General features: G+C 64.1%; 447 protein-coding genes and 3 pseudogenes (2 of these 450 only partly in view). 200 read left to right on the forward strand and 250 right to left on the reverse strand.

Going from position 1 to position 449996, the window contains the following annotated elements:
* From IVA75_RS21595 to IVA75_RS21620, 6 genes are all read left to right on the forward strand, one after another.
* Positions 1-243, forward strand: the 3' end of a protein-coding gene (locus IVA75_RS21595) for a hypothetical protein (protein ID WP_247286154.1). It extends 405 nt beyond the left edge of the window; 243 of the gene's 648 nt are visible here — the last part of the coding sequence; its start codon lies off the left edge, out of view; the stop codon is at positions 241-243.
* 165 nt (positions 244-408) lie between these two features.
* A complete protein-coding gene (locus tag IVA75_RS21600; RefSeq protein WP_027569917.1) occupies positions 409-1035 on the forward strand; it encodes a pilus assembly protein PilZ in 627 nt (208 codons plus the stop codon).
* Between the two features lie 104 nt (positions 1036-1139).
* A complete protein-coding gene (locus IVA75_RS21605; RefSeq protein ID WP_027569916.1) occupies positions 1140-1397 on the forward strand; it encodes a hypothetical protein in 258 nt (85 codons plus the stop codon).
* Positions 1398-1973: 576 nt separating this feature from the next.
* The gene (locus IVA75_RS21610) at positions 1974-3014 is read left to right on the forward strand and encodes a PrsW family glutamic-type intramembrane protease (protein ID WP_027569915.1); all 1041 of its coding nucleotides are present in this window, start codon (positions 1974-1976) and stop codon (positions 3012-3014) included.
* Positions 3015-3089: 75 nt separating this feature from the next.
* The gene (locus tag IVA75_RS21615) at positions 3090-3668 is read left to right on the forward strand and encodes an HdeD family acid-resistance protein (protein ID WP_247286155.1); all 579 of its coding nucleotides are present in this window, start codon (positions 3090-3092) and stop codon (positions 3666-3668) included.
* Between the two features lie 236 nt (positions 3669-3904).
* Positions 3905-4990, forward strand: a complete 1086-nt coding sequence (locus IVA75_RS21620) for a 3-deoxy-7-phosphoheptulonate synthase (RefSeq protein ID WP_346658434.1) — start codon at positions 3905-3907, stop codon at positions 4988-4990.
* 55 nt (positions 4991-5045) lie between these two features.
* Here IVA75_RS21620 and IVA75_RS21625 read toward each other — a convergent pair whose 3' ends face one another.
* From IVA75_RS21625 to epmA, 3 genes are read right to left on the reverse strand one after another with little or no spacing between them, the layout of a single operon-like run.
* Positions 5046-5297: a hypothetical protein gene (locus IVA75_RS21625; protein ID WP_027569912.1), complete on the reverse strand. Its 252-nt coding sequence runs from the start codon at positions 5295-5297 to the stop codon at positions 5046-5048.
* Between the two features lie 30 nt (positions 5298-5327).
* Complete coding sequence (locus tag IVA75_RS21630; protein WP_247286156.1) at positions 5328-6422, reverse strand: lysine-2,3-aminomutase-like protein; 1095 nt, start codon at positions 6420-6422, stop codon at positions 5328-5330.
* Entirely contained in the window at positions 6419-7483 is a 1065-nt protein-coding gene (epmA, locus tag IVA75_RS21635) for an EF-P lysine aminoacylase EpmA (protein WP_247286157.1), read from the reverse strand. The genes IVA75_RS21630 and epmA overlap by 4 nt, the downstream gene beginning before the upstream one ends.
* 162 nt (positions 7484-7645) lie before the next feature.
* Between epmA and efp the strand changes: the two genes are divergently transcribed.
* The 3 genes from efp to IVA75_RS21650 all read left to right on the forward strand — a co-directional run bounded on the left by efp (position 7646) and on the right by IVA75_RS21650 (position 10929).
* A complete protein-coding gene (efp, locus tag IVA75_RS21640; protein ID WP_027569909.1) occupies positions 7646-8212 on the forward strand; it encodes an elongation factor P in 567 nt (188 codons plus the stop codon).
* 23 nt (positions 8213-8235) lie between these two features.
* Positions 8236-9858 carry a M23 family peptidase gene (locus IVA75_RS21645; protein ID WP_247286158.1) on the forward strand — a complete coding sequence of 541 codons (1623 nt, stop codon included), beginning with the start codon at positions 8236-8238 and terminating at the stop codon, positions 9856-9858.
* An 84-nt stretch (positions 9859-9942) separates the two neighbouring features.
* Positions 9943-10929 (forward strand): DUF808 domain-containing protein, encoded by a 987-nt coding sequence (locus IVA75_RS21650; RefSeq protein WP_247286159.1) that lies wholly within the window; start codon positions 9943-9945, stop codon positions 10927-10929.
* A gap of 30 nt (positions 10930-10959) precedes the next feature.
* Here IVA75_RS21650 and IVA75_RS21655 read toward each other — a convergent pair whose 3' ends face one another.
* Both IVA75_RS21655 and IVA75_RS21660 read right to left on the reverse strand, forming a co-directional pair.
* Positions 10960-11463, reverse strand: coding sequence for a cupin domain-containing protein (locus IVA75_RS21655; protein WP_027569906.1), 504 nt, complete (start codon positions 11461-11463; stop codon positions 10960-10962).
* A 21-nt stretch (positions 11464-11484) separates the two neighbouring features.
* Entirely contained in the window at positions 11485-11964 is a 480-nt protein-coding gene (locus IVA75_RS21660) for a carboxymuconolactone decarboxylase family protein (protein WP_027569905.1), read from the reverse strand.
* Between the two features lie 54 nt (positions 11965-12018).
* On the opposite strand from IVA75_RS21660, the gene IVA75_RS21665 reads away from it, so the two are divergent.
* Positions 12019-12534, forward strand: a complete 516-nt coding sequence (locus tag IVA75_RS21665; RefSeq protein ID WP_247286160.1) for a MarR family transcriptional regulator — start codon at positions 12019-12021, stop codon at positions 12532-12534.
* A gap of 28 nt (positions 12535-12562) precedes the next feature.
* On the opposite strand, the gene IVA75_RS21670 is transcribed toward IVA75_RS21665, so the two are convergent.
* From IVA75_RS21670 to IVA75_RS21680, 3 genes are all read right to left on the reverse strand, one after another.
* Complete coding sequence (locus tag IVA75_RS21670; RefSeq protein WP_247286161.1) at positions 12563-12739, reverse strand: hypothetical protein; 177 nt, start codon at positions 12737-12739, stop codon at positions 12563-12565.
* A gap of 85 nt (positions 12740-12824) precedes the next feature.
* The gene (locus IVA75_RS21675) at positions 12825-13076 is read right to left on the reverse strand and encodes a hypothetical protein (protein WP_247286162.1); all 252 of its coding nucleotides are present in this window, start codon (positions 13074-13076) and stop codon (positions 12825-12827) included.
* A gap of 72 nt (positions 13077-13148) precedes the next feature.
* A complete protein-coding gene (locus tag IVA75_RS21680; protein ID WP_027517762.1) occupies positions 13149-13409 on the reverse strand; it encodes a hypothetical protein in 261 nt (86 codons plus the stop codon).
* 133 nt (positions 13410-13542) lie between these two features.
* Here IVA75_RS21680 and IVA75_RS21685 point away from each other — a divergent pair, with 133 nt between their 5' ends.
* Entirely contained in the window at positions 13543-14772 is a 1230-nt protein-coding gene (locus tag IVA75_RS21685) for a lytic murein transglycosylase (protein ID WP_247286164.1), read from the forward strand.
* A gap of 6 nt (positions 14773-14778) precedes the next feature.
* On the opposite strand, the gene IVA75_RS21690 is transcribed toward IVA75_RS21685, so the two are convergent.
* From IVA75_RS21690 to recJ, 3 genes are all read right to left on the reverse strand, one after another.
* Positions 14779-15576 (reverse strand): aldolase, encoded by a 798-nt coding sequence (locus IVA75_RS21690; protein ID WP_247286165.1) that lies wholly within the window; start codon positions 15574-15576, stop codon positions 14779-14781.
* 109 nt (positions 15577-15685) lie between these two features.
* Positions 15686-16495 carry a glucose 1-dehydrogenase gene (locus tag IVA75_RS21695; protein ID WP_247286166.1) on the reverse strand — a complete coding sequence of 270 codons (810 nt, stop codon included), beginning with the start codon at positions 16493-16495 and terminating at the stop codon, positions 15686-15688.
* 44 nt (positions 16496-16539) lie between these two features.
* Positions 16540-18381, reverse strand: coding sequence for a single-stranded-DNA-specific exonuclease RecJ (gene recJ / locus IVA75_RS21700; RefSeq protein ID WP_247286167.1), 1842 nt, complete (start codon positions 18379-18381; stop codon positions 16540-16542).
* A gap of 277 nt (positions 18382-18658) precedes the next feature.
* Here recJ and IVA75_RS21705 point away from each other — a divergent pair, with 277 nt between their 5' ends.
* A complete protein-coding gene (locus tag IVA75_RS21705) occupies positions 18659-19735 on the forward strand; it encodes a methyl-accepting chemotaxis protein (RefSeq protein ID WP_247286168.1) in 1077 nt (358 codons plus the stop codon).
* Between the two features lie 160 nt (positions 19736-19895).
* On the opposite strand, the gene IVA75_RS21710 is transcribed toward IVA75_RS21705, so the two are convergent.
* The gene (locus IVA75_RS21710; protein ID WP_247286169.1) at positions 19896-20882 is read right to left on the reverse strand and encodes a helix-turn-helix domain-containing protein; all 987 of its coding nucleotides are present in this window, start codon (positions 20880-20882) and stop codon (positions 19896-19898) included.
* A 500-nt stretch (positions 20883-21382) separates the two neighbouring features.
* On the opposite strand from IVA75_RS21710, the gene IVA75_RS21715 reads away from it, so the two are divergent.
* The 3 genes from IVA75_RS21715 (at position 21383) to IVA75_RS21725 (ending at position 23801) form a co-directional block, all read left to right on the forward strand.
* Positions 21383-22393: a formylglycine-generating enzyme family protein gene (locus tag IVA75_RS21715; RefSeq protein WP_247286170.1), complete on the forward strand. Its 1011-nt coding sequence runs from the start codon at positions 21383-21385 to the stop codon at positions 22391-22393.
* Positions 22394-22630: 237 nt separating this feature from the next.
* Entirely contained in the window at positions 22631-23374 is a 744-nt protein-coding gene (locus IVA75_RS21720) for an SDR family oxidoreductase (protein ID WP_247286172.1), read from the forward strand.
* A gap of 10 nt (positions 23375-23384) precedes the next feature.
* Positions 23385-23801 (forward strand): cupin domain-containing protein, encoded by a 417-nt coding sequence (locus IVA75_RS21725; protein ID WP_027569894.1) that lies wholly within the window; start codon positions 23385-23387, stop codon positions 23799-23801.
* 20 nt (positions 23802-23821) lie between these two features.
* Here the strand turns inward: IVA75_RS21725 and IVA75_RS21730 are convergent, their stop codons facing one another.
* From IVA75_RS21730 to IVA75_RS21755, 6 genes are all read right to left on the reverse strand, one after another.
* Entirely contained in the window at positions 23822-24826 is a 1005-nt protein-coding gene (locus IVA75_RS21730; protein ID WP_247286174.1) for a 4-hydroxythreonine-4-phosphate dehydrogenase PdxA, read from the reverse strand.
* Positions 24823-26385, reverse strand: a complete 1563-nt coding sequence (locus tag IVA75_RS21735) for a tripartite tricarboxylate transporter permease (RefSeq protein ID WP_247286175.1) — start codon at positions 26383-26385, stop codon at positions 24823-24825. The genes IVA75_RS21730 and IVA75_RS21735 overlap by 4 nt, the downstream gene beginning before the upstream one ends.
* A gap of 11 nt (positions 26386-26396) precedes the next feature.
* The gene (locus IVA75_RS21740) at positions 26397-26879 is read right to left on the reverse strand and encodes a tripartite tricarboxylate transporter TctB family protein (RefSeq protein ID WP_247286176.1); all 483 of its coding nucleotides are present in this window, start codon (positions 26877-26879) and stop codon (positions 26397-26399) included.
* A gap of 133 nt (positions 26880-27012) precedes the next feature.
* A complete protein-coding gene (locus IVA75_RS21745) occupies positions 27013-28005 on the reverse strand; it encodes a tripartite tricarboxylate transporter substrate-binding protein (RefSeq protein ID WP_247286177.1) in 993 nt (330 codons plus the stop codon).
* Between the two features lie 46 nt (positions 28006-28051).
* On the reverse strand, positions 28052-29311 hold the full coding sequence (locus tag IVA75_RS21750) for a CoA transferase (RefSeq protein ID WP_247286178.1): 1260 nt from the start codon (positions 29309-29311) through the stop codon (positions 28052-28054).
* A 9-nt stretch (positions 29312-29320) separates the two neighbouring features.
* Positions 29321-30115 (reverse strand): enoyl-CoA hydratase/isomerase family protein, encoded by a 795-nt coding sequence (locus IVA75_RS21755; protein ID WP_027569888.1) that lies wholly within the window; start codon positions 30113-30115, stop codon positions 29321-29323.
* Between the two features lie 116 nt (positions 30116-30231).
* On the opposite strand from IVA75_RS21755, the gene IVA75_RS21760 reads away from it, so the two are divergent.
* The 3 genes from IVA75_RS21760 to IVA75_RS21770 all read left to right on the forward strand — a co-directional run bounded on the left by IVA75_RS21760 (position 30232) and on the right by IVA75_RS21770 (position 34074).
* The gene (locus IVA75_RS21760; protein ID WP_247286179.1) at positions 30232-30897 is read left to right on the forward strand and encodes a GntR family transcriptional regulator; all 666 of its coding nucleotides are present in this window, start codon (positions 30232-30234) and stop codon (positions 30895-30897) included.
* A gap of 191 nt (positions 30898-31088) precedes the next feature.
* Positions 31089-32060 (forward strand): MBL fold metallo-hydrolase, encoded by a 972-nt coding sequence (locus tag IVA75_RS21765; protein ID WP_027569886.1) that lies wholly within the window; start codon positions 31089-31091, stop codon positions 32058-32060.
* Positions 32061-32364: 304 nt separating this feature from the next.
* A complete protein-coding gene (locus tag IVA75_RS21770; protein ID WP_247286753.1) occupies positions 32365-34074 on the forward strand; it encodes a peroxidase family protein in 1710 nt (569 codons plus the stop codon).
* 30 nt (positions 34075-34104) lie between these two features.
* On the opposite strand, the gene IVA75_RS21775 is transcribed toward IVA75_RS21770, so the two are convergent.
* The 5 genes from IVA75_RS21775 to IVA75_RS21795 all read right to left on the reverse strand — a co-directional run bounded on the left by IVA75_RS21775 (position 34105) and on the right by IVA75_RS21795 (position 39106).
* A complete protein-coding gene (locus tag IVA75_RS21775) occupies positions 34105-34824 on the reverse strand; it encodes a haloacid dehalogenase type II (protein WP_247286180.1) in 720 nt (239 codons plus the stop codon).
* A gap of 124 nt (positions 34825-34948) precedes the next feature.
* On the reverse strand, positions 34949-35950 hold the full coding sequence (glpX, locus tag IVA75_RS21780) for a class II fructose-bisphosphatase (protein WP_007609885.1): 1002 nt from the start codon (positions 35948-35950) through the stop codon (positions 34949-34951).
* Between the two features lie 98 nt (positions 35951-36048).
* Complete coding sequence (locus IVA75_RS21785) at positions 36049-37365, reverse strand: homoserine dehydrogenase (protein ID WP_247286182.1); 1317 nt, start codon at positions 37363-37365, stop codon at positions 36049-36051.
* A gap of 29 nt (positions 37366-37394) precedes the next feature.
* Positions 37395-38615, reverse strand: coding sequence for an LL-diaminopimelate aminotransferase (locus IVA75_RS21790; RefSeq protein ID WP_027569882.1), 1221 nt, complete (start codon positions 38613-38615; stop codon positions 37395-37397).
* Between the two features lie 215 nt (positions 38616-38830).
* Positions 38831-39106, reverse strand: coding sequence for a hypothetical protein (locus IVA75_RS21795; protein ID WP_027517741.1), 276 nt, complete (start codon positions 39104-39106; stop codon positions 38831-38833).
* 253 nt (positions 39107-39359) lie between these two features.
* On the opposite strand from IVA75_RS21795, the gene phaC reads away from it, so the two are divergent.
* The 4 genes and pseudogenes from phaC to IVA75_RS21815 all read left to right on the forward strand — a co-directional run.
* Positions 39360-41168 (forward strand): class I poly(R)-hydroxyalkanoic acid synthase, encoded by a 1809-nt coding sequence (gene phaC / locus IVA75_RS21800; protein WP_247286183.1) that lies wholly within the window; start codon positions 39360-39362, stop codon positions 41166-41168.
* Positions 41169-41233: 65 nt separating this feature from the next.
* Complete coding sequence (locus IVA75_RS21805; protein WP_027569880.1) at positions 41234-41632, forward strand: MAPEG family protein; 399 nt, start codon at positions 41234-41236, stop codon at positions 41630-41632.
* Positions 41633-41814: 182 nt separating this feature from the next.
* Positions 41815-42582 (forward strand): outer membrane beta-barrel protein, encoded by a 768-nt coding sequence (locus IVA75_RS21810; protein WP_247286184.1) that lies wholly within the window; start codon positions 41815-41817, stop codon positions 42580-42582.
* A gap of 74 nt (positions 42583-42656) precedes the next feature.
* Positions 42657-42767, forward strand: a pseudogene (locus IVA75_RS21815) (MAPEG family protein); the annotation flags it as partial.
* 22 nt (positions 42768-42789) lie between these two features.
* On the opposite strand, the gene IVA75_RS21820 reads toward IVA75_RS21815, so the two are convergent.
* From IVA75_RS21820 to IVA75_RS21840, 5 genes are all read right to left on the reverse strand, one after another.
* Positions 42790-43377: a class I SAM-dependent methyltransferase gene (locus tag IVA75_RS21820; RefSeq protein WP_247286185.1), complete on the reverse strand. Its 588-nt coding sequence runs from the start codon at positions 43375-43377 to the stop codon at positions 42790-42792.
* Positions 43378-43391: 14 nt separating this feature from the next.
* Complete coding sequence (argC, locus tag IVA75_RS21825; protein WP_247286186.1) at positions 43392-44438, reverse strand: N-acetyl-gamma-glutamyl-phosphate reductase; 1047 nt, start codon at positions 44436-44438, stop codon at positions 43392-43394.
* Positions 44439-44537: 99 nt separating this feature from the next.
* Complete coding sequence (gene argC, locus IVA75_RS21830) at positions 44538-45536, reverse strand: N-acetyl-gamma-glutamyl-phosphate reductase (protein WP_247286187.1); 999 nt, start codon at positions 45534-45536, stop codon at positions 44538-44540.
* Positions 45533-46201 carry an FMN-binding negative transcriptional regulator gene (locus tag IVA75_RS21835; RefSeq protein WP_247286188.1) on the reverse strand — a complete coding sequence of 223 codons (669 nt, stop codon included), beginning with the start codon at positions 46199-46201 and terminating at the stop codon, positions 45533-45535. The genes argC (IVA75_RS21830) and IVA75_RS21835 overlap by 4 nt, the downstream gene beginning before the upstream one ends.
* A gap of 224 nt (positions 46202-46425) precedes the next feature.
* Positions 46426-46956 carry a DedA family protein gene (locus IVA75_RS21840; protein ID WP_027569874.1) on the reverse strand — a complete coding sequence of 177 codons (531 nt, stop codon included), beginning with the start codon at positions 46954-46956 and terminating at the stop codon, positions 46426-46428.
* 273 nt (positions 46957-47229) lie between these two features.
* Here IVA75_RS21840 and parE point away from each other — a divergent pair, with 273 nt between their 5' ends.
* The 4 genes from parE to IVA75_RS21860 all read left to right on the forward strand — a co-directional run bounded on the left by parE (position 47230) and on the right by IVA75_RS21860 (position 51775).
* A complete protein-coding gene (gene parE / locus IVA75_RS21845; protein WP_247286189.1) occupies positions 47230-49272 on the forward strand; it encodes a DNA topoisomerase IV subunit B in 2043 nt (680 codons plus the stop codon).
* A gap of 466 nt (positions 49273-49738) precedes the next feature.
* Positions 49739-50524: a porin family protein gene (locus IVA75_RS21850; protein WP_247286190.1), complete on the forward strand. Its 786-nt coding sequence runs from the start codon at positions 49739-49741 to the stop codon at positions 50522-50524.
* A gap of 273 nt (positions 50525-50797) precedes the next feature.
* Positions 50798-50983: a hypothetical protein gene (locus IVA75_RS21855; RefSeq protein ID WP_007591540.1), complete on the forward strand. Its 186-nt coding sequence runs from the start codon at positions 50798-50800 to the stop codon at positions 50981-50983.
* Positions 50984-51004: 21 nt separating this feature from the next.
* Entirely contained in the window at positions 51005-51775 is a 771-nt protein-coding gene (locus IVA75_RS21860; RefSeq protein WP_027569871.1) for a glucose 1-dehydrogenase, read from the forward strand.
* A gap of 109 nt (positions 51776-51884) precedes the next feature.
* On the opposite strand, the gene IVA75_RS21865 is transcribed toward IVA75_RS21860, so the two are convergent.
* Both IVA75_RS21865 and IVA75_RS21870 read right to left on the reverse strand, forming a co-directional pair.
* Positions 51885-52652, reverse strand: coding sequence for an outer membrane beta-barrel protein (locus tag IVA75_RS21865; RefSeq protein ID WP_027569870.1), 768 nt, complete (start codon positions 52650-52652; stop codon positions 51885-51887).
* 179 nt (positions 52653-52831) lie between these two features.
* Positions 52832-54088 (reverse strand): FAD-dependent oxidoreductase, encoded by a 1257-nt coding sequence (locus IVA75_RS21870; RefSeq protein ID WP_247286192.1) that lies wholly within the window; start codon positions 54086-54088, stop codon positions 52832-52834.
* A gap of 118 nt (positions 54089-54206) precedes the next feature.
* Here IVA75_RS21870 and IVA75_RS40195 point away from each other — a divergent pair, with 118 nt between their 5' ends.
* Complete coding sequence (locus IVA75_RS40195) at positions 54207-54341, forward strand: hypothetical protein (RefSeq protein ID WP_256379190.1); 135 nt, start codon at positions 54207-54209, stop codon at positions 54339-54341.
* 72 nt (positions 54342-54413) lie between these two features.
* Here IVA75_RS40195 and IVA75_RS21875 read toward each other — a convergent pair whose 3' ends face one another.
* Positions 54414-55928: a caspase family protein gene (locus IVA75_RS21875; protein WP_247286194.1), complete on the reverse strand. Its 1515-nt coding sequence runs from the start codon at positions 55926-55928 to the stop codon at positions 54414-54416.
* A gap of 210 nt (positions 55929-56138) precedes the next feature.
* On the opposite strand from IVA75_RS21875, the gene IVA75_RS21880 reads away from it, so the two are divergent.
* The 4 genes from IVA75_RS21880 to fabA all read left to right on the forward strand — a co-directional run bounded on the left by IVA75_RS21880 (position 56139) and on the right by fabA (position 60886).
* The gene (locus tag IVA75_RS21880; RefSeq protein ID WP_247286196.1) at positions 56139-57104 is read left to right on the forward strand and encodes an AraC family transcriptional regulator; all 966 of its coding nucleotides are present in this window, start codon (positions 56139-56141) and stop codon (positions 57102-57104) included.
* A gap of 299 nt (positions 57105-57403) precedes the next feature.
* Positions 57404-59002 carry a DEAD/DEAH box helicase gene (locus IVA75_RS21885; RefSeq protein ID WP_247286198.1) on the forward strand — a complete coding sequence of 533 codons (1599 nt, stop codon included), beginning with the start codon at positions 57404-57406 and terminating at the stop codon, positions 59000-59002.
* A 177-nt stretch (positions 59003-59179) separates the two neighbouring features.
* On the forward strand, positions 59180-60247 hold the full coding sequence (locus tag IVA75_RS21890; RefSeq protein WP_247286200.1) for a GGDEF domain-containing protein: 1068 nt from the start codon (positions 59180-59182) through the stop codon (positions 60245-60247).
* 108 nt (positions 60248-60355) lie between these two features.
* Positions 60356-60886 (forward strand): bifunctional 3-hydroxydecanoyl-ACP dehydratase/trans-2-decenoyl-ACP isomerase, encoded by a 531-nt coding sequence (gene fabA / locus IVA75_RS21895; protein ID WP_247286202.1) that lies wholly within the window; start codon positions 60356-60358, stop codon positions 60884-60886.
* Positions 60887-60888: 2 nt separating this feature from the next.
* Here the strand turns inward: fabA and IVA75_RS21900 are convergent, their stop codons facing one another.
* The 9 genes from IVA75_RS21900 to IVA75_RS21940 form a co-directional block, all read right to left on the reverse strand.
* Complete coding sequence (locus IVA75_RS21900) at positions 60889-61320, reverse strand: TfoX/Sxy family protein (protein WP_247286203.1); 432 nt, start codon at positions 61318-61320, stop codon at positions 60889-60891.
* Between the two features lie 136 nt (positions 61321-61456).
* Complete coding sequence (locus IVA75_RS21905; protein WP_081747958.1) at positions 61457-61867, reverse strand: iron-sulfur cluster assembly accessory protein; 411 nt, start codon at positions 61865-61867, stop codon at positions 61457-61459.
* Between the two features lie 74 nt (positions 61868-61941).
* Positions 61942-62313, reverse strand: a complete 372-nt coding sequence (locus IVA75_RS21910; protein ID WP_027569862.1) for an SUF system Fe-S cluster assembly protein — start codon at positions 62311-62313, stop codon at positions 61942-61944.
* Positions 62310-63557 carry a cysteine desulfurase gene (locus IVA75_RS21915; protein ID WP_247286205.1) on the reverse strand — a complete coding sequence of 416 codons (1248 nt, stop codon included), beginning with the start codon at positions 63555-63557 and terminating at the stop codon, positions 62310-62312. The genes IVA75_RS21910 and IVA75_RS21915 overlap by 4 nt, the downstream gene beginning before the upstream one ends.
* Positions 63554-64858, reverse strand: coding sequence for a Fe-S cluster assembly protein SufD (sufD, locus tag IVA75_RS21920; RefSeq protein WP_247286207.1), 1305 nt, complete (start codon positions 64856-64858; stop codon positions 63554-63556). The genes IVA75_RS21915 and sufD overlap by 4 nt, the downstream gene beginning before the upstream one ends.
* A gap of 11 nt (positions 64859-64869) precedes the next feature.
* Positions 64870-65619 carry a Fe-S cluster assembly ATPase SufC gene (gene sufC / locus IVA75_RS21925; protein WP_247286209.1) on the reverse strand — a complete coding sequence of 250 codons (750 nt, stop codon included), beginning with the start codon at positions 65617-65619 and terminating at the stop codon, positions 64870-64872.
* Positions 65620-65750: 131 nt separating this feature from the next.
* Entirely contained in the window at positions 65751-67247 is a 1497-nt protein-coding gene (gene sufB, locus IVA75_RS21930) for a Fe-S cluster assembly protein SufB (protein ID WP_027569858.1), read from the reverse strand.
* Between the two features lie 116 nt (positions 67248-67363).
* Positions 67364-68503 carry a cysteine desulfurase family protein gene (locus tag IVA75_RS21935; RefSeq protein WP_247286210.1) on the reverse strand — a complete coding sequence of 380 codons (1140 nt, stop codon included), beginning with the start codon at positions 68501-68503 and terminating at the stop codon, positions 67364-67366.
* Positions 68504-68554: 51 nt separating this feature from the next.
* Positions 68555-69748 carry an acyltransferase family protein gene (locus IVA75_RS21940; RefSeq protein ID WP_247286211.1) on the reverse strand — a complete coding sequence of 398 codons (1194 nt, stop codon included), beginning with the start codon at positions 69746-69748 and terminating at the stop codon, positions 68555-68557.
* A 44-nt stretch (positions 69749-69792) separates the two neighbouring features.
* Between IVA75_RS21940 and IVA75_RS21945 the strand changes: the two genes are divergently transcribed.
* Together IVA75_RS21945 and IVA75_RS21950 are read left to right on the forward strand one after the other, a co-directional pair.
* Positions 69793-70743 carry a LytTR family DNA-binding domain-containing protein gene (locus tag IVA75_RS21945; RefSeq protein WP_247286212.1) on the forward strand — a complete coding sequence of 317 codons (951 nt, stop codon included), beginning with the start codon at positions 69793-69795 and terminating at the stop codon, positions 70741-70743.
* A gap of 349 nt (positions 70744-71092) precedes the next feature.
* Positions 71093-71740: an alpha/beta hydrolase gene (locus tag IVA75_RS21950; protein WP_007591562.1), complete on the forward strand. Its 648-nt coding sequence runs from the start codon at positions 71093-71095 to the stop codon at positions 71738-71740.
* A 115-nt stretch (positions 71741-71855) separates the two neighbouring features.
* On the opposite strand, the gene IVA75_RS21955 is transcribed toward IVA75_RS21950, so the two are convergent.
* The 3 genes from IVA75_RS21955 to IVA75_RS21965 form a co-directional block, all read right to left on the reverse strand.
* On the reverse strand, positions 71856-72179 hold the full coding sequence (locus IVA75_RS21955) for a multidrug efflux SMR transporter (RefSeq protein ID WP_247286213.1): 324 nt from the start codon (positions 72177-72179) through the stop codon (positions 71856-71858).
* Between the two features lie 10 nt (positions 72180-72189).
* On the reverse strand, positions 72190-72867 hold the full coding sequence (locus tag IVA75_RS21960; protein ID WP_247286214.1) for a glutathione S-transferase family protein: 678 nt from the start codon (positions 72865-72867) through the stop codon (positions 72190-72192).
* 108 nt (positions 72868-72975) lie between these two features.
* Positions 72976-74079 carry an anhydro-N-acetylmuramic acid kinase gene (locus IVA75_RS21965; RefSeq protein WP_247286215.1) on the reverse strand — a complete coding sequence of 368 codons (1104 nt, stop codon included), beginning with the start codon at positions 74077-74079 and terminating at the stop codon, positions 72976-72978.
* A 164-nt stretch (positions 74080-74243) separates the two neighbouring features.
* Between IVA75_RS21965 and tyrS the strand changes: the two genes are divergently transcribed.
* From tyrS to IVA75_RS21985, 4 genes are all read left to right on the forward strand, one after another.
* Positions 74244-75497, forward strand: coding sequence for a tyrosine--tRNA ligase (tyrS, locus tag IVA75_RS21970; protein ID WP_247286216.1), 1254 nt, complete (start codon positions 74244-74246; stop codon positions 75495-75497).
* Between the two features lie 57 nt (positions 75498-75554).
* On the forward strand, positions 75555-76826 hold the full coding sequence (locus IVA75_RS21975) for an MFS transporter (protein WP_247286217.1): 1272 nt from the start codon (positions 75555-75557) through the stop codon (positions 76824-76826).
* A 221-nt stretch (positions 76827-77047) separates the two neighbouring features.
* Positions 77048-77452 (forward strand): DoxX family protein, encoded by a 405-nt coding sequence (locus IVA75_RS21980; RefSeq protein ID WP_247286218.1) that lies wholly within the window; start codon positions 77048-77050, stop codon positions 77450-77452.
* A 396-nt stretch (positions 77453-77848) separates the two neighbouring features.
* The gene (locus IVA75_RS21985) at positions 77849-79543 is read left to right on the forward strand and encodes a methyl-accepting chemotaxis protein (RefSeq protein ID WP_247286219.1); all 1695 of its coding nucleotides are present in this window, start codon (positions 77849-77851) and stop codon (positions 79541-79543) included.
* Between the two features lie 96 nt (positions 79544-79639).
* On the opposite strand, the gene IVA75_RS21990 is transcribed toward IVA75_RS21985, so the two are convergent.
* Positions 79640-83437, reverse strand: coding sequence for a DUF3971 domain-containing protein (locus IVA75_RS21990; protein ID WP_247286220.1), 3798 nt, complete (start codon positions 83435-83437; stop codon positions 79640-79642).
* Positions 83438-83641: 204 nt separating this feature from the next.
* Between IVA75_RS21990 and IVA75_RS21995 the strand changes: the two genes are divergently transcribed.
* The 3 genes from IVA75_RS21995 (at position 83642) to IVA75_RS22005 (ending at position 86388) form a co-directional block, all read left to right on the forward strand.
* Positions 83642-84334, forward strand: a complete 693-nt coding sequence (locus IVA75_RS21995) for a peroxiredoxin (protein WP_247286754.1) — start codon at positions 83642-83644, stop codon at positions 84332-84334.
* A gap of 110 nt (positions 84335-84444) precedes the next feature.
* Positions 84445-85803 (forward strand): M23 family metallopeptidase, encoded by a 1359-nt coding sequence (locus IVA75_RS22000; RefSeq protein WP_247286221.1) that lies wholly within the window; start codon positions 84445-84447, stop codon positions 85801-85803.
* A gap of 99 nt (positions 85804-85902) precedes the next feature.
* Entirely contained in the window at positions 85903-86388 is a 486-nt protein-coding gene (locus IVA75_RS22005; protein ID WP_247286222.1) for a low affinity iron permease family protein, read from the forward strand.
* 27 nt (positions 86389-86415) lie between these two features.
* Here the strand turns inward: IVA75_RS22005 and IVA75_RS22010 are convergent, their stop codons facing one another.
* The 6 genes from IVA75_RS22010 to IVA75_RS22035 all read right to left on the reverse strand — a co-directional run bounded on the left by IVA75_RS22010 (position 86416) and on the right by IVA75_RS22035 (position 95113).
* A complete protein-coding gene (locus IVA75_RS22010) occupies positions 86416-87651 on the reverse strand; it encodes an ABC transporter substrate-binding protein (protein WP_247286223.1) in 1236 nt (411 codons plus the stop codon).
* A gap of 108 nt (positions 87652-87759) precedes the next feature.
* On the reverse strand, positions 87760-88671 hold the full coding sequence (locus IVA75_RS22015) for a DMT family transporter (protein ID WP_247286224.1): 912 nt from the start codon (positions 88669-88671) through the stop codon (positions 87760-87762).
* A gap of 137 nt (positions 88672-88808) precedes the next feature.
* On the reverse strand, positions 88809-89690 hold the full coding sequence (locus tag IVA75_RS22020; RefSeq protein ID WP_247286225.1) for an NAD(P)-dependent oxidoreductase: 882 nt from the start codon (positions 89688-89690) through the stop codon (positions 88809-88811).
* Positions 89690-90821, reverse strand: a protein-coding gene (gene prfB, locus IVA75_RS22025; protein WP_155809971.1) for a peptide chain release factor 2 whose coding sequence is annotated in 2 segments (ribosomal slippage) — positions 89690-90751 and positions 90753-90821 — 1131 coding nt in all. Because the reading frame shifts where the segments join, the coding sequence is not laid out codon by codon here. The genes IVA75_RS22020 and prfB overlap by 1 nt, the downstream gene beginning before the upstream one ends.
* 111 nt (positions 90822-90932) lie before the next feature.
* The gene (locus IVA75_RS22030; RefSeq protein WP_247286227.1) at positions 90933-93434 is read right to left on the reverse strand and encodes a penicillin-binding protein 1A; all 2502 of its coding nucleotides are present in this window, start codon (positions 93432-93434) and stop codon (positions 90933-90935) included.
* 386 nt (positions 93435-93820) lie between these two features.
* Positions 93821-95113: an N-acetylmuramoyl-L-alanine amidase gene (locus tag IVA75_RS22035; protein WP_027569837.1), complete on the reverse strand. Its 1293-nt coding sequence runs from the start codon at positions 95111-95113 to the stop codon at positions 93821-93823.
* A gap of 702 nt (positions 95114-95815) precedes the next feature.
* On the opposite strand from IVA75_RS22035, the gene IVA75_RS22040 reads away from it, so the two are divergent.
* Both IVA75_RS22040 and IVA75_RS22045 read left to right on the forward strand, forming a co-directional pair.
* Positions 95816-98917: a ribonuclease E/G gene (locus IVA75_RS22040; protein ID WP_247286229.1), complete on the forward strand. Its 3102-nt coding sequence runs from the start codon at positions 95816-95818 to the stop codon at positions 98915-98917.
* Between the two features lie 65 nt (positions 98918-98982).
* The gene (locus IVA75_RS22045) at positions 98983-100215 is read left to right on the forward strand and encodes an FAD-dependent oxidoreductase (RefSeq protein ID WP_247286231.1); all 1233 of its coding nucleotides are present in this window, start codon (positions 98983-98985) and stop codon (positions 100213-100215) included.
* Positions 100216-100286: 71 nt separating this feature from the next.
* Here IVA75_RS22045 and IVA75_RS22050 read toward each other — a convergent pair whose 3' ends face one another.
* Positions 100287-101123: a helix-turn-helix transcriptional regulator gene (locus IVA75_RS22050; protein ID WP_247286233.1), complete on the reverse strand. Its 837-nt coding sequence runs from the start codon at positions 101121-101123 to the stop codon at positions 100287-100289.
* A 102-nt stretch (positions 101124-101225) separates the two neighbouring features.
* On the opposite strand from IVA75_RS22050, the gene IVA75_RS22055 reads away from it, so the two are divergent.
* Entirely contained in the window at positions 101226-102104 is an 879-nt protein-coding gene (locus IVA75_RS22055; RefSeq protein ID WP_247286234.1) for an SDR family oxidoreductase, read from the forward strand.
* 26 nt (positions 102105-102130) lie between these two features.
* Here the strand turns inward: IVA75_RS22055 and IVA75_RS22060 are convergent, their stop codons facing one another.
* The 3 genes from IVA75_RS22060 to IVA75_RS22070 form a co-directional block, all read right to left on the reverse strand.
* Complete coding sequence (locus IVA75_RS22060; RefSeq protein ID WP_027569833.1) at positions 102131-103465, reverse strand: dicarboxylate/amino acid:cation symporter; 1335 nt, start codon at positions 103463-103465, stop codon at positions 102131-102133.
* Between the two features lie 84 nt (positions 103466-103549).
* Positions 103550-104158 carry a biotin transporter BioY gene (locus IVA75_RS22065; RefSeq protein WP_247286236.1) on the reverse strand — a complete coding sequence of 203 codons (609 nt, stop codon included), beginning with the start codon at positions 104156-104158 and terminating at the stop codon, positions 103550-103552.
* A 33-nt stretch (positions 104159-104191) separates the two neighbouring features.
* The gene (locus tag IVA75_RS22070) at positions 104192-105379 is read right to left on the reverse strand and encodes an aminotransferase class I/II-fold pyridoxal phosphate-dependent enzyme (protein ID WP_247286238.1); all 1188 of its coding nucleotides are present in this window, start codon (positions 105377-105379) and stop codon (positions 104192-104194) included.
* A 220-nt stretch (positions 105380-105599) separates the two neighbouring features.
* Here IVA75_RS22070 and IVA75_RS22075 point away from each other — a divergent pair, with 220 nt between their 5' ends.
* From IVA75_RS22075 to aat, 10 genes are all read left to right on the forward strand, one after another.
* Complete coding sequence (locus IVA75_RS22075; RefSeq protein WP_027569830.1) at positions 105600-107003, forward strand: M48 family metalloprotease; 1404 nt, start codon at positions 105600-105602, stop codon at positions 107001-107003.
* 141 nt (positions 107004-107144) lie between these two features.
* Positions 107145-107912 carry a DsbA family protein gene (locus IVA75_RS22080; RefSeq protein ID WP_247286239.1) on the forward strand — a complete coding sequence of 256 codons (768 nt, stop codon included), beginning with the start codon at positions 107145-107147 and terminating at the stop codon, positions 107910-107912.
* Between the two features lie 216 nt (positions 107913-108128).
* Positions 108129-108968: a DUF1236 domain-containing protein gene (locus IVA75_RS22085; protein ID WP_027569829.1), complete on the forward strand. Its 840-nt coding sequence runs from the start codon at positions 108129-108131 to the stop codon at positions 108966-108968.
* 263 nt (positions 108969-109231) lie between these two features.
* Entirely contained in the window at positions 109232-109699 is a 468-nt protein-coding gene (aroQ, locus tag IVA75_RS22090) for a type II 3-dehydroquinate dehydratase (protein ID WP_027569828.1), read from the forward strand.
* A 37-nt stretch (positions 109700-109736) separates the two neighbouring features.
* Complete coding sequence (gene accB / locus IVA75_RS22095) at positions 109737-110225, forward strand: acetyl-CoA carboxylase biotin carboxyl carrier protein (RefSeq protein ID WP_247286241.1); 489 nt, start codon at positions 109737-109739, stop codon at positions 110223-110225.
* Between the two features lie 60 nt (positions 110226-110285).
* Positions 110286-111644, forward strand: a complete 1359-nt coding sequence (gene accC, locus IVA75_RS22100) for an acetyl-CoA carboxylase biotin carboxylase subunit (protein WP_007609734.1) — start codon at positions 110286-110288, stop codon at positions 111642-111644.
* 106 nt (positions 111645-111750) lie between these two features.
* The gene (locus IVA75_RS22105) at positions 111751-113268 is read left to right on the forward strand and encodes an ATP-binding protein (protein ID WP_247286242.1); all 1518 of its coding nucleotides are present in this window, start codon (positions 111751-111753) and stop codon (positions 113266-113268) included.
* Positions 113265-113705 carry a response regulator gene (locus IVA75_RS22110; protein ID WP_027569825.1) on the forward strand — a complete coding sequence of 147 codons (441 nt, stop codon included), beginning with the start codon at positions 113265-113267 and terminating at the stop codon, positions 113703-113705. The genes IVA75_RS22105 and IVA75_RS22110 overlap by 4 nt, the downstream gene beginning before the upstream one ends.
* The gene (locus IVA75_RS22115; protein WP_027569824.1) at positions 113702-114817 is read left to right on the forward strand and encodes a histidine kinase dimerization/phosphoacceptor domain -containing protein; all 1116 of its coding nucleotides are present in this window, start codon (positions 113702-113704) and stop codon (positions 114815-114817) included. Before IVA75_RS22110 ends, IVA75_RS22115 begins: the two co-directional genes overlap by 4 nt.
* 50 nt (positions 114818-114867) lie before the next feature.
* Entirely contained in the window at positions 114868-115548 is a 681-nt protein-coding gene (aat, locus tag IVA75_RS22120) for a leucyl/phenylalanyl-tRNA--protein transferase (RefSeq protein WP_026232743.1), read from the forward strand.
* 36 nt (positions 115549-115584) lie between these two features.
* Here the strand turns inward: aat and IVA75_RS22125 are convergent, their stop codons facing one another.
* The gene (locus IVA75_RS22125) at positions 115585-116619 is read right to left on the reverse strand and encodes a DUF2155 domain-containing protein (RefSeq protein WP_247286243.1); all 1035 of its coding nucleotides are present in this window, start codon (positions 116617-116619) and stop codon (positions 115585-115587) included.
* 207 nt (positions 116620-116826) lie between these two features.
* Here IVA75_RS22125 and IVA75_RS22130 point away from each other — a divergent pair, with 207 nt between their 5' ends.
* Positions 116827-117774, forward strand: coding sequence for an alpha/beta hydrolase (locus tag IVA75_RS22130; RefSeq protein WP_247286244.1), 948 nt, complete (start codon positions 116827-116829; stop codon positions 117772-117774).
* Between the two features lie 13 nt (positions 117775-117787).
* The gene (locus tag IVA75_RS22135; RefSeq protein ID WP_247286245.1) at positions 117788-118804 is read left to right on the forward strand and encodes a Na+-dependent transporter; all 1017 of its coding nucleotides are present in this window, start codon (positions 117788-117790) and stop codon (positions 118802-118804) included.
* 59 nt (positions 118805-118863) lie between these two features.
* Here IVA75_RS22135 and IVA75_RS22140 read toward each other — a convergent pair whose 3' ends face one another.
* On the reverse strand, positions 118864-119040 hold the full coding sequence (locus tag IVA75_RS22140) for a hypothetical protein (protein ID WP_008137831.1): 177 nt from the start codon (positions 119038-119040) through the stop codon (positions 118864-118866).
* A gap of 183 nt (positions 119041-119223) precedes the next feature.
* Complete coding sequence (locus tag IVA75_RS22145; protein WP_027569819.1) at positions 119224-120165, reverse strand: GlxA family transcriptional regulator; 942 nt, start codon at positions 120163-120165, stop codon at positions 119224-119226.
* A 91-nt stretch (positions 120166-120256) separates the two neighbouring features.
* On the opposite strand from IVA75_RS22145, the gene IVA75_RS22150 reads away from it, so the two are divergent.
* Positions 120257-120943, forward strand: a complete 687-nt coding sequence (locus tag IVA75_RS22150; RefSeq protein ID WP_027569818.1) for a DJ-1/PfpI family protein — start codon at positions 120257-120259, stop codon at positions 120941-120943.
* 413 nt (positions 120944-121356) lie between these two features.
* Here the strand turns inward: IVA75_RS22150 and IVA75_RS22155 are convergent, their stop codons facing one another.
* Entirely contained in the window at positions 121357-121764 is a 408-nt protein-coding gene (locus IVA75_RS22155) for an NADH:ubiquinone oxidoreductase subunit NDUFA12 (RefSeq protein ID WP_027569817.1), read from the reverse strand.
* A gap of 248 nt (positions 121765-122012) precedes the next feature.
* On the opposite strand from IVA75_RS22155, the gene IVA75_RS22160 reads away from it, so the two are divergent.
* The 3 genes from IVA75_RS22160 (at position 122013) to IVA75_RS22170 (ending at position 125554) form a co-directional block, all read left to right on the forward strand.
* Positions 122013-122642 carry a BA14K family protein gene (locus IVA75_RS22160; RefSeq protein ID WP_247286246.1) on the forward strand — a complete coding sequence of 210 codons (630 nt, stop codon included), beginning with the start codon at positions 122013-122015 and terminating at the stop codon, positions 122640-122642.
* A 240-nt stretch (positions 122643-122882) separates the two neighbouring features.
* Positions 122883-123305, forward strand: coding sequence for a response regulator (locus tag IVA75_RS22165; RefSeq protein WP_027569815.1), 423 nt, complete (start codon positions 122883-122885; stop codon positions 123303-123305).
* Complete coding sequence (locus IVA75_RS22170; protein WP_247286248.1) at positions 123302-125554, forward strand: CHASE3 domain-containing protein; 2253 nt, start codon at positions 123302-123304, stop codon at positions 125552-125554. The genes IVA75_RS22165 and IVA75_RS22170 overlap by 4 nt, the downstream gene beginning before the upstream one ends.
* On the opposite strand, the gene IVA75_RS22175 is transcribed toward IVA75_RS22170, so the two are convergent.
* Positions 125551-125748, reverse strand: a complete 198-nt coding sequence (locus IVA75_RS22175; protein ID WP_247286249.1) for an arginase family protein — start codon at positions 125746-125748, stop codon at positions 125551-125553. The genes IVA75_RS22170 and IVA75_RS22175 overlap by 4 nt on opposite strands.
* 452 nt (positions 125749-126200) lie before the next feature.
* Here IVA75_RS22175 and IVA75_RS22180 point away from each other — a divergent pair, with 452 nt between their 5' ends.
* Entirely contained in the window at positions 126201-126980 is a 780-nt protein-coding gene (locus IVA75_RS22180; protein ID WP_247286250.1) for an outer membrane beta-barrel protein, read from the forward strand.
* Positions 126981-127142: 162 nt separating this feature from the next.
* Here the strand turns inward: IVA75_RS22180 and IVA75_RS22185 are convergent, their stop codons facing one another.
* Entirely contained in the window at positions 127143-128039 is an 897-nt protein-coding gene (locus IVA75_RS22185) for a DMT family transporter (protein ID WP_247286251.1), read from the reverse strand.
* A 778-nt stretch (positions 128040-128817) separates the two neighbouring features.
* Here IVA75_RS22185 and IVA75_RS22190 point away from each other — a divergent pair.
* The 3 genes from IVA75_RS22190 to IVA75_RS22200 all read left to right on the forward strand — a co-directional run bounded on the left by IVA75_RS22190 (position 128818) and on the right by IVA75_RS22200 (position 134151).
* A complete protein-coding gene (locus IVA75_RS22190) occupies positions 128818-132582 on the forward strand; it encodes a vitamin B12-dependent ribonucleotide reductase (protein ID WP_247286252.1) in 3765 nt (1254 codons plus the stop codon).
* An 83-nt stretch (positions 132583-132665) separates the two neighbouring features.
* Positions 132666-133391 carry a hypothetical protein gene (locus tag IVA75_RS22195; protein ID WP_247286253.1) on the forward strand — a complete coding sequence of 242 codons (726 nt, stop codon included), beginning with the start codon at positions 132666-132668 and terminating at the stop codon, positions 133389-133391.
* A 244-nt stretch (positions 133392-133635) separates the two neighbouring features.
* Complete coding sequence (locus IVA75_RS22200) at positions 133636-134151, forward strand: ParB N-terminal domain-containing protein (RefSeq protein WP_247286254.1); 516 nt, start codon at positions 133636-133638, stop codon at positions 134149-134151.
* Positions 134152-134338: 187 nt separating this feature from the next.
* Here IVA75_RS22200 and IVA75_RS22205 read toward each other — a convergent pair whose 3' ends face one another.
* Both IVA75_RS22205 and IVA75_RS22210 read right to left on the reverse strand, forming a co-directional pair.
* Positions 134339-134902: a type 1 glutamine amidotransferase domain-containing protein gene (locus IVA75_RS22205; RefSeq protein WP_247286255.1), complete on the reverse strand. Its 564-nt coding sequence runs from the start codon at positions 134900-134902 to the stop codon at positions 134339-134341.
* A 107-nt stretch (positions 134903-135009) separates the two neighbouring features.
* Positions 135010-135306 carry an HdeA/HdeB family chaperone gene (locus tag IVA75_RS22210; protein WP_245287862.1) on the reverse strand — a complete coding sequence of 99 codons (297 nt, stop codon included), beginning with the start codon at positions 135304-135306 and terminating at the stop codon, positions 135010-135012.
* 220 nt (positions 135307-135526) lie between these two features.
* Between IVA75_RS22210 and IVA75_RS22215 the strand changes: the two genes are divergently transcribed.
* A complete protein-coding gene (locus IVA75_RS22215; RefSeq protein WP_247286256.1) occupies positions 135527-136606 on the forward strand; it encodes a hypothetical protein in 1080 nt (359 codons plus the stop codon).
* Positions 136607-136680: 74 nt separating this feature from the next.
* Here the strand turns inward: IVA75_RS22215 and IVA75_RS22220 are convergent, their stop codons facing one another.
* The 4 genes from IVA75_RS22220 to IVA75_RS22235 all read right to left on the reverse strand — a co-directional run bounded on the left by IVA75_RS22220 (position 136681) and on the right by IVA75_RS22235 (position 138804).
* Positions 136681-136908 carry a hypothetical protein gene (locus IVA75_RS22220; protein ID WP_247286257.1) on the reverse strand — a complete coding sequence of 76 codons (228 nt, stop codon included), beginning with the start codon at positions 136906-136908 and terminating at the stop codon, positions 136681-136683.
* 138 nt (positions 136909-137046) lie between these two features.
* Complete coding sequence (locus IVA75_RS22225) at positions 137047-137265, reverse strand: hypothetical protein (RefSeq protein WP_247286259.1); 219 nt, start codon at positions 137263-137265, stop codon at positions 137047-137049.
* Complete coding sequence (locus tag IVA75_RS22230; RefSeq protein WP_247286260.1) at positions 137259-137477, reverse strand: hypothetical protein; 219 nt, start codon at positions 137475-137477, stop codon at positions 137259-137261. The genes IVA75_RS22225 and IVA75_RS22230 overlap by 7 nt, the downstream gene beginning before the upstream one ends.
* Before the next feature lie 319 nt (positions 137478-137796).
* Positions 137797-138804, reverse strand: coding sequence for an acyl-CoA desaturase (locus IVA75_RS22235; protein ID WP_247286262.1), 1008 nt, complete (start codon positions 138802-138804; stop codon positions 137797-137799).
* A gap of 204 nt (positions 138805-139008) precedes the next feature.
* Here IVA75_RS22235 and IVA75_RS22240 point away from each other — a divergent pair, with 204 nt between their 5' ends.
* Positions 139009-139806 (forward strand): hypothetical protein, encoded by a 798-nt coding sequence (locus tag IVA75_RS22240; RefSeq protein ID WP_027569798.1) that lies wholly within the window; start codon positions 139009-139011, stop codon positions 139804-139806.
* 12 nt (positions 139807-139818) lie between these two features.
* Here the strand turns inward: IVA75_RS22240 and IVA75_RS22245 are convergent, their stop codons facing one another.
* The 4 genes from IVA75_RS22245 to IVA75_RS22260 form a co-directional block, all read right to left on the reverse strand.
* Positions 139819-140223, reverse strand: a complete 405-nt coding sequence (locus IVA75_RS22245; protein ID WP_245287861.1) for a hypothetical protein — start codon at positions 140221-140223, stop codon at positions 139819-139821.
* Entirely contained in the window at positions 140220-140513 is a 294-nt protein-coding gene (locus IVA75_RS22250; protein WP_035962697.1) for a (2Fe-2S) ferredoxin domain-containing protein, read from the reverse strand. Before IVA75_RS22250 ends, IVA75_RS22245 begins: the two co-directional genes overlap by 4 nt.
* Positions 140514-140649: 136 nt before the next feature.
* Positions 140650-141303, reverse strand: coding sequence for a cell envelope biogenesis protein TolA (locus tag IVA75_RS22255; RefSeq protein ID WP_247286265.1), 654 nt, complete (start codon positions 141301-141303; stop codon positions 140650-140652).
* A gap of 248 nt (positions 141304-141551) precedes the next feature.
* Entirely contained in the window at positions 141552-142088 is a 537-nt protein-coding gene (locus IVA75_RS22260) for a helix-turn-helix domain-containing protein (RefSeq protein WP_247286267.1), read from the reverse strand.
* Between the two features lie 200 nt (positions 142089-142288).
* Here IVA75_RS22260 and IVA75_RS22265 point away from each other — a divergent pair, with 200 nt between their 5' ends.
* Both IVA75_RS22265 and IVA75_RS22270 read left to right on the forward strand, forming a co-directional pair.
* Positions 142289-142639: a zinc ribbon domain-containing protein YjdM gene (locus tag IVA75_RS22265; protein ID WP_027569793.1), complete on the forward strand. Its 351-nt coding sequence runs from the start codon at positions 142289-142291 to the stop codon at positions 142637-142639.
* Positions 142640-142795: 156 nt separating this feature from the next.
* Positions 142796-142981 carry a hypothetical protein gene (locus tag IVA75_RS22270; RefSeq protein WP_247286269.1) on the forward strand — a complete coding sequence of 62 codons (186 nt, stop codon included), beginning with the start codon at positions 142796-142798 and terminating at the stop codon, positions 142979-142981.
* Positions 142982-143003: 22 nt separating this feature from the next.
* Here IVA75_RS22270 and IVA75_RS22275 read toward each other — a convergent pair whose 3' ends face one another.
* The 5 genes from IVA75_RS22275 to IVA75_RS22295 form a co-directional block, all read right to left on the reverse strand.
* A complete protein-coding gene (locus IVA75_RS22275; protein ID WP_247286271.1) occupies positions 143004-143924 on the reverse strand; it encodes a DMT family transporter in 921 nt (306 codons plus the stop codon).
* A gap of 90 nt (positions 143925-144014) precedes the next feature.
* Positions 144015-144161, reverse strand: coding sequence for a hypothetical protein (locus IVA75_RS22280; RefSeq protein WP_198034846.1), 147 nt, complete (start codon positions 144159-144161; stop codon positions 144015-144017).
* A gap of 247 nt (positions 144162-144408) precedes the next feature.
* Positions 144409-144663, reverse strand: a complete 255-nt coding sequence (locus IVA75_RS22285) for a hypothetical protein (protein WP_247286272.1) — start codon at positions 144661-144663, stop codon at positions 144409-144411.
* A 171-nt stretch (positions 144664-144834) separates the two neighbouring features.
* A complete protein-coding gene (locus IVA75_RS22290) occupies positions 144835-145038 on the reverse strand; it encodes a hypothetical protein (RefSeq protein ID WP_247286273.1) in 204 nt (67 codons plus the stop codon).
* A gap of 63 nt (positions 145039-145101) precedes the next feature.
* Positions 145102-145272, reverse strand: a complete 171-nt coding sequence (locus IVA75_RS22295; protein WP_007609602.1) for a Flp family type IVb pilin — start codon at positions 145270-145272, stop codon at positions 145102-145104.
* A 345-nt stretch (positions 145273-145617) separates the two neighbouring features.
* On the opposite strand from IVA75_RS22295, the gene IVA75_RS22300 reads away from it, so the two are divergent.
* The gene (locus IVA75_RS22300) at positions 145618-146928 is read left to right on the forward strand and encodes a hypothetical protein (protein WP_247286274.1); all 1311 of its coding nucleotides are present in this window, start codon (positions 145618-145620) and stop codon (positions 146926-146928) included.
* Between the two features lie 10 nt (positions 146929-146938).
* On the opposite strand, the gene pdxY is transcribed toward IVA75_RS22300, so the two are convergent.
* The 3 genes from pdxY to IVA75_RS22315 form a co-directional block, all read right to left on the reverse strand.
* Entirely contained in the window at positions 146939-147751 is an 813-nt protein-coding gene (gene pdxY, locus IVA75_RS22305; RefSeq protein WP_247286275.1) for a pyridoxal kinase, read from the reverse strand.
* 47 nt (positions 147752-147798) lie between these two features.
* On the reverse strand, positions 147799-148440 hold the full coding sequence (locus tag IVA75_RS22310; protein WP_247286276.1) for an FMN-binding negative transcriptional regulator: 642 nt from the start codon (positions 148438-148440) through the stop codon (positions 147799-147801).
* Positions 148441-148531: 91 nt separating this feature from the next.
* Positions 148532-149176, reverse strand: a complete 645-nt coding sequence (locus IVA75_RS22315; RefSeq protein ID WP_247286277.1) for a TetR family transcriptional regulator — start codon at positions 149174-149176, stop codon at positions 148532-148534.
* A 97-nt stretch (positions 149177-149273) separates the two neighbouring features.
* Here IVA75_RS22315 and IVA75_RS22320 point away from each other — a divergent pair, with 97 nt between their 5' ends.
* Both IVA75_RS22320 and IVA75_RS22325 read left to right on the forward strand, forming a co-directional pair.
* Positions 149274-149939, forward strand: coding sequence for a class I SAM-dependent methyltransferase (locus tag IVA75_RS22320; RefSeq protein ID WP_247286278.1), 666 nt, complete (start codon positions 149274-149276; stop codon positions 149937-149939).
* Positions 149940-150103: 164 nt separating this feature from the next.
* On the forward strand, positions 150104-150448 hold the full coding sequence (locus IVA75_RS22325; RefSeq protein ID WP_247286279.1) for a multidrug efflux SMR transporter: 345 nt from the start codon (positions 150104-150106) through the stop codon (positions 150446-150448).
* A gap of 70 nt (positions 150449-150518) precedes the next feature.
* Here IVA75_RS22325 and IVA75_RS22330 read toward each other — a convergent pair whose 3' ends face one another.
* Entirely contained in the window at positions 150519-150833 is a 315-nt protein-coding gene (locus tag IVA75_RS22330) for a hypothetical protein (protein WP_027569782.1), read from the reverse strand.
* 85 nt (positions 150834-150918) lie between these two features.
* Positions 150919-151125, reverse strand: coding sequence for a hypothetical protein (locus tag IVA75_RS22335; protein WP_027569781.1), 207 nt, complete (start codon positions 151123-151125; stop codon positions 150919-150921).
* A gap of 109 nt (positions 151126-151234) precedes the next feature.
* On the opposite strand from IVA75_RS22335, the gene IVA75_RS22340 reads away from it, so the two are divergent.
* On the forward strand, positions 151235-151513 hold the full coding sequence (locus tag IVA75_RS22340; RefSeq protein ID WP_027569780.1) for a DUF3551 domain-containing protein: 279 nt from the start codon (positions 151235-151237) through the stop codon (positions 151511-151513).
* A 19-nt stretch (positions 151514-151532) separates the two neighbouring features.
* On the opposite strand, the gene IVA75_RS22345 is transcribed toward IVA75_RS22340, so the two are convergent.
* From IVA75_RS22345 to IVA75_RS22355, 3 genes are all read right to left on the reverse strand, one after another.
* Positions 151533-151811, reverse strand: a complete 279-nt coding sequence (locus IVA75_RS22345; RefSeq protein ID WP_027517641.1) for a hypothetical protein — start codon at positions 151809-151811, stop codon at positions 151533-151535.
* A gap of 174 nt (positions 151812-151985) precedes the next feature.
* Positions 151986-152981, reverse strand: coding sequence for an SH3 domain-containing protein (locus tag IVA75_RS22350; protein WP_247286280.1), 996 nt, complete (start codon positions 152979-152981; stop codon positions 151986-151988).
* A gap of 165 nt (positions 152982-153146) precedes the next feature.
* On the reverse strand, positions 153147-155069 hold the full coding sequence (locus IVA75_RS22355) for an FAD-binding monooxygenase (protein WP_247286282.1): 1923 nt from the start codon (positions 155067-155069) through the stop codon (positions 153147-153149).
* Between the two features lie 103 nt (positions 155070-155172).
* Between IVA75_RS22355 and IVA75_RS22360 the strand changes: the two genes are divergently transcribed.
* Positions 155173-155637, forward strand: a complete 465-nt coding sequence (locus IVA75_RS22360) for a MarR family winged helix-turn-helix transcriptional regulator (protein ID WP_027569777.1) — start codon at positions 155173-155175, stop codon at positions 155635-155637.
* A gap of 178 nt (positions 155638-155815) precedes the next feature.
* Entirely contained in the window at positions 155816-156244 is a 429-nt protein-coding gene (locus tag IVA75_RS22365; protein ID WP_247286284.1) for a hypothetical protein, read from the forward strand.
* 7 nt (positions 156245-156251) lie between these two features.
* Here IVA75_RS22365 and IVA75_RS22370 read toward each other — a convergent pair whose 3' ends face one another.
* Positions 156252-156869 carry a L,D-transpeptidase gene (locus IVA75_RS22370; protein WP_247286286.1) on the reverse strand — a complete coding sequence of 206 codons (618 nt, stop codon included), beginning with the start codon at positions 156867-156869 and terminating at the stop codon, positions 156252-156254.
* Positions 156870-157224: 355 nt separating this feature from the next.
* Here IVA75_RS22370 and IVA75_RS22375 point away from each other — a divergent pair, with 355 nt between their 5' ends.
* From IVA75_RS22375 to IVA75_RS22390, 4 genes are all read left to right on the forward strand, one after another.
* A complete protein-coding gene (locus tag IVA75_RS22375) occupies positions 157225-158244 on the forward strand; it encodes a hypothetical protein (protein ID WP_247286287.1) in 1020 nt (339 codons plus the stop codon).
* A gap of 379 nt (positions 158245-158623) precedes the next feature.
* Positions 158624-158854, forward strand: coding sequence for a hypothetical protein (locus IVA75_RS22380; protein ID WP_007591727.1), 231 nt, complete (start codon positions 158624-158626; stop codon positions 158852-158854).
* A 92-nt stretch (positions 158855-158946) separates the two neighbouring features.
* Entirely contained in the window at positions 158947-159336 is a 390-nt protein-coding gene (locus IVA75_RS22385) for a hypothetical protein (protein ID WP_027517634.1), read from the forward strand.
* A 110-nt stretch (positions 159337-159446) separates the two neighbouring features.
* Positions 159447-159698 carry a hypothetical protein gene (locus IVA75_RS22390; protein WP_247286288.1) on the forward strand — a complete coding sequence of 84 codons (252 nt, stop codon included), beginning with the start codon at positions 159447-159449 and terminating at the stop codon, positions 159696-159698.
* 13 nt (positions 159699-159711) lie between these two features.
* Here the strand turns inward: IVA75_RS22390 and IVA75_RS22395 are convergent, their stop codons facing one another.
* The 5 genes from IVA75_RS22395 to IVA75_RS22415 all read right to left on the reverse strand — a co-directional run bounded on the left by IVA75_RS22395 (position 159712) and on the right by IVA75_RS22415 (position 163178).
* A complete protein-coding gene (locus tag IVA75_RS22395) occupies positions 159712-159897 on the reverse strand; it encodes a hypothetical protein (RefSeq protein ID WP_247286289.1) in 186 nt (61 codons plus the stop codon).
* A 174-nt stretch (positions 159898-160071) separates the two neighbouring features.
* A complete protein-coding gene (gene minE, locus IVA75_RS22400) occupies positions 160072-160353 on the reverse strand; it encodes a cell division topological specificity factor MinE (protein WP_007591739.1) in 282 nt (93 codons plus the stop codon).
* Complete coding sequence (minD, locus tag IVA75_RS22405) at positions 160350-161165, reverse strand: septum site-determining protein MinD (RefSeq protein WP_007591740.1); 816 nt, start codon at positions 161163-161165, stop codon at positions 160350-160352. The genes minE and minD overlap by 4 nt, the downstream gene beginning before the upstream one ends.
* A 19-nt stretch (positions 161166-161184) precedes the next feature.
* Complete coding sequence (minC, locus tag IVA75_RS22410; RefSeq protein ID WP_027569772.1) at positions 161185-161883, reverse strand: septum site-determining protein MinC; 699 nt, start codon at positions 161881-161883, stop codon at positions 161185-161187.
* Positions 161884-162161: 278 nt separating this feature from the next.
* On the reverse strand, positions 162162-163178 hold the full coding sequence (locus IVA75_RS22415; RefSeq protein WP_027569771.1) for an ABC transporter substrate-binding protein: 1017 nt from the start codon (positions 163176-163178) through the stop codon (positions 162162-162164).
* Between the two features lie 100 nt (positions 163179-163278).
* Here IVA75_RS22415 and IVA75_RS22420 point away from each other — a divergent pair, with 100 nt between their 5' ends.
* The 6 genes from IVA75_RS22420 (at position 163279) to IVA75_RS22445 (ending at position 168490) form a co-directional block, all read left to right on the forward strand.
* On the forward strand, positions 163279-163926 hold the full coding sequence (locus IVA75_RS22420) for a TetR/AcrR family transcriptional regulator (protein ID WP_027569770.1): 648 nt from the start codon (positions 163279-163281) through the stop codon (positions 163924-163926).
* A gap of 85 nt (positions 163927-164011) precedes the next feature.
* Positions 164012-164782 carry an ABC transporter permease gene (locus tag IVA75_RS22425; protein ID WP_247286290.1) on the forward strand — a complete coding sequence of 257 codons (771 nt, stop codon included), beginning with the start codon at positions 164012-164014 and terminating at the stop codon, positions 164780-164782.
* A 30-nt stretch (positions 164783-164812) separates the two neighbouring features.
* Positions 164813-165850 carry an NAD(P)-dependent oxidoreductase gene (locus IVA75_RS22430; RefSeq protein ID WP_247286291.1) on the forward strand — a complete coding sequence of 346 codons (1038 nt, stop codon included), beginning with the start codon at positions 164813-164815 and terminating at the stop codon, positions 165848-165850.
* Positions 165837-166658 (forward strand): GNAT family N-acetyltransferase, encoded by an 822-nt coding sequence (locus IVA75_RS22435; protein ID WP_247286292.1) that lies wholly within the window; start codon positions 165837-165839, stop codon positions 166656-166658. Before IVA75_RS22430 ends, IVA75_RS22435 begins: the two co-directional genes overlap by 14 nt.
* Before the next feature lie 6 nt (positions 166659-166664).
* Positions 166665-167720: a dihydrodipicolinate synthase family protein gene (locus IVA75_RS22440; RefSeq protein WP_247286293.1), complete on the forward strand. Its 1056-nt coding sequence runs from the start codon at positions 166665-166667 to the stop codon at positions 167718-167720.
* A complete protein-coding gene (locus IVA75_RS22445) occupies positions 167708-168490 on the forward strand; it encodes an ABC transporter ATP-binding protein (RefSeq protein WP_247286294.1) in 783 nt (260 codons plus the stop codon). Before IVA75_RS22440 ends, IVA75_RS22445 begins: the two co-directional genes overlap by 13 nt.
* Positions 168491-168612: 122 nt before the next feature.
* On the opposite strand, the gene IVA75_RS22450 is transcribed toward IVA75_RS22445, so the two are convergent.
* From IVA75_RS22450 to IVA75_RS22460, 3 genes are all read right to left on the reverse strand, one after another.
* Positions 168613-169704, reverse strand: coding sequence for a substrate-binding domain-containing protein (locus tag IVA75_RS22450; protein WP_247286295.1), 1092 nt, complete (start codon positions 169702-169704; stop codon positions 168613-168615).
* Positions 169705-169859: 155 nt separating this feature from the next.
* Positions 169860-170117, reverse strand: coding sequence for a hypothetical protein (locus tag IVA75_RS22455; protein ID WP_007609546.1), 258 nt, complete (start codon positions 170115-170117; stop codon positions 169860-169862).
* A 79-nt stretch (positions 170118-170196) separates the two neighbouring features.
* The gene (locus IVA75_RS22460; protein WP_247286297.1) at positions 170197-171147 is read right to left on the reverse strand and encodes a DUF2778 domain-containing protein; all 951 of its coding nucleotides are present in this window, start codon (positions 171145-171147) and stop codon (positions 170197-170199) included.
* A 210-nt stretch (positions 171148-171357) separates the two neighbouring features.
* On the opposite strand from IVA75_RS22460, the gene IVA75_RS22465 reads away from it, so the two are divergent.
* Positions 171358-171795 carry a DUF1810 domain-containing protein gene (locus tag IVA75_RS22465; protein WP_247286298.1) on the forward strand — a complete coding sequence of 146 codons (438 nt, stop codon included), beginning with the start codon at positions 171358-171360 and terminating at the stop codon, positions 171793-171795.
* A 9-nt stretch (positions 171796-171804) separates the two neighbouring features.
* Here IVA75_RS22465 and IVA75_RS22470 read toward each other — a convergent pair whose 3' ends face one another.
* Entirely contained in the window at positions 171805-172581 is a 777-nt protein-coding gene (locus tag IVA75_RS22470; RefSeq protein ID WP_247286300.1) for a crotonase/enoyl-CoA hydratase family protein, read from the reverse strand.
* Positions 172582-172613: 32 nt separating this feature from the next.
* Positions 172614-173096: a tautomerase enzyme gene (locus IVA75_RS22475; protein WP_247286302.1), complete on the reverse strand. Its 483-nt coding sequence runs from the start codon at positions 173094-173096 to the stop codon at positions 172614-172616.
* A 102-nt stretch (positions 173097-173198) separates the two neighbouring features.
* On the opposite strand from IVA75_RS22475, the gene IVA75_RS22480 reads away from it, so the two are divergent.
* The 3 genes from IVA75_RS22480 to IVA75_RS22490 all read left to right on the forward strand — a co-directional run bounded on the left by IVA75_RS22480 (position 173199) and on the right by IVA75_RS22490 (position 176801).
* A complete protein-coding gene (locus tag IVA75_RS22480) occupies positions 173199-173807 on the forward strand; it encodes a helix-turn-helix domain-containing protein (protein WP_247286304.1) in 609 nt (202 codons plus the stop codon).
* Positions 173808-173822: 15 nt separating this feature from the next.
* Positions 173823-174608 (forward strand): fumarylacetoacetate hydrolase family protein, encoded by a 786-nt coding sequence (locus IVA75_RS22485; protein WP_247286306.1) that lies wholly within the window; start codon positions 173823-173825, stop codon positions 174606-174608.
* Positions 174609-174719: 111 nt separating this feature from the next.
* Entirely contained in the window at positions 174720-176801 is a 2082-nt protein-coding gene (locus IVA75_RS22490) for a methyl-accepting chemotaxis protein (RefSeq protein ID WP_247286308.1), read from the forward strand.
* A 35-nt stretch (positions 176802-176836) separates the two neighbouring features.
* Here IVA75_RS22490 and IVA75_RS22495 read toward each other — a convergent pair whose 3' ends face one another.
* Both IVA75_RS22495 and IVA75_RS22500 read right to left on the reverse strand, forming a co-directional pair.
* Positions 176837-177427 (reverse strand): NAD(P)H-dependent oxidoreductase, encoded by a 591-nt coding sequence (locus IVA75_RS22495; RefSeq protein WP_247286310.1) that lies wholly within the window; start codon positions 177425-177427, stop codon positions 176837-176839.
* 50 nt (positions 177428-177477) lie between these two features.
* Positions 177478-178425: an AraC family transcriptional regulator gene (locus IVA75_RS22500; RefSeq protein ID WP_247286311.1), complete on the reverse strand. Its 948-nt coding sequence runs from the start codon at positions 178423-178425 to the stop codon at positions 177478-177480.
* A gap of 301 nt (positions 178426-178726) precedes the next feature.
* Here IVA75_RS22500 and IVA75_RS22505 point away from each other — a divergent pair, with 301 nt between their 5' ends.
* From IVA75_RS22505 to IVA75_RS22515, 3 genes are read left to right on the forward strand one after another with little or no spacing between them, the layout of a single operon-like run.
* The gene (locus IVA75_RS22505) at positions 178727-179833 is read left to right on the forward strand and encodes a DUF2336 domain-containing protein (RefSeq protein WP_247286312.1); all 1107 of its coding nucleotides are present in this window, start codon (positions 178727-178729) and stop codon (positions 179831-179833) included.
* Entirely contained in the window at positions 179830-180150 is a 321-nt protein-coding gene (locus IVA75_RS22510; RefSeq protein WP_247286313.1) for a PilZ domain-containing protein, read from the forward strand. Before IVA75_RS22505 ends, IVA75_RS22510 begins: the two co-directional genes overlap by 4 nt.
* A gap of 50 nt (positions 180151-180200) precedes the next feature.
* Positions 180201-181322 carry an HD domain-containing phosphohydrolase gene (locus IVA75_RS22515; protein ID WP_247286314.1) on the forward strand — a complete coding sequence of 374 codons (1122 nt, stop codon included), beginning with the start codon at positions 180201-180203 and terminating at the stop codon, positions 181320-181322.
* A gap of 363 nt (positions 181323-181685) precedes the next feature.
* Here IVA75_RS22515 and IVA75_RS22520 read toward each other — a convergent pair whose 3' ends face one another.
* Positions 181686-182363: a nitroreductase gene (locus IVA75_RS22520; RefSeq protein ID WP_247286315.1), complete on the reverse strand. Its 678-nt coding sequence runs from the start codon at positions 182361-182363 to the stop codon at positions 181686-181688.
* Positions 182364-182479: 116 nt separating this feature from the next.
* On the opposite strand from IVA75_RS22520, the gene IVA75_RS22525 reads away from it, so the two are divergent.
* On the forward strand, positions 182480-183454 hold the full coding sequence (locus IVA75_RS22525; protein WP_247286316.1) for an alpha/beta hydrolase: 975 nt from the start codon (positions 182480-182482) through the stop codon (positions 183452-183454).
* A 46-nt stretch (positions 183455-183500) separates the two neighbouring features.
* On the opposite strand, the gene IVA75_RS22530 is transcribed toward IVA75_RS22525, so the two are convergent.
* The gene (locus IVA75_RS22530) at positions 183501-183872 is read right to left on the reverse strand and encodes a nuclear transport factor 2 family protein (RefSeq protein WP_247286317.1); all 372 of its coding nucleotides are present in this window, start codon (positions 183870-183872) and stop codon (positions 183501-183503) included.
* A gap of 101 nt (positions 183873-183973) precedes the next feature.
* Here IVA75_RS22530 and IVA75_RS22535 point away from each other — a divergent pair, with 101 nt between their 5' ends.
* Positions 183974-184537, forward strand: a complete 564-nt coding sequence (locus IVA75_RS22535; RefSeq protein ID WP_247286319.1) for a TetR/AcrR family transcriptional regulator — start codon at positions 183974-183976, stop codon at positions 184535-184537.
* 15 nt (positions 184538-184552) lie between these two features.
* Here the strand turns inward: IVA75_RS22535 and IVA75_RS22540 are convergent, their stop codons facing one another.
* Positions 184553-185017, reverse strand: a complete 465-nt coding sequence (locus IVA75_RS22540; protein WP_247286322.1) for a cupin domain-containing protein — start codon at positions 185015-185017, stop codon at positions 184553-184555.
* Between the two features lie 204 nt (positions 185018-185221).
* Here IVA75_RS22540 and IVA75_RS22545 point away from each other — a divergent pair, with 204 nt between their 5' ends.
* Positions 185222-185470, forward strand: a complete 249-nt coding sequence (locus IVA75_RS22545; protein ID WP_035962662.1) for a hypothetical protein — start codon at positions 185222-185224, stop codon at positions 185468-185470.
* Between the two features lie 287 nt (positions 185471-185757).
* On the forward strand, positions 185758-186810 hold the full coding sequence (locus IVA75_RS22550) for a type II asparaginase (RefSeq protein ID WP_247286324.1): 1053 nt from the start codon (positions 185758-185760) through the stop codon (positions 186808-186810).
* 14 nt (positions 186811-186824) lie between these two features.
* Here the strand turns inward: IVA75_RS22550 and IVA75_RS22555 are convergent, their stop codons facing one another.
* Complete coding sequence (locus IVA75_RS22555; RefSeq protein WP_247286325.1) at positions 186825-187700, reverse strand: MBL fold metallo-hydrolase; 876 nt, start codon at positions 187698-187700, stop codon at positions 186825-186827.
* 182 nt (positions 187701-187882) lie between these two features.
* On the opposite strand from IVA75_RS22555, the gene IVA75_RS22560 reads away from it, so the two are divergent.
* Entirely contained in the window at positions 187883-188839 is a 957-nt protein-coding gene (locus IVA75_RS22560) for a glycerophosphodiester phosphodiesterase family protein (RefSeq protein ID WP_247286756.1), read from the forward strand.
* Here the strand turns inward: IVA75_RS22560 and IVA75_RS22565 are convergent.
* Together IVA75_RS22565 and IVA75_RS22570 are read right to left on the reverse strand one after the other, a co-directional pair.
* A complete protein-coding gene (locus tag IVA75_RS22565; RefSeq protein ID WP_247286326.1) occupies positions 188836-190458 on the reverse strand; it encodes an ABC-F family ATP-binding cassette domain-containing protein in 1623 nt (540 codons plus the stop codon). The two genes, IVA75_RS22560 and IVA75_RS22565, sit on opposite strands and share 4 nt — an antisense overlap.
* Positions 190459-190579: 121 nt before the next feature.
* Positions 190580-192187: a multicopper oxidase family protein gene (locus IVA75_RS22570; protein ID WP_247286327.1), complete on the reverse strand. Its 1608-nt coding sequence runs from the start codon at positions 192185-192187 to the stop codon at positions 190580-190582.
* A gap of 235 nt (positions 192188-192422) precedes the next feature.
* Between IVA75_RS22570 and IVA75_RS22575 the strand changes: the two genes are divergently transcribed.
* From IVA75_RS22575 to IVA75_RS22585, 3 genes are read left to right on the forward strand one after another with little or no spacing between them, the layout of a single operon-like run.
* Positions 192423-195194 (forward strand): molybdopterin cofactor-binding domain-containing protein, encoded by a 2772-nt coding sequence (locus IVA75_RS22575; RefSeq protein WP_247286328.1) that lies wholly within the window; start codon positions 192423-192425, stop codon positions 195192-195194.
* Positions 195191-195715, forward strand: a complete 525-nt coding sequence (locus IVA75_RS22580) for a (2Fe-2S)-binding protein (protein WP_027569742.1) — start codon at positions 195191-195193, stop codon at positions 195713-195715. Before IVA75_RS22575 ends, IVA75_RS22580 begins: the two co-directional genes overlap by 4 nt.
* A gap of 8 nt (positions 195716-195723) precedes the next feature.
* Positions 195724-196341 carry an Isoquinoline 1-oxidoreductase subunit gene (locus IVA75_RS22585; RefSeq protein ID WP_247286329.1) on the forward strand — a complete coding sequence of 206 codons (618 nt, stop codon included), beginning with the start codon at positions 195724-195726 and terminating at the stop codon, positions 196339-196341.
* 198 nt (positions 196342-196539) lie between these two features.
* Here IVA75_RS22585 and IVA75_RS22590 read toward each other — a convergent pair whose 3' ends face one another.
* Positions 196540-197226 (reverse strand): outer membrane protein, encoded by a 687-nt coding sequence (locus IVA75_RS22590; RefSeq protein WP_247286330.1) that lies wholly within the window; start codon positions 197224-197226, stop codon positions 196540-196542.
* Between the two features lie 319 nt (positions 197227-197545).
* The gene (locus IVA75_RS22595) at positions 197546-200641 is read right to left on the reverse strand and encodes an autotransporter domain-containing protein (RefSeq protein WP_247359469.1); all 3096 of its coding nucleotides are present in this window, start codon (positions 200639-200641) and stop codon (positions 197546-197548) included.
* A gap of 306 nt (positions 200642-200947) precedes the next feature.
* On the opposite strand from IVA75_RS22595, the gene IVA75_RS22600 reads away from it, so the two are divergent.
* Complete coding sequence (locus tag IVA75_RS22600; protein WP_245287859.1) at positions 200948-201811, forward strand: helix-turn-helix transcriptional regulator; 864 nt, start codon at positions 200948-200950, stop codon at positions 201809-201811.
* A 1134-nt stretch (positions 201812-202945) separates the two neighbouring features.
* On the opposite strand, the gene IVA75_RS22605 is transcribed toward IVA75_RS22600, so the two are convergent.
* The gene (locus IVA75_RS22605; protein WP_027569737.1) at positions 202946-204709 is read right to left on the reverse strand and encodes a HAMP domain-containing methyl-accepting chemotaxis protein; all 1764 of its coding nucleotides are present in this window, start codon (positions 204707-204709) and stop codon (positions 202946-202948) included.
* A gap of 380 nt (positions 204710-205089) precedes the next feature.
* Positions 205090-205794, reverse strand: coding sequence for a GrlR family regulatory protein (locus IVA75_RS22610; RefSeq protein ID WP_247286332.1), 705 nt, complete (start codon positions 205792-205794; stop codon positions 205090-205092).
* Between the two features lie 329 nt (positions 205795-206123).
* On the opposite strand from IVA75_RS22610, the gene IVA75_RS22615 reads away from it, so the two are divergent.
* The gene (locus IVA75_RS22615) at positions 206124-206582 is read left to right on the forward strand and encodes a hypothetical protein (RefSeq protein WP_247286334.1); all 459 of its coding nucleotides are present in this window, start codon (positions 206124-206126) and stop codon (positions 206580-206582) included.
* 105 nt (positions 206583-206687) lie between these two features.
* Here IVA75_RS22615 and IVA75_RS22620 read toward each other — a convergent pair whose 3' ends face one another.
* The 4 genes from IVA75_RS22620 to IVA75_RS22635 all read right to left on the reverse strand — a co-directional run bounded on the left by IVA75_RS22620 (position 206688) and on the right by IVA75_RS22635 (position 210174).
* Positions 206688-207509, reverse strand: a complete 822-nt coding sequence (locus tag IVA75_RS22620; protein WP_247286335.1) for a tetratricopeptide repeat protein — start codon at positions 207507-207509, stop codon at positions 206688-206690.
* Between the two features lie 32 nt (positions 207510-207541).
* On the reverse strand, positions 207542-208225 hold the full coding sequence (locus IVA75_RS22625; RefSeq protein WP_247286337.1) for a substrate-binding domain-containing protein: 684 nt from the start codon (positions 208223-208225) through the stop codon (positions 207542-207544).
* 18 nt (positions 208226-208243) lie between these two features.
* Entirely contained in the window at positions 208244-208945 is a 702-nt protein-coding gene (locus tag IVA75_RS22630) for a GrlR family regulatory protein (protein ID WP_027569732.1), read from the reverse strand.
* 194 nt (positions 208946-209139) lie between these two features.
* A complete protein-coding gene (locus IVA75_RS22635) occupies positions 209140-210174 on the reverse strand; it encodes a glutamine synthetase beta-grasp domain-containing protein (protein WP_007591833.1) in 1035 nt (344 codons plus the stop codon).
* Positions 210175-210712: 538 nt separating this feature from the next.
* Between IVA75_RS22635 and IVA75_RS22640 the strand changes: the two genes are divergently transcribed.
* The 6 genes from IVA75_RS22640 (at position 210713) to IVA75_RS22670 (ending at position 214324) form a co-directional block, all read left to right on the forward strand.
* Positions 210713-210916 (forward strand): DUF2735 domain-containing protein, encoded by a 204-nt coding sequence (locus IVA75_RS22640; protein ID WP_247286339.1) that lies wholly within the window; start codon positions 210713-210715, stop codon positions 210914-210916.
* Positions 210917-211082: 166 nt separating this feature from the next.
* Entirely contained in the window at positions 211083-211826 is a 744-nt protein-coding gene (locus tag IVA75_RS22645; RefSeq protein WP_247286341.1) for a tyrosine-protein phosphatase, read from the forward strand.
* A 40-nt stretch (positions 211827-211866) separates the two neighbouring features.
* On the forward strand, positions 211867-212547 hold the full coding sequence (locus IVA75_RS22650; protein ID WP_247286342.1) for an SDR family oxidoreductase: 681 nt from the start codon (positions 211867-211869) through the stop codon (positions 212545-212547).
* 53 nt (positions 212548-212600) lie between these two features.
* Entirely contained in the window at positions 212601-212798 is a 198-nt protein-coding gene (locus IVA75_RS22655; protein ID WP_027569729.1) for a hypothetical protein, read from the forward strand.
* Between the two features lie 440 nt (positions 212799-213238).
* A complete protein-coding gene (locus IVA75_RS22665; RefSeq protein WP_247286343.1) occupies positions 213239-213991 on the forward strand; it encodes a DUF2161 family putative PD-(D/E)XK-type phosphodiesterase in 753 nt (250 codons plus the stop codon).
* A 27-nt stretch (positions 213992-214018) separates the two neighbouring features.
* The gene (locus IVA75_RS22670; protein WP_007591844.1) at positions 214019-214324 is read left to right on the forward strand and encodes a hypothetical protein; all 306 of its coding nucleotides are present in this window, start codon (positions 214019-214021) and stop codon (positions 214322-214324) included.
* Positions 214325-214397: 73 nt separating this feature from the next.
* On the opposite strand, the gene IVA75_RS22675 is transcribed toward IVA75_RS22670, so the two are convergent.
* The 7 genes from IVA75_RS22675 to IVA75_RS22705 form a co-directional block, all read right to left on the reverse strand.
* On the reverse strand, positions 214398-215027 hold the full coding sequence (locus IVA75_RS22675) for a GNAT family N-acetyltransferase (protein WP_007609461.1): 630 nt from the start codon (positions 215025-215027) through the stop codon (positions 214398-214400).
* Positions 215028-215177: 150 nt separating this feature from the next.
* Positions 215178-215579 carry a PaaI family thioesterase gene (locus tag IVA75_RS22680; RefSeq protein WP_027569725.1) on the reverse strand — a complete coding sequence of 134 codons (402 nt, stop codon included), beginning with the start codon at positions 215577-215579 and terminating at the stop codon, positions 215178-215180.
* Positions 215580-215746: 167 nt separating this feature from the next.
* The gene (gene kynU / locus IVA75_RS22685; protein WP_247286344.1) at positions 215747-216949 is read right to left on the reverse strand and encodes a kynureninase; all 1203 of its coding nucleotides are present in this window, start codon (positions 216947-216949) and stop codon (positions 215747-215749) included.
* A gap of 8 nt (positions 216950-216957) precedes the next feature.
* Positions 216958-217797, reverse strand: a complete 840-nt coding sequence (gene kynA, locus IVA75_RS22690) for a tryptophan 2,3-dioxygenase (RefSeq protein WP_027569723.1) — start codon at positions 217795-217797, stop codon at positions 216958-216960.
* A gap of 33 nt (positions 217798-217830) precedes the next feature.
* The gene (locus IVA75_RS22695) at positions 217831-218640 is read right to left on the reverse strand and encodes an alpha/beta fold hydrolase (RefSeq protein WP_247286345.1); all 810 of its coding nucleotides are present in this window, start codon (positions 218638-218640) and stop codon (positions 217831-217833) included.
* A 253-nt stretch (positions 218641-218893) separates the two neighbouring features.
* Positions 218894-220171, reverse strand: coding sequence for an ArgE/DapE family deacylase (locus IVA75_RS22700; protein WP_247286346.1), 1278 nt, complete (start codon positions 220169-220171; stop codon positions 218894-218896).
* Positions 220172-220225: 54 nt separating this feature from the next.
* A complete protein-coding gene (locus IVA75_RS22705) occupies positions 220226-220951 on the reverse strand; it encodes a pyridoxamine 5'-phosphate oxidase family protein (RefSeq protein WP_247286347.1) in 726 nt (241 codons plus the stop codon).
* A gap of 74 nt (positions 220952-221025) precedes the next feature.
* Between IVA75_RS22705 and IVA75_RS22710 the strand changes: the two genes are divergently transcribed.
* Together IVA75_RS22710 and IVA75_RS22715 are read left to right on the forward strand one after the other, a co-directional pair.
* Complete coding sequence (locus IVA75_RS22710) at positions 221026-222498, forward strand: PLP-dependent aminotransferase family protein (protein ID WP_247286348.1); 1473 nt, start codon at positions 221026-221028, stop codon at positions 222496-222498.
* A gap of 67 nt (positions 222499-222565) precedes the next feature.
* A complete protein-coding gene (locus tag IVA75_RS22715) occupies positions 222566-222814 on the forward strand; it encodes a DUF6719 family protein (protein ID WP_027517580.1) in 249 nt (82 codons plus the stop codon).
* A 3-nt stretch (positions 222815-222817) separates the two neighbouring features.
* On the opposite strand, the gene IVA75_RS22720 is transcribed toward IVA75_RS22715, so the two are convergent.
* The 3 genes from IVA75_RS22720 to IVA75_RS22730 all read right to left on the reverse strand — a co-directional run bounded on the left by IVA75_RS22720 (position 222818) and on the right by IVA75_RS22730 (position 224609).
* Positions 222818-223180: a hypothetical protein gene (locus IVA75_RS22720; RefSeq protein WP_027569717.1), complete on the reverse strand. Its 363-nt coding sequence runs from the start codon at positions 223178-223180 to the stop codon at positions 222818-222820.
* Between the two features lie 34 nt (positions 223181-223214).
* On the reverse strand, positions 223215-223379 hold the full coding sequence (locus tag IVA75_RS22725) for a hypothetical protein (protein WP_247286350.1): 165 nt from the start codon (positions 223377-223379) through the stop codon (positions 223215-223217).
* 681 nt (positions 223380-224060) lie between these two features.
* Complete coding sequence (locus IVA75_RS22730; RefSeq protein WP_027569715.1) at positions 224061-224609, reverse strand: CreA family protein; 549 nt, start codon at positions 224607-224609, stop codon at positions 224061-224063.
* A gap of 208 nt (positions 224610-224817) precedes the next feature.
* On the opposite strand from IVA75_RS22730, the gene IVA75_RS22735 reads away from it, so the two are divergent.
* From IVA75_RS22735 to IVA75_RS22750, 4 genes are all read left to right on the forward strand, one after another.
* Entirely contained in the window at positions 224818-226404 is a 1587-nt protein-coding gene (locus tag IVA75_RS22735) for a L,D-transpeptidase family protein (RefSeq protein ID WP_247286352.1), read from the forward strand.
* 92 nt (positions 226405-226496) lie between these two features.
* Positions 226497-227066, forward strand: a complete 570-nt coding sequence (locus IVA75_RS22740; protein WP_247286354.1) for a glutathione peroxidase — start codon at positions 226497-226499, stop codon at positions 227064-227066.
* 168 nt (positions 227067-227234) lie between these two features.
* A complete protein-coding gene (locus IVA75_RS22745) occupies positions 227235-228260 on the forward strand; it encodes a polysaccharide deacetylase family protein (protein ID WP_027569712.1) in 1026 nt (341 codons plus the stop codon).
* Positions 228261-228267: 7 nt separating this feature from the next.
* Positions 228268-228819 carry a dihydrofolate reductase gene (locus tag IVA75_RS22750; protein WP_247286356.1) on the forward strand — a complete coding sequence of 184 codons (552 nt, stop codon included), beginning with the start codon at positions 228268-228270 and terminating at the stop codon, positions 228817-228819.
* Positions 228820-228830: 11 nt separating this feature from the next.
* Here IVA75_RS22750 and IVA75_RS22755 read toward each other — a convergent pair whose 3' ends face one another.
* Positions 228831-229283: a DoxX family membrane protein gene (locus IVA75_RS22755; RefSeq protein WP_247286358.1), complete on the reverse strand. Its 453-nt coding sequence runs from the start codon at positions 229281-229283 to the stop codon at positions 228831-228833.
* 301 nt (positions 229284-229584) lie between these two features.
* Entirely contained in the window at positions 229585-231894 is a 2310-nt protein-coding gene (locus IVA75_RS22760; protein WP_027569709.1) for an NADP-dependent malic enzyme, read from the reverse strand.
* 245 nt (positions 231895-232139) lie between these two features.
* Between IVA75_RS22760 and IVA75_RS22765 the strand changes: the two genes are divergently transcribed.
* Complete coding sequence (locus tag IVA75_RS22765; RefSeq protein ID WP_247286360.1) at positions 232140-234104, forward strand: hypothetical protein; 1965 nt, start codon at positions 232140-232142, stop codon at positions 234102-234104.
* Positions 234105-234247: 143 nt separating this feature from the next.
* Here IVA75_RS22765 and aspS read toward each other — a convergent pair whose 3' ends face one another.
* Entirely contained in the window at positions 234248-236020 is a 1773-nt protein-coding gene (gene aspS, locus IVA75_RS22770; protein WP_247286363.1) for an aspartate--tRNA ligase, read from the reverse strand.
* A 194-nt stretch (positions 236021-236214) separates the two neighbouring features.
* Between aspS and IVA75_RS22775 the strand changes: the two genes are divergently transcribed.
* Positions 236215-237690 (forward strand): protein adenylyltransferase SelO, encoded by a 1476-nt coding sequence (locus IVA75_RS22775; protein WP_247286365.1) that lies wholly within the window; start codon positions 236215-236217, stop codon positions 237688-237690.
* Positions 237691-237776: 86 nt separating this feature from the next.
* Here IVA75_RS22775 and IVA75_RS22780 read toward each other — a convergent pair whose 3' ends face one another.
* The gene (locus IVA75_RS22780) at positions 237777-238766 is read right to left on the reverse strand and encodes a zinc-dependent alcohol dehydrogenase family protein (RefSeq protein ID WP_247286367.1); all 990 of its coding nucleotides are present in this window, start codon (positions 238764-238766) and stop codon (positions 237777-237779) included.
* 104 nt (positions 238767-238870) lie between these two features.
* Here IVA75_RS22780 and IVA75_RS22785 point away from each other — a divergent pair, with 104 nt between their 5' ends.
* Together IVA75_RS22785 and rnd are read left to right on the forward strand one after the other, a co-directional pair.
* The gene (locus tag IVA75_RS22785) at positions 238871-239770 is read left to right on the forward strand and encodes a LysR family transcriptional regulator (protein ID WP_247286368.1); all 900 of its coding nucleotides are present in this window, start codon (positions 238871-238873) and stop codon (positions 239768-239770) included.
* 373 nt (positions 239771-240143) lie between these two features.
* The gene (gene rnd / locus IVA75_RS22790; RefSeq protein WP_007591909.1) at positions 240144-241295 is read left to right on the forward strand and encodes a ribonuclease D; all 1152 of its coding nucleotides are present in this window, start codon (positions 240144-240146) and stop codon (positions 241293-241295) included.
* Positions 241296-241469: 174 nt separating this feature from the next.
* Here rnd and IVA75_RS22795 read toward each other — a convergent pair whose 3' ends face one another.
* From IVA75_RS22795 to IVA75_RS22815, 5 genes are all read right to left on the reverse strand, one after another.
* Complete coding sequence (locus tag IVA75_RS22795; RefSeq protein ID WP_027569703.1) at positions 241470-242852, reverse strand: aspartate aminotransferase family protein; 1383 nt, start codon at positions 242850-242852, stop codon at positions 241470-241472.
* Positions 242853-243010: 158 nt separating this feature from the next.
* Positions 243011-243181, reverse strand: a complete 171-nt coding sequence (locus IVA75_RS22800; RefSeq protein ID WP_197031195.1) for a hypothetical protein — start codon at positions 243179-243181, stop codon at positions 243011-243013.
* Between the two features lie 30 nt (positions 243182-243211).
* Entirely contained in the window at positions 243212-243775 is a 564-nt protein-coding gene (locus IVA75_RS22805; protein WP_027569702.1) for an isochorismatase family protein, read from the reverse strand.
* Between the two features lie 25 nt (positions 243776-243800).
* Entirely contained in the window at positions 243801-244421 is a 621-nt protein-coding gene (locus tag IVA75_RS22810; RefSeq protein ID WP_027569701.1) for a GNAT family N-acetyltransferase, read from the reverse strand.
* Positions 244408-245025, reverse strand: coding sequence for a hypothetical protein (locus IVA75_RS22815; RefSeq protein WP_247286369.1), 618 nt, complete (start codon positions 245023-245025; stop codon positions 244408-244410). The genes IVA75_RS22810 and IVA75_RS22815 overlap by 14 nt, the downstream gene beginning before the upstream one ends.
* 71 nt (positions 245026-245096) lie before the next feature.
* Here IVA75_RS22815 and IVA75_RS22820 point away from each other — a divergent pair, with 71 nt between their 5' ends.
* Complete coding sequence (locus IVA75_RS22820; protein ID WP_247286370.1) at positions 245097-246137, forward strand: LysR family transcriptional regulator; 1041 nt, start codon at positions 245097-245099, stop codon at positions 246135-246137.
* A gap of 79 nt (positions 246138-246216) precedes the next feature.
* On the opposite strand, the gene IVA75_RS22825 is transcribed toward IVA75_RS22820, so the two are convergent.
* Complete coding sequence (locus IVA75_RS22825; RefSeq protein ID WP_247286371.1) at positions 246217-247356, reverse strand: autotransporter outer membrane beta-barrel domain-containing protein; 1140 nt, start codon at positions 247354-247356, stop codon at positions 246217-246219.
* Positions 247357-247735: 379 nt separating this feature from the next.
* Between IVA75_RS22825 and IVA75_RS22830 the strand changes: the two genes are divergently transcribed.
* The gene (locus tag IVA75_RS22830; RefSeq protein WP_007591938.1) at positions 247736-247942 is read left to right on the forward strand and encodes a cold-shock protein; all 207 of its coding nucleotides are present in this window, start codon (positions 247736-247738) and stop codon (positions 247940-247942) included.
* 96 nt (positions 247943-248038) lie between these two features.
* On the opposite strand, the gene purN is transcribed toward IVA75_RS22830, so the two are convergent.
* Both purN and purM read right to left on the reverse strand, forming a co-directional pair.
* A complete protein-coding gene (gene purN, locus IVA75_RS22835) occupies positions 248039-248692 on the reverse strand; it encodes a phosphoribosylglycinamide formyltransferase (protein ID WP_247286372.1) in 654 nt (217 codons plus the stop codon).
* A complete protein-coding gene (gene purM, locus IVA75_RS22840) occupies positions 248692-249765 on the reverse strand; it encodes a phosphoribosylformylglycinamidine cyclo-ligase (protein ID WP_247286373.1) in 1074 nt (357 codons plus the stop codon). Before purM ends, purN begins: the two co-directional genes overlap by 1 nt.
* 155 nt (positions 249766-249920) lie before the next feature.
* Here purM and IVA75_RS22845 point away from each other — a divergent pair, with 155 nt between their 5' ends.
* The 4 genes from IVA75_RS22845 to ppx all read left to right on the forward strand — a co-directional run bounded on the left by IVA75_RS22845 (position 249921) and on the right by ppx (position 255073).
* Positions 249921-250463 (forward strand): CDP-alcohol phosphatidyltransferase family protein, encoded by a 543-nt coding sequence (locus IVA75_RS22845; protein ID WP_027569696.1) that lies wholly within the window; start codon positions 249921-249923, stop codon positions 250461-250463.
* Positions 250464-250556: 93 nt separating this feature from the next.
* A complete protein-coding gene (locus tag IVA75_RS22850) occupies positions 250557-251234 on the forward strand; it encodes a DnaA/Hda family protein (protein WP_247286374.1) in 678 nt (225 codons plus the stop codon).
* A gap of 128 nt (positions 251235-251362) precedes the next feature.
* Entirely contained in the window at positions 251363-253555 is a 2193-nt protein-coding gene (locus tag IVA75_RS22855) for an RNA degradosome polyphosphate kinase (RefSeq protein ID WP_027569694.1), read from the forward strand.
* A 15-nt stretch (positions 253556-253570) separates the two neighbouring features.
* Positions 253571-255073: an exopolyphosphatase gene (gene ppx, locus IVA75_RS22860; RefSeq protein ID WP_247286375.1), complete on the forward strand. Its 1503-nt coding sequence runs from the start codon at positions 253571-253573 to the stop codon at positions 255071-255073.
* Positions 255074-255132: 59 nt separating this feature from the next.
* Here ppx and IVA75_RS22865 read toward each other — a convergent pair whose 3' ends face one another.
* On the reverse strand, positions 255133-255993 hold the full coding sequence (locus IVA75_RS22865) for a TerC family protein (RefSeq protein ID WP_247286376.1): 861 nt from the start codon (positions 255991-255993) through the stop codon (positions 255133-255135).
* Between the two features lie 44 nt (positions 255994-256037).
* On the reverse strand, positions 256038-256460 hold the full coding sequence (ndk, locus tag IVA75_RS22870; protein ID WP_247286378.1) for a nucleoside-diphosphate kinase: 423 nt from the start codon (positions 256458-256460) through the stop codon (positions 256038-256040).
* Positions 256461-256770: 310 nt separating this feature from the next.
* Between ndk and IVA75_RS22875 the strand changes: the two genes are divergently transcribed.
* From IVA75_RS22875 to IVA75_RS22885, 3 genes are all read left to right on the forward strand, one after another.
* Entirely contained in the window at positions 256771-257022 is a 252-nt protein-coding gene (locus IVA75_RS22875) for a sulfur globule protein precursor (RefSeq protein WP_247286380.1), read from the forward strand.
* Between the two features lie 218 nt (positions 257023-257240).
* Entirely contained in the window at positions 257241-257414 is a 174-nt protein-coding gene (locus tag IVA75_RS22880; protein ID WP_247286382.1) for a hypothetical protein, read from the forward strand.
* 71 nt (positions 257415-257485) lie between these two features.
* Complete coding sequence (locus IVA75_RS22885) at positions 257486-259348, forward strand: ABC-F family ATP-binding cassette domain-containing protein (protein WP_247286384.1); 1863 nt, start codon at positions 257486-257488, stop codon at positions 259346-259348.
* Between the two features lie 159 nt (positions 259349-259507).
* Here the strand turns inward: IVA75_RS22885 and IVA75_RS22890 are convergent, their stop codons facing one another.
* From IVA75_RS22890 to IVA75_RS22920, 7 genes are all read right to left on the reverse strand, one after another.
* Positions 259508-260473, reverse strand: a complete 966-nt coding sequence (locus IVA75_RS22890) for a tripartite tricarboxylate transporter substrate-binding protein (protein WP_247286385.1) — start codon at positions 260471-260473, stop codon at positions 259508-259510.
* Positions 260474-260638: 165 nt separating this feature from the next.
* The gene (locus IVA75_RS22895) at positions 260639-262093 is read right to left on the reverse strand and encodes an HlyD family type I secretion periplasmic adaptor subunit (RefSeq protein WP_247286386.1); all 1455 of its coding nucleotides are present in this window, start codon (positions 262091-262093) and stop codon (positions 260639-260641) included.
* Positions 262080-264212 (reverse strand): type I secretion system permease/ATPase, encoded by a 2133-nt coding sequence (locus IVA75_RS22900; protein WP_247286387.1) that lies wholly within the window; start codon positions 264210-264212, stop codon positions 262080-262082. The genes IVA75_RS22895 and IVA75_RS22900 overlap by 14 nt, the downstream gene beginning before the upstream one ends.
* Before the next feature lie 29 nt (positions 264213-264241).
* Positions 264242-267088, reverse strand: coding sequence for a calcium-binding protein (locus tag IVA75_RS22905; RefSeq protein WP_247286388.1), 2847 nt, complete (start codon positions 267086-267088; stop codon positions 264242-264244).
* Between the two features lie 438 nt (positions 267089-267526).
* The gene (locus IVA75_RS22910; RefSeq protein ID WP_247286389.1) at positions 267527-268018 is read right to left on the reverse strand and encodes a hypothetical protein; all 492 of its coding nucleotides are present in this window, start codon (positions 268016-268018) and stop codon (positions 267527-267529) included.
* A gap of 166 nt (positions 268019-268184) precedes the next feature.
* Positions 268185-268637 (reverse strand): DNA polymerase III subunit chi, encoded by a 453-nt coding sequence (locus IVA75_RS22915; protein ID WP_247286390.1) that lies wholly within the window; start codon positions 268635-268637, stop codon positions 268185-268187.
* A gap of 6 nt (positions 268638-268643) precedes the next feature.
* Positions 268644-270143 (reverse strand): leucyl aminopeptidase, encoded by a 1500-nt coding sequence (locus IVA75_RS22920; protein WP_247286391.1) that lies wholly within the window; start codon positions 270141-270143, stop codon positions 268644-268646.
* 340 nt (positions 270144-270483) lie between these two features.
* Here IVA75_RS22920 and lptF point away from each other — a divergent pair, with 340 nt between their 5' ends.
* The 10 genes from lptF to IVA75_RS22970 all read left to right on the forward strand — a co-directional run bounded on the left by lptF (position 270484) and on the right by IVA75_RS22970 (position 280928).
* On the forward strand, positions 270484-271653 hold the full coding sequence (gene lptF / locus IVA75_RS22925; RefSeq protein ID WP_247286392.1) for an LPS export ABC transporter permease LptF: 1170 nt from the start codon (positions 270484-270486) through the stop codon (positions 271651-271653).
* Positions 271650-272747, forward strand: a complete 1098-nt coding sequence (gene lptG, locus IVA75_RS22930; RefSeq protein WP_247286394.1) for an LPS export ABC transporter permease LptG — start codon at positions 271650-271652, stop codon at positions 272745-272747. Before lptF ends, lptG begins: the two co-directional genes overlap by 4 nt.
* Positions 272747-275236 carry an LPS-assembly protein LptD gene (locus IVA75_RS22935; RefSeq protein WP_247286396.1) on the forward strand — a complete coding sequence of 830 codons (2490 nt, stop codon included), beginning with the start codon at positions 272747-272749 and terminating at the stop codon, positions 275234-275236. The genes lptG and IVA75_RS22935 overlap by 1 nt, the downstream gene beginning before the upstream one ends.
* A gap of 69 nt (positions 275237-275305) precedes the next feature.
* Positions 275306-276232: a SurA N-terminal domain-containing protein gene (locus IVA75_RS22940; protein WP_247286398.1), complete on the forward strand. Its 927-nt coding sequence runs from the start codon at positions 275306-275308 to the stop codon at positions 276230-276232.
* A complete protein-coding gene (gene pdxA, locus IVA75_RS22945) occupies positions 276232-277251 on the forward strand; it encodes a 4-hydroxythreonine-4-phosphate dehydrogenase PdxA (RefSeq protein WP_247286399.1) in 1020 nt (339 codons plus the stop codon). The genes IVA75_RS22940 and pdxA overlap by 1 nt, the downstream gene beginning before the upstream one ends.
* Positions 277248-278108 (forward strand): 16S rRNA (adenine(1518)-N(6)/adenine(1519)-N(6))-dimethyltransferase RsmA, encoded by an 861-nt coding sequence (gene rsmA / locus IVA75_RS22950; protein WP_247286400.1) that lies wholly within the window; start codon positions 277248-277250, stop codon positions 278106-278108. Before pdxA ends, rsmA begins: the two co-directional genes overlap by 4 nt.
* Before the next feature lie 16 nt (positions 278109-278124).
* Positions 278125-279183, forward strand: coding sequence for an alcohol dehydrogenase (locus tag IVA75_RS22955; protein WP_247286401.1), 1059 nt, complete (start codon positions 278125-278127; stop codon positions 279181-279183).
* 167 nt (positions 279184-279350) lie between these two features.
* A complete protein-coding gene (locus IVA75_RS22960; RefSeq protein ID WP_007609340.1) occupies positions 279351-279512 on the forward strand; it encodes a Flp family type IVb pilin in 162 nt (53 codons plus the stop codon).
* Between the two features lie 73 nt (positions 279513-279585).
* Positions 279586-279822 carry a hypothetical protein gene (locus tag IVA75_RS22965; protein WP_007609339.1) on the forward strand — a complete coding sequence of 79 codons (237 nt, stop codon included), beginning with the start codon at positions 279586-279588 and terminating at the stop codon, positions 279820-279822.
* Positions 279823-280175: 353 nt separating this feature from the next.
* Positions 280176-280928, forward strand: coding sequence for a Crp/Fnr family transcriptional regulator (locus IVA75_RS22970; protein WP_247286402.1), 753 nt, complete (start codon positions 280176-280178; stop codon positions 280926-280928).
* Here IVA75_RS22970 and IVA75_RS22975 read toward each other — a convergent pair.
* Complete coding sequence (locus tag IVA75_RS22975) at positions 280907-281644, reverse strand: Crp/Fnr family transcriptional regulator (protein WP_247286403.1); 738 nt, start codon at positions 281642-281644, stop codon at positions 280907-280909. The genes IVA75_RS22970 and IVA75_RS22975 overlap by 22 nt on opposite strands.
* 172 nt (positions 281645-281816) lie before the next feature.
* On the opposite strand from IVA75_RS22975, the gene IVA75_RS22980 reads away from it, so the two are divergent.
* The 5 genes from IVA75_RS22980 to IVA75_RS23000 all read left to right on the forward strand — a co-directional run bounded on the left by IVA75_RS22980 (position 281817) and on the right by IVA75_RS23000 (position 286627).
* Entirely contained in the window at positions 281817-282056 is a 240-nt protein-coding gene (locus IVA75_RS22980; protein WP_247286404.1) for a hypothetical protein, read from the forward strand.
* A gap of 17 nt (positions 282057-282073) precedes the next feature.
* Positions 282074-282775 carry a Crp/Fnr family transcriptional regulator gene (locus IVA75_RS22985; protein ID WP_027569673.1) on the forward strand — a complete coding sequence of 234 codons (702 nt, stop codon included), beginning with the start codon at positions 282074-282076 and terminating at the stop codon, positions 282773-282775.
* A 615-nt stretch (positions 282776-283390) separates the two neighbouring features.
* Complete coding sequence (locus IVA75_RS22990) at positions 283391-284737, forward strand: caspase family protein (protein WP_247286405.1); 1347 nt, start codon at positions 283391-283393, stop codon at positions 284735-284737.
* A 27-nt stretch (positions 284738-284764) separates the two neighbouring features.
* Positions 284765-285259 carry a hypothetical protein gene (locus tag IVA75_RS22995; RefSeq protein ID WP_247286407.1) on the forward strand — a complete coding sequence of 165 codons (495 nt, stop codon included), beginning with the start codon at positions 284765-284767 and terminating at the stop codon, positions 285257-285259.
* A 150-nt stretch (positions 285260-285409) separates the two neighbouring features.
* A complete protein-coding gene (locus tag IVA75_RS23000; protein WP_247286409.1) occupies positions 285410-286627 on the forward strand; it encodes a hypothetical protein in 1218 nt (405 codons plus the stop codon).
* Here IVA75_RS23000 and gmk read toward each other — a convergent pair.
* The 9 genes from gmk to IVA75_RS23045 form a co-directional block, all read right to left on the reverse strand.
* Positions 286560-287219 (reverse strand): guanylate kinase, encoded by a 660-nt coding sequence (gene gmk / locus IVA75_RS23005; RefSeq protein ID WP_027569669.1) that lies wholly within the window; start codon positions 287217-287219, stop codon positions 286560-286562. The two genes, IVA75_RS23000 and gmk, sit on opposite strands and share 68 nt — an antisense overlap.
* 3 nt (positions 287220-287222) lie before the next feature.
* Positions 287223-288110 (reverse strand): YicC/YloC family endoribonuclease, encoded by an 888-nt coding sequence (locus IVA75_RS23010; RefSeq protein ID WP_247286411.1) that lies wholly within the window; start codon positions 288108-288110, stop codon positions 287223-287225.
* Positions 288111-288228: 118 nt separating this feature from the next.
* Positions 288229-289503, reverse strand: coding sequence for an endolytic transglycosylase MltG (gene mltG / locus IVA75_RS23015; RefSeq protein ID WP_247286413.1), 1275 nt, complete (start codon positions 289501-289503; stop codon positions 288229-288231).
* Between the two features lie 125 nt (positions 289504-289628).
* Entirely contained in the window at positions 289629-290894 is a 1266-nt protein-coding gene (gene fabF, locus IVA75_RS23020; RefSeq protein ID WP_007592004.1) for a beta-ketoacyl-ACP synthase II, read from the reverse strand.
* Positions 290895-291002: 108 nt separating this feature from the next.
* On the reverse strand, positions 291003-291242 hold the full coding sequence (locus tag IVA75_RS23025) for an acyl carrier protein (RefSeq protein WP_006020277.1): 240 nt from the start codon (positions 291240-291242) through the stop codon (positions 291003-291005).
* Between the two features lie 308 nt (positions 291243-291550).
* On the reverse strand, positions 291551-292288 hold the full coding sequence (fabG, locus tag IVA75_RS23030; RefSeq protein ID WP_007592006.1) for a 3-oxoacyl-[acyl-carrier-protein] reductase: 738 nt from the start codon (positions 292286-292288) through the stop codon (positions 291551-291553).
* 102 nt (positions 292289-292390) lie between these two features.
* Positions 292391-293350, reverse strand: coding sequence for an ACP S-malonyltransferase (fabD, locus tag IVA75_RS23035; protein ID WP_247286415.1), 960 nt, complete (start codon positions 293348-293350; stop codon positions 292391-292393).
* 173 nt (positions 293351-293523) lie between these two features.
* Positions 293524-294549 (reverse strand): fatty acid desaturase family protein, encoded by a 1026-nt coding sequence (locus IVA75_RS23040; RefSeq protein WP_247286416.1) that lies wholly within the window; start codon positions 294547-294549, stop codon positions 293524-293526.
* A 3-nt stretch (positions 294550-294552) separates the two neighbouring features.
* Complete coding sequence (locus IVA75_RS23045) at positions 294553-295257, reverse strand: TetR/AcrR family transcriptional regulator C-terminal domain-containing protein (protein ID WP_247286417.1); 705 nt, start codon at positions 295255-295257, stop codon at positions 294553-294555.
* Between the two features lie 357 nt (positions 295258-295614).
* On the opposite strand from IVA75_RS23045, the gene rpsF reads away from it, so the two are divergent.
* From rpsF to rplI, 4 genes are all read left to right on the forward strand, one after another.
* Positions 295615-296130 carry a 30S ribosomal protein S6 gene (gene rpsF, locus IVA75_RS23050; protein WP_085352909.1) on the forward strand — a complete coding sequence of 172 codons (516 nt, stop codon included), beginning with the start codon at positions 295615-295617 and terminating at the stop codon, positions 296128-296130.
* Positions 296131-296135: 5 nt separating this feature from the next.
* Positions 296136-296375 (forward strand): 30S ribosomal protein S18, encoded by a 240-nt coding sequence (gene rpsR / locus IVA75_RS23055; RefSeq protein WP_007592020.1) that lies wholly within the window; start codon positions 296136-296138, stop codon positions 296373-296375.
* A gap of 129 nt (positions 296376-296504) precedes the next feature.
* Entirely contained in the window at positions 296505-297482 is a 978-nt protein-coding gene (locus IVA75_RS23060) for a DUF2232 domain-containing protein (protein ID WP_247286418.1), read from the forward strand.
* Between the two features lie 63 nt (positions 297483-297545).
* On the forward strand, positions 297546-298151 hold the full coding sequence (gene rplI / locus IVA75_RS23065; protein WP_247286419.1) for a 50S ribosomal protein L9: 606 nt from the start codon (positions 297546-297548) through the stop codon (positions 298149-298151).
* Positions 298152-298189: 38 nt separating this feature from the next.
* Here rplI and IVA75_RS23070 read toward each other — a convergent pair.
* Positions 298190-298471 (reverse strand): annotated as a pseudogene (locus IVA75_RS23070) (PaaI family thioesterase); the annotation flags it as partial.
* Between the two features lie 42 nt (positions 298472-298513).
* A complete protein-coding gene (locus IVA75_RS23075; RefSeq protein WP_247286420.1) occupies positions 298514-299536 on the reverse strand; it encodes a hypothetical protein in 1023 nt (340 codons plus the stop codon).
* Between the two features lie 280 nt (positions 299537-299816).
* Between IVA75_RS23075 and IVA75_RS23080 the strand changes: the two genes are divergently transcribed.
* The 3 genes from IVA75_RS23080 (at position 299817) to alr (ending at position 304665) form a co-directional block, all read left to right on the forward strand.
* Complete coding sequence (locus tag IVA75_RS23080) at positions 299817-301067, forward strand: cyclopropane-fatty-acyl-phospholipid synthase family protein (protein WP_247286421.1); 1251 nt, start codon at positions 299817-299819, stop codon at positions 301065-301067.
* A 757-nt stretch (positions 301068-301824) separates the two neighbouring features.
* On the forward strand, positions 301825-303333 hold the full coding sequence (locus tag IVA75_RS23085) for a replicative DNA helicase (protein WP_247286422.1): 1509 nt from the start codon (positions 301825-301827) through the stop codon (positions 303331-303333).
* 51 nt (positions 303334-303384) lie between these two features.
* Positions 303385-304665: an alanine racemase gene (alr, locus tag IVA75_RS23090; protein ID WP_247286757.1), complete on the forward strand. Its 1281-nt coding sequence runs from the start codon at positions 303385-303387 to the stop codon at positions 304663-304665.
* A 12-nt stretch (positions 304666-304677) separates the two neighbouring features.
* On the opposite strand, the gene IVA75_RS23095 is transcribed toward alr, so the two are convergent.
* The gene (locus IVA75_RS23095; RefSeq protein WP_247286423.1) at positions 304678-304896 is read right to left on the reverse strand and encodes a cysteine rich repeat-containing protein; all 219 of its coding nucleotides are present in this window, start codon (positions 304894-304896) and stop codon (positions 304678-304680) included.
* Between the two features lie 40 nt (positions 304897-304936).
* Between IVA75_RS23095 and IVA75_RS23100 the strand changes: the two genes are divergently transcribed.
* Positions 304937-305707, forward strand: a complete 771-nt coding sequence (locus IVA75_RS23100) for an exodeoxyribonuclease III (RefSeq protein ID WP_247286425.1) — start codon at positions 304937-304939, stop codon at positions 305705-305707.
* 1 nt (position 305708) lies between these two features.
* Here IVA75_RS23100 and IVA75_RS23105 read toward each other — a convergent pair whose 3' ends face one another.
* From IVA75_RS23105 to IVA75_RS23120, 4 genes are all read right to left on the reverse strand, one after another.
* Complete coding sequence (locus IVA75_RS23105; protein WP_247286427.1) at positions 305709-306524, reverse strand: hypothetical protein; 816 nt, start codon at positions 306522-306524, stop codon at positions 305709-305711.
* Between the two features lie 97 nt (positions 306525-306621).
* A complete protein-coding gene (locus IVA75_RS23110; protein ID WP_247286429.1) occupies positions 306622-306990 on the reverse strand; it encodes a GFA family protein in 369 nt (122 codons plus the stop codon).
* A gap of 270 nt (positions 306991-307260) precedes the next feature.
* Positions 307261-307956 (reverse strand): alpha/beta hydrolase, encoded by a 696-nt coding sequence (locus IVA75_RS23115; protein ID WP_247286432.1) that lies wholly within the window; start codon positions 307954-307956, stop codon positions 307261-307263.
* 434 nt (positions 307957-308390) lie between these two features.
* A complete protein-coding gene (locus IVA75_RS23120) occupies positions 308391-309257 on the reverse strand; it encodes a L,D-transpeptidase (protein WP_247286434.1) in 867 nt (288 codons plus the stop codon).
* A 189-nt stretch (positions 309258-309446) separates the two neighbouring features.
* Between IVA75_RS23120 and IVA75_RS23125 the strand changes: the two genes are divergently transcribed.
* Positions 309447-310172: a sulfite exporter TauE/SafE family protein gene (locus tag IVA75_RS23125; protein ID WP_247286436.1), complete on the forward strand. Its 726-nt coding sequence runs from the start codon at positions 309447-309449 to the stop codon at positions 310170-310172.
* A gap of 11 nt (positions 310173-310183) precedes the next feature.
* Here IVA75_RS23125 and IVA75_RS23130 read toward each other — a convergent pair whose 3' ends face one another.
* Positions 310184-312253, reverse strand: a complete 2070-nt coding sequence (locus tag IVA75_RS23130) for an EAL domain-containing protein (protein WP_247286439.1) — start codon at positions 312251-312253, stop codon at positions 310184-310186.
* On the reverse strand, positions 312253-313410 hold the full coding sequence (locus tag IVA75_RS23135; protein ID WP_247286440.1) for an ABC transporter substrate-binding protein: 1158 nt from the start codon (positions 313408-313410) through the stop codon (positions 312253-312255). The genes IVA75_RS23130 and IVA75_RS23135 overlap by 1 nt, the downstream gene beginning before the upstream one ends.
* 216 nt (positions 313411-313626) lie before the next feature.
* On the opposite strand from IVA75_RS23135, the gene radA reads away from it, so the two are divergent.
* From radA to IVA75_RS23170, 7 genes are all read left to right on the forward strand, one after another.
* Entirely contained in the window at positions 313627-315072 is a 1446-nt protein-coding gene (radA, locus tag IVA75_RS23140) for a DNA repair protein RadA (RefSeq protein WP_247286441.1), read from the forward strand.
* 166 nt (positions 315073-315238) lie between these two features.
* A complete protein-coding gene (locus IVA75_RS23145; protein WP_007592055.1) occupies positions 315239-315868 on the forward strand; it encodes a CvpA family protein in 630 nt (209 codons plus the stop codon).
* A gap of 27 nt (positions 315869-315895) precedes the next feature.
* Positions 315896-317401 (forward strand): amidophosphoribosyltransferase, encoded by a 1506-nt coding sequence (gene purF / locus IVA75_RS23150; RefSeq protein WP_007609288.1) that lies wholly within the window; start codon positions 315896-315898, stop codon positions 317399-317401.
* 12 nt (positions 317402-317413) lie between these two features.
* The gene (locus IVA75_RS23155; protein ID WP_247359473.1) at positions 317414-317554 is read left to right on the forward strand and encodes a hypothetical protein; all 141 of its coding nucleotides are present in this window, start codon (positions 317414-317416) and stop codon (positions 317552-317554) included.
* Between the two features lie 61 nt (positions 317555-317615).
* Positions 317616-318356 carry an SDR family NAD(P)-dependent oxidoreductase gene (locus IVA75_RS23160; RefSeq protein ID WP_247286442.1) on the forward strand — a complete coding sequence of 247 codons (741 nt, stop codon included), beginning with the start codon at positions 317616-317618 and terminating at the stop codon, positions 318354-318356.
* A 78-nt stretch (positions 318357-318434) separates the two neighbouring features.
* Positions 318435-319583 carry a hypothetical protein gene (locus IVA75_RS23165; RefSeq protein ID WP_247286443.1) on the forward strand — a complete coding sequence of 383 codons (1149 nt, stop codon included), beginning with the start codon at positions 318435-318437 and terminating at the stop codon, positions 319581-319583.
* A 169-nt stretch (positions 319584-319752) separates the two neighbouring features.
* A complete protein-coding gene (locus tag IVA75_RS23170) occupies positions 319753-320979 on the forward strand; it encodes an ABC transporter substrate-binding protein (protein WP_027569643.1) in 1227 nt (408 codons plus the stop codon).
* Between the two features lie 42 nt (positions 320980-321021).
* Here the strand turns inward: IVA75_RS23170 and IVA75_RS23175 are convergent, their stop codons facing one another.
* From IVA75_RS23175 to IVA75_RS23210, 8 genes are all read right to left on the reverse strand, one after another.
* Entirely contained in the window at positions 321022-322278 is a 1257-nt protein-coding gene (locus IVA75_RS23175; RefSeq protein ID WP_247286444.1) for a TCR/Tet family MFS transporter, read from the reverse strand.
* On the reverse strand, positions 322275-323657 hold the full coding sequence (der, locus tag IVA75_RS23180) for a ribosome biogenesis GTPase Der (protein ID WP_027569641.1): 1383 nt from the start codon (positions 323655-323657) through the stop codon (positions 322275-322277). Before der ends, IVA75_RS23175 begins: the two co-directional genes overlap by 4 nt.
* A gap of 48 nt (positions 323658-323705) precedes the next feature.
* On the reverse strand, positions 323706-324257 hold the full coding sequence (locus IVA75_RS23185) for a hypothetical protein (RefSeq protein ID WP_247286445.1): 552 nt from the start codon (positions 324255-324257) through the stop codon (positions 323706-323708).
* A 26-nt stretch (positions 324258-324283) separates the two neighbouring features.
* A complete protein-coding gene (locus tag IVA75_RS23190) occupies positions 324284-324937 on the reverse strand; it encodes a tetratricopeptide repeat protein (RefSeq protein ID WP_247286446.1) in 654 nt (217 codons plus the stop codon).
* A 169-nt stretch (positions 324938-325106) separates the two neighbouring features.
* Entirely contained in the window at positions 325107-326699 is a 1593-nt protein-coding gene (locus IVA75_RS23195) for a class I adenylate-forming enzyme family protein (protein WP_247286448.1), read from the reverse strand.
* 70 nt (positions 326700-326769) lie between these two features.
* A complete protein-coding gene (locus IVA75_RS23200) occupies positions 326770-327354 on the reverse strand; it encodes an NnrU family protein (protein ID WP_247286449.1) in 585 nt (194 codons plus the stop codon).
* A gap of 71 nt (positions 327355-327425) precedes the next feature.
* Positions 327426-328004 (reverse strand): hypothetical protein, encoded by a 579-nt coding sequence (locus IVA75_RS23205; protein ID WP_247286758.1) that lies wholly within the window; start codon positions 328002-328004, stop codon positions 327426-327428.
* A 226-nt stretch (positions 328005-328230) separates the two neighbouring features.
* Positions 328231-329850: a peptide chain release factor 3 gene (locus IVA75_RS23210; protein ID WP_085352891.1), complete on the reverse strand. Its 1620-nt coding sequence runs from the start codon at positions 329848-329850 to the stop codon at positions 328231-328233.
* Positions 329851-330013: 163 nt separating this feature from the next.
* Between IVA75_RS23210 and sugE the strand changes: the two genes are divergently transcribed.
* Positions 330014-330328 (forward strand): quaternary ammonium compound efflux SMR transporter SugE, encoded by a 315-nt coding sequence (gene sugE, locus IVA75_RS23215; protein WP_027569634.1) that lies wholly within the window; start codon positions 330014-330016, stop codon positions 330326-330328.
* Here sugE and IVA75_RS23220 read toward each other — a convergent pair.
* The 7 genes from IVA75_RS23220 to IVA75_RS23250 form a co-directional block, all read right to left on the reverse strand.
* On the reverse strand, positions 330321-331328 hold the full coding sequence (locus tag IVA75_RS23220) for an inorganic phosphate transporter (protein ID WP_027569633.1): 1008 nt from the start codon (positions 331326-331328) through the stop codon (positions 330321-330323). The genes sugE and IVA75_RS23220 overlap by 8 nt on opposite strands.
* A gap of 16 nt (positions 331329-331344) precedes the next feature.
* Positions 331345-331989: a DUF47 domain-containing protein gene (locus tag IVA75_RS23225; protein ID WP_027517485.1), complete on the reverse strand. Its 645-nt coding sequence runs from the start codon at positions 331987-331989 to the stop codon at positions 331345-331347.
* 158 nt (positions 331990-332147) lie between these two features.
* The gene (locus IVA75_RS23230; RefSeq protein WP_007592084.1) at positions 332148-333116 is read right to left on the reverse strand and encodes a branched-chain amino acid ABC transporter permease; all 969 of its coding nucleotides are present in this window, start codon (positions 333114-333116) and stop codon (positions 332148-332150) included.
* A gap of 1 nt (position 333117) precedes the next feature.
* A complete protein-coding gene (locus IVA75_RS23235) occupies positions 333118-333981 on the reverse strand; it encodes a branched-chain amino acid ABC transporter permease (RefSeq protein WP_027569632.1) in 864 nt (287 codons plus the stop codon).
* A gap of 72 nt (positions 333982-334053) precedes the next feature.
* Positions 334054-335277 (reverse strand): ABC transporter substrate-binding protein, encoded by a 1224-nt coding sequence (locus IVA75_RS23240; RefSeq protein WP_027569631.1) that lies wholly within the window; start codon positions 335275-335277, stop codon positions 334054-334056.
* Positions 335278-335310: 33 nt separating this feature from the next.
* A complete protein-coding gene (locus tag IVA75_RS23245) occupies positions 335311-336057 on the reverse strand; it encodes an ABC transporter ATP-binding protein (RefSeq protein ID WP_027569630.1) in 747 nt (248 codons plus the stop codon).
* Positions 336050-336805, reverse strand: coding sequence for an ABC transporter ATP-binding protein (locus tag IVA75_RS23250; protein ID WP_018459153.1), 756 nt, complete (start codon positions 336803-336805; stop codon positions 336050-336052). Before IVA75_RS23250 ends, IVA75_RS23245 begins: the two co-directional genes overlap by 8 nt.
* Before the next feature lie 371 nt (positions 336806-337176).
* Between IVA75_RS23250 and IVA75_RS23255 the strand changes: the two genes are divergently transcribed.
* Positions 337177-337824, forward strand: a complete 648-nt coding sequence (locus IVA75_RS23255) for a hypothetical protein (RefSeq protein WP_247286451.1) — start codon at positions 337177-337179, stop codon at positions 337822-337824.
* 3 nt (positions 337825-337827) lie between these two features.
* Here IVA75_RS23255 and IVA75_RS23260 read toward each other — a convergent pair whose 3' ends face one another.
* Positions 337828-338202, reverse strand: coding sequence for an ArsC family reductase (locus IVA75_RS23260; RefSeq protein WP_247286454.1), 375 nt, complete (start codon positions 338200-338202; stop codon positions 337828-337830).
* A gap of 105 nt (positions 338203-338307) precedes the next feature.
* Here IVA75_RS23260 and IVA75_RS23265 point away from each other — a divergent pair, with 105 nt between their 5' ends.
* Positions 338308-338679 carry a tRNA-binding protein gene (locus tag IVA75_RS23265; RefSeq protein WP_247286456.1) on the forward strand — a complete coding sequence of 124 codons (372 nt, stop codon included), beginning with the start codon at positions 338308-338310 and terminating at the stop codon, positions 338677-338679.
* On the opposite strand, the gene IVA75_RS23270 is transcribed toward IVA75_RS23265, so the two are convergent.
* The 9 genes from IVA75_RS23270 to IVA75_RS23310 all read right to left on the reverse strand — a co-directional run bounded on the left by IVA75_RS23270 (position 338676) and on the right by IVA75_RS23310 (position 343917).
* Positions 338676-339386, reverse strand: coding sequence for a glutathione S-transferase N-terminal domain-containing protein (locus tag IVA75_RS23270; protein ID WP_247286759.1), 711 nt, complete (start codon positions 339384-339386; stop codon positions 338676-338678). The two genes, IVA75_RS23265 and IVA75_RS23270, sit on opposite strands and share 4 nt — an antisense overlap.
* Before the next feature lie 93 nt (positions 339387-339479).
* Positions 339480-339623, reverse strand: coding sequence for a hypothetical protein (locus IVA75_RS23275; protein ID WP_007609210.1), 144 nt, complete (start codon positions 339621-339623; stop codon positions 339480-339482).
* A gap of 113 nt (positions 339624-339736) precedes the next feature.
* Positions 339737-340402, reverse strand: coding sequence for a DUF429 domain-containing protein (locus IVA75_RS23280; RefSeq protein ID WP_247286459.1), 666 nt, complete (start codon positions 340400-340402; stop codon positions 339737-339739).
* 34 nt (positions 340403-340436) lie between these two features.
* Positions 340437-340784, reverse strand: a complete 348-nt coding sequence (locus tag IVA75_RS23285) for a carboxymuconolactone decarboxylase family protein (RefSeq protein ID WP_247286461.1) — start codon at positions 340782-340784, stop codon at positions 340437-340439.
* A gap of 3 nt (positions 340785-340787) precedes the next feature.
* Entirely contained in the window at positions 340788-341309 is a 522-nt protein-coding gene (locus tag IVA75_RS23290) for a sigma-70 family RNA polymerase sigma factor (protein WP_247286464.1), read from the reverse strand.
* Positions 341306-341515 (reverse strand): DUF2892 domain-containing protein, encoded by a 210-nt coding sequence (locus IVA75_RS23295; RefSeq protein ID WP_027569619.1) that lies wholly within the window; start codon positions 341513-341515, stop codon positions 341306-341308. The genes IVA75_RS23290 and IVA75_RS23295 overlap by 4 nt, the downstream gene beginning before the upstream one ends.
* Before the next feature lie 98 nt (positions 341516-341613).
* The gene (locus IVA75_RS23300) at positions 341614-342798 is read right to left on the reverse strand and encodes a serine hydrolase domain-containing protein (protein ID WP_247286466.1); all 1185 of its coding nucleotides are present in this window, start codon (positions 342796-342798) and stop codon (positions 341614-341616) included.
* A gap of 74 nt (positions 342799-342872) precedes the next feature.
* Positions 342873-343565, reverse strand: coding sequence for a GNAT family N-acetyltransferase (locus tag IVA75_RS23305; RefSeq protein ID WP_247286469.1), 693 nt, complete (start codon positions 343563-343565; stop codon positions 342873-342875).
* 4 nt (positions 343566-343569) lie between these two features.
* Positions 343570-343917: a Lin0512 family protein gene (locus IVA75_RS23310; RefSeq protein ID WP_247286470.1), complete on the reverse strand. Its 348-nt coding sequence runs from the start codon at positions 343915-343917 to the stop codon at positions 343570-343572.
* A gap of 161 nt (positions 343918-344078) precedes the next feature.
* On the opposite strand from IVA75_RS23310, the gene IVA75_RS23315 reads away from it, so the two are divergent.
* The 3 genes from IVA75_RS23315 (at position 344079) to IVA75_RS23325 (ending at position 345821) form a co-directional block, all read left to right on the forward strand.
* Positions 344079-344432 carry an MmcQ/YjbR family DNA-binding protein gene (locus IVA75_RS23315; RefSeq protein ID WP_247286471.1) on the forward strand — a complete coding sequence of 118 codons (354 nt, stop codon included), beginning with the start codon at positions 344079-344081 and terminating at the stop codon, positions 344430-344432.
* 73 nt (positions 344433-344505) lie between these two features.
* Complete coding sequence (locus tag IVA75_RS23320) at positions 344506-345378, forward strand: bifunctional helix-turn-helix transcriptional regulator/GNAT family N-acetyltransferase (protein ID WP_247286472.1); 873 nt, start codon at positions 344506-344508, stop codon at positions 345376-345378.
* A gap of 56 nt (positions 345379-345434) precedes the next feature.
* On the forward strand, positions 345435-345821 hold the full coding sequence (locus IVA75_RS23325) for an ester cyclase (protein WP_247286473.1): 387 nt from the start codon (positions 345435-345437) through the stop codon (positions 345819-345821).
* 22 nt (positions 345822-345843) lie between these two features.
* Here the strand turns inward: IVA75_RS23325 and IVA75_RS23330 are convergent, their stop codons facing one another.
* The 3 genes from IVA75_RS23330 to IVA75_RS23340 all read right to left on the reverse strand — a co-directional run bounded on the left by IVA75_RS23330 (position 345844) and on the right by IVA75_RS23340 (position 348605).
* Positions 345844-347064 (reverse strand): MFS transporter, encoded by a 1221-nt coding sequence (locus IVA75_RS23330; RefSeq protein WP_247286474.1) that lies wholly within the window; start codon positions 347062-347064, stop codon positions 345844-345846.
* Between the two features lie 274 nt (positions 347065-347338).
* Positions 347339-347917, reverse strand: a complete 579-nt coding sequence (locus IVA75_RS23335) for a DUF308 domain-containing protein (RefSeq protein ID WP_247286475.1) — start codon at positions 347915-347917, stop codon at positions 347339-347341.
* A gap of 103 nt (positions 347918-348020) precedes the next feature.
* Positions 348021-348605: a TetR/AcrR family transcriptional regulator gene (locus IVA75_RS23340; protein ID WP_247286477.1), complete on the reverse strand. Its 585-nt coding sequence runs from the start codon at positions 348603-348605 to the stop codon at positions 348021-348023.
* Between the two features lie 76 nt (positions 348606-348681).
* Between IVA75_RS23340 and IVA75_RS23345 the strand changes: the two genes are divergently transcribed.
* The 3 genes from IVA75_RS23345 (at position 348682) to IVA75_RS23355 (ending at position 350133) form a co-directional block, all read left to right on the forward strand.
* Complete coding sequence (locus tag IVA75_RS23345; protein WP_247286479.1) at positions 348682-349179, forward strand: peptide deformylase; 498 nt, start codon at positions 348682-348684, stop codon at positions 349177-349179.
* Between the two features lie 110 nt (positions 349180-349289).
* Positions 349290-349703, forward strand: a complete 414-nt coding sequence (locus tag IVA75_RS23350) for a GFA family protein (protein WP_247286481.1) — start codon at positions 349290-349292, stop codon at positions 349701-349703.
* 25 nt (positions 349704-349728) lie between these two features.
* Entirely contained in the window at positions 349729-350133 is a 405-nt protein-coding gene (locus tag IVA75_RS23355) for an MAPEG family protein (protein ID WP_247286483.1), read from the forward strand.
* 38 nt (positions 350134-350171) lie between these two features.
* On the opposite strand, the gene IVA75_RS23360 is transcribed toward IVA75_RS23355, so the two are convergent.
* From IVA75_RS23360 to IVA75_RS23370, 3 genes are read right to left on the reverse strand one after another with little or no spacing between them, the layout of a single operon-like run.
* Positions 350172-350534 carry a metalloregulator ArsR/SmtB family transcription factor gene (locus IVA75_RS23360; RefSeq protein WP_027569605.1) on the reverse strand — a complete coding sequence of 121 codons (363 nt, stop codon included), beginning with the start codon at positions 350532-350534 and terminating at the stop codon, positions 350172-350174.
* Entirely contained in the window at positions 350534-351196 is a 663-nt protein-coding gene (locus IVA75_RS23365) for an SRPBCC family protein (protein WP_247286485.1), read from the reverse strand. The genes IVA75_RS23360 and IVA75_RS23365 overlap by 1 nt, the downstream gene beginning before the upstream one ends.
* Positions 351197-351252: 56 nt before the next feature.
* Entirely contained in the window at positions 351253-352050 is a 798-nt protein-coding gene (locus IVA75_RS23370; protein WP_247286487.1) for a helix-turn-helix transcriptional regulator, read from the reverse strand.
* 125 nt (positions 352051-352175) lie between these two features.
* On the opposite strand from IVA75_RS23370, the gene IVA75_RS23375 reads away from it, so the two are divergent.
* Positions 352176-353726 (forward strand): carboxylesterase family protein, encoded by a 1551-nt coding sequence (locus tag IVA75_RS23375; protein WP_247286489.1) that lies wholly within the window; start codon positions 352176-352178, stop codon positions 353724-353726.
* 6 nt (positions 353727-353732) lie between these two features.
* Here the strand turns inward: IVA75_RS23375 and IVA75_RS23380 are convergent, their stop codons facing one another.
* On the reverse strand, positions 353733-354992 hold the full coding sequence (locus IVA75_RS23380; protein WP_247286490.1) for a serine hydrolase: 1260 nt from the start codon (positions 354990-354992) through the stop codon (positions 353733-353735).
* 241 nt (positions 354993-355233) lie between these two features.
* Between IVA75_RS23380 and IVA75_RS23385 the strand changes: the two genes are divergently transcribed.
* Positions 355234-355584 carry an AraC family ligand binding domain-containing protein gene (locus tag IVA75_RS23385; RefSeq protein WP_247286491.1) on the forward strand — a complete coding sequence of 117 codons (351 nt, stop codon included), beginning with the start codon at positions 355234-355236 and terminating at the stop codon, positions 355582-355584.
* Between the two features lie 88 nt (positions 355585-355672).
* Here IVA75_RS23385 and IVA75_RS23390 read toward each other — a convergent pair whose 3' ends face one another.
* From IVA75_RS23390 to IVA75_RS23410, 5 genes are all read right to left on the reverse strand, one after another.
* Positions 355673-356431 carry an SDR family oxidoreductase gene (locus IVA75_RS23390; RefSeq protein ID WP_247286492.1) on the reverse strand — a complete coding sequence of 253 codons (759 nt, stop codon included), beginning with the start codon at positions 356429-356431 and terminating at the stop codon, positions 355673-355675.
* A 165-nt stretch (positions 356432-356596) separates the two neighbouring features.
* Entirely contained in the window at positions 356597-357478 is an 882-nt protein-coding gene (locus tag IVA75_RS23395) for an AraC family transcriptional regulator (protein WP_247286493.1), read from the reverse strand.
* Between the two features lie 238 nt (positions 357479-357716).
* Complete coding sequence (locus tag IVA75_RS23400; protein ID WP_247286494.1) at positions 357717-358121, reverse strand: nuclear transport factor 2 family protein; 405 nt, start codon at positions 358119-358121, stop codon at positions 357717-357719.
* A 1-nt stretch (position 358122) separates the two neighbouring features.
* Positions 358123-359019 carry an MBL fold metallo-hydrolase gene (locus IVA75_RS23405; protein WP_247286496.1) on the reverse strand — a complete coding sequence of 299 codons (897 nt, stop codon included), beginning with the start codon at positions 359017-359019 and terminating at the stop codon, positions 358123-358125.
* A gap of 72 nt (positions 359020-359091) precedes the next feature.
* Complete coding sequence (locus tag IVA75_RS23410) at positions 359092-359736, reverse strand: DsbA family protein (RefSeq protein WP_247286497.1); 645 nt, start codon at positions 359734-359736, stop codon at positions 359092-359094.
* A 109-nt stretch (positions 359737-359845) separates the two neighbouring features.
* Here IVA75_RS23410 and IVA75_RS23415 point away from each other — a divergent pair, with 109 nt between their 5' ends.
* Entirely contained in the window at positions 359846-360751 is a 906-nt protein-coding gene (locus IVA75_RS23415) for a LysR family transcriptional regulator (RefSeq protein WP_247286498.1), read from the forward strand.
* Between the two features lie 107 nt (positions 360752-360858).
* Here the strand turns inward: IVA75_RS23415 and IVA75_RS23420 are convergent, their stop codons facing one another.
* Both IVA75_RS23420 and IVA75_RS23425 read right to left on the reverse strand, forming a co-directional pair.
* A complete protein-coding gene (locus IVA75_RS23420) occupies positions 360859-361866 on the reverse strand; it encodes an acetylserotonin O-methyltransferase (RefSeq protein WP_247286499.1) in 1008 nt (335 codons plus the stop codon).
* Positions 361867-362088: 222 nt separating this feature from the next.
* On the reverse strand, positions 362089-362985 hold the full coding sequence (locus IVA75_RS23425; protein ID WP_247286500.1) for a LysR family transcriptional regulator: 897 nt from the start codon (positions 362983-362985) through the stop codon (positions 362089-362091).
* Positions 362986-363252: 267 nt separating this feature from the next.
* Here IVA75_RS23425 and IVA75_RS23430 point away from each other — a divergent pair, with 267 nt between their 5' ends.
* Both IVA75_RS23430 and IVA75_RS23435 read left to right on the forward strand, forming a co-directional pair.
* On the forward strand, positions 363253-363987 hold the full coding sequence (locus tag IVA75_RS23430; RefSeq protein WP_247286501.1) for an SDR family oxidoreductase: 735 nt from the start codon (positions 363253-363255) through the stop codon (positions 363985-363987).
* A 41-nt stretch (positions 363988-364028) separates the two neighbouring features.
* Positions 364029-364622, forward strand: a complete 594-nt coding sequence (locus IVA75_RS23435) for an NAD(P)-binding domain-containing protein (RefSeq protein WP_247286502.1) — start codon at positions 364029-364031, stop codon at positions 364620-364622.
* Positions 364623-364813: 191 nt separating this feature from the next.
* On the opposite strand, the gene IVA75_RS23440 is transcribed toward IVA75_RS23435, so the two are convergent.
* Positions 364814-365485, reverse strand: a complete 672-nt coding sequence (locus IVA75_RS23440) for a glutathione S-transferase family protein (RefSeq protein WP_247286503.1) — start codon at positions 365483-365485, stop codon at positions 364814-364816.
* A 153-nt stretch (positions 365486-365638) separates the two neighbouring features.
* Between IVA75_RS23440 and IVA75_RS23445 the strand changes: the two genes are divergently transcribed.
* The gene (locus IVA75_RS23445) at positions 365639-366553 is read left to right on the forward strand and encodes a LysR family transcriptional regulator (protein WP_247286504.1); all 915 of its coding nucleotides are present in this window, start codon (positions 365639-365641) and stop codon (positions 366551-366553) included.
* Positions 366554-366636: 83 nt separating this feature from the next.
* Here the strand turns inward: IVA75_RS23445 and IVA75_RS23450 are convergent, their stop codons facing one another.
* Both IVA75_RS23450 and IVA75_RS23455 read right to left on the reverse strand, forming a co-directional pair.
* The gene (locus IVA75_RS23450) at positions 366637-366996 is read right to left on the reverse strand and encodes a hypothetical protein (protein WP_247286506.1); all 360 of its coding nucleotides are present in this window, start codon (positions 366994-366996) and stop codon (positions 366637-366639) included.
* Positions 366997-367019: 23 nt separating this feature from the next.
* On the reverse strand, positions 367020-367172 hold the full coding sequence (locus tag IVA75_RS23455) for an integrase (protein WP_247286508.1): 153 nt from the start codon (positions 367170-367172) through the stop codon (positions 367020-367022).
* A gap of 569 nt (positions 367173-367741) precedes the next feature.
* On the opposite strand from IVA75_RS23455, the gene IVA75_RS23460 reads away from it, so the two are divergent.
* Together IVA75_RS23460 and IVA75_RS23465 are read left to right on the forward strand one after the other, a co-directional pair.
* Positions 367742-368389 carry a DUF4433 domain-containing protein gene (locus IVA75_RS23460; protein ID WP_247286510.1) on the forward strand — a complete coding sequence of 216 codons (648 nt, stop codon included), beginning with the start codon at positions 367742-367744 and terminating at the stop codon, positions 368387-368389.
* A gap of 10 nt (positions 368390-368399) precedes the next feature.
* Positions 368400-369497: a macro domain-containing protein gene (locus IVA75_RS23465; RefSeq protein ID WP_247286513.1), complete on the forward strand. Its 1098-nt coding sequence runs from the start codon at positions 368400-368402 to the stop codon at positions 369495-369497.
* A 73-nt stretch (positions 369498-369570) separates the two neighbouring features.
* On the opposite strand, the gene IVA75_RS23470 is transcribed toward IVA75_RS23465, so the two are convergent.
* The 3 genes from IVA75_RS23470 to guaA form a co-directional block, all read right to left on the reverse strand.
* Positions 369571-370008 carry a hypothetical protein gene (locus IVA75_RS23470; protein WP_247286515.1) on the reverse strand — a complete coding sequence of 146 codons (438 nt, stop codon included), beginning with the start codon at positions 370006-370008 and terminating at the stop codon, positions 369571-369573.
* A complete protein-coding gene (locus IVA75_RS23475; protein ID WP_247286516.1) occupies positions 370005-370913 on the reverse strand; it encodes a hypothetical protein in 909 nt (302 codons plus the stop codon). The genes IVA75_RS23470 and IVA75_RS23475 overlap by 4 nt, the downstream gene beginning before the upstream one ends.
* A 115-nt stretch (positions 370914-371028) precedes the next feature.
* The gene (gene guaA / locus IVA75_RS23480; RefSeq protein ID WP_247286517.1) at positions 371029-372627 is read right to left on the reverse strand and encodes a glutamine-hydrolyzing GMP synthase; all 1599 of its coding nucleotides are present in this window, start codon (positions 372625-372627) and stop codon (positions 371029-371031) included.
* A 148-nt stretch (positions 372628-372775) separates the two neighbouring features.
* Here guaA and IVA75_RS23485 point away from each other — a divergent pair, with 148 nt between their 5' ends.
* The 3 genes from IVA75_RS23485 to IVA75_RS23495 all read left to right on the forward strand — a co-directional run bounded on the left by IVA75_RS23485 (position 372776) and on the right by IVA75_RS23495 (position 374105).
* Positions 372776-373147 (forward strand): nuclear transport factor 2 family protein, encoded by a 372-nt coding sequence (locus tag IVA75_RS23485; protein ID WP_247286518.1) that lies wholly within the window; start codon positions 372776-372778, stop codon positions 373145-373147.
* Positions 373148-373304: 157 nt separating this feature from the next.
* On the forward strand, positions 373305-373637 hold the full coding sequence (locus IVA75_RS23490; protein WP_027569587.1) for a DHCW motif cupin fold protein: 333 nt from the start codon (positions 373305-373307) through the stop codon (positions 373635-373637).
* 258 nt (positions 373638-373895) lie between these two features.
* On the forward strand, positions 373896-374105 hold the full coding sequence (locus IVA75_RS23495; protein ID WP_007592195.1) for a cold-shock protein: 210 nt from the start codon (positions 373896-373898) through the stop codon (positions 374103-374105).
* Between the two features lie 125 nt (positions 374106-374230).
* Here the strand turns inward: IVA75_RS23495 and IVA75_RS23500 are convergent, their stop codons facing one another.
* Complete coding sequence (locus IVA75_RS23500; protein ID WP_247286519.1) at positions 374231-375529, reverse strand: RsmB/NOP family class I SAM-dependent RNA methyltransferase; 1299 nt, start codon at positions 375527-375529, stop codon at positions 374231-374233.
* A 34-nt stretch (positions 375530-375563) separates the two neighbouring features.
* On the reverse strand, positions 375564-375986 hold the full coding sequence (locus tag IVA75_RS23505; protein WP_027569585.1) for an MAPEG family protein: 423 nt from the start codon (positions 375984-375986) through the stop codon (positions 375564-375566).
* Positions 375987-376154: 168 nt separating this feature from the next.
* Here IVA75_RS23505 and IVA75_RS23510 point away from each other — a divergent pair, with 168 nt between their 5' ends.
* Entirely contained in the window at positions 376155-376814 is a 660-nt protein-coding gene (locus IVA75_RS23510; RefSeq protein ID WP_027569584.1) for a hypothetical protein, read from the forward strand.
* A gap of 54 nt (positions 376815-376868) precedes the next feature.
* Here IVA75_RS23510 and IVA75_RS23515 read toward each other — a convergent pair whose 3' ends face one another.
* From IVA75_RS23515 to guaB, 3 genes are all read right to left on the reverse strand, one after another.
* Positions 376869-377165, reverse strand: a complete 297-nt coding sequence (locus tag IVA75_RS23515; RefSeq protein ID WP_081747964.1) for a hypothetical protein — start codon at positions 377163-377165, stop codon at positions 376869-376871.
* Between the two features lie 151 nt (positions 377166-377316).
* Positions 377317-378339: an NADP-dependent oxidoreductase gene (locus tag IVA75_RS23520; protein WP_247286520.1), complete on the reverse strand. Its 1023-nt coding sequence runs from the start codon at positions 378337-378339 to the stop codon at positions 377317-377319.
* A 313-nt stretch (positions 378340-378652) separates the two neighbouring features.
* Positions 378653-380143 carry an IMP dehydrogenase gene (gene guaB, locus IVA75_RS23525; protein ID WP_007609139.1) on the reverse strand — a complete coding sequence of 497 codons (1491 nt, stop codon included), beginning with the start codon at positions 380141-380143 and terminating at the stop codon, positions 378653-378655.
* A 402-nt stretch (positions 380144-380545) separates the two neighbouring features.
* Here guaB and IVA75_RS23530 point away from each other — a divergent pair, with 402 nt between their 5' ends.
* The gene (locus IVA75_RS23530; protein ID WP_247286521.1) at positions 380546-382036 is read left to right on the forward strand and encodes an MFS transporter; all 1491 of its coding nucleotides are present in this window, start codon (positions 380546-380548) and stop codon (positions 382034-382036) included.
* 106 nt (positions 382037-382142) lie between these two features.
* Here IVA75_RS23530 and IVA75_RS23535 read toward each other — a convergent pair whose 3' ends face one another.
* Together IVA75_RS23535 and IVA75_RS23540 are read right to left on the reverse strand one after the other, a co-directional pair.
* Entirely contained in the window at positions 382143-382829 is a 687-nt protein-coding gene (locus IVA75_RS23535) for an RlmE family RNA methyltransferase (protein WP_247286522.1), read from the reverse strand.
* 1 nt (position 382830) lies between these two features.
* On the reverse strand, positions 382831-383898 hold the full coding sequence (locus IVA75_RS23540) for a Ppx/GppA phosphatase family protein (protein ID WP_247286523.1): 1068 nt from the start codon (positions 383896-383898) through the stop codon (positions 382831-382833).
* Between the two features lie 211 nt (positions 383899-384109).
* Between IVA75_RS23540 and IVA75_RS23545 the strand changes: the two genes are divergently transcribed.
* Positions 384110-386482 carry a xanthine dehydrogenase family protein molybdopterin-binding subunit gene (locus tag IVA75_RS23545; protein WP_247286524.1) on the forward strand — a complete coding sequence of 791 codons (2373 nt, stop codon included), beginning with the start codon at positions 384110-384112 and terminating at the stop codon, positions 386480-386482.
* A 166-nt stretch (positions 386483-386648) separates the two neighbouring features.
* On the opposite strand, the gene IVA75_RS23550 is transcribed toward IVA75_RS23545, so the two are convergent.
* On the reverse strand, positions 386649-387449 hold the full coding sequence (locus IVA75_RS23550; RefSeq protein WP_247286526.1) for a hypothetical protein: 801 nt from the start codon (positions 387447-387449) through the stop codon (positions 386649-386651).
* 141 nt (positions 387450-387590) lie between these two features.
* On the opposite strand from IVA75_RS23550, the gene IVA75_RS23555 reads away from it, so the two are divergent.
* The 3 genes from IVA75_RS23555 to IVA75_RS23565 all read left to right on the forward strand — a co-directional run bounded on the left by IVA75_RS23555 (position 387591) and on the right by IVA75_RS23565 (position 391046).
* The gene (locus IVA75_RS23555) at positions 387591-388088 is read left to right on the forward strand and encodes a YaiI/YqxD family protein (protein ID WP_007609125.1); all 498 of its coding nucleotides are present in this window, start codon (positions 387591-387593) and stop codon (positions 388086-388088) included.
* An 8-nt stretch (positions 388089-388096) separates the two neighbouring features.
* Entirely contained in the window at positions 388097-389902 is a 1806-nt protein-coding gene (locus tag IVA75_RS23560) for an ATP-binding cassette domain-containing protein (RefSeq protein ID WP_247286528.1), read from the forward strand.
* A 64-nt stretch (positions 389903-389966) separates the two neighbouring features.
* On the forward strand, positions 389967-391046 hold the full coding sequence (locus IVA75_RS23565) for an alanine racemase (protein ID WP_247286530.1): 1080 nt from the start codon (positions 389967-389969) through the stop codon (positions 391044-391046).
* On the opposite strand, the gene IVA75_RS23570 is transcribed toward IVA75_RS23565, so the two are convergent.
* Positions 391047-391949 carry a LysR family transcriptional regulator gene (locus IVA75_RS23570; protein WP_247286531.1) on the reverse strand — a complete coding sequence of 301 codons (903 nt, stop codon included), beginning with the start codon at positions 391947-391949 and terminating at the stop codon, positions 391047-391049.
* A 91-nt stretch (positions 391950-392040) separates the two neighbouring features.
* Between IVA75_RS23570 and IVA75_RS23575 the strand changes: the two genes are divergently transcribed.
* Positions 392041-393258, forward strand: a complete 1218-nt coding sequence (locus IVA75_RS23575; protein WP_247286532.1) for an MFS transporter — start codon at positions 392041-392043, stop codon at positions 393256-393258.
* 8 nt (positions 393259-393266) lie between these two features.
* Here the strand turns inward: IVA75_RS23575 and IVA75_RS23580 are convergent, their stop codons facing one another.
* The 8 genes and pseudogenes from IVA75_RS23580 to IVA75_RS23615 form a co-directional block, all read right to left on the reverse strand.
* Complete coding sequence (locus IVA75_RS23580; RefSeq protein WP_256464245.1) at positions 393267-394493, reverse strand: TIGR03862 family flavoprotein; 1227 nt, start codon at positions 394491-394493, stop codon at positions 393267-393269.
* Positions 394490-395407, reverse strand: a complete 918-nt coding sequence (locus IVA75_RS23585) for an SDR family NAD(P)-dependent oxidoreductase (RefSeq protein WP_247286534.1) — start codon at positions 395405-395407, stop codon at positions 394490-394492. The genes IVA75_RS23580 and IVA75_RS23585 overlap by 4 nt, the downstream gene beginning before the upstream one ends.
* Before the next feature lie 282 nt (positions 395408-395689).
* Positions 395690-396169, reverse strand: coding sequence for a MaoC family dehydratase (locus IVA75_RS23590; RefSeq protein WP_247286535.1), 480 nt, complete (start codon positions 396167-396169; stop codon positions 395690-395692).
* Positions 396170-397888: an AMP-binding protein gene (locus IVA75_RS23595; RefSeq protein WP_247286536.1), complete on the reverse strand. Its 1719-nt coding sequence runs from the start codon at positions 397886-397888 to the stop codon at positions 396170-396172.
* Positions 397888-398787, reverse strand: a pseudogene (gene mmsB / locus IVA75_RS23600) (3-hydroxyisobutyrate dehydrogenase); the annotation flags it as partial. The gene IVA75_RS23595 and the pseudogene mmsB, both read right to left, overlap by 1 nt.
* 21 nt (positions 398788-398808) lie before the next feature.
* Complete coding sequence (locus IVA75_RS23605; protein WP_247286538.1) at positions 398809-399876, reverse strand: enoyl-CoA hydratase/isomerase family protein; 1068 nt, start codon at positions 399874-399876, stop codon at positions 398809-398811.
* Positions 399873-401018, reverse strand: a complete 1146-nt coding sequence (locus IVA75_RS23610; RefSeq protein ID WP_247286539.1) for an isobutyryl-CoA dehydrogenase — start codon at positions 401016-401018, stop codon at positions 399873-399875. The genes IVA75_RS23605 and IVA75_RS23610 overlap by 4 nt, the downstream gene beginning before the upstream one ends.
* A 119-nt stretch (positions 401019-401137) precedes the next feature.
* Positions 401138-402634 carry a CoA-acylating methylmalonate-semialdehyde dehydrogenase gene (locus IVA75_RS23615; RefSeq protein WP_094896561.1) on the reverse strand — a complete coding sequence of 499 codons (1497 nt, stop codon included), beginning with the start codon at positions 402632-402634 and terminating at the stop codon, positions 401138-401140.
* A gap of 101 nt (positions 402635-402735) precedes the next feature.
* On the opposite strand from IVA75_RS23615, the gene IVA75_RS23620 reads away from it, so the two are divergent.
* Positions 402736-403644, forward strand: a complete 909-nt coding sequence (locus IVA75_RS23620) for a LysR family transcriptional regulator (RefSeq protein WP_027569564.1) — start codon at positions 402736-402738, stop codon at positions 403642-403644.
* 112 nt (positions 403645-403756) lie between these two features.
* On the opposite strand, the gene IVA75_RS23625 is transcribed toward IVA75_RS23620, so the two are convergent.
* The gene (locus IVA75_RS23625) at positions 403757-404377 is read right to left on the reverse strand and encodes a TetR/AcrR family transcriptional regulator (RefSeq protein ID WP_247286541.1); all 621 of its coding nucleotides are present in this window, start codon (positions 404375-404377) and stop codon (positions 403757-403759) included.
* Between the two features lie 59 nt (positions 404378-404436).
* Positions 404437-404976 carry a PaaI family thioesterase gene (locus IVA75_RS23630; RefSeq protein WP_247286542.1) on the reverse strand — a complete coding sequence of 180 codons (540 nt, stop codon included), beginning with the start codon at positions 404974-404976 and terminating at the stop codon, positions 404437-404439.
* 147 nt (positions 404977-405123) lie between these two features.
* Between IVA75_RS23630 and IVA75_RS23635 the strand changes: the two genes are divergently transcribed.
* From IVA75_RS23635 to IVA75_RS23645, 3 genes are all read left to right on the forward strand, one after another.
* Entirely contained in the window at positions 405124-405894 is a 771-nt protein-coding gene (locus IVA75_RS23635; protein ID WP_247286544.1) for an enoyl-CoA hydratase, read from the forward strand.
* 142 nt (positions 405895-406036) lie between these two features.
* Positions 406037-407233 carry an acetyl-CoA C-acyltransferase gene (locus IVA75_RS23640; protein ID WP_247286546.1) on the forward strand — a complete coding sequence of 399 codons (1197 nt, stop codon included), beginning with the start codon at positions 406037-406039 and terminating at the stop codon, positions 407231-407233.
* Positions 407234-407343: 110 nt separating this feature from the next.
* Positions 407344-408639: an MFS transporter gene (locus IVA75_RS23645; RefSeq protein ID WP_247286548.1), complete on the forward strand. Its 1296-nt coding sequence runs from the start codon at positions 407344-407346 to the stop codon at positions 408637-408639.
* Between the two features lie 221 nt (positions 408640-408860).
* Here the strand turns inward: IVA75_RS23645 and IVA75_RS23650 are convergent, their stop codons facing one another.
* The 6 genes from IVA75_RS23650 to IVA75_RS23675 all read right to left on the reverse strand — a co-directional run bounded on the left by IVA75_RS23650 (position 408861) and on the right by IVA75_RS23675 (position 417781).
* Complete coding sequence (locus tag IVA75_RS23650; protein WP_247286551.1) at positions 408861-409424, reverse strand: hypothetical protein; 564 nt, start codon at positions 409422-409424, stop codon at positions 408861-408863.
* Between the two features lie 297 nt (positions 409425-409721).
* The gene (locus tag IVA75_RS23655; RefSeq protein ID WP_247286552.1) at positions 409722-411431 is read right to left on the reverse strand and encodes a response regulator; all 1710 of its coding nucleotides are present in this window, start codon (positions 411429-411431) and stop codon (positions 409722-409724) included.
* The gene (locus IVA75_RS23660; RefSeq protein WP_247286553.1) at positions 411428-412942 is read right to left on the reverse strand and encodes an ATPase domain-containing protein; all 1515 of its coding nucleotides are present in this window, start codon (positions 412940-412942) and stop codon (positions 411428-411430) included. Before IVA75_RS23660 ends, IVA75_RS23655 begins: the two co-directional genes overlap by 4 nt.
* Before the next feature lie 257 nt (positions 412943-413199).
* Entirely contained in the window at positions 413200-414897 is a 1698-nt protein-coding gene (locus tag IVA75_RS23665; RefSeq protein ID WP_247286554.1) for a GMC oxidoreductase, read from the reverse strand.
* Positions 414898-415317: 420 nt separating this feature from the next.
* Entirely contained in the window at positions 415318-416877 is a 1560-nt protein-coding gene (locus IVA75_RS23670; RefSeq protein ID WP_247286555.1) for a carboxyl transferase domain-containing protein, read from the reverse strand.
* On the reverse strand, positions 416807-417781 hold the full coding sequence (locus IVA75_RS23675; protein WP_247286556.1) for a helix-turn-helix domain-containing protein: 975 nt from the start codon (positions 417779-417781) through the stop codon (positions 416807-416809). Before IVA75_RS23675 ends, IVA75_RS23670 begins: the two co-directional genes overlap by 71 nt.
* A 94-nt stretch (positions 417782-417875) precedes the next feature.
* Here IVA75_RS23675 and IVA75_RS23680 point away from each other — a divergent pair, with 94 nt between their 5' ends.
* The 4 genes from IVA75_RS23680 (at position 417876) to glsA (ending at position 423411) form a co-directional block, all read left to right on the forward strand.
* On the forward strand, positions 417876-418097 hold the full coding sequence (locus IVA75_RS23680) for an acetyl-CoA carboxylase biotin carboxyl carrier protein subunit (protein WP_247286557.1): 222 nt from the start codon (positions 417876-417878) through the stop codon (positions 418095-418097).
* 166 nt (positions 418098-418263) lie between these two features.
* On the forward strand, positions 418264-419430 hold the full coding sequence (locus IVA75_RS23685) for a TAXI family TRAP transporter solute-binding subunit (protein ID WP_247286558.1): 1167 nt from the start codon (positions 418264-418266) through the stop codon (positions 419428-419430).
* Positions 419431-419465: 35 nt separating this feature from the next.
* A complete protein-coding gene (locus tag IVA75_RS23690; protein ID WP_247286559.1) occupies positions 419466-421541 on the forward strand; it encodes a TRAP transporter permease in 2076 nt (691 codons plus the stop codon).
* 22 nt (positions 421542-421563) lie between these two features.
* Entirely contained in the window at positions 421564-423411 is a 1848-nt protein-coding gene (gene glsA / locus IVA75_RS23695) for a glutaminase A (RefSeq protein WP_247286560.1), read from the forward strand.
* A 5-nt stretch (positions 423412-423416) separates the two neighbouring features.
* Here the strand turns inward: glsA and IVA75_RS23700 are convergent, their stop codons facing one another.
* A complete protein-coding gene (locus IVA75_RS23700; RefSeq protein ID WP_247286562.1) occupies positions 423417-423719 on the reverse strand; it encodes a nucleoside triphosphate pyrophosphohydrolase family protein in 303 nt (100 codons plus the stop codon).
* A gap of 26 nt (positions 423720-423745) precedes the next feature.
* Positions 423746-424273, reverse strand: a complete 528-nt coding sequence (locus IVA75_RS23705) for a carboxymuconolactone decarboxylase family protein (protein WP_247286564.1) — start codon at positions 424271-424273, stop codon at positions 423746-423748.
* Here IVA75_RS23705 and IVA75_RS23710 point away from each other — a divergent pair.
* Positions 424272-424442, forward strand: coding sequence for a hypothetical protein (locus IVA75_RS23710; protein WP_247286566.1), 171 nt, complete (start codon positions 424272-424274; stop codon positions 424440-424442). The two genes, IVA75_RS23705 and IVA75_RS23710, sit on opposite strands and share 2 nt — an antisense overlap.
* A 380-nt stretch (positions 424443-424822) precedes the next feature.
* Here the strand turns inward: IVA75_RS23710 and IVA75_RS23715 are convergent, their stop codons facing one another.
* The 12 genes from IVA75_RS23715 to ugpC all read right to left on the reverse strand — a co-directional run bounded on the left by IVA75_RS23715 (position 424823) and on the right by ugpC (position 436289).
* Positions 424823-425182, reverse strand: a complete 360-nt coding sequence (locus tag IVA75_RS23715) for an OB-fold domain-containing protein (protein ID WP_247286567.1) — start codon at positions 425180-425182, stop codon at positions 424823-424825.
* Complete coding sequence (locus IVA75_RS23720; RefSeq protein WP_247286568.1) at positions 425179-426315, reverse strand: thiolase family protein; 1137 nt, start codon at positions 426313-426315, stop codon at positions 425179-425181. Before IVA75_RS23720 ends, IVA75_RS23715 begins: the two co-directional genes overlap by 4 nt.
* Positions 426312-427535: a CoA transferase gene (locus tag IVA75_RS23725; RefSeq protein ID WP_247286569.1), complete on the reverse strand. Its 1224-nt coding sequence runs from the start codon at positions 427533-427535 to the stop codon at positions 426312-426314. The genes IVA75_RS23720 and IVA75_RS23725 overlap by 4 nt, the downstream gene beginning before the upstream one ends.
* 121 nt (positions 427536-427656) lie before the next feature.
* Positions 427657-427863, reverse strand: coding sequence for a hypothetical protein (locus IVA75_RS23730; RefSeq protein WP_027517389.1), 207 nt, complete (start codon positions 427861-427863; stop codon positions 427657-427659).
* Between the two features lie 118 nt (positions 427864-427981).
* Positions 427982-429151, reverse strand: coding sequence for an acetyl-CoA acetyltransferase (locus IVA75_RS23735; protein ID WP_247286570.1), 1170 nt, complete (start codon positions 429149-429151; stop codon positions 427982-427984).
* 59 nt (positions 429152-429210) lie between these two features.
* Entirely contained in the window at positions 429211-429861 is a 651-nt protein-coding gene (eda, locus tag IVA75_RS23740; protein ID WP_204510940.1) for a bifunctional 4-hydroxy-2-oxoglutarate aldolase/2-dehydro-3-deoxy-phosphogluconate aldolase, read from the reverse strand.
* A gap of 13 nt (positions 429862-429874) precedes the next feature.
* Positions 429875-430855, reverse strand: coding sequence for a sugar kinase (locus tag IVA75_RS23745; protein WP_247286571.1), 981 nt, complete (start codon positions 430853-430855; stop codon positions 429875-429877).
* Positions 430856-430878: 23 nt separating this feature from the next.
* The gene (denD, locus tag IVA75_RS23750; protein ID WP_247286572.1) at positions 430879-431865 is read right to left on the reverse strand and encodes a D-erythronate dehydrogenase; all 987 of its coding nucleotides are present in this window, start codon (positions 431863-431865) and stop codon (positions 430879-430881) included.
* Between the two features lie 79 nt (positions 431866-431944).
* Positions 431945-432820 carry a carbohydrate ABC transporter permease gene (locus IVA75_RS23755; protein ID WP_007592322.1) on the reverse strand — a complete coding sequence of 292 codons (876 nt, stop codon included), beginning with the start codon at positions 432818-432820 and terminating at the stop codon, positions 431945-431947.
* A 2-nt stretch (positions 432821-432822) separates the two neighbouring features.
* Positions 432823-433770, reverse strand: coding sequence for a sugar ABC transporter permease (locus tag IVA75_RS23760; RefSeq protein WP_247286573.1), 948 nt, complete (start codon positions 433768-433770; stop codon positions 432823-432825).
* Positions 433771-433836: 66 nt separating this feature from the next.
* The gene (locus IVA75_RS23765) at positions 433837-435150 is read right to left on the reverse strand and encodes an ABC transporter substrate-binding protein (protein ID WP_027517383.1); all 1314 of its coding nucleotides are present in this window, start codon (positions 435148-435150) and stop codon (positions 433837-433839) included.
* Positions 435151-435227: 77 nt separating this feature from the next.
* Complete coding sequence (gene ugpC, locus IVA75_RS23770) at positions 435228-436289, reverse strand: sn-glycerol-3-phosphate ABC transporter ATP-binding protein UgpC (protein ID WP_007592328.1); 1062 nt, start codon at positions 436287-436289, stop codon at positions 435228-435230.
* A gap of 202 nt (positions 436290-436491) precedes the next feature.
* On the opposite strand from ugpC, the gene IVA75_RS23775 reads away from it, so the two are divergent.
* From IVA75_RS23775 to IVA75_RS23805, 7 genes are all read left to right on the forward strand, one after another.
* Positions 436492-437592 carry a LacI family DNA-binding transcriptional regulator gene (locus IVA75_RS23775; protein WP_247286574.1) on the forward strand — a complete coding sequence of 367 codons (1101 nt, stop codon included), beginning with the start codon at positions 436492-436494 and terminating at the stop codon, positions 437590-437592.
* Between the two features lie 122 nt (positions 437593-437714).
* On the forward strand, positions 437715-439544 hold the full coding sequence (locus IVA75_RS23780; RefSeq protein WP_247286575.1) for an IlvD/Edd family dehydratase: 1830 nt from the start codon (positions 437715-437717) through the stop codon (positions 439542-439544).
* A gap of 132 nt (positions 439545-439676) precedes the next feature.
* A complete protein-coding gene (locus IVA75_RS23785) occupies positions 439677-440408 on the forward strand; it encodes an SDR family oxidoreductase (RefSeq protein WP_027569534.1) in 732 nt (243 codons plus the stop codon).
* Positions 440409-440435: 27 nt separating this feature from the next.
* A complete protein-coding gene (locus IVA75_RS23790) occupies positions 440436-441182 on the forward strand; it encodes an SDR family NAD(P)-dependent oxidoreductase (RefSeq protein WP_247286576.1) in 747 nt (248 codons plus the stop codon).
* 7 nt (positions 441183-441189) lie between these two features.
* Positions 441190-441582 carry a GFA family protein gene (locus IVA75_RS23795; protein WP_247286577.1) on the forward strand — a complete coding sequence of 131 codons (393 nt, stop codon included), beginning with the start codon at positions 441190-441192 and terminating at the stop codon, positions 441580-441582.
* A 148-nt stretch (positions 441583-441730) separates the two neighbouring features.
* Complete coding sequence (locus IVA75_RS23800; RefSeq protein ID WP_247286760.1) at positions 441731-442411, forward strand: site-2 protease family protein; 681 nt, start codon at positions 441731-441733, stop codon at positions 442409-442411.
* A 65-nt stretch (positions 442412-442476) separates the two neighbouring features.
* Positions 442477-442899 (forward strand): hypothetical protein, encoded by a 423-nt coding sequence (locus tag IVA75_RS23805; RefSeq protein WP_247286761.1) that lies wholly within the window; start codon positions 442477-442479, stop codon positions 442897-442899.
* Here the strand turns inward: IVA75_RS23805 and IVA75_RS23810 are convergent.
* The 6 genes from IVA75_RS23810 to IVA75_RS23835 all read right to left on the reverse strand — a co-directional run bounded on the left by IVA75_RS23810 (position 442887) and on the right by IVA75_RS23835 (position 448632).
* Positions 442887-443702 (reverse strand): TonB family protein, encoded by an 816-nt coding sequence (locus IVA75_RS23810; protein ID WP_247286578.1) that lies wholly within the window; start codon positions 443700-443702, stop codon positions 442887-442889. The genes IVA75_RS23805 and IVA75_RS23810 overlap by 13 nt on opposite strands.
* A 9-nt stretch (positions 443703-443711) precedes the next feature.
* Positions 443712-444167: a TonB system transport protein ExbD gene (gene exbD, locus IVA75_RS23815; RefSeq protein WP_018459254.1), complete on the reverse strand. Its 456-nt coding sequence runs from the start codon at positions 444165-444167 to the stop codon at positions 443712-443714.
* Positions 444168-444170: 3 nt separating this feature from the next.
* Positions 444171-445091, reverse strand: coding sequence for a tonB-system energizer ExbB (gene exbB, locus IVA75_RS23820; protein WP_027569528.1), 921 nt, complete (start codon positions 445089-445091; stop codon positions 444171-444173).
* Positions 445088-445777, reverse strand: coding sequence for a Fe2+-dependent dioxygenase (locus IVA75_RS23825; RefSeq protein ID WP_247286579.1), 690 nt, complete (start codon positions 445775-445777; stop codon positions 445088-445090). Before IVA75_RS23825 ends, exbB begins: the two co-directional genes overlap by 4 nt.
* Before the next feature lie 2 nt (positions 445778-445779).
* Entirely contained in the window at positions 445780-448176 is a 2397-nt protein-coding gene (locus IVA75_RS23830) for a TonB-dependent receptor (protein ID WP_247286762.1), read from the reverse strand.
* Positions 448177-448392: 216 nt separating this feature from the next.
* Entirely contained in the window at positions 448393-448632 is a 240-nt protein-coding gene (locus IVA75_RS23835) for a hypothetical protein (protein ID WP_247286580.1), read from the reverse strand.
* A gap of 364 nt (positions 448633-448996) precedes the next feature.
* Between IVA75_RS23835 and IVA75_RS23840 the strand changes: the two genes are divergently transcribed.
* On the forward strand, positions 448997-449996 hold the 5' portion of the coding sequence (locus tag IVA75_RS23840; protein WP_027569524.1) for an efflux RND transporter periplasmic adaptor subunit. Its footprint extends 173 nt past the window's final position; only the first 1000 of its 1173 coding nucleotides appear in the window; the start codon lies at positions 448997-448999; the stop codon falls past the right edge of the window.

The following is a 449996-nucleotide window of genomic DNA, read 5'->3' on the forward strand; positions in this document are numbered from 1 at the left end:
CTGGCATCGCTCAAGGCGTCCGTTCCCGCGTGGCTCGCGGCATGGATGCTGCCGGATGCATCATGGTCCTTCCTCGCCGGCATCGCTCTCTTGTTCGTCATCGTCGAAGCATTCGCAACGCGCGCGATGCGGCATGCATTGCCGTGGTTCGGATTTGAGCGCGGACCCGGCAGCCAGACCTGCGCGACGATCAAGCTCGTCATGGCCATTGGCGTGCTGGCTCTGCTGGTGCTGCTCGGATGACGCAATCGTGAGATCGCGGGCCTGCTAATCGCGGCGCTATGCCGCCCATCCCGATCCGCGCGTTTACCAAAAATTTACCCCTGCTCGTGAGCGCCGGTATCATTTGCTTAGAATTTGATTGCTACCGTGGAATTACGGAAAACCTCCGCAACACGATTGGCGCCCATGTCCGTCGCAGAGTTCCTCAGACAGCGTGCCGTGCAAGTCACCGTGAGCGGCAGCTACTCTCTGCCGCGCTGGTACGATTGCGAGGGCAAGCTGCGCACCTTCGCGTGCCGCACCAGCCGCGTCTCACCGTTCCGCATGATGGTCGACGTTCCCGTGGTCGGAAAGGTCGGCGAGCGCGTGACCTCATACTTCCAAGATTTTGGCGAATTCCAGTGCACCATCAGCGCGACGCTGAAATCGGGCTTCCTGATGGAGCTCGACATGACGCGGGCCCGGCGCGCCTGGATGTCGGAAAAGCTGACCTGGCTCGAGAAGAAGCAGAAGGACGCCAGCGTCCAGGAGCTGCGGAATGACGCGCGCTTCGTTCCGCAGGTCGCGCACACCTTCCTGACGCTCGCCGACGGCAGCACCCATGCCTGCTTCATCATCGACGTCTCCACGGCCGGTGTCGCGATATCCTGCGAGTACGATCCGCCAGTGGGAACTCCGCTTGCGGTCGGCGCTTGCGTCGGGCGCGTGATCCGCAAATTCGAAAACGGGTTCGCGGTCAAATTCGCGGAAAAGCAGTCGCGGGATGACGTCGTCCGGCTGATCGTCCGCACGCCCATGCTGCAATCGGCCTGATCCTCGCGCCGCGCCGCCCTATCGCAGCCCCATTCCGGGGTCAGCTTTTGAAGGTCCGCGGCTCTTGCCGGGCATCATCTGCAGACTTGCGATCGGGGGACCGAATGGCAGTCGAAAAGATCACGGTCGAAAAGATCACCTGGGACAGGGTCGGCCGGGTCACCGAGCCCGGACGCTACATGTACACCTTCGGCTGGCTCACCATCACCGCCGGCGATCTCGACATCTGGAAGCAATACCCGCAGGCCGCGTTCACGCTGATGGCGCAGCATTCCGAGCCGGACGCGTCCATCGGCGAGGAATTCCATCTCGGCGCCTTCGACGTCGCGCCCGACGCACCGCCGCCGTTCACCACGCATTGAGTCAAAGCGGCTTGGGAGCGGCGGCCCTTGCAGATAGCACAGGCCGCGGCGGGAACGCGTGGCACGGGCGTTGCTTTATCATTGCCATGACTCCCATTCCCACTCACATCCCTGCCGTCGACCAGGCCTTTCTGCTGTTGCTCATCGTGCTCTGTCTCGGCACGTGCCTCATACGCGCCTTTTGGGAACTGGAGCAGATCCGGACACACCGGATCTCGTCACCGTCTCGTGCGACGAAGCGTGACTAGGCCGGCTTGCCAAGCCATGCCTCGCCCGGAGGGGCTATCCCGGCTCTGGACTTGCCGCGGCGACACGTTCATCGTGAATCGAAGAAACCTGCACATTGCCTTGATCTAACTTACCAATCGCGATCCGACGACAGGCGCGCGACCGTTGTCGGGGATGACGAGGTGGTTCTGTCATGCGATTGATTGCACTCCATATTCTACACCTCGGCGACCGTCTTGATGAACGCAGGCTGTCGCGCTTGTTAAGAGACGCGACAGCAAGCGCATGACACAAGGTCGCATCGGACGATGTGGATAAGCGGATCAAGGGAACCTATTTTCGGCGCCGATGTACCTGATTGAAGCGTTACCCACCGTCATCGGAACGGCCGCCATTGCCCCGGCGCTGCTGATGCTGTGGCTTGTCATCGCCGCCGAGGAACGCCCGGGACCGCCGGCCCAGGTCTGGACCGCGTTCCTGCTCGGCGCGGCCAGCATTTCGCTGCTGGGCCTGGCCCGAGCCCCTTTCGCCAAGATGGTCGCGGCCCCGGACAACCCGTGGGCGGCGCTGGCCATGCATTCGATCTTCGGCGTCGCGCTGCCGGAGGAAGCGGTCAAGGTGATCGCCATCGTGCTGGTCGCCTCGACCAAGCGGCGGACCTTCGCCAATCCGATGGACACCGTGGTCTATGGCGCCGCGGTCGGCCTGGGCTTCGCCGCCTACGAGAACCTCGCCTATCTCGTCCAGCACGCCGAAATGTGGCGCTCGCTGGCCGCCTTGCGCAGCGTGCTGACGGTGCCGTTCCACGGCGCGCTTGGCATCATCGCCGGCGCCTATCTGACCATCGCGCGCGCCGGCACGGCGCTTGGTGCGAACCGCCATCATCGCGACTGGGCTCGTCTCTCCAGCCGCCTGCTGATCTTCGCAGGCCCGCTCGCCCTGCATTCGGCCTTCGACTTCCCGCTGCTCACACTCCAGCGCATGCCGGATCTGGATCCGACGCTGCGGATGTGGTTGGGCGGCGCGAGCCTGCTGATCGGCTTCAGCTCGATCGCCTTCGCCATCCGACTGGTACGGCGCGTCGCGCGCCATCACGCACCCCGGACCGACGTCGCGCGGGAGCGCCTCAGCCAGCTCCGCCGGATGTGGGCGCTGCTGCTTGCCGGTGGCGGCGTCGGCTTTCTCGGGCTCGCCTTCGTGCTGACCTCGATCCATCACTGGCTCATCAACCCCGAGCGCAATCTGACGCTGGCCCTGATCCCGATCGGCCTGGTCTCGATCCTGCTCGGCCTCGCACTTCTGATCGTCACGACCGCGATCTATGTTCTCGGCCGCAACCGCATCCGCACCAGCGGCGAAGGTTTTTCGTCGGCGCACGGCGGCGGCTGAGCCGCGGGGTGGCGAGCGCGGTGCGCGCGTACTAGACTAGATCGAGCACACACGTCTCGATCCGGAGCCTGCCCCATGACATCGCCTGAGGATCTTTCCCGGCTGCAATCCGCCGTGAGCCGGACGGTCAAGGCACATTGGAAGGCCTTCCTGTTCGAAGGGATCCTGCTTTCCGTGCTCGGCGTTGCCGCGCTGATCCTGCCGCCGCTCGCAAGCCTTGCGATTGCGATCTTCCTCGGCTGGATGTTCCTGATCAGCGGCATCGGCGGATTGATCGCCACCTATTGGGCGCGCAGCACGCCGGGCTTCTGGTGGTCGCTGATCTCAGCCGCGCTCGCCGTGCTCGCAGGCATGCTGCTGCTGGCGCGGCCGATGCAGGCCGTGCTGACGCTGACCATCGTGCTCGGCGCCTATTTCCTCGCCGAGGGCGTCGCCACCATCATGTACGCGCTGGAGCATCGTCGCGAGCCGGGCGGCCGCTGGTCGTGGCTCCTGATCTCGGGCCTCGTCGACATCGCGATCTCGTTCATGGTGATCACGGGATTGCCGAGCTCGGCGGAATGGGCGATCGGCATCCTCGTCGGGATCAACCTGCTGTTCGGCGGCGCCACGCTGATCGGCATGGCGCTGGCGGCACGCAAAAGCAACAGTTGAGGCGCCCCATGACCGTCACGTCCATTCGGGGGGGTGACAAGCCGCCGACCGCGCGCTATATGACCGGCCATGATCACCGCCACCACCAGCTTTTATTGGTATTTTAGCTACGACAGCTCGCTGGCGGTGGGAGGATCACGCTCAATCTGACAAATTGCAGCATCTAGTCCGAACAGCCGCCAGACCTGGCGGCTTTTTTATTGGCCGGCAGGGTCTCAAAATGACAGGAGCCCGCCGTGCTGAGCACGACCGACGATCTTCGTATTCGCGAACTGAAAGAGCTGAGCACGCCCGAAGAGGTGATGCGGGAAGTCCCGCGCACGCTCACGGCGACGCGCGTGGTGATGGCGGCACGCAACGCCATCCATGCGATCCTCAATGGCCAGGACGACCGACTTCTGGTCGTGGTCGGCCCCTGCTCGGTGCATGATCCCAGGGCCGCGCTCGACTACGCCGAGCACCTCGCGAGCCTGCGCGAAGAGCTTGCCGACCAGCTCGAAATCGTGATGCGGGTCTATTTCGAGAAGCCGCGCACCACGGTCGGCTGGAAGGGCCTGATCAACGATCCTGATCTGGACGGCAGCTTCGACATCAACAAGGGCCTGCGGCTGGCGCGCAACGTGCTCTCGGCGGTGAATAATCTCGGCCTGCCCGCAGGCACCGAATTCCTCGACATGACCACGCCGCAATACATTGCGGACCTCGTGTCCTGGGCCGCGATCGGCGCGCGCACGACCGAAAGCCAGATCCATCGCGAGCTGGCCTCGGGGCTGTCCTGCCCGGTCGGGTTCAAGAACGGCACCGACGGCAATGTGCGCATCGCGGCGGACGCGGTGAAGTCGGCCTCGAATCCGCATCATTTCATGGCGGTGACCAAGCTCGGCCGCTCGGCGATCGCCTCAACCGCGGGCAACGAGGATTGTCACATCATCCTGCGCGGCGGCAGCACGCCGAATTACGATGCGGCGAGCGTCGCAGCGGCCTGCAACGATCTGGCGAAAGCGAGCGTCGCACCGCTCGTGATGGTCGATGCGAGCCACGCCAATTCGAGCAAGAAGCCGGAAAACCAGCCGCTCGTGACGGCCGACATCGCCCGGCAGATTTCCGGCGGCGAGAACCGCATCATGGGGGTGATGGTCGAAAGCAATCTCGTCGCCGGGCGCCAGGACGTGGTGCCGGGCAAGCCGCTCACCTATGGCCAGAGCATCACGGACGGATGCATCGACTGGGCGACCACAGCAACCGTGCTCAAGCAGCTCGCTGACGCGGTCGAGATCCGGCGCAACACCAAGCGCGCAGGGCTGCACGAGCGCTCCGCCTGACCGAACGATCGCGGGCGGGGTGAGGCTGTCGCACCCTGCCCGCTTTCCAGGGCGCCTAGCAGCCGCGGCAGATGCTCTTGATCTTCTTGTCGAGCGCCTGATTTTCCTTGCTGAGGGGATCGTTCGGGTCGCTCAGGTTTTTCTCGTTTGGCACGTCGCCGACGCGCGGCTGCCGATGGCCCACGGGCGCAGGCGGCAAAGAACCCGCCGATTGTCCCGAGGTCGTCGATCCCTTGCTTCCCGTCTGCGCGAAGCCGGCGCTGCCGAACACCGTCAGAAGCGACAGTGCCAAAATGATGCTTCTCATTTTACCTCTCCATTTCTCAAGCCGGCATCTTCAGGTCTCGGGCGGATAGACATGAATGTCGCCGCAATAATCCACGATACGATAGCGCGTTTCCGATGCCGCATCACCCGCATCAGGTGCGGTATTTTGCATCGGCACCAAGTAATTCGGCCCCACCGGCGACTTGCCGGCGCCGCCGGGAATGTCGATGACATAGTCGGGCTGACACAGTCCGGACACCCGTCCGCGCAGCTGCCGCATCAAATCCTGCCCCTCGGCGAGCGTCGTTCGCAGATGCGCCGTGCCGGGCGCGAGATCGCCGTGATGCAGATAATAGGGCTTGATCCGGCATTCGACGAAAGCTCGCATCAAATCCGACAGAGCGGTCAAATTGTCATTGACGCCGCGCAAAAGCACGGACTGGCTTACCATGGGGATTCCGGCATCGACCAGCCGCGCGCAGGCGGCACGCGCCGGCCCTGTCAGTTCGCGCGCATGGTTGGCATGCAGCGCTACCCAGGTGGTGGCGCCTTCGGCCTTGAGCGCCGCGACCATCTCGTCACTGATGCGCGCGGGATCGGCCACCGGCACGCGGGTATGAAGGCGGATGATCTTAACGTGATCGATGTTGGCAAGATCCGCCATGATCTCGCTCATCCGCCGCGACGACAACATCAGGGGATCGCCCCCGGTCAGGATCACCTCCCAGATCTCGCCGTGCGAGCGGATGTAGTCGATCGCCGCGCGATAGGCGGCGTCCGAGAGCGCGTTCTCCTTGCCGGGTCCGACCATCTCGCGGCGGAAGCAGAAGCGGCAGTAGACCGCACAGACGTGAACGAGCTTGAACAGCACGCGGTCGGGATAGCGATGCACGATCCCGGGAACCGGCGAGTGCGGATGATCGCCGATTGGATCTGCGTTCTCGCCCGGTTGCATCTCCAGCTCCGCGGCCGTCGGAACGAATTGCCGCGCGATGGGATCGTCGGGATCGGACCTGTCGATCAGATCGACCAGCGCGGGGGTGATCGCAACTGCGTAGCGCGCGGCAACACGTTCGAGCGCCGGCAGCGCTTCGGCTGATACCAGCTGCTCGGCCACAAGTTCGGCCGGCTCGCGCAATGTGCGCGCAAGATTGCTCTTCATCATGTCTCGCTTAACGTTTCATTTGCAGGCGGCGTCCAGACCACCTGATCAATTCGCGATGCGCCGCTCGCCAGCATCACCAGCCGGTCGAAGCCGAGCGCGACGCCGCTTGCCTCCGGCATGGCCGCGACCGCGTCCAGAAAGTCCTCGTCCAGCGGATAGGCTTCGCCGTAGCGGCGTTGCTTCTCCGCCATGGATTGCGTGAAGCGCTTGCGCTGCTCCTCGGCGTCCGTCAGTTCGCCAAAGCCGTTGGCGAGCTCGACACCGCAGGCATAGACCTCGAACCGTTCGGCAACGCGAGGATCGCCCGCCTTCAAGCGCGCCAGTGCCGCCTCTGGAGATGGGTATTCGAACAGAATGGTCAAACGCCCATGCCCCAGATGCGGCTCGACATGCTCCACCAGGACCTTGCTGAAGATGTCGGACCAGGTGTCATCCTCGGCGACGCGGACCTTGCCGGCAGCGGCCCGGGCGAGCGAGGCGCGGTCGCCCTCGCCGCCGGAAATGGTCGCAAGCAGGTCGATTCTCGCAAGCTGCTCGAAGGCGCCGGCCACCGTTACGAGCTCCGGCTCGGCGAAGGGATCGGCGGTCCGGCCGCGGAAGGCGAACGTGCCGATACCGGTCGCCTGGGCCGCGCGGGCGATGAGGACGACGCAATCGGCCATGATGGCGTCATAGGGGGCGTCTGCCCGGTACCATTCGAGCATGGTGAATTCGGGCAAATGCAGGTCGCCGCGCTCGCGGTCCCGGAACACCCGGGCGAACTCGAAAAGCCGGGTCTCTCCGGCCGCCAGCAGCTTCTTGCAGGCGAATTCCGGCGAAGTCCGCAAATATCGGCTCACACGGCTGCCGTCGGGTCGCATGATCTCGGTCCGGGGGGCATGCAGATGGGTTTCGTTGCCCGGAGAGATCTGGAGAACGGAGGTTTCGACCTCGATGAAGCCCTGCTCGGCGAAAAATCCCCGTAGAGCCCCTGTGATGGCCCCCCTGGCCTGAAGGAACGGCCGGCGGTCGAGATGCCGCGAGGGGGACCAGAACGGCGACATCGGCTTGTCCCCAGCCATTAGCCGACTGCTCCGTTGGCCAGCAAAACGCTGGCATCCAACGGCAAAACCAGTATGTTGCGGCCCGAAACGGGTGCCGCGGTCTGATTTGGGGCCCCAGGTCCCCCATCAATTTGACCACCTCCTGGCCCGAGCCGGGCCAAGCAAGCAGGAAATACAGCTTTGAGAGTCATCGCCAGTTCTATTCGCAAGGGCAACGTGATCGAGCAAGACGGCAAGCTATATGTCGTCGTGACCGCCGAGAACATCCATCCCGGCAAGGGCACCCCGGTCAGTCAGATCGAGATGCGCCGAATCTCGGACGGGGTAAAGATCTCCGAGCGCTACAAGACCACCGACCAGGTCGAGAAGGCCACGATCGAAGAACGCAACTTCACCTATCTTTATGAAGACGGTGACGGTTTCCACTTCATGAACCCTGAAACCTATGACCAGGTCCAGGTGTCCAAAGACGTCATCGGCGACGCCGCGGCCTATCTTCAGGAGAGCATGACGGTCAAATTGTCGACGCACGACGTCAATGTGGTGTCGATCGCGTTGCCGCAGCGCGTAACGCTCGAAGTGGTCGAGACCGAGCCCGTGACCAAGGGCCAGACCGCCTCCTCGTCCTACAAGCCCGCGATTTTGTCCAACGGCGTGCGCACCACCGTGCCGCCGCACATCGCCGTCGGCACCCGAATCGTCGTGATGACCGAAGACGGCTCCTACTCCGAGCGCGCCAAGGACTGACGGGGCCAAAGCGAGCGCAACAGGTGCCGCCGGGGGGCGAGACAGTGGTTGGGAAAAGTTTCCGCTTCGTCTCGCAACTTCTGGCGTCGCTTTCGCTCTTCATTGCCTCTCCGCTAGCCGCGGATGAGTTCCGCAGCCCCTCGCTCACGGCGCTGCGCGTCGATTGGCGCGCGGCGCTCGACCAGCTCCGCACCGAAATCAACGCCCATCCCCGGGCGGCGGACGATTTCATCTTCGCCCCCCGTCGTTCGGTGCCGCGCTATGATTCCCGCGCAATGCCGGCGCTGGTGCAGCTCAATGCGATCTCCTCGCAATTCTTCACCGGCATCGCCCGGAGCTCCGTGCCCGTGCTGCTGCCGTTCGACGCTGCCGCGTATTTCGAAGCACGGCGCAATGGCGCGCCGGCGACCCTCGCGCTGTCGCGCTACCAGGCCGACTTCAATTCCGTCGACATGTTCGATGCCGGGCCCGCCGGCTACAGCGCGACCTTTTCGTTCGAGCCTGGTACCGGAGACGGCATGCCGAGCCGAGTCTTCGCAAGGCCGGTCGAGGTGCAGATTACGGGTTCGGCGCTCGTCTATGACATTGCCGATCCCTCGGGCGGCAAGGGCGAGCCGGTCAAACCGCTCGCGGCGCTCTACCCGGACCTGCGCAAGTTCATCCGGGAAGGCTATGTACGCTACGCTTTCACCCGTTTCGGCGTCACCTATGTGGTGTCGATACAATGCCTCGACAGCGTCGCAAAGCCGCGGCGGCTTGCCTGCAAGGAGGCCTATCCGGTCGCCGAACGCTTCCTGAAGGCGCTGCGCGTGGCCGGCGGCCAGCGCATGCGGCCGCTGACGGACATCGCTTCCAACATTCTCGATCGTCCTGCGGTACGTTCCCCTGATTTCACCTACCGGCCGAGCGGCGACATCATCCCGAACACCGGTTATCGCAAGCAGGGCGGCCATCCCGACGTAATGGCCTACGCACAGATCCGCTTTCCTCTCGAGAAGGCGCCCGCCTTCGTACACTCGCAATCCTATGCCAAGCGCGACAAGATGGAGAGCACGACCGCCTATCCCTGGCGGGACAATTTCTGCGAGTCCCGCAGTTTCGAGGTCTGGCAATGCGGCGGCGGTTATGGCCATCAAGGCGAGGACATCCGCGCGGCTGAGTGCCCACCGCCCGGTGAAGGCCGCCAAGCCTGTGATCCCAAGCAGCGCGCCGTCGTCGCCGTGCGCGATGCGAGGGTCATACGCGCTTCCAAGGACCAGGCAGTGACGCTGCAAATCAACAGCCGGAGCGAGCACATCCGTTTCCGCTACATGCATATGAACCCGCAGGCACTGAACGCCGATGGCCTGCTCAATGGCCGCATCGTATCGGAGGGCGAGAAGATCGGCGTGGTCTCGAATTATCTCGATCATCCCGCCGGCACCTCGATGCACCTGCATTTCGACGTGCAGGTGTTCACTCGGGACGGCTGGATCTGGGTCAGTCCCTACGTCACGCTGGTCTCCGCCTATGAGCGCCTGATCCGCGCCCGCGGCCGCGAGGTCGGCCCGGAGATCGCCGGCACGCCGCAGCCCGTGGCGCATGCGCTGCCGGAGGACGTGCTCAAGCCGGACCTGCGCGAGGGATCGGGCGGCGACGAGAACTGACGGCTTGCTCCTTCCATTGCCAGGCAGTGCAACAGCGTGTTTGTCGCACACACCGCCCGCTGGAAGGCCGAAGGAACTGGGTTGATGAGTGTCGGACTGATTGGTCTTCTCGACGATATCGCAGCGATCGCAAAGGTGGCGGCAGCCTCGCTCGACGATGTCGCGGGCCAAACGGCCAAGGCGGGAGCAAAGGCGGCTGGCGTGGTCATCGATGACGCAGCCGTCACGCCCAACTACGTGATCGGCTTTGCCTCGAAACGCGAACTGCCGATCGTAGGCAAGATTGCGGTTGGGTCGCTCCGCAACAAATTGCTGATCCTGCTGCCCATCGCTTTGTTGCTTGGTTATTTCCTTCCCGCCGCAGTCACGCCGCTGCTCATGCTGGGCGGCGCCTTTCTCTGCTACGAGGGTGCCGAGAAGGTGCTCGAGGCCGTGATGCCGCATCATGCGCACGACCACGAAGCTCAGCCCCAGCCGATTGCGTTGAATGCCAGGTCGGTCGAGGACGAGAAGGTCGCGAGCGCCATCAAGACGGATTTCATCCTGTCAGCGGAGATCATGGCAATCACGTTGGCAGCCGTCCCGGCGGGCAGCATCTGGACGCAGGCGCTCGTGCTGGCCCTCGTCGCCATTTTCATCACAGTTGGTGTCTACGGCGTGGTCGCCCTGATCGTGAAGGCGGACGATGTCGGCCTGGCCCTTGCGCGGTATAGCGGCGCCTCAGTCATTGGCAGCGCAATCCGCTTGCTTGGACGTGCGCTCGTCCGCGGCATGCCGGCCTTCCTTGCGGTGCTGAGCACCATCGGCACCGCCGCCATGATCTGGGTTGGCGGCGGCATCATCCTGCACGGCATCGAACAATACGGCCCACCAGTGATCGGTCATACGGTCCATGCCGCCGCCGAGGCCGCCGCGCATTTCCTTCCCTCCATTGCCGGCATCGTCGAATGGTCGGTCGAGGCAGCCATCTCGGGCGTCGTTGGCCTCCTCGTCGGCGCGGTTGCGATACCGGCCGTCACATACGGTCTTTCACCACTATGGAAGCGTCTTAAGCGATCGCAGCCGACCTGAACAAAAGCGGCTTCGGATTGTGAGTTCCAGCTACTCCAACAGCGTCGTGAGTTGCGCGCCCTCGTCCGCCACGAACACCGCGATCAATTCCGCCGGCTCCGTGGTGCTCGCATTGGCCGAGACCAGATGGGTCGAGCCGGGCGGCTCGAAGAAGGACTGGCCGACGCCGAACGTTTCGACCGGGCCGCCGCCGAGCTGGGAGCGGATCTCGCCCTTGGTGATGTAGGCGGTGACGGATCCCGCGTGACGATGCGGCCGCGAGAACCCGCCGGGACCGTAGAACACGCGCACGATGGTGACGCGTTTGCCCGGTACGTTCGGCAGCGCGTAGGAGCCAATCGGTTCGACCTTGTCGAGCGGCGAGCTTTCGGCAGCTGTGGCGCAGAGCGGCGAGAGTGCGCCGGATATGGTGTCCATCGTTACCGGCAGCGCCTTGCCAATCCCAAGCGCGCAGGCGAGCCCGCCGATAACGGCGATCGCCATCGAGCGCGATGGCAACGGGCGCGGTGTGGTGGGCAGACTCATCGTTGTCATCATGATCTCCCTTCGTTGCAATCAGGATGCCGCCGCATTCGCTGCGACCGGCCGCTTCGCCGGCGTCCAGCGAAACGCCGCACCAAAACGGTTCCAGACGTTGATCGAGGCGACCGCCGAGGTCAGGTATGTCAGCTCGGTCTCCGAGAATTCACGGCTCGCCTCGGCGTACACGTCTTCGCCGACTCCGTCGGGCAGGCAGGTCAGCGCCTCGGTCCACGCCAGCGCGGCACGTTCCCGCGCGGAAAAGATCGGCGCCTCGCGCCAGACCACGACCAAATTGAGCTTGTCCACTGGGACGCCGATCCGCTCCGAAAGCAGAATGTGATGCTGCAGGCAGAAGGCGCAGCCGTTGATCTGCGATGCGCGCAGCTTGACCAGTTCGAGAAGCTGCTTGTCGAGGCCGGCCTTGGCCGCGACCTGGCCGAGCGCCAGCACCAGCTCATACGCGTCGGGCGCGATCCTCTTGAAATCCTCGTATTCGCTGCGGGCGTGTGACATTGCCGTTCACCTCGTGGTATTGTAAGAGTGCTGACACATTATAAGAGCACTTACATGACGCGCAAGCCGCCTGATATCACGAGATCGCAACCGCGGCGGCAGGCAGCCACGGCGGTGCGCGTCCCAGCCCCAGGGGAAGGCAAGCGCGGCGAGCAAGGCTATCTCGGCTATCTGCTGCGCCAGGCCCACGCCGCAGTCCGTCTGACGATGGAGCGGTCGCTGGCCGATCTCGGTGTCACCTCTCCGCAATTCGCGGTGCTGACCATGCTCAATGCTTATCCGGGACTGTCAGGGGCCGACGTTGCCCGCCTCACCTTTCTGACGCCCCAGACCGTCGGCGTCATCATCCGCAATCTTGAACGTGACGGTGCGATTGTGATGACGCCCCATCCCGTCCACGGCCGCATCCAGCAATGGACGCTGACGCCGCGCGGCACGACGCTTTTGAAGGCGTGCCGGGAACGGGTGATTGCGTTGGAGAAGCGCCTGGCCGCCGGGCTCGACGCCAAGGCCGAAGCAAGCATTCGCCGCTGGCTCGCAGGCATCGCAGCCGATTTGCAGGAGGACTAGGCGAAGCGCGTTCGGCCGCTGACCAGCCCTAGTCGCCTCCTCCGTCGCCGCAGCCGCCACCGTCCGAATCCGAAAAGTCACTGACTGCGCCGTCGCCTTGAATACCGCGCCCAAAGTTCTCCGCGAGGATCATCAGGATGACGACGAACAACCCGGCCCCGAACGGCCAGGGATTGGCGCGGATAATGTCGAACAGCTCCTGCATTCACGCATTGTGCGCAGACGGAGGCAAACCGACCGTAAAGTGACAGGCTCAAAATTGGGGATATCCGACCTGTTGCAGGCGCGCCCTACCCGCCCTTCAATACTTTCTTAACCTCGCCATCGGGCCAGGTCTCGCCCGCTGCGATCACCCGGACGCGGCTTTGATCGGCGTCATTCACCAGCTCATGCGAACTCACCCGCTCGCCGCTTCGCTCCAGGTGCAGATCGGTTTCGGGCTCCCAGCTCAGCGTGGTGGCGAGATCGCCGGGAAAGATCTGCCATTGCGATCCGTCGTCCAGTTCGACGACATGGCTCTCCGCGTGCGCGCGTATCTTCATTCCACCCCGAATTCTCGATGAACGGACCGCGAGCGACGGAGGGCCCCGGCGATCGGCCGGGGCCCCACTCCATCAGTCGTTGTCGTGATGAATCACGGTCTTGCTGCGATTGCCGAATTCATCTTCCTTCTTGATCACCGTGGTGCGGTCGGCGGGCTCGCGCTCCCTGATGACGGTGGTGCGGTCGCGATCGCGGTCCCGCTCACGATATTCGTGAGACTGTCCGACGGTCACACCGGCACCGACCGGACCGACGTGAACGCCGACTTCGTCGGCCAACGCAGGCGCGGCGATGGCGGTGACCATGGCGGCGGCAAACAGATATTTCCTCATCTTCTCCTCCTCAAACGTGATGCTGGGGGAATGCGGGAGTGCGACAGTTTGTTCCGGGGAACGCGGGCCCGCGTCTGTTCCTGCAGTTCCAGGAACTGGTCACAGCCACCATGTTTCCCGCTAGAATGGGTCCATGAAACACGCTGATTCCATAGCCTCTCGTAGCCGCCGCGCTCTGCTTCGATCCACGCTCGGCGCAGCCGCACTCGTCGCAGTCCCAACGCGCATCCTGGCCGCGCCTCCAGGCTTCGAGGAATGGCGTGAGGGTTTTCGCGCCCGTGCCATGGCGAAAGGCATTTCGGCCGCGACTTGGCAGCGCGCGATGGCGCGGGTCGAGCCCGACATGAGCGTGTTCAAGCAGATGCGCAACCAGCCCGAATTCCATGAGCAGGTCTGGCAATACATCAACCGTCGCGTCTCCGACTGGCGTATCATCAACGGCAAGATCGCCCTGAAGAACAACGAGGCGCTGCTCGCACGCATCGAGCGCGATTTCGGCGTCGAGCGCGGCACGCTGCTGGCGCTGTGGGGCGTCGAGTCCGCCTACGGCGATCCGCTGGTGCAGCTGAACCACATGACGCCGGTGTTTCCCTCGCTCGCCGCCCTCGCCTGGAACGAGCCGCGGCGCAAAGCCTATTGGGAGACCGAGCTGATCAACGCGCTACGCATCGTCGACAAGGGCTGGAGCACGCCGGAGCAGATGCAGGGATCCTGGGCCGGCGCGATGGGGCATTCGCAATGGATGCCGGAGGTCTGGCTCAATGTCGGCATCGACTACGATGGCGACGGCAAGGTGTCGCCGTTCGGCAAGCCCGACGACGCGCTGGGCTCGACCGCAAAATATCTCGTCAATCGCGGCAAATGGCACCGCGGCGAGCATTGGGGCTACGAGGTGCGCACGCCCGGTGAGATGAGCGGCAGCCGGACCTATGCGGCTTGGCAGGCAGCCGGCGTCACCCGTGCCGACGGCCAGCCGTTCCCGCAACCCTCCGCATCCGCGCAAATGTGGACCCCGGTTGCGGGCGGGCCGACGTTTCTGCTGGGGCCGAATTTCAACGCGGTGAAGAGCTACAATCCCTCGATGAACTATGCGCTGGCGATCTGTCATCTCGGCGACCGCTGCCTCGGGGCCCCGCCTTTTATCCAGCCATTCCCCGGCTCCGAGCGCGCGCTGACCCTCGCAGAAGTGCAGGAGATGCAAACGCGGTTGACGAAGGCCGGTTTCGACACCGGCGGCACCGACGGCCGCGTCGGGAACGACACCATGAAGGCAATCAAGGATTTTCAGCAGCGCGCGGGGATCACACCTGCCGATGGCTATGGCGGGCTGAAGGTGCTGGCGAAGCTGCGCCAGGGGTCGTAACGCGCCTCAATGTCGGTACTGCGGCTCTTCCGCATCGAGCTGGCGACGGATCGCCGCAAGATGCAGCCGGGCGGATTCGGAATCGCCCTCGCGCATCTGCTTGTAGGTCTCGGCCGCAATCGCGGGATCGACCGGCAGCACTTTCCGGCCCGTCGACATCGCCAGCACCTGCACCTCGGCGGCGCGTTCGAGATAGTAGAGATCGTCCCAGGCGTCCGCGATGGTCGGTGCCAGCACCATCACGCCGTGATGCTTCATGAAGATGATATCGGCATTCCCAGCGCTGGACGCGATGCGCGCGCCTTCGCGGTTGTCGAGCGCGAGGCCGTTGTAGTCGCGGTCCACGGCCGTGCGACCGTAGAATTTCAGCGCGGTCTGGCCAGCCCAGATCAGCGGATCACCCTCGGTCATCGACAGCGCCGTGGCGTAGGGCATGTGGGTGTGGAAGGCGACCTTGGCGCGCGGCAGGCGCTTGTGCATCTCGGCATGGATGTAGAACGCGGTCGCCTCGGGCACGCCCTCGCCGTCGAGCACGTTGCCGTGGAAATCGCAGATCAGCAGTTTTGACGCGGTCAGCTCGCGGAAGGCGTAGCCGTAAGGGTTGACCAGGAAGAGATCGTCATGGCCCGGCACCACGGCCGAGAAGTGGTTGCAGATGCCCTCCTCAAAGCCGTTGCGCGCAGCCATCCGAAAGCAGGCGGCAAGATCCTCGCGCGCGCTGCGGATCGCGTCGGTGACGAGGTCCGGACGGTTCGAGCGGAACGTTGCTGGCGTGGATGACGAAGAGTGAAGGCTGTGCGCCATGGCGGAAGGACACCTCTGTCGGCCGGAAGACGCCCGCGTTGTACAGGTCCGACGCCTGCGCGTCAGCCCCCGCGGGCGCCACCCTGCCCTTCGCAGCCCGCACGGCGGCCTACTGCCGCCGCGGCACGCCGCCGGCGTTCATGCCGCCGTCGACGACGAGCTCGCTGCCGGTGACGTAGCGCGAGGCATCGGAGGCCAGATACAGCACGCCGGAAGCGATCTCACCAGCCTGGCCGGCGCGGCCGAGCGGCGTGACGACGCGCGCACGCTCGTCTGGGTCGATCGGCGCGTTGCCCTGGTTGCCGGTCGCGCCGGTCGGGATCTTGCCCCAGATCGGCGTGTCGATGATGCCGGGATGGACGGAGTTGACGCGGATGCCGTCACAGGCGGCCGCGCACTCCATCGCGATGGACTTTGCGAACAGCCGCACGCCGCCCTTGGTCGCCGAATAGGCCGACAGCCCGGGCGCGCCGCGCAGGCCCGCGAGCGAGGACATCATGACGATCGAGCCGCCGCCGGTCTTGCGCATCAACGGTAGGCAATGCTTGACCGAGAGAAAGACGCCGTCGAGGTTGATCGCGTTCTGCTTGCGCCAGTCGCTGAGCGTCATGTCGACGATCGAGGGCACGGCAATGCCGATGCCGGCGTTGGAGACGAGAATATCGAGCCGGCCAAAGCGCTTCGCGATCTCGGCTGCGATCTCGATCCATCGCTCTTCGCTGGTGACGTCCTGCTCCAGGAAAATCGCCTTGCCGCCAGCCTTGGTGATGCGATCGGCGAGTTCTGGACCTCGCAGCTCGTCGATGTCAGTGGCGATGACGGTGGCGCCCTCGCGCGCGAACAGCTCGACGACGGCCTCGCCGATGCCGGAGGCGCCGCCCGTCACCAGCGCCACTTTACCCTCAACCTGCCCTGCCATGCTCACTCCCTTTTTTCTATTCGTTTTTTTGTTGTTTGCCGGGCCTATCTAATCATGGATGGTCCCTGGTCGGGTAGCGCGACATCCATGACCCGGAATTGCACACGCTCGGCGCCCTGGTAGCGATCGACCGACAATGATCCCGCGACATGCAGTTGCTGGCCGCGATTGGCAACGAGCGCGTTGCCAAGCTTCTGTCCGATCGAACGAAACGCGATGCCGTTGACGATGGCGCCGTCGCCCGACTTGAAGCGTAGCCTCAAATGCGCCTGTCCCACCTCGTCGGCATAGACGAGCTGGTGCGCCGGCAGCGCCAACACGACTTCCGGATTGCCGCTGCCGAAGGGACCGGCGCGGTTGAGCGTCGTTGCAAGCTCGGTCGTCACCGCGCGCGCGGAAACCGCGCCGTCGATGTAGAGCTCGTTGACGTGGCGCGCCTCGGCAACGTCGCGCGCCAGCGCATGCTCGAGATAGGCACGAAATTCGGCGAGCTTTTCCTTCCGCAGCGTGACGCCCGCAGCCATCGCGTGGCCGCCGCCCTTGAGCAGAATGCCGTCGGCGACCGCCTGCCGCACGGCCTTGCCGAGATCGACGCCGGCAATCGAGCGGCCGGAACCGGTGCCGATGCCGCCAGGCTCCAGCGCGATCGCGAAGGCGGGCCGCGAGAACTTCTCCTTCAGCCGGGACGCAACGAGACCAACGACGCCGGGATGCCAGCCTTCGGAGGCCGTCACAATCACGCCGATCTTGTCCTCGAACCCGATCGAGGCGAGCGCCTCGGCTTCGGCCTGCGCTTCGGCGGCCTGCTCGATAATACGGCGCTCGCTGTTGAGGCGGTCGAGTTCGGCGGCGATCCGCGCGGCCTCGACGCTGTCGCCCTCCAAAAGCAGCCGCACGCCGAGATCGGCGCGGCCGATGCGGCCGCCGGCATTGATGCGCGGCCCGAGCATGAAGCCGAGATGCCAGGCCTCCGGCGGGCCGTTGAGCCGCGCCACGTCCATCAGCGCGGTGTGGCCGACATGGTCGCGCCGCCGCATCGCGATCAGGCCCTTGGCGACGAACGCGCGGTTGAGACCGATCAGCGGCGCGACATCGGCAACCGTGCCGAGCGCAACGTGATGCAGCATGCCGAGCAGGTCAGGCTCGGGCATCTCCGCGTTCCAGAAGCCGCGCTGGCGTAATTCACGATTGACCGCGACCAGCGTCACCAGCACCAGGCCGACGGCGGCGAGATGGCCGAGGCCGGAGAGATCGTCGAGCCGGTTCGGATTAACCAGCGCGTCGACCTCCGGCAACTCCGTGCCGGCCTGATGATGATCGATCACGACGACGGACATGCCGAGACGTTTTGCTTCGGCGAGCGGCTCGATGCTGGTGGTGCCGCAATCGACCGTGACGAGCAGCGTGGCGCCCTTTGCGGCCAGCGCACGCACGGCTTCGGTGTTGGGCCCGTAGCCCTCGAAGATGCGGTCGGGAATGTGGATCAGCGGGTCAAGCCCGCAATGGCGCAGATGCCAGGTCAGCAGCGCCGCCGAGGTCGCGCCGTCGACATCGTAGTCGCCGAAGATCGCGACCTTCTCACCGTTCGCCGCGGCATCCGCGATCCGCTTCGCGGCGGCTTCCATCTCCGTCACCGTGAACGGGTCCGGCAGAAGCTTGCGGATGGTGGGATCGAGGAAATCTGCGACGGCGTCGCTGTCGACACCGCGGCCTGCCAGCACCCGCGCCAGCAGCTCGGGCAGTTGGTGGCGCTGCACGATGGCAAGCGCCTTCGCCGCCCCGCGCGCATCCAGTCGGTCGCGCCAGAGCTTGTCGGTAAGCGAGCGCGCTACCCCCAGGAATGCCTGGGGCGCTTCGACGGGCAAGGCGGTGGCGGGCGGCGTCATGAACAGCGGTCGGTTTGAGGAACCTTGGGAGCCGGAGGTATGGCATCGCCCGGCCGACGGAACGATTGGCCCGCAATCCCCCGGGATTTGCAATGTCTGCGCCGCACAAAGCGGTGGATTGCCGCTTTGCTACGCGGACTGACTATCATTTGAGCATTCCGCAAAACAGCAAATTAAGCAGGCGTTAGGCGGAATCTCCGAAAAAGAATCGTATTCGATCTGTCAGTGATTGTTCCGGGTTTGTTGCAGATCAGCTCATTGCCAAGGGAAGCTCCCGATGTCTGCTGCGCTGGGTCTCAAAGCCAAGCCGATCGCAAATGAACCCGCTGATGATGATTCCGACATCTCCGCGCTGATCAACCGGCTCACGGCGGAGGTCAACCAGATCGCGGTCGACAAGACCAAGGCGATCCAGCAGATCACCAACCAGATGAAGATGCTGGCGCTGAATGCGCTGATCGAAAGCTCGCGCGCCGGCGCGCAGGGCGCGGGCTTCGCCGTGGTGGCGCAGGAGGTCCGCGGCGTCGGCCAGCAGGTCGAGACCATCGCCCGCGAGCTCGAAAGCCAACTGACGAAACGGACCGGCGATCTCGTCTCCTCGATTGACCGGATGAGCCAGCGCTCGCGCGGCGAGCGCATGGTCGATTTGTCGCTCAATGCCATCGAGCTGATCGACCGCAACCTCTATGAACGGACCTGCGACGTGCGCTGGTGGGCGACCGATTCAGCGTTGGTCGATTGCGCGGCCTCGCCCGACGCCGCGGCCGTGTCCCATGCCTCGCAGCGTCTCGGCGTGATCTTGGGCGCCTACACCGTCTATCTCGACCTCTGGCTCTGCGATCTCGAGGGCAACGTCATCGCCAACGGCCGCGCCGACCGCTTTCGCGTCGTGGGCCAGAACGTCGCCCACACCAAATGGTTTCGCGAGGCCAAGACCCTGCGCTCCGGCGACGACTATGTCGCGGGCGACGTCGAGAACCAGCCGCTGCTCGGCAATGCCCAGGTCGCGACCTATTGCGCCAGCGTCCGCGCCGGCGGCCAGGCCAACGGCGCGCCGATCGGCGTGCTCGCCATCCATTTCGACTGGGAGGCACAGGCCCGCGCCATCGTGCAAGGCGTGCGTGTCGGCGACAGCGACAAGGCGCGCGTGCTGCTGGTCGACTCCAATCTTCGCGTGATCGCCGCTTCCGACGGACAAGGCATTCTCAGCGAACGCATCTCGCTGTCGCTCAATGGCCAGCGTTCCGGCTTCTATCAGGACCGCTCCGGCACGCTGGTCGCGTTCCATGCGACGCCCGGCTATGAGACCTATCGCGGGCTGGGCTGGTACGGCGTGATCGTCTGCGGGGCGTGAAGCGGGAGGCGGCCTGCCTGTCCAACTCAAAACCGTGAAAACAACCCCATGCACAGTAGCCATCTGGTTGTTTTCATGACGGTTTTTTTCGCCGTTTGACGCGGGCAAAACGCCGGCATGCATGCGATCATGGCACCGTTCGCGGTCCGGACCCAGAGCGCTAGGCTCTGGCGATGTCGTCTTCGACTGCGTGCGGCGTCGCAATTCCAAGCGTTTGCGACGGACGCTCCCCGAACATTGCAAAGTAATACTGAGAAAACCGGCCGAGTTCGTAAAAGCCCTGTTGCATGGCGACGGCTGTCACGGTGGTCGAACCGGGTGCGCTCTGGTGCAGGATGGAATGAACAGCGCATAGACGCTTGTGCCTGAGGAAGCTGACCGGGCCGAGGCCGAATACCTCCTGAAAGGCGCGGTGGAGGGTGCGCCGCGATACGCCCAGCGCCGCGCAAATTTCCGACACGTGCACCGGACGCGTGCCGGCGTCGTCGAGATACTCCTCGACCTTGCGGATCAGCCGTCGGGCGGAAGGGAGCCAGCCGTTGCCGTCAGGTGGCAGCGACGACGCGACGTTGGCAACCATGCATTCGGCGATCGATCGTTTCCAGAAATCGGCAGTTGACGGCGTCAGCCCATATTTGTTGTCGCGCAGGTGCGACATGACCCGGACCAGGCAGCGCGAGGCGACCGCACCGGTCGCGAGGTCCGCGCGGAAATGCCCGCGACTTCGCCATGTGTCGGGATCGCTCAACCGTAGTTCTCCGCCGAACAGCGTCGCGACCTCGTTGAGGTCGAACCGCATGGCGGCGTAAGCGGAGCCGCCGTGAAAAACACCGTCATGTTCGAGCTGCGGCGGAATGACGAGCACATCGTTGAGCTGCATGTCGAACGACCAGTGGGCGACGCGCTCTTCAGCCACGAGCAGCATCCCGATGATCAGTCTGTCGTCGCTGGAAACTCGCTGCGTGCGTATGCCGACGTTGAAAGCACCAATGCTGAGCGAGAAGTCGCCGATGCCGACATGGGACAACGTTCCGCGCAACCGACCGCGGCCGAGTTGCATCACGTCGACATGCGAGCCGTGGACGGCCTGTTGAAGTCCTTCGAAACCGTCCAGCTTGCGCGAATCAACCAGAAGGAATTGCCCCATGGCTGTACCCTGTTACTGAAGCGCGACAATTCTGCGGCAGGCAGCGGCGAAATACCACCACAACGCGAGGTGGGTGCGACATGCTGACTTCCCGTTTTGAGGTAAATCATCGCCGAATTTGTCGCTCGACATGCCACTGAATTGCCTCTGCACTGAGGCTTTGCGGCATGGGGCGTTGGGTCTCACCAACTGGCCACGCAGACTGGCACAAACTGCACATCACAGCCGTCCAATCTTCGGGTACCGTTTGCAACCTTAGTGATATTGAGCGGACGGGCTCTGCGGATGGCAGAGCGGACGCGGCATGGATTTGCCGCGTGCTCGCAAACGTGCGTGCAAAGGAAGAGATGTGGACGCAATGCAGTGTCCTCCTCTCCCCGAGGGCCAAAAAAGTAGGGATCAGACAATGCGTCTAATGAGCAGGGCAAAGAGCTATCGTCGAAGTCTCCCAGAGTTGGCGCAGTAGCATCGGGTGGAATGCGCGTATCGGAGCTTCCACCATGTTGCGAGCGGATCTGGATCACTGCGAGTGGTTGCCGGATGATTTGAAGAGCGGCGAGATGGTCTTCATTCCCGGCGGAACCTTTCGCATGGGTTCGGACCATCATTATCCCGAGGAGGCGCCGAGCCATCGCGTCGCTGTCGACGGCTTCTGGATTGACCGCACGCCCGTGACCAACCGGCAGTTCAAGCAGTTCGTCAACGCAACCGGCCATGTCACCGAGGCGCAGGTCGTTCCCGATCCGAAGGACTATCCAGGCGCGCTGGCGGAGATGCTCTACGCGGGATCGCTGGTGTTCTCCCCGCTGCCGCGCATCACCGATCTCACCGACTGGAGCCAGTGGTGGACTTTCCTGCGCGGCGCCAGCTGGCGCCATCCCTATGGTCCCGGCAGCAACATCAAGGACCTCGACGACCATCCCGTCGTCCACGTCTCCTTCAGCGATGCGGCAGCGTATGCCCGCTGGGCCGGCAAGGACTTGCCGACGGAGGCGGAGTGGGAGTTCGCGGCGCGTGGCGGCCTCGAGGCGGAGGAATACGCCTGGGGCGACGCGCTGATGCCGGGCGGCAAGCACATGGCCAATATCTGGCAGGGCAACTTCCCCGTCCAGAATCTCGGCGAGGATGGGTACGAGCGTACCTCGCCGGTCATGGCCTTCCCGCCGAACGGCTACGGCCTCTACGACATGATCGGCAATGTCTGGGAGTGGACCTCCGACTGGTGGTCGTCAAAGCACGCCGCCGACGCCGCAAAACCCTGCTGCATCCCCAAGAATCCTCGCGGCGGCGGTGAGCACACAAGTTACGACCCGCGCCTCCCCGACATTCAGATTCCGCGCAAGGTCCTCAAGGGCGGCTCGCACCTCTGCGCGCCGAATTATTGCCGCCGATATCGCCCGGCCGCGCGGCACGCCGAACCGGTCGACACCTCGACCAGCCATGTCGGGTTCCGCTGCGTGGTGCGAATGCCGTCTGTGACCGAACACCAACAAGGACGCGCTGCAATCTAGCGAGCGCCGCTGGCGGATGTCGGCGTCAGCGGTGCGCTCCGCGCGTCGGATGATTTCGATATGCAACTTTATCTATCGGCGATCCGACAGACGTCTTCAGCATTTTTGGACAAGGCGGGCCGGTTACAGGCAAGAGCCTGCCCCATTTCCCCGGTAAGAGTCGCCTCATCGCTTTCGCGACGCGCGCGCCGTCGACCCTGAAACGCTCGCGCCCGCAACGCCCCGAGGAGATATGCCATGAAGATCGTCGTGATCGGCGGGACCGGGTTGATCGGATCCAAGCTCGTAGCGAAGCTCAAGCAACAAGGCCACGACGCCGTCGCGGCTTCGCCGAAATCGGGCGTGAACGCCGTCACCGGAGAAGGCCTCGCAGCAGTGCTGGCGGGCGCGGATGTCGTGGTCGACGTTGCCAACGCGCCGTCGTGGGAGCCCGCCGCCGTGCTCGAATTCTTCGAGCGTTCGAGCAAGAACCTCGCCGCGACCGAGGCGGCTGCGGCCGTGAAGCATCATGTGGCGCTCTCGATCGTCGGGACCGAGCGTTCGCCCGACATCGCGTATTTTCGGGCCAAGCTGGCGCAAGAGACCATCGTCAAGGCATCTCCGGTCCCCTACTCGATCGTCCGCGCCACCCAGTTCTTCGAATTCCTCGGCGCCATCGGCGATATGGGTGCGGCCGATGGCCGGATCGTCGTTCCCTCGGCATTGTTTCAGCCGATCGCCGCCGAGGACGTGGCCGATCACCTCGCGGAGGTCGCAATGGGCCAGCCGCTCAACGGCACCATCGATATCGCAGGACCTGAGAAGGCGCCCTTCAATGACTTCATCGCACGGCGCCTGAAGGCGTCCGGCGACGCTCGACCGGTGGTGGGAGACCCAAGGGCGCCGTACTACGGCGCTCCCATCGACGACACGTCGCTGAACCCTCTCGGCGAGGCGCGGCTCGGGAAAACGTCGCTCGCAACCTGGCTCGCGAAACTTTGAGGAGACTCCCATGCGCAGATTGCTGATCGCAACCGCTGTTTATGCCGCATCATTCCTGACGGCCCATGCCGCCGAGACGGCGACACCCACGGCCAAGGTGACCGTCGTGTTCGACCAGGCGCTGCCCAATGTCCCCGGCAAGAGCATGAAGGGCGTGCTGGTCGAGTACGGCCCAGGAGGCTCCTCGCCCGCCCACATGCACCCGCGCTCCGCATTCATCTATGCCACAATCCTGGAAGGAGCGATCCGCAGCCAGGTCAATGACGAGCCTGCCAAGGTTTATCACAAGGGAGAGAACTTCTCTGAAAAGCCCGGCGACCGCCACGCCGTCAGCGCCAATGCCAGCGACACCGAGCCCGCGAAGCTGTTGGCGGTCTTTGTCGTGGATACTGCTGACAAGGAGCTCGTGACGCCTGTCGCGAAGTAACGCCAGGTCATCGCGTGTAATCAGGTGGCGCGCGGAGCGGCCATCTCCGCGGCGAGCAACACCGCGGCGCGGCTGGCACCGATTGATGCAATGCCCTGGCCCGCGATGTCGTAGGCGGTGCCGTGGGCGGGTGTGCAGATCGGGAACGGAAAGCCGCCGAGCAACGTCACGCCGCGATCAAAACCCATCAGCTTCATCGCGATCTGGCCCTGGTCGTGATACATCGTCAGCACCGCATCGAAGGCGCCGCCCTTGGCGCGCAGGAACACCGTGTCGGCAGGGAACGGCCCCTCGGCGGCAATGCCCTCCCGCTGGCCGGCCGCGACCACGGGCGCGATGACATCGATCTCCTCACGGCCGAAATTGCCGCCGTCGCCGGCATGCGGATTGAGACCGGCGACCGCGATGCGCGGCCGGGCGAAGCCGGCATTGCGCATGCACACATCGGTCAGCTTGAGCGCGCGATGGATGCGTTCGCCGGACAGTCGCGCGGCGACGTCCTTGAGCGGGATATGGGACGTCACGCGGGCGTTCCAGAGCCGGTCCAGCACGTTGAACTCGCTTGCGGGGGTTTTGAGCCCGACCACTTCCGCGGAGAACGCGATCTCGTCGTCATACTCGGCGCGGGCCAGCCGCATCGCCTGCTTGTTGAACGGCGTGAAGCAGACGGCATCGACCCGGCCGTCGCGGCCGAACTCGAGCGCCTGCTTGTAGTTGGCAAGCGCGAACCTGCCGCCGGCGAGGCTCGCGACCCCCTGTTGGACGTCGCTGGGATCAAGGTGCCCGAGATCGACGAACAGCGTTTCGCCCTCCGCCAGGCGCAGATCGGCCCCCTGCTCCACTGTTGTCAGCTCCGGCTTGACGCCGGCAATGCGCGCGCCCGCGTCGAAGATGCGGCGGTCGCCGATCACGACGATCCGGCTGCGGGCGCGGATGTCGTCCTGCACCACGAGCTTGGCGGTCAATTCCGGGCTGATGCCGGCGGGATCTCCCATTGCCAATGCAATGAGCGGCTGTGCGGTCATATGATCACTTTCTCCCGAGCGGTCTGTTGAGCTCTCTCTTGGGCTGAAATCTCGTCAGCGGGCGGCGCAGGCTTGCGCAGCACGCGCGCAAGCTGCAGCACGAGCGGAAGCAGCAACAGGGCGATGCCGGCCACGATCAGGCACGTCACGAGCTTGTTGGCGAAGAAGATCCCGAGCGATCCCTTGGACATCAGCATCGACTGCCGAAACGCATCCTCGGCCTTGTCGCCGATGACGATCGCGAGCACGAGCGGCGCCAGCGGATAGAACAGCTTCTTGAAGAGGTAGCCGACGATGCCGAAGCCGAGCATCATGACGACATCGAGATAGGAGTTCGACACCGAATAGGCGCCGACGACGCAGATGATCACGATCAGCGGCGCGATGATCACGAAGGGAATCCGCATCAGGGCGGCGAAGACCGGCACGGTCAGCAGCACCAGCACGACGGCGACGATGTTGCCGACGTACATCGAGGCAATCAGGCCCCAGACGAAGTCCTTCTGGTCGACGAACAGCATCGGCCCGGGATTGAGGCCCCAGATCATCAGCCCGCCCATCATGACGGCCGCAGTGGCCGAGCCGGGAATGCCGAGCGAGAGCATGGGCAGAAGCGCGCTGGTGCCGGCGGCATGATCGGCCGTCTCCGGCGAGATGATGCCCTCGACTTCTCCGGTGCCGAAGTATCGGCCGCGGCGCGAGAAGCGGCGGGCGATGCCGTAGCTCATGAAGGATGCCGCGGTCGGGCCGCCTGGCGTGATCCCCATCCAGCATCCGATGGCCGCGCTGCGCAGCAGTGCCACACTATGCCGCGGCAGGCGGCCGATCGCGCGAAATACCTCGCGCCACTCTATCTTCGACGAGACCGCGCGGGCATGAAACTCCTCTTCGACGGCGACGAGCAGCTCGCCAATGCCGAACAGCCCCATCACCGCGACAACGAAGTTCACGCCCTTGACCAGTTCGTCGACGCCCATGGTGAGACGCACGCTGCCGGAAACGGTGTCGATGCCGATGGCGGCAATGGCGAAGCCGATCGCCAGCGCGACGACGGTCTTGATCGGCGCCGCCCCGCCCATGCCGACGAAGCTGGCGAAGGCCAGGAAATAGACCGCGAAATATTCCGCCGGCCCGAAGGCGAGTGCGACCTGCGCCACCCATGATGCGAGGAAGGTGATGAGGATGACGCCGATCAGCGCGCCGAACGCCGCCGAGCCGAAGGCGGTGGCGAGGGCCGTGGTCGGACGGCCGTCGCGCGCCATCGGGTAGCCGTCGAAGGTGGTGGCGACAGACGACGGCTCGCCCGGGATGTTGAACAGGATCGAGGTCACGGATCCGCCGAACAACGCGCCCCAATACATGCTGGAGAGCAGGATGATGGCGGAGACCGGCTGCATGCCGAAGGTCAGCGGCAGCAGCAGCGATACCCCGTTCGGAGCACCCAGCCCGGGTAGCACGCCGACGAGAATGCCGAGCAGCACGCCGATCACCATCAGCGCCAGATGCGGCAGCGTGATCGCGATGCTAAAGCCGTGAAGGAGTTCCTGGAGATTGTCCATCGGCCTCTCCGTCAGAAGCCGAAGGCCGCGGCGAGCGCGCCGTGCGGCAAGCTCACCTGGAACATGCGCTCGAACACGATGTAGAGCGCGAGCGCCGTCGCCGCCGCCATGCCAAGCGCGCGCGGCACGGATTGTTGTCGGGGGATCGCCAGCACCGCGAAGATGTACAGGGCTGAGGCGACGTACATCCCGACCAACGGGATCGCAGCCACAAAAATTGCCGCCGGCACGAACAGGCCGGCAAGACGGCGCAACTCAATCGACGTGATCGCGATGGGGACGTTCGCCAGTGACGTAACCGGCATCAAACCGCGCACCAGATTGTAGAGACTTCCAAGCATGATGATGATGCCGGTCAGGAACGGGAACGTGCCGGCGTCCACGCCCGCGCTCGACCAGCCGATACCGTTATCGAGGCTGGAGACAACGACGGCCACACCAAAGCTGCCGGTGAGGATTGCGGTCGCAAGTTCGAGGGCGCGGCGCGATATCATGGGAGGCTCCGGTCAGGCTAAGTACAATGGCCGGCTATGGCGCACATGTTCCCCAACGCTCGGTGTCGTCCCGGCCTAGTGCGCAATTGCGCACTAGGCCGGGACGACGGAGGGGTTGGAGGCTTGCGCCGCCTCACTTGACCAACCAGCCCTGCTCGCCCGCGACCTGCTTGACGTGCTCGAGGTCCTCCTTGATGAACTTGTCGAAATCGGCGCCGGTCAGGAACGTGTCGACCTGGGAGGTTTTCTCGATGTAATCCTTCCAGTCCGGTGTCGCCTGCACCTTCTTCATCAGGTCGACATAGAACGCGGCCTGGTCCGGGGTGACCTTGCCGGGGAGCCACACCGTCCGCGGCTGCTCATATTGCTTGATGTCGAGACCCTGCTCGACGCACGTCGGAACGTCGCCCCAGCCTTCGGTCGCGGTGACCTTGGCGCCCTGCGGCAGCCTCTTCGGGCTGAAAACGCAAAGCGGCCGTTGCGTCCCACCGCGCCATTGCCCGATGCTTTCGCTGGGATTGTTGACGTGGGAGTCGAGGTGTCCGCCGGCGAGCTGCACGGCAGTCTCGGCCCCGCTTTTGAAGGGGATGTAGGTCAGCTTGATGTGGCCGGCCTTCTCGATCATGCGGGTCAGCACCTCGTCGGTATCCTTCGACTGCGCGCCGCCCATCTTGAATTCGCCCGATGCGGCCGCCTTCAGATAGTCGCCCGCCGTCTTGTAGGGCGCGTCCTGCTTGACCCAGAGCAGGAACTCGTCCTGCGCCATTGCCGCGATGGCAGTGAGATCGGTGTAGTTGAAGGCGACCTTGGAGACGAGCGGCTGCTGCCAGGCATTCGACGTGCCGAAGATCACCTTGTAGGGATCGCCGGCGGATGCCTTGCCGTAGACATAGCCTTCCGCTCCGCTGCCGCCGCCCTTGTTGACGACGACGATCGGTTGCTCCACCAGCTTGTGCTTGGTGATGATGTTCTGCACGGCGCGCGCGAGATTGTCGGTGCCGCCGCCGGGCCCGGCGGTCGCCACGAACTCGATCGGCTTTTGCGGCTGCCAGGCGCTGAGCGCCGGCACCGTGCCGGCGAGCACGGTTGCGGCGGCGGAGAGCAGAAGTTTTGACGTCCGACCCATGATGTCCTCCAGCTGATTTTTGTCTCTTGTTCTTTTCGACGTCCGGTCAGGCGACGCGTTCCTCGCGTCTTCCCGATGCCAGCACGATTGCGCCTTCTTTTTCGAGCGCTTCGATCTGCTTCTGGTCGAACCCGTGCTCGACCAGCACCTCGCTTGTATGCTCACCGTAGACCGGCGCGCCCGTACGCACTTTGCCTGGGGTCTCCGAAAACTTGACCGGCAAGCCGATCGTCTTCACCGGACCGAGCGTGGAATGCTCGACCTCGACGACCATCTCGCGCGCCAGCGTCTGCGGATCGCTGAGCGCCTCCAGCATGTCGTGCACGGGTCCGCACGGCACGCCCTTCTCGTCCAGTGCCGCCAGCCAGTGCGCCCGCGTCCGGGTGCGGAAGCGCTCGCTCAGGACGGCTTCGAGCTCCTTCAGATTGGCCATGCGGTCGGCGCCGTTGATGAAACGCGGATCTGATGCAAGCTCGCTTGCACCGAGCGCCTCCAGCATCAACAGCCAGTGCTTCTTGTTGGCGCCGCCGACCACCAGCCAGCCGTCCGAGGCCTCGAAGGCCTGATACGGCGCGTTGAGCGGATGGGCCGAGCCCATCGCGCGCGGCGCGGTGCCCGCGGCGAGCGCGATGGTCGACTGCCAGTAGGTCTGCACCAGCGCGGCCTCATAGAGCGAGGTCTCCACCCACTGCCCTTCGCCGGTCTTGAGACGGTGCGTGTAGGCCGCGAGGATGCCCATGCTCGCCAGCAGGCCGGCGGTGATGTCGGACAGCGGCGGGCCGCATTTCACGGGCGGACCATCGGGACGTTCGCCGGTAAAGCTCATGATGCCGCTCATGGCCTGGGCGACCAGATCGAAGCCGCGGCGATGCTTGTAGGGTCCGGTGCGGCCGAAGCCCGACAGCGAGCAATAGATCAGCGTCGGATGCTGCTTGTGCAGGTCTTCATAGCCGAAGCCGAGGCGCTCCATGGCGCCCGGCGCAAAGTTCTCGACCAGCACGTCGGCGCCCGCGATCAGCCGCCGCAACACCTGCTTGCCGCCATCGGTCTTCAGATCCAGCACGATGCCGCGCTTGTTGCGGTTCATCATCAGGAACGAGGCCGCCTCGTCGCCAATCTTCGGCGGCACCGAATGGCGGGTGTCGTCACCGTTCGGCGATTTCTCGATCTTGATCACGTCGGCGCCCATATCGGCCAGCATCAAGGTGCAGGTCGGCCCTGCCATGACATGGGTGAGGTCGATGACCTTGAGGCCGGCAAGCGGCCCCGAACGGGCGGAGGTTGATTGCGAGCGATCGCTTTGCATCGGGGCGTCCTATTGGCCGCGCCATTGCGGCGCGCGCTTGGTGAGGAAAGCATCGAGCCCTTCGCGAAAATCCTGGCTCGTGTAGCACATCAGGATGAGGTCTTCGCCCTCGTCCGGCGTCAGCCGCCTTTGCAGGCGCGCCACGGCCTGCTTGGTCGCATTCAGCGTCAGCGGCGCGTGGCTGGCGAGCAGCCGGGCAACCTCATCGGCGCGCCGGTCGAGCGCGGCGAGATCCTCGACGATCTCGCCGAGCAGCCCGACGCTGGCGGCCTCCGTCGCGTCGACCAGGCGCGCGGTGAAGATCAGATCCTTGACACGGGCAGCGCCGATCAGCGCGGTGAGACGACTGACATTGGACATCGACAGGCAATTGCCGAGCGTGCGGGCAATGGGAAAGCCGATTTTCGCGCTTTGGGTGCCGATGCGGAGGTCGCAGGCCGCGGCAATGCCGGCGCCGCCGCCGGTGCAGAACCCATTGATCGCGGCGATCGTCGGCACGCGGCACTGTTCGAGTGTGGTCAGCACCCGATCGATGCGGTTCTCGTAGTCGACCGCGTCCTGCGGCGACTTGAAATCGCGGAACTGATTGATGTCGGTGCCCGCGGCAAACGCCTTGTCGCCGGCCCCGCGCAGCACCAGCACCTTGATCGCCTGATCGTCGTTGATCTCCTCGCAGATCGCGGCAAGCCGCTCGTACATCGCGAAGGTGAAGGCGTTGCGGGCCTGCGGACGATTGAAGGTGATCCGCCCGATACCGTCCTGGCGCTCGAAAACGAGGTCTTCCGCCACCACCTGCTGGTCCATTTCCCATGTCCTTCTGCTTTTCTACATTTTTGAATGCAAAATTGTCGATTTACAAGCTGGAACTTGCCTTAATCCGCATATATCTTCATTTTTGCATTCAAATGGACTCCAGACCCATGCTTCATGAGGAAGTCGTCGGCCGCATCCGGGCCATCCTGCTCGACGGCGAAATCCCGCCGGGCGCTCGGATTCCCGAGCGTGAGCTGTGCGAGCGGCTCCAGATATCGCGCACGCCGCTACGCGAGGCGCTCAAGGTGCTCGCCGCCGAAGGGCTCGTGCAGCTCCTGCCCCACCGTGGCTCGCGTGCGGCAAAACTGACCGACAAGGACATGCGCGACCTGTTCGAGGTCTGCCAGGGTCTCGAGGCGCTCGCCGGCGAACTCGCCTGCGAACGCATCACCGATGCCGAGATCGCTGCGATCGCCGCCGCGCACGCGGACATGGTGCGGCATTATCGTGATGGCGACCTCATCCAGTACTATCGCGGCAACCGCGCCATTCACGAAGGCATCGTCGCTGCGGCCGGCAACCCGGTGCTCGCGGGGTTGTATGCGTCCGTGACCGCGCGCATCCGGCGCGCGCGTTATGTCACGCCGATGACGCCCGAGCGCTGGGCGGTCGCAGTGCAAGAGCATGACGCCATCCTGAATGCACTGCAGAGGCGCGACGGCGTCGGCCTCGCCCATATCCTGCGCGCGCATCTGCGTCACAAACGCGAAGAGGTTTTGCAGGCGGGCTTTGCCGAAACGGAAGGAAGCGAGCTGGTGCCGCGAATTGCGTGAGACGGCGTTCGCGACGTAGAAAGAAACCTGCAGTCCCGCCACAACGCGCGGTCAAGAGACACAATCGCGACACAATCATTGATTGCATTTGACCGCGTCGGTCGGATCGTGCTGATGCGAGGCGATCGGCGCAGGCCGAAGGTAACGCGCGAACAATTGCGCAAAACAAAACACAAAAGCGGAGGAAACGCATGACAATCGATGTCTCACGTCGGTCCTTGTTTGCCCTCGGGGCTGGCCTTGGTGCCAGCGCAATGCTCGGCAGCAGCGCGATGGCGCGCGCTCCCAAGCTCGGCACCCAGACGCCTTACTGGCACCGCTTCGTTCTCGGCGATGCCGAAGTCACGATCGTCTCCGACGGACCGCTTCCGCTCGGCGACCCCTCCGGGACCTTCACCGGCGTTCCCAAGGAAGAGGTGAAGAAGATGCTCGCCGACAATTTCCTGTCGCCGGACAATGTCGTGCTCGAACAGAACTCGCCGATCGTCAACACCGGCGACAAGCTCATCCTGTTCGATACCGGCATGGGCAGCTCCAAGCTGTTCGGCGCCACCACCGGCCGGCAGCAGAAGAGCATGACCGAGGCCGGCATCAAGCCCGGGGACATCGATGCGGTGGTCTGCTCACATGCCCATATCGACCACATCGGCGGCATCGTGGACGACGGCGGCAAGCCGCTGTTTCCGAACGCGCAGATCTACATCTCGCAGACCGATTTCGACTTCTGGACCGACGAAGGCAAGCTCGGCAGCGACGCCAAGGATTTCGTCGTTCACGCCCGCAAGAACCTGCTGCCGGTGCGCGACCGCATCGTGTTCTTCAAGGACGGCCAGGAATTCCTGCCGGGCGTGCAGGCGATCTCGGCCCCCGGTCACACCGTCGGCCATACCATCTTCATGGTCTCGTCGGCTGGCAAGTCCTTCGCCTTCATGGGCGACCTCTCGCATCATTCGGTGCTGCTGCTGGAGCGGCCGCGGATGGAATTCTCCTACGACACCGATCCGAAGCAGGCGGCCGAGTCGCGGGTCAAGCTGCTGACCATGCTTGCGGCTAACAAGGTGCCCGTGATGTCCTATCACTTCGCCTGGCCGGGCTATGGCCATGTCGCCAAGGCCGGCGAAGGATTCCATTATTATCCCGAACCGATGCAGATGACGTTGTAATCGCCGGATCAGGTCCGGGTGGCGCAAGCGCCGCCCGGACCATCCGAACGATCGCCGCCGTCCGGCTGACCGGCAAGCAACTGCAATCAGCAATGTCTCCGGCGGCGTTGGCAAGCGGACATTTTGGTGTTATTGAACTACATCTACTAATTGCAAATCGAGTTTATTGACGTGAATTTGTTTGGGAGCGTCAATGTCCCGCGAGAACGATGGTTTTGTCTTCCATCGTGGCCTGCTCCAATGGGTCCCGGATGTTGTTTATCGGGCCATCAACTTCTTTGTCAGATGGGACAAACTGCCGAGGCTGCTCGGAGCTGCCAATCTCTCGGCGTTCCGCGATCGGCTGCGGGAGCACAATCTGCACCATACCGGCTACGGCACGACATCGCCTCGCTGGAGCACGGGCAATGACCGCTGGCGTTCCGCCGACGGCTCGTTCAACAGCCTCGACCATCCGCGCATGGGGATGGCTGGCGCCCGGTTCGGACGCAATTTCGCGCTGCCTGAATGCGTGCCGGACCGCCTGGACGACCTGCTCGAACCCAGTCCGCGCGTGATCTCGGAGGAGTTGCTGGCGCGCCGCGAATTCATTCCCGCGACCAGCCTCAATCTGCTGGCCGCCGCCTGGATCCAGTTCGAAACCCATAACTGGTTCAGCCATGGGGCCCCCAAGTCGGGAAACGAGTTCAAAATTCCGCTGAAGCCAAACGACGAATGGCCTGCGGATGAGCGGATCGACGGCTGCATGAAGATCCGTCGGACCGTTTGCGACGAGACGCCACGTGAACGATGGCTCGGCGCGACCCCCACGTTCCGCAACCTCAACTCGCACTGGTGGGATGCCGGACAGATCTACGGCAGCGACCGCGCGAGGCAGATGCAGATCCGTTCGCGGGCAGATGGGAAGATCGCGGTCGGCAATGATGGGATGCTTCCAGCCGATCCGGTGCATCCGGGCGCCGATCTCACCGGCTTCAACGACAATTGGTGGGTGGGGCTCAGCCTGCTGCACAACCTCTTCGCACGCGAGCACAATGTCATCTGCGACGGCTTGAAGGCGCGGTATCCGACCTGGAAGGACCAGGAGCTATTCCAGCGCGCTCGCCTGATCAACGCGGCCCTGATCGCCAAGATCCACACCCTCGAATGGACGCCAGGCATCCTCGGCCATCCCGCACTGGACTTCGGCATGCACGCCAACTGGTCGGGGATCCCGTGCCGGGTGCTGCGCGCCGTGCTCGGCAAGAACAGCGAAGCCGCCTTTGGCATCATCGGCTCTCCGACGGATCAGCACAGCGCGCCCTATGCGATGACCGAGGAATTCACCGCCGTGTACCGCCTGCACCCGCTGATCCCCGAAACGATGGATGTACGGCGGCTCGATAGCACAGAGATTACCCCTAGCGACTTGGTCAATATGCAGGGGCGCGCCTCCCGGGAGTTCATGCAGACTCACGGCTTCGTCGACCTGCTGTACTCGTTCGGCACCGCTCATCCCGGCGCCATTCGCCTCCACAATTATCCCAACTTTCTGCGCCGGTTCACGAAAGACGACCAGCCGCTGCTCGACGTGGCGGCGATCGACATTATGCGTGATCGCGAGCGCGGCGTGCCGCGCTACAATCGGTTCCGCGAACTGGTCGGCAAAAAGCGGGTCAAGACGTTCGAGGAAATCACCAGCATCCCCGGCGCGGCCGGGAAGATGCGCGCGATCTACAAGGGCGACGTCGATCGCGTTGATCTGATGGTCGGACTATTGGCCGAGGACCTGCCGGATGGTTTTGGCTTCAGCGATACCGCCTTCCGCATTTTCATCCTGATGGCATCGCGGCGTTTGAAGAGCGACCGGTTCTTCACCGATGACTACCGGGCGGAAGTCTACACCAATTTCGGTTTGGACTGGATCCACAACAACGGAATGAAATCGGTGCTGCTGCGGCATGTGCCGCAACTCGGACCGGCGCTCGAGGGTGTCAACAACGCCTTCGCGCCGTGGAACGTGTTGCGACGCTGAGCCTTGGCCCTCTGCAAAGTCGCAGCCGCCCTAGCACCCGAGCTTGTCGGCGATTCCGACAAAATCCCTGGCGACGATGTCCCAATTGCCGGTGGCCTCGAAATCGACTTTCTGGAGCGGACCGTATTCGGTCGGCCGCGCCACGAAGGCCGTCTTCAGCCCGTTCTTCTGCGCGGCGGCGAGATCGCCGTTGTGGGCGGCGACCATCATCACCTCTTCCGGCTTGAGGCACAGCAGGCGCGCGGCGCCAAGATAGGTTTCGGGATCGGGCTTGTAGTGCTCGAACAGCTCGGCCGACATGATGAGGTCCCAGGGAAGCCCTGCGAACTTCGCCATGTTGGTCAGCAGCGCGACATTGCCGTTCGACAGCGGCGAGATCACGAATTTCGTCTTCAACCGCGTCAGGCCCGCGACGCTGTCGGGCCACGGGTGCAGCCGGTGCCACCCCTTGGTGAGGTGATCGAGATCGGCTTCGGTCAGGCCTCGAATCGAAAATTGCGCGACCAGCTTTTCCAGCGAGCGGCGATGCAGATCATCGAGCATGACATAGCCGCGCTCGGGATGTTTGCGCACGTCATCCATCGAAGCCATGTACATGCCGCGCCAGCCGTCGACCAGTGCGGTCCAGTCGGCGGAGATGCCGCGGCCCTTCGCCCACCACATGAAGTCCGTGATCAGGCTGGTGCGCCAGTCGACGACGGTGCCGAACACGTCAAAGACGAGCGCTTTGACGACGGACAGATCAGACATGGGCGCTCCCCTGATTTTTTTTGTTGTCATTCCGGGACGCAACGAAGTCGCGAACCTGGAATCCAAAAGTTGTGGCGCGAGATTCCGGCTTCTCGCTTTGCGAGCCCCGGAATGACGGAGAAAATCAGTCCAAATGGAACTTCGCCAGTTCGCGGTGCTCGGCCTTGATGTAGCGCACGGTGCCGGTGACGGAGCGCATCACCACCGTCTCGGTCTCGATCACGCCGTCCTTGCGGAATTTGACGCCTGACAGCAGCGAGCCCGTGGTGACGCCGGTGGCGGCGAACAGGCAGTCGCCGCGCGCCATGTCCTCGATGCCGTAGATCATCTTGGGATCGTTGACGCCCATCTTGGCGGCGCGCTCCCGCTTCTCGTCGGAGTCGAGGATGAGACGGCACTGCATCTGGCCGCCGATGCAGCGCAACGCCACGGCCGCGAGCACGCCTTCCGGCGCGCCGCCGGTGCCGAGATACATGTCGACGCCGGTATTATCAGGGTCGGCGCAGTGGATCACGCCGGCGACGTCGCCGTCGGTGATCAGGCGCACGGCGGCGCCGGTCGAGCGCACGCTCTCGATGATGCTGGCATGGCGCGGCCGGTCGAGCACGAGAACGGTGATGCCGTCCGGCTTGACGCCCTTGGCCTTGGCGAGGCGGCGGACGTTTTCGGCCGGCGTCGCATCGAGCTCGACGACGCCCTTGTCATAGCCGGGACCGATCGCGAGCTTCTGCATGTAGACGTCGGGGGCGTGCAGCAGCGTGCCGCCGTCGGCCATCGCCATCGTGGCGATCGAGCCTGGCATGTTCTTGGCGCACAGCGTGGTGCCTTCGAGCGGATCGACGGCGATGTCGACCTGAGGGCCGGCGTTCATGCCGACCTTTTCGCCGATGAAGAGCATCGGCGCCTCGTCGCGCTCGCCCTCGCCGATGACGATGGTTCCCTCGATCGGCAGCTTGTTGAGCTCGCGCCGCATCGCATCCACTGCGGCCTGATCGGCCGCCTTCTCGTTGCCGTGCCCGCGCAGACGCGCCGAAGACACCGCCGCCCGCTCCGTCACCCGCACGATCTCCAGCGTGAGAATGCGCTCGAGCAATGCTTGCGGCGGGACTGAAATATGGGTCGACATCGGCTCACTCCTTCGAAACAGTTTTGGACGGACATCTCCGCCGCATCAACTCGTAACACCCACAGTTCGTTCGAACCGTGTCATTTGCTTAAGCATGCTCAGTTCTTCTCGATCCGTATCACCTGCGGCCGTCCGCTGATCACCTTGTCCTTCTGCACGGCCGCGAGCGCGCGGCGCACGGCGTCCTCGTGCGTGGCATAGGTGATGAGGATGACGGGCACCGGGACCGCCTTCCCGTCTGCCGGCGCAGCGCCGCCATTGGGATGGCGCTGCACGATCGACTCGATCGAAATCTTCTGCTCCGCGAGCCGCGTCGCGATCGCAGCCGCGGTGCCCGGGAAATCGCGGGCCAGAAGGCGGATATAGTAGCCGCCCTCGTGGCGCTCCATCGGCGCCTTCTTGGTATCGCGCAGCTGCGAAATCGGCCGGCCGAACGGATTGGCGCGGATGCCACGCGCGACGTCGGCAATGTCGGCCACGACGGCGGATGCGGTCGCCGCGCCGCCCGCACCGGGGCCGACCAGCGTGATCGGCGGGATGCCTTCGCCATCGATCGTGACCGCATTGGTGACACCCATCACCTGCGCGATCGACGAGGATTTCGGAACCATGGTCGGATGGACGCGCTGCTCGATGCCCTTGGCGGTGCGAACGGCGACGCCGAGCAGCTTGAGCCGGTAACCAAGATCGTCGGCGGCACGGAGATCTTCCGGCGCGATGGAGGAGATACCTTCGACATACACCGCGCTTTGAGCAACTTTCGTGCCGAAAGCGAGGCTGGCGAGAATGGCGAGCTTTTGCGCGGTATCGTGTCCGTCGACATCGAAGGACGGATTGGCCTCGGCATAGCCGAGCCGTTGCGCGTCCTTCAGGCATTCGGCGAAGGACAGGCCCTCCTGCTCCATCCGGGTCAGGATGTAATTGCAGGTGCCGTTGAGGATGCCGTAGACCCGGTTGATGCCGGTTCCGGCAAGACCTTCGCGTAACGTCTTGATGACAGGGATCGCAGCGCCGACAGCTGCCTCGAAATTCAGCGCGCCGCCGTGCTTTTCGGCGGCCTTTGCCAGCTTGAGGCCGTGCTTTGCCAGCAACGCCTTGTTGGCGGTGACCACGGATTTGCCGGCGTTCAGCGCGGCTTCCACCGCCGCCAGCGCGGGATCGCCGGAGCCACCCATCAGCTCGACGAAGCAGTCGATGCCGGGATGCGTGGCGAGGGCAAGCGGATCCTTGACCCATTCGATGCCGCGCAGATCGACGCCGCGCTTCTTCGCCTTCGAGCGCGCGGTGACGGCGACCACCCGGATGCCGCGGCCGCTGCGGCCGGCAAGCACGCGCGCCTGCGTTTCAATCAGACGGACAACTTCGGCGCCCACGGTGCCGAGCCCCGCTATGCCCACTTTCAGGGGTGCAACCATGATGCCTTGGAAAACCTGCGGAAGAGAACTTAACGCCGAGTGGCGAGCGGAACGACGTTGTGCAACGTTTCGATGCCGCTTTCAAGGAAGCGGCGCACGCCGCGCGCGGCCTGCCTGATCCGTTGCTCGTTTTCCACCATGGCGATGCGGACATATCCTTCACCATGCTCGCCAAAGCCGACGCCGGGCGAGACCGCGACACCGGATTTCTCAACCATCAGGGTCGCGAACTGCATGCTGCCGACGCTGCGAAAGGCTTCCGGCAGCGGCACCCAGGCAAACATCGACGCTTCCGGCGGCGGGATCTCCCAGCCGGCACGGCCGAACGATTCCACCAGCGCGTCGCGCCGCTTGCGGTAGGTGTCGCGCATCTCCTTGATGCAATCGTCCGGTCCGTTCAGCGCGGCGGTCGCTGCGACCTGGATCGGCGTGAACGCACCGTAGTCGAGATAGGATTTGACGCGGCCGAGTGCCGCAATCACGCGCTCGTTGCCGACCGCGAAGCCCATGCGCCAGCCAGCCATCGAATAGGTCTTCGACATCGAGGTGAACTCGACGGCGACGTCCATCGCACCCGGCACCTGGAGCACCGAGGGCGGCGGGTTGTTCTCGTCGAAATAGACCTCGGCATAAGCGAGATCGGACAGGATCAGGATCTCGTGCTTCTTCGCGAACGCGACCAGGTCCTTGTAGAAATCGAGGCTCGCGACATAGGCGGTCGGGTTCGAAGGATAGCAGACGACGAGCGCCAGCGGCTTCGGGATCGAATGCACGATCGCCCGCTCGACCGCCTCGAAGAATTGCGGCGTCGGCTCCGAGGGCACCGAGCGGATCACGCCGCCCGCCATCAAGAAGCCGAAGGCGTGAATCGGGTAGCTCGGATTCGGACAAAGGATGACGTCGCCGGGCGCGGTGATCGCCTGCGCCACGTTGGCAAACCCCTCCTTGGAGCCGAGCGTCGCCACCACCTGGGTGTCGGGATTGAGCTTCACGCCGAAGCGGCGGGCGTAGTAGCCGGCCTGGGCCCGGCGCAGCCCGGGAATGCCGCGGGAGGCCGAGTAGCGGTCGGTGCGCGGCTTGCCCAGCGTCTCCTTCAGCTTCTCCAGCACGTGCGCCGGCGCCGGCAGGTCGGGATTGCCCATGCCGAGGTCGATGATGTCGGCGCCGGCATTCCGCGCGGCTGCCTTGGCCCGGTTGACCTGTTCGAACACATAAGGCGGAAGGCGGCGGATGCGGTAAAACTCTTCCATGGCTCTCTCGGCTCCGGGCAACCGGTCAGGACAGAATCGACAGGCCATAAAGACCAGGCGGAAAGGCGCCCGCATCCCTCGCGAAAATTACTCAAGATCAAATACTTAGAGCAATTATCGACGACGTTGACTGAAGTCGTTCGCCCTGACTCTCGGCTGAACTAAGGTCTTTTAGCACGGCGAGGCGGAGGCGCCAGCGATTACCTTGCAGCGCCCTATTTCGCGTCCTTGGTGGCAACCGCCTGACGGTCGCGCGCGGCAGCAAGTTCGGCCTCGATCTTGGCGCGTTGGTCCGGCGGCATCACCGCCTGATCGCGATCCGGCGGCAGATCGTGCACCGGCAGATAGCTGCCGGCCTCCCTGGGATGCGCTTGCGCATCCGAAGGCGTCATATCCGCGAGCTGGCTCGAGCAGCCGCCCAGGGCGAGCGTCGCCATCAGCAGCGCACCACAGATCCGTCGCGACTTTTGCAGGTCCCTCAACGCCAACACCAGGGAAATCCCCACTTCGTCCCAAAGCACGGCCCCGGGCAACCTTACCCAAGTCCGCGCCCAAGCTCAAACCATTGCTGCCCAAATGGTCCGAGCAAGAAAATAGCCCCAGTCCACCAAGCCGAGCGGTGCGGCTCGATTGTGACGGAACCAAGAAAATTTATCGCACTGCAGCACATCTTCGAGAGTGTTTAACGCCAAACATGCGAGCTTCGCGGTGACGAATACGGAATGAATCGTTACTGTTCTGCTCATGAGTATGGCCACGACCGATACGCCCAAACCCGAGACGAAGTTCGATGCGGAAGCCTTCGCGATGAATGTCGCGCGGGCGATGGAAAGCGGCGGCAAGGCGCTCGCCGCGTACCTGAGGCCGCGCGAGAGCGGCGAGGTGCAGGATCGTCCGCCGGCGGAGCTTACCGAGGTCGTCAAGACCTTCACTGCCGTCGCCGAATACTGGCTGTCGGATACGTCGCGGTCCTCCGTACTCCAGACCAAGCTCGCCAAGGACTATCTCGATCTCTGGGGCTCGGCGGCGCGCCGCATGGCCGGTCAGGACGCCCCGCCCGCGATCGCGCCGTCGCCGCGCGACAAGCGCTTTGCCGATCCGGAATGGAAGTCGAACCAGTTCTTCGATTTCCTGATGCAGCTCTATCTGCTCACGACCAAATTTGCGCAGGAGCTTGTGCGCGACGCCGAAGGGCTCGATCCGCTGACCCGCCGCAAGGCCGAGTTCTACGTCCAGCAGCTCACCAACGCGATGTCGCCCTCCAATTTCGTGCTGACCAATCCGGAAGTGCTGCGCGCGACGGTGGCCAGCAGCGGCGAAAATCTCGCGCGCGGGCTGAAGATGCTGGCCGAGGACATCGCCGCCGGCAAGGGCACGCTGAAGATCCGTCAGTCCAATCCGGACAATCTCGTCGTCGGCGTGAACATGGCGACGACGCCCGGCAAGGTGATCTACCAGAACGAGATGATGCAGCTGATCCAGTATGCGCCGGCGACGGAGAACGTGCTGCGCACGCCGCTCCTGATCATCCCGCCCTGGATCAACAAGTTCTACATCCTCGATCTCAAGCCGGAGAAATCCTACATCAAGTGGTGCGTCGATCAGGGCATCACCGTGTTCGTGATCTCATGGGTCAATCCCGACAAGCGGCTCGGTGCCAAGAGCTGGGAAGACTACATGAAGGAAGGCCCGCTCACGGCGATGGACGTGATCGAGAAGGTCACCGGCGAGATGAAGGTGCACACCGCCGGCTATTGCGTCGGCGGCACCATGCTCGCGACCACGCTGGCCTGGCTCGCCGAGAAGCGCCGCCAGCGCGTGGCCTCCGCGACGTTCTTCGCGGCACAGGTCGACTTCACCCATGCCGGTGATTTGCTCGTGTTCGTCGACGAGGAGCAGATCGCATCCCTCGAACAGGACATGAAGGCGGCGGGCGTGCTCGAAGGCTCGAAGATGGCGATGGCCTTCAACATGCTGCGCTCCAACGATTTGATCTGGTCCTATGTCGTCAGCAATTACCTCAAGGGCCAGCAGCCGAGCGCGTTCGACCTGCTGCACTGGAATTCAGACGCGACGCGCATGACGGCGTCGAACCATTCGTACTACCTGCGCAATTGCTATCTCGAGAACCGGCTCTCGACCGGCACGTTGGTGCTGGACAACACCCTGCTCGATCTCTCCAAGGTCATGGTGCCGATCTACAATCTCGCAACCCGCGAGGACCATATCGCGCCGGCGGAATCGGTGCTGTACGGCTCCCAGTTCTTCGGCGGCCCGGTGAAATACGTGCTGTCCGGCTCGGGCCATATCGCCGGCGTAGTCAATCCGCCCGCCTCGAACAAATACCAGTACTGGACCAACGACAACGCGAAGTCCGCCAACGTCGCCGAGTGGATGAAGGGCGCGGTCGAGCACAAGGGCTCGTGGTGGCCGGACTGGCGGCAATGGCTGGGCGCACTCGATCCCGAGGAAGTCCCGGCCCGCACGGTCGGCAGCGAGGCGTTTCCGCCGATCGAGGACGCGCCCGGCAGCTATGTCAGGGTTCGCGCATAGCAGAATCTTCCGCGCTTTCGTATAAGCTCCACGCCTGCAGCAGAAATTGATGAGGGGACCGGGTTATGACGCGTGAATTGTTCTGGCTGACACTGACGGTGGTCCTGACCGGAATCCTCTGGATTCCCTACACCATCAACCGCTGCCAGATTCGCGGTCTCGGTGGCGCGATGGCCAATCCCTCGCGCACCGACAAGCCGCAATCGGAATGGGCGAACCGCCTGATGTTCGCGCATGACAACGCCGTCGAGAACCTCGTGCTGTTCGCGCCGCTGGTGCTGATCCTGAACGCGATCGACTACTCGTCGCAATGGACGGTGCTTGCTTGCGCCGTCTATTTCTGGTCGCGCGTCGCGCATCTGATCGTCTATGCGCTCGGGATCCCGGTGTTCCGCACGGTGGCCTTCACCGTCGGCTTCATCGCGCAGGCCGTGCTGGCCGTCGCGATTTTCAAGGTGGTTTGATCGGATCTCCGATGGCTTAGCGCCTGCAACAAAGGGGTGAAATGCTCGAAGGCCTGCCGCGGCCGACGGTGTTGCCAAAGGATGACAGTGCGACAAAAACAGGGATGCGATCCCTAGGCTGACACGAAGGATCACCCATCCACAGGTATATTTGCCCATCGCATTGATGATTCGGGGCAAACATGAATTGGAAGATTGCATCCGCGCTCGCCGGCCTCTCGCTCGCGGCCGTCGCGACCCAGGCCAGTGCCGCAGATCTCGCCGCCCGTCCCTACACCAAGGCGCCGCCGATGATCGCGGCGATCTATGATTGGAGCGGCTTCTACATTGGCGCCAACGGCGGCTATGGCTCGTCGCGCAATTGCTGGGACCAGACTGTTGGTTTCGCGCCCGGCGTTGCGGAAGGCTGCCATGACGCGACGGGCGCCGTCGCCGGCGGCCAGATCGGGTATCGCTGGCAGAGCAGCGCCTTCGTGTTCGGCCTCGAAGCACAGGGCGACTGGGCCGATCTCTCGGGCCGGAACACCAGCACCGTAGCCGGCGTCGCGAACCGCACCCGCGTCGATGCTTTCGGCCTGTTCACCGGCCAGGTCGGCTACGCCTGGAATAACGCACTGCTTTACGTGAAGGGCGGCGCGGCCGTCACCCGCGATCGCTACCGCGGTATCGGAACGGGTGGTCTGGCCGGAGCCGAGTTCGATCGTGCCGACGACACCCGCTGGGGCGGCACGGTCGGCATCGGCATCGAATACGGCTTCGCCCCGAACTGGTCGGTCGGCCTCGAATACGACCATCTGTTCATGGGCCGTCACGACGTCACGCTCACCTCCAACGGCGCGCTGACGCCGGTCGGCACGTTCTCACGCACCGACCGCATCGGCCAGGACGTCGATTTGATCACCGCCCGCATCAACTACAAATTCGGCGGCCCGATCATCGCGAAGTACTGAGGAAGCATCTCGCAACCGTCGTGCCCGGGACAAGCCCGGCCATGACGAGCAGCGAATGTTGCTGCTACTCGTCAGCGCATCCGATCGTCTATGCGCTCGGGATCCCGGTGTTCCGCACGGTGGCCTTCACCGTCGGCCTCATCGCGCAGGCTGTGCTGACCGTCGCGATCTTCAAGGTGGTTTGAGATCAGGCCTTGTTGTCTTAGATCAGGCCTTGCGAACGACAAGATGCAGCATGTTCGCCGGCGTCTCGTCAAAGCTGTGGATGACGTTCCTGTCCGACGCCAGCGCGATCCATGGGCCCGCGCTGGCGTAAGTCGCCTCCAGCCATTCTGGCGACGCATAATTGTAATAGCGCCCGAGACTGTCTCGGCCGTCGCCCTCGCCCATCTTGTAGCTGGCATAGAATACTGCTGACGGCCTGAGTCCGCGATGAATCCGCGCCAGGATGCCGGCGAGTTCGTCGCGCGGCACGTGCAGGAGACAGGCGCTGGCCCAGACGCCGTCATAGGCCTCGTGCGCGTCAAGCTGGTCGAACCGCATCGCCTCGACGGCATGACCGAGCCGCTGCGACGCGATCTCGGCCATTTCAGGCGAGCCGTCGGTGGCGCGCACCGAAAAACCTTCGGCCAGCATCACCGCCGAATGATTGCCGGCGCCACAGCCGAGCTCGAGGATCGAGCCGCCGGACGGCAGCAGAGCAAGAAAGCCTCGCAGCCGCGTCGAGGGCGCCTTCGCCCAGTCCGCATAGGACCGGGCGTTGCTGCGATAGAATTGCAGAGTCCCTTCGTCCACGGCGACCACTCCGATCAGGGAAACAGCGCGATCTGCTCCAGTCCAGCGGTCTCGGGGAATCCGAACATCAGGTTCATGTTCTGGATCGCCTGACCGGCCGAGCCCTTCACCAGATTATCGAGCACCGAAATCACGATGGCGCGGTTCTTGATCCGGTCGGCGATGACACCGATCTGGACATAGTTCGAGCCGCGTACGTTCTGGGTCTGCGGCAGCACGCCCTTCTTGACGACATGCACGAACGGCTCTTTGGCGTAGGCTTTCTCGAGGACGGCCCGCAAATCGTCCGGCGTCGCGCCGTTGAGCTTGACGTAGGACGTGCAGAGTTCGCCCCGCGACATCGGTATGAGATGCGGCGTGAAATTGACGGTCACGCTCGCGCCCGCCGCAACGCCGATCTCTTGTTCGATCTCCGGCGCATGCCGGTGCGTGCCGACCGAATACGGCGAAATCCCCTCGCCCGCCTCGCTGAACAGCGTGTTCTGTTTCAGGCCGCGTCCGGCGCCGGTGACGCCTGACTTGGCGTCGATCAGGATGTCATCGACGTCGATCAGTTTTGCTTTCGCCAGCGGCACCAGCGCCAACAACGCTGCCGTCGGATAGCAGCCGGGACAGGCGACCAGCCGCGCCGCGGTAATCTTCTCCCGATAGAATTCGGTCAGGCCGTAGACGGCTTCGCCCTGCAACTCGAGCGCCTGATGTTCGTGGCCGTACCACTGCGCGTAGGTTTCCTTGTCGCGCAGCCGGAAATCGGCGGACATGTCGAGGACCTTGATCTTCGGGTTGGCCTTCAGCACGGCCGCGATGATCTGCTGCGTGGTGCCGTGCGGCAGTCCGCAGAACACCGCGTCGAGCTTGGTCCAGTCGACCTTTTCCCATTCCACGAGTTGGGGCAAATCCAGCATGAAGAAATGCGGAAACACCTCGCTCATGGCCTTGCCGGCATGGGTATTGGCGGTGAGTGCTGTGATTTCCGCATTCGGATGCCGCGCCAGCAGGCGCACCGCATCGGCGCCGGTGTAGCCGGACGCGCCGAGAATGCCGATTTTCTTCAAACTCATCACACGTTCCTTTCAGGCGTCGCTGGATCGTCTTGCCGGAGTAGAAAGTTGCAGCGTCGCTTCGTCCACCGGACCGGTCTGGCAGGCAACGCTCATCGGCTACTCCTCGGCAAGGCCCAGCATCAGCCGCATGTTCTGCACGGCCGCGCCGGACGCGCCCTTGCCGAGATTGTCGAGCCGGGCGACCAGCACCGCCTGGTGGTACCTGTCGCTGGCGAAGACGTAGAGCTCGAGCGTGTTGGTCTCGTTGAGCGCTTCCGGCTCGATTCGGCCGCCCCTGGTCGCCTCGTTTTGCAGCGGCATCGCCGAGACGTATTTTGAGCCGGCGTAACGCTTTGCCAACGCGGCCTGGAGATCGGCACTGCTGGGCTTGCCGGGCAGCGTGTCGAGCTGGAGCGGCACCGACACCAGCATGCCCTGCCGGTAGTTGCCGACCGACGGGATGAAGATCGGTCGCCGCGTCAGGTTCGAATAGAGCTGCATCTCCGGCAGGTGCTTGTGCTCGAAGCCGAGGCCGTAGAGCTCGAACGACGGCGCACTGCCGTCCTCGAAACTCGCGATCATCGACTTGCCGCCGCCGGAATAGCCGCTCACCGCATTGACGGTGACGGGATAGTCCGCAGGCAGCAGGCCGGCATCGACGATCGGTCGCAGCAGCGCGATCGCGCCGGTCGGATAGCAGCCGGGATTGGAGACCTTCTTCGCAGCCTTGATCTTGCCAGCCTGATCCGGCGTCAGTTCCGGAAAGCCATAGGCCCAATCGGGCGCGACCCGGTACGCGGTCGATGCATCCAGCACCTTCGGGCCTGACGGCCCCATGCTGTCGATGAGCGCAACCGTTTCCCTGGCAGCGTCGTCCGGCAGGCAGAGGATGACGAGGTCAACCTCCTCCATCAGCGCCTTCTTGGCCGCGGGATCCTTGCGCTTGGCGTCGGCGATCGTCTTCACGACCACGTCGTTCTGCAGCTTCAGCCGCTCGTTGATGCCGAGCCCGGTGGTGCCGGAGCCACCGTCGACAAAGACGGTGGCGGGCTTTGTCGCAGCGCCGGTCTTCGGGGCATTTTTGGTGTCGACGAGGCTGGCTTCAGAAAAGGTCATGGCGCGCTCCTTTCGAGCATGTTGGTTTCGGGTGCGAAGGCTTCCGGCCTGACGTCCTGCATCAGTTGCGCGATCGCCCTGGCGTCGGCATGGGCCTGCGCGCCAAGTGCATTGCCGATCGCCGTATAATCGGCGTCGGACTTGTGCTGGTTGAGCTTGAAGCTGCCTTCGACCTCTTCAACCGTCATGACCAGACCCACGATTCCCTTCTTCAGCGCCTCGAGCCGCCCCGCCGTCATTTTGGCTGAGGTCCACGGCTTCTTCGGCAACAGCCAGCTCTCGAACTTGTCGCTGAGCGTGTCGATCTGCACGGCCAGTTCACCATCCGACAACAACCGCACCGGCCCGGTCAGATGGACCGACTGGTAGAGCCAGGTCGGCACCTGATCCGGCGAGACGTACCAGTCCGGCGACACGTAGGCATCGGGGCCGTTGACCGCGAGCAGCCAGGAGGCCGTCCCGTCCGCAAGCTTTAGCAGCGGATTGTGACGGGCGACGTGAAAGGCGGCCTGCGGCGTGCCGTCGGCGGCATAGGTCAAATAGAACGGAATTGGCGAGGCGATCGGCTTGTGGCCGTCGAACGCGCACATGGTGCCGAAGCCGCGCGTGTCGGCGAATTTCAGGCTCGCGGCGCGGTCCTGCTTGAAAAAGGGTGGCGTGTACATCGTTGTCTCCTGCTGGGCCTCCTTGGGGGCCGCCGGATCAGATCGCGCTGACAGGAGAGAGAATGCCGCGGATCGGATCCAGCGGCAAAGACGATGATCTCAAACGCGATCGACCGCCCAAACCGCGAAGCTGCGGCGGCGGCGACGGGCGAACAAAATGGTCGCGGCGTTGATCATGGCGCGGGGCTATAGGGCCAGTTGCGGTTCGCGTCAAGGTTCGGACGTCACACCACGCGCCAGATCCATTCCATGATCTTCGCGATCACGTCCCCGAACAGCAGGAGCGCCGCCGACCAGATCAGCGCCGAGACGAAATTGGCGGCCTGGAAGCTCCAATAGGGCATCTCGAAAATGCCGGCTGCAAGCGGCACGGAGGCACGCAAGGGACCGAAGAAGCGGCCGATGAAGATGCTCGGCACGCCCCAGCTGCGAACGAAGGCCTCGCCCCGGGGCAGGAGTTCCGGATAGCGCGAGAGCGGCCACATCTGCGCGACTTTCTCCTTGTAACGATAGCCGAACCAGTAGGAGACCCAGTCGCCCAGCGCCGCGCCGATGCCGCCGGCGATCCAGACCGGATAGAAGCTGATGCCGCTCGCGCCGATCAGCGCGCCGATCGCGACCAACGCGCCCCAGGCCGGGATCAGCAGCGAGATGAAGGCGAGCGACTCCCCGAAGGCGAGCACGAACACGATGGGAGCTGCCCATGTCTGGTGAGCGCGCACGAAATCCGCCAGCGCGTGCGCAAACTGCTCCATTCTAAATAGCCTTTCCGCCCTGCCCGAAGGTGCTGCTCGATGAAAAGGACTGGTAAGCCAAGGACTTGTGTGACATCAAGTCACAAAGTCCGGTCCAGACCGGACCGGACCGTCACATTGCCGGGAATTCGTTGGGGCTGCGGCGTAAAATCGCCGGGATTGGCTCCCAACCACACCGACCGGCCCGCCCTGCGATAACCTTTCCAGGTCAGAAGTGGCATAGTCGGCCCAACCGATTCGCGCTCATGCGGCCCTCAAAACGCATAAAGATATATGTCCAAGCAGTTGAAGCCCAAAGCAAAAGACGATTTTTTCGGCGGCGATGAGCCGAAGCCCCGCGCCGCCAAGGCCGCCCCGCGCGCAGGCGGTGCCGAGGCTGACTACACCGCAGCCGACATCGAGGTGCTCGAAGGCCTGGAACCGGTGCGCCGCCGGCCCGGCATGTATATCGGCGGGACCGACGAGAAGGCACTGCATCACCTCTTCGCGGAAGTCATCGACAACTCAATGGACGAGGCGCTCGCGGGGCATGCGACCTTCATCGGAGTCGAGTTGAGCGCGGACGGCTTTTTGACCGTCACGGACAACGGCCGCGGCATCCCGATCGATCCGCATCCAAAATTTCCGAAGAAGTCGGCGCTCGAAGTCATCATGTGCACGCTGCACTCGGGCGGCAAGTTCGACTCCAAGGTCTACGAGACCTCGGGCGGCCTGCACGGCGTCGGCATCTCCGTGGTGAACGCCCTCTCCTCGCTGCTCGAGGTCGAGGTCGCGCGCAGCCAGAAACTCTACCGCATGACGTTCGAGCGCGGGCACCCGAAGGGCAAGCTCGAGGATCTCGGCAAGATCAACAACCGCCGCGGAACCCGCGTGCGCTTCAAGCCGGACACCGACATCTTCGGTGCGAAGGCAGCGTTCAAGCCTCAGCGCCTGTTCAAGATGACACGTTCGAAGGCGTATCTGTTCGGCGGCGTCGAGATCCGCTGGAATTGCGCGCCCGAACTGCTCAAGGGCGTCGACGACGTGCCGGCCGAAGCGACGTTCCACTTCCCCGGTGGCCTCAAGGATTATCTGGCGGCGGCGATCCACGCCGACACGCTGGTGCATCCCGACATCTTCTCCGGCAAGTCGGGCCGCAACGGCGCGCATGGCGCCTGCGAATGGGCGGTGGCTTGGACTGCGGATGCCGACGGCTTCCTGTCGTCCTACACCAACACCGTGCCGACGCCCGATGGCGGTACGCATGAATCCGGCCTGCGCAGCGCGCTGCTGCGAGGTCTCAAGGATCACGCCGAGCGCGTCGGCCAAGGCAAGCGCGCGTCGTCCATTACGTCTGAAGACGTGATGGTCGGTGCAGCCGTGATGCTCTCGGTATTCGTGCGCGAGCCCGAATTCCAGGGCCAGACCAAGGATCGCCTTGCCACCGCCGAAGCGCAGCGCATCGTCGAACAGGCGATGAAGGATCCGTTCGACCATTGGCTGTCGGGCAATCCGAACCAGGCCAACAGGCTGCTCGACTTCGTGGTCGACCGCGCCGAGGAGCGGTTGCGCCGCCGGCAAGAGAAGGAGACCGCGCGCAAGACCGCCGGCAAAAAGCTGCGCCTGCCGGGGAAGCTCGCCGATTGCAGCGATGCCGGTTTGGACGGCTCAGAACTCTTCATAGTCGAGGGAGACTCGGCCGGCGGCAGCGCCAAGCAGGCGCGCGACCGCAAGACCCAGGCCGTGCTGCCGCTGCGCGGAAAGATCCTCAACGTCGCCTCCGCCGGCAAGGACAAGCTGACGGCGAACACGCAGCTCGCCGACCTCGTGCAGGCGATCGGCTGCGGGATGCTCGCGCAGTATCGCGAGGAGGATCTGCGCTATCAGCGCATCATCATCATGACCGACGCCGATGTCGACGGTGCCCATATCGCTTCGCTGCTGATCACCTTCTTCTACCGGCAGATGCCGCGGCTGATCGACGAAGGCCATCTCTTCTTAGCCGTGCCGCCGCTCTACAAGCTGACCAACGGCACCAAGTCGGTCTACGCCCGCGATGACGCGCACAAGGCAGCGTTGATCAAGAGCGAGTTCAACGCCAACGCCAAGGTCGAGGTCAATCGCTTCAAAGGCCTCGGCGAAATGATGCCGGCGCAGCTCAAGGAAACCACCATGGATCCGGCCAAGCGGACCATGCTGAAAGTGGTTCTGCTCGCCGACGACCGCGACACGACGGCGGATTCGGTGGAGCGGCTGATGGGCACCAAGGCCGAAGCGCGCTTCGCGTTCATCTCGGACAAGGCCGAATTCGCCAATGACGATTTGCTGGACGTCTGATCCGCAGGCGCTGCCCGGTCGCATCCCATCAAGAGCCCCGCATGAAGCCCGGGGCTCTTTTGTTTTTGGGGACGACAACCGCCATTTCCCGACGATCCTGCCCGCCGATCCTGCCAACGGTCCGCCACGGCTTCGGTGATTCCCTGCCTCGTCGCATCGCGACTCGGCCAACGACTCACCCAGCCGGGCTGATGCAGGATTGCCTCCATTTCGGACAAAGCCGGATTTACTAACGAGAAGTTACCAAAATACAAATCGCAAAATTCGACCTACTGAATTGATAATACAAGACTATTTCGAATTTACACGATGGTGCTCAGAATCCCTGCCGTGCGGCGTTTCCCGGCGACTGTGCCTGCTCTGCAACAGCATTTCGGAGAGAAGCAGGTATAGTCCGGGACATCAGATCACACGGACTTCAGTGCGCTCGCGCCTTCCAAACAGACCAAAGCTTGGGGATTTTAAGATGAAGAAGATTTTGCTCGCACTGACCGCTGTTGCCGCGATGACCGGTTCGGCCTCGGCCGCTGACCTTGGCGCCCGTCCCTACGTGAAGGCGCCGATGGCGGCTCCCGTCGCCAACTGGACCGGCTTCTACATCTTCGGCGGCGCCGGCGGCGGCCTCTGGGCAGCTGACAGCAATGTTCAGACTTCCGTGGGCGCAGTTGCCCTTACTCGCGATCAGCGGCTCGGCGGCAGTGGCTGGTTCGGCACCGTGGGCCTTGGTTACGACTGGCAGTTCAACAGCCGCTGGGTGGCTGGCGTGTTCGCCGACGGTCAATTCGGCGACATCCGCGGTTCACTGTCCGACCCATTCAACGCAGTTGAAGGCCGCGAAAAGCTTCGCACCAGCTATGCGGCGGGTGTTCGCGTCGGCTACCTGGTCGCACCGAACGTCCTCTCCTACGTCAACGGTGGTTACTCCGGTTCAGAATGGTCGGGTACCAACCTTTCGACCCTGGCGGCCGGTGGCGGCCCCACCCTTGCAACCACTCCATCCTTCCATCGCAACGGCTGGTTCTTCGGTGGTGGCGTTGAGAATAACCTCGATATCTTCGGCGTCAGCGCTCCCGGCTGGTTCATGAAGACCGAGTATCGTGGCGCTTACTATGATCGCGTCACTCTTGCCGAGACCTTCCCCGGCGGGGCGGCGACGGGATTTTCGACGACATTCAAGCCCTGGGTCCAGACCGTCAGCACCTCGCTGGTGTACCGCTTCAACTGGAGCGGCCCGGTCGTCGCGAAGTACTGATCCGAACGCAAGTTCAGACGTCAAAGCCCCGGCATCGTCCGGGGCTTTTTCGTTGTGCGGTGCTTCAGCGGCTGATTCCCACCTTCAGCTTTGGGTAGGCGTCTCCAAAGCTGGCTTTCTGGCAACTTGCGTATGGACATGCATCCGCCCTGCGGCCTGCATCAGCGGCCATTGTATCCGAACCACGGCTACGGCTAGTCTCCCGCCAAGTTTTCGGGCCGCGGCAGTGGTCATGCCGCGTCACGACAGAAGCGGACCTATGGGGAGGAATGCATGCGCAGATTTCTGCTTGTAGCAGGCCTGTTTGCCCTTGCCGTCGGGCTGCTCTGGATCGGACAGGGCACGGGCACCGTCGCGTGGCCGCGATCGAGCTTCATGGTCAACCAGTTGCAATGGGCCGGCTATGGCGCAGCCATGGCAGGCTTTGGGCTGGTGCTGATCTGGCAGAGTAACCAATAGAAGAAACCAGGGAATAGCAGCATGACATCCAGTCGGTTCGATCTCCGCGGCAAGGTCGCGATCGTCACGGGAGGCAATGGCGGCATCGGGCTCGGCATGGCCCGCGGCCTCGCCGATGCCGGCGCCAACATCGCCGTGGTCGGACGCAACGAAACCAAATCGGCCGCCGCCGTGGCCGATCTCAGTCAACGCGGTGTGAAGGCGATCAGCGTTGCCACCGACGTCACCGACAAGGCGGCCATCGCCGCGATGGTCGAGCGTGTCGTCGGGGATCTCGGCCGCATCGACATCCTCATCAACAATGCCGGCATGAGCATCCGCAAGCCGCCGCACGAGCTCGAGCTCGACGAATGGAATACGGTGATCAACACCAACCTCACCAGCGCCTTCCTGTGCTCGAAGCTGGCCTATCCGGCGCTGAAGGCGTCCGGCAACGGCAAGGTGATCAACATCGGCTCGATGATGTCGATCTTCGGCGCGAGCTTCGCAACGGCCTATGCGGCGAGCAAGGGCGGTATCGTTCAGTACACGCGCGCCTGCGCCAATGCGTGGGCGCCCGACAACATCCAGGTCAATGCCATCCTTCCCGGCTGGATCGACACCGACCTGACCCGCGGTGCGCGGCAGCAGGTATCGGGATTGCACGAGCGGGTGCTGGCACGCACGCCGGCGGGGCGGTGGGGCGACATCGACGACTTCGCCGGCATCACGGTGTTCCTTGCCTCGTCCGCGTCAAACTTCGTCACCGGCACCGCGATCCCCGTCGATGGCGGGTTCTCGGTGATGGCGTAGGCCGTACGCCAGAAACCTGCACACAAAAAAGAAGCCCCGGACAATGCCGGGGCTTTTGAATTTGGGCAGTGATCGTCTTTTATGGTTGCTTGGTCGTTCGTTGACCCACTCAGTAGCGGGCGATCACAGGCGCGTCGAACTTGTAGCTGGCGCGCACGACGGCCCACTGGAGGTCGCGCGGCTTGGCATCGAAGCTGTAATTGCCCGAGGTGCCGCCGAGCTGATAGGTCTGGCTACCGAAAGCTGCGTAATTGTATTCGAGGCCGACGATCCAGTTGCGGGTGATGCCGTATTCCCAGCCGGCACCGACGGTCCAGCCGTTGGCCCAATGGGTCTGACCGCCAGAACCGGTGGCCGGACCGACCGTATCGGTGACCGACAGACGGTTGTTCACGCCGGCATAGCCGCCCTTGATGTAGAACAGGTTGTTCTGCACGGCGAAGCCCGCGCGACCGACGACGGTGGCAAGCACATTGGCGCGCCAGGAGAACACGTCGTCACCCGCGCCGAACGCGGTGTTCAAGAACGAGCCCTTGTTGTCGAGGCCCGAGATCGTGCCTTCCATACCGAACACGTAGTTGTTGGCCTGCCAATTGTAGCCGATCTGGGCGCCGCCCAGGATGCCGGAGTTGCGCTGACGGTAGCCCTGCCCCGGGGTCAGATCGCCGAACGGCGCGCCGGTCCCGTTGTTGATGAACTGCTCGTTGGTCCATGCTCCGCCGATGTGACCGCCGACATAAAAGCCGGTCCAGTTGAACAGCGGCTCCGCATAGGCGGGCGCCTTCGTGTAGCGCGCACCGAGATCGGCGGCGGAAGCGGCGCCGGTCGAAACCAGAGCGGTCGTGCAGGCGAAGGCGGCAATCAACTTGTTACGCATGGTACACCCCGTGTCCTTTGATGGGTGCACGCTCACACGCAGTTCTTACTCAAATTTGAATCAAGACAGTTAAGACGCCGGATTGGCAAGCAGCGCGCCTTCAATCCATCTGAACTGTTGTACGCAGGCAACGCGCTGAGCGCGATTTAACGCCGCGTTATCCCTACCGAGTCCTTGCGCTACCGTGCCGGCGCAGCCTTCGACTGCACGTGCTCGGGCCGGACGCCGAGCGCGAGCAGACGCGCCGGAATGCCCTGGAGCCACGGCAGCGCGGTGATGAGGCGCACGATCAGCGGCACTTTCAGCGGCCGGTCGCCGCCCTGCAAGGCGCCGCTGATGATGTTGTTCTGCACGATCATCTGCATTCGCTGCGTCATCTTCACCGGGAATTCGCGGCGACGGCGCACGGCATCGAGTTCGTTCTCCGACGGGCAGCCGTTTTGCAGCTTGTCCGCCAGCAAATTTGCGGTCGCGACCGCATCCTGCACGGCGAGATTGACGCCGACGCCGCCGACCGGCGACATCGCATGTGCGGCGTCGCCGATGAGAAGCAAGCCGGGCCGCGTCCAGCGCGGCAGGCGGTTGATCGCGACGGTGAGCAGCTTGAAATCGTCGAACCTCTTCACATCGGCAATGCCGCTCTTCAGGATCGGCGCCATGCGAACGACGTCGTCGAGCAGCGCCTGCAATCCCCTCGCCTTCACCGCGTCGTATTGCCCCTTGGCGATGACATAGGCGCATTGCCAGTAGTCGCCGCGGTCGAAGGTGATCATCATCTTGCCGGGCTCGACGCGCGCGAACACGTTCTCGGTCTCGTTCGCCTTGCGGCCGACGCGGAACCACAGCACGTCCATTGGCGCGCCGATCTCCTCGACCTCGAGGCCGGAACGCTGGCGCACGGTCGAATGCCGGCCGTCACAGGCGATGGTGAGATCGGCTTCGATGTCCACGATGCCGTCCGGCGTATTCGCCCGCACGCCGGCGATGGTCTCGCCGCGGCGGATCAGATCGACCGCTTCCGTGTTCATCATCACCTTCAGCGAGGCGAAGCGCTGGCCGGCCTCGCGCAGGAAGTTCAGGAAATCCCATTGAGGCATGAAGGCGATGAAGGGGTACTTGGTGCGGAGGCGGCTGAGATCGGCGATGCGAACGGGGGTACCGCCGAACAGGCCGTCCATCTTTTGCAAGCGCTGATGCGGCAACTTCAGGAATCCGTCGATCAGGCCGAGCTCGTCCATCACCTGGAGCGTCGAGGGATGCACGGTGTCGCCGCGGAAGTCGCGGAAGAAATCCGCATGCTTCTCCAGCACCACGACATCGATGCCGGCGCGCCCCAGAAGATAGCCGAGCATCATGCCCGCCGGTCCGCCGCCGACGATGCAACACCGCACTTTCAGCGAGGCGCCTTGGAGATTCTGCGACGTATCGGGTTTCACGGCCGGGTTCTCATTTAGGGTCAAGGTTTCTGTGCAGTGCAGCAAGCAAGATTCATTTGCCGCGATTGTGAATGGCCGTTAGCCTTTACGCCAATTCCGACTCATTCAGGAAATTGCAGTGCAGACAATCCTCATACTGCTCGGCGTCTGGATCCTGATCAACGTGCTTTTCGTCTTGATCATGATCGCACCGCGCAGGCCGCCGCTTGCGCCGGTGCGCATCGAACGGAACGGCTATCCGTACGAGGAGTAGGAGAAGCTCAAGAGCTTCATCAGGAAGCGCCGCGGGTAACAAGAAGCGCGCGCGACGCCTTCGGCCGCCTCATCAATTATTGCTGCGGTTCGCGCTGCGGAAGCTTTTGATCTCCGACACGCTGCCGTCGCGATAGGTCAGCTCCACCGAGATGAACTGCGTTGCCGGCGCGAGCTTCATGTAGAGCGGCATGCCGGCGCTGATCGCACTGGGATCGCGCATGTCGCAGCCCGGCATCTTCAACACCTGGTTCGGAACGGCGGTGTCGATGCCGATGCGCACCTCGCGGATGGCGCAGCGGTAAGACACGAGGTGCGTGTAGTAGACCAGCAGCCCGTTGAACTCGCGGAATGACAGCCAGCTCGTCGCGGTGATGTCGAGGATCTTGCGCTGGTCGCGGATCAGCGCGGCTTCGGGATCGAACCTGATCGGGAACGGCCCCTGCATGTCACCGGACTGGTCGACATAGCGGACCTCAATGGTGCCGGCCTGCGCGTCCGGCGGCAATTCGATCGACGGGTTCGGCATTCTCTTGCGCGTGCGCGGGTCGAGCGTATCGATGAAGCCGGTTTCGCGGAAATCGCCATTGCCGGCCATGCGCCAGGAAACGCCAAGCGTCGGATCGGCAAAGGAGAACACCACGCTCCAGCCGCCATTGTGGCGCGAGAAGCTCGCGATCGGCGCGTTGGTGGTCTCCTCCTTCGGCACGCGCGGCACCGACACTGGCGGCAGCGCCGCGAGCTTCTGCGCCGGCGGATCGGCCGGGCGCGCGGCGACATCCTTGGCGATGCCGCTGAGGAAGACGTCGTCGACCATCTGATCAAAATAGACCGGCACCTGCCTGTGCTTGACGGTGTCGGCCATCTCGCTGACGAGACGGCGCGTACGTTGCGCCACCTGCACCAGGTTCTCGCCGGGCTGGAGCAGCTCTTTGGCGAAGGTGCGCGTGAACACCGAATTGGGATTGGCGTCGTCGTTGGAGAGGCGGTCGAGCGCGGTCTGGCGCGGGCCCGCGGAGAAGACCGAGAACACGCCTTCGGGCAGCTGCACCATCGGGGCAAGCCCGCCACCGCCGGAGACGGCGCGGGTACCCTTGCGCTCGAACGGGTTGTTGCGGCAGGCGTCGAACACCAGGATCGAGGTTCGCGCCTTCTTGTTCTGGAGGCGCTCGACGATGCGATCGGCCAGGATGGAGGCGTCACGCACCAGCTCTTCCTGCCCTTCCGTCGCTGCCGGCACGTCCGTCGGCAGCAGGTAATTCTGGCCTGCGATCTCGAAGCCGTGGCCGGCATAGAAGAAGAACGCGGTGTCGCCGGGCTCGATCGTCCGATCGAACGCAAGCAGCGTCTCCGAAAATTGCTGCCGGCTCTGGTTTTCGGCGAGCATCACCGAGAATCCGAGCTGCTTCAGCGTATCGCCCATGGTGCGGGCGTCGTTGACCGCCTTGAGCAGCTTCGGAACGTTCCTATAGTCGTTGTTGCCGACGACGAGCGCGACGCGCTTCTCGGCACAGGCGGGAAGCGCGAAACCGCTGAGGCCGGCCGCGAGGCCAAGCGCTGCCAGTACTCTGAAAAGCCGACGTGTCATCGAAAATCCCTCAAGAACGGCCCACGCCGGTTCCTTCGAACAGCGGTTCATGGGAACCGCATCGTTGATGTGATAGTCGGCCCAGCCATAGCGCTGGTTCAACAGCCCTGAGGACTCAGGTCTGTCGTCTAGCCTATGGTAGATGCCACCGGAATTTGCTTTTTCTCGGTCAATTCTTGTGGGCAATTCCGCTGGAAGCGAGGGGACGCCGTGTATCGCTGGTGCACCGACGAGGTCGAGCCGCACGACCGCTTCGACTTTTGGCGCGAGGTGCGCGCCAAGGGCCTGTTCGGCGTCACCGTCGAACTCGAGCGCGAACGCCGCGCGGACTTCTTCGGCGAATTCTCGCTGTGTCAGCTTGGCGGAGCCGGCCTCGTCGAGCTGAAGGCTTCGCATTACACGGTCGAGCGCAGCATGACCGACATCGCTGACGCGCCGGGCGACAGCCTCTGTGTCTATCAGCAGCTCGGCAGCGGAGCCTGGTTCGGCGGCATGCGCGGCAGCGACTTCACAATCGCCAACGGCAGCTTCGCCACCAGCCATACCGACCAGCCTTACCGCGCCGCGCCGCTGGGCGCGGGAGGCTTCCACCTGCGGATCCTGAAGATTCCCGTGAGCGGTCTCTCCACGCAGGACAAGCGCATGCGCGAGCTTGCGCCCCGGACGTCCGTCGATCCCAGCCTCGCGCCCCTGCTCGACGCCTGCTTTGCCGATCTCGGTACGGTTGCCGCGGGTGATGACGGCGCCGCCGATGCCGCCCCCCTCGTCCAGGCTTTAGCCCATCTGGCACTGATCGAGCGCGGCGTCCTGCGGCCCGGCAGCCGCCTCGGGCAGGCCGCGCTGCGGATCGCCCGGCTCTCGCTGGCACGACGCCTGATCGCGCGTCACCTGCAAAACCCGGATATGGCGCCGGCGATGGTGGCCGACCTTCTCGGCGTGTCGGTCCGTCACCTGCACATGCTGTTCGAAAGCGCGGCCAAGAGTTTTTCGCAAACCGTGACGGACGAACGCCTGAACCAGAGCCGCCGCCTGATGCGCGAAGCCCCGGACCGGCTGATCGCCGACATCGCGACCGCCTGCGGCTTCGACAGCCTCGCGACCTATTACAGGGTCTTCAACGCCGCCTATGGGATGGCCCCCGGCGACTTCCGCGCCCAGGGTCCGGAAGGGCGTTAGCCGACGTTTGGACAGCTCCGGCCGACCGCTGGGTTGGGCGGAAAACCGCAGCCTCGCCCGCTATTTGAGCGAAAACCTCAGGTTTTTTAGGGCCTTCCCGCGGCTGCTCCATTGACTTTGGCCGATTCCCCCCTATGTTCCGGGTCGACGCGGCTCGGTATCGAAGAGCGATTCCTGAGCTTGGCGCTTTGTTCGCGTGAGTCAGCACCCCCAGCTTCTTTGAGAGCGCGCCGTTTTGGGGTGGAACGCGACAGCCTTATTACCCTCGAATCCGAACGGCGGTTTCGACCAGAGGCTCAATGTCTTTTACCCATCTCGGACTATCCGAAAAGGTCCTCGCCGCAGTGGCGGCCACCGGTTACACCACCCCCACCCCCATTCAGGAACAGGCGATCCCTCACGTCCTTGCTCGCAAGGACGTTCTCGGCATCGCCCAGACCGGCACCGGCAAGACCGCCGCCTTCGTGCTGCCGATGCTCACCATTCTCGAAAAGGGCCGCGCCCGGGCGCGCATGCCGCGCACGCTGATCCTTGAGCCGACCCGCGAACTCGCGGCGCAGGTGAAGGAAAACTTCGACCGCTACGGCGTGGGCCAGAAACTCAACGTCGCCCTCCTGATCGGCGGCGTTTCCTTCGGCGACCAGGATGCCAAGCTGACGCGCGGTGTCGATGTGCTGATCGCCACTCCCGGCCGCCTGCTCGACCACACGGAGCGCGGCGGCCTGCTGCTCACCGGCGTCGAGCTGCTCGTCATCGACGAAGCCGACCGCATGCTGGACATGGGCTTCATTCCCGACATCGAGCGCGTCTGCAAGCTCGTCCCGTTCACGCGGCAGACCCTGTTCTTCACCGCGACCATGCCGCCGGAGATCCGGCGCATCACCGAAACCTTCCTGCACAATCCGCAGAAGATCGAGGTATCGAAGCCCGCCACCACCGCTGTCACGGTTACGCAGTGTCAGGTCCCGGCCGGGCGCGAGGCGCACGAGAAGCGCGAGCTGCTTCGCCGACTGCTCCGCGAGGCCAAGGATCTCCAGAACGCGATCATCTTCTGCAATCGCAAGCGCGATGTCGCCGTCGTTCATAAATCGCTGCAAAAGCACGGCTTCAGCGTCGGCGCGCTGCACGGCGACATGGATCAGTCGGCCCGCACGGCGGCGCTCGAACAGTTCCGCAAGGGCGAGCTGCCGCTGCTGGTCGCATCCGACGTCGCCGCCCGCGGCCTCGACATCCCCGAGGTCAGCCACGTCTTCAATTTCGACGTTCCCCACCATCCCGACGACTATGTCCACCGCGTCGGCCGCACCGGTCGCGCAGGCCGGTCCGGCATGGCGATCTCGCTCGTCACGCCGCCCGACCAGAAGTCGATGGTGGCGATCGAGAAGCTGATCGGACAGAGCATTCCGCGCGCCGAAGGCGATTTCGAAGTCCGCACCGATGCTTCCGATGCGAGCGAGCGTCCGCGCGAGCAGCGCGGCCGTGAACGTTCACGCGGCGGACGCGGCAAGCCGCAACGCGGTCGCGAGCGCAGCCAGGAGCCGCGCGAAGCGCGTGGCGAGGCACAGCCTTCAGCCGAAGCACGGTCCGCTCCCGAAGCAAGGCCCGCTTCCGAAGCAAGGCCCGCGCGCGAGGCAAGGCCTCCGCGTGAAGCCAGATCTTCGCGTGAAGGCAGACCTTCGCGTGAAGCCAGACCTTCGCGTGAAGCCAGGCCTCCGCGCGAAGCCAAGCCATCATCAGAGCCGCGTGACGGTGCGCGCGAGCAGGCCAATCCGTCGCATGTGCCGTCGATCGGCCGTCCCGAGCCGCGCCGCCAACGCGAGGCCGACAGCGAGCCGGGCGACCACTCGCATCTGCCGGCCTTTCTGCTGCGTCCGGTTCGCTCCCCAGCCGGCGCCTGAAGCCCGATGCGCGCCCGGCTTTGGTTGAAATAAGCTTGCGCGCACTTTTCTGGACGTATTCGTGGACGTATTCGTGGACGTATATTTACGGGGCGTTCACGATCGTCCGTTAGCCTACGAACATAATTTAAGTATTGCTGCGGTCGACGGCACGCCGATCGCTGTGGGGTATGTTCCGTGGTCAAGGTGCTCGACGAACACGAACGCACGATGGCGTTCGCCGAGGTGGCGCTCGGTCAGATCCGATCGCTACGACAGACCGCAATTCCCCGCAATTACGAGATCTGGTTCGTCTACGCCACCGGCTACAATGCCCCGCTCAACAAGATCATCAACGAGACACTGGCGCGGAGCGGCACGCTGACCGAAGCCGATCTCGATCAGATCTACGAGACCTACCTCTCCCACATCAAGACCACCGACCGCATCGACAAGGTCGGCGCGCGCGTCATCGGCGAGATCGACGACGTGATGAAGGTACTCGGTGACGCGCTCGGGATGACCGGCTCCTACGATGCCAGCCTGTCGGGCGCGACCGAAAAGCTATCATCGGCCAAGAGCCGCGAGCAGATCAAGTCGATCGTCGAGACGCTGCTGCATTCGACCAGCGAGATGCGCGAGACCAACAAGGCGCTGGAAGACCGGCTGACGCTGTCGAAGAGCGAAATCAGCAACCTCCAGCAGAGCCTGGAGGCGATCCGCGCCGAGAGCCTGACCGATCCGCTGACGGGGCTCGGCAACCGCAAATATTTCGATCGCATGATCGACATGGCCGTGCAAGGCGCGCTCGCCTCCGGCGATCCGCTGTCGCTGCTGCTGGTCGACATCGATCATTTCAAGTCGTTCAACGATTCCTACGGCCATCTCACCGGCGACCAGGTGCTGCGGCTGGTCGGCCTGTCGCTGAAGCAGACCATCAAGGGCCAGGACATCACCGCGCGCTATGGCGGCGAGGAATTCGCGGTCGTGCTGCCCAACACCGCGCTGCGCCAGGCCCTCACGGTGGCCGATCACATCCGCCGCGCCGTGATGGCCAAGGAATTGAAAAAGAAGTCCACCGGCGAAATCCTAGGCCGCGTCACCATCTCCATCGGCGTCTCCATGCTGAAGCAGGGCGACGACACCGATGCGCTGATCGAACGCGCGGATGCCTGCCTGTACGCCGCCAAACGCAACGGCCGCAACCGCGTGATCTGCGAGGCCGATCCGGAATTCGCGGTCGAGACGCACAACCGGGTGGCGTGACGCCGAAGCCGCGCACCGCCACCTGCGCTTGACATTCTGGCCTGACGAACGACATCTCCCTCGCCGTCTCGAGGCGTCCGACTGCGAGCATCCGGAGGACTTGTCGTCTTGCCCAACCCGCATGATTTTCACACGCCGCAACCGTCCTACACCAGAGACGACCTGCTGAGATCGAGCGAGGGCAGCTATTTCGGTCCCGGCAACGCGCAATTGCCGGCGCCGCCAATGCTGATGATGGACCGCATCACGGAGATCAGCCTGGACGGCGGCAAGTTCGGCAAGGGCCATATCGTCGGCGAGTTCGACATCGCGCCAGGCCATTGGTTCTTCGATTGCCACTTTCGCGGCGATGCCATGATGCCGGCGTCTCTGGGACTGGATGCCATGTGGCAGATGATCGGCTATTGGCTCGGTTGGTCGGGCTCAGCGGGCAAGGGCCGCGCGATCGGCGTCGGCGAGGTGGAGTTCACGGGCTCCATCACACCGGACACACGATGCGTGCGCTACGAGGTCGTCATGCGCCAGGTGAGGCGCGGCAGGCTGGTCCTGGGATTTGCCGACGGCCGCGTGCTGGCTGACGGTGTCTGCGTTTACATCGCCAAAGACATGAGGGTTGGCCTGACAAAGGCCGTGGACTGAGCCTAACCCAGTCGCCTGGCGCGCTTCCCAACCGCTTTCTTTTTGCTCGCCTTCTTCCGCGCTTTCGCAGGCTTGGCGGCCTTCTTCGCCGCCTTCTTGACCTTGGGCCGCTTCTTCACCTTGGCGCGCTGGGCGGCGGCGAGAGCCGCCTTCGCCCACTGCGCAAGCTCCTCGGAATCGTCGAACAGGCGGGCCGGCAGCTCCCAGTAGGAGTTCACCAGCACCGTCTTGGCGCGGGTCGCGTATTGGAATGGCTTCGAGCCTTCCGCTTCAAAGTCCGGGATGGTCATCTCGTCGGCGCGAAAGAACAAGCCGGCACGCAGAGACAGGGCGAAATTGATGCCGTCGGCGGAGATGCCGTAGCCGGAAAACATTTTTCGGATGGCGACGGGGCCGAAATCGGCGAACAGGTCGATCAGGAATTCGCGGTCCATGGCAGGCTTCCCGGGGCGAGCAGCCCAGCCTTCATACCACCGCCGTCATTGCGATCGAAGCGAAGCAATCCAGATTGTCGCCGCAGAGACAGTCTGGATTGCTTCGTCGCAAGTGCTCCTCGCAAGGACGGAAAAACTACCCGTCGATCTGTGCCGGGCGCAGCTCGACCGACTCGCCGCAGCCGCAGGCCGAGATCTGGTTGGGATTGTTGAAGACGAACTGGGCCTGCATCTTGTCGGCCTTGTAGTCCATCTCGGTGCCGAGCAGGAACAGCACAGCCTTGGGATCGACCAGGATCTTGACGCCCTTGTCCTCAACGACCTCGTCGGTCGGGCGGACATCGTGGGCGTATTCGACGGTGTAGGACTGGCCGGCACAGCCGCCGTTCTTGACGCCGACGCGCAGGCCCACGATCTCGGAATCGGCCCGCTGGGTCAGCTCGTTGATGCGCTGGGCAGCAGCGTCCGTCAGCCGCATCACCTGCGGGCGCGGCCGCCGCGGCTTCGGAGTGGATGCTGGTGTTGAACCCGACGATATCTGTGTCATGTCAGTGATGTGGTCCGTTGCCGAGCGAATTCAATGCCAAGGATCTAACGAGAATCTAAAGCCAGGGTTACGCGTCACCACATGTTGAGCACGAGGCGGGCCTCGTCGCTCATGCGTTCCGGCGTCCAGGCCGGTTCCCAGACCACCTTGACGTCGACCACGCCGACGCCGGGGACACTGGCGACCGCGTTCTCGACCATCGTCGGCAACTCGCCGGCGGCCGGACAATTCGGCGTCGTCAGGGTCATTTTCACGTCGACGGAACGATCGTCCTTGATCTCGACCTTGTAGATCAGGCCGAGCTCGTAGATATCGGCCGGGATTTCCGGGTCGAACACGGTCTTGAGCCCGGCGATGATCTCGGTGGTCAAACGCTCGGTCTCCTCAGGCGGCAGTGCCGACTGGGTTTCCATCGGATTGGCTTTGATTTCGGCCGTGTCACTCATGCGAACAAATCCCGCGCCTTCAACAGCGCCTGTGCCAGATGATCGACTTCTTCCCGCGTATTATACATGCCGAACGACGCTCGGCATGTGGCTGTGACGTTGAACCGCTCTAAAAGCGGCATCACGCAATGGGTGCCGGCGCGCACCGCGATGCCCTGGCGGTCGATCACGGTGGCGACGTCATGGGCGTGGGCGCCTTTGAGCTCAAAAGAGATCACCGGGCCCTTGCCCCGTGCCGTGCCGATCAGCCGCAGCGAATTGATCTCGCGCAGCTTGTCCTGGGCGTAGGTGACGAGATCGTGCTCGTGCGCGGCGATACGCTCCTTGCCGATCGAATTGACGTAGTCGATGGCGGCGCCAAGCCCGACGGCCTCGACGATCGCCGGCGTGCCGGCCTCGAATTTGTGCGGGGGATCGCCATAGGTGACGATGTCGCGCGAGACTTCGCGAATCATCTCGCCGCCGCCGTTAAACGGACGCATCGCGACGAGGTGGTCGTACTTGGCCCAGAGCACGCCGATGCCGGTCGGACCGTAAACCTTGTGGCCGGTGAAGACGTAGAAGTCGCAGCCGAGGTCCTGGACATCGACGGGCAGATGCACGGCGCCCTGGCTGCCGTCGACCAGCACGGGGATGCCGCGGGCGTGAGCGATCTTCACGATGTCCTTGACCGGAACGATGGTGCCGAGCGCATTCGACATCTGCGTGATCGCGACCAGCTTGGTCTTCGATGTCAGGAGCTTCTCGAATTCCTCGATGAGAAAATTGCCCTCGTCGTCGACCGGCGCCCATTTGATCACGGCACCATGGCGTTCCCTGAGGAAATGCCAGGGAACGATGTTGGAGTGGTGCTCCATGATCGAGATGACGATCTCGTCGCCTTCTTTGATGTTCGGTTCACCCCAGGACGAGGCGACGAGGTTGATTGCCTCGGTCGCATTGCGGGTGAAGATCACTTCCTCGGTCCGGGCAGCGTTGATGAACTGCGCCACCTTGGTGCGGCCGCCCTCATAGGCTTCGGTCGCGGCGTTGGCGAGATAATGCAGGCCGCGGTGCACGTTGGCGTATTCGGAGGTGTAGGCCTGCGTCATGCGATCGAGCACGGCGCTCGGCTTCTGCGCAGAAGCCGCGTTATCGAGATAGACCAGCGGCTTGCCGTAGATCTGCATGGCCAGCGCCGGAAAATCCTGGCGCACGCGCGCGACGTCGTAAGAGCCGTTCTTGACTGCCGGATGCGTGCTCATTGGCGCCGCTCCAGCCAGCGCTCGGCAATGCCGATCACGTGCTCGCGCAGATCATCGTCGGCGATCTGCTCGATCGCCTCGCCGACGAAAGCCTGGATCAGCAGCGCCTGGGCCTGCTTCTCCGGCAGACCGCGCGCCTTTAGATAGAACAGCAGGCTGTCGTCTAGCGCGCCGGCGGTGGCGCCATGGCCGCAGGAAACGTCGTCAGCAAAGATCTCGAGCTCGGGCTTGTTGTCGGCTTCCGCTTCGTCCGAGAGCAGCAGCGCGCGGATCATCATCTTGCCGTCGGTCTTCTGTGCATCGGGACGAACGATGATGCGGCCCTGGAACACCGAATGCGCACGGTCGTCGATCACGGCGCGGAAGACCTCGCGGCTCACACAATTCGGCACGGCGTGGTCGACCACCAGCGTGGTGTCGCCATGTTCGGTCTTCTGCAACAGGTTCACGCCGTTGACCGAGAGTTCGCTGCCCTCGCCCGCCAGCGTGATGAAGCCTTGCAGGCGGCTGACCGCAGCACCGGTGGTCATGTTGAAGAAATTCAGCTTCGTGTTCGCACCGACCGTGACGAACTGCGAGGTGATGTTCACCGCATCCGGCGAATCGTCCATCAGGCGGATATGCGCGACGTCGGCGTTGTCGCCGACCGAGAGGATGACGGCATCGCTGACCTGGTAAGCCTTGGCGCCGGCCGCGACGAAGCTCTCGATGATGGTGGCACGAGCGCCCTTCCCGACCGCGACCTGCGAGCGGGTGAACGTCGACGCGGAAGACGAGATCGCGATGTGGATGATCTGGATCGGCGCGGAGAGCTGCACGCCGTCGGCGACCGTAAGCACGACACCGTCGGTCGCCATCGCCGCGTTCAGCGCGATCACCGCATCGGTGGCCGCGGTCCTCAACAGACCGGAATCCTTCTCCAGCGTCTCCCGCAAGGTCTTAACGCTCACCTCGGAGGCCAGCGCCTTGACGTCCGAGAGATCGGGAGCGAACACGCCGTCGACCAACACCAGCTTACGGGCGCCCGCGATCGCGTGCGCTTTCACGGCGTCCGCAGCGCGCTTCAACGCAGCCGCATCGGGTGCAGCCGCAAGCGGCAGCACCTCGCCGACCAGCGCGCGCAGATCGGTGTATTTCCATTCCTCGATCCGGCGGTGCGGCAGGCCGAGACGCTCATAGGTCTCGAACGCCTCGCGGCGCACGGCGATCACGGAAGGCGAACCCGGCAGACGGCCTTCGGCGCTGGCGAACAGATCGCTCACCGCGCGGCCGTTTCCGGTCTTTGCCACAGCAACGTTCATCGCAAAATTCCTTACGCGTCCTCGTACTGGGCGTAGCCGGACGACTCCAGCTCCAGCGCCAGGTCCTTGGCACCGCTCTTCACGACACGGCCCTTCGACATCACGTGCACGACGTCAGGCACGATGTAGTTGAGCAGCCGCTGATAGTGGGTGATGACGACCATCGCGCGCTTGGGCGAATGCAGCGCGTTGACGCCGTCGGCTGCGATGCGCAGCGCGTCGATGTCGAGGCCGGAATCCATCTCGTCGAGGATGCACAGGCTCGGCTCGAACAGCGCCATCTGCAGCACCTCGTTGCGCTTCTTCTCGCCGCCGGAGAAGCCGACATTGACGCCGCGCTTGAGCATGTCCTGCGGGATGTTCAGCGACTTCGAGACGTCGCGGACTTTCTTCAAAAAGTCCGGCGTCGAATATTCGCTCTCGCCGCGCGCCTTGCGCTGCGCGTTCAGCGCGGTGCGCAGGAAATTCATGGTGGAGACGCCGGGAATCTCGACCGGATACTGAAACGCCAGGAACACGCCCTTGGCGGCGCGCTCGTTCGGGGCCATCGCGAGCAGGTCTTCGCCCTTGAACAGGATCTCGCCGGCGGTGACCTCGTAACCGGGCTTGCCGGCGATGACGTGGGACAGGGTCGACTTGCCGGAGCCGTTCGGCCCCATGATCGCGTGGATCTCGCCCTCGTTCACGGTCAGCGTCAGCCCATGGAGGATCTCACGCTCCTCGACACGAACCTTCAGGTCTTTCACTTCGAGCAAAGCCATATCTTGTTTCCATCTATCTCCTCAACCTGAGGAGCGCCGCAGGCGCGTCTCGAAGGATTGAGGCCAACAATCTTTCCGTATCCATCCTTCGAGACGGCCGCTTACGTGGCCTCCTCAGGATGAGGCCGGCGCTAGCCGACCGATCCTTCGAGCGAGATCGAGATCAGCTTCTGCGCTTCCACCGCGAATTCCATCGGCAGTTGCTGGAGCACGTCCTTGACGAAGCCGTTGACGACGAGGCCGACCGCCTCCTCCTGCGTGAGGCCGCGCTGGATGCAGTAGAACAGCACGTCCTCGGAGATCTTGGACGTGGTGGCCTCGTGTTCGAACGTCGCCGACGAGTTCTTGGCTTCGATGTAGGGCACGGTGTGCGCGCCGCATTTGTCGCCGATCAATAGCGAATCGCAGGCGGTGAAGTTGCGCGCGCCGGTCGCCTTGCGATGCGCCGTGACGAGCCCGCGATAGGTGTTCTGCGACTTGCCGGCGGCGATGCCCTTGGAGATGATGCGGCTCGACGTGTTCTTGCCGAGATGGATCATCTTGGTGCCCGAGTCGACCTGCTGATAGCCGTTCGAGATCGCGATCGAGTAGAATTCACCACGCGAATTGTCGCCGCGCAGGATGCAGCTCGGATACTTCCAGGTGATCGCCGAACCGGTCTCGACCTGGGTCCAGGAGATCTTGGAATTGTTGCCGCGGCAGTCACCACGCTTGGTGACGAAATTGTAGATGCCGCCCTTGCCTTCCGAATTGCCCGGATACCAGTTCTGAACCGTCGAATATTTGATCTCGGCGTCGTCGTGCGTGACGAGCTCGACCACGGCCGCGTGCAGCTGGTTCTCGTCGCGCTGCGGCGCGGTGCAGCCCTCGAGATAGGAGACGTAGGAGCCCTTGTCGGCGATGATCAGCGTGCGCTCGAACTGGCCGGTGTTGCGTTCGTTGATGCGGAAATAGGTGGACAGCTCCATCGGGCAGCGCACGCCCGGCGGCACGTAGACGAACGAGCCGTCCGAAAACACCGCCGAGTTCAGCGTCGCATAGAAATTGTCCGAGGTCGGCACCACGGATCCCAGATATTTCTGCACCAGCTCGGGATGCTCGCGGATCGCCTCTGAGATCGGCATGAAGATCACGCCGGCCTTCTTCAGCTCGGCCTTGAAGGTGGTCGCAACCGAGACCGAATCGAACACGGCGTCGACCGCGATCTTGCGCCTGTTGGGGTCTTCCTCGCCGGGCTTCGGCTCGACGCCTTCGAGCATGGCGACTTCCCGCAAGGGAATGCCAAGCTTCTCGTAGGTCTTCAGAATCTCGGGATCGATCTCGTCGAGCGAGGTGATCGTCTTCTTCGGCTTGGGAGCCGAATAGTAATAGAGGTCCTGGAAGTCGATCTTAGGATAGTCGACGCGGGCCCACGTCGGCTCGGTCATGGTCAGCCAGCGCCGATAGGCTTCGAGCCGCCACTGGAGCATCCAGGCGGGTTCGTTCTTCTTCTCGGAGATGAACTTGACGGTCTCTTCCGACAGCCCCTTGGGGGCCTTGTCGGACTCGATCAGGGTCTCAAATCCATAACGATACTGATCGACGTCGATGCGCTTCACGCGCTCGACCGTCTCTTGCACGGCTGGCATTCTATCCTCCGCTCGCGGTTTCAAGGACCGCGGTGGATCATCAAACTCGGACGACTATTACGATGTTTCTTGGCGGGACGCACGCGCTTAGAACCGTTCAAGCCGTGTTTCATCGCTTATCCCTTAAGTAGGGTATTACCGAGCTTTCGCCAAGCCTCTAACGCCCTGTTGATGTCATCCGGCTCCGTGGACCAGCCCAGACTTAGACGCACCGCTCCTTGCGCGACGGTGGGATCATACCCCATCGCCGACAGCACGTGGGACGGCTGCACCTTGCCCGAGGAACAGGCAGAGCCCGAGGACACGGCGACGCCCTCGAGGTCGAAGCCAATCACCGCGGTCTCGGCTTTCAAGCCGGGAGCCGTGAAAAGAACGGTATTTGGCAACCGCTTGACGTCGTCTGAGAAGACCGTGGCGCCGGCCATGGAGCGAATGCCATTTTCCAAGCGATCTCTGAGGGTTGCCATGCGCTCCGCATCTTCCGGCAAAGCCTGAAGGGCAACCCGCACGGATGCCCCGAAGCCGGCAATGCCGGCGACATTCTCGGTTCCGGCGCGCCGGTTCAGCTCCTGCCCGCCGCCCCGCAGCACCGGCGCAAGTCCGGCCACGCCGTCGGCCACGACCAGCGCGCCGACCCCCTTGGGGCCGCCGATCTTGTGCGCAGAAAAGGTCGCAAGGTCCGCGCCGATCACCTTGATATCAAAAGGGATTTTTCCAAGCGCCTGGATTGCATCGACGTGCAGGAGGCCGCCGGCCCCGTGAACGATTCCCGCGACGTCAGTGACCGGCTGCAGCGCGCCCGTCTCATTATTGGCGGCCATGACGGAGACCAACGCCGGCGGGCCCTCGCTGAGCAGCGCCTTCAAATGATCGAGGTCGATCACGCCGGAGCGCGTGACCTTGATCTGACCGATCTCATCTGCCGGGAACCGGCCGCCTGCCAGCACCGAAGCATGCTCGACGGCCGAGACCAGAAGCCGCTCCACAGGCCTGCCAGACGGCCCTCGCAGGCCCGGCGACAGCGCCAGCGCGTTGGCCTCGGTTCCCGCGGAGGTGAAGACGACATTCCGCGGCAGCGCGCCTACGGCTGCGGCGAGGGCGGCGCGAGCGTCCTCGACCAGCCGCCGCGCCTGTCGCCCCTCGGCATGAACCGAGGACGGATTGCCGATCAGCTCGTAGGCGGCCAGCATCGCTGCGCGCGCCTCGGCGCGCAGCGGCGTGGTCGCATTCCAGTCGAGATAGACGCGGCTCGGCATGGCGCCCTCTTAGCATCTTTTACCCTCGCGCCAATCGGCAGCCGCCGCACATCAGGCCGGCTGTTGCTGCGCAATTCCGGCCGAGGATCGGACCTCTGTCCGGAGGCCAAACAGTGGCCGTAGCCAGGCGATCCGACGCGCGATCTCGTAGGCGACGAGGCAAGTGAGCGCGGTGCCTGATATTACGATGGCGGCTTCGCTTCCGGCTGATAGCCCGCTGCTCTGCAATGCGTGCGCGATCATGATGATCGCGGTCTGATGCACGATGTAATAGGGAAAGATCGCATCGGTCAGATAGCGGCGCACGGGGCCGTCGGCCGTCAGGTGGCGTCGCGCAAAGCCGAGCACCACCGCCATCGCCAGCCATTGGTAGCAGCCATAGGCCGAGCTCGCGAACCATCTCAGCATCGGCGATGGCTCGACCAGGCCGGCACGAAGCAGAATGAACAGGACGAACAGGCTTGCGGCAACTGCGAGCGCAATCCAGCGCTGCCGTTCGATATCGCGCCAGATACCGCCCTCTTTCGCCAGCAGGAAGCCAATCAGGAACGCGGTCGCATGGTCCGCATGGTTGTACCAGTCGCCGAACAGCGCGTGCGTCGACGGGAAGGCCGGAAACAGGAGCAAGCGCCAGGCCGCGAACAAAAGGCACGGCAGGACCAGCAGCCCGGGTCCGGTGAGGAGGACAGCCAGTCTCGGGCCGAGCCGATCGGCCAGCATGGGCCGCAGCCAGAGCACGCCGGCCAGCGCGACGGTGTAGACCCATAGATAGACTACGAACCAGAGATGGTTCCAGGTCGGCAGCACGATACAGGGGTTCGGGCAGAATTGCGCTCCGAACGCCAGATAGTGCCGGACGTAAAAATCGGCGAAGCCGGCGGGGTAACCGAGGCTCTCAACGATCTGGAGGTAGGACTGCGGCGGCACGATCACGAACATGCCAAAGATCAGTGGGATCAGGAGTCGTGCCGAGCGCGTGCGGACGAAGGCACCGAGGTTGTACTTGCCCAGCATGAAACGGGTGGCGACGCCGGAAACCAGAAACAACAGCGACAGCCGCCAGGGATTGATGACCAGCATCAGGGGCTCGAGCCAAGTCAGCCGGTGCTCGCTCTTGATGTGAAACCCCCAGGACACGTAGAGCATGCCGACGTGGTAGAAGATCAAGAGCCCGAACGCTAAAATCCGCACCCAATCCAGATCGATGCGTCGTTCCGAAGTCGAAATTTGTTGCGGTGTTGACATGGTTCTCTGCTCCTCGGCGGGACGGCAAACACGGGTTTTGGGCCATGGCTGACGGCCAAAATGCCCCCGAAACGGAGCGTGTCGAGACGGTTTGGGATCAGGACCGGGCGCGAGGGGACGAGGCGTCGGGGTCCGGGACGAGCGGTTGGCCCGGCGGGATCAGTGGCGACGGGACGATGTTCGCCGCGATCGCCGCCGTCTCGCTCGCCATCGGGATCGTCAATGCGCTCTCCGGCGCGCAGGACGCCGCCTGGCGTGGCGACAGCTATGACATTGGCCGGCGACTGTTCTGGGAGCTGTCGAGCATCATCGTCATCTTGCTGCTGGTGCCGATCCTGGTGCTGGCCGTCCGGCGCATGCGCCAGACACGGCCGCTGGCAATTCGGATCGGAATCGCCGCGGTCGCCTTGCTTGGCTTCTCGGCCCTCCACATCACCGGAATGGTAGCGGTCCGGAAATTCCTGCTCTGGCTCGCGGGAAGTGCCTACGACTTCCATTTCTCGTTGGCGGCGGTCCTGTACGAGTTCCGCAAGGATGCCGTGACCGCTTTGCTGCTCGGAGCAACGCTCTGGCTGCTCGAAAGCCGGCGCGAGCTGCGGAAGGCCGTGCGGGCGGCGATGCCCATCTCGGCCGTTCCATTGGAGCAGTCGTCCCTCGATCTGATCTGGCTCCGGGACGGCACCAGCCGCATTCGCGTCGTGCCGCGCGACATCCTGTGGGTCGCCTCTGCCGGCAATTACATCGAATACAACCTCGCCAGCGGCATCCAGCACCTGATCCGCGGCACGTTGGCCGCGACCGAAAGCGAGCTCGCCCGCTTCGCCATCGTGCGCGTGCACCGGACCAGGCTCGCCAATCTCGACCGGGTGAGCGCCGTGGACTTCAAGCCGTCAGGGGATTTCGAGCTCACATTCGACAATGGGCAGACGCTTGGGGGCAGTCGCCGCTATCGGCCCGCGGTCGCCTCCCTGGGAGATCGCACCGAGCCGGTGTGAATCGCCACCGGCGATCGCCCGACAAACGATAAACAATCGTGATTCCAATTGGTTGTTGCCACACCACCGATCCTGGCCGTCACCTGGTTGGGTCCCGGCAGCCGTCGGCACGACACTGGCATGACCGGGTAAGCTCTTGAGCTCATTGGGCGATGTTCAAGATGCTTGCTTTTTGACCCTCGCCTCATGTTAGAACGCGCGCGTCAGTTCGCCGCGCGCCGCTCGCGCATCATCCGAGGGCGCCGCTCCACCCTTCCATTCGCGGCTTGGTCGGCCCAGCAGCCGATGAAATCCGCACAATCGGTTGATTGTTGAAGAGCGTCTTCAAGGGATCAATCAAGAGATCATCATGCCTGAAGTTATTTTCACCGGCCCCGCCGGCCGTCTCGAAGGCCGCTACCATCCGGCCAAGCAGAAGAACGCGCCGATCGCGATGGTCCTGCACCCGCATCCGCAGTTCCACGGCACGATGAATCACCAGATCATCTACCAGTGCTACTATGCGTTCGCGCATCGTGGCTTCTCGGTGCTGCGATTCAATTTCCGCGGCGTCGGCCGCAGCCAGGGCTCGTTCGACCACGGCACCGGCGAATTGTCGGACGCGGCCGCGGCGCTCGACTGGGCGCAGACCATCAATCCCGAAGCGCGCGCCTGCTGGGTTGCCGGCTTCTCCTTCGGCGCCTGGATCGGCATGCAGCTGCTGATGCGCCGCCCCGAGGTCGAGGGCTTCATCTCGATCGCACCGCCCGCCAACCTCTACGACTTCTCGTTCCTCGCGCCCTGCCCGTCCTCGGGCCTGATCGTGCATGGCGAGAAGGACGCGGTGGTGCCGCCCAAGGACGTCAACACGCTGGTCGAGAAGCTGAAGACGCAGAAGGGCATCGTGATCGACCAACAGGTCATCCCCGGCGCCAATCATTTCTTCGACGCCAAACTCGAGCCGCTGATGGAAACCATCACCGCCTATCTCGACATGCGCCTCGCCAACGTGCGCTAAGGCCTCGTCGCTGAGCCTTGTAGCCCGGATGGAGCGAAGCGAAATCCGGGAAGCTCCATCTGCTGAGACAAGGCCCCGGATTGCGCTTCGCTCCATCCGGGCTACCAAACTAAAGCTAAGCCAGCTTGAGCGCGACGATTCCCATCAAGACGAGCGCGATGCCCGCTAGTTTCATCGCGCTCAAGGTCTCGCCGAACAGCACGACGCCCATGACGAAAGTCCCGGCCGCGCCGATGCCGGTCCACACCGAATAGGCGACGCCGACCTCGAGCACCTTCAAGGCACGCCCGAGCAGGACAACGAAGGCTGCGAGCAGCACGAGCGAGACGATGCTCCAGCCTGCGCGCGTGTAGCCCTCCGCATATTTCATCGAGATCGCCCAACCGACATCAAGTGCGCCGGCGATCACCAGCATCAGCCAGGCCATGGATTGCGACATCGGCGTGGGCTCAGGCCGCAAGCTTGAGCAGATGCGCGTCGTGGCGCACGAGGAAGGCGCGCAGCAATTGCGGATAGTCCGCGCCCACCGCAGTACGGACGCTCGGACGCTTTGCCAGCTCGGCGCGCCACGCGCGCACCTTCGGTAGATCCTTGAAGATGCCGAGTTCGATCAGTTCATCGAACACATCGAAATAGCGGAAGACGGGCGCGAACACCGCATCGACGAGACTGAACGCATCGCCGGCAAAGAATGGGCCTGCGCTTAGCGCGGCCTCGACACGCGCGAACTTCGCCACGAGTGCCTGGCGCTTACTCTCAAACGTCGCCGGGTCGGTCGTGGTCTCCAGCCCCCAGAGATCGCCGAGAATCGCCGAGCCGAACTCCATCCAGGCGCGATGCTCGGCACGCTCGAGCGCATCAGTCGGATGCAGTTTTCGGCCGCCTTGCGTCTCCTCGATGTATTCGCAGATCACGTTGCTCTCGAACAGCGCGACCTCGCCCTTCTCGCTCGTCACGACCAGCACCGGCACCTTGCCGAGCGGCGATAGTTTGAGAAACCACTCCGGCTTGTTGGCGAGATCGATGTCGACCCGCTCGAACGGGACGCCCTTCTCGTTGAGCGCGATCACGGCGCGCTGCACGTATGGACAAAGCTTATGGCTGATCAGTTTGAGTGAAGCGGTCATGGCAAAGATCCCGGCGGTTGGATGCAACTGCATTAAATATAGATGCATTTGCATTCACTCGTCAAGTTCGATGCATGTGCATTGACCGGTATCAATGTAGGATCACCTTCACGGCCGCGCGATCACCCCGCCTGTCATCGGCATCGGCACGCCCGTGGTCGCGGGATACGACAGCGGCAGGCCCTTTAGGCCGCGGGCAGCCAGGAAGCCGAAGGCCTGCGCCTCGATGGCGTCGGAGGCCCAGCCGACTGTCTCGGCGGCCTCGACAGTGGCGGACCCCACGCGCTCCCGCAGCATCTGCAGCATGGTCCGGTTGCGGGCGCCGCCGCCGCAGACGATCCAGCTTCGCGGCCTGCGTGGCAGCAGCGGGACGATGCGGGCGATGGCCGCCGCGGTGAAGGCGGTCAGCGTTGCGGCGCCGTCGGCCGGTAGCACCTCGCCGAGCTTCAGTGCTGCAAAATCGTTGCGGTCGAGCGATTTCGGCGGCGGGCTTGCGAAGAACGGCAACTCCAGCGCCCGCGCGATCCAGGCTTCGTCCACCTTGCCGAGCGCTGCGAACTTTCCGTCCGCGTCGAACGCCTGATTCATGGTGCGGTACATGAAATCGTCGAGCAGCGCGTTGCCGGGCCCGGTGTCGCAGGCAATCAGCGTGTCGTTGCCGTCGATATAGGTGATGTTGGAGACGCCGCCGATATTGACGACAACGATCGGCCCTTCGCGCTCCAGCGAATGGACGAGCGCCCGGTGGTAGACCGGCACGAATGGCGCGCCCTGTCCGCCGGCCTCGACGTCGGCGGCACGGAAATCATGCATCACGGGGATATGGATCGCCTTGGCCAGCGCCGGCGCATCGCCGATCTGCACGGTCAGTCGCTTCTCGGGGCGGTGCAGTACGGTCTGGCCGTGGAAGCCCACGATGTCGATGTCTTCCGGTTTCATCCGGTTCTGGGCGACGAAGGCGGCCACCGCCTCGGCATGCGCGAGCGTCACCGCGCGTTCGGCTTCGGCCAGAATTCCCGGCCGGGCATCGCGCTGCGGCAGGTGCACGGCCTCGCTCAGCGCCTGACGCAGCAGGTTGCGCTCCGCCGGGTTATAGGGCCGGTAGCCGGACGGCCCGAATGCCTTGACCTGCTTTCCGTCGGTTTCGATCAGCGCAACATCCACCCCGTCCAGCGAGGTGCCGCTCATCAAACCGAGTGCCATCAACATCATGGATCAGCGTCCTCAAGAGCCCCATCCGGCATGCCGATCTTGTGCCAGAGGGACACATCTTATAATGCCACAGGCCAAAGTAGCGGGCAGCAACCGAGTTCCCACGGAAGACCCTTAAATTGCTCCCGAAACAGTAAACCAAGAATTGTCAGGCGCTCCGACAAATGACCGCATTCAAATCGGATTTCCTCAACACGCTGCAGGAACGTGGATTCATCCACCAATGCTCCGATTTCGAGGGGCTGGACGCACTCGCCGCCAAGGGCGAGGTGACCGGCTACGTCGGCTACGATTGCACCGCCCGCTCGCTGCACATCGGCAATTACCTGACCATGATGATGCTGCACTGGCTGCAGCAGTCCGGCAACAAGCCGATCACGCTGATGGGCGGCGGCACCACCATGGTCGGCGACCCCTCCGGCAAGGACGAGACGCGGGCGATCCGCTCCGTCGCCGAGATCGAGGCCAACAAGGAATCGATCCGCGGCGTGTTCGCAAAAGTGCTGCGCTATGGCGAGGGCAAGAGCGACGCCATCATGCTCGACAATGCCGAGTGGCTGACAAAGCTCAATTGGATCGAGATGCTGCGCGACATCGGCCGGCACTTCTCGGTCAACCGCATGCTGACCATGGACTCCGTGCGGCTGCGCCTCGAACGCGAGCAGGAGATGAGCTTCATCGAATTCAACTACATGATCTGTCAGGCCTACGATTATGTCGAGCTCGCCAGGCGGACCGGCTGCAGCTTGCAGATGGGCGGCTCCGACCAGTGGGGCAACATCATCATGGGCGTCGATCTCGGCCGCCGCATGGGCACGCATCAACTGTATGCGCTGACGACGCCTCTGCTCACGACGGCATCGGGGGTCAAGATGGGCAAGACCGCACAAGGCGCGGTCTGGCTCAACGCCGACCAGTTCTCGGCCTATGATTTCTGGCAGTACTGGCGCAACACCGAAGATGCCGACGTCGGCAAATTCCTCAAGCTGTTCACGACGCTGCCGATGAGCGAGATCAGGAAGCTCGAGGCGCTCGGAGGCTCCGAGATCAACGAGGCCAAGAAGGTGCTCGCCACGGAGGCGACCGCGCTCCTGCATGGCCGCGACGCAGCGAACGAGGCGGCCGAGACCGCGCGCCGCACCTTCGAGGAAGGCGCGCTGGCCGAGAGCCTGCCGACCGTGGAAATTCCACGCGGCGAGTTCGACGCCGGCCTCGGCGTGCTCAATGCCTTCGTCAAGGCGGGCCTCGTTGCCTCTAACGGCGAAGCACGGCGCCAGATCAAGGGCGGCGGCCTGCGCGTCAACGACGAGCCCGTCACCGACGAGAAGATGGCGTTGTCGGCGGCCGACCTGACGCCGGAAGGCGTGATCAAGCTGTCGTTCGGCAAGAAGAAGCACATCCTGCTCAGGCCTGCATAGGCGTATGAGCTTTTCGCTGCTTGTCAGGGCGCGCCGAAGCGCGCTCCCTGATCGGCAATGGACCAGAGCACGCTAGAGGAACAGTCCAAGCAAGCGACCAGGGAACGCGTCACGGCGACGCCGCAGGGCGTCGTGCGCACCGCGCTCGTGGTGCTCGCGCTCTGCTTCACACTCGCCGTGCTCGGCCGCGGCCTCAGCGAAAGCTTTACCGTCTTCCTGAAGCCGATCTCGGAAAACTTTGGCTGGGATCGCGCCCAAGTGGTCTCGATCTATTCGCTGACCTGGCTCGTCAGCGGATTGACTGCGCCGTTGGTCGGACGGCTTTTCGATCATTCCGGACCGCGCATCGTCTATGCACTCGGCCTGTTGCTGCTCGGCTCGGCTTTCCTGATTGCGGCGCACGCGCAGTCACTCTGGCAGTTCCAGCTCTCGATCGGACTCTGCGTTGGCGTCGGCGTCGCCTTCATCGGCAATGTGCCGAACTCGATCCTGCTGGGCCGCTGGTTCGGCCCAAAGCTGCCGACCGCGATGGCGGTGGTCTACTCGGCCATGGGTGGCGGCGTGCTGGCGCTGCTGCCCGCCTCGCAGCTTTTGATCGATCATCTCGGTTGGCGCGAAACCTACCAGCTGTTCGGCTTCGCCGCGCTCGGCCTGCTGGTGCCGCTCATGCTGCTGCCATGGCGGCTGTTCGCCTCGGGCTCGCCGCATATCGCGAAGAAGACCGATCCGGATTTCGTCGATCACGGCTGGACCCTTCCGAGCGCGATGCGCCATCACGCCTTCTGGGCGCTGTTCTCGACCTTCTTCTTCACCGCGGTCGGCATGTACGCGATTGCCGCCCAGATCGTGGCCTATCTGATCGATGCCGGCTTTCCACCGTTGCAGGCCGCGACCGCCTGGGGCTTCTCCGGCGTCGTGCTGGTGTTCGGCATGCTCGGCGTGTCCGCGCTCGATGGCCTGATCGGACGTCGGCCGTCGGTGCTGCTCAGCTACGCGATCTCGATCCTCGGCATCTTCCTGCTGTGGCTGTTGCAATACTCCGCCAATCTCCTCCTGCTCACCGGATTCGTGGTCTGCTTCGGCAGCATGATGGGCTCACGTGGACCGCTGATCACGGCGACCGCGATGAAGATCTTCGGGGGCAAGCGCGTCGGCACCATTTACGGCACGATCTCGATCGGCAGCGGACTCGGCTCGGCGTTCGGCTCCTGGAGCGGCGGCCTGATCCATGACGCGACCCACGGTTACAACGCGCTGCTCGCCTTCGCGCTTGCCAGCGTGGTGCTCGGGATGATCCCGTTCCTGGTCGTGCCCGCCTTGCGGCGCTAGGTCTCCCGAAGGTAACCTGCGGGCATTCGCGTCACCGGGAAATTACGGATGGGCACGACGCGAACAGCGGCAAAAGATGTGGATGGCGCGCGGGTGAAAGTCCCTCCTGCGGTGTTTTGTCCGACATGACAAAAATGTCAGCGCAAATTGCCCTTGGGCGGCTTGCAGGGCAGAACTGAATGCGGTCCTAGTCGCAAGCATTGGATGGAGGGCACAAACCAATGAACTTTCCCTATCTCGTTCGCTTTCAACCGGTTCTCTTGAGCCTGTTTCGTTTCGTCACCGGCCTGCTGCTGTTTCAGTACGGCGTCGCCAAGCTGTTCAAGTTTCCGGTGCTTCCCTACTTCGCAAACATCCCGCCGATCATCTACGCAGCCGGTACGCTTGAGCTCGTGCTTGGCGCGCTGCTGATGATCGGCCTGTTCACCCGCCTCGCGGCATTCATCCTGTCGGGTGAGATGGCCTTCGCCTACTTCATGGGCCACATGTTCAAGGGCGAGACGCCGGTGTTCCTGCCCCTGCTCAATGGTGGCACCGCGGCGATCCTGTTCTGCTTCGCCTGCCTCTATCTCTCGGCAGCCGGCGGCGGCTCGGTCAGCGCCGATGCGGCGATGGGCAAGGACTAGCGGCACAACCGGCGGCGCGTTCCCGCGGCGCTGAGGCATCAGCAATTGATTCGCGGATATGGGGATGGCACCCGAACATTTACGGGTGCCATCTCAGCGCGAGCCCAGCACGTTCCAGACGAGGACGAGGACCGCGACCAGCAGCATCGACATGATGAGACGATGAACGAATCGGTTCATGTCCGCTCCCACCGGCTTCGGTCGGGACTAAAGACCCACACAATCTTTCTCCCAGTTGACTTGCCATGCGCCCACGTGGCGCATTTCCGCATGGATGTTTGCGCATGCGGCTCGCGGACGCCGCTTGCGCGGCAGCCGTCGCACGCGTCCATTCATGATTGGTAAGAATTTCATGCTACCGACGCGAGCAACAATAACCATTCCGTCGAGGCCGTGATGAAGCTGCTGAGCCACCTCAAGATCCGCACCAAGCTCGCCAGCATGGTCTGTCTTTCGGCACTCACGGTCACGGCCATCATCGGGGTGTCGTCCGTGCTCAGCAAGAGCCGCATGCTTGAGGACCGCGTCCAGCAGATGCGGACCGCGGTCGATATGCTCCACAACCTCGCCCAATCACTTGAAGAAGAAGTCGGCGCCGGCAAGCTGACGCAGGCCGAAGCGAAGGTCCAGTTCCACCAGCGCGGCCGCCGCATGAGCTTCAATGGCGGCCAAGGCTATCCGGTGGTCTATAACGCCGATACGTCCCTCATCGTCAACGGCGCCAACCAGCAGCTCGAAGGCAAGATCACCGGTGCGAAGGACTCCAATGGCGTCCTGATCGCCGACGCCATTATCAAGGCTGGCGCTGAGACCGCACAGGGCGGCGTGACCTCCTATCTCTATCCCCGCCCCGGCCAGACGGAGCCCGTCCGCAAGACCGTGTTCGCGCGCAAATTCGCGCCCTGGAACGCGACGATCAGCTACGGCCTCTATGTCGACGACATCGATGCGGACGTGCGAGCCTTGACGCTTGAGCTGGGGGCGATCGGCATCGGCCTGATGCTGCTGATGGCGACATTGTCCTGGCTGATCGCCCGCGACGTGCTCGGCGCACTCGACCGCCAGAAGAACCGCATGCAGGCCATTTCCGAAGGCGCCATCGACGCGGCGGTCGAGGAGACCGGTCGCGGCGACGAGATCGGCCGCATGGCCGAGACCCTCGAAGTGCTCAGGCAGACCGCGCTGACAGCGCGCAAGCTGGAGGCCGAGCAGGTCGCCACCAAGACCCGCAGCGAACAGGAGAAGCGTGACGCGCTGATCTCGCTTGCCGACCGGTTTGACGCCTCCGTCGGCCAGCTCGTCGGCCTGATGGCCTCGGGCTCCGGCGAACTGGAGGTCACCGCCAAGTCGATGTCGTCGACCGCGGAAGGCACCAACCGCCGCGCCGCCGTCGTCGGCTCGGCCGCCACCGAAGCCAGCCAGCGCGTCCAGACGGTCGCGGCCGCCGCCGAGGAGCTCTCCTCGTCCATCACCGAGATCAGCCGTCAGGTCGCGCAGTCCGCCGTGGTCACCGGCCGTGCCGTGGACAGCGCACGCCGCACCGACACCATCGTGCGCGCCCTCTCGGACGGAGCCCAGCAGATCGAGCACGTCGCCGAGCTGATCTCCAGCATCGCGGCGCAGACCAATCTGCTCGCGCTCAACGCCACCATCGAGGCCGCACGCGCCGGTGAAGCCGGCCGCGGCTTTGCTGTCGTCGCTTCGGAGGTGAAGTCGCTGGCGAGCCAGACTGCGGAAGCCACCCGCGAGATCGGCGACAAGATCGCCCAGATCCAGGGCGCGACCAAGGAAGCGGTAGACGCCATCGGCGGCATCACCGCCACCATCGAGGAGGTCAGCCGGATCGCCACCTCGATCGGCGCCGCGATCGAGGAGCAAGGCGCCGCCACCGCCGAGATCGCCCGCAGCGTCTCGCAGACGGCGGAGGCGACCCAGGAAGTCACCACCAATATCGGCGGCGTCAGCACGGCAGCGAACGAGACCGGCAATGCGGCAGGCATGGTGCTCGCAGCTGCGTCAAACCTCTCCAAGCAGGCCGAGCAGCTCTCCGGCGAAGTCGGAACCTTCCTGGCCGGCGTGCGCGCGGCGTAAGCGGCCGGCATCAAACCCAGCACGTCGTCATGGCCGGGCTTGTCCCGGCCATCCACGTTCTGCGCGCTTATTGGAAGGAGCTCGGCAGCCTCGCCGCTATCGCCGCGCGAGGGTGCAGCCGCTCGAGAGCTGGCGCGTCGTTCCGGTCGAACCATCGTTCGACTGCGACGGGAATTCCTCGAACGGCGAGTTCTGTTTGCCGGTGTTGAATTCGAAGATCTTGCGGAACAGACCGGGTGCCATCGCCGAAATCGGATTGACGCGCATCACGGGCGCGGCCGGGGTGCCGACGACCTCGTAGGTCACGCCGATCAATCCTTCATTGTTGCCGCCGCCGAGGAAGATGCCGAACAACGGGATCTGGCCGAAGATGTTGTTGACGCCATACATCGGCACGAATGTGCCGCTCATGCAGACCTGATTGCCGGGAAAGTCGATTGAGCCCTCGATGGTAGCGCCGATCATCGGCCCCTTGACCACGCCGTCGCGGATCGTGAGCGCGCCGTTCTGCCGCGTGAACTCTGCACGCATCGCCGTAAAGGCCACGCCGCTCTGCGCCCCATTGGGAGCGCCCGCCGCGACGCGATCGAGTTGATCCATTCCCTTGACCGAGAAGTCGCGCACATTGATCAGGCCTTCCCGGGTCGTGGGCTCCGACGTCGGCGGCTCCATGGCCACCACCATCTGGCCGCCGAAGACCTTGTTGGTGGTGTCTGTGAAGCGCAGGAAGTTGCCGGCATCGCTGGTCTGGAGATAGATCACCTCGCGGTTGCCCTGGGCGCGGCCGCCGCGCAAATCGGCGGCCACAGGCGTGTCTTTTCCGATCCTGCCGCTCAACGTGAAGGCTTTGACCGCACCATTGCGCCGCGACATCTTGGCCTCGACGCTGCGCATCGCCTCGCCGTTGAAACCCATGACGGCGCCGAGCTTCACGTCCATGTCGAAATCGACGTTCTTCGTCTTGCTCTTGGCATCGTCCTTGGAATTGCCTGAGATCGCCGATTTCAGGAAGCCGCGGCCGTCGAATACGTCGCCGCGCATGGTGCCCTTGACCACGCCGTCCTGGCTGCGCTCCACCTTCAGCGACGCCTTGTCGCCGTCGGACGGCGCGTAGGTCGGGAAGTTCGCGTTCATGAGATCGCCGTTGGCATCGACCTCGATCGACCCCTTGATCGAGGCGCCGCCGCCTTCGATGACGATCTCCTCCAGGCGCGTCGATTGCGCCGTCGGCACCACCTTGAAGCTGGCCTTGCCCGCTCTGCCCGGCAACTTGACCCAGCCGGGCAGGATGTTGTCGAGCTTGACCGAGGTCAGGTCGGCCTCGATGCCGAGCCTCGTCGTCTGGTCGGGCCCCCCGGCGATCTTGCCCGACAGTTTGATCGGCACCGATCCGCTGACGGCGGGGCCCAGATCGAACCCGAGGCGCGCGCGGCTCGCATCGTCCAGCGTGGTCTGCAATTTGACGTCCGCATCGCCCTCGGCGGGCTTGCGGTAGTCGAGCGAGGCCGCCTGCCCGTTGATCTTGACGTCGCCCTTGACCTGATAGCCCTGGTTGCTCGCGACGATCTTGAGGTTGTTGGCCTCCAGCTTCTGGTTCATCACCAGCTTGTCGGCACCAAAACCGTTGAGATCGGCGGTCACGCTGTAGGTGGTGTCGGCTTTGGTCAGCTCGCCCTTGACCGGCAGCCCAAGCTGGACGTTCGCCGAGAACGTCCCCTTGCTGGTGTTGGGATCGATGACGGTCGACGACAGATCGCTCAGGCGATCGTTGGAAAGCATTTCGGCGGCTGCGGGCACCGGACCCTCGACACGGAACCGGGTCCGCGACGGCGACGGCTTGGGCGCCATATCGGGCACCTCGAAGACGAAGTCGGAAATCGTGACCTTGCGGCCCGCCGGCGTATCGGCAATGCCCTGCCCGATATTCACCATCGCGGTGCGGCCGGTCACGCGCGCCTTCAAATCGGCATCGTGCACCACCGGCAGGCCATCGACAGGGCGAACCGTGACACCGCTCGCCACGATATTGACGGACAGGCCGTCGTCGGGAATGGGTGGGCCCTTGCGCGGAAGATTCTTCGTCGGTGAATTAACGCCTATCTCGATGCGCTGGAGCGTTCCACGCTCGATCCGCTCGATCACCCATTCGCGCAACTCGGGAACGACAAGCGTTGGCCACATCCGCTTGAGCGCGGAGGCCGACATCGGCGTTCCCGCAAAACCCAGTGTCAGCCGCGGCTCGCCCGAATAGTCGATGGCACCGGTGCCGGCGACGCCGATCTCTCCGTTGGAGATGTCGGCCTGGGTCAACAGCAGCCTCTTGTGGTCGGTGTCGAAGCGGAAGCCGATCGCAATACGGTTGAAGACCAGCGGCGGCTCGTTGTCGATGCCGCCGAGCAGGATCGAACCGCCGCTGAAACCGAGCTGCCAGTCATTGACGGTGCCATTGGGCGGCTCGACATGAGCCAGAAGCGTCAGACGGTTCGCGCCCGAGAGGACCTTGAACGGAGCGACCAGCACCCGCCGATTGGCGTCCCACTCGACATTGATCTCGGCCGAGTCGATCGCCATCGGATAATCCGGCGTATCGGTGTCGATGATGTTGCCCGCACCGACTGCGATCTTGCCGCGAAAGAAGGTCGGCACGCCGTCGCGGCCGAGCTCGCCCTTGAGCTCGCCGGTCAGCGGCAGGTCGGCGGTGTAGGTGAGATCCTTCACCCGCAGCGCCAGCAGGATGTTGGCGGTCGAAACCTTGTCGGCGCGAATATCGACCGAGCGCACGCCGTTCTCGGTGGGGCCGACCGTGGCCCGCAACGACCACGGACGCGCGCCCTCCTCGCCGAGGCTGAGCGCGACGCCGCCACGGCTGGGTCGGCGCAGGCTCAGCGTGATGTTCTCAAACGTCCATTTGCTGCCGCGCTGCTGGTCGTCGACGATCAGATTGCCGTTCTTCAGGCCGATCTCGTTGAGATTCTGGCCGTCGAGGCCGGTCATGCTCAGACTGTCGAGCCAGTCGAGGCCCTGAAGAATGCCGGTCGGGGCCGTGGCCTGGGTCGCGGCTTGCGATCCGTCGGGGGTCGCAGGCCCGGTGGCGAATGGCGGCGGTGGCACACCGTTCCGCGGGAAAGTCGGCGGCAGCCCCGCGTCCTTCTTGGATGCGACGCCGGTTGCGAGCGGCTTTGCGGTGTCGCCAGCCGATACCGTGACGGTGCCGTCAGGCGCGATCCGGATCGCGAGCTCGGCATCGACGAGGTTGAGGCTTTCGGCGCGCAGATGCCCCATCAGCAGGCCTGCACCCGACAGCTTCACCTCGGCCTTCGGTGCGGTGGCGACAATGACGTGATCGTGGTCGCGCACGACGATATCGCGGATGCGCACGGCGATTCGGATCCGCCCGGCCCGTTCGATCTGCGTGCCGCCGACCTCCACGGTGTTGCCGTGACCGATATTGTCCTCGATCGCGGCCGCGAGCCACGGCGTCGCAATGTCGAGATTGATGGGACCGGCGCCGAGCCGCCACCACAGCGCGCCGAAACAGCCGACGAAGATGACAACCAGGGCACCGGCGACCACGGCCACGCGCTTCAGCCAGCGACCGCCGCCCAGCCAGCGGCGCAGCGGTCCAAACCCGTCAGCGAAGCGATGGAAGCCCGAATTGGAACGCGACAACAGCCGGCGCGCCCGATAGCCCGCCGCCGCTTCCTGATCCGGATCCCAATCGGCGTCGTCCCATTGCTGCTGCTCTGGTTGGCTGCCGCGCCGATCCGAATCCCGATTGTAATCCTGGGGCGACGTATTCCTTGCCATTGCCTCTCGATACAGGCGCCCGTCGTGGGATTGAGCGCCGCCGGGGCCGCAGCCGTCGACGGGAAGCGAAGCTTCCCGCGCCGGCATTGCCGCCATACCTCGAATATTTCTTCTGTTCGTCATGTCGCCCCGGGAGCGCGTTCAACGAGCAGTGGGGTGGTCCGTGTAATTCCTTGTAACCAGACTTCGCCGTCGTCAGACTCATCCAGCCGAGGGCACGATTCCGGCATACCGGAAAAGGGCTGCAATACCGCTTTGGTTGACCCGCCGAAAGCGACGAAAGGAAGGCGTATGTCCAAGAAATCCCGAAAGAAATCGTCCAAAACGCCCTCCGTCAGTCCGACGGCTAAAAAGACGCCCGTGAAAGCGCGGGCTGCGACTCAAACTAAGTCCGCGAAAACACAGCGGACACCGGCGAGCAAATCAACTGGGACCATAGCAAAGACAGCATCGCATAAGGCCGCACCGAAACGGTTAAATTCTTCCAAATCGGCATCAGCGCCCAAAACAGCTGCGAAGGCCGGCTTGGCCGAGGGTCAGAAGGCCCCCGCCTTCCGCCTGCCCCGCGACGGTGGCGGTGTCGTCACGCTGTCGGATTATGCCGGCGAGAAGCTGGTCCTGTTCTTCTACCCCCGCGCCGACACGCCGGGCTGCACCAGGGAAGCCATCGACTTCACCCGGCTGACCGGCGCCTTCGCCAAGGCTGGCACCGCCGTGCTCGGTATCTCCGCCGATCCAGTCAAGGCTCAGGAAAAGTTCCGCGACAAGCACGGTCTCGGCGTGCCCCTCATCTCGGACGAGACGCACGCGATGCTGGAGGCCTACGGCGTCTGGGGCGAAAAGTCCATGTATGGCAAGAGCTTCCTGGGAGTTCTTCGCACTACGATGCTGCTTGGCGCCGACGGCAAGATCGCCCGGATCTGGCGCAATGTCCGGGTCGACGGCCACGTCGACGAGGTGCTGGAAGCCGCAAGGAGCCTTTAACCAATCATTTAAATTCAAGCGGTTCCGTTTCCGGAAAATTAACCATGACCGGCCCAGATTGCCGCGGCAATTAGGCCGCACGGACTCATCCGATCGGCGCGGGAGTGCCGATGTCGAAAAGTTCTGCCCAACTCTCGCAGTACCCCCAACATCACCCCCACGACCACGGCCGAGCCTTTCATCGCCGTGCCGCCGCGGTGGCAACCGCACTTCCCCTTCCGGACATCGACGACGCCTACACCATCGTGCATCACGGCAAGCAGGTTCGCCTGGGCCCTGTGGTGTTCTGGATCGTGGTCGGCACGATCGTGTTGCTCGGGCTCTGGTCGGCCGCAACCGCGACCTATTTCGCCTTCCGCGACGACGTCCTCACCCGGCTGATCGCCCGGCAGGCCGAGATGCAATACGCCTATGAGGACCGCATCGCCGAGCTCCGCGCCAAGGTCGACCGCACCACCAGCCGGCAACTGCTCGACCAGGAGCAGTTCGACCAGAAGCTCGACCAGATCATGAAGCGCCAGACGGCGCTGGAGTCCCGTGCCACGGCGCTCGGGTCCATGCCGGACGTGACCGGATCGATTCCCCGTTCCAGCCCGCAGCGTGGCGATGCCAGCCAGACGACGCAGGGCACGCCAAAGCCCTCACCGATCAGCGACACCGTGATCTTCGTGGCGCCGCCGGATCGCGAGGCGCGGCTCGAGTCGCGCGCGCCGACCCTCGCAGCTCCGCCCGTCAATCAATTCGCCAAGAATCAAGGGTTCGACAACGTCGTCGTTCGGCTCACGACCTCACTCGACCAGGTCGAGCGTCGCCAGATGGCGGCGCTCAACGCCGTCGAGGAAGGCATGGATTCACGCATGCGCCGGATGCGCGGCGTCGTCAGCGATCTCGGCCTGAACCTCGCAAATCTCGAAGCCGCCGTACCGCGCACGGCAATGGGCGGGCCTTTCGTACCCGTCAAGCTCACCGCCAGTTCGGGGCCGTTCGAGAAGCAGCTCTCACGCATCAACAGCACCCGCGCCGAGATGGACCGGCTCAATCGCACGCTCGCACTCGTGCCCTATCGCAAGCCCGTCATCGGCGAGGTCGAGTTCACCTCCGGCTTCGGCGTGCGCAGCGATCCGTTCCTCGGCCGGCCCGCGATGCACACCGGGCTCGACTTCCGCGCCGCGAGCGGCGATCCCGTTCGTGTCACTGCCAACGGCAAGGTCGTCTCCGCCGGCTGGTCCGGCGGCTACGGCCGCATGATCGAGGTCGATCACGGCAATGGCCTTGCGACCCGCTACGGCCATCTCTCCGAGATCAATGTCCGGGTCGGCGAGATCGTGAAGATCGGCCAGGTCGTCGGGCTCGTCGGGTCGACCGGCCGTTCCACCGGCCCGCACCTGCACTACGAAACCCGCATCGACGGCGAAGCAGTCGATCCGCAGAAATTCCTGCGCGCCGGCGTGCGCCTGAGCGCGGGCTAGGCTCGTTGAGAGTCCGCTCGCCTAGTTCCTGTTTACATCGCGGAACTTCGGAGTTCCCTCGACGTTAGATCGCAGCTCCCTTATCAGCGCGATCTTCCGATGCAACAGACCGATACCAAAGCTCGTCCGGCCAAGGGCAAAGCGAACCAGCCACGTAACAGCGCGGCTCAACTCTTCAGCGATATTGCTAACCGAACATCTCAAGCGGCCGGGCGCGCGCTGACATTCATGATTGCAGCCGGCATCATCCTGGTTTGGGCGGTCACCGGTCCCATCTTCCAGTACTCCGACACATGGCAGTTGGTGATCAACACCGGCACCACCATCGTGACGTTCCTGATGGTCTTCCTGATTCAGAATTCTCAGAATCGCGATAGCGCGGCGATCCAGGTGAAGCTTGACGAACTGATCCGGGTGAGCGCGGTGCAGAATTCCTTCGTCGGAATTGAGCATTTGACCGATGACGAGCTCGACGAGATCCGCACCAAATGTGAGCTTCGCGCCAACGCCGAAAAGGCCGGAGAAGAGACGGTCAAGAATACCGGCAAGAAGGCGAAACGCGCCGCCGATCTCGTCACCGAATAAGCGGGGGGACGCCGAAAATGGGGCTGACTACTGTCCGCGCTCGTGGCCGACCTCGCCCGTGATGACGTCGCCGAACAGCTCCCAGGCCTGTCCGTTGAAGCGCATCAGCTGCATCTGCTCGATCGGAAAATAATCGTCGGCGGAGGTGTTGACCATGATGCCGGGCAGCATCAGGTCGGTGTGAAAATCCTTCAGGTTCGTGGCCTGCTTCATGACGTTGTCTCGCGTGAGGTTGTCGCCGCACTGCTTCAGCACCTGCGCCATCGCCTCCGCCTGGACGTAGCCGTAAAGGTTGTTGGCGTTGGTCTTGTCCCCTTCGGGATAGTACTTGTCCATGAAGGTGCGCCACGCGATGACCGCCGGATCCTTGTCCCAGGTCGGGTCGGTCGGATCCTTCAGATATGCGGTCGAGATGATGTCCTTGGAATAGTCGAGCCCGGCGGGCTTGAGCACCGAGGCGATCGACGTAGCCGTATTGGCAAGGAAGAATTTCGGCTTCCAGCCGAGCTCGCCGACCTTCCGGATCGCCTGCGCCGAGCCTTTCGGCGCGGCCCATGAGAAGAAGATGTCGGCGCCGGAATCGTGAAGCGCAACGATCTGCGAGTCGATCGAGGGATCGCTGACCTCATAGGATTTGTCGGCGATGATCATATTGGCTTTGTCGCCGAGCCCGTCCTTCAGGCCCTTGAACTGGTCCTTGCCGGCGTCGTCGTTCTGCCAGAGCACCGCGATCTTGCTGTTCGGAAACTTGTCACGGATATACTTCGCGTAGATCCGCCCCTCGCTCTGGTAGTTCGGCTGAAATCCCATGGTCCATGGGAAATTCTTGGGGTCGCCGAACTTGGTGCCGCCGGAGGCAACGAAGAGCTGCGGTACCTTCTTGGCGTTCATGTATTTCATGATCGCGGAGTTCGAGGGTGTGCCGAGCGGCTGGAAGATCAGCAACACCTCGTCGCTCTCCACCAGCTTGCGCGCCTGCTCGATCGCCTTCGGCGGGGAATAGGCGTCGTCATAGCTGATGAAATTGATCTTGCGCCCGTTGATGCCGCCCTGATCGTTGATCATCTTGAAGAACGCGGCCTCGGTCTTGCCGATCACGCCATAGGACGATGCCGGCCCGCTATAGGGCATGATATTGCCGAGCTTGATTTCGTTGTCGGTGGCGCCGGGATCGTATTTTTTCTGCGCCAGAGCCGATGTTGTGGCCAACACGGCGGCAGCAAGCATGGCGAGGGCTGCAAGTTTATTGCGACAACCCGGCATCGTTCTCTCCCCTGTGTTTTGTAGTCTTGTTTTGCTGGGAGTGTCGCAAGGTGGCTCTCGGCTGGCAAGCGCCGCGATTTTCCGCGAGGTGAAACGGCGGCTCTGGAACTATGTGCCGCGCCGCAGCAGGTTCAGAACGCGCCCATCAATCACCAGCAACGCGCTGCCGATCACGATCGCGCCCGCGATCTCACGCATGGAGATCGGCTCGTCGAGCACAAGCCATCCCAGAAGAATGGCGGTGACGGGAATGAGAAGCGTCACAAGCATCACATTGGTCGCGCCCGAGCGCCGCAGGATCTGGAAGAAGACGATATAGGCGAGCGCTGTCGACAAGCCGGCAAGGCCAAGCACCGCGAGCCATGTCGTGAGGCCCGGCATCGGCAGACGCCACGGCTGCTCCGTTGCGCCCGCGACCAGCGCCATCATCACCGTCGACGCCATGAGTTGGAAGCTTGCCGTCCCCAGCGGAGCCGAGTCCTTCAACAGCCGCCGCGCCGCCAGCGCCGCAAAGCCATAGCTGAGGGCACCGCCGAGGCAGAGCAGGATCCCGAGCCCCTGCCCTGCCCGCGTTTCCGCGCCCCATCCGCGCAGGATGATCACGCCGGCGAGGCCCAGCGCTACGCCGGCGACGCGGCGGAGCCGTAAGGCCTCTTCGCCCGCCGCGGCCATCACGATCACCGTGAACAGCGGCGTGGTGGCATTCAGGACCGACGCCAGCCCGCTTGGAATGAAAGTCTGGCCGATCACGATCAGCGAGAACGGGATGACGTTGTTGAGGAGCCCAATCGTGACGAACGGCTTCCAGCCCGTCACACCCTTGGGAAAGCCGACGCCCTGGATATGGAGCAGCGGCAGCAGAATGGCCGCGCCAAGTGCAACGCGCATAAACACCAGCGTGAGCGGCGGCAATTCCAGCAGCGCAGCGCCGTTGAAAAAGAACGAGCCGCCCCAGAGGACCGAGAGCACGGCGAGCAGCGACCAGTCTCGCGCGTCGATCCGGTTGTCGTTCGGGGACATGGCGTCTCATGACGGTGGCCGAGACAGCCGCCTAAGACAACACGGCGAGCAGCGCCACCCGATTTCCGACGACGCACCCGTTTACAAGACCGATGCTCGAACGAGGCGAACGAGGCTGCCCCATGTCGATGCGACCGCTAGGACGGTTTCTTCGGCCGCGACACCATCTCGATCATCTTGCCTTCGTCGTCGTCAGGCATCGCGGCCTTCGCTTGCGCGTAGGACTCGACCGCGGCGCGCGCGACCAGCGGCTTGTCGGCCAGCAGGCTCTCGGCGAGCTTCACCGCGTAGGCGGCATCCTTGTGCCGCAGTGCCGCCGTGAACGTTGCGCCGGAAAAATCGCGGGCGACCATGCGCTTGGAGTGTCGTTGCACCTGCGGGCTTGCGGCTACGCCCGCCTGAATCGAGTCCAGCACGAGGTTCATGTCGAGCCCGGCCTGCTCGGCAATGGCAAGCCCCTCGGCGAGGCCGGCGATCTGGATCGCGCCCATCAGATTGTTGACGAGCTTGTAGACGGTGCCGGTGCCGACCGAGCCGAAATGGCGGATGGTCGAACCGATCGGTGTCAGAAAGGGCCGCGCGCGTTCGAGATCGGCCGCATCGGCGCCAACGAGCAGCGTCAGCTTTCCGCTCGCGGCCGCATCCGGCAATCCGGTCACGGGGCAATCGATATAGATCAGACCGCGCGCATTCATTTCGCGGCCCATCTCGCGCGCATGGTCATAGGAGACGGTGGAGCATTCGATCGCGATGGTGCCGGCCTTCGCGGTCTTGGCCGCGCCCTCGGGCCCGAGCCAGACCGCACGCGCGGCCTCGTCATCGGCGACCATGGTCACGACGGCATCGGCGTCGATCGCTGCGTCCTCGGGCGAGGTCGCCCACAGCGCGCCGCGCGCGATCAGGTCTTCCGCTTTTGTTTTGCTGCGATTCCACAGCGTCACCGTAAAACCGGCATCGAGATAGCGGCCGGCCATGCCATGGCCCATCCGTCCAAGCCCGATGAAGGCGATGCGGAGCATCAGTCGACGTCCTCGATGTCGGCGCCGGGAGTGCCGAAGGCGCGCTGCGCCAGGGTTGCCGCCATGAACTCGTCGAGATCGCCCCCGAGCACGCCTGAGGTGTCCGAGGTCTGCACACCCGTGCGCAGGTCCTTCACCATCTGGTAGGGCTGCAGCACGTAGGAGCGGATCTGGTGGCCCCAGCCGATGTCGGTCTTGGCGGCCTGGTCGGCGGCGGCCTTCTCCTCGCGCCGCTTCAGCTCGATCTGGTAAAGCCGGGCGCGCAGCATGTCCCAGGCCTGCGCCTTGTTCTTGTGCTGCGAGCGGCCGGCTTGGCAGACCACGGCGACGCCGGTCGGGATATGCGTCAGCCGTACCGCGGACTCGGTCTTGTTGACGTGCTGGCCGCCGGCACCACCGGAGCGCATGGTGTCGACGCGAACGTCGGATTCCTTGATGTCGATCTTGATGGTGTCGTCGATCACCGGAAACACAGCTACGGACGAGAACGAGGTGTGCCGCCGCGCATTGGAATCGAACGGCGAGATCCGCACCAGGCGGTGCACGCCCGCCTCGGTCTTGAGCCAGCCATAGGCATTGTGGCCAGAGACCTGGATGGTCGCGGACTTGATGCCGGCCTCTTCGCCCTCGGACTCTTCCAGCATCTCGACCTTGAAGCCGCGGGTTTCGGCCCAGCGCGAGTACATGCGGAGCAGCATCTGCGCCCAGTCCTGGCTCTCGGTGCCACCGGCGCCGGCATGCACTTCGAGATAGGAATCGAAACTATCGGCCTCGCCCGACAGCAGCGCCTCGAGCTCGCGCCGGGCGACTTCCTTCTTGAGGGTCTTCAGCGCGGCTTCGGCTTCCTTGACGACGCCCTCATCGCCCTCGGCTTCGCCAAGCTCGATCATGCCGATGTCGTCTTCGAGCTCCTGCTCGACCTTGCCGATGCCGGAGAGCGCATCCTCGAGCGAGGTGCGCTCCTGCATCAATTTCTGGGCTTTCTGGGGATCGTTCCAGAGGTTGGGATCTTCTGCGAGCTTGTTCAGCTCAGCGAGGCGCGCCGTCGATTTCTCGACGTCAAAGATGCCTCCTCAGCAGCCCGACAGACTGCTTGATCTCTTCTACCAACCGTTCGATTTCGGCGCGCATGTGATTCTCGGGTCTCGCGGAATTGTTCCGCGTCTCGTTGCAACGGGATGTAGCGGCGGCGGCTGCAAAGCGCAACCGCCGCGGCGAAGAACGCCCTTTTTGTCCTAAGCCCTAGTACAGCCCGCCGGTGCCCGGCCGCATGAAGAAACCGGAATCCGGCTGCTGCTGCTGTGACGCCGGCATGCGGCCGTCGGCATCGGCAACGCCGATGACCGAATAATTATCCGGCGGCGCCGTGCCCGGCTTGAAGGCTTCGAGGATTGTTCCGCCGGTCTCGCCTGGACCGGCGCGCATGCCAGACTTGGCGACGACCCGCACCAGCTTGATGCCGGCCGGCACCTTGAACGGGACCGCCGGCTTGTCGGCGAGCGCGAGCTGGAGGAAGTCGCGTGCGATGGGAGCCGCCAGATGGCCGCCGGTCGCGGCGTTACCCTTGCCGAGCGGACGCGGCTTGTCGTAGCCCATATAGATGGCAACGGCGACGTCGGGCGAGAAGCCGACGAACCAGGCGTCCTTGGCCTCGTTGGTGGTGCCGGTCTTGCCGGCGATCGGCTTGCCGACCTGCTTGACCACGGTCGCGGTACCAGCCTGGACCACGCCTTCCATCAGCTCTGTGATCTGATAGGCGGTCATGGAATCCAGCACCTGCTCGCGGCGGTCGATCAGCTGCGGCTCGTTCTGGTTCTTCCAACCACCCGGCGCGTCGCAGCCGCGGCATTCGCGCTGGTCGTGCTTGAAGATGGTGTGGCCGTAGCGATCCTGGATCCGGTCGATCAGAGTCGGCTTCACCCGGCGGCCGCCATTGGCGAGCATCGAATAGGCCGTGACCATGCGCATCGCCGTGGTCTCGCCGGCGCCGAGCGCGTAGGAGAGATAGTTCGGCAGTTCGTCATAAACGCCGAAGCGGCGGGCATATTCGCCGATCAGGGGCATGCCGATGTCCTGGGCGAGGCGCACCGTCACCGTGTTGAGCGACTGCCGCAGCGCATTGCGCAGCGTCACCGGCCCCTGGAATTTGCCCGAGGAGAAGTTTTCAGGCCGCCACACGCCGGCGCCCTGGCCCTGGTCGATTTCGATCGGAGCGTCGAGCACGACAGTCGAGGGCGTATAGCCGTTGTCGAGCGCGGCCGAATAGACGATCGGCTTGAACGACGAACCGGGCTGCCGATAGGCCTGCGTGGCGCGGTTGAACTGGCTCTGGTCGAACGAGAAGCCACCGACCATTGCCAGCACGCGGCCGGTCCAGGGGTCCATCACCACCATCGCGCCGGACACTTCGGGAATCTGGCGCAGCCGGTACTGGCCCTCGACAGGCTGGGCGTCCTTGTACAGCGGATCGGCGTAGATCACGTCGCCGGGCTGAAGCACTTGCGACACCGCGCTCGCCGCCCTGCCCTTCGCAGCCCCGGACGCCGCTCTTGCCCATTTGATGCCATCGAGCGTGATGAGGCCGGTCTCGCGCTGCTTGCTAATGGCGCCGCCGAGTTCGCGACTCGGCTGGAAGCCGATGCGCGCCGACTGATCGCTGGTCTCCAGCACCACCGCCATGCGCCACGGCGAGATATCGGACAGAGACTTGATCTCGGCGAGCTTCACGCCCCAGTCGCCCGAAATGTCGAGCTTGCTGATGGCACCGCGATAGCCTTGCTGCTCGTCATAGTTCACGAGTCCGGCGACCATGGTCTTGCGCGCCATGACCTGAATCTTCGGATCGAGCGTGGTGCGGACCGAGAGACCGCCCTCGTACAACTTCTTCTCGCCATAACGCTCGAAGATGTCGCGGCGCACTTCCTCGGCGAAATACTCGCCGGCGAAGGTGTGGGCGCCGTTGGAACGGCTGGTCACGGCCAGCGGCTCCTTGCGCGCCTTGTCGGCGTCGGCCTGCTTGACCCAGCCGTTCTCAACCAGACGATCGATCACGTAGTTGCGGCGCTCGATGGCGCGATCGCGGTTGCGAACGGGATGCAGGGTCGCGGGCATCTTCGGCAGCGCCGCGAGATAGGACGCCTCCGCCACCGTCAGCTCGTTCACCGACTTGTCGAAATAAACCAGCGACGCCGCCGCGATGCCGTAGGCACCTAAGCCCAGATAGATTTCATTCAGATACAGCTCGAGGATCTTGTCCTTCGAGTAAGTCTTCTCGATCCGCATCGCCAGCAAGGCTTCCTTGATCTTGCGGGCGAAGGAGACTTCGTTGGTCAGAAGGAAGTTCTTGGCGACCTGCTGGGTGATCGTGGAAGCGCCCTGCGGGCGGCGATTGGAGCCGTAGTTCTGGATGTAGACCACGCCGGCGCGCGCCATGCCGGTGTAGTCGATGCCGCCATGCTCGTAGAAATTCTTGTCCTCGGCCGCGAGGAAAGCGTTGATCACGAGCTTCGGCACCGCCTGGATCGGCAGGTAAAGCCGCCGCTCCTTGGCGTATTCGCCGAGCAGCGAGCCGTCGGTCGCGTGCACGCGGGTCATCACCGGCGGCTCGTAATCCTGAAGCTGAGAGTAGTCCGGCAAGTCCTTGGAGAAATGCCAGATCAGGCCTGCGATGGCACCGACCCCGACAAGGAACAACACCGTTCCCGCGGCGAACAGGAAGCCCATGAACCGCACCAGCAAGCGCATTATCTGTTTATCCGTTCAAACTCTGATCAGCCCAAAAATCAGCCCAAGACCAGCTTAAGATCAGCCCTTGGCACCGAAAACAGGCACCAAACCATCGCGAATTCCCCGGCCTTACTCAATACTATCAGTGCCGGACCCAAGACGCTTGCCGAGCGGGATTCTCGCCGATTCCGGAACCCCCTGCGGCGTTTTTATAAAGCGCCCGCTGTGGCCAAACTAGGGCTTTTGCGGCGGGACGGAAAATCACTCTCAATTCGACGACCCCGGGTCGTCAATATGACGCCCCCCCGGTCGTCAGTTCGACGATCCCCCGGTCGTCAATTGGACGATCCCCCGGTCGTCAATTGGACGATCCCCCGGTCGTCAATTGGACGATCCCCCGGTCGTCAATTGGACGATCCGGCCGTGGCCATCCGCTTGGCCAAAAACCCGTCGATCGCCTGCGCCATCGAGCCCACGGCACGCGAACGCCATCCCTCGGAGACCAGATGCTCGAGGTCGCCCTTGTTGGAGACGTAGCCGATCTCGACCAGGACCGACGGCACGTCGGGCGCCTTCAGCACCCGGAAGCCGGCCGACTTCAGGGGATGCTTGTGCATGCGCACCGTCGACTTCATTTCGCCCATCAACAGGCGGGCAAAACGACTTGAAAAGGTGCGGGTTTCCCGCTGGGTGAGATCGATCAGGATGTCGGCGACATCAGTCGGCTCCTCCGCGAGGTTGAAGCCGGCGATGGCGTCGGCCCGGTTTTCCGCATCCGCCAGCCGCTGCGCCTCGGCGTCGGAGGCCTTGTCGGACAAGGTGTAGATGGTCGCGCCCTGCGCATCGCCCTCGGCGCGCGGCAGCGCGTCGGCATGGATCGAGACGAACAGCGCCGCCTTGAGGCTGCGAGCCACTTTAACCCGGTCGTTAAGCGGGATGAAGGTGTCGTCGTCTCGGGTCATCACCACGCGATATTTGCCGGTCTTTTCCAGCCGTTCGCGCAGTGCCAGGCCAAAGGCCAGCACCAGATTCTTCTCGCTCTCGCCGCTCGACTGCGTGCCGTTGTCGATGCCGCCATGGCCGGGATCGATGACGACTACCGCGCGGCCATCGGCCTTCTGCCCGGCTTCAGGGTGCGCAGATGCCGGAACCGTCGCGGGCGGCGGATCGGCAATTGCCGGCCGCAGCTCAGGGCGGTTTTCCGGAGCTAACGACGCCACGAAGGCGGTGCGCTCGACCTCCTCCAATTCGAGCACCAGCCGCGCCGGCTGACCGTTGGCAGCCTCCACCACGTAGGAATTGGCGATCTTGGCCGGGCCGGTCAGGTCGAACACGATTCGGGAGCCGCCGGGCATCACCAGCCCATAGCGGAAGGCCTTGACCAGTCCGCGTCCGCCGGAACCGGTGCCGGCGGGAAGTTGAAAATTAAGCTGGGGCACGTCGACCACCACCCGGTACGGGTCAGCCAAGGTGACGGCGCGGAAGGTCACGGTCTGGTCGATGTCGAGGACAAAGCGCGTTTGCCGGCCGTCGCCGGCCAGCCGGGCGGCCGAGGCCGTCGGGAAATTCGCTGATGCAACAGGGAGTTGAGGCTGACTTTCCGCAGCCTTCAGACGCGAGGAATCAGCACACGGCAATGCCGCCGCGCAGAGCAGCACGCATCCCAGCAGGATCCTTTGATTTGCGCGGCTCGCCACCGATTCCGTGCCTCCGAGCAGCCTCTTTAACGCAATAGAACCACAGGGTTAAACGATCCTTAATGACGGACACGCGAAACTCGCTGACTGTGACCGCCGTGCGACGCTCCTTGCACGAATGGCCCAATCCACGTATGTACGGAATGCTGACGGCCGATATTTCTGGTTGTGTCGCATTCAGCCTCCCGGTGCAGCGCCGGAACTCTCAAGGTTTGGGAATTCCAGCGTTTTTCCGTTCCCCTCTAAGTCCAGCGCGGTGCGCGGCAGCGAGGTGGACGGGGCAAGCCCCGGCGGCGGACGGTCCCCGGTTACCACCATGTTTCCGGGACGGTTCTGACAGTGGCGCGACCCGTTACCCGGTCCCTTAATCCAAGGGAACGGTTCGTAATACCCAAGGCGAGCGCGCTCGCGCCATGCCTGGCCAACAGCAACTGATTGAGGGGCGGCCCCGCCGCCCAATGTTTCATACGGGCCGACGCTTGATGCGCCAGACTGTGCCGACCAATTCCGAAGGACCATTCGCGACGCTGCGGAGTGAAAATTCCGCGCGCCGCTTTGGTCCTCCGGCTTCCGGTTCGGCAAGGCGCGAGAGACGGCGTTTCGGCCTTCCCCTCACCCCCGAATCAGGTGGACCGTCGCGTCACCCGGCAGCGCTGATGGCGCCCACGGTGAATCGCGCCCGCCGCCGCCAAGAGTTAAGACATGCCCAACAAGATGTTGATCGATGCCACCCACCCGGAAGAGACCCGGGTCGTCGTGGTCCGCGGCAATCGCGTCGAAGAGTTTGATTTCGAGACCGCGCAACGCAAGCAACTGCGCGGGAATATCTACCTCGCCAAGGTCACAAGGGTCGAACCCTCGCTCCAGGCCGCTTTCGTCGAATATGGCGGCAACCGCCACGGCTTCCTCGCCTTCAGCGAAATCCATCCCGACTACTACCAGATCCCGGTTGCCGACCGGCAGGCGCTGATCGAAGCCGAGGAGCAGGCCCATCGCGAGGCCGAGGAAGAGAGCGAGAACCGCTCCCAGGGTCGCCGTCGCTCCCGCCACCGCAATTCCCGCCGCCGTAGTCATGGCGAGCGCGTCCGCAGCGACGTCGTCGAAGGCAGCGATCCCGCGGCCCGGCAGGTCCCGGGCGAGGCCCTGCCCGAGGGCGCGTCGCACGAGGGCGAGCACCTGCACGCCGGCGCAGAGCATCACGGCGAGCACGAAGGCCACGATCATCATGATCACGGCCACGAAGCACATGACCACGAAGGGCATGACCACGACGACCATCATCATGCCCATGGTGACGATCATCACGCGCACGAACATCACGACCACGATCATGGCGACCATGGTCATCACGACCATGATCATGCCGACGAGACACCGGCGCCTGTCGCAGCGATCGGTGCCGAGCCCGCGGTCGCCACCGAGGCCGTTGCCGAGCCGCAGGAGGTTGCCTCCGACGCACACGCCGACGACCTTGCCGAGGCCGTGACATCGGCTGCTGAGCCTGCCGACGCCGTGTACGCCGCAGGCGAGAGTGCGGAGCCTCCGCATCACGAATCCGAAGCCACGGCCGAGGATGACGACGAAGACGAGGACGACGAGGAAGCCGAAGAGGACGTCGTTGAATCCGTCGGCGGCGACGATGTGCTGGAGGAAGTGCCGGAGCGCACTTTCCGTCCCCGCCGCCAGTACAAGATCCAGGAAGTCATCAAGCGCCGCCAGGTGATGCTGGTGCAGGTCGTCAAGGAAGAGCGCGGCAACAAGGGCGCGGCGCTGACGACCTACCTCTCGCTCGCCGGCCGTTATGCCGTCTTGATGCCGAACACCGCGCGCGGCGGCGGCATCAGCCGCAAGATCACGAGCGCGCAGGACCGTTCGCGCCTGAAGGAAGTGGTGCAGGATCTCGACGTGCCCGAGGGCATGGGGATCATTCTGCGCACCGCCGGTGCCGCCCGCACCAAGCCCGAGATCAAGCGCGATTTCGAGTACCTGATCCGGATGTGGGAGACGGTGCGCGACATGACGCTGAAGTCGCAGGCCCCGACCCTCGTCTACGAGGAAGGCTCGCTGATCAAGCGCTCGCTGCGCGACCTCTACAACAAGGAGATCGACGAGATCTCAGTTGCCGGTGAATCCGGTTACCGCGAAGCGCGCGACTTCATGAAGATGCTGATGCCCGCCAATGTGAGCGCGGTGAAGCAGTATCGCGACGGCCAGCCGCTGTTCTCGCGCATGGGCGTCGAAAGCCAGCTGGATGCGATGTTCTCGCCGACCGTGCAGCTGCGCTCCGGCGGCTACATCGTGATCAACCAGACCGAAGCGCTGGTTTCGATCGACGTCAACTCCGGACGTTCGACGCGCGAGCATCATATCGAGGACACCGCGCTCAAGACCAATCTCGAGGCTTCTGAGGAGGTCGCCCGTCAGCTTCGGCTGCGCGACCTCGCCGGCCTGATCGTCATCGACTTCATCGACATGGACGAGAAGCGCAACAACCGCGCGGTCGAACGCAAGATGTCCGATTGCCTCCGGCAGGACCGCGCGCGCATCCAGGTCGGCCGCATCTCGCATTTCGGCCTGCTCGAGATGTCGCGCCAGCGCATCCGCGCCAGCGTGCTGGAATCCTCGACCGATCCCTGCACGCATTGCGGCGGCACCGGCCATGTGCGCTCGGTGTCCTCGGTTGCGCTCCAGTTGCTGCGCGGCCTCGAAGAGATCCTGATGAAGGGCGCGACCCACAATCTGGTGGTCCGCACCCGCACTGACGTCGCGCTCTATGTGCTGAACCACAAGCGCGGCCATCTGCGCGACCTCGAGAACGGCTTCAAGGTCACGTTGGCGGTCATCGCCGACCCGAGCGTCAACGGACCTCAGGCCTATGTCATCGACCGCGGCGAGCAGGTGCATACGCTGGAAGCCGCCAAGGCTCTGCTGGCGGCGCAGGCGGCCGCAAGCCCGCCGCCCCTGGTCGAAGAGGCTTATGACGACGAGGAATTCGATCCCGAGACCGAATCCGAGGTCGAGACTGAGGAGACCGAAGGTCTCGCCGAGGAGCAGACCGCAGGCGAGCAGACCGCAGGCGACGCTACCGAGCAGGACAGCCAGCGCCGCAAGCGTCGCCGTCGTCGCCGCGGTCGCGGTGGCCCGCGCGACGAGGAGACGCGCGAGGATGGCGCTCCCGCTCTTGCCGAGACGGCCATGGCGGCCGGCGAAGGCGAAGAGGATGCCGAGGCCGAGCCGGACGGCGAGGACGGCGAGGACCAGGCAGCCCGTGGCGAGCAGCAGGGCAGCGCGGACCGCCGCCGCCGGCGTGGTCGCCGTGGCGGACGCCGCCGGCGTGGTCCTGGCGAGGAAGGTCTCGCCGGCTCCATCGGCGACGAGCTCGCGGCCAATGCGCCGTCGGAAGCGACCGATGCAGTCGCCGATTTCGACGGTTTCAGCGGCGAGGCTGCGCCCTCGATCGCGCAGGCCGAGCACACCTCGCAGCCGCAGGTCGCCCAGCCAGAGCCGCGCGCCGCGGCAAAGATCGAGGCAAGCATCGAGGCAACGGCCCGGCCTGAGCCGGCTCCTGCTGCCGCGGACGAAGAGAACGCCGACGACAAGGCCTCACGACGCCGTTCGACGGTTCGGGAAAAGGTGAGCTTCCTGTCGAGCAGCCAGAGTGAACCGGCACCGGTTGCTCAGGCGCCCGAGCCGGTTGCCCCGCCCGCACCGGCTCCGGAGCCCGCGCCCGCAGCGGCAAGCGAAACGTCGGCCGCACCGCGTCGTGCCGGCTGGTGGTCGCGCCGCTTCGGCGGCGGCGAATAGAGCGAACAAGATAGTTGAAACCGCCCGGCCCAGCCGGGCGGTTTTGATTTGGAGAGGTCAGTTCGATGCAAAGCGTGATCGTCCTCGGCGGCGGCATGATCGGCGTCAGCGCGGCGCTGCACCTCCAGCAGCGCGGCTGGTCCGTCACGCTGATCGACCGCAGGGAGCCGGGCCGCGAGACCAGCTACGGCAATGCCGGCATGATCCAGGCGGAAGCGGTGCGCCCCTATCCGATGCCACGCGACCTCGCCACGCTCCTGAAGATCGCGACCGGCCGCACCAACGACGTGCGTTACAGCCTGTCGTCGCTTCATCTCCATATCGAGCCCCTGCTCCGCTATTGGTGGCATTCGGCGCCGAAGCGGCATCGCGAGGCGATCGACGCCTGGGCGCGGCTGATCGCCTACGCGACGGCGGAGCACGACATCCTCATTCGCGAAGCCCACGCCGACAATCTGATCCGCCGCGCGGGATACCGCCACCTGCATCGCGACGCAGCTTCGTTCGATCTCGCCGTCAAGGCGGCGGAAGAGGACCAGCGCGAATTCGGCGTGAGGTTTCGTGCGCTTTCAGGCGCCGAGCTCGCCAAGGCCGAACCTGTCCTGCGCGACGACCTGCCCGGCGCGATCCATTGGCTCGACACCTGGACCGTGTCTGATCCCGGTGCGCTGGTCACGGCCTATGCCGATCTGTTCGAGCGCCTCGGCGGCAGCATCGTGCTTGGCGATGCCCAGAGCTTGCGGCAAACCGCGACCGGCTGGTCGGTCGGGACCGACGTTGGACACATCGACGCCGCCCACGCCGTGGTTACGCTCGGGCCGTGGTCGCCCGATCTCCTGCTCAAATTCGGCTATCGCATCCCGCTGGTGCGCAAGCGCGGCTACCATATGCACTACAGCGGTGGCGCCTCGCTCGATCTGCCGCTCGTCGACAAGGCCGGTGGCTACGCCATGGGTCCGATGGCCAAAGGCATCCGCATCACCACCGGCGCGGAGCTGACCGGCCTGGACGCGCTCGCAACGCCCGTGCAGCTCGCCAGCGCGGAAGCCTCCGCGCGCGAGCTGATCGACCTCGGCAAGCGGGTCGAGCCCGATCCGTGGTTCGGCACCCGCCCCTGCACGCCCGACATGCTGCCGGTGCTCGGCCCCGCCCCACGCCATCCCGGCCTCTGGATGAACTTCGGCCACGGCCACCAGGGCTTTACGCTGGGACCCGCGACCGGGCGCCTCCTCGCCGAGATGATGAGCGGCGAAACGCCCGCGATCGATCCGACGCCGTACCGGCCGGAGCGGTTCTAACCCCCGGTGTTGACGGCAAGCACCGCGCGCGTCGCGAGATGCAGGTTGAACGCGGGAGTTCGCAAATTCCGTCAGCCGGCGCGCTCGGCCAGAAGTGTCCTGATGCGTTCGGCATCATCAGGCGTCGCCGGATTGTAGACGACCATGCCGAGATCTGACCTACCATCGACGGCAAAGGCCGAATATTCGAACGCGATCGGACCGAGCACGGGGTGGCGCAGATGCTTGACGCCTTCGCCATGGGCGCGGACGTCGTTGTCGCGCCATAGCGACGCGAATTCGGGGCTGAGGCGGCAGAGCTCATCGACGAAGTCGGCGACATGCGAGACGGCCCCGGCCCGCGCTGCATCCGCCCTGAAGGCGGCGACCACGAAGCGGGCCACACTGTCCCAGTCATGTTGCGCGGCGCGCACCCGCGGCTCGCAGAAGATCAACCGCAAGATGTTGCGCCGCTCTGGCGGGAGCTTGGCGTAATCGGTCAGCACGATGGTCGCCGCGCGATTCCAGGCAACGATGTCCCAAATTGCAGTTCTGATGATCGCCGGGCTGGTCTCCAGCGCGTCGAGCACGCGCTGCAGCCGCGGCGAGACGCCTTCGCTCGCCTGGTAGCGCACCTCGGGCGGGCGGCCGAGCCCGATCAGGAACAGGTGCTCACGCTCGACATCGGTCAGCATCAGCGCACGCGCGATGCGGTCGAGCACATCGGGCGATGGCGCGCCGCCGCGGCCCTGCTCGAGCCAAGTGTACCAGGTCGGGCTGATATTGGCGCGCTGCGCCACCTCCTCGCGGCGGAGTCCCGGCGTACGCCTGCGGCGACCCGCGAAGCCGAACGCGGCCGCGTCGAGCCGGGTGCGGCGGTCCTTGAGGTAGGTCCCGAGCAGGTTTTCGGCTGAAGCTGTCTCGCTCATCCTGTTAGCTATTATACCCCGATAATGTCACTACTTTACCCGGATAATTCTAGCGCAGATCGTCGTCTCCACCAATCCTTGTTTGATCCCTGGAGACTGCTCATGCGTGTTTTCGTCACTGGCGCCACCGGCTTCGTCGGCTCCGCCGTCGTCCGCGACCTGATCGCCGCCGACCACCGGGTCGCGGGCCTCGCCCGCTCCGACGCGGGAGCCGCGGCGCTCGCCGCGATGGGCGCCGATGTCCACCGCGGGTCGCTGGAGGATCACGCGTCGTTGCGCAGCGGCGCGGCCGCCTCCGACGGCGTCCTGCACCTCGGCTTCAACCACGACTTCTCGAAGTTTCTGGACAATTGCGAGCTCGACCGCCGCGCGATCCTGGCGATCGGCGAGGAGCTCAAGGGCTCCGGTCGCCCCCTCATCGTCACCTCCGGCGTCGCGCTGCTTGCGACCGGCCGCCTCGCCACCGAGGACGATGTGTCGGCGCAGCGCTTTCCGCGCGTGTCGGAAGCGACCGCGCTGTCGCTGGCCGGCGTCCGCGCCGCCGTTGTGCGCCTTCCGCCCTCCACGCATGGCGAGGGCGACCACGGCTTCGTCCCGATCCTGATCAACCTCGCGCGCCAGAAAGGTGTATCGGCCTATGTCGGCGATGGCGGCAACCGCTGGCCCGCCGCGCACCGCGTCGATGCCGCGCGCGTCTACCGGCTGGCGCTGGAGCAAGGCGCAACCGCGAAGCACTATCACGCGATCGCCGAGGAAGGCATGCCGTTCAAGGCGATTGCGGAGGTGATCGGCCGGCGGCTCGGCGTGCCCGTGGTGTCCCAATCGCCCGAGGAAGCGGCCGCGCATTTCGGCTGGTTCGCACAGTTCGCGGCCGCCGACGTTCCGACCTCGAGCGCGAAGACGCGTGCTGCTCTCGGCTGGTCGCCCAAAGAAAAAGGGCTGATCGAGGATCTCGACCAGCCCTATTACTTCAAGATCTGACGGCGCTCGGCACCGCCAAATGCAGATCAGTCCGTCGTGACCGCAGTTTCCATGTCAGTCGGATCGATCTGCCTGGCGAGATTGGCGTTGAGCTTGTCGCGATCGAGTTCGCCCTCCCACCAGGCGACGACCACGCAGGCAACGCCGTTGCCGCACAGATTGGTCAGCGCGCGGCACTCGCTCATGAACTTGTCGATGCCGAGCACGATCGCCATGCCCGGCACGAGGCGCGGATCGACCACGGCGAGCGTCGCCGCCAGCGTGATGAAGCCCGCGCCCGTGATGCCGGAGGCACCCTTCGAGGTCAGCATCGCCACCACCAGGATGGTGAGCTGCTGGCCGAAGGTGAGATCGAAGCCCAGCGCCTGCGCGATGAACAGGGTCGCCAGCGTCATGTAGATGTTGGTGCCGTCAAGATTGAACGAATAGCCCGTGGGCACCACGAGGCCGACCACCGACTTGGAGCAGCCGAGGCGCTCGAGCTTTTCCATCAAGGACGGCAACGCGCTTTCCGAGGACGAGGTGCCGAGCACGATCAGCAGCTCGTCCTTGATGTAGGCAAGGAACTTGAAGATGGAGAAGCCGGCGAAGCGCGCGATGGTTCCGAGCACGACGAATACGAACAGCGCCGCGGTCACGTAGAACGTCGCGATCAGGCCGACGAGGTTGAGGATCGCCCCAGTGCCGAACTTGCCGATGGTGTAGGCCATCGCGCCGAAGGCGCCGATCGGGGCTGCGCGCATCACGATGGAGATGACGCCGAACACCGCATGCGCGGCGTCGTCGATGAAGCTGCGGATGGTGTGGCCGCGTTCGCCGAGTCCCATGATGGCGAAGCCGAACAGCACCGAGAACAGCAGCACCTGCAGGATCTCGCCTTGCGCGAAGGCGCCGACGACGGTGTCCGGAATGATGTGCAGCACAAAGTCGACCGACTTCTGGCCTTCGGCCTGCTTGGCGTAGTTGGCGACGGCCTGCGCATTGGCGGCGGCGCCGCCGAAGCCCGCACCCGGCTTCACCAGATTGCCAATGATGAGTCCGATCACCAGTGCGAAGGTCGAGACGATCTCGAAATAGACCAGCGCCTTGACGCCGATGCGGCCGACCTTCTTGGCGTCCTGGATATGGGCAATGCCCGAGACAACGGTGCAGAAGATGATCGGCGCGATCACCATCTTGATCAGCTTGATGAAGCCGTCGCCGAGTGCCTTGATCCACTCGTTGGTAGCGACTGACGGCCAGAGCCAGCCGACGATGGCGCCAAGCACGATCGCGATCAGCACCTGGATATAAAGTACCTTGTACCACGGCTTGGCGGCGGGCGGCGCGACCGGCGCCCCCACCATCGTTGTCGTCGTCATTGTTTCACTCCCCCTCAAAACGCCAGGCCAGCCAAGATCAACTTGGCCGGCCCTGTCAATCGGAACTGCTCGATACTGCGCGCTTTACCCGCGGTCGACCACCCGGCGTATCGCCGGCATCAACGTCGCGCCCAGCGCGTTCTTGACCAGCGAGGCCGCAACGAACGGCATCAGGCCGACCTGCCACGCCTTTGCGGCGCCGAGGCCGAGACCGAAGGCCAGCCAGCCAAAGCCCGCGGCCAGAATGAGGATGTGGCCGACGGCCATGGCCGCAAACAGCAGCATTACGCTGCGATCCCAGCCGCGCTCGGCGAGCCAGCCGGTGACGAACGCGGCGCCAATGAAGCCGAACAGATAGCCTGCGGTCGGGCCGACCAACGGTGCGATTCCACCAACGGGACCGGCGAACACCGGCAGGCCCATTGCGCCTTCGGCGAGGTAGGCGATCATGGTTGCGCTGCCAAGCCGCCAGCCATAGGCGGCGCCGATCATCAACACGACCAGCGTCTGCAATGTCATGGGCACGTAAGGCAGTGGCAGGTTCACCTTGGCTGACAGCGCCATCAAGGCGGTGCCGAGCGCAATCAGCACGACGGCGCGCAAGGCGCCGACGGTTTCACCCGGCCGGATCGGCCACTTCAATGCGGCGAGAGGAGAATGCGTGGCGGTAGACGGGACGGAACGGTCAGACAAGTTGCACTCCAGAAGGCTGTCGAAAACTGGCGGCTATTTAAGCCAGTGGGCGATCCGGTCAACTGCTTCCCGCATCTCCGCAGCCGAACGCGCGTAAGAGAGCCTTATGAATGAACGACCATGGATGGGATCGAAGTCGAGCCCCGGCGTGACCGCGACATGGGCCTGTTCGAGCATCTGCTTGGCGAACTCGAAACTGTCGGAGGTGAAATCCGAGACGTCCGCATAGAGATAGAATGCACCGTCGGCCGGCAGAAACCTGGTCAGGCCGGCCTTGGGCAATCCCTCGATCAGGATGCGCCGGTTTTCCTGATAGCCGTGCTTGATCTCCTCCATCTCGGCCGCGCCGTCGAAGGCCGCTTCGGCTGCGATCTGCGACAGCGATGGCACCGAGATCGACAGGTTCTGCTGCAGCCGCTCGATCGGCCGCACCAGAATCTCGGGCACGACCATCCAGCCGACGCGCCAGCCCGTCATGCAGAAATACTTCGAGAACGAGTTGATCACGAGCGCATGATCCGACAGCGCCGCCGCCGTCACCGCGGGAAACGCGTAGTCGAGCCCGTGATAGATCTCGTCCGAGATGAAGCGGATGCCCGCGTCTTCCGCCGCCGCGATCAGGCTGGCGAGCGCCTCGCGGGACATCATCGTCCCGGTCGGATTGGCGGGGCTGCCGACCAGCACGCCCTTCAGCGGCGCCTTGCGATGGGCGGCCAGCAGCGCCTCGCCGGTCAGCGCATGGCGCGTCTCGTTCGTGGTCTCGATCAGCACCGGCTCGCAGCCGAGCGCGGTGAGGATATGACGGTACGGCGGATAACCCGGCACCGTTACGGCAACGCGGTCGCCCGGCTCGAACATCGCGAGGAATGCCAGAATGAACCCGCCGGAGGAGCCGGTGGTCACCACGATCCGCTCGGGGCTGACGTCACAGCCATAGGCATCGCGATAATGCCGCGCGATGCGCGCGCGCAAGCAGGGGATGCCGAGTGCGGAAGTATAATCAATCCGCCCCGCCTCGAGCGCCGCATGGGCGGCCGCAATCGCAGTCTTCGGCGCGCCGGCGGCGGGCTGGCCAACCTCCATGTGGATCACATGGCCTCCGGCCGCCTCGATCCGGGCCGCCGCGGCCATCACGTCCATCACCATGAACGGGGGAACATCGCTGCGGCGGGAGGGCGCAAGCCACTCTCCCAATCGGTTCCTCAATGTCGCATCGTGCATCGATTTCTGCTATTCGCTGGCGGGGCCGATCCGTCCGACCCGGGCAAAACGGGGTGCTTGCGCCCCAGACTGGCCGCATTGTACGGCTCATAAGGGGTACGGCTCAAAGGGGCATATCGCGTATCCGGTCCGCCGCCAATCGCCAAAACCAATCACTGAACTGCTTGACCAGGAATGCCTGACAAGCCTGCTGACAAGACCGTTTGACCCAGACCGCTTGATGTTGTTCCAGATCGCATTGCGCAAGAAGGCCACCGCCCTCACCTCCCTCGTCGCGGCGGCTGCGATCGCGCTGACGCCGTTCTCGGCCGCGCATGCGCAGGCCAAGGGGCCGCCGGTCCTGCGCGACACCGAGACCGAGCAGCTGCTGCGCGAATACACGCGCCCGATCCTGCGCGCCGCCGGTCTGGAAAAGCAGAACATCCAGATGGTGATCGTCAACGAGGGCTCGTTCAACGCGTTCGTCGCCGATGGCCGCCGCATCTTCGTCAATTACGGTGCGATCCTCCAGTCGGAGACGCCGAACCAGATCATCGGCGTGCTCGCGCACGAGACCGGGCATCTGGCCGGCGGCCATCTGTCCAAGCTGCGCGAGCAACTCGCCAACGCCCAGACCCAGATGATCATCGCCATGCTGCTCGGCGCCGGCGCGATGGCCGTAGGCAGCACCCGCGGCAGTGGCAGCGCCGGCAACAATGGCCTTGCCAATGCAGGAGCCGCCGCCCTCGCCGGTCCCCAGGAGATGATCCGCCGGACGCTGCTGTCCTACCAGCGCCAGCAGGAGGAGAACGCCGACCGCGCCGGCGTGAAATTCCTGACTGCGACCCAGCAGTCGCCGAAGGGCATGTACGAGACGTTCAAGCGCTTCACCAGCGAGAGCCTGTTCGCCGCACGAGGCGCCGATCCCTATCTCCAGTCGCACCCGATGCCGGCCGAGCGCGTCGCTTCCTTGCAAGAGTTCGCCAGCTCCAGCCCTTATTGGGACAAGAAGGACGATCCAGCGCTCCAGCTCCGCCACGACATGGTGCGCGCCAAGATCTCCGCCTTCATGGAGCGGCCGGAGACGGTGTATCGCCGCTATCCCCTGACTAATGACAGCATGCCGGCGCGCTACGCCCGCGCCATCAGCACCTATCTGCATGGGGATTTGCGCAGCGCGCTCACCCAGATCGACGCGTTGATCCAGGTCCAGCCCAACAATGCGTATTTTTACGAGGTGCGCGGCCAGGCCCTGCTGGAGGGCGGCAAGCCGGCCGAGGCGATCCCTGCCCTGCGCAAGGCTGTCGCACTTTCGAACAACGCGCCCCTCATCGAGATGTTACTTGGGCAGGCTCTGGTTGGGTCCGATAATAAGGCCTACACCGATGACGCCGTTCGGATTCTCCGGGCCGCGGTCGCACGGGAACCGGAGGCCATTCTCGGCTACATGCAGCTCGCGATGGCCTATGGCCGGAAGGGCGACTATGCCGAGGCCGATCTGGCGTCGGCACAGGCCGCTTATCTGCGCGGCGACAATAAGACCGCCCGCGAGCTTGCGACGCGCGCGAAGACCCGTTTCGCCGTCGGCACGCCCGGATGGGTCAAGGCCGACGACATCGTGGCGTCGAAACCGCCACGCAACTGACAAGACCAAGACGACCTGACAAGACGACGCCTTACGCCACGACGCCTTAAGAAACGACGCCTGACGAAACGACGTCACGACACTGAGCTTAAGTCTGCCGGGACGTTTTCCGAAACCTGCTTTGGATAAGAGGATTTGCCTATGCCTTCGCTGCGCCTGCTTGCTCCCGCGCTGTTTGCGCTCGCCATGTTCGGCGCAGCCGCGCCCGCGTCGGCCGACAGCTTCTCCGATGCCCAGCGCACGGACATCGAGGTGATCATCAAGAACTATCTCGTTACCCATCCCGAGGTGCTCGAGGAAGCGATGGCCGAGCTCACCAAGCGCCAGGCCGCGGCCGAGACGCAGAAACACGAGGCCAGCGTCGCGCAGAATTCCGATGCGATCTTCAACTCGCCACGCCAGGTCGTGCTCGGCAACAAGGACGGCGACGTCACCTTCGTCGAGTTCTTCGACTACAATTGCGGCTACTGCAAGCGCGCGATGGACGACATGCTCACCCTCATGAAAGCCGATCCGAAGCTGAAGGTGGTGCTGAAGGAGTTTCCGGTGCTGAGCCAGGGCTCGGTCGAAGCAGCCCAGGTCGCCGTCGCCGTGCGCATGCAGGATCCCTCCGGCAAGAAATATCTCGATTTCCATCAGAAGCTGCTCGGCGGCCGTGGCGCGGCAGACAAGGCGCGCGCGCTTCAGGCGGCCAAGGAAGCCGGTCTCGACGTCGCGAAGATCGAGAAGGATATCGGCGGCGCCGAGGTGCGCAGCACCATCGAGGAGAACTTCAAGCTCGCCGAAGCGATGGGCATGAACGGCACGCCCAGCTACGTGATCGGCAAGCAGATCGTTGTCGGCGCCGTCGGTGTCGATAGCCTGAAGGAAAAGATCGCTGTGGCCCGCTGCGGCAAAGCGACCTGCTGACAAGGCGACTTGCTGATCAGGGATCTGCTCTACAACTCACGCATGCAAAAGGCCGGCTGAAACGCCGGCCTTTTCATTGCGCCGAAATCTGGCGCGCGCGTTCATCTGGCGTTCAACAAACAAATGCCGCGGAACCGCCAATGTTCCGGAACTCCTGATACCTCCTTTCGTTGTCGGCGCGGGCAATGACGCAGAGAAACACGTGAGGAGAATTCAATGTCTAACCGCTTTATGATCTCGGTCGCCGCGCTCGCGCTCGTCGCCGGCACCGGTCTGGCGAACGCACAGGGCACCATGAACCGCGACAGCGGTGGCGGCGCTGGCGCGCAGCCGACGCAGCACTCGCAGCCTTCCGGCGCCGCCGAGCGCGGCGGCTCGATGGGCCGTGAATCCGCTCAGGAGAAGGGCACCGTCGGCCAGACTGGCGGCGCCATGAAGCCCGGCGGTGCAGCCGAGGAGAAGTCGTCGGGTGGGATGGACAAGTCCGGCGCGATGAACAAGAACGCGGCCGACGAGAAGGCCGGCGCGGCGAAGGGTGAGCACGCCCAAGGCGCGCAGGATAAGTCCGCGCAGGACAAGTCCATGCATGACAAGTCAGCGCAGGACAAGGCAGCGCAGGACAAGTCGAAGAGCACGATGGACAAGTCCCAGACCGACAAGTCCAAGAGCACGGAGACTGACACCAAGAGCGGCAATATGAACGCCCAGACCAAGGGCGCAGACAGTCAGACCAAGGGTGCGGACAACAAGGCTGCCGATACCAAGTCTCAGACCACGACCGGCACGGCCTCCGCGACCGCTTCTGCACCGCCGCCCGAGAAGCGGACCGAGATCACATCCGCGATCAAGTCGACCAAGATCGAGGAAACGACCAACGTCAACTTCAACATCTCGGTCGGCACGACGATCCCTGCCAGCGTTCATTTCCACCCGCTCCCGCCGCGGATCGTCGAGATCTATCCGGAGTGGCGCGGCTACGAGGTGATCTTCGTGCACGGCCAGTACGTGATCGTTCGTCCGCAGACGCGCGAGATCGTGTACGTCATCGAGGGGTAAGCCGGTCCGCTGACCGACCCGTCCGCACGAGCCCCCGCCGAGAGATCGGCGGGGGCTTTCGGTCTCTCGGGAGACCCAGCCCCTCTGGCGCTGCGGCAGCCATGCTTCGGACTGGTTAACAAGCAATTTCCGTAGCTTGCGCACAGGTTTTTGCACCCCGGATGAGGCATCTGAAGCCAGCTCGGAGGTCCTTCAAGGCTTCCCCTCACGCGCTTTGTTACCTATAACCCCCGCCACGCCGAAGCACCTCTTGCGGGATTGGAATGGCCGAACCAGCAACCGACACGATCCTTGTCCTGAACGGGCCGAACCTCAACATGTTGGGGACACGCGAGCCCGAGAAGTACGGGCATGCGTCGCTGGCCGACGTCGAGGCGCTGTGCCGGGAGACGGCAACGACGTTCGGCCTCAAGGCGGACTGCCGGCAGTCCAACCGCGAGGGCGAGCTGATCGACTTCATCCACGAGGCACATGCCCGCAAGATGAAGGGCATCATCATCAATGCCGGCGGCTATTCGCACACGTCGATCGCGCTGCACGACGCGCTGCTGGCGGTGCAGATCCCGACGGTCGAGGTGCACGTCACCAACATCCACGCCCGCGAGAATTTCCGACATCACTCCTACACCGCGCGCGCGGCCTTCGCCTCGCTCTGCGGTTTCGGCATCGAGGGCTACCGCCTCGCCATCCAGGGCCTTGCCGCCAAGCTCGGCATCAAGCCCAAAGCCTGACGCTCCCCCTTCACACAGAACATTCGGATCAAACAACATGGCGCGCCAGCCAGACGACAAAGCAGACGCAAAGTTTTCCAGCGAGGATTCCGCCCTCGTCCGCGAGCTCGCCTTGCTGCTCGATGAGACCAGCCTCACTGAAATCGAGATCGAGCGTGCCGGCCTGCGCCTGCGCGTCGCCCGCAACATCAGCGTCGCCGCGACCATGCCGATGCAGATGGCGGCTGCCCCCGCCGCGCTCCCGGTGGCTGCAGCTGCCGCCGCGCCGGCCGCTGCCGACCTGTCGAAGCATCCCGGCGCCGTAACCTCGCCGATGGTCGGCACCGCCTATTGGGCGCCGGAGCCCGGCGCCAAGCCGTTCATCGAGGTCGGCAGCAAGGTCTCGGTCGGCCAGACGCTGCTGATCATCGAAGCCATGAAGACCATGAACCAGATTCCCTCGCCGCGCGCCGGCACGGTGACGCAGATCGTGATCGAGGACGGCCAGCCGGTCGAGTACGGCGAGCCACTCGTGATCATTGAGTGACGTTCGAGGGCGGTCTCATCGCCCTCGCCGCTTTCCGCGCGTCAGTCCAATAAGGACACCATGTTCGACAAGATCCTCATAGCCAATCGCGGCGAGATCGCCCTTCGCATCCTCAGGGCCTGCAAGGAGCTCGGGATCGCGACCGTCGCCGTGCACTCCACCGCCGACGCCGATGCCATGCATGTGCGCCTGTCGGACGAGAGCGTGTGCATCGGGCCGCCGGCGTCCAAGGACAGCTATCTCAACGTGCCCGCGCTGCTCGCGGCCTGCGAGATCACCGGCGCCGATGCCGTGCATCCCGGCTACGGCTTCCTGTCGGAGAACGCGCGCTTCGCCGAAATCCTCGCCGAGCATAATCTGCATTTCATCGGCCCGAAGGCCGAGCACATCCGCCTGATGGGCGACAAGATCGAGGCCAAGAGGACTGCCAAGAAGCTCGGCATTCCCGTGGTGCCCGGCTCCGACGGAGGGGTCGGCCCCAACGACGACGCGATGGCGATCGCCAGGAAGATCGGCTTCCCCGTGCTGGTCAAGGCCGCGGCGGGCGGCGGCGGCCGCGGCATGAAGGTGGCCGAGAGCGAGGCCGATCTTCAGGTCGCGCTGTCGACGGCTGCCAACGAGGCCAAATCCGCTTTCGGCGATGCCTCCGTCTACCTCGAGAAATATCTGCAGAAGCCGCGTCACATCGAGATCCAGATCCTCGGCGACGGCCGCGGCGGCGCGATTCATCTCGGCGAACGCGACTGCTCGCTGCAGCGACGCCACCAGAAGGTTTGGGAGGAAGGCCCCTCGCCCGTGCTGACCGCGGCTGCACGCGCCAAGATCGGCGAGACCTGCGCCAAGGCGATGCGCGAGATGAAATATCTCGGCGTCGGCACCATCGAATTCCTGTTCGAGGACGGCGAGTTCTACTTCATCGAGATGAACACGCGCATCCAGGTCGAGCATCCCGTCACCGAGAGCATCACCGACATCGACCTCGTGCTGGAGCAGATCCGCATCGCCGCCGGCGGCGACCTGCCGGCGAGGCAGGAAGAGGTCCAGGTCATCGGCCACGCGATCGAGTGCCGCATCAACGCCGAGAATCCGCAGACCTTTCGTCCTTCGCCCGGCCGCATCACGCAATATCACCCGCCCGGCGGGCTCGGTGTGCGGATCGATTCCGCCGTCTATCAGGGCTACACGATCCCGCCTTATTACGACTCGCTGGTCGGCAAGCTGATCGTGCACGGCAAGACCCGCGGCGAGTGCCTGATGCGGCTGCGCCGGGCGCTGGACGAGATGGTGGTCGAGGGGATCGAGACCACGCTGCCGTTGTTCCGCGCTCTGGTGCGCGAAGACGACATCATCAACGGCGACTACCACATCCACTGGCTGGAACAATATCTTGCCGGCAAGGCGGAACCCGCCCCGAAGTAGCCGTCCCTCCGCATGGAACCCTTTGGCCCCAATCGCGTTTGGGACGATGGGGACAGTTCCGAGGGGGCGTTTTGAAGTCCGGCAATCCTGATCGAGCGAGACCGTCGTGACCGCTGACGCGCAGCGACGGCGTACATTTTGGCAGATCCTGCTGTTCGCAGCGGGACTCCTGGTGCTGACCGTGATCAGCGCCGGCTCCGTCTACCTCGTCAACAAGGCGAGAGACGACAGCAAATGGGTGGTTCACACCATCGAGGCGGAGAACCAGATCAACGCCCTCCTGCTGGAAATCCGGCGGGCCGAGAGCGCCGCCCGCGGCTACCTTCTGACACAAGGGGCGGATTTCAAGGTCGAGCATGACAAGGCCGTGGCGGCCGTCATCCCCGCTCTCGACAAGCTCACGCGCCTGATCGGCGACAACCCGGCGCAACGCCAAAGCATCGAGAAGCTGAGCGCGGCGATCGAGACCCGGCTCGGGCAGTTCGCGCAGGAGATGGATTTCATCCGGCGGGGTGAGCCGGAGAAGGCCGCAGCGCTGGTCCGTGAGATCGCCTCCACGGACGCAACAGCCGTGATCGCCAATGTCGCGACAGGGATGATTCAGGAGGAGGAGCGGCTGTTCCGGCTCCGAACGGTCAATTCGGATCGCAGCCAGACCCTCGCCGCGTCGATGACCGGCATCGGCTCCGGCCTCGTCGTGCTGCTGGCGCTGCTATCGATCTGGCTGGTGCGGCGCTCGGCCGGCGCCCGTGACGATGCCGAGGCGCGCCTGCGCGATGCCAACGTCAACCTGGAAGCCGTGGTCGACGAACGCACGGCCGATCTGCGCGAAGCCAACAACGAGATCCAGCGCTTTGCCTATATCGTCAGCCACGATCTGCGCTCGCCACTCGTCAACATCATGGGCTTCACCAGCGAACTCGAAGAGCTCGGCGGCGACATTTTCCGCCGTATCGGCGGCCTTACCCACGTCCCGGCGGACGGGCCGCCGCTGCCGGACGGCGAGATCGCGCTCGAAGGTCCCGACAAGCAGCTCTCAGCGGATTTTTCCGAAGCGCTGGGCTTCATCAAGTCGTCGATCGCCAAAATGGATCGCCTGATCTCGGCGATCCTCAATCTCACCCGCGAGGGCCGGCGCGAGTTCCAGCCGGAAAAGATCGACACCGCCGAGCTGATCGAAGCGATCGTATCGACGCTGGCGCATCAGGCCGCCGAGGCGCAGGCGGAGATCCAAGTCGCCCCCCTGCCCAATCTCGTCAGCGACCGCCTGGCGCTGGAGCAGATCTTCTCCAATCTGATCGACAACGCCATCAAATATCTCAAGCCCGGCGTCCCCGGCGAGATTAGAATCCGCGGGCGCACCAAGCTCGGCTACGCAATCTTCGAGATCAGCGATAACGGCCGCGGCATCGATCCCAAGGACCACCAGCGGATCTTCGACCTGTTTCGCCGCGCCGGAACCCAGGACAAGCCCGGTCAGGGCATCGGTCTTGCGCATGTGCGTGCACTTGTGCGTCGCCTCGGCGGCACCATGTCGGTATCATCGGAACTGAATACGGGCAGTACCTTCACCATCACGCTGCCCATCACCTGGAACACCAGCAACCGGAACGCGGATCAATGACTCAACCCGTCAGCATCATCATGATCGAGGACGACGAAGGGCACGCGCGGCTGATCGAGCGGAACATCCGAAGATCCGGCGTCAACAACGAGATCATCTCCTTTGCCAACGGTACGGACGCGATGAAATACCTGTTCGGGCCCGACGGCAGCGGGCTCGTGCAGAAAGGTAATGCGCTCCTGATCCTGCTCGATCTCAACCTTCCCGACATGACCGGGATCGACATTCTCAAGCAGATCAAGGAGAACAAATATCTGAAGGCCTCGCCCGTCGTGGTGCTGACCACCACCGACGATTCCCAGGAAATCAAGCGCTGCTACGAGCTCGGCTGCAATGTCTACATCACCAAGCCCGTGAACTACGAGAATTTCGCCAATGCCATCCGGCAGCTCGGCTTGTTCTTCTCGGTCATCCAGGTCCCGCCCGCCGCCCCATGAACCAGCGCATGCCCACACTGCTCTACATCGACGACGATGGGGCGCTTGCGCGTCTGGTCGATCGCGGTCTGACACGGCGCGGCTACAAGGTCGTTCACGCCGCAAGCGGCGAGGAAGGCCTCGAGCTCATCCGCCGCGCGGGCGCGCAGGACAGCATTGACCGCGGCATCGACGTCGTGGCGCTCGACCAGTACATGCCCGGCCTCGACGGGCTGGAGACGCTTGAGCAGATCATGGCGATCCCGGGCGCGCCGCCGGTGGTCTTCGTCACGGCGTCGCAGGATTCCAGCATTGCGGTGACGGCGCTGAAGGCGGGGGCGGCCGATTATCTCGTCAAGGACGTCAAGGGCGATTTCATCCCCCTGCTTCACGTCGCGGCCGAGGGCGCGCTGCGCCAGGCCGAAATGCAGAAGGCGCGCGAGGAAGCCGAAGCCGAGATCCATGCCTCGCGCGACCGCTACGCGGCCCTTGCCGCCGAACGCGAAATGCTGCTGCGCGAGGTCAACCACCGCGTCGGCAACTCGCTCCAGATCATCGCCTCCCTGCTGCATCTGCAGGCAAGCTCCGCTGCGCAGGACGAGGTCAAGGCTGCGTTGACCAATGCGATGGGCCGCGTCGCCGCGGTCGCGCAGGTGCACCGCCGCCTCTACACCTCGCAGGACCTGAAGAGCGTGGTCCTGAACCAGTATCTGGACTCGCTGCTCGAGGATTTGCGCCGCTCGGCTGAGGGCAACCGGATGTCGCGCCTGACGCTGAAGGCCGAACCGATCGAGATCGATCCGGACCGTGCGGTCGCCGTCGGCATCATCGTCAACGAGCTGGTGATGAACGCGGTGAAATACGCCTACCCTGACGGCGCCGGCCCGATCCATGTCGAGCTGACCTCGCAGGGCGACGATCTCCTGCTGTCGATCAGCGACGATGGTGTCGGCGACAACGTCAAGGCCGATCCGCGCTCGACCGGCATGGGCCAGCGTATCGTCGCAGCCATGGCCACGAAGCTCGATGCTTCGGTCGAGCGCGACCCCACCCATTCCGGAACCCGCGTCATGTTGATGTTCCGCCGTGTCCCGGTTGCCGCCGGCAAGCCGGCTGCTGCCGCAGCGAACTGATCTGCACCGCCCATCGCAACCGCATTGCGATCCTGCTATTATGGCGAGCCATGACTTCGCGCGACTCTGCCCCGTCTGAAATCACGCCGGCCGTTCTGCTGCGCGCCTATGCCTGCGGCATCTTTCCGATGGCCGAAAGCGCCGATGATCCGACCCTGTTCTGGGTCGAGCCGGAGTTGCGCGGGGTCATCCCGCTCGACGGATTTCGCGTAGCCTCGCGGCTCGCGCGCACCGTGCGTTCGGATTCATTCCGCGTCACCGTCAACACCGCCTTCAAGGCAACGATCGCCGGCTGCGCCGCGCCGCAGGCCGGGCGCGAGGACACCTGGATCAACAAGCGCATCCGCGACCTCTATGGCGGGCTGTACGAGCTCGGCCATTGCCACAGCGTCGAGGCCTGGCAGGGCGAGGACCTCGTCGGCGGGCTTTATGGCGTCAGCCTGGGCCGGGCCTTTTTCGGCGAGAGCATGTTCCACACCGCGCGCGATGCCTCCAAGGTCGCGCTGGTGCATCTGGTCGCGCGGCTCATCCATGGCGGCTTCGAGCTGCTCGACACCCAGTACGTCACCGAGCACCTGAAGAGTTTTGGCGCGGCCGAGATTTCGCGGCGGCGCTACACCGCGCTGCTCGACAAGGCGCTCGCGGGCGAGCCCGGGGATTTCCTGAGGCTCTCCGCCGGTGAAGCGATCCCGGGCGCACGCGCGCTCGAGATCATCGCCGCGCGGCAATAGTCAGGGGATTACCGGCCGAACCCGGGGGGATTTGGCCTAGCGGCCAAACCCGGGGATACCGAACAGACCCGGGCGCTGCTCGGGCGGCGGAGGTGGTGGCGGCGGTGCCGGCTGCTGCTGCTGGATCGGCGGCAGCGGCTGCGGCGGACGCTGCTGCACCTGCTTGGGCGCGGCCTTCTTCTGCGCGGGCGGCGGCGGTGGCGGCTTGGTGCCGGGATCCGGTGCCGCGGTCGCAATCGTCTGCTGCGGCTCTTTGCAGTCGGTGAGCCAGATATCGTAGATCGGGTGCTCGACGCCGTGCAGGCCTGGACTTGCCGCGTACATCCAGCCCGAGAAGATGCGCTTCACCTCACCCTGCAAGGTGATCTCGTCGACCTCGACGAAGGCGTCGGTGTTGGCGGCCTCGGTCGCCGGCCGCGTGTAGCAGGCGTCGGTTTTGACGCGCAGCGCACCGAACTGCACGGTCTCGCCGATCTCCTCGTCGAAATTGATGATGCGCCCGGTGATCTTGTCGAGACCGGAGAAGGTCGCTTTCTTGTTCACGATCTTCTGGGCCGGCGGCTCGGTGACGACCTCGTCGCCCGGCTGAAGGCTCGCCGGCGTCTGCGGGACTGCGCCTCCGGGCGCGCCCTTCTGCTGCGGCTGGCGCTGACCCGGCGCGCCTTGCGGATTGGGTGGAGCGACCGCGACGGACGGCGGCTGGTTTGGCGGAGCTGCGCTAGACCCTGGCGGCGGCGCCAGAGGCTGGGTCTCGACCGGCCCCGGCATCACATTGCCCTGCCGGCCCGGCGGTGGCGCCATCGGACGCGACGGCAGCACTCGGCCCTGCGGCGGCAGTTCCGGCACCTCTTCGTCGTCGTCGGGCATCTGCTGCTGCGGCTGGGGCTGGCCACGCGGAATGTTGCCGGGCGGCCGCAGCGGCGGCGGATCGGAGAAGATCGTACCGATCTGCGCCTGCGCCGGCGTCGCAGCCGTCAGTGCGGTGGCGGCCAGAAGCGCCGCAAGACCTGTCAGAGTAAATGTTCGAAACATCTCGCGCGGCTTCAACAGCGAATCGGGCTTGCTGGACATTCTACAGGGGATACCGCCGCTCGCAGGCCATCCGGTTAACACGGCGAATACGGCGGGGGAAGGGCGGCATCCCTGCCCTTCCCGGCCCGGTCTGGCCAGATCGGCCCCCGGATGGGATAGTCGAGCACTCCTGCCAGGGGTCAGGCGGGCATCGCCCCCGAAAACGACGTCCAACGAACAATCAGAAACCCGCAAGGTCGCTCCCCCATGCCCGTCGTGCTCGATCCCGATGCCGCCGCCGTCTACAAGGCCTTCCAGGAGGCCGGTCGGCCCGCCTACGAGACCCTGACCGCCCCGGAAGCGCGGGCCTATTACGCGCAGGCACGCTTTGCGACCAATCCCGAGCCACCGGACCTCGCGCGCGTCACGCCGCTATCGATCCCGGCACCGCACGGCGCCATTCCCGCGCGTCTCTATGTTCCGAAGGAGCCGCGCCGGCATGATGGTTTGTCGCCAGCGCTGGTGTTCTTCCACGGCGGCGGCTGGGTGATCGGCGATCTCGATTCCCATGACGTCGTCTGCCGCCAGCTCGCCGACGCCGGCGCGCTGATCGTGATCTCGGTGGATTACCGCCTCGCGCCCGAGCACAAATTTCCCGTCGCCATTGATGACGCGATCGCCGCGACCAAATGGGTCGCCGCCAACGCGCGCGAGCTCGGCATCGACGCCTCCCGGCTTTCGATCGGCGGCGACAGCGCTGGCGGCAATCTCGCCGCCGTCGTCGCGCTCGCCGCGCGCGACGGCAACGGTCCCGCGATCGCGGCCCAGTTGCTGATCTACCCCGCGACCGATTTCGCCATGACGCATGGCTCTCACCGCGAGCCCGAGACCAGCGTGCTGCTGACGCATTCGGTGATCCGCTGGTTTCGCGACCATTATCTCAACGGCGCCGCCGATATCCACGACTGGCGCGCCTCGCCGGCACGGGCGACAAACCTGGCCGGACTGCCGCCGGCCTATGTGCTCACCGCCGGTGCCGATCCCCTGCGCGACGAAGGCGACGAATATGCCCAGCGCCTGAAGCAGGCCGGCGTGCCCGTGGCTACCAAGCACTATCCCGGCCAGTTCCACGGCTTCATCACGATGGGAAAATTGCTGCGTGAGGCCAATGTCGCCGTGAGCGAGATCGGCGCGTGGCTGAAAGGATTGGGCTGAAACGCCGTTCCCGATGCCGCCCGTTCTTCAAAGCATATTCGTCCTCCCCCTGCGCTGGCTGACATGGCTTGGCGGCCAAGGCACCCGCGCGGTGGCCGCCGTCGTGTTCATCGCGCTCGCGGTGCCGCCGCTCGGGATGTTGCTGCGCCCCTTCGTCACCGAGGCGATCTTCGTTCTGCTCTGCATCTCCTTCATGCGGGTCGATCTCGCCGCGCTCACCGGCCATCTGCGGCGGCCAGCGCTGGTCGGGACCGCCACCGTCTGGACCATGATCGGCGTGCCCGTGATCGTCGGGCTGATCGTCCATCTCACCGGGCTCACGGCGCGCGCCCCCGACCTTGCCCTGGCCTTGATGCTGCAGAGCATGGCCTCGCCGATGATGGCCGCGCCGGCGCTGGCCGCGCTGATGGGTCTCGATGCCACGCTGGTGCTGGTCACGCTGGTGAGCGCGACCGCGCTGGTGCCGTTCACGGCATCGCTGTTCGCGAGCCTGTTCCTCGGCGACATGCTCAGCATCTCGCCGCCTGCGCTGGGGCTGAAGCTGCTTGGCATCCTCGCAGCATCGCTGCTGGCTGCGACCGTGATCCGGCAGGTCTTCGGCGCGGCCGCGATCCAGCGCCACAGGCAGCCGATCGACGGCTTCAACATCGTCATCCTGCTGGTCTTCGCGACCGCGATCATGGGCGATGTCGCAAGCGATCTCGTCGCCCGGCCGGTCTCCACCCTGGGCTTCGCAGCTCTCGCCTTCGCGATCTATTTCACGCTGCTCGCCGTGACCACGCTGCTGTTCCGCCGCATCGGCTATGAGCGCGCGCTGGCGCTCGGGCTGATGGTGTCACAGCGCAATCTGGGCCTGATGCTCGCCGCGACCGCCGGCGCGCTGCCGCCCACCACCTGGCTCTATTTCGCGATGACGCAGTTTCCCATACACTTGGCGCCCTACATGCTGATGCCGATCGCGCGGCGCTTGACGGCGCGCGCACAGGCCTCGGGCGCCGCGGCGACCGGCGGCAAGGCCGCATCGGGCTGAACCAATCCGAAAGTCATGTCCGCTGCCATGCGACGCCGCTGGTGACCAAGCGAATGTCGTCACGCAGCGCGCCAATGTCCCTTGTGAATATCGAACTTCACGGCACCGTCGTCACGCATCTTCAACAGGAGCGATTGGCAGTCGTCCTGGTTCTTGATGTTCACGCGCTTCATGATGTCGAAAGTCTTCAGAGGTTTTTCGCGAAGGGCAATCAGAATCTTTTCTCGATCGGTCATTGGGGTTCCTTGCACCGGTTTCGGCGACGGTACGTGTTGTACAGATCGTCCGCAACGGCTGCATTCGCTTGAGGAGGTCGGTTCCGGGTCCAAAAGGCGAAATGCCGCGCAATATGCAAGTCTGCTCAAATATCCAAGTGTGCTCACCCGCTCAAGCGGCCTCTCCAAATCGGTGAATTCTCCCTACCCGGCCCTTGCCGCGCGCCGCAGCGCCTGCGGCGGCTGGCCGAAGGCGCGGATGAAAGCGCGCCGCATGCGCTCGGGGTCGCCGAAGCCGGTTGTCTCCGCGACGAGCTCGATCGCCTCGCGCGAGGACTGCACGCGCTCCCGCGCGACCTCGATGCGCAAGCGCTCGATGGCTTTCGAGGGCGTCGTGCCGGTCTCGGCGGCAAAGGCGCGGGCAAAATGCCGCGCACTCATGCCAGCGCGGTCGGCGAGATCTTCGACCGTCAAGCGGGCGTCGAGGTTCTCGCGCGCCCAGGACAGCAGCGCGCCGAAGCGCCCGTTCGGCGTCTTCAATTCCAGAAGTGACGAGAACTGCGACTGGCCGCCACTGCGGCGATGATAGAGCACGAGCTGCCGCGCGGTGTCCTGCGCGATCTGCTCGCCGTGGTCCTCGGTCACCATCGCGAGCGCAAGGTCGATGCCCGCCGTGATGCCCGCCGACGTCCACACATTGCGGTCGCGCGTGAAAATCTGGTCCGGCTCGAACTTCACCTTGGGATAGCGCGCGACGAAATCCCGCGTGCGTCCCCAATGCGTGGTGGCGCGGCGGCCGTCGAGCAGGCCCGCCTCGGCCAGCACATAGGCGCCCGAGCAGACGCTGGCGACCCGCACGCCGCGCCGCGCCAGCCGCTGCACGAAGGCGCGCGTGACCTCGCAGCGCGCGGCATCCGTCACGCCCGCGCCTCCCGCCACGACCAGCGTCGTGATCGCATTTGCCGACTTGAAGTCGCGCGCCATCATCTCGACGCCGGACGAGCTGCGCACGGGCCCCGCGTTCACCGCCAGCACGCGGATCCCGGTCGTCGTCTTGCCCGTGCAGCGCGCCGCGATCTCGAACACTGAGATCGGGCCGGCCGCATCGAGCAACTGGAAGTCCGGGAAGATCAGGATGCCGATCATGGTCATGTCCGAAAGCGAGGGAAATACGCCATTTTGGACAGAAGGGCATCATGAGAGGCTGCTTCCGTCAAGCTCATAATTGGAGGCTCTCATGTCGTCCCCGCTCCAGATCGGTCTCCTGGTGTTTCCGCGCGTCACCCAGCTCGATTTTACGGGCCCCTTGCAGGTGTTCTCCTCCGTGCCGGGCGCGAAATTGCATTTGATCTGGAAACGGATCGAGCCGGTGCCGAGCGATTCCGTGCTGACGCTGACCCCGACCACGACCTTCGCCGACTGCCCGCAGCTCGACGTGATCTGCGTGCCCGGCGGCGGCGGCACCAACGACCTGCTCAATGACGAGGAGGTGCTCGGTTTCCTGCGCCGGCAGGCCGAGGGCGCCAAATACGTCACCTCGGTCTGCACGGGATCGCTGGCGCTCGGCGCCGCCGGCCTCCTGAAGGGCTACCGCGCCGCCACGCATTGGAGCGCGATGGAGATGCTCGCTCAGTTCGGCGCGACGCCGACCAAGACGCGCGTCTGCGTCGACCGCAACCGCATCACCGGCGGCGGCGTCACCGCGGGAATCGATTTCGCGCTGACCCTGGTGTCGATCATGGTCGATCGCACCACCGCGGAGGCGATCCAGCTCCAACTCGAATATAATCCGGCCCCGCCGTTCAATGCAGGCTCGCCCGACACCGCACCCGCCGAGGTGCTGACATTGCTGAAAGAGCGTGGCGCGCAGGGTCAGGCGCGGCGGCTAGAGGCGGTGAAGCGCGCGGCTGAGCGGATGACCTAGTCTCCGCTCTCGTGTCCCGGGCGCGCTGCAGCGCGTAGCGGTGCTGCGCACGGACGCGACATCCAGTTGTGCCTCCATGAAAGAAAAAGGCCGCCCGGTTTCCCGAGCGGCCTTTCCTGTCTTACGGCGGCTGCACATTTCATCGGGCGATTTCGGAGCTTCCAGACCGGGGGCCTATCTCCCGATCGAGTCCTGGTCGGCGGCCGCTGCATTTCGGGACAGTCGCGAACTGTTGCCCGAACCGAACGCGATGGTCTCCCATCTCCGTAAGATGCGACCATTGAGCCGCATCGCCCGCGTGGCTGCAATGCCCGCGCAGGACTCATCCCCGCTGTTCCCGCTGTCCACAGCAGAGCGAGGCGGATGCGGGTGCATCCACTCCAACGACAAGGGTTGAGACGGGAATCGGAAGCCTAGCTGGGCGTCCAGGGCTGATAGTCGCCGGTCGCCTTGGGCCGCTTGCCGCTGGCGAGCGTCGAGCCCGAGGGACGGTAGGCGTTGGCCGTGCCGGTGAGATTGGGCTGGTGCGGCTTTTCCCACTCGCGCGGCTGGTAGTTGTCCTGCGTCGGCGGCACGTCGACGGTGTGATGCATCCAGCCGTGCCAGGACGGCGGGATACGGCTGGCCTCGGCGTAGCCGTTATAGACCACCCAGCGCCGCTCGAAGCCGAGGGCCGGATCGATCGCCCCGCCGCGGGTGCGATAATAGAGGTTGCCCTGCTCGTCCTGGCCGACCAGCTCGCCATAGCGCCTGGTCCAGAGTTGGGTGCCAAACGTCTGGCCATTCCACCAGGTGAAGAACTTGAGGAAGAATTGTTTCATGCGGCAAGGGCCCTGCTTCGTCGGGTCCTGATGCCATCCGGACGGCGAAATGTCCAGTTCGGCGGGGGCGGCGGTGCCCTGCTGCAGATGCGGTCGCCGGGCACACGGACTCTGCCGCAAATCGGACGCGATCCGTTCATGCCGGATACAGCGTCGCCATGAAAACTTGTCCACGCACGCAAACCGCCGTGATCCCAGGAACTACAGCCCTTTCATCGGGTTTGCTTCCGGGAAAAGGAGTTTTGATCATGAGAAGTCTGAAAGTCTTGAGCGCGGCTGCGGCCGTGGCGCTGGTTCTCCCGTTGGCGACGCCAAGCTTCGCGCAAGGTCGCGGCGGACATGGCGGTGGCGGCGGTGGCCATTTCGGCGGAGGTGGCGGTGCTCACTTCGGCGGCGGCGGCGGTGGCGCTCACTTTGGCGGTGGGGGCGCCCGCATGGGCGGCGGCAACTTCAGCGGCGCGAGGATCGGTGGCGGCGGTGGCAATTTCGCAGCAGGTGCAGCCATGCGTCCCAGCGGCGGAGCTGCCTTCAACGGCGGCGGCGGGCGCAGCTTCGCAGCAGCCGGGGGTCAGCACTGGAATGGCGGCGGCGGTCATTGGCACGGCGGCGGCTGGCGCCATCGCGGCGGCGGCTTCTGGCCCGGTGTCGCGGCAGGCGCCGCGATCGGCGGCCTCGGCTCGTACGCCTATTACGGCGGCGGCTATTACAACGACCCCTACTACTATGGCGACGACAGCTATTATGATGAGCCGTCAGTAGCCGTGGTCCCAGATAGCGGCGGCGACTCCGCGGGCTACTGCGCGCAGCGCTACAAGTCCTACGATCCGGCGTCCGGCACTTATCTCGGCTATGACGGCCAGCGTCATCCCTGCCCGTAACACGACCTGCAACACGTGAAGAAGAAGGCGTCGCAGCGATGCGGCGCCTTTTTCGCATTCGGGCGCCTCACCTGTTTCGCTCGCCTCATGTTCGCCATCGGTGACTGTCGCATACAACCGATGCGCGGACCTTTATTCACCGCACCGTGCATACCTACCCTTATCCAATCCCAAATTGACCCGACGCGCGATTCACCTGTATCAACTTGGCTATGGGGACTTCGATGACTGGGAAGTGTCATGCCGCGTATTCTCGTGGTCGATGACGATCCGATGGTCGGTGCGACCATCGAGGTCCTCCTCCAACGTCAGGGCTTCGACGTCACGTTGACTGACGGCGGAGAAACGGGTTTGGCTGCGCTCGAAACCCAGAGTTTCGACGTGATGCTGGTCGACATCTTCATGCCGCATATGCGCGGCTTCGAGTCCATTCGCATCTTTCACGAGCGCGCGCCGGCGGTTCCGCTGATCGCAATGTCCGGCTACGCCTTCGCCTCATCCGCCTCGCCCTCTCCCGACTTCCTCCGGATGGCGCTGGAGCTTGGCGCGACCCGCTGCCTGCGCAAGCCGTTCACGCCGGACGCGCTGCTGACCACGATCCGGGAATGCATCGCCGCGCCGGGCGATGGCTCGCAGCCGAAGGACAAGAAAGAAGCCCCTTGATCCCAACGCAGCGCGTCATTCTCGGTGCTGGACTTGCCATCCTCCTGATCATCACCGCAGCCTCGATCGGCCTCGACGTCAAGTCGCGGTCCGACGCGGCCTGGGTCAATCACACCGTCCAGGTGCTGAAGAAGATCTCCGACCTGCGCGTGCTGATGCGCAGTGCCGAGAGCGCCGCACGCGGCTACGAGATCTATCGCAACCCGAGCTTCAGCGAGGAATTCCAGGCGGTGCACGCCCGGATCGCACCGGCACTCGCCGACCTCAAGCGCAGCGTGCGCGACACTCCGGAACATGTCGCGCTGCTCGAGGGCACCGAGCCGCTGGCGCTGCGCCGGATCGAGATCGCCGCCGAAGTGATGCGCCTGCGCGCCGGAAACGACCAGGCCGGCATTGCCGCGCTCCAGGGCAAGGGCGAGGGCCGTGGCCTCATGGACACGGTGATGGGCAATTTCGATCATCTGAGCGCAGAAGAAGAACGATTGCTCGCGGCGCGCTCCCAGGATTCGCGCCGCACCGGCATCGTGCTGCTCGGCATCGACGTCGCCGGGGCGCTGGTGATCCTGCTGCTGGTCGTGATGATGATGCGCAAGAGCCGGCGCACCGAGGGCGCCCTCAAGAGCACGCTATTGGAGACCACGGCCGCCAACCAGCAGCTCGAGGCCGCAGTGGCCGAGCGCACCGAGCATCTGGTCACCGCGCATGACGAGCTGCGCCTGTCGGTCAACGTGCTCCAGAGCACCTTTCACAGCATGGCGGAAGCGGTGCTGGTCATCGACGCCGAGGGCAACGTCCTTCTGTCCAATCCGGCCGCGGAGCGCATGCTGCTGCACCGGACCGGCATGAACCTGCGCAATCTGCGGGCGCTGTCCAGCGTGCTTCACGGCGACGGCGTCACCCCGCTCAAGCCCGACGAGCTGCCGTCGGCACGCGTGCTGCGCGGCGAGCCGTTCGAGAATATGGAGATGATCGTCCGCCCGCACAGCGGCAATGCTCCCCGCCATCTCATGATCAGCGGCCGGCCGATGCTGGACGGGCAAGGCAACGTCTCCGGCGCGGTGCTGGTCTATCACGACGCGACCATGTCGCGCGAGACCGAGCGGCAATTGTACCAGTCGCAGAAGCTGGATGCCATCGGCAAGCTCACCGGCGGCGTCGCGCACGACTTCAACAACATGCTGACCGTGATCTCCGGCAATACCGAGACGCTGGTGGCAAGCCTGAAGCAGCAGCCCGACCTCCAGCGCGTGGCGCGCCTGATCGACGAGGCCGCCGAACGCTGCGCCGAGCTGATCCAGCATCTGCTCGCCTTCGCACGCAGGCAGCCGCTCCAGCCGCGCAATGTCGAGATCAACGCCGCGGTCGCCGACATCGCGAAACTCCTGCGCCCCACACTCGGCGAGCAGATTGAGATCGAGACCGTGCTCGAACAGGGGCAGATGACCGCGCACATCGATCCGTCCCGCCTCACCAATGCCCTACTCAACATGGCGATCAACGCGCGTGACGCCATGCCGAACGGCGGCAAGCTGCTGCTCGAGGCCCACCGCGTCATGCTCGACCAGGCCTATGCGCAAAACAATCCCGACGTACGGCCCGGCCCTTACGTGATGCTCGCCGTCAGCGACACCGGCACCGGCATGCCGACGGAGGTGCAGCAGCAGGCGTTCGAGCCGTTCTTCACCACCAAGGAGGTCGGCAAGGGAAGCGGCCTCGGCCTTTCCATGGTCTACGGATTCGTCAAGCAGTCCGGCGGCCACATCAAGATCTACAGCGAGGAAGGCCACGGCACCACGATCAAGCTCTATCTGCCGCCGGGCGAAGGCATGGCCGAGGTGGTTCCCACCACGACGCCGCAGGCCGAAGGCGGCGCAGAGACCATTTTCGTGGTCGAGGATGACCCGCTGGTGCGCAACTTCGTCACCGTGCAGCTCCAGAGCCTCGGCTACCAGACCGTCGCCGCGCCCGACGGCAAGGCCGCGCTCGAATTGATCCAGGCCGGCCAGCCGTTCGATCTGCTGTTCACCGACGTCGTCATCCCCGGCGGCATGAGCGGACGCGAGCTCGCCGACAAGGTGGCGACGATCCGCCCCGGAGTGAAGGTACTCTACACCTCCGGCTACACCGACAACGCCATCGTCCACCACGGCAAGCTCGACGACGGCGTCATGCTTCTGACAAAACCCTACCGCCGCAACCAGCTCGCCGAGATGATCAGGAAGGCGCTCGGTGGCGGGGTGGCCGGCTAGCGTTTCTGCTTGGCGACACATCCAATGGCGTTGCAGATGATCCGCGCTGCGCAGATCGCCCCGATATTCTGCAGGTCGCGCTCCGGCACCAATTCGACCAGATCGAGACCGACAATTCTGGCCTTCGAGGCGACGCCCGCGATCAGGTCTATGACGTCGAAATAGGACAGGCCCGCTCTCAGGAGCCGTTGCAACAGGGGTAGCGTGCGTTTACTCCGAACAACATAAGCCATAGCCGCAGCGTAAGAGGCATGTGTTTTCGCGTCTCGATCGCACCTGGCGGTTCCTCGGCCAGGTAGACGAACCCCAGGAGAAACCCGACTGAGCTGCAGCTGAACGTCAGCCACGCTGCCCAGTGCAGTCCGGTTCGATTTTGCGGATCACTCCACGCAATGACATCTGACACCTCGGCTTTTGTGCGTACACCAAGGCCGTCGATCCTTCCTGCCCCGACGGTAGCCCGTCGACAACATAGACTTCTGCAATTGGCCCCATAGCCGACTTGTCGCTCTTCGCACATTTCGCAGTGTTTCGATGCCTACCAATCGTCGCGACAACAGGCGAGTGTGGCTTTCCGGGGACAGTAATTTGCCAGAATAGCGCTACTTTCGGGTCACGATTTCGGATGCGCCATGGGAGAGTGGATATGAAAAAGATCGTGATCTCTATCGCCGCTATAGCAGCATTCACCGGATCAGCTATCGCCGCAGATATGGCTCCTCGTTATGCGAAGGCTCCACCCCCCGCACCTGTCACGGTCTATAACTGGACGGGTTGCTATGTTGGCGGCAACGTCGGCGGTGGTTGGGCCCGGACTGATCAAACCCGAGTGTCGCGACTCGGTGTACTGTTTCCGGCGGACTATGGTTCTAGCGATAACAGCCAGGTCATTGGCGGCGGTCAGATCGGATGCGATTACCAATTTGCTGGAAATTGGGTGGTCGGTATCCAAGGCATGTACGATTATGCTCGCATCGGCAGCTCGCACGCTTTGCCAGCGTTCCCGACCTTTACCTCCGTTAACGAGACCAAAGACGTTTGGACTGTCACGGGCCGCGTCGGCTATTTATTCGTTCCGCAGCTGCTTGGCTATATCAAGGGCGGTGGCGCTTGGACCCGGCAGGACAATATCGTCGTGCAGCCCAGCGGAGCTCTTTCCGAAACGGCTCTGGGTGTGAACCGTTCTGGTTGGACAGTGGGTGGCGGTCTCGAGTGGATGTTCGCTCCGGGCTGGTCGGCTTTTGCCGAGTACAATTATATGGACTTCGGCCGTCGAGACGTTCAGCACATCTCGGCCGTTACCGGCAGTGGCTTCGTGGCGGGACTTCCCTCCGAAGTCATCTCGACTCGGCTGGAGGTATCTACCGCGACGGTCGGCGTAAACTACAAGTTCAACTTCGGCGGTCCGGTCGTCGCCAGGTACTGATCCTTAAGAGCACTGCGAAAGCCCCGGCATCCTCCGGGGCTTTTTTGTGTGCTCAGCATGTCGCCGATCGGTCCATCCGCGACCTCGGAAACCTTCCGCTCGCCGGCCGATGTTGGCGGTAAGCCGGACATCCGCCGGCCAGTCGCTTCCTGAGTACACGCCCTACCGCGTCGCCAGCACCACCGCCGCCAGCGTGAAGATCAGTGCCGCGATCTGCCCTGCCCCCAGCGGCTCGCCGAGCGCAATCGCTGACGCCACCACGCCGATGACAGGCACCGCCATGGTGCCGATCGCGGCGACGGAGGCCGGCAGGCGCGCGAGGGCTGCGAACCAGCTGACATAGGCGATGCAGAACTGCACCACGGTCGAATAGACCAGCAGCCACCATCCGACCGGCGTCACCCGCTCCAGATGCGTGGTCTCGACGGCGAGGCCGATGATGGTGATCGGCAGACAGCCGATCCCGATCTGCCAGGCAGCCGCCGTGATCGGCGGCAGGCGGATGGGGTACTTCTTCGAAAATACCGTGCCGGCGGCGAAGCCGATCGCGCCGCACAGCGCCATGACGATGCCCGGCAGCTTGTCCGCCGTGGCGGCAAAGCCGTTGCCGCCCATGATCGAGGCCAGACCGGCAAAGGCCATCACCAGCGCGATAGTGCGCAACAAGGTCGGCCGCTCGCCGAGCACCGGCCAGGCGATCAGCGAGGCCCAGACCGGCATGGTGTAGGCGATCAGCGCCGCTTCGCTGGCCGGCAGCCACAGCAGCGCCAGACCCATCAGCACCATCCAGCCGGTGACGTTGAGGAGCGCGGCGGTCACGAGGCGCGGCCAGATCTCGCGCGGGACGCTGAGGCTGTCAGCGCGGATCAGCGCCAGCGCCGCTAGCAGCACCGCGCCCAGCACGCCGGTGACCCCACGCAGGGTCAGCGGCGGCAGCTCGGAGAGCAGGAATTTCGTCACCGGCCAGTTGAAGCCCCAGCCCACCGAGGTGATGGCGAGGAACATCAGGCCGGCCGGGGCGATGCGCGGTCGCAGCACCGGCCGAGTCGAATCAAGCATGTGGGTAGTCCGGCAAAATTTGACGGAGCTTGGCGCGGATTCGCGCCTCCCACCACCACCCCGGCGGGCATGCCTGCCCTCACCTTCCGTAGCCCTACGTGAGTCCCCCGGAGGCAAGCCCGCCATTCAAAAATATACCTGCCCTGTGAACAGCGGGGTGAAGCCTCCGTGGCACCACAAGATGCAAATTTTTTCGGTTGGGAATCCCTGAGGACTCACTGATACTTGGCTCAACAACAGGCGCGGGCCTGCCCCCTGTTATCCCCCACAATCCACCATATTTAGTATTTGATTCAGGAACTCGCACTAGTTCTTGACGGGCGTAACGGAGAGTCCTAGTTTTCGATCCGTTCGGCGCGAGTGTGTTTGCGTCCCGCCGGCACTCCCCCAAAGGGTCTGCAAAACAGCACTCCGCCAAGCCAGACAAAGGCAGCGGGATACGGGCTTGTCTGCCCGGCGAGAGCGGACTTTTCGGGCGCCTGAACGGGCTGGAAACAGGCCCGGATGGCAATGGTTGAAGACGTGCAGTGGTTGAAGACTTGATGTGTGGGGCGTTGAACGCATGTCGGGCTCATCCCTTTGGGGCGGATGGGTCTGGACGTGCCGGCGGATGATCGGTGCGCGCATCGAACAATCGCGTCGGGAGAAAATGGGCTGGGTCTACCGGCTGAGCTGCGATGCCAAGGGGCCCGACCGCCCTCAAGCACCGCGAAATGAAATGATGACCCGGCACGCCTGAACGGAGGCGGTCCGGTCAAAGATAGGACGGGGCAAGACCATGCGGATTGAGCGGCGCCACACCACTTCGGGACAGTCACCTTACGCCGGCATCGATTTCCGGCTGACCACGTCGGAGATCAGGAATCCCGACGGCTCTGTCGTGTTCAAGCTCGAGAACGTCGAGGTGCCGACCGCGTGGTCGCAGGTCGCCTCCGACGTCCTGGCCCAGAAGTACTTCCGCAAGGCCGGCGTTGCCGCGCGCCTGAAGAAGGTCGAGGAAGAGTCCGTTCCCTCCTTCCTGTGGCGCTCCGTGCCCGACACCGAGGCGCTTGCCCTCCTGCCCGAGAAAGAGCGCTATGTCAGCGAGCTCTCGGCCAAGCAGGTGTTCGACCGTCTCGCCGGCTGCTGGACCTATTGGGGCTGGAAGGGCAACTATTTCTCCTCCGACGAGGACGCCCAGACCTTCTACGACGAGCTCCGCTACATGCTGACCATGCAGATGGTCGCGCCAAACTCGCCGCAATGGTTCAACACCGGGCTTCATTGGGCCTATGGCATCGACGGCCCCGGCCAAGGCCATTATTACGTCGACCCCTTCACCGGCAAGCTGACCCGCTCGAAATCCTCCTACGAGCATCCGCAGCCGCACGCCTGCTTCATCCAGGGCGTCGGTGACGACCTCGTCAACGAGGGCGGCATCATGGACCTCTGGGTCCGCGAAGCCCGCCTGTTCAAATACGGCTCCGGCACCGGCTCCAACTTCTCGCGCCTGCGCGGCGAAGGCGAACGCCTCTCCGGCGGCGGCCGCTCGTCCGGCCTGATGAGTTTCCTCAAGATCGGCGACCGCGCCGCGGGCGCGATCAAGTCGGGCGGCACCACGCGCCGCGCGGCCAAGATGGTCGTCGTCGACGTCGATCACCCCGACATCGAGACCTATATCGACTGGAAGGTGAAGGAGGAGCAGAAGGTCGCGGCTCTCGTCACCGGATCCAAGATCAACCAGAAGCACCTCAAGGCCGTGCTCAAGGCCTGCGTCAATTGCGAAGGCTCGGGCGACGATTGCTTCGATCCCGAGAAGAACCCGGCGCTCCGCCGCGAGATCAAGCTGGCCCGTCGCTCGCTCGTGCCCGACAATTACATCAAGCGCGTCATCCAGTTCGCCAAGCAAGGCTACAAGGACATCCAGTTCGACGTCTACGACACCGACTGGGATTCGGAAGCCTATCTCACGGTGTCCGGCCAGAACTCCAACAACTCGGTCTCGCTCAAGGACGACTTCCTGCGCGCGGTCGAGACCGACGGCGACTGGAATCTCGTCGGACGCACCACCAAGAAGATCACCAAGACGCTGAAGGCGCGCGACCTCTGGGAAAAAATCGGTTACGCCGCCTGGGCGTCGGCCGACCCGGGCCTGCACTTCAACACCACCATGAACGACTGGCACACCTGCAAGGCGTCCGGCGACATCCGCGCCTCCAATCCGTGCTCGGAATACATGTTCCTGGACGACACGGCGTGCAACCTCGCCTCGGCGAACCTGCTGACGTTCTACGACATCCCCTCCAAGCGTTTCGACGTCGAAGGCTACGAGCACCTCTGCCGGCTCTGGACCGTCGTGCTCGAAATCTCGGTGATGATGGCGCAGTTCCCGTCGAAGTCGATCGCCGAGCTCTCCTACGAGTTCCGTACGCTCGGCCTCGGTTATGCCAATATCGGCGGCCTCCTGATGACCATGGGCCTGTCTTATGACTCCAAGGAAGGCCGCGCCATCGCCGGCGCGCTGACCGCGATCATGACCGGCATCACCTACAAGACCTCGGCCGAGATGGCGTCAGAGCTGGGCACCTTCCCGGGCTACAAGAAGAACGCCGCGCACATGCTGCGCGTGATCCGCAACCACCGCCGCGCCGCCCATGGCCAGTCCAACGGCTACGAGGCGCTGAGCGTCAACCCCGTGCCGATGGACCTGGTGTCCTGCCCGCAGACCGACCTGGTCACGCACGCGCAAGCGGCCTGGGATGCGGCGCTCGAGCTCGGCGAGAAGCACGGCTATCGCAACGCCCAGACCACGGTGATCGCGCCGACCGGCACGATCGGCCTGGTCATGGATTGCGACACCACCGGCATCGAGCCTGATTTCGCGCTGGTGAAATTCAAGAAGCTCGCCGGCGGCGGCTACTTCAAGATCATCAACCGCGCGGTCCCCGCAGCACTTCGCGCGCTCGGCTATCGCGAGAGCGAGATCGCGGAGATCGAGGCCTACGCCGTCGGCCACGGCTCGCTCTCCAACGCGCCCGGCATCAACGCCTCGACGCTGAAGGCCAAGGGCTTCACCGATGAAGCCATCGCCAAGGTCGAGAAGGCGCTGCCGACCGCGTTCGACATCAAGTTCGCCTTCAACAAATGGACCTTCGGCGAGGACTTCATCCGCGACCAGCTCGGCATCGGCGCCGAGGCGATCGCGGCCCCCGGCTTCGACCTGCTCCAGGCCGTCGGCTTCACCAAGCGCGAGATCGAGGCGGCCAACGTCCACATCTGCGGCGCGATGACGGTGGAAGGTGCCCCGCACCTCAAGGCCGAGCACTATCCGGTGTTCGACTGCGCCAACCCTTGCGGCAAGGTCGGCAAGCGCTATCTGTCGGTCGAGAGCCACATCCGCATGATGTCGGCGGCGCAGCCCTTCATCTCGGGTGCGATCTCCAAGACCATCAACATGCCGAACGACGCGACCGTGGAGGACTGCAAGTCCGCCTACATGCTGTCGTGGAAGCTGGCACTGAAGGCCAACGCGCTCTACCGCGACGGCTCCAAGCTCAGCCAGCCGCTCAACTCGCAGCTCATCAGCGACGATGAGGACGAGGACGATGCGATCGAGCATCTCTACGACAAGCCGATGGCGGCACGTACCGCCCAGGTCTCGGAAAAGATCGTCGAGAAGCTGGTCGAGCGCATCATCGTGATGCGCGAGCGCGAGAAGATGCCGGATCGTCGCAAGGGCTACACCCAGAAGGCGGTCGTCGGCGGACACAAGGTCTACTTGCGCACCGGCGAATATGACGACGGCCGCATCGGCGAGATCTTCATCGACATGCACAAGGAAGGCGCGGCACTGCGCTCCTTCATCAACAACTTCGCCATCGCGGTGTCGCTGGGCCTCCAGTACGGCGTGCCGCTCGACGAATATGTCGACGCCTTCACCTTCACCCGCTTCGAGCCGGCGGGCCCCGTGCAGGGCAACGACAGCATCAAGTACGCGACCTCGATCCTCGACTACGTCTTCCGCGAACTGGCGGTGAGCTATCTCAGCCGCTTCGACCTCGCCCATGTCGATCCCAGCGAGACCGGGTTCGACGTGCTCGGCAAGGGCGTCGAGGAAGGCAAGGAGCCCGACGATCACGGCCAGCGCGCCTCCAAGCTGGTGTCGCGCGGCCTCACCCGCTCCCGCACCGACAACCTCGTGGTGATGCGCGGCGGCTCGACCGCGGTCGCGCAAGGCAACGACAGCGCACCATCAGGCGGCAGCAAGGTCACCTCGCTGGCCTCGCACGGCGCAGGCCGTGCCGGCGACGTCCTGGAAGGCGCGGTCGCGCTGAAGCAGGACGTGGCCCACGACCTTTCGCCCACCGAGAAGCTCGAAGCCCTGCAGTGGAGCAAGTCCGGCACCGCGCAGACCATGGTGCCCTCCAAGGCCGAACGCCGCGCGGAAGCCAAGGCCAAGGGCTATGAGGGCGAGATGTGCAGCGAGTGCGGCAACTTCACCCTGGTGCGGAATGGCACGTGCATGAAGTGCGATACTTGCGGCAGCACGACGGGGTGTAGCTAACCATCATCGAAGATTTGGCGATTATCAAGCACGGGCCGCTCGCATGGGCGGCCCGATGCTTCTTATGAGGCTTGGAGGCAACAATGGAGGAAACGGCAAGGTCACTTCTAACATTCGTCGGCTTAATTTTTGGAGCCGGCGGTGGGGTTGCTGTGGTTGCCTATGCGCTGCTTCGTTTCTTCGGCGAGAAATGGATGAACGCCAAGTTCGAAGAACGACTGGCGGCATTCAAACATGCTCAAGGAAAGGAACTGGAAGAGCTGCGTTACAGGATTAACGCGCTCATGGACCGCACCGTAAAACTCCATCAAAAAGAATTTGATGTGATCCCGGAATCGTGGGGCAAGCTCAACACCTCCTACGGGGTAGTCACAGCCATTACTTCTGCATTTCAGCAATATCCAGATCTCGATCGAATAGGCGAACCTCAACTCGACGAATTCCTCCAAGACAGCTTTATGGCCAAATATCAAAAGGAAGAAATTCGTCTTACAGACAAAAAGACCGATTATTATCGGAAGGCCCTCACTTGGCACAAAGTTACCGAAGCGAGAGAGGCATGTCGGGAGTTTCACGTCTATTTTCGCAAGAACGGCATATTCATCCCTGAGCCGATCAAGTCTCAGTTCGTCCAACTTGATAAGCTAACTTACGAAGCACTCATCGAATACGAACTCAATGAACGGGAAGAGATTCGCCCCCGCCTTCGCAAGGCTCACAACGCACTTGCCGAAGCAAAAGACATAATGATCTCACTTGAAAACAACGTTCAGGATAGGCTTTGGAATATGAACAAAGTCGTCGGATGACGACCCCAGGATTCGAGCCTGGATATTTCTAGAGCCAGAAATTGCGGTGACGGTGCACCAAATTCACTCGCTCCATCCTCCCGATCTGCGGCTTTAGCTCGCGTTTGGTGGGTCGTATGTTCCCGGCTTCCATGCTCATCAATACCCTTCCTCCGAATTGCCTTTGCGGTCGAGCCCTTCCCTCCTAAACTCCCGACACCACCGGCTTGGGTTCCGACGGGCCCGGTAAAAGCGGAGTCGAGTTATGCCCAAATCGGAAAGCTTCCCGATCGAGAAGATTTTCGTTCCCACGAAAATCAAGAAAGCCCTCAAGCCCGAGATCGTCGGGGAGATCGCGGAAAGCATGCTGGAGATCGGACAACAGGCCCCCATTTCCGTTCGGCTCGACGGAGACCGCCTCGTTCTGGTCGATGGACTGCATCGGCTCGAAGCCTGCAAGGCGCTCGGCGAGACGACCATTCTCGGTGTCCTGGTCCCGGCCGAGCTTGCTCAACACAAGCCAGGGCTCGCCGAACGACCCGAAGTCGAGGCAGAGCGCCTCAAGATGGCACGGTTGAAGCAGTTGCGCCTGGAGAAGGAAGCCGCTGAGGCATCGACGCCTGCCTTGAGGAGCGTCCACGCAACGGAAGCGCCGCGCACCCGTTCGACCAAAGGCACCCGCGACAATCCAAAGGCACCACCGGGCCGGACCGAGAAATCCAGACCGAAAACATTGTCGGACTGGATCACGCAGCAAAAGGGCAGCGGCAGCCGCTATTGATTGCTGGCTCCAGAATTCTGGCGCGTAAGGTGGGTTAGCGAAGCGTAACCCACCTCTTTTGTTTTCTCCGGCAAGTCGTGGGGGGTACGCCTTCGGCTAACCCACCCTACGAGCTACGAGCCATTTTCATTTCGATAGCGCCACGTGAACCGGGGTTGGATGGCATCGCCTCGCACCGCCACCACCCTTACGCCGCGTTGCTGCGCTGGGTGTGGCGGCCTTCCTTCACCTCTTCGATGATCTTGGCGCTGAAGGCCTTGAGGTCACCCGGGTTGCGCGAGGTGATGATGCCCTGGTCGACGACGACCTCGGAATCCTCCCACTTCGCCCCGGCATTGGCGATGTCGGTCTTGATCGATTTGTAGGAGGTCATCCTGCGGCCCTTCGCGATGCCGGTTTCGACCAGCAGCCAGGGCGCATGGCAGACCGCGGCAACGACCTTCTTGGCATCGAAGACGCTCTTGATGAAGGCCAGCGCCTTGGGCTCGACTCGCAAGAGATCTGGGTTGATCTGGCCGCCGGGCAACACCAGCGCGTCATAATCGCCGGCCTTGGCCTGATCGAGGGTCTTGTCGACTTTGACGGGGCGGCCCCAGTCCTTCTCGTCCCAGCCCTTGATCTCGCCGGGCTGCAGCGAAATGATCTCGACGGTCGCTCCGGCCGCCTTGAGGGTATCACGCGGCACTTCGAGCTCCGATTGCTCGAAGCCGTTGGTCGCAAGAATCGCAATCTTTTTCCCGGACAGTTCCATCCATGTCTCCGTTGATCGTGGGGTGATGCTCATCAATCGAATGATTTTGCATTTGGTTCCCAAGCCCAACATTACGGTAAGAGCTCGTCGGGTGGACGAGCGAGGCGCTACTTCGTATTGGCCTCGACCGCATCCAGCAGCGGCATCTCGCGATGCGACTCGCAGAAGCGCGAGAGCTTGTTGCCGTTCTTGTTCAGCGCTTGCGTGTCCACAACGGGATTGTTGCGGCGGCCGGCGTAGAACCCGGCCAGCCAGACGTTCACGGTCTGCATGTGGGTAATGCGCTGGGTGATGTACTGGTCGCAGCTGATCTTGGAAACATCGACCAGCACCTGGGCCTTGGCCGGCACGGCCAGCAGCAGGGCGGCGAAGGCACCAAGGACGATCACTCTTGTCTGAACCATGTTTTCCTTCCGATGAACGTCTGCACGGTGGGTGCGGTCGGGTGCTGCCTGCTTGATCCAGATCAAGGGGCGACACGTTGCATACCCCGCGCCCGGTCCCACCCCGGGCCCGCCATAATTTCTCCTTCGCACGCGCGTTGTGTGGGACAGCGGCGAGACCTATCGTTCCGATTGAACTGCCGCACTCCCATTGACGCCCGACTGGATCAAGAGCGCATCGGTGCCCGAGACGAACGACCCCAAGCCTGACGACCACAAGGCAGACGCGCCCAAAACTGAGGCCCCCAAGCCGGACGTGGGGCGCGCCGATGGCGGGCTGGCGCGGGCCTACGACCGGATCAAGAGCGCGGAGCAAGACCTTGCGCGGCTGGACCGGCTGGTTTCCGGAATGGAACACAGCAGCGAAAGCCCACGGGCCCCGCGAGCAAGCGCCGCCGCGGAGGCTGTCCAGCCTCCCAAAGACGGGATTCCCAAGGAGGAGCCTCCCAAGGACGAGCTTCCCAAGGCCGCGGCGCCGGCGCCGGACAGCCAAGTTCGCGATCAAGGCCTGATGGGAGATCGCCCCATGCTGCGCGCTCTGATCGGCCTCGTGCTGGCAATCGGCGTTCTCGGTGTCGCCTTCGCTTCGCAATATCGCGATGAGGCCAGGTCGATCAGCAGGTCGATCATGGCGCGATGGGCTCCGCCGGTCGCGAAGCCGCCTCCGCCATCCTCCGCTGTCGAAAGTCCGGCGCCACCGCGGGCCATGCAACTGGCTGCCGCGGATGAGCCCGGCACGGTGCCAGCGCCGCCGGTCGCCAAGGACACGGAGAGCAATGCAGGATTTGACGCTTCAAGACCCGATGCCTCGAGATCCGACGCCTCAAGAACCGGCGCCACAACGCCTGACCCGTCGTCGTCTGATCTCGCGCAATCGCTCAAGACCATCAGCAGCGAGCTCGCGAACATCAACGGAAAGCTCGAGCAACTGAAAAGCCGCAGCGAACAGACGCTGCGCGAGCAGGCCGACACCATTCAACAGCTCAAGGCGGCGCAGGAGAAGGATGCGGCGGCCAATGCGCGCCTCGCCGCACAGGTCCAGACGCTGCAAAAGGAGCTGACGAATTCACCCGCATCCGCACCTCCATCCGCGCCTGCATCCGCGAAACCCGCCCCGCGCAGCGTGATCAACAACGATGCCGCTGCGCCTGCACGGCCGCACGCTCAAGCGGCCGCACCTCGGCGGCCCAGGCCGTCGCGAGGGCCCTGGATGCCCCCGCCCTATATGGTCGATCCCTACTACGGCGATCCGGATTGGTGAGCCCGCGGGGCGAATGAGCCGACTTTACGGAGCCGCCGATCGAAGGCGGCCCCGGATGTTGAGTGGGTTTGCGGTTAGCGCCAGCCGCGATGACGGCCCCTGCTCCAGCCATAGTGATGACCGTGGCCGCCACGTCCCATGTGACCGTGGCCGTGTCCATGACCGCCGCGCGCGAGAATCACCGGACTGTCGGAGCCGGCGACCAACGTCTCCGCCGCAACCCGGGGCATGGCCGAAGCGGATAGTGTCGACATTGCCGCGATTGCGCACGCGGCAACGCCGATCAACAAATGACGTATCATGTTGGGGATTCTCCAGGAGCCGCGTGATCGCGGCTGCAGATGTGAATGCTTCCGCGGCCCCAGAGTTCCATCCACGCATCAGGGCACGGCAATCAACGCAAGCACGTCTGCGCCAGCACGCAAGCCTGCGGACCGGCATCAATCACGCGGCGAGATCTGAAGCTCCATCAACGCCATGCGCTCCAGGACAGCGGGGTCTCGCTCGCCCTCCTTCGCCGTGCGAAGGATTGTTTCCGCGATCGACCGGACATGCGCAGAGCTGACCGGGGCCGGCAGTGACGCAACCGCCGTGTCCAGCGCAGTTTTCATGACGCCGATGGTTTCAGGCGTAAAAGATGCATTCGAAAAGTCTAACATGCTGAATCCGATCTGGAGGTCATCACGAGCGTCGCTTGGTTCGAATGGCTGCTGATATGCGCGATCCGGTCGACCAGGGCCGCTAGATGTCGCGGCAATGGGTCGTGCTCGCCGCCAAGCTTGATCCGCAGGCGGTCGCCTATTTCATTGCAGATCGCCAGGCTGGAGCCGCGGTCGATCTGAATGGCATTGCGAACATCGGGGCTGTTCATGAAGGTTTCCGGTTGATACGTACGGAGGACGCTTCGCGCCGAGCCGCTCTCACAACGCGACTGCGGTCTTGTTCAGGCGAGGATCGGAGGTTCGATCTCGCTACGCTCGGGGATCACAGGCTCAACGGCTCCCTTGGGCCAGAGTTCCCTCCGAACACAACTTATGTTTGGATTTCACCGATGGCGTCCAAGCCAACGCGGATAGATGCGGTTTTGGCCCGCGCCTCATGCACGTGGGATGGGTAGGGAATTTGCGAAACCCATCGCGTCAAAATGGCAATTGATGGGCTTCGCTTCCGCTTGACCCATCCTACCTGCTTCAGACCATCGCTTCGGTATCTGCCACTGGACGCTTTCCGTCCTCCGAGTCTCCAGACCGAACAGCCCTGCTTCCCGCCGCGAAAATGTCGTGCACCAATCCGAGCTTCCCCAGCCCGAGAATGATCAGGCCGTTGATATCGATCTCGTACCAGGCGTGCGAAATGTAGGCGTCGCGCGGAAACCGGTGATGGTTGTTGTGGAGGCCTTCACCGAAGGTGAGGATCGTGGTCACGAACTCGTTGGTGGTGCCGTCGTCGAGATCGAAGCGGCGGTAGCCGTAGCGGCCGTCGCTGTGGCAGACCGAATTGACCATCGAGGTGGCCATGGTCATGAGGTAGCTGCGGAACAGGCCGGAGAACAGGATGCAGCCGGTCATCGTGTGCACGCCGCCGAAGGCGTAGCCGATCGCGCCCGGAATGATCACCGCCGAGAGCGCGTACCAGTACCAGCGTGTCCTGGTGAAGAACATCGCGATCGGATCGGCCAGGATATCCTTGGCGTAGTATCCGGCATCGGTGGTGGCCTGGTCCCACACCCAGCCGCCTTGCGCATGCATCATCCCCTTGGCGAATGTGACATAGGGGTTGCCGTCGCCGTCATAGTAAGGGCTGTGGACGTCGCCGGGCTTGTCGGAGTGCAGATGATGCCGGCGATGATTGCTCACCCATTTCAGGATCGAGCCCTGCACCGCCATGGTGGCGATGGCCGCGAACAACGTCCGCATCACCGGACCGCAGCGGAAGCTGCGGTGGACGAAGTAGCGATGCATGAAGCCGATGCCGACCGTGGACAGCGCGAACGTGCCGGCGAAGACCGAAACCTCCACCCAGCCGATGCCTTGCCAGAAGGCCCAGACCAGCGCCGCGATCGAACCGCCGATCATGATGACGAAGGAGATGTAGGAGTCGCGAAACTTGGCCTCGACCACCGGCCCTTCGACCAGCACGCCCGGCGGCATTTTCCGCTCCGCGCCTTCCGCCGACACCACGCTCTCGATTACGGTCATTCCAGCCGATCCATTCACACAAAATTAACCCTGTTGCGGCGCACAGTACAACCTCGGGTTATTTCCATCAAGGATGCGAACTGCCGTGGGAGTACGGACCGGCGGCTTGAAAGGACGCGACCAGAGCGAAAAGAAGCCGGATTTCAAGCCTGGTGGCAGCGTTAACCAGGTGCAAAGCCTCCGCAATGCACTCCCAGAAGACCGATGCCAGGACGAAGCAAGCCCCTCCTCTCTCGCCTTCGCAAGCTCAGGCGACGCGCACGATGGATGCGAAAGACCTTCGCGCGCGCACCGCGGATGGTCCGGATCGCGGGCGGCGTGGCGATGCTGCTTGCGGTCGTCGTGCTCGTGAACATCGCCTATCAAACCATGCGCAAGCCGACCGAGCTGTTCGTCCTTGTCGGCCACGCGCTCGACAAGGATCCACCGGAGACCTGGCGGCAATACGGGCCGCTATTCCGCAAGCATGCCACCGCGACGATCACGCCCGAATTGCTGGCCGCGCTGGCGCAGGTCGAGACATCGGGCAATCCGCTGGCGCGCACCTACTGGCGCTGGCGATGGAGTTTTAATCCGCTCGCGATCTACCGGCCCGCCTCCAGCGCCGTCGGCCTCTTCCAGATGCTGGACGCAGCCTATGCCGACGCCGCGCGGTTCTGCGTTCGTGGCAACGCGGTCACGGAGGCCGGCTGCGGCTCTCCCTTCCTCTATATCCGCGCAATCCCGAGCCACGCCATCGAGCTGGCATCGGTCTATCTCGATCGCAATGTCGCCGATGTGCTCACCCGTGCGGGCGATGTGAAGGCGAGTGCGCGCGAGAGACAGGATCTCGCCGCCTTCATCCATCTCTGCGGCGCCGGCCCCGCCACGGCCTATGCGCGCCGCAAGTTTGCGATGAGCGCCGACGAGCGCTGCGGCGATCACCTCGTCGCGAGCTATGTCGCCAGGGTCAACGTAATGAAGCGGCAGTTTCTGCGGCTTGCGGCGGAGGATGGCGGTTAGGAACGGCGCCCTTCACCACCAATACGGCCACCGCCAGCCCTCGTAGCGGACATACGACGACACCAGCGGCGGGCCGTAGGGGTCGACCCGGTCGTCTTCCGGACGATAACGATAGCGCGGAACGATATTGTAATCCCACGGCGTTGGCCTGAGCACGGGGACATCCACCCTCAGCCGTTGTTCATCCACCACGCGAGCCTTCCGCGTCCGGGCTTCGGCATCCGATATCCCGAGATTGCCCAGCACCAGGGCGGTTCCGAGCGCACACGCGACAGTCATGATCTTCATGCGTTGGTCTCCTTGCCGCCAGAGTGCAAAAGGACGCCAGGCAAGGCAAGCGAATTTGCGATCAAGCTTTGCCGGAATGACCGACGCCGGCCGCTCCGCCGTTTCGGCGCAGCGCAGACCGACCATCATGCGCCGGGCTTGCCATCCAACAGCGCGAGCGCTCGCGGCACCTGATCGCGGTCCGCAACCAGCACATATTCCTGCCGCGCCAGGCTGGCGCCGCTCGCGATCACGATCGATTGCTTCGGGCACAGGCCGAAGCATCCGGTCACGATCAGCTTGGCCGGCTTGGTGCCGTCGCGCTTGTTCGCCTTCAGTTCGGATTTCAGCGCACGCCTGACGTCGCGGCCGTCGTCGCTGCGCTTGAGGCACTTGCGGCAAACCAGGACAGGCGCCGCGCGGCGCGAGCGCACGATCATCGGGCTTTTGGAATTGGGGCTTTTAGAAATCGACGGCTTTTCAGACATGGCAACCTATGTGGGACATCAGTCCATATAGGCATGGAACCGCGACCTCGCCGCCAAGGACGACGACGCGGCGCGCATGGCCGGGCATTTACTCCCGCGCTCGACGCACAGCCTCCGCCAGCTTCATCCTCTGCTTGTCCCACCGGCTCTGCTCCGCCTCGGCGCGTTCGTCGAGTGCAGCGCGCTCCGCTTCGATTGCCTCCGCTCGCGATTCGTGCTCCCGCTTTGCCTCGTCCAGCGCCGCCTGCGCGCTCGCAACCGCCTTGTCGCGGCGCGCGCGCTCCTTGGCGCGAGCGGCCTCCTCCTTGCGGCGCTCGGCTTCCCGCCGCCGCTCTTCCTTCTCGAACGCCGCGGCGGCCTTGCGCGCCTGTTGATCGTCGATCTTGCGGGCTGGTTGCTTTGCAGCCTTTAACGGACGCTTTTCCGGCTTGGACTTTACCTTGGACTTGGCCTTGCGCTTCGGCGTGGCCTCGTCGTCAGCGAGATCGGTCGGCAACTCGGAATGCTCGGTGAACGCCCCGTCCGACCCCACCGGACGCCTGAGCACCACGCCTGGCTTCTCCATCGTCGCGGCGACGATGTCGGGGTCGTCGGTCTCCTTCGCGGCGCCCTGGTGAAACAGATTGGACCGGGCGCCCCAGGCATCCAGCGCCGCCTTCATCGAGGGCGCGGCGATCGCCTGGTCGTAGAAGCCGAGCGAGGTCTGATAGGTCTTCAGTTTTCTTTTTGGTGTCTTCGGCATGTCGCTCCGCAGCTGGCGAGCCACCAGCTTCCAGCGGCGCCATCATGCCATACTGCCCCTGTTTTGCCCGACGAGTCAAATTCGATTCGGTATCGCCGAAGTCGGTGCGAGGCTCGTAGCCCGCTGCGCTCCATCCGTGCTACGGCTCAACACCGCCGCTTTTTCGGATTTCCAACACTTTGAAATCCCTCGGGATTTCTACTGTGCATGGGGTTGTTTTCGACGTTTTTGTTTTGACGGGTCGCCAGCTACGCCGCGTCAACATTCTCGGGCGCCGGCCCTGCGACGAGCCCATCGAGACCGACCATCAGCAGATCGGCAATGTGCATCAGCTGGTACAGCGGAATGTCCGCCAGGCCCTGCTCGGCCAGCGAGACGAAGGCCGGCGTGGCGCCGATGAGTTCGGCGAGCTGGCCTTGCGTGTAGCCGCGTTTTTCGCGCGCAGCCCTGAGGCGCGCACCGATCCCAAGCCGGTGGCGGGACTGCTCGTCCGCGGTCATCATCACGGCCTGCTCGTCCGCGCTCGCATAGCCGTCCGCGAATGCGCTGCCGATCAGGCGGCCCTTGCGCCAGGCGACGCGGCAGTCCTTGCGCAGTCCGCTGCTGAAGACCAGCGTGAACTGCTCGGCGACCCAGAGCGAGGCGTTGAGGCCGAGGCGCGCGCCGGTGCCCGAGACATCGCGGATCGTGCAGGGCGCGCTGATGATCTTGCCGGTGCCGTTGTCGAATTCGACAATGCCGGTGCGCAGCGTGTGATGTCTGACTGCGGCGCGATGCTCGCTCATGACTAGAACACTCCCTTCCGCCGCGACGTCGAACCGGCGCAGCCACAAATTCCGGACCTCGATACCGCAGAATTTTTCCCGAACTCCTAAATTTGCAGGGGTTCGACCAGGACTGAAAGCCATGGTAAAGGATTTGCTCCCAATCCATCTTTTCCGGCGGAAAGCGTGCGGCGCGCCCGTGACGGGCGACGAGGCAAACGATGACCGACGCGATGAAATGTCCGACCTGCAACTCCGAGCACGCCTATCAGGATCGCGGCCTCTGGGTCTGCCCGGAATGCGGCCATGAATGGAGCGGCACGGCGGAGGCCGCCGCGGACGCCGCGCAGGAGGCCGGCGTGCGCGATGCCAACGGCAATGCGCTCACTGATGGCGACAGCGTCATCGTGATGAAGGATCTCAAGGTCAAGGGCTCCTCCTCCGTCGTCAAGGGCGGCACCAAGGTCCGCAACATCCGCCTGCAGGACGCGACCGACGGCCACAACATCGCCTGCAAGATCGACGGCATCGGCGCGATGAATTTGAAATCGGAGTTCGTGAGGAAGGCGTAAGCCGAGGCGGCCGCATGTCGCAATGTTCAGAAGTGGACATACGTTGCTGCGCCGGACCGCTACCCATGAGCCGACATCCGTACGAACAAGACTTGGGAGGCCGCTCTGCGAGGACCGCCAACAAGCGACGCGACCAAACCAATCCCGACCGATGACATGTTCGACAATCTGAGCGATCAGGCCATCTTGCGATTGTACGAAAACATCCGGCATCAGGTTGTCGCCGACAAGGCGCTCGGAGGCCGGTATCGGCTGCTCGGCAAATCCGCCAGCGAGCGCGCCGAGCGGCTCGGGCGGGAGCTGACGGGCCGCGGCGTCAAGTTCACCACCATCGAATGGTAAGCGCCGTGCGGAGGCTTGCGGTCTATCGCTGCCTCTGCGCCAGATAGAATCCGCACAGCACCGTCACCAATCCCGCCGTCTGCAATAGTGTCGGCGGCTCGCCGAGCAGGAGCCAGCCGGTGAGCACCGTCAGCGCCGGCACGCAGGCGGGGACAACGGCGGCGCGGGCAACGCCGAGGCGTTGGACCGAGACGGCGAACAGATAAAGCGCAGCCGGGCCTGCAAGCACGCCCTGCGCCAGCGCCTGGATGGCGTTCTCACCGACACCGATCGCCGCGATCCGCGCGAGGCCGCCTGTCATGAGGTAGATCGGCAGCAGCAGCAGCGACAGCACGTTGATGACGAGCGCAGCCGACACGGCGGAGACACGCCAGTGGCGCACCAGCGCGCCGAAACCTGCGAACATCAATCCGGTCAGCACGAAGGTGAGATCGCCCAGCACGCCATCGACGCCGATATGACCGATCGATTCCGCGCCGATCACGCCGAGCCCGGCGACGATGACGAGGGCGCCAGCGATGCGCGATGCGGAGACATGCTCTTTCAGAAACAAGGCCGCGAGCAGCAGGCCGCCGAGCGTCGCGCAGGAGGGCTGGATCACGCTGCCATGGCCGAGCGGCACGAACAGAAAACCGGTGTAGGAGATCAGCGACATCACGGGGCCGCCGAGCACCATCAGCGCAAGGCCCCTGCCCCAGCCGATGCCGCAGAGATCGGAGATTCCGCCGCGTATCACCAGCGGCAGGAACGCGATGCCGGACCAGACATAGCGATGCACCAGCAGATCGACCGGCGTGAAGCCGACCTTGAGTCCGTGCCGCGTGCCGGCAAAGCCGAGCGCCCAGAACACCGCCGCGGCAAGGCCGCAGAGCACACCGACAAGCGCCGGCGCCTGATCGTTCTTTTGAGTGAGAGCGTCAGCGCCGCTCGTCCGCTGATCCATGGGACAAAGCGGTACGCCGACAGAGGCCATGGCTCAACCCATGTGCCTGCAAGGCTGGCACGCAAGCGAGAGACGCCAGCGCGCCTTCTCTCAGAAAAACCCGGGGCTGAGATCGAGCCCATAGGTCAGGCTCAGAACGAACACGAACAGCGCGGCGGCTGCGAACAAGGCGATGTGCTTGAGAATGAACGCGCGCGGCGAGACGCTTGCAACAACGGCTTTCTGTGCAACCGGCATGACTACTCCATTATGAAAATGATTCTTGGCTGCTCAATAAGCGGCGCCCGCATCAAGCGCCGCGATCTGCAAAGCAACTATTAAAGAGATCACACTCGCTTTGAACGGCCGTACACAACCGCACGTGATCATGGCTCGCTGCGCCAAAAAAAGACCGCGCTCCCGAAAGGGAACGCGGTCCAGGCAGGCTCGAAGAAAACGAGCCTGCATCACGTTGGCTTGATGTTTGGCTTGTGGCGTCCCCAGATCAGCGCGCGCTGCCCGTCGTGACGTCAGACGTCTTCACCTTGCGCGGCGACAGAACGCGGGTCTGGTGGACCGAAGCGACAGTAGTGGGCGCCGAGGCCTGCTGCTCGACATGCGCTGCACCGAGCACGCGCACCTGCATCGGGGAGACCGGAAAGCCGTTGGCCTCATAAGTCGGCAGCTCGGCGGCGAAAGCCGCGGTGCTGCCCGCGATCGTCAGGATGGCGGCGGCGATCGACAGAGTCTTCTTGTTCATGGGTGATGCTCCTGATGGAAGGTTCGGAGCACATCTAAGCTCATTTTGCTGCGCTGCGACATGCGTTGCTGCATTGCAACAACGCGCCCGGTGCATAGCAATATGTTTAATGCGCACAAGGCGTTGGCCGAATCACCGCCGACTGCGACATGACACTTTTATGAGCGGCGGTCAGCCGCCGAGCACGTGTCCCCAGCCGTCGAAGACGTAGGTCTTCCAGATCACGGTTCCGTCCTGGCCCGGCTGGCTGGCACGCCTGAAATCGTCAGCCTGCTCAGCGGTCCACGTGATGATCGTATCGGAGAGCTGGTCGTGCAGGATGGCGGGCTCGGTGGGGTCGAAGGCGTCCATGGGACGAAGCGATGAATGCGTCATGGCCGCCCAACGCGCCAACCAGCCCAAGGTTGCGGCGAAGCGCCGGGCGCCGCGCCACACAGCTCATTTCAACGCCGTCGCCAGCGATTGCAGCTTTGCGACGAGGTTGGTGCCGAGGGCGTAGATGATCTCGATGATCGCGAGCGCGATGCCGGCTGCGATTAGGCCGTATTCGATCGCGGTAGCGCCGGATTCATCGGCAGCGAATTCGGCCCATTTGCATTTCAGTTTCATGTGCGTGTCCTTCCCAACTCTGCCGGAATCGCCGACGCGGGAGACTTGCACAGCCACAATCCAAGATTGAGTAAATTCAATCGCCTCAAGTTGATGACAATGAATCCCGCATTTCCGGGCCCTTTCGACTACGGCCCCTGGAACCACGATGGAACCCGCGTTGCCCGCGCGCAACACCCGCTCGAAAAGCCCGATTTCGCCGAATTGCGCCATTGCGCCGCCACACCGTCCTCCGAACAATCGACGCACGGCGTGCCTTTTCGTGCAAGACTGTTTGGCCAAGACTGTCTGGTCAAGACTGTTCGGAGAAGACGAGGTTCGACAGAACCGTTGGAGGCAGGGATCATGAATGATCGGCGGTCTCTTCTGGTGGCGGTCTCCTGCCCCTCGGCGGTTCTCGCCGGCTGGCTGGCGCTCTCTTTGTCCGCCTATGCCCCTGCCCTTATCGAGAACAGCGGCGCGAATGCTTCCGCCGTCTCGCGCGCGAAGGATCTCAGCCGGCTTGACCTCGCGGACATCCCGCACGCTGCGGCCATCGAGGACGGCGTCGCCCTGACCGCCGACATCGCGGCCGCCGTCGCTGCGACACCGTCGATCGTAACCACTGAAACGGCAGCGCCCGAGGCGCCAGCTCCGGCCATCAAGCTCGCCTCGGCCGACCCGTTGCTGATCTTGCCGACCGAAGCGCCGCTCGTGCCGCAGATTTCAACTGAGCCGACTCCAGTCGCCAGCGAGGTGGCTCCGGCTCCCGCGCCGGAGCCCGTGATCAAGCTCGCCTCGGCCGATCCCACCGAGATCGTGACGACGGACGCACTGTCGCCCGCGACGATCGCGACCGGCCCTGCGCCTGCCGCGAGCAAGGCCTCGCCGTCTGCGGACAGGACCGCGGTGCTCGACGAATGCTACGTCATGGAAGCCTGCATCGACCGTTATCTCTGGGCGCTCTACCAGCGCACGCCCAAGGAAGACTCGGTCAAGGTCGAGGATCGGCGCGCTGTCACCGTCAAGCGCAAGGGCAAGATGGTGACCGTGATGCGCAGCTTCACGAAACTGGTCGACGAGGACTTTGGCTGGAAGGATCCGAAGGCGGCCGACCGCGCCGGCATGTCGATGATGGACTACGTCATCGGCGGCATGGACAAGAGTTTCAAGAAAAAGCTGTTTCGCACGTTGCTCGCGGCTGAGGCTGCCGGGCTTTCGCCTGGTATCACCAGCGCGTTTCGGGACGACTATCGCCAGTCGATCGCGAGTGGCCTGAAGGCTGCCTCGGACCGCTCCTATCACGGCGGCAGCACGCGCGGCGGCTACGGCCACGGCATGGCGGCCGACATCGTCAGCACCAAGGGCGACAACCGCGCGCAACGCTGGGTCTCGACCGAGGTGCTGTGGAAGTGGGTCGATGCCAATGGCAAGGCGCTCGGTATCGGCCGACCCTATCTCGGCCGCGATCCCCCGCATGTCGGCCCGGTCGACGGTACGGAATATGTCTCGCGCCGAGGCACGTCGGACCGTAAGGAAGCCAGCGTCAAGCCGAGGAAGGCGCGGGCCGTGGCAAGCGCAAAGCCGCCAAAGGCGAAGGCGCAGGCGACGCGCGAGCAGAAGGTTCCGGCAAAGCCGCAGAAATCAGCGCAATCGGCCGCGAAACGCGCGACCTGAGTATCACACCTTATCGTCCCGGCGTCGGCAGCGGTACGAGCTGCATCTCGACGGTGCCCGCCTCCTGAGTCCGCACCAGCACTGCAAAGATGGTTTCGACCGCGAGCCGTACCGCCGCCTCGGTCGCTGTGCCCTTGGCCAGATGCGCCGCGATCAGGCCCGTGAGAAGATCGCCGGTGCCTGAGGGGCGGATCGGTAGGCGCGGCGTCGCAAAGCGCGACAACTGACCGTCGGCGCACAGAATCGTTTCCACCTGCCCTTCCGCCGTATCAGTGAGCGTGCAACCGGTGGCGACCACGTCGATGTGGCCGGTCCCGGCCAGCGCTGCGCACGCCGCGCGCAGACCCTGCGCATCCGCGATGTCGAGGCCTGCGAGCAGCCCGAGCTCGAACTGGTTTGGCGTGGTCAGATTGGCGGCCGGCAGCAGCCGGTGCCGGACCACGTCCAGGATGCCGTCGGCGACGTAGACGCGGCCATCGTCACCGATCACGGGATCGCAGAGATAGACCAGTTTTGAATTGCGGGTCAGCGCCCGCTCGACGAAATCGGCAATGACAGCGGCATTGCCGGACGAACCGAGATAGCCGGTGACGAGGACCGCAGCCTCGTCGACGAGATCGCGCTCCTCGACGCCTCTCAGCAGGTCTGCAACGAGCTCGGTCTCCAGCACCCGCCCGCGCAGGGTCGGATAGCGCGGATGGTTCGACAGCAGCGTGGTCGGCACCGCCGCGACATTCACACCTTCCGCCTGCATGGCATAGGCGGCGGCGCTGTTGCCGACATGGCCGTGGACCACCTGGCTTTGAATGGAGATGACGAGCATGAAAGAGGTCCGTAGGAGTAATCGTCAAGCGAGACAAGGTCGCCCAGTCACGAAAAATGATATCCAAGCCCCGGCCGCAGCGCTTGCATCTTCCGCGCCAGCCGCCGATGCCCGCTCTCCTCCGACCGCACCAGCCGGCCGGCGACCGCGACGTGATCCGCATCGCTCTTGTGCTGGTTGAGCTTGGCCTGCCCCTCGACGGTATCCACCACGAGATCGATGACGCGAATGGTGGCCAACATGGTCTCGCGCTTGTCCGGCTCCATCTGCGCCAGGTCCCAGGGCGCCTTCGGCAGCCGCGCTTCGGCGACCGCGAGTAGCGCATCGCCGTGCCCGCGGTTCTCGTCGAGCCCGCGCACATGCGCCACGCCCGACAGGTGCACGGCCTCGTACAGCCAGGTCGAGACGTTGTCGCGCGAAGAATACCAGTCGTTGGAGATGTAGGCGTCATCGCCGGCAACGATCAGCAGAAAGCGCCGCACGCCATCCGCGAGCGGAACGAGCGGATTCCTGGCGGTGAAATGGATCTGGACGATCGCGCGCCCCTCACGTTGCTCCAGCACGAAGGGCACATGCGAGGCGCGCGGACCGCGCTCATCCGCCGCGACGATCATGCCGAAGCCGCGCTGGGTTGCGAATTGCAGCGCTTGCTGCTCCTCGATACGGAATTGGGGGCGGAGGACATGCATGGCGGGGCGCTCGTTAGCGGGCTGGAGGACAATCGAGGCTAACTCATGATCCGGTCAGATCAGAAGCGATATTGGCCCGCAAACGCGGATGTCAGGAATGATCTCGTCGCCGCGCGAGCTCATCGATATAGGCGCAGAACATGTCGGCCATTGCGTCGGCATGATGCGCGATCTCCGCCTCGTTGCGCGGTGTCTCCGAGAACTGCTTGCCGACCTCGCTCAGCGTCGTCTTGATCAGCTCGCCGGCAAGCTCCCGCGTCGCATCCGGCGCCTTGGGCAGGGCCTCCCGCATGAAGGCCGCGACGATGCCTTTACCGGCGGCCCGCGCGTCGTGTGCTTCGGGCGCATCGCGATAGAGCGGCGCGGCGTCGCTGAGCGCCGTGCGGATTGCAGCCTCCTCGCACTCGGAGCGAATGAAGGCGTGGACCAGCGCGCGCAGCCGCACCAGTGGCGGCTTCGCCCGGTCCGCCAGGATGCCGCGCAGGAGCTCGCTCGTGCACCGCCACTCGTCGCTCTGGAGGCGGAACAGGATCGCCGCCTTGTTCGGAAAATATTGATAGAGCGACCCGACGCTCACCCCGGCTCGCTCGGCCACCCGCGCCGTCGTGAAGCGCTGCGCCCCCTCCTTTGCCAGGACCTGAACAGCCGCGTCCAGAATGGCCGCCACCAGCTCGTTCGAGCGGGCCTGCTGCGGCTGTTTTCGTGAGGAAACTGAACGGCTTCGGCGATCGGCCATGGGGCCCTCGGGGAATGCGAATAGCGAATGCGACGAATTAGTCGTATTTCAATTCTCACGCAAGCACTCGCCTCTCGGCGACATCTGGAGAGTACACATGACCACCCCGACCATCACATCACTTGCGCCACTGCTCGATCGTCTGTTCGACCAGGACGAAGCCGCGCGCGGCGCGATGCGAGCCGCCTTCGCCGATGTGACCGACGCCGACCGCGCACGGATGATGCGGAGCAAGACTGCTTACCGCGACCTCTACGGGCGGCTGAAGGACGCACCGCTCGCGGTCTCCCGCGAGACCGGTCACCTGCTTTACATGCTCGCACGCAGCTCCCGCGCCAAAGCGATCGTCGAATTCGGCACCTCGTTCGGCATCTCGACCCTGCACCTTGCCGCGGGCTTGCGCGACAATGGCGGCGGCCGCCTCATCACCAGCGAATTCGAACCGTCCAAGGCGGCCCGGGCGCGCGAGAACCTCGCGGCCGGCGGGCTGCTGGATCTCGTCGAAATCCGCGAAGGCGACGCGCTGAAGACGCTTCAAGTCGATCTGCCTGATACGATCGATCTCGTGCTACTCGACGGCGCCAAGGCGCTCTACCCCGATGTCCTGGATCTGGTCGAAGGCCATCTCCGGCCAGGCGCGATCATCGTCGCCGACAACGCCGACGACAGCCCTGACTATCTGGCGCGCATGCGCATGCCCGGAAGCGGCTACATGTCCACGGCCTTTGCCGAGGACGTCGAACTCTCCGTGCGGATCAACTAACGCCAAGACCAATGAGCCGCCGCGCGAACCATCGCGCGGCGGTTTCGTGCGGCGCTCCTTCGTGTCGCAGGCTCGTCACTGACACGTGATAGCTGGACCCGGGCAAACGTCATATTCCCCGTACCGTGCGGTATCTTTCTTTGCACAATACGCCCGAGCCCGTGATGACTTCCGCCTTCAATGCCTACGCAGCGCTTGCCCTCGCTATCGCCCTCGAGGTCACGGCGTCCGCCTTCCTCCAGCAATCCGTGCAGTTCACGCGGCTGTGGCCGACACTGGCGATGGTGCTGTTCTATGTCGCCTCGTTCTACGCGCTGTCGGTCGCGATCCGGGTCATCCCCCTGAGCATCGCCTATGCGATCTGGGGCGGGGTCGGCATCATCCTGACTGCAACGATCTCCTTCGTGCTGTTTCGCCAGATGCTCGACGCTGCGGCCTTCGTCGGCATCGCGCTGATCGTGTCCGGAGTGGTGGTCATCAACCTGTTCTCGGCGACCACGGTGCATTGATGCCGGCAAGCACGGTGTTCACCGGCAAGGCCTTCGGCTTCGCGACGCCCTGCCGGCAGCCGACCCACGCCTACTGGCTTTGCGACGGCTTGGGCGCACGCGGCCCGGATCGCTTCGCGCCAGGCTTGGCCGCAGCTCGCGGCGGCGCCGTGTCGACCGATTCCAGATAGGCGGCAAGCGCCTTGGCTGTGTCCGAACTGGTTGCGTAATGGTCCTTCAGAAACCAGGACAGCGTCAGGTTGAAGCGCCCCTTGGCAAGACCGCGCGGGCTGCGATGGCAGGTCGCGCACCCATCGGCGAAAAGCTTTTGCGGCGACTTGCCGGCATCGAGATTTTGCGCCACGGCAACCGTCGCCGTCAGAACGGCGGCCGCCGCAAGAGTCATCGTTGGAAGAGTCATAAGGGGCGCGATCACGCCGCGCCCCAATCGAAATGGCGAAATCAATGTCTTGCCCAGCCCCGTCTTGCGGTCAGGCCGCCAATAGCTGATCGAACTCGGGTGGCGCGTAGGCCTTGCCGTCCTGGTCGGTGATGACGACCTTCCACCCCTCGCTTGCCCAAACCTTTGCCTTCGCCACGATGAGCAAACGGCTCTCGCGGGCAAAACTGCACTTCTCATTGTCGCGTTCTGCGATCATCTTGTAGGCCAATGCGCATCCCCTTAGCGTTGCCTGCACCCGCTCTCGTCGTGGCAGCGGGCTTTGGCGGCAATTCGCCGGGAGCGTGGCAATTTGGTGCCATCCGCGGCAGCATTGTGCCTGGTTCCGATTACGAAAGGAGCTTTTCGTGCGCCGCATCATGAATGCGATCCTGCTTGTCGTGGGCTGCCTTGGTGCGGGCCTGCTTGGCGCGGCGCCCACAGCGGCTCAGACCTACGATCCGCGCCATCCCGTCTGCATCGAGATCTACACCATCGACGGCCGCAGCATCGATTGCAGCTTTGCGACGATCGCGCAGTGCGCCGCGACCGCCTCCGGGCAATCCGCCCAGTGCTACGCCAATCCCTATGCGACGCAGAGCCGGCAGCTGAGCCCGGTTCCGTCGCCGCCGCGACGAAGCCGATAGCATCAGGTCTGCGCTCCGATCAGTGGACGCGAATGATGTGGGGGCGGCCAAGATCGATCAGCCCCTGCACCGCGGAGAGGCGGTCGTCGAGGGCTGCGATGGTCAGCAACAGATTGTTGCGGCGTTCGTCGAGAAGGCCCATCTCGGCGCCGGAGAGTTTGGTGCTCGATCGCTCCTTGTGAATCACCTCGAGAGATTGGCGCAATCCGGCAATCAGGCCGGACAGCTGCTTGGCTTCCTTGGTCATCGACCTCTTCGCGACATTATGGCGGCGCGTCTCCGCCTGGTTCTGTCTCATCGTCGTCATCCTCCCGTGCCCCGCTGCCCCGAGTGGAATGCTTACAGCTTTGAGTAGACATATTACGATCGATGAAATCTGCCCGCGAAGAAACTTCTTAAATTGTATGGGCAAGGAACTCGCTCGGGCCTCAGCAGAAAGCCCGGCGCGAGGGCCGGGCTTTCGTTGGCAACGCTAGTGCTTCTGGTGCCCGCCACCGGGACCGCCGGCCGGCGCACCGCCGCCGTGCGGCGCGGCGTTGATGTGAGGAGCGCCGCCACCGCCATGAGGCATCGCAGGCGCAGCCGTGCGCGGCGCCGGCGTTTGGGCATGAGCGTTCATCGGGGAGCCGTGGCTCACATTAGGCTGGGCCACATGCGGCATCGCGGGCCGGCTTGCGGGAGCTGCTGAGACACGCGGCGCCTCATGCGGGCGCGCCATCGGCTGCGCATGCAGGGCCGCGCGGTGTGCGGCCTGCTCGTGCATGATGCGGGCCTGTGCATCGTGCGGATTGCGGCCCTGAAGATTGGTCCGCTCATGCGCGATGCGGTCGCTTCGTCCCGCACGGCTCCGGTCCGTCGCAGTCGCACTCTCGTGCCTGGCCATCGCGGCGTCGTGCCGTGAAGTTATGGCATCACGACCGGAGACCGCGGCCGCGCCCTTGACACTTTCCTTCGCATCTTCCCTGGCATTCGCACTGTTGCGCCCGAGTGCGACCGCCGCATCGCGCGTTGCCGCGCGGCCCATGCGAGCCGCGCGCGGATCGATTGTCATCCGCGTCGCTTCGCGCTGATGCGAGGTCCAGTAGCTATTCCAGTGGGCATGCCGCCGATACCAGGGCCGCCCCTCATAATAGCTCGACCAGTACGAGGTCAGCACGAAGGGGACGATCGGCACGTCGATCTCGTCGACATAGTCGGGGAGATAGACGTAATGATTGCGGTAGAGATATTCGAGATATTGCGACGACACCCAGCCACGGTCATCCGAGAAGCTCACGTCGCACCAGGCTTTGCCGCGCAGGCAACCATGGATATCGACGCGGGCGCCCTCGGGGATGCGATCGACCAGCGGAAAGCCCGAACCCGGCCCGGCGCGCAGGCCGGTCGAGACGGTGACCATACCCGGAGCGGCCAGCGCGGCCGTCGGGGCGAGCAGCAAACCGGCTAACAACATGCTTCGGAATTTCATGGCGTAGTCCTCCTCTTTCGAGTCGGAACGCGCAAGCGGAACAGGCGTTCCGCGAACGAAGGTCTCATCCGTCGAAAGATCGAGACGAATGCCGCGCGCGGTTCAATATTCATTCGCCGTTCATCGACATCGCGCGCACGCGCGAGTGTGTGCGCCGCCGTCCCGTCAGTTCACTTGCTGCATAAAACCGTCGAAGTACGCAGCAAGCGCAGCAAAATGATCGAGCGGCAGCACGGTCGCGACATACTGATCCGGCCTCACCACGACCATGCAGCCGGCCTTACGATCGATACCGCGCATCGCGAAAACGTCTTGGCCATTCTTGGGGTCCGGACAGAACATTTTCTCGTAGTCGATCAGGCCGTACCGGCCCTTGCGCGGAAGCAACAGCGCGGGCATCGCCTCGACGGCGAGCTCGCGATGATTCTGCTGGAAGACCGCCCGCAGGTCGATCACGCTGTCGATGTCGGCGGCCACGGGCGTGTAACGCCGGACCGGCGACTCCCGCGCCCCGGAGAGAAAATTGCACAATGCGCGTATAGCCGAGCCGGCTGTTGCCGGATTCTCAGCGCTAGAGAAAGCGTAGATGCGAAAGCGGCCATCCGCGGACGCTGCGTGACCGAGAGGCACCGGCTTGGCATCCGCAAGCCGGATCACCGGCGCGGAATGAAAGCGCGTGCCGATGACGAGGCCTTGCGCGAGCTGCTGGTGGGACGTCGCTCCGGTCAGAACCGACGGGCGGTAATGCGTCGCCGTGCCCGCGGTGTAGCGACCGTGCCTGACGAAATAGTCCTGCGTCCTGGCGGCATCGGCGCCGCCGGCCTTGGCGGCGGACGCAAGAATCCCAGCCCATTCGCGGTCGAAATCGATCAGCTCTTTCGCAACGGCCCGGCGCTCGGCCGAATAGGAATGCAGCAGGCTTGGCGCAGACTGCTTCCGCAAAACGGCAGCGAGCTTCCAGCCGAGATTGAAGGCATCTTGCATCGAGACGTTCATGCCCTGCCCCGCCTTCGGGCTGTGGGTGTGGCAGGCATCGCCGGCGATGAAGATCCGCGGCAGACGCTTAGCGATCTCGGTCCCCGGCACGTCGTCGAACTTGTCGGTCAGTCGCTGGCCGATCTCGTAGACCGACCACCACGCGATCTCCTTCACATCCAGCGTGTGCGGCTTGAGGATCCGCTGCGCCTTCGCGATCACGTCATCGGCGGTGATGTTGCGATTGGCGACGCGCTCGCCGATGTCGAGCTTGGCGAGCTCGACATAGAGGCGGACCATGTAACCGCCCTCGCGCGGAATGATCAGCAGGCTGCCGTCCTTCGCCGACTGGATCAGGGCCTTAAAGCGGATGTCCGGAAAATCGGTCACCGCCAGCACGTCCATCACGCCCCAGGCATGATTGGCGGAATCGCCGAGCAACTCGCGGCCGATCGATTTGCGCACTGTGCTGCGGGCGCCGTCGCAGCCGACGACGTAGCGCGCCTTGATCGTCTCTATCTTGCCCTCGTTCCCGGCATCGAGCCGTTCGAGCCGCGCCGTCACGGCATGGTCGGCGGGACCCGCGGCCGGATCGACCTGAAGGTCGAACAGGCGCCGGCTGTAATGGGGCTCGAGGCTGGCGGGCGCTTTGCGCATGACGTCGAGAAAACCGTCGTGAATGCGCGCCTGGTTGAGAATGACGTGCGGGAATTCCGACAAGCCGTCCTCGACGTCCTGCACCCGGCCGCTGCGGACGATATGTTCTGGCAGCCGCTCGTCCGGCTTCCAGAATGTCGTCTCGTTCACCCAACAGGCTTCCTTGAGGACGCGCTCGCTGAATCCGAAGGCGTGAAACATCTCCATGGTGCGGCATGCGATGCCGTCGGCCTGCCCGACCAGCAAGCGGTCCGGCTTCTGCTCGACGATGCAGGTCTTGATGTCATCAAACTGCGCAAGCTGGGCCGCAAGCGTCAGGCCCGCAGGACCACAGCCGACGATGAGGACATCGACCTCTTCAGGCACGGCGCCCGTTGCGCCAGAAGGCTGAATGCGCGCGGCGGGATCTGCGATTTCAGGGTCGCCCGGCTGAAATCCATTGAGATGGAATTGCATGAGCACCTCTCCCGCCGATGTTCTGTTTGGATATTGCTCAGTATGCTGACTATCAGTATACTTGTCAACGATCCCGGCCGTCCTACCCCAACGGAGAAATTCGGTGAAAGACAACAACGACATGCCCGGACATCTGGCGCGCCGTTTCCAGCAGATCGCGGTCGCGGTGTTTCTGGCCGAGGTCGAGGATGCCGGCTTCGACCTCACGCCGGTGCAATACGCCGCGCTCGCGACCATCAAGGCCAATCCGGGGCTCGACCAGGTGACGCTCGCAGGATTGATTGCCTACGACCGCACCACCATCACCGGCGTGATCGACCGCCTCGTGCAGAAGGGGCTCGCGGAGCGCCGCGCCTCGCGCCGCGACCGTCGTGCCCGCGAGCTCGAGATCACCGACGAAGGCCGCCGCACCCTGCGCAAGATCACGCCGGCCGTCGAATCCGCGCAACGCATCATGTTGCGTGGCCTCAGCGCGAAGGAAGGTGAGGATCTGATGCGGCTGTTGCACAAGGCCATCGCCGCCGGCAACGAGCTCAGCCGCGCCCCGTTGCGCGAGGTGCAGGCATAGAGCGTTTTCGAGCGAAGGGGCACCGCTTCGCGTCAAGAAAACGCGCCACGACAGAAAGCCCCGTAATTCTACCCCTCATTGTCGCAGTATCGCGAAACCAGGAACTAACCTTCGGCTGTTACGGTCGGCGGCATTCGGCGTTTAACGCGCGATTAACTTTGCCGGTCTGGAGTTTCGGATGTTCAGGTTCCTCATTGCGGCGGCGGCGATCGCGCTCTCGGCCGCTCCGGCGCTCGCGAATGGCCATGGCGGCGGCGATGCCCCTCCTCCGCCGAAGCCCGCGACCTCACCGGCGAAAGTGATCCTGACCAAGCAGGGCCCCACGCTCGTCGACCTCAACGGCATGACGCTCTACTATTACGAGCGCGATACCACCGGCAAGACGTCGAACTGCAACGGGAAATGCGTCGAGAGCTGGATTCCGCTCTCCGCAACAGCCGATGCCAAGGCGATCGGCGATTTCACCGTGATCAACCGCAACGACGGCAGCAAGATGTGGGCATATCGTTATCGTCCGCTCTACACCTCGCCGGCAGACAAGGCGCCGGGCGAGGCCAACGGCAATGCCACGACGCTGCAATGGCGCATCGCCCGTCCCGAGAACTAGGGCGACCTCACCCGCGCCAGCTGGGCCGCGCCTCGACCTGCGCGTTCTGTCCGGGCGGCAGCACCACGACCATTGAATTGAGCTTCACGCGGTCATAGAGATCGATCACGTCCTCGTTGCGCATCCGGATGCATCCGGACGAGATCGCCTGCCCGATATATTCCGGCTGGTTGGTGCCGTGGATGCGGTAGAGCGTGTCCTTGTTGCCGGCATAGAGATAGATGCCCCGCGCGCCGAGCGGATTGGCGGGACCGCCGGGCACGCGCGCCGGATAGGGTCCGAGCCGCGCCTGGATGTCCGCCGTCGGAACCCAGTCCGGCCATTCCGCCAGACGACCGACCCGCGCGACCCCGGAGAACGCCATGGCTTCCTCGCCGACCGCAACGCCGTAGCGGATCGCCTTGCCTTCGGGCAGCACGAAATAGAGATAGCGCGCATCGGTATCGACCAGGATCGTGCCCGGCTGCTCCTTGCGCGGATAATCGACGATATGACGGAGATATTGCTCGGGCACGTTCGCCTGCGCGTACGGCGTATGAGCCAGCAACTGCCGGTCGCGCGGCGTCATGCTCGCATCTGTCGATGGCGAAAACGTTGTCTGCATGCAGCCGCCCAACGGAAGCATGGCAAGGACGAATAGAACGAATAAGGATCTTGGCACCGCCGGCCCCGATAGCGATAGCAGCACCCCCAGCAGCACCAGATGCTGCCAAAATCGTGCTGAAAACAAGGCATTGCGGAACAATTGCGCGTGTTTGATCAACCGGGTTCCATCACCACAAACGGCGCAAGAGCGTCGCACAGTCTCCATCCCCTCGCCTTGCTTTGGTCAAACCCGGCTGGACTCGTGCGTCATGTGCTTGGGCCTCGGGGAATTGGATGGGCTCACCTCACGGATCTGCTCGCGCGAATGCGGACGGCCAACACTTCAACTACTCAACAACTGGGCTTCAAAACACCCAGGCTTCAAAGGAGCTGCGATGCTCGCGACGCTGAACTCTCGGCAAATCGTCGATGAGATCGTGAAGGACACGGTCACGAACAACGACCCGCACGACGCCGTGCAGATTTCGCCTGACATTGTGCTGGCCTCGCGCCCTCTCAGCGTCGCGCCCGCGCTCGCGCCTGAGATTACGGCCCGTCCGGAGCCCAAGATAGATCCGGCGTTCACGCTGAAGTCCAGAACGAATCCGGAGCCGAAGTTCAGTCCCCTCGTGGAGCCGCAGGCGGCAGCGCCCTCGGTCGACACCGCCGTGCGCGTCGCGGCCAGTGATGGTCTCAGCCGGCAGAAGCGCTCCTCAGCCGGCAAATGGCTGCGCGGCGCGTTCGTCACGATACTGTTTGCGGGCGGAAGCGCGGCCGCCACTGTCGCCTGGGAGAAACATGGCGACACCGCAAGACAGATGCTCGCCGAATGGACCCCGGCATTGTCGTCGCTGCTGCCGTCGACCTCGCACACGGCACCGGTCGCCGCCGCACAAGCCGCGGCGCCTGCGGACCAGGCTGCAACTGATCAAGTCGCCACGGATCAAGCAACCGATCAATCTGCGGCTCCGCCCGCAACCCAGCTTGCAGCAGCGGTGCCCGCGGCAGCACAATCCGATCCTGTACAATCGGTGCAGTCGATGACGCGCGATCTCGCCGCGATGGCGCAACAGATCGAGCAGCTCAAGGCCAACATCGCCGAGTTGAAGGCCGGGCAGGAGCAGATGGCACGCGAGATGGCGAAGCCACCCGCGCCGAAGCCGGTGGCCGATGCCAAGCCGCGCATCGATCCGCGCGCGCAAATGTCTGCGCTGCCGCCGCGACCTGCGGCGCCGCCGGTTCGCAAGCCCAAGCCGGTCGTGTCGCACACCTACATGCCGGCTTATTCGCCCGCGCCGCTCGCTCCGCCGTCGCCTTCGCAGGCTGCCGCAGTCCCACCGCCAGCTGCCATGACGACGCAAGCCGTTGCCGACGACGACGGACCTGTCGTACGCCCGCCAATGCCGCTGCGCTGAACGATCGTCACGCGATGACACGAAAGCGTCGCGCCAGCGATGCTGTCCGAGTCGATATGATGCGTTGACTCCGGATGACTACGGGACGCGGCGCTTCGATCGTTCTCGATCAAGAGAAAAGGCCGTCGGGATTTATGCCGGCGGCCTTCTCTTGCAGCTGCCGGTTCCCGGAGCCCGGTTCTGCTGCAATTCCATGCCTCATGATCACGCCGACATATTTAATAAAATCTTAACACGCTTGAATGCTGCACATCATTTCTGCGCCATAAGCACAGAGATTGCGCGCGCCGTTCATTCGATAAACATCGACTCAGTGGTACCATCGGTCATGTGTTGAAACGTCCACCCGAAGCTCAATTCGTCACACCGGGGAATTCGGATGCCCTACTATTCCTTCGATCTCGTGGTTGGTGAAGAGTTCAAGAACCAGGGCGGCATCATCCTCGAAGACATCGAGGTCGCCTCCGATCGCGCCGTTCAACTGGCCACCGAGCTGTCGCAGGTGAAGCCCGAGCTGCAAAGCAAGGGTTGCGCTGTGCGCGTCACCGACCGCGATCACAAAGAGGTCTATCGTACGCCGCTCGATCCCGTGCCGGCCTGGCGGCGCTAGGTCGCCGACCGGCTTCGCAGCCGCACGCTATCCCCATTGCGGAGCGGCTCGGCAGCCGCTAGCCTTCCCGAAAATTCGGGGAGGTACCAAGGATGCGCACTGGTTTTCTGATGACGGCCCTGTTGCTGCTGGCGGCGCCGGCCCAAGCGGCCGACCATCCACGTTCGACCTATGTCACTTTGGTCTTGCAGGCCTTCGCCGCCAAGGTCGAATGTCCCGGCACGGATGTCGTCTACCAGGATCTGGTGCAGAAGGCGGAGCAGATGCAGCTGCCCGAAGGCACCACCGAGAAGGTCCGCAAGGCAATCGCGTGGATGCACACCGGCGGCAAATTGGGCGAGAAGCAGGACGACGATCTGATGGCCGAGGTCGCGGTGGCCACCCAGGCGACCGACCTCAACCAACGCCGCCTCGGCATGCCCAGCTGGTGCGAGGCCCAGAAGACTAACCTCGCCGGCCTGATCCGCAGCAAGGGCGGCTAGCGTTGTCGCGCGGCGTTAAGCACGCCGCGCCGGAACTTTTGCTTCGGCCAATAATCGTCACAATCCTCGCCAGCATGCGGCTCTCTTCGAATCTCGAACAGGGGAGCCCCATGCGGATCAACCATGTCCTTCTCGCCGTGGCGTTTGCCGTCGCCACGATCCTGACTGCGCCCGTACTGGCGAGGAATTCCGACGCCCAGAAGGGCGAGGACAAATCGACCTCATCGTCATCGTGCAGCGCTTATCAGCAGGCCCCGGACGGCTCGTGGGAGCCGCTGCCCTGCAAGGAAGCGGGCGAGCGCTCCCAGCCGCAGACGCAGCATCGTACGTCGCCGCAGGGCGCCGACCGCGGCGAGCGTTGAACGCGCGGGAGTGTCAGCTCTGGTGCGGACCGCGAATGATCTTCATCGCGTCGGCGAGGTGACGCCACTCTTTGGCTTCATCGGCCTCGCCGCGGCCCTCGCAAGCCTTGGCCTGTTCCGCGGCCTTCGCGATCGCCGCAAAACCGTGCTGTTCCAACATCTGGCGCGCGACGGTGTGGACCTGGACCTCGGTCATCATGGGCGTTCTCCCGTTTGACGAAACCGCGGTGCATCGCGCCGCCGCGGGTTGTTCACAACGATTGAGCCCTGGACCTCGTTCCGTAGCGTTCACTCGACGCGCAAAAGACGGCCCGCAATGCCCAGCGGACCGCCTTCTCACCCACCCCAAATTCGAAGCGTCGCGGCCGAAATCCTACCCGGCCGCCGCGCGCTTGCGCTCGAAATCGTTGGGCACCTCGATATCGACCTCGAGGGTCGAGACCTCGTCGCCGCGATCGAGCCGGACGATGACCTTGGTCGGGTCCAGCGTGACGTGCCTGGAGACGACCGCGAGAATTTCCTCACGCAGCACACCGAGCAGATCGGGCTGGCCGCGCAGTCCGCGTTCATGGGCAAGCAGGATCTGCAACCGTTCGCGCGCGACGGGTGCAGAGGCCTTGTTGCCGCGGAGAAGCCGAAGCAAACCCATGCTCATGCGGCCCTCCTTCGCAGCAGGCGGTCCATGAAGCCCTTGCGCTCGGTCGGCACCTGCATCGGCACGGTGTCGCCGCACAGCCGCCGCGCCGCGTCGATATAGGCCCGCGCCGGAGCACCTTCCGCGTTCGACAGCGTCACCGGGGTGCCGACATTAGAGGCGCGCAGCACGTCCTGGCTCTCCGGAATGATGCCGAGCAAGGGTGTTGCAAGAATTTCGAGGATGTCCTCGATGGTCAGCATCTCGCCGCGCGCGGCGCGCGAGGGATCATAGCGGGTGATGAGAATGTGCTTCTCGACCCGCTCGCCCTTCTCGGCCCGCACCGTCTTGGAATCGAGCATGCCGATGATGCGATCGGAATCGCGCACCGAGGAGACTTCCGGGTTGGTGACGATCACGGCCTCGTCGGCAAAGCGCATCGCCATGGAGGCGCCGCGCTCGATGCCGGCAGGGCTGTCGCAGATCACCCAGTCGAAACGGCTGCGCAGATCGTCGATGACCTTGCCCACGCCCTCTTCGGTCAGCGCGTCCTTGTCGCGGGTTTGCGAGGCCGGCAGCAGCCAGAGGTTCTCCAGCCGCTTGTCCTTGATCAGCGCCTGCGGCAGCTTTGCGACGCCCTGCACCACGTTGATGAGGTCGAACACGACGCGGCGTTCGGCGCCCATCACGAGGTCGAGGTTGCGCAAGCCGACGTCGAAATCGACGACCACGACCTTTTCGCCGCGTTGCGCGAGCGCAGCTCCCAGCGCGGCGGTCGTCGTGGTCTTGCCGACGCCCCCCTTGCCTGACGTCACGACCAGTACCTTGGCCATCTCTCAAATCTCCTTCTGGTCAGTTCAGCGCAGTAATTCGCATGGTGTTGCCCTGGAGCCAGGCCTGAGCTGGCTTGCCGCGCAGGGCCGCGTCGATATCGTCGGCGGTCTGGTAAAAACCATCGATTGCAAGCAGTTCGGCCTCGATCTTCTGACAATAGATGCGTGCGCTCGTGTGGCCGTTCACGCCCGCCATGGCACGGCCGCGAAGCGCGCCGTAGATGTGAATGGAGCCGCCGGCAACGACCTCGGCGCCGGAGCCGACAGAACCCAAAATGGTGACGTCGCCTTCGGGGAAGATCACGGTCTGGCCGGAGCGCACGGGGCTTTCGAGCAGCAGCGAAGTCGGCTTGGTCTCGACCTTTGCCTCAACCTTCTTGGGCGCACTCGGCTCGACCACGCAGCTCCGCCCGCCCGACAGCAGCGGCGGCATCATGGGGGTCAGCCGGCCCTCCTCCACGCCCTCGATCCCGAGCACGCGGATGTTGCGGTCCTGAAGGCTGGTGAGCAGATGGCCGATGCCGGACTGGCTGAGATCGACCGAGGACAGGTCGATCACCACGGGGCGGCCGGCGAAGAAGCCCGGCGAGCGCGCGATGGTGGTGTCGATCTCCTGCAGCCAGTCCTGGATGGGAACCGTCGGCACGAACACGAAGGCCACATAGGAGCGCCCGCGCAGGCGAACCATTTGGCGTTGAGGTTTTACTGCAGCCTCCATAGCGGCCGACTCGTTCCCTGTTATTGAATGGTTAACGATGCCGCCGATATGGTTAATGGCCGGTTAATTTCTCCGTGCGGTTACGTGAGTGGTGGGCTCGGCTGGGCGTTGGGGCAAATGTGCTCGCCCAGCACAGAGCTGTCATCGCCCGCGAAGGCGGGCGATCCAGTACTCCGAGACGGTAGTGGGCAATCGACAGGCGGCGGCGTACTGGATGCCCCGCCTGCGCGGGGCATGACACCGGTGTATGAGGCGAGCGCTTCCGCCCGTAGCCCCCCCTACTTCTTCACCTTGCTCGCATCCATTTTGATGGTCGGATCGAGCATCTTGGTCGTGAACGCCGTTGTGACGTCGAATGGCTTCTCCATGCCGAGATAGGTCTGGACCAGATCGTAGTCCTTCTTCATCCGCTCGCCGTCGATCCAGCCGAGCGCCTTCGTCGTCGTGAATTCGTCCGTCATCAGGAACTTGATGCGCTCCCACTGGCGCTCCTGGTTCTCCTTGTCGAGACCGGAGACCTGGTCGAGCAGCGCCTTCAGGCAGGGCGCGGCGTCGGCAACGCAAGTCGCGAAGGCCTTTTGCGTGACGCGGACGAACTCCTCGACCAACTTCGGGTTCTTCTGCAGATAGCCGCCGTTGACGATCAGCGAATTGCCGTAAGGATTGAGCCCGATGTCCTTCCAGTTGACGTAGCCGAGATCGGCTCCGAACTCGATCACCTTCAAATCGTGCTCGTTGTAGAAGTCGCTGATGATGTCGACGGTATGGCTCTTCAGCGCGGCGATCTTCGCCGTCGGTCCGACATTGACGAAGCCGACGGAGTCGGGGGCAAGCCCTGCAGCCTTTGCGAAGGCCGGCCACATCACGCGCGAGGCGTCCCCGGGCGGATTGCCGATCTTGTGGCCGGCAAAATCCTTCACCCCGTTCACGCCGTAGCTCTTCAGCCAGTAGAAGGTCTGGCCGGTGTTGGCGTAGACGCTCATCACGGCAACGGCGTCAGCCCCCTTGCTCTTCGCCACCAGCATGGTGGCGAGATCAGCGACGCCGAAGGGCGAGCCCCCGGAGCCGACCTTGGCGGCGGAGACACCGGAGCCCTTGCCGACCTCGATGGTCAGATCGATGCCCGCCTTCTCGTACCAGCCTTGTGCCTTGGCGTAATAATAGGGCGAGTGATCGGCCGTCGGTGCCCAGTTCAGGATCAGATTGACCGCCTCGCCCGCGGTCGCCGGCACGACTGGTAATCCGAGCATCAGGGCCACAGCCAGGGCCGAGCCCGCCGCCTGCAAACGCTTCATCGCATCTCTCCTCGTTGCCCGCGACCGGCTTGTCGCTCTCCCCCTGTGAGGATACCAATGCAACAAGGCCGCCCTCAACTTGTCAACTGTTTGGTTGGAAATGCCCGCAAAACGTTCAGGCGACACCGTGCCGCAGCGGCGCGACCCGGTCGCAACCCGCAGGAAGCTGCTCACCGCGGCGCGCGAGGAGTTCGCCCGGCACGGCTTTGCCGGTGCCCGCGTCGACGAGATCGCGGAGCGCGCCGGCGTCAACAAGCAACTCGTCTACCATTATTTCGGCGACAAGGACGCGCTCTATCTTGCCGTGCTTGAATGGGTTTACGCCGATATCCGCGAGCAGGAGCGCCAGCTCAATCTCGAAGGCCTGCCGCCGGAAAAGGCGATCCGGAAACTGATCGAGGCCTCGTTCGATTACCTCGCGGCAAACCCCGATTTCATCGTGCTTCTGAACGACGAGAACCGCGGCGGCGCCCGCCACGTCCGTGGCTCGACGCGGCTGGAGGCGATGCATTCGCCACTGGTGAAGAGCGTGTCCCACATCCTCCACGAGGGCGTCCGCGCCGGCATGTTCCGCAAGGGGATCGACCCGATCCAGCTCTATATCTCCATCGCGGGCCTCAGCTATTTCTATCTCTCGAACACGCCGACGCTATCGGCGATCTTCGGCAAGGACCTGTCGAGCCGGGCCGCGCGCCGCGCCCGCCGCCGGCACGTCGCCGATCTCGTGCTGCATTCGCTCCGTCCGTAATCAACCAACTGGTTGAAACTTCCCTCAAGGACGGTTAGGCTTCAGACCAGGCGGCAAGGTGGCCGGCGGCAACAGGGAGCAACCGGTGACAGGAGACGGCGCCCGCAATACGCGCAGCTTTGCGATCGTCCTGATCGTGCACCTCGCCGTGCTCGTGCTCTGGCAGGTCCTGGTCGATGCCTTCCACGTGCCGAAGTTCATCCTGCCCTCGCCGCTCGCGACAATCCAGACGCTGGGAACCGCGAGCTACGCCTGGGGCGCCAATACGCTGGTGACGGCGATCGAGATCCTCGGCGGCTTTGCGCTCGGCGCATTCGTCGGGGTTGCGCTGGCCGTCATCTTCAGCTGGGCGCCGCTGATCAGCCTCGTACTGCTGCCGCTGTTCGTGACGCTGAACATGATTCCGAAGGTCGCGCTCGGCCCGCTCCTCATCGTCTGGTTCTCCTACGGCATCGTGCCGAACATCCTGATCGGCTTCAGCATCTGTTTCTTTCCGATCCTGCTCACCACCGCGCGGGGCTTGCGCGAGGTCGAGCCGGATCTGCTCGACCTGGTCAAATCGCTGCGCGGCTCGCGCTGGACCCTGTTCCGCAAGATCCAGCTGCCGGGATCGCTGCCTTACATCTTCTCCGGCATGAAGGTCGGCGCCATCCTCGCGGTGGCCGGCGCCATCGTCGGCGAGTTCATCGCCTCCGAGCGCGGGCTCGGCTACCTCATGATCCAGGTGCAGTCGTCGCTCGACACGCCCGCGATGGTGATGGCTGTCGTGCTGCTGACGCTGCTCGGCGTCGCGCTTTACGGCTTCGTGCTCGTCCTCGAACGCATGTTCGTGGTCGGTGACGCAACACCGACTTGAACGGCAAAGCCAAGACCAAGGACCACAACCATGCTCCTCACCCGCCAGACACTGCCGAAGACCATCCCTGATATCGCTGCGCTAGACGATCTGCTGTGCCAGCCGACGCAGGCATTGGTCGACGACCTCGCCAGGGTTGATGGCGACATCATGATCCTCGGCGTCGCCGGCAAGATGGGGCCGACGCTGGCGGGGCTCGCCAAAGCCGCAGCACCCGATCGCCGCATCATCGGCGTTGCCCGCTTCAGCGACGCCGGCGTCAAGGACTGGCTGCACGCGCGTGGCGTCGAGACCATCAATTGCGATTTGATGGACGAAGCAGCGATTCAGGCGCTGCCGAAGGCGCCCAACATCGTCTTCATGGCCGGCCGCAAATTCGGCGCGGAGGGCGACCTCTCGCTGACCTGGGCGATGAATGCGCACGTGCCGGCGCTGGTCGCACAGGCCTTCCCGTCGTCGCGGATCGTGGCGTTCTCGACCGGCTGCATCTATCCCTTCGTCCCCGTCGACGGCAAAGGCTCGCGCGAGGACATGGCGCCGAACCCGCCCGGCGAGTACGCCCAGTCCTGCGTCGGCCGCGAGCGCATGTTCGAGTATTTTTCGCGCAAGTTCGGAACGCCCGGGCGGCTGTTCCGCCTCAACTACGCGATCGACATGCGCTATGGCGTGCTCCACGACATCGCATCGAAAGTGCTCACGGGCACGCCGATCGACGTCAGCATCGGCCATGTCAATTTCATCTGGCAGGGCGATGCCTCGTCCCAGGCGCTGCGCTGTCTCGCGCATTGCACGACGCCGACCTCGCCGGTCAATGTCAGCGGCCACGAGATCTTGGCGGTGCGCGACCTCGCAGCACGATTCGGCGCCAGGTTCGGCCGCGCGCCGGTGCTGACAGGAAACGAACAGCCGACGGCGTGGCTGACGGACACGTCCAAGGCCGTCGAGCTGTTCGGCCTGCCGGTCGTCGACACCGAGCAGCTGATCGCCTGGACCGCGGATTGGGTGTCCCGCGCCATGCCGAGCCTCGGCAAGCCCACCAAATACGAGGTGCGCGATGGACGCTACTGACGATCCGGCCATCATCAAGCTCGGCGTCGACGATGCGACCGCCGGGCTCGTGCTGTCGACGGAAGCACACTGGAACCAGATCGAGGAGGACTGGCGCATCTTCCTGCACGATGGAATCGTGTTTGGCATCCGCGACGGCAGACGGCTGGTGGCAACCGCGGCCCTGCTGCCCTACTCCGGCAAAAACGCCTGGATCAGCATGGTGCTGGTATCAGGCACCCATCGCCGCCGCGGCATTGCAACGCGCCTCGTCGATGCCTGCCTGGAAACCGCTCGCAGGAACGGCCTGACGAGCTGGCTCGACGCAACACCCGACGGTGCTGCCGTCTACGGACCGCTCGGGTTCACGCCGACGCTGCAATTGCGCCGTCTCAAGCTGGTGAAATCCGCGTTCGCGTCCGCGCAGCCACCTTCATCCGCGACGCTCGACGCGCTCTGCGCGCGTGACCGGCGGGCTACGGGCCTCGATCGAACCGCCCTGCTCTCCAACTTCGCTCAGCGTCCCGGCTCACGCATTGTCGCCGCGAACGGCGCCATCGCGCTGGTTCGCGACGGACGCACCGCGCGCCATATCGGCCCGCTGTTTGCCGACGACACGGCAGCCGCGCTGACCCTCGTCGAGGCAATCGCGCGATCGGAGACCGGGCCGCTGCTCCTCGACGCCGTCGCGTCGCAAGCCGCGTTCCCTGAAGGATTGACCGCATCGGGCTGGAGCATCGAACGGCCGTTCCAGCGCATGCGGTTCGGCCCCGCCACTGCCGCCGGTGAAGACATGCCATTCGCCGTCGCCGGCCCTGAATTCGGATAGGACATCATGCACCACAGCCAGATCAACAGCGAGATCCGCAAGCTGATCGCCGACGGCACCGTGCTGCCGGCGCATCCCCTCGCGCTCACCGCCGAACGCCAGCTCGACAAGAAGCATCAGCGCGCGCTGGCGCGCTATTACATCGACGCCGGCTCCGGCGGCCTTGCAGTCGGCGTGCACACCACGCAGTTTGCGATCCGCGATGTCGGCCTCTATCGTCCCGTGCTCGAGCTCGCCGCCGAAACTGCGGCGAACTGGACCAAGCGTCCGCTGGCGCTGGTCGCGGGCCTCGCCGGTCCGACCAGGCAGGCCACCACTGAAGCTCGCACCGCGCGCGACATCGGCTACCACGCAGGACTCCTCAGCCTCGCTGCGATGAAGAGCGCGTCCGAAGACGAGATCATCGCGCATTGCACAGCGGTCGCAGCCGAGATTCCGCTGGTAGGCTTCTATCTTCAGCCGGCAGTCGGCGGCGTGGTCCTGTCGAGCCGGTTTTGGCAGCGCTTTGCCTCGATCGACAATGTCATCGCGATCAAGATCGCGCCGTTCAACCGCTACAGGACCCTTGATGTTCTGCGCGGCGTCGCGGCGGCTGGCGCGCTCGACCGCGTCGCGATCTACACCGGCAATGATGATCACATCCTGCTCGATTTGATGCTGCCGTTCGATCTGCGCGACAACGGCGTCACCACGCGGACCTACTTCAAGGGCGGTCTGCTCGGCCACTGGTCGGTGTGGACGGCGAGCGCGATCAAACAGTTCGAGCGCTGCAAGGCGGCACGGCACAAGGACAGCGTCCCGGCCGAACTGCTCGCGCTCGATGCCCGCGTCACCGATTGCAACAGCGCCTTCTTCGACGTCGCCAACGATTTTCGCGGTTGCATCGCCGGCTGCCATGAGGTGCTGCGACGGCAGGGCCTGATGCAGGGCCTATGGTGCCTCGATCCGAACGAGGGCCTGAGCCCCGGCCAAAAGGACGAGATCGACCGCGTCACTCGCGAGCATACAGATCTCAGCGACGATGCCTTCGTGGCCGCAAACTTGAATAAATGGCTGGCATGAGCTCAACCCCCTTCATCAGCCTGCAAGGCGTCCGCAAGGTCTATCGTAGCGGCGGAGCCGAATTCCTCGCGGTGTCCGACGTCACCATGGACGTGCAGGAGGGTGAGCTTGTCTCGCTGGTCGGGCCGTCCGGCTGCGGCAAGACCACGGTGATGAAGATCTTGGCCGGCCTGCACGACGCCGACGGCGGCACGGTGAAGATCGGCAATGCCAAAAGCCCGTTCGATCCGACCCGCGACATCGGCATGGTGTTCCAGCAGGCACTGCTGCTGAAATGGCGGACCATCCTGGACAACGTGCTGCTGCCGGCAGAGATCGTCGGCCTTCCGATGAAGGCCGCGCGCGAGCGGGCGCGCGATCTGCTCAATCTGGTGGGGCTTGCCGGCTACGAGCAGAAATATCCGCGAGAGCTGTCCGGCGGCATGCAGCAGCGCACCGCCATCGCGCGCGCCTTCATTCACGACCCAAAACTGATTCTGATGGACGAGCCGTTCGGCGCGCTCGACGCCTTGACGCGCGAGCAGATGAATCTGGAGATGCTGCGGATCTGGCGCGAGAGCGGCAAGACCATCATCTTCATCACGCACTCGATTCAGGAGGCCGTGTTCCTGTCCTCGCACTGCGCCGTGCTGACCGCCGGCCCGGCGAAGATGGCCGATTATTTCCCGATCGATCTGCCCTTCCCGCGGGCTCTGCCGCTGAAGACGACGGACGCGTTCGGCGCCTATGCACGGCGCATTTACGAGAAGCTGGGTTTGGGCGCGGCTTAATTCACCGCACGATAGATGCTGTAGGGTGGGCAAAGCGAAGCGTGCCCACCATGGCGAGTCGAGCAAGCAGTGGTGGGCACGGCGCAAGTGCGCCTTTGCCCACCCTGCGGGAGTTTGCGCGATCAGGTCTTGTTGCGCATCTTGCCGAGCAGATAATTGTCGTAAAAATTCTCCGCAATCTGCGTGTAGAACAGCAGCTCTTTCATATAGGCGTCGTGGCTTTCCTTGGTGCGCTTGAACAGGTCGCTCTTGGTGGCGAGCTCGTTCAGATGCTCCTGGGTCGCGGCGTAGCAGGCCTCCAGCACCGGCTGCGGAAACGCCTTCAGCTCCGCGCCATTGGCGATCAGCCGCTTCAGCGCCGCCGGATTCACGCTGTCGTATTTCTCGAGCATCCAGGCGCCCGCGGCCGACGCGGCCTGGTTGACGATCGCCTGGTACTGCTTGGGCAGCGACGCCCACTTCTCGTCGTTGACGATCATGTGCAGCATGGCGCCGCCTTCCCACCAGCCCGGGAAGTAATAGTATTTTGCGACCTTCTGGAAGCCGAGCTTTTCGTCGTCATAGGGGCCGACGAATTCGACCGCGTCGATCGTGCCCTTCTCCAGCGCCGGATAGATGTCGCCGCCTGCGATCTGTTGCGGGACCACGCCGAGGCGCGCCAGCACATGACCGCCCATGCCGGCGATGCGGAATTTGAGACCCTTGAGATCGTCGACGGTCTTGATCTCCTTGCGGAACCAGCCGCCCATCTGGGTGCCGGAATTGCCGCAGAGGATGGCATGCGCCTTGAACGGCTTCAGCGCCTCGTTGGTGAGGTCGGCGCCGCCGCCGAAATGCCACCAGGACTCCTGATGACGATGGTTCATGCCGAACGGCGCGCCGGTCGCATAGGCCAGCGCCGGCTCCTTGCCGATGTAGAAATAGAGCGGCGTCTGCGCCATGTCGACGGAGGCTGTGCTGACGGCATCCAGCGCCTGCAGGCCAGGAACGAGCTCGCCGGCCGCAAAGGTCTGGATCTGGAATTTGTTGTCGGTGGCCTCGGCAACATATTTCGTAAACGTCTGCGCGGTGCCGTAGATGGTGTCCAGCGACTTCGGGAAGCTCGACGTCAGGCGCCATTTGATCTCGGGCGCGCCTTGCGCGATCGCGGGTGCGGCAACCAGCGTCGTCGCGCCGGCGACCGCGCCGCCCTTGAGAAATGTACGGCGTTTCATGATGGGTCTCTCCCTGAACTACGTTTCAATGTATCGGCTTGAGCGCGATCTTCGCGAGCTATTGCCGTTCCTATAGCGGAATTCAAGTCGTGAGCGGTAGCCCGGATGGAGCGCAGCGCAATCCGGGAATCCCCCAAATATCTGCCGTGTCGCTCTCAGAGCAGCTTGGCGCTGACGAACAGCGCGCGCACGGCGTTGGTCGCCTGCACGACGAGCATGGCGTTCTCGGCGGCGCCTTCGAGCGCCGCGACCGCGTCTTCGTGCAGCGAGCGGAATTCCATCCACTCGACCGATTTGAAATTGGTGAGGAATTGATAGGCCTGGCCGACGGTCGCGATCGCCAGCGTGTCGCCGTTCAGCTTGATCTTGAACGTCGTGCGCAGCGGGGTCTCGGAACTTTGCGGATCACTCATGGGCTGCTTCTGGACGATGACGGCTTAACGAAGGGAAAACGGCAGCCCCGCCGCGGCAGGCAAATATCAGGAGCAGATATCAGGACTCAGTGCTCGCGCGCTGCGAGGCGGTCGCCGATGGGGTCAACCTGGGCACCACGACCAGACGGTTGAACTCACCGTTGTCGTAGGCCTTCATGAACCGATCATAGTCCTTGATCGACACGCAACCGTTGGAGTCGCCACGGGGCCCGAGCATGTAATTGTGGGTGAGCAGGCCGACGCGGCCGAGCGCGCTGGTGCCTTCGGTAGGCGTCAAGCGCAGTGCGCGGACGCCGTGAAACAGTTTTTCGCGCGGCTTGAGGTCGTAGGTCGCGGGCGGGGTCGCGCCAACCATCCGCTGGTCGACGTGCTCCGGATCGTCCATCAGCGCGCCCATGCCGGAATGCGCTTCGAGCGCGAGGCCGCTCGGCAGGTAGAGCGCCTTGGCCGAGATGTCGTAGACCGCGGTGCGCGAATCGTAACCGAGCGCGGCGAGGTCCGGCGCCTTGCCGAACAGGCCACTGTCGGGCGTCAGCGAGGCCAGCCTGATCTTGTCGGTGAATTTTTCGAAGAAGTTGCGGTTGTCGACCCTGGGGTTGGTCTCCGCGTAAGCCTGGCTTGAGGCGATCTGGGCCGAGATGTCGGCCTGGGGCGGGCGCGAGCGCGGCATCGGGATGGCGTCAGCACGCTGCGATTGTCTCGTCTCCTCCGACATATGCCGGTCGTCGTCGGTCAGGGTCGAGCGCCAGTCGTCGCCCTGGAGCTTCTGGGCAAGCATCGCCTTGGCGTCGCGCAATTTGAGCTGGACTGCACTCACGGCGGAGCGCTCCAGCGTCCGCAAGCCGAGCTCGCGGGCGGGCGGACTGCTGGAAGCAGAAGCGAAACGATCATCGAATGAAGGCGCATTGGACGGCGGCAGCGCGGCGGTGACCAGCGAGGCCGAACCGCCGATATCCGCGACCCAGGCGGCGGCGCCCAGTGCCAGCGCGACAGCGGCCAGAGACAGCAATATCGTCTCGGCTCGCCCAATACGGCGGCGCGACAATAGCCTCTCGGCTTGTGCCCGGTCGGAAACCATCAGCTCCCCAAAATCGATCCCCGGGGGATCCACCCCCACCCGGAGATTCTATACCAGCTACCACATTGGGAGCCAAAAGTTAGGCATAATCGCGGCCGGCAAGGCTCCGGCAAGCCATTCCAGGGTATCCTAAGGTATCCAATGACCGATCCTTTCGACCTCAAACGCTTTGTCCGGGCCCAGGACCCAGTCTACCGCGACATCCAGGGGGAGCTGACCCGGGGCCGAAAGCAGAGCCACTGGATGTGGTTCGTCTTTCCCCAGGTCGCCGGCCTCGGCTTCAGCGCCATGTCGCAGCGCTACGCCATCGCCTCCCGCGCCGAGGCCAAGGCCTATCTCGCCCACCCCATCCTCGGTCCGCGCCTGATCGAATGCACCCGCCTCGTGCTTGCCATCGAGGGTCGGACCATCAACGCCATCCTCGGCGCGCCCGATGACGCCAAATTCCGGTCGTCGATGACGCTGTTCGACGCGGTGTCCAATGAGCCCGTTTTCGACGAGGCGCTCGCCCGGTATTTTTCGGGCGAGCGCGAAGGCGCTACGCTGGAGATCCTGTCGAAGCTGGATCGGCCGACATAGCGCGTCGGATCAGCGCCCCTGAAAGACGGCCGCGCGACGCTCGATGAAGGACTGAATGCCCTCCTTCGCGTCGGCGCTGGCAAGCACGCGATCGCGGATTATCGGGATATAGGCGATCGCCGCCGCCTCGCCGGCTTCGACATATTTGGCCGCGGCTTCCTTGGTGACCTGGATGCCGAGCGGCGCATTGCGCGCGATGATGGCGGCGAGCGCCATCGCCCGCTCGACCTGCTCTCCCGCCGGCACGACCTCCTGGACGAGACCGATTGTGTGGGCGCGCTCGGCTGAAAACTCGTCGCAGAGGAACAAATGATACATCGCGTCACCCCAGCCGGCGCGCGACAAAAAGCGGAAATGCGCGCCCCCGAGCGGCGCAATGCCGCGCTTGGACTCCATTTGGCAGAAGCGCGCATCCTCGGCGGCGACCACGATGTCGCCGGCGAGCATCAGCTCGATGCCGATCGTGAACACGATGCCCTGCACGGCGGTGATAACAGGCTTGCGGCAGCGCTTGGCAAGGCCGAACGGATCGACATTGCCTTCCCTGATATTGCGCTTCTCCGCAGTGGGGCCGAAGAATTTCGGCATGTCCAGACCGGCGGTGAAATCCCCGCCCTCGGCGCAAACCACGCCGACGCGATAGGCATCGTTGTCGTGCAGCTCAGTCAGCGCATCGGACAATTGCTCCATCATCGCCGGCGTGAACGCGTTCTTCTTCGCGGCGTTGTCGATGATGATCTTGAAGACATGGCCGTGCACCTCGGTGCGGATCTGACCTTCGCTCATTTCGCTTCTCTCCGGATTAGTCGGTGGGCAAATCAGGCCGGCGGCTGAATTGCCGCGCGGATAGCCTCGATCCGCTGCGGCGTGAACACACCGGAATCCAGGAGTTGGAGGATCGAGAGCACGCCGCCGCGCGATCCCCAGCTTCCCTCCTCGATGATCTCGAAATTGACCCACCAGGTTGGCGCAGGCGCCTGCATGCCGCAGGCCTCCGCAAGCCGCGCCAGCACATTGCGGATCACCTCCGCTCGCACCTCGGCAGGCCAGGCTGCGTTCATCACCGCGATATTGACGGTCATCACGTCGCGCGGCGTTTCCTGGTCCGACAGGAGCCGGCCGCCAATCGCCATGCAGTCGGCTGGCAGGTCCTGGAAATGCACCTGAAAGCCCATTCGCGCCGCCGGCGCATGCTGGCCGATCTCGGGCGCGAGCACGGCGTCGGTCAGGCTTTCGGCGAGGCAGCGGCGCTGCGCCAGTCCGAGCCGGCCGGCAGGTGCGGTCACGGTGATGATGGTCAACCTATTCCTTTCTGCGACTATGACGCACGTCATATCGCAGTGCCGCTTGCCTATGTCAACCGTCATAGTTTATATAAAGCACAGCCAACTGCGGAAGTTCCGATGACCACCACGCGCGACAAGATGATCGCCGGCGCCGCCGACCTGATGAGCCGGCGCGGCGTCAACGCCACCAGCATGCGCGACGTCGTCCGCCATACGGCGACGCCACGCGGCTCGATCAGTCACCACTTCCCCGACGGCAAGCAGCAGATGATCGCCGAGGCCGTGACCTTTGCCGGCAAGCAGGTGTCCATTCCCCTGGAGAGGGCCATGAACGAACGCGGCGTGATCGGTGGCTTGCGAGCTTTCGTCGCATCGTGGCGCCGCCAGCTGGAAGCGACCGGCTTCGAGGCCGGCTGCCCCGTGCTCGCGGTCGCCGTCGACCGCTATGTCGGAGAAGCCTCCGACAGGGACGACGAGACGGCGCAGCAGCACCTGCTCGATCTTGCCGACGGCGTGTTCGCCGATTGGCGACAGATCATGCGCACAGCCCTCCTGCGCGAGGGAGTGGCCGCCGAACGCGCGGAGCGGCTTGCAACGCTGGTCGTCGCCTCGATCGAAGGCACGGTCGCAATGTGCCGTGCAAATCGCAGCGCCGACGCGCTCGATCAGGTGCAAGAGGAACTGGAGACGGTCCTGTCCTCCGCCCTCGCCCGCACACCAGGATAGAATGGAGACGCACCGATGGATCTCTCCCGACAACGCGAACTCGCCCGCCATCTCGCCGATTTGCGCCGCGAGGGCCGGCAGCAAAGCGGCCTCGAGCAGCGGCTGGTGCCGCCGGATGCCGACACGGCGTACCGCATCGCGCAGATGGTGGAAGAAGAATTGGGCTGGGACGTCGTCGGCTGGAAGATCGCCGGCATGAAGCCCGGGCTCCAGCGCCAGCTTGGCATTTCCACGCCGATCTATGGGCGGGTGTTCGCGCCACTGATCAAGACCTCGCCCGCGAGCGTGGAACACGTCAAACAATGTAGTCCGATTCCGGAGGTCGAGTACCAGGCCCGGCTCGGCGCCGACCTGCCGCCGCGCGCGAAGCCCTATACGGTGGAAGAGGTCGACGATGCGGTCGCTTCGCTGCATCCCGGCATCGAGCTCGCCGAATGCCGCTTCGTCCACGACGCGGCGTTTCCCCCGATGCCCGCAATCATGGCCGACGGCTCCGGATCGGGAACGATCGTGCTTGGAGAGCCCATCGCGGACTGGCGCAAACGCGACATTGCCAATCAGGAGGTCGTCCTGAACTGCAACGACGCCGAGAGGCGCCGCGGCAGCGCTGCAGAGGCGATCGATCATCCGCTGGTGCCGCTCGCCTGGCTCGCCAATGAGCTGTCACGAACCGGCATCGGCCTCAAGGCCGGCCAGACCATCTCCACCGGCACGCTGACGGGCATGCTGCGGCCGAAGCGGGGCGAGACTTACGTCGCCGATTTCGGTCCGCTCGGAACCGTAAGCGCGACCTACGCCTAGACGGACAGACTCAGCGCGCGGCTGCCGGCGGCCGCCAGCGTAAACCCGGGATTAATATCGCCTGCCTATTGTCCGTGCAATAATTTCCCGCGCCAGTTGCCGGACAGAATCATGAAAATCGGTACGCTCCTGACCACCGCCATCGTCTCGCTCTCGACCGTGGGCGGCGGCCTCGCCGTCTACGTCGCCGTGACGAAATACCAGACCATGGAGCGGATCACCGAGGCCCAGGGGCGGCTGGCGATCGTTCGCGCCGTCAGCGACATCCCACGCTACCTCAATCCCGAGCGCGGCTTTTCCACCAACATCCTCTATGGCCCTCCCGCCGTCGACCCGGCGCTGCTTGCCGAGCAGGACAAGCTGCGCAAGCAGACCGATGCCGCCCGCGACAGGATGAACGCGCTGCGCAAGGACCTGCCCGGCCCGTTCGACGACGGCAACACCACCGGCGGCAACATCGACGCCGTCAATTCGAAGTTCACCGCGCTGCGCGAGGCCATCGACAAGGCGATGTCGGGCCCGCCGGAGGCGCGCAAGGACGCGGCCAAGAAGATCGTCGCCGACAACGCCGTGCTCAACGCCGGCGTGACCGCGCTGCTCAACGAGCAGGTCCGCCGCATGGCGATCCTCAACGGCGATGCCTACCGGCAGGCCAGCTACGCCAACATCGCCATGACATTGCGCGACGTGGGCGGCTTCAACTCCAGCCTGCACAAGAATCTCGTCGGGGGCAAAAAGCCGGCGACCGATACCGAGAAGGCCGAGATCAGCCGCTCGCAGGGCCGCAACGACCAGATCGTGATGTCGCTGCTGGAGTTGCGCGGCAATCCCGCAACGCCGGCGAACGTTGCCGCCGCACTGGAGAAATTCAACGCGATCTATATCGACGAGTTCGGCCGCGAGCTCAAGCTGGTGAAGGAGGGTGCGGTCAGCGGCAAGTACGAACACGACATGGACACCTATTACACCGCCACGCAGCGCGGCCTCAGCACCATCATCGACGTCCGCGATGCCTTCTACGACAACGCGGAGCAGATTCTCGCCGGTGCATCCACGGCTGCCCATACCAGCTTCACCATCGCACTCGCGGGCCTGCTCGCCGTGCTGATCGCCAGCGCCGGCCTCATCGTCACGGTCCGCCGCCGCGTCTGCGCCCCGATCGTCAACCTGACGACGCGGATGTCGCGGCTTGCCGAGGGCGAGCTCGCGGAAGAGATTCCCGGCGCCGACCGTTCCGATGAAATCGGTGCCATGGCCGCGGCGGTCCGGGTCTTCAAGGACAACATGATCCGGGCCGACAGCCTTGCGGCGGAGAAGCAGGCCGAGAACGACGGCAAGATGCGTCGCGCACAGGCGCTCGACGGGATCACCCGCGCGTTCGAAGCCAAGGTTACCGAACTCGTCGGCGGACTGTCCCGCGCGTCATCCACCATGGAAAGCACGGCGCAGTCGATGACCTCGACGGCGGCCCAGACCAACAGCCAGGCCGCGGTCGTTGCCGCCGCCTCACAGCAGACATCGAGCAACGTCCAGACCGTCGCGAGCGCCACCGAAGAGCTGACCTCTTCGATCTCGGAGATCGGCCGTCAAGTGGCCCAGTCTACCGAGATCGCGGCCCGCGCCGTCGACAACGCCCGCCGCACCGGCGACACCGCCCGAGCGCTGGCCGAGGGCGCACAGAAGATCGGCGACGTCGTCACGCTGATCCAGAGCATCGCTGAGCAGACCAATTTGCTGGCGCTCAACGCGACGATCGAGGCCGCCCGCGCCGGCGACGCCGGCCGCGGTTTTGCGGTGGTTGCTGCCGAAGTGAAATCGCTGGCGGGCCAGACCGCCAAGGCCACCACCGAAATCTCCGAGCAGATTTCGGCGATCCAGGCCGCGAGCGACGAGACCGTGACCGCGATCCGCAACGTTGCCGACGTCATCGGCGAGATCGACCAGATCGGCACCGCCATTGCGGCCGCGATCGAGGAACAGGGCTCGGCGACCAAGGAGATCGCCCGCAGCGTCCAGGAGGCCGCGCGCGGCACCCAAGAGGTCAACACCAACATATCAGGCGTGCAACGCGCCGCCGACCATACCGGCACGGCCGCAAGAGAGGTGCTGGGCGCAGCCGAGCAGCTCTCGACCCAGTCACGCGATCTCGCCGGACAGTTCGACCGTTTCCTCGGTGAGGTCAGGGCCGCGTAAGCGCGGCAAACGCGCAGCTTCGCAGTCCGGGACCGTCAGTAAGGCGGTGCCTTGCGCGCCCGCTGCGCCTTGGCGGCCTCGATCCACCAAGCGAGATCGTCGGCGAAGCGCGGGAATGAACGTTCGAGCGCTTTGCCGCCCTCGCCGATCGGTTCGCCAGCTTCCGACAGCGTCTGTGCGATCGGGCCGACGCCGATGGTGCTCGACACCACCACCATGCCCATCTCCGACAACGTGCCATGCCAGGCGGTCGAGGCACGCGCGCCGGACAGGCGGCCGGCCGAATAGCTCACGATCGCGGCCGGACGCCAGAACCACTCCTCGAGGAAGTGGTCGGTGAGATTTTTCAGGCCCGGCTGGATGCCCCAATTGTATTCGCCAGTGACGAAGACGAAACCGTCCGCGCCGCGGATCTCTCCGGCCAGCTTCTCCAGCGCCTCGGGTACGGAGCCCTTGGGATATTCCTTGTACATGCGATCAAGCATCGGCAGGCCGATCGCCTTGGCATCGATGAACACGGCGTCGTCGCCGCGGGCGCGCAGGCGATCGATGACGAAATTCGCAAGGCGGATGCCCATGCGGTCGGAACGGTAGGAACCGTAGAGGACGAGGATGCGATTGCTCATGACCGGTAGTATAGCACGGATCAGCAAGCCGGCCTCAACGTTTTGACGCGCTAGGTTCGCCGTCCGCGCTCGAGCGTTTGCGACGGTGTCTCGCCGAACTGGTCGCGATAGCTTCTGGAGAAGTCGCCGAAATGCCAGAACCCGAACGCCAGCGCGACGGCCTTGACGCTGTCGGCACCCGCGAGCAGCCGCTGGCGCACCAGCCACAGCCGCCGCAGGCGTAGATAGCGGTGCAGACTCATGCCGCGATAGCGGCGGACGACGTCGTGCATGGTGCGAACCGGCAGGCCGAGCTTGCGCGCGATCTCGGCGCTGTAGATGGGCTGCGAGAGGTCGTCGGAAAGCAGCGCGCGGATGTCCTGAAAGACCTTGAAGTTCCGCTCGTATTTGGGATGCGGGGTCCATCGCGCGGGACCCATATTTTGGAAAATTACGTCCACGGCGCCGAGCAGGGTCTCCTTCATGGCGGCCGCCTTCAGCGGCACGTCGGGCGCGTCGACCGGCTCCGACGCGGCTGCCAACACCTCCCGAACCACAACGCGGAGCCGGTTCAAGCCCGCGGCGGTCGTTTCGAAGATCTTGAAGCAGAGGGCTGCTTGTGGCCAGCCGCGATCCGTCACCTCCGGCCTGAACACCACCGAGGCGATTTCCCGCTGAACCTCCTCGACGGTGGTGTAGGCCGCGCCGCCGCTGCCGATGACGATGACGGGTCGTGTGCGCCGCGTGCCGTTGAATCGAACGGGCACGTCCAAGTCGTCCATCGTGAATCCGATCGCGGTGCAATTCTCGACGAGCTGTGCGTCGACGACCCGCGGAAATGCCCGCGTCAAATTCACGTCGCAGCCGGGCAGCGACAGAATGGTCTGCTCGGCCGAAATCCTCCGTACGAAAGGCGTGAACTCGAAGTTCAGGCCCCGTATGGCATTTCGAAATTCATCGACGTCAAAGAAACGAAATACCTTTGGCGCCAGCGTCGGCGCATCATCAACTCTGTTCATGGCAATTTGAAACTTCGCGTCGCAACACGCGCGCGTCCGGCGACGATGCCGGCCCAACTTCCCCGTTCCGGTGTCCCCTCAGTCTGAAAGAATCACTTCGAACTATGCCGACCAGTTGGCGAGCGTCGAAGTCAAAGTACAACCCGGCGCATCAAATCTCGCCAATTTTCGATAGCGTTTCCTGCCGTGTCAGCGGTGCACCAATACCCAAACGATCGAAAGCAACATTTCAAATTAACGTCTGTCGGGCGGAATAAGCGCTGTTCGATATTCAAAATCAATTTTGAGTCAGGCCCCTGCCATGATGGCAAATTCGCCTGCTGATATTCTCGCTGAATTGGAAGAGACGGTCGCAACGTGCCCGGCGGAGCGTTGCGACCGCATTCTCTCCGGCATGGTGCAGCTGCTCATTGGCAGCCACGACCAGTGCCGGGAATTGCTCGTCAACGTGGTCGACGGTGTTCTGCTGCGCTTGACGGAACGGGTCGATGCCAGCGCGCTGGTTCAGCTCAGCACGGCGCTGGCCGAGCTTGACGTTGCGCCTCCCGAAACATTGTGGCGTCTGGCCTCACACGACGATCCCGACGTGGCGTGTCCGGTGTTGCTCAAATCGCAGGCACTCTCCGCGGCAGACCTCGAGGCTGTCATTGACTCCCGTGGCGAGCGGCATCGACGCGCAATCGCCGCCCGCAGCGAGATCGCGCCGGCCGTGGCCGAGGCGTTGATCAAGCACGGCGGCCCGATCTGCCTTGCCCTGATCAAGAACCCGGGAACGAAATTCTCCGACGCAGCCTATGCAGCGCTGATTGCCAAGGCAGACCAGGACGGCGAGATCGCGAAGGCGCTGGTGCTCCGGCCCGGCACGCCCGACCTGGTCGTGCGCAAGCTGCTCTCCGCCCCACCAGCCCGGAAGGCACCGGCCACACCCAACCCGCCCGCCGCGGCGCCGGTGCCGGAAGCGGAGCCGGCTCCGCCAAAGCGGCCTTGCAGGGCCGACTACGCAAGCGCGAGGCCGGAGATCGTCGTCCTCAACCGCATCGGCAAGCTCAACGATTCCACGGTGAACCGTTTTGCGATCCGCGGCGAGACGGCCAATTTGTTCACGGCGCTGTCGGTGCTTTCAGGGGCGCCGCTCGAGATCATCGAGCGTGTCGTGAGCGACGACGATTGCGAAGGGCTGGTCATGGCGTGCCGGGCTTCGCGGCTGAACTGGCAGACCACCCTTACCATCCTGAGCAACCGCGGCGGGAAACGGCTCTCCTTTGCCGAGCGCGAGCGCGCGCAACGCATCTTCGAGACGCTGCTTCTGTCCACCAGCCAATGGGCAGTGCGATGGGGAGAAATAGCAGCAAGCGCCAACACGCGCGATCCGGTAGATCGCGGCTCGAAGATGGTGGTTAACCGATGAAGTTCGACGGTCGCAAAGCGCAGCGTGTAAAAATGGATCACAAGCAGCCGGTCAATCTGATGGGCTCGGACGGCACGTGGCGGCGCAGTTGCGTTCTGCTCGACATATCGCAAAGCGGTGCGAAGATCGAAGTTGAGGGCACGCTCGACGTGCTGCGGGCAAAGGAATTCTTCCTGCTGCTATCGTCGACGGGGCTCGCCTACCGGCGCTGCGAATTGGTCTGGATCGACGGCACCACCGCCGGCGTGCACTTCGTCACCGCAGACGGAAAGAGGAAACCGGCAGCCGCCGTGCAAACTGCCGCTCGGAGCAAATAGCCCCAAGGATTCATCAGCCCCAATTAACTCCAGCATGATTCAGGTCAACCGTGCAGAACGCGCGAATTATATCCCGCCCCGTCAAAGGCGACGGCGGCATCCGAGAGAAGGAAGCGGCACGCCCGTTCGTGCATGTGCTGGCTGATTCCTCGGACAAATTGTCGAGCGTCTGTTCGATTCTCGAGCAGCAGTTTGCCGTCGCAGGCGAACGGCTCGACGCGGAAGCCAAGCTGTCCCAGGTGCCGTTCGCGATCGTCATCCGTGCGGAATTGCGTGACGTCCACACCATTGCGGCCATCAAGAAACGAGCCTTAAAGCTCGCGAAGGCAACGAAACGCATCTTCCTGGTCGAGCATTCCTCTCATATGAGTATCTCGCAGGCCTACGCGCTCGGAGCCACGCTCGTCCTTCCCGGGACGATCGACAAGATCAAGCTGCTGGCAGCCCTGGTTGATCCCGCCGAAGAGGCGTCTGCATCCTCAGGTCACGCGCCGCAGCCGGACAACGCCGTCGAGACCGCGGCGATCGCCATCGCGTCGATGTTCACGGCCGTCACGCTCGGCGAGCCTGTCGACGTCGACGGCACGAAGGAAGCCGGCCGCCAGATCGCCGATCGCATCACCCAGCATGGCTTGTCGGAGTGGCTCACCACGGTGCGGCGCCATCACGAGGGGACCTATCAGCATTGCCTCCTCGTCACCGGCGTCGCCATCGACTTCGGCCTGAGCCTTGGCGTCGGCAGGCCAGATCTGGAGCGGCTATACACGGCGGCCATGTTCCACGACATCGGCAAGGCCCGGATTCCGCTTGCCATCCTCGACAAGCCCGGCCGTCTCGATCCGGAGGAACGTGCCATAATCGAGACGCACCCGGTGGCGGGCTACAATTTTCTGAAAGACCACGACAATATCTCGCCAGAGATCCTTGATGCCGTGCGGCATCATCACGAATTTCTCGACGGCAGCGGCTACCCGGATGCGCTTTGCGCCGGGAACATCGGCGATGTCGTGCGCATCCTGACGATCGCGGACATCTTCGCTGCCCTGATCGAGCACCGGCACTACAAGCCGACGATACCGCGGGCAGAGGCTTATAACATTCTCTGCGGAATGAGTGGAAAGCTGGAAAAGGCACTGCTGACCGCGTTCAGACAGGTCGCGCTCACGAGATGAGCGCAGCAACCCGTCTCGACCCCGGTCTAGTGCGCGGCGCGATGTCTGGTGCGGCGCGGAACGGTCCGGCACGCGAGCCCTTCGGCCAGCAGCTTCATGTCCTCGTGCCGGCCGCTCCGGATCAGCCGGCCGAACTCTTCGGGTGTGAAAGGAAGACTTGGATCATCATCGATCGGACGCCGCACTCGCGGGCCGAAGAACCGTCGAACCAGGCTAGCGAGCCGCCGCATGTCAATTCCCTCGCGCCAGCATCAAACCTTTCAGTCTGTACATTGTTCCTCCTGCACGATCGAGATTGCAAGAGGCCGCCAAGCGGTCCGCACCAAAAAAAATTCGGCGAGAGAATAATCTCCTCTGCCTGCGCTACTCGGCGAATCCGACGTAGCGCACGAAATCGTCGTTGCCCTCGCGATCGGAGCGAACGGCGTTCGCGGCAAAGTTGTCGTCGGGATAGCCCATCGCGACGCAGGTCATGATCACCTCGTCCTCCGGAATGTTTGCGACCTCGCGCACGATGTCGGAGCGCATGATGCCCTGCCCGTTGATCACCGAACCGAGCCCGCGGTCCCAGGCCGCGAGCACGATGCCGTAGCAGAGCGCGCCCAGGTCGAAATGGCAGACCGCGCCGGGATCGAGCACGCGGTCATAGGTCAAGACCAGCGACACCGGCGCGTCGAACTGGCGGAAGCCGCGCAGCACCCAGTCCTGGCGCATCGGTTTGTCGTCGCGCGCGATTCCCATCGCGCCGAACAATTTCTTGGCGACGTCGACTTGCCGCGTCCGGTGCACGCCCTGGTATTCGCCGTGGCTGACGATGTCGCGCTTGACCTTGGCGCCGGCAACCATCTCCTCCATATTGCGTCGGCGCAGCTGTTCCAGCGGACTGCCTGTGAGCACGTGGACATGCCAGGGCTGGGTGTTCATCGACGACGGTGCACGTTTGGCGCTGTCGATGATCGCCTCGATCACCGTGCGCGGCACCGGCTCGTTCCTGAAGCCGCGCACGCTGCGGCGCGACTGGACCAGCGTTTCGAATTCCACCTCAAGACCTCCCTGCCCGTTCATTCCCTGGCATTGCCACATGCGAGCGGTTGCCGACGCGGCGCGCCATATCTATGCTAACCCGCAAGCAAGACCAAGAACCCTGTGAGGATCCCATGAAAGCCAACGTGGCCGCACCGCTCGATCCCGTCATCGCCCAGATCATTCCGCTGCTGCCGATGCGCGATGCCACGACGATGACGCCACAGAGCGCCCGCGATTCCTTGCGCGCACTGGCTGCCTCGCGCGCGGCCATACCGCCGCCACCCGTCGACATTGTCGCGGATATCAAGGTGAAAGGCGGCGCCGGACCGCTCGATGCACGGGTCTACCGGGTCGGCACCACGCCCGCACCGACCGTGGTGTTCTTCCATGGCGGCGGCTGGGTCGCGGGCGACCTCGAGACCCACGACCGGCAGGCCCGCAACCTTGCGATCGAGACCGGCGCCGTCGTCGTCTCCGTCGACTATCGCCGCCCGCCCGAAACGCGCTTTCCCGGCGCGTTCGAGGACGCCTTTGCCGCGGTCAGCGACGTGTTTGGCCGCGTCACGGAATTTGGCGGCGATGCAAAACGCCTCGGTGTTGCCGGCGACAGCGCTGGCGGCAATCTCGCCGCCACCACCGCGATCGCCTGCCGCGACGCCGGCATCAAGCTCGCCGCGCAACTGCTGGTCTACCCCGTGACCGACGTCCTCGGCAGTTATGCGGACGCCCGCGAGAACGCACGCTTTCCCTCGCGCGCAGAGAATGCCGAAGGCTACTTCCTCTCACGAGCCGTGATGGAGTGGTTTTGCGGTCATTATCTCGCAGATCCCTCGCACGCCACCGACTGGCGCGTCTCGCCGCTGCGCGCGAATTCGCTTGCCGGCGTCGCGCCCGCGATCGTCACCACCGCCTGGTTCGATCCCCTGCGCGACGAGGGCACAGCCTATGCGCGCGCGCTGGAAGCCGCCGGTGTGCCGGTAAAGCACCATGAAGGCCCCGGCCTGATCCACGGCTATTTCGGCCTCGGCGATGCCTCCGAGGTGGCGCGCGCGGAAGCGCAGCGCGCACGCGCGGACTTCAAGGCGCTTCTCGCGCGCGGCGCCTGAGGGTGATATCGGGAGCGGCAGGATCGGCCGCCACGCCGGCCGGCGTTCAGGCCTTGGCAGCGGGCACCTCGAAGAAGCCCGTCGCCTGAACGAGCCGGCCGTCGCCGCCGAAGCGGCCGAAACTCTCACCCGTGACGAACACGCGACCGGCGCCATCATACATAGTCCAGCGAAAAAGCCCCTGCTCGTGGTGTTCGAGGAAGCTGTCGTTCCTGAAATGCGCGCCAGGAAACTTGAGCTGGGTTTGACCGATGCGCGCCATCAAGGCGTCGCGTCCCTCAATCTGAGAGCCCGGATCGGTATACACACAGTCCGCGGCGACGCTTTGCTCGAGCAGCCGACGCCGCTCGTCCTCATCGACGGGTCCCCACGCAGCTTGATAGGTGTTCCAGGTCTTCAGTCGCGCTTCATCGTTCATCTCGCAGACCCTCTCATGGCTTCATGCCGCTTCCGGCAAATTGACAATTCTTGTTCTTTTGTCAATATGACCGGGGTTCAATTCCGACGCCGGTGAGGCTCATGGCTCGTTCCAGCATTTCGAAAGAGGAGCTCGCGATCGAGGCTGCGACGGAGGTCTTCTCCCGCTACGGCCATGCCCGTACGACGATGGGCGATATCGCCGCCAAGGCGGGCATGTCGCGGCCGGCGCTCTATTTGCTCTTCCCCGACAAGGATGCCGTGTTCGCGGCGGTGATCCAGAGAATGGACGAGCAGAAGCGTCGCGACATTAAGGCCGCAATCGCGCGTCTCGACGGTCTCCATGCCAAGCTGCTCCACGCCTGCAAATCCTGGGGATCCCATGGCTTCGACCTGATCGAGGCGCATCCCGATTCAGCAGATCTGTTCGACCTCCGTTTCCCGGCAGTCCGAAACGTCTACGACAACTTCCAGTCTTTGGTCGCCGACCTCATCCGCGATCAGGTGAAGGCCGCTGCGATAGCGGACGAGCCGGAAGTACTGGCGCGATGCCTGGTGTTCGGCATGCGGGGGCTGCGCGAAACCGCCAGGACCGGCAAGGAGATGCGGCGGCTGATCGCCGTTCAGGTCACCATGCTCGTCAGAAGCATCGATGACAGCGTTTGAGCTGCGAACAGCCGCCTATCTCCCCGCCCGTTGCGCGTCGGTGTGCCCCCACGTCTGGTCCCAATCCTGACCGGCGGCATCGACGACGCGGCCGTCGGCTTCGAAGAACTTGTTCGGCGCCTGGAAGATCGCCAGGATCAGGGCGCCCTCCGGGCACCAGGCGGCATGCCGGCTGCCCGCCTCGCGCCAGATGAATTCGCCGGCCTTGCAGGCAATCCCCTTGGCCGGGCCCTCGTTGTCGACGAGAGCGCCTTCGATGACATAACTCTGCTCGACGCCGACATGCTCGTGATCGGGCAGCACCGAGCCCGGCGCAAAGCGCATCAAGGCCGTCATCAGACCGCTGCTGCGATCGAACAGCAGCGTCTTGGCCTCGCAGCCGGGAAAGCGCGTCTTCTGCCATTCCATCTCTTGCGGCCGAACCAGGTGAGAATGCCAGTCAGCAGCGGCATCCGGCGTGTTCGCAATCAGGGTCTCCATCACGATGCTCCCTTCGGCTAAACCCACCCGAAGCTAGCAGGATCGCCCGTCCCGGTCAGCGAGCAGTGCAGCAGGCCGTCGGCCCCTTCGCACCCGCGCTCGAAAAATCGCCAGGAAGACCGGACGGCAGGCGCTCATGCAGCTTGATTGCGCCACGATTCCCGGCTCCAATCCGCGCGCCATTTCTGGTTTAGGGAGACAATCATGATGAAGCGGATTTTCCTGGCTGCGATCGTTGCCACTTTCGCAGCGGGTTCGGCCTTCGCGGAGGACACCTGCGAAAGTAAGGCCGTCGGCAAGGACGGCAAGGCCTTGGCTGGTGCCGCCAAGACCTCGTTCATGAAGAAGTGCAAGGCCGACGCCTGCGCGCCCAAGGCCGTCAGCGCCGAGGGCAAGCCGCTCGCCGGCGCCGCCAAGAACAGCTTTATGAAGAAGTGCGAAGTCGGCGCCTGACCGCTGCGACTTTGGTGCTCATTTAGCGAGCAGCGGTTCCACAAACTCGTCATGCCCGGGCTTGTCCCGGGCATCCACGTTTTTGTCTCTGAATAACAGAGGCAAAGACCGTTTGCCTCTTCTCGCACGCGCCGAGCGCGCAGAGCAAAATCGTCGCCACCCTAGACAGAGTGCCTCGGCTAGCGGAACATGCAGCGCTGAGCGAAACCGGGGCGCACCAACGAATCTTCCAGCAAAGGGTGGTCGAGATGTTGCAGTTTCGAGTGCGTGATTACACGATGGCGATAATGAGCGTGCTCTTCGCGTTGCTCATCAGTTTTGACGTCGCGCATGCGAGGGGCCCGGGACTTCCCAACGTCATGGTGCTTGCAACCGGCGGCACGATCGCCGGCAGCGGGGCGAGCAGCACCACCGTGGTCGGCTACACCGCCGCCACGGTGGGCATTGAGACGCTCCTGAATGCCGTCCCCGAACTGAAAACGGTGGCTAACGTCAAGGGCGAGCAGGTTTTCCAGATCGCCAGCGAGAACATGAACAATGACTATTGGCTCAAGCTCGCAAAGCGCGTCAACACGCTGCTCGCGCAGGACGACGTCGATGGCATTGTGATCACGCACGGGACCGATACGATCGAGGAAACCAGCTATTTTCTGGATCTCGTCGTCCAGAGCAAGAAACCTGTCGTCGTCGTCGGCGCGATGCGGCCGTCGACGGCGATCAGCGCGGATGGGCCGATCAACCTCTTCAATGCGGTGATCCTCGCAGGCAGCGACGAGGCCGTCGGCAAGGGCGTACTCGTTGCTCTCAACGATCAGATCAACGCGGCTCGCGATGTGACCAAGAACAACACCTCGACGGCAGACACCTTCCGCACGCCTGAACTCGGCTTTCTCGGCTACATGCAGGGCAACAAGCCGTTCTTCTATCGTCAATCGACGCGGCGGCACACCGCGGACTCCGAATTCGACGTCTCCAGCCTCGATGTCCTGCCGCAAGTCGACATCGTCTACGGCTACGCCAACATGAACCGGGTCGCGATCGACGCGTTTGTCGCCGCCGGGGCCAAGGGGATCGTGCATGCCGGCGTCGGTGACGGCAGCCTGGCTCGTCCCGCGGTCGAGCCGGCGCTCGACGAGGCCCGCAAGAAGGGTGTCGTGATCGTGCGCAGCAGCCGGGTCGGCAACGGCATCGTCGCGCGCAACGGCGAGGCCAAGGACGACGAGCATGACTTCGTCGTCTCGGATACGCTCAATCCTCAAAAGGCACGCATTCTGCTGATGCTGGCGCTGACCAAGACGACCGACACCAAAGAAATCCAGCGGATGTTCTACACTTACTAGAGCGTCCGGTCGCCCTACTCCCGCTTGAAACGGTAGTCGAAAGCGGCGCCGAGCGGCTTGATCAGCCCGACCGTCGGCGCCGGAAAATGGATCGGCAGGATCAGCGTGTCGGTGTCGACGACGGAAGCAAAAAACTTCCGCCGCGACACCGCCGACTGCTTCGCATCCCAATCCGGCTTGGCCGACCAGTCCGGCTCGCGGCACTGGATCTGGTGATGCATGAGATCGCCGGCCACCACCGCGCGCTGGCCCTTCGAGAAGATGTTCACGCAGCAATGACAGGGCGAATGCCCCGGCGTCGGCGTCAGCGTGACGGTGTCGTCGAGCGCGTAATCGTCATCGACCAGCAGCGCTTGGCCTGCCTCGACGATCGGCAGGCAATTATCGCGAAACACGGTGCCGGGCGGATTGCTGCCCTTGGCATGCTCGGCCTCCCAGGCCGCATATTCACCCTTGTGGAAGACGTATTTCGCATTCGGAAAATTCGGCACCCAGCGTCCATCGCGCAAGGTCGTATTCCAGCCGGTGTGGTCGATATGAAGATGGGTGCAGAAGACGTAGTCGATCTGCTCGAAGCCGATGCCGAGCGCGAACAGCTCGTTGCGCCAGCGCTCCTTGCCCGGAAAATCGAACGGCGGCGGATGGCCCTTGTCCTCGCCGGTGCAGGTATCGACCAGGATGGTGTAGCGCGGCGTGCGCACCACGAAGGTCTGATAGGTGATCACCATCATGCCGCGCGCGGCGTCGAACACCTCCGGCTCCATGGTCGGCAGATGGTGCTTGAACACACCCTCGTCATAGGCCGGGAAAAAATCCTGCGGCCGCCGCCACGGCCCCTCCCGCTCGATCACCGCATCGATGGTGATGTCGCCGATCCGCAGCTGCTTCATGCGCGTTCCACCCCAGCTTTTAAAGCAGCGTAGCGGGCGGCATCGGACCGTTCAAGCCGGAAGGCGCAGAGCCGTCCCCTTGCGTGACGATTGCCGCAAATCAACCCCAAACGCCGCCGACGGTGATCACGGAATTGGGGGAAGAATCGGTGGGCACGAAACTGAGAGTCGCGACGGCAGCCATGATCGCAGTCGCCGCGGGCGTCTACGTCAACAACACGAGTCTGCTGGCGCCTCATCGTAACGGCAAGCCGGTGCTACTCGCCCATCGCGGCATGGCGCAGCGCTTCGATGAGCGCGATGTGAAGAACGACACCTGCACCGCCGCGCAAATGTTGCCGGCGACACACGACTATCTGGAGAACACTGTTCGCTCGATGCGGGCAAGCTTCGACGCCGGCGCGGATGTGGTCGAGCTCGACGTGCACCCGACCACCGACGGCGAGTTTGCCGTCTTCCACGACTGGACGCTCGATTGCCGCACCGACGGCCACGGCGTGACGCGCGAGCAAAGCATGGCGAGGCTGAAGCTGCTCGACATCGGCTATGGTTACACCGCCGACGGCGGCAAGACATTTCCGTTTCGCGGCAAAGGCATCGGGATGATGCCGAAATTGTCGGAAGTGTTCGCCGCCTTCCCTGACAGGAAGCTGCTCATCAACGTGAAGAGCCGCGACGCATACGAAGGCGAGAAACTTGCCACGGTGTTGAACGCGCTGCCGGCCGAGCGCCGCCGGACGATCATGGTTTATGGCGGCGACGAGCCCATCGACATGATCCGTCGCCTTACCCCGGAAGTTCGCACGATCTCGCGCGCGGCAATCCGAAGCTGCCTGATCGGCTATATCGGCTACGGCTGGACCGGCTTGGTGCCGGCAGCCTGTCGGAACGCGATGGTGCTGGTGCCGATCAATATCGCGCCCTTTCTATGGGGCTGGCCTGACCGCTTCCTCGCGCGCATGGAGGGCGCAAACAGCGCAGTGTTCGTGCTCGGTCCCTACAGTGGAGGCGAGTTCTCCACCGGCATCGATACGCCCGAGCTCTTTGCCCGGCTCCCGCAAGGCTATTCCGGCGGGATCTGGACCAACGAGATCGAGGCAATCGCCACGATCGCGGGCAAGGGCAAGAGCAAGAACTAGCTCCGCAACCCCGGCGCTTCCTGCCCCGTGCGCGCGACATATTCTGTGTAGCCGCCGCCGAACTGGTGGATGCCCTCGGGCGTCAGCTCCAGCACGCGGTTCGACAGGACGCTGAGAAAATGCCGGTCATGCGAGACGAACAGCATGGTGCCCTCGAAATCCGACAGCGCCGCGATCAGCATCTCCTTGGTGGCAAGGTCGAGATGGTTGGTCGGCTCGTCCAGCACCAGAAAGTTCGGGGGGTCGAACAGCATCTTCGCCATCACCAGGCGCGCCTTCTCGCCGCCTGACAGCACGCGGCAGCGCTTCTCGACGTCGTCGCCGGAGAAGCCGAAGCAGCCTGCGAGCGCGCGCAGGGAGCCCTGCCCGGCGGTCGGAAACGCGTATTCGAGTGACTCGAACACCGTCTGCTCGCCATCGAGCAAATCCATCGCGTGCTGGGCGAAATAGCCCATCTTGACGCTGCCGCCGACCGCGACCGTGCCCTCGTCCGGCTCGCTCGCACCGGCGACGAGCTTGAGCAGCGTCGATTTGCCGGCGCCGTTGACGCCCATCACGCACCAGCGTTCTCGGCGGCGGATCATGAAATCGAGCCCGTCATAGATGCGCTTGCTGCCGTAGCCCTTGAACACCTTCTTGAGCGCAACGACGTCCTCGCCCGACCGCGGCGCCGGCGGAAAGTCGAATGCCACCGTCTGGCGGCGGCGCGGCGGCTCGACCCGCTCGATCTTGTCGAGCTTCTTCACCCGGCTCTGGACCTGTGCCGCATGAGATGCGCGCGCCTTGAAACGCTCGATGAACTTGATCTCCTTGGCGAGCATGGCCTGCTGGCGCTCGAACTGCGCCTGCTGCTGCTTCTCGCTCAGTGCCCGCTGCTGCTCGTAGAACTCGTAATTGCCGGCGTAGGTGGTGAGCGATCCGGAATCGATTTCGACGACTTTCGAGATCACGCGGTTGATGAACTCGCGATCATGCGAGGTCATCAGCAGCGTGCCTTCGTAGTCGTGCAAGAACTTCTCCAGCCAGATCAGGCTTTCGAGATCGAGATGGTTGCTCGGCTCGTCGAGCAGCATGACGTCGGGGCGCATCAGGAGAATACGCGCCAGCGCCACGCGCATCTTCCAGCCGCCGGAGAGCTTGCCGACGTCGCCGTCCATCATCTCCTGGCTGAAGCCGAGGCCGGACAGCGCCTCGCGCGCACGGCCGTCGAGCGCATAGCCGTCGAGCTCCTCGAACGCGTGCTGCACCTCGCCGTAACGCGCGATGATCTCGTCCATCTGGTCGGCCTTGTTGGGATCGGCCATCGCGGTCTCGAGCTCCCGCAGCTCGGCCGCGACCGCACTCACGGGTCCCGCCCCGTCCATGACCTCGGCCACGGCGCTGCGGCCGGCCATCTCGCCGACGTCCTGGTTGAAATAGCCGATGGTGATGCCGCGGTCGGTCGAGACCTGCCCCTCGTCGGGCAGTTCCTCGCCGGCGATCATCCGGAATAGCGTGGTCTTGCCCGCACCGTTCGGGCCAACGAGGCCGATCTTCTCGCCCTTGTTGAGGGCGGCGGACGCTTCGATGAACAGGATCTGGTGGCCGGCTTGCTTGCTGACGTTGTCGAGGCGGATCATGGGGTCTTTTTGGGGGATTGTTGCGTTGCAGCGTCATAGGCCATGCCGGCCGCCAGGGGAAGCCCGGCCGGACCCGGATCAGCCCCGCGCGCCGCCGAATTCGCGCAATTCGACCCGCAGCTTAGGCCTTGTAGACCTCCACGGTCTGCATCATGCCCATCTCCTCATGGTTCATCATGTGGCAGTGGAGCATGTAGACGCCGGTGAAATCGATGAAGCGCGAGCGGAACACGACCTGGCCGCCCTTGCGCTCCACAATCACGGAATCTCGCCATTCCGGCACCGCCAGCGCCTTGCCATTGGCCGAGATCACCTGGAACGGGTTGGTGTGGATGTGGAACACGTGGTCGTCATGCTCATGGGTGTTGACGATGGTCCACTCCTCGACCGCACCCAGCTTGACCCGCTGATCGATACGGCCAGGGTCGAACTTCTTGCCGTCGACGAAGAACTCGAATTCCTGCCAATGGCCGGCGGCATCGGCCTCCGGCGCGGTCGCCGACAGCACCACCTTGCGACGGTTGGTGATCTCGGAATCCTTGATGGTCGCGAGCGGCGCCGGCGGCAGGGCCCGCGGCAGCTTCATGTCCATCGGCGCGCCTGAGACCACGACCCGCGCCAGCGGTCCCACTGGCGAAGGATGGCCCTGGTCGTAGGGCGAGGCGTTGAAGGCGTAGGTGCCGGGGCTCCCTGCTTTCACCAGAATGTCCGCACGCTGGCCGGGCGCGATCAGGACCTGCTTGAGCGGCTGCATGGCGCCGAGCTGGATGCCGTCATAGGCGATCGCTTGCAGATCGTGCTTTTCCAGGTCGAGCAGCATGTCGTCCTGATAGGCGGCATTGAGGATGCGCCAGCGCTGCACCTCGCCGGGCCGCATCTCGATCATTGGCCGGCGCTGGCCGTTAATGGCGAGAAAGCGCGTCGCAGTCTCGGGAAACAGCGTCTCGAAATTCTCGACCATGCCATTGGCATCGTAGACCACCTGGGTCAGCACCATGAGGCGTTCGCGGGCGGTCGCGATCTCTGGAATTTCGGCGAAATCGCCCTCGATGACGACGGCGCCGACCATGCCGGAGGACATCTGGATGTCGGCGCTGCCGTGGTGATGTGGGTGATACCAGTAGGTGCCCCTGGTGTGATCGGCCGGCAGCGTGATTTCGATGTTGTAGCTGCGGCCCGGCGCCATCGAGCGCATGACGTTGTCGGAAATCCCGCTCGGGCTGGTGTGCGCGCCGTGGAAATGGAAATTGGTGTTGTTGAACTGGTGCGGATGACTGATGTCGGCCGGCAATCCATCGCGGTTCGGCGGCAAATCGTTGATCATCTTGATGCGCAGCGTATCGCCGGGCTTCATGCGCAAGGTCGGGCCGGGGCTGCCGCCCTCATAGGACCTGACATAGAGCCGGACGCCGCCGATCTGGCGATAGGCATAGCCGACGCGCAAGGTCGTGCTCAGCACGCCATTGACGGACCGCCGCACCTCGGGCTCGATCAGCGGCTGGTCCATGGCGGGAACGGGCGTATCAGCGATCATTCCCATGGTCGGCGACATGTCCGCGGTGTGGGACGTGCCTGCATGGTCGTGCACGGCGTGCTGGGCATTCGCTGCACCTGCGAACAGCGACAACGCGCCCGCTTTGAGACCGCAATCCAGCAATTGGCGGCGCGACAATGTCGTCGTGCCCATGGTGCTGGTGACTGAACACGCACCGTTCGGATCGTGCTGCATTTGAATCGCGCCCCCTGTTGCCGGACCGTCTTCCGTTCGATTCGATTTCAAAGCAAGCACGAAACCACAATTCGATCTGCGAGCGCACGACATTCAGCGGTTGTAAACCTTCTCACCCGTTCTATCGTCGCATGATGCATCGTGACGGATTCGCGCAGGCGCTGACCCATGCCCTCCGGACATCGCATGCTGGCCGCATCCCGATGTTCTCGAAACTCTGTACAAGGATATGATCATGGGGCCTTCGCGACGTGAGTTCGTGAAGTGGTTGTCGGCGGGAGGCATCTCGGTCAGCCTGTCACATCTGGCGTCCGCGGCGGGCGTGCCCTTCGCAGCGCACGAGACGCTGCCCGGACGCGGCAAGTTCAATCCCGCGACAACGGGCGCCGGCCGTGTCGACGGCGTCGCCAAGGTCACCGGCGCAAAGCTCTACGCTTCCGACTTCCGCGCCAACGATCTGCAGGGCTGGCCACAGACCACCTCGCACGCGATCCTGGTCCGCGCCAACGACGCCACGCATGTCTATACCGGACTGGACCTCGCCCGCCTCGGCGGCGCGCTCAAGCCGTCGGTGGTGGTGACAGCCGCCGATCTCGACCGGATCGGGACGCAGGTGCCGGAATTCTATGCGGGCGACCTGTTCTGTCCGATCGGCAAGACGCCCCTTTATCTGGGACAGCCGGTCGCGCTTTTGATCTTCGAAAAGTTCGACGCCTTCGACCAGGCGCGTCTCGCGCTGCGCGACGGCACGTTCGTCCAATTCGGCGAGGAGACCGGGCCTGTCGTCGTCCCCGATTACGGGGCCTTCCGCTTCACCCGCGTGGCAGGTCCCTCGCCTGACCAACCGGATGTCTATTCGCCGCTCCAGGCCGGCTGGGTCTCGCCCAAGAAGGTGCAGAGCGCGGCGCTACCGGTGTGGTCGCCGCTCGCGAAGGACATGCCGGCGGATTACGCCAAGGCGGCGAAACATGGCGAGCAGATCCGCGCCGAGCTTGCAGCGAATGACGCCTCGATGCTGGTGCTCGACCGCGAGTTCGAGACGCAATCGGTCGACCCGATGTTCCTGGAGCCGGAATGCGGGCTCGCCTGGTACGACGGCAAGGGCGGCAATCTCGAACTGCTGCTTGGCGTACAGTCACCTTACGAGGCGGCGGAGTCGATCGCGCATCTGTTCGGCAAGGCCCGCGCGCCCTACAAGCCGGCGCACATCAACGCGCAATTCGCCCATGTCGGTGGCGGCTTTGGTGGCCGCGATCACACGCCCTTCATTCTCTATGTTGCGCTCGCGGCGGTCTGCTTTCCCGGCAAGCCGGTGCGGCTGGCGCATGACCGCTACCAGCAATTTCAGGCCGGCATCAAACGCCATTCGATCAAGATGCGCTCGCGCATCGGCATCGATCGCGCGACCGGCAAGATCAAGGGGTTCGCCGCCGATCACGTGCTCGACGGCGGCGGGCTCGCCCATTTCTCGGCCAGCGTCGCAATCGTCGCAGCCACCGGCGCGATCGGCATCTACGACATTCCGAAGGTCGACGTCAGGACCGTCGCGGTGCACTCGCGCGGCGTGAGCGCAGGCTCGATGCGCGGCTATGGCATCCTGCAAGCCATGACGGCGCTGGAGGTCCTGATCGACGAAGCCGCGTCCGAGCTCAAGCGCGATCCGATCGAATTCCGGCGGCGTAACGCGCTGCCCCAGAACGGTCGGACCATGACGGGCAATCCCTACATCGTCTCGGTGCGCACGCCTGAAATCCTCGACAAGCTCGAGAAGCATCCGATCTGGCAGCAGCGGGCGCAGTTCAAGCAGACCTCGTCGGATCGGCTGGTCGGCACCGGCGTCGCATGCGTGACGAAAGACTATGGCTCCGGCGCGGACGGCTCGCTCGGACGCGTCGAGCTTGGACCTGACGGCAAGATCGTCATCTATTGCGATCATGTCGAGATGGGCAACGGCATCGGGACGGCGCTGGCCAACCGGGTCGCCGGCCATCTCGGCGCCATCGCCGATGAGGTCTCGGTCGCCCGCGTCGACAGCTATGACGTACTCGGGCTGGTCACATCCGGCGATCCCTCAACCATGGACCAGAAGACCCAGGATGCCGCGGAGAAGAACCCGCGCTGGGTGCCCGCGATCAGCTCGCCGACGAGCTCCTCGATCGGCGCGCATGTCGGCACGCATTCCGCCGCGGAAGCCGCCCGCGTGATTTTCCGCTTCGGCCTGTGGCCCGCGGCGCTCGAGCTGTGGCGCATCGCAAAGACCGATCCGCGCGCGGGGCAATGGGCCGGCGCAAGCTGGCAGAACGGCCAGCTCACCATGCCCGGCCTCGAACCGCTCGCCCTCCCTGCGCTCGCGGCGACAGCTCACGCGCGCGGCCTCGTCACCGGTGCGGTTGCGCACAGCTTCTCGCGCTGGGCGTGGTCGCGGGCACGCTTCCCGCTGTCCGGCGAGCAATACCGAGCCGAGATCGACGCGCTGGCGATCCGCAAAGGCAACGGCAAGTTCGAGCGGATCAACCGCAGCAGCGTCAAGTTTCCGCCGACCGACAACAACCGGATCGGCACCGCCTACACCTCGATGTGCGGCACGGTCGTCCGCGTCGAGATCGAGCGCGCAACCGGCGCGCTTCGCATCGCCAAGGCCTATAGCGTTTTCGAATGCGGCACCGCGCTGGTGCCCGAGGTGGTGATGGGCCAGGCCCAGGGCGGCTTCGCCATGGGCGTCGGCTACGCGCTGCTCGAAACCCTGCCCCCGTTCGAGGGCGGGCCGGGCAATGGCGAATGGAATCTCGGGCGCTATCTGGTCGCACGCGGCTCCGACCTGCCGCTCCGCGATCTCGAGATCGAGATGCTGAAGCCGCTAGTACCAGACGAAGCGCCGAAGGGCATGGCGGAGGTCGTGATGATCCCGATCGTGCCGGCGCTGATCAACGCCATCCACGACGCCACCGGCCATCGCTTCCGTGCGCTGCCGGTCACCGCAAGCCTATTGAAGGGAGTGCTCGCGTGACGACCCTCAGCCTCACCATCAACGGCCAGAAGCACGGTCCGATGGACGTCCGCGACGATCTCTCGATGAACGATTTTCTGCGCGAGATGCTGGGCATGACCGGCACCAAGTTCGGCTGCGGCGCCGCGCAATGCCTGAGCTGCGCCGTCATCGTCGACGCGCCCGACGGCACCAGCACCACCAGCCCGACCTGCGTCGCGCCCGCCATGAATTTCGACGGCAAATCGATCCGCACCGTCGAGGGGCACGCGAGGGACGGCGAGCTCTCGACCCTGCAAAAGGCGTTCATCGCGCATTTCGCCTTTCAGTGCGGCTATTGCACCGCGGGCTTCCTCAATGAGGGCCAGGTCTTGCTGGAGCGCCTGTCACGGACACCGGTCGCGCGCGAGGCGCTGGAGCAGACCATCGCGGACGCGCTCGACGGTCATCTCTGTCGCTGCACTGGCTACGTCAAATATCACGAGGCGGTGCGGGACGTGATCCTCGCCGACTCGAAGCGCTACCTCATGGCCACCAAGTGACACGCATCATGATGTCCGACGTGCGGTTCAAGATGATTGCCGTGGTCGCCGCGCTCGCCGGCAGTCTCAGTGCGGGCTACGCGGCGTCGGAGACGGCAAGCCACGCCCTCGCCTCGCCCGAGAGTTTTGCCGCGATCGGCGACACAGAGAAGCGTTCGGCCGCAATCTTCACCGAGCTCGGCAAGGTGCTGACGCATCCGCGTTGCACCAATTGCCATCCGGCCGGCGACAGGCCGCACCAGGGCGACAATGCCCGCCTGCATCAGCCGCCGGTCACGCGCGGCGCTGACGGCCACGGCCTCGAGGCGATGCGCTGCAACAGCTGCCACCAGAAGGCCAATTTCGAGCCCGGCCGCATGCCCGGCCATCCCGACTGGCATCTCGCCCCGCGCGAGATGGCCTGGGAAGGCAAGACCGTCGGCGAGATCTGCGAGCAGATCAGGGATCCCGCGCGCAATGGCGGGCGCAAGGTGGAAGACCTGATCGACCATATCGGCAAGGACACCCTCGTCGGCTGGGCTTGGAAGCCCGGCTTCGGCCGCTCGCCCGTGCCGGGTACGCAAGAGCAGGCCGGCGCGCTGGTGGAGGCGTGGGTGAAGAATGGAGCGGCGTGTCCGGCGCCGTGACGACGTCGAAGCATGACAAAAAAGCTCCAGTGAAGCAGCAGTACGGTGACAGGGCATCGAGGCTTCACTCCTTCGACGCCGAGAAAATGCAAACCAACGCAGTGTGAAAAATAACTGAGGGGCTCCGTCGCCGGGGCCCCTCTTGCGTCTCGTTCTCAGCCAACGTCTGAAAGCTTCGTTCGCTTAAGCTTCGTTCGCTTAGAAATGATAGTTCACACCAGCGCGCACGACGTGCATGTCTGTTTTTTCGCTGACAGAGAAGCCGGTGCCTGGGGGAAGGCCAAATTGATCTAGGTTGAATGCGTCCTTGCCCAGGTCAACGTAAAGGTACTCGGTCTTCAAAGACCAGTTTTGTGCGATCATGTATTCGAAGCCGGCGCCGGCGGTCCAACCGAGTTTCGTATTCGTCCCGAGTGGAACGCCGCTGTTGGTTGTTGTCTGTCCATAGGCGAGACCGCCCGTCGCGTAAACGACGAAACGCTCCCACGGCAGGAAACCAATGCGTCCGCGAATCGTACCGAAATAATCCACCGTCGTGCCGGCGGCGCCGCCAAAAAGCGCGGGGATCCCGAGGCTGCTTTTCACATCGGTGCCCTGAATGTCAGCTTCGAAGCCATACAAGAACTGTGCGGCCTGCCAGTTGTAACCAAATTGGCCGCCGCCGAGAAATCCGTTCGACTTGAGGGCCAACACTCCGCTCCCGAAAGGAGACTCAGTGATGATTGCCGATTCACCGCCGCCATATCCGGCGTTCACACCGACGTAGAAACCTGTCCAATTGAAAACCGGAGCGGCATGGGCCGGCGCCTTTGCGTACAAGTCAGCGGCCGATGATGAGCCAACCATAGTCAGTAAGGCCACCGAGGCCATCAATATCTTCTTCATTAAAGCCCACCTGTTTTTTAAGTTATCGACTGTATTCATAGCTTTCGAGAACGGTAGCAGTGCGTCCTCATCGTCACGCTCTCGACTCGTCTTTCAGTAAGAATGACGCTCGGTAGCAAGCAGACAGCGTCATTCGGGTCGGCGGCGCCCGCGCGCCGCCGCTTCTTCGCGATCTCAACAGCGCGCCAATCGATCTCATTTCTCAAGCGCACTCCGTCCCGGGAACGGAGTCCAATCGAAATTGTAGTTCACGCCGAGCGTCATCACGTGATCGCGCGGCCTGATCATTTCCGACGGCACCGCTGCCAGCCTCAGGAGTTCACCACGCATATCGCACCACGCCTTTCCCGGCGTAGCTGCGCGTGACGTCGGAGAACTCGCCTTCGAATGTCGCGGCGGTTGACCAGCCGTTCATCCATTTGGTTTCCGCGGATGCGGTGACGAGCGCGGAGTCGGATGCCTGCACCGCGCCGTCGACGAAGAAGCTGGCGCCCGGCAACGTCTGGAACGTCGCGCCAACGCCGCGGTTGGAATTGAAATCATGCGCCCAGGCCACGCGGCCGCGCAGCGTCAGCATCGCGCTCTGCACGGCAAAGGATCTATCGGTGCGCAGACCGAGTTCGCTGCGGGTCGCGGTCACGCTCTTCGCACTGTAAGCGAGTGCAAAATTGTTGGTGCCCGAGACGACACCTTCCGCATAGGCCGGCAGCTCGAATGTGGTGAACTGGCCCGCCGCGTAGGGCGTGAATCCGAGCCCGCCGATCACGGGCGCCACGAAGCGGTAACCGCTCTCGACACGGCCGGACCAGGCATTGGCGTTGAACTGCGCACGCAGCCGATCGATGCCGGCGATGGTGACGGTGCGATCGGTGGTGACGTCCTGCCAGCCATAGGCGAGTGCGCCGGAGAAATAAGCGGCGCCGATAGTGTGCCGCATGAAAGCGCCGGCCTGGAACAGGTCGGAACGCCCGGTCCCGTGATAGGCCACGCTGAAACTGGTGCCGCCACCGGCCAGCGAGAAGCCGGCGATGGTGAACGGCGAGAAGCGATAGTCGGCACCAACAGCTGTGCCGTAGACTTGCGACGTCGCCGCATTGGAGCCGGTCAGGTTATTGCCGTCGGTCGTCTGCGAGCCGCCGAAGCCGGCTGCCCACACGCTCCAGCGCTGCTGGAACGGCACCGCAGCTGGCGCCTTGGTGTAAATCGCCGCCAGCGCATCGTTCGGATTGCGCTTCTTCGCGGCAAAGGCGAGCGCTTCCTCGTCGGCATAACCGGGGGCGTTGCCGCCGGCAGTTCCGCCGTCATCGCGTCCGGCAATGAACGGGTCGGTCATGACGCCCATGAACTGGTTCATCGCGTTGAACGTGGATTGCTGCGATCCCGTTCCGGTCTCGCCGGCCGCCTGCGAGAGCCCCTTCGGCGACATGTTTGCGAACACTGCGGGAATGCCGCCGGTGGTGTTGAAGAACTTCGTCAGCGCGTCGCCGACCGCCTGCTGATTGGGGTTGAGGCCGCCTGGAATGCCAAAATTCAAGACCATGTCCAGGTAGACGTTGTTGGCATCGTAGCTCAACGTCGAAGAAAAGTTCGATGGCGCACTGGAAGTAATCACGCCACCGAAGGCACCGCTGACGCCGCCCGTCGCGGTGAGGATGATGTACTTTTTCTGCACATAGGTCCCGGGCGCAAAGCTGGCGCCCACCGCAGCGCCGCCAAGCGTCGCTGTACCGTTGACGACCGTGAATGAGGCCGTCGTGGGGTCGATTTGGACCAGATATTGCGCGGCCGCCTGGAACGCGAGATTGCCCGTTATCACCATCGACGAACCCGGCGTGCCGTTGCCAGGCGTAAACATGCCGGAGATCGTGCTGCTGGCGCCGGTCACCGTGCCGGCGCCTTGCAAAACGGCGAATGTCTGGTTGAAGCCGTTCAAATCCAGCGTCGCGCCGCCCGCGACCGAAAACTGATTGCTGGTCCCGAACGCGGCGGCGTGTCCGGCGCGCAGCGTTCCGCCGTCTACCATCGTTGCGCCGCTATAGGTGTTGGCCGCCGAGAGCACCAGCGTGCCGACGCCGTTCTTGTTCAGTCCCCATATTCCGGCCTCGACACCCGTGCCGCCAGAACCGGTCTGGTCGGCGATGCCGTCTGAAAGCGTTTGCGTCGCGCCGCCGCCGGGCTGGAAGTTGAGGATGCCGTTGCCTTGAAGGAAGATGCCGGCTCCGAAAGCAGAACCGCCACTACCCGCCGTGCCATTGTCCACGCCGCCAAAACCGTTGCCGCCCGTGCCGCCGACTCCCCCGGCGACGCTGCCGCCGTTGACGTTGAACGCGCCGGCGATCGTTAGCGAGCCGCCCTCCTGAACGAACATGGCGCCGCCCAATCCGGCGCCGCCGCCGCCGCCGCCACCTCCACCACTGCCACCGTTCGCCGCGATGCTGCTGCCGTTGCCACCGACGCCACCACCAAATCCTCTACTCCCGCCGGTTCCGGCCACCTCACCCAAATGGTCTGCCCCGCCGCCGCCGCCGCCGCCACCAACGCCACCAGCGCCTCCCTGATGGCCCGCTATCGAGTGACCCCCTGCGCCGCCGCCGCCAAATCCCCCCGAGCCGCCTCTGTCGTCCGCAGCACTATGAGTGCCGCCGCCGCCGAAACCGCCTTGGCCATTGCCGAATATGGGACTTCCGCCGATCCCGCCGGCACCTCCATCGCCGCCACCTCCGCCGTTAATGCCACCGGGGGAGCCGCCGAAACCCTGTCCGCCACTTGCCGCACCAACGACAATGCCCGCCCCGCCTCCGGCCCCTGTGTCGCCATCGGCGCCGCGTCCGACACCGCCACCGGCGAACCCGCCCACTGCATGGCCGCCGAGACCGCCGCCTGCGCCGCCGGCCGTTCCTGCGCCCGGCACGCCGTCACCGCCGACAGCGCCGGCGCCGCCGGTTGCGTTGTTGCCTGAAAGAACGACGTTGCTCACGGTCACATGGCCACCGCTCGCCACGAACAGCGCGCCGCCTGCACCGAGGCCGCCAGCGCCGCCCCCGCTACCGAATCCAACGTTGCCCCCGTCGCCGCCAAGCGCCTGGGTGTTCTGGATCGTCAGATTGTTAATGGCGACAGTGCCTGCGTAGACAAAGAACCCGCGCTGCACGCCACCGCCGTCCAGCCTGAAGCCGCCGCCATTCACCGTGACGTTGCTGGTGGTGTTGAAGGCGCTGAGCGTGTCGGCCGCTGCGCCAGTCAGCGTGATGTTGTTCTGGAAATTGATGACATAACTCGCGCTGGCATTGCTGTCGGCCTGCGCGATCGCCGCCGACAGGCTGGCACCGTCGGACACATTGATGACCGTCTGGGCGTGCGCACAGGTGCAACTGATCAGGGCATAAGCCGTGCCGCTCAGGAGAGTTGATCGCACCAGAAGCTCGCGGCGCTGTCGACGGGCAGGCGTATTCTTCACTTCATTGCTCCACCGCCGGCACCCTGGCCAGTGGAAGCTGCGAGTGCCGGAATAGCGCCTGACAGGACGAAGAAAGAGCCGGGCCATCGCCTGTCCGTCCGGCCTTCGCCGGGCCATCTAAGCCGGCGCGCGCCCGTCGTCGTACGCATCGCTGATCTCCCAATGTCGCTACGCTGAGAGAATCCGTCTTCCCAGTCACGGCGCCGAATATCGCGCCACTGGATAGGTCTGAGAACTACCTAGAAAGGTGGTTCGCCGTGCTTTATGTATGCCCGCGCAGGTCGGCGACCTCTGAGGTCAGAGAAACTCTGCACGCGCACTGGGAATGACATGCTTCTCTCCACGGATCCCATCGATCCGCAAAATCAAGACGTCTATGCACTCTGGGATCAACTGGCCGACTTCTCGGTAGCCGATGGTGATGCTGCGCTGACCCACCTGATGTCCGCACTGCGCACCATGTTGTCGGCACGCAATGTGCTGTGGGGTGTGGTCGTGCGATTGCCTTCGCCGAAGCGGGCCGATCCCCTGCTCGGCTGGCGTCCGCGCCTCGTCAGGGTGCTGGACCCGGTACCGGCGGTCGCGGCATCCGTGCAGAAGCAGTACGATACGCTCTGGTCGGACGACGTCGACCTGTCGCAGATCCTGTCAATGTCGGGCGATGAGCCGTTCCGCGTCCGCCTGCTGTTCGAAACGCTGCCGCCGGCATGGTTCGAGGGCAAGCACTATCGTCGGCACTATCTGGATGTCGGCTTCGCCGACAGCATTTCCGTGCGCATCGCACTCAATGACGATTTGAGGATTCGCCTGTTCGTGTTTCGTGATGCCCAGCAACCCCGCTTTACGGCACAGGACGGCCAGCGTCTGGGCTCCGTGATGCGCGCCTTGAGATGGTTTCACCGTCAACAATTGCTCAGCCATGGTCTGCTCATCGCCAACGCGCCCCTCACGCCAGCTGAACGCCGGGTGTTGCTCGGACTGCTCGCAGGGGACACGGAAAGGCAGATCGCGCAAAAGCTCGAGCAGAGTCCGAACACCACGCATTTTCACGTCAAGTCGATCTACGCCAAGTTCGGCGTGCGCAGTCGCCAGTCGCTCGCCGCCCTGTGGCTCGGCAAGCTGCAATAAACGAACTCAAGTCCGCAGTTAACCCGGCCTGACACAGGTCGGTAGAGGCTGTTCTCAAACACGGACGGCGGGCCGATGCACCCCTTGACCGACGAGGAAATCGTTTGATGGGAGTTCTATACAACCGAAGCCCTTTGGTCTGTGGCGCGCCTCGCAAGTCAAAGAGCCGCTGCGGCACCGGGCTCTCGCGTGGTCGAAATTTCTTAGATCAGGACTTCGCAACTGACCCGGCCTTCCGGCGAAACCGCCACCGGTCGCAGCAGTCGAGCTTCGATGCGATAACCACGCGGCCCTCAATGAAATGCGCCGCTACTTCGCTGATGGTCCAAGAGCAGAAGTCGCAGTGCATGAGCGCGCCGACGCGGCAGCCTTACTCTTTGTTCTCAGTCCAGGTTTGCTCGCCGCACTGGCACTTGAACATGCGAACGATTCCACCGGTATCCGGGTTGAGCATCTTCACCGCGAGGGCCAGCCTTCGGCCACAGTGATTGCAGGGCTTGGTCGGATTTGGCTGATAGCTGGAAAAGACTTCGTTTTTGAAATCGCGGTCCACTGTACTGCACTCAGGTTGCGAGAATCACTAAGTTCCAACGTGCACAATTGTTCCGCAGATTGAACCAGGCGAGCGCGAATTCAACTGAGGCTGCGGGCGGTTAAGTAGCCCCGGTGTCGCGCCGAGAATGAGAACAAATCGGCATAGAACGCGAACCTCCATGTCCTCTTGGGTCAACAAAGCCGGTTTGACTGGAGTCGTGGCACTTCCGGACTGACCCGAACTGCAGATAGATCGCTGCACGGCGTCCGGGCAATGCGAAGGGCCAACACCGGAAGTGTCAACTCACCACATGTATCTCACCACGCCGAACTGGCTCTCGGCTGCAAACTTCCGCTCTAACCTCTCGAGCCGACATGCATCGCACCGCGTCAACCGAAGCGATGGGCCAACAGAGGAAGTCAGCACGTCGATCACGATTCAAATCCGTGACGCCGCAAACTAGCGGCGGCCGGCAGGGACCATGCGCTCGCGAAAACAGAAGCCATCCTCCATAGAAGCTTTCGAGCTTTTGGTCTGCCTCGTTATTGAAGGCTTCATATCGCTCGAGTGCATTTGCCTCCAGATATCCGGGCCCAGGACTACGCAGCCCTCACTGTGCTAAGAAACTTGCCAACCTCCAGCTTGAGACGATTAGAATCACCTGAGAGTGACTGCGCAGCAGATAAAACTTGCGAGGAAGCCGACCCGGTCTCACTAGCTCCCCGCTGCACATCCATGATATTGGAGGAGACCTGCTGGGTGCCTTGCGCCGCCTGCTGGACGTTGCGGGAAATCTCCTGCGTCGCCGCGCCCTGCTCTTCGACTGCTGCGGCAATGGTTGACGAAATCTCCGACAGCCGCTCGATGGTGCCGCTGATTTCCTTGATGGCGCTCACCGATTCCTGGGTCGCGGCTTGAATACCGGTGATCTGCTGACCGATCTCGCCGGTCGCCTTTGCGGTCTGCTCGGCCAGGGCTTTAACCTCCGAAGCCACGACTGCGAAGCCGCGACCGGCCTCGCCAGCACGGGCCGCCTCGATGGTTGCGTTGAGAGCCAGCAGATTGGTCTGGCCGGCTATGGTGTTGATCAGTTCTACCACATCGCCGATGCGCGCGGCAGCCTTCGACAACTCGCCGACTCGATCGTTGGTGGTGCGGGCCTGGTTGACGGCATCATTGGCCATTCGCGCCGATTCCTGCACTTGGCGGCTGATCTCATTGACGGACGACGTCAGTTCCTCAGTGGCGGACGCCACAGACTGCACATTGGTTGAGGCTTCCTCCGAGGCCGCAGCGACCATGGTGGTGAGCTCCTGCGCTCGCTCGGCGGTGGAAGTGAGCGTTGCCGCGGAGGCCTCGAGTTCGGTCGAGGCCGAAGACACGGTTTCGATGATCTCGCCGACAGCGCCTTCAAAACCATCAGCGAGCTTGATCATGTCCGCCTTGCGCTGCTGCGCGGCAACTTGGTCCTGCTTGATCTTGGCTTCGGCTTCCGCTTGGGCCTTCTGTGCCGACACCACCTTGAATTTCTCGACCGCTCCAGCGACCTGGCCAACCTCGTCCTTACGGCCGAGGCCGGGCAGCACCACTCCGAAATCACCCTCGGCAAGCTTCTCCATGGAAAGGCTCAATGCGCGCATGGGACGGGCAATGCTGAAAATCGAGAACACGCAGCTTGCGACCAACAATAACGCTGCCGACAGGCCGATCGCCAGCGACATGAGTTCGGCTGAAGCCATTTCCTTTGCGGCAGTGACATTGGCCTCATCGGCGCTGCTCTTCGAAAATTCAACAATTTTGTTGGCCAGCACCTCAACTTCGTTCGCGACGGGCAAAGTCACCTCGCGAGCGACGCGGACTGCCTCGTCGTTGAGTTTTGCGATCTTTGCAACAGCATCAGCCGGCAGTTCGCCGCCGGCGACGCGCTTAGCTTCGATCCCAATGATCTCGGTCTTGATCGCTGCGATCTGCTGGGCACCCTTGGCATATTCTCCAATACCGCCCTTGAGCTTCTCCATGCGTCCTCGATTTTCCGGGGAATGGCTCAGCTTCAACATCGCGTCGGCAAATCCGTGTGCCCGCGTCACCCGGGCCGCAAGGTACTCGCTCGCCGCTTTGAAGCTCTCGGGGCCATTGGCGAGGCGCATGTCGCGAAGGCCGATCTGCATGCCGCGCTGCGCCGCCTTCGCCTCTGCAGCAGTGAGCGCGATTGTCTGTTGCTCGGTCGCAGTCTGATTTGCTCTTTTAACCGCCAAGTTGCCGGACATCTGGGTGTAGATCATCAGGCCCACCAGAAGAATGCTCAGGGCCGAAGCGATCCCAAGCTTGGTTCCAATGCGCAAATTCTGGATCATGCCAATCATGTCGTTTCCTCAAAATGTGTTCAGCCCATCAACGATGTGCGGTCGGCAATTGATGATTTGGGGGGCGAGCGGCGGTGCTCTGCCTAAATCTGAGGCACGGCAGGTATTGTTAGTCTTAACATTCCGTTACGTAAAAATACGGATCCACCCTGCTCGCAATTTTGGGCGTCCTCGCCGGAACGGCACAGGTTGACACGGTGGTGGTGCGATCGAGGATGATCTGCAATGGCGGAATTACCGAATGACGCTTCGTTCAGAAGCGCCGCTATCGGAAGTTCAACGAGAGATCCGCAATGGGGTCACGTGCTGACCTCGACCTCAGCGGAACGCCAGCCTGCTTATCTTCGCAAGCGGACACCCCGGACCTTTGAATAACCGCCCTACGCCCGTCGCATCAACTTGAGCGATGCTGCCAGCCGCAAGCTGCGCTTGCCTGCAAGCGCGATGCCTTCGAGCTCGCCGCTGTCCGTTGTGCAGGTGCCGGAGAAACCGATCCCGACCTCATAGCCGCCGAACACGGGGTTCTCGCCTTTCGCCGGCGTGTGCTCCTGGTTGAGGATTTCGCCCTTCCAGCGGCCGTCGGCCGAGGAATAGGAGCCGAGATAGTAGAAGAACGCATCGCCGCCGAGGATGCGGCCGTCCATCAGCAGCATGACGCCGGAGAGCCCGGCATCGACGCCGTCGAGCGCGCGCAGGTGGATCGCATAGAGCCCGTTCACCACCCCGCCCGGACCAATCGTCCCCTGCGGCGGCAACCCCTCGTCATCGAGCCGGGTGAGATTGGCCCAGAAACCGGCGCCCGGCATCGTGTCCGCGCTGCCCGCGAGACGGATCTGGTTGCCAACGAGCCGGCCGCGCGCGCCGATCGAGGCGACGTCGGCCCCCATCAGCGGCTTGTAGTTGGGATCGTCGTTATGCCGTTCGGTGATGACTTCGGCGATGATCTCGCCGTCGCGCTCGAAATAGCTTCCGAGATGCGCGAAGGCCGAATTGCCGCCCAGCAGCTTGCCGTCATGCATGCACATGATGCTGCGGCCGAAGGCATCGTTGACCCCGTATTCAACCTTGTAGAGTCCGTCCAGCAACGCAATTGACCCGGAATATCAGAAGGAAAGCACGCGCTACCTAGCACCGCCATCGCACCAAGACCATCGGGCTTTTTCGCGCAGGGGCATTCGCGAAGCCACACCCTGCCATGATGCCATCATGCGCCTGTTTTGCCCGACGGCGCAATAGATTTCGGCAATTCCGCAGGAGGCGATTTCACACCATTTGCGGACCTGCGATTTCAAACACTTGGCTACTGTGCATGGGGTTGTTTTTCGAGTTTTTTGTTTGGCCGGTCGCGAGCCGCCCTTACGCACTCCCCCAAGCCGGCTTCGAACCCGCCGGTTGAGGCGCGCGACAAACCGGCATGGATCACATGGAGCCATCAGCCGAGGCGCAGATCACAACCTTCATCGCAAGCGCGGCGAAGCAGCCGCTGCTCGATGCCGCGTTCGAGCTTTGGCGCCGACGCACCCAGCTGGATTCGGTCGAGGGGCGCCCGACCGCCGAAGAGGTCCGCGTCAACCGCACCCTCACGCCGGAGCAGATCAGCGCGAAATACCGCTGGGATCGCGGCCACGCCCATGAAGGACCGATGTTCGATTATCTGAAGCGCGCTCATCTGCGTGCCGATGACGACGCGATCAGGCAGGCCATCATCACCGCCGTCAGGTTCGAGGACGCGACCTTCACGCATTTCAGCTGGGATGGCGATTTCTGGGACTGCGTCGTCCGCGCGGTGGCGAAGGCCTCCGCGCAATATCCCGATTTTCTCGAGACGACCTATCGCGACGCCCGCAACAACGTCGCCTACTACTACAAATGAGCTACAGCATGATCCGGACCCGCAGGGCCGCGTTGGCGCAAAGTGCGCAGCGGTTTTCCGAAGAGACCATGCTCCCAAATAAATCCAAAGCGCGTTCAACGCGCTTTAGAAGCACAGCGTGGTGACGAGCTTGCCCTGCTTGTCCTTGATCGCATAGGGACAGCGCAGCCGCTCCAGCGCCTGCTTGGCATCCGCATCGCCGAGCGCTGCGGCGCGCTCGTAATAGGATTTCGCGGCGTCCTTGTCCTTTGGCCCGCCGCGGCCTTCCTGTGCGAAGGCACCCATCCGCTCCAGCGCGCCGGGATGGTTTTGCGCGGCCGCCTTCTCGAACAGCGCGCGCGCCGCAGCGTCGTCCTTCGCCCCGCCGGTACCTTCGGAGAGCATCACGCCGAGCTGGTACTGCGCCTCGGCATTGGTCTCGGCGGCCCTGCCGAGCAATGCGCGCGCCTGTGCGGGATCGGCCGGCGCGGCACCGCCGGTACCACTGAGCGCGGCGAGATTGCTGATGCCGCGGGGATTGCCGGCCTGCGCCGCCTTCTCGAACAATTTGCGCGCCTGCGCTTCATCCCTGGCGACACCGGAGCCGGTGCCGTAGGCCACACCGAGCTCGACCATCGCCGCACTCGATCCCTTGTCGGCGGCCTTGCGCCAGGCTGCCATCGCTTCCGCCGTCTGCCGGTTGGCCGCATAGGCGCGGCCGAGCGCGAACATCGCGCGTCGCGATGACGGCGCGGCCTGCTTGCAGAACTTGATGGCGGTCGCAACGTCGGCGGCCGCAATCTCCGTCACGCCTCTCATATCGGCCGGCTTGTCGGGATCGCTGGGGTCGGCGGCGACCCGGTCGCACAGGACGAGATCGGCCGATTGCGCATGCGCCGACAACGGCGCCGCAAGCGTGAGGAGGATGGCAACGAGGAAAGTCCGCATGGACGCCAGGTTGCGTCGTGGCCCCGGCAAATTCAAGGCTCCAGCCCCGATTGGCGCAGCACGGGAATGACCTCGGGCGATGCCAGATAGCGCAGCAGCCGGTCAGCGGCTTCGGCATGTTTGGCGTTGGCCATCCGGCCGGCGGAGAACACGGCCGGCGTTTGCAGATCGTGCGGGACCGGGCCGACCACCTCGATGCCTTCGACCTGCTTCAGCTCGCTGATCTGCTGCACGGCGAGGTCAGCTTCGCCGGTCACGAGCCGCTCTGCGGTAAAGCCCTGCTCGACGATGGTGGCCTTGGCATTGATCTGGGCCGCGATCCCCATCCGGACGACCAGCTGGGCGAAGTACACGCCGCTCGCGCCCAGCCGCGAATAGGCCACGGACCGCGCCGCCAGCAGCGTGTCGCGCAGCGCGCATGCGGTGGCGATGTCGGGATGTGCTTGCCCTGCCCGCACCGCGATGCCGACGAAGGAGCGCGCGAGATCGGCTGCGTTCCCTGAGACGACGCGGCCCTCGCCGATCATCTCGTCGAGCCCTTCGCGGGTGAGGATCACGAGATCGGCGGCCTCGCCGTCCCGCAACCGTTTGAGCAGCGCCAGAGTCGGCGCGAAGTCGGCGTCGATGCGGACGCCGGTCGCGGCCTCGTACGCGGAGGACAGGCTGCGCATCGCGCCCATCAGGCCGAGCGTCGAAAGCATGCGAATTGTTTCCATCAGCGATTCCCGTGGCGATCAGGCGCGGTGCATCAGCTTGAGCGCGGCGGTCAGGCGCAGGCTGCGCTTGCCGGCGAGCGCCGTTGCCTCCAGGACCGCCTCCTCGGCATCATAAGTGCCGGAGAAGCCGATGCCGACCTCGTGGCCGCCGAAGATCGGGTCGTCCTTGGCCGGCGTGTGCTCCTGATTGAGGATCTGGCCCTTCCAGCGCCCGTTGGCGGCGGTGTAGCTGCCGAGATAGTAGAATGATGCGTCGCCGCCCAGGATGCGGCCCTTGTTGAGCAGCATCACGCCGGTGAGACCGCCGTCGACGCCATCGAGCATGCGCAGATGCACCGAGTAGAGCCCGTCGGCGATGCCGGCCTCGCCGACGCCGCCGGCGATCGGCATCTCGTCTTCTGTGATCGGCGTCATCAACGACTGAAAGGGTACGCCGGGCAGCTCCTTGAGCTCGCCCTTGAAGCGATAGAGATCGCCGTCGGCCCAGCCCTTGGCCAGCAGGGTCGCATCGTCCGTGCCCGCCATGGCGCGATAGGTCGGATCGGGGTTGTGGCGGACGGTGTTGATCACGATGTCGACGCCGGCTTCGGTCTTGGCGTAGGTGCCGATATGGGCGAAGGCCGAATTGCCGCCGAGCATCTTGCCGTTGCCAGCATGCATCACGCTCCGGCCGACCCCGTCGCCGAGCTGAAATCTCACCTTGTAGAAGCCTTCAAACACCAGCCGTCCCCGGCCCTGCACGCATCCAGGCGCACTCTATCCCGCTTTCGGCGGCGATGGACAAATTTCCCGCCATGACGTCCGAGGGGTCTCCGCAACGGCTGTCATCAGAATGAAAAATCCGCCGAAGCCTTTCGGCTTCGGCGGATCGAAGTCCAACCCGGGCCAGCCCCCCAGCCCGGGCCGGGAGGATCTTAGGCGGCGGCCTTCTTGTCGGCCGGCACGGAGGCGATCGTCTTCAGGATCTGCGAAGCGATCTGGTATGGGTCGCCCTGCGAATTCGGACGACGGTCTTCCAGATAGCCCTTGTAACCGTTGTTGACGAAGGAGTGCGGCACGCGGATGGAAGCACCGCGATCGGCAATGCCGTAGCTGAACTTGTTCCAGGGCGCGGTCTCGTGCTTGCCGGTCAAACGCTTGTCATTGTCCGGGCCGTAGACGGCGATGTGGTCCATCAGGTTCTTGTCGAAGGCCGCCATCAACGCCTCGAAGTACTCCTTGCCGCCGACCGTACGCATGTACTCGGTCGAGAAGTTGGCGTGCATGCCGGAGCCGTTCCAGTCGGTGTCGCCGAGCGGCTTGCAGTGGAACTCGATGTCGATGCCGTACTTCTCGGTCAGGCGCAGCATCAGGTAGCGGGCCATCCACATTTCGTCAGCGGCCTTCTTGGAGCCTTTGCCGAAGATCTGGAATTCCCACTGGCCCTTCGCGACTTCCGCGTTGATGCCTTCATGGTTGATGCCGGCAGCCAGGCAGAGGTCGAGATGCTCTTCGACGATCTTGCGGGCGACGTCGCCGACGTTCGAGAAGCCAACGCCGGTGTAGTACGGACCCTGGGGCGCCGGATAGCCGGAGGCCGGGAAGCCGAGCGGACGGCCGTCCTTGTAGAAGAAGTATTCCTGCTCGAAACCGAACCAGGCGCCGGAATCGTCGAGAATGGTGGCGCGCTTGTTGGTCGAGTGCGGGGTCTTGCCGTCGGGCATCATCACTTCGCACATCACGAGCACACCGTTGGTGCGGGCGCCATCCGGGAACACCGCGACCGGCTTCAGCACGCAATCGGAGCTGTGGCCTTCAGCCTGCTGGGTGGAGGAGCCATCGAAGCCCCAGAGCGGAAGCTGCTCGAGCGTCGGGAACGACGCGAATTCCTTGATCTGAGTTTTGCCGCGCAAGTTCGGAGTCGGCGTATATCCGTCGAGCCAGATGTACTCGAGCTTATACTTGGTCATTGAGCCTCTCTGTAGATGATGCGAAAGGTGGGGGCCGCAGGCCCCCGCACGATTGTTTACCCGGCCAACATCGGCCGACGCTTTCCAAGCATTTAACGTGCCAAAAGGCCGCAGCGCGGGAGGTTTTCCACCGCCGCCGGCCCCCTCTCCCTCCCGGCGGATCGGCCAGTGCGCCGTGCGTCATAGCGGCGCACCTTTGCGTGAAGCTGCACCGCAAAAATCCCGCGGAAATCGCCCGATTCTGGAGCAGGCAGGCCCCGGCCTGAGGTTGCCGGCTAAACGCGCATCAACGTCCGGCAATATTCGACAAGTCTGCGACCGTCGCCCGCAACCTTCGCAACGGCCCACGCGTTAGCCAACCGAGCGCTGCCTTAGAGGAAGCAGAATGCAGTCTGCCTACAAAATAGGCCAAGGCTGATTTCCTTTTCAGCACTTTGCATTTCGGAATGCACGGCCGATATGGGGATTCCAGTAACCACAAGCCAACGAGTCGGGCGCATTATGGAGGCCCAGCGCTGCGATCTCGGGAGATACCGCAATGATGAACAATGGACTAAGTCACGGATCTGCACAGATCTACCAATTCCCTGTCGGGGGCCGCTCGGCTCTCGGGGGGCGCCGCAACGGTGAGACCGGCCTTCCCGCCAACCACGCCTCGCTCCCCGTAAACGAGACGATTTGCAGCGGCAGCTGGTACCATCAGGAAGCAGTCGATGAAGCCAAGCCGAAATGGGATCGCTGATGCCTGCGTTCGGTTCAATACCGCCGCGGTCTCTCAATGCCGGCGTCAGTCGAAAAAGGGTCGAAACAACGGTGTTTCGGCCCTTTTTGATTCCGGACTTGATTGCGGGATCATATGGTCGCACAGGCGGTCACCGACCGCTTCAGATGCGTGACAAGACACCTCCATGAAAGACTCCCCTACCCGCCATCTCGCCCTGCAAGGCGCCAGCAATTTTCGCGACCTCGGCGGCTATCCGACCGCAGATGGCCGCACCACGCGCTGGCGGCACATCTTCCGCTCCAACCATCTCGGCCAGCTCACTGCCGCCGATGTCGAGATCGTCCGCGCGCTGGGCGTGCGCAGCGCCTTCGATTTTCGCGGCGTCGAGGAGCGCGCGGCGGGTGTCTGCGGGGTCAGCGAGATCGCCGTGCACTCACTGCCGATCGAGCCGACGGTCGTGGCCGCGCTGCGCGCCGAGGTCGCCAGAGGCAGGCTGACCGCGCCGGTCGCGCTCGAACTCATGCGCGAATCCTATCGCAACTACGTCCGCCACAACACGGCCAGTTTCCGCAACCTGTTCGGTCATCTCCTGGAGGACCGCGCGCCACTGGTCATTCATTGCACCGCCGGCAAGGACCGCACCGGCTTTGCCAGCGCGCTGATCCTGCATGCGCTCGGCGTCGCCGACGAAATCATTGCCGAGGACTACCTGTTGACCAACCGGCACTACAAGCGCGACGCATCAAATGTCTCCGATCTTCCCGCCGATGTTCTCGACGCGATCGGCACCGTCGAGGCCTCGTATCTTGCCGCTGCTTTCGAGGCCGTCGGTAGCGAGTATGGCGATCTCGAAACCTACTTGCGCGACGGTCTCAAGCTCGGCACAGCGGAACGGACCGCACTGAAGGCGCGCTATTTGCAATCGTAAGCGGGAATAAATCCTATACGGCCGTGCCGGGAGAACGATGATGCAAGGCAAAGTTCTGATCGTGACCGGAGCACTCGGCGCACTTGGAAAAGTCGTCGCCGAGACGGCGCAGTCGCGCGGCGCGCGCGTGGCCGGCATCGACCATGCGCCATCGCAAATCTCCGCGACGCCTGAGCGCATCGAGATCGGCGGCGTCGATCTGTCCGAGGCGGCACAAGCAAAGACGGCGGTCGAGGTGGCGGCAAGACACTTTGGCAAGGTCGACGTGTTGGTCAACATCGCCGGTGGCTTCGCCGTCGAGACCGTGGGCGACGGCGACGTCAAGACGTGGCAGCACATGCATGCGCTCAACCTGCTGACGGCGCTCAACGCCTCACACGCGGCGCTGCCCCATCTGGCCGCGTCCACAGCCGGCCGCATCGTCAATATCGGCGCCATGGGAGCGCTTCAGGCCGGCTCCGGCATGGGACCCTATGCGGCTTCGAAAGCCGGCGTCCACCGGCTCACCGAGGCGCTGGCGAGCGAGTGGAAAGGCAAGGTGACCGTGAACGCGGTGCTGCCCTCGATCATCGACACCAAGGCGAACCGCGCCGACATGCCGAAAGCCGACTTCGCCAAATGGGTGACACCGCAGGAACTCACCGAAGTCATCCTGTTCCTCGCCAGCGATGCCGCGAGCGGCGTCACCGGCGCGCTGATCCCGGTCGGCGGGCGGGTGTAGGTTCAACTGCCGCCCACCTTTTCTAAACCTTCCTGCATTGCTATATTCGAACCATGACAACGGAAGATATCGAGCAAGCGGTCGAGCGACTTACGCCTGACGAATTGGCCCGGTTTCGTGCATGGTTCGAGCAGTTCGACGCTGAACGCTTCGATCAGGTCCTGGAGCAGGATATCAAGGCGGGTAAGCTCGATCAATTTGCCGAGGAAGCGCTGAGCGATTATCGCGCCGCCCAAACGCGCGACTTGTGAAGCACACAGCTTCCACGAGATTCTGGAAGGCTTATGAGGCATTGCCCGTCAATGTTCGGCGGCTCGCCGATGCCAATTTCAAGCTGCTGAAGAACGACCCAACGCATCCCTCGCTTCAATTCAAACGGGTCGGACGATTTTGGTCCGCCAGAGTCGGCCTACGTTATCGCGCCCTCGCTATCGAGTCTGATGGAGCCTGCGTCTGGTTCTGGATCGGCTCGCACGCAGACTACGACCGTCTCATAGGCTAAAGGCGTCAATCCGGCACCAAAAGCCGGAGATTGCCTTTGCAACGGATGCTCTGCTCGCCGGTGAGTGCGACGTTCTCGCCAACAGCCGGATCATCTGTTCCCGATCAAATGGCGCAGAGCCCCGAGCCCGTTCCGGGCTAAACTGCCGCAACTGATTCTCCGATCGGACGTGACACTCGGAAGCTTTCTTTGGAAACCACGCTCTATCTGCCTGTCAAACGCTTCCTCGAAGAGCTCGGCTTCACGGTCAAGGGCGAGATCGGCGGCTGCGATCTCGTGGGCCTCAGCGCCGGAGATCCGCCGGTAGTCGTGATCGGCGAGCTCAAGCTGAGCTTCAATCTCGAGCTGATCCTTCAGGCGGTCGATCGTGCACCGGCCGGCGACGAGGTCTGGATCGCCGCAAAGATGTCGGTGCGCGGCAAGGGACGCGAGACCGACGCGCGCTATCGCAATCTCTGTCGCCGCCTCGGCTTCGGCATGCTCGGGGTGACCGATCGCGGTCAGGTCGAGGTGCTGGTGAAGCCGCCGACGGCAGCCCCACGCCGCGAGCCGAAGGTCCGTTCGCGCCTCGTCGTAGAGCATCAGCGCCGCCAGGGCGATCCGGTGCTCGGCGGTAGCACGCGCGCGCCGATCATGACGGCCTATCGGCAGCAGGCGCTGGCCTGCGCCTCGGAGCTTGCAGCGGGCCCGCGGAAGGTGAGCGAATTGCGCCAACGCTGTCCCGATGCCGGCAAGATCATGCTTAACAATGTGTATGGCTGGTTCGAACGCACAGAGCGGGGAATCTACGGGCTGACGGAAGCGGGCCACGCGGCGCTGAAACGCTGGCCACAACAGCGGGTCCAGTTGTTGCCGGTGACGCGTCACCACCTGACACCCAACCGGTGCATAGCTGAGATGCCACACCGATTTCATATTGCAATGCAACATAGACAGCACTAGGTATCCCGGCATCGAAACGAGGCCGTTATGAACGCAGACTGGAATACCAAATATGGCACGCGGCGCGTGCGCCACGATCCGCCGACCCTGGACGAGGCGATCTTCGCCGCCGTCGGCATCACCGACGATCAGGAGCAGCAGGCCGAGATCGCCGCAGCCCTGATGGGCATGCCGCTCGATGTCGTCCAGGCAGAGGTCAAGAAACAGGTTCGCACCAACAGCCGCATCACCTCGACCCGCGTGATCGCCGGCGAACAGGGCGCACAGCGCTCGGTGGTGGTCGAACGCCGTGTCGTGCGCCGCTTCGGCAACGACAAGCGCACCGGCACCTGAGCTCGCTATTCTGAATACAAAAGCGGACCGGTTTTGCCGGTCCGCTTTTTTGATTCCAATCGGCTTTTTCAGGTCAGGCGGCGCGATTGCCATAGATGCTGGAAATGATCTTCCAGCAGGTCGAGTTGAAGCTGATAAGAGCGCGGCCGGCCGCGAATGGCGAGGCCGCGAGATCAGCGAGTTCGTCCTCAGGCGCCTTGGCGAGATCGATCGTACCGGTCGATTCGCCATGACGGAATTGCAGATGCGCGCCGAACTTCCTGGCGAGCGCCCGCATCGCGTGATTCTCGGCGCCGGTGGTAATACGCAGGCGCTTGTAGCCTTTCCAGCGCGCTTCCGCGATCAGGCGGCTGAACAGCACGGTGCCGACGTTCTGGCGCCGCGCCGAGGCTTCCACGCTGAAGGCGACCTCGGGCAGCGAATCGCCCTCGGGCGGGTGCAGCTCGGCCGCCCCGCGGACCACGCCGTCGACGATATAGGCGACGATCACGGTGCCGTCCTCGGCGCAACGGGCGGCGTAACGCTCGATGAAACTGTCGTCGAGAAAACCGTTGAAGCGGTCGTGCCGGCTTTCGGCATCAAGCCTCAGCAGGTGATCGCGCAAGAGCGGCAATTCTTCCTGCTGGCTCAACGTGCGCACGTAGCCCTGAACGGACTTCGGGCGGCTGGTTACTTCAAGTCCAAAATCTGCTGCGAGTGACAAGTCAAAACTCCTCTTGGTGTCCCTCGAGGAGGCGTTCGAATCCCTAGGCCTCCAATATTGTGCATCGCAACAAATTTTTCAAGACGGGAACCTGCCAAAGTTTCGGACATGGGAGGCGACTAATTCGTTAACAAAATCAAGCCCCCGTATTCATACGAGGACCAGCTGGGTCTGCGTCACCACGGCGACCAGCTTGCCGTCCTCGGTCTCCAGCCGGGTGGTCCAGACCTGGGTTCGCCGGCCTCTGTGGACTGGGGTGGCGGTCGCGATCACCGTGGTTCCCTCCTTGGCCCCCCCGATAAAGTTGGTCTTGCTCTCAAGCGTGGTCGTGCCCTTGGCGTCCTCCGGGAGATTGATCACGGTGGCCGCCGCGCCGACGGAATCGGCCAGCGCCATCACCGCGCCGCCGTGGATGGTGTGATGAAGCGTGCAGAGATCGGGCCTGACCGTCATCCGCGCCACCACGCGATCTTTCCCGGCCTCGACGAACTCGACGCCCTTGAGTTCGGCAAACGGCATCTTCATTGCTTTAAGCTTCTCGAGCGGCGTCATCGGATCTCCTCCCAAATCATTCTGCTCACAGGGTGAATTGCTCCGCGCGGCAAAGCAATGACGTCCGAGGTCGTCATTGCGAGCGCAGCGAAGCAATCCAGTATCCGCGGAAAGATTCTCGATTGCTTCGCTGCGCTCGCAAGGACGGGGGAGACAGCCTTCGTACCTCACGTCACCGCATTCACCACCTGATACTCCGGCCGCCGCCACACCTCGCCCGCGATCACCTCCTCGATGAACTCGGCGGCCCGCACGATCTCGCTCTCGCCGATATACAGCGGCGTAATGCCAAACCTCATAATGTCAGGCGCGCGGAAATCGCCGATCACGCCGCGGGCGATGAGGGCCTGCATCGCGGCGTAGCCCCCGTCGAAAGCGAAAGAGACCTGAGAGCCGCGGCGCTCATGCGTGCGCGGCGTAACAAGCTTCAAGGACGGACAGCGGCGTTCCACCTCGGCGATCAGGAGATCGCCGAGCGCCAGCGAAAGCGCGCGGACTTCCCTGATATCAACGCGGTCCCAGATGTCGAGCGAAGCCTCCAGCGCCGCCATTGCCAGCACCGGCGGCGTGCCGACGCGCATGCGCTCGACACCGCCCGCGGCTGCATAGGCAAGCTCGAACGCGAACGGCTTTGCGTGCCCCATCCACCCCGACAAAGCGGCTCGCACGCTGTCGGCGTGACGCGGCGCGACGTAGAGGAAGGCTGGCGCGCCGGGGCCGGCGTTGATGTATTTGTAGGTGCATCCGGCGGCGAAATCAGCGCCGGTGCCTGCAAGGTCAACCGGCAGCGCCCCGGCCGAATGCGCGAGGTCCCATACCGTGACGATGCCGAGCGCATGCGCTCTTGCAGTCAGCTTCGCCATGTCATGGCGCCGTCCGGTGCGGTAATCGACCTCGGTGATGTAGAGCACCGCGATCTCCTCCGACAACGACGCCTCGATCTCCTCCGGCGCGACCAGGCGCAATTGATCGCCACGGCCGAGCGTCGCGATCAGGCCTTCGGCCATATAGAGGTCGGTCGGAAAATTACCGGTGTCCGACAGGACGACCTTGCGCGATGCGTTCATATCGAGCGCGGCGGCGAGCGCCTGATAGACTTTGAGCGACAGCGTATCTCCGACCATGATGGAGCCGGCTTCCGCGCCGATCAGTCGCGCGATGCGATCCCCGACATGACGCGGCTGGGTATACCAGCCCGCTGTGTTCCAGGCGCGGATCAACTCATCGCCCCACTCGGCGGTGATGACGCGACTGACGCGCTCGGCCACGCCAAGCGGCAGCGCGCCGAGCGAATTGCCGTCGAGATAGATGACACCGTCGGGCATATGGAACAGCGCTTTGGTGTCGTCGTAAACGCGAAGCATGGTCATGAAAATCTCTACAGGATCGTGCGCACGCGCCAGAGCTCGGGAAACAGCTCGACCTCCAGCATACGCTTGAGATAGCTGACGCCGCCGGTGCCGCCGGTACCGCGCTTAAAGCCGATGACGCGCTCGACTGTCGTCACATGGTTGAAGCGCCAGCGCCGGAAATAATCCTCGAAATCGACCAGCTTCTCGGCCAGCTCGTAGAGCATCCAGTGCGTTTCCGGCGCTTCGTAGACGATACGCCAAGCCTGCAGCACACCTTCGTTGAAGCTATGGGTCTCGCGAACATCGCGCGCCAGCACGGCCGCAGGCATCTTGAGCCCGTTGCGGTCGGCGAGCCGCAGTACCTCGTCATAGAGGCTTGGCGTCGCGAGCTCGGCTTCGAGCAGCTGCGTGGTTTCCAGATCGTGCGCGTGCGGCTTGAGCATGGCGTGGTTGCGGTTGCCCAGCAGGAATTCGATCAACCGGTATTGCCGCGACTGGAAGCCTGAGGATTGGCCAAGCTGCGAGCGGAAGCGCGTATACTCGCTGGGCGTCATGGTGCGCAGCACGTCCCAGGCGCCGTTGAGCTGCTCGAAGATACGCGACATCCGTGCCAGCATCTTCATCGCAGGCTGCACTTCATCCTTCGCGATCGAACGACGTGCGGCGCTGAGCTCGTGGATGGCGAGCCGCATCCAGAGTTCGGTGGTCTGATGCTGGATGATGAACAGCATCTCGTCATGCGCTTCCGACAGCGGATGCTGCGCACCGAGGATCGCGTCCAGCGCCAGATAGTTGCCGTAGGACATGCGCCGGGCGAAATCGGTCTCGGCGCCTTCGCTTGCGGGATCGTATTCGCTGGACGTCATGGCATGCCCTTTCGATCGATCTTTAAGGCCTCGTCAGTCGAGGCCGATCAGGCGCGCGGTGATTGGCGACGACGGGTCCTTGAGGGCGTCGATCACGGTGAAATGGTTCAGCCCGGGATCGACGACAAGACGCGTCGGCACGTCGAAGCCAGTCCAGACATTGGCCACCAGATCGGACTGGCGGATGAATTCGGGCCGCTCGTTGCCACCGACCCAGGCGGTCACGGGTGAAGGCCCGCGCGGCAGATGCAGCGCCGCGCTTTCCAGCGTCGCCTCCTCCATCGTCATGCGCAGGGTGTCGTTCATCCTGGTCTTGAGCAGCGGACGCAGATCATGCAGGCCGCTGATGGACAGCGTCCCGGCGATGCGGTTGAAGACGGCGGGCTCCAGCCGGCTGTCGTCGCACAGCATGCGCGTAACGAGATGCCCGCCTGCGGAATGGCCGGCGAGCCGGATCGGTCCCGCGACGAGCGCGGCGGCCTTGGCGATCGCTGCGGTGATTTCCGCCGTAATGTCGGAGATGCGCGCGGCCGGTGTCAGCGTGTAGCTTGGCAGTGCGCCCGTCCAGCCGTGATGCCGCGCGCCTTCGGCGAGATCAGTCCACGCCGATTTGTCGAAGCGCATCCAGTAGCCGCCGTGGACGAAGACGACGAGGCCCTTGCTGTCGCCGTCGGGCAAGATCAGGTCGAGGCGCTGGCGCTCGCCGGGGCCATAGGCGATGTCGGCGCGAAATTCCTTCAGTCCGGCGCGATAAGCCGCCGCGCGCTCCGCCCACAGCGCCGGTATCTTGTCCGAGCCCGGGATATGGGCCGAATTGGCGTAAGCGTCATCCCAATCGCGCATCGTGACTTCCTCGACGGACTCAAGACCTTGTGGACCTGGCGCCAGTCTGCCACCAGCGCGGGCGGCGTCCTAGGCTTTAGTTTAAGCTTAAAGGATTTTGGAACCCCGGTGGATTGGGCAGCTCCCGTCATTGCGAGCGCAGCGACTTGTCCGCCGAAGCTTTAGCGAAGGCGGAAGCAATCCAGTCTGCCTCCGCGGTGGCAGTCCGGATTGCTTCGTCGCAAGGGCTCCTCGCAATGACGACGGAAGGCCCCTACCCCTTCTCCACCCCGCACCAATCCGCGATGAACAGCGCCATGGCCTTGGTCGTCTTCTTCAGCGATTGCAGATCGACATATTCATTGAAGCCGTGCATCTCGCCGCCACTCGCGCCGAAGCACAGGCTCGGGATACCGTGATTGAGGCCGTAGAAGCGCGTGTCGGTGAGCGCGGTGAAGACGAGGTCTTCGATTTGGCCGCCATAGACGGCGCTGAAGGCCTTGCCGAACGCGGCTTCCGGCGCGGCGGCGTCGGTCAGCTCATAGCCTTCCGACAAGAAGCCCGACCATTCGACCTCCGGGGGATTATTGGCGAGGAAACGATGGTTGCGCGCGGCAGCTGCAAGGCAAGCCATGATCTCCTTCTGGTGATCGGCGATCGACCAGCCCGGCAACACGGCAATCCGGCAATCGACGTCGCACCAGGCCGGCACGCTGGAGGCCCAGTCGCCGCCCTTGATGATGCCGGGGTTGAAGTTGATGGGATGGTTCAGCGTCTTGAAGTGACGATCGGCTTTCGCCCGCTCGTTCCACTCGATCTCGAGTTTTTGCAGCGCCTGGATCAAATGATAGGCCGCCATGATTGCGTTCGCGCCGGAGCCGGCGAAGGCGACGTGGGTCGGATGGCCCTTCACGCGCAGGCGGAACCAGATCACGCCGACCTGCGAGCGCACCATCTTGCCGCCGGTCGGCTCAGGAATGAAGCAAGCATCCGCGCGATAGCCGCGCTGAAGCGTCGAGAGCGCGCCGACGCCGGTGCTCTCCTCCTCGATCACGGACTGGAAGTGAATCCGCGCCGTCGGCCTGAGGCCCGCGGCCTTGATCGCATCGAGCGCGGAGAGCGCTGCGATGGTGCCCGACTTCATGTCGCAGGCACCGCGACCGAACATCTTGCCGTCCTTGATGACGGGCGAGAACGGCGGGGTGTCCCACAGTTCCAGCGGGCCGGCCGGTACGACGTCGCAATGGCCCTGGAGGATCAGCGATTTGCCCGCCTCGGTTTTGGGCCGGTACGTGCCGACCACAGTGCGCGCCTTCGAAAAATCGTGCTCGATGGGCCCGAAGCCGCGCAGATCTTTGAGATCGTCGACATTGATGTGCCAGTCGTCGACCTCGTAGCCGCGCACGCGCAGGAGGTCGCCGATCATGTCCTGGCACGGTCCCTCCGCACCGCGAGTCGAGGGGATCGCGACGAAATCGCGTGTGGTCGCGAGCTGGGCTTCGAAGCCGGCATCGACGGCGTCAAGAATCCTCTGCTGCGTTTCGGCATTCATCAGGCAACTCCAATCGGGCATTGAGATCATCGATGGAGCGCAAGCTAGCCGATTTCAGCCGTTCGGGTACTCTGCAAAATAGGCATCCCGCAATGCATCTTCGAGCAGCCGGCCCTCCGAATAGCCATTCAGTGTCGCCGGTCGGCGCACGCCCTCAAGCAGCCGCGGGCAAGGCTCCGGCGCGCCGAGCACGGTGCGCACCGGGATGCGCTCGGCATAGATCGGCAATTCATAGTCCTCGTCATCGTCGGCGACACCCTTGGCGCGGACTTTCGCGGAGGCCTCCTCGATCTCCATCGCGATAAAGGAGGTCGCCTTGATCTCCTGCGTGTTGCTCGCCCGCAGGCTCGCGGTGCGGTCCGGGAAGAAGCGGTCGACCATGGCGATCACCGCGCGCTCCTTCTCCTCGGGATCGGTGACGAGATAGGCGGTGCCGAATGCCATCACCGCGCGGTAGTCGGCCGAGTGATTGAACCCGCAGCGCGCCAGCACCAGGCTGTCGAGATGGGCGACCGTCAGGCACACACGCTCGCCCCGGGTCTGGTTGCGCAGCATGCGGCTGGCGCTCGAGCCGTGCCAGTACAGCTTCGTCCCTTCACGCCAGAAGAAGGTCGGCGTGCAATAGGGTTGGCCGTCGATCGCGTAGGAGACGTGGCAGAGCATCGAGGAATCCAGGATGCGATGAACGGTGTCGTGATCGTAGAAGCCGCGGTCGTGACGGCGCTTCACCTGGTTGCGCGCGGATGTCGGATAGGAATTTTGGTTCTCGGTCTGGCTCACGGCCGCTCCTGTCGGATTGAAACACTTCCAGCGCAGTTGTAGCCACGGATTTGGTCTGCGATAGTGCCAATTCCATGCGAAAAATTCCGACCAATTCCGTCTCCTCGCCGGCCAAAGCCGAGCTGCCGCTCGACCTCGCAGGCCCGCACATCACGGCTGGCGCCTCGTCGGCGCACCGGCTGTATCAGGCGCTGTGCGAGATGATCGTCGGCGGTCTGGTGAAACCCGGCGAGCCGCTGCCGCCGTCGCGCACGCTGGCCAAACAGACTGGCTTTCGGCGCAATGCCGTCGTCACCGCCTATGAGCGGCTGATTGCCGACGGCTTTGCCGACGCAACAGTCGGCTCCGGCACCTTCGTCGCCGCGCGCATCCCCGCGCGCGCGGCCGAGCCGAAGCGGCCGAAGATCAGCGTCGAAACGCCCGGGCAAGGCGCGTTTTCGCTCGGCTGCACCCATATCGACGCGCGCGCCGTGCAGCGTTTCCGGGCCTTTGTCGGCCGTCGCATGCGCGCCTTCGGCGCGGAGCATCTGCACTATGGCGATCCCCGTGGCAGCCGCGAGCTGCGTGCGGCGATCGCCGATCATCTGTTGTCGGCGCGGGGCCTGCGCTGCGATCCCGATCAGATCATGCTGACGTCGGGCACGCTGCACGCGCTGCGCATCGTGCTGAGCGCGATCCTGAAGCCCAACGACCAGGTCTGGTGCGAAGACCCCGGCTACCCCGCTGCGCGGAAAACCATCGCGCATTGCGGCTATCGTGCGGTGTCCGTTCCCGTCGACGCGCACGGCATGCGTGTCGCCAAAGGCCGCGCAGCGGCGCCGTCCGCGCGCGCAGCCTATGTGACCCCGTCGCACCAGTTTCCGCTGGGTGTGCAGATGTCGATGCCGCGACGGCTCGAGCTGCTGGACTGGGCCAGGCAGGCCGGCGCCTTCGTGCTGGAAGACGATTACGACAGCGAGTTCCGCTATGACGGCGCGCCACTGATGTCACTAGCCGGCATCGATCACCTCCAGCGTGTGATCTACATGGGCACGTTCGCCAAGACCTTGTTTCCGGGCCTGCGCATCGGCTATTGCGCCCTGCCCGAGCGCTTGATTGCGGATGTCACCGCCGCGCGGGCCGCGCTCGACCGCTTTCCCGGCACGCTGATGGAGGGCGCGGTGGCCGACATGCTCAATTCCGGCGCGTTCGCGGCGAACCTGAAGCGCGTGCGCAAGCTTTACCGCGAGGCGCGCGACGCGCTGGCCGGGACGCTCGAAGCCGAATCCGAGGGCGTGCTGTCGGTGCCGGTCCCATCACAGGGTCTGCATCTTGTCGCCCGGTTCGATCCCTCGGTCGATCTGGCTGTGGCGGCAGACGCCAAGCAGGCCGCCGGCGCCGAAGGCTGGCTGTTGGCCGACACCTATTCACGCGCGCGTCCTCTTCCCGGTTTCGTGCTGGGATTTTCCGGCCACGCGGTTCCGAAGCTCGTCGCATCCGCCGAGCGGCTCGCGCGGGAATCGCGAGCGGCCTTGCGTGCGAGACGCAAGCCGGCCCGGCGGGCATGACGAACGCTCACTATGAGAATCGGCTGCCGCTCCCTACATTGCGGCATCGATGCCGGGAGCTCACACCATGCTGCTACGCCGCGCGACTTGCCTCTCGCTCCTGATCTTCATCGCACTCGCCGCGACCGCGCGCGCAGGCACGGTCGGACGCGAGCAGGACATCGTCGATCTCAAGCTCGGCCAGCGCGTGCAAGTGGACGACGGAACCTGCCCCGCCGGACAGGTCAAGGAAGTGCGCGGCGCCAAGATGACCGACAAGGGCGTCGCACGGACGAGCACCTGCGTGTCGCGGTTTGGTCCGAAATCAAAGCGATGAGCGCTACTTCGCCGGATCGAACATACATTGCAGGGTCGGCTTCGCGATCTTGGTGAAGGTCGGGCCGATTTCGGTCTGCTTTGCGGCCGGCACCCAGTCGGTCTCGATCGTCGGCACCCCGGTCTCGCTGATGCCGCGCAGCAGGGCCTCGCGGAGATCGCGATCCTCGACGACGGCGGCAGCATGATCGTGCAGGCAGCCGCAGACCTCTTCCGGATGCTCCCATCGCCCGAGCATGCGCGGCGCGCATTGCCTCACGAACTCGGTACGGGGATCGGGTAATCTGGAGGGAGAGCGCACCTGCGCCTGAACGGCACTGATCGTGAGAAGGAATATGAACGCCGCAGCGAAGGTACGAACAATCATGATGGCCTTTATCGGCTGATTTTTATTGTGACGATCAGAAGCGCGCGGAAACCACGATCGGCTGCGGCGCCGGGGTCATGATCGGCGAGCCGCTGTACTGGAAAGTACCGATGCCTGGGACATTGCCGTCCGGCGAGCCCGCGAACGAGGAGCCGGCGAGCACGAAACCGAAAGCAAGGATGAGGCTGAGCGTGCGCATGGACTTGTCTCCGAATTCTCTGGCCGGCGTGCGCCGTCGTCGTTGTGAGGTTGATAACCATGGGCGGTTTCGCGCGTGATGCGCCAAAGCCGGAAAATGGTTTCATCTCCGTGAGAATTGTTTCGTCCCGTTCGGAGCGACGACATATTCGACGGAAAATCTCAATCTTTTCAGATGGGTCGTGCGGCCGCCCGAGGTGGCTTGGCAGGTTCCGTGCGCGCTCGGCTGCGCGCCGGAATGCTGGCGCCGTCATGATCCCGCCTCACACCCTTCACATGCGTTTTACGTTTTTCTGCTGAAGAGAAGCCGAACGAAGGCTGGGCCCCGTCGAACCGGGGGCGCTTCGACGGCGACCCAAGCTATCGAGACCGAGACGCCCGGAAATCGCCGAGCGCGTTCATGTGAGGAACGGCCATCATGACGGCGCAGAATCGCGCAACGACGCGCGATGCGGACCAACGAACGGACCGCCGGGAGCAACGGTCTGTTCGCAGCAGCGCCAATTCGCCTGGCGAAATGGCGCTGCAATCGAGCCGCGGGTTTGAGGCCACACCGCAATCATTCGTGCGGCTGACCGGCTCGCATCTTGCAAAACCGCGCGCCAGCCGCGCTGACATCATCGCGTGAACGCAAACGCGTCATTGGTGAACGCAAACGCGTCAGTGAGTGAACGCAAGAGCGTCACTGAGTGAAGAACTCTCCGCACTTCTGGACGTTTGCGTCCGCCGGTCCCCACGGCATGACCGGGACGGTCGAGGTCGAGTTCTTCGGCGAGCCCTCGATCAGCCTGTCCGAATAGACCATGTAGACCAGCACGTTGCGCTTGGCGTCACAGCCGCGCACGATCTGCATCTTCTTGAAGAACAGCGAGCGGCGCTGGCGGAACATGTCGTCGCCCTGCTCCATCTTGTTCTTGAACTTGATCGGGCCGACCTGACGGCAGGCGAGCGAAATGTCCGAGACCTCCTCGGCAAGGCCCAGCCAGCCCTTGAAGCCGCCCTTCTCCGGCACCGTGAAATGACAGGCCACGCCCTCGACTTCAGGATCGTCGAGACCATAGGTCGCAAGCTTGTCGTTCGGGCTCATCCATTTGAACACGGTCGAGCGGCGGAAGATCAGATCCGGCTCGTCCGCGGCGGATGCGGACGCCGCAGGCACGGTCAGCGCCAGGAGAAATAAAGCGAGGCCTTTCAAGCGGATGCTGGAAAGACTGGGGAAACGAGATGACATGAAGTTCTCCAGTAACAAGTCCCAGCAATGTAGGTATGAGGCGACCGATCAGGAAGACGATCGGCAGGCCGATACGGCCGCCGTTTACCGCTCCGTGAGGCTTTTTTGCTACGCTTTGGACAAAAGTAGCTGATCGCAGAACCGCCGTGCTGGTGAACGCGTATCCCCTCTGAGAGACTAACATCTGATTTGGATTATGGATTCGATGATGAACAGCGTGAACGGGTCTGGTTTTTCTGCCAAGCCGGCGCGATTTTGGCAGGTCGCCATTTTGACGGCGGCGGGTGCTATCGGCACGGCGAGCCAGGCGGACGCAGCGTTTTATTACTGGACGGATTATTCCGACGGGTCCTACGGGCGCCAGGAGCGCCATCCCGAAGTCCCGCGCCAGAAGCCGCAGAAGCGTGGTGCGGCCGGCAAGAAAGACCTCGTTGCCGAAAAAGAAGCCGGCACGAAACCGCAAGGCCCCCTCGTCATCGTCGTTTCGATCGATCGGCAGAAGGTCACGGTCTACGACACCAAGGGCGTGTTCGCGGAATCCCCGGTGTCGACGGGCATGAAGGGCCATTCGACGCCGATGGGTGTGTTCAGCGTCATCCAGAAGCACAAATTCCACCATTCCAACATCTATAGCGGCGCGCCGATGCCGTACATGCAGCGGATCACGTGGTCGGGCGTTGCCATGCATGCGGGTGTGCTGCCGGGCTATCCGGCCTCGCACGGCTGCATCCGCATGCCGATGGCGTTCGCTGTGAAGATGTGGAACTGGACCAGGATGGGCGCGCGCGTGATCGTTTCGCCCGGGCAGATGTCACCGCAGAACTTCTCACATCCGCTGCTTGCCTCGGTGCGCGTTCCGCCGCAACCCGCGGCCAGCCTGGAGCCGCAGACCGATGCCGCCGAGAAGGCCGACAAGGGCGCGGCCAATACCGGGGCCACCGAAGCAAAGCCGGTTGAAACGAAGACTGCCAGCGCGGACGGCGTGCTCGAGCTGCGCTCGTCGGTCGGCCACACCGTGTTGTCGGACGTGACCACCGGATATGTCCCGGTCCGCGAGGAGGCCTCGGCCGATCAGACCGAGACCACCGCAAAGCCCGAGGCCAAGACCGCTGAGGCGGCGGACGCGGCCAAGCCCCAGGCCGGAGATGCCGCGCAGCCCGCGAACACTGAAGCGAAGCCTGTCGAGGCCGCGGAGACGCCGAAGTCCGAAACCGCCGAACCCGCGAAGACGCCCGATGCACCGGCCGTGGCTCCAGCGCAGGCGGCCACGCCCGACGTCAAGAAGGACGAAACCCGCGTTGCCGATCCGGCGCCCGTGGCGAAACCTGAAGCGCCCAAGCGCGCGGGCCAGATCGCGGTCTTCATCAGCCGCAAGGATTCCAAGCTCTACGTGCGGCAGAACTTTGCGCCGCTGTTCGAGGTGCCTGTCACGATCGCCGCGAGCGATCGACCGCTCGGCACGCATGTCTTTACCGCCGAAGTCGACAAGGCCGATTCCAATGCACTGCATTGGTCGGTGGTGTCCTTGCCGGTGTCCGTCCGCTCTGCCGCGCGCGAGGATGATCGCCGCATGACAGGCCACCAGCGTGGCGCAGCCGTGATTCCCGTCGCTGCCAAGCCTGTGGTCACGCCGGACAGCCCGGCCGAAGCCCTCGACCGCATCTCGGTCCCGGCGGACACGATCACGAAGATCAACGAAATGCTGACGTCAGGCGGCTCGATCATCGTCTCCGACCAGGGCATCAACCAGGGCGAGACTGGCGAAGGCACCGATTTCATCGTCCGCCTGTACTAGCGGGCTTTATCGCGGCAGATAACGCGGTGTTGACGAGGCCGCTCGCAGCGGCGGGGTAACATGTGCCTCGGATCATTTCGCGGGACGCCGTCATGATGAACCGCAGGACGATGCTCATCGCCGCCTTTGCAGGCACGCTGGCGCCGGTGACGCGTGCACTGGCGGATGGCGGCATGAGCCGAATCTCCGCCTACGCCTTCTCTTTCCCGGCATTGTCAGGCGGCGACATCCGCCTTGCGGCCTTCACCGGCAAACCGCTGCTGGTGGTCAACACCGCTTCGCTCTGCGGTTACACGCCGCAATACGCTGGCCTGCAAGACATCTGGGGCGAGTTTCGCCAACGCGGCCTCACCGTCATTGGCGTGCCCTCCAACGACTTCGGCGGACAGGAGCCCGGCGGCACCAGCGAGATCTCGGAGACCGCCCACCACCAATACGGCGTTACCTTCCCGATCGCGGCCAAGGCTGTCGTGGTCGGTGCGAAAGCGCATCCGTTCTACAAATGGGCGGCAGAGGCGCGCCCCAAGGATGTTCCACGCTGGAACTTCCACAAATACCTGATCGGCCGGGACGGCTATATCGCCGACGTCTTTGCATCCACGGTCGAGCCGGCCGACACGCGGATCAAGACGGCGATCGCCAAGGCGCTGGCCGACACTTGACGGCGCATGTCCCGCAACCCGGTTGGGCACAATTGCGGTGGGGCGCCAAACAGCCGTTGCAATGGCGAGGGCCCACCATCTAGGCTAGGATCTCGTTAGGGGCAGGATGGTTTTGCCGGAGGCGAAAAGCCGCGGCGGAACAACGGGATCAATCTCGAGGACAACACCATGCGTGTGGCGGCAGGACTGATTTTGGCAAGCGCGATGTCTCTGGCGATGACGAGCGCGGCATGGTCGCAGACCCCGGCTGCAAAGCCCGCTGCCGCGACGCAAGCCCCACCGGCGGCAACACCGGCTGCGGCTGCGCCCGCTGCGGCTCCGGCACCCGCTCCTGCAGCAGCCGCCGCGCCGGCGGGCTTCGTCAATCCTCCCGCGCCTAAACAGGCGCCGCAGCCCGCGCGCGCGGCTTGCAACACGCCGGGCGCCTTGGGCGTCGCCCGCACCGTCGAGATCGACACCACGGGCGGTCCCGGCTTCGGCTTCGAGCATTTCAAGGAGCTCGATTTCCTGCGCGACAAGGAGGTCGTGCTGACCTTCGACGACGGCCCCTGGCCCAAGAACACGCCTGCGGTGCTGAAGGCGCTCGCCGACGAGTGCACCACCGGCATCTTCTTCTCGATCGGCAAGCACGCGACGTACGAGCCGGAGATCCTCAAGCAGGTCTACGCGGCCGGCCACACCGTGGGCACCCACACCTGGTCGCACGCCAATCTCAACAACAAGAAGCTCACGGAAGCGCAGCGCAAGGAAGAGATCGAGAAGGGTCTTTCCGCGGTGAAATGGGCGCTCGGCGGCATTTCGCCCTCACCGTTCTTCCGCTTCCCGGCGCTCCAGCATCCGCCGGAGATGGTCACCTATCTCGGCAATCGCAACACGGCGATCTTCTCCTGCGACATCGACTCCTTCGACTTCAAGGCCTCGAAGCCCGAGAAGGTGGTCGAGACCGTCATGAAGAAGCTGGACAGCAAGGGCAAGGGCATCATCCTGATGCACGACTTCCAGAAGCACACCGCGGAGGCCCTGCCCGAATTGCTCAAGCGCCTGAAGGCCGGCGGCTACAAGGTGGTGGCGATGCGCGCCAAGTTCCCGGCCTCTACGCTGCCGGAATACGACCAGGAGCTGCTCAAGGACGTCAAGCTGCCGACGGTGAGCACCCGGCCGGTCAACAGCGTCGTGACGACGGTTTCCGAATAGCCGCGCCTTGTCCTTTCGCATCGAAGGCTACGTCATCGTCTCCGCGGACGGCATGCTCGCCGACGCGGCGCATGTCATGCCCGACAGCCTGAAATTCGAAGGCGACAAGCTGTTCTTCGAGCAGGCGCTCGATCGCGCTGCGCTGATCGTGCACGGCCGTCACTCGCACGAGCAGCAGCCGAATTCACCCAAGCGCAAGCGCCTGATCCTGACCCGCAAGATCAAGGCTCTGACCGTCGATCCCGAAATGCCGAACGCGACGTTGTGGAATCCGGATCACGTCAGCTTCGAAGACGCCTGTGCGTTTGCCGATGTCGCCTCCGGCACCGTCGCAATCATCGGCGGCCCCGTCGTGTTCGACATGTTCATGGATCGCTACGACACATTCTGGCTGTCGGAAGCCCCGCATCTGCGGCTGCCCGGCGGCGAGGGCTGTTTTGTGGAAGTGCCGGGGCGCACGCCTCAGGAGGTGCTGGCCTCACGCGGGATGAAGCCGGGCGCGCCGTATCTGCTCGACGCCGCGCATGACGTGACCGTCACGCCGTGGCGCAGGACGTAGCGGTTTAACTTTTATACGTCCCCGTAGGCCGCCTCGGCCGGACGCGTGGCGCGGCCGTAGCCCATGATCATGAAGAGCGCGCCGATGATCGACAGGTTCTTGAGCGCGTCCACCAGCATCTTGCCGTTGTCAGGCGGCACCTGGTTCCAGAAGTCGTAGAACAGGAAGGTCGCGACCGCGAAATAGATGATCATCAGCATCGCGAAGAACCGCGCGCCGAAATTCAGCGCGATCATCACCCCAGCGATGATCTCGAGGACACCGACCGCGATCGCCAGCAGTTGCGGCGTCGTCATGGCCGTCGCCGTCTCGACCTGCTTGGCGTAAGGCGCGATCATGTCGGGCACCACGACCTTGGCGGCGATGAAATCAACGGTCGCCTGCATGGCAAACAGTCTTGCCGCGCCCGTGTAGATGAACAGCACGGCGAACAGAATCCGCCCGAAAGTCACGAACGCTGGCATGATCGGCCTCTTTGCTCAGGCTTTTTGAAACCGGAATTTTCGCGAAAGCACTGAAGGATTATGGAGAGTCATTCGCCGGTTTACAAACGGGGAAATGGCGAAAGTCGTTTTGAAAGCATTGAATTGCCGACGCGCGGCAAGTGCGCTCCCTCGCCCCGCTTGCGGGGAGAGGGTTGGGGTGAGGGGGAGCCTCGGCCGGGACGGTGAAAATTGGACTCGCGGAGAGTCCCCCTCGCCCGGATCGAGCTGCGCGCGAATTCGACCTCTCCCCGCAAGCGGGGCGAGGTGAAGAGCCCCGCCCCTACGTAAACAACGTCGGCTGCTGCCGCGACGCGCGCTCCTGCGCTTCCACCACAGCCACCGCGGTCATGTTGAGGATGCCTCGCGCCGTCACGGACGGGGTGAGGATGTGGGCTGGACGCGCCGGCCCGATCAGGATTGGACCGACGGGCAGCGCGTCCGCCAGCGACTTGATCATCTGATAGGCGACGTTGGCGGTGTCGAGGCTTGGCATGATCATGATGTTGGCCTCGCCCTCGAGGTTGGAGTGCGGCAGCACCATTTTGCGCGCCGCCGCCGAGAGCGCGGTGTCGCCCTGCATCTCACCGTCAGCCTCGAGCTCCGGATGCTTCTCCTTCAGGAGCTGGGTCGCCCGGCGCATCTTGCGCGAGGATTCCGTGTCGTAACTGCCGAAATCCGAATGCGAGACGAAGGCGATCTTCGGCTTGATGTTGAAGCGTTGGACGTGGACCGCCGCGAGCGAGGCGATCTCGGCGAGCTCTTCGGCGCTCGGATTGGGCCGCACCTGGGTGTCGGCGATGAAGAAGGCGCCCTTGCTGGTAATCAGCAGCGCCAGCGCCGCATAGTCGCTGATCCCCGGTGTGAACCCGACGATCTCGCGGACATGGCGCAGATGGCTCATGTAGCGGCCCTCGACGCCGCAAAGCATGGCGTCCGCCTCTCCGCGCACCACTGCGAGCGCCGCGATGACGGTGTTGTTGGTGCGCACCACCGTGCGCGCCGCATCGGGCGTCACGCCGCGGCGGCCGGCGACCTCGACATAGGACTGCACGTAGGAGCGGTAGCGCGGATCGTCCTCGGGATTGACGAGATCGAAGTCCCTGCCGGCCTTGATCGACAGGCCGAAGCGCTCGATGCGGGCCTCGACCACCGACGGACGTCCGACCAGGATCGGCGTCGCCAGCTTCTCCTCCAGCACCACCTGGGTGGCGCGCAGCACGCGCTCGTCCTCGCCTTCGGCGTAGATCACGCGCACCGGTTGGGTCTTGGCCTTCGCGAACATCGGCTTCATGACGAGGCCGGAGCGGAAAGCGAAGCGCTCGAGCAGCGCGGTGTACTCGTCGAAATTGGTGATGGGCCGGGTCGCGACGCCGGAATCCATCGCAGCCTTGGCGACCGCCGGCGAGATTCGCAAAATCAACCGCGGATCAAACGGAGACGGGATCAGCGAGCCCGGGCCAAACCCTTGCGTCTCGCCGGTATCAAAGCCTTGCGCGACCGCGTCGGACGGCGCCTCGCGCGCGAGCTGCGCGATGGCCTCGACGGCGGCGAGCTTCATCTCCTCGTTGATCGCGCTGGCGCCGACGTCGAGCGCGCCACGGAAGATGAAGGGGAAGCAGAGGACGTTGTTGACCTGGTTCGGAAAGTCGGAGCGGCCGGTGCAGATCATGGCGTCGGGGCGCACCTTGCGCGCCTCCTCCGGCATGATCTCCGGCGTCGGATTCGCGAGCGCCATGATGAGCGGCTTGTCGCCCATCGCCTTGGCCATCTCGGGCTTGAGCACGCCCGGTGCGGACAGGCCGATGAAGATGTCGGCGCCGCCGATGACGTCGGCGAGCGTGCGCTTGTCGGTCTTCTGCGCATAGACCGCCTTCCAGCGGTCCATCGTGGTGTTGCGGCCCTCATGCACTAGGCCGTCGATGTCGCAGACCCAGATGTTCTTGCGCTGCGCCCCCATCGACACCAGCAGGTTCAGGGTTGCGATCGCCGCGGCCCCTGCCCCCGATGCTACGATCTTCACGTCGGAGAGCTTCTTGCCGTTGAGTCGCAGGGCGTTGGTGACGGCGGCGGCAACGATGATCGCGGTGCCGTGCTGGTCGTCGTGGAAGACCGGGATCTTCATGCGCTCCTTGAGCTGCGCCTCGATCTCGAAGCATTCCGGTCCGCGGATGTCCTCGAGATTGATGCCGCCGAAGGTCGGCTCGAGCGCGGCCACGGTCTCGACCACGCGCTCGATGGTGTCGGCCGCGATTTCGATGTCGAACACGTCGATGCCGGCGAATTTCTTGAACAGGACCGCCTTGCCCTCCATCACCGGCTTCGAGGCCAGCGGACCGATATTGCCGAGGCCGAGCACGGCGGTGCCGTTCGAAACCACGGCGACCAGATTGGAGCGGATCGTCAGCGTCGCCGCTTCCGCCGGGTTCTTGGCGATCTCCAGGCAGGCGGCGGCGACGCCGGGCGAATAGGCCAGCGCGAGGTCGCGCTGGTTGGCGAGCGGCTTGCTCGCCTGAATCTCGAGCTTCCCGGGGCGCGGCAGACGGTGATAGGCCAGCGCCGCCTGGTGGAGATCATCGGAATAAGACGACATGCGGTGTCTCGCCTCGCGTTACCGGCCTCAAACTACGTTGTCCTGACCGGCCCGCCTTCGGGTGGTATTTCCGGGTCATGGAAACGGGATGAAGCACGCCGGGCGCCCCGGTGGCAACATCCGATTGCGGCCCCATCAACAGGGCGCGCGGTCAAATATCTGATAGCGCTCACTTTCCCTGGACCCCGCATTGCTTTGCGAATATGGCAGGTTGCGTCCTGCAACGCGAGCAACTGGAGCTGAGAATGAAGCGAATCCTGATCGGCCTAATCGTCGTGGCCGTGGTGGTCGCGGGCGGATGGTTCGGCTTCAATCTCTACGTCCAGCATCGCACCACCGCCGAGGTGGAGGCCGCGTTCGAGCAAATCCGCAAGCAAGGCGGCAAGGCCAGCTACGGCAAGATCGCCTTCGATCTGCCCACGCGCACCCTCACGATCGAGGACATCGCGGTTACGCCCGGCAAGGCACCGCAGGCGCAGATCAGGATCGCCGCCATCAAGGGCACGGGCGTTCGCCAGATCGACGAGACAAGGTTCTCGGCCGACGATATCAACATCACCGGGCTCGAGGTTACGCTGGACCAGATCGGCGCTGCCAAGCTCAAGGTCGCGTACAAGCTCCCGCAATTGGTCATGCGCGACTATGCCGGTCCTGTTCACGCGGATCAGGTGCCGGCGGACGGCTCGCTGGTCGACCTGTACCGCTACGTGCTCGGCCAATATGCGAGTGTCGCTGCATCGTCGCTCACGGCCCCGACCCTCACGATCAGCTTCGATTCCGGCGCCGCCGGCAGCGGCGAGGTCACCTATTCCGGACTGGCGATCCAGAACCTGAAACACGGCAAGATCGACGCGATGAAGTCGGACCGCGCCGTGATCTCGGTCGACGTGAAGCAGCCCGGCAAGCCGGACAAGCTGACGGGCGAATTGTCGAACATCATCGTCAACGATTTCGACGCGAGCGCGATCCTCGCCGCGCTCGATCCGCAGACGGCCAGCGACGACAGCTATCGCCGGGTCTACCGGCAGGTCTCGACAGGTCCCTATGCGCTCAAATCGGCACAGGGGATGCGAGTGGATATCGACGGCTTCACCATGGAAGACATCGCCGTGCAGCCGTCGAAATTCCGGCTGGCCGAGATATTTGCCGCTCTGCCACGGGATCAATCGGCCCCGCCGACGCCGGCACAGGCACGCGAGCTGCTGGAGAAGCTCGCCGGAGTCTATGAGGGTCTTCGCATCGGTAAGGCCGAAATCGGCAAGATGTCGGTCGGCACGCCGCAAGGAACGGCCACGGTTAATGCCATCCGATATCGCGACGGCGAGTTCGCGGTCGAAGGCGTCGACACGCCGTCTCCGCAGGGACAGTTCAAGATGGAGCGCTTCGCGCTGAAATCCTTCAGCACGGCGAATTTGATGCGCTGGGCAGCAAGCCTCACCACTCCCGGGCGGGCGCCCGCGCCGGATCAGATGCTCGGGCTGTTCGGCGTGCTCGCAGGCGCAGAGATTAAGGGCGTGACGGCGCCGTTCAAGACCACCAAGAAGCTGGTCATGATCGACACACTGAGCCTGGACTGGGGGCAGCTGGTCGGCTCAATCCCGAGCAAGGCGCATGTGGTTGCCAAATTTGTCACGCCCACCGATCCATCCGACCCGAAGCAGCTCCCATTGATTGCCAGCGGGATCGACAAGCTCGCGGTCGACCTCGATCTCGGCGCTGCCTGGACCGAACAGTCCAACAGCTTCGTTCTGACGCCGGCGACGCTCGACATCGGCGGGATCGCAAGCGCGCAATTGCGTATTGCGCTCGGCAACGTGCCGCGTGAGGTGTTTTCGGCCGATCCCGCCCAGCTCATGGGCCAGGCGGCCCGGATCGAGGCGGGCACGCTCGAATTCTCATTGCGCGACAGCGGCGTCGTCGATCTCGTCGCGGCGCAGTTCGCGCGCATGCAGAATGTCAGCCGCGATACCGCACGTCAGGCGCTCGTCGAGAGCATCAAGGCTAGACGCGAGCAAGTTGCTTCCGCCAATCCGGATGCGAACGCGGCCGTGGACGCCATCGCCCGCTTCGTCGAGACGCCGGGCCAGACGCTTTCCATCAAGCTGTCCCCGCGCGCCAAGGCACCGCTGATGCAATTGATGCAGCTCTTGCAAACCGACCCACAGAGCGCGCTTGCCCAGTTCAGGATCGAGGCGTCGACGGGGCTGTAGGGAACGACGCTGCGCGCGGGGACGGCAATTGGACCGGCGAAAATCCCTCCCCGTCATTGCGAGCGAAGCGAAGCAATCCAGAGTCCCTCCGCGGAAAGATTCTGGATTGCTTCGCTACTCGCAATGACGCCGTGGAGACAGCCTCACTTCTGCGGCAGATTCACCTTCACATGCAGCTCGCGGAGCTGCTTGGGGCTGGGCTCCGACGGCGCGCCCATCAGGAGGTCCATGGCCTGCTGGTTCATCGGGAACAGCGAGATCTCGCGCAGATTGTTGGTGCCGCACAAGAGCATGACGATGCGGTCGACGCCGGCGGCCATGCCGCCATGCGGCGGGGCGCCGTACTGGAAGGCACGGTACATGCCGCCGAAGCGATCGACGACTTCCTGTTCGCCATAGCCGGCGATCTCGAAGGCCTTCACCATCGCTTCCGGCACGTGGTTGCGGATACCGCCCGAGGCGATCTCGTAGCCGTTACAGGTAATGTCGTACTGGAATGCCTTGATGGTCAGCGGATCCTGGCCCTTCAAGGTATCGAGACCGCCCTGCGGCATTGAGAAGGGATTGTGCGAGAAGTCGACCTTCTTGTCTTCCTCATTGTACTCGTACATCGGGAAGTCGACGATCCAGGCCAGCTCGAACCGCTCCTTGTCGGTGAGGTTCAGGTCCTCGCCGACCTTGTTGCGGGCCAACCCTGAAAACTTCCAGAACTTGTCGGGATCGCCGGCGACGAAGAACGCGGCATCGCCTTCCTTCACGCCGATCTGGGCGCGGATCGCGGCGGTGCGCTCAGCGCCGATGTTGTTGGCAAGCGGACCGGCACCTTCGCCGCCCTCGCGCCACATGATGTAGCCGAGGCCGGGCTGGCCCTCGCCCTGCGCCCATGAATTCATGCGGTCGCAGAAGGCGCGAGAACCGCCACCCGGCGCCGGGATCGCCCAGACCTGGTTCTTGGGGTCCTCCAACATCCGCGCGAACACCTTGAAGCCGGAGCCACGGAAGTGTTCGGAGACGTCCTGCATCTCGATCGGATTGCGCAGGTCCGGCTTGTCCGAGCCGTATTTGCGCAGCGCCTCGGCAAACGGAATCCGGCGCCAGCCCTTGGTCACCGGCTTGCCCTTGGCGAACTCCTCGAATACGCCCGTGATGACAGGCTCCATCGCGGCGAAGACGTCTTCCTGCGTAACAAAGCTCATCTCGACGTCGAGCTGGTAGAACTCGCCCGGCAGACGATCTGCGCGCGGGTCCTCGTCGCGGAAGCAGGGTGCGATCTGGAAGTAGCGGTCGAAGCCCGACATCATCAAGAGCTGCTTGTACTGCTGCGGCGCCTGCGGCAGCGCGTAGAACTTGCCGGGATGGATGCGCGACGGCACCAGGAAGTCGCGCGCGCCTTCCGGCGAGGACGCGGTCAGGATCGGCGTGTTGAACTCGAAGAAGCCCTGCCCCTCCATGCGCCGACGCATCGACTTGATGATTTCGACGCGCGTCATGATGTTCTGGTGCAGCTTCTCGCGACGCAAATCTAGGAAGCGGTACTTGAGCCTAATGTCCTCGGGATATTCCTGGTCGCCGAACACCGGCAGCGGCAGGTCGCCGGCAGGTCCCAGCACTTCGATCTCGCTGACATAGATCTCGATCTTGCCGGTCGGCAAATCGTCATTGTCGGTGCCTTCGGGCCGGCGGCGGACCTTGCCGTCCATCTTGACCACGAATTCCGAGCGCAGCTTCTCGGCCTGCGAGAACGCCGGCGAGTCCGGATCGACCACACACTGGGTCAGGCCGTAGTGGTCGCGCAGGTCGATGAACAGCACGCCGCCATGGTCGCGAACGCGATGGACCCAGCCTGAAAGGCGGACCGTCTCGCCGATGTTGCTCTCGCGGAGCGCGCCGCATGTATGTGACCGGTAGCGATGCATGGTCGTCCCAAAATGATGTCTGAGGATCGAATCGGACGGCCTGAAACGACCGGTCCGAAGTTGCGGCAGGGTTTACCCGACGAGGCCCCAAGCGGCAACCAAGGGAACGCCCTGTTTTCGGCTGGAAGTGCCCCTTTTTGCCCAATCCGGGCTCAAGCCTTTGCCATCCGGCGTTCCACGCCTATCTTGAGGCCATGACAGTCCATTTCCCGTTCCAGAACTCCTATTCGGCGCTGCCGGACAGCTTTTTCGCCCGTGTCGCACCGACGCCGGTGGCGGCGCCCCGGCTCATCAAGCTGAACAGGCCGCTGACGGTCCAGCTCGGGCTCGATCCAGATGTGCTGGAGACCCCTGAGGGCGCCGAAATCCTCGCGGGCAAGACGGTTCCCGCCGGCGCCGATCCGATCGCCATGGCCTATGCCGGCCACCAGTTTGGGCAATTCGTACCGCAGCTGGGCGACGGAAGGGCGGTGCTGCTCGGCGAGGTCATCGACAAGGACGGCATCCGCCGCGACGTCCAGCTCAAGGGCTCGGGTCCCACTCCGTTCTCCCGCCGCGGCGACGGCCGTGCCGCGCTCGGGCCGGTGCTGCGCGAATACATCGTCAGCGAAGCGATGTTCGCGCTCGGCATTCCGACCACGCGCTCACTCGCTGCCGTCGTCACCGGCGAGCACGTCATCCGCGAGACCGCGCTGCCAGGCGCGGTGCTGACCCGCGTCGCCTCGAGCCACATCCGCGTCGGGACCTTCCAGTTCTTCGCCGTTCGCCGCGACACCGATGCCATTCGCCGGCTCGCCGACCATGTCATCGCGAGGCACTATCCGGAGCTGCTCGGCGCCGAGCGGCCCTATCACGCGCTGCTCGGTGGCGTCGTCGCGCGCCAGGCCGATCTCGTCGCACGCTGGCTGCTGGTCGGTTTCATCCATGGCGTGATGAACACCGACAACAGCTCGATCTCGGGCGAGACCATCGATTATGGCCCCTGCGCTTTCATGGATGCCTACAATCCGGCGCAGGTGTTTTCCTCGATCGACGAGATGGGCCGCTACGCCTATGCGAACCAGCCGCGCATCGCGCTGTGGAATCTGACCCGGCTGGCCGAATGCCTGCTGCCGCTGTTCTCCGACGATCAGGAAAAGGCGGTCGCCGATGCCCAGGACATTCTCGGCGCCTTCTCCGAGACGTTCAGCGACGCCTATCAGGCGGGTCTACGCAAGAAGGTCGGCCTGTTCACGGAGCGCGACGGCGACGATGCACTGATCCAGGACCTGCTCGACGCCATGGCGAAGAACCAGGCCGACTTCACCCTCACCTTCCGCAAGCTCGGTGACGCAGCTGGCAATCCGGCAGCCGACGATGCACGCGCCCAGTTCATGGACCCCGCCGCCTTCGACGAGTGGGCCAGGCGCTGGCACGAGCGCACAGCCCTGGAGCCGCAGAGCGCAGCCGAACGGCAAGCCGCCATGCACGCCGTCAACCCGATCTTCATCCCGCGCAACCACCGCATCGAGGCCGTGATCCAGGCTGCGGTCAACGATGACAACTACGCGCCGTTCGAGGAATTGGTGAAGGTGCTGGCAAAGCCGTTCGATGACCAGCCAGACTACGCCGCCTACGCCGATCCCCCGCTGCCGGACCAGCGGGTGCTGCAGACGTTCTGCGGGACGTGAGGCGAGCTCGGTGCGCAGGGTGGAGGAGCCGAAGGCGTAATCCGTGATGCGGGTGCGGAAATCGTTTGTCCAGGACGATCGTTCGCTCAGATCGTCACCACGATTTTGCCGAACTGCTCGTTTGACACCAGAAAATGATGGGCCTCGACTATCTCGTCAAAGCGAAACGATTTGGCGATGATCGGACGCAAGGCACCACCCGAAAGCCCATCGAGGATGAACGCTTTCGCCTTCGCAAGCCGCGTGGGGTCGCGGATGATCTCGTGCACGAGATAGCCGCGCAGCGTCAGGCTCTTGGTCAGGACGTTGACCAGCGGAAATGGCGTCGGCTCGGGGCTCAGGCCGCCATATTCGATGAGAACGCCACCCGGCGACATTGCGGCGGTGAGCGGCTCAAATATGGGACCGCCGACCGCGTCGAACACCACGCGGACGCCGTTTGAGCCGACAATGTCCTCCAGGCGCGACCCGATGTCCTCTTCCACCGAGGCGATGACGTCGGCAGCGCCAGCATCGCGCAAGGCTTGCCGCTTGATCGAGGTTCGCGTCACTGCAATCGGCATCGCACCAATCCGGTTCGCGATCTGAATCGCTGCAAGCCCGACACTGCTCGACGCCGCCGTAATAACGACTGCCTCCCCTCGCTTTAGCCCAGCAATATCGACCAGAGCACCGAACGCCGTCAGATATTGCATCCATACCGCGGCCGCCGCGTCGAAGCCGAGCTCGGGCGGGTGCTTCACAACGAACTCCGCGGGAAACGTGACGAGCTCGCCATAGGCCGGCCAGCGCACCATCGACACGGGCGGCACGATGCTGACGACCTCGCCCGGCGAGAAGCCGCTCACGCCTTCGCCGATCGCCTCGACGATGCCGGCGGCCTCGAGACCAAGGCCGGACGGAAAGGTCGCGGTCTCGATATAGGTCCCCGCTCGCAAGAGCGCTTCCGCGCGATTGAGCCCGAGGGCCTTGACCCTGATCTGCACCTCGCACCTTCCTGGCGGCGCGACGTCAACGGTCTCGATGCGCAGCACCTCGGGGCCACCATGTCTGTGGAAGCGAACGACGCGCGCCATGGAACACACTCCAAAACAATTGAATTGAATGGAGCTATGCCAACCGCAGGGCAGCGGATAAAGCGATCAAACGGCCAAACAGTCGAAACCAGGAGTTTGCAATCATGGACCGCCTGACCAGCATGGCCGTCTTCGTCAAGGCGGTTGACGTGGGTTCGTTCGCCGCTGCCGCCGATGCGCTCGAAATGTCGGGGCCAATGGTCGGCAAGCACGTTCGCTTCCTCGAACAACGCTTGGGCGTCCGCCTCCTCAACCGCACCACACGGCGCCAGAGCCTGACCGAGACAGGCCAAGCCTATTACGAGCGCTGCCGCACTGTGCTCGCCGAAGCCGAGGCCGCCGATGCCGTCGCTTCCGACGAATTGTCCGAACCGCGTGGCCGGCTTCGCGTGACCATGCCCGCCCTGCTGGGCCGGCACTGCATCGCCCCCTTGCTGATGAAGCTCGCGCGACGATATCCCCATCTGGAGCTCGATCTCTCGTTCGGCGACCCGATCGCTGACATCATCGAGGCCCGCTATGATCTTGCGATCCGGACCGGCGATCTAAACGATCAATCCGGCCTGATGACGCGGCGCATCGCAAGCCAGCGCATGGTGGTGTGCGGTTCGCGCTCCTATCTGCGCGCCAACGGCAAGCCGAAATCGCTCGACGATCTCGCCGCACACCAAGCGATCATCTATCGCCGCTCCGGACGCGTCCGGCCGTGGCTGTTTCCCCGCGAAGGCCAGCCTCCGAGCGAAATCATGCCAGCGGGAAGGCTCAGGCTCGACGATCTCGACGCGATTGCGGACGCCGCTACACAGGGGATGGGACTGGCCTGGCTGCCATACTGGCTGGTCCGCGAACGCCTACGCGCCGGTACGCTCATCAATCTGTTGAGCGGTCAGCCGGGATTTCTCTACGACTGCCACGCGCTCTGGCCCCGCTCGCCCCGGATGCCGCCGAAAGTTCGCGCCGCCGTGGACGCCCTGGCGGCCGTCCTGCCGAAGCTCATGACGTGACGCCGGATGCCGCGGCGCTGCATCGCATGGTGCCCCCGTTAACCCCGCGTCCACCATCCGGCCCAGCCCGCCGCCGGTAACCACGAGAATTAACAGACCCTCAATTCCCCCCGGACAAGTTTAGCAATGTTGCTGGGGGATATTGCCGTGGATCTGTTGGTTTTCGAGTTCCTGGGGCTGGCGCTGGTCGCCATGTGCGTGGTCGTGGTGGCACTGCCCTGCGCGCGCAAACCCTCCCGGCGGGTCCGCTACGAATAGGATTTTCGTCGGAAAATGCGATTCCGGCCCAAATGCAAGGCTCGAATTCGCTTCGAGCCCCTTGACATCACAGCGCTTTCGGCAGAACGGCTGATGGACTTGTCATGGGCCGTTCATGGATCTGATTACCACCACCGCTGACCTTGCGGCTGCCTGCAGCCGGCTGGCCAAGCACCCCGTCATTACCGTCGATACCGAGTTCCTGCGCGAGACCACCTATTACCCGCTGCTGTGCGTGGTGCAGATGGCCAGCGCCGAGGAAGCGATCGTCATCGACACCCTGGCCGCCGGCATCGACCTCAAGCCGTTCTTCGAGCTGATGGCCAATGAGGCCGTGCTGAAGGTGTTCCACGCCGCCCGCCAGGACATCGAGATCATCTGGCATCAGGCGGGCATCATCCCGCACCCCGTGTTCGACACCCAGGTCGCGGCCATGGTGCTCGGCTACGGCGACAGCATCGCCTACGACGCGCTGGTCGAGAAGGTCACCGGGCACCGCCCGGACAAGACTCATCGCTTCACCGACTGGTCGCGCCGGCCGCTGACGAAGGAGCAGATGCACTACGCCGTGTCCGACGTCACGCATCTGCGCGACGTGTTCGCAGCGCTCGATGCCGACCTCAAGAAGCGCCGGCGCAGCGAATGGGTCTCGATCGAGATGGAGGTCCTGACCTCGCCCAAGACCTACGACTTCCACCCCGAGCGCGCCTGGGAACGGCTCAAGACGCGGGTGCGCAAGCCCAAGGACCTCGCAGTCCTGATGGAGGTCGCCGCCTGGCGCGAGCAGGAGGCGCAGAGCCGCGACGTGCCGCGCGGCCGCGTGCTGCGCGACGAGGCCGTCAGCGACATCGCCACCCACGCGCCGAATACGATCGAGAAGCTCGCAAACCTGCGCTCGGTGCCGAAGGGTTTTGAGAAATCCAAATGGGGCGCCGATATCGTCGCCGCGGTCGAGCGCGGGCTGGCGCGGGATCACGCCACGCTGCCGAAGCTGGAAAAGCCGCGCAACAACAACAATGGCGCCGCGATCGTCGAGCTGTTGAAGGTGCTGCTGCGCATGACCGCGGAGCGCCACGCGGTCGCCAGCAAGGTGATTGCAACCGTCGACGATCTCGAGGAGATCGCGGCCGACGACGAGGCCGACGTGCCGGCGCTACGCGGCTGGCGCCGCGAGCTGTTCGGCGAGGCCGCACTGAAACTGAAGCGCGGCGAGCTGGCGCTGGCGGTGGAGAAAGGCCGCGTGATCGGGGTTCAGCGGGCGGAATAGGCCGCCAACCCTCCGCAACGTCGTCCCCATTACTCCATGCAAGAGTTTGGCGAAGACTCGTCGTTCGGGACTACTACCACCCGTCTCGCTAGATCGCGCGGTATGGGTCCTGGCTTTCGCCAGGAGGACACCGAGAGTGTGGTGAGACGCTCCGCTCGCGTTGAAACGCTTCCCTTACGCCGGCGTCAGCTTCGCCACTTCCGGCTTCATGTCGTCCAGCACACCTGAAATCGCCGCAACCAGCTCGTCGATCTGGGCCTTGGTGACGATCAGCGGCGGGCAGATGGCGATGGCGTCGAGCATGTTGCGCGAAATCACGCCGCGCTCCTGCAGCATGCGGCTGGCCATGCCGCCGACGGCGCCCGGCGTTGCCGCTGCAGTCTTGCGCGCCTTGTCCAGCACCAGTTCGATCGCAGCGATCATGCCGACACCGCGGACCTCGCCGACCAGCGGATGGCTGGTGAGTTCACGCAGCTTGCCTTGCATGTAGCCACCGAGTTCGGCGGCATGCGCAACGAGGCCCCGCTCCTCGATGATTTTCAAATTCTCCAGCGCAATCGCCGACCCGACCGGATGGCCGCCCGCGGTGAAGCCGTGGCCGAGCACGCCGATCTTGTTGCTCTCATCGGCGATCGGCTCGAACATGCGATCGTTCATCATGATGGCCGACAGCGGGAAATAGCTCGACGTGATCTGCTTGGAGACCACGATCGCGTCGGGCTTGATGCCGTAGGTTTCGCAACCGAACATCTTGCCGGTGCGGCCGAAGCCGCAGATGACCTCGTCGGCGACCAACAGGATGTCGTACTTGTTCAATACCTTCTGGATCTTGTCCCAATAGGTCGCCGGCGGCACGATGACGCCGCCCGCGCCCATCACCGGCTCGCCGAAGAACGCCGCGATCGTGTCCGGGCCTTCCTTCTGGATCAGCGCATCGAGCTCCTCGGCCCGCCGCGTCGCGAAGGCTTCCTCGCTCTCCCCGGGCGCGCCGTCCTTGTAGAAATGCGGCGAGCCCGTGTGCAGGATGTTCGGGAGCGGCAAGTCGAAAGAGCGGTGGTTGTTCGGCAGCCCGGTGAGGCTGGCGGACGCAATCGTGACGCCGTGATAGGCGCGCATCCGGCTGATCACCTTCTTGCGCTGTGGCTGGCCGAGCGCATTGGAGCGATAGGCAATCAACTTCAGAACGGTGTCGTTGGCCTCCGAGCCGGAGTTGGTGAAGAAGACCTTGCTCATCGGCACCGGCGACAGCGCCACCAGCTTCTCGGCGAGATCAATCGAGGGCCCGTGCGATTTGGCGGAGAAGGTGTGATAGAACGGCAGCGCCTGCATCTGCTTGTGCGCGGCTTCGACCAGCCGCTTCTCGTTGAAGCCGAGCCCGACGCTCCACAGGCCCGCCATCGCCTCGAAATAGCGCTTGCCCGACGCGTCGAACACGTAAGGGCCCTCGCCGCGTTCGATCACCAGGGGACCGGCCTGCTGATGGGCGCGCGCGTTGGTGTAGGGATGGAGCTGATAGGCCACATCCCGGGCCTCTTGGGAATTGGGCAACATGGACATTTGCAGGCATCCTTGAAAGCGTCACGTCGCCGGCGCGGCCAGCGTCATCACTCGATGATCCAGCTCCTTGGCTATTGCCACCGCGCAAAACTTGCAACGTCAATTCGTCGGCAGCAAGCGCTCAGCAGCGTTGCACAAAGCCGCACATCGGGCAGCTGTCACGTCGCGCCGTCGTCATTTCCATCGCCATCGGCGGCAGCGGCCTCCCGCACCTCCACCAGCGCCATCGAGAGCAGATACACCGTCGTGGGCAGACCGAGACGGCGCGCCGCCTCGGCGGCACGCGACAGGTCGCTTGCCAGCTCCTCGAGCTGATCTCCCCGTGACAATGTCCCACTCCATCCGTCGATCGCGGCCGCCTACACCGCAACGGCGCCGCTGGTTCTGATCAGTTCGGCGCTGGACTGGATTGTAGCAAAATTCCCGATCACATTCACTACCGCATGCTTGTAGGCGGCAGCATCGCCTGTCCCCGGCTGCCGGCAGGCCACCGCGTCAGCCACCACCTGGAAGCGATGACTGCGGTGAAACCCGTCAATAGCGGTGGCCAGGACAGTTTCGTCCAGGGAAAAGCCCGCGAGCACGCAACGGACATTGCGGATATTGGACATGTAGTCCACAAAACGCGCCGAACTGTATGCCGACGGCAGCGGATGCTCGAACGTCATTTCTCCCGGCCGCGGCTTCGCCTCCGCGATCCAATCGGTCAGCTTGGATGCCGGATTGAACCAGGCCGCCTGCGCGATGCGCTTCAGATGCATCACCGGCCAGAGATTGTCGCGCCAGAACGTCAACAGTTCCACGCAGCGCGCTGTCGCGGCGTCGCCATCGAGGATGACGTGGCGACGTCCGGGGGTCAGATATTCGACCTGGAGATCCGCGCAGACCAGGATCGGCGGATCGTCGGCGATGGAAACCAGCATGTTTTTGCGCGCAGCTGCACCAGTTTCAACGGCCAGCGAGCGCGACGTCCCGCAGCGGCGACGTCACGGCCCGTCCCGCCGAGGCGTCGAGCACGCCCGGCCGGTCCCAATCGCCCTCGGGTCGGATGATCACGTACGGATCGCTCTCCAGCGTAATGGCATCCGGGCCCGGTTCGATCTCCAGCAGCATTTCCGTGTAGGAGAAGTCGGAGAAAGTGATCTTGCGATTGTGGCCGAGCGGCTTGGCGCCGAAATGGGCCCAGAAATCGACCAGCCGATCCTGCGCCTGGCCGTAGATCTTGCGAAAGCCCTTGCGCTTCACATAGTCGACGCTCGCCTGCACCAGCTTGAACGAGACCCGCGAGCGCCGATATTGGTGCCGCACCGCAAGCCGTTCCACCTTGGCGAAATCGCCGAAGAACCGCACCCGCAGACAGCCCGCAGGCTCGTTGCCGACATAGCCGATGAAATGCGCGGCGACCATGTCGTTGCCGTCGAACTCCTCGTCGAACGGGCAATCCTGCTCGGCGAGATAGACGGCCGAGCGGATCGAGGTGACCAGCATGAGATCGCTGAGATCGCGTGCGAGGCGAATGGTGATGGCGCGGGAATCGGGCTTCGCGAGAGGAATCCTAGTACCGTGCATCTGCAAAACTCCTTGCTTGAATGATCGCGCCCGGCATGCGCATCGGCTGCCGATGCCAGGGCCGCTCGTAGCACCAGAGGTCGGGTTGGAAGCTTGGAACAGGCTCGAATCCTGTCGCCTTCATGATGTCGCGTCCGGCCACGGTTGACGGCTGCGCATAGCAATCCGCGTTGCGAAACCTTAGCTGCCTCAGATGAGCCGCGGCCTTGCCGAGACCGGCGACGCCGCGCCCCGTCGCCGCGATCGCCCAGATGTAGATGGCGGAAACGTCTTCCTTCGCGGACGCGAGATGGCGCGTCTCCGGCGCGGTGAGGCAGATCTCGTCGAGCAGCAGCGCATCATGCCCGCGATCGTTGAGAAACAGGAAGGCCATGCCGCCGACGAGGTTGCCCTTCCGGCTGAAAGTCAGGATGCTCTCGGGATCGAAGGCGAAATATTTTGCAAGCTCCGCCGCCCCAATCCGAACGCCCGGCACCAGCCGGTGGGCCAACTGCGAAAGCGCGGCGATTTCGGAAAATTGGGCGCGACGGACGTCGACATCCGGACTGAGCGGCAGCGCGTCGAAATCATGCCTTGCGGCAAACGAGCCCCTTTCCATACCCATGTCACCCCTCTATCGTTCGCGGCTTTCGTGCCCCGCTATGACCAAGAGCTTAGCGGCTGGGGATCTGGCGTATGCAGCAGTTATTGCACCGGGGTGCTGCGATGATGCAGCACCGTGAAGAAGCCCTGGATATGTCCTGGGACGATTTGAAATTGTTTTTAGCTTGCGCAAAATATAAAAGTTTCCGCAACGCCGCCGAGGAGCTCGGGCTCACCTCCACCACCCTGATGCGCAGGATCGACCGGCTCGAAGAGAGCATCGACTGCAAGCTGTTCCTGCGCGACCAGAGCGGGCTCACGCTCAGCGACGAAGGCAGCGCGATGATCGCCGACGTCGCGCATATGGAGCGTCATGCCTTCAACGTGTTCCGGCGTGCTTCGCGATCGTCGAACGACATGTCAGGCACCGTGCGCGTCGCGGTTACGGAAGGCCCCGGCAATTTCTGGATCCTGCCGCGACTGATCGACTTCCAGAAGACCTATCGCAAGATCACGGTCGATCTGCGCTGCGCGATGGAACAGGCCGACGTCGCGCGGCTCGAATCCGATATCGCGATCCAGCTCGAGCCACCAACCAATCCCGATCTGATCGTCGCCAAGCTCGGCCGGCTGCACATCTATCCCTTCGTCTCCAAGGAGTACGAAAACCTCTACGGCGTGCCCGCGACGCTGGCCGAGCTGAAGAACCACCGCATCGTCAAGCAGAGCGCCCCGCAGGTCGACGACGGCGCCTATGCCCGCGTGCTCGGACTGAAGTCGCTCGAGGGCATCGTCGGGATCAAGACCAATTCCTCGGTCGGCGTGCTCTATGCGGTGGAGCGCGGCGCCGGCATCGGGTTCCTGCCGACGGTCTCGATCGCGCTCGGCGCCCCGCTCGTTGCCGTCGATCTCGGCGTCAGTCACCACGCCGATCTCTGGCTCACCTATCACAAGGAGTTCCGTGCCTCCGAGCGCCACAAGATCGTGGTCGATTGGCTGAAGAAGATCTTCGATCCCAAGATCCATCCCTGTTTCCGCGACGAGTTCATCCATCCGAACGCGCTGGCGCCAATGATGACGGCCGCGCGCGAGGGCTTTGGATTGACGGGTTATGTCGCGGCGATGCCGACTTAAAGCTTGAACATGATCTCTTCGGAACACCGCTTCGCAGTTTTCCAGATCCGGCTCTGGGCGGACGTGGGCAGGCTTCGCCTCACCACCGATATTCGAAGCCGACCGTGCCCTGGTGCGACGTCAGCTCGCTGCGGAACTTGCCGTCGTAGTTGACGTAGAGCCGCGCCGTGTTGGTCAGACTGAGCGAGGCCGAGGCGCCGGCATCCGTGCCGTAGCGGCTCTCGCCGATCCCGGGCACGACGATGCTCTGGGTCCCGAGGCTGACCTGCACCGATCCCAGGTTCTGATGGAAATTGTCGACGAACTTGCCGTAGGCGGACAGGTCCAGGATCTTCTGGTCGAAGATGAAGTAGCGTCCGACCTCGGCTCCGATCATGACGCGCGCGCGAGAGAGCGCCGTCGAGCCGACATTGAGTGGATCGAGGCCGCCAACCTCCTGGAATGCGACGCTGGTGGCGCGGACATATTCCAGTGCGCCCTTGGGCACGATGCGCATCTGGTCCTTGGTCCAGTAATAGCTGATCTCGGTCAACGCGCCGTCGACTGCGGCGCGATAACCCGCGGTCGCAAGGCCGAGGCCGGTATCCCGGCTGGAGCGGACCTTGCCGAAACCGTGCACCAGCGCGAAAGCCCAGGTCCAGGGGCCCTTGTCGACGGAGCCACTGAAGCCGAGTTGAGTCAGGTCCAGCGTCGCGGACTGGAGCGCGAGCGGAACTTCGATGTCGGTGTGGCTCTGGTCGACGGAGAAGCCGAGATTGACGCCCGGTGCGAGCCGCGCGCCAAAGCCCGCGACACCGCCAAAGGTCTTCCGCTTGTCGCCGACAAAGTCTCCTTGCGCATCGGTCCGGACCGAGATGCCGTAGCCTTCGAACCAGGTGCGGTAGCGCGGATCTTCCGCGCTGGCCGATGCGCCGCCGCCGCCGGGATTGGTTCGGAACGCCCGGTTGACGCCGCCAGATGCCTGGTTGCCGAGCCGCTCCAGGAAGTTCGACCCGAGATTGAGCGCGCCGTTGCCGGCCGATTGGTCGTAATTGGTGGAGGTGGCCGACGGCGTGGGAGGCGGCGGCGGTGGCAGCGGCGGGGCGACCTGAGCGAGAACGGGAGCAGCCGTCGTCACCAAGCCAAGCACGATGGCACTCGCGACCTTGGCCGCCGTCCGACGAACCCGGTCTCCGCCAATCACCCGCCGCGTCCCGGAAAGCTGCAATGTGCAGCGCATGACGATGAATCCCAAAGCAAAATGGCGGCGCGCAAAAATGCAACACGCGCCACACTGCATGCGACGATTTGTGCTGAACTGCCCCCGAGGGTCAATCGGTCCAGACCTCATCGCCAAGGCGATTGCCCTCGATTGTGGTTCCCCGGCCACAGGTCGTAAATTGCAGATGACGGCACCCGGCCCGGACTTGAAATTCGCGCGCGGCTTGCTAACGGGCGATTTTCATGTTGCAATATCGGACACAATCGGAATTGGCCGCTCGACTGTGCGTTTCGCGACATTGAGACTCAAGACTCGAACAGACTACCGGAAGCCCGTTTGTGGCGTGGCACGCGAAAAGCGGCCGCGTCGTTTTTGTATCTAGCGGAGGAGACTGAGGATGCCGCAAAAGGGCACCGTCAAATGGTTCAACCCGACCAAGGGATATGGGTTCATCAAGCCGAACGGCAGTGACAAGGACGTCTTCGTCCACATCTCCGCCGTCGAGCGCGCCGGACTCTCCACCCTCAATGAAAACCAGGTGGTTGAATACGACCTCGTGGAGAACCGCGGCAAGGCATCCGCGGAGAACCTCAAGGTCTCCTGACTTCTCTCGCGGTCTGCGCAAGAGATCATGACGTTGCCCCCGGCTCTGCCGGGGGTTTTTGTTTTGGGGATGAGAAGTATTTCGTGCGACGGCGCTTCACCGCACCAACGGCGCAACCAGAAAATTCTCCGACGGCCCGCTGCCCGCGGTCTTGCACACGTCGCCCTCGATCCGGACCTTGCCGGTCGCGAGCAGGCTCAGCGCTGCGGGATAGATGCGGTGCTCGACTTCGAGGATACGCTCCGACAGCGTGTCCGCCGTGTCGTGATCGCTCACGGGCACCGCACCCTGCATCACGATTGGGCCGGCATCGGTCTCGGGGATGACGAAGTGCACCGTTGCGCCGGACAGCTTGACGCCGGCGCGCAAGGCCTGGCCGTGTGGGTCGAGACCGGGGAACGACGGCAGCAGCGAGGGATGGATGTTGAGCATCCGCCCGTACCAGGCCTTGGTGAATTCGGCCGTGAACAGCCGCATGAAACCGCCGAGACAGATCAGCTCGATGCCGTGCTGATCGAGCGCTGATTGCAGCACCTTCTCGAAGCCGGCGCGGTCCTTGCCGAACGGCTTGCTTTCGATCACCAGCGTCGTCACGCCGCTCGCTTTGGCCCTTTCCAGCCCCTGCGCGTCGGCCTTGTTCGAGATGACGAGCGAAATCTCCGCCGGGAAATCCGCAGCAGCAGCGGCCCTGATCAGCGCGGACATGTTGGAGCCGCGACCGGAGATCAGGATGGCGACGCGGCGTTTCATCACAGCGCCAGATCGAGGTGGCCGTTATAGACGACGCGGTGCTCGCCCTCAGCCGGGATCACGGTACCGAGCTGGGCGACGGTCTCACCGGCGTCAGTGAAGACCTCCACGACCTCCTCGACCTTGTCCGGCTCGACGATCGCGATCATGCCGATCCCGCAATTGAAGGTCCGCAGCATTTCGAGCTCGGCGATACCGGCTTGGGCTGCCAGCCATTTGAACACCGGCAGCACCGGCAGGCGCGCCAGATCGATACCGACGCCGAGATGCTTCGGCAGCACGCGCGGAATGTTGTCGGTGAAGCCGCCTCCGGTGATGTGGGCAAGCCCCTTCACCGCGCCGGTCTCGCGGATCGCGCGCAGGCAGGATTTGACATAGAGCCGCGTCGGCGTCAGCAGCGCGCCGCCGAGCGTCATGACAGGCGCAAACGGCGCCTGCGCCCCGAAGCCGAGGCCGGATTGTTCCACGATCTTCCGGACCAGCGAGAAACCGTTGGAGTGCACACCCGACGAGGCGAGCCCGATCACGGCATCGCCGGCGGCGATATCCTTGCGCGGCAAGAGCGTGCCCCGCTCCGCAGCGCCGACGGCAAAGCCGCCGAGGTCGTAGTCGCCGTCCTTGTAGAGGCCGGGCATCTCGGCCGTCTCGCCGCCGATCAGGGCGCAGCCGGATTCGCGGCAGCCTTCGGCGACACCGGCGACGATCGATGCGGTCGCCTCCGGATCGAGCTTGCCGCAGGCAAAATAGTCCAGGAAGAACAGCGGCTCGGCGCCCTGCACCACGAGGTCGTTGACACTCATGGCGACGAGGTCGATGCCGATCCCGCTATGCAGGCCGGTCTCGATCGCGATCTTGACCTTGGTGCCAACGCCATCGGTCGCGGCCACCAGGATGGGATCCTTGAAACCGGCCGCCTTGAGGTCGAACAGGCCGCCGAATCCGCCGATTTCGGCGTCGGCGCCGGCCCGCGCGGTTGCGCGCACCATTGGCTTGATCAGGTCGACCAGGCGGTTGCCCGCGTCGATATCGACGCCTGAATCGGCGTAAGTGAGGCCGTTTTTGCGGTCGGTCATGGCCGATTTCCAGTGGGTTTGCGGCTGGTTACGTCGAATTCCGGGGACGCGCAATGGCTCGCATGGCGCGCCTCCGTATACTATGTAGAGATATCAACCGGTTCAGCCTCCAAAGGGCCGAATTCGAGGTCAGGCCGGGTGCCGGGAAGCGCCGTGTGAGTATACCGAACATCATTACTTTGGGCCGCATCATGCTGGTCCCGATCATCGTCTGGGCCATCGTGTCGAGCCAAATGGAGGTGGCGTTCGCCGTCTTCCTGATCGCCGGGATCAGCGACGCGGTCGACGGCTTCCTTGCCAAGCGCTTCAACATGACGAGCGAGCTTGGCGCCCTGCTCGACCCGCTCGCCGACAAGGCGCTGCTGGTCTCGATCTACATGGCCTTGGGCATCTGGGGCGCGATTCCGCGCTGGATCGTCATCCTAGTGGTCTCGCGCGACATCATGATCGTCGCCGCCGTGATCATATCGTGGCTGTTCGACCGCCCTGTGGAGATGAAGCCCTCGAAGGTATCCAAGCTAAACACTGTGGCCCAGGTGGCGTTCGCAGCGCTGGTGTTGGCCGCCCTCGCCTTCGGCTTCAAAGCCGGTCCTTATGATATAATCTTGATGGGCCTCGTTACGGTCTTCACGCTCTCCTCCGTGTCGCTCTATCTCGTTGAGTGGTTGCGGCACATGAGCACGATCGAGGCCAAGTGAGTTGGGAAGCGGCCCCGCAAAAGGCCAACTCCCGCTCGATGAAGTCGCATCTCGTCAAACGAAGCCGGCACGCCGGCACGGAGCAAAGCAAGCGTGCCAGGCCGCGTTCATCCCCGACAATTGGCGTTTTCGCTTCCGCATGCGGAGAGCCTGAGCCGGGACAATTTCCTCGAAGGCCCCGTTAATGCCGCCGGTCTTGCCCTCATCGACGCCTGGCCGGAATGGCCGAACCGGATCATGTGGCTGGCCGGCCCGGAAGGAAGCGGCAAGAGCCATCTCGCCGCGATCTGGGCCGAGGCTTCAGGCGCCCGCTCGACCACGGCCAATGGGCTGACCGCCGAAGCCGTCCCGGCCGCGCTCGCCACCGGCGCGCTGGTGGTCGAGGACCCCAAGGCCAGGGAATTCGACGAGCGGGCCCTGTTCCATCTGATGAATCTGGCGCGCGAGGACGGCGCCTACGTCCTCTTCACCGGACGCGAGGCGCCCGCTTCTCTCGAGATCGAGCTTGCCGACCTGCGCTCGCGGCTCCGCGCCGTCCCTGTTATCTCGCTGCTGCCGCCTGACGACCAGCTCTTCCGCGGCCTGATCGTCAAATTCTGCGCCGACCGCCAGCTCGCAGTGGACGAGAGCGTGGTCGGCTACCTCGCCACTCGCCTGGAGCGGTCCTCGGCCGCCGCCCGACGGGCTGTCGACCTGCTGGACACCGAGGCCCTGCGCCTTGGCCGTCCCGTCACCCGGGCCCTGGCAGCCGAGCTGCTCCGGGATGTCTGACCAAGGCGGCTTGACGCGGCCGGGCGGCGGAACATCAATGTCATCGAAACGTCATCGCTCTAACACATGCTCCCGCGGATTTTGCGCGTAAGTCGCAAATTGGGGCGAACTGGATGGATCGACTTCTGATGGACTCTGCGCAAGCTGTTGAAGTTAAAGAAAAAGCCCCGGAAGCCGAAGGCCCGCCGGCGATCGCATCGAGCCCCGAGCGGTTCATCAATCGCGAGCTCTCCTGGCTGCACTTCAACCGCCGCGTCCTGGAGGAATCGGTCAATCCCAGCCACCCCATGCTGGAGCGGGTGCGATTCCTGTCGATTTCAGCGAATAACCTCGACGAGTTCTTCATGGTCCGCGTCGCCGGCATCAAGGCCCAGGTGCGCGAGGGCATTGCCGAGCGCAGCCCCGACGGTCTGACCCCGTCCGAGCAGCTCGCGCTCATCAACCGGACCGTCTCGCAGCTTGCGTCCGACCAGCAGGCAATCTGGCGCGACCTGCGCGGCACGCTCGCCGACGAGGGCATCGTGCTGGTCGAGGGCAAGGAAGTCACCAAGGCGGAACGAACCTGGATCGAGGACTACTTCCTCAGCAACGTGTTCCCGCTGCTGACGCCGCTCGCGATCGACCCGGCCCACCCCTTCCCGTTCATTCCGAGCCTCGGCTTCACCATCGCGCTCCAGCTCACGCGCGCCGCCGACGGCAAGCAGATGAACGCGCTGATCCGCATGCCCGGCAAGATCGACCGCTTCATCCGCCTGCCGGCCGAGGGCAAGGTGGTCCGGCTGATCTCGCTGGAGCAGGCCACCGCGCTGTTCATCAACCGCCTGTTCCCCGGCTACAATCTGCACGGCCAAGGCGCATTCCGCGTCCTCCGCGACTCCGAACTCGAAATCGAGGAAGAGGCCGAGGATCTCGTCCGCCTGTTCGAGACGGCGCTGAAGCGCCGTCGCCGCGGCTCCGTGATCCGACTCGAGATCGACGCCAAGATGCCGGAACAGCTGCGCAGCTTCGTGCAGCACGCGCTGTCGACCGCCGACGACGAGGTGTTCCTGGTCGACGGCGTGCTCGCCATGAACGAGCTCTCGCAGCTCACCCGCCTCGACCGGCCCGACCTGGAATTCACCCCTTATGTGCCGCGCCATCCCGAGCGCGTGCGCGAGCAAGGCGGCGACATCTTCGCTGCGATCCGACAGAAGGACCTCGTCGTCCATCACCCCTACGAATCCTTCGACGTCGTGGTGCAGTTTCTCCAGCAGGCCACGCGCGACCCCGACGTCGTGGCCATCAAGCAGACGCTCTACCGCACCTCCAGCAACTCGCCGATCGTGCGTGCGCTCGTGGAAGCCGCCGAAGCCGGCAAATCCGTCACCGCGCTGATCGAGCTGAAGGCCCGCTTCGACGAGGAGGCCAACATCCGCTGGGCGCGCGACCTCGAACGCGCCGGCGTGCAGGTCGTCTACGGCTTCCTCGAACTGAAGACGCACGCGAAACTCTCGATGGTGGTGCGCCGCGAGGGCGGCAGCCTAACGACCTACGTCCACACCGGCACAGGCAATTACCACCCGGTGACCGCGCGCATCTACACCGACCTCTCCTACTTCACCTCGGAGCCGACCATCGGCCGCGACGCCGCGCGCGTGTTCAACTTCATCACCGGCTACGCTGCGCCGAGCGATCTGGAAAAGATGGCGGTCTCGCCGCTGACCTTGCGCAAGCGCATCATCGAGCACATCCAGGGCGAGACTGCGCATGCGCGACACGGCCGGCCTGGTGCGATCTGGATGAAAATGAACGCGCTGGTCGACCCCGACATCATCGACGCGCTCTACGAGGCCTCACAGGCCGGCGTGCAGGTCGAACTCGTGGTGCGCGGTATCTGCTGCCTCAGGCCCGGCATTCCCGGCCTGTCGGAAAACATCCGCGTCAAGTCGATCATCGGACGATTCCTCGAACACGGCCGAATCTACTGCTTCGGCATGGGCCAGGGCCTGCCGAGCGCGAAAGCGGCTGTGTATATCTCCTCGGCGGACATGATGCCGCGCAACCTCGACCGCCGCGTCGAGGTGCTGTGTCCGCTGCAAAATCCCACGGTGCATCAGCAGGTTCTCGAACAGATCATGGTTGCGAATCTCAAGGACAATGAACAGAGCTGGCAATTGTTGCCGGACGGGTCCTCAACGCGTATGAAGACCGCGAAGGGCGAGGAGCCTTTCAACGTCCACAACTACTTCATGACAAATCCGAGTCTGTCTGGCCGTGGTAAGTCGCTCAAGGAATCCTCGCCGCGCCGCCTCACGCGCCGTAATGAACGTCATCAATCCTGATCCGGGATCGTCGACGTGAAGCGGCCGCGCAAGCGCGGCTCGAGCGTCGCCGTCATCGACATCGGCTCCAACTCGGTCCGTCTCGTCGTCTACGAGGGACCGACGCGGAGCCTCATTCCGATCTTCAACGAGAAGACGCTGTGCGGGCTCGGCCGCGAGGTGCAGAGCACCGGCTTGCTTGCGCCCGACGCCGTCGACAAGGCGCTGACCTCGCTCAAGCGCTTCCGTGCGCTGTGCCGGGTGATGCAGGTCGGACGGGTGTTTGCGATTGCGACCGCCGCCTGCCGCGACGCCTCCAACGGCGCCGACTTCATCGCGAAAGCCGAGCGCATCTGCGCGGTGAAGATCGAGATCCTGTCGGGCCCGCGCGAGGCGCGGCTGTCGGCGCTCGGCGTGATCTCCGGCATCCACCATCCCGACGGCATCGTCGGCGACCTCGGCGGCGGCTCGCTCGAACTGATCGACGTGCGCAAAAACACCGTGCGCAGCGGCGTGACGCTGCCGCTCGGCGGCCTCGCGCTGCAGGACCTCGCGCATAAATCCCTGAAACGCGCCGACCGCATCGTGCGCGAAGCGCTCGACGGGGTGCCGCAGCTCAAGGCAGGGAGCGGCCGCAGCTTCTACGCCGTCGGCGGCACCTGGCGCGCGCTTGCGCGCATCCACATCATCCAGAGCGGCTATCCGCTCCAAGTGATGCACGGCTATTCGATTTCGGCGGCCGAGGCGCTCGATTTTTCGCGTCGTCTCCGCCGGCTTGCGGCCGCCGGCATGCTCGCCGACATCGAGATCGTCGCCGATGCCCGGCGCCCGCTCCTCACCTATGCCGCACTGGTGCTCGAGCACATCATCCGGGTGGCGAAGCCGAAGACCATCGTGTTCTCGACCTTCGGCGTGCGCGAGGGCCTGCTGCACGAGAAGCTGCCGGAGTCCGAACGCAACAAGGACGGACTGATCTGCGCGGCCGAGGAGCTGAACCAGCTGCTGTCGCGTTCGGCCAAGCACGCGCGCGAGTTGATCGCCTGGACCGACCGCCTCGCGCGCGTGGTGAAGCTGCGCGAGACCGAGGAGGACCGCCGTCTGCGCCACGCCGCGTGCCTGCTGTCCGACATCGGCTGGCGCGTGCATCCCGACCATCGCGGCGAGCAGACGCTGAGCCTCGTCGTCAACGGCAATTTCGGCGCGATCACCCACACCGAGCGCGCCTTCGTCGGGTTGTCCGTGTTCTATCGCTATGCGGGGCTCAGCGAGGAGAACCAGCCGCCGGTCGCCATGCAGGAGCTTCTGACGCCGGCGCAGCTCGAACGCGCCCGCCTGCTGGGCGCGGCCTTCCGCGTCGCGCATCTGATCTCGGCGGCGCGCCCGGGCGTCTTGCCTGCGACGCATTTCCGCAGCGTGGGCCGCAAGCTGTTGCTGGTGTTCGAGCACCGCCTCGGCGATCTCGTCGCGGATCGCGTCGGCAGCCGCTTCCGCGCGCTCGCCCGGCTGATCAACCGCGCCGGCTCGATTGTCCGGCGCTAGCGCATGATCCGGAAAAGCGTGAAGCGTTTTTCCGGAAAGATCATGCTCGAAAGATAAGCCTACTCCGCAGAGGCTTTGGCGTGGCGTTCGGAGGACTCCAGCGCGGCCGCGCTCATGCTGCGTCGGCGCCAGATGGAGCCGACGACCAGCACGACGACGACGCCGAGAGCTGCGCAGAGATATTCGCCGCCTCCGCCGCCATGGGCGAATTGCGGCGGGATGCGCAAGGCGCCGAGCATGTTGTCGAGCGAGGCGCCGAACGGACCGTCGAACAGCGTGTGCAGCCTCGGCGCGATGCCGGGATCGGTCGCGATCACCTCGCCCGCGATCCAGCCGAGCAGCGCCGCGCCGGCCCACACCAGAACCGGGAGCTTTGCGAGCAGCGCCATGATCAGCGCCGCGCCGGCGACGATCAAGGGCACGCTGATGGCAAGGCCGAGCACCAGCAGGGGCGCGCTGCCATTGGCGGCCGCGGCCACCGCAATGACATTGTCCAGGCTCATGACGATGTCGGCGACGACGACGATCTGCACGGCCTGCCACAGATGCGAAGCCGACTCGACGCCGTCCTCGTCCTCCTGTTCCGGCACCAGCAGCTTTGCCGCAATCACGATCAGCGCAAGACCGCCGACCAGCTTGAGGTACGGAAGCTCCATCAGGCTCGCGACGATGCCCGTGAAGATGATCCGCAGCAGCACCGCCGCGCCGGCACCGAGGATCATGCCCCACAGCCGATGCTGCGGCTTGAGGCCGCGGCAGGCGAGCGCGATCACCAGCGCATTGTCGCCGGACAAGAGGATGTTGATCCAGATGATCTTGCCGACCGCGACCCAGAAGGTCGGTTCGGCCATCTCAACGCGGAACTGGGTGAAGAATGCCCCGATCGTAGCGGGATCGAAGATCTGCCAGAGCCAGTTCACACTACGTCCTTTCGCCGCGTCTCGTTACCTTATCGGCCGACGGATCAGCCGACGATCTCGTTGCCCGAGAAGAACTGCGCGATCTCGATCGCGGCGGTTTCCGGCGCATCCGAACCGTGCGCGGAGTTCTCGCCGATCGACTTTGCGTAGAGCTTGCGGATGGTGCCGTCAGCCGCCTTGGACGGATCGGTCGCCCCCATCACGTCGCGATACTTGGAGACGGCACCCTCGCCTTCCAGCACCTGGACCACCACGGGGCCCGAGGTCATGAAGTCCACGAGCTCACCGAAGAAGGGGCGCGCCTTGTGAACCGCATAGAAGGTCTCGGCCTGTTCCTTGGTCATGTGGATGCGCTTCTGCGCGACGATGCGCAGGCCCGCCTTCTCGATCACGGCGTTAACCGCACCGGTAAGGTTACGCGCGGTGGCGTCGGGCTTGATGATCGAGAAGGTGCGTTCGATGGCCATGATCTTGTCCTTGAAGAGAAAACGGTGGTTCGGAGTTGCCGGGCTTATATCGGCGCGTTCGCGATACGGCAAGCGACCGCCAAAACCGACTCGCAGGCGCTTCGCCGCAGGCCAAGCGCCCGAATTCCAACATGGATTACGACGATTTCACCCAAATGAACCCAATCTGAAGGTCTCGTCAGGGTTTGGTTCAGCCTCGCTCGGATAACCTCAGGTCCATCGAAACCAAAGCCTCTGCCCGAGGCGGACCGTTTCGGCGGCCTTTCCATCGACGCGATAGCCCCGCGCCGGCAGTTTTGAGGAGATCACCATGTTGAGGAAACTTTCGCTCGCCGCGGTCGCCGCGGTCGCGCTTGGTGCCGCGCTGGCGCCGACCTCCGCGTCCGCTCATTGGCATGGCGGCTGGGGTCATGGCGGCGGCGGTGGCTGGCATCACGGCTGGGGCGGACCGCGGTTCTATGCCGGCGGCCCCGTCTCTTACGGCTATGGCGGCTGCTATGTGCGCCGGCTGGTCCCGACCCCCTGGGGACCCCGCTGGCGGATGATCAACCGCTGCTACTGAGCCCGACAGCACCTTTCCAAAGCTACCTGAGCCCCAAGGTACCTTCCAAGCGAAACCCCGGCGTCCCCCAGCGCCGGGGTTTTGTATTCGGAGGGGGCCATTGCGCGGCTTCACACAATTTTTGCTAGAATGCCGCGCAATCGCCGCGAGTTGTCGAAACCATTTGGGGGCCAAGGACTTGGTACCGTGTCGCTTCTTTGAGAACACGGAACCCTGCGATGGTTAGCCTTTTCGCCGATGACAGCGAGCAAATCGACCGGCGCACCAGCCGCTCGATCCGCGATGCGGTGGGCGAACGGCTCCAGCAGAGTCTGCGCCCCGAAGCCAGGCTCCCGGCGCACCTCGAGCAACTCCTCAATGAGCTGAAGCAGCGCGACCGCGATTCGCACTGAGTTGACGAGCACTGGCCCGTGGACACGGAAAAACGGGTTGCGTTTGATCGCGGGTGCGGTGACAAGGCCGCATGCTTGCCATCACCGACCTCTCCATCCGCCTCGCCGGACGCCTTCTGATTGACCAGAGTTCCGTGCAGATCACGCCCGGATCCCGCGTCGGCATGGTCGGTCGCAACGGCACCGGCAAATCGACCCTGTTCAAGGTGATCCGCGGCGAGCTCGCCGCCGAGCACGGCACGGTGACCCTGCCGCCCCGCTGGCGCGTCGGCAGCCTCGCGCAGGAAGCGCCGAACGGCCCCGAGAGCCTGATTTCGGTCGTGCTCAAAGCCGACCTCGAACGCGACGCGCTGCTCGCCGAGGCCGAGAGCGCGACCGACCCGCACCGGATCGCCGAGATACAGACCCGGCTGGTCGACATCGACGCGCATTCGGCACCGAGCCGTGCCGCCGCCATCCTTTCCGGCCTCGGCTTCTCCGCCACCGACCAGCTCCGCCCCTGCGCCGAATTCTCCGGCGGCTGGCGCATGCGCGTTGCGCTCGCCGCAACGTTGTTCGCGGCTCCCGACCTGTTGCTGCTCGACGAGCCCACCAACTATCTCGACCTCGAAGGCACGCTGTGGCTGGAGGATCATCTCGCACATTATCCGCGCACCGTGATCGTGATCAGCCATGACCGCGACCTGCTGGAAAGCTCGGTCGACCAGATCCTGCATCTGGAACGCGGTAAGCTCACGCTTTACAAAGGCACCTACTCCCCCTTCGAGGAGCAGCGCGCCATGCGCGAGATGCTGGATGCCAAAGCGGTCAAGCGCCAGGAAGCCGAACGCGCGCGCCTGCAGGCCTTCGTCGACCGCTTCAAGGCCAAGGCCTCGAAAGCCCGCCAGGCGCAGTCCCGTGTGAAAATGCTGGAGCGGCTGAAGCCGATCACCGCGCTTGTCACCCAGGACGTACGCGAGATCAGCTTTCCCGCGCCGGAGAAAATCCTGTCGCCGCCGATCATCGCCGCCGACAACGTCGTGGTCGGCTACGATCCGAACACGCCCGTGCTGAACCGCGTCACCTTGCGCGTCGACAATGACGACCGCATCGCGCTCCTTGGTTCCAACGGCAACGGCAAGTCGACGTTGGTGAAACTGCTCGCGGGCCGACTCGCGCCGTTCTCGGGCAAGGTGACGCGCGCGGACAAGCTGTCGATTGCCTATTTCGCCCAGCACCAGCTCGACGAGTTGAACGAGGATGCCTCGACCTACGACCACGTCCGCAAGCTCATGGGCGAGGCGCCCGAAGCGAAAGTACGCGCCCGCGCCGGCGCCATCGGCTTTTCCGGCAAGGCGGCCGACACCAAAGTCGGAAAATTGTCGGGCGGCGAGAAGGCGCGGCTCCTGCTGGGACTTGCGACCTTCTTCGGCCCCAACATGATCATCCTGGACGAGCCGACCAACCATCTCGACATCGACAGCCGCGCAGCGCTCGCCGAAGCCATCAACGAATTCCCCGGCGCGGTCATCATGGTTTCGCACGACCGCTATCTGATCGAGTCCTGCGCCGATCAACTCTGGATCGTCGCCGACCGCACCGTGACCAATTACGACGGTGACCTCGACGAATATCGCCGCCTGGTGCTATCCGCGCGCAATGGCGAGCCCGCGCCGCGCGAGCGAAGCGCCGCGAGCGAGAGGCCGCAGCGTCCGAGATCGGACAATCGCGGTTCGCTGAAAAAACGTATCGCGGAAGCCGAAACCGAGATCGCCCGCGTCAGCGCGATCATCAGCAAGATCGACACTGCTCTGGCCCTGCCCGACATCTTCACCCGCGATCCCAAGCAGGCCGCGCAACTGTCGAAAGCGCGCGCCAATGCGGCCGACGCGCTGGCGCGCGCCGAGGAGCAGTGGCTCGAGGCGAGCACGCAGTTCGACGAAGCGGCGGGTTGAAGCCTCCACGACCGGGCCGACATCAAAATCGCAAAAACAACCCCATGCACAGTACCGGTATTTTTCTACCCGGTGATTAGCTGTTGAATGGACTGTTCTTTACCGTGCTGACTTGGCCCGCTCACGCAGCGATGCCGGCACGAATTGCGCAGAAATGGCTCAGTCCGCGAATTGGCCGGCTGCCTTGATCATCGGAGCCCAGCGGTCGACTTCGCTCGCGAGCATCGCGGCCAGCGCCTCCGGCGTCGCCTTCTCCTGCGGGACCGGCTCCGTGTTGATGTCGTTGAACCGGGCGATCAGCGTGGAATCCCTAAGGGCGGACTGGAGCGCCGCGGTCAGCTTCTGAACGACCGCCGGCGGTGTGCCCTTGGGGGCATAGATGCCGTGCCAGACACCAAGCTCGAACCCTTTGAGGCCGGCCTCGTCGGCCGTCGGCAGATCGGGCAGGCTCTTCAGCCGCTCCCTGGTGGTGATCGCATAGGCCTTGACCTGCTTCGACATGATCGGGCCGGTGGTATTCGTGGCCTGGTCGCAGGTGAGATCGATCTGCCTGCCGAGAAGATCGTTCATGATGGGGCCGTTGCCCTTGTAGGGCACCGCGGTCAGCTGCTTCTGGATCGCCGTCATGAACAGCATGCCGCAGAGGTGTGACGCCGCGCCGAGTCCGGCATTGGCATAGGTCAATTTGTCGCCCTGCTGTTGGGCGTAGGCGACCAATTCCTTCAGCGTGTCGGCCGGAAAATCCGGACGCGCGATGATGGTCATCGGCGCATTGGTCACAAGCCCGATCGGCGCAAAGGCGGTCTTCGTGTCGTAGCTGAGGTTGCGGTACAGTGTGGCGGCGGTCGAGAGGCCGACATGATGGATCAGCAGCGTGTATCCGTCGGGCTGGGCTCGCGAGGCGCGGGTCGTGGCGATGGTGCCACCGGCGCCGGGCGCGTTCTCGACGACGACCTGTTGGCCAAGCGATTTCGCCATGCCTGCCGCGGTCAGGCGAGCAATGGTGTCCGTAGGTCCGCCGGCGGCGAACGGCACCAACATGGTGACGGGCCTGATCGGATAGTCCTGGGCGAGCGCCGCGCCAAACGGCAGAACCAGAGCCGATACGAGGGCAATGAGCCGCATGCTTTCCTCCAAATTTTTTGCTTGCTCCTATGTACGCATTCCGGGCTGCGCGGCCACACCAAAACGACTTCATCGAGAGCGGAGCGCCCGCGGCATGGTGTAGCTGCCGAAGGCCTGATCGGCCCTCAGCGCGCCTCGCGAAGCTTCGTCGGCAACAGGCGGGAACTAGCGCTCCCGCATGATCTCGTGCCGGTAACGCTGCAGGGGCGACAGGAGATAGCTCAGGATCGTGCGCGAACCGGTCCTGATCTCGACGGTCACTGCCATCCCCGGGGACAGATTGACGAGGCGGTCGTCCACCTGCATCTGGCTGCGATCGAGCGAGATGCGGGCGCTGTAGCTCAACTCCTGCCCGCTGGGCTCGCTGCTGTCGCGTTGCGTCCCAAGCGCACGGTCGCTCCCGCGCTCCTGGGGCCGGTCGCGGATGATGGCGTCCTGCGAGACGCTCACGACCCGGCCCGCGAGAAGGCCGTAGCGGGTGAAATTGAAAGTGTCGATCTTGATGGCGGCGCCCTGCCCGGCCTCGACAAATCCGATATCGCGGTTGGAGATCATCGCCTCGATCTCGAGCCGCGTATCGGTCGGCACGATCACCAGCAGCGACTGCGCGGGCGTGACCACGCCGCCCACAGTGTGGATCGCGAGCTGCTGCACGATGCCGTCGACCGGCGACGTCAGTTGCTGAAGCCTCGTCCTCTGCTGCGCCTTGATCAGATCGCGTGCGACGCCATTGGCTTTCTGTTCGCTCTTGGCAAGCTCGTCGGAGAGACTTTTCCTGTACTCCGCCAAGGCCTGGATGCGGGTCTCCCGGATCGCGGCGACGGCCGCCTCGGCCTCCTTCAAGCGGCTGCTCTGGACGCGAAGCTCCTCCTGCTGCTCGATCTGGAGCTGGAGGGTCTCATAGTAGGTCAGCTTCGAGCCGATCTCCTTCTCCATCAGCGTCTTGCGAATCTCGACACGCTGCTGGGTGACCGGCAGCAACGCATCAAGCTTGTGAATCGTCGCCGCAATCGTCTGATGTTCGGCCTCCTTCTGCGCTTCCTGACGCGCCAGCGCCGCGAGCTTGGCCCTGTTCTCGCTGATCTGATTGGCGAGGAGCTGCCGTTGCGTCGCGACCAGCATGGGATCAGCGTCCTCTGGTACGACGAGATCGGCGGACACCCCTTCGCCGCCCGCCAATGCGGCGCGGAGGCGCGCGACGTTGAGCCGCTCGGCCATGAGATCGTCGTGCAGACGATCGCGCTCTGCAGCGTTCACGGTCGGATCGAGCTCGATCAGCAGGTCGCCCGATTTGACCGATTGACCGTCCTGCACGTGAATGGCGCGCACCACGCCGGTCTCGAACGGCTGGACCACCTTGCTTCGCCCGCTCGACACGACCTTGCCGGTCGCGGAGGCCACGATGTCGATCGTGCCCCAGGCCGACCAGGCCAGCGCCGCGCAGACGAGCAGCATCAGAGCCAGGGCGATGGCGCGGCCGATCGGCGACGGCGGTGTTTCCGTGATTTCCAGCGCCGCCGGCAGGAAGGCGACTTCCTCGGCGCGCCGGCCCTTTCCATTCCGGAACGGGATCACGGTCTGCTCCGGACGAGCGGCCGGCACAGTGTTAGCCGACCTCATAAATGCCTCCCTGGAGACGATGCAGGGCGGCGTAGCGGCCGCCGGTCTTGATCAGCGCATCATGCGTGCCGTCCTCGACCAGACGGCCGCGTTCCAGGGTGAAGATGCGATCGGCGCCGCGGACGGTGGACAAACGGTGCGCGATGATCAGGACGGTGCGGCCTTTCGCGATCTCCTTCATGTTGTCATGGATGATCCGCTCGCTTTCATAGTCGAGTGCGCTGGTGGCTTCGTCGAAGATCAGGATCCGGGGATTGCCCACCAGCGCACGGGCGATCGCGATGCGCTGGCGCTGCCCGCCCGAGAGCGTCGAGCCGCGCTCGCCCACCATCGTATCGTAGCCCTCGGGGAGCTCCAGAATGAAATCATGAGCGCCCGCCAGCTTCGCCGCGTCGATGATGCGGTCCATCGGCAGGCTTGGATCGGCCAGCGCGATGTTGTCGCGCACCGACCGGTTGAACAGCATGTTGTCCTGGAGCACGATTCCGATCTGCCGACGGAGCCCGGCCGGGTCGGTCGTCATCAGATCCATTCCGTCGACCAGCACGCGGCCGCCTTGCGGAACGTAGAGCCGCTGCACCAGCTTGGCGAAGGTGCTTTTGCCCGAGCCGGACGATCCGACAATGCCGACGGTTTGTCCGGCTGGAATGTCGAATGAGACATCGTGCAGGATCTCCGGCCCATCGGGCCGGTAGCGGAAAGAGACGTGCTCGAAGCGGATGTTGCCCCGGATCGGCGGCAGCCCTGCGCGGGCGGCGGAGTACGCCGGCTCCGCCGCGCTGTTGAGGATGTCGCCGAGCCGCGCGATCGACAGCCGCGCCTGATGAAAATCCTGCCAGACCTGCGCGAGCCGCAGTACCGGGGCCGACACCCGGCCCGCGAAGATGTTGAAGGCCACGAGCTCGCCGACCGTCAATGCGTCACCGATCACCAGCCTGGCTCCGACATAGAGAATGGCGGCAGTGACGACCTTACTGACGAGCTGCACCAGCTGGGTTGCCGTGTTGCCGAGGCTGGTGACACCGAAGCTCGCCGAGACATAACCGGCGAGCTGCTCTTCCCAGCGACGCTGCATCTGCGGCTCGACCGCCATCGCCTTCAGCGTTTCGATGCCGCTGACGCTCTCGACCAGGAAGGCCTGGTTCTCGGCGCCACGGCGGAATTTCTCGTCCAGCCTGCGGCGAAACAGCGGCGTCGCCACGGCCGAGATCGCGATGTAAAACGGGAACGACGCGAGCACGATGAAGCTCATCTGCGCCGAATAGGCGAACATCACCGCGAGGAACACCGAGGTGAAGACCAGGTCGATGAGAAGCGTCAGTGACGAGCTGGTGATGAAATTGCGGATGTTCTCGAGCTCACGAACCCGCGCCACGGAATCGCCGACGCGCCTGGCCTGAAACCAGGCCATCGGCAGCGCCAGCAGATGGTGGAACAGGCGTGCCCCGAGCTCGACGTCAATGCGGTTGGTCGTGTGCGCAAACAGGTAATTGCGCAGGATCCCGAGTACGGTGTCGAACAGGGAGACGACGACGAGGCCGATGACGAGGACGTCGAGCGTGGACAGCGAGCGGTGCACCAGCACCTTGTCGATTACGACCTGGAAGAACAGCGGCGAGACCAGCGCAAAAAGCTGGAGGAAGAACGAAGCCGCCAGCACCTCTCCCAGCAGCCGCCGGTATTTGCCGATCGCGCCGATGAACCAGGTGATATCGAAGTGCCGGCCGAGGTCGGACAGGCCGGCGCGCCGGACCATCAGGATCAAGCCGCCGTCCCAGATCGCGCACAGCTCGTCGCGATCCATCAGCACCGGGCGCTGCGCCTCCGGGGACTGCACCAGCACCTTGTCGGCGGAGGCCTTTGCGATGACCATGAAGCCGCCGTCCCGCAGCATTGCGATCGCAGGCAGCGGGGTGTCCGACAGACGGCTCCACTGCGTTCGGTAGGTTCGCGCTTTAAGTCCGAGAGACCTGGCGCAGCGGACGATATCCGCTGCGCCGAAACTTGCCGCGCCGAGCCGGTGCCTGAGCTGCTCGCGATCGGCCGCAACGCCTTGCAGATGCAGCAGCGTCAGCAAGGCATCGAGCCCCGTATCGGCGGAGACCGCGTTGGTCGTCATGAGCGTTCTCCAGGCCGCAGCCGCCAGCTTCAGGCGTGCTGGGGCGGTGCGAGCACCTGGCTCTGCGCCGCGTGCGGATCGGGCAGCGGCATCTCGCCATTGCCCTCACCTGCCGGGACGAAGCTCGCCGCCATAGCCTGGTTGAGCAGCATCGCGGCCGCGAACGCTCCGCCCTGGATGACGACGTTGTTGCCGGTGCCGCCGTCCAGGATGTCGAGGCCGCCCCCGCCGATCAGCACGTCATCACCGGCACCACCCGCCAGCGTGTCGTTGCCGGGGCTGCCGATCAGCACGTCGTCGCCGTTGCCGCCATTGGCAACGAGCTGGATGCCGCCGTGCAAGCCGGAAGCCGTGATGACGTCATCGCCATCGAGACCGTTGATGACGATCCTGTCGCCCGCGCCGGCATCGGTGATGTTGATGTCCTGGCCAAGCCCCGACACCGTGATAATGCCGTCGTGCTCGGTCACCGTGATGACGTCGTTGCCGCCAGTTGCGTTGATGGTCACGGTATCCGCGGCGCCGTCATTGGCGCCGAGATCGAGGTCGATCTGGCTCACGCCGGTGCCGGAGAGGTCGCCGACGGTAATGTTGTCGGCACCGCCGAGAGCATTGAAGTCGACATGCTCGACCCCGTTCAGGTCCATCGCAATGGCGGCGACATCTCGCGTGAACAGCACGCGGCCGCCATTGGCCGAAATGTTGATGTTCTCGCTGATATTGGCGCCGTTGAATGCCAGCGTGTCGGTGCCCTTGCCGCCTTCGACGGTATCGCTGCCGTCGCCGGGATTCCAGACGAAGGTGTCGTCCCCCGCACCGAGATTGGCGAAATCGTTGCCGCGTCCGCCGTTCACAATGTCATTGCCGGCACTGCCGGTGATGGTGTCGTTGCCGTCACCGCCGTTGATGTTGAGGCTGAACGACTGTCCCGCCTTGATGGAAGACGCATTGATGACGTCATTGCCTTGTCCGCCGTTGATGCCGAGCACATCACCGGCGTCCGCGTGTGCAATCGTCACCTGCGCAGCGAGGCCGTTGACCACGATCGATCCGCCGGAGGTCACAACCGATATGTTGTCGTCACCGGTCGTGCCGTTCGCGGTCACGCGGTCCGCCGCTCCATCGCCGCTCTGGCTGCCGGGGCCGGCACTGAGGTCGATGGCAACCTGCGTGATTCCTGTCCCAGTCAGATCGTTGACGGTGATGTTGTCGGCGCCGCCTGCTGCCGCGATCTGCACGTGCTCGACGCCAGCGAGGTCCATGACGATAGCACCGACGTCACGGGTGAGTAGCGCACGGCTTCCGTTCGCCGAGATCGACATGGTCTCGGCCACATTGGCGCCGTTGAACGACAGCGTATCGGTTCCCGTGCCGCCTTCGACAGTGTCGCTGCCGTCACCGGGATTCCACGTGAAGATGTCGTCGCCTGCGCCGAGAAGCGCGACGTCATTGCCGCGGCCGCCGATGACCTTGTCGTTGCCGTCGCCGCCGATCAGGGCGTCCGCGCCCTGGCTGCCGGTGATGGTGTCGTTGCCCGCCCCGCCGTCGATGGTCAGCCCGATCGCCGAGCCGAGCGTGGATGCATCGATCACGTCGTTACCGCCGAGCGCCTGCATGACCAGCCGGTCGTTGCCGGCCTCTGCGTTTGCGATTGTCACGACCTCTGGCAGCCCCGTGACCGTGACCGTTGTGCCTGTGGCTGTGACCTCGATGTGCTGATTGCCGTTGCTGCCGTTGACGGTCACCGTATCAGCTGCGCCGTCGCCTTGCGTCCCTCCCGGAACGGCTCCGAGATCAACCAGCACCTGCTTGACGCCGGTCCCGGTGAGATCACCGACGGTGATATTATCGGCGCCGCCGCGCGCATCGAATTCGATCTGCTCGACGCTGTTGAGATCCATCGTGATGTTGGCGACGTCGCGGGTGAAGCGCACCCGGCCGCCATTGGCCGAGATGTTGATGGTCTCGTTGATGTTGGCGCCATTGAAAAGCAGCTTGTCGCTGCCCGAGCCGCCCTCGACCGTGTCGGTGCCGTCACCGGGATTCCAGATGAAAGTGTCGTCGCCACTCCCGAGCTGGGCGACGTCGTTGCCGCGTCCGCCATTGACGATATCGTCGCCGCTGCCGCCGATGATGAGGTCGTTGCCGTCACCACCGATGATCCTGTCGTTGCCAGCGCCGCCATCGAGCGTCAGCGAGATCAGGCTGCCGAGCCCGTTGCCCGCGGTGATGGCATCGTCGCCGCCGCCACCGTGCAGGACGAGATTTTCCGTCGTGCCGATATCGAGCGAGAATGGCGCCGCGCCCGCCCCGTCGAGCCGCACGCGGGTGCCGTTCGCCGTGATCGTGAACGTCTCGGCGCCGTTGCTTCCGTTGACCTGAGCCGTATCGTTGCCCTCACCACCCTCGAACAGGTTGGTGCCGCCGCCGGGATTCCAGATCATGACGTCGTCGCCGGCCTCGCCGAACAGCTGGTTGTCGCCGCTGCCGCCGTCCAGCACGTCGTTACCCGCTCCGCCGAACAGCAGATCGTTGCCGCCGCCGCCCTTGATCAAATCGTTGCCGGCCTGACCAAACAGAAGATCGGCTCCCGAGCCGCCCGTGATCTTGTCATTGCCGTCGCCGCCGAAGACGTGCACCGCCGGCATCGGTCCGTGGCATTCGTCGACGGCGATCGTGTCGTCACCGCCCTGACCGAAGATGTCGATCGCGGTGGTGTTGTCGACCGTGGGTTCGCCACCAACCGTTTTCACGTGCCCGTTATTGACCAGGATGCGGCCGGACTTGTCGCGACTTATCACGAGGCCGTTATTCGCGCTGTCGCCGAAAATGGTGAGCTGCCCCGTAACCGGGGAAAACACAGAGGTAATGGACATCCAAATGATCCTTCCGACCTAGCCCCTCCCTTCGACGCGTAGCATTCGCGCACAAGACATTCTTGAACCGTTGCTTGAGACGCGCGTGATTATTCTGGAGATTTCCTCCAGTTTTCCTTCGGGGCAGTTTCCGACAGGGGATGCGAAGGCTTGCTCATCACGAACCGCCTAATCACGGATCACGCGTAACGCCCCCGTGATTTTCAAGGCGCGCGGAAGAACGCAGCTCGAGGCAATGAAGGCCCTTTGGGCGAAGGTCGGCATCCGCGATGTCGAAACTCGCGAACAATATCGCCGGCGAGCGCGAACGGGAGAGATCACGATTCACGCCTCTGCCATCGCAATAGGGATGCAAAGCCGCTTGACGATGGGGACGAGCGTGCGCGGCTGATCGCATCGACAGCCGCAACCAGCTTCAGGGCAAAAGGCCGACCCGTGTTACGCCGACTTCTTCTTCGGCTTTGGCTTGGTCGCCTTCGGCATGACCGGAGCTTCCGGTGTGCCCTCGATCGAGGACAGGCGGCCGGCCGTGAAGGTGTAGATGCCGGCACGCGGACCGGTCGTCCAGGTCACGACCGCAACGCGCCTGCCGGCGGCATCACCGGAGAGGTTGACGCTCGAGGGCGTGCCGATGCCGCGCACCACGTCGCATTCGGTGTGGCCGAGCGCGACGGTGCCGCCCATCGGAGCCGGCGCGGTCGTCGACGCATTCGCATCGGCTGGCCCGGGCGGCGGCGCCATGCCGGCACAAGCCCCGTCGGCACTGACCAGATCCTCGGCCCCAACCGGCTTGTCGGGGGTCAGCGGCGGCGACTCAATCGAGATGCTTTTGATGAACAGGCGGCTGGGCGTGTTGAACCACTGGGCATCCCTGGACAACAGATCGGTCCCGCCCGAACAGCCCGCGACCAGCGGGGCTACGGCCGCCAACGCAATTATGAGCGAGCTGGGAAGCTTTTGATGTCGCACGATAAACTAAATTCCCCGAGTGAAGGATCGGCCCTAAGCAATTGTAGCAACATCACTTTGCGGCACGAAGGTGACAAAAGCCATCATCACCCGAAAAGTGCAAATTATCATTAATTGCGAGCGACCGCTAATTCCGCTTCTGCCACCGGCCCCGCTCGTCAGCCTGCCAATAGGTGACATCAAATCCCCGCGCCTTGCAATCCGTCCAGGCGCTGCGGGCGAACGCAAGCGCGTCCGGATCGTCGCCATCGAACAGCAGCACCATGCGCTCATAGCCCTGCGCGTCCTGCGGCAGCGCGGCGTTGTCGACGAGGAAGCGGACATTGGCACCGTTCGGATTGTCCTCCTCGACCGCCAGCACGATCGGCTGATCGGCGACGTCGCTGACCCGCCATGTCGCGTGCGGCAGGAAGGAATCGTCGCGATAGGTCCACAAATGGGCGTCGAGCGTATCGGCGCGCTCCGGCGACGTCGACTGCACCACGACGCGCCAGCCGCGCTCGAGCGATTTCTCGAGAAGCGGCGGCAACACGTTCTCTACCGTCATGTTTTGCAAATGGTAGAACAGGACTTCAGTCATCTCGGGTCATTTGAACTCGTAGTGGTCGGCGACCAGACGGTCGAGCAAGCGAACGCCATAGCCGCTTCCCCAGCTGTGGTTGATGTCGGTCTTCGGCGCCCCCATGGCGGTCCCGGCGATGTCGAGATGCGCCCAGGGCGTGCCGTCCACGAAGCGCTGGAGGAACTGCGCCGCGGTGATCGAGCCGCCATGGCGGCCGCCGGTGTTCTTCATGTCGGCGAACTGGGAATCGATCAGCTTGTCGTATTCGGGGCCAAGCGGCAGGCGCCAGACCTTCTCGCCGCTCTCGATGCCGGCCGCCAGCAGCCGCTCGGCAAGCTCGTCATTGTTGGAGAACATGCCGGCATGCTCGGTGCCGAGCGCGACCACGATAGCGCCGGTCAATGTCGCCAGATCCACCATGAATTTCGGCTTGGTTTTCTTGGCGACGTACCAGAGCACGTCGGCAAGCACCAGGCGGCCTTCCGCGTCAGTGTTGATGATCTCGATGGTCTGCCCCGACATCGAGGTGACGATGTCGCCCGGGCGCTGCGCGTTGCCGTCCGGCATGTTCTCGACGAGGCCGATGGCGCCGACGACGTTGACCTTGGCCTTGCGTGCCGCCAGCGCATGCATCAGGCCGACGACGCAGGCCGCGCCGCCCATGTCGCCCTTCATGTCCTCCATGCTGCCGGCCGGCTTGATCGAAATGCCGCCGGTGTCGAAGCAGACGCCCTTGCCGACGAAGGCAACCGGCGCCTCACCCTTCTTGCCGCCGTCCCAACGCATGATCACGGTGCGGCTCGGCCGCGCCGAGCCCTGGCCGACGCCGAGCAGCGCGCCCATGCCGAGCTTGTCCATCGCCTTGACGTCGAGCACCTCGATCCTGACGCCGAGTTTTCGGAGGAGGCCTGCGCGGCGTGCGAACTCCTCAGGGAAAAGCACGTTCGGCGGCTCGTTGACCAGATCGCGCGCAATGATCACGCCGTCCACGATCGCAGCGGCCGATGCAAACGCCTTCTTCGCGGCGACGACATCGCCGACCGCAAACGAGACGTCGGCGCGCGTGCCGCCCTCCTCGCCGTCCTTCTTCTTGGTCTTGTAGCGGTCGAACTTGTAGGTGCGCAGCCGCAGCCCCGAGGCGATCGCGACCGCCTGCTCGCTCGTCATGGCGCCATTGGGCAGTTCCGCCATGACGGTCATGGCCGCCGCCCCGGCCGGAAGCTTGCTCGCCGCCACGCCGCCGAATTTGAGGAAGTCGTTGGCCTTCAGGCCGGCCGCCTTGCCGGCGCCGATCACGATCAGGCGGGTGGCCTTCACGCCCTCGGGTGCAAGGATGTCGAGCGCAGCACCGCTTTTGCCCTTGAAGGCGGCGGCGGCCGCCGCCCGCTTCACGAGTTCGGTGGCGCCGCCGAGCGCCTTGGCGGTCGCCGGGCCGAGCTTCAGAGCGTCGTCGCAGAACACGACCATAATGCCACGGACGGCGGCAGACAATGGAACGAAGCCGACCTTGATGGCATCGGACATGAGTAACTCCTCAAAAACATTGCGTTTTTTACCGATCGGCGGTCCCGGCCACGGGCCGGAGCTGAACGGCGATTCACTGCGCGTGCCGCACTATGGGCCACCGGCCCGGCAGATGCCAAGCACCCCCCGTGGCCGAGGGGCCACAACGAGGGAAATATTAACCATATATTGAGGGTGCCACGGGGCAGCCATTTTGTTGACGGATCAAAGGGATGGTACTGAGAGAGTAAGCCGGCGGATGAGATGGTTGACCGACCTTGGGGATCCCCTTGTGGGGATTGGTTGGACAGCCGGAATTCCGGCCGGCATTGGGGACTTGGTGGGATTCGTGCGGTAGCGCATGGGGTCAATCGATAGGTATATCTTCCGCACGACGCTCGCGTCGTTTGCGCTGGTCTTGGTCAGCCTCACGGGCGTGATCTGGATTACGCAAGCGTTGCGCGGCATCGACCTGATGACGAGCCAGGGTCAGACCATCCTGACCTTCCTCGGTATCACCAGCCTCGTCGTGCCCGCGCTGGTCCTGATCATCTCGCCGATCGCGCTGATGATCGCGATCTCGCATACGCTGAACAAGCTCGCGACCGATTCCGAGATCATCGTGATGAATGCCGCTGGCTTCTCGCCGTTCCGGCTGTTCTATCCGTTCTTCTACGCCACCTGCGTCGTGGCGCTGCTGGTCGCCTTCATCGCGGCCTATCTCGCTCCCGACGGCATGCGGCGGATCAAGCAGTGGGACGCCGAGATCACCGCCGACGTGCTCACCAACATCCTGCAGCCCGGCCGCTTCGCCCAGCTCGACAAGAACCTGACGATCCGGATTCGCGAACGCCAGCCCGGCGGCATCCTCGCCGGCATCTTCATCGACGACCGCCGCGATCCGAACGAGCGGGTCTCGATCGTCGCCGAGCACGGCGAAGTCGTGAAGAACGACAACGGATCGTTCCTGGTGCTGGAGACCGGCAATCTCCAGCGCTTCGAGGCCGGCAAGCGCGATCCCGCGCTGGTGGCGTTCGGCCGCTACGGCTTCGACATGTCGAAGTTCTCGGGCCAGGGCCGCGATGTCACGCTCGGCATCCGCGAGCGTTATCTCTGGGAGCTGCTCTCGCCGTCCGAGGACGACCCTGTCTACAAGCAGATTCCCGGCCAGTTTCGCTCGGCCCTGCATGACAGCCTGCTGGCGCCGATCTATCCCTTCGCCTTTGCCGTGCTGACCTTCGCGTTTCTCGGCGCGCCTCGCACCACGCGCCAGAGCCGCAATTTCTCGATCGGCTCCTCGATCCTCGCCGTGTTCGGCCTGCGCATGGCCGGCTTCGCCTGCTCGGTGATGGCGGTGAAATCGCCGGGCGCGGTGCTGGTCCAATATGCGATGGTCATCGGTGCCATCGGCCTCGGGCTGGCGATCATCGTTGGCGGCCTCGTGGTCGAGCCGCCGCCGCGCCTCATGGAGGCCATCAACAGGTCGAACGCGCGCATCGCGCGGCTGTTCCGACGGCCGGCCACTGCATGAGCATGCTCACCAACACACTCGGGCGCTATTTCGCCGGCCGTTTCGTGGTCGCGGCGCTCGGCGTGTTCGCCAGCATTTTCCTGTTGCTGGTGCTGGTCGATTACATCGAGATGGTGCGCAAGACCTCGGGGCTCGCATCCGCCTCCGCGGTCATGGTGGCCGAGACCTCGCTGTTTCGCGTGCCGCAGCTGTTGGAGAAGCTGACGCCGTTCTGCATGCTGATCGGTGCCATGACCTGCTATCTCGCCCTCTCCCGCCGGCTCGAGCTCGTGGTCGCGCGCGCCGCCGGCGTCTCCGCATGGCAATTCATCTCGCCGGCGCTCGGCAGCGCGCTGCTGATCGGCGTGATCGCCACCGTCGCCTACAATCCGATGTCGGCAAATCTGCGCGAGCTCTCCAAGCGCATGGAAGCCGAGCTGTTCGGCTCGGCACCCGGCGGCGGCATTCAGGACGCCTCCGGCTTCTGGCTCAATCAGGTCACCAATGACGGCCAGACCATCATCAACGCAGCGCGCAGCGAGCAGCAGGGCCTCCGGCTCACTGGGCTCACCCTGTTCCGGTTTGACACAGAGCAGCACTTCAAGGAGCGGGTCGAGGCGCGCGAGGCGACGCTCGAGGCCGGCCGTTGGCTGTTCAAGGGCGTCCGCCGCTTCTCGCTGGATTCGCCGCCGGTCGATCAGGCCAGCCTCGAGATTCCGACGACGCTGACCGAGGCGCAGGTCCGCAACAGCTTTTCCACACCCGAGACTGTGTCCTTTTGGCAACTACCGAGCTACATCCGCTCGTCCGAAAGCTCGGGCTTCGCGACAGCCGGATACCGACTCCAGTATCAGAAGCTTCTGGCACAGCCGTTTTTGCTTGCCGCCATGGTGATGCTCGCGGCTTCCGTGTCGTTGCGCTTCTTCCGGATGGGCGGCGTGCAGAAGATGGTTTTGAGTGGCGTGGGCGCAGGCTTTCTGCTCTACGTTCTGTCGAAAGTGACTGAAGATTTGAGCAAGGCTGAGTTGATGCATCCGATCGCTGCGGCGTGGTTGCCCGTGGTGGTGGGCGGCCTCACCGGCTTTTTGGCCTTGCTGTATCAGGAGGACGGATAGTGACGGCCGTCCACCGCGGGCCCGTGTCTCGTTTGACGCGGCGCACATTGGTGCGCGCGAACGGGTGTGGCTCGTCCATTCGCAGGTTCCTGCTTGCTGTCGCTGCCGTGGTATCGCTCGGTGGCGTGGTGGACGTTGCCGCCGTTGCGCCGGCCTCCGCCCAGAGTTTCACCTACAATCCGCTGCCGCCGCGTGCGAAGCCGCCGAAGGCCGTCAACGACAACCAGATGCTGGTTCAGGCGACCGAGGTCGACTACGACTACAACAATTCGCGCGTCTCCGCGGTCGGTAACGTCCAGCTGTTCTACAACGGCACCAGCGTCGAGGCCGACAAGGTCATCTACGACCAGAAGACCAAGCGGCTCCATGCCGAAGGCAACATCCGCATGACGGATGCCGACGGCAAGATCACCTATGCGGAGATCCTGGACCTGTCCGACGACTACCGTGACGGTTTCGTCGATTCGCTGCGCGTCGATACGGCCGACCAGACCCGCATGGCGGCGAGCCGCTCCGATCGCTCCAGCGGCAACTACACGGTGTTCGAGAACGGCGTCTACACGGCCTGCGCGCCGTGCAAGGACGATCCGAAGAAGCCGCCGCTATGGCAGGTCAAGGGTGCGCGCATCATCCACGACCAGCAGGAGAAGATGCTGTATTTCGAGACGGCGCAGCTCGAATTCTTCGGCGTGCCCATCGCCTATATGCCCTATTTCTCGACGCCCGACCCGACCGTGAAGCGCAAGACCGGCTTCCTGATGCCGGGCTTCACGTCGAATACGCCGTTCGGCTACGGCGTTGAGGTTCCGTTCTACTGGGCGATCGCGCCCGACATGGACGCGACCTTCAGCCCGCGCATCACGTCCAAGCAGGGCGTGCTGTTCCAGGCCGAATTCCGCCAGCGCCTGATGGACGGCGCCTATCAGATCCGCGTCTACGGCATCGACCAGCTCGATCGGAGCGCGCTCGCCGGCCAGCCCGGCGACAAGCAATTCCGCGGCGCCGTCGACACCAAGGGTCAGTTCGCGCTGAACGACAAATGGGTCTGGGGTTGGGACGGCGTCCTGATGTCCGACTATTATTTCTTCTCGGACTATCGGTTGTCGCAATATCGCGATCCGCTGGGCTCGTTCCTGTATCTGCCGACGGATGCGCTCTCGCAGCTTTACCTGACCGGCGTCGGCAATCGCAGCTTCTTCGACGCGCGCACGATGTACTGGCTGAGCTACTCGGGCAACCAGAGCCAGGTGCCGGTCGTCTACCCCGTGATCGACTATTCGAACGTGCTGAACTATCCGGTCTTCGGCGGTGAGTTCAGCTACAAGACCAATTTCGTGAACCTGTCGCGTGACACTGCGGTGTTCGATCCGATCACGACGCTCGCCAACACCAACAGCCTGTGCACGACGGCATCGGCCGATCCGCTCGCGCGCACGCCGTCGCAGTGCCTGATGCGCGGCTTCCCGGGCACCTACACCCGCCTGACGGCCGAAGCGCAATGGCGCAAATCCTTCACCGATCCGTTCGGTGAAATCTGGACGCCGTTCGCCATTCTCCGCGCCGATGCGATCAACTCCTCGGTCTCCAACCAGCCGGGCGTGTCGAACTATCTTCCTGTCGGCGACACCCAGGCGTTCCGCCTGATGCCCACCGTGGGCCTCGAATACCGCTATCCCTTCATCAACGTTCAGCCCTGGGGCTCGACCACCATCGAGCCGATCGCGCAGATCATCATTCGGCCGAACGAGACCTATGCCGGCAAGCTCCCGAACGAGGACGCGCAGAGCATGGTGTTCGACGCCTCGAACCTGTTCAGCGTCGACAAGTTCTCCGGCTACGACCGTGTCGAGGGCGGCGGCCGCGCCAATGTCGGCGTGCAGTCCACCACGCAGTTCGACAGGGGCGGCGCCATCAAGACGCTGTTCGGCCAGTCCTACCAGCTGTTCGGCATGAACTCCTTCGCGGTCCAGGACTCCATCAACACCGGCGTGGATTCCGGCCTGCAAAGGCCGCGCTCCGACTATGTGGCGAGCGCCGCCTATTCGCCCAACAGCACCTATACGTTCAGCGTTCGCTCGCGCATGGACGAGCAGACCTGGAACGTCCAGCGCTTCGAGGCGGAAGGCCGCGCCAACTTCAACCGCTGGTCCGTCAGCATGCTGTACGGCAATTACGCGGCGCAGCCGGAACTCGGCTATCTGACCCGCCGCGAGGGCATCCTGACGTCGGGCTCGATCAAGGTCGCGGCCAACTGGGTGGTCACGGGCTCGGCGCGCTGGGACCTGGAGGCCAACAAGATCAACCAGTATGTGCTCGGTGCCGGCTACGTCGACGATTGTTTTGTGCTCGGCTTGAACTATGTAACAGCGTATAGCTATTCCGCAGGCGCGACGCCGCCCGTGCTGAACCACGCGATCATGTTCCAGATCGGCCTGCGCACGCTGGCGAACACAGCGACGACCAGCAGTTCCGGCAGCGGTCTCCAGTGATTGGTTTGAAGGTGCCGGCCGCGTGTTCCCGATCGCAGGTTCACCGCGGCTGACATGCGAGCGACAAATATGACGATCCCATTGCCTGTCTTCCGCCTCTTCCTCCTCCTCACCGCCCTGCTCTTGGCCGGCACGCCGTCGCGCGCGCAGAACATCGTCGTGATGGTGAACGGCGATCCCATCACCGACTTCGACATTGACCAGCGCTCCAAGCTCGACCAGCTGACGACGCAGAAGACACCGGCCCGTCAGGAGGTCATCAACGAGCTGATCGACGACCGGGTGAAGATGAAGGAAGGCAAGAAATACGGGGTCGATCCCGGCGTCTCCGACATCAACCAGTCCTACGATGGCATGGCGCAGCGCATGCGCATCTCGCCGGACCAGCTCACCAAGTCGCTCGAGGTCAAGGGCGTCCGCCCCGAAACCCTGAAGAGCCGCATGAAGGCCGAGATGGTCTGGAGCAGCCTGGTGCGCGGCCGCTTCAAGGAAAAGCTGTTGGTCGGTGAGAAGGACGTCGCGCAGGCCGTGCAGGCCCAGACCGGCGACAAGCTGCAGATCGAGGGCACCGAATACAAGATGCAGCCGATCGTGCTGATCGTGCCGCGCGGATCGTCGCCGTCGTTCCTGGAGACGCGGCATAAGGAAGCCGAGCAATATCGCTCGCGCGTCGGAAGCTGCGAAGAAGCCAATTCGTTGTTCCGCTCCACGCCGAACGCCACCATCCGCGACATCGTCACCAAGACCACCGCTGAATTGCCCGAGGCGCTACGCAAGGTCCTCGACGACACGCCGATCGGCCACCTCACCGCCCCCGAGACGACCAAAGCGGGCATCGAGATGGTGGTGCTGTGCTCGCGCAAGCCGACCATGATCGACACGCCGAAGAAGCGCGAGGTCCGCGAGAAGATGTATCAGGAGAAGTACGAGAAGACCCAGAAGGCCTATCTCGAGGACCTCCGCAAGGCGGCGATGATCGAGTATCGCAACCGCTGATGGCCCAGCAGCCTGCCAAGCCTCTCGCCCTGACGCTGGGAGAACCTGCCGGCATCGGCCCCGACATCACTATCGCAGCCTGGCTCAAGCGCCGCGAACTGGACCTGCCCGCCTTCTATCTGCTCGGCGACGAGGCGCTGATCGCGCGCCGCGCCAAAGCGCTCGGCGCCGACGTCAGGATCGCTTCGGTGAGCGCCGGCGAGGCCGGGGCCGCTTTCCCTGAGGCCCTGCCCGTGGTCGCGACCGGCGACGAGCCCGCGAGTGCCGAGCCCGGCAAGCCCGACGCATCGAGCGCGCCGGCCGCGCTCGCCTCGATCCGCCAGGCGGTCACTGATGTCCGCGACGGTCGCGCCGGCGCCGTCGTCACCAATCCGATCGCCAAGAGCGTGCTCTATCGCGCCGGCTTCCGCCATCCCGGCCATACCGAATTCCTCGCCGAGCTCGCCGCGGAAGACGGCCGCGTGCCGCAACCGGTGATGATGCTGTGGTCGCCGCGGCTCGCCGTGGTGCCCGTGACCATCCACGTCTCCTTGCGCGACGCACTGGCCCAGCTCACCAGCGAGCTGATCGTCTCGACCGTGCGCATCGTCGCGACCGAACTCAAATCCCGCTTCGGCATCGCCATTCCGCGCATCGCGATCTCCGGCCTCAATCCGCACGCCGGCGAGGACGGCTCGCTCGGCCACGAGGAGCAGACCGTGATCGCGCCGGCGATCAAGACGTTGCGCAGCGACGGCATCGAGGCGAAGGGACCGCTCCCCGCCGACACCATGTTCCACGAAGCCGCGCGAAACAGCTACGACTGCGCCGTCTGCATGTACCACGACCAGGCGCTGATCCCGATCAAGACGGTGGCGTTCGACGACGCGGTCAACGTCACGCTCGGCCTGCCCTTCATCCGCACCTCGCCCGACCACGGCACCGCCTTCGACATCGCCGGGACCGGCAAGGCCAATCCGGCAAGCCTGATCGCCGCGTTGAGGCTTGCGAGCCGGATGGCGGCTGCGAAAACCCGATGAGCGCGATCGACGACCTCCCGCCGCTTCGCGAGGTCATTCGCCAGCACGCTTTGTCGGCCCGCAAATCGCTCGGCCAGAACTTCCTCCTCGACCTCAATCTCACCGCGCGCATCGCGCGTGCGGCGGCTCCGCTCGAGGACTCTACCATCATCGAGATCGGCCCCGGCCCGGGCGGATTGACGCGCGCCTTGCTCGCGCTCGGCGCCAGACGCGTCATCGCCATCGAGCATGACGAGCGCGCGATCCCTGCCTTGCAGGATATTTCCGCGCGCTATCCCGGCCGTCTCGAGATCGTGCATGGCGACGCCATGACCTTCGACCCGCGCCCGCTGCTGTCGGGCGAACGAGCAAAAATCGTCGCCAACCTGCCCTACAACATTGCGACCCACCTTCTCGTCGGCTGGCTCACCACCGAGCCCTGGCCGCCCTGGTACGACATGATGGTCCTGATGTTCCAGCGCGAGGTCGGCGAGCGCATCGTAGCGCGCGAGGACGAGGAGGCCTTCGGCCGGCTCGGCGTGCTCGCCAACTGGCGCTGCGAGACCAAGATCCTGTTCGACATTGCGCCGTCCGCCTTCGTGCCGCCGCCGAAGGTCACGTCTTCCGTCGTGCGACTGATCCCGCGCGAAACGCCTCTCGCCTGCGATCGCAAGCTGCTCGAACAGGTCGCGGCCGCCGCCTTCGGCCAGCGCCGCAAGATGCTGCGGCAAAGCCTGAAGGCGCTGGGCGCCGATCCCGCGCGGCTCGCCGCAGCTGCGGGCGTCGACGCGACGCGGCGCGCGGAGACCGTTCCGATTTCCGGCTTTGTTGCCATGGCCCGTGAATTGGCCAATATACGCAGCGAAACAGAGAGATAATTTCGGAGGAAGAAATATGGCGTTGATGCGTCGGCAGTCCCTTGTCAAGTTCGATGCGCCGCTGTGCGAGACCATCGTCGACACGCCGAAGCCGCAAGGAGGCGAGGTGCTGGTGCGCATCGAGCGCTGCGGCCTCTGCCACTCCGATCTGCACATCCAGGACGGCTACGCCGATCTTGGCGGCGGCAAGAAGCTCGACACCACGCGCGGCATGACGCTGCCCTTCACGCTCGGCCACGAGATCGCGGGCATAGTCGATGAAGTCGGCCCCGACGTGTTCGCCGGTCTCGTCGGCAGCAAGAAGGCGGTGTTTCCGTGGATCGGTTGCGGCCAGTGCCGCGACTGCGCCAATGGCGACGAGAACCTCTGCGCCAGGCAGCGCTTTCTCGGCGTCTCGATCGACGGCGGCTTCGCCACCCACGTGCTGGTGCCCGACGCGAAATATCTGCTCGACTACGATCCCCTGCCCGTCAACCAGGCCGCGACCCTGATGTGCTCCGGCGTCACCGCCTATGGCGCGCTCAAGCGCCTGGTCGACCGACCGCGCCAGCGCAACCTCCTGCTGATCGGCCTCGGCGGCGTCGGCATGATGGGCCTTTCCTTCGCGGCGGCCATGTTCAAGCAACCGATCACGGTCGCCGATCTCAGCGGTGCCGCGCGCGAGACCGCGCTGAAGAACGGCGCCGCGGCGGCCTACGATCCGGCCGAGCCCGACGTGATCAAGCGCATCCTCAAGGAAACCGAAGGCGGCTTCGATGAGATTGTCGATTTCGCGGGCAACGAGAAGTCCATGGCCTTCGCGGTCGCGGTCGCCGCGCGCGGCGGCAAGATCGTGGTCTCCGGCCTGATGGGCGGCCAGTTCACGCTGCCGATGGTGCAATGGGTCTACAAGCGCATGACGATCGAGGGCTTCATGGTTGGTACGCTCACCGAGGCTCACGAGCTGATGGCGCTCGCCCGCGCCGGCAAGATCAAGCCGACGCCGATGCGCGAGGAGCCGATGGGCGACGTCCAGACCTGGATCGACGAGCTTCGCGCCGGCAAGGTCGTCGGCCGCATCGTGCTCAAGAACTAGCGCCGTAGAAGATCGACGAACGCAGGGCGGCGGAATCCATTTCTCGCCGCCCGCTTCGTGGACGGCGATTAACTCGAAATTGACGCAAGGCGGGGTTCCGAATTGGGGAACCCGCTCCCTGCGGATTATGGTCCTCGCCAGCTCTCTTTTGGAATTCTGGCAAGACCATGCAGACCATCCGCCGCTTCCTCGCCGACGAGTCCGGCGCCACCGCGATCGAGTACGGCCTGATCGCCGCCGGCATCGCGCTCGCGATCATCGCCGTCGTCAACAACCTCGGCGCGACGCTGAACAAGAAGTTCACCTCGATCAGCAGCTCGCTGAAGTAACGCGGGCACGCGCGCTAATTCACTGCATTCGTCTGTCCCGCGGAACGGCAACGGCCGCGCCGCGTTGGCAGCCATGTCCATTCGCTGCACCGTCGAGAACGCATTCTTCATCGCCTGGAGCTTCCTGGAGCAGAGCGGAGAGCTCGGCTCTCCGGACGAGACGGCGAACGTCCTGCTCGACGCCATCGAGGCCCAGCTCAGGACCGGTGAACGCCGGCAACTGATGCTCGCCAACAGGGCGATCGATGCCTATCGCGCCCACGCGGAAAAAAGCCGGCCCGCGCATGATTGCGAAGCACGCTTCGGGTGACGAACGTCCTCGCCGCCCTCGGGCCCGCCGGCCCGGCGGCGTTTGAGGTATAGGCCGGCGGTCCGTCGGGCAGAGCGCACGGGCTGCGGCGCCCCGCATCGGGGACGCTACGCCGATCCGCGCCCCTGTTGTGTGCACTCCTGCACAGAGTTCGTGAAGTTGAAGGCCGCCGGGTTCGGCAGCGCCATTTGCCTCGCGTAACATGCGCCTCGCCAGCGATTTCCGTAATTCCGCAGACCGGAGGCCAATTTTTCAACGCTTGGAAAACGCCTTGTGTGCACTTTGGAACCGTCGGCTCCGTCGCGGAAACGTAGGATTCTGGCCGGTGCCGATTCCCGGCCAGAGCAACACATGTGACCGGTCGGCCCCAGAACGATCTTCTCCAGCGGCTCAGCCGCCCGGATTTCGAACTGCTTGCGCCGCACCTCCAGCCGGTCGAACTCGAGGCGAGCCACATCCTGCATCACGCGGGCGACGAGGTCACGGCGGTGCATTTTCCCTGCCGCTCGACACTCGTGTCGTTCGCCGTGCCGGTCGAGGACGATCGCGAGGTCGAAAGCCTGCTGGTCGGGCGCGAGGGCGCGGTGGGCATTGCCGCCGGCCGCAGCGCCTCGCTGGCCTATTCGCGCATCGTCGTGAAGCTGGGCGGCACCCTGATGCGGCTGCCGCCGCGCGCGCTCGAGCAGGCCCAGCAGAGGTCGGCCACGCTCCAGCAGGTGTTCTCGCGCTACGCCGACTGCCAGTTCGCGCAGCTGCTCCAGACCGCGGCCTGCAATGCCGCGCATTCGATCGAGCAGCGCGCCGCCAAGTGGATCCTCTCGGCGCAGGAGCACGTCGGCGGCCCCGAGATCCCCCTCACCCACGAGCAGCTTGCCGGCATGCTCGGCGTCTCCCGCAGCTATGCCAGCCGCGTCATCCAGATGTTCAAGGCGAGGCGGATCCTCGCGACACGCCGTGGCGCCGTCCTGATCCTCGACGCGCCGGCGCTCGAAGCCAGAGCCTGCCGTTGCAACGATTGGGTGAAGAAGCATTTCGACGAAGTGCTCGGCGCGCGGCATCTGCCAGCGGCTGACATATTGCGGCCTCACGCGCGCGACGGCGACTGACGCTTGAGATGCAGATAGGTCGGACTGAAGCCTCCGAGCCGCTGCAGTTCGCGCCATTTCAGCACGATCAGCTCGCTGTCGCGCAAGTCCATGGTCCCGCTCCGCCTGAGGTCGGCGAGCGTCCGGTTCACCGTCGCGATCGCCATGCCCAGCGTCTCGCCGAGCTGCGCCAGGCTGATCGGCAGGCGGCAGCGATTGCCGCGAACGAGTTGCGCGGCCCGCGCGCGGTAGAACAGCTCGCAGAACAGGTGTGCCATGCGCGTGTGCATCGGCCGGGCGCTGTTGTTGGTGATGGCCTCGCGAAAAATAGCCGCATCGAGCAGCGTCTCGCGCCAGACCGAGAGCGCGAAGGTCGGTCGTCGCCGGAAGGCAATGAACAATTCGCGATGCGGGATGAAGGCCACCGAGGCGGGCCCGAGGGCGCAGAGGCCATGGTCCATCTGGTCGATGAACAAGCCTTGGGAGTCCGGCAAGTCGCCGGACAGATGGAACGCGAGATATTGCCGCCGGCCGCTGTCGAGCAGATGGTAGCGCGCGATCATGCCGGAGACGACCAGCGCCGAATGCTCGGGTTCGTCACCCTGACGGATGAAATCCTCGTTCGGCGCGAACTCGCGCTGCACAAAGGTCAGCCCGCGAATTTCAGCGACATCTTCCTGTGCGAGCGCGGTGTGCTCGCCCAGGTTCCGGATCAGCACGTCATGGGCTTTTTCCATGTGTCCCGTTCCACGTATCCCGCCAAAAATCCTGCCGCTTCGATCAAATGATACATCTGTCCCATATCCAGCGGACTAGAACGCTGGTCGGAAGCACAGGTTGCTACCGGTCTGCGACATTACTTGGTCGCAGCCCACCGTCCCTCGATCGCGGACTGCACCCGCCATTCGCATGAGCTCTACGACGATCCTGAAGCGCATTCGCCACCTGTTCGCATCGGATTCGGGCGAGCACCTGGACCGTATCAGCCATGCCTTCCTGCAGGGCAGGTTGAAGGAGCCGGCGCAGCCGATGTCGGATCAGGAGCTTGCGCGCGCCATCCGCGAGTTCCAGGCGGTTCCCGTCTCCGATTGGACCCTCGCAAAACTCTCCCAACGCCTGCTCGACCCGGCGATGCCGCGTGACGAGTGAAACACCTCCTCTTGTCCATGCCGCACCCGAAGTTCATCGCTCATCTCCAGGCGATTGAAGGCCTCTCAGAAGACGAACGCCGCCAGATCGCTGGCCTGCCGTCCACGCTCCGTCAGGTTTCGGACGGCGAGATCGTGCTGCGCCAGGGTGAAGATGCCTCTCGCTGCGTTTTCGTCGTCAGCGGCTTTCTCTACCAGGCTCGCATCGTCGGCGATCGCAGCCAGATCCTCGCCTTCCACGTTCCCGGCGACATGCCGTGCCTGCACACGCTGCTGGTCTCGCCGATGGATGCGGACCTCGTCGGTCTTGGCCCCACCATCGTCGGCTACGTCGCACACAGCCAACTCAAGCAGCTGCTCGACGGCTCCATTCACCTGACCCGCGCGTTCTGGCGCGAGACGCTAATCGATGCGGCGATCTCGCGACAATGGATCGCGCGCCTCGGTGCACAGGCGGCACTGCCGAAGGTAGCGCATCTGATCTGCGAGCTCGCCGCAAGGCTGGAGGTCGTGGGCCTCGTCAAGAACCGCCGCTTCCAGATGCCGATGACGCAGCGGCATGTCGCCGATGCCTGCGGATTGTCGATCGTCCACGTCAACCGCACCATCCAGGAGCTGAGAGGGCGCCGATTGATTGCCTGGGAGGGAAGCGAGATCGAGCTGTTGCAACCCGACGAACTCCGCGCCCTCGCGGATTTCACGCCGGATTATCTGACGTGAGCGAGGCAGGCAACTCGGGGGACGCGCCGGCGCTCCAACGAGCAAGCCCGGTCGGCCTGCGTCCGGGACACGAGACGGAAGGATAGCGCACGCGGTCTCCACGCAGTCATTGCGAGCGCAGCGAAGCAATCCAGAATGCCGCCGCGGAAAGATTCTGGATTGCTTCGCTTCGCTCGCAATGACGAGGAGGCCGCGGTCCTGCCCCAAGCCCTCTCGCCGCACAAGGCCTGCACCGCGACCGGAGGCAATAGTGCATCGCTCCCGGGGAGAGCACGAAGGACACCGTTAAAACCATCCACGCAGGGAAGGCCGGGCGATCGGCCACCCCATCGGTCCACCTCGTCTGCATTCCTGTAGCGCATGGACCAACGGGTGCCGCCGGCGCCCGGCCTTCCCTGCGCCCTTTGGCCTCCATTGGGCGATGAACGGCGGCAAGGCTCGGGCAGAATCTGCCGCGGGAACGTGCAAGCATGCGCCTCGCCTGCGAATACATAACGCAGTCTATCCGCGTCATGGCCGGGCTTGTCCCGGCCATGACGGCCTGTACAAATGCCGCACCGCTTTTCGCCGGCGCGTGGGACTGCTAGACTGACGCCATTATTTTGGGGAATTTTGATGCGCGCGAGGATTTTCAGTCGCGTCCCGGGGCTGGCGACGCTGGTCGCAGCCCTGCTCGTCGTCGCCACGCTACCTGCATCGGCCGAGAAGCGCATCGCGCTCGTGGTCGGCAACTCCGCCTACAAGAACATCGCGCCGCTCGACAATCCATCCAAGGACGCGAGCCTGATGGCGGAGACGCTTGGCCTGCTCGGCTTCACGCTGGTCGGAGGCCGCGCCCAGCTCGATCTCGACAAGGGCGCGATGGACCTGGCGGTGCAGAGCTTTGGCCGGCAGGTGCAGGGCGCCGACGTCGCGCTGTTCTATTATGCCGGCCACGGCGTGCAGGTCTCGGGCGCCAACTATCTCGTGCCGGTCGGCGCGAACCCGACGCGCGAGGCCGACGTCGACTTCCAGATGACCGACGTCAACCTCGTGCTGCGCCAGATGCAGGGATCTGGCACGCGCCTCAACCTCGTGATCCTGGACGCCTGCCGCAACAACCCCTTCGGCTCGCGCGGCCTGCGCGCCTCCGATGGCGGTCTCGCGCAGATGCGCGCGCCCGAGGGCACGCTGATCTCCTACGCAACGCAACCCGGCAACGTCGCCCAGGACGGCAGCGACGGCCACAGCCCCTACACAAAAGCATTGGCCGCGACGGTCCGGACCGCGGGCCTCGACGTATTCCAGACCTTCAACCAGGTCGGCCTCGCGGTGAAGCGCGCCACCTCCGGCGCGCAGCAGCCCTGGGTGTCGTCCTCGCCGATCGACGGCACTTTCTATTTCGTACCCCCGACGCAAACCGCCCCGCCGCAGGTCGCAGCGATGCAGCCTGATCCGTTGCCGGCGGATCGGCTGCGCGCCGATCCGGACCGCGTCCCGTTGCGCGATGCCGCCCTGCTGAGCGAACTCAGCGAGCGGCTCTACGAGCTCAATTTCGATCCTGACAGCCCTGACGGAATGACCCGCGCGATCACAAAGCTCCAGCAGCGGATTTCCATGGCGCCGACGGGCGAAGCCACCGAAGGCCTGCTGCTGCGGATGCGCAAGATGGAGGACCTGAAGCCATGGGGCTCGATCGTCTACGGCCCCGACGGCAGTAAATGGGGCATATCCTGGAACCACGCCTCGCGGCGGGCGGCGGTGGCGGATGCGCGCGGCAATTGCGCCGGCGCCAAATGTCCGATCGAGCTGTCTTTCTATGGCAACCGCTGCGGCGCGTTCGCGATCTCCGACAAATCCTGGTCGCTGGTCCAGCGCGACAGCGTGCAGCGCGCGAAAGACGCCGCGCTTGACGAATGCGGCAAGGCTGGCAAAGTTTGCCGCATTATCGGTTCCGTCTGTGCCGACGGCTCTGGCCGCTGATACGATTTTCATTTTGGATTTTTACGCATGCGCAATGCCGTCATCCCCGCGATTGCCCTCGCCTTCTTCCTGTCCGCCACCATCGCTCCACCGTCCGCCGTCGCACAATCCGGCAGCGCCGGCGGCTCGATCGGCAATGACGAGAAATCGCTGTCCGGCTCGCGATCGGACCGTTCCGCCGAGCCGGCGCCCTCGGCGCGTCGCAGCAAGCCGGCCGAGGAGCCGCGCAGCTCCTCGCGACGCGGCGGTGGGGGTGGTGGCGGCGGGAGTTTCGACGGCGCCTGGATGGTCGTCAGCGTCGGCTGCGGCGGCACCACGTCCGGCGCGGTCGTGGTTTCCTCAGGCAAGGTCATAGGCCAAGGCGTCACGGGTACCGTCAGCGCAACCGGCGCGGTCAGCACGTTCGGTCAAGGCGATGGTGTGACCTTCACCGGCTCCGGCCGCCTCGCTGCCCGCAGCGGCTCCGGATCATTCCGCCGCTCAGACGGCTGCGGCGGAACCTGGACCTCAAGCAAGCAATAGCGGCGAAAAAGTCTGATCCCGCGGCGGAACGAACGCCGCGCAGGCCCGATTCAGGCCACATCCTCTCCGGATTTGCGGCTCATTGCTACCCAAGTCTTTGACGACAAAGGGAAGGTAACGAGTTGCGTCATGCGTAATCGGGAGACCAGGATGGGCAACCGCACCGCAAAATTCTTATCTGCCCTCGTAGGCAGCATCATTGCCGGCGCGCCACTTGCCGCCGTGTCGCAGAATGCCTCGACGCCGCCGAGCGCGGCAAATGCCGCGAGCGACTGCATTGGCTCGCCAAAGGGCGCCGCGCCGCAGGGCCAGCATTGGCATTATCGCCTCGAGCGCGCGACCAAGCGGCAGTGCTGGTATCTGCGTGCCGAAGGCGGCAAGGCCGCTCAAACCGCCCAGGCTGCGCCGGATACGCCTGCAGCGGATTCAGCCGTGCCGCAGCAGCACTCGGTCCAGGACGCGCGCGCCGAATATCTGACGCCGCAGAGCATCGTCACTGTGAAGACGCCTGCACAGGCGGGACCGGCGCCGACGCAGCAAGTTGCGAGCCCCTCCGCAGACGTCAACGCTCAGCAGCCCGCCGTCGCCGGGCGCTGGCCCGACGCCACCACGGCGTCCGCCGCGCCCACAGAGCAGCCATCGCCTGCACCTGTGGCGGCCGCTGCGCAGCCGACGACCACGAAGCCGGCGAAGTCCCCTGCTCCGATGGCTCTGGCCGCGGCCGACAGCACCGCCGACAAGCAGACCGGCTCGCTCCAGATGCTGCTGCTCGTGATCGGCGGCGCGCTGACGCTTGCCGGCATCCTCGCCAGCGTCATCTACCGCTTCGCCGGTGGACGCATCCGCGTCCAGGCCGCCGACCAGCGCCGCGTCAACTGGGACAATTTTGAGCCGCACGATCGCGACGATGGCCGTGCGCCCTGGCTCAACGCAGCGTCGGCCGGCGCGCCGCACGCTCGGCAGCCGCGCCCGGTGGATTTCGATGCCGTGCGTCCGCAGGCAGACCAGCTCAAGACCGCGCAGCTCGCCGCGATCGATCGCGAGATTGACGTGATCGACAAGCGCGTCCCGCAAGCGCACCAAGATGCCGCAGAGCTCGACGATGCCAATATCTTCGATGCCGATATCTTCAACGGAGAATTCCAGATCGAGGCGGCGCCGCGGCTCGCGGCCAATGACGTCAATGACGAAGAGCCGGCCGGTCGCGATGACGATGCGGGAGTCGAGGACGCCATCGACATCGACGTGATCACGACGATGCTGGAACGGCTCGCGAAGGACGGGCCGCGGCTGACGCAGCCTAACCTTGAAGCTGACCTTGCAGACCTCGCACGAAGCCCACGAGGCCGGTCTGCCGCTCGCGCTTGAGGCGTTCGGCCTTCAGGATCGACTGCACCTCGGCGAAGGCCTCGTCGACGTCATGGTTGATGACGATGTAGTCGTACTCCGCCCAGTGGCTCATCTCGTGGCTGGCGCGGCTCATGCGCTTGCGGATCACCTCGTCAGAATCCTGCGCGCGCGAATGCAGCCGCTTCTCGAGATCGGCGGCCGAGGGCGGCAGAATGAATACACTGACGACGTCGGCGCGCGCCTTCTCTCGGAGCTGCTGCGTGCCCTGCCAGTCGATGTCGAACAGCACGTCCTGCCCGGCTGACAGCGCAGCCTCAACCGGCGCACGCGGCGTGCCGTAACTGTTGTCGAACACGGTCGCCCATTCCAGCAGCTGGTCAGCCTTCACCATCGCGGCGAAGGTGGCCTTGTCGACGAACGAATAATCCCTGCCGTCGACCTCGCCCGGCCGCATCGCCCGCGTGGTCGCCGACACCGACATTCGAAGGCCGGGCATACGGTCGATCAACATGCGCGACAGCGTCGTCTTGCCCGCGCCCGACGGCGAGGACAGCACGAACATCAATCCGCGCCGCTCGACACCATCAGTTCCGTGACCGCCAATCGTCATCGATCACTCCAGATTCTGGACCTGCTCGCGGAACTGCTCGACCACGTTCTTCATGGCGAGCCCCGTATTGGTCAGCTCGATGTCGTTGGACTTCGAGCAACAGGTGTTGACCTCGCGGTGAAACTCCTGCGCCAGGAAGTCGAGTTTGCGTCCGACCGGGCCGCCCTTGCCGATCAGCTCGCGCGCCTGCGCGACGTGGGAAGCGATGCGGTCGAGCTCCTCGCGGATGTCGGCCCTGGTCGCAATCAGGATCGCTTCCTGCATCAGGCGGTCGGAATCGAAACGATCGGAGGTGTCGAGCAGGCTCGCGATCTGCTCGGCGAGCCTCGCCTTGATCGCCTCGGGCTTGCGGCCGGGCGCGGCCTCCGCCTTCTTCGCCAACTGCTCGACCTCATCCACGCGCTGGATCAGGATCTGCCCGAGCGAGGTCCCCTCACGCTTGCGCATCTCGACGAGTTCGGCGAGCGCCTTGTCGAAGGCGTCCGCGGCGGCAGCGCGCGCGGCCTTGTCCTCCTCTTCGTCGCCCTCGGGCTCGGCGACCTCAATGACACCCTTGATGGCCAAAAGCCCGTCGACGCTCGGGGCGACCGCATCGACCTTGCCGGCGATCACGGCGGCGGCTTTGAGGACGGCGTTGAGCACGTCCTCGTTGACGCGGACGCTGGTGGCCGCATTGGCGCGTTTGACGGTCAGATTGGCGTAGACGGTGCCTCGCGAGAGCAGCTCGGCGGCGCGCTTCTTGGCATGAGCCTCGAGTTCGTCGAACCCCTGCGGCAGCCGCACCCGCAAGTCAAAGCCCTTGGCGTTGACCGACTTCAATTCCCATTCGAACGTATACGGCCCGCTCGCGCCGTGGCTTCGGGCAAAGCCGGTCATGGACGACAACGCCATCAGGTCAATTTCTCCAGAAGCACGGGATTCGCGCGGCCATCAAGCCACGCGAATCTTAAGACTATTTTGCAGGAAAAGGTAATCCGCAAAGTCCCGCGGGGCAGGTCTGCGCGCAGGCCTAGCGCTGCACCACCGGGGGCGAAGCCTGCACCGCGCCTTGCCGGGCCGCCGGCGGACCCGCGGGGCGAGCGGCCGGCGGCTTTTTTTGCTGGTTGGGCCGCGCCGGCGTGGTCGCCGTCGGCGTATCGGCGGCACCGGGCGCGGCGGCGGCCGGCGCCTGCGCGTCCTCGGCCGGCTCGACCGTGTCGTTCTGGATCTGCTTTTCCATCGCGCGCAGCTTGGCCACATTCTTCTGGTGCGCGTCGTAGGTCTCGGTGAAGGAATGCCCGCCGGTGCCGTCCGCGACGAAATAGAGGTCACGGGTGCGGGCCGGGTTGGCGGCGGCCTCGAGCGAGGCGCGGCCGGGATTTGAGATCGGGCCCGGCGGCAGACCCTCGATGACGTAGGTGTTGTAGGGCGAGGGCTGCGTGATCTCGCTGCGCTTGATCGGACGGCCGAGCGTGCCCTTGCCGCCGACGAGGCCATAGATGATCGTGGGATCGGACTGCAGCTTGATCCTCTGCTTCAGGCGATTGACGAACACCGCGGCGACGCGGCTGCGCTCGTCCGGCTTGCCGGTCTCCTTCTCCACGATCGAGGCCAGCGTCACCAGTTGCTCCGGACTCTTGACCGGAATGTCCTGATTGCGGCGCTCCCAGATCTCGGTCAGCACGCGCTTGTGCGCCTGCTGCATGCGCTGGATCACCTGATCGCGCGGGGTGCCGCGCGGGAACTTGTAGGTCTCGGGCAGCAGCGTGCCTTCGCGCGGCAGCTCACGCACGCTGCCGGTGAAGATGTCGTTGTCGGACAGGCGCGCCACGATCTGCTCGGAGGTCAGCCCTTCCGGAATCGTCACGGCATGCTGCACCACCTTGCCCTCGACGATAGTGGCAATGACGTCGCGCAAGGACGCGTTCTTCTGGAAAGAGTATTCACCGGGCTTGAGGTCCGAACTCGCCTTCAACGCAGCGACGCTGGCAATGAACGCCCACGGATTGACGTCGGTCACGCCTTCCCGGTTCAACGTCTCGGCGATGTCGCGCTTGCCGGCCCGCTGCGGGATGTTGACGATCTTGTCTTCCTTCAGCGGTCCCGGCGCCTCGAGCACCTGTCGGCCGTAATAGTACACGCCGCCCGCACCGATCATCGCAATCAGCAGCAGGGTGATGATGGCGTTGCCGACGATCACGAAGGGATTACGCGCGCGGTCCGATCGCTTCGGCGGCGGCGGGACCTGCTCGGGCTCGAGCGCTGCCCGCGGACTCCGGGGCGAAATGGGCGGCCTTTCACTCATCGAAGCAACCTGAATCCTGCCGGTTCAATCGCGACCTGACAATCGCTTGCCGAGCCAAATGCACGCGCCCGCTTCCATGACTATCGCCGAATACGGCAAAACGGTGGATTCGTCGCAACAACAAACTAATGGACCAGACGGCGGAAGATGACCGACGCGTTGGTACCGCCAAAACCAAAAGAATTCGACAACGCGACATTGACCTCGCGCTTCTTCGCCTGATGCGGCACGAGATCGATCGCAGTCTCGACCGACGGATTGTCCAGGTTGATGGTCGGCGGCACGACATTATCGCGAATCGCGAGAATGGCGAAGATCGCCTCGATCGCGCCGGCCGCACCCAGGAGATGACCGGTCGACGACTTGGTCGAGGACATCGCGACCTTGGAAGCGGCATTGCCGAGCAGACGTTCGACCGCACCAAGCTCGATCTCGTCACCGAGCGGTGTCGAGGTGCCGTGCGCGTTGATGTAGTCGAGATCGGACGCGGTGAGACCGGCGCGCTTGAGCGCAGCCGCCATGCTGCGGAAGCCGCCGTCGCCGTCGGGTGACGGCGAGGTGATGTGATAGGCATCGCCTGAGAGACCGTAGCCGATCACCTCAGCATAGATCTTCGCGCCGCGGCGCTTGGCGTGTTCGAGCTCTTCCAGGACCAGAACGCCGGCGCCCTCGCCCATCACGAAGCCGTCCCGGTCCTTGTCGTAGGGACGCGAGGCCTTCTCAGGCGTTTCGTTGAAGGCTGTCGAGAGCGCACGCGCGGCGTTGAAGCCGGCAATGCCGATGCGGCCGATCGGCGATTCCGCGCCGCCGGCAACCATGACGTCGGCATCCCCGAGCGCGATCAGACGGGCAGCGTCGCCGACCGCGTGAGCGCCGGTCGAGCAGGCCGTGACCACCGAATGGTTCGGCCCTTTCAGCCCATGCTTGATCGAGACATAGCCTGAGGCGAGATTGATCAGGCGGCCCGGAATGAAGAACGGCGAGACCCGGCGCGGCCCGCGTTCCTTCAGCAGGACCGCGGTTTCAGCGATGCCGTTGAGGCCACCGATGCCGGACCCAATCATGGTGCCGGTGGCGCATTTGTCCTCTTCGGTCTCGGGATGCCAGTTGGCATCGTCGAGCGCCTGGCCGGCTGCGGCCATGCCGAAGATGATGAAGTCGTCGACCTTGCGCTGGTCCTTCGGCTCCATCCAGATATCGGGATTGAAAGTGTCGTTGGTGCCGTCGCCGCGCACGACCGTGCAGCCGATCTTGGTCTGAAGATCGGAGACATCGAAGCTCTCGATTTTGCGTGCGCCACTTTGGCCGTCGAGGATGCGTTTCCAGGTCGGCTCGACACCGCAGCCGAGTGGCGAAACCATGCCAAGACCCGTGACGACAACCCGCCTCATATCCGAAAACTCCGCATCGAAACATTCACGGCCAATAACAAGAAACCGGCTGACCGCTGTTGGGCGGTCCGTCCGGTTTCAATGTTGTCCCCGCGAAAATGAAGAGCCTTAGCTCTTCGCGTTCTTCTCGAGAAACTTGGTGGCGTCGCCGACGGTGAGAATCGTTTCCGCGGCATCGTCCGGAATCTCGCAACCGAATTCCTCTTCGAACGCCATCACCAGCTCGACGGTGTCCAGACTGTCGGCGCCGAGGTCGTCGATGAAGCTCGCAGCATCGACAACCTTCTCGGGTTCAACACCAAGGTGTTCGACCACGATCTTCTTAACCCGCTCGCCAATCTCACTCATTGCATAACCTCGTGTTGTTCCCTGTAGACCCGACCCCCCGGGACGATACGAGCCGTCGTGGTCGTTGACTGCCTTCGCTTACGAACTTTGATTTGGCCCCATCCTAACCGATGCAGGCCCGGCGAATGACGGCCAAGGCTCCGCATCGCCAATATACAGGGTTTCAAAAACCTGCAATGGCGTTCTTTGCCCATCCGTTGAAGGTCCGGTTATCATACTTCAATTGCGTTGACTACAAGCCTCATTTCGCTCCGGAAACGGCCGTTTGCCGCATTCCCCGCCGCCAGGGGGCGGTGCGGCATGGAGCGTCAGATCATGGCCATGCCGCCGTTGACGTGGATGGTTTGGCCGGTGACATAGGCCGCTTCGTTCGAACTCAGGTAGACGGCGGCCGCCGCGATGTCCTCGGGCGTGCCCAGGCGATTGGCCGGAACCTTGGTCAGAATCGTTTCGCGCTGCTTGTCGTTGAGCGCATCGGTCATCGGCGTCTTGATGAAGCCGGGAGCGATACAATTCGCGGTGACGCCGCGCTTGGCGTATTCGGCACCCAACGTCTTGATCATGCCGATCAGGCCCGCCTTCGACGCGGTATAATTGCCCTGCCCCGGGTTGCCGGTGACGCCGACCACCGAGGTGATGGCGATGATGCGGCCGAAGCGCTTGCGCATCATCAATTTGGTGGCGGCGCGGGCAAGCCGGAAGGTCGAAGTCAAATTGATGTTGATGACCTCCTCCCAGTCCTCGTCACGGAGCTGCACGAAGAGATTGTCGCGCGTGATGCCGGCATTAGCGACGAGGATGTCGACCTGTCCCATCGCCGCCTCCGCAGCGGGCACCAGCGCCTCGACCTCGTCGGCCTTGGAGAGATTGCAGGGCAGCACATGGGTGCGCTCGCCGAGCTTGCCGGCAAGCTCATCCAGCACTTCCTTGCGCGTCCCCGATATCGCGACGGTGGCGCCCTGCGCGTGCAGCGCCTGCGCGATCGCGCCGCCGATGCCGCCGGTTGCACCGGTGACGAGCGCCTTTTTGCCAGTCAGATCGAACATCGATAACTCCTCCAAAGCACGATCCGGAAAAATGCGCAGCGGTTCTCCGAAAGGATCGTGCGTCAACTAAAGAACTCGATCGCGACGACGAATCATCGCGCCTCAGGCCTGCTTTGCAGCGGCCAATGCATCCTTGGCGGCAGCAATGTCGTTGGGACCACCGACCGCAACGCCAACGGCACCGTCCGCAATACGCTTGACGAGACCGGTCAGCACCTTGCCGGCACCGATCTCGAAGAAACGGGTGACGCCCTGCCCCGCCATATAGGCCACCGACTCGCGCCAGCGCACGGTGCCCGTGACCTGCTCGACCAGGCGGCGGCGGATCTCGTCGGGATCGGTGATCGCGCTCGCCAGCACGTTCGACACCAGCGGGGCCGCCGGCGCCTTGATCGTGACCCCGGCCAGCGCCTCCGCCATCGCATCGGCGGCCGGCTGCATCAGCTTGCAATGGAACGGTGCGGACACCGGCAGCAACATTGCGCGCCTGGCGCCCTTGGTTTTGGCGATCTCGACGGCGCGATCGACCGCGGCCTTGTCGCCGGAGACGACCACTTGCCCGCCGCCATTGTCATTGGCTGCCTGGCAGACCTGCCCCTGCGCGGCCTCGTCCGCCACCGCCACGGCTGCCTCGTAGTCCAGGCCGAGCAGAGCGGCCATCGCACCGACGCCGACCGGCACGGCTTTTTGCATTGCGAGACCGCGGATGCGAAGCAGCCGCGCGGTGTCGGAAATCGTCAGGCTGCCGGCCGCGGCCAGCGCCGAATATTCACCGAGCGAGTGGCCGGCGACGAAGGCGGCATCCCGCTCCACGGAAAACCCGGCTTCGGCCTCCAGCACGCGCAGGGTGGCGACAGACACCGCCATCAGGGCCGGCTGAGCGTTTTGAGTGAGCTGGAGGGTTTCGGCCGGACCATCCCAGATGGTCGCCGTCAGCTTCTCCCCCAGCGCGGCATCGACCTCGTCGAACACGGCGCGCGCCACCGGAAAGGCATCCGCCAGCGCCTTGCCCATGCCGACCGCCTGGGAACCCTGCCCCGGAAATGTGAATGCTGCCGTCATCGGCGCTCCCTGCTTGTCGGGCGTGATCTCTGCGAGAACCGGCAGCCGATTACGCACGGCCGTAGGCCATGGTTCCGGATCATGCTCCAAAGGGGGCCGTAGACACTGTCCGGGGCTGGAATGTCAAGCCAAGATAGGAACTTCGATCACCCTTCAACTGATGAGGCGGGTCCCTAAAATCCGCCGGCCGTCTGGTTGGCGTCGACCTCTGACCCCGCCTGCGCGCGGCGCGCGCTGTTGACCAGTTGCCCCGGGCGATCATCGCGGTTCGGCTTCGCGGTCGCAAGCCGCAGCACGGCCGCGTAACTCGGTTGCACCTCCATGCGGGCCGCATGCCGGCTCTGGCTCAGCAGGCGATGCACCTTGGGCAGATTGTAGCAGGGCACATAGAACAAGAGATGATGTTCGAGGTGGTAGTTCACGTAATACGGCGCGATGAACAGACGCTCGAGGAAATTGGCGTAGGTGGTGCGGGTATTGCGCAAGGGATCGCTGCTGTCGGGCACGACTGCGTGCTCGGCGATGTTGCGGATACGGGTGATCACCATCATCCAGGTCAGGAGCGGCACCAGCCATAGCAGCGGATAGGCCCACCACACGCCGGCCGCCGTGAGCGCTGCGAACATCGCGCCATTGACCAGACATTGCGGGCCGAGCTGCTCCCAAAAATGCGCCGCGCGCTGTCGCAACGGCCAGTCCTTCGGCCCCAGCGCATTGAGCAACTGCGCCTTGCGCTGCTGGTAGCCGGTCTGCCCGGTCATGTCGCGAATGAACTTGCGGCGATAGCTCAGCTTCGTGATCGGAAATGGCGCCGACAGCACGAGATCGGGATCGTCCTCCTGCTGCGTGCGCGCATGATGCTGAAGGTGATAGCGCCGATAGCTGCGCGTCTCCGCAAACAGAGGATAGGCGCAGAACCACTGGCTCATGGTCAGATTGGTTTTCTCGTCGGCGGACAGGCAGCCATGCGCGCCGTCATGCATGAGGATCGCGAGCCCGAGCTGGCGCGAGCCGATGATGGCGACGGCGAAGACATAAGTGATCGGATTGGGCCACCACGCGACCAAGGCGATTGCCGCGATGATGAGCGCCCAGGCGTGCGCGATCAGCGCGACGCCTTTCCAGGTCACGCGCTGGCGCACGTCGGCAAGTTGGCCGTCGGTCAGGAAATCGCGGGCACGCATGCGAAGCGCAGTCATGGCCTAACTCTCCTCATTCGAATTGCTCGATGCGTCGCGCGCGTCGACGAGGCGCAGGCGCGTCGTGTCACTATTGAATTTCGCCTGTTCACCCAGCACGCGCAGCATCTCGGCGCACAGCGCCTCGGGCGAACGGCCCATCGCGTAGCCCTCGAGGATGACGCCGATGGCGACGGCCCAGAACCGCCGCGAACTCTCATCGGGCGCGCGCAGGGAGCGCCAGCCGTGCCGCGCGACCTGGCTCGCATAGGCTCGCGCACCCTCACTGTGCAGGCGCTCGATGGTGCGCTCGACCAGCGGCGCGAGATCCTGGCGCCGCCGCGTCAGCGTCAGCGCCTCGGCGAAGAAGGTCACCGAATCGCTCGCCGTGACGGTCTCGGCCAGCGCGTGGGTATAGTCCCGCGGCGTGCGCGCCTTCAGCGCCGCCTGCTCGGTCGCTCGCGCCAGGTACAGCAGCTCGCGGCAGGCGCATTCGACGAACAGCGCCTCCTTGGTGCGGAAGTAATAGGTGATCTGGCTCGGGAACGCGTTCGCAGCGGCTGCGATGTCGGTGATCGCCGTGCCCGACAGCCCCCGCTCCCGAAACAGCGGGCTCGCGGCATCCAGCAGCAGCGAGCGCATTTTGCGGCCGGCCGACCGCGTGGCGCGGGCGGCGTGTTTGGGATCGCCTGCCGCCTCGAGCGGCTCCTGGGCCGACTTTTCTGCCATTGGGGTTCGCTCCCGTCAGCTTTATTTGTATGATATACAAACAAACAAATCAAGCCGGTATGGTGGACCGCGGTGGATCCAGCCGCCCGCATCGGGACCATCCGCGCCAAAACGCCGCCTGCAACCTTGCCAGAAACCTTGCCAAGTCAGCCGAAATCCGTATAACGCGCCCATCCGCAGACCCCGGCCGGGAGCTGAACGGACGGTCTCAGCAAATCATTCGTGATTTTGGTGTGGCAGGGCCAGTCGGCCCGTCGTCCCGTGTTTCCGCCTTCTGAGCTTAATCCCAGAGTCCTTTCCGAAGGCCTCTTAAGGGCTTGACGCCGGGCGATGCGCCAACATGAGGAAAGGACTTCCATGGCTCTCTATGAGCATGTTTTTCTCGCGCGCCAAGACGCGAGCACGCAGCAGGTCGAAGAGCTGACTGCGCAGATGACCGGCATCGTCGAAGGTCTCGGCGGCAAGGTCACCAAGACCGAGAATTGGGGCGTACGCTCCCTCACCTACCGCATGAACAAGAACCGCAAGGCGCATTTCGTGCTGCTCAACATCGACGCACCGTCCGCGGCGATCGCCGAGATCGAGCGCCAGGAGCGCATCAGCGAAGACGTGATCCGCTATCTCAGCGTCCGCGTCGAGGAGCTCGAGGAAGGCCCGTCCGCGATGATGCGCAAGGCCGACCGTGACCGCGAGCGTGACGACCGTGGCGGCGGATTCCGTGGCGATCGCGAAGGCGGTGGCTTCCGTGGCGACCGCGAGGGTGGTTTCCGTGGTGGCGATCGTGAAGGTGGCGGCTTCCGCGGTGACCGCGGTCCGCGCCGTCCGCGCGAAGACGCTGAAACCACCACCACCACCACGACGGATGGGGAGTAAGAACAATGGCTGAAGCTGGTGCACGCCGCCCGTTTTTCCGTCGCCGCAAGAGCTGCCCGTTCACGGGCGCGAATGCTCCGAAGATCGACTACAAGGACTCCAAGCTGCTGATGCGTTACGTCTCCGAGCGCGGCAAGATCGTGCCGAGCCGCATCACCGCGGTGTCCGCGAAGAAGCAGCGTGAGCTTGCCCGCGCCATCAAGCGCGCGCGGTTCTTGGGCCTGCTGCCCTACGTCATTCGCTAAGACGAATTCGGCCGGCGGCGACATCGCCGCCGGCCGAGCTACCTAGTTTCTCATAAGGCTTCCGGGTCGTCCGGTCGCCGATGGTTGGGGCGAGATGCCTCTAACCGCTCGAAGGGAGCGGGACAGCTGATGATGGCCTTTGGACTGATAGCCCTGATCGCCGGCGCTGCGTCGGCCCTGATGTTCGCCTCGATCGCTTCGGGCGCGCTGATCTCGCTCGTCCTGTTCTATCTCGCACCGCTGCCGCTGATGGTCGCCTCGATCGGCTGGGGACCGCTTTGCGCGAGCCTCGGCGGCATCGCCGCCGCGGTTGGCCTCGGCGCGCTGTTCGGCCTGCCCTACTGCATTGCCTTCGCCGTCACCGTCGCATTGCCGGCCTGGTGGCTCGGCCATCTTGTCCTGCTCAGCCGACAGGTCGGACCCTCCGCGCCGAAGCCCGCCGGCGAGCCGCCCACTGAGCCTGCGCTCGAATGGTATCCGGTCGGCCGCATCCTGCTGTGGATCGCGGGCTTCGCCACACTGACCACGCTCGCCGCCCTGCTCACGCTCGGCACCGACGCCGAGACCATCACCGGCACGCTGCGCCGTGGCCTGATGCGCCTCCTCCGCGCCGCCGACCCGCAGACCTCCGGCGAGACCGACCAATTCGTCGACGCACTGGTGCGGATCGTGCCGGCCGCCGCCACCATCGTCGCGATGATGACGCTGACCCTCAACCTCTGGCTCAGCACCAAGGTGACGGCGACGTCGGGCCGGCTGCGACGCCCCTGGCCGGACCTGATGACGGCGGAGCTGCCGCCGATGACGCTCGTGGCGCTCTGCATCGCGCTCGCCTTCTGCTTCACCGGCGGACTGCTTGCGATCGTGGCGCAGATCGCGGCGGCGGCGCTGATGATGGGATATGCGCTGACCGGCTTTGCCGTGCTGCACACGCTGACGCTGGCGCTGAAGAGCCGCACCTTCTGGCTCGGCTCTACCTACGCCGTCGTGGTCGTGTTCGGATGGCCCGTCATGGCGATGGTGATCCTCGGCCTCGCGGATGCCGTGTTCGGCCTCCGCGAACGCTTCCTACGTACGCGCCAACCACCGCCGCTGCCGACCTCTTGAGTTCAAATCCGAAAGTTCAAGTTCGAAATTCCAACTCACTCAACACATCAAAGGAGAACGAATATGGAAGTCATTTTGCTGGAACGCGTCAACAAGCTCGGTCACATGGGCGAAGTCGTGAAGGTTCGCGACGGCTATGCCCGCAATTTCCTGCTCAAGCGCGGCAAGGCGCTGCGCGCCACCGCCGACAACCGTGCCAAGTACGACGGCATGAAGGCCGAGCTCGAGGCTCGCAACCTTGAGTCCAAGGGCGAGGCGTCCAAGATCGCCGAGAAGATCCAGGGCAAGAACATCATCGTGATCCGTCAGGCTTCGGAAGCCGGCCAGCTGTTCGGCTCGGTTAACGTGCGCGACATCGTCGTGGCGTTCGAAGCCGACGGTGTTTCACTGTCCCGCCCGCAGGTTCAGCTCGACGCGCCGATCAAGACCATCGGCAAGCACACCATCACGGTCGCCATCCACCCCGAGGTCGAGATCGAGATCAGTGTCACCGTGGCGCGCAGCCAGGACGAGGCCGAGCGCATCAACCGCGGCGAGGACATCTCGAGCCGGAACGAAGACCGGGATGCTGCGGCCGAGGCGATCGCAGCTGCCGGCGAGTTCTTCGATCCGGAAGCCCAGCAGGACGACGCCGAGCCGGCGCCGGCTACGGAAGAGACCGAGAAGTAAGCCTCACATTCGCGCAAGGCTTTCGAAGCCCGGTCGCCTCAGGCGGCCGGGCTTTTCGTTTTGGCGGCAACGTCCTCGCTCAGCATCGCGATCGACGCGAGCGCGGTTGCCGGTTGCTTCTCGACGCCGTCGGTGACGCAGAAAGCGTCGGCTGCGACCACGGAGACCTGACGCCCCGGCTTGATCACCCTCGCCCGGCAGATCAGCTTCTGGCCGGCCGCGGGCGATAACAGATTGAGCTTGTATTCGGCCGTCAACGCCGGCTGGCCGCGCGAGATCGCGGCTGCGATCGATCGTGTTGCGGTCAAGACGACGAAGGCCGCGCGAGCGCGCGGCCTTCGCATGTCGAAATATATGGTCGTTTATCGCGAAATCGGCGGCGTCGGCGGACCGGACGTTTCGGCTGGCGGCGGTGGGGCCGCAGCGGTTGCGGGCGGCGCGGGCTCCTGCGACTTCGCTGGCGGTTCGGCCCTTGCGGCGGGCTTGGGGGCGGCGTCTTCCGCCGCCTTGGGCGCAGCTGGCTCGGCGGGCTTCGCGGCGGATGGTGCCGCCGGCGTCACCTGCGGCACTGGATCGGGCCGCAACGCCGGAGCCTCGCTGCCGCGCGGCTCAACCTTGGCACTTTCCGGCTTGGCCTCGGCGGGCTTCTCGGACGGCTTGCTGCCTTCAGATTTGCTGCCTTCGGATTTAGCCTCGCCGGAATCCCCCTTCGCAGTCTCAGGCTTTGTCTCGGGCTTGGACTCGACCTTCGGCTCGGACTTCTTGTCGTCTGCCGTGGGCGCCGCGGCATCGACCTTCGGTGCCTCATCACTTCCCGGCTTGCCACGCTTGCCGAGACGCTTGGCCTTGCGCCCTTCGGGGGCAGCCTGGTCCTCGGGCTTCGCGCCTTCCTTCGTTCCTTCTTCGGCCGGCCGCGCGGCGCGTTTCTGACGCGCGCCCTCGACTGCGGGAGCGGCACCCTCGCCTTCCGGCTTGGCGGACTCCTGGGAACGTTGCCGGCGGCCCTGACGTTCGGGGGACTGCGCGGGATTAGTATTGGCTTCCTTGTCCTTGTCCTTGTCCTTGGCGCCGTCCTTCTTGTCCTTGCCGTCCTTGGCCTGGTAGCGGGTGTCGGTGGCTCCGTTGGAGACGAGGTAGGAGGCGAGCACGCCGGCCATGTCGGAGCTGGTCGTGTAATGCTGGCGCAGGAAGCCCGGCAGCGAACCCGGCGCCACCGTTTTCAACAGGCCGCGCGGGCTCTTGTGACATGCATTGCAGGTCTGCGCGAAAAGCTGGGATGGGGCCTTGCCGGCCTCGAGGTTCGTCGCCTGCGCGAGAACGGTATCGGTCGCGCCGAAGCCGATCAGAAGCAAGATCGTCGCGAGGCTGAGCGCTCGGCTCGACATTCCCATCATCTCCATTGAATTCCGAGAGGTGCAGCCGGCAGGCGGCGCCGCGGCGGGTCACCTTTTATCCGATTGAGCCGCGAATGGAAGCAGCCTCCGCGCGCAAGGATGTGATTAAGCGGTTTGGGAATATCCGCTTTGAGCACAGCGCAATAGCGGGCCCGGGACACCTCCCTAGATCTAGATGCAAACGCATAGGAACCGCCGAGATGCCCGGGCGTAGGGTGTGAAAGGCCGGGTAGTCGCATCTCTTCGGGTCCGCTCGAGAGGATGGGTACCGATGGATCGATTGCTGCGTCAATTCCTGTCTCAATTCATCCGCCGCGGGTCGATGACGGTGACCACGGCGAAGGGCGCGAAGTTCACCGTCGGCGACGGCTCGGGCGAACCGGTCGCAGTCCGCTTCGTCACCGTGGACGCAGAACGAAGGATCCTCGTCAATCCCGAGCTCGGGCTTGGCGAGGCCTACATGGACGGCGAGTTCGTCGTCGAGCACGGCACCGTAGCTGATGCCCTCGCGATCCTGCTCGATCAACCCGACCTATTGCCGCACTGGGCAAAACCCTGGTGGCACCTGCGCTATCTGGTGCGGCACCTGAAGCAGTTCAATCCGCGCCCGCGCTCCCGCAGCAACGTCGCACACCATTACGATCTCGATGCAAGGCTCTATTCGCTCTTTCTCGACGCCGACAAGCAATACAGCTGCGCCTATTTCGAGACGCCGGAGAGCACGCTCGACGATGCGCAGCTCGCCAAGAAACGGCACGTCGCCGCAAAGCTGCTCGTCAAGGGCGGCCAGCGCGTCCTCGACATCGGCTCGGGCTGGGGCGGACTTGGGCTCTATCTCGCCGAGATCGCAGGTGCTGACGTCACTGGCGTCACGTTATCGAAGGAGCAGTTGCAGATCGCCAATGCGCGCGCAGCCGAAAAGGGCCTGACCAGATCCGCCAAATTCCTGCTTCAGGACTATCGCGACATCGCCGGCCCGTTCGACCGCATCGTCTCAGTCGGCATGTTGGAGCATGTCGGCGCGCGCTTCTACGACACCTACTTCCAGCGCTGCGCCGAGCTGCTGGACAAGGACGGCGTCATGTTGTTGCACTCGATCGGCCGTTCGCAGGGCCCGGACTCCACCAATCCGTGGATCGCCAAATACATATTTCCCGGCGGCTACATCCCTGCTCTCTCGGAGGTGCTGCCGGCGATGGAGCGGGCCGGCCTGCTGATCTGCGACATCGAGATACTGCGCCTGCATTACGCCGAAACGCTGAAGGCATGGCGCGAGCGCTTCATGGCGCGGCGCGAAGAAGCCGTGCAGCTGTATGACGAGCGCTTCGCGCTGATGTGGGAATTTTACCTGGCAGCCAGCGAGATGACGTTCCGCAAGCAGGATATGATGAACTTCCAGATTCAACTCACCCGGCGTCAGGGCGTCGTGCCGATGACGCGCAACTACATCTCGCGTGAAGAAGCCCGGCTGCGAGCCGTCGAAGTCGGCGCCAAGCCGAGACTGAAGCTGGCTGGTGAATAAGTCCTAGTGGCGCAGGGTCGAAATCGGAGCGGACCGGAAAGAGGCCGTTAAGGCCAATTGCATCCGCAGTGCCTTCAGGATTTCGGGGGCCACCGGTTCCCGACGCACTTCAGGCCGCTCAGCATGCTCCATGGCCGCGATCAGCCCCGACAGCCAATGTCGGCTGCCTGCTTCGCTTCGCCAATTCCGGGGCTGCCGTTCTGGCCGCATCGCTTGCCTCGTTCCCTGGTGGCAGACCGGGAGACAACCCCCCGCCCGCTTGCCTGTTCCGGCTGTACCCCCGAAAGAATCCGGGGAGATGTGATCTGCTTCACATAAGTCTCGTCGGCCCTGGCTTAGACCGTCGCCATGAGCAAAGAGACCCAAACCTCATTCGACGTGCAGGACGACCTCCGCACCGATTACGCCCTGATCGCTACCGGCGTCGGGGCGGCTCTGGTTGCACTGGTTTACCTCCTGCTGGTCTGAACCGAGCCGAAAGCGCCCAGCGTGCGTCATTTCGCGCGCGTCTCGATACGTCTGCCCGCCAACCCATTAGGTTCACTTCAACGAGCGTTTTCCGTGGCGCGGTAGCGACGGCTTTCAGGTCCCGGCATGGTTCCAGGAAAATCCGTCAAGCGCGGCGCGGGCTGCGGCGGCCAATCATCCACCATTTTAATGATCGGTTGATAGCGGCGAGCTTTTGCTTCCGCTTTGGTCTGAGGCGGCGCTTTATCCCGGCCCCGCATCCGCCCCAGAAAATTGCTATCGCTCGACCATGGCCCTGACTGATTCGAACGTTCTCAAACTCGCGCCCGAAGCCGGAACCCCCGCCTATCGTAGCGCGCCGCATAATATCGAGGCGGAACAGAGCCTGCTGGGCGCGATCCTGGTCAACAACGACGCGTTTTACCGCGTCTCCGACTTCCTGGAGCCGAAGCACTATTTCGAGCCGTTGCACCAGACCATCTTCGAGACCGCCTCGAGCCTGATCCGGATGGGCAAGATCGCGACGCCCGTCACGCTCAAGACCTTCCTGCCCGCCGACACCGACATCGGCGGCATGACCATCGGGCAATATCTGGCGCGCCTCGCCGCCGAAGCGACCACGATCATCAATGCGCAGGATTATGGGCGCACCATCTACGATCTGGCATTGCGACGCGACCTGATCGGCATCGGCGAGGACATGGTCAATGTCGCCTATGACGCCCCGGTCGACTTCGCGCCGCGGGCGCAGATCGAGGACGCCGAGCGCCGTCTCTACGAACTCGCCGAATCCGGCCGCTACGACGGCGGCTTCCAGAAATTCTCGCAGGCGCTGACGCTTGCGGTCGATCTGGCCGCGAAAGCGTTCCAGCGCGACGGAAAGCTGTCGGGCATCTCGACCGGCCTGCGCGACCTCGACACCAAGATGGGTGGGTTGCAGCACTCCGACCTCATCATCGTCGCCGGCCGCCCCGGCATGGGCAAGACGTCGCTTGCAACCAACATCGCCTACAACGTCGCCCGGGCCTATGTCGGCGAACTCCAGGCCGACGGCACCATGAAGGCCGCCCATGGCGGCGTCATCGGCTTCTTCTCCTGCGAAATGTCGGCCGACCAGCTCGCCACGCGTATCGTGGCCGAGCGCACCGGCATCCCCTCCTCCTCGATCCGCCGCGGCGGCATCTCGGAGGCCGATTTCGAGAAGATCCGCGAGGTCTCGATCGAGCTGCAGTCGTTGCCCTTCTATGTCGACGAGACCGGCGGTCTCTCCATTGCGCAGCTGATGGCGCGCGCCCGCCGGCTGAAGCGGCAGAAGGGCCTCGACCTCATCGTCATCGACTACATCCAGCTCTTGTCGGGCTCGGGCAAGCGCAGCGAAAACCGCGTGCAGGAAATCACCGAGATCACGACTAGCCTGAAAGCGCTCGCCAAGGAACTCAGCGTGCCCGTGATTGCGCTCTCGCAGCTCTCGCGCCAGGTCGAGTCGCGTGACGACAAGCGGCCGCAGCTCTCGGATTTGCGCGAATCCGGCTCGATCGAGCAGGATGCCGATGTCGTGCTGTTCGTCTACCGCGAGGAATATTACCTCGGAAACAAGGAGCCGCGCCCGGGCACGCCCGAGCACGAAAAATGGCGCCTGGACATGGATCTTGCGCATGGCAAGGCCGAAGTCATCATCGGCAAGCAGCGCCACGGCCCGACCGGCACCGTCGATGTGGCCTTCGAAGCATCGATCACACGGTTCGGCGACCTTGCGCCGGACAGCCAGGTGCCGGACCGCAGCGGCAGCGACTACTGAGTTCCCTGGGTTGAACCCGACCGGCCTCTTGCGTAAAACGGCGCCATGACAATGGCGTCCGACCCGAAAATGATCCCGCAATCCGGCCTTCTCTCCGCGGAGGCCAATCAGGCTGCCGCGCTCGCGACCTTCGGTGGCGTGCTAACCGTCGATCTCGACGCCATCATCGCCAATTGGCGCAAGCTCGAGAAGACGGCGGTGCCTGCCGAATGCTCGGCGGTGATCAAGGCAGACGCCTATGGCTGCGGCGCCGAGCAGGTCGCGCGTGCCCTGAACAAGGCCGGCTGCAAGACCTTCTTCGTCGCCACCATCGAGGAAGCGCGCAAGGTGCGCGCGGCGGTGCCGGAGCCTGCTATCTACGTGCTCGGCGGTTATTTCCAGAACACCGGCGAGCACTACGCCCAGATCAACTGCCGCCCCGTGATCGGCGATCTCAACGAGCTCGCCGAATGGGACGTCTTCTGCCGCCGCACCGGCTGGACCGGTGGCGCCGCCATCCACATCGACACCGGCATGAATCGGCTCGGCCTGACGCTCGCGGAAGCACAGGCCATCATCCCCCGCATCAACGCGGGCGATCACGGCATCACGCTGGTGATGAGCCATCTGGTTGCGGCCGAGCAGCTCAACAGCCCGGTGAACGCCAAGCAACTCGCGGCCTTCCGCGGCATCGCCAGCGAATTCTCCGGCGTGCCGGCGGCGCTCGCCAATTCGTCCGGCGTCTTCCTCGGCGCGCCCTTCCAGTTCGACATGGTGCGGCCGGGCGCCGCACTCTATGGCGTCAACCCGACGCCGGAGGCCGACAATCCGATGCAGCCGGTGGTCGATCTCAAGGCCCGCATCGTGCAGATCCGCAATATCGAGCGCGGCGAGAGCGTCGGCTATGGCGGCACCTGGACCGCACGGCGGCCGACGAAACTCGCGATCATCGCGGTCGGCTATGCCGACGGCTATTTCCGCGCCGCAAGCTCCAACGACGGCACCCGCGGCGCTGAGGTCATCGTCGCCGGCAAGCGCTGTCCGGTCGCCGGCCGCGTCTCGATGGATCTGATCGCGATCGACATCACCGATCTGCCGCCGAACGCGGCGCGGCGCGGCCACATGGTGACGCTGCTCGGCGAGGGCATTACCGTCGACGAGCTCGCGCATCATTTCGGAACGATCGGCTACGAGGTGCTGACCAGCCTCGGCCGCCGCTACGCCCGCATCTACGAGGGCGGGAATGTGGTGGAGCCGCTGGCCAGGCCGGCGCCCGCACAGGCGGTCGAGCAGCAGACGCCCGCTCCGCCGCCGGTCGAGCCGCCCGCTAGCCCACCGCCGCTGCCGGGCTGAGCAGCGCGCCGCTTACTTCTTTTTCCTGCTGTCCAGCGCCGTCTTGCAGGTTGCGCTGAGCTTGTCGCGCTTGGCGTTGAGGCAGGCGACGATGCCGCCGCCCGGCGCAATGCCGGCGCAGAATTTGTCATAGTCCGCCTTGCACGCGCCGCGCGGATCGGATGATTGTGCCGAGACGCCCCCGGAGAACGCAACGGCGATGGCGATAACGGCAAAGCTCAACTTGGACATTGTTTCTCCGGTAACGGAAGGCAGGAGCCGGTAGCTCTACATGAAGATCGCGACCTTCAACATCAACAACATCAATCGCCGCCTGCCCAATCTGTTGGCATGGATGCGAACGGCGAAGCCCGACGTCGTCGCACTTCAGGAGTTGAAGGCAAGTGATGGCGAATTTCCGGCGGCCGCGCTCGAAAAGGCCGGTTACGGCGCAGTGTGGTGTGGACAGAAGACCTGGAACGGCGTCGCCATCCTGGCCCGCAATGCCGAGCCCGTTCTCACCCGCGATCGCTTGCCGGGAAAGCCTGCCGATCACGAAGCCCGCTACATCGAGGCCGCGGTACGCGGTGTCATCATCACCAGCATCTACCTGCCGAACGGCAATCCGCAGCCGGGACCGAAATTCGACTACAAGCTCGACTGGTTCGCGCGGCTCAAGCGGCACGCCAGAACCTTGATCAAGCAGGACCTGCCCGTGGTGCTCGCCGGCGACTACAACGTTGCGCCTGATGAGATCGACATCTACCCGACGCGCTCGTGGGACAAGGATGCCTTGATCCAGCCGAAGAGCCGTGCGGCTTTTGCGTCGCTGGTGGCGCAAGGCTGGTGTGACGCGATCCGCGAACTGCACCCGGAGCAGCGCATCTATACCTTCTGGGATTACAAGCGAAACCGCTGGCCGCGCGATGCGGGCCTGCGGCTCGATCATCTCCTGCTCAGCCCTGCCCTCGTCTCACGCCTGGCAAAAGCCGGCGTGGACAAGGAGGTTCGCGGCGAGGAAGGCGCGAGCGATCACGCACCGGCCTGGGTCGTGCTGCGCTAGGTCAGCGCCCGTAATATTCCTGCACCGCGTCCCACGCTGCTTTTTGCAGCAGCTCCACCGTCGGTGCGTCCAGTCCCATCGTGTAGGAATTGCCGACCGGCGAGCGGCCCGTCAGCGCGGCGAACGTCACGCAGGTCGCCAGATACGTGCCTGCGGGGCTCGGGTGCCGCTTGTCCGGCGCATACAGATTGAGCTCGGGTTGCAGCTTGCGCACGCGCGCGAAGGCAAGACCTGCTGGGATCACCAGCGCATCATTGGCATTGCCTGCGATCGTGTAGGCTTCGGCCAACGCTTCCGTCATCTCAGGCTTGTCGGCGTAAGCCCAGGACATGAACAGGACCGGCCGCATGCCGTGGGCGCGGACGATCTCGCTGTCCTTCTTCGCGAAGGTCGCGAACGCGTCCTTCAATTGCGGATGGATCGGGCACTGGCTGCAATCCATCATCACGACGGCGTCGTACTGCCTGCCCGGCTTGTTGAAGACGACGTTGTTCTGCTCGTCGAACGAATAGGCGCCAAGGCCGCCCGACCGCAGCAGATTGTCCATGTCGTGCCAATCGAGGCCGGAGCCGCCGATCGTTGCCATGGTGTTGCGATAGGCCGCCTTGTTTTCGGGATACGCAGCCCGCTCCATGAAGGAGAGATGCCCGGGCATGCCGTTGTTGTAGTAGAAGAAGCTGTTGCCGACGAACAGCGCGGCCTTGGGGAAATCCGGTCCTGATGTCGTGACCTTGGGTTTGGTCTGCGCCTGCGCATTGAAGCCGGCTACAACGGCCAGACACATCGCGAGCATCACTCGCGCGAAAAGACGCATCATTGGCTTCCTCCCCTTTTCTGTCGGACGGAAACAGATCAGCTTTTCAAGAGTGCCTCAAGAGCACGGACGAGCAGCAGACATGCGTGAGAGCGCATGCTCACCACAGATTCTTGCCGTCGATCATGGTCACCGGCACGGCCTCGAGATCGAACTCGTCGAACAGGCGCGCGTTGACGCCGACCTTGGGATTGTCGAAATCGGGCTTGCCGGTCGACCAGTCGGGCGACTCCGAATAGGTACCGCAGCCGCAGCTTGCGCAGAAATGGTGTTTGACCGTGCGGCTGCCCCAGAGATAGGTCGCGACGTTCTCCGCGGGCGACAGCAGCCGAAACTGCGCCGGCGTGTAATAGGCCCACAACGCGCCGCGCTTGGCGCAGAGCGAGCAGGTGCAGCGGGTCACGCTTGAGGGCGCCTCCGTCACCTCGAACACCGTCTCACCGCAATGACAGCTTCCCTCGACCCGCATGACCCGCTCTCCGTTGTGTCAGGAGATGGTCGTAGCCGCCCCCTGCTGCCAACATGCTGTCAGCAGCGCGCAGCCGGACTTGACCCATGTGCTGCGAACCCGGACTTGCCGCGCCAACTCAACAAAAACATGAAAAACAACCCCATGCACAGTAGCCGACCGCTGGCGAATCAATGGGTTACGCATAGTCCGAAACGCAGGTTTGACCCCTCGGACAGAAGAGGTCGCCCGCGAGCGACCTCTCCTTTGCGCTCAGCGCGGTGACTGCGATCAGCCTTTCTGAATTGCCGCCGCGGCCTTGCGTATGACGTCGATGACCACACCAGGCTGGGACAGCATTGGCACGTGGCTGCTCGCGACCTCGGTCACTGTCGCTCCCATACGCTTCGAGACCCAACGTTGCAGATCGGGATGCACAGTGTGGTCTTTCGTGGCCAGGACGTACCAGCTTGGCTTCGATCTCCACGCGACCTTGTCCGCGCTGAGCTTTTGCTGCTGGAACAGATCGTAGACGGGCGCATAGTGGGTGGCCCAAACCAGCTTCTGGTCTGCCTCGGAGAGGTCACCTGCGAAGAACTCGGTGCCGCTCGGAAGCATCCAGGCACGCCCATCCGCCACCTCGACGCGAGAGAAAATGTCCGACGGATATTTGTCGAGCTGATCCTGTACGGTTTCGCCGGCATCCGGAGCCACCGCTGCAATGTACACCAGCCCAACCACGCGCTCATCGGTGCCTGCGCCTGTAATCGTTGCCCCGCCGTAAGAATGACCGACGAGGAGGACGGGGCTGCCCACACGATTGAGCGTGCGCTTAACCGTCGCCAGATCCTCCTCGTAAGAGTCCAAACCATATTGAACGGCAATCACCTCATGCCCATCGGCCTGCAATGCAGGGATGACCTTACTGAAGCACGAGCCATCGGCCCAAATGCCGTGGCAGAAAACGATCGTTGGTTTGCCGTTCATGGGAACTTGCCTTCCTGATCACAATTGAAGAGCGACAGGATAGCGAGGCAATAAGGCGCGTCTTCCGAAATGGCACGGGTAGGTGTGGTCTTTCAAAATGGCGATGGACCGATTTTCAAAACGTCTCCTTCGCGTCAACAGTGCCGGTTTGACTAGCGCCGCGTCGCGTCCGGTCTGACCGACAGATAGCGTTAGCGCGCCATGCTTCGGGAAGTCGAAGGCATGAAATTGCGATGGCGAATTGCAATCTTTGGTGCCGCTCTAACCGGCGCAGCTTTGAGCTACGCTTATACTCATACCGCAATCAGGGTGACTGAGCCGTGCCGGAGAAGTCCTCCGGGAGAGGTGGTCTGTCCTCCGCCCTACAGTCCGTAATGCTTATGCCTACCGGATGACCTCGTAGGCGACTTGCATTGCCCCCTTGTCCGGACGCGTTACTGGGCCTCGGCGATCTTCGGTCCGGATGACGGCATCTGCGCGTGAGTTGCCGAGAACCGGTTCGAAGGCGATGCCGGGTCCGGCAATCGGAAAGCGGCGTCGGCCGGCGCTACCTGGGGTGGTCCACGGGCAAGGGTTGTCGGAAGCACGATCACTTTCGCGCCGACTTTCACGCGATCATAGAGGTCAACGACGTCCTCATTGGTCAGCCGGATACAGCCCGACGAGACCCGCTTCCCGATCGTATCGGGCTTGTTGGTGCCGTGAATTCGATATTCCGTTTCGCCCAGATACATCGCCCGAGCGCCAAGCGGGTTGCCGGGACCGCCGGCCATGAACCGCGGCAGATAGGGCTGACGCGAGACCATCTCCGCAGGCGGATGCCAATCCGGCCATTCCGCCTTGCGAGCCACAGTCTGCTCACCGGACCATGTGAAACCTTCGCGGCCAACACCGATGCCGTAGCGCAGTGCCTGCGCGTCGTTCAGAACGAAATAGAGGAATGTGTTCTTGGTATCGATGATCACGGTGCCCGGGGTCTGGCGGCTGGCATAGTCGACCACCTGCCGAACCAATGCTCCGGGAACGTCGACCGCTTTGGGCGGTTCGACCAGAGGCGCAGGAGCCGGAAGCGGAGCCGGAGCCGCTGCTGACGGTGATGCACGAACCGGCGTTGAGACGTAAACCGGAGTGGACGACGCTTGGGCTTCGTGCGCGGGCGGCTTTCGTGCCGGTTGCACGTTCGCCGGCCGGGACAGCAAACCGTAGCCCAACGCGCCAACGGCCACAGCGCCAATTGCAACTCTCGCGGCCATCGGGATCGCGAAGGTCTCCGCCTTTCCGCGTTTGGCCCGCTTACCCATACTCTTCCCCCAGATCACTATGCCCAAGAGAGGTACCCAGTAAGATTTAAGAAACTTCGAAGCGAATTCGCTCAGACTGGAACCGTCGGCGATGGTTAACGCCGGGCTCTCGGCAAGACAGGGTTCCCTCGCCTCGCAGATCGCCTGCGCCCCTGGCCGCGGCTAAACTCCCGATTCGTGGAGACCGTTTTGGCTTTTCTCTTCGTCCTCATCGTCGGCCTCATCGCAGGCACCATTTCCGGCATCGTCGGCACGGGCTCGTCGATCATGCTGATGCCGGTGCTTGTCTATGCCTATGGGCCAAAGGAGGCGGTGCCGATCATGGCGGTAGCCGCCGTCATGGCCAACTTCTCACGAATCCTGGCCTGGTGGCGCGAGGTCGATTGGCGGGCCTGCGCGGCCTATTCGGTGACAGGCATTCCGGCCGCCGTGCTCGGCGCGCGGACGCTGCTGGCCCTGCCCTCTCACGCCGTCGATCTCGCCATCGGGGTCTTCCTGATCGCGATGGTGCCGGTGCGACACTGGCTGGCGCGGCACGATCTCAAGGCCAATCTCTGGCATCTGGCGATCGGCGGGGCCGTCATCGGTTATCTCACCGGCATCGTCGTCTCCACCGGCCCGCTCAGTGTCCCGCTGTTCCTGTTCTACGGCTTGTCCCGGGGCGCCTTCCTCGCGACCGAAGCGGCTTCTTCGCTCGGGCTCTATGCCGCGAAATCCGTGACCTTCGAACGGTTCGGCGCGCTGACCGGCGACGTGTTCGTCAAAGGCCTGATCGCTGGATCGTCGTTGATGGCGGGCGCCTTCATCGCCAAACGCTTCGTGCTGCGCCTGAAGCCGGAGATGTTCCGCATCGTGATGGACGCGATCATGATCGCCGCCGGCCTCTCCATGCTGTGGAATGCGGCGCAGCCGTAGCCGCGCTGCGCTCAGACCGCAAATTCGGGTGCGATCGACGGGCTATCCTCGATGACGCGGCTCTGGTGGGCCGGCCGTCCCTCGAGCCATAGCAACACGGCCTCGAGTGGCTGCGGCCGATGATAGAGAAAGCCCTGCCCGAACCTCACGCCCATCTCGCGCATGGCTTGGGCCTGCTCGGCGCGCTCGATGCCTTCGGCCACCAAAGTGAGGCCCAGCGTGCCGGCGAGCGACGCGATGACGCCAACTATCGCCTTGTCTTCCGCACTATCAGGGATCTCGCTGATGAAGGCCTTGTCGATCTTGACCTTGTCCAGCGGAAACCGCCTGAGATGGGCGAGCGAGCTGTAGCCCGTGCCGAAATCGTCGAGCGCGATGGTGGCACCCAGGCGCCGCAGGCGGTGCAGCGTCTCGGATGCGCTGGCCATGTTGTTGATCAGCGACCCCTCGGTGATCTCGAGCTCCAGCAATGATGCCGCCACGTCGAAGCGCGCGCATGTCGCGCGCAGCTCGGCGGCGAACGAATGGTCGGCGAGCTCGGAAGGCGGCAGATTGATCGCAATCCGGATATGCGGCCTGCCGGCCGAAGCCAGATGTTGCAGCGCGCGGCAGGCGTCGGTGAGCACATAGCGCGTCAGCCGCGCATTGTTGCCGCTGCGCTCGATCAGCGGCAAGAATTCGCCCGGACCGATCACGCCATGTTCCGGATGGCGCCAGCGGATCAGCGCTTCCAGGCCGACGATGTCGTGGCTTTCGAGATCGACCTGGCTTTGATACCAGACCTCGAATTGCCTCTCGTCGAAGCCTGTGGGAATAGCAAGTTCGAGCTCCCGGCGGCGGCGATAGTCGCGCTGAAGCGCTTCGTCGAGCACCGCAACCGTGCCGGGCGCCTTGCTCTTGGCATGGTAGAGCGCGATGTCGGCGAGCGCCGGCAGGTGCGAAAGCTCGGGATCTCCGGCACGGCGCACGGCAAGGCCGATGCTGGCACGCGGCACGACCTGCTTGTCGTGAAGTCGGATCGGCTCGGAAATCGCATCCAGCAAGTGGCGCGAAAACCTCTGCGCGGTCTCCTCGTTGCTGACCTCGGGTCGAATGACGACGAATTCATCGCCGCCGAGCCGAGCTACCCAATCTTGCGGTTCGACCGCACCACGAAGGCGCTCGGAAATGTGCACCAGGAACTTGTCGCCGGAATCATGGCCAAAGGTGTCGTTGATGCCCTTGAAGTCGTCGAGATCGATGAAGCAGAGCGCGATCAGCGCGTCCGGTGAGCCGGCATCGTGACTCAGGGTCACGAGGTGCTCGGAGAGCGAACGGCGATTGGGCAGCCCCGTGAGCGGATCGTGCGCGGCCATGTGGCCGAGCCGGTCGAGCGCACCGGACGTCGTGTGCTGCATGGCGTTGAAGGCATGCGCGAGCTGACCGAATTCGTTCGAGGATTTGACCTCCGCCGGATAGGCGCGGCCGTCCTGCTTGCTGCGCTGGATCGCGGACATCATTGCCGCCAGCGGCCTGCCGATGAAGAGGTTGGCGGAGATCCGCATGGCGATCAGGGTCGCAAACGTTGCCAACAGACCGACGACCAGCAGCAGCACCAGCCGGCTGCCCGTGTCCGCGTAGAGCGCCGCATGCGAATATACGATCGCGATGCGGCCGGCCTGGACCGCCATGTTGCCGTTGCTGTAGTTGATCGGACGCGAGATCTCCGCGACCGCCTGTCCCACCGGGCGCGCCACCACGCGGGCAATCGCGATTCCGGTATCGTCGTAAACGGCCGCCGCGGCGATGCTCTCGTCGTGCATGATCTCGTTGAGCACGCTCGTGACCTGATCGTAGCGCATCTTCCAGAGCGGTTCGGCGATCAGCTCGGCACGGCTCTCCGCGAGGCGGGCGATGCGCGCGTCGAGCTGCCTGATCTGCGACCAGAAGCTCGAGGCCTCGACGCCGGCGGAGGCGAGCAATTGAACCAGCAACAGAACAGGTACTGTCGCCCAGATCATGGCGCGGACGACCGAGCGCAAGCGCGGCGGCGGCGCCTGCTGCTTGCGATCCGGATCGGTCATGTCGTCGCCGTTTCGCATCAGTCGGCAGCGCCTTCCACAGGGGTCAGCGACGAGATCAGCGCATCGACGGAGAAATCGTACTGGCCGCAGCGCCCTGCCTTGGCCCTGAAACGCGCGAAATCGATCCGGTCGAAGGCGCGCGTGGTGATGAGGTCGTCGACCGCAGCGAGGTTGTTACGCGTGACCGCAGACGTCTTGACCTCGACACGGGGTGATGCGTCCGCAAAATCGCAGCCGTCGGCGTAGTCGCGCAACAGAACGATCGACCAGCCGCCGAGCAGGAAATGCCCGCCGTCGGTCAGAAGCAAGCGGCCCGCCTTGATCTCGCGCAGCGCATCCTCCGACCAGTTGAGGCCGACCAATTGGATGTTCCGCCCGGGCGTGAGGCCGCCAGCGATCACCGCGCGAAGCGCTCCCAGCGCCATCGGATCGTTTCCGGCCCATATGCCTGCGGGCCGGATCTCCTTGCGCGCGGCCCAGCTCAGATAATTCGTGGTGACATGCTCGGCCTCCGACCGCGTCCAGTTGGCGAACAGCATCCGATCCACCACGACGTCGGGCGCGGCGTCCACCGCGAGCTTGAGACCCGCGTTGCGGGCGATCGAGGCCGGCGTGATCTCGTCGCCACCGATGCCGAGAATGTGGATCTTGCCGTCCGGGCTCTGCCATTTCTCGGCACGCGCCGCGTCGATCAGGGCATTGGCCATCCGCGCGCCCGCGGTCTGAAGATCCGTCGTGATGTCGCCGAGCCAGGTCTTGAGCTTTTGACGCGGCGGTCCAAGACGCGCCGCATCGTCACCGATCAGCGTGTTCGAGAGCAGCAGCGTCCTGATCCCAGCGGCCTCGGCTGCCTCCATGATCGGGACGGCGGCCGATTCCTCGTTCGAGAGAATGAGAAAGTCGGGCTTGTCACTGCGTGCGACCACGCCGAACCCGAGCTCCTGCATGGTGCGGTAATTGCGCTCGCTGGTCAGCACCTCGACATGCGCGCCGAGCTTGCGGCCGGCGGCCTGCATGGTCAGCGAAACCATGTCCCAATAGACCTCGCCGGTCTTGCCCGGGTTGACGAAGACGACGTTGAGACGCTTCGCATCGGCCGCAACAGCGCCGCCAGCCGGCATCAGAACGCCGCAGGTGATGCCGAAAGCCAGCAATATCCGCAAAAGTCCGGTCATTCGTTTCGCCATCCCGTATTGGTTCCGAAACTGGACCCGCGTCCGCTAACATTTGGCAAAGTCCGGCCTGTTGCGGCGGCATAGAGCTAACAAAGGGTGTATCAGGCCTGCCGAACTGCGATATGCGGTCCGCTCGGACTCACGCTCTCACCCGTCATTCCGTGCTATCAGCAAACCTGAAACCCCCGACTCGCTGTCCCCGGACTCGCTGTCCCCATGGCCAAGAACACGCTTTCCTTCGTCTGCCAGAACTGCGGCGCGGCCTATAACCGCTGGCAGGGCAAGTGCGAGTCCTGCGGCGAGTGGAATACGCTCGCGGAGGAGGACACGACCGGCAGCGTGCCGGTGTCGATCCGCTCCAAGCGCAAGGGGCGGTCGTTCGCGCTGGAGAGCCTGTCCGGAAAAACCCAGGACGCCCCGCGTCTGTCCTCGGGCATGACGGAGCTCGATCGCGTCACCGGCGGCGGCTTCGTGCGCGGCTCGGTGCTTCTGGTCGGCGGCGATCCCGGCATCGGCAAGTCGACGCTGCTGACGCAGGCCACAAGCCTGCTCGCGCGCGCCGGTCACCGCGTCGTCTACATCTCCGGCGAAGAGGCGGTCGCACAGGTGCGGTTGCGCGCGGAGCGGCTCGGGCTGTCGGATGCGCCGGTGCAGCTCGCCGCCGAGACGTCGGTCGAAGACATCGTGTCGACGCTGTCCGAGGGTGCGGTGCCCCGGCTGATCGTGATCGATTCGATCCAGACGATGTGGACCGACACGGTGGAATCGGCGCCTGGCACGGTCACCCAGGTGCGCGCCTCGGCACAGGCCCTGATTCGTTTTGCCAAAAGGACCGGCGCGGCCATCATCCTGGTCGGCCATGTCACCAAGGACGGACAGATCGCCGGTCCCCGCGTGGTCGAGCATATGGTCGATGCCGTGCTGTCGTTCGAGGGCGAAGGCTCGCAGCAATTCCGCATCCTGCGCGCCGTGAAGAATCGTTTCGGGCCGACCGACGAGATCGGCGTGTTCGAGATGACCGGGCTTGGCCTGCGCGAAGTCACCAACCCCTCCGAGCTGTTTTTGTCCGAGCGCGATCTCGGCACGCCCGGCACCGCAGTCTTCGCGGGCATCGAGGGCACAAGGCCCGTTCTGGTCGAATTGCAGGCGCTGGTGGCGCCGACCTCGCTTGGCACGCCGCGCCGGGCCGTGGTCGGCTGGGATCCGAGCCGGCTGTCGATGGTGCTGGCGGTGCTGGAAGCCCATTGCGGGGTCAAGCTGTCCGGCCACGACGTCTATCTGAACGTCGCGGGCGGCCTGCGCATCCACGAGCCCGCGGCTGATCTGGCCGCCGCGGCTGCGTTGGTGTCCTCGCTGGTTAATGCGCAGTTACCCACCGATGCGGTCTATTTCGGTGAGATCTCGCTCTCCGGCGTGGTGCGCCCGGTGGCGCAGACCCCGGCCCGGCTGAAAGAAGCGGCAAAACTCGGCTTTCAGCGCGCCGTGCTGCCCGAATCGGCCCGGGGCGAAGCCGCCGGCGATGCCGGCCTGTCGCTGAACGCGATCAACAGCCTGACCACGCTGGTCGCCGAGATCGCCGCCCGCGGCTCCCGGCGGGGCGACTCGAGCGCACCGGCAGAGAAAAATGCCACACCGGCAAGATTCCGCCGTGGAGAGGGTTAGCCGGTGGTGACGTCCCCCGCCCTCGCCGCTATACAGCCGTCACAAAAGCAGCATGGGATTGCGTGGTTGCGGCCTTGCCGGGAACGTCGTCTGGCCCTCACTTAGGGGCGGCGGCCAAACACCGATTCGCTGAGCACCTTGAAGTACGAGCGGACCAGACCAGCCGATGCCAGTAACCATCCTCGACCTGATCCTGCTCGGTGTGATGCTGATTTCGGGCCTGCTCGCCATGGTTCGCGGCTTCATGCGCGAAATCCTGTCGATCGCGGCCTGGGGCACGGCGGCGATCGTCACCCTTTATTCGTTCTCGAAGCTGCTGCCGACCGCAAAGACCTATTTCAACAACGATACCGTCGCGAGCGTGGTCGTGGTCGCCGGCGTGTTCGTAGGCACCCTGGTCGTGGTCTCGGTGATCACGGTCCGGATCTCCGACATGATCCTGGATTCGCGCATCGGCGCGCTGGACCGCACCCTCGGCTTTCTGTTCGGGCTGGCGCGCGGGCTTTTGATCGTCGTGGTCGCCTTCCTGTTCTTCACCTGGCTGGTGCCGGACAAGCAGCGCCCGGATTGGGTCACAGGGGCCAAATCCCGCGTGGTGCTGCAGGGAACCGGCGATTGGCTGATGGCCCTCTTGCCTGACGACCCCGAGAACACCATCTTGAAGAGATTCAAGAAAAACAAACCAGATGAAGAGCAAACTGATTCCGAGCAGCAGCCTTCGGGCAGTGGCGACGGATACAGCAAACCGGCTCGTGACAGCCTTAAAAAGCTGATCGAGAAACCCGCGGCGCGTTGATAAGCCCTAACGAGAGGCTCGGACGAGATGCGAAATCCTGACCAGGACGCCCTACTTGATCTCGGCCCGGCCGCGCTGGAACTTCAAGACGATCTGGAGGGGGATACGCTGCGGGAGGAATGCGGCGTCTTCGGCATCTACGGCCACCCAGATGCCGCCGCCATCACGGCGCTCGGCCTCCACGCCCTTCAGCACCGCGGCCAGGAAGCCGCCGGCATCGTCTCCTATGACGGCGGCCGCTTTCATTCGGAACGCCGCCTCGGCCTCGTCGGTGACACCTTCTCCCGCCGTGAGGTGATCGACCGCCTGCCCGGCACGATGGCAGTCGGCCATGTCCGCTATTCCACCACCGGCGCGACCATCCTGCGCAACGTGCAGCCCTTGTTCGCCGAACTGAATGCCGGCGGCCTTGCGGTTGCCCACAACGGCAATCTCACCAACGGCCTGACGCTGCGCCGCGAGCTCGTGAAGAACGGCGCGATGATGCAGTCGACCACCGACACCGAGGTGATCCTGCATTTGGTCGCGCGCTCCAGGCGCAGCCGCTTCATCGAACGCTATATCGACGCGCTGCGCGAGATCGAGGGCGCCTATGCGCTGGTGTCGCTGACCAACAAGAAGCTGGTCGGCGCGCGCGATCCGCGCGGCATCCGTCCGCTGGTGCTCGGCGAACTCGATGGTTGCCCGATCCTGACCTCCGAGACCTGCGCCCTCGACATCATCGGCGCACGCTTCGTCCGCGACATCGAGCCCGGCGAGGTCATCGTGTTCGACGAGAACGGGCAGGACATCCACAAGCCATTCCCGCCGATCGCGCCGCGTCCCTGCATCTTCGAATACATCTACTTCTCCCGTCCGGATTCCATCGTTCACGGCCGCTCGGTCTACGAGGTGCGCAAGGCCTTCGGTGCGCAGCTTGCGCGCGAGAGCCACGTGCCGGTCGATGTCGTGGTGCCGGTGCCGGACTCCGGCGTGCCCGCCGCGGTCGGCTACAGCCAGCATTCCGGCATCCCGTTCGAACTCGGCATCATCCGCAACCACTATGTCGGCCGCACCTTCATCCAGCCGACGCAGGCGATCCGCGAATCCGGCGTGCGCATGAAGCATTCGGCCAACCGCGCCGCGATCGAAGGCAAACGCATCATCCTGATCGACGATTCGCTGGTACGCGGCACCACCTCGAAGAAGATCGTGCGCATGATGCGCGATGCCGGCGCCAAGGAAGTGCACTTCCGCCTCGCCTCGCCGCCGATCCTCTATCCCGACTATTACGGAATCGACCTGCCGGACCGTGGTGGTCTTCTTGCGGCGACACATTCGCTGGAAGAGATGCGCGAGATCATCGGCGCCGACTCGCTCGCCTTCCTGTCGATCGACGGCATGTACCGCGCCATGGGCGAGCCCGGCCGCGACCCCGCCAATCCGAAATTCTCGGATCATTGCTTCACCGGGGCCTATCCGACCCACCTCACCGACCAGACCCAGACCGAGCAGCAGCCGCGGCAATTGTCATTGCTGGCGGAGGCGAGCTGACGAAGGCATGCCATGACCCAGTCGGTAATTGCGATTATCGGCGGTTCATTGCTCATGGGGTTTATCTTCTTTGCCTTTCGACAAGGCACGAAGGTCACTCCCGATGACCGCGAAGACCGTGGACCCGCGGTTGGGACCGGCAACGACTACTAGGTCTGGCTTGTTTTTGTATGGCCGGACTTGTCCCGGCCATCCACGCCTGTAAAACCCCGCCATGACAAATCCTCTCGCCGACCGCATCGCTCTCGTCACCGGCGCCTCGCGCGGCATCGGCTTCGCCACGGCAAAAGCGCTGGCCAAGGCCGGCGCGCATATCGTCGCCGTGGCGCGCACGCAGGGCGGGCTGGAAGAGCTCGACGACGAGATCCGCAAGGACGGCGGCAGCGCCACGCTGGTGCCGCTCAACCTCACCGATTCCGACGGCATCGCGCGCCTCGGTGCCGGCCTGCATGAGCGCTACGGTAAGCTCGACATCCTCGTCGGCAATGCCGGCGTGCTTGGGCCCTCCTCACCGATCGGCCATATCGAGCTGAAGGCCTTCACCGACGTGATGGCGGTCAACGTCTCCGCGAACTTCCAGCTGATCCGCTGCATGGAGCCGCTGCTCAGGCAATCCGACGCCGGCCGCGCCGTGTTCATCACTTCCGGCGCGGCCAACAAGGCGACCGCTTATGTCAGCCCCTACGCCGCCTCCAAGGCGGCGCTGGAAACGCTGGCGCGCGCCTGGGCGCAGGAGACCGCGAACACCAAGCTGCGCGTCAATCTGTTCAATCCGGGCCCCGTCCGCACTCGGATGCGCGCCACGCTGATGCCGGGCGAAGACCCGGCGACGCTCGATACGGCCGAGCAGGTCGCCGAATTCATCGTGCCGATGTGCGCGCCTGATTGGACCGAGACCGGCAAGTTCTACGACTACAAGACCCGCAGCCTGATGAGCTTCCGCTCTCCGGCCTGATTGACTTGACGGCCTCCCCGCGATTGACTGCCCGCGCTCAAGCGGCAGCAAGCTGCAGGCCAAAAAAGGGAGGTTGCCATGGCACCATGGCGGAATCGCGCAGGCTCTACGCGTGCGCTCGCAAATGTCTCTCGCGTCCTCTCCGTCTTGATCGCCGCCGTGGCGTTCGCGCTTCCGGGCGCGGCGACCGCCGGCGATGTCCCGACCTTCGTGGTCGATGCGTCCTGGCCAAAGCCGTTGCCGAACAACTGGATCCTCGGCCAGGTCGGCGGCATCACCGTTGACTTGCAAGGCCACATCTGGGTGATCCATCGTCCCCGCTCGCTCACCGACGACGAGAAAGGCGCGAGCCTGACCCCGCCGCGTTCCAAATGCTGCGTGTCGGCGCCGCCGGTGCTCGAATTCGACAGCGACGGCAACCTGCTACGATCATGGGGCGGCGCGGGCGAAGGCTATGAATGGGTCGGCCGCGAGCACGGCATCGAGGTCGACGAGCGCGGCTTCGTCTGGGTCGGCGGCAATGCCGACAACGACAACGCCATCCTGAAATTCACGCTCGACGGCAAGTTCGTCGCCCAGATCGGCAAGATCGCGCCGAGCCTCGGCAGCAACGACACGACGCAGCTCGGCAAGCCCGCCGAGACCGCGATCGACAAGGCCGCCAACGAGATCTACGTCGCCGACGGCTACGGCAATCGCCGCGTCATCGTGTTCGACGCAACCACCCTCGCCTATAAGCGGCACTGGGGCGCCTACGGCAACAAGCCCGACGACACCAAGCAGGCGGCGTACGATCCCAAGGCGCCGGTGTCCCAGCAATTCGGCAATCCCGTCCACTGCGTGAAGCTCGCCAATGACGGGCTCGTCTACGTCTGCGACCGCATCAACAACCGCATCCAGGTGTTCAAGAAGGACGGCACCTTCGTGAAGGAATTCTTCTTCGAGAAGAACACGCTCGGCAACGGCGCGGTGTGGGACATCGCGATCTGGCCCGATCCGAAGCAGACCTGGCTGCTCAGCGCCGACGGCGAGAACAACGAGATCAGGGTGATCAGGCGCGAGGACGGCAGCGTGGTCGGCAGCTTCGGCCACAACGGCCGCAATGCCGGACAATTCCACTGGGTGCATGCCATGGCGATCGACGCCAAGGGTAACGTCTATACCGCCGAGGTCGACACCGGAAAGCGCGTCCAGAAATTCAAGCTGACATCGGACTCGCTGAAATAGCGTCTCGACGCATTTTGCCCAAAAGTTAACGGAGGGATGACGCTGCGACGCAGCGTCATCCGGCTTTAGGCGCATTGCCGCCGGCCGTGGGACACGGTAGAGCCATCAGCCGGAACAAGGCTCCGTTCAAGAGGGCCGTCCGCATGTTTGACAATGGAGGAAATCTTTTATGACGACGACGTTCGCGCGCCGCTCTGCGGCCCTTCTGGCCTGTGCCGCCTTCGGTTTTGCCACTTCCGCCTTCGCCCAGGACAAGACCGTCAAGATCGGCGTGCTCAACGACATGTCCAGCCTCTACGCCGACATCGGCGGCCCGAACTCCGTGGTCGCGATCAAGATGGCGGTCGAGGATTCCGGCCTGCTCAAGAAGGGCTGGAAGATCGACGTCATCAGCGGCGACCATCAGAACAAGCCGGACGTCGGCGTCAACATTGCCCGGCAGTGGATCGACAACGACAAGATCGATGCGATTGCGGACACGCCGAATTCCGGTGTCGCCCTGGCGGTCAGCAATCTGGTCAAGGAAAAGAATGCGGTGCTGCTCAATTCCGGCGCGGCCTCGGCCGACCTGACCGGCAAGGCCTGCACGCCGAACACGGTCTCGTATACCTACGACACCTACATGTTGGCCAACGGCACCGGCAAAGCGCTGACCAAGGCCGGCGGCGACAGTTGGTTCTTCCTGACTGCAGATTATGCCTTCGGCCATGCGCTCGAACGCGACACCACCGCGGTCGTGACCGCGAACGGCGGCAAGGTGCTCGGCAGCGTCAAGCATCCGATCAATACCGCGGACTTCTCGTCCTTCCTGCTGCAGGCTCAATCGTCCAAGGCCAAGGTCGTGGGCCTAGCCAATGCCGGCGGCGACACCACGAACTCGATCAAGCAGGCCGCGGAGTTCGGCATTGTGCAGGGCGGGCAGAAGCTCGCGGCGCTGCTGCTGTTCATCAACGACGTGCATTCGCTGGGTCTGAAGACCGCGCAGGGCCTGACCTTCACCGAATCTTTCTACTGGGACATGAACGACCAGACCCGAGCCTGGTCGAAGCGCTTCTCGGCGCTGGCCAACAAGAATGCGATGCCCTCGATGACGCAGGCCGGCAATTACGCGATGGTGCTGCATTATCTCAAGGCGATGGACGCGCTCGGCAGCAATCCGCATGACGGCGCCAAGGTCGTTGCCAAGATGAAGGAGCTTCCGACCGACGATCCGCTGTTCGGCAAAGGTCCCCTGCGCGAGGACGGGCGTCGTCTCATCCCGGCCTATCTGTTCGAGGTGAAGAAGCCCGAAGAATCGAAGGGACCGTGGGACTACTACAAGCAGATCGCCACGATCGCGGCGGAAGATGCGGCCAAGCCGCTCAAGGACAGCGAGTGCCCGCTGGTGAAGAAGTAAACGAGGCTTTGTAGGGTGGGTTAGCCGAAGGCGTAACCCATCCTACGATTCTGATGTTGCCGCGCCCAGCGCCCGCACAGCAATCGCCACGCACGCCACCATCAGCACCGCCGCGAGCAGGAACGGCGCGCCGGGCAGCTGCCACGGCGCGCTGGCGCCGATGAAGTATGAAAACGTCAGCGTGAACAGGAACGGGCCGACGAGTTGCGACACGCTCTGCACGCTCGCGGTCGCGCCCTGCAACTGGCCCTGCTGATCAGGCGCGACCAGCCGCGTCATCAGCGATTGCATGGCAGCGCCCGAAATGCCCCACAGCGACATCACGGGAATGCCGATCCAGAACAGCGGCCCGGTCGGCGCCGCGCCGAAAATCACGAAGCCGATCGCGCCACAGCACAGGCCCATCAACAACGCATTGCGCTCGCCGAGCACGCGCACGATCGGGCCGATCGCGAGCCCCTGCACCACCATGGCGCAGACGCCGACCATCGCCAGCGTCAACCCCACGGTTTTCGAATCCCAGCCGTAACGATAGGTGGCATAGAGCACGAAAGTCGAGGGCAGCACGACATGCGCGACCTGCGCGATGAAATTGACGACGGACAATGCAGCGAGCACCGCGTTTGAACGCAGCAGGCGGAGCGCGCCGAGCGGATTGGCGCTCCTCCAGCGAAACGGTGCGCGCTTGTCCGGCGCCAGCGATTCCGGCAGGACGAAGAGCCCATAGAGCGCGTTGGCGAAGCTTAAGGCCGCCGAGGCCCAGAACGGCAGGCGCGGATCGATATCGCCGAGCAGGCCGCCCAGTGCCGGGCCCAGCACGAAGCCGGCGCCGAAGGCAGCGCCAATCCTGCCGAACACCGCCGCGCGCCGCTCCGGCGGCGTGATGTCCGCGATATAGGCAAACGCGGTCGAGATGCTGGCCGAGGTGATGCCCGAGATGACACGACCGACGAACAGCCAGACCAGCGACGGCGCCAGCGCCATCAGCACATAATCGGCCGCGAGCCCGAAATTCGACAGCAGCACCACCGGCCGCCGCCCGAAGCGATCCGACAGCGCGCCAAGCACCGGCGAGAACACGAACTGCATCAGCGCCCAGGCGGTGCCGAACAGCCCGAAGATGCGGGCCGCATGCGCCGTGTCGTTGTCGACGAAGCTCTCGATCAGTTTCGGCAGGATCGGCATGATCACGCCGAGCGCGAGCATGTCGAGCAGGATCGTGACGAAGATGAAGGCGACCGCACCGCGCCGGACTGGCGCTGCGCCCTGCGCCATCGCCTCGCCGGCGTCGTTGCTCACGACGGCCGCTTGCGCTTGTGGGCGAACGGATTGGCCTTCTCGCGCAAGGTGATGCGCACCGGTGTGCCCGGCAGCTCGAAGGCCTCACGCAGCGAATTGGTGAGGTAGCGCAGATAGGACTGCGGCACCGCATCCGCACGCGAGCAGAACAGCACGAAGCTCGGCGGGCGGGCCTTGGTCTGCGTGATGTAGTTCAGCTTGAGTCGTCGTCCGGACACGGCCGGCGGCGGATTGGCCTGGACCGCCTCCTCGAACCAGCGGTTCAGCGCCGCGGTCGACACACGCCTGTTCCAAAGCGCATAGGCATCCTGGATCGCCTGCATCAATCGATCGATGCCCTCGCCCATCAAGCCGGAGACGGCGACGATCGGCACGCCCTTGATCTGCGGCAGCAAGTGATCGGCATCGCGGCGCAGGTTCGAGATCGCGCCGCCGCCCTTGCTCTCCATCAGGTCCCATTTGTTGACGGCGAGCACGACGGCGCGACCCTCGCGCTCGATCAGGTCGGCGATGCGAAGATCCTGCTCCTCGAAACGGTTCTGCGCGTCCATCATCATCACGACGACTTCGGCAAAGCGCACCGCGCGCAGTGCGTCGGCGACCGAGAGCTTTTCGAGCTTCTCCTCGATCCGGGAGCGCCGGCGCAGACCTGCGGTGTCGAACACGCGAAACTCGCGGCCCTTCCAGTTGATCTCGACCGCGATGGAATCGCGCGTGGTGCCGGCCTCCGGGCTCGTCAGCAGACGCTCCTCGCCGAGCAGATGATTGATCATCGTCGACTTGCCGGCGTTGGGCCGGCCGACGATCGCGACTCGGATCGGGCGCGTGGCGGCCTCTTCCTCCGTCAGCGGCTCATCGTCTTCGAACTCATCCTCTTCCACCGGCTCCGGCATCAGCGGGCGCAGAGCATCATAGAGCTCGCCCATGCCCTCGCCGTGCTCGGCCGAGATCTGGATGGGATCGCCGAGGCCTAGCGCGAAAGCCTCCATCGCGCCGGCATCGCCATGCTTGCCTTCGCTCTTGTTGGCGACGAGCAGCACCGGCTTGTTGGCCTTGCGGGCGAAATCGGCGAAGGCGCGATCGTTGGGCGTGAGGCCCATGCGGGCATCGATCACGAAGAACAGCGCGTCGGCCTGTGCGATCGCGGCCTCCGTCTGCTCCTGCATGCGGGCGGTCAGCGAGCCCTTGGCGCCCTCATCGAGGCCGGCGGTGTCGATGATCGTGAAGTCGAGATCGCCGAGCCTGGCCTCGCCCTCGCGGCGATCGCGGGTGACGCCCGGCAGATCATCGACAAGCGCGAGCTTCTGCCCGACCAAGCGGTTGAACAGCGTCGACTTGCCGACATTCGGCCGGCCGATAATGGCAATCTTAAAGGACATGGGTCATTCGTGCGCTGCCGGAGCCGCGCCTGTCAATGAAATGAAAAATTAGCGCGAGAAGCTGCCGCTCGGCATCGGTGCCGGGAAGGCGCCCTGCGATTGCTGCTGGGTGGTCTGGGTCGGTTGCGCCTGCTGGACAGGCTGATCGGGCGGCGGCGCGGTGGTGCGCTTGCGCACGATCTTCTGTCTGGGCGGCGGAGTGGCTGCGGGCGGCGCGACCTCGGGCTGGGCCTCGCCATCGACTTCGCCGGCGGGCGCCTCAGCCGGCGCAACGGCCGCGCTGGCCGGCTGCCTGGTCTTTTTCGCCTTGGCACCCTTCGCCGGCTTGGCTGGCTCGGGCGGAGGCTCGGTGGGCAGAGCCGCGACGGCGGGGCCGTTCGGATCGGGCTGTTGCTGCGCGCCCTTGTACATATCCTTGGGCACACCCTGCTCGAGGCCGGGCACGCCTTCCGGGAACACCGGCTTGCGGTCGCCCGGCAGCTTCTTCTTGGTATCGAGGAAGTCGAGCATGTCGCTCGGATCGAAGCTGGAGCAACCGCCCAGCACGCCCGTGAAGGCGATCAGGACGGCGGCTGCGATCAAGCGTGGCGTGCGGCGCATTTCGATATCTCGTCTCAGCTCTCGGCTCAGCTCTTCGCTACGGGCGGCAGCAGGGCCTGCAGCGCCTCAGCGCGTGAGCGCAGGCCGGGCGGCGTTTCGCCGTCCTCGGCGATGGCGTCGAGCCATTTGCGGGCCGCAGTCACGTCGTTGTTGCGCCAGGCCGACAGCGCCAGCATCTCGCGGGCAGTATGGCGGAAGGTCGATTTGGACGCGGTGGAGGCTTCCAGCCGCTGCTGCATGTCCGCATAGCCAGCGCTGTCGAGCAGGAGGCCGGCGGCGCGGATCTTTGCCAGATCCTGCCACTCGCCGCCCACGCTGCGGTCGGCGGCGATGTCGTCATAGAGCTTGGCGCCCGCCTTGGGATCGCGGGCCGCCGCCTCGGCCGCAGCACGCAGCCGCGCCAGGGTGCGATAGCCCGATGGAGCCTTCGCTGCGAGCTCGGTGAAGGCCGCCTCGGCCTCCGCATGCTTGTCCTGCTCGGAGAGCTCTGCAGCCTTCTCGAAGGCAGCACCGGCCTCGGCGGCTTTCTTGGCCTCCACATACTGGTAAGCGCGCCAGCCACCCACGGCGGCGACGATCAGCACCATCAGGGCGATGAACAAAATCGAATACTTGTCCCACAGCTTCTTGAGCTGTTCGCGACGTACTTCCTCGTCGACTTCGTCAAATAATTCAGACACTTATGCTAATCCCATGCCCGTCCGGGTGCGCGTGCCAAAGCGTTCGCGTCAGGAATCCCGTCCCCCACGTGGCGGCGGGGTACCCTAACGATATGGCGGTGGCAAGGCAAAGCGAGCCCGATCAAGGCGTTAACCACCCGAGACAGCCCGGAGAGATCATCTCCCGGGGTTAGGTTCCCAACAGCTCCCGCAGCTGCCGCTTCAGCACCTTGCCATTGGCATTGCGCGGCAGCGGCTCCGCGGTGATCACCATGGTCTCCGGGACCTTGTAGTCGGACAGCCGTTCCGCGCACCAGGCGCGCAAGGCTTCGCTGTCCACTGGTGCGCGCGTGACCACCACGGCGTGAACGCGTTCGCCCAGCACCGGGCAGGCCTTGGCGACGATCGCGCTCTCGACCACGGCGGGATGGCCGGCCAGCACGGATTCGACCTCGGCCGAATAGATCTTGAGGCCGCCGCGGTTGATCATGTCCTTCTGCCGGTCGAACACCCGGACAAATCCCTCCGCGTCAACCGAGCCGAGATCGCCGGAATGCCAGAACCCGCTGGTGAAGCTTTCGGCCGTGGCTTTTGGATTGTTCCAGTAGCCCTTGATCACGGAGGCACTCTGGATCCAGAGCTCGCCGATCTCCCCAGGCGGCAGCTCACGCCCGTCCGCTCCCATTGCCAGGATGCGTGCACCGGGACACGGCAGGCCGACGCTGTCGATATGGGTTGCCGTCAACTCGCCCGGCATGATCGTGGACGGCGACGTGGTCTCGGTCGCACCGTAGCAATTCGCCAGCTCGAGGCCGGGAATGATCGCCTTGAGCTTCTCGATGGTGGCAACCGGCATCGGTGCGCCGCCAAAGCCTCCGATGCGCCAGCTCGATAGATCGTAGCTCTCGAAATCGGGCTGGAGCAGGCAGAGATTGTACATCGCCGGCACCATCACCGTGTAGGTGACGCGCTCGCGCGCGGCGAGCTTGAGATATTCGCCCGCCTTGAACTCCGGCATGATGATCAGCGCGCCGCCGCAGCAGATCATCGTCGTGATGTTGGCGACGACGCCGGTGACATGGCCGAGCGGCACCGCCGCGATCGAGCGGTCGGCCGCCGTCAATTGCAGGCAGGACACGAAGATCATCGAGGAATGCACGATGTTGCAATGGGCCAGCATCGCACCCTTCGGCTTGCCTGTCGTGCCCGAGGTGTAGAGGATCATCGCGGTGTCCTCCTCGCTGGTCTCGACCGGCGCCGCGGCCGGGACGTTGTCTGCCAGCACCGCGAAACGCGACAAAGCCGGATCGTCATCGACGGCGATGCGGTGGATTATTTCGGGTACATCCCGCGCATCCGGCAGCCGCTCCGCGAGCGCCGCCTCGTGGATCAGGATTTTGGCACCGCAGTCGGCGAGGACATAGGCGATTTCCGGTTTCTGCTGGCGCGTGCTGAGCAGCACCGTCACGAGCCCCTCATGCGCGGCAGCAAACAGCAGCAGCGGGAATTCGACGCGGTTGCCGAGCAGGATCGCGACACGATCGCCGCGCTGCAATCCGAGCTTGCGAAATCCCGCCGCAATCCGCGCAGCCTGCTCGACGGCCTGCGGCCAGTTCAGCCGGACATGGCCTGAGATCAGCGCTTCGCCGTCGGGATTGCGGGCGCAGGCGTCCGCAATCATCGCCCACAGGCTCGACGGCCGATCGCAAAATGCCGGCACGATCCGATCGCCGAAGCGCGCCTCGAACCGCATTGGAGGGATCTGAGAATGCGACCAGTCCATCGAAATGCCTTGGCTTGTTGCTCTCGTTATCTTCCGCGCATGGCATGCGGTCCTGTCTTGTGCTGATCGGCTAGCCGCCCATCACGGGAACGCCGATGATGACAGGATGGAACGCAAACGCCAGCGCCAGATAAGCGACGATTCCAACCACGACCGCGATCAGATCGTTGGTGACGCCGCCGTCCGGAATCGGCGGACCGCCACCATCGGTCCGACGCTTCAGCGTGATGCGATCATACACCGCCCAGCCCAGGAAGGAGCCGAACAGGATGATGGAGCCGAGATCGCCATTGGCCAAAAGATGCGCCGCCGCCCACAGCTTGATGCCGGCCAGCATCGGATGTTTCAGCGTCGCATAGATGCGGCCGCGCAAGTAGGATGCGACCACCAGGATGACCGCGGGCAACATCAGCGCGAGCGTGATGTGCTTCAGCGCCTTCGGCGGATACCAGACGTCGATCCAGCCGGTCGCGCGATAATGCGCGAAGCCCCAGATGATCAGTGCGAGCCCCGCGAGCGAGGCAAGCGAATAGAGGATCTTGTAGGTCCCCTCGCCCAGTCTCGCGATGGCCTGCGCGCGCGCCTCGCGTTTCGTCGTGAACACATGCGCCGCGAAAAACAGCGCAAGCCCCAGGATCATAACCAGCAGACCCACGAGATTCTCCCCTCAACCAGCGCCCCAGCCCATGGCGTATCATCGATTGGCGGCGGGTCGCAACTAATGCGCTACTTGTGGATCTCGCGATTGTCGACATACCGGATCGCGATCGGCCGCCCGGCGATGGCACCGCCAAGACCGCCGGTGAATTTCAGCGGCAGGCAGGCGTTCAACGATGAATTGACCGCATCGAGGTAGGTGGTTCTCGTCTCGGCGGCCACCCCCGCGGTCGCAAAGGTCAGGCGCGGCGGGCCGATCAGGCCGCCCGATTTGTTGAAGCTGAAACGCACGGCGATCTGCATGCCCGCGCGCGCATTGTCCGTTGGCGGCGACCAGCAGCTGCGCAGCTCGGCGAAGAGATCGCCGATCGTATCGAGATCGTGATCCGGCTTCTGGTATTTGGCGCGATCCGCCTCCGTTGGCACGCTTTGGATCGTGAGCTGGAGGTTCTGGCCATAGGGATAGTCGATCTCGGGAATACAGGGGCCAGGCTCGAGCGGGCTGCAATAGGACGGCGTGCAGGGCCTGCCATCGAGCACGCTGCACGGCTCGTGCGAAAACGGAATTGGGTTGATTTGCCGGGGCCGCGCATCGGCGGCGATCGTCGAGATCGCCAGCAGGAGGAAAACAAGGATGCCGCGCCACATGAAGTGAACTCGCAAGGCCACATGGGTGAACGTGGCATTGCCGCCGGCAACGTCAAGCCTGCGGCTGTTCACATGCGCGCGTCCAAGGACGGTGTCGTCGTCCGGCTTGACCGGACGCCACAGTACTCCGAGACGTTTGTGATTGAGCCGAGAGGCTGCGGCGTACTGGATGCCCCGCTTTCGCGGGGCATGACAGCGGAGGGTGAGGAGCGGACGGAGCCACACCCTACCCCTTCTTCTTGACGTCCTTGACGTTGGTGAACTCGATGCCCTCGGCCCGTTCCCTTGTGTAGCCGAGATAGAACTCGTTCCGCGCCAGATAGACGGGGTCACCGTCGACATCGTCGGCGATGCTCGAAGTGTTGGCCGCGATGAAGGTATCGAGCTTCTTGCGATCGTCCGAAGAGACCCAGCGCGCGAGTTGGAACTCGCTGACCTCGAATTCGACCGGCAGCGAATATTCCGCATCCAGCCGCGCCTTGAGCACGTCGAGCTGCAGTGCGCCGACGACGCCAACCAACGCCGGCGCGCCGTCGCGGGGACGGAACACCTGCACCACGCCCTCTTCCGACATCTGCTGAAGCGCTTCCTTCAGCTTCTTCGCTTTCATCGCATCCGTAAGACGCACGCGGCGGACGATTTCCGGCGCAAAGCTCGGCACGCCGACGAAGTTGAAATCCTCACCGTCGGTCAGCGTATCGCCGATGCGCAACGTGCCGTGATTGGGAATCCCGACGACGTCGCCCGCATAAGCCTCGTCCGCAACCGAACGGTCCTGCGCGAAGAAAAATTGTGGGCTCGACAGCGGCATGCTCTTGCCGGTGCGCACGAGCTTCGCCTTCATGCCGCGGCTCAGCTTGCCGGAGCACAGCCGCGCGAAGGCGATGCGGTCGCGGTGGTTGGGATCCATATTGGCCTGGATCTTGAACACGAAGGCGCTCATGCGCGGGTCGGTGGCTTCGACCTTGCGCTGGTCGCTCTCCTGCGCGCGCGGCTCGGGCGCGAACTTGCCGAGCCCTTGCAGCAGGTCGCCGACGCCGAAATTGCGGAGCGCGCTGCCGAAATAAACCGGCGTCAGATGGCCCTCGCGAAACGCTTCGAGCTCGAACGGTTTTGAAGCCGCGGTGACGAGCTCGAGCTCGTCCTTGACCGCCGACACGTCGAGATTGGCGTTGAGCTTGGCGAGCTCGGCGATCTCGATCTGCTGCGCCGCGCCGGTCTTGGCGCCGCCGCCTTCGAGCAGGCGCACACCGCCATTGACGACGTCGTAGGTGCCGAGGAACTCACGGCCGCGGCCGACAGGCCAGGTCATCGGCGTGGTATCGAGCGCCAGCGTCTTCTCGATCTCGTCCAGGAGCTCGAACACGTCGCGGCTCTCGCGGTCCATCTTGTTGATGAAGGTGATGATCGGGATGTCGCGAAGACGACAGACCTCGAACAGCTTTCGGGTGCGCGCCTCGATGCCCTTGGCGGCGTCGATCACCATGACGGCGGAATCGACCGCCGTGAGCGTGCGATAGGTGTCTTCCGAAAAGTCCTCGTGGCCCGGGGTGTCCAGCAGGTTGAACACCAGACCTTCGAACTCGAAGGTCATGACCGATGTCACGACCGAGATGCCGCGCTCGCGCTCGATCTTCATCCAGTCCGAACGCGTGTTGCGCCGCTCGCCCTTGGCCTTGACCTGGCCGGCCAGATTGATGGCGCCGCCGAACAGCAGCAGCTTTTCGGTCAGCGTGGTCTTGCCGGCGTCCGGATGCGAGATGATGGCAAAAGTCCGCCGCCGCGACACTTCAGCGGCAAGCGAGGAACGGGCCGTCGATTCGGCTGTGGTGGCGATGTCGGACATTGCGGCAGCGTTTGGCAGGGAAAATGAGCCTGATCAAGCCTCATCTGGTGATTGCGGAGCCTTCCGGCCAGCCCCATATCGGGCTTGAGTTGGGAGGGACGACCTTCCCTTTCCATCAGCACACCAGTCGCGGGGACGACCCTGCCTTGAATGGAGGGTCGTCATGGCCTGGAGCATCCTGTTCGTCGCCGGTCTGCTGGAGATCTCCTGGGCGATCGGCCTCAAATATACCGAGGGGTTCACCAAGCTCGTTCCGTCGGTCCTCACGCTCGGCGCCATGGCCGGCAGCATCATCCTGCTCGGGCTCGCCCTCAAATCGCTGCCGATTGGAACCGCTTATGCAGTCTGGACCGGCATCGGCGCGGTCGGTACCGCGACGCTCGGCATCATCCTGTTCGGCGAGCCGGCCACCGCATTCCGCCTCGCCAGCATCGGGCTGATCGTCGCCGGGATTGTCGGACTGAAGCTGGTTACCTGACGAAGATCTTGACCGCCCACCAGGAGAGCGCGGCGACGATGGCCGAGGCCGGCATCGTGATCACCCAGGCATAGACGATCGAGCTGGCGACGTTCCAGCGCACCGCCGAGAGGCGCCGGGCGGCGCCGACACCGACGATGGCGCCGGTGATGGTGTGGGTGGTCGAGACGGGAACGCCGAGGAAGGTCGCCATGAACAGGGTCGCGGCACCGCCGGTCTCGGCGCAAAAGCCCTGCATCGGGGTCAGCTTGGTGATGCGCAGGCCCATGGTCCGAACGATGCGCCAGCCGCCCATCAGCGTCCCCATCGCCATTGCGGCCTGGCACGAAAGCACCACCCAGAAGGGGACGAAGAATTCGCCGCCGAGCTGGCCCTGCGAATAGAGCAGCACGGCGATGATGCCCATGGTCTTCTGCGCGTCGTTGCCGCCGTGGCCGAGCGAATAGAGCGAGGCGGAGGCGAATTGCAGGATCCGGAAGGCGCGATCCACGGCAAAGGGCGTGGAGCGCACCGAGGCCCAGGAGACGATCGCAACCAGCACCATCGCGAGCAGAAAGCCGACGAGCGGAGACAGCACGATGGCGATCACCGTCTTGGACAATCCGCTCCAGACCACCGCCGAAAGGCCCGCTTTGGCCACGCCGGCACCAAACAAGCCCCCGATCAATGCGTGCGACGAGGACGATGGGATGCCGAGCGCCCATGTCACCAGGTTCCAGACGATGGCGCCGACCAGCGCAGCGAAGATCACCTGGGCATCCACGATCGCGGGATCGATGATGCCGGTGCCGATGGTCTGGGCGACGTGCAGCCCGAACACCATGAAGGCGACGAAATTGAAGAAGGCGGCCCAGAACACCGCGTATTGCGGCCGCAGCACGCGGGTCGAGACGATGGTCGCGATCGAATTGGCGGCGTCGTGCAGGCCGTTCAGGAAGTCGAACAGCAGCGCGACGGCGATCAGTCCGACCAGGACGGGAAGACCCAACGCAACATCCACGGCGCGGTCCCCTGCCCTAAACTTGCTCGATGACGATGCTGTTGATCTCGTTCGCGACGTCGTCGAAGCGGTCGGCCACCTTCTCGAGATGGTCGTAGATCTCTGCGCCGACGATGAAATCCATCGCGTTGCCGTTGCGATGCTTGAGGAACAGTTCCTTCAGCCCGATATCATGGAGATCGTCGACGCGGCCTTCCAGCTTGCCCAGCTCTTCCGTGATCGCGGTCAGCATGGCCACGTTCTGGCCGATCTTCTGCATCAACGGCAGCGCACGGCCGACCAGATTGGCGCATTCGATCAGAAGCCCGCCGATCTCCCGCATGGGCGGCTCGAAGCTGCGGACCTCGAACAGCATCACGGCCTTGGCGGTCTGCTGCATCTGGTCGATGGCGTCGTCCATCGAGGTGATCAGGTTCTTGATGTCGCCGCGGTCGAACGGGGTGATGAAGGTACGGCGCACCGCCGTCAGCACCTCACGGGTGATGTTGTCGGCATCGTTCTCGAACTGGTTGACGCGCTGGCAATAGACCGGCGTCTCCTCGCCCCCGTTGAGCATGCTCTGGAGCGCGATCGAGCCCTGGATCACGGTCTGGGCGTGGCGGTCGAACAGGTCGAAGAACCGTTCTTCCTTGGGCAGGAAAGCGCGAAACAATCGCATCATGGGAGAGAGACTACCGGTTGGATAATGGCCTGGCCCGAGCGGGCCGTCATAAAACTGTCATAGACCATTTTCGATCCACGCGCGTGCCACCTCACGCCCGTGGAGCCGGATCATCCACCGCTTTCGCGCGTCAACACATCTTCCATTATATCAATGACTTACAGCGACCGCCGGAAGTAATGCGCGATTTCTCCGATGACGCCGCGGCGGAAGGTGAGCACGCAGATCACGAAGATCGAGCCCTGGATCACGGTCACCCACTGGCCGAACCCCGCCAGATATTGCTGCATGGCGATGATCACGAAGGCACCGACCACGGGACCGAACACGGTTCCGAGTCCGCCGACCAGCGTCATCAGCACGACTTCGCCCGACATCGACCAGTGCACGTCGGTGAGCGAGGCGTTCTGCGCCACGAAGACTTTCAACGCACCGGCAAAGCCGGCCAGCGTGCCCGACAGGACGAAAGCCAGGAACTTGTACTGATCGGTGCGGTAACCCAGCGAGATCGCGCGCGGCTCGTTCTCGCGGATCGCCTTGAGGACTTCGCCGAACGGCGAGTTGATGATGCGGAAGATCAGCAGGAAGCCGGCGAGGAAGCCTACCAGAACCACGTAGTAGAGCACGGTCGGCTTGGTCAGATCGAAGACGCCGAACATGCGTCCCTGCGGAATGCCCTGGATGCCGTCTTCACCATGGGTGAACGGGGCCTGGAGGTAGATGAAGTACAGAAGCTGCGACAGCGCCAGCGTGATCATCGAGAAATAGATGCCCTGGCGGCGGATCGAGATATAGCCCGTGATGAGCGAGAGCACGAAGGCACCGGCGACGCCGACGAGGATGCCGAGCTCCGGCGGCAACGCCCACACCTTCAGCGCATGCGCGCTGCAATAGCCGGCCGTGCCCAGGAACATCGCATGGCCGAAGGACAGCAAACCGCCGTAGCCGATCAGCAGGTTGAAGGCGCAGGCGAGCAGCGCGAAGCACAGCGCCTGCATCACGAAGAACGGGTAGACCCCCGTGAATGGCACCGAAGCCAGCAGCAGCGCCATCACCACAAAGACGATCATCTCGTCGCGGATCGCGCGCGGGGTTACCGGCAGCGTGTCGTCCGTCAAGGCTGTCATGTCAGGCCGCCCTTCCCGTCAATCCCGTTGGCTTCACCAAGAGCACCAGCACCATCAGCACGAACACGACGGTGTTGGAGGCCTCGGGGTAGAAATACTTGGTCAGGCCCTCGATCACACCGAGCGCGAAGCCGGTGATGATGGAGCCCATGATCGATCCCATGCCGCCGATCACCACCACCGCGAACACCACGATGATGAGGTCGGCGCCCATCAACGGTCGCACCTGGTTGATCGGCGCCGACAGCACGCCGGCGAGCGCGGCAAGGCCGACACCGAGGCCGTAGGTCAACGTGATCATGCGCGGAACGTTGACGCCGAAGGCGCGCACCAGCGTCGGGTTTTCGGTGGCGGCGCGCAAATAGGCGCCGAGCCGGGTCTTCTCGATCAGGAACCAGGTCGCGATGCAGACCACCAGCGAGAAGATGACGACCCAGCCGCGATAGACCGGCAGGAACATGAAGCCGAGATTCATGCCGCCCTTGAGCTGGTCCGGAATGGCGTAAGGCAGGCCGGAGGAGCCGAAATAGTTCTGGAACACGCCCTGCACGATCAGCGCAATGCCGAAGGTCAGAAGCAGGCCGTAGAGATGATCCAGCCCGGTCAGCCATTGCAGCATGGTCCGTTCCAGGATCATGCCGAAGATGCCGACAATGATCGGTGCAAACAGCAACGCCCACCAGTAGTTGATGCCGCCGAGGTTCAGCAGGAAGTAGGCGACGAACGCGCCCATCATATAGAGCGCGCCATGGGCGAAATTGATGATGTTGAGCATGCCGAAGATCACGGCAAGCCCGAGACTGAGCAGCGCGTAGAACGAGCCGTTGATCAGTCCCACCAGTAGCTGAGCGTAAAGAGCCTGCATCGATCCCGCACCCGGTCCCTTCGGCGTTCCCTGAAAGTCGCCCGCAGGCCTGATGGCCTGCGGGCGGTTATCTTACTTCTTCAACAGAGCGCATTTGCTCTCGGACAGCGGCGTGAAGGCCTGGTCGCCCGGCACCGTGCCGACCAGCTTGTAGAAATCCCACGGTCCCTTGGACTCGGAGGGCTTCTTCACCTCGAACAGATAGGCATTGTGGATGGTGCGGCCGTTGGGCTGGATCTCGCCCTTGCCGAACAGATCGTCTTCCGTCGGCATCGACTTCATCTTCTCGACGACCTTGGCGCCGTCATGCGGGTTGCCGCCGAGCGCTTCGAGTGCCTTGAAATAGTGACGCACGCCCGCATAGACGCCGGCCTGCACCATGGTGGGCGGCGCGTTGTTCTTCATCTTGTCGGCGAAGCGCTTCGAGAACGCCCGGGTCTGGTCGTTCATGTCCCAGTAGAAGGTCTCGGTGAAGTTGAGGCCCTGTGCGGTCTCGAGCCCGATCGCCTTGACGTCAGTGAGGAACAGCAGCAGCGCCGCGAGCTTCTGGCCGCCCTTGACGATGCCGAACTCGGCCGCCTGCTTGATCGTATTTGTGGTGTCGCCGCCGGCATTGGCAAGGCCGATGATCTTGGCCTTGGAGGCCTGCGCCTGGAGCAGGAAGGACGAGAAGTCCGGCGTGTTGAGCGGGTGCTTGACGCCGCCGACCACCTTGCCGCCATTGGCGGTAACGACAGCGGTGGTGTCGCGCTCCAGCGCCGCGCCGAAGGCGTAGTCCGCGGTCAGGAAGAACCAGGTGTCGCCGCCGGCCTTCACGAGCGCCTGGCCGGTGGTGTGGGCCAGCATGTAGGTGTCATAGGTCCAGTGCACCGTGTTGGGCGAGCACTGCGCGTTCGTCAAATCCGAGGTCGCCGCGCCCGAGTTGATATAGACGCCGTTCTTTTCCTTGATGACGTTGTTGACCGCGAGCGCCACGCCGGAATTCGGCACGTCGACGATCACGTCGACCTTGTCGACGTCGAACCACTGCCGCGCGATCGCGGTGCCGATATCGGGCTTGTTCTGGTGATCGCCCGAGATGATGTCGATCTTCCAGCCCTTCGCAGCCAGGCCGGAATCTTCAATGGCCATCTGCGCGGCGAGCGTCGAGCCCGGTCCGCCGAGGTCGGCATAGAGCCCGGACTGATCGGACAGCGCGCCGATCTTGACGGTCTTGTCCTGCGCGAAGGCTACGCCCGCGGTGGTCACGGCCAGCGCCGTGCCGAGCAGAAACGACGCAATCGACTTTGTCATCATGCTACTTCCCTATGAATCTTCTTGTTGGCCGTTCTAGACGCCGAGATAGGTGTGGAGCTTGTCCATGTTGGCGGCAAGCTCCGCATTGGAAAATCCGTCAATGATCTTGCCGTGCTCGACCACGTAATAGCGGTCGGCGACGGTGGATGCGAACCGGAAGTTCTGCTCGACCAGGAGGATCGTAAAACCCTCCTTCTTGAGCCGCGCAATGGTGTGGCCGATCTGCTGGATGATGACGGGCGCGAGACCCTCGGTCGGCTCGTCCAGCATCAGGAAGTTCGCGCCGGTGCGCAGGATGCGCGCGATCGCAAGCATCTGCTGCTCGCCGCCGGAGAGCTTGGTTCCCTGGCTGTTGAGCCGTTCCTTCAGGTTCGGAAACAGATCGAAGATCTGCTCGAGCGGCAATCCGCCGGGACGCACCACCGGTGGCAACAGCAGGTTCTCCCGCACGTCGAGGCTGGCGAAAATTCCACGCTCCTCCGGGCAGAACGCGATTCCCATTCGCGCGATCTTGTCCGAGGTCGTGCGGATGATGTCCTGGTTGTTGAACTTCACCGAGCCGGTGCGCTTGCCGATGATGCCCATGATCGACTTCAGCGTGGTGGTCTTGCCGGCGCCGTTGCGCCCGAGCAGGGTGACGACCTCGCCCGCGTTCACGTCGAAGTTGATCCCGTGCAGGATGTGAGACTCGCCGTACCAGGCTTCCAGGTTGCGGACCTGGAGCAGGTTGCCGCCGCTCGCGGCCTTTGCGGGAGCGTCCGCCGTCGCAGTCTCAGCCATGACCGGCTCCCAGATAGGCTTCCTTGACGCGTTCGTCCTTGGTGAGCTCGCTGTAATGGCCCTGCGCCAGCACCTGTCCGCGCGTCAACACGGTGATGATGTCGGAGAGATTGGCCACGACGCTCAGATTATGCTCAACCATCAGGATGGTGTATTTCGCGGAGATACGCTTGATCAGCGCCGCGATCTTATCGATGTCCTCGTGGCCCATGCCGGCCATCGGCTCGTCCAGCAGCATCATCTCGGGGTCGAGCGCGAGCGTGGTTGCGATCTCCAGTGCGCGCTTGCGCCCGTAGGGCATCTCGACCGCGGGCGTATTGGAAAACTCGCTGAGGCCGACATCGTTCAACAGCTCGCGCGCGCGATCGTTGAACTGGTTGAGCACGGACTTTGAGCGCCAGAAATCGAAAGAGCTGCCGTGCTGGCGCTGAAGCGCGACGCGGACGTTTTCCAGCGCGGTGAGATGGGGAAATACTGCCGAAATCTGGAACGAGCGCACGAGCCCCAGGCGGGCCACGTCGGCGGGCGCCATCGCGGTGATGTCCTGCCCCTTGTACAGGATTTTTCCGGCAGACGGTTTGAGGAACTTGGTCAAAAGATTGAAGCACGTCGTCTTCCCGGCGCCGTTCGGGCCGATCAACGCGTGAATGCTCCCACGGCGAACCTTGAGCGCAACGTCGCGGACGGCGAAGAAGCCCGCGAACTCCTTGGTCAAGCCTTCCGTTTCGAGAATGAACTCATCGGCCAAACAGTTTTCCCCCTGCCCGCACAACGCGCGTGGCTATCCTTGTTGCTTCGGCTTTCCGGAGGCCTTGGAGCCACTCCCTGGAGCCCATCCGGAACGCCGCCTCCGGGCGCGGAATATGCCGGAGGTGACGGGGGTTAGGCAAGGCGGAAAGCTGAGCAGGTCAGGCCTCCGGCCGGGAGACTTATGCTCCCTTAGTCGGACGTGTTTTGATGTCGCGCCTGCCCGGCTTCCCGGTTCGCAAAGCGCCGGTCATCAAGCCGTCGTTAACGGTCTTTCGTTCCATGCGCCAGCCTTCATGGAAAATTTTCCCGCAGTGAGGATCATGCGCGGGTTTCAAGCGTCCGGAATTTCTTTTCGTCGGGAATATTGCCTTGGATTTTGCAAGCGCGGCTCCTTCCGTGGTCAAGTCGATCAAGCAACGTGATCTCCTGAACACGTGGCTGCGGCTTTATGGGCGCCAGCAGACGGCTCCGTCGATCTGGGAGTACCAGCCTGCGCGGCTCGAGGAAGAGCTCTCCGATCTGATCTATTATACGGTGGACATGTCGACGCCGACGCCGCGTCTGACCATTCAGAGCGAAGGTACGCGCATCTCGCGGGCCTATGGACACACCGGCAAGGGCGCTCTGCTCGACGACTATATCGGGCCGCGTCTCGCGCCCCTGGTGATGCCGGTCTATCATGAATGCGTGGCGCGCGGGCTGCCTGTCTACAGCGTTGCCGACGTCGATGACATCTACGGCCGTATCGTCGCCTATGAGCGCCTGCTGCTGCCGTTCCAGACCGACGGCAAGGTCTGTCACATCATCGCGTCGCTCAAGACCTTCTGCGAGGACGGCGGCTTCGAGATCAAGAATCTGATGCGCGGAAATGACGCGCTGCCGCGCCCGAGATTGCGCGCGGTGATCGACCGCGACCTGTTCCATCGCACCCCCGGCCGCATCGCGCCGGCCGAGTTGGTCGAGTTCGCGGACCAGCAGGGCCCCGGTGTTCCCACCGAGATCATCGAGCTGAACTAGCGCTCAGCGTGATTTGGCTGCGGCTTCCTTGGTCGTGACTTCCTTGGCATAGAGGTCCGGCTTGAAGCCGACCAGCAGCTTGCCGCCAACTTCGAGCACCGGCCGCTTGATCATCGATGGTTGCGCTAGCATCAACGCCAGCGCCTTTTTCTCGGAGAGGCCTTCCTTGTCGGCATCGGGCAGCTTCTTGAAGGTCGTCCCGGCGCGGTTGAGCAGCGTCTCCCAACCGACCTCGTCGCTCCACTGCTTGAGCTTGTCCTTCTCCACCCCCGCCGCCTTGTAGTCGTGAAACGCGTAGGCGACGCCGTGGGTGTCGAGCCAGACGCGCGCCTTCTTCATGGTGTCGCAGTTCTTGATGCCGTAGATGATGTTGGGCAAGACAGTCCTCGCGCATGCGTCGTATCGTAATGCTCCGGCGTTGTACGCAACTCCGGTTCGCACGACAATATTGCGAATGCTGCCAGCTCTTCGAACGGACACGCCATGCACGTCACCCACGATTCCGCTGCGACCGCGTCGCCGACCATCGACTTCGACACCTTTCTCGCGGTCGATATCCGGGTCGGCACCATCATCGATGCAAAGCCGTTCCCGGAGGCGCGCAAGCCGGCCTGGCGGCTGTGGATCGACTTCGGTCCCGCGATCGGCGTGCGCAAGAGTTCGGCGCAGATCACCGAAAACCATCCGCTTGAAACGCTGGTCGGCCAACAGGTTGCCGCGGTCGTGAATTTTCCGCCGCGCCAGATCGGCCCTGTGGTCTCGGAAGTGCTGACCCTCGGTTTCCCCGATGCCGACGGCAAGGTCGTGCTGGTGCAGCCGAGCAAGCCCGTACCGAACGGCGGACGGCTGTTCTAGCTTCCAAGTCGCTTCGGGATGTTCAGCCCGCGCTCGACGGCCGGACGCGCCAGCCCGCGTTCGAGCCAGGCAGCGACGGATTTGAACTGGCTGAACTCGACGAGATCGCCGGCGCCGTAGAAACCGATGAGGTTGCGCACCCAGCCGAGCATGGAGATGTCGGCGATGGTGTAGTCGTCGTCCATGAACCATTGCCGGCCGGCAAGATGCATCTCCATCACCCCGAGCAGCCGCTTGGCCTCGCCCACGTAACGCGCGAGCGGCCGCTTGTCCTCGAAGTCCTTGCCGGCGAATTTGTGGAAAAAGCCGACCTGGCCGAACATCGGCCCGATGCCGCCCATCTGGAAATGCAGCCACTGGATGGTCTGGTAACGGCGCGCGGCATCCTGCGGCAGCAGCTTGCCGGTCTTCTCCGCGAGGTATTGCAGGATCGCCCCGGATTCGAACAGCGGCAGCGGCCTGCCGCCGGGGCCATTGGGATCGAGGATCGCCGGGATCTTGCCGTTCGGATTGAGCGAGAGGAATTCCGGCGTCTTCTGGTCGTCCTTGCCGAAATCGACGAGATGGACTTCGTAGGGAAGCCCGATCTCTTCCAGCATGATCGAGACCTTGACGCCGTTCGGCGTCGGCAGCGAATAGAGCTGGAGCAGCTCCGGGTGCTTGGCCGGCCAGCGCTTGGTGACGGGAAAGGCGGACAGATCGGACATCAGGACCCCGGCTTCGTTCATGAGATGGCGCATAATCTAGGCCAGCGGACGAACGACGCAAGGTCGAGTGGTCAGATCATTTTCCCGCACAGGTCACAACGGCCGCAGCAAATGGTTGGTGGCGTGCATCACATCGCGCTGTGCGCGTTGCTCGATGAAGAGCTGGCCGGTGACAAGCAGTGCTCCGGTGAAGACGAGCGCAAGCATCGCGGTCGCGAACTGACTGGCATCCCTCATCGGACGAGCTTCTCCGTGTTCGGTTCGCACGGGGAACGCGGGCCGGCCGTCGTCTGTTCCTGCAAGCTTCAAATAAATTGCAGCTTTTTCCCGGTCCCTCGCACCGGGCAGCCTCAATAATTGATCTCCATCCGCAAGCCCCGCGGGTCGGTCTCCTCCGCGCCGAACCGCTGCGTGCTGTCGCGTGCCGCGACCGCGCAGGCACAGGCGTCGATGAGATCGTCACGGCCGATTCCGGTGCCGTGTCGTTGATTCAGCCATTTCGGCAAGCGCGCGAAGCCGCGCTGCTGCAGGAGTGCGATGCGTTGCTCACGGCCCTCCGCCGATGTCTTCTTAGCAAGTCGGGCCCGCCCAGCCAGATTCCAGAAGACCAGTTCCGGATGCGCTTCACCAATCGTCGCCTGCCGCGCCGGCGTCATGATCTCGTCGACATCCCTGATCTTGTCCCTGATGTTCCAGAGCTGCGCCGACACGCCCCTGCCCTTACCCTCACGCTCCCAGTAGTGACGGTTAGCTGCCGCCATGTCGGCAAATGTCCAGAGGTCGCGGCGCGCGCCGAGAAACACGGCGGGACCAACCAGCTCGCGTGCGCGCAAATCGCAGATGCGGTATCCACTCGGCTTCAAGCCGACCGGCATGTCGATCATCGCCCGGGCATGCGGCAGTGCGAGCAACCGCGTGAGACCGGGCGAATAATCAAAGCCGTGATCGCCGTGATGGTCGATCCAGGCTGCGACCCAGCCGAAGCGGAATCCATCGAGGCCGAGATAGTTTGGCAAGTTCCTGATCCCTGACGGATATCCGCCCGCTCCTCTATCCCAATTCCTCGCCCCGATGTCGCTCGAACAGCCGCTGCGCCAACAACGCGTGGCCGAGCGTGCCGCCGGCGCGAACCGCCGCCGCAATCAGCGCGGCTTCCGCGATTTCTTCGCGCGTTACACCGGCCTTCGCCGCCTGCGCCGTGTGCACGTCGAGGCAATAGGCGCATTGCGTGGTGAGCGCGACCGCGAGCGAGATCAGCTCGCGATATTTTGGCGGTATCAATCCGTCCTTGCGCTCGACCGCGTGGTTGAACGCGAGGAACGCGTTGGCCTCGACCGGCGCCAACGCCACGAAGGCCGGGATCGATTTCAGATCGTCAGGGCTTTGATAATCGGTCATGGCTCATCTCGTCAAATATTCGCGCATCAGGGCGCGGGCGCGATGCAGGCGTGCCTTCACGGTCTGCCGGGTCGCACCGAGTGCGACGGCGATTTCGTCGATGGTCATTTCCTTGACGTCGCGCATCAGCGCGACATCGCGGTAGTGCGGCGGCAGCGCCTCGAAGGCCGCCGCGACGTCGATCCGCAAATCGGCTTCAGGACGCGACAGCAGCAGCGCTTCCGCCTCTCCGTCGTCGATCGCCGTCGCGAGGCCTGCCTTGCGGGCGAGCCGCAGGCATTCACGGCGGACCACGCTGAACAGCCAGGCCGAAAACGCCAGCCACGAGCGGATCGTGCCGACATGGCGAAACAGGATCCACAGCGCCTCCTGCGCCGCATCCTCGGCATCCGCCGAGCTGCGACAGGTGGCGCGGGCATAGCGGCGGATGTTCGGCTGCGCTGACTCGAGCAGAGACGCGATCGCCTGGGGATCGCCGAGGCGCGCGGCCTCGAAGAGGTCCGGCGAGATCACAATGGCGCTCACGATACGCCTCCCCTTCCGATGCCGGCCATCGCGCACATCGGACAATAGCCCACGAGGCCGGTCAGTGCGAAGCCGGCGCCGCCGAGCGCTACCAGCCACGCCGCGGCGCCGGTAAGATACACGAAGGCCGCGACGGCCACCGCGACGCCAAAGGCGATCCGCACGGCCTGATGCAGGCCGCCGATATTCTTCCTGTAAAATGCCATCACATCCTCCGAGACGAGCCGAAGCAAAATGCCTCGACCCTCAAGAGAGGGTGCGACGAGCGGAAAGGATTCGCGGCAAGTGCAATTTTTTTTCGCGATCAGCCTCCGACGGCCTGATAGGCCAGACGCTTGAATTCGAAGAAGAACGGATTCCAGAAGCCCATGTAGCGCTGCGCCATCAGCACACCGGCGGTATTGGCCTGCGGGCAGATCCACCAATGGGTGCCGGCAAGGCCGCCCCACTGGAACTCGCCGGTCGAATTCGGAGGATCGAACGGCATCGGCGCGAAGGTGACGGCGCCGCCGAGGCCAAAGCCCTTGCCGGGGATCGGGCCGAGATTGGCGAAGCGGATGTTCTCGCCGGCGGGCAACTGGTTCGTCATCATCTGCCGCAGCGTCTCCGGCTTCAGCAGAGCATCCGAGCCCGGGAGCAGCGCGCGGACCAGAGCAAGCATGTCGGGCAAGGTCGAGACCAGTCCGCCGCCGCCCGACAGCCGCGGGAATTGCCGCCGATAGGCCTGCGGATAAGGCAGGTCGTCGGCCCGGGTGAGGCCGGGCTTCATGGGATCGAGCACATCCGTGCCGTTGTAGAGCGCGACCAGCCTGCCCTGCTGCGCGTCCGGCACGTGGAAGCCGGTATCGGTCATGCCGAGCGGCTCGAAGATGCGCGCCTTGAGCACGGCGTCGAGCGGCTTGCCGGAGACGACCTCCACGACACGTCCGAGCACGTCGGTCGCAACCGAATATTCCCAGGACGCGCCGGGATGAAAGGACAGCGGCAGATCGGCGAGCTGGTCGATCATGTCGGTCAGCGGCGTCAACGGATTGAGAACGCGCGCCTCGTTATAGCCTTTGAACAGCACCGTACCGGGATCGAAGATGCCGTAGCTGAGGCCGGAGGTATGGGTCAGAAGCTGCCGGATCGTGATCGGGCTTTTCGCCGGCTCGACGTCGGCAAGGCTCAAAGCGCCCGGCTTCAGAACCTTGCGATTGCCGAGTTGCGGCAGGAATTTCTCGACAACGTCATCGAGCCCGATGCGGCCATCCTCGACCAACAGCATGATCGCGCAGGTGACGAAGATCTTGGTGTTGGAGAAGGCTCGAAATATGTGATCGGGCCGCAGCGCGGTGCCCTCCTCGCGATCGGCGAAACCGACGCATTGCTGATCGACGACCTCGCGGCCCCGCAGCACCGCCCAGGATGCACCCGGAATGATCTCCTGATCGACGTAACGCTGCATTGCCGTCCGCGTGGCGGAAAAATCAGGTGTTCTGGCGTCCATGTGTTTCCCCAATGATGGCTGGGATCGGTATAGCGTGAATTCGCCGGATATGAAGCCTGACCGGACGGCGCAGCTCATTCCTGCTTCATGAACGCGGTGACGTGCAGGCGGCGCCGAGTCCGCATCCCCTGCCGATGGTACAGCGCGATGGCCGACGAATTGCTCGAAAACACGTGCAGGAACGGAATTTCACCGCGCGCCTCGATCTGGCGTGCGACAGCCGCCAGCAGCGCCTGCGCGTAGCCCCGCCCGCGATGGTCGGGGTGGACGCAGACGGCCGTCATCTCGACGAAATTTCCCGGCTTCATGCGCTCGCCGGCCATCGCGACCAATTCGCCGCCGGCACGGATGCCGAGGAACGTCCCAAGTTCGTGGGTGCGCCGCGCGAATGGACCGGGCTTGGTCAACTCCGTCAGCGCCATCATGGCGGGAACGTCGGCCGCACCCAGTCGAACGATCTCGGCATCGCGAAGCGGACTGTCGACCGGAGAGCCGATCATCTGCTCGCAGGGTCCGGCCAGCACGACTTTGAAACCTGCGGGAACGTCGACGGCGTCCGGTGTGAACAGCGCGGCGACCTGCGGGCCCGACAGGAGATCACGGAGCGCGGCGAAGCTCGCCTCGGACAAGTCGACCATGTCGGCAAAGGGCGTCACGTCCACCGGATAGCGCAGCGCTCGCGGGCCACCCTCGGCCAGGTGTTTATGGCTGGTCGTCAGCGCGCTCCAGATCGGGCGATCCAGCAGCCGCTCATCATGATCGGACACCGGCCTAGTCCTTGTCGAAGCTGACGATGACGGCGGCATTGGCGATCAGGATCGGGTCGTTGCCCTGTTCCGGGGCCGAGGGAATCTCCAGGCCGCCCTTCACCGCGTTGACGGTGACAGTGCCGTACGGCAGTTCCTTCGCGACCGCGTCCTTGTCGACGCTTTCCGGATTCGGCACCGCGATCGTGACGTCCACGAACATGTCGTTCGCAGTCTTGTCGATCATCCGGAAGAAGCCGAGGCTCGAATGCCTGATGGCATCAGAGACGGCACGCTTCGCCGCCTTGGTGGCGTCCCTGCCGTGAACGTCGACGCCCATGCCCATCTCGGTGATACAGCGAACGCGAGCCATGTTCTTATTCCTGTGACTGATTGAGTGGTGGAGAGTGTGGGGGATCGAACGGCACGATACAAGTGGGGTCGTCCCCTCGTATCCCGGACGCGGCGCAGCACGCAGTGGCGCTCCATCGTTGCGGCGTTGCAAGCCGCGTGCGCTGTGCTATCGCTCAAGCGATGACTCCCAAAACTTTCGAAACCCGCTGCCTGCGCCTGCCCGCCGTCACCAAGGTGGTGCAGTGGGAGGGCACCTCGGTGTTCAAAGTCGGCGGCAAGATGTTCGCACTCGGCGGCGGCTTTGCCGCGCGCTCCGGCGGCTACATGTTCAAGGTCTCGAACATGGCCTATGCCATGCTGATCGAGCACGGCCTTGCGCGGCCGGCGCCGTATCTGGCGCGCGCCAAATGGGTGCAGCTCGTCGGCAACAACGCGCTGCCGGACGCCGAGCTCACGGCCTATCTGGCGCAGGCGCACGCGATGGTCGCGACGAAACTCACGCGGAAATCCCGCAAGGCGCTGGGCCTGGATTGAAGCGCAGTTCGCTGGTGGAGCGAAAGCCTGCGCTGATTGACATCGATGATATGCCTGACTAAAGTCAGAGATCATGCTCCACCCTGTTTCACGCGTCCGCCGCTTCAATCGCGCCGTCACGTCCGCCGTCGGCGCGCTCGACACGTCATTCCTGGGACGCGGGCGGCCGCTGGGGGCGGCGCGCGTGCTCAACGCGATCGGGCACGGACGTTCGGACGTGGCCGAGATTCGCGATTATCTCGGCCTCGATTCCGGACTGATGAGCCGCCTGCTCCGCAGCCTCGAGGACGAAGGGCTGGTCGAGACCATTGCGCATGAGGACGATGCGCGCCGCCGCATGGCGACGTTGACGCGCGCGGGCCGGCGCGAGTTCGCGGCCTATGAGGCGCTGTCGAACACGCAGGCCGAGGGCTTCCTCGCCCAACATTCGCAACGCGAGGCGCTGCTGGCAGCGATGGATTTGATTGCTTCCGCATTGACGCGCGAGCGCGTCACGCTGGAGGAGATGGACCCGCGGAGCGAACAGGCGCGCTATTGCCTCGGCGAATATTATGGCGAGCTCGGCCGCCGCTTCAAGCAGGGGTTCGACGTCTCGCTGTCGCGCGATCCCGACGCCAAGGATATGCGCCGGCCGCGCGGCACATTCATCATCGCAATGTCGGACACGCTGCCGATCGGCTGCGTCGGACTCAAGGGCACGGATCACGGCTATGCCGAGATCAAGCGTCTCTGGGTCGCACCGGCGGCGCGTGGATTGCGGCTCGGCAGGCGCCTGATGGACATGACCGAGGACGCCGCGCGCATGCTCGGCATCAAGCTGCTGCGGCTCGACACCAACAGCGCGCTGGCGGAGGCCGGCCAGCTCTACCGACGAAGCGGCTGGAGCGAGATCCCCCGCTTCAATGACGACCCCTACCCGGACCTGTTCTTCGAAAAACGTCTGTGAGCGCCGGCGCCTTTTCTCCCGCTGCCGCGTTATGGCCGGAGCCGCAGGAGCACGCCATGACCGGGTCCGACCTCGCCGACATCTACCGCGACTACATCGCCTGCCTGAACCGGCAGGATTGGCCCGCCCTCGGACAGTTCGTCCACGATGACGTCGCCCACAATGCGCGACCGTTCGGACTGTCCGGCTATCGTGCCATGCTGGAGCAGGATTTTCGCGCAATTCCGGATCTGCATTTCGACATCGAGCTGCTGGTCTGCGATCCGCCCCACATCGCGTCCCGGCTGAAGTTCGATTGCACGCCGGCTGGAAAGTTTCTGGGGCTGGATGTGAACGGCAGGCGCGTGTCATTCTGCGAAAACGTGCTCTATCAATTTCGCGACGGAAAAATACGACACGTGTGGTCCATCATCGACAAGCCCGCGATCGAGGCGCAGCTCTAGCGTTGCGCCTCGACGAACCTGCTTACGCTGCTGCCGGCGCCAACTCCGCTTGCGGTTTTGGGAACGGCTTGAAATTCATCGCCATCAGGAAGGCGCCGAGGCCCATCGCCCAGGACGCGATATAGAGCCAGGCGTAGCTCGAGAACGCATCGTAGATCAGGCCGCCGGCGAGCGGGCCCGTTGCCATGCCGAGACTGCCGGCCATAGCGGTGCCGCCGATCACGGTGCCCATCATCTTGAGCGGGAAATTTTCGCGGATCAGCACCGCGTAGAGCGGCATGGTGCCGGCATAGATGAAGCCGAAGACGGCCCCGACCGCGTAGAACGTCGCGAGCTGATGCGCGAAGACATAGGCGAGTGCGCCGAAGGCCTGCAACAGCAGGCCCGAGACGAGCACGCGCTTGGCGCCGAAGCGGTCACCCATCAGGCCGAAGGCGATGCGCCCGCCCAGGCCAGCAAAGCCCTCGATGCTGTAGATCGTCACCGCGGCGACCAGCGGGATGCCGCAGCTCACGGCATAGGAGACGGTGTGAATGATCGGGCCGGAATGGGTGGCGCAACAGAAGAAATTGGTCGCGAGCAGGATCAGGAATTGCGGCGAGCGCAGCGCCTCTCCCATCGACATCTCACCTTGCGTAGCCGTCTCGCCCACAGGCGCGGCCACGGCGTGCGCGAGCGCCGGCGGGCGGCGCACCAGGAACGAGACCGGGATCATGATGGCGCCGACCACCAGCGCCACGATCTGCATCGAGGTGCGCCAGTCATGGCCAGAGACGAGCCAGGCCGCGAGCGGCGCCATCGTCATCGGCGCCATGCCCATGCCGGCCGACACCAGCGAGACCGCAAGGCTGCGATGGGTGTCGAACCAGCCGGTCACGGTCGCCATCATCGGCGCGAAGATCGCGGCACAGGACGCCCCGACCAGAAGGCCGAAGACGAACTGAAACGCCAATAGCGAGGTGGCGTGGCTCGCCGCGAACAGGCTCACGGTTAGCACGCACGATCCGGTCAGCACCACCGGCCGCGGTCCAAACCGGTCCGTCAGCGTGCCCCAGACCATGCTGGTGCAGGCCATCGCCAGAAAGCCGATTGTCATCGCGCTGGAGATGCCGGTCACGGACCAGCCGGTATCCTTTGCGATCGGCTGCAGGAACACCGGCAGCGAAAACATGCCGCCGATGGCGACGCAGCCGAGCAAGCCGCCCGCGGCGACGATCACCCAGCGATAGGAGGAAGCGTTCATTTTGGTCTCCCGTCAGGTCTGTCTGAGTGGAAGACGAATGGGAACATGGTGGACCGACAGGCCGACGCAAGTTTTTGCGGCATGCTTTTGTGACCTGCCAAACAAAAAAATGCGAAAACAACCCCATGCACAGTAGCCGGGCGCTTTGGGATCAAGGACTTACAGCGCAGCTCTTTGCAGTGCGAAGGAAGGCCTGCCGTTTGACTTGTCGGGCAAAACACCTGCATCATGGCATCATCCCGCCGCTATTAATTCGTCCCCCGCGAACAGGCCTTCAAACAGCCACGCCGCGCCGCCACTCGCCGACTGTGAGCCAGACCGCCGAGACCAGGAAGTAGAGCGCACCGACTGCAGCATAGCCCGCGACGTTCGCGATCGAGGGAATCGCGGGCATCGTGGCCTGAAAGATGAAGAAGCCGCCTGCGAGCGCCGACTGGCCACCGCTGAGCACCATGGCCCATTGCGCGCCAAGACTCCGCCAGCGGCGAATGGCCGTCCCCAACTGCAGCAGTCCGGACACAATCGCCCATGCCCCGAAGATTCCGAGAACCCGGTTCATGCTCATCTGCAAGGTCACAAGCACCGCGACGGTGGTCGCCAGGCTGACCACAACGTTCAGAGCCTGCGTGCGGTTTTGAGCGAGTCCGCCGCTGCGAACAGCGTCCGCGAAGTTGGCTGCGGCGTCCCATGCGGGATAGAGGACGAGCAAGGCGCCGGCGATCACTGGAGAAGAAGCCCCGGCGGCAAACGCAGCAGCGACCCAGGCAACTGAGAACGCCGCTCGCACGAAGTAGTATTGCTTCAGCCATCGCTCGCGGTCGGTATGAACCGGATCCAATTGATATCGCGCCATCGCAGTCTCTCCATACCGACTAGTTGGTAGTCTTCTTACACACAACGAAACCGTCTTCGACCAGCCCACTTGCTGGCTGTCGTCATCGTCTTGCTGATGTCTCTCAGTGCTTGTTGGACAGCCGGTCCAGCAGCGGGGTGGTAATCACACCGAACATCTTTGGATCGCCATAGGCACGCGCCGACAGCATGGCGCCGTGAATGGTCGCCATGAATCCTTCGGCCTCGACGCGGGCTGTGCCGGAGAGTTTGAGTTGCCCTTTTCGTTTGCCGCGCTCCATGACGGCCGTCAGCCAGGAAGCCAAGGAGCGGAAGTGCGCACGGACTTCGAGCGCAACCTCCTCCGGCAGGATCGGAAGCTCGCTGGCCAGCAGCGCGCACACGCAGAACGGCGCCGTCGCATCATTGATGCACGCCTTCCAGTACGCGACATAGTTTTCGAGCTGCTCGCGCGGATCAGGGACATCGCGCTCGAGCGCGGACAGTCCCGCCTCGGCTTCGGCGCGGTAGCGCGACACGAGGGTGCGGACCAGATCGACCTTGCTGGCGAAATGGTGGTGGATGCTCGGCTTGCGGATGCCGACCACCTCGGCCACGTCGGCGTAGCTGAAGCCGTTATAGCCGCCCGCGATGATCAAGCTGCGCGCGCACGCCAGGATGTCGTCGGCTGTCGAGGAAACGTTGGTCATGGTCCCTAGCTACCTTCCAGTTGGTAGGCCGTCAAGAACAGGATGCTTCAACCATCCGTGAGTGCTAGGAGCCTGCATGACCATTCGCCCGATCGTCCGCTATCCCGACCGCCGCCTCACATTGCCGGCCCGCCCCGTCACGGCATTCGACGCAACGCTCCGCGAGCTTGCAAATGATCTGCTCGAGACCATGCGCGCCGCGCCCGGCATCGGCATCACGGCGCCGCATATCGGCGTGCCCTTGCGCGTCGTCGTGCTCGAGCTCGACGCCAGGGAGGGTGCGCAGACCTATGTCAATCCGGAGATCGAGTGGGCCTCACCCGAGATGATCCTGCATCGCGAAGGCAGCGTCTCGATGCCCGTTGTCAACGACGAGGTGCAGCGCCACGCCCGCGTGCGGATCAGCTATCAGGATCTCGACGGCAACATGCACAGCGAGGAGTCGGACTCCTTGCGCGCCGTCTGCCACCAGCACGAGATCGACCAGCTCGACGGGATGTTCTGGATCCAGCGGCTGTCGCGGCTGAAGCGGGAGCGGCTGGTGAAGAAGTTCGAGAAGATGTCGCGCGGGTGAGCGGGCCGGCAAAGATCGGACTTGTGTGAAGTCGCGCCGCCTGTTCGATATGGAGAAGTCAAACCAGCCTGATATGATCAGACCGGTCGGCCCCGTCGGGAGGGACACGAATGACTCATTCAGGTCGTTGCGCCTGCGGCGCGGTTTGTTACACCATCGCGTCCGCGCCGATCCGCGGCTTCCAATGCCAGTGCAGCGACTGTCAGCGCGACACCGGCAGCGGCCACAGCTCCATCTTCGTGTTCGCGCGCAGCGCAGTCTCGGTGACAGGCGAGGTGCGCGAAATCGAGCGCACTGCCGACAGCGGCGCAGTCAAGCGCAAGGGGTTTTGTCCGAACTGCGGCTCGCCGATCTATAACAAGCCGGACGATAAGCCGGAGTTTATCGGCATCTATGTCGGCACGCTTGACGATGCCAGCACGTTCAAACCGTCCGTCGTGCTGTTCTGCTCGCGCGGATATGCCTGGGATCACCTCGATCCCGGGATTCCCAAACTCCCGGAATGGCACCCGGGATCGCGCTGATTTTTTGCAGATTGGGAGACAGCCAATGGCGATGAGCTTCGAGCTATCGATGCTGGCCGCCGCAATCGTCTGGGGCTTCGTACAGCTTGTCGCCGCCGCGCAAGCCGCGAACCTGCAATACGGCCTCAGATGGGCTGCGAGCTCGCGCGACACCGAGATGCCGCCGCTCAAGCCCATCGCCGGCCGGCTCAACCGAAATTTCCGCAACTACATGGAGACGTTTCCATTCTTTGCCGCCGCGATCCTCATCTCTCACGCCGCAGGCGCTCACAACGAGCTGACCTATTGGGGATCGATCGCCTATCTTGGCGGACGCATCGCCTACACCGCGCTTTACCTATCCGGCGTACCGCTCGTCCGCTCACTGTTCTGGAATATCGCCAGCTTTGGCATGCTTGCAGTCTTGGCAGCGCCTTTCGTGCCTCACTGAAGCGACGCCTTGGCGACTTTGCCTTTGCCGCGATGCCTTCACGCCCGCTTCCCGCTCCGCTTGTTCATTGGAGCATTGCGACGCTCGCGTTTGCCGCGCGCGATCTCCGTCGCCAGGGCGTCCAACTTCGGCTCCCAGAAATTCCTGAACTGGCCGACCCATGCGTCGACCGCGCGAAGCCCCGCAGCATCGACCGAATAGAGCCGTCGTTGCGCCTCCGCCCGAACGGTCGCGAAGCCGCTCTCGCGCAGCACCTTGAGGTGCTGCGACACGGCGGCCTGCGTGATCCCGAACTCCGCTCCGATCGCCTCGACGACCTCACCGGACGCCATCTCGCCGGGCGCAAGCAGCTCGAGGATGCGACGGCGGACGGGATCGGCAAGGACATCGAAGATTTGCATCAGCTTCCTCTGCCCGGATGCGCAACGTCGGGCGGCGTCTCGCCGCGATAGAAAGCGATGGTGCGGTCCGACCGCTGCTTCGCGGAGGCAGGATCCACGCCGCTTGCGACGTGCGCCGCGCGCCAATACTCGCCGCTGCTCGTCATGAATTCCTTGCCCGCGGGAGAGCCCATCCATGCCTCGGCCGTCTCATGGTCGACCGATGCCCCGGTCGCAACATATCGCTCCAGCCCCGCAATAGCGAGATCCCAGCCGATGCCGACTGCCCCTGGACCGAACTGATTCCAATGATCCTCGATGATCGCGGTGTGCTCAAGCGTCAGCCGCGCCTGGTTTCGTTCTGCCGTCAGCTTGACATCGATCCAGCTCATCGCGCCGCCGAATTCCCACGTCGCCGCGAAATGGGTCGGCGGCGTACACGCCTCGATGGTGCCGCCGGCATTTCCCTTGAGCTGGTACTTTCCACCGAGCCGGAGATCTCCATCGACCGGCAAGAACCAGCGCGGAATGCGTTGTGGGCTGGTCACTGCGTCCCAGAGATCATCGACGCTCGTCTCGTATAGCCGCGTCAGCGTCACCGCACTGGCCGCTTTCCCGTCCCTCTCGAAATTCCTCACCGAGCGCGTAACCAGCCCCAATACCCTGACCACGTCGATCTCCATGGCGCTACTCCTTGTCGTTGCGTGCCATGGTTAATATCGGCCTAAGCTAATATAAGTCAACTCTTATATTCTGAGAAGATGCCGCTCAGATATTTGCCCGGCGGTTTCCCGAGCGCCTTCTTGAACATGGTGATGAAGGCCGCGACAGAGTCATAGCCGAGATCGGCGGACACCTGCTGCACGCTGGCGCCGGACGTCAGCTCCCGCAAGGCGACGGTCAGGTGCAATTGCTGGCGCCAACGCCCGAAGCTTAAGCCCGTCTCCCGGACAATGAGGCGCGCGAGGCTGCTCTCGCTCAGCGCGACGCGATCGGCCCATTCGGCCAGCGTCCTGCGATCGGAAGGGTTTTTCGCCAGCGCTGCGGCAATCTTCTTCAAGCGCGGCTCGGGCGAGAGCGGCAGATGGAGCTGCTGAACCGGCATGCGAGGAAGCTCGCGTAGCAGGACGCTCGCCAGAAGGTCCACCCTCGCCTCGTCATCCGCGATCTGATCGGACAACTCGACGATCACTTCACGCAGCAGCGGGGAGATCGAAAGCGTGCAGCAGCGATCCGGCAGGTCCACGCGGTCAGGCTCGATATAAACGAAGAACAGCCGGGCATTTTCTGTCGCGAGGTTGCTGTGCTGCAGGCCCCCGGGAATCCACACCGCGCAATGCGGCGGCACCATCCACAGACCCGTGGGAACGCGGCACGTCACGGCGCCGCCCAGCGCAAAGACAAGTTGCCCCTTGCGGTGCCTGTGATCGGGTACCTCGCCCTTGGTCCCGATCACGTCGACGCGCACGGCGATAACGGGCGCGGAAACATCATCCACGTCGAGATCAAGCCATGGAAAACGGAGCGGCTGCCGCATGCTTGCCGGTTTTTAGCAATTAATTGACGGAACATCTAAATCGAACGGAGAGGAATGTCGATAGGGTGCCGCCTGAACCTGCCCGGGGCGTCCGGGCGCCGCCCACGTGATCGAAAGAAACGGCCATGCATGGTTTCACGAGTACGACAGCAGCCGGGCTGCAACGCGTGGTCCGCACGCAAGCGGGGGCCGTGCGTGGCCGCCCGCGCGATGCAAGCGGCGTGATCGCGTTCAAAGGCATTCCCTACGCAGCACCGCCGGTCGGGCCTCTGCGTTGGTGCGCACCAAAGCCGCCGGCGCCCTGGGATGGCGTGCGCGATGCGCTTGTGTTCGGCGCGGGGTGTCTATCGGCGCTCGAAAATGACCAGCGGCCGGGACCGCGTGACGAGGATTGCCTCTATCTCAACGTCTGGACCGCGACGAAGCACGCGGACGAGACGCGGCCCGTGATGGTGTGGATTCACGGCGGCGGCTTTCAGTTCGGCTCCTCGGCGAATCCGGCAACCGATGGCGGCCGGCTAGCAGCGAAGGGTGTCGTCGTCGTCAGCTTCAACTACCGCCTCGGCATCCTCGGCTTCCTCGCCCATCCCGATCTCGATACGGAGGCGCCCTCGGGCAATTACGGCCTGCAGGATCAACTGGCGGCGCTGCGCTGGGTCAAGGCCAACATTGCCGGCTTTGGCGGCGACCCCGACAACGTCACCCTGTTCGGCGAATCCGCCGGCGCCATGGCCGTCGGCATCCTGATGGCCTCGCCGCTCGCGCACGGACTGTTTCACAAGGCCATTGGGCAGAGCGGTGCGTTCTGGGACGGCAAGCACGGCCCACTCCAGGGCTTTGAAGAAGCCCGCGCGCGGGGTCTCGCTTTTGCCCGGCAACAGCGCAACGCGTCGATCGCAGCTTTGCGCAGCATGCCGGCCGATCGGTTGAATGCATCCGCGCCGTGGAGTTTCAGGACCAGCCCGGTCGTGACGGCCTTCTCGCCGAGTATCGATGGTCATGTTGTGCCTGATGTGCCCGCGCGGCGCTTCCTGCGCGGCGAACAGATGCACATCCCGCTACTGGCGGGCTGGAATGCGGCCGAGGAATTTCCTTTCCGTTCGCAGTCACTGCCCGATCAATCAGCGCAAGCCTTTGTCTCCGCGGCCGAGGCGATGTTCGGCAAGGAGCGCTTGGCCGATTTCCTGAAGGTCTATCCCGCGGCGACCGACGCGGAGGCCAGGACTTCCGCGGCGGCGCTTAACGGCGACTATGTAGTTGGCGAGCAATGCTGGCAGTGGCTGCGATCGCATTGGCGCGGGGGACGCGCGCCGGTCTACGGCTATCATTTCAGCTATACCTCGCGCTACACGCCGATCGCCTCGCACGTCACCGAAATTCCGTTCGTGTTCGGCACACTCACACCGCAACAGGTGATCGGCAGCTCGGCACCGCCGGCCGAAGAGGACCGCGTTCTAGCGCGGACGATGATGGCCTATTGGGTAAATTTCGCGGCGCATGGCGATCCCAACGGATCAGGCCTGCCACCCTGGCCGGCCTATGACGAGACGGACGTCGTGCAGATCCTGGGCACGCCGATCGAAGCCCGCCCCAATCCGCAAGCCGCCCGCTTCCGCTTCCTCGCCAGTTTCAGGCAGGACGGCATTTTGCCGATGCGCTGGCGGGAGCTGCCGTAGGCGGCTTCACCCGCCCGCCATCAGCTCCTTCGCCAGTGCCATGTAGGCCGGCAGCGTCACGGGATCGTTGGCGGCGTTGCCCGCTGCGGGGTGCGAGGCGTAGCGCGCGATCACCATCTCGGCCTTGGGATCGATATAGATGCCCTGCCCGTGAACGCCGCGCGCCATATAGGCGCCGTGGGCATTGTGCGTGACCCACCATTGATTGCGATAGGAGGCACCGGGTAGCGTGGCGTAACCGGCGGGCTTGAATTTCTCGGGATCGCCGCCGCGCGCGATGGCTTCGACAACAGATGAAGGCACGATCTGCCGGCCGTTAAAGCGGCCGTGATTGCGCATGGTCTCGCCGAAGCGGGCGAGATCGCGCAAGGTGGTGGAGAGGCCGCCACCACCGCTTTCGGTGCCGATGCGATCGACGTGGTAATGCGCGTCTTCCTCCGCGCCGATCGGCTGCCAGATGCGTTCGGAGAGCAGATCGGACAAGTTCATGCCGCTGACGCGCCGGATGATCCAGGCCAGCACGTCGGTGTTGACGGTCTTGTAGGCAAAGGCCTTGCCGTGCTCGCCCTGCTTCTTTTGCGCCATCAGAAATTCGAAGATGGTGGTCGGGCCGTCGTAATCCGGCGGAATCGGTGCCATGCCGTTCGCCCGCCGGAGGCCCCAGACGTGAGAGTTCCTGTCGGTATAGACCTCCGTGTATTCGAGCCCCGTGGTCATATCCATGGCCTCGTGCACGCGCGCATCGCCGAAGGCGCTGGCCTTCAGCTCCGGCACATACTCCGTGACAGGCGCCTGCGGATCGATCTTGCCCTCGGCGACTAGAATGCCGGCGAGCACGCCCGTGAACGACTTCGTCACCGACATCGCGATATGCGGCTTGTGCGGCTTCAACGCGCCGAAATAGCGCTCATAGATCAGCCTGCCCCGATGCAGCACGGCGATGCCGTCGGTGTAGGTCTCCTCGAACATCTTCGCGAAGGTCATGGGTCGGCCGTCCATCGTGGTCGACGCGGAGGCGCCGATGTCATGGTCTTGGCGCGGCAGCACCGATGCAGGCCCCGCCCCGCGCCAGACGTTCACGGTCGGCACCAGCTGGCGGACGTTGCTCCATGCCCAGCGCAGCTCGGGGAAGCTGCGGAACGAGCCGTCCTGGAAACTGATGGTGCGGTTTTCCGGTGGCGGGAAGCCCTTCATCCAGCCGAGTGTTTCGGGATCGGTTTCGGCAGCGGTTGCGGGCGGCTGACTCGGGGCGGTGGCGGCGGACATGAACATTGGACTCCGGAAGCGAACGACGGGGTCTCGTATCATGGAGATACGTGGCGAACATCCAATGTTTGCGCCGAGGTGACCGTCGCCGCGCGCTTGGCACTGACCGTCTCCTGCGCTCCACCCATCGTCCGCGCCATCTGCGTCAAACGGCCCCGCAAAGGCGCGTTGAACAAAACACTTGCTAGGGGCTTCTATCTCCTCAACCCGCCAACTTTGATCGCAAGACGGAAAAAATCTCATGCAAGTTCGCAAGTTTGCAATTCCCGACGCAACGTTCGAGCGCTCGCCCGGACAGGATGGAGAGGTGTTCGCCGGTAATGTGATCGACCAACGCCACGGCGCGCCGATCACCATCGGCTACGGCCGCTACGCGCCCAACCAGAGCATCGACGAGAAGCTCGCCGTGGACGACGTCATGATCGTCCTCGAAGGGAAGCTCTCGGTCTCGAGCAACGCCGGCACTGTGACCGCCGGTCCGGGCGAGATCGTCCACATGCCCAAGGGCGAGCAGGTCACCATCCGTTCGCACGACCAAGGCGCCGTCACCGCTTATGTCACCTATCCGCACTGGCAGGAGGCGCGCGGGTGAGGCAGGCCTTCGCGCCCGCGCACCCCGCTATCAATTGGTTCGATCGACGGCGCAGAGTCCGGTCGATCGAGCCGGAGCGGGTTCGCCGTCAGGTCAGGCGCACGGACATGCCGCCGTCAACCGTCATGGGGCTGCCCGTCATAAACGAGGCCCGGTCGCTCAGGAGAAAAACCGCCGCCTGCGCGATCTCCTTGGGACTGGCCATCCGCTTCATCGGGTGAAGCCCGGCGATGAAATTCAGGGCGTCGGGATTTCCTTCGCCTGCCGCCGGGGTGATGGTTCCTCCAGGCAGAAGCGCGTTGACGCGGATGCCTTCGGCCGCATGCTCGGCGCCCAGTGATTGAGCCAGGCCGATCAGTCCTGCCTTTGAGGCTGCGTATGCCGCCATTCCCGGCTGGCCCCCGTTGCTGAAGCCAACGAAGGACGAGGTAAAAACGATCGAACCGCCGGCCTGCTTGCGCAGCGCCGGGATCTGCGCCTTCGCGCCGAGGAACGCCGAGGTGAGATTCACCGCAAGCACATCGGTCCAGTTTTCGACGCTCATGTCGGGAACTGGCGTCATCTCGCCGACAATGCCGGCATTGTTGAAGGCGCCGTCGAGCTTTCCGAAAGTCTTGACGGCGTGCTCGACAAGGCGGGCTGCATAGCCGGTGTCCCGAACATCGCCGGCGAGACACGTCGCGCGCCCTCCGGCGCTCTTGATGCTTGCAACAACGGCCTGCAGCTCGGGGGTGCGACGCGCCCCGAGCACCACATCGGCGCCTTCGGACGCGAACAATGACGCTGCGGCAGCACCGATACCGCTGCTGGCGCCGGTTACGATGATCGTTTTATTTGCCAGTTCCACCGCGAGACTCTCCTGATGTCAAAAAGGAGCCGAACAAGACATCAGGCACCAGCGAGCTGCCACCCGTTTCCCGAGTTGAACGCCGGATCATCGTGGCGGTATTGATCCGCGAATGGCGGCCTGCCGGTTTCCGTGATCGGAGTGACAGGCCGCCGTCAGCAGACGCTACTTCAGCGGCAAGAAAACGTCCGCGACCGTCTCGTGCTCCGGCACCTCCGGGAACAGGCTCAGCCGCTGGCAATAGATCGGGAAGTCGCGCGCTTCTTCGCCGCTGGCGGGAAGCCAGTCGCGATAAAGGAAGAGCGCGGCCGGCTCGAGATTGTCGGTGTAGCCGACGACGCGCAGCACCGCGCAACGTCCGCCGGGGATCTCGCCGGCCTTGATCTCTTCGCCGTTCGCCGCGATCGGCTGGTCGGTCCCGACGCAGAGGTCCGTGCTGTACTCGGCCGGCGAGGCAGGACGCCGCTCGGAGCGCCAGACCGTGAAGGTCGGACTTGTCCTGGGGTGCAGGTTCGCCGCCTTGCGCCACGCGATGAAGCGCTGGATCGTGGCGGGAAGCGTCGCCGGGTCGCCGCGATGCTCCATGATCGCCACCTTGGTGGGTTGCACATCGCGGATCGTCACGTCGTCAAAGGTAAAGGTCTTCTGCATGAGCTTGCTCCTCGCATTGTCGAGAGGCCCGAAGGCCGCGAGCCACGGCTCCCAGTCGGGAGACTTCCGGAACGACGACGGCGATTGCCCGAACCGTTGCCGAAAGGCGCGGGCGAAGGCATCCGGTGCATCGTAACCGGCATCCATCGCAATCTCCGTGACATCAAGGGCGTCCATGTAGGCCAGCTGATGCGAAGCGCGCTTCATGCGGGCCAGCTGGACATAGCGATGCACTGATAATCCGAAGGTTGCCGAGAACTGCCGGTGGAAATGAAATTTTGAGAAAGCCGCAACAGCACTCACCGTGTCCAGATCCAGATCATCGTCGAGATGCCGGTCGATATGATCAAGCACCCGTCGCATCCGGTCCTGATAGTTTTGCAGCGCCGCCTTCATCGTCCCTCCTCCGTGGCGGCTCCATCTAGTCGCTGACGGCCATGACACGCTCGACCGATATTGCGGTTTGGCAGGCATCCCGTCGATCCCATTTTGAGCGTGATGGGCGCCTGCGCAAGGATCAAGACGGCGGCAACGGACGTGGCGAACTTCATCAGATCTGGCGGCCGTCAAAACGGAAAAAGGGAGCCCGCATGTCGCGGGCTCCCCTCTCGTATGTTCCGCCATCATACCGCTGCTAGCGGTCAGCAGGCTCCAGCGCCTTTTGCACCATCGCGGTGTCGACATATTGCGTCATGCTGGCGATCTTGCCGTCCTTCAGCAGATAGAGATGAGCGAACGTCGCGCGCATGGATGTGCCCGTCGCCTTGTAGGTGCCTGAGTAGACGCCGAAGGCGGCGACGCGGTCGCCGTCTTCGAGATAGGTGTGAACGTCGGCGCGGTAGCCGGTCCATTCAGTGGCGAGACGCCGGAACACGCCTGATATGATCGCGTCGGATCCGACATAGGTGCCCGCGTACGGAAACCCTTCCGCTTCGGTCCATGCGGCATCGGGAGCGAGAGCGGCCAAGAGATTGCGGCCGTTCTCTTCCGACGACGATCCCTCGTAGGTGGCGCGGATCAGGTCGAGATTGCCAGCCATCTCACCCCCATTTCATCTCGCCGGTGGCGACCTTGGCGCCGATGTCGAGCGCAACGCCCATGCCGAGGCCGGGGAAGCGCGCCTCCATCGCCGCCTTGAGCGCCGCGGACTCCTTGACCTTCGCCAGCTCTTCGTCGAACGCCTTGAGGTAGGCGATGGTGTGCTCGACACCGGAGAGGTCGGTCTTCCCATCCACCGACAGATGGCCGGGGACGACGACCGCCGGCTTGCGCGCCGCGATCTTTTCGAGATTGGCGATCCAGGCGGCGCGCTGCTCCCTGGTTGGCGTGTCGGCGGTCCAGACATGGACGCCGGAGAAGATCAGCACGCCGCCGAACACCGCGTTGAGCGAGGGCACGAACAGATAGCGCCGGTTGACCAGGCCGTCCGCGCTGACGATCTCGATGGTCTCGCTGTCCACGCTGAGCGTCTTGCCGTCGAACGCTTCGGGGATGACCACATCGGCGAGCACCTGCGGGCCGTTCGCCTTGAGCTGCGGCCCCCAGACGGCAAGCTTCTTTTCGACGCTGGCGTTAATGGCCGCCAATGTTGCGGGCGCCGCGAGCACGCGGGCCTCCGGGAACGCCGCCTTGATGGCGCCGAGGCTGAAATAATAATCCGGGTCCGACTGGCTGATATAGATGGTGGTGAGCTTCTTGCCGGTGGCCTTGATGGCGTCAGCGACAGCCTTGCCATCGGACAATGTGAAGCCGCCATCGATCAGCACGGCTTCGCTCGGCCCGGACACCAGAACGGGAGCCCGGAAGAAGCCGTTCTGTCCGGCTGGAAAATGCTTCCAGGTGAGTCCGCCGGCGGCATGGCCGACGCCTGCGGGTGCGAAGACGGCTGCGGCGCCCGCGGCGAGAGTGGTTTTCATGATGGTTCTCCTTGTCAGCATGTTGGTCTCCTGGTGCTGGTCTGCAATTTCGAAATTCAAATGGGATGGTCTCGACTGTGTTGATCGCTGCGCTCACGCCGCCTTCAGTCCATCGATCAGGACGTCCAGGCTGCCGAACAGCGCGCTTGCCTGCACAAGGCCGCGATCATTGCCGGTGCCTACGATCAGGGCCGGGACGCCGTTGGCGCCGAGCCGGCGCATTTCGGCACGCGCTGCCTCGAGACGCGCGCGATACGCGGCGATCAATACGGTGTCGGGGCTCGCCAGGCGGGCGGCAACCTCCGGCAAGTTCATCGCGCAGAGCACATCCGACAGAACGGACATGTCGGTGCTGTCGCGGCCTTCGACATAGCGGACGAGCTGGAAGGCCTTCAGCGCCGCGAACTCCCGATCAGGCGCCGTGAGCGCGACAGCCGTGAGCGCCAATGTGGCCGGGCCGGAGTCGAACAGGCGCGTGCGGTCGCCCAGCACATCGCGGCGATAGGCTTCGCTGAAGGGCTGGCCGCTCAAGCGCGAAATCCGCTGGTCGTTGGTCCACGCATAGGCGGCAAAGCCGTCGTCCATCGGACGGGCGCCCTCGCCGGCGAACAGGCCTGTCGGCGCAAGTTCGACCGCAAAATCCGGTCGGGCGAAGAGCTGTTCGAGCAACGTGGAGGCGCCGTAGCACCAGCCGCAGAGCGGGTCGAACAGGTAGGTGATGGGAATGCGCGCGGACATGGCGATCTCCTTGAATCGCAATGTGGCACGCGCACATTGGTAGATAAATATCAACAAAGCAGACATAATGTATGGTATTGGCTGACAATAAATCTGACCGGACGAGCCTATGAACCTGAACCGCCTCGCCTATTTCGCAGCCGTCGTGGACACCGGATCCTTCACGCGGGCCGCCGAGCGGCTCGGCATCACCAAGGCCGTGGTCAGCCAGCAGGTGGCGCAACTGGAGCGCGATCTCGGTACCAGCCTGCTCGTGCGCACGACGCGCCGGGTTCATCCGACCGAGGCGGGCCGGATGTTTCATGCGCGCTGCGCCATGATCCTGCGCGAGGCCGAGGATGCCTTCGACGAACTCGCCCAGGCCGCCGCCGCGCCGACCGGCACATTGCGGATCACGGCGCCGAACGACTACGGCACCGCCGTGGTCGTCGCCGTCGTCACCGCCTACGCGGCACGCTATCCCAACTGCCGGGTGGAGTTGACGCTCGAAGATCAGACGGTCGACCTCGCCTCAGGCCAGATCGACATGGCGATCCGGGTCGGCTGGCTGGTCGATTCCAGCCTGCAAGCGCGCAAGATCGGATCGTTCCGGCAATGTCTGGTCGGCGCTCCCGCGTTCACGGATCGGATCGCCGCCGCGCGCGATCCCGACGACCTCGTGACGCTCCCGTTCGTCGCCAACATGGCGCTGCGCGAGCCGCTGCTGTGGCAGTTCTCGCGCGGCGATCTCAACCGACGCGCCGTGCGCCTGCAGGCGAGCATCGCCATCGACACGACACCGGGCGTGCTCGCGGCCGTGCTCGCCGGCGGCGGTCTGTCGGTGCTGCCGGATTTCCTGGTGGCGGACGATCTCGCGGCGGGGCGCCTCATCCACATCCTGCCGCAATGGCAACTGCCATCCGGCGGCATCCACACGGTCTACCCTGCGGCTCGCTTCCGCCCGCCCAAGGTCACCGCGTTCGTGGAGATGCTGATCGCGGCTCAGCGACAGGGGAGTTCGGTCGGGGCGGATTAGGGCATGTACTCGCTAAGCGGCTAGCGGCGATAACCAGACCTCAGGTTACGAAAGCGCATCTGATGCGGCCTCCCTGCGGGTGAAGCAAGGTCCCACACCAGTTCGGTCTAAGCGGGAACTGCCTCGATGACCTGGAAGTGCAAGCCCGCGCGAGTTGTGCCGCGCATCTCAAATCCGGCCGTTCGGCATAGCTTGGAATATTCTTCGTAGCTCCGTTCCAGTGCACCGAGCATGACAAGCATATTCAGGTCACTGAATTTCGAGATTGGCCCCTCGTTCGGCGGCTCCACCACACGTTCGACAAGGAGCAATCTGGCATCAGCGGTCATCGCGCGGCGGCAGGTCTTCAGGATAGAAATCGCCTCCTTATCGTCCCAATCGTGGATGATCGCCCGCATCACGTAGGCGTCGGCCCCCTCCGGGATCGTTTCAAAGAAACTGCCCCCAACGATTTCGCATCTGTCGGCGACATCATGTTGGGTCAGAACTTCAGCCGCCTTGCCAACCACGTGCGGCTGATCGAACAGCGTTCCGCGCAGGCCCTTGTTTGCGCCGAGAATTCCCGCCAACAGTTGACCTTGGCCACCCCCGATATCCGCGACGTGACGAAAACGGCTAAAATCGTAGGCGGCGATGATGGCCTCGATGGCGCCACGAGAATTGGCCGTCATGGCTCGGTTGAAGATCGCGTTCTCATCTGGACGGGTGCTGCGATACTCCCATACGCTCTGACCGTTGAGATGCCGAAAGGCATTCTCCCCAGTGCGGACGCTGTGTTCAAGATTGCCCCAGGCCTGCCAGGCATAAGGTCGGCCGACATATGCGGCCCAGCCGTCGAGTGGCGTCGGCGAGTCAGAACGAAGACACTCGCCGATCGGAGTGAGCGAGAACGTCTTGTTCTCGGCCTCATGGAAAACACCGGCTGAAGCCAGCGCCCGCAAGAGCCGATAAAGTGTCCTGGGATGCGATCCGCTGAGCCGAGCAAGTTCGTTGCTGCTTAGTGGCCCGCGACTGAGGTGGTCGGCTATGCCAAGCCGGGCCGCTACGTGAATGGCCTGCGAAATCTGATAGCCGTTAATCAGCCGCGTAAGGTCCGAGAAAGCATTCGCGGTCATGATTTCATCTCCTCGCGCGGCCACGCGCACAGTGAAGATCCATCGAGTGCGGGCATTCGTGCAAACGGATGATATCGCAGAAATTGCGGTACGCACGCTGTATCGCAACGAAGCCCTTCAGATTCGACGCGGCTTAGGGGCCACAAGCCGCAGATCACGCTCAAGGTGGATGAATCCCGCTTTGCTTTGGCGAGCCGAGCCAACCCGGTGACCTGCCGCGCGTCAGTCGCGCGATACCACCAGCCCCGCCAGCAGCGGCGCATACGCGGCGAGCCGGCGGGATACGAACTCCGTGAAGAGCCGCACGCGCTTGGTCTTGCGTGTCTCGCCCTGCGTGAGGAGCCAGACCGTTCCGTACATGTGCAGATCGCTGCCTGGCACCCTCGCCAGCAGCGGGTCGGCATCGCCGACGAAGCACGGCAGCGTCGTGATGCCGAGCCCTTGCCGGACCGCAGCGATCTGCACCCCGGCGTCACTGGTTCTGAATGGAACGCCCGTGGTGCGAATCTCACCCGCGCTGGCCCAGTCCGGAATGCCGTGCATGCTGATGACGATCCAGCGGAAGGGATCAGGCGCGCCGGCACGCCACGCGGCCAGCCGATCCCTGGACATGTAGACGGCGCCGAACAGCTCCGGTCCCTTCATGCCGTGAAGATTTTGCGGCAGCGTTTTGCGGTCGTAGACGACGCGGATCGCGACGTCGGCCTCCCGGTTGGTCAGATTTGCCAGCTCGCCGAACGACAGGATATCCATCTCGATGTCGGGATGCAGACGCGCGAAATCGGCGAAATCACGCATGAGCAAATGTGTAGCCATCGGCGGCGCCAGCGTCACCCGCAGACGCCCGCGCACGCTCTGGTCGCGCCCGAACACGCGCGTCTCCAGCTGGTGCGACGACGCTTCCATCTGGTCCGCGAATTCGAGGACCTCCTCGCCCGCAGCCGTCAGGCGGTAGCCCGAAGGCAGCTTTTCGAACATCTGGACCCCGAGGCGTTCCTCGAGCTGGGCGATGCGTCGCAGCACGGTCGCGTGGTTCACGCCGAGGTGCTCGGCGGCCGCCCGCACCGAGCCTCCCCGCGCGACGGCTAGAAAATAGCGAACATCGTCCCAGTCGATCATGGTGCAATCCCGCACCGCGCGGTGCGCCTTCCAAGTCCAATCGAACGCCTCGTACCGCAGTATGGGCGGTCATCATAGCCCCGTTCCGGCGGGCGCAGCCCCTTCCCAACGGCCCGACGTCGATCGGTCGCGGCTGGCGTCGCTCGTCCGGCCGGATCGATTTCGCACCACCGATGTGCGCGTTTCCGCACTCAACGCCTGCCGCCGCCGGACCTATCTCGCGGGTCTCGGGGCAGACGCTGTCCCGACACCACGACAGGAGAAATCATGGGAAAGCTTGACGGCAAGGTTGCGGTCATCACGGGCGGATCGAGCGGCATGGCGCTGGCGAGCGCCAGGCGGTTCGTTGAAGAAGGCGCTTATGTTTTCGTCACGGGCCGGAGGCAGGAGGCGCTCGACGACGCCGTCAAGTTGATTGGCCGGAACGTGACGGGCGTGCGCGGCGACGCGGCCAATCTCGACGACCTCGACCGCCTGTTCGAAACGGTCAAGCGGGACAAGGGCAGGATCGACGTCCTGTACGCGAGCGCCGGCATGGGCGAAGCCGTCCCACTGGGCGAGATTACCGAGCAGCATTTCGATGCAACCTTCGGCCTGAATACGCGCGGCACGCTGTTTACTGTGCAGAAGGCGTTGCCGCTGTTTCGCGATGGCGGATCGATCTTCATGACGGGGTCCGTTGCGTCGGTGAAAGGTTTTCCTGGTTACGGCGTGTATGCGGCGAGCAAGGCGGCGCTGCGCTCATTTGCACGCACGTGGCTCAACGAACTGAAGGGCAGGAATATCCGGGTGAACGTGCTGAGCCCGGGGCCGATCGCCACACCGATGCAGGATCAGGTTCTCACCGAGGAAGCGAAGCGGATGTTCGAATCCCTGATCCCCAGGGGAACGATGGGTCGTCCTGAGGAAATCGCGGCGGTCGCGCTGTTTCTTGCTTCAGACGATTCGAGCTTCGTGAATGGGGTGGAGTTGTCGGTCGACGGCGGCTTCTCGGCCATCTGAACGGCCCGGAAATCAATATCAACACGGATTGGAGAAATATTATGAGCTACGCAATCATAGGATTCGGCAAGATCGGCCAGGCCCTCGCCCATGCCTTCGCCCGTAAAAGCATCGCCGTAACGGTCGCGAGCCGCCGGCCGCCCGAGGCGTTGGCGCCGCAGGCCCGGGCGATTGGACCCACGGTCGTCGCCAAGTCGCTGCGGGAAGCACTGGAGGCCGACACGATCATCCTGGCGGTCCCGTTCGGGGAGCATCGCGAGGTTGCGAAGGCCCTGCCGAGCTGGAAAGGCAAGACGATCATCGACGCGACGAACGGGTTTGGAGAAGAGCTGGATGGTCTTCTGTCCTCCGCTGTCGTCGCGAAGGCGTTCACCGGCGCCAAGCTCGTGAAAGGTTTCAATCACCTGGGTGCGGCCACTCTGGCCACCGATCCGGTCGTCGAGGGCGGCCACCGCGTCGTCTTTCTCTCGAGCGACGACGACGACGCGATTGCTCCCGTGGCGGCGCTGGCCAAACAACTCGGGTTCGCACCCGTCAAGCTGGGAAAGCTCAACGAGGGTGGCGCGCTGGTGCACGCACGCGGCCGGGTTTGGGGCCCGCTCATCTTCCAGGATTTGTTCAGGAAGGAGCAGTAATCGGCGTATCGGCGCCGTTCCAGGAGCGGAGCGACGCCCGGCGAAGCGGGCGGATTACGCCTTGCGGCTAATCCGCCCTGCGCACTGGCCGTGACGACCGCAGGCGTGCCCTCTACCGCCGCGTCGACAACCGCGGAGAACCTGGCCTTGGCATCGCGAATTCAATTTCGCGTATGGGCAAGCCTGGATTTTTATAGCTTCACACCGACGCTCGTCAGAAAGCTTCCCATACGGTTGTCAACCTCGGCCTTCGTCTCCGCCCACGCCGGGAACGACCGAAGAAGATTGTCGTGCCAGGCGATCAAGTTCGGATAGTCCTTGAACGGAAACTTTGCACGATCGACCTGGGAGAAAGGCGCCGCAATATCGATATCAGCAAAGGTCAACGCATCGCCAACCATGAACTTGCGGCCTTCAAGATGCTGGTCGAGGACCTTCGCTGCGGCGCGGATCTTACGCTCCGCGAACGCGATGAGGGACTCGTCCTTCGGCAAGCCCATGATCGTCTTGGCGACGCGCTCGTCGAAGAGAGTGGTCGTGAAGGTGCGCCACTGTTCGCCGGACCAGAACATCCACTGAAGCACCTGGAATTGCTCCTCCGGCGTGGTTCCGACCAGCGGCGAGTTCACCTTGCTGGCGAGATACAGATTGATCGCTGATGCTTCCCAGACAATGGTGTCCCCATCCTCCAGAACCGGAGTGAGACCGTTGGGATTGAGACGTGATTTGAACGCGTCGGTTTGGCTCTCGCCTTTGAAAAGGTCGACGCTCACGCGATCGAGTTCAATGCCCATGATCTTCGCAGCCGTGGTCACGCGACGCAAGCTGCCCGAGCCCGCATCACCATAGATCTTGATTGCCATCACTCTTCCTTTCAGCACGGCCCCTCAGCGGGCGGCCGACTGCCGAGTCGCATATTCGTTTTGCAAATGAAATTGACGCCTATAGAATGGTATCTATTCTTGAGAGGAATGGATTGAGGATTGCATGCGTGGCCCGGCGTGTCCGGAAAACAAGTGACGGATAAGCTGGACGCGATGCGGATGTTCGTGCGCGTCGTCGAAAGCGGAAGCTTTTCGCAGGCGGCGCGTGACCTCAACGTCAGCCAGCCGACGGTCAGCAAACAGCTCGCTGCGCTCGAAGCGCGGCTCGGGACGCAACTCCTCGCGAGAAATTCCCGTGCCCTTGCCGTGACGCCGGCAGGACAGGACTATTACGAGGCCACCGTCCGTATCCTTCAGGATATCGACTCGCTCGAAGAGAGAGTCCTTGAGGGGCAGTCCGCCCCTTCAGGGCTGGTCCGCGTGACCCTCTCGCCAGCCTTCGGGAGGATGTTCGTTATTCCCCGGCTATCGGATTTCAGGAACCGTTTCCCCGACGTCGCGATTGAGATGGAAGTCTCCGGGCGACACGTTGACCTCATCGAGGAAGGGATAGACGTCGCGATCCGTATCGGTCGGCTTTCGGATTCAGCACTCGTCGCCCGGCGCATCGGCGACATGCGGATGATAACCGTGGCCTCTGCCAGCTATCTTGCCCAACACGGCGCACCGCAAACGCTAGGCGAACTGCGCAACCACCAGCGCATCAGCTATGTCTACCAGGGCGATATCATTGGGTGGGGTTTCCACGTAGACGGCGGGCAGGTCACGGTCGATGGTGGGGGAGCGTTCCGCACGAATGACGCCGAGCATGTCCGCGGCGCGGTTCTCGCGGGCCTCGGCATTGCCCATCACGCGAGTTGGTTGTTCACGGATGTGCTGGCGTCGGGCGAGGTCGTACGCATTCTGGACCAGCATGCGCCGCCGCCCTTCCCGATCAACGCAGTTACCGCTGCCGGACGGCGCATGCCCTCCCGCGTGCGGCAATTCATCGATTTCCTCGCTGCGATTTGCGCCGAGGAGCCGGAATTAAGGGTCGGCGAAGGCTAAAGCGGCAGGGAGTGGACGGCGTGACCGGACAGTGCACTAAAGTTGAGACTGGTTTTGCGCACTGTCACCATAACCGAGCCGGATCACTTTTTTGTCGTGCCCTCAGATGGCAGCTGTGCCGACCCGCCGATTTTCGTCGAGACCACGTAGACGTCGACGCCGCTCATCGAGCATTCCTCGCTTGATGCCTGGTTTTTCGTGATGACCTCGATCGTCTTGCCATCCCTGGTGTGAAACGTGATGTCGTAGACCTGCTGGTAGAGGTCTTTGCCGATCTTTTCGGATGCGAGACGAACGGCCTTGGTCTGCGCCTCGATCACTGATGGGATATCAATCAGGCCGGCGTTCTTGAGGTGCACGAGGGCCATGTTGGTGGGCCAACTCGCGCAGTCCGGAGACTTCGCCAGAGCCACCCCAGCCGGCATGGCAAATATTGCGGCCATCACCACTCTCAACGCAGCGCGCATCACTGCACCACCTTGATGGTGCGGTCGCCACTTTTCCGGATCTGCTTGCTCCTCCTGATGGGCAGGACGGCAACGTACATGCCGTCGCGGTCGCCGCGCCTGTAAAGCTTCTTGCCAGGCTTGAGCTTCGGAAGTCCCGTATCGTTCAACAAGGTATTCTCCGTTCGGTTCGACGCCAGATACCAGCATGGCACATGATGGTACAGAACCGACCGAAACGGAGCCTCTAAAAACGTGCCCTCGGCGACCAGCAAATATGGCGAGATTGGGCGCGACGCGGCGATACAGAATGTTGTGCCCAAAAATCCTTGTCTTCATGAGTTACCCATCGTTTTTACCGGTGCATGCCGTCTCACTCAGTCACTAAAAATTCCTACTCAATCGTCCCCGGCGGCTTGGATCACGGTAACAGTGCTTTCAACTCGCAAGCCTCCTTTGGCGAGCGATAATTAAATGCACTGTAATCTCAGCACCCGAACTTGGCAGCCAGCAGGTTTGTTGATATCAAGAAATCAAGGGGGAATCAGTGGACGGCGATGGCATCTTCGAAGGGCAGACCGAAAGCCGATACCGAGCCAGTGATGGTGAGGCTTCCGGCGGCACTCGTTGCGGTCGTAGACGAGTTCCGGCGCGAGCAGTCAAACATCCCCAGCCGTCCAGAGGCAATCCGTATTCTGCTCAAGGGCCAACTCGTCGCACTCGGCTATATCAAGGCTGAGCCATGACCCAGCCGCCCGTTCAACCCAAGATCTATCACATCGTCAATTTTGATCGACTGCCCTCAATTATCGCGCACGGTCGATTGCTTTGCGATTCCGAGATCGTAAAGCTGCAGCTTCCCGGTACGACAATCGGTATGGGATCGATCAAGGCGCGCCGATTGCAACTTCCGGTCAAATGCTACGCGAATGCGGTTGTGGGCGACTTCGTGCCGTTTTATTTTTGCCCGCGCTCCGTCATGCTGTATGTCATCCATTGCGCGAACAACCCCGAACTCACATATAAAGGCGGCCAAGGACCTATCGTCCATCTTGAGGCAGACCTTTATGCGGTGCTTCAATGGGCGAGTGCCAACAACCATAGTTGGGCATTCAGCGGTTCAAATGCTGGTGCTGCATATGCGCAGTTCTGTAGAGACGTCGCGCAGCTCAATCAGCTAGACTGGCAGCACATTGCTGCGACGCAATGGGCGCAAGCCGAGATCAAGGAAGCCAAACAGGCGGAGTTCCTGATGTACAATCACTTTCCTTGGCACCTTGTCGACCGCATCGGGACGCATTCGCTCGCCGTATTTAATGCCGTGATGAATTCATTGGCTCAGGCTTCACACAAGCCCGCCGTGCAGATCGTGCCGGCTTGGTACTACTGAGGAGGTCCGAATGATTCAATTCAGGATCGGCAATATCCTCGAGGCCGATGTTGACGGCGTCGTCAATACGGTGAATTGCGTCGGGATCATGGGACGCGGGATTGCGCTGCAGTTCAAGAATATCTTTCCCAATAACTTCAAAGCCTACGCTGCAGCCTGCGACCGGAAGGAAGTCCAGCCGGGCAAAATGTTTGTATACGAGACGGGAAAGCTTTCTCCTCGCTATATCATCAATTTCCCAACCAAACGGCATTGGAAAGGCAAGAGCCGCATTGAAGATATCGATGAAGGGCTGATCGACCTTGTTCGCGTTATCAAGGATCGCAAAATTCGGTCGATCGCGATCCCGCCCCTGGGCTCAGGTCTGGGAGGTCTTAGTTGGAGCGATGTCCGTCCCCGGATCGTCGCCGCGCTTGAAGCGGTGCCTGATGTCGCAACGGTCGTGTATGAACCTTCGGGCGCTCCTGACGCTGCGGCATTGGCCCGCAATCGCAAGATTCCAAATATGACTCCGGGCCGAGCGGCGCTCGTCGTCCTTATGCAGCGTTATTTGAATGGACTTATGGATCCGTTCGTTACATTGCTTGAAGCCCACAAGCTCCTTTTCTTCATGCAGGAGGCTGGCGAAGGTCTTAAACTCAACTATCGCAAGGCAAACTATGGGCCTTATGCCGAGAACCTTCGTCATGTGCTCAAGAGCATAGAGGGTCATTTGGTCACAGGTTATTCCGATGGCGGTGATGACCCGACCAAGCGCTTGAGCCTGGTGCCTGGCGCATACGAGGACGCCGATCGGTTCCTTGCCAATCAGGAGGAGACACGAACGCGCTTTGATCGGGTCGCGAAGTTGGTAGAGGGCTTTGAGAGCCCGTATGGCTTGGAGTTGCTGTCGACTGTCTACTGGGTCGCGAAAAATGAAAGCGCCCAGACGCTGTCAGAGGTCGAATCCAAGGTCTACGATTGGAATGACCGGAAGCGACGGTTCACACCCGAGCAGATTGCGGTTGCATTGAATGTCCTTGGCCAGCGGGGATGGCTGGAGCGAGACGTTGCAGTTCGCCCGACTCTCCCCGCAGCTATGGCGACAGCTCACGCGGCTTCGGCGTAGCTGCCCGGCCAATGGTTACCTACGGGACCCCTTCAGGCTCGGTGAGTTTATCTCGACTGAAGGCGAGACGCTCTCAGAATTTTTCAACTAGGTCTTCAAGTTCTTTCAGCCAAACCGAAACGTCCTTCGCTTCACTCGGCAGCGATTTGTAGTCATGAGCGGCTTCGTTCCTAACTGTATATTCTTCGTGCAGTGAATTCAAAACAGCTTGGTCGCCGTGAAAGATGAGATCAAGCCGGCGTCGGACAGGAATTCCTTTCACAGTCTCCAGCAATTGACGCCACGCAACGCCGTCAACAGTGCGTGCTCGGGACTTTTCTTCAATGCGCTCTTCGGCTTCTTTGCGAACCAGGTATTCGAATTGTCCCCACCCCAAAAGGTAGAACGCGACATCCAGGGTCTGGCGAAACCGCTCAAGATCTTGTGTTGACCCACTGCGCTTGCGAATCTCCTGATTGAGCAACTCGATGAGTTTATCGTAAGCTCGCTTGGTCTCTGTAAGGCGACTCATCGAGCGCTCGTCAGTTCTACGAGGAGCGCCTTTTCAAAGGGTCTTGTTTGACGCCGATCTTCGGACGAGATCAGTCGCCATTCGAACTCGTTGTCTTTCTTGATGGCGACAAGGATCCAAGTTCGTTCCTTGGTGATAATGTCAATCCTGCCCCATGCCCCGATCAACCAAAGCCCGCGCGGAACGAAACTCGTCACGACTTGATCGCCGCGGAGCAAATCGAGGATAGGCAATTCACGGTCCGTGACCGCGAATTTCTGCATAATCTCTTCCGACATCGTAACAGTGCGGGTTTGTTCGAGGCGCAAGTCGCGCTTATCATCGATCCACTCCCGAACCTGCGCATAAAGACGCTCGATGCGCTGAACCCAGTTTTCGACCTCATCGACGACTCGGTTACGTTCGAAGATGCCCTCTGATGTCTTTTCCCAAACATTCAGCGGCACAAGCTGGTCGAATTGAAGCACACTCCCTTCCAGTCGCATGACGGTAAGCTTCAATCGCTCGATGTTGAAGAACCACACCTCCGCCCTTTGATTTTTGGATTTCGCGAAGTTCAGGTGCTCCATGCCCGCGTCGAAGTCTCGCCGTTTCGGGTCTCGTTCCCTGACTTTGACCTCTACGAGAATGTGGTCGCCCGCAGAGTTAACCAGTTCGATGTCAGCGCCAATGTCGCCTGCGGACGCTGACTGCGCCCGCGTCATGCCCGCGACCTGCAGCGTTTCCGTGATACGGGATTCTCCGACCTCGCTTTCGTCGGCGACGCGCGGCAAGGTTGGCGAGGCATCGGGATCAAAGCGCAGCGGTTCTGGCAATCCGCCTTCAGTTCCGAACACCACGAAGCGATTGCCGAGATTGACCAGGATCTGCCGCCTGTCGGCATCGGCAAGAGAGACGCTATTCATAAATGCGCACCATCCCACTCACTCCTAAAACATAAATACCTATCGACGTCTTTCGCAGGCTATCGAAGGACAAAACTACGCTGGGCTATCCCAATCTATCCTGCTGTATCCTCCTTCACTCCCACTCGATCGTCCCAGGCGGCTTGCTCGTCACGTCGTACACCACCCGGTTCACGCCCTTCACCTCGTTGATGATGCGCGTGGCGGTCTCGCCGAGAAACTTCATGTCGAACTGGTAGAAGTCCGCGGTCATGCCGTCGGTGGAGGTGACCGCGCGCAGGCCGACCACGAAGTCGTAGGTGCGGCCGTCGCCCATGACGCCGACGGTCTTCACGGGCAGCAGCACCGCAAAAGCCTGCCAGATGTCATCGTAGAGGCCGTGCTTGCGGATCTGGTCGATGTAGACGGCGTCGGCCTTGCGCAGGATGTCGAGTTTTTCGCGCGTGATGTCGCCGGGGCAGCGGATGGCAAGGCCGGGGCCCGGGAACGGGTGGCGGCCGACGAAGATTTCGGGCAGGCCGAGCTCTCGGCCGAGCTTGCGGACCTCGTCCTTGAACAGCTCGCGCAGCGGCTCGACCAGCTTCATGTTCATGCGCTCAGGAAGACCGCCGACATTGTGGTGCGACTTGATCGTCACCGAGGGGCCGCCGGTGAAGGAGACACTCTCGATCACGTCGGGATAGAGCGTGCCTTGGGCGAGGAAGTCGGCGCCGCCGATCTTCTTGGCCTCCGCCTCGAACACCTCGATGAAGAGGCGACCGATGGTCTTGCGCTTGGTCTCGGGATCGGTGACGCCTTCGAGCTCACCGAGAAATTGCTTCGAGGCATCCACGTGCACGAGCGGGATGTTGTAGTGGTGGCGGAACAGGTCGACCACGGTCTTGGCTTCATCGAGACGCAGCATGCCGTGATCGACGAACACGCAGGTGAGCTGCTCGCCGATCGCTTCGTGGATCAGCACGGCCGCGACCGCGGAATCGACTCCGCCGGAGAGGCCGCAGAGCACCCTGCCCTTGCCGACCTGGGCGCGAATTTTGGCGATCTCCTCCTCGCGGAAGGCGCGCATGGTCCAGTCGCCGGACAGGCCTGCGATCTTGCGAACGAAGTTGCGGATCAGTTTGGCGCCGTCGGGCGTGTGCACCACTTCGGGATGGAACATCAGGCCGTAATATTTGCGCGTCTCGTCCTGGATGATCGCGAACGGCGCGTTCGGCGAGGTACCGGCGACGGAGAAGCCCGGCGGCATCTTGGTGATGCGGTCGCCATGGCTCATCCAGACCTGGTTCTTGCCGCCCGGTGACCAGACGTCCTCGAACAGCTTGCTCGGCGCCTTGACCTCGACATCGGCGCGGCCGAATTCGCGGTGATGGCCGCCCTCGACCGTGCCCCCGAGCTGCTCCGCCATGGCCATCTGGCCGTAGCAGATGCCCATCACCGGCACGCCGGAATCGAAGATCGCTTGCGGGGCGCGGGGCGAGCCCGCCTCATGCACCGACTCAGGGCCGCCGGAGAGAATCACCGCCTTCGGCTTCATCTCGTTGAAGGCTTGTTCGGCCTTGTTGAACGGGACGATCTCGCAGTAGACGCCGTCCTCGCGCACGCGACGCGCAATGAGCTGCGTCACCTGGCTGCCGAAGTCGACGATGAGAATCTTGTCGTGCGCCGAGGCCACGGAGGGCGTCGACGCGGAGCGGTCGTTCTGTGCTGCTGTCATGGCAAGCAGATACGCGACGGGGGCTTTTCCCGCAACCGCGCGGGCCGCGCGCCCACATTCTTCTTTGGGCATGGACAAATGGATATAGGTCAGTATCATTGACCTAATGTGCTCCACATCACAAAGGGGCCGATCAGGGAGGAACGCCATGTCACAGCACCATCAGCCATCTACGCTTGCCGCACTCGGCCGGACCTGGGTCGAGGCCTGGAATACTGGCGAGCTCGAACGCGTGCTCACGCTCTATGCAGAGGACACCGTGATGACCTCGGACCGCATTCCCGCGATGGGGTTCGATGAAAGCGGCACCGTGCGCGGCAAGGATGCCTTGCGGGCGTATTGGGGCAAGGCGCTCGGGCTTTTGCCGGACCTGCATTTCTCGCTCATCGAATTGTTCGTCAGCCCGGACAGCGTCGTGGTGTTCTACGAGAACGAGCGCGGAAAGCGGATCTGCGAATATCTGCGGGTGAATGCGGAAGGAAAGATTGTGCAGGGATCGGCGAATCATCCGGGGCACTAGCCTGTCCCCCGTCATTGCGAGCGAAGCGAAGCAAATCCAGAATCTGTCCGCGGAGATAGTCTGGATTGCTTCGTCGCAAGGGCTCCTCGCAATGACGGAGACTGTGGCGAGCACATACGCTAACAACACCGGCGCCGGCTCTGACACAGGATTCCAGATGAAGCTCCCCACCTCCCCCTTCACCGTCACCGACTGGAGCAAGGTCGAGCCGACCATCCATCCCGGCGAGACCGGGCAGGCGCAGTGGCGCACGCTCGACATCGGCGATCTCCGGGTGCGGATGGTCGAATATACGCCGGGCTATCTCGCCGACCATTGGTGCGACCGCGGCCACGTGCTGTACGTGCTGCAGGGCGAGCTCGACAGCGAGCTGCGCGACGGCCGCAAGTTCAAGCTCACGGCGGGGATGAGCTACCAGGTCTCGGATTTCGGCGACGCAGCGCACCGGTCCTCGACCGCGACGGGGGCGACGCTGTTTATCGTCGATTGAGCGCCCCGGGAGGGTTAATTTGCACCGCAAAATAGCAAAATTCGGGGACATCCCGAGCGGCGGGTGGTGCCTTGAAGTGGCCCCAAAATCTCGCTATATTGTGATCATCGATACTTGGCCGAACGACTGGGCCGCTTCGCTTCGTTGCTGACGGGCGCGCACGCTTCAGATGATTTCTCCAACATCGACTGATCAGGATTATGGGCGCAATAGTGCGTACCGGTCCGCGTGTTAACTTCTTAAGCAAAGGAAATTCCCATGGCTATGGGCACCGTGAAGTGGTTCAACAATCAAAAGGGTTTTGGTTTCATTCAGCCGGATGACGGCGACAAGGACGTGTTCGTGCACATCAGCGCCGTCGAGCGCGCTGGCCTCTCGACCCTCAACGAAGGTCAGAAGGTCTCGTTCGACATCGTCGCCGATCGTCGCAGCGGCAAGTCCTCGGCTGACAATCTCCGCGTCGGCTAAAGCCCGCGCACCGTTCTGACCACGGACGTACCGGCAGAACGCAGACTTAGAAAACCCCGCGACCGGGTTCCGGTTCGCGGGGTTTTTGTTTTGGGGGCCGCCGCACCGGCGGTGACGGGGGTGGGTTATGCCTTCTTCAGCACCGAGACGAAGAACCCGTCCGTGCCCGTCCGCCGCGGCGTCATCAGCCAGCCTTCCGGCGATTGAAGCGCGGCTTGCGCAAACTCCTCCGCCTTGTCCCAGAGCACGCTCGCGGTCTGCTCGGGCGGCACCACCGCGAACTCGGGATGGCGGGAGGTGAACGCCCTCACCTGCTCGCCGTTCTCCTCGGAAAGCACCGAGCAGGTGATGTAGGCGATGCGGCCGCCGGCCTTGAGCAGCGGCACCGCGCGCTCGAGCACCTCGGTCTGGTCCCGCAGGCGAATCTCCAGCGCGCCCGGGCGCATGCGCCATTTGGCATCGGGGTTGCGGCGCCAGGTTCCGGTTCCGGTGCAGGGCGCGTCGATCACGACGAGGTCGGCGGTGGCGCTGATCTCGGCCAGCGGATCGACCTCGCCCTTGGGAGTGCGCACATCGGCATTGTGGACGCCGGCGCGCGACAGGCGTTCGTGGATAGGCGCAAGCTGCCGCTTGTCGCTGTCGGTCGCGATCAGCCGGCCCTTGCCCTGCATCATCGCGGCGAGCGCCAGCGTCTTGCCGCCGGCCCCCGCACAGAGATCGATCACCTGCTCGCCGGGTTTTGCCGCGGTCAAGGCAGCCGCAAGCTGCGACCCCTCATCCTGCACTTCAATGGCGCCCTTGATGAAATCCTCTTCGGCCTGGATGCCGGGGTTGCGCGCATCGGCCGAAAGCTCGATGCGCAGGCCGGTTGCGGACCACTGCGTCGGTTTCGCATGAAGATGAGCAAGCGCCCCCAGCGCCTTGTCGCGATTGGATTTTAGCGTGTTGACGCGCAGGTCGAGCGGCGCCCGGCTCGCCATCGCGGCCGCCTCCGCGACGCGCTCGTCGCCGAACGCTTTTGCCAAATACGGATCCAGCCATTCCGGATAGTCGCCGGCGATCGCGGCCGGGGCACCTTCAAGGGACCGCGAGGCGAGCGCGGCCTGCTCGGCCTCGGTCAACGGCGCGGGGGCAAAGCGGCTGCCGTCGAACAGCGCGGCCATCGTGGCCGTATCCATGTTGCGCTCGAGGCGAAGCATGCCGATCAGCCGCGCACGCGCGGTATCCGAATCCATCAGGTACGCGCTCGAGGCATAGCGGCGCAGCACGTCCCAGACGAGGCCGGCAATGGCGGCGCGGTCGCCGGAGCCAGCGAAGCGGTGTGCGGTGCCCCACTCCTTCAGCGCCTTGGCCGCGGGCACGCGGTCCTTCTCGATGGTGTCGATCAGTTCGATGGCTGCGGACAGCCGGGCAGCGGGAGTCATTTGAATCTTTCAGATCAAATCCGACGGCTAACCGTCAGATCAACAAGAGCATCTTCAGTGCGAAGTAGATCCACATCGCGAGCAGCACGAGCACGCCGGCGAGCCAGATCGTGGAGCGGCGGCCGAGATTGTTGGAGGAGACGAAGATTCCGGCATGGACGAAGCGCGTGACGACGAACACCCAGGACATCAGCACGATGAAGAGATCGGCATGGCGCAACGGGAGCGCCAGCGCGATCAGGACATAGAAAAGCACCGGAAGTTCGAACTGGTTGCGGTAGCAATTGGCGAATTGTGTGGCCCCCTTCGGCCAGTTGGGCTCGCCCAGCGCAATGTCACGACTCTTGGTCTCGCCGGAGACGAGCGCGCGCCGGCGTCCCATCGCCATGGCGATCAGGAGCGCGAAGGTGAGACCGACCTGCACGAAGACCGGCAGCAAAACCATTTGAACGGACATCGGAATTCCCGGGGTTGTCCCATCCGGCGGAAGCCACAGCTAGCGTCCATTAGCCGTCACCGCTGGTCCTGACAATCAACGAGTTGAACCGGCGTTCCCGATGAGGCGACCAACTGTCGACAGTTAAAGCGATTTTGCCCCTTGGGGCGCGCAAGGCGAGAGACCGCCATGAACACCCTCTTCAGCCAGTTCGCCAGCCTGACCGGCGCGTTGACCGAGTCGGCCGACGGCCAGTTCGGCATCCTGATGTCGGCGCTGGCAGGCATCGCGACGGCGCTTGCGGTGGCACTGGCGATGACGGTCTACTTCCGAATGAGCTATCGGACCTGGCGCGATGTCCTCAGGCACGGCCTCGCTGCGCTCGCCGCCCTCGCTCTGTTCGCCTTTGCCGCCTACGACATGCGCCATGCCGCGCTGGCCTATCTCGGCCTCAATCCGTCAAAACCCGCGGTCGAGTTCGAGATCCGCATGCCCAGGGAGACCTTGGCGGCGGCGTCCGACACCCAGATCGAGCTGCATACCGACCGAAACCAGACGCTGGCACTGGTCGAGGGCGTGCGGGAGCTCGGTGATGGCCGCTCCGTCCTGCGTGGCGCGGTGGCGCTCAACCACCGCACCGCGGACCGCGTGCTGGTCGTGAACCTGCCCGGCAAGGGCACCTTCGAATTCCGCCTCCGCCTGCCGGCCGAGCCGCATCGCTCCGAGCAGTCGGGCGCCCAATTCGGCCCTCAGTTCGGCCCTTGGCACCTCGCCGACCGCATCGCCTCGCCACTGGCGAGCCCGGTCGCGCCGCAGGACGCCTACATGATCCGCTATCGCGTGCTTTAACTTTGTTCGATCGCCGCAAGATGGGCGGCGAGGATTAGCGCTGCCCGTCGCTGCTCAAGCGACGCTTTTGAGATCCTGCTGGATCGCGGCAAGCAAGGACTGCAGCGCGTCGCTGTTCACTGGCTTAGCCCCGGTGTTGGCAGGCGCAGCATTGGCAGGCCGCGTGGCTTGGACCGGACGCTTGGGGAACGGCGGCATAGGCGTGGGTATCGCGGATTGCGCCAACGCGCCGGCGTCCTCGGTGTGAACGAACTTGCCATGGATGACGTCGTCGCGACGTCCCATGACAAACATCGTCGCCCAATAACCGGCGGCCACAAGGATTACGCAGAAAACAACAAGCTCTAACATCATCGCACCTGAAATATGCGCAATGATTCAATGCCTTCGCCTGCTCGTCAATGAACCGACGGTCACACCTGCGGCTTTTACGGGCGGGTGTGGCCGATCGGTCACTCTTTGTTAACCATACCCGGCCGCCGAGGGGGCCGAGAGCGGCGGATCAGGCCTTATCCTGCCCGACCCGCACCAGCTGCTTGCCGAAATTGGCCCCCTTCAGAAGCCCCATGAAGGCTTCGGGCGCGCTCTCCAGGCCCTCGGTGACGAACTCCTTGTACTTGACCTTGCCTTCGCGGACCCAGCCGGACATGTCGCGCAGGAAGTCGCCATGGCGGGAGGCGAAGTCGGAGACGATGAAGCCGCGGAAGGTCAGCCGCTTGGTCAGCGTCGCGCGCATCATGCTGGCGGCCCATTTCGGCGGCTTCGCTTCAGTGTCGTTGTAATGGGCGATGAGGCCGCAGACCGGCACGCGCGCAAACGCATTGAGCAGCGGGAACACCGCCTCGAACACGGCGCCGCCGACATTCTCGAAATAGACGTCGATGCCTTTCGGGCAGGCGTCCTTCAGCTTCGCCGCGAGATCGGGATCGCGGTGATCGATGCAGGCATCGAAGCCGAGCTCCTTCACGACGTAATCGCATTTGTCCTTGCCGCCGGCGATTCCAACCGCGCGTGCGCCCTTGATCTTCGCGATCTGTCCCACGGCCGAACCGACCGCACCGGAGGCACCGGCGACGACGACGGTCTCGCCTGCTTGCGGCTTGCCGATATCGAGCAGGCCCGTATAGGCCGTCATGCCGGGCATGCCGAGCACGCCGACGGCCGTCGAGATCGGCGCGAGCTTCGGGTCGATCTTGTTCAGCCCCTTGCCGTCGGAGATCGCATGCGTCTGCCAGCCCGCGCGCGAGAGCACGATGTCGCCCTTGGCGAAGTTCGGATTGTTGGAGGCTGCGACCTCGCAGACCGTACCGGCTTCCATCACACCACCGACGGGCACCGGCGTCGCGTAGGACGGACCGTCGCTCATGCGCCCGCGCATATAGGGATCGAGCGAGAGCCAGATGGTGCGCAGCAGGACTTCACCTGCGGCAGGCGTCGGCACAGCGAATTCCTCGATGCGGAAATCGGACGGCTTTGGCTCGCCGACGGGACGCGCGGCGAGAACGATGCGTTTGCCTTGGGACATGATGGCTTCCTCCAATTTTCTGTCATTGCGAGCGAAGCGAAGCAATCCAGTCTCGTCAACACAAAAGGGCTGGATTGCTTCGTCGCACCAGCGCAAAATTGCTTCGCAATTTTGGCGCGGGCTCCTCGCAATGACGAGCTTTTGGCACGCGCACGCGACACACTCGCCGTCATCGTCCGCGAAGGCGGACGATCCAGTACTCCGAGACGGTTATGATTGAGCCGAAAGGCCGCGACGTACTGGATGCCCCGCCTTCGCGGGGCATGACACCGTCATTTGGGCAAGCGCGCGAATTCCAACGCGCAGCCGGAGACTAGCCCCCGCCCGGATAGTTCGGCGCCTCGCGCGTGATGGTGACGTCGTGGACGTGGCTTTCGCGCAGGCCCGCGCCGGTGATGCGGACGAACTGGGCCTTGTCGTGCAGGTCCTTCATGTCCTTTGCACCAACATATCCCATCGCGGCGCGCAGGCCGCCGGCGAGCTGGTGCATGACGTTGCCGACCGGGCCCTTGTAAGGCACCTGGCCCTCGATGCCTTCGGGCACGAGCTTGAGCGTGTCCTTGATGTCCTGCTGGAAGTAGCGGTCGGCCGAGCCGCGCGCCATCGCGCCCACCGAGCCCATGCCGCGATAGGCCTTGTAGGAGCGGCCCTGCCACAAGAACACTTCGCCGGGCGTCTCGTCGGTGCCGGCGAGCAGTGAGCCGACCATCGCGATGTCGGCACCGGCAGCGAGCGCTTTGGCAAGGTCGCCGGAGAACTTGATACCGCCGTCGGCGATGACGGGGATGTCGGACTTCTTCGCCGCTTCCACCGCATCCATGATCGCGGTGAGCTGGGGAACGCCGACGCCTGCAACGATCCGCGTGGTGCAGATCGAGCCCGGGCCGATACCGACCTTGATGCAGTCCGCGCCTGCATCGATCAGCGCCTGCGCACCCTCTGAGGTCGCGACGTTGCCGGCAACGACCTGCACCGAGTTGGAGAGACGCTTGATGCGGTTGACCGCATGGAGCACGTGACGGGAATGGCCGTGCGCGGTGTCGACCACGACGAGATCGACGCCGGCGTCGATCAGCCGCTCGGTGCGCTCGAAGCCGCTGTCACCGACCGTGGTGGCGGCAGCGACCCGGAGGCGGCCCTGCGCGTCCTTGCAGGCCAGCGGATGGGCGACCGCCTTCTCCATGTCCTTTACGGTGACCAGGCCGACGCAGCGATATTGCTCGTCGACCACGAGCAGCTTCTCGATGCGGTGCTGGTGCAGCATCCGCCGCGCCTCGTCCTGGCTGACATTCTCGCGCACCGTGACGAGACCTTCATGCGTCATCAGCTCGGAGATTTTTTGCTGGCGGTCGGTGGCGAAGCGGACGTCGCGGTTGGTGAGGATGCCGACCAGCTTGCCCGGCGTGGACTTGCCCGCACCGGTGACGACGGGAATGCCGGAGATGCCGTGATCGCTCATCAGCTTGAGCGCGTCGTCCAGCGTGGCATCGGGGCTGATGGTGAGCGGATTCACCACCATGCCCGACTCGTAGCGCTTGACCTGCCGCACCTGGGCGGCCTGCCCTTCGGGATCGAAATTGCGGTGGATGACGCCGATGCCGCCGGCCTGCGCCATGGCGATCGCCATGCGGGCTTCGGTGACCGTGTCCATGGCGGAAGCCATGATCGGAATGTTGAGCGGAATGGCGCGGGTGACGCGGGAGCGGATGTCGACCTCACCTGGCATGACGTCCGACAGGCCCGGCTTCAGCAACACGTCGTCGAATGTGAGGGCTTCGCGAATGCCTTGTTGCACCGTGGCCATGTGCCAACTCCTTCCGCGGCCCTGCCGCAAATAGCTATGGATGAGCGCCGCCCTCGGCGTACCTTGCGGCAACGCCGGAGAATCGGAGCCCATCGGTGGGGTTGACGCGGGTCGATAGCACGGGCGGGCGACGAATCAAAGCAATTCGGACCGCCGGCCAGCCATGCACAGGCTTTTTTGGGCAGATTGAGCCGGGATAACCGGCGGCAGCTCGTGCCGGCGGACGGCGTCCACGCCCCTCCTGTTCCGGCAGATCATCACGTTCTCCGACGCAGGACGCACCCCACCCTGGGGTCACGCAGGATTTAGGTGCCATGCGTCGATCCGCAATGGTCGCGGCCCAGTGGCGGTGATAAGCCGCAATTCTCGCCCTTCCTTCTGATTTCCATTACCACCCCCGTCATGGTCGACAAGCAACGCATCATTCCGCTGATCGTGGCCACTGCTCTCTTCATGGAGAACATGGACTCGACGGTCATCGCCACGTCGCTGCCCGCGATCGCGGCCGACATCGGCACGAGCCCATTGACGCTCAAGCTCGCGATCACCTCCTATCTGCTGTCGCTTGCGGTGTTCATCCCGGCGAGCGGCTGGACCGCCGACCGGTTCGGCGCGCGCATGGTGTTTGCGATTGCCGTCGGCGTGTTCATGGTCGGCTCGGTCGGCTGCGCGCTCTCGACTTCGGTCACCGACTTCGTGTTCGCGCGCATCCTGCAAGGCATGGGCGGGGCAATGATGACGCCGGTCGGGCGCCTCGTGCTGTTGCGGTCGGTCGACAAAAGCGCGCTGGTCAATGCCATGGCGTGGGTGACGGTTCCTGCCCTGATCGGTCCCGTGATCGGGCCACCGCTCGGCGGCTTCATCACCACCTATGCGTCGTGGCACTGGATCTTCCTGATCAACATCCCGATCGGGCTACTCGGCATCTTCATGGCCTTGCGCTTCATCGATCCTATCAAAAGCGAGGAACGAGAGCCGTTCGACCTCTACGGCATGGTGCTCGCGGGCCTCGGGCTCGCCGGCATCGCCTTCGGGCTGTCGGTCGCCGGACTCAATCTGCTGCCATGGAGCACAGTTGCCGCCCTGGTCGTCGGCGGATCGATCTCGATGACGCTGTATGTCATTCACGCGCGGCGAACCGGATCGCCGGTGCTGGACTTCACGCTGCTGAGGCTGCCGACACTGCGCGCCGCCGTTCTCGGCGGCTTCATGTTCCGGCTCGGTATCGGCGCGCTGCCGTTTCTGTTGCCGCTGCTGATGCAGATCGGCTTCGGCCTCTCGCCGTTCAAGTCCGGCCTCGTCACGTTTGGCTCCTCGCTCGGCGCCATGGGCATGAAGGCGCTGGCCGCACGCATCATCCGCGCCTTCGGCTTTCGCAACCTGATGACGGCGAACGCGATCATCAGTGCAGTTTTCCTGGCCGCCTGTGCCCTCTTCACGGTGACGACGCCGCTGCTGATCATCATGATCATCCTGGTGGTTGGCGGCTTCTTCCGTTCGCTCGAGTTCACCGCGATCAACACGGTTGCCTATGCCGAGGTCGAGCACGCGCAGATGAGCCGCGCCACCACGCTCGTCAGTGTCAACCAGCAGCTCGCGGTCTCGGCCGGCGTCGCCGTCGGCGCCGCGTCGGTGGAGACGACGATGTGGCTCAGCCATGTCAGCGAGCTCAATGCCACCGTGTTCGCGCCCGCCTTCGTCGTCATCGCGCTGACCTCGGCGGCGTCGAGCTGGTTCTTCTGGCAGATGCCCGCCGATGCCGGCCACGAAGTCTCCGGCCGCAAGGCCGTGGAGATCGCGAGCCGTAAGGGTGCCGGCAAGGGCGCGGCCAAGGCGGCCGTCAAGGCGGCGACCGAGGATACGCAGGACGTGCGGGATCAGCGGCTGGGGTAGCCTCTCTTCTCGTCATTGCGAGCGCAGCGAAGCAATCCAGAATCCCTCCGCGGAGACAGTCTGGATTGCTTCGTCGCAAGAGCTCCTCGCAATGAGGAATTCGCGGCTACTGCGGCCCCCCGCCCCGAAATCCCGTCGCGAGAACGTAGCGCTCGGAGGAATCCGCACGGCTCGCGGCGGGCTTCACATGCCGCACCGTGGCGAAATCGCGCTTGAGCTGGGCGAGCAGCTCGGCGTCGGCGCCGCTCTGGAACGCCTTCGCCAGGAAGGTCCCGCCCGGCTTCAGCACATCGCAGGCGAACGCGGCGGCGGTCTCGATCAGGCCGACGATGCGGAGCTGGTCGGTCTTGCGGTGACCGGTAGTGTTGGCAGCCATGTCGGACATCACGATGTCGGCGCCGCCGTCGAGCATCGCCTTGAGCTTGTCCGGCGCGTCATTGTCCATGAAGTCGAGCTGCGCGAACTCCACCCCGGCAATCTCGGGGATTTCCAGCAGGTCGATCGCGATGACCTTGCCCTTGCCGTCGACCGAGCCGACACGCTTGGCGGCGATCTGGCTCCAGCCGCCCGGCGCGGCACCGAGATCGACCACTGCCATGCCGTGCTTCAGTAGCCGGTATTTGTCGTCGATCTCGAGCAGCTTGAACGCGGCGCGCGAGCGATAGCCCAGCGCCTTCGCCTTCACCACATAGGGGTCGTTGAGCTGCCGCTCCAGCCAGAGCTTCGACGACAATTTGCGCTTGCCGTGAGTCTTGACCTGGACGTGCAAGCGGCCGGTGGTGTCCTTGGCCATCTCACCAGCTCCTGAGCGCGCCGTCTTCGCGCATCATTTCGACCAGCATGCCTTCGCGCAGGCCCCGGTCGGCGACGCGCAGACGTGGCAGCGGAAAGGCGCGGCGGATCGCGTCGAGGATGGCGCAGCCGGCCAGCACGAGATCGGCGCGCTCGACGCTGATGCAGCTGTTCGCCGCGCGCTCCTCGTAGCTCATGCCGAGCAGCTTGTTGATGGTCGCGGTGACATCGGTGTCGTTCATCCAGACGCTATCGATGCGGCGGCGGTCGTAGCGCGCGAGATTGAGATGGATGCCGGCGAGCGTCGTCACAGTGCCTGAGGTGCCGAGCAGATGCATGTCGGCGAGATCGCCGCCATGCTGTTCGGCGAACGGCGCGATGTGATGGGCCACCTCGCGCTCCATCGCGGCATAGATCTCCGGCGTCACGTCGCGCCCGCCGAACTGCTCGGCCAGCGTGACCACGCCGAACGGGATCGACATCCAGGCTTTGATGCGCGGCTCCGGATTTGCGGCGTCGCGCTCGATCCGCACCAGCTCGGTCGAGCCGCCGCCGATGTCGAACAGGATCGCGCCGCGGCCCCTGGGGTCGACCAGCGGCGAGCAGCCGAGCACCGCGAGCGCCGCCTCGGTCTGGCGGTCGATCACCTCGAGCTCGATCCCGGTCTCGGCAGCGACGCGGCTGCGAAAGCCTTCGGCATTCGAGGCGGCGCGGCAGGCTTCGGTGGCGATCAGCCGCAACCGCCGCGCCTTGCGCAGGTTGATCTTGTCGCGGCAGATGCCGAGCGCCACGATGGCGCGCTCGATCGCGGCCTCGCTGATGCACCCGGTTGCGGAGACGCCCTCGCCCAGCCGGATGATGCGCGAGAAGGAATCGACCACCCGAAAGCCGTCGTGGGTCGGACAGGCGATCAGGAGCCTGCAATTGTTGGTGCCGAGGTCGAGCGCCGCGTAGACGCCGGTTCCCGGCGCTTGCGCGCCGACGGCCGGTTCAGTGGCGAACGCCGCCGCCATCGACCCCAGCTCACCGTGCGGCGCAAGGCCGTCGCGGAGCCGCGTGTGGTCATTCATACAAACTGTCTTTCCGCGGCCGGTTGGGCCGATCTGGAATTGCTTTTTCGCCTGAAACCTTAGCAGCGCGCCAATCCTGCGCAACAACGCATCACATGGGACCATGCCCATTCGTGCGTTGTCGTGAACGGGCCGGTGGGTTATTTTTGAAGGGTCCGGTCTCCCAGGCGCCCCCCAAACCGCGCATTTGCCGGCTTTTCAGGTCAATTCCATGCAAGAACTCACCAAATCCTCCACGCTCGAAAACGCTATTGCACTGCAAAAATATGGCGTCGGCCAGCCGGTCCGCCGCAAGGAGGACGACACGCTGGTGCGCGGCAAGGGCCGCTACACCGACGATTTCAACCTGCCCGGCCAAGCCCACGCCGCGATCGTCCGTTCGACCCATGCCCACGGCGTCATTCGCGGCATCAACATCGACGCCGCCAAGGCGATGCCGGGCGTGCTGGGGGTGTGGACCGGCAAAGACCTCGATGCGGCCGGCTACGGCCCCTTCACCTGCGGCCTGCCGCTGAAGAGCCGCGACGGCTCGCCCCTGCTCCAGACCAACCGCCAGCCGCTCGCAACCGACAAGGTCCGCTTCGTCGGCGATCCCGTCGCCTTCGTGGTGGCGGAGACGCTGGCCCAGGCGCGCGACGCGGCCGAGGCGGTCGAGCTCGATATCGAGCCGCTGCCGGCGGTGACCGACCCTGAAGACGCCGCAAAAGCCGGCGCGCCGCAACTCTACGACCACATCCCGAACAATGTCGCGCTCGACTACCACTATGGCGACATCGAGAAGGTCAACGCCGCCTTCGCCAGCGCCGCTCACGTGACCAAGGTCGACATCGAAAACACCCGTGTCGCCGTGGTCTCGATGGAGCCGCGCGTTGGCCTTGCCTCCTACGACAAGACGACCGAGCGCTACACCATCCAGATGCCGACGCAGGGCGTCGCCGGCAACCGCGTCAACCTCGCCAAGAACCTGAAGGTGCCGAACGAGAAGGTCCGCATCCTCACCGCCAATGTCGGCGGTTCCTTCGGCATGAAGAACGTCAACTATCCCGAGTACATGTGCATCCTGTACGCGGCCAAGGAATTGGGACGCCCGGTGAAATGGCTGGACGAACGCTCGACCAGCTTCTTGTCCGACAGCCACGGCCGTGCGCAGAAGATTCACGCCGAGCTCGCGCTGGACGCCGAGGGGCATTTCCTCGCCGCCAAGCTCTCGGGCTACGGCAATCTCGGTGCCTACATCACCGGCGTTGCACCCAGTCCGCTCTCGCTCAACACCAGCAAGAACTTTTCCAGCGTCTATCGCACGCCGCTGATGGCCGTCGACATCAAGACGGTGCTGACCAACACCACGCTGATGGGCGCTTATCGCGGCGCCGGCCGGCCCGAGGCGAACTACTACATGGAGCGGCTGATCGACCGCGCCGCCGACGAAATGGGCATCAACCGGCTGACCTTGCGCAAACGCAACTTCATCAAGCAGAACCAGATGCCGTTCGCCGCGTCCTCCGGCGTCACCTATGACAGCGGCGACTTCCAGGCTGTCTTCAACAAGGCGCTCGAAATCTCCGACCACGAGAATTTTGCCAAGCGCAAGAAGGAGAGCAAGAAGTCCGGCAAGCTGCGCGGCATCGCCGTCGGCTCTTATCTGGAGGTGACCGCACCTCCCGGCGTCGAACTCGGCAAGATCGTGTTCGATCCCGATGGCTCCGTGCAGCTCATCACCGGCACGCTTGATTACGGTCAGGGCCACGCATCCGCATTCGCGCAGGTACTCTGCCAGCAGCTCGGCGTGCCCTTCGACAGCGTCAAGCTGGTGCAGGGCGACAGCGATATCGTCCACACCGGCAATGGCACCGGCGGCTCGCGCTCGATTACCGCGACCGGCATGGCGATCGTGGGCGCCGCCAAGCTTGTGATCGAGAAGGGCAAGCGCGCCGCCGCGCATATGCTGGAGGCATCCGAAGCCGACATCGAATTCGAAGGCGGCAGTTTCACGATCGCCGGCACCGACCGCAGCATCGACATCATGGAGCTCGCCAAGCGCCTGCATGACAGCAAGATGCCCGAGGGCGTGCCCGACAGCCTCGACGTCGATCACACCAGCGAACCGGTGCCGTCGGCCTTCCCGAACGGCTGCCATGTCGCCGAGGTCGAGATCGACCCTGAGACCGGCGTCGTGCAGATCGTGCGCTACAGCGCGGTCAACGATTTCGGCACGGTGATCAATCCGCTGCTGGTCGCGGGCCAGCTCCATGGCGGCGTCGTCCAGGGCATCGGCCAGGCGCTGATGGAGCACGTCCGCTACGACGAGAGCGGCCAGCCGATCACGGGCTCGCTGATGGACTACGCACTGCCCCGCGCCGAGGACGTCCCGAACATGACGGTCGGCGACCACCCGGTGCCGGCCACGACCAATCCGCTCGGCAGCAAAGGCTGCGGCGAAGCCGGCTGCGCCGGCAGCTTGTCGACGGTCGTGAACGCGGTGATCGACGCGCTCTCCGACTACGGCATCAAGCACATCAACATGCCGCTGACGCCGGAGCGCGTGTGGCGTGCGATCCAGGACGCGAAGGGGAAAGCGGCGTAAAGCTGCCCTTCCGCCTCCACAAGCACACTTTCATCGCCCGGCTCGACCGGGCGATCCAGTACTCTGAGACGGCAGTGATTCACGGAGAAGCCTCGGCGTACTGGATGCCCCGCCTTCGCGGGGCATGACAGCGAATTCGGTCGGTGAACCTACGGCCAGCTGTCAGTTACGCCGCCGCCTGCTCGCGCGGCTGGTAGATCGCGGTGTGCTGGCAGTGCGCCAGCGGCGTCGTGCCGTTGGCGACCACCAGCGCGTCGAGCTCGACGAAGCGGTGGCCCTTCTTCTCGTAGTTCGCGGTGACTTTGGCCCGCGCGGTGATCTCGTCACCGGCGCGTGCGGCTGACAGCAATTGCATGCGGCTGCCGACATGGATCCACGGGCCGAGGATCGTGTTGTCCACCAGCACGCGGTTCATGACGCGCTGGATCAGGCCGGGGTGACCGAGCCCCTCGCGCGCGAAGATCGGATCGGCCTCGCGGATGTCGGCGAGATAGTCGGCCGCATCCTGCCCGGCCCAGCGGCGCGGCGTCGTGCCGAGCCATTTGCCGGTCTCGAAGGTTGCCGGGCTGACCGGTTTGCGCTCGGCAATAGCGGGGACCTCGACATAGTCGCTCAACGACACCGCCGTCGCCGTTGCCGGCAGCGACGCCGTGCCGGTGGCACAGAGCTCGGTGCGGCTGAACACCTCGATCGTGAGCAGGCCGTTGTGCTCGGTCGCATCGACATCGGCGGTCTCGCCGTCATAGACCGGCTTGATGAAACGCGCCTCGATCAGCCCGCGCGACAGGAAATCGCGGCCCCAGCGCGCCACCGGCACATGCATCATGTAGGCGAAGACGTCGACGCCGGGGACCAGCCCACCGGAAAAGCCGAAGCGGCGCGCCACTGCATCGTCATGCATCTTGTTTTCGGATTGCTTGGCCGTGTTGTAGGCCTCGACGCGATAGGTTTCGAGTCGGTTCGGCATGGCTTGGCTTTCCCCAAATTCTTGTTGTTTCGGGCCGATCGTAGGCCCTGAGGAACCGGGGTCAATCCCCTCGCCTTTGCGGCCCGAATGGGGTACCACGCGGCTGCTGCGGAACCGCTTCGCAAGCCCCATCTACGGACAATGACGAACCCTCAAAACACCACCCGCATCTATGTCGACGCCGACGCCTGTCCGGTGAAGGACGAGATCTATCGCGTCGCCGGCAGACACGGCCTGCCCGTGAGCGTGGTCGCGGGCAATTTCATCCGCGTGCCCCAGGATCCATTGATCGAGCGGGTCGCCGCGGGTGCCGGCATGGACGCGGCCGATGACTGGATCGCGGAACGTGCCGGGCCCGGCGATATCGTCATTACCTCGGATATTCCGCTCGCGAGCCGCTGCGTGAAGGCCGGCGCCGATGTGATTGCATCCAACGGCAAGGCGTTCACCGAAGAATCGATCGGGATGACGCTCGCGGTCCGCAACCTGATGACCGATTTGCGCTCGGCCGGCGAAGTCACCGGCGGTCCGAAATCGTATTCGCCGCGCGACCGCTCGACGTTTCTGTCGACGCTCGACCAGACCATCCGCCGCATTCAGCGCCGCCGCGCCGACCAGGCCGCAACAAGACAGGACTGAGACACCGCATGGCGCCACCGCTGATTCAACTGCGCGATATCAAGCTGACCTTCGGCGGCACGCCGCTCCTGGCGGGCGTCGAACTGTCGGTTTCGACCGGCGAGCGCGTCTGCCTGATCGGCCGCAACGGTTCCGGCAAATCGACGCTGCTCAAGATTGCCGCCGGCCTGGTCGAACCGGATGGCGGCAGCCGTTTCGTGCAGCCCGGCGCCACCATCCGCTACCTGCCGCAGGAGCCGGATTTTTCCGGCTTCTCCACCACGCTGGCCTATGTCGAGGCCGGCCTCAATGCCGGCGACGATCACTATCAGGCACGCTATCTGGTCGAACAGCTCGGTCTCAGCGGTGAAGAAGATCCGGCGCATGTCTCCGGCGGCGAAGCCCGCCGCGCCGCGCTGGCACGCGTGCTGGCGCCCTCACCCGATATCCTGCTGCTGGACGAGCCGACCAACCATCTGGATCTTCCGACCATCGAATGGCTGGAGAGCGAACTGGAGAGCCGCCGCTGCGCGCTGGTGATCATCAGCCACGATCGGCGCTTCCTTGGCAACCTCTCGCGCAGCACCGCCTGGCTCGACCGCGGCCAGATCCGGCAGATCGACCGCGGCTTCAGTGCCTTCGAGGCCTGGCGCGATGAGGTGCTCGCGGAGGAAGAGCGCGACCAGCACAAGCTCGACCGCAAGATCGTCAACGAGGAGCACTGGTTGCGCTACGGCGTCTCGGGCCGCCGCAAACGCAACGTCAAGCGGCTCGGCAATCTCCACGCACTGCGCGACCAGCGCCGCACCCATCGCGGCGCGACGGGCAACGCCAACCTCGCGGCTGCCGAAGCCGACAAGTCCGGCAAGCTCGTCATCGAGGCCAAGAATATCAGCCGGTCCTATGGCGAGCGAAAGATCGTCGACGGCTTCTCGATCCGGGTCCAGCGCGGCGACCGCATCGGCATCGTCGGCCCCAACGGCGCCGGCAAGACCACGCTCATCGAGATGCTGACCGGCGGCAGCGCGCCGGACAACGGCAGCATACGGCTCGGCGCCAACATCGAGATGGCGACGCTCGATCAGCATCGCGAAAGTCTCGATCCCAAGACGACGCTGGCCGAGGCGCTGACCGGCGGCCGCGGCGACCATGTCATGGTCGGCGGCAAGCCGAAGCACGTCGTCAGCTACATGAAGGACTTCCTGTTCGCCCAGGAACAGATGCGTACGCCGCTCGAGGTGCTGTCGGGCGGCGAGCGCGGCCGGCTGATGCTGGCACGCGCGCTGGCAAAACCCTCCAACCTCCTCGTGCTGGACGAGCCGACCAACGACCTCGACCTGGAGACCCTCGACGTCCTCGAGGAAATGCTCAGCGACTACGAGGGCACCGTGATCCTGATCAGCCACGATCGCGATTTTCTCGACCGCGTGGTGACATCCGTGATCGTGCCCGAGGGCAACGGACGCTGGCTCGAATATGCCGGCGGTTATACCGACATGCTGGCCCAGCGCGGCGCCGACGTGAAGCGGGCGACAGCGAAGGCCGTCGAAGAGACGAGAGAGCAGCGATCAGTTGCGCCGTCCGGCGTCGCGAGACGACGGTTGACCTTCAACGAGCAACACGCGCTGGAGACGCTGCCCAAGACCATTGCCAAGCTGCAGGCCGAAATTGCCAAGCAGCAGCGCTTCCTTGACGACCCCGATCTCTTCCGCAAGGATCGCAAGCGCTTTGACCAGGCCTCCGACGCTCTGACGAAGGCGCAAAAGGAATTGGCCGAGGCCGAGGACAAATGGCTGGAGCTCGAAGTGCGGCGCGAAGAGATTGAACAGGCCTAGCGTGCATTCCGCAAAAGTGGGCACCGCTTTTGCAAACGGAATGCGCGCCAACTCAGAGACTTCCATGACAACGACCCTTGCCGCCAAAATCGCCCGCGAATACGGCACGCCCTGCGCCGTCATCGACATGGACAAGGTCGAGCGCAACATCGCGCGCATCCAGAAGGCCTGCGATGACGCCGGGATCGCCAACCGTCCCCACATCAAGACGCACAAGAACCCGACGATCGCCAAGATGCAGATCGCTGCCGGTGCCAAGGGCATCACCTGCCAGAAGCTCGGTGAAGCCGAGATCATGGCCAATGCCGGCATCGATGACATCCTGATCAGCTACAATCTGCTCGGCGAGGAGAAGATGGCGCGGTTAGGGGCGCTGCAGGCGAAGGCCAACATGACAGTCGCCGCCGACAATTCGACCGTCGTTGCCGGCCTGCCCAAGGCCGCTGCGGCCTCAGGCCGACCGCTGTCGGTCGTGGTCGAATGCGACACGGGACGCAAGCGCGCCGGCGTCGAGACGCCAGCCGAGGCCATTGCGCTGGCACAGGAGATTGCCGCATCCAAGGGCCTGCAATTCGCCGGCTTCATGATGTATCCGACCGAGACTGGCTGGGCGGACGCGCAAAAGTTCTACGACGAAGCTCTGGCCGGCGTGCGCGCGCACGGGCTGGATGCAAAGATCGTCTCGACCGGCGGAACGCCGAACCTGAAGAATCTCGGCAAGCTCAAGGGCGGCACCGAGCACCGCTTCGGCACCTACATCTACAACGACCGCATGCAGGTCGCCGCCGGCTCCGCCACCTGGGACGACTGCGCGCTTCACATCTATTCGACGGTGGTGAGCCGTGCCGCGCCCGAGCGCGGCATTCTCGATGCCGGCTCCAAGACGCTGACCACGGATACCGGCGGCCTCGACGGCCACGGCCTGATCCTTGAGCACCCCGAAGCCAAGATCGCGCGCTTCGCCGAGGAGCACGGCTTCCTCGACCTCTCCCGCAGCAACACCCGGCCCAATGTCGGCGACGTCGTGCGGGTCGTGCCCAATCATGTCTGCGTCGTCGTCAACATGATGGACGAAGTCGTGATGGTGCGCGGCGATGAGATCATCGGCACGCTGCCGATCGCAGCGCGGGGGAAGCTGCGGTAGCTATCCCCCGATCAGCGCCTGGAGTTCCCGGACCAGGCCATCGCGGAAGAGTTTGATCGGCCGCTCCAGCCGACCGGCGGGGGCGCGATGCACCACCCATGCGCGCACGGCGGGTTTGAAGTCGCGCGCAGCGACCGGCTTGAGCCTGTCGCGAAATGCGCTGCGTTTCAGGGCGATCGGGGTGACGAGCCCGACGCCGAGGCCACGCGACACCAGCGACAGGCGAAGCTCACTATCCAGCGCCTCGACGGCAATGTTGAACGGCAGATGCGAGGCATCGAATTTTCGCTTCAGCGTATCGCGAAATCCACAGCCGTCTTGGTTGATCACCCACGACAGTTCGGACAGCCGTTCCAGGTCGACGGTGCGCGGGATCTTCATCTCACGTGCGACGACGAAGACGACGGGCTGCGCGCCGAGATCGTCAGCCGCCAGATCGGCGGGCGGCACTGCACCGTCGGGGAGACAAATCGCGGCTGCATCGAGCTCGTTGCGGCAGACACGCTCGAGCTGGTTCGGCGACCAACCGGAGACCACCCGCACGGTCAGCGCGGGAAATTCGGCGCGCACCGCATCGAGTGGTGCGGTCAGGCCTGCCTCCGAGAGAAACGGCGTCAGACCGAGCCTGAACTCGCCGCGGACGATTCCGTCGTTGGCCACGCCCGACTTGAGGTCGTCCAGCATCCTGAGCAGACGCCTGCCCTGCTCGTAGGCCTCATGGCCCGCCGCCGTCGGCTTCAGGGGTTTCGAGAGCCGGTCCAGAAGCTGCGCCCCCAACATCTCCTCGAGGTTCTGGATACGTCGGGTCACGCCAGGCTGGGTAAGATTGAGACGCGCCGAAGCTGCGACAATCGATCCGGTCTCGACCACGGCGACGAAAGCAACAAGGTCATGGGTATTCATAACAAACTCGCATATTCTTTATAGGCTTATTTTAATTGTAGCATATTGATGCCCCCGCTTAAAGGGTCCCGCGCCACAGCTGCGAGGTCCCATGACTGTCTCCGAAACCACCAGGCCTGCGTCCCGAAACCAGCTCGCCGAGCGGCCGCTGATCTGGCTCGGCGCGATCACCGCCGGTGTCGTCGTCACCAATTTGTTCGCGCCTCAGATCCTGCTCGGCTTGATCGGCCGGTCAATGTCGATGCCCGCGTGGCAGGCGGGGCTGATCAGCACGCTGACCTTGCTGGGCTATGCACTCGGCCTGCTGCTGCTCGTACCTCTGGTCGATCTGGTCGAGAACCGGCTTGTCATCCTCCGCACACTCGGCTGCGCGATCCTCGCCGCTCTCGCGACGGCGCTCGCGCCGACGCCCTCGCTCCTGCTGCTCGCCACCTTCATCCTCGGCGCCTGCTGCGCGGCGATCCAGATGATGGTTCCGCTGGTCGCATCCATGGTGGCACCGGATCGCCGCGGCCAGGCCATCGGCGAGGTGATGGGCGGATTGATGATCGGCATCCTGCTGTCACGACCTGCGGCGAGCCTGATTGCAGATCTCTGGAACTGGCGTGCCTACTATGTCGTCTCGGCAGCCTTGATGGCTCTGCTTGCCCGCGCACTCGCCCGTTACCTTCCAACCCTTCAACCGACGGGACGCGCGAGCTACGCCGAATTGCTGCTGTCCTTTCCGAGGCTGCTGCGCGAAGAGCCGGTGCTGCGCGTGCGGGCCTGGACCGCGTCGCTTGTCATGGCCTCCTTCACGGCGTTCTGGTCGGCGGTCGCGCTGCGGCTGCCGGAGGCGCCGTTTGAGCTCGATGCCAAGGGTGTTGCCGCTTTTGCACTGATCGGCGTAGCGGGCGCCGCGGCGACACCGATGGCCGGCCGCTGGGGCGATAAGGGCCGCGCGCGGCCGATGTTCTTTGCCGCTCATCTGCTCATCATCGGCTCGCTCGCGCTCTGCGCCTGGGCGGGCATGCTGGACTCCCAGATCACCAGTCTGCTGGTACTGAGCCTCGGCACGATCCTGCTCGACGTCGGCATCACCACCGACCAGACGCTGGGCCGCCGCGCCATCAACCTGTTGCGCCCCGAGGCCCGCGGTCGCATGAACGGCCTGTTCGTCGCGCTGTTCTTTATCGGCGGTGGCGTCGGCGCGGCGGCGGCATCGCTGGCCTGGAGTTTTGGCGGCTGGACGATGGTCTGCGCAGTGGCGGCCAGCTTCGGCGTGCTCGGCCTCCTCACGGATCTCACAACCCGGACCGGAACGTCATGATGGGATAGTCAGGGCGACGATTGGGCGAGCCGTCGCAACACACCCCTACCCGCCGCCGCTCCCGTCGCGAACGAGGCCTGGAGCAAATAGCCCCCCGTCGGCGCCTCCCAGTCCAGCATCTCACCGGCTGCGAAGACGCCCGGCAGCTTGCGGATCATGAAGTCCGAGTCGAGTTCATCGAAGGAAATCCCGCCGGCGCTGGAGATCGCGCGCGCGATCGACGCGACGCCTATGAGCTTGATCGGCACGGCGTTGATAAGTTCGGCCAATCGCTCGGCCGATATTGCCGGCAACGACTGGCCAGCACCGATGGCGGCTTCCTGCAACAGCCCGACCGCGACCGGCGACAGCTGCGCAGCCTTGCGCAGGAAGTTGGAGAAGGATTGCTTGCCGCGCGAGGCGGACAGGCGCTTGACGAGTTCGCCATGCTCGACATCCGGCCGCAAGGTGACGTGCAGGACCGCTTCGCCGCTCGCCGCGATCGCCTCGCGCAGTTCGGCCGACAACGCATAGATCGCCCCGCCCTCGATTCCGCCCCTTGTGATCATGGCCTCGCCGCGCGCCCGGTGTGGGCCGAAGGACAGCGTAATGCCCTTGAGTGGCTGGCCTTCGAAGCGCGTGCGGAAGATTTTGGACCATGCGACTGTGAAGCCGGAGTTCGCCGGCCGCAGCGGCGAGATCGCAACGCCTTTGTCGGCCAGGATCGTCGTCCAGCCGCCATTGGAGCCTAGTCGCGGCCAGCTGGCGCCGCCGAGTGCCAGCACCGTGGCGTCCGCGGCGATGGTGGTGTCGCCGCCGGGTGTGTCAAAGACCAGTCGTCCGTCCCCGTCCCAGCCCATCCAGCGATGGCGAAACGCAAAGCGCACGCCGGCGGCATCGAGCTGTCGCAGCCAGGCCCGCAGCAAGGGCGATGCCTTGAACGCTTTCGGAAACACACGCCCGCTGGTGCCGACAAAAGTCGGCTCGCCCAGCGCCTCGCTCCAGGCGCGCAGCGCGTCAGGCGGAAACGTTTCGATCGCTGCTTGCAGTTTCGGCGCCGCCTCCCGGTAGCGCGCCATGAACTGCGGCAGCGGTTCGCTGTGGGTGAGATTGAGGCCGCCACGGCCGGCCATCAGGAATTTGCGGCCCGCGGACGGCATCCCGTCATGGATCGTGACGCGAGCACCGCCCTGCGCGAGCACCTCGGCCGCCATCAACCCGGCAGGGCCGGCGCCAATGACGGCGACGGCTGTCAGAGTTTCACCCCGGCGCGCGCAGCGGCCTGCGCTACGTATTTCTGCGTCTGCTCGAAAGCCCCCTGCAGCGCCTTCGCCTTCGACATGTCGCTGATCTCGGCGAAATGCGCCGCGACCGCGTCCGGCGTCCACTCGGACTCCGGCAGGTTGATGCCTTCGCTCTCGACGATCTTGATCACCGCGAACGAGCCGGCGCCAGCGCCCATGATGGTGCGCGTCGGCGCATCCTCGCTCAGCATGTACTCGACCGCGGGCGTGATCGCGTTCGGCTTCATCAATTGCAACGCCTGCGGCGGCAGCAGCTCTTCCGTCATGCGGGTTGCCGCCGTCGGCGAGATGATGTTGACGCGGATGTCGGTCTTGCGGCCCTCTTCGGCCAGCACGTTCATCAGGCCGACCATGGCGGATTTGGCCGCACCGTAATTGGCCTGGCCGAAATTACCGTAGAGGCCGGAGGACGACGTCGTCAGCACGATGCGACCATAATTGCGATCGCGCATGCCGGCCCAGACCGCCTTGCAGCAATAGAAGGTACCGACGAGGTGCACGTCGAGCACCTTCTGGAAATCGGCCGCTTCCATCTTGCCGAACGACTTGTCGCGCAAAATGCCGGCATTGGCGCACAAGAGGTCGACGCTGCCCCACTCCTTGGTGGCGCGCTCGACCATGGCGGTGACCTGCTCGAAATTGGAGACGTCTGCGCCGTCGGCCATCGCGGTGCCGCCGGCCTTGCGGATCTCCTCGACCACGGTTTCCGCGGGCGACAGCGAACCGCCGCTGCCATCGCGCGCGCCGCCGAAATCGTTGACCACGACTTTGGCGCCGCGGCTCGCCAATCCCAGCGCATGCGCGCGCCCCAGACCATTGCCCGCGCCGGTGACGATGGCGACGCGTCCGTCGAACCTGATTGCCATGAGTGCAGTTCCTGCTTCTTCTTCCTTCTCCCCTTGTGGGAGAAGGTGGCATAGGCGGCCAACGGCCGCCGTTCCCAGTTAAAACGCCAACGCGTAGCGTTGGCCACGGCGCCGGATAAGGGGTCTCTCGCAACGGATGTGCTCGCGGAGAGAAACCCCTCACCCGCCTCGCGTTCCGCGGGGCACCCTCTCCCACAAGGGGAGAGGGTTCGAGTCCACCGATTTGGACAGCTTTTGAGCAGCGATGGGTTGCCGGGTCAAGCCCGGCAACGACGGCCAGCGTCAGGCGAAATAGATCAACCCCAACCAATCAGCGACCAGCGCGGGCTTGTCCTCGCCTTCGATCTCCACGGTGACGTTGGTGCGCGACTGCAATTCATTCGGCTTGCGCAGCTTGGCTTCCGCCAGCACGAAACGGCCGCGAACGCGCTTGCCCGAGCGCACCGGCGAGATGAAACGCAGCTTGTCGAAACCGTAATTAACCCCCATCGTGGTGCCCGCGATGACGGGCATCACCTCGTAGGACATGATCGACAGCAGCGACATCGTCAGGAAACCGTGCGCGATGGTGGTGCCGAACGCCGTCTCCTTCTTCGCACGCTCCGGATCGACGTGAATGAACTGGTGATCCTCGATCACGTCGGCATAGGTGTCGATGCGGGGCTGATCAACCATGTGCCACGACGACACGCCGATCTCCTTGCCGACCATGGCCTGATAGGCCTGAAGCGTGATCGGCGGCTTCTTCCAGACTTCGTTCACTTAGGTCTCACTCCGTGTTTTCGGCAGCTCCGGAAAATCCTCTTCGCGGAATTCCCGGCCGCGCAGGGGATCGTTGCGGTCGTCGTCACGCTCGAGACGTCTGAGCTGAACGCGGCGGATCTTTCCCGAGATCGTCTTCGGCAGCTCCGTGACGATCTCGAGGCGGCGGATGCGCTTGAACGGCGCAAGGCGCGTATGCAGATGCCTGAAGATGGAGAGCGCGGTTTCCGGCGAGCGCTCCGCGCCGGCTGTCAGCAGCACAAAGGCCTTGGGGATCGCGAGCCGGATCGGATCCGGGCTTGGTACCACGGCGGCTTCCGCGACGAGCTCGTGCTCGAGCAACACGCTCTCCAACTCGAACGGGCTGATGCGGTAGTCGGACGATTTGAACACGTCGTCGGAGCGGCCGACGAAAGTGAGATAGCCATCGTCGTCCTCGAACACGACGTCACCGCTGCGATAGAGCTCGCCTTCGGCGCCGGACAGCTCACCGTTGTCGCCCTGATAGCCCTGCATCAGGCCGGCGGGGCGGTTTTCGCCGAGCACCAGAGCCACCTCGCCCTCCTTGGCCGGATGACCGTCGGCGTCGCTGACCTGCACGCGATAGCCCGGCAGCGGTCGGCCCATCGAGCCGACCTTGATCTTTTGCCCCGGCGAGTTGCCGGCGAGCGCCGTCGTTTCAGTCTGGCCGTACCCGTCGCGGATGGTGAGGCCCCAGGCGGCCTGCACCTGATCGATCACTTCCGGATTGAGCGGCTCGCCGGCACCACAGACCTCGCGCAAGGCCACCTTGAACGACGCCAAGTTCTCCTGGATGAACAGCCGCCACACCGTCGGCGGCGCGCACAGCGTTGTGACACCGCAGCGGCCGATGGTGGCAAGCAGGCCCTTGGCGTCGAAGCGTGGCTGGTTGACCACAAAGACGGTCGCGCCTGCGTTCCACGGCGCGAAGAAACAGCTCCAGGCGTGCTTGGCCCAGCCGGGCGAAGAGATATTGAGATGGACGTCGCCGGGCTTTAGTCCGATCCAGTACATGGTCGAGAGATGGCCGACGGGGTAACTGCGCTGGCTGTGCCGCACCAGTTTTGGCTTTGCGGTCGTGCCCGAGGTGAAATAGAGCAGCATCGGGTCGTCGGCGTTGGTCGGGCCGTCGGCTGCAAAGCTCTCCGACGCTTCTGCCGCGTCATCATAGGAAAGCCAGCCATCGGAGGCCTCGCCCATGACAATGCGGACGATATTGTCGGCACCAAGACTTGCGAACTTCGCAACCTGGTCCTGCGCTGCCACCACCGCCTTCGCCTTGCCGCGATCGAGCCGGTCGCGGAGCTCGTCGGCGGTGAGCAGCGTCGTCGCGGGAATCACGACGACGCCGAGCTTGATCGCGGCCAGCATCGTCTCCCACAGCGGAACCACATTGCCGAGCAGCAGCAGGAGATGATCGCCGCGCTTGAGGCCCTGCGCGCGGAGGAAGTTCGCGACCTGGTTGGAGCGGCGCGACAGCGCCCCGAACGAGAGCTTGGTCTGCCGGTCCTGCGCGGCATCGACGATCCAGAGCGCAGGACGATCCTTGCTATCCGCATTCGCCGCCAGCTCGGCGTCGAACCAGTCGAGCGCCCAGTTGAAGGGAACAGGATGGGGCCAGCGGAAGCCCTTGACCGCTGTCTCGTAGTCCGTGCGGTTGTGAAGCAGAAACGCGCGCGCTTCCTGAAATGTCGTCATCAAGCTTTCCCGGCCAGCCCCCTAACGTGCTTGATAATTCCGGAAAAATCCACCCCGCCCTGGCCGGCTGCGTCGAATGACTGATAGATATCCTGCGCATGTTTGCCGAGCGGCGTTGCCGCGCCCGCGGCCTTGGCGGCGTCCTGCGCCAGCGTCAAATCCTTCACCATCAGCGCCGAGGCAAAGCCCGGCTTGTAATCGTTGTTGGCGGGCGAGGTCGGCACCGGCCCGGGCACCGGGCAATAGGTCGTCAGCGACCAGCACTGGCCCGACGAGGTCGAGGCGACGTCGAACAGCGCCTGATGCGAGAGCCCGAGCTTCTCAGCCAGCGCGAACGCCTCGCTCACCGCGATCATGGAAATGCCGAGGATCATGTTGTTGCAGATTTTTGCGGCTTGGCCCGCGCCGGCACCACCGCAATGCACGATCTTCTTGCCCATGTTCTCCAGCACGGGCTTTGCCGCTGCAAACGCCTTGTCCTCGCCGCCACACATGAAGGTGAGCGTCGCACCCTTGGCACCCCCGGTGCCGCCGGAGACCGGCGCATCGACCGAAAGCACGCCGTGCTTGGCCGCGAGCGCATGCGCATGCCGCGCGCTCTCGACGTCGATGGTGGAGGAGTCGATGATCAGCGCGCCCTTGGTCATGACAGGAACGACCTCGCCCCACACGCCGAGCACATGCTTGCCGGCCGGCAGCATGGTGACAACGACATCGGCGTCTTTCACCGCGCCCGCGGCGCTCTCGGCGATGCCGGCACCGTCGGCCTTGGCCTGGTTGCGGGAGGCCTCGGCGAGGTCGAAAGCGACGACCTTGTGGCCGGCCTTGACCAGATTGGCGGCCATGGGGCCGCCCATGTTGCCGAGACCGATGAATGCGATCGTGGCCATCTTGGTTTCCTCCGCTGAACGTTTCGTTGATTAGTTGAACTTCAATTCGTCGGCGCCGATCTCGGCGAGATAGTGCGCAAGCATGTCCGGCGTGACGTCCTCGATCCGCGACGGCGACCAGGTCGGATTGCGGTCCTTGTCGATCACGGCGGCGCGCACGCCTTCGCGAAAGTCGTCGCTGCGGAAGACTTCCAGCGCAGCCCGATATTCGCGCACCAGGCATTCTTCCAGGCTCGACGCGGTGCGCGCGAGCCGCAGCAGCTTGAGCGTCACCACCATGCCGCGCGGCGATTTTTCGTTGAGCGTCTTCAATGTCGCCAGCGCGAACTCGGAACCGTCGCGCTTGAGCGCGGCAAAAATGTCTTCCATGCGGTCGAAGCCGAACAGTGCGTCGATCGCCGGCTCCTTCGCGGCGACCGGCCCAGCGGTCTCCCCGGTCGCGAAGCCGTTGATGAGCTTACTGACATCGGCCGCTGTGACGCCTTGGCGAACCTTGGTCAGCGCTTCCCGCAATTCCGGCCACTTGGCTGCCGGTACCACTGCATCGGCAAACCTGGCGTGGATCGCATCGGGGCCGTTCATGGTCTGGCCGGTCAGGCCGAAATAAGTGCCGATCTCGCCCGGCGAGCGTGACAACAGCCAGGTGCCGCCGACGTCAGGGAAGAAGCCAAGCCCGACCTCGGGCATCGCGAGCCTGGTGCGATCGGTCACGATTCGATGGCTCGCATGTGCCGAAAGCCCGACGCCGCCGCCCATCACGATGCCGTCCATGAAGGCGACATAGGGTTTTGGGAATTTCTTGATCCGCGCGTTGAGGATGTACTCTTCCCGCCACAGGATCTTGCCGAGATCGCCGTCGATCTTCGAACTCTCCCAGAGCGCACGGATGTCGCCGCCGGCACACAGGCCGCGCTCGCCGGCACCTTCCAGCACGATCACGGCAACGGCTGGATCGGTCTGAAAACGGTCGAGCGCCCTGTCGATGTCGCGAAACATCTCCAGCGTGACGGCGTTGATCGCCTTCGGGCGGTTGAGCCTGATAATGCCGGCCGAGCCCTCGACCCGTGCGACCAGATCGCCCTCCTCCACTCCACTCATCGCGCGCCCTCGATCAATTTGCGCGCCACGATCAGCCGCATGATTTCATTGGTGCCTTCGAGAATCTGGTGCACGCGCAAATCGCGCACAATCTTCTCGATGCCGTATTCGCTGAGATAGCCGTAGCCGCCATGAAGCTGGAGCGCCTGGTTGGCGACCTCGAAGCCGGCATCGGTGCCAAAGCGTTTGGCCATCGCGCAGAGCATCGTGGCGTCGGGATCCTTGCGGTCCAGCGCCGCCGCTGCGCGCCACAGGAACGTACGCGCGGCCTCGAGCTCGATCGCCATGTCGGCGAGACGAAACTGCAATGCCTGGAATTCGTCGAGGCGTTTTCCAAAAGCCTTGCGCTCTTTCATGTAGGAACGCGCCTTGTCGAGCGCGGTCTGCGCGCCGCCGAGCGAGCAGGCCGTGATGTTGAGACGCCCGCCGTCGAGGCCCGCCATTGCGATCTTGAAACCGACGCCCTCCTCGCTCAGCCGGTTGGCGACCGGCACGCGGGCGTTCTCGAAGATCACGGCGCGGGTCGGCTGCGCGTTCCAGCCCATCTTGCGCTCGTTGGCGCCGAACGAGACGCCCGGCGTCTTGCCGTCGATCACGAGAGTCGAGATGCCGCCGGGACCGTCGCCACCGGTGCGGACCATCGCGACCAGCAGATCGGTCCCGCCGGCTCCGGAGATGAACTGCTTCTGACCATTGAGCACGTAATGGTCGCCGTCGTGCACGGCGCGGGTGCGGAGCGCTGCCGCGTCCGAGCCGGCGCCGGGCTCGGTGAGACAGTAGCTCGCGATCAGCTCCATGGTGCAGAGCTTGGGCAGCCATGTGTGGCGCTGGGTGTCGCTGCCGTAGGCATCGATCATCCAAGACGCCATGTTGTGGATGGAGATGAAGGCCGAGGTGGTCGGACAGCCCGTTGCCAGCGCCTCGAAGATCAGCGCGGCATCGAACCGCGACATCGCGGAACCGCCGACATCGTCGCGGATATAGATGCCGCCCATGCCGAGCGCTGCTGCCTCGCGCATCACCTCGACGGGAAAATGCTTCTCCTCGTCCCAACGAAGCGCGTGCGGCGCGATCTTTTCCGCCGCAAACACCAACGCCATGTCGCGAACCGCGATCTGATCCTCGTTCAGAGCGAACTGCATGTTGGGCTGCTCACTGTTCTCGTCATTGCGAGGAGCGAAGCGACGAAGCAATCCAGTGGGTCCGAGGAGAAAGTCTGGATTGCTTCGCTACGCTCGCAATGACGGGCTGGGCTACAGCCTTACTTCATCAGCGGGATCGAGAACTCCGCGCCTTCCTTGACGCCGGACGGCCAGCGCGAGGTCACCGTCTTGGTCTTGGTGTAGAAGCGCACCGAATCCGGGCCGTGCTGGTTGAGATCGCCGAAGCCCGACTTCTTCCAGCCGCCGAAGGTGTAATAGGCGATCGGCACCGGGATCGGCACGTTGATGCCGACCATGCCGACATTGACCTTGGCCGCGAAGTCGCGCGCGGCATCGCCGTCGCGGGTGAAGATCGCAACGCCGTTGCCGTAATCATGCTCCGACGGCAGCGCCAGCGCTTCCTTGTAATCGTGCGCGCGCACGACCGAGAGCACGGGACCAAAAATCTCTTCCTTGTAGATCCGCATGTCCTTCGTGACGTTGTCGAACAGCGAACCGCCGAGATAGAAGCCGTTCTCGTAGCCCTGCATCTTGAAGCCTCGGCCGTCGACGGCAAGCGTCGCGCCTTCCTTGATGCCGATGTCGATATAGCCCTTGACCTTCTCGACCGCCTCGCGCGTCACCAGCGGACCGTAATCGGCGGACGGATCGATCGAGGTGCCGATCTTGAGGCTCTCGACGCGCGGGATCAGCTTTTCCATTAAGCGGTCGGCAGTGGACTTGCCGACGGGGACCGCGACGGACACGGCCATGCAGCGTTCGCCGGCCGAACCGTAACCGGCGCCGATCAGTGCGTCGACCGCCTGGTCCATGTCGGCGTCGGGCATGATGATGGCGTGGTTCTTGGCGCCGCCAAAGCACTGGCAGCGCTTGCCGGTTTGGGCTGCGCGCTCGTAGATGTATTGCGCGATCGGAGTGGAGCCGACGAAGCCGACGGCCTTGATATCCGGATCGTCGAGGATAGCGTCGACCGCTTCCTTGTCGCCGTTGACAACGTTGAGGATGCCGGCCGGCAGGCCCGCCTCGATCATCAGCTCGGCGAGCATCATCGGCACGCCGGGATCGCGCTCCGACGGCTTCAGGATGAAGGCGTTGCCGCAGGCAATCGCAGGCGCGAACTTCCACATCGGGATCATCGCCGGGAAATTGAACGGCGTGATGCCGGCGACGACGCCGAGCGCCTGGCGCATCGAGTAGATGTCGATGCCGGGGCCGGCGCCTTCGGTGTATTCGCCCTTCATCAGATGCGGGATGCCGCAGGCAAATTCCGCGACTTCGAGGCCGCGCTGGATGTCGCCCTTGGCGTCCGGAACGGTCTTGCCATGCTCGCGGGCGAGCAACTCGGCGAGCTTGTCGTAGTCGCGCTGCACCAGCTCGACGAACTTCATCATGACGCGGGCGCGGCGCTGCGGGTTGGTCGCGGCCCATTCCGGCTGCGCGGCGCGGGCGTTCTCCACGGCGGCGCGGACCTCGGCCTTGGACGCCAGCGCCACCTTGGCCTGGACGTCACCCGTCATCGGCTCGAAAACGTCGGCGGTGCGGCCCGAGGTGCCCTTGACCTCCTTGCCACCAATGAAATGTCCGACTGAACGCATGGAATGGTCTCCTTAAGGCGAGCTTGAACGCTTTGACAAATCCTATCGACCTGCATTTTATAGGATTCAAGTCTGAGATAATGCACCATAGATGTGCGAAAATGCTGGATCAAGGCGCTATCGACTGGGACGACTTCCGCTTCGTGCTGGCCATCGTGCGGGGCGGCTCGGTTTCGGCTGCGGCAAAACAGCTCGGCGTCGACCATGCTACCGTCATCCGCCGCGTCGACCGGCTGGAGAAGCACCTCTCGGCCAAGCTGTTTGACCGGCGCAAGACCGGCTACCTGCTGACAGAGGCCGGCCAGCGCGTCGCCGACAGCGCGGAAGCCATGGAATCGACCATCGTCGCCAACCAGGAGCAGGTCGGTGGCTCCGTGGCGCGGCTGACCGGCACAGTGAGGATCGGCGCGCCAGACGGATTTGGCACCGCCTTCCTGGCGCCCCGGCTCGCTCAGTTCGCCGACCGGTATCCCGATCTCGATTTGCAACTGGTGGCCACCGCGCGGCTGTTCAGCCTCTCCAAGCGCGAGGCCGATATCGCGATCAGCCTGACCATGCCGAAGGAAGGCCGCATCGTCGGCCGCAAACTGCTCGACTACCGCCTCGGACTCTATGCCGCGCCCGCCTATCTCGACCGCTTCCCGAAAATCACCTCGCGCGAGGTGCTGCCGCAGCATCGCTTCGTCGGCTATATCGAGGAGCTCTTGTTCACGCCCGAGCTCGACTATTTGCCGCAGGTGTCGCCGAAGGTCTCCGCACGCTTGCGCAGCGCCAATCTGATCGCACAACTCAATGCCACGCTCGCCGGCTTCGGTATCGCCGTCCTGCCGCACTTCATGGCGGCCGACTATCCGCAGCTGCTTGCGGTGCTGGCGGAAGAGGTCTCGATCACCCGCACCTTCTGGATGCTGATGCACGCCGACAGCAAGGACCTCGCACGCATCCGCGCGGTGGCAGATTATATTTCCGAGATTGTGGAGCGCGAGCGGGCGCTGTTTGCGGGAAGGTAAGGACGGTCTCGTAGGTTGGGCAAAGCCGCCCTAGCGCCGTGCCCACCATGTCTCCACACTCGCGGTTGGATGGTGGGCACGCTTCGCTTTTGCCCACCTACGGCACCTCGGCCTAAGTCTGCTTCACCTTCTTCGCCGCCGTTACCTTCGGCTCACGCCGCGCGCCATCGAGCGCACTGTCCTTGCCCGTCTTCAACACCTCGTCCGACAGATCGCTCGAGCCGGCAATGCGCGCGAGCAGCATGGTGCCGGCCATGGTCGCCAGCGTCGCGATCGCCTGCTTGCGCGCGGCCTTGCGCGGCAGATTCGGGATGAAGTCCGTGATCATCTCGATCATCTCGTCGAGCTTGCCCGCAAAGGCCTTTCGTGTCTTCGGGCTCTCCCGGGCGATCTCGGCGCCGAGCGCGGGAATCGAGCAACCGTGACCGGGGTTGTCGCGATGCACCGTCGAGAGATAGGTCTCCACGATCTGGGGGAGCTGCTTCTCCGGCGCGACCTGATCAGATTGCTTGCGCCAGTGCTCCATCGAGCGATCCATGGCATAGTCGAACGCCTCGATCACGAGCGCCTCGCGGGAATCGAAATGGGCGTAGAAGCCGCCATGGGTCAGGCCCGCCTCCTTCATGAGGTCGGCGACGCCGATGCCGTGGGCGCCCTTTTCGCGCAGCCGCACGGAGGCCTTCTTCACGATGCGATCGTGGGTTTCCTGCTTGTGTTCCCGGGAATAGCGCATGCGAGTCTCATTGAATGTCGGAGGTCATCTAATAACACGGATATCGGCCGGACGGCGCATTAATTCCCGGTAAAATTGTTGCCGATCATGGAAAAGGTCGCCGTTGCGTGCACCGCAAGCGCCCCCTGACCGTCGCGGACGAAACCCTCGGTGTAGCTGGTCTGGCGTCCCAGCTTGATCACCTTGCCTTCGGCGGCGATCAGCCCGGACCGGACCGAGAGCGGACGCAGGAAGGTCATTTTCAGATCGAGGGTGACGGAGCCCTGCCCGGGCTCCAGCCTGGTCGAGATCGCACACCCCATGGCGGTGTCGAGCAGCGCGGCGGCTGTGGCCCCGTGCAGGAGGCCTATGGTGTTTTCGAGATCCTCGCGCGGCTCGAGTTCCATGACGATCCGGCCCGGCTCGACCACGGCCATGACGAAGCCGATCAGCTTGGCAAAGGGTGGCGGCGGCAGCCTTCCGTCGCGGATGCCCAGCATCGCATCCATGCCTGACAGGCCCATCGCCACCTTCGCAACCGGCGCAGGCACCTGCCACTCCACCACACGCTCGCGCCGGCCCGCAGGCGAAAACAGGTCGGGTTGATCGTTGCTGGTCATCGCGGCCTCTTGGTATGATTTCCATCATACTATTCTGCGGACTTCGCGCTGGCAACTCCCTCCCGCCCGCTTGACAACCAATGCGTTTCGCCCGGAAGTGATCCCGACAGGCGCATTCGCACGTCCACGAAACTCAGAGATCCCCTCATGGAAATGCTCAACCATCACTGCGGCGTGACGCGCGATGCGCGCGGCGTCGTTCACGTCGCCATCTGCAATGCCGGCTCGCTGAACATTTTGGGCTCGCCCGTCACCGATGCGGTTCGCGAAGGTTTGCAGCAGCTCTCGTCCGACCGCAGCATCCGGGTTGCGGTGCTGCGCGGCCAGAGCGAGAAGAGCATGATCGGCGGCGCCGACATCAAGGAGATGGCCAGGCTCGACCAGAAGTCCGCCGAAGCCTTCATCAGCCGCCTGCGCGACCTCTGCGAGGCCGTGCGCGCCTTCCCGGCTCCCATGATCGCGCGCATGCCCGGCTGGTGCCTCGGCGGCGGGCTCGAAGTCGCTGCCGCCTGCGACTTCCGGATCGCAGCCCATGATGCGCATTTCGGCATGCCGGAGGTGCGCGTCGGCATTCCCTCAGTGATCCATGCCGCGCTGCTGCCGCGTCTGATCGGCTGGGCCCGCGCGCGCTGGCTGGTGATGACCGCTGAGAACATCGACGCGTCGACGGCGCTGGCCTGGGGGCTGGTCGACAAGGTCGCGCCGGAAGGCGGGCTCGATGCCGAGGTCGAGCACCTTGTGCAGGCGCTGCTCGAATGCGGCCCCGAGGCGCTGCGCTCGCAGAAAGCACTGCTGCGGCAATGGGAGGAACTGCCGCTGACGGAGTCGGTGAATTTGAGCGTGAAGGTGTTCGGCGAGTCGTTCCTGACGGACGAGCCGACGCGGCTGATGGGCGCGTTTGTGAATCGGAAGCGGTAGGCGCTCTCAACCTTTTCCGTTCGCACGACCAAATCTCATGCGAACCACAAGATTTTCTCATGCCGGACGCAGTTGCATTTTTTGCGCCGCATCATATGATGTTCATAATCTTACATGTCCGACATCGTAGGGAGTCTCCCCCATGGCCGAAGCCGCCGATCCCGTCGTCATCGTCTCCGCCGTCCGTAGCCCGCTCGGGCGCTTCATGGGCGAGCTGTCGCCGCTTCCCGCACACAAGCTCGGTTCGCACGTGATCGGCGCGGCACTCGAGCGTGCCAAGCTTGCGCCGGAGAAGGTCGACGAGGTCTTCATGGGCTGCGTCCTTCCCGCGGGCCAGGGCCAGGCACCGGCGCGCCAGGCTGCGCGTGCGGCCGGCCTGGCCGACGCCACAGGGGCGACCACTGTGAACAAGGTCTGCGGCTCCGGCATGAAAGCGACCATGCTGGCGCACGACATCATTCGCGCCGGCTCGGCCGAGATCGTCGTCTCCGGCGGCATGGAGAGCATGAGCAACGCGCCGTATCTGCTCGCCAAGGCGCGTGGCGGCTATCGCGCCGGCCACGACCGCATCATCGACCACATGATGATGGACGGCCTTGAAGACGCCTACGAGACCGGCCGCTCCATGGGCGATTTCGGCGAGGCCACCGCCGAAGCCTACCAGTTCACCCGCAAGGACCAGGACGCCTTCGCGATGGAAACGTTGAGCCGCGCGCGCAAGGCGGTCGAGGGCGGCGCGTTCAAGGCCGAGATCGCGCCGATCACGCTGAGCGAGAAGGCAGGCCCCCGCATCGTCGCTAATGACGAGCATCCGCTCAAGGTCGATCCCGCGAAGATCCCCGGGCTGAAGCCGGCGTTCCGCGCCAACGGCACCATCACGCCGGCGGCCTCCTCCGCCAACGCCGACGGCGCCGCTGCGCTGGTGCTGACGAAGCGCTCACTCGCCGATCGCAACGGCCTGCCGGCTCTCGCCGTGATCAAGGGCCACGCCACCCACAGCCAGGAGCCGCAATGGTTCACCACGGCCCCGATCCCGGCGATCCGCAAGCTCTTGGACAAAGTCGGCTGGAGCGCCGACGACGTCGACCTGTTCGAGATCAACGAAGCCTTCGCCGTGGTGGCGATGGCGGCGCAGCGCGATCTCGGCATTCCCCGCGAGAAGCTCAACATCAACGGCGGCGCGTGCGCGCTCGGCCATCCCGTCGGTGCCACCGGCGCACGGCTGATCGTGACGCTGCTGCATGCGCTCGAGGCGCGAAACCTCAAGCGCGGTGTCGCGGCGCTCTGCATCGGCGGCGGCGAAGCCACAGCGATAGCGGTGGAACGCTTGACGCACTGAGGTGAAAGTCCGGAAATGAGGGAACTCCGTCATTTCAGACAGACGCGTCTCGTGCCACTCTGCAAACTTGCGCAGGTGTTTCAAATCCTGCCTACCAAGATTGAGGCCCAATGATCTCGAACTGGCTCGCGGCAACACTCGGCCGCCGCAATATCCACTACGGCTGGGTGATGGTCGGCGTGACCTTCCTCACCGCGCTGATCAGCGCCGGCACGGTCGGCGCGCCCGGCGTGTTCATCGTTCCGCTTCAGAAGGAATTCGGCTGGAGCACGGCGGAGATCTCCTCCGCGCTGTCAATCCGCTTCATCCTGTTCGGGCTGATGGCGCCGTTTGCGGCAGCCCTGCTCAACCGTTACGGCCTCCGCAACGTCACGCTGACCGCGCAGCTCATCGTCGTCTCGGCGCTGGTGCTCTCGCTCGGCATGACGGAGGTCTGGCAGCTCGTGGCGCTGTGGGGCGTCGTGATCGGGATCGGCACCGGCATGACCGCACTGGTGCTGGGCGCCACCATCGCGACGCGCTGGTTCGCAGCGCGGCGCGGCCTCGTCGTCGGCATCATGACCGCGAGCGTCGCCACCGGCCAGCTCGTGTTCCTGCCGCTGCTGGCAAGCCTCACCGAACGTTTCGGCTGGCGGCTTGCGCTCGGCTTCGTCTGCATCGCGCTTGGTGTTTCCGCCCTCGCGGTCCTGCTCGCGATGCGCGACCGTCCGAGCGATTTGGGCCTGCGCCCGTTCGGCGACGAAGGCACCACACCCCTGCCCGCCCCGCCCGTCAGCCATGGCTCGATCACCGGCGTGGCACTCGGCACGCTGCGCGACGCCTCGAAGAGCAGCGCGTTCTGGGTCCTGTTTGCGACGTTCTTCGTCTGCGGCGCATCCACCAATGGCCTCGTGCAGGTGCATCTGATTCCGATGTGCCTCGATTTCGGCATCCCGCAGGTGCAGGCCGCGGGCTTGCTGGCTGCCATGGGCATCTTCGACTTCTTCGGCACCATCATGTCGGGCTGGCTGTCGGACCGCTACGACAACCGCTATTTGCTGTTCTGGTATTACGGCCTGCGCGGGCTCTCGCTGATCTTCCTCCCCTTCAGCGATTTCTCGTTTTATGGGCTCTCGATCTTCTCGATGTTCTACGGGCTCGACTGGATCGCAACCGTGCCGCCCACGGTGCGCCTGTCCGCGCAGAAATTCGGACCCGAGCGCGCCAATCTGGTGTTCGGCTGGATCTTTGCCGGCCACCAGCTCGGCGCGGGCACCGCCGCCTTCGGCGCCGGTTTCTCGCGGACGGTCTATCAGAGCTACCTGCCCGCCTTCTTCATCGCCGGCGCGCTCTGCGTGTTCGCCGCGCTGATCGTGCTGACGTTGTCGCGACAACCGAAGCCAAAGCCGCAAGCCGCGATGGCTTAGTATCTGATGGCTGCCGGTGACGCCGTAGAGTGCGGCGTCACCGATCCGCCCGACACGAGGCGGGTCGTTCGGGTTCGGGATGCCGCTCGATTGCGGAAGACGTACCTGAAATAAAACGCGACCAGCCGTCGCAGATCGAAAAATCAGCAAGGCGAACCTGCCGTAGCCGTCGACAGACGCCTTGCGGATGTTCATGCGTCGCAATTATGTCGGCTGGCCTCTCAGGCGACGGAACCACCGCGCGGGTTGACGATCGTATAGCCACGCAATGAACGCGCATGCATTCGCGTCGCGTGTCCGCCCGAGTTGGCGTCGTACGCCATCCAGGTGTCCCCTTCCAGGTGCTGCTCGAGGACGAACACATGTCCACGTCGCGCTGCGACCATTCCCGGTGCGGGTGATGTCCGCGGGAAGCGCAGCCAATTGGCCGCAAGATTCAATTCCGGCACGATACGGCCGAACACGCGCAGAGCCGCGCCGCAGCCGCAGAACGAGGAAGGGCAACCTGCCGGACGACTACCGACAATGCGAGCGCCGGAGATGTCCGCCGTCGGGGCGCTGCCCGCGCTGGTCACCGTCAGTTGCGTTGCGCGATAGGCTTGTAGCGAGGACCTGGGAGTTAGTGGGGACCGGGAAGTCCGCTCACGGCGCGTTTGCGCATACGAGAAGTCGCAGGGCATCGTGACGTTGCATTCAGGTACTTGATGAATGCGATAAGTCCGTGCTTCGGAAGCGACGGAGCTTAGGGCAACCAAGAGACACGCAGAAAGAACCGCCTTGAACATTGCAGGGCTCCAAATTGAAGATCCCTGCCCCGGCAGTGAGAAACCAATAACAGTTTGGCTGAAATGGGCTAAAAAGCGGCCGAAAGTGGCTTCATTTGCGGGCCGATTTCTGCAGTCCTCATATCCCAGACGTAGCGGCAGAGATGGACTACTCGCAGAGAACGAATGCGTGTCGTCGCAACTGAGACGCTACCGCATGTGCACGCCGCCCAGCGACGGGCGTCGACCGGCCGAGCGCGCAAACGCCCAGGGCGCCCCTCGAGCCATAAACCCGGGCAGTAATTGTTGCGCGCGTGGTCAGCCCCGAGTCGTCGCCAAACCCGCTCCTGTGGCTATCGCAAAGTCCGATTTTGCAGCACTGAGCGCTGCGGCGAGCTCGTCGATGTGGTAGGGCTTCGACAGGATCCGGATCCCGGCCATTTCGGCGTCGTGAACCGCGGCTTCGGCGTATCCGCTCGTCAGCAGGACCGGGATGTCGCTTCGCCTCCTCTTTATCTCGGACGCGAGTTCGACACCGTTCATGCCGCCCGGCATCATGATATCGGAAAACACCAGATCGACGGAGCGGCCGTCCGCTAGGGCACCGAGGGCCGCCGCAGCACTGGCCGCGCGCGTGACCTGGTAACCGAGCTGCGCAAGCATTTCGCTGACCAGCGCGGCGACCTCGTCGTCGTCTTCGACGAGGAGAACCCGGCCATGATTAGCCTTCTTGGGACGCGCCCTGTTCAGGTCGATGAGATGCCGTTCACCCGAAGGAATATTCCTGGATCGCGGCAAATAGAGCTCGATGCTGGTGCCCTCGTCGACGATCGATTTTATTCGAACCATCCCGCGTGATTGCGTCGCAAATCCGTGCACCTGCGCAAGCCCCAGGCCCGAGCCTTTCCCGACATCCTTGGTCGTGAAGAACGGTTCGAAGACCCGCGCCAGGATCTCGGGGCTCATCCCGACGCCCCTGTCGACCACGGACAGGCGGACGTAATCGCCCGAAATTTCATCCTCGTCGAAGCCGGCCAGGTTCTCGCCACGAACAACGATCGTGCCGCCGTTCGGCATCGCATCGCGGGCGTTGACCGCCAGGTTGAGAATGACCAGTTCGAGCTCTCCCGGATCGACCTCCACCGGCCAAAGACCATCCGGAAAATCGAACTCGACGTGAACGTCGCCTCTCAGGCTCCGATCGAGCAGTTCGCGCATGCCGCCGATCTGCGATGCGATGTCGACGGCCTCGGGCCGGAGCTTCTGCCGCCGTGAAAAAGCCAGAAGCTGCCGGGTCAGGCCGGCACCGCGCTGCGCCGCCTGAACCATTCCCTGCAACAGCCGACGCCGCCGATCAGGATCTGTCTGCCGATCGAGCATGTCCAATCCACCGGAGATCACCATCAGCAGATTATTGAAGTCGTGAGCTACTCCGCCGGTCAATTGTCCGATGGCTTCGATCTTCTGGGCTTGACGAAGGGTCTCCTCGACCCGGGCGCGCTCTTCCATTTCGGCCCGCAGATGCTTGTTGGCCTCCTCGAGAGCACGGGTGCGCTCGACCACGAGCTTCTCGAGTTCCTGGGCCGTCCGCTCGCGCGCCTGCAGCAAGGTTCGAATTTCATATTGCCGCCGGCGGGCCCGCATTGCGGATTGAATTGCGCTCGTCAGCGTGATCGGCTGAACCGGACGTTCAAGCAGCGAAACGTTGCGGAGTGTCTCGACGATGCTGCGGCGCCAAGCAACCACCGCCGGCTGCTCGCGGTGGCTGGTGAGAATGACAAAGGGCAGGTCGGACCAGGGCGGCTGCCGCTCGATCCAATGTGCCAGCGGCTGGGTATCCTTCCCGAACAAGCCCTCCTCGGCGAGAAGGACCGCGCCCACTCCCGCCGACATCTCGCTGACCAGTTCAGGCAGACCACGACAATTGATTGCGACGAGATTCGAATTGCGGAAAAGCTCGACCGATGCGGCCCCATCACGGCCGATCGGAGCAAACACGAGAACGCAATGATCGCGGTCCGCGCTCATTCCGCCGGCCCCTCCGGCATCTCCGTGCCCGTATAACGCGGATTTCCGGAGAAAATGCCGCTGAACTCGCTCAGCGGAGGGCCTAGCGTGATGCCAGCGCGGCCAAGACGAAACTCGCGGATTGAGTTTTCATGATTGCCGCTGCGCTTCTTCACGACGGAGAGGGCACGCCGCACCGTTCCGCCGACCTCAAAATAGCGCAGCATGAGCACCGCATCACTCAAATAGCTGATATCGAGAGCCGTTTCCATCGGACCGACCAGCCCATGTTGAGCGAGGATCAGGACGGTCAGCACGCCTTTCTGCCCGAGATAGCTCAGGAGCTCATGCATCTGAAGGATGAGGAATCGCTCATCCGGCATCGCGTTGAGGTAACCGTTCAGACTGTCGATGATGACAATCCGGGCGTTATCCTTTTCGACGCTCTTTCGTACATTCGCGGCGAATTCCCCGGGGGACATCTCGGCGGGATCGATCTGTTGAAAGCGGATGAGTCCCGATTGCAGGTGCGTTTCAAGGGGCAGGCCAAGCGTCCGAGCCCGGGCTTCCACCGTGCCGCGACCTTCATCGAAGGCAAAGAACACCGCATGCTCACCACGGGCTGCCGCCGCGATCGCATAGGTCAGCGCGAGAGAAGACTTGCCGACACCGGCGGCGCCCAAGAGCAGCGCACTGGTGCCGCGCTCGAGCCCTCCTCCCAGGAGCTGGTCGAGTTGCGCATTGCCGCTCGGCGTCAACTCACCGATGAACGAGGCGTGATGTTCCCCCGCGACTAGCCGGGGGAATATCCGCACCCCTCCCGCTTCAATGGTGAAATCGTGGAAGCCGCCGCGAAATCGAATGCCGCGCATCTTGATGACGCGCAGCCGCCGGCGCTCTGCTCCATAATCGATTGCGAGCTGTTCGAGCATCACCACGCCATGCGCGATCGAATGGAGCTGCAGATCGTCCTGGGAGGACGAGAGGTCGTCGAGGAGGATGACCGTGCAATTGCGGTTGGTGAAGAAGTGCTTCAAGGCCAGAACCTGGCGCCGGTACCGCAGCGGGTTCTGCGCGAGGAGGCGCAGCTCGGACAGGCTGTCCAGCACCACGCGCGCGGGATTGATCCGTTCGACTTCCTTGAATATCAGGCCCGTGGTTTCGCTCAGCTCCATTTCAGCGGGATGGAAGACGGTGAGCTCCCGCTCGGGATCCAGCGTCGTCTCCGGCGGCACCAGTTCGAAGATGTCGACACCTTGCAGCGACCAGCCGTGCCGCTGCGCAACCAGCGTCAGCTCACGCTTGGTTTCCGACAAGGAGATATAGAGCACGCGTTCACCGCAGCGGACGCCCTCGAGAAGGAATTGAAGCGCCATCGTGGTCTTGCCCGAGCCGGGCCGACCCTCGTAGAGGTACATGCGATTGGGATCGAGCCCGCCACAGAGGATGTCGTCCAGACCGTCGCTGCCGGTCGAAATCCTGGGCAAGTCTTCGGGGTCGCTGGTTTGCGCCCCGCTGGATGAATCGGTCATTGGACCCCCGTGAAAGTTCCGTCGCTAACAATCTGCGCTCCGGCCGGAAGACAGGTGGCGCAGGTCAGCGGTCCGGTTCCAACCAAAAGGCGAAGCTGGCAAAGAACGCCTAGGCGGGGTTCCAAGTTCCGCGTCAGGACGCATGTCCGCCAGACCGTCTCCGGCGGAACCGTTTTGGGCCCTCGTTCAGATTCCCGGAGGGTCAGAAGGTCAATATCGACAAAACCAGTACGCTGGCCCCGAAATGCAGCACCAGCTCATTGCATCATCGAGGCCGCGATCTTCTCTGCCGACATCAGAACTGGGAAATTGGTGTTGGCACACGGCACCACCGGGAAGATCGAGGCGTCGACGACGCGCAGGCCCTGCACGCCTTTGACGCGGCCCTCTGGATCGACGACCGCCATCGGATCGTCGGCCCGGCCCATGCGGCACGAGCAGGAGGCGTGCCACACGCCGATGGTCGCCTTGCGCACGAAGGCTTCCAGCGCCTCGTCGTCGTTGATGACGTCGTCGAAGGTGAAGCCCTCGACCACGAAATTGTCGATCATGTAGTGGCGCAGCGCCGCCGGCCCGTCCATCAGGGCCGCGGCGATTTTTGTCAGTATCCGGTTCCTGGTGTTGACCACGCCGATCTTGCGCACGCGGTCGGTATAGGAGGCCGGGAACGGCTTGTCCGTCACGGCCCTGACGACATCGCTCATCTGTACGGCCGCCATCTTGCGGAAACCGCTCATCAGGCGATCGAGGTCGCGCCGGTCGGACAACAGGTTGAACTCGACGATCGGCTCGGCTGCCGGGTCGCGCGAGGCAAGCTTGACCTGTCCTGTCTCGGAATAGGTCTTGTTGACGAACGTCAGCAGCGATCCGATCTGCTCACCGACGGCGTGCCAGGCTGATTTGCTGAGCAGGACGACGAACATGTCGCCTTTCGGCACGCCTTCGAGCCCGGACGAATAACGCAGGCCAAGCTGCATGTGGCGCCTGGTGTGCTCGTTCATGCGCGCGCCGCGGCGGACAAAGGACGACAACGAGATCGAGGGATGATCCATCAGGCGCTGGCCGACGCCTTCCAACCCCATCAGCACGGGAATACCCATATCCTTGAGGTGACCGACCGGGCCGATGCCGGCGCGCAACAGATGCGCCGGCGAATGGATGGCGCCGCTGGAGAGAATGATCTCGCGGCCGCGGAATTCCTGCTCCCGTCCGTCGACCACGGCCTTCACGCCGACGCATCGCGTGCCTTCGAACAGCAGCTCTCTGACCTGCGTGTTGGTGGAGATCGTCAGATTGGCGCGCTTGCGCGTATCACGATCGAGATAGCCCATGGCGGCCGAGACGCGTTGCTCGGCCTGGTTGGAGTGCGTCACCGGGAAAAACCCGTCGACGAACTCGCCGTTCTGGTCCGGCAGGAACTGATGTCCGGCCTGCTGGAAGGCTTGCGCGAACGCCTGCGAATGCCGCGTCCAGTGCTCCCTGGGAATTCGGCGGACCGGAATGCGGCCGTCCTTGCCGTGGTAGGGACCGTCGAAATCGAGGTCGCGCTCGACCTTCTTGAAGAAGGGCAGCACATCGTTCCAGCTCCACCCCGCAGCGCCGCGCGCGTCCCATTCGTCGTAGTCGGTCGGCGCGCCGCGGTTGGCCATCTGGCCGTTGATCGAGGAGCCGCCGCCAAGCACGCGAGCCTGCTCGTATTTGCGTAAGGGCGGACGTCCTTCGTTCGGATTGTTATGGCTGACGATCTGGGTCGTGACCTTGAGCTCGGTCCAGTGGAAGCGCGGATCGAAATAGGCCGTACCCGGATAGCTGTCCCTGATCTCGGCCGGCTCGTCGCCGGGCGGTGTGTCCTGTCCAGCCTCGCAGAGCAGGACCTTGTTGGCGCTCCTCGCGGAGAGCCGGTGGGCCAGCACGGACCCCGCCGAGCCGCCGCCCACGATAATGAAGTCGTACACGATTGGCGCTTCCTTTTGTTCTTGCCCGGGAAGCGTAGCGCGTAATTGTTTTGAGGTCACGTCATCACTGCCGCGGCAAAGCGGAGCACAGACAGCGGCAACATCGAAGGCGCCCTATCGGCAGGCACCCATCGTCGGGTCAGCAGTTGACGAGCTACCGAACCTGGGAAGCTTTACGGCTTCCTCACGAAGCCCGCGCGCAACCGCTCGGCAAACCAGACTACAAAAATTGAAGCAAACGACAGACAGAAAAATATGGCCGTCCAAAGCAGCGCGTTACCCGCATTTGTCATGACGTCTCTCCCTCGTTTCAAACGAGACGCTTGCAGACAATCGGACGCGTGGCGTTGCGATAGATCAATTTTGCTCAACTGGCATTGGGCAGAGGTCGGCATCAGCGGTTCGCAGTGACGGCTGAAACTACGGCCTGATCGAAAAATTCCCCGGCGGCCCCGGCTTTCGCAATGGCTCCGCCAGCCGCGCGAATTCGCACAGCAGCGACCGCGTCTTCCTGGGATCGATGATCTCCTCCACCCAGAACTTTTCGGCGGAGCGGAACGGCGAGCGCAGCTTGTTGAGGCGGTCCTCGATCTCTTTCAGTTTCTCCGCCTTGTCCTCAGCCGCGTCGATGTCCGCACGGTAGGCGGCTTCGATGCCGCCTTCGAGCGGGAGCGAGCCCCAATAGGCCGACGGCCAGGCGTAGCGGATCGAGAAGCGGTCGGCGGGCTGATGCACCACGCCGGCGACGCCGAAGGCATTGCGCAGGATCACCGTGCACCAGGGCACCGTGGTCTGGTTGACCGCGGCCATGGCGCGAACGCCATGGCGGATGGTGCCCGCCTTCTCCGCATCGAGCCCGATCATGAAGCCGGGGCAGTCCATGAGATAGACGATCGGCAAATGGAAGGTCTCTGCGAAGTCGACCCAGCGCACCACCTTCTGACAGGCATTCGCCGTCCAGGAGCCGCCATAGTGAAAGCTGTCGCTGGCAAGCACCATCACCGCCCTGCCCTCGAGCCGCGCGAGGCCGACGATGATCGGCTTGCCGAAATTCTTGCCGACCTCGAAAAACGAACCCTTGTCCACGACCTGTTCGACGATCGGCCGTATCTTGTAGACCTGCTTGCGGTTGCGCGGGACCGCGCTCATCAGCGCCTCTTCGGTGCGCTCCGGATTGTCGGTGCAGGGCAAGGTCGGCGGCAGCCCGTCAACCGACGACGGCAGATAGGACAGGAATCGCCGCGCGCAGGCAAAGGCCTCCTCCTCGGTGTCGACGGCATGATCGACCGCGCCGGCGCGGGTCTGGATGTCGGCGCCGCCGAGCTCTTCCTTCGAGAGATCCTGCCCCAGCGCCTTCACCACCGGCGGGCCTGCGACGAACATCGCGGACTTCCGGGTCATGATGGAATAGTGGCTGGCGGCAAGACGCGCGGCACCGAGCCCTGCGACCGAGCCGAGGCCGAGCGCGACCACGGGCACGCGCGACAAGTTTTCGGTGGTGAAGCGATACCAGCGTGTGCCGCCGATACCACCCGGCAGGTTCGCCGCGCCCTTGGTCTCGATGGTCTTGACCGAGCCGCCGCCGCCCGAGCCTTCGATGATGCGGACGATGGGCAGGCGGAGATCATGCGCCATCTCCTCCGCCATCAGCGGTTTTGCGGAGATGGACGCGTCCGCCGAGCCGCCGCGCACGGTGAAATCGTCGCCGACCACGACGACGGTGCGGCCTTCGACGCGGGCACGGCCGAACACGCAGTTCGCCGGCGTCAATTTCTGCAACTCGCCGCTGGAATCGTACTCGCCGACGCCGGAGACGGCACCGATTTCGTGAAAGCTGCCTTTGTCGGTCAGTCTGTCGATACGTTCCCGAACAGTCAGTCGGCCCTGGTCATGCTGACGCTTGACCTTGTCAACGCCGCCCATCTCCCGCGCGAAGGCTTCGCGCCGGGCGAGCTCGTCGAGTTCCGACTTCCAGTTCATTCACTCCCTCCGAATTGATCGGCTTGTTATTGTTGTGCACGGCCATGGCGACCGGTTTGCGCGGGATGCGGGCGTTGAATACGTCGCCCTCCGCGCCGTCCATCAGGCTGCCGAGCGAGCGGCCGAGCGCGACCATCAACGGGGCGACTTCGGCATGCAGACGCTGCTCGTCATACATCGACGACAGAAGACCGATCGTGATCACCACAAACGTCTGATACTGCGGCGACCAGATCGGCACCGCGAGCCCGTTGATGTGCGGGCTCCACAAGCCGCAGGCCACGACATAGCCGCGCTCATGCAGCGACTGCCGGTTGGCCTCGATGCGGGGCCGCAGGATTTTCGCAGCCTCGGGAGCTTCCCGCTCCATGTCCGCGATGAAGGCATCGCCGACCTCGGGCGCCAACGCCGCGGTGTAGGCTGCGCCCGCAGCAGTGGAGGCCATCGAGATGCGGCTGCCGGTGCCCTCGTGCAGGCCGAGTGCCGAGGCCGAGCGCGCAAACTGGAGATAGACCAGATGGAAGCGATCGGGGACCACGAAACCAACCGTGCCGGGCAGTTGCTCGGCGACTTCCTGAAGCCGCTGGCGAATCATGCTGCGCAGTTGCGCGCCCTTCATCATCGAGGCGCTCATCGCCACCGCGCTCGGCCCGATGCGATATTTCTGATCGCGCGGCAGATAGACCAGCTGACCCATTCGCGTCAGCGTGTGCGTGAGCCGCGACACGGTCGAGCGCGGCAAGCCGCAGCGGTTTGAAATTTCGAGATTGCCGAGCCTGCTATCGTGGCCCTCGAAGCATCGCAACACGTCGAACGCGCGCGACACCACTTGGATGACATCACCCTCACCGGCATCGCCGGCGAGCGCACCTTGTCTACTCAACCGCTCTGAACGTCGTCCCATGATCCCTACCGCTTGTTCCGCTGTGCGGAATTAAATTCCGCTTGCAGAAGAAACTACCTCAGGCATTTTGCGACCACAAGAAGAAGGCGATGGCATGCCAGAGATTAAGATCGTCACGGAAATCGCGGGTCGCATCTGCTCAACTCCCGTGCAAGTTGGAGGAACCGTTGCGGATGGTGATGAGATTGTGGTGGTCGAAGCGATGAAGATGGAGATACCTGTGCTTTCTCCTGTGAGCGGCGAGATCACATCTATCCTAGTGAAGATCGACGACGTCGTTGCCGAGGGACAGGCGATCGCGATCATCGCGAGCTGACTGTATTATCCGTCGTTTCCGCGACAATCTGTCAGCCTCATTGCTGCGTTCGCGGTACGGCGTTGCCATCGCCTGATCGCGATGACATGATCCGTTTCAAACAAAACTTGTTTCAAACAAAGAAAGAAAATCGTCGCGGCAAACGCGAGGATCATTGGAGGGAAACATGCTTCGTGGGCTGATCATGCTCGCGCCTGCCTTGGTGGCGGGCCTTTCTTTTGCGTCTACACGCTATGCAGCCGCCGAAGACATCAAGCTACCGGCGACATTGACGTTCACCGCCTATGACACCGGCACCGCCGGCTTCAACATCGCGGTCGGCGTCGGCAAGATGATGAAGGACAAATACTCGACCGATGTGCGCGTGCTCCCCGCAGGCAACGACGTCGCGCGTCTGGCGCCGCTGCGCGCCAAGCGTGCGGTCTCCGCGGCGATGGGATCGGGGACCTATTTCGCACAGGAAGGCGTGTTCGAGTTCGGCTCCAGGGAGTGGGGCCCGCAACCGCTCCAGATCCTGCTCTCATCCGTCGACTGCAATTGCGGCACGCTCGGCGTCGCTGCGGATACGGGCGTGAAGGAGCTGAAGGATCTCAAGGGCAAGCGCGTCGGATTCGTCGTCGGCTCGCCGGCGCTGAACCAGAACTCGCTCGCGGTGCTCGCCTTCGCCGGCCTGACGCAGAAGGACGTCAGAGTCGTCGAGTTCGCAAGCTACGGCGCGATGTGGAAGGGCCTGATCAACAACGACACCGACGCGGCCTTCGGCACCACCATCACCGGCCCCGCCAAGGAAGCCGAGACCTCGCCGCGCGGCCTGATCTGGCCGCCGCTGCCCGCCAAGGACAAGGAAGGCTGGGCGCGGATGCAGAAGGTCGGCTCGTTCTTCTTTCCGCAGACCGCGACCTGCGGCGCCGGCATCTCGGCGGACAAACCGATCGAGCTCGGCAACTACCCCTACCCGATTTTCGTCGCCTACGCCTCGCAAGCCCCCGACCAGGTCTATGCGATCACCAAAGCCATGATCGTGAACTACGATTCCTACAAGGACGCCGCGCCCGGCGCCGGCGGGCTTGCGGCCGATCGCCAGACCAAGAGCTGGGTGGTGCCGGTGCATCCCGGCGCGGTAAAGGCGCTGAAGGAAGCCGGGCAATGGAGCGACGCGCAGGGCGCTCACAACAACAGACTGATCAAGCGCCAGGAGGTGCTTGGCGCAGCGTGGACCGACTACGGAAAGTCCAACCCGCCTGCGGATGACAAGGCGTTCCTCGACGGCTGGATGAAGGCGCGTGCCACAGCCCTTGCGAAGGCCGACATGCCGAACGGGTTCGAGGATTAGTTCTCAGCGTTTATTGCCCACGCGCGGGGTCGATCATGTCGTCTGCTTCAGTCTCCACCGCCGCGCAGGACGAGGCCAAGCGGATCGTGTTCGACGATCCGCATGGCGCCGCCGGCAACATGCAGGAAGCGGAGGTCACGCGCGTCCGAAGCTTGCCCGGCGCGTGGCGCTGGATGCTCGTCGTCGCGACCGCCGCGACCGTCCTGCTCTGCATCAACCAGCAATTCTCGCTGCGCTTCTTCGTCGGCTACACCCAGCTCAACACGGAGTACTTCTATCTCCTGATCGCGCTGATGCTACCGTTCACGTTCCTGATCTTCCCGGGAACCGCACGCGCGCCGCTCGACCGCATTCCCTGGTATGATCTTCTCTGCTTCGTCGTGACTTTTGCCGCAGCGCTTGTGTTGATGTCGAACGTGCGCAAGGCCGCGGAGGCCGGCTGGGAATTCGGCGGCGCGCCGAACAGCGTGACAGCCGCGGGTCTCGTGATGTGGGTGATGCTGATGGAGGCGCTGCGCCGGACCGGCGGCTGGAGCCTGCTACTGAGCGTGCTCCCCTTCACCGTCTATCCGCTGTTCGCGGAATCCAGCTGGTTAGGTCCGTTCCGCGGCACGCAGTCGACGCTGGAGCAGGCGACCGCCTATCACGTGCTGTCGGGCGAGAGCCTGCTCGGCATTCCCATCCAGGCGTTTGCCGACACCGTGATCGGCTTCCTGGTGTTTGGCACCGCGCTGATGATGACCGGCGCCGGAAAGTTCTTCATCAATCTCGCCTTCGCGCTGTGCGGCACCTTCCGCGGCGGCGCGGCGAAGGTCTGCATCTTCGCCAGCGGCCTGCTCGGCATGATGTCGGGCTCGATCATCTCCAACGTGCTCACCGCCGGCACCATGACCATTCCGGTGATGAAGAAGAGCGGCTTTCGCGCATCTTATGCCGGCGCGATCGAGGCTTGTGCCTCGACCGGCGCGGTGCTGGCTCCGCCGGTGATGGGTGCAACCGCCTTCGTGATCGCACAATTCCTCAATGTCAGCTACGCCGATGTCGCGATCGCGGCCATCATTCCCGCCGCGCTGTATTACATCGGCCTGTTCATGCAGGTCGATTCCTATGCCGCACGACACGGGCTGAAGGGTATTCCGCGCGCGGAGCTGCCGCGGGTCATGGATACGATCCGGGACGGCTGGTACTACGTCTTCGTGATCGCGCTGCTGATCGTGATGCTGCTCTACTTCAAGCGCGAGAGCCATGCGCCATTCTACGCTACCGCCCTGCTTCTGGTCCTCAACCAGCTGTTCTCGAAGGACACGCGCTGGACTGTGGCGACCATCGGCAAATTCCTCGAGGTCAACGGGCGCACCTTCGTCGAGCTTGTCGGCATCCTCGCGGGCTGCGGCCTACTGATCGGCGCCTTCTCGATGACCGGCGTGGTGTCGAGCCTCGCCAACGATCTGCTGCGCATTGCCGGTGACAATCCGTTCCTGCTGCTCGGCATGTGCGCCCTCACCAGCCTGATCCTCGGCCTCGGGTTGACCACGACGGCCTGTTACATCTTCCTCGCCATCCTAGTCGCACCGGCGCTGGAGAAGCTCGGGCTGAACAAGATGGCCGTGCACATGTTCATCTTCTACTGGGGCATGCTGTCGTCGATCACCCCGCCGGTGGCGATCGCCTCGTTCGCAGCGGCAGGTATTGCCGGCTCGCCCGCGATGAAGACGGGCTGGGAATCGATGTGGGTCGGCAGCATCATCTATTTCATCCCGTTCTTCTTCGTGCTCAATCCCGCGCTGGTGCTGCAGGGGCCGAGCCCCTATTTGGCCGGCCTCGGTTTGATGGCGCTTGCGGCGTTCGGCACGCTGTTCATCTGCGGCGGCATCCAGGGCTACCAGCCCTTCGTCGGCGATCTCCGCGGCGCCGGTGCGCTGGAATGGCCGATCCGCGTGCTGCTGGTGATCGGCGGGTTCGTGGTGGCCACCCCCGGCGGCGGCATCATGCCGCTATCGCAAATGCAGGTGACGCTGCTCGGCCTCGCCATCCTCGTCCCCACGGTTTTGCTCGCCCTGCTGCTGGTCCGGCGGCAAGCCATGGTGCCGAACGGGTTGCGCGTGCCCTGATTGCGTTGCACAAAGAGAGGCGATGAAACCGCTTTCGCCTCTCGCCACCGCATGGACCCGTTCGAAGCCGCCTTTGCTGCGGTTTCTGGACAATTGCCTCAACGAATTCTCGGCGGAGACCTCGGGCGCCGCCGCCGACTACATTCCCGAGCTCGGCAAGGCCGATCCTGCCTGTTTCGGCATCAGCCTCGCGACCCTGGACGGTCATGTCTATGAGGTCGGCGACTCCAGGGTACCCTTCACCATCCAGTCGATGTCAAAGCCGTTCGTGTTCGCACTGGCGCTGGACCTGCTCGGCGCAAACAGGGTCGAGAGCGCGATCGGCGTCGAGCCCTCCGGCGATCCTTTCAACTCGATCCGGCTCAACTCGGACAACCATCCATTCAACCCGATGGTCAATGCCGGCGCGATCGCCTGCACCGGGCTGATCCACGACAGCAAGGGTCCGGACGCTTTCGAGCACATTCGCCTCGCGCTCGGTCGTTTTGCCGGCCGCGACCTCGCCGTCGACGAGGCCGTCTACGCTTCCGAAAGCCAGACCGGCGACCGCAATCGCGCCATCGGCTATCTCCTCAAGACCAATGCGGTGATCTCGGACGATGTCGCCGCCGTGCTCGACGTCTATTTCCGGCAATGCGCGGTACTGGTCACCGCGCGCGACATCGCGGTGATGGCGGCAACGCTCGCCAACCGCGGCGTCAACCCGGTTACCGGCGAGCAGGTGCTGACGCCTTACGCGATCTCGCGCACGCTCTCGGTAATGACGTCGTCGGGCATGTACGACTATGCCGGCGAATGGATCTACCGGATCGGCATCCCCGCCAAGAGTGGCGTCGGCGGCGGAATTCTCGCCGCCCTCCCCGCTCGCCTCGGGCTCGGCAGCTATTCGCCAAGGCTCGACAAGCACGGCAACAGCGTGCGCGGCATCAAGGTGTGCGAGGCGCTGTCCTCGCATTACGATTTGCACATGCTCAACCGCAGCGACGACGCGCGCAACGCCGTCATCGCCGATTACGACATCGGCAAGAGTCCGTCGCGGCGCGTGCGCCGCCCGCAGGAGCGCGATATTCTCGCAGCCCACGAGGAGGAGGTGCGGATCATCGAGCTGGTCGGCACGCTGTCGCTGTCGGCGGTCGACTATGTCTCGCGCCGGCTTGCGGGGCGGCCGCGGCCGCAATTCGTGATCTTCGATCTCCACCGCGTCACCTCCACCACACGCGCCGGAGCGCGGTTGGTGGCCGAAGCGTTCGAGGAACTCGCGGTGCTGAATGTGACCGTCGTGCTGTCAGGCGTCAGGCGTGCCTCCAAGGAATGGGACAGCCTGCGGGAATGGACCGCCGAGCTCAAGAACGTCCGCGACTTCTATTTGCTCGACACAGCGATCGAATGGGCCGAAGACCAGATCATCTATCGGTACGGAGGCTCGATCGATTTCCACGAGACCACCGAGCTTGCCGAGCAGCCGCTGCTGGCCGGCATGAGCGAGGAAGAGCTGACCGACCTCGCCTCGATCTGCACGATCCGGACCTATCAGTCTGGCGCGAAAATCCTCACCACGGGCGCCGCAGCCGATTCCCTTTTCTTCCTGCGCAGCGGCGCGGTGCATGTCACCCTGCCCGACGGAGTACGGCTCGCAACACTCACCGCCGGCATGGCGTTCGGCGAGATGGCGCTGATCGAGACCACTCGCTCCGCCGACGTGTTCGCGGATATGGCGGCGACCGCGTTCGAGGCGCCCCTGAAAGCGTTCGAACGCTTCCGCAAGCAGCACCCGCACGCCAGCGAACGCATCATGCGCAACCTTGCGCAGCTTCTCGCCGACCGCCTGATCGTCGCCAACGCCAGGGTGGATATCCTGACGTCGACCTGAGCGGCCTAGCGGCTCGCCGCCTCGCTGATCCGCCGCTTGATCTTGGCGGCACTGGTCTTGAGCAGCTCGGATGGCCGCTGGCCGGTCGCCACGCACAGGCATGCCCAGTAATAGATGACATCACCCAGCTCTTCGACGAGGCCCGCCTGGTCGAGCCAGTCATCGCGGAGCAGCTTCTTGATGTGGTCGGCGACTTCGCCGGATTCGCCGGCGAGGCCGAGCCCGAGATAGGACAGCCGTTCGTTGGACGGACGCTCATCGACTTTCGCAATCGTTGCAGCCCAGGCGGCATATTCATCGATCGTCATGAGCGTCCCTCACAGCAATTGCTCGATCAGCCTACCACTTCGGTGACCGGCTGAAGGTCGATCTCAAAGGTCTCCAGAAACTTTGACGTCATGATGTAGAATCCGACCGAGAGCTGCAGCTCGACGAGCGCGGCTGGCGTCAACTTCGCCGCGATCGCCTTGAAGATCGCATCCGTCGGCTTGTTCAGCTTCACGATCTCGTCGGTGAACGCGAGCGCGGCGCGTTGCGTCTCGTCGAAACAGCTCGCGGTCAGCCAGTTCTCGAGCGCCTCATTCTGCTCGTCGGTGACGCCGACATTCTTGCCGATACGCTTGTGCGCGACGATCTCATACGGCGCCTCGCACAGGATGCCAGTGCGAGTGATCGCGAGCTCGCGCACGATCGGATCGAGTTCGCCCTTGTGGCGGATGGCACCGCCGAGGCGGCAGTATTGCTCAAAGTAGCTCGGCGAATGCGACATCATGCGGAAGATGTTGGCATTGCGATTCTTGTCGAGGATTTCGCGGGTGCGGTCGGATGCTTGGGATGGGTCGCTGTAGTTGATACGGGCCATGATTTTCCTGAAGTTTTTCCCTAAGCCTTTGATGCTTTTTGTCGTTAGCGGCGAAAGTTCCACGAAACTGTATTCTTGCGCGTCCGCAGGAGCAACAACATCGAGTCAAAATGCCGCCGCATTGCTGAACGACCTTGGTACAGTCGATATTCGCCGCGTGGGGACTTGATCGCGGCGGATACTCGCAAGGGGTGTTCCGAGTAAAAACAATTGGCCGTTGGGCGCTAACCGCGCATCGATGAGTCACGCCCAAGTCTAGGGAGAATACGGCATGAAGGAAGCCACCAAGGGGGCGGCCTCGGAAGCGTTCGCGCATATGCTGGCGGTGATGGCGATGCTCGTCATCGCCAGCATCCTGTTCTACGGGCGCTAGTTAAGAGTCGGGTGAGTGCTTTCGTCATTCCGGGGTGGCCCTCGCACAGGCCAGGCCCAGAATTCCCGTTCCAGGCTCGGTCTCTCAGGACCGCCCCCGAATGACGGATCCCACCGCTTGTGTTGCTGCAGTAGCCCAGATGGAGCGCAGCGCAATCAGGGCTACATCCAATTTCACTATCCGTCTTTGGCGAAGAACGGCACCAGCTTGCCGGCGAACCGTTTGAAGCTCGCGCTGACCTCATCGCCGATGGCGAGATCATTCTCACCATGCGCCATCATGCGAAAACCCTCGGCGCAATCGACCAGCAGGATGTTGTAAGGCACGTGCGCGCGCGTCTCGGGCGTGGCGGCGCGGCAGACCAGCGACGTCGCGTAGACCCTGCCCTTGCCGCTGGCGCGCTGCTCGCGCGAATCGGACGCGCCGCAGGCCGCGCAGAAGGCGCGACGAAAATACTGCACATGGCCGCATGCGGTGCAGGTCTGATAAATGACGGCCTGTTCGCCCTTGGTCCAGTCGGCTAGACGCTCGCTCATCGCACCCGCTCCAGGAACATGCTGACGTGAGACGACAGCACGCCGCCGTCGCCGTGCAGCAGCGCGATCGAGGCGTCGCGCACCTGACGATTCGCCGCTCGCCCCGTCATCTGCAGATGCGTTTCCACCAGATGCGCCATGGCGCCACCGACGCCGCAATGACCGTAGCTGAGCAGGCCGCCATGGGTGTTCAGCGGCATCGCGCCGTCGCGGCTGAAATGGCCGGCGCGCACGCGTGCGGCTGCCTCGCCCCGGCCAGCAAGGCCAAGATCTTCCAGCAGCATCGCGAGCGTGATCGTAAAGCTGTCGTAGATCGCCGCGTAGCGCACGTGGGAAATCGCGAGGCCGGTGGCCTCCCTGGCGCGGGCGACGGAGATCTCGGCGCCGAGTTCGCTTAGGGCGGGCGCTGCAGTGACGTGCTGATGGGTATGAGCCTGGGCACAGCCGCGAATGCGCACGCCGGCCTCTCCGGTCCGCTCGCGGCTGATGACGAAGGCGGCGCCGCCGTCGGACACCGGGCAGCAATCGAGCAGCTTCAGCGGCATCGCCACCGGCTTCGAGGCCATGACGTCGCCAACAGTGATGGAATCGCGGAATTGCGCACCGGGATGGGTGCAGGCGTGGGCGCGCATCAGCACGGCGAATTCGGCGAGATCTTCTTCCGTCACGCCGTATTCGTGCATGTATCTGTTGGCGACCAGACCGTAGTAGGCGGGAATGGTCGGGCCGAGCGGCACCTCGTAGTCGGGATGGCCGACCTGCGCCAACGCCTGGATCGAGGCATCGCGGCTCTGTCCGGTGAGACGGTTCTCACCGGCGACCACGAGCACGTTGCGGGCGACTGCAGCCTCGACGAGGTGATGCGCCAGCATGATCATCGCGAGGCCGGTCGCGCCCCCGACCTGGACGGCGTGGGCGTAACTGGGACGGATGCCGAAATGCTCGGCAAAGACGGTCGCCAGCATGATGTGCGGCGAGACGGTGGAGTAGCCACAGAGGATGCCGTCGATGTCGGCGCGCTCGAGCCCGGCGTCGTCGAGCGCGGCCTGCGCGGCATTGCTCATCAGGTCGAGCGAGGACGAGCCTTCGTGCTTGCCGAAAGGCGTGAGGCCGACACCGGTGATGAAGCTCACGGACGCACCTGTGCATCGTCATTACGGGGCGGCGAACGGGTGACGCCATCGCGGACCATGGCGTCGATCTCGTCGGCGGAGTAGCCGACCTCACGGAGGATTTCCGCGCCGTGCTCGTTCAGCTGCGGCGCGAGCCGCACCGGTTCGGCTTCGGTCTCCGACCAGGTCGCCGTCACCCTCATACTCCGGATCGGCCCTTCAGTTGGATGGTTCACCACTGGGAAAAAGCCGGTCGCCTCCAGATGCTCATCGTGCAGCATCGACGCGAGATCGTGCATCGGCATCACAGGCACATCGGCCTTGGTGAGCAGGTCGATCCATTCCGTTGTGGAACGCGTCTCGAAGATGCGCGCGAGCTCGGCATAGACCACGTCGATATTGGCGGCGCGGCCGGCGAATGTCGCGAACATCGCGTCGGCCCGCAGATCGTCGCGTCCCGTCGCCTTGAAGAAGTTTTCCCACTGCTTGTCGTTGTAGACGATGACGCTGAGATAGCCGTCCGACGTCTTGTAGGGCCGGCGGTCGCGCGAGAGATGGCGGGCGTAACCGCCCTTGTCGAGCGGAGGCTCGTAGGTGAGCCCGCCCATGTGGTCGCCCATGACGAAGCCGGCCATGGTCTCGAACATCGGGATGTCGACGCGCTGACCGCGTCCGGTGCGGTCGCGGTGCACGAGGCTGGCGCAGATCGCGCCGACGGCGGTAAGGCCGACAATGCGATCGACCAGTGCGTTCGGCACATAGCGCGGCACGCCGTCACCGGTCTGCGCCATCAGAGCCGGCAGCGCGGTGGCGCCCTGGATCAGATCGTCATAGGCGGGTTTTGCAGCATACGGCCCGTCCTGGCCGAAGCCGAACACGCCGGCATAGACCAAACGCGGATTGATCTTGGCAACAACGTCATAGCCCAGTTGAAGCCGCGCCATTGCCTGCGGGCGGACGTTGTAGACGAGAACGTCGGCATCTTTCAGCAAGCGCAGCACGGCCCCGCGGCCGGCGGGATTCTTCAGGTCGAGGCAGATCGAGCGCTTGCTGCGGTTGGTGTTGAGGAACACCGGGCCCATGCCGGCGTGCCGCATCGGACCGATCAGGCGGGTGACGTCGCCGTCCAGAGATTCCACCTTGATGACGTCTGCGCCGTAGTCGCCGAGCATCTGGGTCGCATAGGGACCCATCAGCACGGTGGTCATGTCGACGACCTTGATGCCCTTCAGCGGTCCCATCGTTCGCTCCCGATTGCGCGGGCTCAGATGAGCCCTGCGATTTCAGTCCAGCTAACGGCAGCGGCGTCGCGTGCGCAAGGGCGGCCGGCGTATGGCCGCATGCGCCGGCGGCGAAGGGCCGCTATTTCTTCTGACGGGATTCGCGAATCTTGAGGAGACGGTCGAGCTCCTCATTCTGCTGGTTGATGCGGTCCGCGATCCGCGACTCGTTCTGCTCACCCGAGGCGGCCGCGGCCTGCTCGATGAGCTGGCGGATATTGTCCTCGAGAATCGCGATGCGATCGTTGAGTGCGTCCATCGACAGCGAATCTTCGTAGTCATTGCTCATGATGCATGTCCCGCGAATCAATCAGTGCCGTAGGGTGGGCAAAGCGAAGCGTGCCCACCATGATCTAGCGCAAACAAGATGGTGGACACGGCGCTTGCGCGCCCTACGAGATCGGGGCTTACTTCAACGGCTCCAGCACGGAGACGTAGTTGGCGACCGCCGCACCGCCCATGTTGAAGATGCCGCCGAGCTTTGCATTCTTGAGCTGCATGCCCTCCGGCGCTTGCCCGGCGAGCTGCATCGCGGTCATCACGTGCATGGAGACGCCGGTGGCGCCGATCGGATGGCCCTTGGCCTTCAGGCCGCCGGACGGATTGACCGGCAGCTTGCCTTCCTTGAGCGTCCAGCCTTCCTTGATGGCACGGGCGCCCTGCCCCCTCGGCGTCAGGCCCATCGCTTCGTACTCGATCAGTTCGGCGACGGTGAAGCAGTCATGGGTCTCGACGAAGGAGAGATCGGAAAGTGTAACGCCCGCCTTCTCCAGCGCGCGCTGCCAGGCGACCGTGCAGCCCTCGAACTGGAGGATGTCGCGCTTGGACATTGGCAGGAAATCCTGGGCGTGCGCGGTGGCGCGGAAGCCGATCGACTTGCTCATGCCCTTGGCGGTTTCCGCGTCGGCCAGCACCAGGGCAGCGGCACCGTCTGAGACCAGCGAGCAGTCGGTGCGCTTCAGGGGGCCGGCAACGTAGGGGTTCTTCTCGCTCTCGGCGCGGCAGAACTCGAAGCCAAAGTCCTTGCGCATCTGGGCGAAGGGATTGGCGACGCCGTTCTTGTGGTTCTTGGCCGCGATCAGCGCCAGTGCATCGGACTGGTCGCCGTATTTCTGGAAATAGGAGCTGGCGATCTTGCCGAACACGCCGGCGAAGCCGCCGACGGTGTCGCCGTCCTCAGGCAGATAGGACGCCTTGAGCAGGTTCTTGCCGATCTCCGGCCCCGGCGTGCGCGTCATCTGTTCGACCCCGACGACGAGGACAATCCTGGCGGCGCCGGCCGTGATCGCGCGCACGCCCTGATGGACGGCCGCGGAGCCGGTGGCGCAGGCGTTCTCGACCCGGGTCGCCGGCTTGAAGCGCAGCTTCGGGTCGGCCTGGAGCACCAGCGAGGCGGTAAAATCCTGGGGTGAGAAGCCGGCGTTGAAATGGCCGAGCACGATCTCGTCGACATCGCCGGCGGAAATGCCGGCATCCGCCAGCGCCTCATTGGCGACCTTCACCACAAGGCTTTCCACGGTCTCGGTGTCGAACTTGCCGAACAGCGTATGCGCCCATCCGACGATGCTGGCGGTCATGGTCTTTCTCCCTGGCGGTCTCTTGCTGACCTAAGTCTTAGCCCAGGGATGGCAAGACTTCACGCGGGTTTAAGGGCCTGGAGGGTGCGCTGGCAGATGGCAGTTATGCCGGCCCAGTTCCCGGCCCTGATCTCCGCCGTCGGGCACAGCCAGGAACCGCCGACCGCGACCACATTGGGCTCCGCGAGCCAGGTCGCCGCATTGGCCTCGCCGACCCCCCCGGTCGGGCAGAACCGCACGTTCGGGAACGGCCCACCCAGCGAACGCAGCCCCTTGATGCCGCCGGCCTGCTCGGCCGGGAAAAATTTTGCAATGTCGAAGCCGTAGGACAGCGCCATCATCAGTTCGGACGCCGTGGCGATACCCGGCGCAAACGGCAAGGAGCTATGGGTGGCGGCCTTCAACAGGTCCGGGGTCAAGCCCGGGCTGATGCCGAAGGCTACGCCGAGCTTCTCGACACGCGTAAAGTCGGCCGGATTGAGAATCGTGCCGATGCCGACCACCGCCTCGGGCACCTCGGCCATCATCGCCCTCGCAGCCTCGATCGCAACAGGGGTACGCATGGTCACCTCCAGCGTACGGACGCCGCCGGCCACCAGCGCACGCGCCAGCGGCACAGCATCCTGGATACGCTCGATGGTGAGGACGGGAATGACGGTCGCGGCCTTGAACAGCGCGGCGAGGTGGTTCTGCTGGGCAGTCGTGGTCATCTTGGCTTTCGTTTCACTTGGTCGCTTGACGCGTCGTCGCCGGCCGGTGCCGTTTCTTCGGCGGCATGGCATAACCCGGAATGATGGCGCCGGAATAGCAGATCACGAGGCTGGCGAGGCGGTGCCCGGCCTGGGCGGCCTCGACCGGGTCGGAACCGGCGAGCCGCGCCGCGATATAGGCCGCCGCAAAGCTGTCGCCGGCCGCGGTGGTGTCGACCACGGGTTTGGTCATGGGCTCGGCGTGGACCTCGTAGGGGCCCCCGGGAAAGCGCAGCAGGCTGACCGGCTCGGCGAGCCGGAACACCAGCTCGGGGGTCGGGATGCGCGCCATCAACTGCTCGTGGCTTTCGCCGGGATAGAGAGCGAGCAGATCCTCGGTCGAGGTCAGCACGATGTCGGCAGTCGCGAAGGCGGCTGAAAACACCTCGCGCGCGACGTCGCGATCCGGCCATCCCCGCGCGCGGAAATTGGTGTCGAACACGAAGCGGGTGCCGAGCAGGCGCGCGCGCTTGATCGCCGCGAACAGGCGCTCGCGCCCGGCCGCGTCGTAGATCGAGAGCGTGATCGCAGAGAGATAGACGATGTCGTAGCTCATCAGGGAGTTGAGGAGATCGTCCGTCTCCGGCAGATTCATCAGCTGGCGCGCCGCCGCACTGTCGCGCCAGTGGAAGAACTGGCGCTCGCCCTTCGCGTCCAGCTGGATCATGTAGAGGCCGGGCAGCTTGCCCGGCAGCCGCGCGACGCGCCTCGTGCCGACGCCTTCCGCCGTCCAGGCCGCGATCATCTCATCGCTCAGGGCATCATCGCCAAGCGCGGTGAGATAGTCGACCTTGACCTCGAGCCGCGCGAGGTACACGGCCGTGTTGAGAGTGTCGCCGCCGAATCCGCGCGAGTAGAGGCCCCCGCCCTGCCCGCTGGAATGTCCGGCGGATTGTCCACCCTGGGCCTGCCGGAGCTCGACCATGCATTCGCCGATGCAAGCAACGCTCGCCATCACTTTACCCGCTCAGTCAGAGATCAGGCGACGAAATTGCCGCTGAGCTCGTCTTCGATGTGAATGCGGATGATGTCGTCGAAAGTCTTTTCGGCGGTGGTGAAGCCGAGCTCGAGCGACCGCTTTGCATTGAAGTTGCGCGGCCAGCCGCCGACGATGCCGACGATGAAGGGATCGGGCTCCCGCTTGATGCGGGCGGCGACCTTGTCGCCGGCGACGCGTTTCAGCGCAGCGATCTGCTCGCCAACCGTCGCCGACAGGCCCGGCATGGTCAAATTGCGGCGCGGCCCCACCGCGGCGAGGTCCATGGTGCCCGCACGCAGCAGGAAGCCGACGGCGGAGCGCGGCGTGGCATGCCAATGGCGGACGTCCTCGGACACCGGAAGGACCGCTTCCTTGCCGGCCAGCGGCTCCCGCAGGATGTTGGAGAAGAAGCCCGATGCCGCCTTGTTGGGCAGGCCGGGCCGAATGCAGATGGTCGGCAGGCGGATGCCGATGCCATCGAGGAAGCCGCGGCGGGAATAGTCGGCCAGCAGCAATTCGCCGATCGCCTTCTGCGTACCGTAGCTCAGAAGCGGCGTTTGGAAGAACTCGTCGCCGATCGCATCGGGGAACGGCGCGCCGAACACCGCAATCGAGGACGTGAAGACCACGCGCGGCTTGTAGCCGCCGCCTGCGACCCTGACGGCATCGAGCAGCATCCGCGTGCCGTCGAGATTGATGCGGTAGCCCTTGTCGAAATCGAGCTCGGCTTCGCCCGAGACGATCGCGGCGAGATGAAAGATCACGTCCGGACGGCCGGCGATCAGCTTTTCGGCCGCACCCGGGACGGCAAAATCGCTCGACACGGTCTCGACGGCAAAACCGGCCTTTTCCGGCGTCTTCGGCTCGACCACGTCATGCATGGTCAGCTTGGTGATGTCGCTCTTACCGAGCCGGCCGTCGCGCAACAGCCGTTCACACAATTTGCGGCCAACCATGCCGGCGGCGCCCAGAACCAGAATGTGCAAGAGCCTACTCCTTCTTATTGGCCGGAACGCGCCGCCCTTGGCGATTCGTCCCGGTGCGCTCTCAAGGCAGGCCCCGCGATCATTCCTTCACGGCGCCGGTCATCGCCGACACATAATACTCCACGAAGAAGGAATAAAGGATAACTACGGGAACCGAGCCGGTCAGAGCCGCCGCCATCAGCGCACCCCAATGATAGACGTCGCCATTGACGAGCTCGGTGATCGCGCCGACGGGGATCGTCTTGTTCTCGGACGAGGAGATGAAGGTCAGCGCGTAGATGAACTCGTTCCAAGACAACGTGAAGGCGAATATGCCTGCCGAGATCACGCCCGGCAGCGAAAGCGGCAGCGTGATCTTCATCAAAATCTGCAACCGCGTCGCCCCGTCGATCAGCGCACACTCCTCCAGCTCATAGGGGATGGTGCGGAAATAGCCCATCAGGAGCCAGGTGCAGAACGGGATCAGGAAGGTCGGATAGGTCAGGATCAGCGCCAGATTGCCGTCGAACAGCCCGAGCTGAAACACGATTGCCGCCAGCGGAATGAACAGGATCGAGGGCGGCACGAGATAGCCGAGGAAGATCGCAAGGCCGACATAGCGCGAGCCCTTGTAGCGCAAGCGCTCGATCGCGTAGGCGGCGCAGACGCTGGCGAACAGCGAAATGAAGGTCGAGGACACCGAGACGATCACGGTGTTCCACATCCAGAGCGGATAGTCGGTGTCGAAGAACAGCTTCTTGATGTGCTCCAGCGTCGGATGCACGATCCAGAACGGATTGTACTTTTCGTAGTCGTACATTTCCGCGTCCGGCTTGAACGTCGCGACTGCCATCCAGTAGAACGGGAACAGCAGGAAGAAGATGATCAGGCCGAGCGGAAGGTAGACCCGAAAAAACTTCCGCGGGAAGCTCTCGAGGTAGTCCATTCCGACGCTTTGGTCGTCTGCCGTGGTCATGGTCAGTCCCTCCCGCCCTGCTGCCAGCGGGAACGCTGAAGCCCAAAGAAGCTGAGCAGGATCGCCGCGACCAGGAACGGAATCATCGCGTTCGAGATCGCCGCGCCCTCGCCCAGATTGCCGCCGGTGATGGCACGCTGGAACGACAGCGTCGCCATCAGATGGGTGGAGTTGATTGGCCCGCCCCGCGTGATGGTGTAGATGAGCTGGAAGTCGGTGAAGGTCATCAGCACCGAGAACGTCATCACGACCGCGATGATCGGCGACAGCATCGGCAGCGTGATGTGGCGGAAGCGCTGCAGATTGGTGGCGCCGTCGAGATTGGCGGCCTCATAGAGCGAGGGCGAGATGGTCTGTAATCCCGCCAGCAGCGTGATCGCCACGAAGGGCACGCCGCGCCAGATATTGGCGGCGACGACCGACCAGCGCGCATTCCAGGGATCGCCGAGGAAGTCGATATAGCGTGTTATCAGGCCGGCCTTCATCAACACCCAGGAGATGATCGAGAACTGGCTGTCATAGATCCACCAGAACGCTATCGCAGAGAGCACCGTCGGCACGACGAAGGGCAACAGGACGATGGCGCGGACCATCGACTTCATCGGCAGCCGTTCGTTGAGCAGCAGCGCCAAATAGAGGCCGATGGCGAATTTCACCGCGCTGGCGGCGACCGTGTAGAAGATGGTGTTGAACACCGAAAGCCAGAACACCGAGTCCTTCGCAAGCGAGACGAAATTCTGGAAGCCGATGTAGCGCCCGGCGCCACCGATCTTGGTGTCGGTCATGCCGAGCCAGAAGCCCAGCGCCAGCGGGTAAGCCAGAAACAGGATGAGGATGGCGATCGCCGGCACCATGAACATCGCGCCGAGGAAATTCCGGCTCTCGAATGCTCTGGTCCACAAGCTGCTGCGCTTGACCTGCGCGGCAACGGGCTCGGCCATAACTGCCATGTCGGATTCCCCTCGACGAAAAGTCGCGGCGTCCGGCGAACCGGACGCCGCGTAGATTGGATCTGATCAGACCTGGTAGTAGCGCTTGGCGCGCTCGGCTGCGCGTGCGGCTGCCGCCTTCGGCGTCACGGAGCCTGACGCGGCCTCCGCGAACATGTCGACGACGACGAAGTCGCCCATGACGGCGGCGGAGGCATAGCCGAGATCGCCGGCATAGCCGTTGTCGCGGCAGCGCTTCAGACAGTCGCGATACGGCGTGATCTTCGGATCGGAGGTCCACACCGGGTTGTCGTTGTAGGCCGGAAGCGGCGGCGACACGTAGCCGTTGGAGGAGACCTCCCAGGCGTCGTAGTTCGCCTTGTCCATCATGAACTTGATGTATTCCTTGACGGCCTTCGGATACTTCGAGTGCTTGTAACCGTAATAGACGAGCACGTTCTGCTGCTCGGTCGACACGCCGACGGGCCCGATCGGCATCGGCGCGTGGTTCATGTCCTTGGCGATTTCCTGCTGCTTCGGATCGGTCGAGTTCTTTCCGACGGTCCAGATCGAAATGCCGTTCAGCGTCAGGCTGAGCTCGCCGTTGAGGAACGCCTTGTTGTTGTTCGAGTCGTTCCACGACAGCACGCCGGGGATGAAGGTCTCGTAGAGCTGCTTCACGTATTCGAGCGCGGCGATCGTCTCCGGCGAGTCGATCACGACTTCGTTCTTGTCGTTGACGACCTTGCCGCCGAAGGCCCACAGCGCCCACTGGCACCAGCCGTTGGCGTCGCCCGTGGCGTGGCCGAGCGCGAAGCCGGCCGGCGTGTTGTTCTTCTTCAGCGCCTGGCAGAGCTTGAGGAAGCCGGCGGTGTCCTTGGGGAATTCATCGAAGCCGGCGGCCTTCACGTGGCTGACGCGGTAGTTCAGGCAGCCGCCGGTCGCGCCCTGCGGAATGGCGATCCAGCTGTTGCCCTTCTTGCCGTAGCGTTCGGCAACCGGATACCAGCCGCCATACTGCGCGCCGAGATAGTCGGCGACGTCGGTCATGTCGATCAGCTTTTCCGGGAATTTATGGGGATCATCGAGCGTTCCGATGATCAGGTCAGGACCAGCGCCGACATTGGCGGCGACCGCGGCTTTGGGACGGATGTCCTCCCAGCTCTCGGCCTCGAGCTTGATCTTGACTCCAGTCTTCTCGGAGAACGCCTTGGTCTGCTCGGCGAATTTGTCGAACTCGGCCTGAATGAACTGCTTCCAGCGCAAGACGCGGATGGAGGCGTTTGGCTCGGGCGTGTTGGTCCACTCCGCCGCGCGCACCGGGACGATACCCGGGCCGGCCAGCAGCGCCGCGCCGCCCAGACCGACTTTAAGCACACTTCGCCTGTCGAAATCGCTCATCGTTCTCTCCCTAAATTTTATATTTGTATTGGGTCGTCTTGTATTGGCAGTTCTGCTTGGGCAGTTCTTTGGCGTCGCTACACGCGTTTGCCCGTCGCCTCGTCGAACAGATGAATCACGGAGGGATCGGGCTTCAGCTTGACCTTGTCACCCGGATTGAACTGGTGACGTTCGCGGAAGACCGCGACGACCTGCTCACCGCCGAGCTTCGCAAACACCTGCGTTTCCGAACCGGTCGGCTCGACCACCACGATCTCGGCATCGGCACCGTCGTCAGCGATGGTGAAATGCTCGGGACGCACGCCGTAAACGACAGGACGCCCGTCGGATGCCGCCGGCGCGTTCCTGAGCGGCAGCTTGACGCCATTCGGCCCCTCGAAGGTCGCAACGCCGTTGACGCGCACATGACCCTTCAGGAAGTTCATGGACGGCGAGCCGATAAAGCCGGCGACGAACTGGTTCTCGGGCTTGTCGTAGAGCTCGAGCGGCGTACCCATCTGCTCGACGATGCCGTCATGCATAACGACGATCTTGTCGGCCATGGTCATGGCCTCGATCTGATCGTGGGTGACGTAGACCGTCGTGGTCTTCAGCCGCTGGTGCAGCTCCTTGATCTCGGTGCGCATCGCGACGCGCAGCTTGGCGTCGAGGTTCGACAAGGGCTCGTCGAACAGGAACACCTGCGGATCGCGCACGATGGCGCGGCCCATGGCGACGCGCTGGCGCTGGCCGCCGGAGAGCTGGCGGGGATAACGTTCGAGCAGCGGCGACAGCGCCAGGATCTCGGCGGCGCGCTTGACGCGTTTGTTGATCTCTTCGGTGCTCTCGCCCCGCAGCTTCATCGAGAAGCCCATGTTCTCGCCGACCGTCATATGCGGATAGAGCGCGTAGTTCTGGAACACCATCGCAATGTCCCGCTCCTTGGGCTGGACATTGTTGACGACGCGGTCGCCGATCGAAATCGTGCCTGAGGTGATGTTCTCGAGACCGGCGAGCATGCGCAGAAGCGTCGACTTGCCGCAGCCGGAGGGACCAACCAGGACAACGAACTGGCCGTCCTCGATCGGAATCGAAACGCCGTGCAGGACTTCAAAATTGCCGAACGATTTCCGCACGTCGCGGATTTGCACAGACGACATCTAGCTCCCTCCTCGAAAGTCCACGACGCATCTCGCGCCGCGACCGTCTTGTTTTTTCAGACTTCACCGAACGAAGCCCAACCTTAGCGGGCGCCATTGTCGGCAGTTTGTGCGGTTTTGGCAATTTGTCTTTGGTTAGTCTGTGCTGGTAGCGCTGTCAACGTTCCTTTGTTTGCGACAGTGAGTGTGTTAAGAGCAGCAAATGGGTCGAAACCGCACCAAGTCAGGCAAAATCCGGCTGGCGGAAGTCGCCGAGCTTGCTGGCGTAAGCCCGATCACGGCGTCCCGCTTCTTCCGCAATCCCGAGGCGCTGTCGCTCGCCAAGAGGACCCGGGTCGAGAGCGCGGCCAGGGAGCTCGGCTATGTGCCGAACCTGGCGGCACGCGCGTTGGCCTCGCAGCGCACCGAGGTGATCGGTGTCTTGATTCCGTCACTAACCAATAATGTGTTCTCCGACGTGTTGCGCGGCATCTACGACGCCTCCGAAAACAGCCGTTACTCGATCCAGCTGTCCAACACACGCTACAGTATTCTCCAGGAGGAGAAGCTGCTGCGGCTGTTTCTTGCGCAGAAGCCGGCCGGGCTGATCGTCACCGGCATCGATCAGACCACGGAATCGCGCGCGATGCTCGATGCCGCCGACTGCCCGATCGTGCAAATCATGGAGACCGGACCCAATCCGGTCGACATGATGATCGGCTTTTCGCACTATGACGCAGCCCGTGCGGCGGTTGCGCATCTGTTCGCGCAAGGTCACCGCAAGATCGGCTTCGTCGGCGCGCGGATGGATCCGCGGGTGCAGCGGCGGCTCGACGGATATGTCTCGGCCATGAAGGATGCCGGACTGTTCGAGCAACGCCTCGTCGTCACGACGGCGACTCCGACCTCGGTAACGCTCGGAGGCGCCCTGTTCACCGATCTGCTGGCGCGGGAGCCCGGCATGGACGCGGTGTTCTGCGCCAACGACGACCTCGCGCTGGGTGTGCTGTTCGAATGCAGGCGCCGCGAGATCGCCATTCCCGAACAGATCGCGATCGTCGGCTTCAACGATCTCGAATTCATGGCCTCCGCCGTCCCGACTCTCACGAGCGTGCGCACCAACCGCTACGAGATGGGCAATACGGCCGCCAGCATGCTGATCGACGCGATCGACGGACGGCGCCCGGACCATCCGGTGCTCGATCTCGGCTTCAAGGTGATCGAGCGGCAAAGCTCGTTGGCCCGGCGGTCGGACAACCGGCCAGCCGCTTCAGGCACGGGCGCTGCGAACAAAATGGTAGCGTTACCAAGTGGCCATGACTAGTATCGGATTTGTGAGGAAACGACCCGCCAGCGGGCAGGCAAATCGTCGCTCGCGCCGTTGGGCATCGCACAAGCCGATACCATAGAACGGACGCCAGTGCGTTTGCATTGCAGGAGAAACCAATGACAAAAAAACCAACCAATGGGCATGCCCCCGCCGGCAACGGCGCTCGCCGCCACCTCCGCTCGCAGGAATGGTTCAACAATCCGCATAATCCGGGCATGACCGCGCTCTATATGGAGCGCTATTTGAACTACGGTCTCACCCGCGCCGAGCTCCAGTCCGGCAAGCCGATCATCGGCATCGCACAGACCGGCAACGACCTCTCCCCCTGCAACCGCCACCATATCGAGCTTGCCCATCGCGTCCGCGAAGGCATCCGCGAGGCCGGCGGCATTGCGATGGAATTCCCGACCCATCCGATCCAGGAGACCGGCAAGCGCCCGACCGCGGCGCTCGACCGCAACCTCGCTTATCTCGGCCTCGTCGAGATCCTCTACGGCTACCCGCTCGACGGCGTGGTGTTGACCACCGGTTGTGACAAGACTACGCCTGCCTGCATGATGGCGGCGGCGACCGTCAACCTGCCCGCGATCGTGCTGTCGGGCGGGCCGATGCTGAACGGCTGGCACAATGGCGAGCGCACAGGCTCCGGCACCATCGTCTGGAAATCGCGCGAGCGGCTCGCCGCCGGCGAGATCGACTATGAAGAGTTCATGGAGATCGTGGCGTCATCGGCGCCCTCGGTCGGCCATTGCAACACCATGGGCACCGCCTCCACCATGAACGGGCTCGCGGAAGCGCTCGGCTTCTCCCTGCCGGGCTGTGCGGCGATCCCCGCTCCCTATCGCGAGCGCGGCCAGATCGCCTACGAGACGGGAAAGCGTATCGTCGACATGGTCTGGGAAGACCTCAAGCCTTCGGACATCCTGACCCGCGAGGCGTTCGAGAACTGCATCGTGATCAACTCCGCAATCGGTGGCTCGACCAACGCGCCGATCCACATCAACGCGCTGGCGCGCCACATCGGCGTCGAGCTCTCGATCGACGACTGGCAGAAGGTCGGCCACGACGTGCCGCTGCTGGTCAACATGCAGCCGGCCGGCTTCTATCTCGGCGAGGAATTCCACCGCGCCGGCGGCGTGCCGGCCGTGGTGCGCGAATTGATGAAGCACAAGCGGATCCACGAGAACGCTGTCACGGTCAACGGCCGCGGCATCGGTGAGAACTGCGCCAATGCGCCAAAGCCGGACAACGACGTGATCTGGGCTTACGACAAGCCGCTGGTGAAGGACGCCGGCTTCCTGGTGCTGAAGGGCAATCTGTTCGATTCCGCGATCATGAAGACCAGCGTGATCTCCAAGGAGTTTCGCGACCGCTATCTCAGCAACCCCAAGGACCTCAACGCTTTCGAAGGCCGCGCCGTCGTGTTTGAGGGTCCGGAGGACTATCACGAGCGGATCGACGATCCCTCGCTCGAGATCGACGAGCGCTGCGTGCTGTTCATCCGCGGCACCGGCCCGATCGGCTATCCCGGCGGCGCCGAGGTCGTGAACATGCAGCCGCCTGCGGCGCTGATCAAACGCGGCATCATGTCCCTGCCCTGCATCGGCGACGGCCGCCAGTCGGGCACCTCGGGCTCGCCTTCGATCCTCAATGCTTCGCCGGAAGCCGCCGCCAATGGCGGGCTCGCGATCCTCAGAAACGGCGACAAGGTGCGCGTCGATCTGAACAAGGGCAGCGCCAACATTCTCATCTCCGACGACGAGGTGAAGAAGCGCCACGCCGAGCTGACGGCCAATGGCGGCTTCAAGCATCCGCCGAACCAGACGCCGTGGCAGGAGCTTTATCGCAACACCGTTGGACAGCAGTCGACCGGTGCCTGCATGGAGCTCGCCACGCGCTACCAGAACGTCGCCGGCACATTTGGCGTGGCGCGGGATAATCACTGATAGCCACACCGTCATTGCGAGCGCAGCGAAGCAATCCAGAGCTATCTCCGCGGAGACAGTCTGGATTGCTTCGTCGCAAGTGCTTCTCGCAATGACGATCCGATAGAACTTTCAGGCAAGGGAGAAGAAAAAATGGCAGACCGCCTCAAGGGAAAGCGCGCCGTCATCACGGCTGCAGCGGCAGGCATCGGACGCGCATGCGCCGTCGCATTCGCGCGTGAAGGCGCGACCGTCATCGCCACCGACATCAACGAGAGCGGCATCGCGAGCCTGGCCAAGGAAGGTATCGCCGAGACCGCGAAGCTCGACGTTCGCAACACCGCCGACGTCAACGCCTTCGCCAAGCGCGTCGGCAAGGTCGACATCCTGCTCAACGCAGCGGGCTTCGTGCATCACGGCACCATTCTTGAGTGTTCGGAAGAGGATTTTGATTTCTCGTTCGACCTCAACGTCAAGTCGATGCACCGGACCATCAGGGCCTTCCTGCCGGACATGCTCGCGGGCGGCGGCGGCAGTATCGTCAACATCTCCTCCTGCGCGGCGCTGCGGCCGCCGGCCAACCGCTACGTCTACAGCTCCTCGAAGGCCGCGGTGTCGCTGCTGACGCGCGCGGTCGCGCTCGACTTCATCACCAAGGGCATCCGCTGCAACAGCATCTGCCCTGGCACCGTCGAGACGCCTTCGATGCTCGACCGCGCCGCGGCGCAAGGGCCGCAGGGCAAGGAGATGTTCGTCTCCCGCCAGAAGATGGGCCGGCTCGGCACCGCCGACGAGATCGCGTCCATGGCGGTCTATCTCGGCAGTGACGAGAGCGCCTTCACCACCGGCGTCGACCTCGTCGTCGACGGCGGCTACATGCTCTGACGCCAAGGCATCCAGAAGGCATCCAGCATGAACAAGATCGATCTCAACGACCGTGTCGCGATCGTCACCGGCGGCGCGCAGGGCTTCGGCCGCGCCATCGTTCAGCGCTTCGTCGCCTCCGGCGCCAAAGTCGCGATCTGGGATTTTGATGCAGCCCTCGCCGAGAGGACGGCAAAGGAAATCGGCGACAATGCCCGCGTCTTCAAGGTCGACGTCACCGATGCCGCGGCCGTCGAGCAGGCCCGCGACGCCACGCTTGCCGCCTTCGGCAAGATCGACATACTCGTCAACAACGCCGGCATTGCCGGGGTCAACAAGCCGGTCTGGGAGACCGATCTCGAGGAATGGCGGAAAGTTCTGCGCATCAACCTCGACGGCCCCTTCATCGTCTGCAAGGCGATCGTGCCCGCGATGCTCAAGCAGAAATACGGGCGCATCGTCAACATCGCCTCGATCGCCGGCAAGGAAGGCAACCCGAACGCCTCGCACTATTCGGCGTCCAAGGCCGGCTTGATCGCGCTGACCAAGTCGCTCGGCAAGGAATTGGCAGCACATGACATCCTCGTCAATGCGGTGACGCCCGCGGCTGCGAAGACCGCGATCTTCGACCAGATGACGCAGCAGCATATCGACTTCATGCTGTCGAAGATTCCGAAAGCGCGCTTCGTACAGGTGGAAGAGTTGGCCGCGATGGTGAGCTGGCTCGCATCCGAGGACTGCGGGTTTTCGACCGGCGCCGTGTTCGACATCTCCGGCGGGCGCGCAACTTACTAAGGGCGTCATGGTCAGAGAAGGCGGATGCCTGTGCGGCGCGGTGCGATTCAAGGCGGAAGGCGAGCCGCTCAACGTTCGCATCTGCCATTGCCGCATATGCCAAAAGGCAATGGGCTCGCCCTACTTCGTCCGCGCGCAGTTCGACCAGCGCGCACTGACCGTCGAGGGCGACGCCGCCCGCTATGCGTCGTCCGAGAACATCGACCGCGTGTTCTGCAAACGCTGCGGCACGCGGCTGTTCTCCTGGCGGCGCAACGGCACGCTGGCGGGCGTCGCACTGACGACGTTCGACGATCGCAACGCCTTCGCGCCGACCGAGCACATCTGGGTCTCCGAGAAGCTCGCCTGGCTGAAGCTCGACGACGGGCTGACGCAATATCCGGGGACCATTCCTGCATGAATTGCACGACTGCACGGCAGGTTCGGGGCGCCGATCATTTGCGGCGTGGCATTTCGGAACCGGCCACCCTATGTTGAGGTGAAGCGTTGCTGCACCGCCGGTTGGCTGGGTCGGCTGCATGACCGCGGGCAACCGGGACGGACGAGCCGTGAACATTTCTTTGTATGACCTCTCGGTGTGGGTGCTGCCGCTGCTGCTCGCCATCACCTTCCACGAGGCTGCGCACGCCTTCGTCGCGTATCGTCTCGGTGACGACACCGCATGGCAGCTCGGCCGTGTCAGCTTCAACCCGCTCCGCCACATCGCCCCGTTCGGCACGCTGATATTGCCGGCGATGCTGCTGTTCGCGCATTCGCCGTTCCTGTTCGGCTACGCCAAGCCTGTGCCGGTGAATTTTCGCAAACTCAACAACCCCAGGCTCGGCATGGTGTGGGTGGCGCTGGCCGGGCCCGCCACCAACATCCTGCTGGCGTTGGCCGCAGCTCTTGCCCTGCACGCCCTGCCCTGGGCTCCGGCCAACTCGGCGCAATGGATCTTCGACAATCTCAAGAACGCACTGCTGATCAACGCGGTGCTGGCAGTGTTCAACATGATGCCGATCCCGCCGCTCGACGGCGGGCGCGTCGCGGTGGGGCTGCTGCCCCAGCCGCTTGCGCTGCCGCTGGCGCGGCTCGAGCCTTTCGGGATGCTGATCCTGATCGGCTTGCTGATCCTGCTACCGCTGGCAGGCTCCCAGTTCGGTCTAAATCTTGATGTTATTTCAGCAATACTGCGAACGTTGACCGGTTATGTGATTCAGGCTGTTCTCATTCTGACCGGCAATGCTTAGTTGAACAGCAACACACCCGAACACAAGCCGAAGGGCTCGAGGCCGACTTGGTCAAAGCTGCCGACATGCTGATCGCGCGACGCGCCGATACCCGCGCCCGCGCCGATTTCGCCACCTGGAAGATGATGGCCAAGCTCAACGGGTCGTCGGCGCTGCCTCCGGGGGCGCAGGAATTCCTCGTGAGCTACAAGAACCTGCAGGCACAGATGAACGAGGGTGAGGCTACCGAGGCCACCATCGGCGCCATCTACAAGGCCTACTATGCCGAGATGGGCGGCGCGGGAACCCCGCCCGACGTCCGTCCCCGGGCGGCCGAACCGGCGGCGGACAATGTTACCGCTTTCCGCCGCCCCGAACCGAAGCCGAAGAAGGCTAATTTCTTCGGGGCAGCGACCGCGGACGCAACTCAGAAACGGCCACTCCCGGTGGCGCTGATCTTCGCCTGCCTAGTCGTGGTCTATGTTGGGATCAGGCTCTACTGGCGCTGAGCCGTCTTCTTCTTTTTCTTTGCGTCCGGCGGTGTGAAGATGATGTCGACGGTGCGCTCGAACCGGTCGTCAGTCAGGCTGGCAGGCGGCTGCGGGATGGGATCGGACTTGCGGACAATCGAGATCGCGGCTGCATCGTAAGCTGCATCCCCGGACGACTCGACAACGTCGACTGAAAGCACGTTGCCCCGTCGGTTGATCGCGAAGCTGACCTTGACCTTCTGATTGTTGGGCTCCTTGCCCTCGGGGTTGACCTTGTGGGCCGCGAGATGCGCGCTGATCTTGCGATTCCAGTCCGCCGTGAGCTTCAGAATGTCCTTGCCGATGCCCAGCACAGGCGCCAGCGCCTTCTCGGCCTCGCGCGCGTCCTCATCGAGCGTCTGCCGCGCCGTCGCAACGGACTTCGGCGAAGCTTCCGCAGCGGGCGTTTCGACCGCTGCAATCTTCGGATCCTCGTCCTGCGGCTTCTTCGAGATGTTCTCCGTGACGACCCGATCGGGATCGTCGACCTGTTGCGACTGATCCTTTGGAAGCTCGGTTTCCTTGGTCTCGGCCTTTTGCTCGGGAAGCGCCTGCTGCTCCTGCATCGCTTCGCTATCCGGTCCCGGCGGAAGGTCGGTGTCAGGCGCCTTCGGCGAGGCCATCTCGACAGCGAACTCCGCGCCGGCCGCGCCGAGGCCGTCGTCGCCGTCATCGGCCCGCAGGTGCGCCAGCGCGAGCGCCGCACCGCCCAGATGCAGCGCGAGCGCCGCCATCGCTGCGAAAATCCAAAGCGTCCTGGCTGGTCTGGACTCGTCCGACATCGCGGGCCTCTAAGGCTGAGCGGCGCCTGCCGCAGGCGCCCCCGGAGCGCCTTCCAGCGCAACCAGCTTCACCCGCGAATAGCCGCCTGAGCGCAACAGCTCCATGACGCCCATCAACTCGCCATACGGCACCGAGCGATCGGCGCGCAGGAAGACGTACTTGTCCTTGCTCATGTCGGACAGACCATCGAGCGTGCCGATCAACTCGGCGCGGTGCACCGGGTTCTCTCCGATGGCAAGCGTCAAATCGGGCTTGATGCTGAGATAGGTCGGCTTGTCCGGCTTCTTCTGCGGCGTCGCGCTCGACGTCGGCAGATCGATCGGCAGATCGACGGTCGAGAGCGGCGCTGCGACCATGAAGATGATCAGCAGCACCAGGATGACGTCGATGAACGGCGTGACGTTGATTTCATGCGTTTCGCCGAAATCGTCGTCGTCATCATTGTCTGCGAGCGAAACGCCCATGGTTCACTCCGCCGCGCGCGAATGCACGCTGCCGTGGCTGCGGTCGAGATCGCGCGAGAGCAACCGCCCCGCCGCGCCCGAGGCACGGCTGACGAGCTCGAGATAGCTCTTCGTCACGCGCGAGAAGTAATTGTAAATGATGACGGCGGGAATGGCGGCGACCAGGCCGATCGCGGTGGCGAGCAGCGCCTCGGCGATACCGGGCGCGACGACGGCGAGGTTCGTGGTCTGCGACTTCGAGATGCCGATGAAGCTGTTCATGATGCCCCACACCGTGCCGAACAGGCCGACGAAGGGCGAGGTCGAGCCGATGGTCGCGAGCACGCCCATGCCGACGCGGATGCGCCGCGCCTCCGCGCGCATGATCTCGGAGAAGCTCGAAGCCGCCCGCTCCTTGATGCCGGTGTCACTGGACAGGCCGGCCGACATCCGCGCCTCCCGCAGCGCCGCCGCCAGGAAGGACGGCAGGATCCCCGCCTTGGAGCCGAGCGCCATCTGCGCTTCCGCGAGCGAGCGCGCCTCCGCGATCTTCTTCAGCGCCGAGCGAAGCTTGGTCGAGGCGATCGACAATTCGATCGACTTGGCGATCAGCACCGTCCAGGTCACGAGCGACGCAAAGGCGAGCCCGATCATCACCGCCTTCACGATGATATCCGCCGACTGGAACATCACCCAGGGCGACAATTCCTTCATGGCGGGCGCGATGCCGGCTGCCGTATCGGACTTTGCAGCCGCGGACACGACAGCTTGGGGCGCCGCAGGCGGAGCAACAACCGGGGCCGGGCTGACCGCGGACGGCTGAGCCGTCGACTGGACCGGTGCCGCGGGCGCGGCCTGTGTCTGGGCAGAAACAGGGGATGCAAGCCAGGCGGCCGCCAGCACCAGAGCTGCGGCAAGGCTTGCTTGGAAGGACATGATCTTCATACTTCGGCCCAGTAGCGAATGAGATTGTGATAGATACCCGTCAATTTGACCGTTTCGGGATCGTCACGCCCGAGCCGTTCCACCAGCGCCTGTATCGCGGTGTCGAGGTCAAAGATCATGCTCCGGGCTTGATCGTCCCGTATCATGCTCTGAAGCCAGAAGAAAGACGCAACCCGCGTTCCCCTCGTCACCGGGGTGACCAGATGGAGGCTGGTCGAGGGATAGAGCACGCAGTCCCCGGCCTGCAACTTGACTTCGTGCGAACCGTAACTGTCCTCGATCACAAGTTCGCCACCGTCGTACTCCTCCGGCTCGGCCAGGAACAGCGTCACCGACAGATCTGTGCGGATCCGAAGGCCGGTCAGCCGGTCGCCGCGGATGGCATTGTCGACGTGCAGGCCGAAATGGTGGCCGCTGCTGGCCGTATAGCGGTTGAACAGCGGCGGGAAGATCTGGAGCGGGATCGCCGCGGCGATGAAGCGCGGGTTCGAAGTCAGCGCCGAAACGATGCGGTTGCCGAGCTTGCGCGCGACCTCGCTGTCCGGCGGCAATTGCTCGTTGCGCTTGACCATCGCCGACTGCGAGCCGGCGGTGGAGCGCCCGTCTTCCCATTCGCTGGCCTCCATGATGCGGCGGAAATCCGCCACATCATCCTTGCTCAGAACGCCAGGAAGGCAGGTCAACATGATCAGAACTTCGCCGTCGTGATGAGGTAGAACGCCCGCCCCGGCGCGACCGCGACGAAGGGAACCGCGCTGCGATAGAGCGTATCGTAGTAGAGCTTGTTGGTGAGATTCTGGGCGTAGAACTTCATTGTCCAGTTCTTGTCGATCTTCTTCTCGACGAACGCGTCGAAGCGCCAGTAGCTCGGCAGCTCGTTGCCGGTATTGGCCGCGAACGTGCCGCCATACACCTTCGAACGGTACACCGCCTGACCGCCCAGCTCCCAGCCGTCGTCGAACTTGTACTTGGTCAGCATGCTGAACGATTGATGAGCCACATTGGCAAGCTGCAGGCCGAGATTTGAGGCGAGACCGCTCTGCGTGACCTTCGATTGCATCAACACTAGGCCGCCGAAGATGCTCCAGCGATCGGTGATCTTGCCTTCGGCCTCGATATCGATGCCCTGGATCCTGTAGGCAGCGCCCGAAGTCAGCAGGCCGCTGACGGTTTCGCGCGCATTGTCCTTCGTGGTCTGGAACAACGCGGCGCTGACCAGCAAATGGCGATCAGCCAGCTCCCATTTGGTGCCGAGTTCGGCTGCCTTGTTGCGCTCCGGCCCGAGCAAGATAGCCGTGTTGGCAGGAATGCCGCCGTAGTCGGTGGCGGTCGCGTCAAGCTCCGATCCGAACGGATTGGCCGAGGTCGCATAGGCCGCATAGAGGCTGCCGATCGACATCGGCTTGTAGACCAGGCCGACGTTGTAATTGACGAGATCGGCGTTCTGCTTGAGATGATCCGCGTTGGTCGACGAACTCTGGCTGTAACCGTCGTAGCGCACGCCACCATTGACGATGATCGTGTCCTGCCAGTTCGCGGTGTCCATGACGTAGACGCTGCTGGTGTTGACGCCATAGCGCGTCGGATTTCCAACCAGCGACGGCGTGTTGCTGAAGGGAATGTAGGTGTACTGCGGCGAGTAGAGGTTGACCCCCGGGACCGCCCCGCTGCTGGTCGAGCCGCCGCCGAACAGTTCCGACGAGAGGCCGGTGTAACGGTCGATCGAGATGTTCTCGTTCGAATATTCGACGCCGAACACCGCGGTGTGCTTGACCCCGCCGGTGTTGAGCTTGAACGTGGCCTCGTTCTGGTTGGCCCACACGTCCACGTTCTGGTAGCGGCTCTGCGCGCTCGCCGTCGTCGTCCAGAGCAGCGGATTGGGGCTCGTCGTAACCGGGTTCTGGGGCAGCGTGCCGATATAATTCAGCAGCGAGTGCTCGCCGCGCACCTTGCTGCTCAGCGTGATGGCCTCGTTGACCTTGTACTCGATCGTGCCGGTGCCGAAATCCTGCCGCGCGGTCTGGAAGTCGCGGTTGAGGAAGCCGTACCAGTTACCACGCGGAATGCCCGCCGACGTCACCGGGACGTTGCCCTGCTTGTAGTAGGGCACGCCGAAATCAGGATAGCCGCTGAGGTCGGTGTGGACGTAGTTCGTCGTGATCTTGATGTCGTTGGTCGGGGTATACTTGGTCGCGATGAACGAACCCCAGCGATTGTCGGTGACGTAATCGCGGCCGGCGACGTTGGCGTCCTGGAACAGGCCGCCGGCGCGCACCGAGAAAGTGGGATCTATGACCTGGTTGACGTCGAGCGTGACCCGCTTGGTCCGGTCGGTGCCGAACTCGGTGTCCATTCGCTTGAAATTGACGTCGCCAGCCTGCTTGGTGACGATGTTGATGGCACCGCCGGCGGTGCCGCGGCCTGCGTAGGACGAGGCCGGCCCGCGCAGAATCTCGATCTGCTCGGTGAAGAAGTTCTCGCGGATCGAGACCGCGGGATCGCGGATACCGTCGATGAAGACGTCGTTGCGCGCATCGAAGCCGCGGATGAAGAAGCGGTCGCCGAACGCGTTGCCGCCCTCGCCCGAGCCCAGCGTCACGCCGGCGGTCGAGCGTCCGATTTCCTTCAGCGTCGTGGCGTTCTTGTCCTCGAGCACTTCCTTGCTGAGCACGGTGATGGTCTTCGGCGTGTTCAGCATTGGCTCGGGAAACTTGCCGGAGGCCTGGACGTGGTCGACCTTGTAGGGTGCCGCCGGATCGGAATAGGGATTGCGATCGGCTTCGCCGGCTGGAACGGTGGGAGCGGTCTGCTGCGCCGCCTGCTGCCGCTGCGCGGCGCGGCGAAGCGCATTGCGCGCGCGGACCTGGTCCGCCGTCGGCTTCGAAGCCACCGGGCGCGGACGCGCGACCGGCGCATCGACCGTTACCGGCGGCAGGTTCGACTGCTGCGCCTCCGCGCCGCTCGACACCGATGCTGCCGCGATCAGGCCCGCGACAGCCGAGACCTTCTTGCCCGAAACGCCCGTGAACTTTTCATCGAATGCTGCGACCGAACGCAACGACTTCGGTGCGACCACCTGCCCCATTACCAACACGCCCCATATTCCTGTTCGCCCATTCACTTCGATGAGCGATTGGAGTGTTGGTATCGGCCGCAAAATAGCGGGTCAATGCGAGCAAGCCGCGAGAACCCTTGAATAAGTCCAGATCAAAACGATTCTAAACTGCAGTTTGAAATCGTTCTAAATCAAGATTGGATTTGTTCTAAAGCGAGCGCGAGATCGGCGGTCGCGCGCGCATCGTCAATCACTGCTCGGCGGCTTCATCAGCGAGAACAATTCATCGACGGTCTTCTGCGCCACCGCGCGCACGCGATCGCTGTTGTCCATGCCGGCAATGTTGACGCCCCCGACGACGGCTCTGATCTCGTCGCGGAAGTCGGTGAGAAAGTGCAAGGGATCACGCTGCTCGTTGGCGACGCGTGCGATCAGTCCCGTGATCAGGATTTGACACGCGATCAGCTTGCCGTTCAGTTCGTCCATCCTGCGCTCCCATTGCAACGCGCCGATATGGCCGATGCCGAATTTCCTGACAACCGAAACGGCCTCTGCGCGACTTAGAACCGTTCTTGGGAGCCGCCCCGCGTAGCGCATCCCTATCCCGCGCACACCGCTTCCGAGCATTGCACAAGATTTGCTCGCAGATCGTTCGTGGCGGGAGAATGCAGCACTGCACACCGTAGTGACACGGAGCTGCCTAGACAGTGCAAAGCTTTCCAATTGTTTAGGATTCTCAGCCGATAGTGCTGTTTACACTGGAACTTGGCGTGTATTATACAAGCGCGCTGGAACCCTATGATTGCCTCACAATTCGTAGCTTAAGGCACAAGAGCCGACACGAGACGATATGAAAAAGTCCCGGCCGATCCTCTGGATTCTGATCATCGCGGCCGTGGCCTCCGCGGGTTACTATGGTTGGCAGAAATTCGGCTCGCCCGACGCTGGAAAAACCCAGACCGCACAGAAGGGGCCGCAGCGCCCGCCCGCCGTCCCCGTGAGCGTTTCGCCGGTCCAGAAGGTGGACTTTCCGGTTTACCTGACCGGTCTCGGCACGGTTGCGGGCTTCAACACCGTCCAAGTCCGGACCCGGGTGGATGGGCAGATCGACAAGATTGCCTTCACCGAAGGCCAGATCGTCAAGGAGGGCGAGCTCCTCGCCTCGATCGATCCCCGCCCCTATCAGGCCACGCTCGACCAGGCCAAGGCCAAGAAGGCGCAGGACGAGGCAAATCTGGCCAACGCCAATCTCGAGCTCCAGCGCGCCATGAAACTCGGCGAATTCGCCACCGCACAGCGGGTCGACACCCAGCGCTCCACGGTCGCCCAGCTCACCGCGCAGATCGCCGCCGACGAAGCTTCGATCTCCAACGCGCAGACCCAGCTCGACTACACCCAGGTCAAGGCGCCGATCACCGGCGTCGCGGGCCTGCGCCAGGTCGACGTCGGCAACATCGTCAATTCCTCGACGCAGACCGGCATCGTCACGATCTCGCAGGTCGAGCCGATCTCGGTGATCTTCACCGCACCAGAAGACCAGCTGCCCTATATCAGCGAGGGCCAGAAGGCCGGCGCGCTCAGGGTGATCGCCTTCACCACCGACGGCAAGAAGACGCTGGCCGAGGGCAAGCTCGCCGTCATCAACAACCAGGTCGACACCAGCAGCGGCACGATCCGGCTCAAGGCGGTGTTCGACAACAAGGACCACGCGCTGTGGCCCGGGCAGTCGGTGTCGACGCGCCTACTGGTGCGCACTCTGAAGGATGCGACCGTTGTCCCGGATGACGCGGTCCAGCACTCCACCAACGGCCTCTACGCCTATACCGTCAATCAGGACAACAAGGCCGAGG

The sequence above is a fragment of the Bradyrhizobium sp. 134 genome (assembly GCF_023074155.1).
In the GTDB taxonomy this organism is placed as follows: domain Bacteria; phylum Pseudomonadota; class Alphaproteobacteria; order Rhizobiales; family Xanthobacteraceae; genus Bradyrhizobium.

Excerpts from the sequence above, each read along its gene's own strand:
- IVA75_RS22550 (WP_247286324.1), top strand. The coding sequence starts at position 185,758 with ATGAGCGTGCTCTTCGCGTTGCTCATCAGTTTTGACGTCGCGCATGCG.
- IVA75_RS23495 (WP_007592195.1), top strand. The coding sequence starts at position 373,896 with ATGGCTATGGGCACCGTGAAGTGGTTCAACAATCAAAAGGGTTTTGGT.
- IVA75_RS23285 (WP_247286461.1), bottom strand. The coding sequence starts at position 340,784 with ATGACCGATTATCAAAGCCCTGACGATCTGAAATCGATCCCGGCCTTC.
- IVA75_RS22485 (WP_247286306.1), top strand. The coding sequence starts at position 173,823 with ATGGATCTCTCCCGACAACGCGAACTCGCCCGCCATCTCGCCGATTTG.
- purM (WP_247286373.1), bottom strand. The coding sequence starts at position 249,765 with ATGACCGACCGCAAAAACGGCCTCACTTACGCCGATTCAGGCGTCGAT.
- recJ (WP_247286167.1), bottom strand. The coding sequence starts at position 18,381 with ATGACGCCGCCCGCCACCGCCTTGCCCGTCGAAGCGCCCCAGGCATTC.
- IVA75_RS23520 (WP_247286520.1), bottom strand. The coding sequence starts at position 378,339 with ATGTCCCAAGGCAAACGCATCGTTCTCGCCGCGCGTCCCGTCGGCGAG.
- IVA75_RS22210 (WP_245287862.1), bottom strand. The coding sequence starts at position 135,306 with ATGGTTCAGACAAGAGTGATCGTCCTTGGTGCCTTCGCCGCCCTGCTG.
- IVA75_RS21985 (WP_247286219.1), top strand. The coding sequence starts at position 77,849 with ATGAAGCTGCTGAGCCACCTCAAGATCCGCACCAAGCTCGCCAGCATG.
- IVA75_RS22055 (WP_247286234.1), top strand. The coding sequence starts at position 101,226 with ATGCGTGTTTTCGTCACTGGCGCCACCGGCTTCGTCGGCTCCGCCGTC.
- IVA75_RS23715 (WP_247286567.1), bottom strand. The coding sequence starts at position 425,182 with ATGAGCGAGCGTCTAGCCGACTGGACCAAGGGCGAACAGGCCGTCATT.
- IVA75_RS23670 (WP_247286555.1), bottom strand. The coding sequence starts at position 416,877 with ATGAACTGGAAGTCGGAACTCGACGAGCTCGCCCGGCGCGAAGCCTTC.
- IVA75_RS22320 (WP_247286278.1), top strand. The coding sequence starts at position 149,274 with ATGACCACCCCGACCATCACATCACTTGCGCCACTGCTCGATCGTCTG.
- IVA75_RS21610 (WP_027569915.1), top strand. The coding sequence starts at position 1,974 with ATGTACCTGATTGAAGCGTTACCCACCGTCATCGGAACGGCCGCCATT.
- IVA75_RS23565 (WP_247286530.1), top strand. The coding sequence starts at position 389,967 with ATGACAACGACCCTTGCCGCCAAAATCGCCCGCGAATACGGCACGCCC.
- IVA75_RS23040 (WP_247286416.1), bottom strand. The coding sequence starts at position 294,549 with ATGACTGCGCTTCGCATGCGTGCCCGCGATTTCCTGACCGACGGCCAA.
- IVA75_RS22350 (WP_247286280.1), bottom strand. The coding sequence starts at position 152,981 with ATGAAATTCCGAAGCATGTTGTTAGCCGGTTTGCTGCTCGCCCCGACG.
- IVA75_RS21915 (WP_247286205.1), bottom strand. The coding sequence starts at position 63,557 with ATGAGCACGCATCCGGCAGTCAAGAACGGCTCTTACGACGTCGCGCGC.
- IVA75_RS21720 (WP_247286172.1), top strand. The coding sequence starts at position 22,631 with ATGAAGATCGTCGTGATCGGCGGGACCGGGTTGATCGGATCCAAGCTC.
- IVA75_RS23755 (WP_007592322.1), bottom strand. The coding sequence starts at position 432,820 with ATGACCACGGCAGACGACCAAAGCGTCGGAATGGACTACCTCGAGAGC.
- IVA75_RS21690 (WP_247286165.1), bottom strand. The coding sequence starts at position 15,576 with ATGGCGCACAGCCTTCACTCTTCGTCATCCACGCCAGCAACGTTCCGC.
- IVA75_RS22430 (WP_247286291.1), top strand. The coding sequence starts at position 164,813 with ATGCTCCTCACCCGCCAGACACTGCCGAAGACCATCCCTGATATCGCT.
- IVA75_RS22565 (WP_247286326.1), bottom strand. The coding sequence starts at position 190,458 with ATGATCCGCCTCGACAACGTCAGCAAGCAAGCCGGCCACCAGATCCTG.
- IVA75_RS23370 (WP_247286487.1), bottom strand. The coding sequence starts at position 352,050 with ATGCGGCAGCCGCTCCGTTTTCCATGGCTTGATCTCGACGTGGATGAT.
- IVA75_RS21960 (WP_247286214.1), bottom strand. The coding sequence starts at position 72,867 with ATGACCGCTTCACTCAAACTGATCAGCCATAAGCTTTGTCCATACGTG.
- IVA75_RS22125 (WP_247286243.1), bottom strand. The coding sequence starts at position 116,619 with ATGTCCAGCAAGCCCGATTCGCTGTTGAAGCCGCGCGAGATGTTTCGA.
- IVA75_RS22310 (WP_247286276.1), bottom strand. The coding sequence starts at position 148,440 with ATGCATGTCCTCCGCCCCCAATTCCGTATCGAGGAGCAGCAAGCGCTG.
- IVA75_RS22325 (WP_247286279.1), top strand. The coding sequence starts at position 150,104 with ATGACTTCCGCCTTCAATGCCTACGCAGCGCTTGCCCTCGCTATCGCC.
- IVA75_RS22730 (WP_027569715.1), bottom strand. The coding sequence starts at position 224,609 with ATGTCATCTCGTTTCCCCAGTCTTTCCAGCATCCGCTTGAAAGGCCTC.
- IVA75_RS23830 (WP_247286762.1), bottom strand. The coding sequence starts at position 448,176 with ATGGGGCAGGTGGTCGCACCGAAGTCGTTGCGTTCGGTCGCAGCATTC.
- IVA75_RS22140 (WP_008137831.1), bottom strand. The coding sequence starts at position 119,040 with ATGACCGATCGAGAAAAGATTCTGATTGCCCTTCGCGAAAAACCTCTG.
- IVA75_RS21935 (WP_247286210.1), bottom strand. The coding sequence starts at position 68,503 with ATGCCGAGCCGCGTCTATCTCGACTGGAATGCGACCACGCCGCTGCGC.
- IVA75_RS22075 (WP_027569830.1), top strand. The coding sequence starts at position 105,600 with ATGTTGTTCCAGATCGCATTGCGCAAGAAGGCCACCGCCCTCACCTCC.
- IVA75_RS21750 (WP_247286178.1), bottom strand. The coding sequence starts at position 29,311 with ATGCAAAGCGATCGCTCGCAATCAACCTCCGCCCGTTCGGGGCCGCTT.
- IVA75_RS21785 (WP_247286182.1), bottom strand. The coding sequence starts at position 37,365 with ATGGTTGCACCCCTGAAAGTGGGCATAGCGGGGCTCGGCACCGTGGGC.
- IVA75_RS23690 (WP_247286559.1), top strand. The coding sequence starts at position 419,466 with ATGTCGTCTGCTTCAGTCTCCACCGCCGCGCAGGACGAGGCCAAGCGG.
- IVA75_RS22490 (WP_247286308.1), top strand. The coding sequence starts at position 174,720 with ATGAAAATCGGTACGCTCCTGACCACCGCCATCGTCTCGCTCTCGACC.
- IVA75_RS22795 (WP_027569703.1), bottom strand. The coding sequence starts at position 242,852 with ATGTCCATGTTGCCCAATTCCCAAGAGGCCCGGGATGTGGCCTATCAG.
- IVA75_RS23110 (WP_247286429.1), bottom strand. The coding sequence starts at position 306,990 with ATGCGGGTCGAGGGAAGCTGTCATTGCGGTGAGACGGTGTTCGAGGTG.
- glsA (WP_247286560.1), top strand. The coding sequence starts at position 421,564 with ATGAAACCGCTTTCGCCTCTCGCCACCGCATGGACCCGTTCGAAGCCG.
- IVA75_RS22715 (WP_027517580.1), top strand. The coding sequence starts at position 222,566 with ATGCTGCTACGCCGCGCGACTTGCCTCTCGCTCCTGATCTTCATCGCA.
- IVA75_RS21990 (WP_247286220.1), bottom strand. The coding sequence starts at position 83,437 with ATGCCGGCGCGGGAAGCTTCGCTTCCCGTCGACGGCTGCGGCCCCGGC.
- IVA75_RS22635 (WP_007591833.1), bottom strand. The coding sequence starts at position 210,174 with ATGACCAAGTATAAGCTCGAGTACATCTGGCTCGACGGATATACGCCG.
- IVA75_RS23575 (WP_247286532.1), top strand. The coding sequence starts at position 392,041 with ATGACTGTCTCCGAAACCACCAGGCCTGCGTCCCGAAACCAGCTCGCC.
- IVA75_RS23420 (WP_247286499.1), bottom strand. The coding sequence starts at position 361,866 with ATGACCGCGAATGCTTTCTCGGACCTTACGCGGCTGATTAACGGCTAT.
- IVA75_RS22240 (WP_027569798.1), top strand. The coding sequence starts at position 139,009 with ATGCCAGGACGAAGCAAGCCCCTCCTCTCTCGCCTTCGCAAGCTCAGG.
- IVA75_RS22010 (WP_247286223.1), bottom strand. The coding sequence starts at position 87,651 with ATGCCGGGTTGTCGCAATAAACTTGCAGCCCTCGCCATGCTTGCTGCC.
- IVA75_RS22525 (WP_247286316.1), top strand. The coding sequence starts at position 182,480 with ATGAAAGCCAACGTGGCCGCACCGCTCGATCCCGTCATCGCCCAGATC.
- IVA75_RS23155 (WP_247359473.1), top strand. The coding sequence starts at position 317,414 with ATGACCCAGTCGGTAATTGCGATTATCGGCGGTTCATTGCTCATGGGG.
- IVA75_RS22590 (WP_247286330.1), bottom strand. The coding sequence starts at position 197,226 with ATGAAGAAGATATTGATGGCCTCGGTGGCCTTACTGACTATGGTTGGC.
- alr (WP_247286757.1), top strand. The coding sequence starts at position 303,385 with ATGGCGTCCGACCCGAAAATGATCCCGCAATCCGGCCTTCTCTCCGCG.
- IVA75_RS21850 (WP_247286190.1), top strand. The coding sequence starts at position 49,739 with ATGAAGAAGATTTTGCTCGCACTGACCGCTGTTGCCGCGATGACCGGT.
- IVA75_RS22070 (WP_247286238.1), bottom strand. The coding sequence starts at position 105,379 with ATGCACGATGCGACATTGAGGAACCGATTGGGAGAGTGGCTTGCGCCC.
- IVA75_RS21945 (WP_247286212.1), top strand. The coding sequence starts at position 69,793 with ATGGCTGACGGCCAAAATGCCCCCGAAACGGAGCGTGTCGAGACGGTT.
- IVA75_RS23450 (WP_247286506.1), bottom strand. The coding sequence starts at position 366,996 with ATGGCCGCAATATTTGCCATGCCGGCTGGGGTGGCTCTGGCGAAGTCT.
- glpX (WP_007609885.1), bottom strand. The coding sequence starts at position 35,950 with ATGTCGACCCATATTTCAGTCCCGCCGCAAGCATTGCTCGAGCGCATT.
- IVA75_RS22805 (WP_027569702.1), bottom strand. The coding sequence starts at position 243,775 with ATGCTGGTTTCCATCGCCGACGATCCGCCGATCCTGGTCTGCGCGGAT.
- IVA75_RS23385 (WP_247286491.1), top strand. The coding sequence starts at position 355,234 with ATGCAAGTTCGCAAGTTTGCAATTCCCGACGCAACGTTCGAGCGCTCG.
- IVA75_RS21615 (WP_247286155.1), top strand. The coding sequence starts at position 3,090 with ATGACATCGCCTGAGGATCTTTCCCGGCTGCAATCCGCCGTGAGCCGG.
- IVA75_RS21660 (WP_027569905.1), bottom strand. The coding sequence starts at position 11,964 with ATGTCACACGCCCGCAGCGAATACGAGGATTTCAAGAGGATCGCGCCC.
- IVA75_RS23730 (WP_027517389.1), bottom strand. The coding sequence starts at position 427,863 with ATGAGCAATGACTACGAAGATTCGCTGTCGATGGACGCACTCAACGAT.
- IVA75_RS22735 (WP_247286352.1), top strand. The coding sequence starts at position 224,818 with ATGAACAGCGTGAACGGGTCTGGTTTTTCTGCCAAGCCGGCGCGATTT.
- IVA75_RS22885 (WP_247286384.1), top strand. The coding sequence starts at position 257,486 with ATGCTTGCCATCACCGACCTCTCCATCCGCCTCGCCGGACGCCTTCTG.
- IVA75_RS22955 (WP_247286401.1), top strand. The coding sequence starts at position 278,125 with ATGGCGTTGATGCGTCGGCAGTCCCTTGTCAAGTTCGATGCGCCGCTG.
- IVA75_RS23310 (WP_247286470.1), bottom strand. The coding sequence starts at position 343,917 with ATGGCTCGCGTTCGCTGTATCACCGAGATGGGCATGGGCGTCGACGTT.
- IVA75_RS22650 (WP_247286342.1), top strand. The coding sequence starts at position 211,867 with ATGCAAGGCAAAGTTCTGATCGTGACCGGAGCACTCGGCGCACTTGGA.
- IVA75_RS22050 (WP_247286233.1), bottom strand. The coding sequence starts at position 101,123 with ATGAGCGAGACAGCTTCAGCCGAAAACCTGCTCGGGACCTACCTCAAG.
- IVA75_RS22110 (WP_027569825.1), top strand. The coding sequence starts at position 113,265 with ATGACTCAACCCGTCAGCATCATCATGATCGAGGACGACGAAGGGCAC.
- IVA75_RS23210 (WP_085352891.1), bottom strand. The coding sequence starts at position 329,850 with ATGTCCGACATCGCCACCACAGCCGAATCGACGGCCCGTTCCTCGCTT.
- kynA (WP_027569723.1), bottom strand. The coding sequence starts at position 217,797 with ATGACGTCCAGCGAATACGATCCCGCAAGCGAAGGCGCCGAGACCGAT.
- IVA75_RS22285 (WP_247286272.1), bottom strand. The coding sequence starts at position 144,663 with ATGAACAAGAAGACTCTGTCGATCGCCGCCGCCATCCTGACGATCGCG.
- IVA75_RS22415 (WP_027569771.1), bottom strand. The coding sequence starts at position 163,178 with ATGAAGCGTTTGCAGGCGGCGGGCTCGGCCCTGGCTGTGGCCCTGATG.
- IVA75_RS22155 (WP_027569817.1), bottom strand. The coding sequence starts at position 121,764 with ATGAAACAATTCTTCCTCAAGTTCTTCACCTGGTGGAATGGCCAGACG.
- IVA75_RS21790 (WP_027569882.1), bottom strand. The coding sequence starts at position 38,615 with ATGGAAGAGTTTTACCGCATCCGCCGCCTTCCGCCTTATGTGTTCGAA.
- aroQ (WP_027569828.1), top strand. The coding sequence starts at position 109,232 with ATGGCCGAACCAGCAACCGACACGATCCTTGTCCTGAACGGGCCGAAC.
- IVA75_RS21605 (WP_027569916.1), top strand. The coding sequence starts at position 1,140 with ATGGCAGTCGAAAAGATCACGGTCGAAAAGATCACCTGGGACAGGGTC.
- sufC (WP_247286209.1), bottom strand. The coding sequence starts at position 65,619 with ATGGCTTTGCTCGAAGTGAAAGACCTGAAGGTTCGTGTCGAGGAGCGT.
- IVA75_RS21695 (WP_247286166.1), bottom strand. The coding sequence starts at position 16,495 with ATGGCAGGGCAGGTTGAGGGTAAAGTGGCGCTGGTGACGGGCGGCGCC.
- IVA75_RS22890 (WP_247286385.1), bottom strand. The coding sequence starts at position 260,473 with ATGCGGCTCATTGCCCTCGTATCGGCTCTGGTTCTGCCGTTTGGCGCG.
- IVA75_RS22015 (WP_247286224.1), bottom strand. The coding sequence starts at position 88,671 with ATGTCCCCGAACGACAACCGGATCGACGCGCGAGACTGGTCGCTGCTC.
- IVA75_RS22130 (WP_247286244.1), top strand. The coding sequence starts at position 116,827 with ATGCCCGTCGTGCTCGATCCCGATGCCGCCGCCGTCTACAAGGCCTTC.
- IVA75_RS22815 (WP_247286369.1), bottom strand. The coding sequence starts at position 245,025 with ATGGGTATGGAAAGGGGCTCGTTTGCCGCAAGGCATGATTTCGACGCG.
- accB (WP_247286241.1), top strand. The coding sequence starts at position 109,737 with ATGGCGCGCCAGCCAGACGACAAAGCAGACGCAAAGTTTTCCAGCGAG.
- IVA75_RS22510 (WP_247286313.1), top strand. The coding sequence starts at position 179,830 with ATGAAGTTCGACGGTCGCAAAGCGCAGCGTGTAAAAATGGATCACAAG.
- IVA75_RS22980 (WP_247286404.1), top strand. The coding sequence starts at position 281,817 with ATGAGCTCTACGACGATCCTGAAGCGCATTCGCCACCTGTTCGCATCG.
- exbB (WP_027569528.1), bottom strand. The coding sequence starts at position 445,091 with ATGAAGATCATGTCCTTCCAAGCAAGCCTTGCCGCAGCTCTGGTGCTG.
- IVA75_RS23675 (WP_247286556.1), bottom strand. The coding sequence starts at position 417,781 with ATGGGACGACGTTCAGAGCGGTTGAGTAGACAAGGTGCGCTCGCCGGC.
- IVA75_RS22045 (WP_247286231.1), top strand. The coding sequence starts at position 98,983 with ATGCAAAGCGTGATCGTCCTCGGCGGCGGCATGATCGGCGTCAGCGCG.
- IVA75_RS22385 (WP_027517634.1), top strand. The coding sequence starts at position 158,947 with ATGCGCACTGGTTTTCTGATGACGGCCCTGTTGCTGCTGGCGGCGCCG.
- IVA75_RS22710 (WP_247286348.1), top strand. The coding sequence starts at position 221,026 with ATGCGAAAAATTCCGACCAATTCCGTCTCCTCGCCGGCCAAAGCCGAG.
- IVA75_RS21725 (WP_027569894.1), top strand. The coding sequence starts at position 23,385 with ATGCGCAGATTGCTGATCGCAACCGCTGTTTATGCCGCATCATTCCTG.
- IVA75_RS23540 (WP_247286523.1), bottom strand. The coding sequence starts at position 383,898 with ATGAATGACCACACGCGGCTCCGCGACGGCCTTGCGCCGCACGGTGAG.
- IVA75_RS22745 (WP_027569712.1), top strand. The coding sequence starts at position 227,235 with ATGCGTGTGGCGGCAGGACTGATTTTGGCAAGCGCGATGTCTCTGGCG.
- IVA75_RS21600 (WP_027569917.1), top strand. The coding sequence starts at position 409 with ATGTCCGTCGCAGAGTTCCTCAGACAGCGTGCCGTGCAAGTCACCGTG.
- rpsF (WP_085352909.1), top strand. The coding sequence starts at position 295,615 with ATGGCTCTCTATGAGCATGTTTTTCTCGCGCGCCAAGACGCGAGCACG.
- IVA75_RS23660 (WP_247286553.1), bottom strand. The coding sequence starts at position 412,942 with ATGACCGATTCATCCAGCGGGGCGCAAACCAGCGACCCCGAAGACTTG.
- IVA75_RS22420 (WP_027569770.1), top strand. The coding sequence starts at position 163,279 with ATGCCCGCAAAACGTTCAGGCGACACCGTGCCGCAGCGGCGCGACCCG.
- IVA75_RS23340 (WP_247286477.1), bottom strand. The coding sequence starts at position 348,605 with ATGACCAACGTTTCCTCGACAGCCGACGACATCCTGGCGTGCGCGCGC.
- IVA75_RS23775 (WP_247286574.1), top strand. The coding sequence starts at position 436,492 with ATGGGTCGAAACCGCACCAAGTCAGGCAAAATCCGGCTGGCGGAAGTC.
- IVA75_RS22655 (WP_027569729.1), top strand. The coding sequence starts at position 212,601 with ATGACAACGGAAGATATCGAGCAAGCGGTCGAGCGACTTACGCCTGAC.
- IVA75_RS22355 (WP_247286282.1), bottom strand. The coding sequence starts at position 155,069 with ATGCAATTCCATCTCAATGGATTTCAGCCGGGCGACCCTGAAATCGCA.
- IVA75_RS23620 (WP_027569564.1), top strand. The coding sequence starts at position 402,736 with ATGCTGGATCAAGGCGCTATCGACTGGGACGACTTCCGCTTCGTGCTG.
- IVA75_RS21805 (WP_027569880.1), top strand. The coding sequence starts at position 41,234 with ATGACGCGTGAATTGTTCTGGCTGACACTGACGGTGGTCCTGACCGGA.
- IVA75_RS21900 (WP_247286203.1), bottom strand. The coding sequence starts at position 61,320 with ATGGACCGCGAATTCCTGATCGACCTGTTCGCCGATTTCGGCCCCGTC.
- IVA75_RS23475 (WP_247286516.1), bottom strand. The coding sequence starts at position 370,913 with ATGAATAGCGTCTCTCTTGCCGATGCCGACAGGCGGCAGATCCTGGTC.
- IVA75_RS23375 (WP_247286489.1), top strand. The coding sequence starts at position 352,176 with ATGCATGGTTTCACGAGTACGACAGCAGCCGGGCTGCAACGCGTGGTC.
- IVA75_RS23635 (WP_247286544.1), top strand. The coding sequence starts at position 405,124 with ATGGAAATGCTCAACCATCACTGCGGCGTGACGCGCGATGCGCGCGGC.
- IVA75_RS23360 (WP_027569605.1), bottom strand. The coding sequence starts at position 350,534 with ATGCAAATCTTCGATGTCCTTGCCGATCCCGTCCGCCGTCGCATCCTC.
- IVA75_RS22920 (WP_247286391.1), bottom strand. The coding sequence starts at position 270,143 with ATGTCCGATGCCATCAAGGTCGGCTTCGTTCCATTGTCTGCCGCCGTC.
- rnd (WP_007591909.1), top strand. The coding sequence starts at position 240,144 with ATGGATCTGATTACCACCACCGCTGACCTTGCGGCTGCCTGCAGCCGG.
- IVA75_RS22190 (WP_247286252.1), top strand. The coding sequence starts at position 128,818 with ATGCGGATTGAGCGGCGCCACACCACTTCGGGACAGTCACCTTACGCC.
- IVA75_RS22830 (WP_007591938.1), top strand. The coding sequence starts at position 247,736 with ATGCCGCAAAAGGGCACCGTCAAATGGTTCAACCCGACCAAGGGATAT.
- IVA75_RS23270 (WP_247286759.1), bottom strand. The coding sequence starts at position 339,386 with ATGTCCGATCTGTCCGCCTTTCCCGTCACCAAGCGCTGGCCGGCCAAG.
- IVA75_RS22300 (WP_247286274.1), top strand. The coding sequence starts at position 145,618 with ATGAATGATCGGCGGTCTCTTCTGGTGGCGGTCTCCTGCCCCTCGGCG.
- IVA75_RS23655 (WP_247286552.1), bottom strand. The coding sequence starts at position 411,431 with ATGAGCGCGGACCGCGATCATTGCGTTCTCGTGTTTGCTCCGATCGGC.
- IVA75_RS23195 (WP_247286448.1), bottom strand. The coding sequence starts at position 326,699 with ATGGACTGGTCGCATTCTCAGATCCCTCCAATGCGGTTCGAGGCGCGC.
- IVA75_RS21665 (WP_247286160.1), top strand. The coding sequence starts at position 12,019 with ATGACGCGCAAGCCGCCTGATATCACGAGATCGCAACCGCGGCGGCAG.
- IVA75_RS23160 (WP_247286442.1), top strand. The coding sequence starts at position 317,616 with ATGACAAATCCTCTCGCCGACCGCATCGCTCTCGTCACCGGCGCCTCG.
- IVA75_RS23075 (WP_247286420.1), bottom strand. The coding sequence starts at position 299,536 with ATGTCGAGCCGAGCGCTCAGCCTCGCGACGATCTTGCTTCTGATCGGC.
- IVA75_RS22080 (WP_247286239.1), top strand. The coding sequence starts at position 107,145 with ATGCCTTCGCTGCGCCTGCTTGCTCCCGCGCTGTTTGCGCTCGCCATG.
- IVA75_RS23545 (WP_247286524.1), top strand. The coding sequence starts at position 384,110 with ATGCAAGAACTCACCAAATCCTCCACGCTCGAAAACGCTATTGCACTG.
- IVA75_RS22560 (WP_247286756.1), top strand. The coding sequence starts at position 187,883 with ATGATCGCAGTCGCCGCGGGCGTCTACGTCAACAACACGAGTCTGCTG.
- IVA75_RS23185 (WP_247286445.1), bottom strand. The coding sequence starts at position 324,257 with ATGCGCCGCACGCCACGCTTGATCGCAGCCGCCGTCCTGATCGCCTTC.
- IVA75_RS23725 (WP_247286569.1), bottom strand. The coding sequence starts at position 427,535 with ATGGGACCGCTGAAGGGCATCAAGGTCGTCGACATGACCACCGTGCTG.
- IVA75_RS23585 (WP_247286534.1), bottom strand. The coding sequence starts at position 395,407 with ATGGCAATCAGGTTCGACGGACGCGTCGCCATCGTCACCGGCGCGGGC.
- IVA75_RS22775 (WP_247286365.1), top strand. The coding sequence starts at position 236,215 with ATGACAGTCCATTTCCCGTTCCAGAACTCCTATTCGGCGCTGCCGGAC.
- IVA75_RS23425 (WP_247286500.1), bottom strand. The coding sequence starts at position 362,985 with ATGATCGACTGGGACGATGTTCGCTATTTTCTAGCCGTCGCGCGGGGA.
- IVA75_RS23170 (WP_027569643.1), top strand. The coding sequence starts at position 319,753 with ATGACGACGACGTTCGCGCGCCGCTCTGCGGCCCTTCTGGCCTGTGCC.
- IVA75_RS23790 (WP_247286576.1), top strand. The coding sequence starts at position 440,436 with ATGAACAAGATCGATCTCAACGACCGTGTCGCGATCGTCACCGGCGGC.
- IVA75_RS23700 (WP_247286562.1), bottom strand. The coding sequence starts at position 423,719 with ATGACGATCGATGAATATGCCGCCTGGGCTGCAACGATTGCGAAAGTC.
- IVA75_RS22275 (WP_247286271.1), bottom strand. The coding sequence starts at position 143,924 with ATGGATCAGCGGACGAGCGGCGCTGACGCTCTCACTCAAAAGAACGAT.
- IVA75_RS23120 (WP_247286434.1), bottom strand. The coding sequence starts at position 309,257 with ATGGGTAAGCGGGCCAAACGCGGAAAGGCGGAGACCTTCGCGATCCCG.
- phaC (WP_247286183.1), top strand. The coding sequence starts at position 39,360 with ATGAGTATGGCCACGACCGATACGCCCAAACCCGAGACGAAGTTCGAT.
- IVA75_RS22530 (WP_247286317.1), bottom strand. The coding sequence starts at position 183,872 with ATGAACGATGAAGCGCGACTGAAGACCTGGAACACCTATCAAGCTGCG.
- purF (WP_007609288.1), top strand. The coding sequence starts at position 315,896 with ATGCGAAATCCTGACCAGGACGCCCTACTTGATCTCGGCCCGGCCGCG.
- pdxY (WP_247286275.1), bottom strand. The coding sequence starts at position 147,751 with ATGCTCGTCATCTCCATTCAAAGCCAGGTGGTCCACGGCCATGTCGGC.
- IVA75_RS22030 (WP_247286227.1), bottom strand. The coding sequence starts at position 93,434 with ATGCGCTTGCTGGTGCGGTTCATGGGCTTCCTGTTCGCCGCGGGAACG.
- IVA75_RS22500 (WP_247286311.1), bottom strand. The coding sequence starts at position 178,425 with ATGAACAGAGTTGATGATGCGCCGACGCTGGCGCCAAAGGTATTTCGT.
- IVA75_RS22645 (WP_247286341.1), top strand. The coding sequence starts at position 211,083 with ATGAAAGACTCCCCTACCCGCCATCTCGCCCTGCAAGGCGCCAGCAAT.
- IVA75_RS22670 (WP_007591844.1), top strand. The coding sequence starts at position 214,019 with ATGAACGCAGACTGGAATACCAAATATGGCACGCGGCGCGTGCGCCAC.
- IVA75_RS21995 (WP_247286754.1), top strand. The coding sequence starts at position 83,642 with ATGTCCAAGAAATCCCGAAAGAAATCGTCCAAAACGCCCTCCGTCAGT.
- IVA75_RS22345 (WP_027517641.1), bottom strand. The coding sequence starts at position 151,811 with ATGAGACAGAACCAGGCGGAGACGCGCCGCCATAATGTCGCGAAGAGG.
- IVA75_RS22585 (WP_247286329.1), top strand. The coding sequence starts at position 195,724 with ATGATGTCCGACGTGCGGTTCAAGATGATTGCCGTGGTCGCCGCGCTC.
- IVA75_RS23570 (WP_247286531.1), bottom strand. The coding sequence starts at position 391,949 with ATGAATACCCATGACCTTGTTGCTTTCGTCGCCGTGGTCGAGACCGGA.
- rsmA (WP_247286400.1), top strand. The coding sequence starts at position 277,248 with ATGAGCGCGATCGACGACCTCCCGCCGCTTCGCGAGGTCATTCGCCAG.
- argC (WP_247286187.1), bottom strand. The coding sequence starts at position 45,536 with ATGACCTTTTCTGAAGCCAGCCTCGTCGACACCAAAAATGCCCCGAAG.
- IVA75_RS21955 (WP_247286213.1), bottom strand. The coding sequence starts at position 72,179 with ATGTCGCAATCCATGGCCTGGCTGATGCTGGTGATCGCCGGCGCACTT.
- IVA75_RS22250 (WP_035962697.1), bottom strand. The coding sequence starts at position 140,513 with ATGATCGTGCGCTCGCGCCGCGCGGCGCCTGTCCTGGTTTGCCGCAAG.
- IVA75_RS23135 (WP_247286440.1), bottom strand. The coding sequence starts at position 313,410 with ATGACCGGACTTTTGCGGATATTGCTGGCTTTCGGCATCACCTGCGGC.
- IVA75_RS23275 (WP_007609210.1), bottom strand. The coding sequence starts at position 339,623 with ATGAGGGATGCCAGTCAGTTCGCGACCGCGATGCTTGCGCTCGTCTTC.
- IVA75_RS23685 (WP_247286558.1), top strand. The coding sequence starts at position 418,264 with ATGCTTCGTGGGCTGATCATGCTCGCGCCTGCCTTGGTGGCGGGCCTT.
- IVA75_RS22900 (WP_247286387.1), bottom strand. The coding sequence starts at position 264,212 with ATGACGACCAACGCGGTCTCCGCCGATACGGGGCTCGATGCCTTGCTG.
- IVA75_RS22640 (WP_247286339.1), top strand. The coding sequence starts at position 210,713 with ATGATGAACAATGGACTAAGTCACGGATCTGCACAGATCTACCAATTC.
- IVA75_RS21940 (WP_247286211.1), bottom strand. The coding sequence starts at position 69,748 with ATGTCAACACCGCAACAAATTTCGACTTCGGAACGACGCATCGATCTG.
- IVA75_RS23245 (WP_027569630.1), bottom strand. The coding sequence starts at position 336,057 with ATGGCTGAGACTGCGACGGCGGACGCTCCCGCAAAGGCCGCGAGCGGC.
- aat (WP_026232743.1), top strand. The coding sequence starts at position 114,868 with ATGACTTCGCGCGACTCTGCCCCGTCTGAAATCACGCCGGCCGTTCTG.
- guaB (WP_007609139.1), bottom strand. The coding sequence starts at position 380,143 with ATGGCCACGGTGCAACAAGGCATTCGCGAAGCCCTCACATTCGACGAC.
- fabD (WP_247286415.1), bottom strand. The coding sequence starts at position 293,350 with ATGACGGCAGCATTCACATTTCCGGGGCAGGGTTCCCAGGCGGTCGGC.
- IVA75_RS21865 (WP_027569870.1), bottom strand. The coding sequence starts at position 52,652 with ATGCGTAACAAGTTGATTGCCGCCTTCGCCTGCACGACCGCTCTGGTT.
- IVA75_RS23780 (WP_247286575.1), top strand. The coding sequence starts at position 437,715 with ATGACAAAAAAACCAACCAATGGGCATGCCCCCGCCGGCAACGGCGCT.
- IVA75_RS22785 (WP_247286368.1), top strand. The coding sequence starts at position 238,871 with ATGGACCGCCTGACCAGCATGGCCGTCTTCGTCAAGGCGGTTGACGTG.
- IVA75_RS23610 (WP_247286539.1), bottom strand. The coding sequence starts at position 401,018 with ATGCAGTTCGCTCTGAACGAGGATCAGATCGCGGTTCGCGACATGGCG.
- IVA75_RS21625 (WP_027569912.1), bottom strand. The coding sequence starts at position 5,297 with ATGAGAAGCATCATTTTGGCACTGTCGCTTCTGACGGTGTTCGGCAGC.
- rplI (WP_247286419.1), top strand. The coding sequence starts at position 297,546 with ATGGAAGTCATTTTGCTGGAACGCGTCAACAAGCTCGGTCACATGGGC.
- IVA75_RS22440 (WP_247286293.1), top strand. The coding sequence starts at position 166,665 with ATGCACCACAGCCAGATCAACAGCGAGATCCGCAAGCTGATCGCCGAC.
- IVA75_RS23145 (WP_007592055.1), top strand. The coding sequence starts at position 315,239 with ATGCCAGTAACCATCCTCGACCTGATCCTGCTCGGTGTGATGCTGATT.
- IVA75_RS22810 (WP_027569701.1), bottom strand. The coding sequence starts at position 244,421 with ATGCACGGTACTAGGATTCCTCTCGCGAAGCCCGATTCCCGCGCCATC.
- IVA75_RS21855 (WP_007591540.1), top strand. The coding sequence starts at position 50,798 with ATGCGCAGATTTCTGCTTGTAGCAGGCCTGTTTGCCCTTGCCGTCGGG.
- mltG (WP_247286413.1), bottom strand. The coding sequence starts at position 289,503 with ATGAGTGAAAGGCCGCCCATTTCGCCCCGGAGTCCGCGGGCAGCGCTC.
- IVA75_RS23510 (WP_027569584.1), top strand. The coding sequence starts at position 376,155 with ATGAACACCCTCTTCAGCCAGTTCGCCAGCCTGACCGGCGCGTTGACC.
- IVA75_RS23535 (WP_247286522.1), bottom strand. The coding sequence starts at position 382,829 with ATGGCCAAGGACACCACCGGCCGCTTGCACGTCCAGGTCAAGACTCAC.
- purN (WP_247286372.1), bottom strand. The coding sequence starts at position 248,692 with ATGAAACGCCGCGTCGCCATCCTGATCTCCGGTCGCGGCTCCAACATG.
- IVA75_RS22615 (WP_247286334.1), top strand. The coding sequence starts at position 206,124 with ATGGATCACATGGAGCCATCAGCCGAGGCGCAGATCACAACCTTCATC.
- IVA75_RS23465 (WP_247286513.1), top strand. The coding sequence starts at position 368,400 with ATGATTCAATTCAGGATCGGCAATATCCTCGAGGCCGATGTTGACGGC.
- IVA75_RS22940 (WP_247286398.1), top strand. The coding sequence starts at position 275,306 with ATGACGATCCCATTGCCTGTCTTCCGCCTCTTCCTCCTCCTCACCGCC.
- IVA75_RS23490 (WP_027569587.1), top strand. The coding sequence starts at position 373,305 with ATGAAGCTCCCCACCTCCCCCTTCACCGTCACCGACTGGAGCAAGGTC.
- IVA75_RS23115 (WP_247286432.1), bottom strand. The coding sequence starts at position 307,956 with ATGAACGGCAAACCAACGATCGTTTTCTGCCACGGCATTTGGGCCGAT.
- IVA75_RS22390 (WP_247286288.1), top strand. The coding sequence starts at position 159,447 with ATGCGGATCAACCATGTCCTTCTCGCCGTGGCGTTTGCCGTCGCCACG.
- pdxA (WP_247286399.1), top strand. The coding sequence starts at position 276,232 with ATGGCCCAGCAGCCTGCCAAGCCTCTCGCCCTGACGCTGGGAGAACCT.
- lptG (WP_247286394.1), top strand. The coding sequence starts at position 271,650 with ATGAGCATGCTCACCAACACACTCGGGCGCTATTTCGCCGGCCGTTTC.
- IVA75_RS21710 (WP_247286169.1), bottom strand. The coding sequence starts at position 20,882 with ATGGGGCAATTCCTTCTGGTTGATTCGCGCAAGCTGGACGGTTTCGAA.
- IVA75_RS22205 (WP_247286255.1), bottom strand. The coding sequence starts at position 134,902 with ATGGAACTGTCCGGGAAAAAGATTGCGATTCTTGCGACCAACGGCTTC.
- IVA75_RS21860 (WP_027569871.1), top strand. The coding sequence starts at position 51,005 with ATGACATCCAGTCGGTTCGATCTCCGCGGCAAGGTCGCGATCGTCACG.
- IVA75_RS21765 (WP_027569886.1), top strand. The coding sequence starts at position 31,089 with ATGACAATCGATGTCTCACGTCGGTCCTTGTTTGCCCTCGGGGCTGGC.
- IVA75_RS23265 (WP_247286456.1), top strand. The coding sequence starts at position 338,308 with ATGCACGTCACCCACGATTCCGCTGCGACCGCGTCGCCGACCATCGAC.
- IVA75_RS22905 (WP_247286388.1), bottom strand. The coding sequence starts at position 267,088 with ATGTCCATTACCTCTGTGTTTTCCCCGGTTACGGGGCAGCTCACCATT.
- IVA75_RS23680 (WP_247286557.1), top strand. The coding sequence starts at position 417,876 with ATGCCAGAGATTAAGATCGTCACGGAAATCGCGGGTCGCATCTGCTCA.
- IVA75_RS22600 (WP_245287859.1), top strand. The coding sequence starts at position 200,948 with ATGTATGCCCGCGCAGGTCGGCGACCTCTGAGGTCAGAGAAACTCTGC.
- IVA75_RS23395 (WP_247286493.1), bottom strand. The coding sequence starts at position 357,478 with ATGAAGGCGGCGCTGCAAAACTATCAGGACCGGATGCGACGGGTGCTT.
- IVA75_RS22370 (WP_247286286.1), bottom strand. The coding sequence starts at position 156,869 with ATGCTTCCGTTGGGCGGCTGCATGCAGACAACGTTTTCGCCATCGACA.
- IVA75_RS22060 (WP_027569833.1), bottom strand. The coding sequence starts at position 103,465 with ATGACGACGACAACGATGGTGGGGGCGCCGGTCGCGCCGCCCGCCGCC.
- IVA75_RS22465 (WP_247286298.1), top strand. The coding sequence starts at position 171,358 with ATGACCGATCCTTTCGACCTCAAACGCTTTGTCCGGGCCCAGGACCCA.
- IVA75_RS22245 (WP_245287861.1), bottom strand. The coding sequence starts at position 140,223 with ATGATGGTCGGTCTGCGCTGCGCCGAAACGGCGGAGCGGCCGGCGTCG.
- IVA75_RS22695 (WP_247286345.1), bottom strand. The coding sequence starts at position 218,640 with ATGCGCGATTGGGATGACGCTTACGCCAATTCGGCCCATATCCCGGGC.
- sufD (WP_247286207.1), bottom strand. The coding sequence starts at position 64,858 with ATGAACGTTGCTGTGGCAAAGACCGGAAACGGCCGCGCGGTGAGCGAT.
- der (WP_027569641.1), bottom strand. The coding sequence starts at position 323,657 with ATGTCCTTTAAGATTGCCATTATCGGCCGGCCGAATGTCGGCAAGTCG.
- IVA75_RS22975 (WP_247286403.1), bottom strand. The coding sequence starts at position 281,644 with ATGGAAAAAGCCCATGACGTGCTGATCCGGAACCTGGGCGAGCACACC.
- IVA75_RS22290 (WP_247286273.1), bottom strand. The coding sequence starts at position 145,038 with ATGACGCATTCATCGCTTCGTCCCATGGACGCCTTCGACCCCACCGAG.
- IVA75_RS22540 (WP_247286322.1), bottom strand. The coding sequence starts at position 185,017 with ATGGAGACCCTGATTGCGAACACGCCGGATGCCGCTGCTGACTGGCAT.
- IVA75_RS21650 (WP_247286159.1), top strand. The coding sequence starts at position 9,943 with ATGAGTGTCGGACTGATTGGTCTTCTCGACGATATCGCAGCGATCGCA.
- IVA75_RS22895 (WP_247286386.1), bottom strand. The coding sequence starts at position 262,093 with ATGAGGTCGGCTAACACTGTGCCGGCCGCTCGTCCGGAGCAGACCGTG.
- aspS (WP_247286363.1), bottom strand. The coding sequence starts at position 236,020 with ATGCATCGCTACCGGTCACATACATGCGGCGCGCTCCGCGAGAGCAAC.
- IVA75_RS23085 (WP_247286422.1), top strand. The coding sequence starts at position 301,825 with ATGGCCCTGACTGATTCGAACGTTCTCAAACTCGCGCCCGAAGCCGGA.
- IVA75_RS23735 (WP_247286570.1), bottom strand. The coding sequence starts at position 429,151 with ATGACCGCCAGCATCGTCGGATGGGCGCATACGCTGTTCGGCAAGTTC.
- IVA75_RS23165 (WP_247286443.1), top strand. The coding sequence starts at position 318,435 with ATGGCACCATGGCGGAATCGCGCAGGCTCTACGCGTGCGCTCGCAAAT.
- IVA75_RS23320 (WP_247286472.1), top strand. The coding sequence starts at position 344,506 with ATGCTCCACCCTGTTTCACGCGTCCGCCGCTTCAATCGCGCCGTCACG.
- IVA75_RS22965 (WP_007609339.1), top strand. The coding sequence starts at position 279,586 with ATGTCCATTCGCTGCACCGTCGAGAACGCATTCTTCATCGCCTGGAGC.
- IVA75_RS23595 (WP_247286536.1), bottom strand. The coding sequence starts at position 397,888 with ATGACGACATTTCAGGAAGCGCGCGCGTTTCTGCTTCACAACCGCACG.
- IVA75_RS23000 (WP_247286409.1), top strand. The coding sequence starts at position 285,410 with ATGGGCAACCGCACCGCAAAATTCTTATCTGCCCTCGTAGGCAGCATC.
- IVA75_RS22995 (WP_247286407.1), top strand. The coding sequence starts at position 284,765 with ATGCGCAATGCCGTCATCCCCGCGATTGCCCTCGCCTTCTTCCTGTCC.
- IVA75_RS23295 (WP_027569619.1), bottom strand. The coding sequence starts at position 341,515 with ATGGCATTTTACAGGAAGAATATCGGCGGCCTGCATCAGGCCGTGCGG.
- IVA75_RS23835 (WP_247286580.1), bottom strand. The coding sequence starts at position 448,632 with ATGGACGAACTGAACGGCAAGCTGATCGCGTGTCAAATCCTGATCACG.
- IVA75_RS22470 (WP_247286300.1), bottom strand. The coding sequence starts at position 172,581 with ATGAGCGAAGGTCAGATCCGCACCGAGGTGCACGGCCATGTCTTCAAG.
- kynU (WP_247286344.1), bottom strand. The coding sequence starts at position 216,949 with ATGACCATGCTTCGCGTTTACGACGACACCAAAGCGCTGTTCCATATG.
- IVA75_RS23745 (WP_247286571.1), bottom strand. The coding sequence starts at position 430,855 with ATGGCGAGCGTTGCTTGCATCGGCGAATGCATGGTCGAGCTCCGGCAG.
- fabG (WP_007592006.1), bottom strand. The coding sequence starts at position 292,288 with ATGTTCGATCTGACTGGCAAAAAGGCGCTCGTCACCGGTGCAACCGGC.
- IVA75_RS23630 (WP_247286542.1), bottom strand. The coding sequence starts at position 404,976 with ATGACCAGCAACGATCAACCCGACCTGTTTTCGCCTGCGGGCCGGCGC.
- tyrS (WP_247286216.1), top strand. The coding sequence starts at position 74,244 with ATGACCGCATTCAAATCGGATTTCCTCAACACGCTGCAGGAACGTGGA.
- IVA75_RS23410 (WP_247286497.1), bottom strand. The coding sequence starts at position 359,736 with ATGTCCGCGCGCATTCCCATCACCTACCTGTTCGACCCGCTCTGCGGC.
- IVA75_RS23405 (WP_247286496.1), bottom strand. The coding sequence starts at position 359,019 with ATGCTGACAAGGAGAACCATCATGAAAACCACTCTCGCCGCGGGCGCC.
- IVA75_RS21675 (WP_247286162.1), bottom strand. The coding sequence starts at position 13,076 with ATGAAGATACGCGCGCACGCGGAGAGCCATGTCGTCGAACTGGACGAC.
- IVA75_RS21735 (WP_247286175.1), bottom strand. The coding sequence starts at position 26,385 with ATGGACAATCTCCAGGAACTCCTTCACGGCTTTAGCATCGCGATCACG.
- IVA75_RS22295 (WP_007609602.1), bottom strand. The coding sequence starts at position 145,272 with ATGAAACTGAAATGCAAATGGGCCGAATTCGCTGCCGATGAATCCGGC.
- IVA75_RS22145 (WP_027569819.1), bottom strand. The coding sequence starts at position 120,165 with ATGATCGGCATCCTGATCTTCCCGGACTTCCAGTTGCTCGATGCGGCC.
- IVA75_RS23325 (WP_247286473.1), top strand. The coding sequence starts at position 345,435 with ATGACCGGGTCCGACCTCGCCGACATCTACCGCGACTACATCGCCTGC.
- IVA75_RS23080 (WP_247286421.1), top strand. The coding sequence starts at position 299,817 with ATGGATCGATTGCTGCGTCAATTCCTGTCTCAATTCATCCGCCGCGGG.
- IVA75_RS22395 (WP_247286289.1), bottom strand. The coding sequence starts at position 159,897 with ATGATGACCGAGGTCCAGGTCCACACCGTCGCGCGCCAGATGTTGGAA.
- IVA75_RS23350 (WP_247286481.1), top strand. The coding sequence starts at position 349,290 with ATGACTCATTCAGGTCGTTGCGCCTGCGGCGCGGTTTGTTACACCATC.
- IVA75_RS22960 (WP_007609340.1), top strand. The coding sequence starts at position 279,351 with ATGCAGACCATCCGCCGCTTCCTCGCCGACGAGTCCGGCGCCACCGCG.
- IVA75_RS23515 (WP_081747964.1), bottom strand. The coding sequence starts at position 377,165 with ATGTTAGAGCTTGTTGTTTTCTGCGTAATCCTTGTGGCCGCCGGTTAT.
- IVA75_RS21655 (WP_027569906.1), bottom strand. The coding sequence starts at position 11,463 with ATGACAACGATGAGTCTGCCCACCACACCGCGCCCGTTGCCATCGCGC.
- IVA75_RS23645 (WP_247286548.1), top strand. The coding sequence starts at position 407,344 with ATGATCTCGAACTGGCTCGCGGCAACACTCGGCCGCCGCAATATCCAC.
- ndk (WP_247286378.1), bottom strand. The coding sequence starts at position 256,460 with ATGGCCATCGAACGCACCTTCTCGATCATCAAGCCCGACGCCACCGCG.
- IVA75_RS21730 (WP_247286174.1), bottom strand. The coding sequence starts at position 24,826 with ATGACCGCACAGCCGCTCATTGCATTGGCAATGGGAGATCCCGCCGGC.
- IVA75_RS21975 (WP_247286217.1), top strand. The coding sequence starts at position 75,555 with ATGGACCAGAGCACGCTAGAGGAACAGTCCAAGCAAGCGACCAGGGAA.
- IVA75_RS23550 (WP_247286526.1), bottom strand. The coding sequence starts at position 387,449 with ATGCCGAACCGACTCGAAACCTATCGCGTCGAGGCCTACAACACGGCC.
- eda (WP_204510940.1), bottom strand. The coding sequence starts at position 429,861 with ATGACCACGACTGCCCAGCAGAACCACCTCGCCGCGCTGTTCAAGGCC.
- IVA75_RS23470 (WP_247286515.1), bottom strand. The coding sequence starts at position 370,008 with ATGAGTCGCCTTACAGAGACCAAGCGAGCTTACGATAAACTCATCGAG.
- IVA75_RS22005 (WP_247286222.1), top strand. The coding sequence starts at position 85,903 with ATGCAACAGACCGATACCAAAGCTCGTCCGGCCAAGGGCAAAGCGAAC.
- guaA (WP_247286517.1), bottom strand. The coding sequence starts at position 372,627 with ATGACAGCAGCACAGAACGACCGCTCCGCGTCGACGCCCTCCGTGGCC.
- IVA75_RS22000 (WP_247286221.1), top strand. The coding sequence starts at position 84,445 with ATGTCGAAAAGTTCTGCCCAACTCTCGCAGTACCCCCAACATCACCCC.
- IVA75_RS22765 (WP_247286360.1), top strand. The coding sequence starts at position 232,140 with ATGAAGCGAATCCTGATCGGCCTAATCGTCGTGGCCGTGGTGGTCGCG.
- IVA75_RS21980 (WP_247286218.1), top strand. The coding sequence starts at position 77,048 with ATGAACTTTCCCTATCTCGTTCGCTTTCAACCGGTTCTCTTGAGCCTG.
- IVA75_RS22880 (WP_247286382.1), top strand. The coding sequence starts at position 257,241 with ATGGTTAGCCTTTTCGCCGATGACAGCGAGCAAATCGACCGGCGCACC.
- IVA75_RS22445 (WP_247286294.1), top strand. The coding sequence starts at position 167,708 with ATGGCTGGCATGAGCTCAACCCCCTTCATCAGCCTGCAAGGCGTCCGC.
- IVA75_RS22855 (WP_027569694.1), top strand. The coding sequence starts at position 251,363 with ATGGACTCTGCGCAAGCTGTTGAAGTTAAAGAAAAAGCCCCGGAAGCC.
- IVA75_RS22450 (WP_247286295.1), bottom strand. The coding sequence starts at position 169,704 with ATGAAACGCCGTACATTTCTCAAGGGCGGCGCGGTCGCCGGCGCGACG.
- IVA75_RS22135 (WP_247286245.1), top strand. The coding sequence starts at position 117,788 with ATGCCGCCCGTTCTTCAAAGCATATTCGTCCTCCCCCTGCGCTGGCTG.
- fabF (WP_007592004.1), bottom strand. The coding sequence starts at position 290,894 with ATGAGGCGGGTTGTCGTCACGGGTCTTGGCATGGTTTCGCCACTCGGC.
- lptF (WP_247286392.1), top strand. The coding sequence starts at position 270,484 with ATGGGGTCAATCGATAGGTATATCTTCCGCACGACGCTCGCGTCGTTT.
- IVA75_RS23230 (WP_007592084.1), bottom strand. The coding sequence starts at position 333,116 with ATGACAGCCTTGACGGACGACACGCTGCCGGTAACCCCGCGCGCGATC.
- IVA75_RS22435 (WP_247286292.1), top strand. The coding sequence starts at position 165,837 with ATGGACGCTACTGACGATCCGGCCATCATCAAGCTCGGCGTCGACGAT.
- IVA75_RS23605 (WP_247286538.1), bottom strand. The coding sequence starts at position 399,876 with ATGAGTGGAGTGGAGGAGGGCGATCTGGTCGCACGGGTCGAGGGCTCG.
- IVA75_RS21745 (WP_247286177.1), bottom strand. The coding sequence starts at position 28,005 with ATGGGTCGGACGTCAAAACTTCTGCTCTCCGCCGCCGCAACCGTGCTC.
- IVA75_RS22820 (WP_247286370.1), top strand. The coding sequence starts at position 245,097 with ATGCAGCAGTTATTGCACCGGGGTGCTGCGATGATGCAGCACCGTGAA.
- IVA75_RS21755 (WP_027569888.1), bottom strand. The coding sequence starts at position 30,115 with ATGGACCAGCAGGTGGTGGCGGAAGACCTCGTTTTCGAGCGCCAGGAC.
- IVA75_RS23235 (WP_027569632.1), bottom strand. The coding sequence starts at position 333,981 with ATGCAGGCTCTTTACGCTCAGCTACTGGTGGGACTGATCAACGGCTCG.
- IVA75_RS22315 (WP_247286277.1), bottom strand. The coding sequence starts at position 149,176 with ATGGCCGATCGCCGAAGCCGTTCAGTTTCCTCACGAAAACAGCCGCAG.
- IVA75_RS23025 (WP_006020277.1), bottom strand. The coding sequence starts at position 291,242 with ATGAGTGAGATTGGCGAGCGGGTTAAGAAGATCGTGGTCGAACACCTT.
- IVA75_RS23710 (WP_247286566.1), top strand. The coding sequence starts at position 424,272 with ATGATTTTCCTGAAGTTTTTCCCTAAGCCTTTGATGCTTTTTGTCGTT.
- IVA75_RS23345 (WP_247286479.1), top strand. The coding sequence starts at position 348,682 with ATGACCATTCGCCCGATCGTCCGCTATCCCGACCGCCGCCTCACATTG.
- IVA75_RS22265 (WP_027569793.1), top strand. The coding sequence starts at position 142,289 with ATGACCGACGCGATGAAATGTCCGACCTGCAACTCCGAGCACGCCTAT.
- IVA75_RS23560 (WP_247286528.1), top strand. The coding sequence starts at position 388,097 with ATGGCGCCACCGCTGATTCAACTGCGCGATATCAAGCTGACCTTCGGC.
- IVA75_RS22740 (WP_247286354.1), top strand. The coding sequence starts at position 226,497 with ATGATGAACCGCAGGACGATGCTCATCGCCGCCTTTGCAGGCACGCTG.
- IVA75_RS21680 (WP_027517762.1), bottom strand. The coding sequence starts at position 13,409 with ATGAGGAAATATCTGTTTGCCGCCGCCATGGTCACCGCCATCGCCGCG.
- IVA75_RS21670 (WP_247286161.1), bottom strand. The coding sequence starts at position 12,739 with ATGCAGGAGCTGTTCGACATTATCCGCGCCAATCCCTGGCCGTTCGGG.
- IVA75_RS23010 (WP_247286411.1), bottom strand. The coding sequence starts at position 288,110 with ATGGCGTTGTCGTCCATGACCGGCTTTGCCCGAAGCCACGGCGCGAGC.
- IVA75_RS22555 (WP_247286325.1), bottom strand. The coding sequence starts at position 187,700 with ATGAAGCAGCTGCGGATCGGCGACATCACCATCGATGCGGTGATCGAG.
- IVA75_RS23105 (WP_247286427.1), bottom strand. The coding sequence starts at position 306,524 with ATGATGCGTCTTTTCGCGCGAGTGATGCTCGCGATGTGTCTGGCCGTT.
- IVA75_RS23825 (WP_247286579.1), bottom strand. The coding sequence starts at position 445,777 with ATGTTGACCTGCCTTCCTGGCGTTCTGAGCAAGGATGATGTGGCGGAT.
- IVA75_RS22160 (WP_247286246.1), top strand. The coding sequence starts at position 122,013 with ATGAGAAGTCTGAAAGTCTTGAGCGCGGCTGCGGCCGTGGCGCTGGTT.
- IVA75_RS21810 (WP_247286184.1), top strand. The coding sequence starts at position 41,815 with ATGAATTGGAAGATTGCATCCGCGCTCGCCGGCCTCTCGCTCGCGGCC.
- IVA75_RS23130 (WP_247286439.1), bottom strand. The coding sequence starts at position 312,253 with ATGCGAAACGGCGACGACATGACCGATCCGGATCGCAAGCAGCAGGCG.
- IVA75_RS22185 (WP_247286251.1), bottom strand. The coding sequence starts at position 128,039 with ATGCTTGATTCGACTCGGCCGGTGCTGCGACCGCGCATCGCCCCGGCC.
- IVA75_RS22545 (WP_035962662.1), top strand. The coding sequence starts at position 185,222 with ATGATGAAGCGGATTTTCCTGGCTGCGATCGTTGCCACTTTCGCAGCG.
- IVA75_RS23460 (WP_247286510.1), top strand. The coding sequence starts at position 367,742 with ATGACCCAGCCGCCCGTTCAACCCAAGATCTATCACATCGTCAATTTT.
- IVA75_RS23555 (WP_007609125.1), top strand. The coding sequence starts at position 387,591 with ATGACGAACCCTCAAAACACCACCCGCATCTATGTCGACGCCGACGCC.
- IVA75_RS22625 (WP_247286337.1), bottom strand. The coding sequence starts at position 208,225 with ATGGAAACAATTCGCATGCTTTCGACGCTCGGCCTGATGGGCGCGATG.
- epmA (WP_247286157.1), bottom strand. The coding sequence starts at position 7,483 with ATGGCTGGGGACAAGCCGATGTCGCCGTTCTGGTCCCCCTCGCGGCAT.
- ugpC (WP_007592328.1), bottom strand. The coding sequence starts at position 436,289 with ATGTCGTCTGTGCAAATCCGCGACGTGCGGAAATCGTTCGGCAATTTT.
- IVA75_RS23430 (WP_247286501.1), top strand. The coding sequence starts at position 363,253 with ATGGGAAAGCTTGACGGCAAGGTTGCGGTCATCACGGGCGGATCGAGC.
- IVA75_RS22480 (WP_247286304.1), top strand. The coding sequence starts at position 173,199 with ATGACCACCACGCGCGACAAGATGATCGCCGGCGCCGCCGACCTGATG.
- IVA75_RS22375 (WP_247286287.1), top strand. The coding sequence starts at position 157,225 with ATGCTCGCGACGCTGAACTCTCGGCAAATCGTCGATGAGATCGTGAAG.
- IVA75_RS23765 (WP_027517383.1), bottom strand. The coding sequence starts at position 435,150 with ATGAGCGATTTCGACAGGCGAAGTGTGCTTAAAGTCGGTCTGGGCGGC.
- IVA75_RS23705 (WP_247286564.1), bottom strand. The coding sequence starts at position 424,273 with ATGGCCCGTATCAACTACAGCGACCCATCCCAAGCATCCGACCGCACC.
- minE (WP_007591739.1), bottom strand. The coding sequence starts at position 160,353 with ATGAGCATGGGTTTGCTTCGGCTTCTCCGCGGCAACAAGGCCTCTGCA.
- IVA75_RS22990 (WP_247286405.1), top strand. The coding sequence starts at position 283,391 with ATGCGCGCGAGGATTTTCAGTCGCGTCCCGGGGCTGGCGACGCTGGTC.
- IVA75_RS23095 (WP_247286423.1), bottom strand. The coding sequence starts at position 304,896 with ATGTCCAAGTTGAGCTTTGCCGTTATCGCCATCGCCGTTGCGTTCTCC.
- IVA75_RS22760 (WP_027569709.1), bottom strand. The coding sequence starts at position 231,894 with ATGTCGTCTTATTCCGATGATCTCCACCAGGCGGCGCTGGCCTATCAC.
- IVA75_RS22115 (WP_027569824.1), top strand. The coding sequence starts at position 113,702 with ATGAACCAGCGCATGCCCACACTGCTCTACATCGACGACGATGGGGCG.
- IVA75_RS22260 (WP_247286267.1), bottom strand. The coding sequence starts at position 142,088 with ATGAGCGAGCATCGCGCCGCAGTCAGACATCACACGCTGCGCACCGGC.
- IVA75_RS23500 (WP_247286519.1), bottom strand. The coding sequence starts at position 375,529 with ATGACTCCCGCTGCCCGGCTGTCCGCAGCCATCGAACTGATCGACACC.
- IVA75_RS22280 (WP_198034846.1), bottom strand. The coding sequence starts at position 144,161 with ATGCCGGTTGCACAGAAAGCCGTTGTTGCAAGCGTCTCGCCGCGCGCG.
- IVA75_RS23355 (WP_247286483.1), top strand. The coding sequence starts at position 349,729 with ATGGCGATGAGCTTCGAGCTATCGATGCTGGCCGCCGCAATCGTCTGG.
- minC (WP_027569772.1), bottom strand. The coding sequence starts at position 161,883 with ATGGAGGCTGCAGTAAAACCTCAACGCCAAATGGTTCGCCTGCGCGGG.
- IVA75_RS22085 (WP_027569829.1), top strand. The coding sequence starts at position 108,129 with ATGTCTAACCGCTTTATGATCTCGGTCGCCGCGCTCGCGCTCGTCGCC.
- IVA75_RS22230 (WP_247286260.1), bottom strand. The coding sequence starts at position 137,477 with ATGAACAGCCCCGATGTTCGCAATGCCATTCAGATCGACCGCGGCTCC.
- IVA75_RS23650 (WP_247286551.1), bottom strand. The coding sequence starts at position 409,424 with ATGTTCAAGGCGGTTCTTTCTGCGTGTCTCTTGGTTGCCCTAAGCTCC.
- IVA75_RS22165 (WP_027569815.1), top strand. The coding sequence starts at position 122,883 with ATGCCGCGTATTCTCGTGGTCGATGACGATCCGATGGTCGGTGCGACC.
- IVA75_RS23505 (WP_027569585.1), bottom strand. The coding sequence starts at position 375,986 with ATGTCCGTTCAAATGGTTTTGCTGCCGGTCTTCGTGCAGGTCGGTCTC.
- IVA75_RS23805 (WP_247286761.1), top strand. The coding sequence starts at position 442,477 with ATGCTGATCGCGCGACGCGCCGATACCCGCGCCCGCGCCGATTTCGCC.
- IVA75_RS23640 (WP_247286546.1), top strand. The coding sequence starts at position 406,037 with ATGGCCGAAGCCGCCGATCCCGTCGTCATCGTCTCCGCCGTCCGTAGC.
- IVA75_RS22620 (WP_247286335.1), bottom strand. The coding sequence starts at position 207,509 with ATGCGGACTTTCCTCGTTGCCATCCTCCTCACGCTTGCGGCGCCGTTG.
- IVA75_RS22570 (WP_247286327.1), bottom strand. The coding sequence starts at position 192,187 with ATGCAGCACGATCCGAACGGTGCGTGTTCAGTCACCAGCACCATGGGC.
- IVA75_RS23760 (WP_247286573.1), bottom strand. The coding sequence starts at position 433,770 with ATGGCAGTTATGGCCGAGCCCGTTGCCGCGCAGGTCAAGCGCAGCAGC.
- gmk (WP_027569669.1), bottom strand. The coding sequence starts at position 287,219 with ATGACGATTGGCGGTCACGGAACTGATGGTGTCGAGCGGCGCGGATTG.
- IVA75_RS22575 (WP_247286328.1), top strand. The coding sequence starts at position 192,423 with ATGGGGCCTTCGCGACGTGAGTTCGTGAAGTGGTTGTCGGCGGGAGGC.
- IVA75_RS23240 (WP_027569631.1), bottom strand. The coding sequence starts at position 335,277 with ATGATGACAAAGTCGATTGCGTCGTTTCTGCTCGGCACGGCGCTGGCC.
- IVA75_RS22915 (WP_247286390.1), bottom strand. The coding sequence starts at position 268,637 with ATGACTGAAGTCCTGTTCTACCATTTGCAAAACATGACGGTAGAGAAC.
- IVA75_RS23380 (WP_247286490.1), bottom strand. The coding sequence starts at position 354,992 with ATGTCCGCCGCCACCGCCCCGAGTCAGCCGCCCGCAACCGCTGCCGAA.
- IVA75_RS23045 (WP_247286417.1), bottom strand. The coding sequence starts at position 295,257 with ATGGCAGAAAAGTCGGCCCAGGAGCCGCTCGAGGCGGCAGGCGATCCC.
- IVA75_RS23315 (WP_247286471.1), top strand. The coding sequence starts at position 344,079 with ATGACTCCCAAAACTTTCGAAACCCGCTGCCTGCGCCTGCCCGCCGTC.
- minD (WP_007591740.1), bottom strand. The coding sequence starts at position 161,165 with ATGGCCAAGGTACTGGTCGTGACGTCAGGCAAGGGGGGCGTCGGCAAG.
- IVA75_RS22825 (WP_247286371.1), bottom strand. The coding sequence starts at position 247,356 with ATGCGCTGCACATTGCAGCTTTCCGGGACGCGGCGGGTGATTGGCGGA.
- IVA75_RS23060 (WP_247286418.1), top strand. The coding sequence starts at position 296,505 with ATGATGGCCTTTGGACTGATAGCCCTGATCGCCGGCGCTGCGTCGGCC.
- IVA75_RS22535 (WP_247286319.1), top strand. The coding sequence starts at position 183,974 with ATGGCTCGTTCCAGCATTTCGAAAGAGGAGCTCGCGATCGAGGCTGCG.
- rpsR (WP_007592020.1), top strand. The coding sequence starts at position 296,136 with ATGGCTGAAGCTGGTGCACGCCGCCCGTTTTTCCGTCGCCGCAAGAGC.
- IVA75_RS22680 (WP_027569725.1), bottom strand. The coding sequence starts at position 215,579 with ATGACGCCGCTCGAGAAGCTTAAAGCAATGAAGATGCCGTTTGCCGAA.
- IVA75_RS23485 (WP_247286518.1), top strand. The coding sequence starts at position 372,776 with ATGTCACAGCACCATCAGCCATCTACGCTTGCCGCACTCGGCCGGACC.
- IVA75_RS23400 (WP_247286494.1), bottom strand. The coding sequence starts at position 358,121 with ATGGCTGGCAATCTCGACCTGATCCGCGCCACCTACGAGGGATCGTCG.
- IVA75_RS22180 (WP_247286250.1), top strand. The coding sequence starts at position 126,201 with ATGAAAAAGATCGTGATCTCTATCGCCGCTATAGCAGCATTCACCGGA.
- IVA75_RS21875 (WP_247286194.1), bottom strand. The coding sequence starts at position 55,928 with ATGACACGTCGGCTTTTCAGAGTACTGGCAGCGCTTGGCCTCGCGGCC.
- IVA75_RS23810 (WP_247286578.1), bottom strand. The coding sequence starts at position 443,702 with ATGTCGGACGAGTCCAGACCAGCCAGGACGCTTTGGATTTTCGCAGCG.
- IVA75_RS21740 (WP_247286176.1), bottom strand. The coding sequence starts at position 26,879 with ATGATATCGCGCCGCGCCCTCGAACTTGCGACCGCAATCCTCACCGGC.
- IVA75_RS21950 (WP_007591562.1), top strand. The coding sequence starts at position 71,093 with ATGCCTGAAGTTATTTTCACCGGCCCCGCCGGCCGTCTCGAAGGCCGC.
- IVA75_RS22235 (WP_247286262.1), bottom strand. The coding sequence starts at position 138,804 with ATGACCGTAATCGAGAGCGTGGTGTCGGCGGAAGGCGCGGAGCGGAAA.
- IVA75_RS22220 (WP_247286257.1), bottom strand. The coding sequence starts at position 136,908 with ATGATACGTCATTTGTTGATCGGCGTTGCCGCGTGCGCAATCGCGGCA.
- IVA75_RS22330 (WP_027569782.1), bottom strand. The coding sequence starts at position 150,833 with ATGACTCTTGCGGCGGCCGCCGTTCTGACGGCGACGGTTGCCGTGGCG.
- IVA75_RS23625 (WP_247286541.1), bottom strand. The coding sequence starts at position 404,377 with ATGCGCTATTCCCGGGAACACAAGCAGGAAACCCACGATCGCATCGTG.
- IVA75_RS21835 (WP_247286188.1), bottom strand. The coding sequence starts at position 46,201 with ATGTACACGCCACCCTTTTTCAAGCAGGACCGCGCCGCGAGCCTGAAA.
- IVA75_RS21760 (WP_247286179.1), top strand. The coding sequence starts at position 30,232 with ATGCTTCATGAGGAAGTCGTCGGCCGCATCCGGGCCATCCTGCTCGAC.
- IVA75_RS22780 (WP_247286367.1), bottom strand. The coding sequence starts at position 238,766 with ATGGCGCGCGTCGTTCGCTTCCACAGACATGGTGGCCCCGAGGTGCTG.
- IVA75_RS22200 (WP_247286254.1), top strand. The coding sequence starts at position 133,636 with ATGCCCAAATCGGAAAGCTTCCCGATCGAGAAGATTTTCGTTCCCACG.
- IVA75_RS22020 (WP_247286225.1), bottom strand. The coding sequence starts at position 89,690 with ATGCTCCGCATCGCCTTCATCGGGCTTGGACGGATGGGCCATGGCATG.
- IVA75_RS21630 (WP_247286156.1), bottom strand. The coding sequence starts at position 6,422 with ATGATGAAGAGCAATCTTGCGCGCACATTGCGCGAGCCGGCCGAACTT.
- IVA75_RS23415 (WP_247286498.1), top strand. The coding sequence starts at position 359,846 with ATGAACCTGAACCGCCTCGCCTATTTCGCAGCCGTCGTGGACACCGGA.
- IVA75_RS22380 (WP_007591727.1), top strand. The coding sequence starts at position 158,624 with ATGCCCTACTATTCCTTCGATCTCGTGGTTGGTGAAGAGTTCAAGAAC.
- IVA75_RS22150 (WP_027569818.1), top strand. The coding sequence starts at position 120,257 with ATGTCGTCCCCGCTCCAGATCGGTCTCCTGGTGTTTCCGCGCGTCACC.
- IVA75_RS21910 (WP_027569862.1), bottom strand. The coding sequence starts at position 62,313 with ATGAGTGACACGGCCGAAATCAAAGCCAATCCGATGGAAACCCAGTCG.
- sufB (WP_027569858.1), bottom strand. The coding sequence starts at position 67,247 with ATGCCAGCCGTGCAAGAGACGGTCGAGCGCGTGAAGCGCATCGACGTC.
- IVA75_RS21905 (WP_081747958.1), bottom strand. The coding sequence starts at position 61,867 with ATGACACAGATATCGTCGGGTTCAACACCAGCATCCACTCCGAAGCCG.
- IVA75_RS22985 (WP_027569673.1), top strand. The coding sequence starts at position 282,074 with ATGCCGCACCCGAAGTTCATCGCTCATCTCCAGGCGATTGAAGGCCTC.
- IVA75_RS22195 (WP_247286253.1), top strand. The coding sequence starts at position 132,666 with ATGGAGGAAACGGCAAGGTCACTTCTAACATTCGTCGGCTTAATTTTT.
- IVA75_RS21715 (WP_247286170.1), top strand. The coding sequence starts at position 21,383 with ATGTTGCGAGCGGATCTGGATCACTGCGAGTGGTTGCCGGATGATTTG.
- IVA75_RS22505 (WP_247286312.1), top strand. The coding sequence starts at position 178,727 with ATGATGGCAAATTCGCCTGCTGATATTCTCGCTGAATTGGAAGAGACG.
- parE (WP_247286189.1), top strand. The coding sequence starts at position 47,230 with ATGTCCAAGCAGTTGAAGCCCAAAGCAAAAGACGATTTTTTCGGCGGC.
- IVA75_RS22365 (WP_247286284.1), top strand. The coding sequence starts at position 155,816 with ATGTTCAGGTTCCTCATTGCGGCGGCGGCGATCGCGCTCTCGGCCGCT.
- IVA75_RS22455 (WP_007609546.1), bottom strand. The coding sequence starts at position 170,117 with ATGAGTGATCCGCAAAGTTCCGAGACCCCGCTGCGCACGACGTTCAAG.
- IVA75_RS23785 (WP_027569534.1), top strand. The coding sequence starts at position 439,677 with ATGGCAGACCGCCTCAAGGGAAAGCGCGCCGTCATCACGGCTGCAGCG.
- exbD (WP_018459254.1), bottom strand. The coding sequence starts at position 444,167 with ATGGGCGTTTCGCTCGCAGACAATGATGACGACGACGATTTCGGCGAA.
- IVA75_RS21705 (WP_247286168.1), top strand. The coding sequence starts at position 18,659 with ATGTCTGCTGCGCTGGGTCTCAAAGCCAAGCCGATCGCAAATGAACCC.
- IVA75_RS23440 (WP_247286503.1), bottom strand. The coding sequence starts at position 365,485 with ATGGCAATCAAGATCTATGGTGATGCGGGCTCGGGCAGCTTGCGTCGC.
- IVA75_RS23365 (WP_247286485.1), bottom strand. The coding sequence starts at position 351,196 with ATGGAGATCGACGTGGTCAGGGTATTGGGGCTGGTTACGCGCTCGGTG.
- IVA75_RS23615 (WP_094896561.1), bottom strand. The coding sequence starts at position 402,634 with ATGCGTTCAGTCGGACATTTCATTGGTGGCAAGGAGGTCAAGGGCACC.
- IVA75_RS23205 (WP_247286758.1), bottom strand. The coding sequence starts at position 328,004 with ATGTGGCGCGGCATCCTTGTTTTCCTCCTGCTGGCGATCTCGACGATC.
- IVA75_RS22875 (WP_247286380.1), top strand. The coding sequence starts at position 256,771 with ATGTTGAGGAAACTTTCGCTCGCCGCGGTCGCCGCGGTCGCGCTTGGT.
- IVA75_RS22725 (WP_247286350.1), bottom strand. The coding sequence starts at position 223,379 with ATGCGCACGCTCAGCCTCATCCTTGCTTTCGGTTTCGTGCTCGCCGGC.
- IVA75_RS23100 (WP_247286425.1), top strand. The coding sequence starts at position 304,937 with ATGAAGATCGCGACCTTCAACATCAACAACATCAATCGCCGCCTGCCC.
- IVA75_RS23330 (WP_247286474.1), bottom strand. The coding sequence starts at position 347,064 with ATGAACGCTTCCTCCTATCGCTGGGTGATCGTCGCCGCGGGCGGCTTG.
- IVA75_RS23795 (WP_247286577.1), top strand. The coding sequence starts at position 441,190 with ATGGTCAGAGAAGGCGGATGCCTGTGCGGCGCGGTGCGATTCAAGGCG.
- accC (WP_007609734.1), top strand. The coding sequence starts at position 110,286 with ATGTTCGACAAGATCCTCATAGCCAATCGCGGCGAGATCGCCCTTCGC.
- IVA75_RS22495 (WP_247286310.1), bottom strand. The coding sequence starts at position 177,427 with ATGAGCAATCGCATCCTCGTCCTCTACGGTTCCTACCGTTCCGACCGC.
- IVA75_RS23225 (WP_027517485.1), bottom strand. The coding sequence starts at position 331,989 with ATGATGCGATTGTTTCGCGCTTTCCTGCCCAAGGAAGAACGGTTCTTC.
- IVA75_RS22755 (WP_247286358.1), bottom strand. The coding sequence starts at position 229,283 with ATGCCAGCGTTCGTGACTTTCGGGCGGATTCTGTTCGCCGTGCTGTTC.
- argC (WP_247286186.1), bottom strand. The coding sequence starts at position 44,438 with ATGAGTTTGAAGAAAATCGGCATTCTCGGCGCGTCCGGCTACACCGGC.
- IVA75_RS22605 (WP_027569737.1), bottom strand. The coding sequence starts at position 204,709 with ATGATTGGCATGATCCAGAATTTGCGCATTGGAACCAAGCTTGGGATC.
- radA (WP_247286441.1), top strand. The coding sequence starts at position 313,627 with ATGGCCAAGAACACGCTTTCCTTCGTCTGCCAGAACTGCGGCGCGGCC.
- IVA75_RS22040 (WP_247286229.1), top strand. The coding sequence starts at position 95,816 with ATGCCCAACAAGATGTTGATCGATGCCACCCACCCGGAAGAGACCCGG.
- IVA75_RS23530 (WP_247286521.1), top strand. The coding sequence starts at position 380,546 with ATGGTCGACAAGCAACGCATCATTCCGCTGATCGTGGCCACTGCTCTC.
- IVA75_RS22700 (WP_247286346.1), bottom strand. The coding sequence starts at position 220,171 with ATGAATGCCGAAACGCAGCAGAGGATTCTTGACGCCGTCGATGCCGGC.
- IVA75_RS23300 (WP_247286466.1), bottom strand. The coding sequence starts at position 342,798 with ATGGACGCCAGAACACCTGATTTTTCCGCCACGCGGACGGCAATGCAG.
- IVA75_RS21885 (WP_247286198.1), top strand. The coding sequence starts at position 57,404 with ATGTCTTTTACCCATCTCGGACTATCCGAAAAGGTCCTCGCCGCAGTG.
- IVA75_RS22270 (WP_247286269.1), top strand. The coding sequence starts at position 142,796 with ATGTTCGACAATCTGAGCGATCAGGCCATCTTGCGATTGTACGAAAAC.
- IVA75_RS21685 (WP_247286164.1), top strand. The coding sequence starts at position 13,543 with ATGAAACACGCTGATTCCATAGCCTCTCGTAGCCGCCGCGCTCTGCTT.
- IVA75_RS22720 (WP_027569717.1), bottom strand. The coding sequence starts at position 223,180 with ATGATTGTTCGTACCTTCGCTGCGGCGTTCATATTCCTTCTCACGATC.
- IVA75_RS21965 (WP_247286215.1), bottom strand. The coding sequence starts at position 74,079 with ATGATGTTGATGGCACTCGGTTTGATGAGCGGCACCTCGCTGGACGGG.
- IVA75_RS21775 (WP_247286180.1), bottom strand. The coding sequence starts at position 34,824 with ATGTCTGATCTGTCCGTCGTCAAAGCGCTCGTCTTTGACGTGTTCGGC.
- IVA75_RS22225 (WP_247286259.1), bottom strand. The coding sequence starts at position 137,265 with ATGTTAGACTTTTCGAATGCATCTTTTACGCCTGAAACCATCGGCGTC.
- IVA75_RS23435 (WP_247286502.1), top strand. The coding sequence starts at position 364,029 with ATGAGCTACGCAATCATAGGATTCGGCAAGATCGGCCAGGCCCTCGCC.
- IVA75_RS22255 (WP_247286265.1), bottom strand. The coding sequence starts at position 141,303 with ATGCCGAAGACACCAAAAAGAAAACTGAAGACCTATCAGACCTCGCTC.
- sugE (WP_027569634.1), top strand. The coding sequence starts at position 330,014 with ATGGCCTGGAGCATCCTGTTCGTCGCCGGTCTGCTGGAGATCTCCTGG.
- IVA75_RS23335 (WP_247286475.1), bottom strand. The coding sequence starts at position 347,917 with ATGGCGCGATATCAATTGGATCCGGTTCATACCGACCGCGAGCGATGG.
- IVA75_RS21840 (WP_027569874.1), bottom strand. The coding sequence starts at position 46,956 with ATGGAGCAGTTTGCGCACGCGCTGGCGGATTTCGTGCGCGCTCACCAG.